Consider the following 461,373-nt stretch of genomic DNA (forward strand, 5'->3'; position numbering starts at 1 on the left):
CTACGTCGAGGCCCGCCGCAACGAGCGGTCGGCGCGCATCGTGCAGGCCGTGCTCACGGCCGCCGACGGCCTGGGGACGTCCCCGCTGTCCGTCGCGTTGGCGTGGGTGCGCGACCGGCCCGGCGTCGGTGCCGCGATCGTCGGGGCGCGCGACGTCGCGCAGCTCACGGCGTCGATGGCGGCCGACACGGTGGATCTCCCCGCCGAGATCCGGGCCGCCCTCGACGACGTCAGCGGGCCCGTCTGACCTCTGGCACGCTGCTGTCGGCGCACCTATCGTGGGTGACATTCCACCGGACGTTCACCACGTCGTCAGGTGGCCGCGAGGCGCGAGGAGGTGAGCCGGTGGCGCGTAGCAGGCCGACCGGCAGGGTCGAGGAGGATTCGGTCGACGGGGATTGGGAGTACCGCCCGGTCCAGCTCCCGGGGGACGTGTCCCGGATGACCGCGGCGGTGCGACTGGCGATCCAGGCCGAGTTCGGCGGCTGGGAGCTGTCTCGCGTGCGGCTCTACCCGGGCGGTGTCCGCAAGGTGGTGCTGCGCAGGCGGCGCAGCTCGCGGATGCTGCCGGAGCTCTCCGTCTGAGCCCTCATCCCCGCGATGACGTGCGTGGCTCGCGCAGGACATCGGCGGCGAGCGATCCGAGCAGCCCGAGCGAACTGGCGGTCTCGGAGCCCGGCTCCGCGTGGTAGATCACCAGGAGCTGGCCGTCCGAGTCACCGATCGGGAGCTTCTCGCGGCGCAGTTCCAGCATCCCGACCTCCGGGTGGTGCATCCGCGTCAGCCCGCCCGCGAGCGGCTTGACGTCGTGGCGCGCCCACAGCTGCCGGAACAGCTCGCTCCCCAATGACAGCTCGCCCACCAGCTGCGCGAGCCGCGGGTCGTCGACGTCGGTGCCGAGCGAGCCGCGGAACGCTGCCACCATGCCGCCGATGTACTGCTCCCAGCCGGGGTGCAGATCCTGTTCGGCGGGATCGAGGAACATCGACCGCAGCCGGTTCTCCCCCGGCCGGATCCCCGGGGAGAGCGCCGTCGCGAGGCGGTTCGCGGCGAGCACGTCGAACATCCGGCTCTCGACGAACGCGGGCAGCTCGAGCACGTCGAGCAGCTGCCCGATCCCCGTCGGTACCACCTCGCGGCGCGGCCGCCGCGTCCGCGAGGGCCGGGCGGCGGAAAGGCCCAGCAGGTACTGGGTGGCGGTGGCGTCGAGCCCGAGCACCCGGGCCAGCGCCTCGAGCACCTGCGAGGAGGGGTTGCGGTCGCGTCCCTGCTCGAGCCGCAGGTAGTAGTCGGCGCTGATGCCGGCGAGGGTGGCGACCTCCTCGCGGCGCAGGCCCGGCGTGCGCCGCACGCCCGCGACGTTCAGCCCGGCGTCCGCGGGATCCACCAGCTCTCGGCGGGCCCGCAGGTACTCGCCCAGCGTGTTCGGCCTCGGCACCACCTCATCGTAGGTCGGGTCCGGCGCCCGTTCCTGGTCCCACCACTCCCAGGATCAACGGCCCGCTCCCTTTCGCCGGGCCCGGGACGGACCATGGAGCCATGGCAACCCACGAGCTTCCCGGCGGCCGCTACCGCGTCGCCGACCTCGACCTCACCCGCGTCGGCTACGGCGCCATGCAGCTCGCCGGCCCCGGCGTCTTCGGACCGCCGAAGGACCGCGACGCCGCGGTCGCCGTGCTGCGCGAGGCGGTCGACCTCGGCATCACCCACATCGACACCGCCGACTTCTACGGCCCGCACGTCACCAACGAGATCATCCGCGACGCGCTCGCCCCCTACCCGGACGACCTGCACCTCGTCACGAAGGTCGGCGCCCGCCGCGACGAGAGCGGCGGCTGGCCGCACGCCCGCACCCCCGCCGAGCTGCGCGACCAGGTCCACGACAACCTGCGCAACCTGCAGCTCGATGTCCTCGACGTGGTGAACCTGCGCGTCGGCGGCTTCGACGCACCCGAGCCCGGCTCGATCGCGGAGCAGTTCGGGGCGCTGGCGGAGCTGCGGCAGCAAGGCCTGATCCGCCACCTCGGCCTCAGCACCGTCTCCGCCGACCAGGTGGCCGAGGCGCAGGCCATCGCACCCGTCGTCTGCGTGCAGAACATGTACAACATCGCGCGCCGCGACGACGACGCCCTCGTGGACCTCACCGCGCGGCAGGAGATCGCGTTCGTGCCGTACTTCCCGCTCGGCGGCTTCTCCCCGCTGCAGTCGGACGCGTTGGACGCCGTCGCGAAGCGGCTCGACGCCACACCGATGGCGGTCGCGCTCGCCTGGCTGCTGCAGAGGTCACCGAACATCCTGCTGATCCCCGGCACGTCATCGGTGGCGCACCTGCGGGAGAACGTCGCCGGCGCCGGCCTCGAGCTGTCGGCCGACGCGCTGGCGGACCTGGACGCGATCGGGCAGGCACGCCCCGAGATCTGAAGTATCGGTTGCTCATCGTCGTGATCACAGCAATGGGCAACCGATACCCCGGATCTTGACCCGCGCCTAGTGGTCGGACCAGTCGACGTCGGGTGGGCGGGGCGCGCCGCGCGGACCGGGGACGCCCCGGAACCCGTACGGGGCCGGGTCGCGGCCGGGCTGCACGAACCAGCACTCCCCCGGCTCGCCGCGCTCGAGCACCGACTCGATCGCGGTGGCCACGTCCTCGGCGGTGAGCAGGGGGAAGTCGGCGAACCGGGCCTTGGCCCGCGCGATGAGCGGGGTGTCGGCGAAACCGGGACAGACAGCGTTGACGCGGATCCCGTCGGTCGCCAGCATCGGGGCGGCCGACCGGACGTAGCCGACCACGGCGTGCTTGGTCATCGTGTACAGCGCGTCGCCGGGCATCGCGACCAGGCCGGCCAGCGAGGCGGTGGCGACCACCTGGCCGCCGCCCGCGCGCCGCAGCGCGGGCACGGCGGCGGTGAGCCCGAACACGACGTGGTCCACGTTCACGCCGACGATCCGCCGGTAGGCCTCGAGGTCGAGGTCCGCCACCCCGGACTGGCCCGCGGTGACGCCCGCGTTGAGCAGCACGACGTCCAGCCGGCCGAACGCCTCCTCGACGGCCGCGACGTGCGCCGGCATGCACTCCGGATCGGCCACGTCACCGGTCAACGCGAGGCCGCCCAGCTCGTCGGCGAACGGGGCCTGCACCCGATCGGCGATCGCGACCCGCGCTCCCGCCGCCGCGAGCCGCCGCGCTGCTGCCGCGCCGATACCCGACGCCCCGCCCGTCACCAGGGCGACCTTGCCCGTGAGGTCCATCAGCAGGTCCGCAGGAACCGGTCGAGCACCCGCGCGCCGAACCGCAATGCATCCACCGGCACGCGCTCGTCGATGCCGTGGAAGAGCGAGGCGAAGTCCAGCTCCGGGGGCAGCCGCAGTGGGGCGAAGCCGTAGCAGCGCATGCCGAGGTCCTGGAACGACTTGGCGTCCGTGCCGCCGGAGAGCATGTAGGGCACGGTCTTCGCCGTGGGGTCCTCCTCCCGCAGCGCCGCCGCCATCGCGTCGGTCAGCGCGCCCTCGAACGGCGTCTCGACGGCCGGCAGGTTCTGCACCCACTCGCGCGTGACGTCCGGGCCGAGCAGCTCGTCGACCTCCCGCAGGAACGCCTCCTCGCGGCCGGGCAGCACGCGGCAGTCCACCACCGCCTCGGCGGTGCTGGGGATGACGTTGGCCTTGTAGCCGGCCGAGAGCATCGTCGGGTTGGCGGTGTCGCGGACCGTTGCCCCGACGATCCGCGAGAGCGGCCCGAGCTTCGCGATCGATCCCTCCAGGTCGTCCTCGGGGAACTCCAGCCCGGTGAGCTCCGACATCTGCTCGAGGAACGCGCGCACGGTGTCGGTGAGCACCAGCGGGAACGTGTGGTTGCCCAGCCGGGCGACAGCCTCGGCGACGTGCGTGACGGCGTTGTCGTCGTGCAGGAACGACCCGTGCCCCGGCTTGCCGCGGGCACGCAGCCGCATCCAGGCGATCCCCTTCTCGGCGGCCTCGATGAGGTAGACCCGCTGGTCCTCCCCCAGGGTCATCGAGAACCCGCCCACCTCCCCGACGGCCTCGGTGCACCCCTCGAACAGGTCGGGCCGGTGCTTGGTCAGCCATTGCGCCCCGTAGGAGCCGCCCGCCTCCTCGTCGGCCACGAACGCGAACACGATGTCGCGCGGCGGTACCACGCCGGAGCGCTTGAAGTGGCGCGCCACCGCGAGCGTCATGCCGACCATGTCCTTCATGTCGACCGCGCCCCGGCCCCACACGTAGCCGTCCTGCACCGCCCCGGAGAACGGGTGCACCGACCACTCCGACGCATCGGCAGGCACCACGTCGAGGTGGCCGTGCACCAGCAGGGCCCCGCGCGACGGGTCGGCCCCCTCCAACCGGCAGACGACGTTCGACCGCCCCGGCGCCCCCGACTCGAGCACCTCCACCTCGTACCCGACCTCGGTGAGCTTCGCCGCCACGTACTCGGCGGCCTCCCGCTCCCCGGTGGTGGTCTCGAGGTCACCCGTGTTCGTCGTGTCGATCCGGATGAGCTCGGAGGTCAGTTCGACGACCTCGTCCTCGGCTGCTGCTGGCGTGGTCACGCGGATCTTCCTACCACCGCAGGTCCGGTCGCGGGGCGCGGGAGTTCCGCGCTCGCCGAACGCCTTCCGTCGGCACCCGGCAGCCCCTAGCCTCCGGGGTCATGTCCGACGACGCGCCCGGCGACCCGGCGCTGCTGCCCGCAGAGCTCACGCGAGTACCGAGCTCGGCACGCGTGTGGAACTACTGGCTGGGAGGCAAGGACTACTACGCCGTGGACCGCGACGCCGGTGACACGGTGGCCGCGTCCTACCCCCAGATCGTCACGCTCGCACGCCAGTCGCGGCAGTTCCTGATCCGTGCGGTCCGGACGCTGGCCGGTGAGCTCGGCGTGCGCCAGTTCCTCGACATCGGGACCGGCCTGCCCACCATGCTGAACACGCACGAGGTCGCCCAGGCGATCGCCCCCGACTGCCGGGTCGTCTACGTGGACAACGACCCCATCGTGCTGGCCCACGCCCGCGTACTGCTGGCCAACACGACCGCGGAGGGCCGCACCTCCTACGTCGACGCGGACGTGCACGACCCGGAACGGATCCTCGCCGAGGCCCGCGAGATCCTGGACTTCGATCGGCCCATCGCGGTGATGTTCCTCGGGATGCTCGGCTACGTGGCGGACTTCGACGAGGCGAAGTCCATCGCGACGCGGGTGATGGACGAGGTCGCGCCCGGCAGCTACCTCCTGGTGCGCGACAACACCGACAGCGGTGACGGTGTGCGCGAAGCCGCCGACAACTACGCCAAGAGCGGTGTGGACCCCTACCACCTGCGCACCGTCGCGCAGCTCGGCGAGTACTTCGCCGGCCTCGACCTGGTGGAGCCCGGTGTCGTCCCGGTGGAGCAGTGGCGCCCGGGCGCGGTCGAGCTGGGCGCCACGCACGCCGAGCACACCGGTGACCACGGTGGACTCGGCCGCAAGCCCTGAACGTCTCCTTCCGGAGGTCCGGTCGCGGGGGCCCGGAGTGCGTGGTCTATCCTCGTTTGCACGCGGTCCGAGTGGCCGCGGATGTCCGAGTGGCGGAATGGCAGACGCGCTAGCTTGAGGTGCTAGTCCCCGTGTAGGGGGTGGGGGTTCAAGTCCCCCCTCGGACACACGCGCTAACCACACGTGGAGCGAGTCGAACGTCGACCGCTCGCTCCCGTGGTTGGTATCTCAGCTCCAGTCGAAGATCCCTGTAGAGCCGCTCCAGGCTCTCCGGCTTCGCGCCCTTCAGCGCTGCGCCGACGTCACCCAACGCATCGCTCATCGCGTAGACCTCGGCATCGGTGACCGCGTACGGCGCGGGCGCGCCGTCAGGTTCGGCCTGCGCCGCAGCCCGCTGCGCGTGCGCCTCGTTGATCGCGTCGACAACGGCGCCCGGGTCGATCCCCGGCCGCGATCGCATTCTGGAACCGCCTGAGCCGCTTCCCGGCGTCGGAGAGCCGCTTCTTCGCCGTCTCCCGCTCACTCGACTTGCCCTCACCGTCCTGTGAGGCGCCGGCGTCGCGACGATCCGATCGACGTTGCGCCGGTCGAACAGGTGACCGATCCACGCGTTCAGCGGCTCCACAACGTCGTACTCACGCAGGTTGACCGTCCGCGGGTTCTGTCACCAGCCCACGATCAGGACGAAGCCGAGACGCCGATTCACGCCTTCGCTGTGCTGCCCAAATCACCCCTGCCCGGTGAAAATGGCCGGCTCGCCGAGGAAACCAGGAGTGACCTCGAGCTGCAGCTCGTCCAGCGCCTCCCCGAGCGACAACGCGATCGTGAACGTGGTCGACCTGCCGGGCAGCACCGTCCCGGCGGGGTTCTCGGCCTCGATCGCGGGCTGTTGTCCGCCCGGCCCTGGCGCGGCGGGGGCGGCGATAGGTGCCGGGCCGGACAGATCCTCGGCGAGCTGGTCGACCGCCCCGAACACGATGGTGATCCCCCAGACACCGAGCGCCAACGCGCCCGCACCCAGCACCAGACCGGTCGCCGCAGTCTTCCCGTTGGTGGCCCTACCCCTGCGGACGCAGGACCGGCCGACGAGGGCGAGCGGGATGGCGATCAGCGCGCAGATCACGGCGATGAACCCGGTCAGCGGGACGAGACCGAACAGGATGCCGATGGGCGCGATGATCGCTGCGGCCAAGCCGAAGCCATTCCTCGCCGTCGATGCCGCGGGCTGCGTCAGCGCAGCGATGCCGGTGGGCCGAGGGGCCAGCCCGTACGGATCGGCAACGGCGCGGCCCCGGGCATCTGCTTCGGCCACCTCCCGCTCGGCCCGCAGACGAGCCACTGCAGCGTCCGCGGCCGCACGCTCCTCGGGCGTCAGACCGTCGGGCAGGTGCCGAGGCGTGTGGTTCGGGTCGGACATCGGCGTGTCTCCCATCTCGCTGGTCGGCTCCCCACGCGCGGAGCGTCGTCGAGTCGTTACGGGTTCACGCTGAGTGGCGCCGCCGCTGCGACAGGATCCGCCGGACCATGACGAGCTCGGCAGCGCAGAAGCCGGCCGCGCATCCGACGCCCGCGGTGCCCCGGATGCCACCAGGTTGGCGCTCCTCAACGCGGGCACCCCCGCGTCCAGGCGCTCACCGCGACGGAGACGGCACACCCAGCGCGAGGACAGCGAGTTCCTGGCCGCGCTCCCCGGAGCATGGCCACTACCGAGCAGGAAGACTGCCGGATGTACTCAGCTCTTCCGAGCCGTCGAGCCGTCGAGCCGTCGAGCCGTCGAAGCGACCGCCGACAGCTTCGTTGCAGCGCCGGGTGACAGTCCCGATACGTCGCGCGACGCCTACGACGACAGCCGAGAGCAAGCACGGATCCTCGAGCGCAGCGGGCACCAGCCGCGCCAGACGCCGGCCCCTCTCGGGGTTCTCCCACGCGGCGAGACCGTGGACATTCACACGGCCGAGCACTTCCTGTCCCGCTGGGAGCACGACGAGAAATTCACCGCCCTGCTGCACGCAGCAGTCACCCACCCCGTCGCGCGTAGCCGACCGCATGACATCTTCGACACCCAGGTGTGCTCTGCAATCGAGGGCTTGGCCCCGAACAGAGAATCCGCACCAGCCCGAGCGGGCCTGATCACAAGCCAGGTGGTCGGCACCGCACTGTGTCGCTACGGCTACGCCGAGGTCAGCTCGTCGATCCCAGACGACCCTCGATCGCCGCAACGATCGCCGGAAGGTGCACGGTGAGGAAGAAGTGTCCGCCGGGGAACGTCGCCAGCTCGAACGTCGAGGAGGTGTGCCTTCCCCACGCGTGCACCTCGTCGAGGTCCACCTTGGGATCGCTCTCACCGGTGAACGCCAGAACCGGGGAGCTCGTCCGAGAACCCGGGCGACACCGGTAGGTCTCGATCGCCCGGTAGTCGGAGCGGATCGCCGGCAGGATCATCTGCAGCAACCCCTCGTCACGAAGCAGGGCCGGCTCGGTGCCATGCAACGCGGCCAGCTCGGCGACGAGCTCGTCGTCCGACCGCAGATGGACCTCTTCGTGCCGGACCACGCTCGGAGCACGACGACCGGAGATGAACAACACTCGCGCAACCACGCCCGCCGCCTCCAGCCGGACGGCCACCTCGAACGCCACGGTTGCGCCCATGCTGTGACCGAACAGCGCGAGCGGCCTGTCCAGCCGCTCACCCAAGGCTTCGACGACCCGATCGGCCAGCTCGCCGATGTCCGTGACACCCGGCTCCTTCAGCCGGTCCTGCCTGCCGGGGTACTGGACCGCCAGCACCTCGATCGACGGGTTCAGGGCGTGCGCCATCGGATGGAAGAAGCCCGCCGAACCTCCCGCATGCGGAAAGCAGACGAGCCGCACGGCCGGGTCCAGGGATCGGCGGAACTGCCGTATCCACAATGACTCCGCACCCGGCGCGTCCCGAGTGTCGCCGACGGAGGAGGCGGTCACACGGAGTGTCACAACTACTTCACCCTCTTCTGCTGCGCGCTGTCTCACGCACTCCGGATCATCACGTCTTGCCGCATGCATTTCTCGTAGGCGAGCACCGCGAGTTCGGCGCGGCTGCGACAGTCGACCTTGCGCAGAAGCCGCTGGACGTGGGATTTGACCGTACTCTCACGCAACTCGAGCAGGTCGGCGATGGCAGTGTTGGTGTAGCCATGAGCGATCAATTTCAGCACCTCGAACTCGCGCTCGGAAAGGCAGCGCAGGCCATCGACCGCATCCTTGTCCGCGTCCCAGGAATAGCGAGTCCGGCCGGGTGGAGGGCCCAATCCGATCGAGTATCCGGCCGCACGCATGAGCACCGCCGCCTCCAACTCCTCAGGACTCGAGTGCATGAACAGAAGGCCGACCGCATGCTCCGCGACCAATTCTCGCGCCATGTCGTCGTAACCGTTGATGAGACAGAGCATGGGCGGGGGCGAACTCAGCGCCACCCGAATGTCAGCGACGATCATCGATGCATCGATGGTGGGTGTTGCGGCGTCGACGATCACGACCAGCGGTTTGGCCCGGATCAGGGCGCAGTGCGGAAGCGCATCTTGACTACTCCTCGTCTCGGCGACCAGGCACATCGACGGGTAGGCATCGATGATGTCGCGCAGGCCGCGGCACGGCAAGGTTCGATCAGCAACCAAAAGGACTTCCACAGGCAAATCAACCATCTCCGGACCCCCGACGTTGAAGATGCATCCGGAGAAGACTTTCTGCAGCCCACGGGCTGTCCCCGGACTTCACGACCCTGGTCCAGTTTAGCGATCCGAGGGGGGTCGTGAGCGACATCTCATCGAAGTAGAGAACATGGCCGTTCCATGACTCCTGCGAGGCATCGCGGTTACGAGATCAGCCGCGTGTGGGCACTGTTGAAGAAGGTCAACGGGCGCTCGCCGCGCAACCTGCCGACACGTGCCACCTGACCGATCACGATGGCGTGATCACCGCCGTCGTGCTCCGCCACCACGTGACACTCGAGGAACCCCAAGGCCTCGTTCAAGATCGGGACGCCGGTGTCGCCGGTGCTGCACTCCGTGGCGCCGAAGCGGGGTCCGTTGCGACTGGCGAATGCGCGCGAAACCCCCTCCTGCCCCTCCTCCAGGATGTTCACCGCGAAAACCCGGCGCTCGCGCAGCACGTGCAGCATCGGGGAATCCTGATGGACGCAGAACAGCACTCGCGGCGGGGCCAATGACACCGATGTGAAGGAGTTGACGGTCTTACCGATCCAGTTCCCGTCCGACCCGATGCTGGTGATGACGGTGACGCCGGTGGCGAACAGCCCGAAGATCCGGCGCAGGCCGTACGAGTCGAGGGTAACGCCCGTGTCTTGAGTCATGGCGGGATCCGCTGCCTTTCTCGCAGTCCTGGTTCCTGGAACTCCAGCTGTGGAGGGCCGCGCGATCACGCCGCTCGTCCCTCCCCCTGCAAGCCGTAGGACAACAACAGCCGGCGCACACCTTCGGGCGCCTGCTCCCGTGCCCATCGCATGGTGCGCAACCTCTTGCGCAGTCCGAGCGAGTACACCTGGTCGGACAGGTCGGCGAACCCGAAGATCGGAGGTACGACCCGGGCCGCCCGCACTCTGTTGGCGATGCTGCGGGTGGCCAGGCGCGCGCTGCTGGCCCCCGCCGCGTACCGCTCGCACTCGGTGAGCGCCGCCTCCCACAAGTCGCGGTACTCCGCGATCACGGGATAGCTCGTGCCCCCGTCCGGTCCCTCCCGCAGGCTGTTCAACGCTGCTTCGACGGCAGGGGTCGCGTGCAGTTTCAGCGCGCGCTTCACGGTGAGCGCGGCGAACATCGTGCCGAGCAGCCAGACCCGACTGAGCATGCTCCACAACGCGGGTTCGGTGCTCGCGGCTGCGGCGGCGAGCGCCACTCGGTGCTGCGTCCGGGCCATCCCGAGCTGCAGCCGGTCGAGGTAGGCGAAGCGCTGCGCCCGGAAATCCCCGTCCCGCCACGCCGACAGCAGGTCCCCCGCCGCGCTGTGGACGAGTTCGGCGGACGTCGTCAGATCACGGGCGAACAGCGGGTCGCCGCCCAGCGCGGCCCGGTCGAGCAACAGGACGCGGTCCGCGCTGCGGCGGGAGGCCACCCAGCAGGACTCGATCGGCTCGTGCACCTCCAACGGACGCACACGGGCGAACTGCTCCCGCACCTCGGGGTAGTCCCCCACCCGGTTCAGCAACGAGGCCCAGACGTCGTCCCCGGACTGCTGCTCCGCCGCGGAGAAGGTGAGGTCGGCCAGGGACGCGGCGTCCGGCGAGCGGTCGGCGTTGTCGAACGGGGTCACGATCAGCCAGCCACCGTCGAGCACGTGGTGCAGGACGCCGGCCGACCAGCGCGGCGAGTCGCGGAGTGGGTCCGCCCACCGCTCGAACCCCGGAAGACCCTGGACGCGGGCGCTGACCAACCGGGGACTCGGCCGGTCCAGCGGGGTCCGGCGCACGGAGGAGAGGATGCTCGCGACGGCCTCCGACCCGTGGGCGTCCACGATGCAGTCCGCCAGCACCCGTTCGTCGTCGTCGAGCAGCAGCTCCACCGAGTCCGGGTGCGTCACGGCCCTGCGCACGGCGACTCCGGTACGGACCCGGGCGCCGTACCGGACGGCGATCTGGCGCATCCACGCTTCGACATCCGGTTGGTGGAGATGGCTCTCCCCGTGCTCGGACGGCAGGTTGAACTGCATCGAGAGGCCGGGGTCGAAGCCGCTGCCCGCGGTGTGCATGGCGAAACCGATGGTGCGCTGCATCCCGGAGAGCGACGAGATCTCGGACCGGACGCGTTCGGCGTCGGCCAGCTGCGCGATCTCCGGCACGTCGTAGCGCGCTGCGATCAACTCGGAGAAGAAGGAGCTGAACGGCAACGTGGTCACCCCGCGACCGGGCCTGGTCGCCACGCCGGGGTCGAGCAGCAACACCCGCACGCCGTGACGAGCCAGCACGGCGGCGAGCATGCCCGCGGTGAGGCTTCCACCCAGCACCACGATGTCGGACCGGGTGGGGTCGACGGGAGCGGCCCCGGGCGTCTCGAGCGCGGTCTCACCCATGGGGGGCCACCTTGTCCCGGGCGAAGCCGCGGACGGCACCGAGGAGGATGTCGCGCATGTCGCCGGGCGCGGAGGTCATCGCCCACCGCATGCTGCGCGCCATCCTGGGCGGCGTCGCGTGGAAGAACTTGTTCTCCCGCTGCGCCAGGCCCAGCGGTGGCGGGATGAACTCCGCCGAGGCCAGGTCGTCGAAGATGCGCCCGGCGGCGACCGCGGCGTCCAGCTCGCCCCGGTCGACCTCCTGGCAGGTCGCCGACGTCCGCTGGAGCATCTCGTTGCACCCGGCATGGGTGGGGAACGGCGAGCCGACGTACTTGGCGTGCTCCAGGTCCCGCAGCTCCCGGTCCGAGCCGGTGCGCCGGAGCCGGTCGTAGACGCCCTCCAGCATGAAGGTGCCGAGCACCGTGGAGATCGCCCAGGTCCGGAAGGTGGCGTTCCACAGCTGGTAGTCGCGGAATCCGACGAAGGCGCCGTGGACCATGTCGTCGTTGGCGTCGACCAGTCCCTGCTCGAGGTCCTCGACGAACCTGAATCGGGCTGCCGAGAAGTCGTCGTCCTTGCACGCTTCGATGAGGCGGTAGCCCAGGGCGTTGACGACCTCGAGGGTGTTGGTCAGCCCCCGCGAGAACAGTGCATCGATGAACCCGGCGGCGTGCGAGGTGATGCAGAAGCGGTCGCCGACCGTGCGGGTGGAGGAGTACTGCAGGCGCCCGGTGGACACCCAGGGCCGAACCGTCTGCGCGGTGCGGAACTGGCGGGCGATGTCGGGGAACCTGCGGAGGAAGGCGTCGAACTCCGCCTCCGGGCCACCGCCGCCGAGGTCGCCGAACCGACGCGGGTCGAGGGTGAGGCCGACGCTGCAGAGCGGGTTCTTGCTCTCGGGGTGGTTGTCGAACGGGATCACCCACAGCCACCCGCCGTCGAAGACGTGGTGCAGCGTTCCGTGGTGCCAGGGACTGGGGTTGCGGTAGGCCCCTCGCGGGGTCATCACGTCGTCGAACGGCTGCACACCGATCATGTGGGTGAACAGGGACCGGGAGTGGTGCCGGAGCCTGCTGGGCTCCTCCCGGAGGCCGAACTTCGCCGCGACCGGTGACCGGAAGCCGGAGCAGTCGACGAGGTAGCGGGCGTGGAACTCCTCGCCGCGCGCACCACCGAGGTGGACCCCTGCCCCGTCGATGTCGATGTCCTCGATGCGGACGTGCTGGTGCAGCGTCGCGCCGTAGCGCACTGCCACGTTGGTGAGGTAGGCGTCGACGTCCTGACGGAACAAGTGGCTCTCGTGGTGCAGCAGCTTGGGGATGACGAACTGGTTGATCTCCTCGGGCCGCTGCGGACGGCCCTGCCGGTGGTAGACGAACCCGAAGTTCCGCTTCAGACCACCGCTGTCGGTGACGTGCTGACGCAGTGCGTGGAAGCTGGCCAGATGCCTGATCTCGGGTACCTGGTAGCGCTCGGCCACCAGCTTGAGCAGCACGGAGGTGTAGGGGATGGTGGACTCGCCCACGGCGAACCGCGGGTGGGTCCCGGCGTCGAGCAGCAGGACCCGGACGCCGTTGCGGGCCAGCACGCAGGCCAGCAGGGAACCGGCGATGCCTGCCCCCAGGATGGCCACGTCGTGGTCCGGTTCGCCGGCGCCGGCCGGTCGGACGGCCTGGTCCGGCCGGTGGGGAAGGGGTGTCGGATCTGTCATCGGTGTCGCTCCTTCGCGGGAAGTCGTCCGGTCATGCCGCTGCGTCGTGCTGCTGCGCGACCTCGCCCGCCAGCAGGTGTCCCCACCGGACGGCGGGCTCGGCGAAGAACGGGCGCGGGGCCAGCGTGAGCTGCAGGTCCTCGCGGAATCGGCGCATCACCTGCATCACCGCCAAGGAGTCCATGCCCAGCTCGACGAGGCTCGCGTCGTCGGTCAGTTCGGCCCGGTCCACGCCGAGCTGACCGGCGATGCTGCGCCGCGCGTAGTCGTCGAGCAGGGCGTCCCGCTGCGCCGGGTCCGCCTCCAATGCGGCGACGAGGATCGCCGAGGGCGCCGTGTCGGCGGCTGCGGCGGGCCCGCCGGCCTCGACGTCGCCGAGCAGCGGCCGGCGGCTGCGGGACTGCAGGAGGCCGGCCAGGACCGTCCAATCCACATCGGCCACCACCACCTGCGGCCCGCCGCTCAAGGCGGCGCCCAACCGGTCGAGGGCGGCCTCCGCGGGCATCGGACGGAGCCCGGTCGAGGTCAGGTAGTCCAGTAGCTCAGGGCCACCGAGTCCGCTGTCGACCTCCCACGGACCCCAGTTGACGCTGACGGCGGCGAGCCCGCGCGAGCGGCGGTGTGCGGCCAGGCGGTCCAGGAACGCGTTCGCCGCCGCGTACGCGGCCAGGTCGCCGGATCCCCAGACGGCAGCGACCGAGGACATGCAGACGAAGAAGTCCAGCGGGGTGTCGCCGAGCAGCCGGTGCAGTAGCCACGTGCCGTCCACCTTGGGCCGCAGCACCGCGCCTGCCGTGGCGGGATCGGTGTCGGTGATCAGTTGGGCTCCCGCGGTGCCCGCAGCGTGAACGACGCCGCGCAGTGGCTCGGGCAGTTGCGCGAGCACCGCGGCCATGGCGGTCTCGTCGGCGGTGTCGGCGGCGTGCACGGCCACCGTGGCTCCCGTCGCCTCCAGGTCCCGCACCGCGTCGATCCGTCCACGGGTGGCGTCGTCGTGCCCGGAGTCGTCCCAGGTCGCGCGGTCCGGCAGCCCCCGACGGCTGGTCAGCACGATCGTGCGGGCGCCGCGCTCGACGAGCCAGCGCGCGATGGTCAGCCCCAGGCCGCCGAGGCCTCCGGTCACCAGGTACGTGCCCTGGGCGTGTACGGGGACGGCGGCGGCGCGCGCAGGCGGGGCGGCGGCGACCAGCCGAGGCACCAGCCGGCGATTCCCGCGGAGGACGACCTGGTCGTCGTCGTCGCGGGCCCGCAACTCGGCGAGCAACTGCGTGACGCCCTCCTCCGGCGAGCCTGCGGGATCGAGATCGAGGACACCGCCCCATGCCGCGGGGTGTTCCAGTGCGGCGACCTGGCCGAGGCCGGCGAGCGCGGCGGCGGCGACGCCGGGTACCGGGTCCGTGTTCCCACCGGGCTCGCCCCGGCCGACCACCCGCACCGCGGGGACGGGGCGGCCCTGCCGGCGGTCGAGTCCACGCAGTAGTTCGAGCACGGTGAAGAAGTCGGCGTGCACGTCGCCAGGCAGGTCCGCGCCGCACTTCTCGGCGTCCTCGGCGCCGGGTCGATCGAGCGGCCACAGGTAGAGCACGTGCGCCACGTCGCCCACCTGCTCGATCAGCCGGGCCACGGCCTCGGGATCTCCTGGCGGCAGCCGGAAAGCATCCACATCCACCTGTTCGAACGCCGGCCCGGGTCGGACCGTGCGGCACCGCAGGCCGGACGCGGACAGCCGCCGGACGAGCTCGGCGCCGAAGCGGCCGCCGTCCGCGAACACCACGACGTCCCCCGCGAGGTCCTCGAGCGGCTCGGGCACCGGGCGCTCGCGCCATTCGACGTGGTAGTCCAGCCCCGGCTCCCCCGTCGCGGCGGCCCCGGGCGCGTCCGCCCGATCGGCTCCGGGCAGCGCGACGGAGGCGGTCGGGAAGGTGAAGCGTTGGCGCTGGAAGGGGTAGGTGGGCAGGGGCACGCGACGGGCGGGCGCGCCCGCGTGCACCTTCCCGTGGTCCACGGGCACGCCGAGCACGTGCACCCGGCCGAGGGTGTCGAACACCTGCGTGAGCTCGTCGGCGGAGCGGCGCATCGACGACAGCCACGCCACGTCGGCCTCGACGCAACGGGAGCCCATCGCCTGCAGTGTCCGGCCGGGGCCGACCTCGAGGAAGGCGACCGGCCGTTGCGCGAGCACCGCCCGGATGCCGTCGGCGAATCGCACGGTCCCGCGCGCGTGCCGGGACCAGTAGGTCGGATCGGCGAGCTGCTCTCGACCGACCAGGTCGCCGGTCACGTTGGAGATCACCGGGATCCGGGGCTCGTGCACCGTGATCCCCGCGGCGACGCGCTCCAGTTCGGTCAGGGCGGGCTCGATCAGTGGGGAGTGGAAGGCGTGCGAGACCCGCAGCCGGGTCGGCCGCAGACCGTGGTCGGTCAGCTCCCCGAACAGCTCCTCGATGGCGGCAGCGGCGCCCGCGAGCACGACGTCCTCCGGCCCGTTGACCGCCGCGACCGACACCTGGTCGGTCCGGTCGCCGATGGCCGCGGCGGCGTCCTGCTCGGACATCGCCACAGCGATCATCCCGCCGGGGGCGTCGATCGCCTGCATCAGGCCCGCCCGGGCGGCCACCAACCGCGTGGCATCCGGCAGCTCGATCGCCCCCGCAACGGTGGCGGCGACGTACTCGCCGATGCTGTGGCCCAGCACCGCGCACGGCTCGACACCCCAGGAACGCCACAGCTGCGCCAGCGCGTACTCGACCGCGAACAGCGCCGGCTGGGTGTAGCCGGTCCGATCGAGGTCCCCCGCCGGACCCTCGTCGAACACGACGTCGAGCAGGGGCCGCGGCAGCGCGTCCTCCATCAGCTCGGCGCAACGGTCCACAGCCTGGCGGAACACCGGCTCGCGGGCGTACAGGTCGCGCCCCATACCCGCGTACTGCGCCCCCTGTCCCGGGAAGAGGAACGCCACCTTGGCCCGGTGCGGCTGCACCGCGCGCCCGTGCGCCACCCCGGGCGGGTTCTCGCCGGCGTCCACCGCACGCAGCGTCTCCGCCAGCTCGCGCGGGTCCTGGGCCACCACGGCCATCCGGTAGCCGTGGTGGGAACGCAGCTGGGTCGCGGCTCGGCACAGCGCAGGCACCTCGCCCGAGCCGGCAGCCGACACCGCCTCGGCGAAGCGGCCGGCCAGACGGCGCACCGCGGGTTCGGCCCGGCCCGACAGCGCGAGCAGGTACGGCGGGTCGAGCTCCTCGGCCGCAGGACTCGCGGCGGCCGGCTCCGCGGAACGGAACTCCTCGACGACCAGATGCGCGTTGGTGCCGCTGGCGCCGAACGAGCTGAGCCCGGCCCGCGCCGGGCGCGCCCGGTCGGGCAACGCGGTCGGCTCGACCGGCACCCGGACGCGCAACGCGTCCCAGTCGACGTTCGGGTTCGGGTTCCGCAGGTGCAGGTGCGGCGGGACTTCTCGGTGACCCAGGATCTGCACGACCTTCATCAAGCCGGCCACACCGGCGGCCGCCTCCAGGTGCCCGAAGTTCGTCTTCACCGAGCCGACCAGCAAGGGGTCGGCGGCGTCGCGGCCCGCTCCCAGTACCTCGTCCAGGGCGCCGAGCTCGATCGGGTCGCCCAGCGCGGTCCCGGTGCCGTGCGCCTCCACGTAGTCGATCTCGCCGGGCTCGACGCCGGCGTCGGCCAGGGCGGCGCGCAGGACCGCGCGCTGGGCCATCGGGTTCGGCACCGAGATGCCGCTGGCCCGCCCGTCGTGGTTGACCGCGCTGCCCCGGACCACCGCCAGCACGTCGTCGCCGTCGGCGAGCGCGTCGGAAAGCCGTTTGAGCAGCACCATCCCGCAGCCCTCCGCCCGCGCGTAGCCGTCCGCGGCGGCGTCGAAGGTCTTGCAGCGCCCGTCCGGCGCCGCGGCGCGGGCCTTGCCGACCAGCACGAACCCGTACGGCGAGAGGATGGTGTTCACCCCTCCCGCGAGAGCCATGTCGACCTCGCCCGAGCGCAGGCTGCGGCACGCCTGGTGGACGGCCACGAGGGAGGACGAGCACGCCGTGTCGATCACCTGCGAGGGCCCGTGCAGGCCGAACGTGTGGCTGATGCGGCCCGCGACGAAGCTCGACTCCCCGAAGATCTGGTAGCCGTCCACCGAGTCGCTCGTGCCGAACTGCTGGCGTAGCCGCACGTAGTCGTTGGTGCTCACACCCACGTAGACGCCGGTGCGGCTGCCGTTGAGCGACAGTACCGGCACACCCGCGCGCTCGAAGGTCTCCCAGGCCACCTCCAGCGCGATGCGCTGCTGCGGATCCATGCCCGTCGCCTCGGCCGGCGATATCCCGAAGAGCTGCGCGTCGAAACCGTGCACGTCGTCGAGGTAGCCACCATCGAGCACGTAGGTCTTACCCGGTGCGTCGGGGTCCGGATCGAAGTACGGCCGGGTGTCCCAGCGGTCGGCGGGGAACGCGCCGATCGCGTCCACCCCGCCGCGCAGCAGCCGCCACAGGCCCTCGGGGGTGTCTGCGGCTCCCGGAAACCGGTGGCCCACCCCGATGATGGCGATCGGCTCGCTCGTGCGCCGCTGCAACGCGCTGCGCAGCCTGGCGATGGTGTCCAATGCTGCATCCAGCTTCGCCCGGTAGTCGGGGGTGGGGGTCGCACGTGAGTTCTCGGACATCCGTCCCTCTCTCAGAGCAACGAGTTCGCGGCGGTCATTTCCTCGTCGAACCGGGCGAGCAGGTCCTCCTGCTCGTCCTGCGGCTCGTCCTGCGGCCGAGTCGTCGCGGGGGCGCGCTCTTCCCACGCCGCCGGCTCCTCCTGCGGCTGTTCCTCGCTCGGCACCTCGCCGCCCGCGATCGCCAGCTCGCCGATCAGGTACTCGGCCAGCACCGTGGCGTTCGGGTACTCGAAGGCCAGCGTCGCCGGCAGGGCGCAGGCGAATCGCCGTTCCAGCCGGACCCGCAACTCGAGCGAGGTCACCGAGTTCATGCCGAGCTCGAAGAAGCCCTGTTCCGGGTCGAGGTCGTCGGGCGAGGCCACACCGAGGACGATTGCCAACTCGGTCAGCACCCAGTCCACGACGGTGTCCCGACGTGCGGCGGCATCCAGGCCCGCCAGCCGTTCGGCGGGGGAAGCGTCCCCCTCCGCACCGGACTCCTGCGGTTCGAGTTCGTCGAACAGCGGCCAGCGCACGGCCTGCCGGTACATGCGCAGCAGCAGGCCCCAGTCGGCCTCCGCCGCGAAGAACGTCCCGCGCACGCCGGTGCAGAGGCGGTCCAGCAGGTCGGCCGCGAAGGTCGCGTCGTGCACGGACAGCCCGCTGCGGGCGAGACGGGATCGGCTCATCGCATCGGACAGGTCCGGTTCCACGACGGCGGGGACCGCCACGCCCACCGCGGGCAGACCCCGGGCCGCGCGGGTGGCGACCAGGGCCCGCAATGCGCCGTCCCCGACGGCGGTGCGCCCGGAGCCGGGCGCGCCCCACTCCGCGGCCAGCCCGGTGCACACCACGAAGTGGTCCGGTGCCACGCCCGCCGCCTCGCACGCCCGGTGCAGCTGCCACGCGCCGAGCGCCCTGGCCCGTCCGTCCGCCAGCGCCAGCGCGGGGTCGGTTGCCGTGTCGGTGTCGAGCAGGAAGTTCATGCCGAGCCAGAAGACGCCCGTGACCGGCGCTCCGGCCGCGCCCCGCATGATCGCGGCGGCCGCGTCGGGGTCGGCCGGATCCCCCGCGGCGACCGCGAGCTCGACACCCTGAGCGGCCAGGGAGGCTTCGAGTTCCGGTCCGGCCACCGCGGCCGACGCGCCCGCGAGGACGATCCGCCGGGCACCGCGCTCGGCCAGCCGCTCCGCCAGTTCCGCGGCGAACCTCCCCCCGCCGCCCGCCACCAGGTAGCTCGCGTCGCCACGCGCCACGAACGGCCGGTCCGTGCGGGCCGGCGAGTCGTCCGAGTGCTCGATCCGCGCGACGAGCCGCCGGCCCGACCGCACCGCGACGTGGTCCTCGCCGTCCCCCGCCAGCATCGCGTCGACGACCGCGCCCGCGTCCTCCCGCGGCGTCACCCCGTGGGGCTCGAGGTCGAGGACGCCGCCCCACACCGCGGGGTGCTCGAGACCGGTGATCCCGGCGAGTGTCCACATCGGAGCTCGCAGCCCCGCGGGCACGTCCAGGTCGCCGACCGCACAACCGTGGCGGGTGACGAACCAGAGCCGTTCGTCCGGTCCCGCACCGAAGCCGAGTGCCGCCGCCGTCTCCGCAGCAGAGCGGTAGCACCAGGCCGCCTCGTCCATCCCCCGGTCGTCGGGTACCGCGCCGGGCACGTCGAGCGTCCAGAGGTGCACGACTCCCCGGAACCCACCCTGCTCGCGCAGTGCACGGACGGCGCCGCGCACTGCCGCACCGTCCTGCGGCGCCCGCAGGAGGACGGCGTCGCCGCCGCGTTCCTCCAGGGCGCGGGCGACCTGGTCGGCCACCCCGAACCCGTCGGCGAGCAGCAGCCAGCGCCCAGCCGACGCCGCGCCCTCCGACGCCTGCGGCCACGGCTGTTCCCGCCAGCGCATCCGCTGGACCGGCAGCACCGGCACGTGAGCCGCCGTACCGCGCAGGGTCATCGCGTCGACGTGCACGAGCGGTGTGCCGTCGAGCAGTTCGGCGCGGATCGTCAGCGAAGGATCGGAACCCCGCTCGAGCACCGTCACCACGATCCGCACCCGCTCGGCGGCGGCGGCGGCGTGTACCACCATCGATCCGATCCGTACGGGCACGGCGTCCGGCAGGCCGGTCGCCCGCCGGGCCAGCTCCAGCGCGATCGGGAGCACCCGGGGTGGCAGCACCCACCGCCCCGGCACGGCGGGCATCTCGGCGATCACCTCCACCCGGTCGGTGTCCGCCCGGACCACGCGAAGGCCCAGGTCGAGCCCGCCCACGGCCTCCGACCACCACTCGACCAGGTCCGGTTCGACCGAGGTGGGGAGTCCGTCCTCGGCGGGCGTCTGCCAAGGATCGAGGTCGACGATGCCGGCGGCGATCAGGTGCCCGCCTCGGCCCGTGCCGTCGTACAGCCGCAGGGCCCGGCCCCGGAAGTCACCGGTCACCTCGACCTGCGCGAGCACCGGCGCATCGACGCCGTGGCCGTGGCCGTGGAGATCGAGGTCGACCACTCGGGCTCCACGGTGCCCGGTGAGCTCCAGGGCGGTCGCGGCGACCAGCTCGACCCAGACCGCGCTCGTCTCCGGGCCGACGGCGCGGTGGCCGGCGACGGCTTCCGCGGTGACCTCGGCCTCGAACAGGTGCCGCGGTGAGTCGGGCGGTGCGACCGACCCCACCAGCAGCGGATGCCGTGCCGGTCGGGTCGAGGGCATCCCGGTGGCCGGCCGGTCGTGTTCGACCCAGTAGCTCCGGTGCTGCCAGGCGTAGCGCCCGGCAACCACCCGGTCCGCGGCCGGCAGCACGGCGTCCCAGTCGACCGGGAGCCCGTGGGCGTGCAGCGCCGCCAACCCCGCCGACAACGCGGACCCACCCGGCTCGTCACGCCGCAGGGAGGCCGCGCTGACCCCGCCGCGGACCGGCTGCGCAGCCGAGTCCCGCAGCTCCTGCCCGATCGCCTGGAGCAGCACGGGGTGCGGCGAGAGCTCGAGGAAGTCCCGGTGCCCGTCGGCGATCAGCGCCCGCACCGCGTCGGCGAAGCGGACGGGTAGGCGGATGTTGTCACCCCAATACCGGGCGTCGAGTGCCGCCCCGTCCACCCGCCGGCCGCGCACGCTCGAGTACAGCGGCACCGGACCCGCCGCAGGGGCCAGGTGCTCGAGCTCGGTGGAGAGTGCCGCGCGGAGCGGGTCCGCGAAGGGGCTGTGCCCGGGCCCTCCTGCGGTGACCATGCGGGTGAACACGTTGCGGGCGCGCAGCCTGCCGGTCAGCTCGTCCAGCGCGTCGATCGTGCCGGACAGCACCGTGTTCTGCCCGCTGTTGACCCCCGAGACCCACATCCGGTCCGGGTGGGCGGCCAGCTCGGGCAGCAGCTGCGCCTCGGGCAGCCCGACGACTGCCATGCCGCCCTGGCCGAGGAGCCCGTGCAGCAGCCGGGTGCGGCGGGCCATCACCTCGGCGGCCTGGTCGAGGTCGAGCGCGCCCGTCGCGTGGGCCGCGGCCACCTCCCCCATGCTGTGCCCGACGACCGCGCTCGGGTGCACGCCCCACGCCCGCCATCGCTCGAACAGGGCCACCTGGATGCTGAAGATCAGCAGCTGTTGGTTCAGCTCCGATCCGGGGTACACGCCGGTACGCAGCGCCTCGAGGACCGACCAGTCCAGGTGCCTTCCCAGCGCCTCGTCGCACCGCCGCACGGCGGCGGCGAACACCTCGTCGGTGTCCAGCAGATCGGCGGCCATGCGCGGCCACTGCGAGCCGTAGCCGGAGAACACGAACACCGGGCCCGCATCTTCCGAACCGGCGACGCCCGTGACGATCCCGGGCCCGGTCCCGCCGTGGACGAACTCGTCGAGGCGGGCGGCGAGTTCGGCGCCGTCGACCCCGTGGACGGCCAGCCGGTGGTCGAAGTGCGTGCGCCGCAACGCGGCTGTGCGGCAGAGCGCCGCCGCCTCGGGATGGCCCGGGTCGACGAGCAGGGCCCGGTACGCCTCCGCCTGCGCGGGCAGCGCCGCCGCCGACGGCGCGGACACCGGCAGCACCAGCCGACCGGTTTCCGGGCCCGATCGAGGCCGCTCGATGGGCGGCATCGATCCGAGGACGACGTGCGCATTCGTCCCGGTGAGACCGAACGCACTGACGCCGGCCACTCGCCGTTCCGCCGTCCACTCCTGCTCGGTGTCGGCGACTCGCACCGGCAAGCTGCTCCAGGACACCTCGGGGGTGGGTGTGCGGAGGTGGATCTGGCGCGGGATGCGCCGGTGGTGCACCGCCAGCACGGCCTTGATCAGCCCGGCGATGCCGGAGGCCGCTTCGAGGTGACCGATGTTCGTCTTGACCGACCCGACCGGGCACCGGTCCGCATCCGAGCGCCCGCGCAGCACGTCGCCGAGGGCGTTGAGCTCGATCGGATCGCCCAGCGGTGTGCCGGTGCCGTGGGCCTCCACGTAACCCACCTCACCGGGGGCCACGTCGGCGTCGGCGAGCGCGGAGCGCAGCACGTCCTGCTGCGCAGGGCCGTTCGGGACGGTCAAGCCGCCGCTCGCGCCGTCGTTGTTCACCGCCGAGCCCAGCAGCATCGCGTAGATCTCGTCGCCGTCCGCAAGCGCCTTGGCCAGGGGTTTGAGGACGACGACGCCGCAGCCCTCCGCGCGGGTGTAACCGTCGGCGGAGGCGTCGAAAGTCTTGCACCGGCCGTCGGCGGCCAGCGCTCCCGCCAGCCCGCTGGACTCGTGGATGACCGGCTTCACGATGAGGTTCACCCCGCCCGCCACCGCGACGTCGCACTCGCCCGACCGCAGGCTGCGCAGCGCGAGGTGCACGGCGACCAGGGAGGAGGAGCACGCCGTGTCGACCGCCAGGCTCGGGCCGTGCAGCCCGAGGAAGTAGGAGAGCCTGCCCGCGCTGGCGGCGAAGGAGATGCCCGTCCCGTAGGAGGCATCCACGTTGCCCGGGTTCGCCGCGACCAGTTCGGCGTAGTCGTGGGAGTTCATGCCCGTGAACACACCGGTCCGGCTGCCCGCCAGGCTCGCGGCGGGGATCCCCGCGTGCTCCAGTGCCTCCCAGGACACCTCCAGGAACATCCGCTGCTGCGGGTCCATCCCGCGTGCCTCGCGCGGGGGGATGCGGAAGAAGGCGGCGTCGAACTCGTCGATGCCCTCGAGGTAGCCGCCCGGCCAGGTTTCCCCGTTCGGGAACCGCCCCTCGGGGGCGGGGCCGATCGCGTCGACGCCCGCGCGCAGCAACTGCCAGTAGTCATCCGGCCCGTTGACCCCACCGGGGAACCGGCAACCGATCCCGACCACGGCGATCGCGTTCGGCGGCAGGCCGTCGGCGTCGGCGCTGTCGGCGGCGGCGGCGAGGGTGCCGGGCCCGACGGCCGGCTCCGGGAACTGCGGGACCCCCTCGACCAGCAGCGTCGCGAGGTGCTCGGTGAGCCGCCGGACCGTCGGGTGGTCGAACGGCGCGGTCTTGCCGATGGGAACGCCCAGCACAGCGCTCAGCCGCTCCCCCAGCGCGACCGTGCCCACGCTGTCCATGCCCATCTCCGTGAACCCCTGGGTGCGACGGACGGACCCGGCCGATTCGAAGCCGAGCACGTCGGCGACCGAACCGGCGACCAGCTCGGCCAGATCGCCGGAGCGGGGCGGTCCGGCCGGGATGTCCGCGTGCGCCACGGGTGCCGCTGCCGGTACGGGTGCGGGCGGCACGTCCCGACCCGACTCGTCACGCGCGAACCACAGCGGCGGGCCGGTCCACGGGTAGGTCGGCACCTCGGCGGGCGGCCCCGGCCAGGGGCGTACCGCCGTCCAGTCGATCTGCACGCCGGCCTCGTACAGCGCCACGAGCCCGTCGCCGAGCGCGTCGCGGTCCTCCTGGCCGCGCCGCAACGATCCGGCGGCGACCCCCTCGACCCGCCTGGCGCGCAGGGATTCCAGGATCGGCCCCACCAGCACCGGATGCGCGCCGAGTTCCAGGAACACCCGGTGCCCGGCGTCGACGAGCCGGTCCACGGCCGCACCGAACCGCACCGGCTCGCTCACGTTGCGTCCCCAGTGGTCGGGATCGAGGGTCCCGCCGGGTGCCGCTCCCGCCGTGGTGGGCTCGAGCGGAACGGTCGGCGCCGAGGGCGCCACCACCACCTCCGCGGCGAGCTCCTGACCGAGCGGGCGCAGCGCGGGGGTGTGGAAGGCGTACTCGCCCGGCATCAGACGGGCCTGCACGCCCCTCTCGGTCAGGTGGGCCACCAGCGCCCGTACCGCCTCGGTCTCACCCGAGACGACGGTGCTCGCCGGCCCGTTGACCGCCGAGACCCACACCGCACCGGACAAGGCGGCCAGTTCGGCGGCGACGTCGTGCTCCGGCAGCCGGATCGCCGCCATCCGTCCCGTGCCGTGGGTCTGCTGCAGCAACCTTCCCCGGTGCACGATGAGGCCGGCGGCCTCGCCGAGGGTCAACGCACCGCCGACGTGCGCCGCGGTGATCTCGCCCATGCTGTGTCCGACGAGGGCGGCCGGAAGCACCCCCCAGTGTTGCCACAACCGTGCGAGCGCGACCTGCACGGCGAACACCGCGGGCTGCGCGAACTCGGTGCGCTGGAGCGGGCTGTGCTCGGCGGGCGCGCGCAGCGCCTCGAGGACCGACCAGCCGGCCCGCTCCTCGATGGCCGCGTCGCACTCGCGCAGTGCGGCGACGAACACCGGCTCGCCGCCGATCAGGCCGGTGGCCATGCCCGGCCACTGCGCCCCTTGCCCGGAGAACACGAACACCACCGACGGCGCCTCGGCGTCGGTGGAGCCGAGCGGCGCGCGGTCGAGATCCTCCCCGAGCCGCTCGGCCAGCCGCTCGGCCAGCTCCCCCGCGTCCCGACCCGCCACCGCCAGTCTGCGTTCCGGGTGGTGGCTCCGCCGCGACCCCGCCGTGCCCAGGTAGGCCGCCAGTTCCGCGGCGTCGGCCACGGCCGAGCCGGACAACCCCTCCCGGTGTGCCCTGGCGAGCGCCGTGAGAGCCGCACCGCTGGTCGCCGCGAGCGCCAGGACCCGCGGCGCGGTGTCGTCGGCTCCGCCCGGCGGCGTTCCGGCCGGCGGTACGGCGGGTGCCGCTTCGAGGATGACGTGGGCGTTGGTCCCGCTGAGGCCGAACGAGCTCACGCCCGCCAGCCGCGGCCTACCCGGATCCGGCCAGTCCACGGTCTCGGTCGGGACCTCCACCGGCCAGCTGTCCCAGCGGATCGCGGGATTCGGCTCGGCCAGGTTCAGGTGCGGCGGCACGGTGCCGTGCCGCATCGCGAGAGCGGCCTTGAGCAGCCCCGCCATGCCCGACACCGAGTCGGTGTGCCCGAGGTTGGTCTTCACCGAGCCGATCATCAACGGCTGCGAGCGCTCGGCGCCGTAGACGCGGGCGAGGGAGCCGACCTCGATCGGATCGCCGAGCGGGGTGCCGGTCCCGTGCGCCTCCACGTAGCCGATCTCGGCCGCGGCCACGTCGGCGCTGCGCAGCGCGGTCCGCAGCAGGTCCTGCTGCGCCACACCGTTGGGGACGGTGAGGCCGGCGCTGCGACCGTCGTGGTTGACCGCCGAGCCGCGAACCACGGCCAGGATGCCGTCCCGGTCGGCGAGCGCGTCGTCGAGGCGCTTGAGCACCAGCATCACGCAGCCGTCCCCGCGGACGATGCCGTCCGCCCCGGCGTCGAAGACCCGACACCGCCCGGAATGCGACATCGCCCCGATCCGGCACATGAAGAGCGTGAGGTCGGGGGACAGCTGCAGGCTGGCCCCGCCCACGAGGGCGAGGTCCGACTCCCCGGTCAGCAGGCTCTGCCGAGCGAGGTGCAACCCGACCAGGGACGACGAGCACGCGGTGGACACCGACATCGTCGGGCCGTTGAGGCCCAGCAGGTACGACAGCCGCCCGGGACCGAAGCTGGCCTCCTTGCCCGACATGTGCCAGGGATCGATCCCGGCCTCCCCTGCCTGGCGTCCGTGCAGCAGCAGGTAGTCCGCGCCCAGGGCCGCGGTGAACACGGCTGTGCGCGAGCCGGCGAGCGTGGCGGGCACGATGCCCGCGTCCTCCAGCGCCGACCACGCGGTCTCCAGCAACAGGCGCTGTTGGGGGTCCATCTGGCGGGCCTCGCGCGGCGCGATGCCGAAGAAGGCCGCGTCGAACCGGTCCGCGTCGGGCAGGAAGGCGCCGTGGCGGGAGTACATCCGACCCGGCGCGTGCGGGTCGGGGTCGTAGTAGCGATCGAGATCCCACCGCGACGGGGGAACCTCGGTGACGACATCGGTGCCCGCCAGCAGCAGCTTCCAGAGGTCCGCCGGGCTGTGCACGCCACCCGGGAAGCGGCAGCCCGCGCCGACTACGGCGATCGCGCCACCCATGCCGCGTCCACCCATCAGAACATCGGTGCCGCGGTCGGTGCCTTGAGGTCACCGAGGTGGCGATGCCACAGGTGGTCCGGGTTCTCCTCGACCACCTTGATCACATCGCGCATCGCGCGCAGCACCCGCGGATCGTCGTCGTCGTAGACGTCGCCCTGGAGCATCTTCAGCACGTCCAGGCGGTAGCGCGGGTCCTGCACGAAAGCGGTGAACAGGATGTTGAGCCGGTAGTAGTTCGAGATGAACTCGTACCAGTTGCTGACCCCCCGGCGGATCGTGGACTCGTAGCCGGCGAATGCAGCCTTGCCGAAGTCGCCCTCGGCCGCGGCGGCGATGATGTCCCGGCAAGCGAGCCGGGCGCTGTTGAGCGCCACGCTCACCCCGCTGGAGAAGATCGGGTCGACGAATCGCGCGGCATCGCCGACCAGCACGAATCGATCGCCAACGATCTCCTTCATGGCGTAGCTGTAGTCACCCTCGGCGACGAACGGGCGCACCCGCTCGGCGGACTCCAACGCCGACCGCAGCTCGGGCCTGCTTCCGACGGCCTCCCAGAAGAACTCCTCGCGGTCGGCCTTCGACGCGGCGAAGTGCTGCTTCTGGGTCACCACTCCGACACTGGTCACGGTCTCCGTGATCGGGATCTGCCACACCCAGGTGTCGGTGATCGGCAGGAAGTGGATGAAGATGTAGTCGGCCTTCTGCGAGTCCGGGGTCAGCGCCGTGCGGTCCAGGCCGTCGAACCAGGTGTGGATCGCGTACTGCTTGAACACCGGATCGGGCACCTTGACACCGAGTTGCCGGCCGAGGAAGGTGCCCCTGCCGCTGGCATCGACCACCATGCGGGCCCGCACCCCTGCGTCCTGTTCGCCCGTCACGATGTGCACCAGCACGCCGTCCGCGTCGAACTCGACCCGCCGCACACGCGTACCTTCGAAGACCTTCGCGCCCTGGCTGTTGGCGTGCTGCAGCAGCAGGTGGTCGAACTTCGCGCGGTCCACGTGGTAGGTGTAGTCCTGGTGCACGCCCTCCTGGTCCGTCTCCCGGAACTCGATCTCCGCAGCTCCCAGGCCCCCGTGCAGCCCGCTGAAGCCGGCCGACGGGATGTCCGAGGCGGCCGACGTCCACGCGGCGCCGTACTTCCTCGGGAATCCGGCCTGGTCGATCAGTTCCAGGGCACCGATCTCGCTCAGCACCGGGGTGGTGGCGGGCACGAGCGATTCCCCCACGTGCGGCCGCGGGAACACCGCGCTCTCGAAGAGCACGCAGGACAGCCCCGCACGGGAGAGATAGGAGGCGACGGTCGATCCGGCGGGCCCGCCGCCGATGATGGCGACGTCGTAGTCGAACTCGGTCATGTCAGTTTCCCTCACAGATCCGTGCGGACTGGCACCGCGCGACGTCCGATTCCGCTGAATCGCGGGTCACACTCGCGCCGCAGGGTCGGCCTGCAACGACACGACGAGCGCACTGATCGCGCCCAGGTCCTTGAAGTTGGCGCCGAACACCGCTTCAGGAGGAACGAAGAGTCCGAAGTCGGAACGAATATAGGCGATGAGCTCGGAGATGCTCAGCGACGTGAGGATGCCCCACTCCAACAATGGAGTCCGGGCATCGACTTCGGCGCCCGGGTCCTTGATCACCCGATCGACCAGGAATTCTCTGAGTCGCTCGACGACATCCTCGTGGCGCAGGGTCTGGTCATGCACATCAGGCACTGGCGTTACCTCCGAAACCGGCCGTCGAATCATGGTTCGTCGAGTGGAACACTGTTCGGACGGCCGCTGGACCACGGGTTCGATCTCGACCTCGGCCGCACTCGCCCGTCGCCGGCGGACCCTCGACGTGTGGCTGAAGGCTATCTTCTGATCGACTCAACGGCCTCCCTCCCGCGAACGAATCAGCCACTCCGACTTTGGACGGAGATCGCCATTCTCGCTGCCACGAGCCGAATTCCTTGACCGTTGACCTTTGCGCACAGCGGCCCGCCCGCCGCAGAGACGTTGCCGCAACGACGAGCGGTCATCCGCGCGTCATCTGACGACCGACCGATACCTGAGATGCGACACAGATCCGCCCGGAGGCCGCGGAGGCCCAATTTCTACGCCTGCCGAAAAACTGGTCGACCGCGTCACACTTCCGAGGACGGCTTGAATCTGATCACCTCACCCATAGTATCGAGGCGGACACCTACGGTGCCGCACACGTCTCGACAGACCCTGCGAAGACGACCTGACTACGGAGAACGGTGATGAGCGTGCCCACCGAAATGCCGAAGATCAACGTTTCGTTACTGGGCCCGCGGGACCCGTTCTGGGCAGAGCTGGTCGTGGGGTTGCGCAGCCAGATCGACCTGGAGATTCAGACTGCCGCCGCGACACCGGCCGTGCACGCGCGGCGCCGGCGCCCCCTGCCGAAGGTGGTGATCGCCGACCCGGAGCCGGCCTACGTGCACGCAGCGCTGAGCCAGCAGGTCCCGTCGCACCCGGAGCCGAAGATCCTGCTGCTCTCCGGATCGGAGACAACAGCGGCACCGGTACCCCGTCAGGTGCGTGGGGTGCTGAACAGGGAACAGTCGGTGCAGGAGATCTCGGCCGCGATCCGCCTCGTCGCAGGCGGCTACTGGCTGTCGTCGAGCACCATCGGCGAAGACGGGGGCGGCGCCGCGCGCACCGGCATCGACGTCGCCCCCGACGCCCTGGCCGACCTCAGCGACCGCGAGCTCGACGTGCTGCGGCTCATCGCGGGCGGTTTCACGAACGCTCGCATCTCGGAGGAGCTGTTCCTGAGCACCAGCACCGTGAAATCACACATCCAGAGCGTGTTCGGAAAGCTGGGGATCAAGAACCGCACCCAGGCGGTCATCTACGCCTACGAGGGTGGCGTGGTCGACCCTCCGCCCACCCGGTGAGCGGTCGCCATCAGGTCAGGCTGCCCTGCTGGATGGCCGCCACCACCGCCGCGCTGTCCCGCTTGCCGTTGGACGTACGCGGCAACTGCGACACCTCGTGCACGGCGTCCACCAGCATGTAGGTCGGCAGGCGCCGCGCGCCGTGCTGCTTGACGGCCAGCAGCGACGGCGCGTGCCGCCCGTCGGCGGGCACCAGCACCGCGTGCAGCTGCGCATCGAGGCCGTCGCCGACGACGACGACCAGGGCCTCCGCCACCGCCTCGTGCTCCACCAGGACGGTCTCGATCTCGGCCAGTTCGATCCGGTGTCCCCTGATCTTGACCATGTGGTCCCTGCGGCCCACGTAGTCGAGGTCGCCGTCCGTCGTACGACGCACCAGGTCGCCCGTGTGGTAAGGACCCACCTGGGGTGCGGCACCCCAGTAGCCCAGCATCACCGTCGGGCCGGACACGACCAGCTCCGTGCCCGTGCCGTCGGGGGAGGCCACCAGTTCCAGCGCGTCACCCGAGCACGCGCGGCCGATCGGCACCGTGCGCGCGGGAACGGCCTCGAGCGGGCCGACCTCGTAGGAGGCGCAGACGTTCGTCTCGGTGGGCCCGTACCAGTTGAACAACCGGACCTCCGGCCAGCTCGCGCGCAGCTGCCGGACGTGCTCCACCGCGAACGGTTCGCCCGCGAACACGCAGCACCGCAACGTGGTCGTCGCGAGGCCGTCCAGCAGGCCACCCTTGGTGATCATCAGCGCCAGCGCGGACGGCACCGAGTACCAGATCGTCAGCTCCCGCTCGGCGATCAACCGCACGAGCTGCTCCGGTGCGTACGCAGCCTCGCCTCCGACGAGGTGCACCGATGCGCCGGCCAGGAACGCGCCGTAGAGGTCGAACACCGAGAGATCGAAGTTGAACGGAGCGTGGTTGGAGAGTCGGTCGTCCGGCCCGACCCGCAACTCCGCGCAGGCCCACCGCACGAACGCCAGCGCGTTGGTGTGGCTGAGGCACACGCCCTTGGGCTCTCCGGTGGACCCCGACGTGTACAGGATGTAGGCGAGGTCGTCCTCCGCCGAGGAATGGTGCGCCGGGGACACCGACGCCTCGACGTCCCGGGCGAGCGCACCCAGCTCACGCCACTGCGGCCCAGCCGGGTTCCCCGAGGCCCGCGCCAGGCCGTCCTCGTCGGCGACGACCAGGGCCGCCTGACAGCCGAGAGCGATGCGCTCGACCCTGGCGGGCGGGTTGGACGGGGCCACGGGCACGTAGACCGCGCCGACCCGCAGGCAACCCTGCATCAACGCCACGGCGCCCACGCTCTTGGCCGTCCAGATCACCACCCGCTCGCCCGGCGTCACCCCGCAGGTCAGCAGGGCTGCGGCGTAGCGGTCGGCCAACCGGTCGAGCTCGCCGTAGGTCACGGCGGTGGTGGCGTCCTGGACAGCAAGGGCGTCGGGATCGCGGCGAGCGGACTCGACGACCAGATCGTGCAGCCTCACAGCCCCATCTCCCTTGCGATCACGTTCTTCTGGATCTCCGAGGTACCGGAGAACAGCAAGCTCGGCACGCTGTCGCGCAGCGCCTTCTCGACCCCGGCCTCGACCCGGTACCCCTCGGCGCCGAAGAGCCGTACGGCATCCAGCGCCCCGGCCACGACCCCCTCCGAGACCGCCAGCTTCGCGAGGGCGATGGCCAGGTTCGCAGGCCCACGTCGATCGATCTCCCAGCAGGCGCGGTAGAGCAGGAGTCGCGCGGATTCCGCCCGGAGCTTCATGTCGGCGATCCGGTGCGAGACCCCCTGGAACTCCGAGAGCCGCCTGCCGAACTGCCTGCGCGTGCCCACCCGGGCGCACACATCGTCGAGTAGGCGGTCGAGCAGGCCCAGGTACCCGGCGAACAGGCAGCTACGCTCCCAGCTCATCGAATGCTGGAAGATCGCCGCTCCGCCGCCAAGCGCACCCAGCACGTTGGCGGCGGGGACGAAGCAGCCGTCGAAGGTCACCGAGCCGGCAGGCACCGAGTCCAGGCCCATCTTGGCGAACGGCTCACCGCGGTACAGCCCCGCCGAGGAGGTGTCGACGACGAACCCCGTCTGGCCCAGATGGCCCGAGGCCGCGTCGGTCGTCGCGTAGGTCACCACCAGGTCGGCCACCGGCCCGTTGCTGACGAAGCTCTTCACACCGTCGAGCACGTATCCGCCGGGCACCGGCCGCGCCGTGGTGGCCAGCCGGGCGACGTCGGACCCGGCCTCCTCCTCGGTGATGGCGTTTCCCGCGATCAGCGCGCCCGAGCACATTCCCGGCAGGTAGCGGTCCCGCACTTCGTCGGACCCGAACCGCGCTACCGACACCGCGCACGCGAACAGGTGCGCCCCCGCAGCGAACACCAGGCCGACGTCCGGCCAGCCGCGCCCGAACGCCTCGAACAGCCGCGCCGTGTCCAGCGCGCCGTACCCGCCGCCGCCGTATCGGCTCGGCACCGCGAGGCCCATCAGACCGAGCTCGGCGAGCGCGGTCCACTGCCGCCTGGTGTAGGGCCCCGGCACCACCGGAGCGTCCGCGTGCAACTTCCTCGTCGACTCCAGGACCGACCTGTACCGGTCGGCCTGCTCATCCGTCCAACCAAAGTCCACTGCAAACTCCAGCTTCCGGTCCGGCCAGTGGCGGGCTCGGCAACGATCGGGACGCGGTGGCGTCCGTCGGCGCGCGCCGGCTCAGGTCCGGCGCGGGAACAGGTCTGCGCTGATGTAGTGCTGCAGGACGGGTGCGACCAGGCGCACGACCTCGGTGGCCGCCAGCGCGGCCAGCGGTCCCATCCGCAGCACGTAGCGCATCATCGTCAGCCCCACCAGGTGGGAGCTGACCAACGTGCACCGCAGATCCGCGTCCGGCATGTCGATGCTCTCCCGCAACTGGGTGAGCAGAGTGGTCTCGAAGAACCGGCACAGCTCGTCGGCGGCGTCCTCGTGGGTCAGAGCCGAGCGCATGACCGCCAGCAGGGTTTCCCGGCCCCGGGGCGTCTCCCACTGCGACAGGACGTGTTCGAGCAATGGTGCGGCCACCAGCTCCGGTCCCGCTGCGAATACCGCCGGCGGCGGGATGAGCGCCTGCAGCGACTGCAGAACGGATTCGTGGAACAGGTTCTGCTTCGATCTGAAGAAATAGAGGACGAGAGCCGGATCGACCTCCGCGTGCCGGGCGATGTGCCGGACGCTGGCCTTCTCGTAGCCCATCGCCGCGAACATCGCCCGGGCGGCCGCGCGGATCTGGTAACGCGTGTCGGGCGTTCCGCGCCGGCGGCCCCGACCGGTGGCGCGGGACGCTTGCGTCGTCGCTGCCGGCCCTTCCTCGACCGATGCACGAATCACGCCGGACGACGTTTCCGGTTCCACGTCCCCGACTTCCGCATCCGTTCGCACACCCACTACCGCTTCCCCCGCGCTGCCACCTGCTCAGGCCGGGATCGCACAGAGCCCGCGCATCGTGGCCACGAGCTGCTGGTAGCCCGTCGACTGCACGAGCGGCATCATGGCGGTCAGCTTCGCCATGTTCCCCGAGGGCCGCAACCTGCCCGACATGAACGCCTCGGAGGCGGCGAGCTCCCCAACGAGGATACGAAGGTTGTCGGCGAACGTGGTGGCGATGCTGATGTCGGGCTGCGGGGCATCCCCGAGCACCGCATGCTCGATCCGCCCGTCGCGAACGTCGAAGTAGTAGTGGACGTCGGCCCGCCCATCGGGAACCTCGGTGATCAGGTACTGCACCACCAGACTCAGTCCGGGCTGCTCGGCCAGCTTTCTGCCACGCCTGCTGAACTCGGCGAAGAATTCCTCGGACAGGTACTCCATGCGAGATCTACCTTTCCCTACCGGTTCGTGACCTTCACCTGCAGTGCCTTCATCCCCCGCATGGTCACCAGCGGCCGGTACTCCGGCTCCTCCGTGACCTCGATCCGGGTGAAGCGCTCGAGCAGCCTCGCCAGCGTGAGATCCGCTTCCAGCTTCGCCAGCGACCAACCGAGGCAGTGATGCACTCCCGCGCCGAAGGAGAGGTGGCTCGCGTCCTGGCGGCCGACGTCGAACCGATCCGGGTCCGGGAAGTACCCGGGGTCCCGGTTGGCCGAGGCGAGCATCGCGATGACCGTCTGGTGTCGCGGGATCTCCCTGCCCCCGACCACCACGTCCTCCAGTGAGGTCCGCATCAACAGGTGGATCGGCGGCTCGCAGCGCAACACCTCGTCGACGGCGGTCTCCACCAGGGTCCGGTCCTCGCGCACCCGCCGCTCCTGGTCCGGGTTGCGGTGCAGCGCGAGCACCATGTTGCTGATCGTGTTGGTCGCCGTCTCGAAGCCGGCACCCACGACCGTGTTGCAGATGACGAGCAACTCCTGGGCGGTCAGCCGGTCGCCCGCGTCCTCGGCCTCGATCAACGCGCTGATCATGTCGTCGCGCGGGTGCGCGCGGCGCTGCGCGATCAGGTCGGTGAAGTAGGAGTCGGTGAACTCCGCCCCTTCGTCGGCCTGCCGGAGCTGCTCGGGTGTGATCGCGATGTCGAAGGTCTGTTGGAAGGCCCGCATCGGCTCGCGCAGCGCCGGGGCCTCTTCGGTGGGCACCCCGAGCAACGTGGTGATCACCGCGAGCGGCAGCGGGAAGGCGAAGTCGTTGAGCAGATCCCCCCCGCCCGCCTCGGCCAGTGGATCGAGCATCTCGTCGACCAGCCCCGCGACGGACTCCTTCATCTCCGCGACGCGACGCGGGGTGAATGCGTGCTTGACCAGATTGCGGAGCCGGCTGTGCTCGGGCGGGTTCTTCCAGAGCATGCTCGCGGCCATCCGGCGCAGGGCCGCGTGATCGTCCCAGTCGCCGCCGAACTTGTTGCCGATGAACAGCGGGGCGTCCCGGCCCATCCGGCGGTCCCGCAACATGGCGTTGACGTCGTCGTAGGCGCTGACCAACCACATTCCCATCGCGCTGTGATGGACCGGCGCGATCTCCCGCAGCCTCTGGTAGAGCGGGTACGGGTCCTGGCGTCCCTGCGGAGTGAGGACGATCTGCGCCACCAGCGCATCGGCCTCCTCACCGTGCGCGCCGCCCTCCGGCCGCGGCGCCGCCGGGACTGCCGAAGTGTCCGTCGTCATCCTGGTTCCCTCCGAGACGTCATCGTGATGAGCGGCGGGTCCGTCGGACGACGCCGCATCGAGGCGCGACCGGTCAGAACAGCCTCGTACCGCGCAGCCCCGCTTTGAGCACTCCCTTCGCCGTCCCGCCCACGAGCTCGCGAACCTGCTTGGGCGCACCGCCGGCGACCCAGAACACGGTGCGCATCAGCTTCCGCGGCGTCGGGTAGAGGAAGGGCTGGTTGCGGTCGTCGAAGCCGACGCCCGGCGGGATGTAGTCGGCCTTCTCCAGCTCGGCGAACAGCCGGTCCGCCGCCTCGTCGCCGCTGATCTCCCCGCGCTCGTAGGCGTGCACCTGGTCCACCATGAGCCGGAACAGGGCGTGGTACTCCTCGTGGTCGGGCCACCAGAGCCCGGTGTGGGGCGCGTTCTCCAGTTCGGCGATCGCCGACGGGTCGCCGGCGCGGCGGAACTTCGTCATGGCGTTCTGCAACCGGAACGCGCCGAGCACCGAGCCGAACGACCACACCCGGAACACCGCGTTCCACAGGGGGTAGTGGTCGAAGGCGATGTACGCGCAGTCGACCAGCTCGTCGTTGTAGTTCAGGAGGCCCTGCTCCAGGCGCTCGACGTAGCTGAAGCGCTCGACCGAGAAGTCGTCGTCCTGCAGCGCTGCCAGCAGTCGGCACGCCAGGGCGTTGACCACTTCGGCGGTGTTGGACAGGCCCCGGGAGAACAGCGGGTCGAGGAACCCCGCCGCGTGCGACATCAAGCACCAGCGCTCCCCGACCGAGTGGCTGGAGGAGTACTGCAACCGGTCGGTGGAGACCCACGGCCGCACGGCTCGTGCATCCCGGAACTGCCGCTCGACGGCGGGGAACCGCGACGCGAACTCGAGGAACTCCTCTTCGGGGCTCACACCCGGCTGCTTCGGATACTTTCTCGGGTCCATCGTGACGCCGACGCTCACGAGCGGGTTCTTCGAGCGCGGGTTGTTGTTGAACGGGATGACCCAGAACCAGCCGCGGTCGAACAGGTGGTGCATGGTGCCGTCGCTCCACGGCAGCGGTGGACGCTCCGCCTTGCCGTGCCTCAGCGCGTCATCGGTGCTCTGCACGCCGACCATGTGGGTGAACAGGGATCGGGAGTGGTGCCTGAACCGGCACGGCTCCTCGCGCAGCCCGAGCTTCTCGGCCAGCGGCGAGCGGAAACCGCTGGCGTCCACGAGGTAGCGCCCGCGGATCGACTCACCGCCGGTGGTGGTCACGCTGACGCCGTCGGCGTCGAAGTCGACGTCGACGACCCTGGTTGCCAGCTTCGACTCACAGCCGTAACGGACCGCCGCGTTGTACAGGTACGCGTCGGTGTCCTGCCGGAAGAGGTGGCTGGACTTGTTGAGCACACCCGGGGTGTTGAACTGGTTGCTCTCCCGCGGGTCCGGCTCCTTCCCGATCTCGTGGCGCATGAAGCCGAAGTGCTTCTTCCAGCCGAAACTCGTGTTGATTTCCTTGATGCACGAGTCGAAGGAGGCGAGCGTGGCGATCTCCGGCACGTCGTAGCGTTCTGCGATGGTGCGCAACGCCAGCAATGTGTACGGGATCATCGATTCACCGATCGCGAACTTGGGGTGGGTGCCCGCATCCACGATGAGAGTCCGTGCGCCATTTCGCGCGAGTATCGCACCCAGCACGGACCCGGCGAGTCCGGCACCGAGGATGACGACGTCGTAGTCGGGCTTGCGCCGCAGCGCAATCCCATCCGAGGGGGTTGCCGCTCCGCTTGTCATACCACTCTCCTCGTGTCACGCGATGCTGGCCCGACCTGGTGGAACCACACTCGCGAGCCGGCCCGTCCACCGACACACGACCGGATGCGCCACGGCTTCCGAGACCTCACCGACCTGCTTCTCGCGGTGCGTCGACCGGTACGACGCTAGTGTCGAATTACTCCCGACGTCTTCGCTCATCCGACCGAAAATCGTGCTCGTACTTTCGAACGACCGGCCCGCTGGAACCGGCCCCCGGACCGCAGCGCAGCGCATCGATCCGCGTGCTCCGGCCCGGGCGCCGGCGTTCCGGACTGGTTCGTCAGGCCGTCCGTCGACCTTGCCGGGAAAGCCCCGGATCGTTAGTCTCGTCGCTAGCGTTGCACATCAACGGGCGTCGCAGGCAGCCGTCTTCGCTGCCGAGAACCGACCACATGTGTCGGTATACGCAGCCGACGCTTAGATCTTCGCACGGCCGTGCCGCCGTTTCCGTTCCATTTCTCGAGGCCGGAAGGACACCGATGATCGCGGCGCCCGCAGTACCCCTGGAAACGACATTCCTGGCGACGGTCGCCGTGGTGCTGATCGTCGGCATCGTCGTGGTACGACTCGTGACGCGGCTCGGCCAGCCCGCGGTGATCGGCGAGATCCTCGCGGGGATCATGCTCGGCCCGAGCCTGCTGGGGCTGCTCCCGGGAGACCTGGTGGAGGTGCTGTTCCCCACCGAGATCCGGCCCTACCTGAACTCCGTCGCCCAGGTCGGCCTCGTGCTCTTCATGTTCGTCACCGGCTGGGAGATCGACCTGTCCTGGCTGCGCAGGCGGGCCCGGACCATCGCGGCGACCTCGATCTCGGCGATGGCGGTGCCGTTCGGCCTGGGCGTGGCGGCCGCGATGCTGCTGTACACCCACCACTCCGTCGTGGACGGCGAACCCGTGGACCGGCTCGCCTTCTCGCTGTACCTCGGCACCGCGCTCTCGATCACTGCTTTCCCGGTGCTGGTCCGGCTGCTGACCGACAAGGGCATGCAGCACGGCAGGCTCGGCTCGCTGGCGCTGGCCTGCGCCGCAGCGACCGATGCCCTCGCCTGGGTCCTGCTGGTCGTGGTCCTGATCATCATCCAGTCCTCCGGGCCGCTGTCGCTCGTCGTCACGCTCGGGGGCACTGCCGCGTTCGTCCTCCTCACCGTGCTCGTGACGCGTCCCCTGCTGGCGGCCGCCGTGCGCAGGGCCACGAGGACCGGGGCCCACACGACGCTGTTCCTGATCGTCAGCGCCGGGGTTCTGCTCTGCTCCTACGTCACGTCGCTGATCGGTTTGCACGCGATCTTCGGGGCGTTCGTGTTCGGGCTGGTGATGCCCCGGGCTCCGGTGGACGCCCTGCGCCACGCGGTCGAGACGCCGATGCGCAACATCTGCGCCCTGCTGCTGCCGATCTTCTTCATCGTGACCGGCCTGTCGGTGGACATCACCACGCTGGGCCCCAGCGGGACGACCGACGGAATACTCATCATCCTGGTCGCCTGCCTGGGCAAGCTGCTCGGTACGATGGTTCCGGCGCGCCTGTCCGGCATGAGCTGGCGCGACAGTGCGGGCCTCGGGGTGCTGCTGAACACCCGCGGGCTCACCGAGCTGATCATCTTGGAGATCGGCCGGCAGCTGCACGTCATCGACCAGGCGCTGTTCACCTTGATGACGTTGATGGCGCTGGTGACCACGGCCATGGCCACTCCGCTGCTCCGGATGCTCGGGCTGGTGCCCGACCAGCAGCCGTTCCTGCCGGCATCCGCGGCGGCCGTCGCGACCCCCGGCCCGACGAGGACCTGACATCGCTCCGCTCCGGACCCCGCGCCGGCCGTCGTCGACGTCCACGTCAGGCCGGGCCGGTCACCGACGGCTCGCGCCGAGGCGCAGCTCGCCGACATAGGCCCAGAACATCAGCACCAGCCCGAGGACGGCCGCGACCAGCACGCTCACCACGTGCCGCGCATCCAGACCTTCGAAGCCGTGCAGGTACGGGCTGAACCAGGTGAAGATGCGGGAGAACGGCCACCAGAAGCTGAACGTCTGCGCGATGTCCGGCAGGAAGGCCACCATCGTGAAGCCGCCGGCCACGAAGAACGTCGCGATCGCCCCGACGGTGAGCAGCGGCTGCGCGCTGCGGAACACCTTGAGCCAGTGCCCCAGCAGGATCCCCAGCCCGGCACAGGCGATCATCACCGGGATCATCGCGAGGTAGGTCAGCAGAACCCGGTCGAGGGGCACCCTGAACTCGGCGATCCAGTACGAGAGCCCGAGAGGCAGCAGGGACAGCGCCATCGCCATCACCGTGGCCGTGAACACGTTCGCGAGCCCGGAGACCGCGGGGTGCAACGGGGTGAGCAGGATCTCCTTGCGGGTTCGCCCCTCCCGCTCGAGGAGGAACAGGTTCGCCGCGATCAACGTGGCCCCGAAGAACAGCGCCAGCAGGACACTGCTGCCGCCCAGGTAGGACGAGCGCCAGGTGTCATGCGGTCGAACCCGCTGCATCTCCTCGGTGAGGACCAGCGCCGAATCCGGCGACGGCGTGTGGTTCAGCACCACCTCCAGCCGGCCGCGGAAGTTCTTGGCAGCGTCACTGTTGATGTTGAAGCTCTCGACCTGGAGTCGATTGGTGGTGGAGTAGTCGGCCGGGATGATCAGGATCATGTGCAGCCTGCCCCAGTCGAGTTGCTCCTTGGCACGGGCGTAGTCGGTCTCGACCACCTCGTAGTAGGGACCGAGGTCCGAGCCCACCGTCCGCACCTGCTGCTCCAACCGCTCGGCCTGCGGCCCCTGCGCCTGGTTGACCATCGCGATCGGGTAGGTGTCCCCGACCCCGCCGAAGATCATGGTGGACAGGATGAGCATCGCGAGCGGCAGGACGATCACCTGCACCAGCAGTGACCGCTGCCGGGTCAGCAGCTTCGTGTTGCGTACGTGGGTGGCCAGGACAGCGCGCACTAGTCGCATCGTCGATCCCTCATCGTCCTTGCTCTCATTGTCCCTGTGCGAACGTCAGCTTGCGGCGCAGAACGGCGAGGGCGGCGGCGGTGAGCAGCACGACCAGCAGCACCATCCACCACATGTAGCCCTGCATGCCGTAGACCGGCTCGATCCCCTCGGCGCTGTAGCGGATGTGGTCGGTGACGGCGCCGACCGGCCACCACCGCACGGCGTACCAGAGCCACTCGAGGAGCCCCGAGTGCGCGTACCCGCGCATGTAGGACTCGAGGCCGACCAGCAGGAAGTGGATCAGCGCGACGACGGCGGCGATCGGCACCAGGGGCAGCGACCTACGCAGCGTGACGCCGAGCAGCGCCCCGAGCGCGACCCCGTAGAAGAACAGCACCACGATCGGACCCCACGTTCCCGGGCCGAGGGCGGACACCGGGTACGGCAGCGTGAACTGCAGGGTCAGCAGCACCAGCGCCATCGTCACCAGGCTCTGCAGGAACGTCGCGGTCCACTTGCCGAGCACCAGGGGCCAGAACCCCTTGGGCGACAGGACGACCGCCTTGGCCGTCCCTTCCTCCCACTCGCGCGCGATGAGGTTGCCGGTGTTGACCATACCTCCGTAGATCAGCGAGAACATGACCAGGCTCGCGCCCATGTAGCTCGCGAAGCCCATCTCCTGCTCCCAGCGCGGGCTCTCCTGCACCTGGACCTGGTGGGTCGGATCGACTTCGCCCTTGAACTGCATCAGCGCGCCCGTGAGCCGCAGCTGCAGGTTCTTCGTGATATCGGAGTTGATGTTGTAGACCCCGAGCCCCACCCGCGCGTCACCCGCCCGCACGTCCTCCTCGAAGGTCGACGGGATGCGGACGATGCCCATCGCCTCGCCGTTCTCGAAGCTGCGTTCGGCAACCTGCGGATCGGCGGTGACCAGCTTCCACGCCTTCCCGTCCTCGGAGGACTGCGCAGTGAGGATCCGCATCAGACGCTCCGTCGCCGGCCCCTCGGCGGCCTTGGCGACGTAGAGCGGGTTGGTCGTCGCTGCCTGCACGATGAACGAGTAGAGGAGCGTGAAGAACACCGGGAGCACGATCCCGATGATCAGGAAGCCCGGGTTGCGGAAACTCTGGACCAGATCTTTGCGCACGAGGGCGCCTGCCGCGGTGATCACGACGATCCCCTTCCCTCTCAGTCGCGCAGCGCGCGGCCGGTGAACTGGAGGAAGACGTCCTGGAGGTTGGACTCCTTCAGCTCGAACCGCACCAGCCGACCACCCAGCCCACTCGGGGTGTCCTCGAACCGCTGGATCAGCGCCAGTGCCTCCCTCGCCTCGCTGAGCTCGACCGTCACCGTGGCGTCCCTGCGCGCCACGGTCTGGCCGCGCTCGATGAGCTGCGCCGCCGAGACCGCGCTCTCCTCGTCGGCGAAATGCAGCAGCAGGCGCTGCTTGCCCGCGGTGTCCTTCAGCTCGGCGAGCGTGCCCTCGACCACCTTCGTGCCGTGGTCGAGGATCACGATGTGGTCGGAGAGCTGTTCGGCCTCCTCCATGTAGTTCGTCGTGAGCAGTACGGACATGCCCTGGTCCGCCAGCGCCCTGATCTGGTCCCAGATCGCCGCGCGGGAATGCACGTCGACGCCGAGGGTGGGCTCGTCGAGCAGCAGCGCCTGCGGCTCGGTGAGCAGCGCCCTGGCCAACGCCAGCCGTCGCTGCATCCCCCCGGAGTAGGTGCCCACCCTGTCCTTGGCCCGGTCGGTCAGTTGCACCAGGTCGAGCACCGAATCGATGCGCTCGGGCAGCTGCCGGGAGTCCACGCCGTAGTACCGGCCGTGGAACACGAGGTTCTCGTGGGCGTTGAGGCTGTCGTACAGCGCGGTCTCCTGCGGCACCACGGCCAGGCTCTCCAGCACCTGCCGGCGATTCCGTACCGGGTCGTGGCCGAACACCCGCACCGTGCCCGAAGTGGGGCGCAACAGGCCGCAGATCAGGTTGACGGTCGTCGTCTTGCCGGAGCCGTTGGGCCCCAGCAAGCAGACGACCTTCCCCCTCGGTATCGCGAACGACACCTCGTTCACCGCCACGAGCGGCTCGTGTCGACGGCGCTCGAACTGGACGTGGGCCTCGTCCAGCACGATCGCTGCCGCGGCGCCGCGCTGGTGGGCCTGTGGGTCGTCGACCCAGGTCTGAGTTGTCACGGTCACTCCTCGGTGGTCGGGTCCTGCGTCGAGCGATCGCCCTGCACCGGCGCCGCCGCCGTCGATTCCACGTCGACCTCGCCGGCCCCCTCCAGGACGACGCACGTCACGAAGAACTGGACGTGGTTGCGCACGAGTTGGCGGGCGTACCTGCGGTCGTTCGCGCTCGCCTGCGCGTGCAGGTAGACGAAGCGCACGTTCGCCAGCGGAACCAGGAACTCCCAGACCAGCTGCTCCGCCGAGAAGTCGCCGCGAACCAGCCCCCGGTCGATCCACGCCTGCATGGGTCCGTGGAGCTGCCGCTGCACCTCGACGATCGCATCGGCGAGACTGCGGCCGGTGCTGGCCTGGCTGAGCATCCCCTCACGGATCAGCACGCTGGCGAACCGTCGTGCCCGCGGCTGGTCGAAGGCTTTCGTGATCTGCTCGGCGAGGTTCGTGATCGCGGCAGCCGGCGACATCCGCGCGAGCTCGTCCTGGCGCAACCCCAGCAGCGCGAGGTCGAGCAGACCGGCCTCCCGGAGCAGGGTGTCGAAGATGGCCTGCTTGCTCGCGAAGTGCGAGTAGATGCCGCTGTCGCGGATGCCGATCGACTCCGCGATCTCCCGCACCGACGTCGCCGCGAAGCCCTTGGTGGCGAACAGGGTGAGGGCGGCGTCCAGGAGCCGTTCACGAGTGGGAGTGGACTCCGTCTCCGACTTCGGCGGCCTGCCGAGTCGACGAGGAGCGGGAGAGGACGACATGCGCCAGATACTAGCGGTCGCTCACTAATAATCAAGCCCCAGCTCCGGGCGGCCGCTCACCCCGAGCCCGTCGTGGCACACGAGCACCCCGAAGCGCTCGATGCCGCGGTGACCACGGACGACGGCCGGTGAGCACCTCTAGTATATTTACGGGCGCCCGCTAATTTTTTGGAGGCCCGATGATCAGTCCGGAAGTCATGGGAGCGGTCGTGGTGACCGGCGCGTCGAGCGGCATCGGGCAGGCCACGGCCCTTCGCCTGGCCCGGCGCGGCTACCAGGTCTACGCGGGGTTCCGCCGCCCGGAGGCGGGCAGGCAGCTCACCGGCAGGTCCCCGAACCTCGTTCCCGTGCACGTCGACGTGACCGAGCAGGACACCGTGGACGCGCTGCGCGAGCGGCTCACCCACGAACTGGGCGTCGTTCCGCTGCGCGGGTTGGTCAACAACGCGGGCACCACCACCGCGGCCCCGATCGAACACGTCCGCCTGGACGACCTGCGCCGCGTGCTCGAGGTCAACGTCGTCGGTCAGGTCGCTATGACCCAGGCACTACTCCCGCTGCTGCGTCGAGACCATGGCCGAGTGATCAACATCAGCTCGATGGGCGGTCGGATCGCCGGGCCGATCATGGGCCCGTACGCAGCGTCCAAGTTCGCGCTGGAGGCGGTCACCGACGCGCTCCGTCGCGAGGTGCTCAACCAGGGAATCGAGGTCGTGGCGGTCGAGCCCGGCGCGGTCGCGACCCCGATCTGGAGCAAGGTCGATGCCACGCTGGACGTCGCGAGCATGGCCCCGGAGGCACGCTTGCGCTACGGCGACCTGATCGTCGGCATGCAACAGGCGGTCTTCAAGGCCAGCGCCAGCCACGGCGTGCCTCCCGAGGAGATCGCCGAGGTCATCGAGGACGCGCTGACGCGGCGCCGACCACGCATCCGCTACCTGGTGGGCCCGTCGGCCCACACCCGGGTGTTCGCCGCCCGCCTGCTGCCGTCGCGGGTGTTCGACCGGATCCTCACCGGGGTCGTCCGCAGGGTCGGCGCACGGACCGCAGCCGCGAGGTCCGGTGCCCAGGACACGACCGACACGAAGGAGGCATGACCTGTGTCCCGTCCGCAGGGGTTCCACGAGTTCCCGGAGAGGCCCCACCCGTTCGTCGCGCCCGACCTCAGTCCCGGCGGGCTGCGGCTGCGTCCCGAGAGTCTCGGCCACAACGTCTACGCGCTGATGGCGAACCAGCCGCCCAAGGACAACAACGGCGTCGTCATCGGCAGCCGGGCCGCGCTCGTCGTCGACGCCGGCGTGACCCCCACGGTGGGCGGTTACATCCAGCAGGAGGTCCGTGAACTCACCGACCGACCGATCCGCTACCTGGTGAACACGACCTACCACGGCGATCACACGTTCGGCAACAGCGCCTTCGGCCCGGAGGTCGCCATCGTGTCCTCCCGCCCGAACCGCGCCTGCATGGACGACCTCGACCGGGAGAAGCTGGCCCGGAGCGAGAGCATGTTCGGCGACCCGGCCCTCGACACCGTGCGCACCTGGCGCAAGCCGGACGTGGTGTTCGACCGTTTCCTGGAGGTCGACCTCGGGGGCAAGGTCGTCGAGTTGTGGCACTTCGGGCCGGGCAACGGCGCGGGCGACGTGCTGGTATACGTTCGCGACGACGGCGTGGTGTGGTCAGGGAACTTCCTGGTGCCGGCCGGCATGGTGCCGATGCTGCTGATCGGCGACCCGTGGTCCTACGCCAGATCCCTCCGCTCGGCGATGCGCGCACTCGACTTCGAACTGATCGTGCCCGGCCACGGACCCATCGCTCCCGCGCGGGAGGCCTGCGCGTGGATGTTGCACTACCTGCAACTACTCGGCGAGCGGGTGGACGACGGCTTTCGGCGTGGGCAGGACCCCGACGACGTGATGGCGGACTTCCCGGTGCCCGACGGGGTGCTCGACGGCGGGGACGAAATGGTCCGCGCGCTCAACGAGTCGTTCCACAGGCTGAACATTCTCACTACTCACAGGAGACTCGAGCGCTCCTCCTGACGGAATTCAACGGGCGCCGGTTGCTCGCCCTCGCCGCGGTCCACGGCCACCCAGCAGCCCTTCGTCCCAAAGTATCACCGGGCATTTCAGCCGGGCGATCGAAGACACCCCCCACACCGCTGCCTATCGTGGTCCTGCGCCCAGCTGCCAGCCCGACCCACGAGGGTTGGGCCGATTCCAGGAGCTTCTCCTGTCCGCGCGGACGGTCCCGCGCACTCGTTCGTCGCGGCCTCGGGGCAATCGACCACGACCGACATGTCGATGTGAGGTGTACCGGTGAAAGAAATTTATGAGATCGGCGAGGTACCTCCGCTCGGAGAGGTACCACGGACGATGTACGCCTCGGTCATCCGGCAAAGCCGGTACGGCGCCCCTGAGCAGGCTTTCGGGATCGAGGTGGTGGACACTCCGCAACCCGGCCCGAACCAGGTGCTGGTCTACGTGATGGCCGCCGGGATCAACTACAACAACGTGTGGTCGGCGCTGGGCGCACCGCTCGACGTCATCGCCGCCCGGCAGCGGCGCGGGGCCACCGAGGACTTCCACATCGGGGGGTCCGAGGGGTCCGGCGTGGTCTGGGCGGTGGGATCCCGTGTGCGCTCCGTGTCGGTCGGTGACCACGTGGTGCTCTCCGGCTGCATGTGGGACGAGTCCGCCCCGGACATCCGGCTCGGAGCCGACCCGATGACGTCCGCAACCCAGGTGGTGTGGGGATACGAGGAGAACTTCGGCTCGTTCGCCCAGTTCGCCCTGGTCGACGACTACCAGTGCCACCCCAAACCGGCGAGCTTGACGTGGGAGGCGGCGGCGGCGTTCCTGCTCACCGGCGCCACGGCCTACCGCCAGCTCTGCGGCTGGCCGCCGAACACGGTGCGGCCCGGCGACCCGGTGCTGATCTGGGGTGGCGGTGGCGGACTGGGATCGATGGCGATCCAGATCGTGTCGCTGCTGGGCGGGATCCCCGTCGCGGTGGTGTCCAGCCCGGAGCGGGCCCGCTACTGCATCGATCTGGGCGCCCGGGGAGCCATCGACCGCCGCGAGTTCGACCATTGGGGCCCGCTGCCCGCCTTCGACGACGAGGAGGCGATGACGCGCTGGATCCGGGGCGCACGGGCGTTCGGCAAGCAGTTCTGGGAGATCATCGGAGAGCGTCGCTCGCCCCGCGTCGTACTGGAGCACACCGGACGGGACACGATTCCCACGTCGATGTACCTGTGCGACAACGCCGGAATGGTCGTCATCTGCGGCGGCACCACCGGATACGACGCCGATGTCGATCTGCGGTTCCTGTGGATGCGGCAGAAGCGCCTGCAAGGCTCGCACTTCGCCAACCTCCAGCAGTGCCGGGAGGTCGTGGCACTGGTCGAATCCGGAAAGCTCGCACCGTGTTTGTCCTGGTGCGAGCCGTTCGAGAGCGTCGGTAAGGCGCACCAGCTGATGTACAACAACGAGCACCCCGGCGGGAACATGGCGGTCCTCGTCAACGCCCCCGAGCCGGGACTGACGAACCTGCCCTGATCCGCTCGGCCCGTTCCCGGAGGACACATGGCAAGGATTCCCTACCCGGACCTGACCGGCCTGCCGGAACAAGCTCGGGCCGCCCTCGACAGCATGGTCGCGCCACTGAACCTGATCCACATGTGCGCTCACTCGCCCGGCCTGGTCGCACCGATCGTGAAGCTGAGCACCGCGGTACTGATGCGGATGCGGATGCCTCCGCGCCTCCGCGAGATGCTCATCCTGCGTACCGCGTCCCGGGTGGGCTGCGACTACGTCCTCACCCAGCACCGCACGATCGCCCGTGGCCTCGGGATGAGCGCCGGGGAGATCGACGCCATCTGCGCCGACGGCGCCCGGTGGGCGGGATTCTCCGAAGCGGACCTGCGGCTGCTCGAAGCCGCCGACCGGATCGTCCGCGACACGACGCTGCCCCCCGAGATGCTGGTCGGACTGACCCGGTGGCTGAGCCACTCCCAGCTCGTCGAGCTGTTCGTCGTCGTCGGCCACTACCGGATGCTCAGCGGGCTGCTCAACGGGCTGGCCGTCGACATCGATCCCCACGGGGAGAGCTTCGCCGAACTCGCCGCGCACCACGACGCGCCCGGACACCAGACGAGAGTGCCATGACAGCTCCGTGCCCACGCCCCGCCCCCGAACCGATCGCCATCACCGGGATCGGCCTCGTCCTGCCCGGTGCGCGAACCGTGACCCAGTTCTGGGACCACGTCAGCGCCGGCCGGTCCCAGCTCGGCCCGCTGCGCCGGGTCGACCCCGACGCCGACGGCCTGGACGTGTACGCAGGCGGGGAGATCGGGGATCTCGACCACGCGGCCGCGCTGCCCACCCTGCCCGCCCGGCACGCCGCGAAGTACAGCCGCGAGATCCTGACCACCCTGGTCTCGACCGACGAGGCCCTGCGGGATTCGGGGCTCCGCCCCACCGACGTGGAGCCGCGCAGGCTGAGCATCATCGAGTCCACGTCGCGGGGGTCCCTCGAGTGGTGGCTCTCGCGCGCGGCCAAGGACCGGTCCGAGTTCGTCGGGACCGGCGCGATGTTCCGCGGCCTCGCGGGGTCGTCGGCGTCACTCGCGGCGATCCGTGTCGGCGCCCGTGGCCTGGTCACCACCGTCACCAGTGCCTGTGTGGGCGGCCACCACGCCATCGGCCTTGCGCTGCGGGAGTTGCGGTCGCACTCGAGCGACGCCGTACTCGTCAGTGGACACGACTTTCCGCTGGTGCCCGAGGTGCTACGCACGTTCCTCGCGCTCGGGCCCGGCGTGCTGTCGCGTGAGCGGCACGATCCGACGCGGGCGATCCGGCCCTACAGCAGGGATCGGGAGGGCATGGTCCTCGGCGAGGGCGCGGTGACCCTGAGCCTCGAGCGCGCCTCGACCGCGCGTGCCCGCGGGGCCCGGGTGTACGCCCACGTACTGGAGCACCGCGCCATGAACGAGGCGGCGCACGCCACCTCCATGGACCTCACCGGCAAGCTCACCGCGGAGCTGGTCACCGACACCCTCGACGACGCGCACCGTTCTGTCGACGAGGTCGGCTACTACTGCGGTCACGGCACCGCCACCTGGTCCAACGACATCGCGGAGAGTCGCACCCTGCGGGTGCTCTACCCGCACCGGCCCGCCGAGGCGTTGCCGCCGATCGGCTCCAACAAGCCGATCTTCGGACACACCCTGGGGGCCGCAGGCGTGGTGAACGTCGCCGCCACCGCCCTCATGCTGCACCACCAACGGCTCGCGCCGACGATCAACCTGGTCGACGTGGATCCGGACTGCGACCACGACCACGTCGCCGGCGGCAGCCGGCCCGCCGACTTCGACCTGGCGGTGTCACTGGCGTTCGCCATCGGCAGCCAGACCTCGGTGGTCGCACTGGGCGCGGCCTGATGGCCACCCTCGCGCCGTCGCCCGACGATCTCGTCCGCAACTACGTGCGTCCCGGGATGCACGTGCACCTCAGTGCCACGATGTCGCGACCGAACGCCCTGATGCATGCACTGGCGCGGGTGATGCGAGGTACGCGCTCGCTCACCGTGAGCGTGCCCGCGGTGCACTCCACCGCGCACGCCCTCGCGCTGTCCGGATCGGTGCGTCAGATGATCACCGGCTTCCTCGGGGAGACGTACCCGACGCCGCGGCCGTGCCCCCTCTACGACGAGGTCGCCACGGGCGCCCCGTTCGAGGTGGAGGCGTGGTCCCTGCTGACCCTCGAACAACGCCTCATGGCGGCGGCGCTCGGACAGCCGGGCGCGCTGACCGCTTCCCTTCCGGGCACCTACCTGGCGCAGGGGAAGGCGGACGACCTGGTGCCGGTCGACTCACCGTGGTCCCCGGCTGCGATGGCCATGATGCGGCCCCTGCGCCCCGACGTCGCGCTGGTGCACGGGGTGTGCGCGGACCGACGCGGCAACGTCGTGATCCGGGCGCCCTACGGGGAAGGGCCCTGGCCCGCCTACGCCGCCGCTCACGGGGTGCTGGCCTCGGTGGAACGCATCGTCGACGACGAGGTGATCGACCGGTGTCCGCAAGACGTGGTCGTCCCCGGCCAACGCGTCCTCGGGCTGTGCGAGGCCCCCTTCGGCGCGCATCCGCAGTCGCTGCGCGCCGACGGCGTCGGCGGCGTCGTGGGGTACCGCGACGACTACGCGTTCCTCACCGAAACCGCTCGCGCCTGCACCGGTCACGCCACCGCCGCGGACTGGTTCCGCGAGTGGATCGATCTGCCCGGCGGGCACGCGGAGTACCTCGCGAAGCTCGGCGAAGGCCGGCTGGCGGCGCTCGGCGCAGACGACCCGGGTGTGACGACGCCGCGATCCGGGCCGTCGGAGCCGGCCGGCCGCGGCGAGACCCTGATCGTCCTCGCCGCGCGGGCCGTGCAGCGGCTGGTCGAGGCGCACGGTTACGACACGCTGCTGGCGGGCATCGGCGCCTCGCACCTGGCCGCCTGGCTGGCCGCCGCCCAGCTGCGGGAGCGAGGTCACCAGGTCAAGCTGGCCGCCGAGCTCGGCTTCTACGGGACGGACCCGCACGCCGGCGACGTGTTCCTGTTCAGCCAGCGGCACGCCGCGCGCAGCGAAGGGCTCTCGGGCATCGCCGAGGTCCTCGGCGGACTGGTCGCGGGAAACCCGCGCTGTCTGGGAGTGCTCGCCGCCGCCGAGATCGATCCGACCGGTGACATCAACACCAGCGTCCTGCCGAGCGGCCGGTGGATCACCGGTTCCGGCGGCGCACACGACATCGCCGCCGCCGCCGACTGCATCGTCGTGAGCAGATCGGGCAGGCATCGCTACGTCCCGCGGGTCGCGGCGGTCACCAGCTCCGGGCAGAGGGTGCGGGCGGTGGTGAGCGAGTTCGGCACGTTCGGCCGGGAACGCGGTGGCCGATTCCGACTCACCAGCCACCTGGCCGGCACCGACGCGCGCACCCCCGAACAGTCGGTGGCCGAGCGCACCGGGTGGACCTGCGATACATCGGAGGCCAAGCCCGAGGACCCCGTCACGACGACCGAGCTCGCCCTCCTCCGCGCTCTCGATCCGGAGGGCCACTACCGCTGACCGCGGCCGCTGCGCTCGCGCCGGCACCGCGACGGACGGGGCAGGCGTGCTCGATCGACCGACGACGACGACAGGAGAACGGGTCATGACGACGACGGCTGGTTCGACGGGCCTCGGCGAGGGACGGACCCCGCCGGGAGGCGCGTCCGAGGAGCTGGTCCGGGCCGAGATCGCGGGAGTCGTCCTACGCCTGGAGCGCGCCGTCGGCGACGTCGTCGGTGACGGCGACGTCATCGTGCTCCTCGAGTCGATGAAGATGGAGATCCCGATCTTCGCGGAGACGAGCGGCACGATCACCCGGCTCACCGTCACCGAGAACAGCACGGTGCAACTCGGCGATGTCATCGCCACCGTCGTCGGCGGTGCCGACGCCTCGCCGGCAGTACCCCTCTCCCGATAGCCCGCCGGTCTCGCCACGCGGTTCGGGTCGACCTCGCGATCGAGGACCTCGATCCAGAGGACCACCGGAGACGAACAAGTCGAATCGAGGAGAACCCACGATGACCGCACCCCCGACCGACGCTGTGGCCCCGGCAGCGGGGACGCGGCCGGACCGACGGACGCCGTCGGTCCGGCTCGCCAAGCTGCTCGACCGGAACACATCCGTGCCGATGCACCCCGAGGACGACAGCGGTGTCGTCGCGGTGAGCGGTCGCATCGACGGCTCCCCGGTGATCGCCTACTGCACCGACGCGACCCGGATGGGCGGCGCACTCGGCGCGGCGGGCGCGGAGCACATCATCGAGGCCATCGGGGCGGCCGATCGGCTGGGCTGTCCGATCGTCGGGCTCTGGCACTCCGGCGGCGCGCGGCTGGCCGACGGGGTCGAGTCCATGGACGGCGTGGGGCGGATGTTCACCGCGATGACCCGGGTCTCGGGCCGGATCCCACAGATCTCCGTGGTTCTCGGTCCGGCCGCCGGCGCCGCGGCGTACGGGCCTGCGCTGACCGACGTGGTCGTCATGTCGGAGGAGGGCCGCGTGTTCGTCACCGGCCCGGAGGTGCTCCGCACCGTCACTGGCGAGGTCATCGACATGGACGGGCTCGGCGGGCCGTCCGCGCACGGGCGGAAGTCGGGAGTGGCGCACGTCACCGTCGGGTCCGAGGAGGAGGCGTACCGGCGCACCCGACGACTCACCGGCTTCTTCGCCAGGCCTGGCGAGTTCGACGTGGAGGCGGTGGCCCCCGGCCCGGACCTGCGCACGCTTCTGCCGACCTCCACACGCCGCACGTACGACGTGCTCCCCCTCGTCCACGCGATCCTGGACCACGACGAGTCCGGAGTGGTGTTCGAGGAGCTCCAGCCCCTGTGGGCTCGCAACGTCATGATCGGGATCGGCAGACTGGCCGGGCGGACCGTCGGCGTGGTCGCGAACAACCCGATCCGCAAGGGCGGCTGCCTCGACTCGCTCTCGGCCGAGAAGGCGGCCAGGTTCGTCAGGATGTGCGATGCACTCGGGGTACCGATCGTCGTACTGGTGGACGTCCCGGGCTACCTGCCAGGGGTCGGCCAGGAGTGGGACGGGGTGGTCAGGCGGGGTGCGAAGCTGCTGCACGCATTCGCAGAGGCGGTCGTGCCGCGGGTCACTCTGATCACCCGCAAGTCCTACGGCGGCGCCTACATCGCGATGAACTCGCGCTCGATGGGCGCGACCGCGGTGTTCGCCTGGCCGGATGCCGAGGTGGCGGTGATGGGTCCGGAAGCGGCGGTCGGCATCTTGCACCGCAAGGAGCTCGCTGCCGTCTCCCCCGTGGAGAGGGATTCACTCCGGGCCGTGCTGGTCGAGCAACACCGGCGGGTCGCCGGTGGTGTCGAGCGCGCCGTCGCACTCGACGTCGTGGACGAGGTCATCGACGCCGAGAACACACGACCTCGACTGGTCCGTGCGCTCGCGGCGGCCCCGACCGGCCGGGGCCGACACTCCAACATCCCGCTGTGACCTGCTCGGCCGGCGCCACGTCACGGCTGCCGTGCTCAACGGTGTGGTCGAGCACCACGCCGTCGTCGATGCCGCGCCCAGCCCTCCTTTGAGCTGCTATCACCGGTAACACTTGTCAGTTAGCAGTGTTGCGTTATCACTGCCAACATGGTTGGGTTATCAGCGGTTGCTGCGAACCCCGCAACAGCCCAACCGACAAGGAGCGAGCATTGGACACGCGCACACTGGGCACCGGCGGTCCGGAGGTGTCTGCGCTGGGCCTCGGCGCGATGGGCATGTCCGACCTCTACGGCCCTGCCGACGAGGCCGAGAGCATCGCCACGATCCACGCGGCCATCGACGCCGGGATCACCCTGATCGACACGGGCGACTTCTACGGCTCCGGCCACAACGAGATGCTGATCCGCGATGCGCTCTCGCAGCGCAGCCGCGACGACGTCGTGATCAGCGTCAAGTTCGGCAGCAGACGAAGCCCCGACGGTGCCTTCCAACCCGTCGCGCCCGACGCCGACCCCGCCGCCGTGAAGGACCGGCTCGCCTTCACCCTGCGCCGGCTCGGCACCGACCACGTCGACATCTACCGCCCGACCCGGCTCAACCCGAACGTCCCGATCGAGGACACCGTGGGTGCCATCGCCGAGATGGTCCAGGCCGGCTACGTCCGCCACATCGGGCTCTCCGAGATCGGCGCGGCGGCCCTTCGCAGGGCCGCCGCCGTGCACCCGATCAGCGATCTGCAGATCGAGTACTCCCTGCTCTCCCGCGGGATCGAGACCGAGATCCTGCCCACGGCGCGCGAGCTCGGCATCGGTGTCACCGCCTACGGCGTGCTCTCCCGCGGCCTGCTGTCGGGCCACTGGACGCCTGGCCACCAGCTCACCGGCGGCGACTTCCGCGGGCACGTGCCCCGCTTCCAGGGGGAGAACCTGGCGACCAACCTCGCCCTCGTCGACGCGCTGCGCAAGGTCGCGGAATCAATCGGGGCGACGGTCGCACAGGTCGCCATCGCGTGGGTCGCCTCCCGTGGCAGCGACGTCGTGCCGCTCGTCGGCGCCCGGCGGCGCGACCGGCTGCAGGAATCGCTCGCCGCAGCCGACCTCGCTCTCACCCCGGACCAGGTTGCTGCGATCGAGGCAGCCGTGCCCATCGGCGCCGCCGCAGGCGACCGCTACCCCGCCCAGCAGATGGCTGTCCTCGACAGCGAGAGGTGACGGCATGTCCATCATCCTGATCACCGGTGCGGCCACCGGAATCGGCCGGGTCACCGCCGAGCGGCTGGCCGCCGACGGGCACACCGTCTACGCCAGCATGCGCGACCTCGACGGCCGCAACAGGGAGCACGCGGAGGAGGCCCGCGCCCATGCCCGGCGCGAGCACGTGGAACTGCGCGTCGTCGAGCTCGATGTGACCTCGCAGGACTCCGCCGACGCCGCCGTCGCGACCGTCCTCCGTGAAGCCGGCCAGCTGGATGTGGTCGTGCACAACGCCGGCCACCTCTACGTCGGCTACGTCGAGGCGTTCACGGCAGAGGACATCGCGCACCTGCTCGACGTCAACGCCCTCGGCGTGCAGCGGGTCAACCGCGCCGCGCTCCCCCACATGCGTGAGCGACGCAGCGGCACACTGCTCTACATCGGCAGCACGATCATCGTCAGTACGCCGCCCTTCCTGGGACCCTACGTCGCTTCCAAGGCCGCGTTCGACGCACTCGCCGTCGTGACGTGAGCTTCATCGACCTGCCCGACCCGTCGAGTCCGGCGCTCGGCGCCCGTGGCTTCGGCGAGACACCATCCACCGGCGCCACCGCGGCGATCGGCAACGCCGTCCACCACGCCACGGAACGACGCCTCCGGGAGCTACCGATCACGCAGGACAAGGTTCTGGCCGCGCTGTCCGCGCCTTCCTCCGGGGGAACATCGTGATCTTGCACCGTTCTCGCTTCGCACTGCCGACGCTGCTCGCGCTCACGCTGGCGGCAGGCTGCGCGGGCGCTCCCAGCGAGGCGTCCCCCTCCGCCTCCACCGCCGGCAGCGGTGCGCCGAGCCGCACCTATCCCGACGACGACAGCGCTCCCGCGGTCAGCCCCGTGGTCCCGCCGATGACCGCCGCACCACGAGGGCCCGTGGCCCCGGTCGAGGTCTCGACGCCGGGCTCGGTCACCGAGATGGCCTCGGGACTCCGCATGCCGTGGGGCCTGACATTCCTCCCCGACGGGTCCGCACTGGTGTCGAGCCGGGACTCCGGCGACATCAGCCACATCCCGGCCGGCGGCGGGCAGCCATCGCCGGTCGGAACGATCCCGGGCGTGACCGAGAGCGCCGAGGGCGGCCTGCTGGGCCTCGCCGCCTCCCCGGGCTTCGCTGCCGACCGGACCGTCTACGCCTACGTGTCCGCCGCCCCCACGAACCGGGTCGTCGCGGTGCAGATCGCCGAGGACCTGCGCTCGATGACCACCGGACGGATCGTGCTGGACGGGATCGGCACCGCGAACCGCCACCACGGGGGCAAGCTGGTCTTCGACCGCGACGGCAACCTCTGGATCGGCACCGGCGACGCCTTCGAGGGCAGCCGCTCCCCCGACCCGAGCTCGCTCAACGGGAAGGTCCTGCGCATCCGACCGGACGGCTCGCCGGCGAGGGGCAACCCCTCCGATACTCCGGTGTTCTCGCTGGGGCACCGCAACGTGCAGGGGATCACCTTCGGCCCGGACGGCACCGTGTACGCCTCGGAGCTCGGCCACCGAACCTGGGACGAGGTCAACGTCCTGCAGCCCGGCCTGGGCTACGGGTGGCCGGAGGCGGAGGGGACCGAGGGGGCGAACGGCGAACCGCCGATCTTCGCCCTGCACCCGGACGAGGCATCGCCGTCCGGTATCGCCTTCGCCGGCAACTCGCTGTGGATGGGTGCGCTGTCCGGGCAGCGTCTCTGGCAACTCCCGGTCAGCGCCGGGCAAGCCGCAGGAGAGCCGATCCCGCATTTCATCGGCGAGTACGGGCGGATCCGCGCCGTCGAGGTCGCACCGGACGGGGCACTGTGGATCATCACCTCCAACACCGACGAGGCGACCTGGGGAGGCACCGACCCCCGTCCCGGCGACGACCGGATCCTCCGCGTCGCACTGGCCGGCCCATGACCGGCCACCCTGGCTCGGGGCATGAGTCCCGGATCGACCCCGACGACGCTGGTTGCGGCCGTGCGGCCGTGCGGCCGCCGGTGCCGCCGGCGTAGCCGTTGACCCCTCGTTCACTCAGTGATGTTCGCCGCGCGCCTCGGCGTGTTTCTCGGCCAGCACGGCACCCATGGAGTGGTGAAGGTGCTGGAGGAAGTCGGCGAACCGGGCAAGGAGGTCGTCGGGGTAGTCCGCCATCGCGGCGTCGAGCTGGACGGCTACCGGCTCGAAGTACTCGGCGACGAGGGCGTGTGTGCGGGCGCCGGCGCGGAGGGTGGTCACGCGCCGGTCGGGGTGTTCGTGGGTGCGGCGAACGTGGTCGGCGGCCTCCAGCCGGTTGAGCAGTGCCGAGGTGGCGTTGGGGGACAACCGGATGCGCTCGCCGAGGCGGGCCGGCGTGAGCAGCTGGCCACGCTTCTCGTCGTTGGCAATCTCGATCAGGGCGGTGGCGTCGGCGGAGTGGAGCTGCAGCCAGTTGGCGAATGCACGCCGCAGGTCCGCGTAGTCGGCACCGTAGATCTTGAGGCAGTCGAGCACGCGTGCCCGCTGGTCGGCCGGCCCATCGGCATCCTCGCGCTGGTCCGTCATCCCCGCTCCTGATGGTAGGTTCGATGGTGGAACTATTCCATCGTAGCCGTTGTCGGGCTGCCCGCCGAAGGGGAAGCGATGACCCATCCCACCACGAACCTCGAGCCCCGCACCGGGACGAGCACGGGCGCCAACGTGTTCGGTGACGTCCCGGTTCCGGCGCCGGCGCAACCGCCGGTGTCGTTGATCTTCGAGCGGGACGTGCCGATCCCGATGCGGGACGGCACGGCGCTGCGGGGGAACCTGTATCGCCCGGTGGACGGTCGTCGGGCGCCGGTACTGATGAACTTCGGCCCCTACGGCAAGGACCTCTCGCTCGCGGCACGGCAAAAGGACTACTACAACGCTCTCGGCAAAGGTGTCTTCCTCAACTGGGAAACGCCTGACCCGGAGTACTGGGTGCCCCGCGGCTACGCAGTACTGCGGGTCGATTCCCGCGGCTCAGGTGCATCGCCGGGCCTGCTGGACGCGTTCTCCGCGGTGATGGCGCGTGACCACCACGATGCGATCGAGTGGGCCGGGACCCAGCCGTGGAGCACCGGCAAGGTCGGCCTGCTCGGCATCTCGTTCTACGCCATGACCCAATGGACCGTCGCGGCGCTGCAACCGCCACATCTCACGGCCATGATGCCGTGGGAAGGGGCTGTCGACGCCTACCGCGACTTCATCCGGCACGGCGGCATCCTCAACGCGGATTTCATGCGCCTGTGGGGCGGCGGCATACTCGCGGCCAAGAGCCCCGAGTCGGAAGCTGTCAACCTGTTCGACAAGTCGCGAGCACACCCGCTGGACGACGACGCCTACACCGGCTGGACCCCGGACCTCGGCAAGGTCGAGGTCCCGTTCGTGTCGGTCGGCAACTGGGGAAACCTGATGCTGCACCTCCGCGGGAACATCGAAGGCTTCGTGAACGCCGCCTCGTCTCAGAAATGGCTGCGGATCCTCGTCGGCGGCCACATCCTCCCGTTCTACTCCCCCGAGGCACTGGCCTTGCAGGAAAGCTTCTTCGGCCATTACCTGAAGGGCGAGGACACCGGCTGGCTGGACCAGCCCCCGGTCCGGGTCGCCCTGCGCGGCACGGACGGAATCAGCTGGCGCGACGACACCGAGTGGCCGCTGACCGGGACCGAGTGGAAAGACCTGTATCTCGACGCCACCGATCTCCGTCTCGGCGATTCGAGCCCTGCGGCCGACGGGGTGGTCGAGTACCCGGCACCGCAAGGGACTGTGTCGTTCCTGCTGCCGCCCGGCCACGACATCCGCGAGATCACCGGGCCGATCGCCTTGCGGCTCTGGGTGTCGTCGTCCAGCACGGACGCGGACTTCTACGTCACTCTTCGCCAGATCACCACCGACGGCACTGAGGTATTCGGGATCAACCCGGTGGACCAGCCGATCCAGCCGTTGGCGCAGGGCTGGCTCCGGGCGTCACATCGCAAGACCGATCCGGACAGGTCACTGCCGTACCGCCCGTACCTCGTCCACGACGAACAGCAGGACCTCGCACCGGACGAGATCGTTGCTGTCGACATCGAAGTCTGGCCTACCAGCATCGTCCTCGCCCCCGGCGACCAGCTCTTCCTGGAGATCAGTTCCAGCGACAACGAGACCATCCACGTCCGGATGGACTCCGACGAGCAGGAACGCCCGGCGGGACGCTTCGACGGAACCAACCGCATCCACACCGGCCCGAGCCATCCTTCCGCCCTCCGAATCCCCGTCATTCCGGCCGACCCTGCTTGACAGCCCGGCCCTTGGTACCTGCTGTCGTAGTAGGTACCGCGCGTTCTCGTCAGCCCGCCCGGCCATCGCAGGATCGACTGAAGTTGCGATGATCGGCGCATGGAGTTGCGTCAGCTGGAGTGCTTCGTCGCCGTGGTGGAGGAGTCCAGCTTCACGCGTGCCGCGGCCCGTCTGCACATCGTCCAGTCCGCGGTGTCAGCGACGATCGCGTCCCTGGAACGGGAGCTGGAAACTCGGCTGTTGCTGCGTACCACCCGCCACATCGGTCTTACCGATGCCGGGCTGCAACTGCTGCCGAAGGCACGGGCGACGCTGGAGGCGGCCCGCGACGCTCGCGAAGCGGTGCACGAGGTCAGCGGCGGGATCCGTGGCACGCTGCGCATCGGGACGATGAGCTCGCTCGGGTTGATCGACCTTCCCGGCCTGCTGGGTGAGTTCCACCGTGAGCACCCCGCTGTTTCCGTTCAGCTCGCGATCGTCGGCAACGGCTCGCCAGGACTCGTCTCGGCGCTGGCCGAGGGTCGACTCGACCTGTCGTTCGTCTCGATTCCTGGCCAGCAGCCGGCGGGAGTGCACATTCGAGATCTCACCGCCATCCCGTTGGATCTCGTTGTTCCGCGAGACCATCGCCTCGCCGCCAGGAGCGAGTTGACGATCTCCGACCTTGCCGATGAGTCGTTCATCGACTTTCCGCAGGGCTACGGTAACCGCGCTGTGGCCGATCGGGCGTTCAGCGCTGCCGGACTCGCACGCCAAGTCGCGATCGAGATCACCGACATCACCGCCGGCACCGACTTCATCCGCCACCGCCTCGGCATCGCCCTGCTCCCGCGCACCGTCCTGATTCCCGACGACGACCTCGTCGTCCTGCGCGTCACCGACGCCGACCTCGACTGGCCCATCTCATTGGCCACACCTATCGGACGCACCCCCGGGGCTGCCGCCCGGGCATTCGAGCACGTGGTCGAGCGACACCTGGCTACGAACAGCTGAGAGCACCACTCATCGCCGACACAGATCCGAGTCATCGAAAAGCGGCGTTGGACAGGACGACGCAGGTCGGTCAGCCTGGAAACAGGCACGAACGATCTGCGAACAGGAGCCATCTCAATGGCGATCCAGAGCGACGCACTCGGCGGGCGCCTCCCGCTGGCCGACCCGGCGACGTTGACACCCGCACAACAAGAACTCGTCGACTCGGTGATGGCGAACCAGTTGCCATGGGCGAACGAGAACGGGTTCCGGATCGGAACCGATGACGGCCAGCTCATCGGCCCGTTCAATACATTTCTGCTGCGGCCGGAGGTCGCGTTGCGGTTCCTCGCCTTCGCCGCCGCAGAGGCGAGCCACACCTCGCTGTCGGATACGGTGCGCGAGGCTGTGATCGTCGCCGTTGGCGCCGTGTGGGGCGCCGACTACGAGCTCTACGCCCACAAGATCCTGGCCCGCCGGATCGGCCTCTCGCCGGAGGTCATCAAGGCCTTGAGTGAGGGCGCTGTGCCGGACCAACTGGGCGAACAGGAGAAGATTGCGGTGCGCGTCGCGCGGCAACTGTTGATCCAACATCGTATTGACGACGACCTCTTCCGCGTTGCCGAGCAGGCGTTCGGCGAGCGCGGTCTGTATGACATCGGTGCGGTCATGGGTCAGTACCAAGCGGTATGCACATTGCTGACCATGTTCGCCGTACCGGCCCCCGAATAGACTCCCACACAAAGGTGACAGCAATGAATGGCAAGCCGAAGCTGGCGACGGTCGCGACGTTGCCGGAGCACTATTTCCTCGAGAACATCGTCGTCCGGGCCGACGGTTCGATCCTCGTGACCGCCCTCAATCGCAGGGAACTGTGGTGGGTGCCCGCACCCGCCGACGACGCCACCATCGGTCCCGTCCTGGTCGACCGGCTGGAGGGCTTGCCGATGAGCATCGTCGAGGCTGAGCCCGACGTGTTCTACGTCTCCTCCATGGCCCCGGCCGCCTTGGACCGTTTCGACCTGCGCGGCTGGGTCCCCGGAGCACCCGTGAACCGGACTCGCGTGCTGACATTCGCATCCCATGCAGCCGGCTTGAACGGCAGTTGTCTCCTGGCACCTGGCGTGATCCTGATCGCCGACTGTGCGGCCGGCCTCATCTGGCGGGTCGACCTGACCGAGGACGGCCTCGCCGGGACCGCCGAGGTCTGGCTCCGGCACGAGTCCATGGCACCGGGCACTGACCCGGAGCGGGCCGTCCACCTGACGCAGACCTTCTCCATCCCCTACCCGGGCGTCAACGGTGTCCGGGCCGCCGAGAAGTCCCACTACGTGTACTACACGGGCTCGTGGGAGCAGGTCTTCGCGCGCGTGGCCGTCGATCCGGTGACGCACGAGCCGGCGAGCGATCCGGAGATCGTCGCAAAGGGCATCCACGCGGTCGACGACTTCTGCATGGACGAGAACGCCGGGACCGCGTACATCACGACTCACATCGACAACACCCTCCACCGTGTCCCGCTGGACCCGGCGGCTCCCGCCACCGAAGCCGCAGTCGTGGTCGGGGACCCGATCGACCACCGGTTCCTCGGGCCGTCGAGCGCCGCCTGGGGCCGTGCACCCGGCGACTACGGTCGCGTCGCCTACTTCAGCACGGACGGTGGGCACACCCCGCCGAACCCAGCCGGGATCATCAAGCCCGCGTCGGTGGTGCGGATCGAATTCTGAGCCGACGGCCTGGTTCGCGGGAGCAGCCACACTCCTGCTGAACGTTCTGCGGTTGCTCACGACGGCGAGCAGGGCGAGCGCCGGGGCGCCCAGGAAGGCGGCGAAGAACAACGGGTTCATGAACGACACGTTGAACCGATCACCGGCACCCCCGCCGCCCGTACCCGACACTCGAAACCTCGGATCATGCGCCCGCCGGAGGATCGGAAGCGCAACGGTTGCCGGACAGCGCCGTCCGATCGCGCAGCCTCGGGGCGAGCTACGGGTTCCGGCGTGGTTTCTGTTCCGGGCATATCCATTTCGGTGGGATGAACTCGGGTAACCCGTCACGGATCCGCACCACCCACCCAGAATCGTGGATCAAGCGGTGGTGCACCTTGCACAAACTCACCAGGTTGTTCAGTTCGGTGGGCCCGCCGTGCTCCCACTCCCAGATGTGGTGGATTTCGCACCAAGAAGGTGTCCGGTCGCAGCCCGGGTGCGCGCATCCACGGTCGCGGGCGGTGACCGCCCTGCGCAACCCGTCGGGGATCACCCGGGTGGAGCGCCCCACGTCCAGGGGTTGCCCGGCGCCGTTCATGACGATGGGCACGACCGCGGCGTCACAGGCCAGCATCCGCAACGAACCCGCGGTCATGCGGCCGCCGAAGTCGAGCATCGCCGAACGGGCGCGGGTTTCGAGGTCCTCGAGCCGGATCAACACGTTCAAGTGCGGCCGCCGGCCACCGGCGTCGGGCAGGGTGGCGTGGTCGGCATGGGCGAGGACGAACCCACACGCATCCGCGAGGGCCTCGGCCTGACGCTGCCCCGTCGATCGCTGATCATCCCGGCCGAGAGGCTTCGCCTTGGCGTCGATCACAGTGGCGATCGCATCGAACATCGCCGCATCGTCGAACTGACCGCTGATCGTGCCGCCCGACCCGTCGCGACGCTTACGGACCTGCAGCCGGTTGACCGGCTCCGGCGGGTTGTCATCAGGCTCGGGGCCGTCGCCGTCGAGCGCCTCCAGGAGCTGGGTGCCCAGCTTGCGTAGTTGCCCGGGCGAGTACTCGCCGGCCATACCGGCCAGCTGCTCTTCCAACCCCGCCCGCTGCCAGTCGGTGATCCGCCCGGCCTCGGGAGTGTTGAGCAGGGCGGCGATGACTTCGACGTGACGCAGCCCGGCCTGCCCGGCGGCGAACGCCTTCCCCGTCGCCGGGAGCCGGGCGGGCAGCACGGTGCCGTCGAGCCCGATCTGCTCACACGCCTGCTCCGCGGCCACCACCCGGCGGCGGGCTTCGTAGGAGTCGCAGCCCAGCAGGTCGGTGAGTGCGCTTTCGGGTTTGCGGTAGCCGCGTTCGGCGAAGGTGCCTCGGCGTTGCAGGGCGGCGGTGGTGGAAACGGTGAGGTGGTCGTGTTGTCGGGACATGCCTTCACCGATGGTGAGCACCGACAGCAGTTCCGCATCTGAGGTCAGGGGGTTTTCCGCGGCCTGCCGGAATGCGTCGAACGCCTCTTGGAGGTGTTCGTACGCGGCGGCGACTGCGGACATGCTCCAAGTTTAGTCGAACGAGTGTTCGATAGCATGGGTCTGTTCGGGTGGTCCCCCATTTGCAATAGTGAACGGTGCAGCGGAAGACGCAGGGGGCGCGAGCGTCCCGGCGTCCCGGCGCTCGCAGCCTGCAGCCGCACCACCCCGCACCCGGGCACTCACTCGCAGTGGGCCCGGCGCCGAGGCCGACCCCCGCGCCGAGGACGGCCGGGACGGGCACAACCCACGAAACTCGTGGTCGTTCGCGCGGCCGTCCCCCGATATTCGGACCCGGCCACCCCGCCGACGGGCAGGAGCAGCCGAACCCGGCCGACTGCGCGGCCCGGACGTACGGCGATCGCTCGCGGTCAGCCTGCCGGGCGATCGGCGATCCAGCTCGCCAGGGAGACGAGGGTCGCCTCGACGCTGGCGATCGTGGCGTCCCGCAGGTCGTCGAGGTCCCGGTAGGTGCCGCCCAGGACCGGATCAGCGGCGATGAGCTGCCAGGTCAGTGCCACCAGTGTCCCGGAGCCGTAGGAGGTGAACGTCCAGCGCCACCGCACGATCGGGACGGGCACGGAGCCGAGCACGGTGTAGGCGAACTCGGAGCCGGGCTCGGCGACCGTGACCTGCGACCGGCTGTCCCACTCGTTGCCCGACCTGCGGTTGCGGCCGCTGAACCAGGCGCCCGGCCGGGGGCCGGCCCCCTCGTCGTACCGGGCCAGGATGGCGTTCGGGCTCCACTGGCTGATGTGGGACACCGTGCTGATCAGGTCGTACACCTCGGCCGGTGGGGCCGCCAGCCAGGTCTGTCGGGTGAAGCCGTATCCGGAGACGTCGAGGGTCGGAGCGGTGGTCTCGGTGGTCACGTGGTTCCTCTCGTTGCGCAGGCGGGCCGGGGCGTGCCCGGGTCAGGTGCGGGAGAACGGCGCCCAGGCGGCGATCTCGTAGCTGCCTCCGGCACGGCGCAGTTCGAACGCGCCGTGTCCGGGCAGGTGGGCGGGGAGCACGAGCGCGTTGTGCTCGGCGGCGTGCGCGAACATCCGTGCCCGGCTGGCGCGGGCGCCGTCCTCGTCCTCCTCGAAGCAGCTGTTGATGTGCGGCTCGTGGATCTGGATGGCGCCGTGCAGGAGGTCGCCCGCGAAGATCGCGCGATCGCCGGCGGACTCCAGGTGGATGATCGAGGCGCCCGGGGTGTGCCCGGGTGCGAGTTCCAGGCGGAGGTTGGAGTCGATGGTGTGGGACTCGTCCCACGTCTTGACGAGTCCCGCCTCGATCACCGGGTCGATGCTGTCCTCGTAGACGTTCTGGTTGCCCCGGCCGAACACCGTGTTGTGCAGGTTCTCCGGCTTCCAGTACTCGAAGTCGCGCTGCGGCATGAGGTAGGTGGCGTTGGGGAAGGTGGGCACCCAGTCCCGGCCCTCGAGGCGCGTGTTCCACCCGACGTGGTCGTCGTGCAGGTGGGTGTTGACGACGATGTCGACGTCCTCGGGCCGCACACCGGCGGCCGCGAGGTTGTCCAGGTAGTCGGTGTCCATGTAGGACCAGATCGGCTGCAGCGGTCGGTACTTGCCGTTGCCGGCACCGGTGTCGATCAGGATGATCTTTCCCTCGCTGCGCAGCACCCAGGTCTGCGTCGCGGCCCGCGTCAGGTCGGTCGTCGCATCCCAGTGGTGCGGGTCCAGCACGGCCGCGTGGCGCTGCCACTCCTCCGACTTACTGCCGGGGAAGAAGACGTCGGTGGTCATGGGCGTGGTCTCGGAGAACTCCATGACGCGGGTGATCTGGACGTCGCCGAGCTCGATGGTCGTGACGCGCGGCGCGGCGGGGTCGTGTCGAGACGACCCGGATCCGGTGGGCATGGTTCTCCTTCGGTCGGTTCCTTGCTCTTCCAGCTTCGGCTCGCCGGGGTGGAAGCGGTATCGGACACGTGACTGCACTCGGCGGGCCGCTGCGGCTGCCGTTGGTAGCGTCTGAGGGGTCCGTGACTCTGGAGAACCGATGGCCGAACCCGCCTGGGGCGCACGCACCGAGAGCTCGTCGGGCGACCCCTCCAGCGCGGATGTCGCACACCCGGTGGAGCTGCGTCGACTCCTCGAGGCGGTCACCGATGCCCACTCGGGGCGCACCGTCGTCGTGTCGGGTGAGCCCGGGATCGGCAAGTCCACGCTCCTGGACCAGGTCGCCCAGCGGGTCAAGGCTTCCGGCAGTGCCGTGCTGCGCGCGGGCGGCAGTCCGGCGGAGGCCGACCTGCCCTTCGCCACCCTGCACCAGCTGCTGCGTCCGGTCGGCGGCGCGATCACCGAGCTGCCCGTGCGCCAGCGCACGGCCCTCCAGGCGGCCTTCGGCCTCGGAACGCCCGGCGACCCGCCCGACCCGATGCTCATCGGGGTCGCCGTCCTCACGCTCCTGTCCGACCTCGCCACCGGATCGCCGGTCCTGGTGCTGCTCGACGACGCCCAGTGGGCCGACCACGCTTCGCTGGACGTGCTCGCTTTCGTCGCCCGGCGGACCGGCGACGATCCCGTGTCGATCGTGATCGCCACCGAGGACGGTGCCGCTCCTGCCGGCTTCGACGCCCACTGGCCGGCGCTCGAACTCGCCCCCCTCGACCGCGCGGCCGCGGCGAGGCTGCTGAACCGGCAACCCCGGCCACCGGACGACGAGGCCCGAGCGATCGTGCTCGACCAGAGCGAGGGCAACCCACTGGCTCTCGTCGAACTCGCCAGGACCGCCGGTTCCGACGCAGACACGTTGACCAGCGGCAACCCGCTGCCCATCGCGGCCCGCCTGGAGCGCCGATGGATCGGCCGGCTGGCCGGGTTGGAACCGGCTGCCCGGCATTCCCTACTGGTGCTGGCGGTCGCCACCGACGACCCCGCCGAACCCGTTCTGGCCCTGTTGCCCGGGGCGACCGACCGGATGTGGACGGCTGCGGAGGGGGCCGGCCTCGTCCGCCGCTGCGGCAATCGTGTCTCCTTCCGGCACCCGCTGATCCGCTCGGCCGTCTACCAGGCGGCGTCGTTCGACGAGCGCCGTGCCGCCCACCACGCGTTGGCATCCGCGCTGACCGAGGACCCCGACAGGCGCGCCTGGCACCTGGCGGCCGCCACCACAGGAGCGGATCACGAGGTGGCCGCCGCGCTCGAACGCAGCGCCGGGAGGGCGCGGCGCCGAGGTGGGTACGCCGCGGCTGCGCGCGCGCTGGAGCGGGCCGCGGAGCTGAGCGCCGACCGGGCGGACCGCGTCCGGCTGATCGCCTCGGCGACGGACCTGGCCGTGATGACGGGACAGCTCGCCTGGGTGGAACGGCTGGCCACGCGCACCCGGGCGTGGACGGACGAGCCGGCACCGCTGGCCGTGTCCGCGCTGCAGACGGGGCGGCTCATGTCCTTGACCAGTTCCCACGCAGCCGCGTTCCGGCAGCTGATGTCCGCGGCCCGGCAGTTGACGGCCCACCAGCCCGAAGGCGCGCTGCAGGCCCTCGCCGCAGCCGCCGTGGTCCGCTTCTACTCGGGTGCGGAGTCGCAACGCGACGAGATCGAAGCCGCCCTGTCCGACGTCCTGGGTGCTCTGCCCGCCACATCGGTCCCGCTGTTGGGACGCTGGCTCATGGCGGTGGCCGATCCCTTCGGCAGCGCCGGCCTGAGGGCGGAGCTGACCCAGCTGATCACCGCCGCTCGGCAGCAACCGGAACAGCTGCACCTGCTGGCGGTCGCGGCCTGGATCCTGGACGAGTCCGACCTCGCGGTCCAGACCTTCGACGCGGCCCTGGCCCTGTGGTCGTCCGCGGGCCCCCTGCCCGACGGACTCGGTGGCGTGGCGGCACTGGCCTTCCTGGAGCACGGTCGGGTGGCGCGAGCCCAGGCTCTCTGCGCCGAGCTCGCCGCCGTCGCCGAGATGTACGGACTCGACCACGCGGCAGCGTGCGCCGACGCCGTCAACGCGATGGGATCGGCGCTGTGCGGCAATACCGTGAATGCGCGCGAACTGGCGGCTCGTGCGTTGTCGCTGATCGATCCGACCGAGAGCCGGTCCGTCGCGGTCTACGCGCACCGCGCGTTGGGGATCTCCGAGGCCGTGACGGGGAACCACGACGGCGCCTACGCCCACTTCCGTGCCGCCTTCGACGTCCACGGCGGGCCGCTGCACTACCACGCATCCATCGCCGCCCTGCCGGAGCTCGCAGCGGCGGCAGTGCGCACCGGGCACCAGCAGCAGGCAGCCGAGATCGTCGAGAACACGGTCCGCTCCGTGGGGACCCGCTCCGCACGCGCCCGAGCGCTCCTCCACCACAGCCAGGCACTGCTCGCTGATCCGAACCACGCGGAAACGCACTTCCGGGCCGCCCTCGCTCTCTCCACGCCCACCAACCAGCCGTTCGAGCATGCGCTGATCCTGCTCGACTTCGCGGAATGGCTGCGTCGCCGCCGCCGCATCGCGAAGGCGCGTCAGTTGCTGAACGAGTGCCACGGCGTCTTCCGTCGACTGGACGCCCAACCGTGGGTGGCACGGACCGAGGCCGAACTGCGGGCAACCGGAGCACAGGTAGCCGCAGTGGAGCCCCAGGCCTTCGCCGAACTCACTCCGCAGCAACAACAGGTTGTTCGCCTGGCCGCGCGCGGCCGGACCAACAGGGAGATCGGCGAGAACCTGTTCCTCTCTCCCCGCACCGTGAGCTCGCACCTGTACCGGGCGTTTCCCAAGCTCGGGATCACTGCACGCTCACAGTTGCGGGACGTCCTCGACGCGGCGACCGCGGGCAGCAGCAGATCCTGAGCTCCCGCACTACGAGGGGGTTGCCACGTCGCGCCTGGCGAGCACGCAGGCCAGCGCCATGAGCGCCGGGATCCCCATGCTGAACATCCCCACGATGACGGCGGTCTCCTGGATGTCGGACACCAGGAAGCTCCGCCCGGCCACCGTCACCGCGTCCGCCGGGCCCGCCGGTGCGGTCACGAAGGTGACGACGGCGGGTAGGTACACGCCGAGCCACACCACGGGCGGCAGCACCGAGGTCGAACCGAGCCGCCGCGCGGGCGGCCCGAGCAGCGCGAAGAGCTGGAACGCCACCCACCCCGTCACCGCCCAACCCAGGAAGTTCGTCAGCGGCACCCCGAACAACCCGCCCGGGTCCCCGAAGCTCCACCGGCCCTCCACCGTGGCACCGGTCGGGTCGATCACGGCGTCGTAGCCCGCGAGCACCAGGGCGGCCACCGGCGGGACCACGAACCGCGCCGGCCCGGTCAGGCTGCCGGGTCGGTCGCCGACGATCACCAGCCGGGCGATCGACCACGCCACGTACCCCGCGACGCCGTACACGATCGGCACCGTGGGCGGGACGCCGAGGATCTGCAGGCCGGGGCCGTCGTGGGTGAAGGACCCGAAGGGAAACCCCGTCGCGATCGACAGCGCCTCGAACGCGAACGCCACCGGGTACGCGCAGGCGAAGAAGCCCAGGACGCCGAGCCGCCCGTAGGTCAGGCTGCCGTGCGCGAGCAGGAAGAGGATCAGCCCGAGCATCCCCAGCATCATCGGCAGGGCCGAACCCGGGACGAGCAGGGGCGCGAGCCCGGCGGCCACGACGATGGCCGCAGCGCCCCAGACCGCGACGTCACGCCTCGTCATGGCGGGTCCCTGTCGTCACCGCGATGTGCCGGACAGCGCCGGGGCCTGCGGCCCGCCCGCCTCCGTCGCCAGCTGGCGACCGCGGACCCGGCGGACCAGACCGATGAGGACCGCGCGCACCGCCTCGGCCCGACGGCTGGACGGGACGAACATCTGCTGCTTGAGGCGCGCGGTGCGCTGGTTCTTGGTGATGAACGGGCGCAGCCCGGCCTCCCAGGCGTCCAGCGCGGCGCCGAGGTCGTCGGGGTGCTCCGCCACAGCCGCGCCCAGTGCGGCGCCGCCGCGCAGCGAGGACGTGGCACCCATGCCCGAGTAGAGGTTCATGCACCAGGCCGCGTCCCCCACCAGCACGACGCGCCGCGTGCTCCACCGCGGCATCTTCACCTGGTGCACGGAGTCGAACAGGTGGTCGGGGGCCTCCTCCAGGGAGTCCAGGACGTGTCGCACCACGGGGTCGTCCATCCCGGAGAAGACCGCGCGCAGCCGCTCGACCCGCGACCCGCTGAACTGCTCCTGGATGTCCCTGGTCCGGTAGGTCAGCAGCGCGGTGGGCGCGTGGTCGGCGAGCCCGAACACCCACACCGCCCGCTTGGCGCGCGCGATGATGATGCTGTCCCTCGCCTCGTACGAGGGCACCTGCTCCTTCAGCTGGAAGGCGCAGATCATCGCGTTCCACGTGGTCAGGTAGTCCTCGTGCGGGCCGAACACGATCCGGCGCACGCTCGAGCGCATCCCGTCCGCGCCGACCACCAGGTCGAAGTTCTCGCGGTACCGCGCACCGGTGTCGGTGTTCTCGAGCAGCACCTGCGCATCGGCGGCACCCTCGGTGATCGCGACCGGGGTGGTCGCGAACCGCACCTCGACTCCCGTGATGCTCTGCCACAACGCGGCCTCGATGTCGCCGCGCAGCACCGCCGCCGGCCCGCCGGGCTGGTCCAGGAATCCCAGGGCCGGCCTGCGCCTGCCCCGACGATCCAGTGACCACGCATTCCCGCTTCCCTCCCTGACCGGGTTGCGGGTGTGCAGGTGCTCGGCGATCCCCAGGTCGACCGCGGCCTGCCGCCCCTCGGGGAACAACCCGACGAAGTAGCCCCCGGTACGCCGCTCCGGCGCGCGTTCGACGATCACCGGCGTCCACCCGGCCCAACGCAGCCCGATCGCCGCGGACATCCCCGCGATCCCGAGCCCCACCACCAGTGCCCTCTTCTGCGGCGCCCTCTTCCGCATGGTCCTCACCGCGCCGCGCCTGACAGGGCCGACGATGCGGTGTACTCCGCCGTCATCCGGCGGTGGACGACCTTGCGGATCAGTTCGAGGACGACCGAACCCAGCACCTGGGCCGGACGGCTGGACGGCACGAACCTCTGTTGCTTCACCCGTGCGGAGCGCTGCTGCTTGGTGATGTAAGGACGCAGGCCGGTCTCATAGGCCGCCAGAGCGGCGGCGAGGTCGTCGGGGTGCTCCGCCAGGGCCACGCCCAGTGCGGCGCCGCCGCGCAGCGAGGACGAGGAGCCCATCGCCGAGTAGGTGTTCATGCACCAGGCCGCGTCCCCCACCAGCACGACCCGCCCCGTGCTCCACCGGGGCATCTTCACCTGGTGGATCGAGTCGAACACGTGCTCGGGGGCCTCTTCGAGGGAGGCCAGGACGTGGCGCACCACGGGTTCGTCCTCCATCCCGGAGAAGGCCGCGCGCACCTGCTCGATCGACGGCCCGGCGAACCGGTCCGGGATGTCCTCGGTGCGGAAGGTCAGCCACGCGCAGGGCGCGTGGTCGGAGAGTCCGAACACCCACATCGCGCGCTTGGGGCGCGAGACGATGATGCTGTCGCTCGCCTCGTAGGAGGGCACCTGCTCCTTCATCTGGAACGCGCAGATCATCGACTTCCAGTTCGCCATGTAGTCCTCGTTCGGACCGAACACCATCTGGCGCACGCTCGAGCGCATCCCGTCCGCGCCGACCACGAGGTCGAAGTCCTCGCGGTACCGCTTCCCGGTGCCGGCGTCCTCGAGCAGGACCTGCACCCCGCCGGCGCCCTCGGTGATCTCGACCGGAGTGGTCGCGAACCGCACCTCGACCGCGTCGCCGATCCCGTCACCGGTGATGCCCTGCCACAGCGCGGCCTCGATGTCGCCGCGCAGCACCGCTGCCAGCCCGCTGGGCGCGTCCAGCAGTCCCAGAGCCGGCTTCCGCCTGCCCCGACGATCCACGGTCCACGAGTTCCCGCCCGGTCGCCAATCCGGGTTGCGGGTGTGCAGGTGGTCGGCGACGCCCAGGTCGGCCACGGCCTGCAAACCCTCGTGGAACATGAAGATGAAGTAGCCCCCCGTCCGACGCTCCGGCGCCCGTTCGACGATCACGGGTGTCCATCCCGCCCGGCGCAGCCCGATCGCCGCGGACATCCCCGCGATCCCGAGCCCCACCACGAGTGCCTTCTTCTGCATGACAGTTCCCCTCTCCGATCCCGATCGACTGGTGGACCGCTCAGTCCGGCACGACGACGACGCGGCTGCGCCCGGTGTGCGCCCACGCCTCACCGACCCGGCTCAGCGGGAACGCGGTGTAGGGCAGGTGCAGGGACCCGTCGGCGAACCGGGCCATGACCTCGGGCGCCTCGGCGAGCATCTCCTCGTGGGACACCGATCCGGCGCCGCTCCCGGTGATCCGGATCCGCCGGCTGCGCAGCAGCTCCGCGGGCAGCGACGCCTCCAGGCCCGCGAGCGAGCCGATCTGCACGTAGGCCGTGTTCGCCTCGGTGTCCTCGCCGCTACGCGCCAGCGCGGCGAAGGCCGCCTCGGCGACGGGCCCCCACAGGTAGTCCAGCACGAGACCGGGCGACGTCTCGGACACGGCGCCGGCCAGGGCCTCCTCCAGGCCGTCGGGCCCGTCGTGGGCCAGTGAAACCGTCGTCGCGCCCGCGCCGCGCAGCCGCTCCAGCGCCTCCGGATCGCGCCCGGCGGCGATGACCCGCTCCGCCCCGAGCGCCAGCGCGCCCTGTACCGCCAGGCTGCCCGACATCCCGGTGGCGCCCAGCACCAGCACGGTGCCCAGCGCCCCCACTTCCTTGCGCCGGGCGGTGAGCACCATCCAGCCCGACAGGCCGGGGTTCATGCCCGCGGCGATCGCGAGCGGATCCGCCCCCGCCGGAACCTCCGCCTGGAAGGGAGCGACCAGCCGCTCGGCCATCGTCCCGAAGGGCGGACGCGCGTAGCCGGTGTAGACCAGGCGCCCGTCTCCGGTGCGAGCGACCGCGTCGATGCCCGGCACCAGCGGGTACGTCATCTGCCCGCGGCCGTAGTGCCGCCCGGAGGTCAGCCCGCGAACGATGTTGTGCAGGCCCGCGCCGACGAGCTGCAGCGGCTCGTGGCCGGGCGGGACCGTCGGCTCGGGGAAGTCACCGCAGACGGGTGGTGCATCCGGGGCGGTGACGACTGCTGCGCGCATCAGGATCTCCTTTAACTAAGTTCAATGCTGTGGCCAGCATGCCTGAACACCGTTAAGGTGTCAACGATGACCAAGGGCATCACCCGGGAGCGGATCGTCACAGCGGCGCTCGAACTCCTCGACGACCAGGGCATGGACGCCCTCACCGTCCGCGCGCTCGCCTCCCGGCTGGGCGTCCGCGCCCCCGCCCTCTACTGGCACGTGCGCAACAAGCAGGAGCTGCTCGACGAGATGGCCACCGAGGTCATGCGCCGCGTGGCCGGTGCCTTCGCCGCAGTCCCGCCGGGTGACGGGTGGCGCGACGACCTCGCCGCCTACGCCCGCGTCCTGCGCTCGGAGTACCTGCTCCACCGCGACGGGGCCCGCATCTTCAGCGGCACCCGGATCACCGACCCCGACGTGGTCCGCATGAAGGAGCCGTTGTTCGAACGCTGGATCGCCGCCGGCTGGAAGCCCGACGACGCCGACGACGCCGTCGACGTGGTCACCGCGTTCGTCGTCGGCTTCGTCATCGAGGAGCAGGAACGGCACCAGTCCGCCGAGGCCGATCCGACGCGCTACTCGGCCACCGAGCGCGACGCCTGGCTCGGCGAGGGCGCGTCACTGGTGAAGGAGGCCGGGCACCTCCACGACGACGGCGACCGGCGGTTCGAACGGCATCTCGGCATCGTGCTCAACGGCCTCGCCACCCTGCCGGACGCCTGATTCACCGACGAGCGCGCACCAGCACCGTCGCGAGCACCGCGGCCGCGACGAGCGCCGCGCCGCCCATCAGGACGTAGAGGTGCACCCCGGCCAGGGAGTTCGCGGCGACGCCTGCGACGAGCGTGTCGGTGGCTGTCGCGTTGAGCACCATCACGCCGACGACGTTGAGCACGACCGACCCGACGCAGAGCACGACCGCCACCAGGCTGCCGATCGCACCGTGGTTCTCGGGCGGTGTCATGACGGTCGCGAGGTTGAAGCTGGAGGCGATGCCCGCGCCGGCGGCCACGCCGAGCAGGGTGGCGCAGACGAGCCCGACCGCGAGCACCGAGACGCCCACGAGCATCCCGAACGTGGCCAGCAGGCCCACCGCGATCCCGGCGAGCAGCGTGCGCGCCGGACCGATCCGGGACGCGAGGACACCGGACACCGGGCCGCCGATCATGATCCCGACCGCGGACAGCACGAACAACGCGAGCACCACGTCGCCACCGCCGAGGCCGTAGCCGAGGCCGAGCTCGGGCGGCACCTCCGCGACGAGGCTCTTCAGCTGCAGCATGCTCTGCACCGACCCGGCCGTGAGCGCCACCGCGCCCAGCGTCAACGCCAGCGACCCGCTGTGCCCGCGCAGGTCGACGATCGGCTCGGGGACCCGCAGCACGTGCCGCACCCCGGCGACCAGCGCGGTGACCCCGCCGACCAGCGCGGCCAGCAGCCCCGGGTGCGCCAAGCCCAGGTCCGGGGCCATGCTGACGCCACCGAGTACCGCGACCAGGCCGGAACCGAGCAGCAGCGCCCCGACGACGTCGATCGAGCCGCCGGAGCGGATCGGCGGCTCCGGGATGAACAGCCGCACGGTGACCGCGCAGACCACCGCGAGAGCGGCGGCGACGACGAAGACGCTCCGGTAGCCGAACGCGTCGATCGCCGGGTTCAGCAGGAACAACGAGGGGATCCCCAGGAACGACGCGCCGGTGGTCACGACGCCGACGGCGGTCATACCGACGCGTGGGGTGCAGACCTGGCGGGTGATCGCCACCGTGAGCAGCACCGCCCCCATGGCCGCGCCCTGCAGGAACCGCCCGAGCACGAAGACGACGACGTTCGGCGCGACCAGGCAGACCAGCGATCCGGCGAACGTGACGAGCATGGTGGCGACGAGGATCCGGCGCTTGCCGTGGATGTCGGCGCTGCGCCCGAGCAACGGCGCCCACATCGCGCCCGCCAGCATCGCGCTCGAGTTGAGCCACGCGGCCTGGTCGGTCTGGAAGTGCCGCATCATGTCCGGCAACGCCAGCAGCGGGGCGACGATGACCAGGTCGGCCAACAGGTTCGCCCCGACGAGGATCACCAACCAGCGGACCAGCCGCCCGCTCCATCTGTCTTCCGTGGCACCTGACGGGCGTGCGACGGGCGTGACGTGCACCATGACTTCTCTCCAGTGGTAGCGAGCGGGAACGCCGGGGACACCCGACGGCCTCAGAGGGGTCTTCTCGATGGTTCGGGGAGCGCTCGGCCGGGTGGCACCGCTACCGCGCGCTGCCGACGGGGTGGTGGGCGGGGGCGACGCGTCGGCGTACCTGCGCGTACACGTCCTCGAACGCGTCCAGGGTCGCGTCGAGATCGTGTGCCGCGGCCGCCTCCCGGCCGGCCGCGCCCATCCGCGCACGGGTCGCCGGATCGTCGAGCAGGGCGGTGAGCGCCGCGGCGAGCCCGGCCACGTCTGCGGGCCGGTACAGCAGGCCGTTGCGGCCGGGGTGGACGAGGTGCGGGAGCGCGACGGCGTCGGCGGCCACCACGGGCCGCCCGGACGCCATCGCCTCGAGCGTCACCAGGCTCTGCAGCTCGGCGATGCCCGGCATGCAGAACACCGCGCACCGCCGGTAGGCCGCGACGAGCGCGTCGTCGTCCACGGCGCCGCGGAACCGCACCCGGTCCGCCAGGCCGAGGTCCCGGGCCAACGCGCTCCACCCGGCGCGGCGGGTGCCGTCACCGATGATCTCCAGCCGGGCGGGGCCGGCCACCAGCGCGAACGCCCGGATCAGCTCGTCGACCCGCTTCTCCCGCTCCAGCCGGCCCACGAACAGCACCGTGGGCTCCGCCCCGGGTTCGGGTTCGACGCCACCGGCCCCGAACCTGCTCAGGTCGATGCCGCAGGACACCGCGCGACCCGAGAGCCCCGCGCGGGCGCCGAGGAGCTCGACGGCCCGGGGCGTGGGCGCGGTGACCACATCGGCGGTCCCGTAGACGCGGGCCAGATCCCGCCAGGCCCACCGCGAGACCCGGTCGGCGAGCACGTCCGGCACCCGGGCGTGCTCCAGCATGTTCTCCGGCATGAAGTGGTTCGTGGCGACGGTCGGGAACCCGGCGTCGGCGGCGGCCGCGAGCAGACCGCGCCCGACCTGGAAGTGCGACTGCACGTGCACGACGTCCGGGAGCACCGCCCGCAGCACCCGTTGCGCCCCCGCGGCGGCCGGGCCGGGCAGGCAGGCGCGGAACCGGTCCTGGCCGGGGACGCGGTAGGAGCGCAGCCGGTGCACCGCCGTCACCCCGTCTGCCGGGACCGGGGACGAGGCGGGGCCGGTGTCCGACGGCGCCACGACATGCACCTCGTGCCCTCGCCCGGCGAGGCCGGCGGCCAGTCGCGCGGTGAACCGGGCGGCGCCGTTGATGTCGGGTGGGAACGTGTCGGCGCCGATCAGGACGCGCAGCGGACGGTTCACGGTCGTTCCTCGGAAGCGGGGCACCAGGATCGGCGCCGGACGGGAAGTGGACGGCCGGCTCGGCACCCACACGATCTCGATCCCGGGTGAATCGCGATCATGATTCGGTTCGGGATCGGGTAAGAGACGTTGCCGGGGCGGCGGCGCGCAGCCGTCAGTGCGCTGCGGGCGCCGAACCGCGGATGAGGAACGCGCCGACGATGGCGAACAGCGACAAAGTTGCCGCCACCAGGAACGCTGCGTGCACGCCACCTGCCGTCTGCTCCACGAGCGGGACGCCCTCCGCGGCGAGCGCCGCCGAGCGCACCGACAGCACGCTGACCAGCAGGGCCACGCCGGCCGCCCCGGCCAGCTGCTGGGCGGTGCTGAAGATCGCGCTCCCGTAGGGGTACAGCTTCGGCGGCACCGCCCCCAGGCCCGCGGTGAACAGCGGCGTGAACACGAATGCCAGCCCCGAAGACAGCAGCAGGTGGAACCCGACCACCTGCAGCGGCGAGCTCTCGGCCGTGAACAGCGTCGCCGACCACAGCGCCGCGCTGGTGGCGACCGTGCCGGGCACGAGCAGCGTCCGCGCACCGAACCGGTCGTACAGCCGCCCGACCACCGGCCCCAGCACACCCATGAGCAGCCCACCCGGCAGGAGCAGCAGGCCCGTGGTGAGTGGATCCAGTACCAGCGCGTTCTGCAGGTAGATCGGCAGCAGCACGGCCGTGCCCAGCAGCGTCCCCATCGTCAGCATCATCATCGCGCTGGCGATCGTGAACGTCCGCGATCCGAACGTGCGCAGGTCCAGCAGGGCGCGGTCGGCCCGCTGCAGCACCAGCTGCCGGGCGACGAACGCCACCACGCCCGCGACGCCGACGGCGAATGCGCCCCACACCACGACCCCCGACGTGCCACCGGAGTGGCCGACGCTGCTCAACCCGTAGACGAGGCCACCGAAGCCGAGAGCGGAGAGCACCACGGACACCACGTCGATCGGCGCCGACGTGGTCTCCCCGACGTTCGTGATCAGCCGCAGCCCCAGCACCAGCGCGGCGAGTGCGATCGGCAGCACCAGCCAGAACATGTAGCGCCAGCCGAACAGGTCCAGCACGATGCCCGACACCGTGGGCCCGATCGCGGGTGCGACGGAGATGACGATCGAGATGTTGCCCATCAGGGCACCCCGGCGGGCCGGGGGCACGAGCGTCAACACCGTGGTCGTCAGCAGCGGCATCATGATCGCCGTGCCGCCGGCCTGCACGACGCGGCCGGCCAGCAGCACACCGAACCCGGGCGCGAGCGCCGCGAGCAGCGTGCCTGCGCTGAACAGCAGCATGGCCGTGGCGAACAGGGTGCGCGTGGGCACCCTCCGGATCAGGAACCCGGTGACCGGGATGACCACGGACATCGTGAGCAGGAAGCCCGCGGTGAGCCACTGCCCGACGCTCGCCGTGATCTGCAGGTCGGTCATGAGCACCGGCAGCGCGACGCTCATGATCGTCTCGTTGAGGAAGACGACGAACGTGGAGACCAGCAGCACCCCGATCACGATGCGGTTGCGGGAACCGAGCTGCCCCGAGGCCTCGGGACCGCCCTCGACGTCAGCTGTCAACCGATGCGCGCTTCGCACGATGCCGCCCTCCGCTCTCCTCGAACCGGGTCCGGTCAGTCCGGGACGACGACGGCGCGGGTCCGCCCCTGGTGCGCCCATGCCGCGCCGACGCGGCTGTGCGGGTAGGCGGTGTAGGGCGCGTCGAAGGTCCCGTCCCCGAACCGGGCGATGACCTCGGGAACCTCGGCGATCATCCGGGCCTTCGAGACCGAGCCCGTGCCACTACCGCTGATCCGGATCCGCCGGCTGCGCAGCAACGCGGCCGGCAGGGACGCCGCGGTACCGGCGAGCGCACCGAACTGCACGTAGTCGATGGGGACGTCGTCGTCCGCGCTGACCCCTCTCAGCGCGGCGAGGGCCACCTCGGCAACGGGCCCCCACACGAAGTCGAGCACGAGCGCGGGCGGAGCCTCCGCGACGGCAGCACCGAGCGCAGCCCTCCAGGCGTCCGGACCGCCGTGCGCGAGCGGCACGGTCACGACGCGGGGTCCGCGCAGCCCCTCCATCGCCTCCGGGTCGCGCCCGACCGCGATCACCCGCTGCGCCCCCATGGACAGCGCCGCCCGCACCGCCAGGCCACCCGACATGCCGGTCGCCCCCAGCACCAACACGGTGCCGAGCTCGCCCACCTCCCTGCGCCGGGCGACCAGCGCCATCCAGCCCGACATGCCGGGATTCATGCCGGCCGCGACCGCGAGCGGATCGGCCCCGGCAGGCAGCTCCACCTCGAACGGGGTGACCAGCCGTTCGGCCATCGTGCCCCGCAGCGGCTCCTTCCCCGGCTGCTGCTGCGCATCGGGGAAGTCCGCGCAGACGGGTGCGGCGTCCGGGTTGCTGACTACTGCTGCACGCACCAGAGGCTCCTTAACTACGTTCAGGTCGGCTGGAGCACACCGTGCCTGAACTTTGTTAAGGTGTCAAGCGTGGCGAAGGGCGCCCGAGTGGGCAAGGACGCCGAACGCCCGCGGTCCTCGGTGGTCGTTCTGATCAGCACCTCGGTGCTGGTGCTGCGACACTGGCGTACTTGTCGGGATGATCACGGCCCGGTGATCGGTCCGAGCAGTGCGTGGGTGCTGTCGCGGCGACGTCAGATACTTCTCGCAGCGATCACCATCCGGCCCACGGGTGACCCACCGGATCGCGAGGGGTGGGGCGACGTCAGCAGGCGTTGCCGATCGCCCGGTCGGAGTCGCTCCCCTGCAGCATGAGGGTGACTTCCTCGACACGGCGGAAACGTCCGTCCGGAGCGAGGTCTCCGATCGCGTAGACCTCCATGCGCACGGTCGAGCCGCCCTTCTTCGTGATGTGCGCCGTGTGCCGGTCGGCGTACCTGGTGCCGTCGTACAGCTCGTCATGGACCTCGACGAAGCCCTCGGCCACGACGGTGCGGAGGTGGCTGATGTGCGCGACGAACCCGGCGCGGTCGTCCCACTGACCGTCGGTGCGCTGGCGGTAGTCCGGGGCGAAGTGCCGGTCGACGGCGTCCTCCACGGTGAGGTCGGCATTGAAGAGCAGATCGGTGAGCGCTGCGCGCATTCCGGTGCGAGCCATGGACTTACTCCTCCTCGTGCGGGTCACGGCCCTAGCGAGCTTGCCTCAGAGACACCAGAAGTTGTCACTGGGGTTGATTTCGCCTCGGTTGGTCGCGACGCTGTGCTCATGAGCACCTCCACCACGCGTGCGACCCTCGACGTCCCCGACGCGCCGGCGTTCGACTCACCGGAGGACGAGCGCCGGCACCGCAAGCAGCAGCTCGCCGCCGCCCTGCGGATCTTCGGTCGCCTCGGCTACGACGAGGGCGTCGCCGGCCACATCACCGTGCGGGATCCCGAGTTCCCGCAGATGTTCTGGTGCAACCCGTTCGGTGTCTCGTTCGGCCGGATCAGCGTCAAGGACCTCGTGCTCGTGGACGAGGACGGCTCCGTCGTCGAGGGCACTCGCGCGGTGAACCGGGGGGCGTTCGTCATCCACTCCGCGATTCACCGTCGGCGTCCCGACGTGGTGGCGGCGGCGCACGCGCATTCCATCAACGGACGGGCGCTGGCGGCGCTGGGCTCCCCACTGCGGCCGGTCGTGCAGGAGGCGTGCGCCTTCTTCGAGGACCAGGCCGTGTACTCCGAGTACAACGGCCTCGCCCTCGAGGAGGAGGAAGGCGAGCGCATGGCGGCCGCGTTGGGCGAGCACCGGGCGGTGGCCCTCGCCAACCACGGCATCATCACCGTCGGCGGATCGCTGGAGGAGGCCGCCTACTGGTTCATCAGCTTCGACCGCGCCGCGCAGGTCCAGCTGCTGGCCGAGGCCGCAGGCACCCCCGCCTACCTCTCCGACGCCGACGCCCGAACCGCCCACCGGCAGTTCGGCTCCCCCTCGCTCGCCCGCTTCAGCTTCCAGATCCTGTGGGACGACATCGTGCACGCCCAACCCGACCTGCTCGACGAGAAGTAGGCGGGAGCGCCCGGCATGCCACACCACCACCTGAACGCCCCGCCGCACCGGCTCTGGAGCACCGAGCACGAGCCCGCGATCGTGGTGGGCGACGGGGACACCGTCGCCTTCGAGGTGCAGGAGGCCCTCGGCGGCCAGTTCGACGGGCTGCGGACCGGCGACCCGGTGCCCGATCTGGACTGGGACGGGGTGTACCCGATGGCGGGGCCGATCATGGTCGAGGGCGCCCGCCCCGGCGACACGTTGGAGATCGAGATCATCGACGTCCGGCCGGTCGACTGGGGGTGGACCGCCGTCCTGCCCGGTCTGGGCCTGCTCAGCGAGGACTTCCCGGACCCGTACTTCCAGCGCTGGGACCTCTCCGACGGCTCCGGGGTCGCCCGCCTCGGCGACGTGGCGGCGGTCCCGATCCGGCCGTTCTTCGGGGTCACCGGCGTGTGCCCGCAGGTCGACGCGCCCACGCCGGTGCTGCCGCCGGGCCGCTTCGGCGGGAACCTCGACTGCCGCGACCTGGTCGCCGGCAGCCGGCTCTTCCTGCCGGTACAGGTCCCCGACGCCCGCCTCGCCCTCGGCGACCCGCACGCGGCACAGGGCGACGGTGAGCTGTGCGTCAGCGCGATCGAGACGTCCGCGGCCGGCGAGATCCGGGTACGCCTGCACCGCGACCGCACGATCGCCGGGCCCCAGCTGCAGACCCCGGGCGGTCTGCGCGCCGGCCTCGAGGACGAGGGCTGGTTCGCGACCATGGGGGTCGGGCCGGATCTGATGGCGGCCGCCCGGGACGCGGCCCGGGCGATGATCGACCATCTCGTGCGGGCCTACCCGCTCAGCCCCGTCGAGGCGTACGTGCTGGCCAGCGTGTGCGTCGACCTCAAGATCACCGAAGTGGTCGACGCCCCGAACTGGGTCGTCTCCGCGTACCTCCCGCTGGCGGTCCTCTCGTGAGCAGCATGATCGGATTGCGCGAGTGGGCAGCGGACGGCAAGGCGAGCGGAGCACACCGGTGAGTGACGAGGTCGATGTCCGGGTGGCGCGGCGGCTGCGCACCATCCGCAGCCGGCACGGCACCACCTTGAGCTCGGTCGCTCGCCTCGCCGGGATCTCGTCGGCCCACCTGTCGCGGCTGGAGAGCGGCGACCGCCAGCCGTCGATCGGCACGCTGCTGCAACTCGCCCGGGTGTACGGCGTCAGCGTCGGCGAGCTGGTCGAGGAGCAGGACGACCGCATCCACCGGCTGATCCGGGCCGGCGACCGCCGAGGGGCGAGTCGTGGCCGCGAGGGCGAGTACCAGGTGCTCACCTCGGACCGGAGCAACCTGATGGCGGTGCGGGTCTCCATCGACCCCGGGGAGGTCACGCTCGACGCCCGGCACGTCGGCGAAGAGTGGATCCACGTGATGTCCGGTCCGGTGACGGTGACCCTCGACGACGAGGACATCGTCCTGGACACCGGCGACAGCCTGCACTTCGACTCCGCACAGCCACACCGGCTGCGGGCGCCCCGGGAACGGTCCGCGGACCTCCTCGTGGTCTCGGCGGCGAGCACGCTGCCCGCGCACCACCCGCTTCCCCGGCCGCACTAGGTGTCCGGTCAGGGTCGTGACCTGCGGTCCGGGGCCCGCCCGAACGGGCTCACGGGCGGACGAGCACCTTCCCGATGGCACCCTTCTCCACGGCCTCCTGCGCGGCGACCACGTCGCTGAGCTCGAAGTCGGAGACGGGCAGGGCAGACAACGCGTCCGCCTCGATGGCGTCGTTCGTCCAGGAGATCACCCGCCTGAACTCGGCTGCGGAGACCGTGTACATCAGCGCGAACCGGATCGACGCGTTCGCCACCGCCAACGGCAGGATCGGGATCCTGGGCTGTTCGGACTCCCCGGCGTAGACGGCGATCACGGCGTCGGGTGCGACGACGGCGGCGTCGGTGTCGATGTTCGCCCCCAGCGCGACCTCGACGATGCGGTCGACCTGCCCGACGGACGCCAGGATCCGCTCCGCGACGTCCTCCTCGCGGTAGTTCAGCACGAGGTCGGCGCCCGCGGCACGCGCCAGCTCGGCCTTCTCCGCCGAGCTGACCGTGGTGACCACCTGGGCCCCCGCGTGCTTCGCCAGCTCGATCGCGAAGTGCCCGACGGCTCCCGCGCCGCCCGCGACGAGGACCGTCCGCCCCCGTACCGCGCCGGGGTCGCCGCCGAGGCAGTACGCCGCCGTCAGCGCGGGCACACCGAGGCCGGCACCGAGCTCGTCGGACGCGTTGTCGGGGAGCGGGACCACCTTGTTCGCCGGTACCACCGCGAACTCCGCGGCCGTGCCGTACGGGTTGTCGGCCGCGGCGAGGTAGAGCCACACGCGCTGGCCGACGGCGAGCCCGGTGACCCCCGGGCCGATCGCGTCGACCCGGCCGGCGCCGTCGTGGTGGGGCACCTGGAAATCGTCGGGAGCGCGGCCGGTGAGTCCGGCGCGGGCCTTCCAGTCCGTGGGGTTCACGCCGGAGGCCGAGATCGCGACCCGCACCTCCCCCGCCCGGGGGTCGGGCACGTCCAGCTCGACGAGTTCGAGGACGTCCCGGGCCGGCCCGGTCTTCCGATAGATCGCTGCTCTCACCCGGTCCATGGTGCCCAGGCGTGGTTGGAGCGCGGTACAACCTGCCCGCGGCAGGGTTGGTCGCACCGCCATACCGAGGCATGTCCGGGTGACGAAGAGTGAGCGCCGTCATAGCCAGGCGCGTCCGAGTGCCGAAGAGCGAGCGACGTCACCCCCCTCACCGGCCCCGAGGAGATCCACCCATGCACACGACCCGAGGCCCTGTGGTCAACCGCCTGACCGAGCGCGAGATCATCTCCATCCAGCACCTCATCGCCGAGATCGCGTTCGCCTTCGACAGCGGCGGTGACTACGCCGCACGCCTGGGCGAGCTGCTGGCCGACGACGTCCGGTACGAGAACCCCGGGAAGACGCACCTCCACAGCCTGGCGGAGCTCGTCGACACGCTCGAGAACTCGACCGACCCCGCGTTGAGCCACCACCTGTCCACCATGACCGTCGCGCCGGCGGGCCCGGACGCGGCGACCTGCCGCTCCAAGGTCCTGACCTTCCGTTCCGGTGGCCGGCTGAGCGTCGGCGAGTTCACCGACACGGTGCGCCGCGGGCCGGACGGCCGCTGGAGGCTCACCCACCGACTCGTGCACCCGATCATCTGACCCGCTGAGGAGACCCATGACCGCGCCCTTCGGACCGATCCGACAGCTCGGCTACATCGTCACGGACATCCACACGGCCATGCGCCAGTGGCTCGAGGGCCCGGGCGTCGGGCCGTTCTACTACCTGGAGGGCAACGGCGCGCTGGCGCAGTCCGGTGGCGTGCAGGTCGAGCTGATCCAACTGCGCGACGACTCGCCGTCGTTCTTCCACGCGTTCGTCGGCGAGTTCGGGGAGGGCCTGCACCACGTCGCGTTCTGGACCGAGCACTTCGACGCCGGGGTGGAGGCCGCGCTGGCCCGCGGGTACGTCGAGCTCCACCGCGGCACGTCGCTGCCCGGCAGGCCCGACAGCCGGTTCGCCTACTTCGACCGCGAGGCCGTCGACGGCACCGCGATCGAGATCTCCGAACGCGGGGCCGACAAGGCCGCGCTGTTCGACGCGATCGCCGATGCCGCGCAGCGCTGGGACGGCACCGCGCCCGTCCGCGACATGGCGGCTCTGCTGTCCGAGGTCACCGGGACGCCGCGATGAAGGCGGTGCTGATCCACCGCCACACCGGCGGCGCGACACTCGCCCTCGGTGACGTCCCGGAGCCGGAGGTGCGCCACGGGCAGGTCCGGATCTCCGTCCGTGCCGTCTCGGTCAACTACGCCGACCGGGTCGTGCCGCAGGGCGGGTACGGCACTCCCCCCGCGGACGGCGTGCCGTGGGTGGCCGGCCTGGACGCCGCCGGTGAGGTCACGGAGGTCGGTGCCGGCGTCACGGGCGTGCGGGTCGGTGACCGGGTGATGGCCATGGTGCCCGCCGGCCTGGCGGAGCAGGTGGTCGCCGACGCACGGTTCACCGTCCCGGTCCCGCCGGCGTGGTCCGACGAGGAGGGCGCGGCGGCGATCGTCGGCCTGCTGACCGGGTGCAGCGCGCTGAACGCGGCCGACGGGCTGCGCGCCGGCGAGAGCGTCGTCGTCACCGGGGCCACCTCGGGCATGGGCCTGCAGGCGGTGCAGCTCGCCCGGCACCTCGGGGCCGGCCGGATCATCGCCGTGGCGCGATCGGACCGCGCGGACGGCGTCCTGCACCGCCTCGGGGCCGACCTCGTCCTGCACAGCGCGGGGCCCGGCTTCGCGGACCGGGTGCTCGACGCGACCGGGGGGACGGGCGCCGACGTGGCCGTGGACCACGTGGGCGGGGACTACTTCCCCGACCTCGTCGCCGCGGCGGCGGTCAACGGGCGGATCGTCAACGTCGGGCGTGCCGCGGGCGCGGAGGCGACGGCGGACCTGGAGGCGTTCTCGCTGAAGCAGCTCACCCTGCGCGGGGTCACGTTCCGCACCCGCTCCCCGGCCGAGCTGGCCGCGCTCTACCAGCAGGTCCGGAACCTGGACCTCACCACGCTCCGCCCGGTCATCGCGCGGGTCGTCCCCTGGCAGCAGACCGAGGAGGCCCAGGGCCCCGGGTCCACCGGGACCGCCGTCGGGAAGGTCGTAATCCGGGTCGCCTGACCCTCCAAGGCCCCCCCTTTGTACAAAGGAGTACAACCATGACCGCAGATCAGCGGCGGGCATCTCCCTCCCACAGCCTGAAGCAGACGCGGCGTGCGGCCGCCGCGAGCTTGGGCGGGACGTTGCTCGAGTACTACGACTTCGCCATCTACGGGCTGGCCGCGGCCCTGGTCTTCGGACCGGTCTTCTTCCCCTCCGCCGATCCGACGGTGGGCGTGCTGGCGTCGTTCGCCACCTTCGGCGTGGGCTTCCTCGCCCGCCCGCTCGGCGGCATCGTCTTCGGCCACTTCGGTGACCGGCTGGGGCGCAAGAACGTCCTCGTCACGACGATGCTCATCATGGGCGTGTCGACGGTGCTGATCGGCTGCCTGCCCGGGTACGACTCGATCGGCCACTGGGGAGCGGTGCTGCTCGTCCTGCTCCGGCTCGCGCAGGGGTTCGCCTTCGGCGGCGAACAACCCGGGGCCGTCCTCCTCGTCGCCGAGCACGCGTCGGCGGGGCGCCGGGGGCTGTTCGCGTCGCTGCCCGGAGTGGGTGTGTCCTTCGGCCTGGTCCTCGGCAACCTCGCCTTCCTCGCCGTCAGCACCAGCATGGACCCCGCAGCGATGCAGACGTGGGGCTGGCGGATCCCGTTCTGGGCGGGCGGCCTCCTGGTCGTCGTCGGGCTCCTGGTCAGGTTCGGGCTGGCCGAGACCCCGGACTTCGAGCGGAACAAGGCGAACGCCCAGGTGTCGGCCTCCCCGATCCGCGACGTCCTCCGCACCCACCCGACCCAGATCCTGCTCGCCGGCGGCGTACAGGCAGGCCAGGCGGTGGCGTCCTACATCACCGTCGTCTACAGCCTGGCGTACGCGCGCGAGCACGACGTGCCCTCCGCGCTGCCGCTGCTCGGGATCATCCTCAGCGGCGTGCTGCACCTCGCGCTCGTCCCCGCCGCGGGCGCGCTGTCCGACCGGTTCGGCCGGCTGCCCACGTACCTCGCGGGCGCGGTGTTCATCGCGGTCACCTCGTTGTTCTTCCTGCCCATGATCGCGACCGGCTCCGCGGTGCTCGTGCTCACCGCCTACCTGCTGATCTTCGGGGTCGGCTGGGCCGTCATCACGGGCGTCTACCCCGTGATGCTCGCCGAGGCGTTCGCCACGAAGGTCAGCTATTCGGGCCTGTCGCTGGGAATGCAGCTCGGGGTCGTCCTCGGCGGTCTGACACCGTTCGTCGCCACGCTCGTCGCGACGGCGCCGAACGGCCCGACGCTGCTCGGCATCGGCCTCTCGGTGGTCGCGCTGCTGTCCGCATGGTGTGCCGCCGCGCTCGTCCGGCGCACGACACGGGCGGGCGGGGCCGCCACCACGGATCGACCCGTCGCGGTCGGGGTCGCCGACGCGAAGCCGTGACGGTGGGCGGCGTGCACCGGGCCCGCATGGTTGGAGGCTGCTACAACTGGAGTGCGGCTGACCGCGGCGCCGGCGCCGCGAGCGGCGTGATCAGCAGATCGGCGCATCAGCGGCCACATCTGAGCGTGTTGCCGAACTGGGGCCCGCGGCCGCGCGATGGTGATCGCTGCGAGAAGCACCAGACGTCGCTGCGACAGCACCCACGCACTCCTCGCACCGATCACCGGCCCTGATCGCAGCGAGAAGCACCAGCCGGCGCCGCAACAACACCCACGCACTCCTCGCACCAATCACCCGGCCCTGATCACTCCGACCCGTACGCCACCGTCGCCGCCCCCGCACCCAGGTACTGCTCGGATCGATCACCTGGCCGTGATCGCTCCGACATGTACGCCACCGTCGTCGCACCCGCACCCAGGTACTGATCAGACCGATCACCACGGACCACGTCCCGACCGGCAGCGTCGAGCACGGGCGGATGGTCATGGCCGAAGATCGACCACCATGTGCCCGTGATCGACGTAGCGCCCGCGGTGCGGGCCTGACCCCATCCGGCAACATGCCTCTTGCAGCCCATGTCCCGATCCCGCCCGATCATGAGAGGTGGACACCCCTCGAACGGCCCGATGATCATCGCGAGGGTGTGGATCGGGACCACCGCAAGGCGGGCACGAACCCAGCAGCGACGGGCTCGTCCAGGACAGACCTGGGCCCGCGCCGGGGACGGCCGCCCACCCAGCCACGATATTCGGCAGTTCTGCCAACCCGGCCACCCCACCGACAGGCAGCAGCAGGGGAAACCGGCCGACTACGCCGAAGACCAGGACCGGGGCGTGAGGCAATGGTCGCGAGCCGGGAACGGCGCGCCCACAGGAGATTCCACGACGACGTAGACGTGAGAGGGGTTGGATCTTCCCCCAACCCCGCTCACGTCTACCTGGTCATGCAACGGGCACGGAACGCGGAACCTAGGTCGTCCACGACCGCAGGATGCGCCACGAGCGAGACCTCAGCGGGGTTTGATCTCCAGCAGACCCCGCTCACGTCTCATTGATCATGCAACGGGCGCGTTCCGAACCCCGAGGTGGCCGTGATCAGCGGAAATGGTGGGAGGTCGACAGATCGAGCGTGTGGCCGACCCGGGCCTCGGATGCCCGATGATGATCGCTGCGAGAAGCACCTGACGTCGCCGCGGCAGCACCCACGCACTGCTCGGACCGATCACCCGGCCCCGATCACCCCGACAAGTACGCCACCGTCGCAACACCCGCACCCACGCACTTCTCAGACCGATCACCCGGCCCCGATCACCCCGACAAGTACGCCACCGTCGCAACACCCGCACCCACGCACTTCTCAGACCGATCACCCGGCCCCGATCACCCCGACAAGTACGCCACCGTCGCAACACCCGCACCCACGCACTTCTCAGACCGATCACCCGGCCCCGATCACCCCGACAAGTACGCCACCGTCGCAACACCCGCACCCACGCACTTCTCAGACCGATCACCCGGCCCCGATCACCCCGACAAGTACGCCAATGCCGCAGCGACTGCCCCCAGGTACTGCTCAGACCGATCACCGCGCGCCGCGTCCCGACCAGCAGCGCCGACCATGGGCGGACGGTCGTGATCGCCGATCGACCGGCCACCGTGGGCCGTGATCGACGCAGCGTCCGCGGTGCGGGCCGTGACCGATTCGACAACGGGCTCATCTGGCCGCCCCCGCACCAGACCGCCGATCACGCCCCTCGGACCCCGGACTTGATCATCGGACGGGTGCACACACGGCCAGATATGGCCGCCCCGGCACCGAGGCCGTGATCATGCCGGTGACACCGCACTGGGCCAGGTCACACACCCCGTCCACCCCCATCGACGCCCGCAGCCACCCAGCCCCTTGCGGAACAAGGGCGGCTCTTGCCGTGACCGGGCGGATTCATGTCGTCTCGTCCGGCTCCGCGGCGAGGGCCCAGGCCACCTCGAGCAACGTATCCGTGGAATCCAGGTTCGCCCCGGTGATCTCGGTGAAGCGCGCGAGCCGGTAGCGGAGGGTGTTCTGGTGGACGACCAGTGCCTCGGAGGCGCGAGCCACGTTCTTGTCCGCGCTCACGTAGGCGCGGATGCTGCGCCAGATGAGCGCGCCGAAATCGCCCATCGAGTCGAGCGGCGCTCGGTAGCGGCGCAGCAGGAGAGCGGTGACGGCGTCGTCCCGGTCGACCGCGAGCAGCCAGCCGATGTCCTCGATCCTGCGCCGGCCGCGAACGCCATGGCGCCCCATCCAGTCGTAGATGCGTGTCGCGAGCTCGAACGAGCCCGCGACCTCGGGCAGCGGTGCCGCGGGGCCGAGCGCGACGACGTCCTCGGGTGCCAGCACGCCGACGGGACCGGACAGCAAGCCGAAGCAGTACCCGTCGGCGACCACGACCAGATCGGTGGCCCGCGTCTCCAGGCGACGCCGCAGCGTCTCCACGGACGCGCCCGGCGCGGTGCCCGCCTTCACCGCGAGGTACTCGATGGTGGTGTCGAGGCCGAGCTCCTCCCCCCGCGCGTGCACCTCGGGAACCGGTAATCCTCCGGAGAGGACCTTCTCCAGGAATTCCGCACGCAGCTGGGAATGCCGCAGCGCACCGGTGAGCTGCCGGCTCCGGAAGAGCGCGGTCATCTGATTCGTCATCAGGTCGCTCAGTTGCCAGAGGATGCGGACGGCGCTGAGAACCTCGGCCGCGTCGACGCCCCGTTCGGCCGCGATCTCGATGAACCGTTCCTGGATGACGCCGATCGACTGGCGCCAGCCCTGGATCCCGTCCTCGACCCGCAGGCCCTGCCCGAGGCGCTCGTCGACCCGGATGGTCAGGGCCTCGACGTCGCGCTCGTCGACGACGGGCGACCCGGCGAGAAGCGAGTGGCGGACGGTCTCCAGGTTCATCCGGACCGAGGCCTCGATCGCGCTGCGCGGCACCACCGCGTACGGCGGCCGCTGCTCGTCGCCGTTCGCAACGGTCCGTACGACGAGTTCGTCGACGTCGTCCATCAGCCTCGCCACGCTGTCGCGAAACGATTGCCCCGCGGAACGGCTGCGCAATTCTGATGGTTCCAATCCGGCCTCCTGCAACCGCATTCTGCCAGACGTTGTAGCGGCCTCCAATCACGGTCGCCGACGGTTGGGGCGCTCGCCGTAGAAGCGGGGGCGGCCGCGCTGAACCATCGAGCCGTTGGAACACCAGGTCGACGAGAGGCGCCGGGCGTGAGGATCACCGAGTTCTTCGATCGCGGGCTCCGCCAGAACCCGGACGGTCCGGCGTACATCATGGACGGGCGCCGGTGGACCTACCGCGAGGCGTACGCCTTGTCCTGCCGGGTGGCGCAGGGCCTGAGCGCCGCGCTGGAGCCGGGCACGAAGGTCGCCGTCCTGTCGCCGAACCACCCCGAGGCCTGGATCTGCGTGATCGGCAGCTGGCGGGCCGGGATGGTCTGGGTGCCGCTGAACCCCGCCATGCCGCAGGAGGAGACGGCCGAGCTCGCCGCGGCCTTCGACTGCGAGGCGATCTTCTACCACTCGTCGATGGCAGGCGTGGTGGAGTCGCTCCGGGACCGGTCGCCCGGTCTCCGGTTGGCCGTGTGCCTCGACCAGGAGCTGGCGGACGGTCCTGAACTGCACCGCTGGTGCGGCGCCCACCCCGCCGAGCCCCCGGACGTCCGCACCGCGATCGACGACATCGTCGCGATCCCGCCGACGGGTGGGACGACGGGCAGACCCAAGGGTGTGATGAGCACCCATCGCAACTTCCACACGTCCACCGCTCACCTGCTGATGCTGCTGAACTACGAGGCCCGGCAGCCGATCGTCAACCTCGCCGCGGCGCCGATGACACACACCAGCGGGCTGCTCAGCCTGCCGGCGACGGCACGCGGCGGCACGGTCGTGGTCCTGGAGAAGGCCGACCACACGGTGCTCGCCGACGTGATCGAGCAGTACGGCGTCACCGAGATGTTCCTGCCCCCGACGGTGATCTACCGCTGGCTCGACCACCTGGAGGGCCAGCAGCGCGACTTCTCGTCGCTGCGCTACCTGATCCACGCCTCCGCGCCGATGTCGGTCGAGCGGCTCAGACAGGCCATCGACGTCTTCGGGCCCGTGATGACGGCCGCGTACGGCCAGACGGAGTCGCCGGGAACCATCGCGCTGATGCGGTGTGCGGAGCTCTTCGCTCCGGACGGCAGCCTCGACGAGACGCGGCTCGCCTCCTGCGGCCGGCCGACCCCGCTCCTCTCCTTCGAGATCCGCGACGACGAGGGCAACGCCGTGCCCTGCGGGACGGCGGGCGAGATCTGCGTGCGCGGGGACACGGTCATGGCGGGCTACCACGCCCAGCCCGAGCAGACGGCGGAGACGGTGGTCGACGGCTGGCTGCACACCGGCGACATCGGCCGGCTCGACGCCGACGGCTACCTGTTCATCACCGACCGGAAGAAGGACATGATCATCTCGGGCGGGTTCAACGTGTACCCGAGCGAGGTGGAACAGGTCCTGTGGAGCCACCCCGCGGTAGGCGACTGCGCCGTCGTCGGCATCCCGCATCCGGACTGGGGTGAAGCGGTGACCGGCGTGGTCGAGCTGCGACCCGGGGCCGACGTCGCCCCCGAGGAGCTCGTCGCGTGGTGCCGCGAGCGGCTGGGTGGGATCCGGGCTCCGAAGCGCATCGACCTCGTCGGGGAGCTGCCGCGCAGCCCCAACGGGAAGGTCCTCAAGAACCGCGTGCGCGAGCCGTACTGGCGTGGAGTCGACCGGCGGATCTGACGGCCGGGGATCATCGATCCGGTCCGCAGGATCCACGACGCACGCTCGAGGAGCACGATGTTGTTGTCCCAGCCCATCGACGACTTCCGCCTCGCCTACGACCGGCACGGCGACCCCGCCGGGTCCCCCGTCCTGCTGCTGCACGGCTGGCCGGGTGACCGGACCGACCACGCGGCCGTGGCGCAGCGGCTCGCCGGCACCGGGCACGACGTCGTCGTACCGGACCTGCGTGGGTTCGGGCAGTCCGACAAGCACGACCGGGATCCCGCCGGGCACTACGGCGCCCCCGCCCAGGCGCGCAGCGCGGCCGGGCTGCTCGACGAGCTGGGGGTCTCGCAGGCCGTCATCGGCGGTTACGACATCGGCGGCCGCGTCGCCCAGCAGCTCGCCGTCGACCGGCCGGACCTGGTGCGCGCCCTGGTGATCTCCCCGCCGGCGCCCGGCGTCGGGCGGCGGATCCTCGACGAGGCTCCGATGCGCGAGTTCTGGTACCAGCCCTTCCACCAGCTCGAACTCGCCCGCGAGCTGATCGACGGCGACGTGGGCCGCGCGCGGGCCTACCTGAAGCACTTCTGGTCGCGCTGGTCCGGCCCGGACCACACCGTCGACGACGAACGCCTCGACCACCTCGCCGCCGCCTACGGCGCTCCCGGGGCGTTCGTCGCGTCGATCGGCTGGTACCGCGCGGCGAGCGGGATGGTCGCCCGCGCGCTCGCCGAGACCGAGCCGGACCCCGCCGACCGGATCGCCGTCCCGACGACGTTCCTGTGGCCCGAGCACGACCCGCTCTTCCCCCGCGCGTGGTCCGACCGGCTCGACGCCTTCTTCGCGGACGTGACGGTGGTGCCCGTGGACGGGGTCGGGCACTTCGTGCCCGTGGAGGCACCCGAGATCTTCGCCGACACGATCGCCGCGGTCGCGGCACGACCACGATGACAGGAGCAGCAGATGTACAGCGACTACGAGTTCCTCCAGGTGGAGCCGGGGGCGGATCGGGTCCTCCGCATCACCATGAACCGCCCCGAGAAGCTGAACGCGTCCGGCGAGATCGGGCACGCCGAGCAGGGCCGCATCTGGCGTGAGTTCGACGCCGACCCGGAGATGAACGTCGCCCTGATCACCGGCGCGGGACGTGCCTTCTGCGCGGGGGGTGACATCAAGGAGGGCAACGGGCCCCTCCCCGTCGACACGCGCGACGGCCGCACCCTGGTGCGCAGCATCATCGCGTGCCGCAAGCCGATCGTCTCCGCCATCAACGGGGTCGCGGTCGGCGGAGGCCTGGCGATCGCGCTGCTCGCGGACATCTCGATCGCCAGCGAGCGAGCGGTGCTCATCGACGGCCACGTCAGGCTCGGTCTCGCGGCCGGCGACCACGCCGCCCTCGTGTGGCCCCTCGCGATCGGCATGGCCCGCGCGAAGTACCACCTCCTGCTGGGCAACCGGATCACCGGCCGGGAAGCCGCCGAGATCGGGCTGGTCGGCAGGTGCGTCCCCCACGAGGACCTCATGTCGACCGCGAACGAGGCCGCGATGCAGCTCGCCAAGGGCCCGCAGTTCGCCATCCAGGGCACCAAGGCGGCGTTGAACGACTGGTACCTGCACAACATGGGTATCTTCGAGCACTCGCTCTACGTCGAGGCCCACAGCGCGACGCTGCCGGACGCCGAGGCCGGGATCCGTGCGGTGCGCGAGGGCACCGAACCCGTGTTCCCCGGGGCCGTCGGCTCCGACAGGTACTAGGACGAGAGAACAGGAAATCGCACATGCAGCCGATCGCCGTCTCGACCGACATCCCGCTGGAGATCGCCGTCGACGCGATCCCGGACGACGACCGGGTGTGGGTCCCGCAGGCCCCGGGCGTCTTCTTCCGCCCGCTGTTCATCAACACCGTGACCGGCCAGTGGTGCAACCTGCTCAAGGTGACCAAGTCGGGCATCGTCTCCCGCCACCGGCATCCCGGCATCGTCGTCGGGTACGTCATCGCGGGCGAGTGGAAGTACGACGAGCACGACTGGACGGCGCGCACCGGTGGGTTCGTCTACGAGCCGCCCGGCGAGATCCACACCCTGCGGGTCCCCGACCACTGCCAGGAGATGATCACCTTCTTCAACATCAGCGGCGCGATGATCTACCTCGACGAGGACGGCCGCCAGGTCGGCTACGAGGACGCCTTCACCAAGTTGGACATGTGCCGCGCCCACTACGCGGCGAACGGCCTGGGCGCCGACTACGTCGACCAGTTCCGACGCTGACCCGAGGAGCTCTGACCATGAACGCGGTGTCGCGGGACGCCACCATGCGGGCCGCTGTCTGGACCGCTCCGGGACACATCGACGTGCGCGACGTCCCGTACCCGCGGGTGCCGGACGGATGGCTGCTCCTGCGCGTGGAGTATGGCGGCATCTGCGGAACCGACCTCTCCATCGTCGCGGGGAAGCACCCCCGGGCGGCCGCTCCCCTGGTGCTCGGCCACGAGATCGTCGGAACCGTCCTACGATCGGGCGCGGACGGGCCGCCGGTCGGCACCCGGGTGGTGGCCGAGCCGCTCATCAGCTGCGGCCGTTGCTGGGCCTGCCGCAACCAGGAATCACACGTGTGCCGCGAGCTCGAACTGTTCGGGATCGACGCGGCGGGCGGCCTCGCCGACCACATGGCGGTGCCGGCCGACCGGGTCGTCCCGGTGCAGCCCGGGGTGCCGGTTCGGCGCGCCGCATGGGCGGAGCCCCTCGCCGTCGCGGTGCACGCGGTGGCTCGAGCGCAGATGCGGGGAGGCGAGTCGGTGCTCGTCTTCGGCGCGGGCCCCATCGGCATCCTGGTCGCGCTGGTCGCCCGCAAGGCCGGTGCCGCGCGAACGGTCGTCGTCGAGCAGAAGGCGAGCCGCCGGAAGATCGCCGTCGACTGCGGGTTCGAGACCGTCCCCGACGGCGTCGACCCGGCCACGTGGTTCCGCTCCACCCACGGATCCGAAGGGGCGGACATCGTCTTCGACGCGGCTGGACATCCCGACGTCGCCGGCGTGCTGCCCGCCTCGGCTCGCGAGACCGGCACGATCGTGCTGGTGGCCGTCTACGGGGACCCGGTGGCCCTCGACCTGAGAGCCGTGTGTTTCGGCGAGCAGCGCCTGCTCGGTTCCCGCGTCTACACCCGCGACGACCTCACCGAGGCCGTCGCACTCCTCCCGGACGACCCGCTCGGCCTCGACCGGTTGCCGGTGGCGGTCTTCCCGCTGGGCGACGCCACTGCGGCCTTCCGCGCAGCGCGCGCCGACGACGCCCCCATGAAGGTCCTGCTCGACATCGCCGAGGCATCGACCGGCACGGAGGTGTTCACGTCACCCTCGGACACACGGACGGGCCACATGCGCTGACCGCGTCGCCGCGGCCGCTTCACCCGGGTTCGCCGTCTCCGACGGGGCGGAAGCCGGCCCAGCGCGTGATCCCATACCAGTCCCCGCGAGGCGGGCGGAGGTCAATCCGCCGTCATCCCACCGTCGATGGCGATCTCGGCTCCGGTGATGTGGCGGGCGGCGTCCGAGGCCAGGAAGCAGACCGTGTCCGCGACCTCGCCCGGGGAGCAGGCGACGCCGATCGGCACCACCGTCTTCGCGACGTCGTCGAGGTCCCGCGGCCCTCGGCCGGGCTCGGCCCGGTGACCTCCGGCGAGTGCGCTCCGCAGGGCGGGCGTGTCGACGAAGCCGGGGTGGACCGAGTTCACCCGGACCTTGTTGCGCAGGCCTGCGCACTCGAGCGCCACGGCTTTCGTCATCATGCGGATCGCGCCCTTCGACCCGCAGTAGGCGGTCCAGCCGGCCATGCCCTTCAGACCTGCGACGGACGAGATGTTGAGGACAGCTCCCCCGCCCGACTCCGCGATGCGGGGGATGGCGTGCTTCATACCGAGGAACGTCCCCTCCACGTTCACCGCCATGATCCGCCGGAAGTCGTCGAGCGGCATCGAGAAGGTGTCGGTCACGGCGTGCGTGCCGGCGCAGTTGACCAGCACGGTCAGCGGGGCGTCGTGGGAGTCGGAGCGGGCCAGCGCGTCCTGCCACTGCGTCTCGTGCCGGACGTCGAGCGGGATCGCCTCCCCACGGCCGCCGGCCTGCCGGACCAGCTCGACGGTGACGTCGGCGCTCGCCCCGTCGAAGTCGGTGGCCCACACGAAGGCACCCCGGGCCGCCAACGCGAGCGCGATCGCCCGCCCGATGCCGCTCCCGGCACCGGTCACGAACGCTGCTCTTCCTGCGAGTTCCGACATGCGGACTCCTCTCGGTGTGAGGTGATTGACCTCAGCCTGCGGTCATCCCGCCGTCGATGGCGATCTCGGCACCGGTGATGTGGCGGGCGGCGTCCGAGGCGAGGAAGCAGACGGTGTCCGCGACCTCCGCCGGGGAGCAGGCGACGCCGATCGGCACCGCGGTCTCGGCGACCACGTGGGGGTCGAGGACCCGGGCTCCCGGCGAGCCGTGGCGAGAGCGTCCGACCTCCTCGGGATCGTGCTTGTGCCACGCGGGTGTGTCGACGACGCCGGGGTGGACCGAGTTGACGCGGACCCCGTTGCGGAGCTCCGCGCACTCCAGCGCCACCGCCTTGGTCATCATCCGGATCGCGCCCTTCGTCGCGCAGTACGCGGCCATCCCGGGGATCCCTTTCAGACCGGCCAGCGACGAGATGGTGACGACGGCACCGCCGCCCGACCCCGCGATGCGCGGGATCGCGTGCTTCATACCGAGGAACGTCCCCTCCACGCTGACCGCGAGCAGGCTGCGGAGGTCGGCAAGCGGCATGGTGGCGGTGTCGGCGATCATGGACCTTCCCGCGCAGCTGACGAGCACCGTCAGCGCCTCGTCGCGGTCGTCGGAGCGGGCCAGTGCGGCCGTCCACTGTGCCTCGTCGCTGACGTCGAGTCGCACCGCCGCTGCCCGGCCGCCCTCCCGTGCGATCAGCTCGGCGGTGCCCTCGGCGCCCGCCTCGTCGACGTCGGTGACCCACACGTAGGCGCCGCGCCGCGCCAACCCGAGGCTGCTCGCCCGCCCGATGCCGCTTCCGGCGCCCGTTACGAACGCTGCTCGCCCTGCGAGTTCCGACATGGGAACAATCCTGTTCTCCCGCGATTCCGACGAGCGGCAGTGAACCACGGGAGCGCGGCACGGGCAACAACCAACGTTTCCGGCATGGCTGCGATAAGCAGCAGGTATTTGTCGCTGCTGAGGGCGCCGCCTACGGTCGGGTCAACAACGAGCGCGAGGGCGGATTTCACGTCATGACCAGAACGTACGACCAGTGCGAGTTCCTGGAACTCGACCGTCCTCGGGACGGCATCCTGCGGGTGACACTCAACCGGCCGGAAAAGCGCAACGCCATGAGCAACGAGCTGCGTCGGGAATTATTCGCCGTGCTCGAGCAGGCGGATGCCGACGAGGACGTCCGCGTGATGATCCTGCGTGGCGCCGGAACGTGCTTCTCGTCGGGGTACGACCTGACGCAGGGCTCGGTGGAGGGTGGCGGTGAGCGGCCGAAGCGGCCCACCCCCTACTACACGGCGCGCGGGATCGGCTACTGGGCGCGGCACGTCGTGGACGGCTGCTTCCGGTTGTGGGACCTCGCCACGCCGTTGATCGCACAGGTGCACGGCTACTGCCTGGCGGGCGGCACCGAGCTCGCCGCCTCGTGCGACCTCGTGTACGTCGCCGACGACGCCCAGATCGGCTATCCCGCGATCCGGCTGATGAGCCCGCCGGACAACCAGGTGTTCCCCTGGTTGATGGGCATGCGCGCCGCGATGGAGATGATGCTCACCGGGGACTCGATCTCCGGCCGACAGGCCGCCGAGTCGGGCTTCGCGAACCGCTCGTTCCCGGCCGGGGATCTGGAGAGTGCGGTGCTGGACATCGCCGAGCGCGTCGCCAAGGTGCCCGCGGGCCTGCAGCAGATGAACAAGCGCGCGCTGCATCGCCAGATGGAGGCGATGGGGATCCGCAACGGGCTCCGCGCGGGCACCGAGGTGCAGGCGCAAGCGTGGTACACCCCGGAGGTCATCGCCTACGTCGGCGAGCTGCGCAAGGGCATCACCAGCGCGCTCGACCGGCGCGACGGTCAGTTCGGGGACTACCGGACGGCCGGGCGATCCCGATCGGAAGGGGAAAACTGAAATGGCTACCGCCAGCGAGAACTTCCAACTGTTGGTCGACTACTACGCGGCGCACGGCGACGGCGGCCCCGAGAGCGTGGAGCGCATGGCGAGCTTCTACGCCGACGACAAGCCGGCGTACATCGCGGGCAACTCCGCACTGTCGGGCCATGTGAAAAACACCGAAGAGGCGAAGGAGTACCTGCTCCGCCTGCAGGACCTGAACGGCGGCAAGGTCGATCTCGTCGGAACACCGACCATTCTGCTGGCCGGCGACACGATCGTCGCGGCGCTCATCCACCAGAGGCACACCCGCCCCGGCAAGCCCGCGATCATCGTGCCGAGGCTGTGCGTCTACGAGATCGCCGACGGGAAGCTCAGCAAAGCGTTCATGTGGCAACTCGAATCGAAGACCTTCGACGAGTACTACCCCCGAGAGGACTGACCGTGGATCAGATGAGTGCCGATCGCGCCGCCGACCTGGTCAGCTCGCTCTACCGCGGCACCGCGGGCCGACCGGTGACGAGCTTTCCCGAGGACTGCATCCCCGAGACGTTCTTCGACGTGCAGATGATCCTCGACGGGCTGGTCGACCGGCTCGGCATACCGGTGCAGGGGTGGAAGCTCTACTTCCCGTTCAAGGCGGGCCAGCCCAACCTGGTCGCGCCGATCTTCACCGCGCTCCCGTCGGGCGCCCACATCACGCCCGAGCTGTCCCGGCTGCGGATCTGGGAGCCGGAGATCGTGTTCCGCGCCCGGACGGACCTGCCGCCGCGCGAGCAGCCCTACACCTACGAGGAGGTGGCGCAAGCCGTCGAGGCGGCACCGGCGATCGAGTTCCTCGCCACCCGGTTCGACGTCGACGACCTCGACGAGCTCGCGGGTCGCACGTTCGAGAGGTACGCCGACAACACGCTGAGCGGCGGCTTCGTCGTCGGCGATCCCCGGCCGGACTGGCGGTCGATCGACTTCAGCCGGTTGCGGATCGTCTCCGAGCAAGGGGGCGAAACGGTCGGTGACATCCGCGGCGGCCATCCCGTCGTCGACCCCTTCATCCTGGTGTTCGTCGGGGCCAACACGGCCCGGAAGCGGCACGGGATCCGCGCGGGCCAGGTCCTCGCCACGCTGTCGCCGTCCGCGCTGCTGACGGCCGAACCGCAGGCGACGATCAGCGCGCGCTTCGAGGGGCTGGGCGACGTCTCGGCCACGTTCGACTACTGACCGTCCGACCACTGACCGAGAGAGGGAGGACGGCTGTGGACCTGAGTGGGAGGACGGCGATCGTGACCGGCGGCGGCACCGGTATCGGTCGCGCTACGTCGCTGACGCTGGCGGCCCGCGGGGCCGATGTCGCCGTCAACTACCGGGTGAGCCGCGACGCCGCCGAGGACACTGCGCGCGAGTGCCGGGCGCGTGGTGTGCGCGCGGTGGCGATCGCCGCGGACGTGGCCGTCGACGACGACTGTCGCCGACTCGTCGCCGAGGCGGCGAAGGAGCTCGACGCCGACGTCGACCTGCTCGTCAACAACGCGGGCGCGACGAAGTTCGTGCCGCACACCCAGCTCGACGGCCTGTCCGACGAGGACTTCGCCGGCATCTACCGCGTCAACGTGATCGGCGCCTACCAGATGATCCGCGCGGTGGCGCCTGGCATGCGGGTGGCGGGCGGCGGGGCCGTCGTGAACATCGCCTCGATCGCCGGGCTGTTCGGGGGCGGCTCCTGCACGGCCTACGGGGCGTCGAAGGCGGCGCTGCTCAACCTGACCAGGACGCTGGCACGGGCGCTCTCGCCGGACATCCGGGTGAACGCGGTGTGCCCGGGCTTCGTGGGCACGCGGTGGTACGAGGACCGCTTGTCGCCGGACGACTACGCGGCCGTCGTGCGGGAGGTCGCGGAGACCGTGCCGCTCGAGCGCGCACCCACCGCCGAGGACGTAGCGGGCGGCATCGCCTTCTTCTGCTCACCCGACGCCGCGGTCATCACGGGAGAGACGCTCATCGTGGACGCCGGCGCCCATCTCGACCAGGCCATGTCCCGCCGCCCGGTCGGGAAGACCTAGCTGGAAGGCGCTCTCGACGAGGACGACCCCCGGCCAGTTCCCATCCGCGGCGCGCGCGTGGACGACGTGACTCAGCACCCCCGCGAACGCCTTCATCGCCGCCGTGGGGGGATGGGTGCGCAACCGTGCCACGGTCCAGGTGACGGAATGGTCGGCGATCGGCACCGCTTCCATGTCGTAGCGCCGGGACCCCATCGCGCATCCCGGCATCGTCACGAATCCGTGCACCAGGTCCGCCAGCTCCAGCAACATCGACGAGCTCGTTTTGATCAGCACGTTCTGGGACCGGCCGACGCGCGCGAGCAGCTGGTCGGTGCGCTTCGCGGCAGCCGTGGCGTTGTGCTGGCGGATCGTGGGCCATTCGGCGAGATCGGCGAGGGTGATGGTGTCGAGTTCGGTGAGACCGGAACCGTGCGGACCGAAGAGGTACATGGGATCATGCACAGCAGGACGGGAGTCGATCTCGGGGTCGTTCTCGATCGTCGAGAGCACGGCGAAATCGAGGTACTGCGACTTGAGCATGCCCTCGAGCGTCTCGCTGGATTCGGCGATGACGGTGAGCCGGACATCCGGGTACTGTTCGTTGAACTGCTTCACGACGGGGGCGGTGATGTTCTCCGTCCAGGAATAGGGCAGCCCGACCGAAAGCGATCCGCGGGGTTCGGTCTGACACGCGAGGAGCTCGCTCGACAACATGTCGATGTCGGCGAGGATCGTGGTGGCCCGCGCGACGAGCAGGTGCCCCGACTCCGTGAGGCGCACGCCGCGGCCGTGCCGCATCAACAGCTTCACGCCGAGCTCGTGTTCGAGCTGGGACACGTGGCGACTGAGCGCGGGCTGGGTGATGTGCAGCTCGGCGGCGGCCTGGGTGATACTGCCCCGCTCGGCGATCTTGAGAAAGTAGCGCAAACTCAAGATGTTCATTTTCTCTCCTTTGAGCAGATGAAGCCGAGCGTCTCCATCGACCGAGCCACGATTTTACCTCATGGGTCAAGCCGAAATCGAAGGAGTTGTGCGATGCCCCTCATTCCGATGGGCGACGTCCCCGCCTGGTTCGCCGATCGCCTCGGCCCCGAGCGACTGTGCATGGCGCATCGTGACGAACGCGTGTCCTGGGCCGATATGGCCATTCGCTCGAATAGTCGGGCGCTTGCCATGAAGCGGCTCGGGGTGGCGCCCGACGACGTCGTCGCACTGGTGCTGCCGAACTCCAATGCGGTGTTCGAGTTCGCCTTCGCCATCTGGAAGCTCGGCGCCACTCCGTGCGTGATCTCGCCACGGCTGCCCGCGGACGAGCTCGAATCCGTGCTCGACCTCGCTCGGCCGCGTGCGATCCTCGCCGAGGACGCGGCGATCCGGCGGGCGACCGGCGCGCTGCCCACCGACCTCGGGCTGGACGAGGAGCTCGACGAGACCGTGCCGTCCGTCGTCGGGAGCCGGTGGAAGGCGATCACGTCGGGCGGCTCGTCGGGCCGGCCGAAGGTGATCGTCGACCTCGCGCCGGGCGCCGTCGACCCCGACGAGGCGCTGCTCGGCCTGCCTCGCGGTGGCGTGGTGCTCAACGCCGGACCGCTCCACCACAACGCACCTTTCCGGTTCATGTCCGGTGCGCTATTCCGCGGCAACAGCGTCGTCAGCATGCCGCGGTTCGACGCCGAGGAGGCGTTGCGGCTGATCGAGCACCATCGCGTGGAGTGGGCCAACCTGGTGCCGACGATGATGAGCCGCATCTGGGGGCTGCCGGAGGAGGTCCGGTCGCGCTACGACCTCTCCTCGCTGCGCGCGGTCTGGCACACCGCCGCGCCGATGCCCGCCTGGCTGAAGGAGGCGTGGATCGACTGGATCGGCCCCGAGAAGGTGTGGGAGATCTACGGCGGGACGGAGCGGCAGGGCAACACCGTCATCGGCGGCCACGACTGGTTGACCCACCGGGGCTCGGTCGGGCGTCCGATCAACTGCGACATCCGCATCCTGGGCGAGGGCGGTGAGGTGCTGCCGCCCGGCGAGGTCGGTGAGGTGCACTTCCTGCCGCACACCGGTCCGGGTTCGACGTATCGCTACCTCGGCGCCGAACCGCAGCGGTCCGAGGACGGCTACGAGACGATCGGTGACTTCGGGCGGCTGGACGAGGAGGGCTTCCTCTACATCGCCGACCGCCGCACGGACCTGATCATCCGCGGTGGGGTGAACATCTACCCCGCCGAGATCGAGAACGCGTTGTCCGAGCACCCCGGGGTGGACGACGCCGTGGTGATCGGCCTTCCGGACCGGGACCTGGGCGCGGTGGTGCACGCGATCGTCACTCGGCCGGCGGACGGCGCCGAGCCGGTGACGGCGGAGGCGCTGCAGGCTTTCCTTTCCACGAGGCTGGCCACGTACAAGCTGCCGGTCGCGTACGAGTTCGCCGAGCCGCCGCTGCGCGACGAGGCGGGCAAGGTCCGGCGCAGCCGGCTGCGGGCGGAGCGCATCGCCGGGCGGGCGGACGCAGAGGGAGTGCCGGCCGATGTCTGAGGCACGGACCGACGGCCGCGCCGTGCCGGACCCGGCAGTGTCAGACGGGAGCGTGTTCGGGGGGAGCACCGTGCCCGAGGACACGCGTGCGGCGGCGGCTGTGGTCAGAGCGCGGATTCCCGGGCTCCCGGTGTGGACCGCCGCGCACGCCGAGCCGATCCGGGACGCCAAGAGGTCAGGCACCGGGCACTTCCCGCCCATCGTCCGGTCGCCGCGGGCGACGACGATCCGCATACCCGGACCCGGCGGGGAACTCGTGCTGCGCGAGATCGCGTCGGACTCACCCACGGGGGTCTACCTGCACATCCACGGTGGTGGCTGGTTCATGGGCGGGGCCGACCTGCAGGACCACAAGCTCGAGGCGCTGGCCGACGACGCAGACCTCGCCTGCGTGAGCGTCGACTACCGCCTCGCGCCCGAGCACCCCTTCCCCGCCGCTCTCGAGGACTGCGTCGCCGCGGCGACCTGGCTGGCCGAGACCGCGCTGCGCAGGTGGGGCACCGACCGCCTCGTGATCGGCGGCGATTCCGCAGGGGCACACCTGGCCGCGCTGACGCTGCTGCGGATGCGCGACACGGCGGCCGCCCGCTTCACCTGCGCGCACCTGATCTTCGGGTTCTTCGACCTCGCGCTGACCCCGAGCGCCCGGCAGTTCGGCGGCGAGCGCAGCATCCCGCGCACCGCCGACCTGCACGGCTACGTCGACGCGTTCGTCGGCCCCGATCTCGACCGCCGGGCGCCCGGGGTCTCGCCGCTCTACGCCGACCTGTCGGGCCTCTGCCCCGCGACATTCGTCGTCGGCACCGAGGACGCGTTGCTCGACGACTCGCTGTTCATGCACATGCGGTGGCTGGCCGCGGGCAATCCGAGCGAACTACACGTCTACCCCGGCGCACCGCACAACTTCGTCGCGATGCCCTGCCGCGCTGCGATTGATGCGCACTCGCGGGCCGTGGCCTTCATCCGCCGCCACATCGGTGCCTGAGTCAGTCCGTGATCAGGACGATTTTCCGGCGGTGCGCCCGGTCTCGCCGAGGGCATGTGCGCCGGAGGCCTCCGCGAGCGGGAAGGCCGCATCGACGTGGACGCGGAGCCTCCCCTGCTCGGCGAGCTCGACGATGGCGCGCATCGGCGTGTCCCCGCCGACCTATCGACGCACGTTCCGTGCGGCGCGCACCTGAGGGGCTTCCACCCGCCAGGCGTCGCCGTCGGGCTCCAGGAAGACGCCGGTGGGACCGGAGAAATGCGATCCCAGCAGCAGGGTCCCGCGGTCCGACACCTGCTGCAGCAGTAGCCGTCGCGTGGCCGCGGCCCGTTCCCGATCCCAGCAGAAGTTGTCCCCGACGTGCGGGATCGCCACCTGCACGGGGTGGTGCAGGGCATCGCCGGTGATCACCGCCTCCTGGCCGTCGGACGAGATGACAACCGCGCAGTGCCCAGGTGTGTGCCCGGATGCCGCCTCGAGACGCACCCCTTCGACGACGACGTGCCCCGGGTCGACGAACCGGGCGAGACCGGCGTCGACGACGGGTTGCACGGAGTCGGCAAGCACGGCAGGGGCGTCACCGCGCTCGTCGGCCAGCAGGTTCTCGTACTCGGCGTGAGTGAACAGGTACTGCGCCCGGGGGAAGGTGGGCGTCCACACCCCGTCGACCAGCATGGTGTTCCAGCCGCAGTGGTCGGCGTGCAGGTGCGTGCAGACGACGTAGTCCACGCTCTCCCGCGGACAACCGGCCGCCTCCAGCCGCTCCAGGAAGGGCCCGTCGAGCATGTGGAGCGCTTCGTAGCCGCGCTGCTTGTCGTTGCCGATGCACGGGTCCACCAGGATTCGCACACCCCGGATCTGCACGACGAACGCCTGGAAATTCAGCAGAATATCGCCGTTCTCGTCGGCGAAGTCCGGGACCAACCACTCACGGTATGCGAGGACGTCCGCCCGGTCGGCTTGGATGAACCTCGCCGGATCCGCTCGAACGGGCGGCATCTCGAGCACGCGGGTGATCTGCGCGGCGCCGATCGACCAGCGGTGGAAGGATTCCATTTCCGTTGCCTCCGAGGGCATGATTCCTCCTAGGACCGGCCGGCCCGCATCGCCGCGTCGGCCGCACCCGGCTCCAGCGGCGTGCGGGTGGCCAATGTGATCCGATTCATCGTCATGTAATAGCCGATCGCGAGGATCGCCTCGACGATCTCCTGTGCCGTGAGATGGCACGCGACGCGCTCGAGGACCTGGTCCTCGACCGGGCCACCGCGGATCACCTGCCTCCCGAAGGCCAGCAGGGCGCGGTCGGACTCGTCGAACTCCCCGGAGCACAGCTGAAGCGTCTCGACGGCCGCCACCATAGCGGGGGTGGCGCCGAGGCCTTCGGCGATCCGGCGGTGCTGCGACCACACGTACTGGGCGCCGTCCATCCGGGCCGCGAGCAGGATCAGCAGCTCGCGCCGCAGAGGTGGGAGTGACTGCGCCGTCATGACGGCGCGCCCGAGGCCGAGCTGCGGGAGCACGCACGTTTCCGCGTGCGCCATCATGGCGATGATGTGCAGCCGCGCGGGCGCGGCGCGCAGCGCGTCGCCCACCGGCCCAGGCATCGTCTCGACGTCGACCGGCGGCAGCCCGCCCTCGGCGGTGATCTCGGCCGGGATTTCGGCAGCCATACGAGGTCCTTTCCGGTGGACGCACCGCCGGGGCGACGGGTTCTGCGCTCCTCGGCGAGGCTCGACCGTAACCGGCCGTGGGCGATCGCGACCAATACCTGCTGCTTATCGCAGCCATGCCGGCATCGATGCTTGTTGCGGACAAGGATCCGTGGTTGACTTTCTCACGCTGATTCGGCGTGACACTTTCTTTCTGCGATGAAAGCGCCGAGGACCGAAGGAGTTCCTTGATGGAAAACACCGGGACCGCACCTGCGGATCGGCGGCGACAACAGCGCCGTGTCGTGCTCGCCACGGGCGTCGGCACGACGATCGAATGGTTCGACTTCTTCATCTACGCCCAGGCCGCCGCACTCGTCTTCGGCCCGGTCTTCTTCGCAGCGCTGGGCCCGTCGGCGGGATTGCTGGTGTCGTTGGCGACGATCGGGATCAGCTTCCTGTTCCGGCCGCTGGGCGCCGTGATCGCCGGTCACTACGGCGACAAGGTGGGCCGACGGCAGGTGCTGGTGGTCAGCCTGTTCCTGATGGGCGGCGCGACGACGCTCATCGGAATCCTCCCCACTCCGGCGGCGATCGGCGTCGCCGCCCCCGCACTGCTCCTGCTGCTACGCATCGTGCAAGGATTGTCCGCCGGTGCCGAATGGGGCGGAGCCGCGCTCATGGCCGTCGAATCGGCACCCGCCGACCGCCGGGCACGCTATGGATCCGCACCGCAGCAAGGCGCCCCGCTCGGGCTGATCCTCGCCACCGGATGCTTCGCATTGATGACGGTCGTGGCGCCCGACGACGAGGCGTTCCTGAGCTGGGGATGGCGGGTTCCGTTCCTGTTCAGCGCCGTGTTGGTCTTCGTCGGCTACTTCATCCGCCGTCGCGTCGAGGAGTCCCCGACCTTCGTCGAGATGTCCCGTGGAGGCCAGGTGCGCAAGGCGCCGGTCGGAGTGCTGTTCCGCACCCGACCTGCGCTGGTCATCGTGGCTGCGCTCGCGTTCGCAGCCAACAGCGCCGCGTCGTACATCGTGGCGGGCGGCTTCCTGCAGAACTACCTGACCTCCCCCGGACACCCCGGACAGCTCTCCAGGACCACCGTGCTGCTGGTGGTGACGCTGTCAGGGCTGTCGTGGCTCGTCGTGCTGCACTTCGCAGCCGTGGTCTCCGACCGGATCGGGCGCCGGACCACCTTCGTGATCGGCTGGATCGCCCTGGCCGCCACGACGTTCCCGCTGCTGCTCGCGATGGACAGCGGCAGCGTCGTCGTGCTCTTCGTGGGCGTCACGGCGTACATGTGGGCCGTAATGATCAACTCGGGGCCGCTGGCCGCCTACCTGGCCGAGCAGTTCCCGGCCGAGATCCGCTACTCCGGAGTCGCCCTCGCGTACGCCTTCGGCTCGATCTTCGGCGGCGCCTTCGCACCGATGATCGCCACCGCCCTCTACACCGGGACCGGCTCGCTGTACTCGGTCGGGTGGTACGTCGTCGGCATCGTCGCCGTGAGCCTCACCTGCACCCTGCTGCTGCGCGACCGCTCGGGCGTCGACCTCGGTCCGGGGTCCCGGGCGTACGACGGGTCCTCGTTCGTCTTCGGACGCCGCGCGGGCCACGCCGAGCACGACCGGTCGACGGTGGCGTCGTGAGCGGCGACGGCGCCGCGGCGACGGCACGGCCCCGGGGCATCTTCCGGCGGGAGACGAAGGGTTTCTCGGCCGCACCGGTGACCGTCCGGGTCGAACGCGGGCGGGTCCTGAGCTTCGCCCGGCTGCTCGGCGAGACGGATCCCGTCTGCACGGACGTCGCCGCGGCCCGCGCAAAGGGCCATCCGGACGTAGTCGCTCCGCCGTCGTTCCCCATGGTGGTCGAGATGCTGGCGCACGAGGAGCGCAGCAGACAGGGCGTGCCGAACCCGACGGAAGTGATCGGCTGCGACTTCCGCCGCCTGCTCCACGGGGAGCAGCACCACACCTACGAGGGCCCCGTCTACGCGGGGGACGAGGTGTCGGTCGGCACCACGGTCGTGGACTTCTACGACAAGCGCGGGGGCCTCTTGGAGTTCGTCGTCCTGGAATCGACCATCCACCACGACGACCGCGGAGTGCTCGTCCGTGCCAGGCGGACCCTTCTACACCGGCTGGACCGGTGAGTGAGCCCGCGCCCGGCACCGTGCTGCCGGCCCTGACCTTCGGACCGTTCTCACGCACCCTGCTGGCGCTCTACGCCGGCGTCTCGGGTGACCACGACCCGGTCCACATCGACATCGACTTCGCAAGGGAGGCAGGGCTGCCCGACGTGTTCGCCCACGGGATGCTCTCCTTCGGCGTGCTGTCCCGCGTGGTCACCCGGTGGTCCGGGATGGCGTGCCTGCGCTCCTTCCGGGCACGTTTCGTCTCGATCACGCACGTCCACGACCTGATCACCTGCCGCGGCACGGTGACCGAGTACCTGGACGAGGCCGGAGAGCGGAGGGCCAGGATCGACCTGGTCGTGACCGCACAGGACGGCCGTACGACGCTCACCGGCGAGGCCGTCGTCGCCGTCGACGGGTTCCGGGACCCGCCGGCATGAGGGCGTTGCGCCCCGGCAGGCCCTGCGTAGCTCGGCGAGCGGGGCGAGGATGCGTCGACAAGGACGTCACCCATGTCGTGCTCGGCGGCCACCGCGACGCGCGGTGAGAGCTCCCGCAGGGGCTGCGGCCCGCTTCGACCGAACTGCGCCGCCACCTCCGTGATCGGACGTGGCGCAGATCGACAGCGAGCCCGAGGCCGACGGTGGGGCCCGCCGCCGGGATCGCCCCGGTGCCGACGAGCACGGCGCCCTACTCCAAGCCGCGCAGCTTCCCCGACAGCGTCTTGGCGCGGGCGGTGAAGTCCTCGTAGTCGCCACGACCCTCACGGTCGGCGCTCGTGATCTCGTCGAGCAGCGTGGAGTAGGTGACGGCGAGGCGGGCGTGTTGTGCGGCGCGCCGGTGTCCGGGCAGCCCGTCGATGTCGATGATCTGTCGCGCGACCAGCGCCATCTCGGCGCTCAGCACGGCGCGGCTGTCGTCGGACTCCTCGCGGTGGATGCTGCGCACCGCCGCCCGGCCGCCTGCCCGTTGCGCCACGAGGAACAACGCGAGTGCGCCGCCGACGACCGCGGTGATCGCGGCGGCCGCGATCAGGTATCGCGGCAGGGACGGGCTGAAGGTGCGGGCGTCGGGAGGCAGGACATCGAGATCGACCAGCTGGTCGTAGTTGATGACGACGACCTTCAGCGCGTCCAGCGGCCGGTCGACGAACCCGTCGAGCCCGGAGCCGATCCTGGTCTCGGCGACCGCCCGGCCGCCGAAGCCCTCCTCGTCGATCTCCCCGCCTGCGAGGAAGCCGCAGCCGTAGGTGTCGAACTCGTCGTCCTCGCGGGCCATCGCCAGCACCAGGGTGCCCGCCGCCGCGTTGCCCAGCCCGTCGCACGCCGCGCTCAGGTCGGCACCGGACTCCAACATGAGGACGACGAGCCGCCGGTTGCCGATGATCTGCTCGGCGGCCGCGGTGTCGAGTTCGATCCCCGGCGCGACGTAGATCGACGTCGTGCGCACCGTCTGCGCGGCGGGGCCCTCGAACGGGCCTGCGGTCCACAGCGCCCAGATCGCCAGCAGCAGGCAGGCCACGATGCCGAGTCCGAACCAGGTCCCCAGTTGCAGCATGATCCGTTTCACGCCCGCTGCCTCCGGAGGTAGTCGGCGGGCCGGTAGCCCTGGAACGGGACGGCCCGGCCGATCCGGTCGAGTTCCGCGTCGGCGGCGTCGAGCAACCTGTGGACGTGCCTGTCGGGCAGTGCCTTCGCGACGGCGTCGCGTGCGGCCTGCAGGTGGACGATCGCGCGGGCGAGCGCCGGGTCCTCGGCCCGATCGGTGAGCCCGGAGACCTCGACGGCCAGCGCGCTCAGCCCGCCCAGCCGGGCTGCCGTGCCCAGCGTTCTGCCCGCGTTGCGGCGCAGCAGGGGCCGGGCGGATAGCGCGAGCAGGAGTGCCGCGCAGCCCGCGAAGATCCAGGGGAGGGCGGGCAGCGTGACGGAGAGCGGGTCGAACGGCGTGTAGGGCAGCGGCCGGTCGAACAGCCCCGCGTAGCGGACGTCGGCGATCTGCCCCAGGTACAGGCGCAGCACGTTGTCCTGGGGGTAGTGGCCCCTGCCGAGTACGCCTCCGAACTGCGAGTAGTACCCGGCCGCGGCGACATCGGCGAATTCGGCGGCGTGCGGGCCGTGGTACTCGATCCACGAGCCGTACAGGACGACGATCGGTGTCCCCGGGAACAGCCGCGTGAGCGCGGGGCCGTAGTCGGGCACCTGCTCCCCGACCGGCTGGACGGGGAACGCGGCGTACATCGCGGGTACACCCCCGAACGCCTCGGCCGAGGCGTCGGCCGGCACGTCGGTCAGCGACGCCCCGGGCGCGACGAACCGGCCGGTGGCGCGCAACGGCGTCGCGACGACCTCGAGTTCGGCAGCGGTGGGTTCCCGCCGCTCGTCCGCGGGTCCTTCGATCGGCTCGTCGCCCGACCCGGCCAGCTCGTTGATCAGCGTGACCAGCGGCACGGTGACGTCGTTGCGGCCGAACTGCGCCCGCCACTCGTCGAGCGTGCTCGCGGCAACCTCGTAGATGCTGCCCGACACCCGGGTTCCGTCGATCGTGAAGACGATCGGTTCCTCGTCGTCCTCGATTCCGCGGTCCTCGAACGCAAGGCCGACTTCGGAGTCGACTTCTGCGAGCGCCACCCGCTGCTCCTTGGTGAGCCCGGGCGGGGTGGCGATGATCCGGACGTCGTGGCCCTCGGCCGCCTGCCGCACCCGCTCCGCGTCCCACGCGGCGATGGCGCCGGGCAGCCGGACGACCGGCTCCGCGTCCAGCATCGCCGCCATCTCCGCGGCCGACGGCAGGCTGACCGTCGGCACTTCGGGCGGCGTGTTCTCGGGTTGCTCGGACGAGGCGGGGGATCCGTAGGTGACATCCGCACCCCGGCCCTGGGCGTCGACGAAGAAGACGACGCAGACGATCGCGACGCCGGCGAGCACGAAGCGCACGAACTGGGTGATCAGCGACCTGCGGAACACGCGGTCATTCACCGGCGGCCCTCCGCCACAGCCGGTCGGCCCGCCTGGCGTGTTCGGTCGCGGTCCGCGCCGCACGGGCGCCGCCACCGTTGGCGGCGATCGCCTCCGCCCTGGCCAGCGCCTCCTCGGCCGCAGCCGGCGGATCGGCGCACGCGTCGCGGCTCACCGCCGCACTCTCGATCGCCGCCCGCGCGGTCGACCACGCGACCTCCCGGCCGGACGCCCGGGCCCGCAGCCTCGGCACCAGCGCGACGCCGAACCCGGCGGCGAGGATCACGACGCCCCCGACCGCCCAGATCAGCCACGACGACAACACGACGGCTCCACGATCACGCCGCCGAATCGTAGACAGGCCGGATCGCCTGCCCGCGGCGGGCAGCGTGGTTCAGCCGCCGACCCCGGCTGCGGGAGCAGGCGTGGGGCCGACAACTCCTCACCGCGCCGCGACCGCCCGGGTCGTTGCGTCGAGGGCGAGTTGTGTCGCCGCGAGCCCGTCGCGCCCGGTCGGGAGCACATGCTCCTCACCGTGGAGCGCTGCGGCCAGCTCCGCGTACATCCCCTCGAACGACTTCTCGTGCGCCCAGGCGAGCTCGTGCCTACCGTCACCGTCGATGAGCACGAAGTCACGCTCCTCGCGTCGGTAGCGGATGACGCCGTCGGTACCAATGACCTCGTAGGCGAAGGTCGGGAGCCTCGACGGCGAGCGGTGACCGTAGGCGAAGCTGATGTCGACCAGCACACGGGCGCCACCGCCCGACAGGTGCGTCGTCACGTGCTCGGGCGCGTCCACGCCGTCGATCTCGTCGAACCAGATGCCGGTTGCGTGGTCGACCTGCAGGTCGCTGCCGAGCCACCAGCGCGCGAGGTCGATCTGGTGCACGCCGCAGTCCACCAGCGGGCCGCCCTCGAGCATCCGCCCGAGCCGCCGCTGGTTCACGCCGGTCCGGGCCACCCGGTCCTGGAACGCACCGTGCAGGTCCCACAGGAAGACCATCCGCAGCGCGCGCACCTCGCCCACCGCCCCGGTCGCCACGAGCTCGTGGATCCGCCGCGCCACCGGCGAGAACCGATAGGTGAAGGCGACCCACAGCGGGACACCCGCTGCCTCCGTCTGCTCCACCATCGCGGCCCCTGTCGCCTCGTCCACGGCGATCGGCTTCTCGCACAGCACCGGGACACCGCGTCGCGCCGCCCACCCGACGTTCTCCGCGTGCACCCCGGCGGGCGAGGTGACGACGAGCGCGTCGAGCTCGGGCATCTCTTCCAACGACGTACAGCGCGCGACTTCCGCCGGTACCGGCGCCGCCGCGAGCCGATCGGTCGACACGTCGCACACGCCGACCAGGTCGAGCCGCTCCGCTCTCAGGAGAACCGGCAGATGGCCGTAGCCGGCGACCTCGCCACAACCCACGAGCCCGACCCGCTTGCGCCGCCCCGTCGTCATCCCCTCACGCCGTTCGGTCGGCTGCGAGTGCGGGCGCGTCGCTGACCGGAACCGGCACGGGGCCGTGGCGCAAGGCGTCGTTCGTCGCGATCATGAACGCGTCCAGCCGCTCGCGGAGGTCGCCGGCCACCTCGGCCGAGCCGGGGTCGTCGACGAGGTTGGTCGTTTCCCCTGGATCGGCCACGAGGTCGTACAACTCCTCCTGCGGACGCGGAGCCAGATGCGCGTCGCCCATTCCCCGGCGCGTGGGCGAGGCCTCGAGGTCGGGCGGGAGCGCGAGCAACGGGCGCGGCTCGAAGTTGTGGATGTACTTGTGGGACTCGGTCCGGATGGCCCGGATCGGGTCGTAGTCGGCGTGGTAGGTCTTCTCGAGGAACACCTCGCGACGTGTCGGCGCGGCGCCGTCCCGCAGGGTGGCCGCGAAACTCACCCCCTGCACGTCGCCGGGCAACGCGACCCCCAGCAGCTCGAGCAGGGTCGGCACCAGGTCGACGTGGCTCACCAGTCCCGGCTCTCGTCGCGGCCCGACAGGGCCGAGGCGGGTCGGCATCCGCACCATGAGCGCCACGTGCACCCCCGGGTCGTACAACGTGCCCTTCGCGCGGGGGAACGGCGCGCCGTGATCCGTGGTGAAGACGAGGATCGTGTCGTCGTCGAGCCCGTTGCGCCGGAGCGCGTCCAGGATGATCCCGAGCCCCCGGTCCGCGACGGTGATCGCACCGCCGAACGCGGCGATGTCCTCGCGCGTGTGCTCGTTGTCCGGCAGGTACCGGGGAACGTCGACGGCGTCGGGCGAGCCGGGCGGGTACCGCTGCGCCGGCCAGTCCCGGTGCACCTCGAGCATGCCGCAGACCAGCAGGAACGGGTCACCGTCGGCCTCTCGTGCGTCGAGCCACCGGGCCGCGGCCTCGGCAACGTCGCCCGCGCGGTTGCTCGCGCAGACCACGTGCTCGTCGAAACCCGGACGGCCACGGTCGCGCGACTCGTGCTGGAGGCCGATGAGCACCGTGCGGTACCCGGCGTCACCGAGGTGCATCGGCAGCGTCCGCTCGCCCTCGCCGTACTCCCAGCCGCGGTGCGTCAGCCCCTGGAGGCCGTTGCTGTGCGGGTAGCGGCCGGTCCACAGCGCGCCGCGCGCCGGGCTGCACAACGGGCTGGTGCTGAAGCAGCGCTCGAACACGGTGGACTGCTCCGCGAGCGCGTCGGTGTGCGGCGCATCCACGTCGTACCCGTAGGCCCGCAGGTGTGTCCCGAGGTCGTGCCAGTGCACGACGACGACGTTCGGCCGGCGCATACTCAGCCCTCGCTCTGCTCGTAGGCCTGGGAAAGCTCGTCGCGCATCTGGTCGCCGCCGTCGCGCTTCCACCGCTGCACGGCTTCGGTCCACGCCGAGACCGGCGCGCGGGCCTGCAGGATGTCGACCTGCACGCTGTCGAGCGCGCTGTTGATCTGGGATCCCTTGCGGGACTCGGTCTCGCTGAAAAGGGTCGACGCCGGATTGGGGATCGCCGTCGGGACCACGGCCGACTGTGCGTCGAACTGCGCCTGCGCCACGTCCGGCTTTCCCGGCACGTAGTTCACCCACGGACCTTCACCGATGTACTTGAGGCCGAGCTGCGTTTCCCTCTGGCCCTTGTCGGTGAGCACGGGGTCGCCCTCGACGAGCGTGTGGTGCACGCCCTCGAGGCCGTAGTTCTTGAACATGTGCTCCGCACTCCCGAAAGGTGCTGCCAGGTAGTTGAGCACGTCGAGCAGCGCAGCCGCCCGGTCTGCCGAGTCGATGCTGATACCGGTCAGGTTGTGCGTCGCCGGTCCGAGCCAGATGGGCGCGACCCCACCGCCGCCGATCGCGGGAGGCACCACGATGCCGAGCCGCATGTCGCCCGCGGTCGGCAGGTTGGCCAGCGTCGCCCAGGCGGCGAAGGTGCCCTCGAAGAAGCTCGTCGTGCCACCGACGACCCAGGCCTGACGCTGCTGGTTGTCCGACGACGTCGTGTCCGGGTGCACCAGCCCGTCGGCCACGAGCCTGCGGCCCTGCTCCAGCGCCTCCAGCTGTCGCTCGTCCTCGTTCGTGCTCCGGAGCGCGCCGCCGGGGCCGACCTCCCAGGTGTTGGCGATGCCGTGAGCCTGGCGGATCAGCTGCATGGGGACGTTCGACAACGCCCAGGTGTTGCCGCCCGTCAGCTCGCCGAAGATCGCCCGCAGGTCGTCCCAGCTGCCCCCGTCGCCGACCATTCCGCGTGCCTCGAGCACGTCATCCCGCCGGTAGAGAGCCGGGCTGCTCTGCGGACCACGTGCGATCGGGACGCCGTAGATGCGGCCCCCGTAGACGGCGGAGCGCCAGCTCTCGGTGGGGATGTTGGCGAGGAAGGGATAGTTCGCAACGGCGTCGCCGCTGAGCAGGTCGGTGAGATCGGCTGCCCGCTCACGCAGCAACGACGGCAGCCCGGGAACTCCGGAGGGGAAGTACGTGAACAGATCCGGGAGCTGGTTGCCCGCGACCGTCGTCTGGAATCGTTCGGCGAAGTCGCCGCTCGGCACCAGCGCGACCGACAGGGTGAAACCGAGCCGGGCGTTCAGCTCCTGCCAGAACGTGTTCTGATCCATGCCCGGCGGAACCGGCGTGTTGGTCAGGGCGAAGACAGCGACATCCGCTCCGTCTCCGGGCGGTCCTGTCGTCACTGCGGCGGGGTTCGCCGGGTACCGCAGCACGGTGTCGCTGACGCCGTTCTCGCCCTTGAGATCAGGCACGAACCCCGCATAGGGGATGTAGGTGGGCAGCACGACGGCGTTGTTCGCCGCCTGCGAGCCGATGGCCCCCCGGCCCTCGTTGCTGCAGCCGGTGAGGCCGAGCGCGGCGAGTGCGCCCATGCCGAGCGAGCCCTGCAACAGACGCCGTCGGCCGATCAGGGGGTGGGACATGCGATTGCTCCTCGTCGAGTCGTAGCCGCTGGGCGATCAGTGGGATGTCCGGGTGCCGGTCAGCCCTTGACGGCGCCGGTGAGCATGCCCTTGGCGAAATGCCGCTGCAGGAAGGGGTAGACGATGAGCACCGGCACGATCGAGATGACCAGGATCGCCATTTGCAGCGACGTCTGCGGCGGCAGTGCCGTATCCGTTCCGAGGGCCTGCGCGCCGATCTGGTTCCCGTCCACCACGTAGGTGCGCAGCACCAGCTGCAGCGGCCATTTCGAGGAGTCGGAGATGTAGAGCATGGCGTTGAAGAACGCGTTCCAGTAGCTCACGCCGTAGAAGAGACCGACGACAGCCAGCACGGGCCTGGCCAGCGGCAGCCCCATGTAGCGGAAGGTCTGCCACTCTCCCGCACCGTCGATGCGGGCGCTGTCCATGACCTCCTGCGGCAGTCCTACGAAGAATGCCCGCACCACGATGACGTTGAAGGCCGAGACCGCAGTCGGAATGATCAGTGACCACAGGCTGTCGAGCAGCCCGAGCTGTTGGACGACCAGGTAGCTGGGAATGATGCCGGGGCTGAACAGCAAGGTCACCAGTACCAGCAGCAGCAGTTGCCGGTTACCGATGCTGCCGCGTCGACTGAGCGCCCAGCCGAGCATTGCCGTCAGGGTGAGGCTGACGAGCGTGCCCACTCCTGTCACGAAGACGCTGACGAGCAGTGCTCGGGTGACGACGCCGCCGATGAAGATCGAGCGGTATGCGGTGAAGTCGATGCCCTCGGGGATCAGCACGAACCCGCCGGCCTTGATGACCTGCTCGGGAGTTGCGAGCGATGTCGAGATGATGCCGACGAACGGCAGCACCACCAGGAGGCAGGCGATACCGAGCACGATCACCTTGACGACGGTCTCGACGGGACCGGGACGCGGGACGCCATCGATGAGAGGACTCTTGTGGCGCCTGCGGCGCGTGCGGTCGAGCCTGGTATCGGCCGATGCGGTCCCAGTCGCACTCATGCCCGGTACACCCCTTCCTCGCCGAAGATGTGGGCGACCTTGTTCGCCACCAGTACGAGCACGAGACCCACCAGGCCCTTGACGAGCCCGACGGCGGCGGAGACACCCCAGGCGCCGCCGACGATTCCGTTGTTGTAGACGTAGGTGTCGAGCACCTGCGCGACACCCAACCCGACCGCTTGCTGTTGCAGGATGAGCTGCTCGAAGCCGACCGACAGCGAGTCGCCGAGCTTGAGGATCAACAGCAGGATGATGATCGGCCGCATCCCGGGAAGCGTCACGTGCCAGATCTGCCGCATGCGAGTGGCGCCGTCGATCGCAGATGCCTCGTAGAGCGAGCGGTCGATCTGCGAGAGCACCGCGAGGAACAGGATCGTCGCCCAGCCCGTGTCCTTCCAGATGACCTGGGAGGTGATGAGCGCGTAGAAGGCGTCGGGGTTCCCGATGATGTCGATGGTGTCCCAGCCGTGCGACCGGAGCCAGTTGTTGAGCATACCGGCGCCGCCGAGCATCTGCTGGAAGATCGCCACCACGATGACCCAGGAAAGGAAGTGCGGCAGGTACAGCACGGACTGCACGACCTGCTTCATCCTGTCCGAGACCAGACTGTTGAGCAGCAGCGCCAGCACGATCGGCGCGGGGAACACGAAAACCGTCTGCAGCGCAGTGATCAAGAGCGTGTTCCGCATTGCCTGCAAGAACTCGGGGTCCCCGTTGAACAGGACCGAGAAGTTCTCGAATCCCACCCACAGCGATCGGTCGATACCGAGGTAGGGCTGGAAGTCCTGGAATGCGATGACATTGCCGCCGAGGGCGACGTACTGGAAGACGACGATGACCGCGACCCCTGGCAGCGCCAGCAGCAGCACGGTGCGGTCCCGCACGAGCCGATGCCACAACGGCGCGCGACGGCGCTGATGCGAGTTCCCGCTGGTCGGCTTGGCCCGCTGCCTTCCAGGACGTTTGACGGTCGTCGTCACGCGGGGACGACCCGAGAACGGGGACCCGCCACGACTGCAGACCCGCCTGCGATGACGATCGGTCCGCCCAGCGCGAGCAACTGCCGACGGGAGGACGTCCCTGTCCTTGGTTCGGCCACTCTCGGCTCCTTCTGTGATGACTGGTGCGCCGAGAGTCGCAGCGAGCGAAAGTGTTTGTCAAGGGCGCATGATTAATCCGCGTCCACCGGTGCGCCGGCTCGCGCGAGCAGGCGCGGTACGGGGTGTAGCGCCTGCCGGGCGATGCCTACGCACGTGAAAGTGCCTTTTGTAAACCCTTCCTTACTCACTCATGATGGTGTTACGCACTACCAGTGAGGTGAGGAAGGCAGATGGCTGAGCAGGCAACGCAGCCCGACGGACTTCAGGCCGTGGCGGCCCCCGCCGACGGGTGGTGCGAGCCCGAGACCGGGGTGTGCCACATCGACACCTCAGCCGGCCGACGCGCTGACCGCGACCCTGCCCCGGCCGATCCCGGTCACGTCGCTGGCGGCCCGGTTGCCGGCGATCTCACTGTGGTGGGCGGCGGCCCAACCGGCCATCGCCATCACCGCGTCCTTCAGCGACCGACCCAGGTCCGTGAGCTCGTACTCCACCCGCGGCGGGACCTCGGCGTACGCGGTCCGGGTGATCAGGCCGTCACGCTCGAGATGCTTGAGCGTCTGGGTCAGCATCCGCTGGGAGATCCCCGGGATGCTCGCCTGCACGTCGGAGTAGCGCAGCGAGCCGGCGCTCAGGGTGCTGACGACCAGCATCGTCCACTTGTCGCCGATGCGGTCGAGCACCTCACGGATGAAGGCGCTGTCCTCGGGCCACGCCTGACACGGACCGCTGATCTGTCGCGCTGACGCCATCTCGATACCTCTCATCTGTGTGCAACCGCACTACCAGTATGTAACACCCCGCGGGGGAACCACCACCGATCCGCGACCACAGCCCGCTCTCCGGTCCACCCGAGAGCGCTCTCAAGCGACTCCGAAAGGAACCAACCCATGTCTTACCTGCTGCACATCGACTCCTCCTCGCTCGGCGAGGCCTCGGTCTCCCGCCAGGTCGCCCAGTCCTTCCTCGAAGGCTGGGACGGCGAGGTCGTTCACCGCGACCTCGCCGCCGCGGCCGTGCCCCACATCAGCGCGGCCGGCGTCACCGCACGCGACACCGACCCCACCCGGTACACCGACGAGCAGGCTGCCGCAGCCGCGTTGCAGGACACGCTGATCGAGGAACTCCTCGGCGCGGGCGCCTATCTCTTCACGGTGCCGATGTACAACCTGACGCTGCCCTCGGCGTTCAAGGCGTGGCTCGACCAGATCCTCGTCTTCGGCCGCACCATCGGAGGCTCCTCCCCCGTCGCCGGACGTCCCGCCGCGGTGATCTCGGCTCGGGGCGGCAGCTACGCCCCCGGCGCGCCCAGGCACGGCTTCGACTACGTCGTACCCGTCCTCGACGCGCTGCTCGGCCACGAGGACATGCTCGGCATGGACGTCACCACCGTGATCCCCGAGCTGACCATGGCCCCCCACGCGCCGGCGCTGGCCGCGCTGCTCCCGAAGCACGAGGCATCCATGACCGACGCCCACGACCGTGCTCGCGCACTCGCCGCGACGATCTCCGGCCGCACGGCGGCCGCAGCCTGAGCCCCGAACCGACACCAGTGGCTCGGCGCTCAGGCACCGAGGCTCCTGGTGACGGATTCACCGGCCGATCCGCCGGGGTCCGCGGCACTCGACACTCGGTGCGTGCGCCACTGCGCACGCACCGACGTGCCCGAGAAGGGGACCCATGGCAACCGTGGCCGAGAAGCCCGACTTCACCGGGCTGCGCGCGATGTACATCAACTGCACCCTCAACCGCTCGCCGGACCGCAGCCACACCCAGGGTGTGATCGACCGCAGCGTCGCGATCATGAAGGGGAACGGGGTCGTCGTGGACCAGTTCCGCGCCGTCGACCACGACATCGCCACCGGCGTCCGCCCCGACATGACCGAGCACGGGTGGGACACCGACGAGTGGCCCGCACTGCTGACCCGGGTCCTCGACGCCGACATCCTGGTCATCGCCGGGTCGATCTGGCTCGGCGACAACAGCTCGGTGACCCGACGGGTGATCGAACGGCTCTACGGCTACTCCGGCGTGCTCAACGAAAACGGCCAGTACGCCTACTACGGGCGCGTCGGCGGCGCCCTGCTCACCGGCAACGAGGACGGCCTCAAGCACTGCGCGATGAGCATCCTGTTCAGCCTGCAACACATCGGGTTCACCGTTCCGCCCCAGGCCGACGCCGGGTGGCTCGGCGAGGTCGGCCCCGGCCCCTCCTACCTCGACGAAGGCTCCGGCGGCCCGGAGAACGACTTCACCAACCGCAACATCGCGTTCATGACCTACAACCTGCTCCACCTCGCGTCGATGCTCCGACGCGCGGGCGGGATCCCGGCCTACGGGAACCAGCGCTCGGCATGGGACGCCGGTTGCCACCCCGACTACGCCAACCCCGAGTACCGCTGACGTGGCCGATCACCGATCCGGTGCCGCCCCGTCAGGAGGACGGGTCGGAGTCGTCGGTGCCGGTGCCGTCGGCGCGGCCGCGACCCTGGCCATGATCCAGCGCGGCTCCTGCCGGCAGATCGTGCTGGTGGACAAGAACACCGAGCGCGCCCGCGGCGTCGCACTGGACATGTCCTACGGCGCCCCGCTGTCTCCCACTGTCGATGTCTTCGCGGGCGACTACGCGCAGCTGGCCGGGACCGACCTCGTCGTCGTCACGGCCGGCGCCAACGAGCGGACCGGCGGGGCGACCGACCGGTCCGACCCCGAGGGCAGGCTGCGGTTGCTCGACACCAACGCCGCGGTCTACCGCGACGTCGTCCCCCGCATCGTCGAGCACGCTCCCGACGCGGTGGTCATGGTGGTCACCGATCCTCCCGATCCGCTCGCCGACCTCACCCGCGAGTTGGTGGGACACGATCGCGTGTTCTCGACGGGCACCCTGATCGACAGCCTGCGTTTCCGGGTCCACCTCGCCCGCCGGCTCGGGGTCCGTCCCAGCGACGTCGACGCGCTCGTCGTCGGCGAGCACGGCACCTCCGAGGTACTGCTGTGGTCCTCGGCCACCGTCGCCGGCCTCAGCGCGACCGACCTGCTCGCCGAGCACGGCCACGACCTCGACGAGGTCCGCGAGCAGGTGGAGAACGAGATCCGCTTCGCCAACATCGACATCATCGAGGGCACCGGTGCCAGCCAGTACGGCATCGGCGCCGTCACCGCCCGCCTGGCCGAGGCGGTGCTGCGTGACGAGCACGCCGCCCTCCCGGTCGCCGCGTACCACCCCGACCACGGGGTGACGCTGTCGCTCGTCAGCGTGCTGGGCCGACACGGCGTCGAGCGGATGCACCACCCCCGCATGACCGAGGACGAACACGCGGCGCTGCTCCGCAGCGCCGAGGCCCTCCGCACCGCCACCCGGCGCTGTCGCACGAGCGCGCGCAGTGCACCGACGACCACCACCTCCCGTCGCACCGCGACAGGAAGTGAGCACCGATGACCAGCCCCCGTCGCCGATCACGACGATCGGCCGATTGACCGACCGATCCGGCGGGGGCCGCGGCGCCCGACACTCGGTGCGTGAGTCGTCGACCACGACCCGGACACGCCAACCCGGAGTACCGCTGATCGGGCGCGACAGCCGACTACCAGGAGGACGTCACATGATCGTCGTCACCGACAACCGCTCTGCGAACCGGTTCGAGGCTCGCGACGGTGAGGCCTTGGCCGGTTTCGCCCAGTACGCACGCACCTCGGAGCTTCTCGCCTTCGTGCACACCGAAGTCGATCCCGCCTTCGAAGGGCGTGGGGTCGGCTCATCGCTGGCCCGCGAAGGGATCGCATCGGCGCAGGCGGAAGGGCTCCGGGTGCTCGCGGTGTGTCCGTTCATCGCCGGCTGGCTGGCACGCCACCCCGAACTCGCCCATCTCGAGTACCGGGCCGCCAGCAAGGTCACGGACTGACGGCGCTCCTACCCCCACAAAGGACATGAGACCGATGACATCACTGTCGACGAGCTGGCCGAGCCTGCGGGTCTCGGACTGGACCGACACCCGCGACACCCTGCACATGTGGACCCAGATCGTGGGCAAGATCCGCATGGCCCGCGCGCCGCTGCTCAACCACTGGTGGCAGGTGACCCTGTACGTCAGCCCGCGCGGGCTGACGACATCGACCATCCCGCACCGCGCGGGAGCCTTCGAGATCGAGTTCGACTTCCTCGGCCACCAGCTCGAGATCCGCAGCAGCGACGGCGGCGCGCGCAGCCTCCCGCTCCGGCCGATGCCCGTCGCCGAGTTCTACACCCGGATCCTGGACATGCTGCACCAGCTCGGCATCGAGGCACCGATCCGGCCGCACCCCAACGAGGTCGACCCGGCGATCCCCTTCGCCGAGGACCACACCCACGCCTCCTACGACGGCGAGGCGGCCGCCCTGTTCTGGCGACAGCTGCTGCAGGCCAACCGGGTGATCGGTGAGTTCCGCTCGCACTTCGTCGGCAAGGTCAGCCCCGTGCACTTCTTCTGGGGAGGCCTGGACCTCGCCTGCACCCGCTTCTCCGGGCGGTCCGCTCCGCCGCACCCCGGCGGAGTGCCCAACTGCGGGGACTGGGTCATGGTCGAGGGCTACTCCCGGGAACTGTCCAGCTGCGGGTTCTGGCCCGGCGGCGGTGAGGAAGGCGCTTTCTACTCCTACGCCTACCCCGCACCCGACGGGTTCGCCGACCACCCGATCCGGCCTGAAGGCGCCTATTACAGCGCCGAGTTCCAGCAGTTCCTGCTGCCCTACGAGGTCGCCCGCGCCGCACCCGACCCCGACCGCGCGGTCGCCGAGTTCCTCCACACCACCTACGAAGCCGCCGCGGACCTCGGGAAATGGGACCGCCCCGCGCTGGAGGACGACCCCCGCCGGTGGGCGTGATCACGACGGCGACGGGCCCGCATCTCCACTCCACGCACGAGAACGCTCCTCAGGAGGAACTGTGAGCACCGTCAAGCTCGCGATCGTCTACTACTCCGCGACCGGCACCCTCGACACGATGGCGCAGCACGCCGCCGAAGCCGGCGAGAAGGCCGGCGCCGAGGTCCGTGTGCGCCGGGTCGCCCGCCGGACCACCACCGGTGAGCGCGACGCCACCGACGCCCAGGCCGCGCACGCCGAGGCTGCGCCGGAGACCCCGGGCGCCGAGCCCGACGACATCGTGTGGGCGAACGCCGTCCTGTTCGGCTCCCCCACCCGCTACGGCAACATCGCCGGGCAGCTGAAGACCTTCATCGACTCCCTCGGCCCGCAGTGGGGCCAGGGCCTGCTCGCCGACAAGGTCTACGCCGGGTTCACCGCCAGCCAGACGTTGCACGGCGGCCAGGAGTCGACGCTGCTCGCGCTGTACAACACGATGCACCACTTCGGCGGGATCGTCGTGGCGCCGGGCTACACCGACCCCACGAAGTTCGTCGACGGCAACCCCTACGGCGCCTCGCACGTCACCGGCGCGAACAACGACGCCCCACTGCGCGACACCGACATCGCCGCCCTGCACCACCTCGCCACCCGCGTCGTGACCGTCGCCGACCGGCTGGCGAGCTGAGCAGCCCTGGACCGTGGCATCAGCGTTCGGTGCGCACCACCGGGTACGTGCCGTCGCCGAGATCCGGATCGGGGAGGACGGTGTCGGGGTCGACGAGCGTGGTGGTGTGGCCGTCGACCGTCAGGCGGCGCAGTGCTTCGAGGACCATGCGGCGGCCGACGTCGCTGAACCGGTCGACGCGTGTGAGGTCCAGCGTCACCGTGGACGTGCTGATCGCATCGCCGGACAGACGGTCGAGGATCGCGTCGGCGCCGGGGAAGTGGATGGCTCCCTGGATCTCGTAGACGGTGGTGTCGCCCTCGACCGTGGCCCCGCGGACGGCGGTGTTCCCGTGGGGTTCGGCCTCCATCAGGTGCATCCCCATGTCGCGGGAGAGGCGTTCGCAGATCGCGACTCCACGCACGCTGTTCCCGTGCGTGTCCAGGCGGGGCGAGACCGTGCCGAGGCCGAGCTGGCCCGGCAGTGCGCCCATCAGGCCGCCGGCCACGCCGCTCTTGGCGGGGATGCCGACCCGGACCAGCCAGTCGCCTGCGGCGTCGTACATGCCGCAGCCGGCCATCACCGCCAGCGTCCGCCGCGCGACGGCGGCGGGAACGACCCGGTTGCCGGTGACGGGCTGGACGCCGGCGTTGGCCAGTGTGGCGCCCATGACGGCGAGGTCCCGGACGGTGACCCGCACCGCGCACTGTCGCGTGTAGCCGTCCACGACGGCGTGTGCGCTGTCGGAGACGACACCGTAGTTGCGCAGCATGTGCACGATCGCGAGGTTGCGGTCGGCGGTCTCGATCTCGGAGCGGTAGACCTCCTCGTCCACGGTCAGGACGCGGCCGGCGAGCTCGGAGAGGAACCCGACGATGCGGGTCACCCGGTCCTGGGCCGTCGCCCCGTCGCCGGCCAGGAGGTGGTGGACCGCGAGCGCACCGGCATTGATCATCGGGTTCTTCGGGCGGTGCGTGCCGCCTTCCAACGACAGTTCGTCGAACGCCTCACCGGAGGGCTCCACACCCACGGTCGCCTCGACGGCGTCGACGCCGCGGTCGATCAGCGCCGCCGCGTAGGCGAACGGTTTCGAGATCGACTGGATGGAGAACTCGACCCGGTCGTCGCCCACCGAGTAGGTCCGCCCGTTCGGGATCGTCAACGCGACGCCCAGGACGTCCGGGTCGGCGTCGGCGAGCTGCGGGATGTAGTCGGCCACGGCGCCGGCCCGGTCGTCGCGCAGGCTGTCGAGGATCTCGTGCAGGTAGTCGGGAACAGGGTTTCGCACGCGCGTCTCGTTCCTTTGCCATGTCGCGTCACGGTGACGCCGGAGCGTCGGATTTGAGTGTGCCCCGACGGCATGGTGTTGCATCGCTGTCGGAACGTGCAGCGGAATCGAGCGGGGTGCAGCGTGACCACGACCGGACGACCGAACGGCCAGCGACCGGCGCTGATCGACGTCGAGACCTTCTTCGCCGACCCGGAATTCGCGTCCGCGTCGATCTCCCCGGACGGTACCCGGGTGGCCTACCTGGCACCGCACGGCGGGAGGCGCAACGTCTGGGTGCGCGGCATCGACCAGGACCACTGCGACGCCGTCCCCGTCACGTCCGACAGCCGACGCGGGATCACCACCTACTACTGGACCGATGACCCCCGTTTCGTGCTCTACCTGCAGGACACCGACGGCAACGAGGACTGGCACCTGTACCGCGTCGACGTCGGGGCGCCGGGCTCCCCCGCCGTCGACCTGACGCCGCTGGCCGCCGGGTCCCGCGTGTTCGCCGTCGACCCGGAGACCACGGTGCCCGGCACCGTCATCGCCTGGATGAACCCCCGCCCGCTGTTCGTCGACGTGTTCCGGATCGACGTCGCCACCGGCGAGACCACGCCGCTGGTGGAGCGGACCGATCCGTCCGAGACGTTCCTCCTCGACCGGACCGGCCGTGCGAGCTGGTACGTGGCCCAGGACACCGACGGCACCTACGAGATCTCCGCCGCCGACCCCGACACCGGTGAGAAGCAGCTCCTGCACCGCGCAGGCGGCCCGGAACACCCGATGGGTGTGTTCGTGCTCCCGACCCCGGACGGCACCGGCGCGCTGATCGCCGACTACCAGGATGGGGACGACCTGCGGCTGCTGCGCATCGACCGCGGGACCGGCGAACAGACGGTGGTCGCCGCCGTGGACGGGCACAGCCTGGACACCCTCAGCGCAGCCTCCGACACCCTGCCGCCGACCGTCTTCGTCAGCCGGCGCACCGGCGAGGTCATCGCCGCCCGCTTCACCGGCGACCGCCCCCACATCGTGCCGCTCGACCCGCACTTCGCCGAGGTCCAGGCTGCGCTGGAGAAGCTCTCCGACGGCGTGCTGGACACCGTGACCTCCGACCTGGGCGAGCAGCGCTGGATCGCCTCCTTCGTCCACGACCGGGAGCCGGGCGCGACCTGGTTCTACGACCACGCCACCGGGGAGAGCCGCCCGCTGTTCCGCGGCAACCCGCGCGTCGATCCGGCGGACCTCGCGCCGATGACCGCGGTCGACCTGCCGGCCCGCGACGGCCTCCCGCTGCACGGGTTCCTGACCCTGCCCGTCGGCGTCGCGCCGGAGAACCTGCCGCTGGTGCTGCTGGTGCACGGCGGACCGTGGATGCACGACACCTGGGGACACAACCGGTCGGTCCAGTTCCTCGCCAACCGCGGCTACGCCGTGCTCCAGGTCAACTTCCGCGGCTCCACCGGGTACGGGCGCCGGCACATCACCGCGGCCATCGGTGAGTTCGCCCAGAAGATGCACGACGACCTCATCGACGCCGTCGACTGGGCCGTCGCGCACGGCTACGCCGACCCGGAGCGCCTCGCCATCGCCGGAGGCTCCTACGGCGGCTACGCCGCGCTCGTCGGCGTCACCGTCACCCCGGAGGAGTTCGCCGCGGCCGTCGACTACGTCGGCATCTCCGACCTGGCCAACTTCCTGGCCACGCTGCCCCCGTTCGTCCGCGCGAACATGACCAACAACTGGATCCGCTACGTCGGCGACCCCGACGACCCGGCGCAGCTGGCCGACATGCGGCGGCGCTCGCCGATCACCATGGTCGACCGGATCACCACACCGCTGCTCGTCGCGCAGGGCGCCAACGACGTCCGCGTCGTGCAGGCCGAGTCGGACAACATCGTCGCGCCGCTGCGCGAGCGCGGGGTGCCGGTGGAGTACCTCGTCGCCGACGACGAGGGCCACGGCTTCGAGAACCCGGAGAACCAGATCCTGCTGCACCGCGCCATCGAACGGCACCTCGCCGAGCACCTCGGCGGCCGCCGCAGTTCCTCGGGACAGCCCGGAGGAGCCGACACCATCGAAGGTGTCGCGACGGCGGGGCACGACGTGGGACGTCAATAACCCGGTCAGACCATCGGGTTGTCGCTGACGGTCTGATCCGCCTCGACGTAGGGCTGGACGACGTCCCAGAGCTCGGAGGACCTCACGGGCTGTCGATCAGCACGTACAGGCTCGTGATCTTGCCGTCCCGCACGACGAGCACGTCGCGGCCGGACGCGCTCGGCGCTCGACCCTCGACCCCGAGGGTCCAGCTGTACGTGACCAGATCCTGCGCCGTCTGAACCGGCCCTGAGCGGCTGATCACGGCGCCCGGGAGTTGCGCCTGGAGGGCGGTGATCGCCTCTGACATTCCGACGTGCCCCTTGTACGCGGCTCCTGGCTCGCCGACGAACACGTCCGACGCATAGAACTCCGCGATCAACTCGTCCCGGTCGCTGCCGGCCGGCCCGTTCCAGGCATTCAGATGCGCGGTGATGACACTCTCGACCGAATTCATTCCTTGCTCCTCCGACGTTCTGGTGCGTTCGGCTCTGCTGATCTTCTCGAGCTCGGGGAGGTACCACCGGAGGATCGATCGGAGCCGGTCGGCGCCCGGTCGGCGCCGGCCGGCCCTTCCGCGCACGGTGGGACCCCTCAGCCCACCGTCCGCTTCAGCACCACCCCGATCTCGATCGACTGCCCCGCCCCCACGCTGGGCACGATCGTCCCGACGGTCTCCCATCCCTGGGCCCCGAGCTCGTTGAGCTCCCGCTCCATGGCGGCGTAGTCGAAGCCCTTCCAGCCCCAGCCGAACTTGAGCACCTTGTGCTCGAACGTCGCGGTCATGTCGTGTTCCTCCGTGTGGACGGTCGAGTGACGTCAGATCAGGTGATCCGATCCGAGCGAACGCCATGCCGCTACGGCATGGTCAAGTTTCGGACCGGTTCAGCCCTTCCGCTCGGCGGCGACGAGCTCGCGGGCGCGCGGAGCGACCTCCCGGCCGAACAGCTCGAGCGCGCCCGGCTCGTCGGAGACGAGGACGAAACCGGACGTCCCGTGGGTCAGGGCGATGTCCGCGATCTGCTCGGCCCACTGCTCCGGCGGCCCGTCGAAGAGCCCGCCACCGGCGCCGACGAACTGTCCGCCGATGTTGAGGTAGCGGGTCACCGCGGCCGGGTCGCGGCCCGCCCCGGTGGCACCCTCGTCGATGTGCGCATTCATCGCCGTCAGCGACGCCGGCCCGTCGGGCAGGTACGTCAGTGACGGCAGCCACCCGTCGGCGAGCCGTCCGGTCAGCCGCAGCATCCGGGGCTTGAGCGCCCCGATCCGGATCGGGATCGGGTGGGCCGGGGCGGGGCCGCGTTTCGCGCCGTCGACCTGGTGGAACTCGCCGTCGACGCGCAGCCGGCCGGGCTCGTCGACCGCCCAGATCCCCCGCATGATCGCGATGGCCTCCTCGATCGCGCGGACGGCCTGGCCGGGTTCGAGCCGGGGCCCGCCCATGGCGGCGATGGCGTCCCAGAACGCGCCGGCGCCGAGGCCCATCTCGACGCGACCGCCGCTGAGCAGGTCCAGGCCCGCAGCGGCGCGGGCCAGCACCGCGGGCGGGCGCAGCGGCAGGTTGAGCACGTTGCCGCAGATCCGGATCCGCTCCGTGCGGGCGGCGACGAACGACATGAGCGTCCAGGTGTCGGTGAACGCCGCCTGGTACGGATGGTCCTGGTAGGTGACGAGGTCCAACCCGGCGCGTTCGGCGACGAGCGCGAGCTCGACGGGACGCATCGGGGGCTGTGCGACCGGCGTGACGAAGCAGCCGAAGGTCAGCTCGTGGCCGTAGTCGGTCATCGGGGACTCGCTTCCGGGGTGAGGGAGAAGTTGTCGTCGAAGACGCCGTCCGGGTCGTAGGTCGCCTTGAGCGCCCGCAGCCGGGCGAGGGTCCGCGGCGGCCAGGCCCGCTCGATCCGCTCCGGCGCCAGGCTCGTCTCGAAGCTGAGGTAGAGCCCGTCGAGGAACGGCGCGAGCAACGCCCACTGCGCGTCGACGGCGGCGGGATCGCTGCCCATGACGACGAGCGAGAAGTTCGACCTCCGGTGCGGGTAGGCCGTGGCGTCCGGGTCGACGTCGGCGACCGCACCGCCCACGGAACGCAGCTGGAACCAGTGCACGGCACCGCTGCGGAGCACCCGACTCGCGACGGCCGCGAACTCCGGCGTGAGGTGGTGGACGAGCCCGCTGCGGGAGACCGGCTCGCCGCGCGAGACCGGTGCGTCGTCGCTCGCGTTCGCCATGATGTCGGCGTAGGAGGTGATGGCCACCTCTTGCTCGTACATCGGGCTGAGCGCGGCCAGCGGCTGCAGCCTGGCGAGCACGGTGTCCGGGTCCGGTGAGTCGACGACGGTGCGGGTGAGCGCCACCGCGGGCTGTCTGGCGCGCGGCGGTGGCAGGATGAGGAAGCTGGTGAGGTCGCGCGGGGACTCCTCGACCACCCGGCCCCACTCCACCAGGTAGCGCGTGGTGTCCCGGACGATCTGGGTGAGCGCGGCCAACGCCACCGGGCCGACCGCGTCGGCGGAGAACTCGAACGCGGTCACGATCCCGAAGTTGGCCCCGGCACCGCGGACCGCCCAGAACAGGTCCGGGTTCTCCGCATCGCTGCACCGCACGACCGACCCGTCGGCGAGCACCAGCTCCACCGCTCGCAGCCGGTCGATCGTCAGTCCGTGGCCGCGGGCCAGGTAGCCGATGCCGCCGGCGGTGGCCAGCCCCCCGACGCCGACGCCGCCGTAGTCGCCCGAGCTGATCGCCCAGCCGTACGGGGCGAGGGCGTTCGCGACGTCGGTCCAGCGGGCTCCCGGTCCGATCCGGACCCGGCGCGACGTCTCGTCGAGCACCTCGATGGTGTTCATCGGCGACACGTCGACCACGATGCCGCCGTCGTTGGTGGAACGCCCGGACAGCCCGTGCCCCGCGCTGCGCCGGGACAGCGGCAGGTCGGGGTGCCGGCGGGCGAACGCCAGGGCGTCGACGACCTGTTCGGCGGTCGCCGCCCGCAGCACGATGGCCGGTGAACCGCCACGCAGGTATCCCCCGCGCAGACGCGCGTAGGCGAGGTCGCCGGGTTCGACGACCTCGGCCAGCCCGGCAGGGACGCCGTCGTAGTCGATGCCGGGGCTGCGCCGGGCGAGCGCCGCCGAGCGCCGCACGCGCACCCCGGCCGCGCCGTGCGAGAGCGTCGCATCGGCACCCGCCCGCACCGCCGGGACGATCTCGCGGGCGAACCGGGTCAAGGTCGCGGGATCGTCGGCGGCGAGGTCGAGCACGATCGTCCCCACCCCCTGGTCGAGGACGAGCTCCAGCAGCATGGCCGCCCAGCCGTCACCACTCACGGCGGGAACGGTCACCCACCGGCGGATCTCCCGAGGGTCGCGCCCGGCGTCCCGGGCGGCCGCGTCGACGAGGAGCCGGCCCGCGGTGAGGTCATCGGCGCCGGTCAGGGGCACCGACCACCCGTCGGCGCGGGTGCCCGCCAGCCGCGCCAGGTCCGGGTCGCGCGGGTCCGGGCCACTCACCGTGATCGGCACGTCGTGCGCGGGCGCCGCCTTCTGCGCCCCGGCGAGCCGGTGGCGCGGATCGTCGACGCGCGCGAGCCCGCGGTCGAGCACGTTCCACAGCTCGGCGACGACGTCGAGCGTCTCGGCCCCGTCGTGCCCGGGTTCCCCCACCGTGATCCCGAGCTCGACCCGGCCCCCGCTGAGGTGGTCGAGGCCTGCGGCCGCCCGGGCGAGCACCGCCGGGTTCCGCGCGGTGCCGTCGTGCCCGTCGGTGCCGATCCGGACCGTGCCGGTGACGGCGGCGATCCAGGACAGCAGCGTCCACGCCTCCGCTTCGGGGCGGTCCGGGCGATCGGGCACGACGACGAGGTCGAGCCCCAGCTCCTCGGCCGTGCGGGCGAGCCGGACCGTCGGCTCCGGGGCGGGTCCGACGGGTAGCCGGACACCGAACTCCAGGGCGTGCCCGTACTCCGGGCGAGGTGGACCGTCGCGGGTAGGACGGGCGTCTGTCACAGCGGGCCACACTCTCGTCATCCGGGCGGTGCAGCACCGCCCGGCGGGTACCGGGTCGCCGGGAACGCTACGAGCACCCCGTCCCGCGCGGATCCGGCATCCGATCGGTCACCGTCGGGTTCACCCACCGCCCAGGAGCGGCCTGAACAACTCGGACCTACTGCGCGACGCCCGGGCGGCGCCCTCGCCACGTCGGTGACCACAGAACGCCTTGATTGCCATGATCGCCATGACCCGGTTGCCTCTCGGGGGGGGTACGCATCGCTGGGGCCTCCGGTAGCGCCGCGAGTATCGGTTGTCCATTGCTGCGGCAACAGCAACCACCAACCGAAACCGCGGATCACCGCCGCCAGCCGCCCACCCGCCGACCGGCTGGTGTCCCTCGGCCCGATCGTCCGCCTTGCGATGACACCACCTGCACGCCGCTCGCTACGGCCGGAGTTGTTCAGGACCCTCCTGAGATCCGGAGGTCCCCCGCGAAGTCGATGCGGGCGAGCTCGGCGCGGGAGGTGATGCCCAGCTTGGGATAGACGTTGCCCAGGTGGTGGCCGACCGTGCGGTGGCTGATCAGCAGCTGTGCCGCGATGTCCCGGTTGGTGAGCCGGCCCGCGGCCAGCTGCGCCACCCGCAGCTCCTGCGCGGTCAACCCTGCGGCATTCGCCGGTCCGGACGCTCCGCGGGCGCGTGATCCCTCGCTCAGGGCGAGCTCGCGCAGCGCCCGCGCCCGCAGCGGTTCCGCACCGAGACGCTCGAAGACCTGGGCGGCACCGGTGAGGTGGCGCCCGGCCTCGGCCCGGCGGCGCGCCCGCCGCAACCACTCCCCGTAGAGCAACCGGGTGCGGGCATGCTCGAACGGATCGTCCGGTGCACCTGGCACCTCCAGTGCCGCCCGGTAGGACTCCTCCGCATCCGGTCCACTCCGGACGAGCGCGCGGATCCGGTGCGCCGCGGTACGGGCCCAGGTCGCGCCGGTGCGCCGCACCCAGCCGTCGATCATGGTGATCTGCGGCTCGACGACGTCGAGCCGGCCGACCTGCACCGCAGCCTCGACGGTGTCCGCGGCGGCGAGGAGCGCGCACGTGTGGTGGGCGGCGTCGTGGCCCGGCTCCGACAGGCACACGAGGTGGTCCAGTGCCTCCTGCGGGCGGCCGCCGAACAGAGCCGCCCGACCCCGGTGCCAGTACGCGTTCGCGCTCAGCGCCCGCACCCCGCGCGGGACCGAGGCCGCGAGTACCCGGGTCGTGAGATCGTCGACGGTGTGCTCGTCGCCGCGGGGGGCGGCCAGGGACGCCAGGACGAGCCGGCACTGCGTGGCCACGTTCTCCGTTCCGACCTCCTCGGCCAGCCCCAGTGCCTCGACGACTGCGTTCCCGGCGGCATCCCACCTGCCCGCGGTGACGTCGAGGACCGCGGTCTGGACGAGCAACGCCGCCAGCGCGGTGATCTCCTGGCGCCGCCGCAGCGCGGCGGTCTGCACGCGCAGCACGTCGTGCAGCCGGCCCTCGACACCCCAGCACTGCAACAGCGGGATCGGTGGCAGCAGGCCCCACGCACGCGTCCCCAACCGGTCCGCGAGATCGCCGACCGTCTCCGGGTCGACCGGGACGACCGGGTCGGTCGTGTCGTGGCAGGACCACCAGGAACGGAGCAGGGGCACCAGCCCGGACGGGGTGGGATCGCCGCGGGTGTCCACGGCCGACAGCCGCTCCAGCGCCTCCTGCTGGAGGTCGTCCCGCCCCGCCGACCACGCGGAGCGGACCGCCATCGAACCCATTTCCATGGCCTCGCGGGGATCCTCGACGACGGCCATGTCGGAGGTCAGGTAGTGATGGGCACGCTCCGGAACGCCGTGGGCGAACTCGAGGAACCCGCGCAGCCCGTGGCTCAGGCGGGCGACGTGGCGCTCGCCGACCAGGTGCTCGGCGTCGTCGAGCAGCTGCCGGGCCGCCGCGGAGTACCCCACGGTCCATGCCGCACGGGCGGCGGCCGCGAGCCGGCGTGCCGCGTCGCCCTCGTCCGGGGACAGCTCGGCGGCCCGCCGCAGCGTGCGGACCGCCGTCGGCCCGCCGCTGCGCCGCAGCGACTGCACCGCAGCCTGCTCGAGCAGCGCGGCGACGTCCTCGTCGGCCGAATCGGCCGCGGTGGCCAGGTGCCAGGCCCGTTCCGCGGTGGCGTCGCTCGGCAGGGCGGCGGCCAGCGCCCGGTGTGCGGCCTGCCGCTGCGCGAAGGGCGTGCCGTCGTAGACGGCCGCCGGGATCAACGGGTGCCGGAACGCCAGCCGGGGCCCCGCAGCGCGGACCAGACCGGATCGCAGGAGCTCCTCCCAGGTCGACGTGTCCACGCCCCAGCCGGCCCCCGCACGGTGCACCACGTGCCGGTCGCCCCGCTCCTCGGCTGCGGCCAGCAGCAGCAGCGCACGGGCCGGCGCCGTCATGGCCGCGGCCCGGGCGACGAACGCCCGCCGCAGCCGCGGCCCGACCGTCATCAGGTCGCCGGGCCGTCCGGGCACCGGGTCGGCGTCGAGTTCGTGGTCGATCGTGGCGAGCTCGTGCAGGGCCAGCGGGTTCCCGCCGGCCGCCCGCACCGTGCGCTCGACCAGGTCCTCGGTCGCTGCGGGCACGGCGGCGGCGACGAGCCTGCGGGCGTCGTCCTCGGCCAGGCCCACGACCTCCCGTGCCCGCAGCCCCTCCCACGGCCCGGAATGCGGATCCTCGTGTCCGGTGAGGAGCACCGCGACCGGATCGGCACCGATCCGGCGCGCGAGGAAGCCCAGGCAGTGCGCCGTCGCCTCGTCCACCCACTGGGCGTCGTCCACCGCGACGAGCACCGGGCGTTCCCGGGCCAAGTCGCAGACCAACGACAGCACGGCCGCGCCGACGAGGAACCGGTTGGTCTCGTCCCGGCTCAGCCCCAGCGCGCCGCGCAGCGCAGCGGCCTGCGGGGCGGCGAGCGTGTCCAACCGGTCCATCACCGGCCAGAGCAGCTCGTGCAGGGCGGCGAACGCGATCCCCGCCTCCATCCGGGTGCCCCGGCAGCGCAGCACTGTGACGTCGGCGGCGGTGTCGACGGCGTACTCGAGCAGGGCCGTCTTGCCGATGCCCGGCTCACCCCACAGCACGAGCCCGGACCCCGCGCCATCGGACGCGCCGGCCAGCACCCGGTCGAGCTCCGCGATCTCCACGCCCCGCCCGAACAGCTCCGTGCCCGACCCCCGGGTCTCGCGCCCGGTGCGAGTCGAGAACGTCGTCGAGGCTGTCGGTCCCCGCCGTGGCAGGCGCCGGGTCGACACGAACAGCTGGTCGTCCGGGTCCTGGAACACGTTGCCGACGCGCTTGCCGGCCGTTGTGGCAGTCCTGCCAGGTGACCGCCGCGTGCCGGTGAGCGGGTGGCCGTGGATGAGCAGGACGGGCCGGCCCGCGCCCTGGTCCTCGTGGTCGAGCTCGATCAGCGTGCTGTTGTCGTTCCCGACGATCTCGTTCCCGACGATCTCGTGGTGGGTGGCGTCGTCGGTGAGTTCGGGGGTGCTCCAGGCCACAGCTGTTCCTTCCGGGTGTCGTCGGCGCGGGTCAGGGGTGCGCCGGCCGGCGCCGGCGGTCGGCCTCCGACAGCCCGCCCCACACGCCGTGCAGCTCCCCGTGGACCAGGGCGTACGCCGCGCACGGCCGGCGGACCGGGCACGCGGCGCAGATCGCCTTCGCGACCCGCTCGCGGCGGTGCCGTTGCGGGAGGCGCTCGTCGTCGGTGGGGAAGAACATCGCGGTGTCGATCCCCGTGCACAGCGCCTGCCGGCGCCACGGCTGCGAGAGCTCCGGGGTGATCCGCCAGTCGGCGTACCGCCCGGCCCGGCCGGTACGCACGACGATGCTGGTGGGCTCGCTGCTGCTCATGGCAGTCGCTCTCTCTCCGGTCGCTGTGCTGTCGGGTCTCAGACTCCCGAAGACGGCGCCCCGGTCGCGTCGGTGGAAGTCCCTGATCCCGTCACCGAGCACGGCACAGCACGGCACGGCACAGGACGGCACAGGGAGGCGGGCTTCCCGAGGACCCGGTCTCCCTCGCGGGGTTCGCATCGGTGAGAATCACCTAATCGACACCGTGCCGGCGCCCAGCAACGACCAGACGTTGCTGGTGGGGCGGCGCGTCGAGCACGAGGCGGTCGAACGCCTGCTCGCCCGGACCCAGGCGGGCGAGAGCGGCGTACTGGTGGTGCGCGGTGAGGCCGGCATCGGCAAGACCGCCCTGTTGCAGCACGTCCGGGCGTCGGCCGTCGCGGCCGGGTTCCGGGTCCAGGACGCGGCCGGGGTGGAGTCGGAGGCGGCGTTCGCGTTCGCGGGCCTGCACCAGTTGTGCGCACCGTTGCTGGCGCGGGCGGCGGCGCTGCCCGAGCCGCAGCAGGCCGCTCTCGGGGTGGCGTTCGGGATGCGCCAGGGTGCTGCGCCGGACCGGTTCCTGGTCGGGTTGGCCGTGCTGAGCCTGCTGGCCGAGGTGGCCGAGGACGGGCCGTTGCTGTGCGTCGTGGATGACACGCAGTGGCTGGACCAGGCGTCCGCGCAGGTCCTGGCGTTCGTGGCCCGGCGGGTGGCGGTCGAACGGGTGGTGATGGTGTTCGCGCTGCGCGACACCGGTGTGCCCGACGTCGAGGCGTTCACCGGATTGCCGGAGCTGCACCTGGAAGGGCTGGCGGTGTCCGACGCCCGGACGGTGCTGGCCACCGCGGTCCGCGCACCGCTGGACGACGATGTGCGCGACCGGATCGTGGCGGAGGCGCGCGGCAATCCGCTGGCGCTGTTGGAGCTACCCCGGGGTGCGCCGACGGTGCGGCTGGCGGGCGGGTTCGAGCTACCCGACGTGGTGAGCGTTCCGCACCGGGTCGAGGAGGGTTTCCGGCGCCGCGCCGGCAGCCTGCCCCCCGATTCGCAGCTGCTGCTGGTGGTCGCCGCGGCCGAGCAGACCGGCGATGCGGCGCTGCTGTGGCGCGCGGCCGCGGAGCTGGGGATCGCCCCGGAGGCGGCCGCGCCGGCGGAGGCCGCCGGGCTGCTGGAACTCGACACCCGGGTGCGGTTCCGGCACCCGCTCGTGCGCTCGGCGGTATACCAGGCGGCCACCCCGCCCGACCAGCGCCGAGCGCACGGCGCGCTGGCCGCCGTCACCGACCCGCAGGCCGACCCCGACCGGCGCGCCTGGCACCGCGCCCAGGCGGTAGTGGGCACCGACGAGGAGGCCGCGGCGGAGCTGGAGCGCTCAGCCGGGCGGGCCCGCGCCCGCGGCGGACTGGCCGCCGCGGCGGCGTTCCTCCAGCGCGCCGCCCAGCTGACCCCCGCGCCGGCCGTCCGGTCGGGTCGGGCTCTCGAGGCTGCGCACGCCAAGCACGCGGCCGGTGCGTCCGAGGCCGCCCTGGAACTGCTGACGGTCGCGGCGACCGGGCCGCTGGACGCCGTGTCGCAGGCCCGCCTCGAGCTGCTGCGCGCCCAGATCGCGTTCCACCGGGCGAGAGGCGGCGAGGGGCCGCGGATGCTGCTGGATGCCGCCAGGAGCCTCGCCCCGCTGGCCCCGGCGCTGTCCCGCGAGACCTACCTGGACGCGCTCGATGCAGCGATCGTCACCGGCGGGCTCGGTCCCGGTGAGGGCGTGCGAGCGGTGGCCGAAGCCGCCCGGGCCGCGCCACCACCACCGGAGCCACCGAGGCCGGCGGATCTGTTGCTCGATGGCCTGGTGACGACGTTCACGCAGGGCTACGCGGCAGGCGTACCCGGGCTGCGGCGGGCGTTGGACGCCTTCGCCGACTGCGAGCGAGACGCTCGTGCCGTGAACGACGGCGACGACCGCCGCTGGCTGTGGCTGGCCGGCCGAACCGCGATGTCGGTCTTCGACGACGAGATGGTCCACGCGCTGGCCGCCAGTCATGTCCGGCTGGCCCGTGAGGCCGGTGCGCTGGCCACGCTCCCGGCAGCACTCCTCGTCCAGTCCGTCATGCTGGTGCTCTCCGGTGAGTTCTCCCGGGCCGCCGAGCAGACCGCGATCGCAGCCGCGACCAGAACCGTGCCCTTGCTCCACGCCCAGCTCATCCTGGCCGCCTGGCGCGGTCGCGTGGAAGAGAGCAGCGAGATCCACGCGACCATGGTCCGGGAAGCCGCCGGACGTGGGCGCGGCACCGAGGACTCCCTGGCGCAGTATGCGATGGCGGTGCTGCACAACGGTCTGGGCGACTTCCCGGCGGCTCAGGCCGCTGCGACGCGGGCTTTCGAGTCCGACGAGCTGACCCACAGCAACCTGGCCCACTCCGAGCTCGTCGAAGCGGCATGCCGCACCGGCCAACCGGAGCGCGCGGCCGATGCGCTGGAGCAGCTCAGCTCACGGGCACTGGCCAGCGGCACCCCGTGGGGGCTCGGGCTGGCCGCGCGCTCACGGGCACTGGCCGGCACCGGCCCGGACGCCGAGGAGCACTACCGCGAGGCGATCGAGCGGCTCCGCGAATGCCGGATGGCCACCCAACTGGCCCGCGCACATCTCGTCTACGGCGAGTGGCTACGCCGCCAGGGCCGTCGCCAGGCCGCCCGCCAGCAGCTGCGCACCGCCCACCAGCAGCTGTCGGACATGGGCGCGGAAGCGTTCGCCGCCCGCGCGGCCCGCGAGCTACGCGCCACCGGCGAGCACCCGCGCAGTCGGTCCGCCCAGCCCTCGGATGCGCTCACCGCGCAGGAGCTGACGATCGCCCGGCTGGTGGCCACCGGGGCGACCTCCCGCGAGGTCGGCGCCCAGCTGTTCCTCAGTCCGCGCACGGTCGAGGCGCACCTGCGCAGCATCTTCCGCAAGCTCGACATCAGCTCCCGCCGGCAGCTGCGGGACCTGCGGCTCCCCTGACCAGCATGCCCGTCGAGAGGTTCCACGTGAGTTGAACCGTTGCTGATCCTCCAGCAGGAAATCGGGGCCTCCGGCCCGGAACAGCTGCTGCACGATCAGCAACGGCGGCGTCACGCTGCCAGTCGCCGCATGTTCGCGACCGATCGACCAACCGATCCGGTGGGGCCGGGGCGCGGCAAGACTTCGGTCGGCCGCTCGGACGTCGTCGCGGCTGAGTCCCGATCGTCGCCACCCAGGAGTCGCCGTGTCCCGTGTGCGCCACCCGGCCCGCGCCGCAGTTCTCGAAGAGAAGGACGGCCCGTTCGTCTGGCAGGACATCGAGATCGACGACCCCCGGCCCGACGAGGTGCTGGTCCGCATGGTCGCGACCGGCATCTGCGCCACTGATGCCCACGTCCGCCGGCAGCAGATGCCGGTCCCGCTCCCGGTCGTCCTCGGTCACGAGGGCGCCGGCGTCGTGGAGCGGGTCGGCTCGGTGGTCGCCGGCCTCGAACCGGGCGACCACGTGGTCCTGAGCTACCACTCCTGCGGCCGGTGCCCGTCGTGCGTCTCCGCCCACCCCGCCTACTGCGACCTGGCCCAGGAGGCGAATTTCGCCGCCGCCCGGCTGGACGGCACCCAGGGGCTGCACCGCACGGGAGCGCAGCTGCACGGCCACTTCTTCGGCCAGTCGTCGTTCGCCACCCACGCGCTGGCCCACCAGCGGAACACCGTGAAGATCCCGACGGACATCCCGCTGGAGCTCGCCGCCCCGCTCGGGTGCGGCCTGCAGACCGGCGCGGGCACCGTGCTCCAGGCCTTCTCGGCGTCGCCGGGCATGTCGATCGGGGTCATCGGGGTCGGCGCCGTGGGCCTGGCCGCGGTCATGGCGGGCAACGTGGTCGGGGCCCGGGCCGTGGTGGCCGTCGACGTGGACGCGGCCCGCCTCGACCTCGCCGGCGATCTCGGCGCGACGCACGTGATCGACGTCCGGGAGACCGCGGACCTGGCCGCGGCGCTGCGGGGCGTCACCGGGCGTGGCCTGGACATCGTGCTCGAGACCAGCGGCCGGGCGGAGAACCTGACCGCGGCCGTCGACTCGCTGGCCCCGAGGGGACGGATGGGGATCGTGACGTTCGAGCAGGGCGCCGGCGGCGAGGTCACCTCACCGCAGCTCGCACTCGGGCGCTCGGTGCACGGCATCGTCCAGGGCGACGCCGTCTCGCCGCTGTTCCTCACCACGCTGGTCGACCTCTGGCGAGCCGGACGCTTCCCCGTCGACCGGCTCGTCACCTCCTACGACTCCGGCGACATCAACCTGGCGTTCGACGACGCCGCAGCCGGACGCGCGGTCAAGGCCGTGCTCCGGTTCTCCTGCTGACCCCCTCGGAAGGGGCTCGCAACCATGCCCGACAAGACCCAACGGCCGATCGTGGCCACAGACGAACCCGGCTTCTTCGGGATCGACAACTACGGCTTCCCGGCCAACCTCGACGACCCGCTCGACCCACCGGAGTACTACCCGCCCTACCTCGACACCGAGCACTTCCGGGCCTACCGCTACCACGTCGAGGAGCTGCGGGACGGCTTCCACTGGGTCACGAGCGCGGGCTACGACGCCGCGTTCGTGGTCACCGCGAACGGGGTGATCGCGATCGACGCCCCGCCGACGATCGGCGAGAACATGGTCGCGGCGATCGAGAGCGTCACCGACAAGCCGGTGACCCACCTGATCTACAGCCACTGGCACACCGACCACATCGGAGCGGCCCCGGTCTACGGGCCGGACGTGGAGATCATCGCGCACGAGATCACCAAGGAGCTCCTCGAACGGTTCCCCGACCCGAACCGCCCGCTGCCCACGGTGACCTTCCGCGACACCTACACGCTCACGGTCGGCGGCGTGACCCTGGAGCTGGCGTACAAAGGCGAGAACCACTGCCCGGGCAACATCTTCATCCACGCCCCCGCCCAGCGTGTGCTCACCGTCATCGACATCGTCAGCCCGGGCAGCGCCACGTTCATGCACTGCGACGCCTCGCAGAACATCTGGGCCTGGTACGAGTCCCACGCCCAGCTCCTCGAGTACGACTTCGACTTCTACGTCGGCGGCCACCACATGCACTACGGCACCTACGAGCAGGTGAAGACCAGTGTCGAGTACTTCGCCGACATCCACGAGGGCGCCACGGCCGCGGTGGCACGGTTCAGCCGCTCGGACCGGCTCGACGAGATCCTGACCGCGACCGGCCCCGGCCGGGTCTGGGTCGGCACCGAGAACGCGATCAACTCGATGGTCAACTACACGGTCAAGCACGTCCTGGAGAAGGAGACGAGCGACGGCCGGCTCTGGTCCGACCGGCTCGCCGGGGTGATCAGCCAGACCAAGTACCACGCCTACACCGTCGTCGAGGCCATCCGCCTGGAGCGGCCGCGGCCACAGGCAGGCTACCGGCTGCGCGGGGCGAACCCGCCGCCGTTCATCGCCTGACACCCGACTCCCACTGAAGACCCCTCTGATCGGAGAGAACCCACCATGTCCGAGCTCAACATCGGTACCGAGAACGGCAGCCCCGTCGAGCTGCACTACACCGACCAGGGCACCGGCGCCCCGGTCGTGTTGATCCACGGCTGGCCGCTGTCCGGCCGGTCCTGGGAGAAGCAGGTCCCGGCCCTGGTCGAGGCCGGCCACCGCGTCCTCACCTACGACCGACGCGGCTTCGGCCAGTCCTCCCAGCCCTGGGACGGCTACGACTACGACACCTTCGCCGACGACCTGCACGCCCTGCTCGTCCACCTCGACCTGCGCGAGGTCACGCTCGTCGGGTTCTCGATGGGCGGCGGCGAGGCCGTGCGCTACATCGGCAGGTACGGCACCGGCCGGATCGCGAAGGTCGTGCTCGCCGCAGCCGTCCCGCCCTACCTGTACAAGTCGGACGACAACCCCGACGGCGGCCTCGACGAGGCCACCATCGAACAGTTCCGAGCGGGCGTGACCGGAGATCGGATCGCCTTCCTCGACGGGTTCTTGACCAACTTCTTCGCCTCCGGCGACCGGACCGACCTGATCAGCGAGCCGAACCGCCTCCACCACCGCGCGATCGCCGAGTTCGCCTCACCGAAGGGCACCCTGGACTGCATCACCGCGTTCGCGCGCACCGACTTCCGCGACGACCTGCGGAAGGTCTCCGACGCAGCCATCCCGACCCTGGTCATCCACGGTGACGTCGACGCCGTCGTCCCGTTCGAGGTCTCCGGCAAGCGCGCTCACGAGTCCGTCAAGGGCGCCGAGCTGGCGCTGATCGAGGGCGGCCCGCACGGGCTCAACACCACCCACGCCGAGGAGTTCAACCGCGCGCTGATCACGTTCCTCGCGCGCTGAGCGGCACCGGCACAGCCGCGCTCCACGCCTCGCGGGAGGCCGGACCCGCGGAGCACGAGCAGGACTCGCGGTCGGGGTGACCATCTGCGGCTGCACACCCAGTGGGTACTCGCCCCCGCCCATCCGCCGCAGCGGCCGGGCGACCCCGGTCGCGCGGTCGGTGCCGGAGATGACGACCGTCCCGTCCTCGTCGGTGGCGATCCGGAACGCGGGGCGGCCCTGCCGGTCGAGCAGGGTCTCGGCCAGCGGATCGGGCTCCTCGTGGTGGAGGACGACCTCGCCGGTGGCGACGTCGACGCGGAAGACGTCGATGCGATCGACTCGCGGGTTCCTCCAGGCCGGCACGCTGCCGGGCACCGACGGCAGCGGCTCGACGGCGAACACCCGCGAACCCGCTCCCATCGGGGTCAGGTCGACGGCCGGCTCCGGGATGTCCCCCACCCTCCCGTCCAGGTCGACGCGGTGCAGGTGCCAGTCCTCGTTGCCGTCGGTGTCCTGGGCGGGTGTCGTGCGTGACCGGGACGGCGTCGTCGTGAGTCTGGTCCACGCCGCGGACCCAGATGTTGCGCCGCCCCCGGTGCAGCGTGAGGTAGGCGATCCGGGTGCCGTCCGGCGAGATCGTGGGCACGATGAACGCCGGCTCGGCGAAGACCTCGTCACGCACCCCGTCTCCCGCGACGCACCCCGTCGATGGGCAGCGCGAGCCGAGAACGGGTGCGCGAGCGAACGTGGCTCGCTCAGACCATCGGGTTGCCGCTGACCGTCCGATCCGCCTCGACGTAGGGCTGGACGACGTCCCAGTGCTCGACGATGCGGCCGTTCTCGAAGCGGAAGATGTCGACGATCGCCGCGTCACCGTCTGGGATCCAGCCGCTGACCCGGCTGTGCGCGATGACGTGATCGCCGTCCTCGAACACGCGCTCGGGAGCCCAGCGGAAGCCCTCCAGGGTCGGCACGGCGGCGCGCAATCCGTCCAACCCGCTGGGCAGGTTGGGGCTGTGCTGGATGTAGGGCTCGGCCCAGTACCGGTCCAGCGCCGTCACGTCCTTGTCGTGGAAGAGCTCGCGCATGGCCGTGAGCAGGGTGTCCTTGTTCGACATCTCAGATCTCCTTGATCGTTCCGGTCAACCGGTGGAGCCGTCCGTCGAGCGTCACGATCGACTGCAGCGTCGAGGCGGCCAGATCCTCGACGTGGACGACGGTCGCGCCGTCGGCCTCTTGCCAGGAGACGAGGTACACCTGCGGTCGGATCTCCACGATCTCGACGTCGACCGTCTCGGTGTGACCGTCGGCCGTCATCCCGGCCCCGCTGGTCACCACGAAGGTCATCCGCGTGGCGGACTCGTAGGTGCAGCGCACCTGCAGCGGGCCGAGGTCCGCTGCGAAGGTCTTGCCGACGAGCTGTGCTGCCATGACCCGATCCCTTCGGTGTGGTGGTCGAGCTCTGAGGTGCCGGGTGGTCATCGGGCGGGCGGCGCCGTGCCGCCGGTGGCCAGGCGCATCAGGTCGGTGTCGAAGTCGACGTCCTCGACGGACTGCTGCGCGCGGGTGGCGTTGCCGGCGAAGCGGTGCTGGTAGCCGTCCCACCCCGCGTCGGCGATGGTCGTGCGGACCCCGGCGTCGACCAGGTGGGCCAGCTCTGCGGCGGCGCGGTCGATCCGCCGGGTGAACGCCGGCGAGGCCCAGTCGCCGGGCGCCGCGAACAGCGACGTCGGGACCGGGAGCGCTCGCAGGAACGCGAACAACGGGCGCAGCTGGTCGTCCACCACCATCGCGTGGCGCTCGCTGCCTGCGGTGGCGGCGAGGACGACCGGGGTCGCGATGACCAGGTCGTCGTCGAGGACGTCGACGAACGATTTGAACAGTCCGCTGACGCCTGCTTTGTAGACCGGCGTGCTCACGACGAGACCGTCGGCGGCGGCGATCCGGTCCACGGCCTCCTGCACCGGGCCGTCGAGGTGGCCCGAGACGACCGCACGCGCGATGTCCCCGGCGACCGGGGCCAGCTCGATCACGCTCGCCGTCGCGTCGCTGCCGCCGCGGCGCAGCACCTCGAGTGCCTTCCCGGCGACGCGGTCGGCGAGCATCCTCGTGCTCGACGGCTCGCTCACCCCGGCGCTGACGACCACCAACCTGATCGGATCGGTGCTGGTCACGCGACCGGGAACCGGGCAGGCGTGGCGGGTTCGCTGTCCTGGTACGGGGAGTCCCCGGACAGGTTGTCGCCGCGGTTCGCGTTGGGCCGCAGCCGGCGTGGCTCGGCGTCGCCGTACTTCGCCCGCACCAGCGTGGCGTGCGTGGGCGCATCCGGGACACCGGGTGCACGGCGGGCACCCAGCTCACGGCGCAGCACCGGGACGACCTCGGTGGCGAGCAGCTCGACCTGTTCCAGCACCGACTCGATCGGTACGCCCAGACTGTCGACGACCCACAGCTGGCGCTGGTAGTCGCCGAAGCCCTCCTGGAAGGTCAGGGTTTTGTCGATGACCTCCTGCGGGCTGCCCACGGACAGCGGTGTCCCCGCCGCGTAGTCCTCGAGACGGGTCCCGCGGAACAGCGCGTTGTTCTCGAAGTAGGGGCGGAACGCGGCGTTGGCGTCCTGGGAGCGGCGGGCGATGGACACGTGTCCCCCGAGCCCCACGATCGCCTGGTCCGCGGGCCCGTGCCCGTGGTACTCGAAGCGCTTGCGGTAGAAGTCCACGAGCGGCTTGAAGTGGAAGTTGGGCGCCAGGATGTGGTTGGCGAAGTAGCCGTTGCCGTAGTAGGCGGCCTGCTCGGCGATCTCCGGGGTCCGGATCGCGCCGTGCCAGACGAACGGCGGCACGTCGTCGAGCGGTCGCGGGGTCGAGGTGAAACCCTGCAGCGCCGTACGGAACGTGCCGTCCCAGTCGACGACGTCCTCGCGCCACAGCCGGTGCAGGAGGTTGTAGTTCTCCAGCGCGAGCGCGACGCCGTCGCGGATGTTCTTGCCGAACCACGGGTAGACCGGCACGGTGTTGCCCCGCCCGAGCATCAGGTCCAGGCGGCCCTCGGCGAGGTGCTGGACCGTCGCGTAGTCCTCGGCGATCTTGACCGGGTCGTTGGTCGTGATCAGCGTGACCGCCGTGCTCAGGACGATGCTGCGGGTCACCGCCGCGACGTGGCCCAGGATCGCCGGCGGGGAGGACGGCACGAAGGGCGGGTTGTGGTGCTCACCGAGCGCGAAGACGTCGAGGCCGAGCTCGTCGGCGCGCCGGCCGAGCCGCACGATGTTGCGGATGCGTTCGGCCTCGCTCTGCGTCCTCCCGGCGACCGGGTCGGGATAGATGTCACCGATGGTGAAGATGCCGAACTGCACGGCGGGGTCCTCTCGACGTTCGTGGCCGCCCGTGCGGTCCTCCCAGACGCCGAGCGCCATGAGCGTACGAAGGCCCGGGGTCGTGCGAATCGGGTGCGCAATCGGTCGCCGGCACAGCGCCCTGTTCAGTCGCCGGCCGTGCCGAGCCGCAGGTCGCCCGCGAGGTCGATCCGGGCCAGCTCGGCGCGGGAGGTGATGCCCAGCTTGGGGTAGACGTTGGCCAGGTGGTGGCCGACCGTCCGGGGGCTGATCAACAGCCGGGCCGCGATCTCCCGGTTGGTCAGACCGTCCGCGGCCAGCCGCGCGACCCGCAGCTCCTGCGCGGTCAGCCCGGCCGCGGTCGCGGGATCGGGCACGCGGGGGGCGGCCGGCCGTTCGGTCAGGGCCTGCTCGCGCAGCGCCCGCACCCGCAGCGGTTCCGCACCCAGGCGCTCGAAGACCCCGGCCGCCCCGGCGAGCTGGATCCGGGCGTCGGCCCGGCGGCGCGCCCGCCGCAGCCACTCCCCGTACAGCAGCCGGGTGCGGGCGTACTCGAACGGCTGCCCACCCGCGCCCGGGACGTCCAGCGCGGCCCGGAACGAGGCCTCGGCCGCCGGTCCACCCTGGACGAGGGCACGGAGACGGTGGCCGGCCGTGCGGGCCCAGGTCGCGCCCGTGCGCTGCGCCCACCCCTCCACCGCGGCGACCTGGGCCGCGACCACGTCGACGTTCCCGACCTGCACCGCCGCCTCGGCGGTGTCCACGGCGGCGAGCAGCGCGAACGTGGGGTGAGCGGCTTCGTGGCCGGACTCGGCGAGACACAGCAGGTCGCTCAGCGCCTCCTGGGGACGACCGTCGAACAGCGCCGCCCGGCCGCGGTGCCAGTACGCCCCTGCGCTGAGCGCGCGCACCCCGCGCGGGACCGAGGCCTGCAGGACCCGGGTGGTGTGCTCGTCGACGGTGCGATGCTCGCCGCGGGCGGCGGCCAGTGCCACGAGTGAGCCGCGGCTCTGGGTGGCCACGTGGTCGGCGCCGACCTCCTCGGCCAGCCGCACCCCCTCGGCCGCCGCAGCCCGGGCTGCGTCCCACCGGCCCGCGGCGGTGTCGAGGATCGCGATCTGGCCCAGCACCAGCGCCAGCGCGGTGAGCTCCTCCCGCCTCCGCAGCTGCGCGGCCTGCACGCGCAGCACATCGAGCAGCCCGCCCTCGATGCCCCAGGCCTGGACCAGCGGCACGGGCGGGAGCAGCTCCCACGCGGCCGCACCGAGCCGACCGACCGTGCCGCTGCCCATCTCCAGGGACGTCGGGGTGACCTCGCCGGTCTCGTCGTAGCAGGACCACCAGTTGCGCAGCACGGGCATCAGCTCCGCCAGCGCGGGGTCGCCGTCGGTGTCCACGGCCCGCACCTGCTGCAGCGCCTCCTGCTGGAGGTCGGGCCGACCCGCCGACCACGCGGCGCGAACCGCCACCGTTCCCAGCTCCACCGCGCGGAGGGCCTCGGGGACCACGGCCACGTCGCAGACCAGGTAGCGGTGGGCCCGCTCGGGCATGCCGTAGGCGAACTCGAGGATCCCGCGCAGCCCGCCGCTCATCCGGACGACGGGAGCCACACCGCCCAGGCGCTCCGCGTCCTCGACCAGCTGCCGCGCCGTCCCGGCGTGGCCGGCGTCCCATGCGACGCGCGCTGCGGCGGCCAGCCGGCGCGCGGCGTCCGCCGGCTCCGGCGACAGCTCGGCGGCCCGACGCAGCGTGCGCGCCGCCATCGAACCCGCGCTGCGTCGCAGGCACTGCTCGGCGGCCTGCTCCAGCAGCGCGGCGACGTCCTCGTCCGGCCCGTCGGCGGCGGCGGCCAGGTGCCAGGCCCGTTCCGCGGTGGCATCGGTCGGCAGGGCCGCGGCCAGCGCCCGGTGCGCGGACTGCCGGTCCAGGAAGGGGGCGCTGTCGTAGACCTCCGCCCGGATCAGCGGGTGCCGGAACTCCAGCCGGGCCCCCGAGGCGCGGATCAGACCGGAGCACAGGGCCTCCTCCCAGGTGGACGTGTCGACGCCCCATCCCGATCCGGCACGGTGCACGACGTGCCGGTCGCCCCGGTCCTCGGCGGCGGCCAGCAGCAGCAACGCCCGGGTCGACGGCTTCAGCGCCTCGGCCCGCGCGCCGAAAGCCCGCCGCAACCGCGGCCCGACCGGCACCGGTCCCCCGGACGGCAGGAGGGGCACCTCGCCCCCGGTCTCGCGATCGAGGGTGGGCAGCTCGTGCAGTGCCAACGGGTTGCCCCCCGCCGCCCGGACCGTGTGGTCGACCAGCGCCTCGTCGGCGTCCGGCACGACGGCGTCGACCAGCCGGCGAGCGTCGACGGCGGCCAGGCCCACGATCTCCAGCGCCGGCAGTCCCTCCCACGGCCCCGGGGCGGGATCCTCGTGCCCGGTCAGCAGCACCACGACCGGCTCCGTCGCCACTCGCCGCGCGAGGAAACCGAGGCAGTGCGCGGTCGCCTCGTCGACCCACTGGGCGTCGTCCACGACGACGAGCACCGGACGTTCCCGGGCCAGACCGGAGACCAGTGACAGCACGGCCGCGCCGACGAGGAACGGGTTGGTGGTGTCCCGGCTCATCCCCAGCGCGCCGCGCAACGCCGCGGCCTGCGGGGCGGCGAGCGTCGCCAGCCGGTCCACCACCGGCCACAACAGCTCGTGCAGCGCCGCGAAGGCGAGCCCCGACTCCATCCGGGTGCCCCGGCACCGCAGCACGAAGGCGTCGGACGCCGCCGTGACGGCGTACTCGAGGAGGGCGGTCTTGCCGATGCCCGGCTCGCCCCACAGCACGAGCGCGGAACCCGTGCCGTGCGCCGCGCCGTCCAGCAGCCCGTCGAGGGCCGCCGTCTCGGCGCGCCGCCCGAACAGCTCCATGCCCCACCCCAGAACGTCTCGCCGGGCCGCGTGGTGCGGCCGTCTTGAGGCTATAGCCCGATCTGCAGCCCGACCTGCCCATGGCGGGCGACCGATTGACCGACCGATCCGCTGGGGGCCGCGGTATCCGACGATCACGTGCCGTGAGCACCACCGAGAACGGACCGGATGCGTCGTCGACCCCCGAGGAGAGCGTCCTCGCGGTGATCGGGCCATGAGCCGGGACGCGACCGACAGGACCGGCGCCGCGGTGACGATCGGGCTCGAGGAGACGACCCCGGTGGGCGCCTACGTCGTCGGGCCCGGCGACGGGCCGCAGGTCGGCAAGGCCCAGTTCGTCGACCCACCCGGCGCGACCGGCGAGCGGATCTTCTTCCACACCGAGGTCGACGAGGAGTACGGCGGGCGTGGCCTGGCCGGCCTGCTGCTGCGGGAGGCGCTCGCGGACAGCATCCGCAGGAGGCTCACCGTGGTGCCCGTGTGCCCGTTGTTCGCGCGCCACCTGAAGGCCCACGGCGACGAGTTCGTCGCCGCCGGGGGTGCGTTCCGCCGTCCGACCCGCGACGACCTCGCGCTGGTGGCGCGCGCGACACGGGGCGGGGCATGAGGCACGGGTGGTAGAACGAGTGGGATCGGCATCGGGAAGGTGGCAGGTGCGGGGCGAAAGGGACACGATGCGTCCGGCGCTGGACAAGGTGATGCCCGAGGCCTGGCAGGCCGCGCAGGCGTTCTCGTCGGCGATCCGGGACGCGGCGGCGGCACGGGGCCTCTCGGCACAGGAGGGCGAGCTGATCAAGGTGCGCGCGTCGCAGCTCAACGCGTGTGCGTTCTGCCTGGACCTGCACTCCCGCCAGGCCCGGCAGGCGGGGATCAGGCAGCAGAAGTTGGACCTGCTGCCCGCGTGGCGGGAGACCGGGCTGTTCGACGAGCGGGAGCGGGCGGTGCTCGCGGTGGCGGAGGCCGCGACCGCGCTCCCCCTGACCGACGAGGCGGAGGCCGACCTGCTCGGCGCCCGGTCGGTCCTCGGTGAGGAAGCCTTCGTCGCAGCCGAGTGGGTGGCGGCCACGATCAACGTGTTCAACCGGATCTCGATCCTCAGCCGGCATCCGGTCCGGCCCCGCGACAGCGCAGGGACGGTCGTCCGATGACGAACCTCGACCTCCGGCCCGAACTGGAGGTCTTGGACGGCGGGCAGCCGTGCACGGCGGTCGAGGTCCTCGAGCCGCGCCCGGTGCCCCTCGGGGGCGTACGGGCCACGACGGTGTACCGGACCCTCCCCCAGCGGCGGAGGTCGCTGGTGGGGGCGTGGTGCTTCCTGGACCACTACGGCCCCGACGACGTCGCGGTCACCGGCGGGATGCAGATGCCGCGGCATCCGCACACCGGTCTCGCGACGGTGTCGTGGCTGTTCAGCGGCCGCGTCGAGCACCTCGACTCCGGCGGCACCGCGGCCTCGGTCGTGCCGGGAGAGCTCAATCTGATGATCGCGGGCCGCGGCATCACCCATCAGGAGCTCAGCGCCGCCGAGACGCGGACCCTGCACGGCGTGCAGCTCTGGTACGCGCTGCCGGACGGAACGCGGTTCGGCGAGAACGCCTTCGCCCACCACGCGCCCGAGCCGGTGACGCTGCCCGGTGTCACGGCGCGGGTGTTCCTCGGGGAGCTCCTCGGCTCCGTGTCCCCGGTCGAGACGCGCACGCCCGACCTGCTCGGTGCCGAGCTGGTCCTCGGCCCCGGCGCCACGGCCCGGCTGCCCGTGCGGGCGGACTTCGAGCACGCCGTCCTCGCCGAGAACGCGGAGATCACGGTGAACTCCGCCGCTGTCGGGCACCGGTCGCTCGCGTACATCCCGCCCGGTGCCGACACGCTGGTCGTCGCGGCGGGTGACCGGAAGGCCCGCGTGATCCTTCTGGGCGGCGTCCCGCTGGACGAGCAGATCGTGATGTGGTGGAACTTCGTCGGCCGCAGCCACGACGAGATCGTCGAGTTCCGGCGCCGCTACCAGGCCGAGCTCGGGTTCGAGCCGGCCGATCCGCGGGACGAGGGCAAGCCCGCTCTGTTCGGCACCTTCCCGCCCGACCAGCTGCCGCCGCTGCCCGCTCCGCCGCTGCCGAACACCAGGTTGCTCCCGCGCGAGCAGTAGGGCGCCACGCGGGAATTAGTTGAGCGTTCAAGTCGGTTGACGGGCGCAAGTGAAGTCCACGTTCCCCTTGACATCCAGGAGCAGTCCGATGAGCGACCTCGAGCTCGGCCTCGGCACCTTCGGTGACGTACCCGAAGACAACTCCGGCGCCCTCGTCTCCCACGCCGAGGCGATTCGCCAGGTCGTCACCGAAGCGACCCTCGCCGACGAGCTCGGCGTCGACAGCATCTCGCTCGGCGAGCACCACCGACCCGACTACGCGATCTCCACCCCCGAGACCGTGCTCGCCGGCATCGCCGGCCGCACCTCCCGGATCCGGCTGGGCTCCGGTGTCACCGTGCTGAGCTCCGACGACCCCGTGCGCGTCTTCCAGCGCTTCGCCACCCTCGACGCGATCTCCTCGGGCCGCGCCGAGGTGATCCTCGGGCGCGGCTCGTTCACCGAGTCGTTCCCCCTGTTCGGCTACGACCTCGCCGACTACGAGGTGCTCTTCGAGGAGAAGCTCGAGCTGTTCGTCCAGCTCCTCGACGAGAAGCCGGTGACGTGGACCGGCACCGTGCGCGCCGCGCTCGAGGACGCCGACGTGTATCCCAAGACCGACTCCGGGCGCCTGAACGCCTGGGTCGGCGTGGGCGGTTCACCACAGTCGATCATCCGCACCGCCCGCCACGGCCTGCCGCTCATGCTCGCCATCATCGGCGGCGCGCCCGCGCGGTTCAGCCCTCTGATCGACCTGTACCGCCGCGCCGCCGAACAGCTCGGCACCCCCGCACGGCCCGTCGGCATCCACTCACCCGGCTTCGTCGCCGACACCGATGACGAGGCCAAGCAGCTGCACTACCCCCGCTACAAGGTCCTCCACGACCGCATCGGCGCCCTGCGCGGCTGGCCACCGCTGCGGTGGGCGGATTACGCCGGCGAACTCGAGCACGGCTCGATGTACGTCGGCGCCCCGGAGACCGTCGCCCGCAAGATCGCCCGGTCCGTCCGCACACTCGGCATCAGCCGGTTCGACATGATCTACACCGGCGGCTCGCAGCCGATGAGCGCCCGCCTGCGCAGCGTCGAGCTCTACGGCTCGAAGGTCATCCCGATGGTCCGCGACATCCTCGCCGAGACGACATGACGACCATCGCGATCCTGGGTGCCGGCAAGGTCGGCACCGTGCTCGCGCGGCTCGCCGTCGCCGCGGGCCACCGCGTGCTCGTCGCCGGCTCGGGCGACCCGGCGAAGATCGCGCTCGTCGTCGAGGTCGTCACCCCCGGCGCGACCGCCACGACCGCCGCGGAGGCGGCCGAGCAGGCCGACGTCGTGGTCCTCGCCCTCCCCCTCGGCAAGCACCGTGCCCTCCCCGCCGACGCGCTGCGCGGCAAGCTCGTCGTCGACGCGATGAACTACTGGTGGGAGACCGACGGCATCCGCGACGACCTCGCCGATCCGCGCACCTCCTCCAGCGAGATCGTGCAGGCCTTCCTGCCCGAATCCCGTGTGGTCAAGGCGCTCAACCACATGGGCTACCACGACCTCGAGGACGGCTCCCGCCCCGCAGCGACACCCGGACGCAAGGCGCTCGCCGTCGCAGGCGATGACGCCGCCGACGTCACCGCGGTCGCCCGCCTCGTCGACGCGCTCGGCTTCGACCCCGTCATCGCGGGCCCGCTCGCCGAAGGCGTCCGCTTCGAGCCCGGCGCCGAGCTGTTCGGTGCGAACGTCGATGCCGACGAGGTCCGCGCCATGCTCGAGCGTTTCCCGGGCTCCCCGCGCGGCCGCACCGTCGCGCAGGCCCGCTCGGCCGGTGCCGGCGACGCCGCCTGAGGAGCCGCCGCCTCAGCCCCCCAGGTCGCCCAGCCCACGGCCACTCGTGTGCCCGCCGGCGTGGCGGAGATCCGCTGATGCGCTTCGATCGAACGAGGATGAATTGACGGATAAAATAGTCTTCAATGCGAAGATCTTCACCAATAACCGCGGGCAGACCGAAGCGTCCGCTCTGGCCGTCAAGAACGGCCGCATCTACTCGGTCGGTTCCGATGCGGAGATCCTGAGCCTGCAGAACTCCGAGACGGAGGTCATCGACGCGCACGGCCGCACTCTCATTCCGGGCATCATCGATGCGCACACTCACGTGCTCAATGAAAGTGGCTACAACTACAACGTGAGATGGGACGGTGTACCCACCCTGAGGATCGCGCTGGCCATGCTGCGCGAGCAGGCGGGGCGGACGCCTGGGGGGCACTGGGTCAAAGCGATCGGGGGCTGGTCCCCCTACCAGTTCGAGGAGAACCGGTTCCCCACGATGGACGAGCTGCGGGAGGCGGTGCCCAACCATCCGCTGATGGTGCAGTACGCCTACAACCGTGCCTTCCTGAACGAGCAGGCGATGGAAGAACTAGGGGTGGGCACCGAACGGTTCCCCGCTCCACCCGGAAGCGAGTTCGAGAAGGACGATCAGGGCAACTACACCGGCGTGCTCCACGGGTACACGTTCACCTTCGTCGCCATGGAGGCCATGGTCCCGCAGCTTTCATTCGAGGAAGAAGTCAGTTCACTGGTCCACACCGTCCACGCTCTGAACCGTTTCGGCATCACCTCGGCCGTCGACGCCGGCAACAGGGGGTACCCCGGCCCGCAAGCCACCGTGGACGTCCTCGCCCGCGACAACCGCCTCAACGTGCGGATGCCCTTCGTCGACATGCAGTTCGGCGACGGCACCCCGATGAACATGGTGGACGCGCAGATCGAAGCGATCACCCGGACAGCACCCATCAGCCCCGGTCAGAACCTGCATCCGACGCTGGATCACGGCCATGAGTACCGTGGCGCCGGCGAAGTGCTGCAACTCGAAGTGCACGACCACGAGAATTTCGATCGCCCGGCGGTCATCATCGATCCCGACCAGATGCGGCGGCACGTCGAGGAGAACGTCGTCAAGCTGGTCCGGCGGCGCATCCCCTTCCGCATGCACATCAGCTACAACGAGAACATCACGCCGTTCCTCGACGCCCTGGAGGAGATGAACGAGGGAACGCCGCTCGACGGTCTGAGGTGGAGCATCGAGCACGCCGAGACCATCAGTCCCGAGAACATCGCCAGGGTGAAGAACCTCGGCGGTGGAATCGCCTTGGACTCGAAGATGGCGCTGCACGGCGACGGGTTCATCAAGACACATGGCCGCGAGAAGGCTCTGGAAACTCCGCGACTGCGCCAGTTGGTCGACAGCGGAGTCGCTCTCGCCATGACCACCGATGCTTTTCGGGCCGCCACCTTCAACCCCTGGGTCGGTGTCAACTGGATGGTTTCCGGAAAGTCGGTCTCCGGGTCCGAAGTACTGGCCCGAGGCAACCGCCTGTCCCGCGTCGAGGCGCTGAAACTGTTTACCAGCGGCCCGGCGTGGTTCATGAACACGGAATCCGAGATGGGCAGGATCGCCCCGGGGAACCTGGCGGACTTCGTGCTGCTGGACAGGGATTATTTCACTGTTCCCGAAGAGCAGATCAAGGATGTTTCCTCCGTTCTGACGGTCATGGACGGGAGGGTTGTCTTCGGGGCGCAGGAGTACAGTTCACTCACGCCGCCGCTGCCCGACGTCCTGCCTGCCTGGTCGCCCGTCAAGCACTTCGGTGGCTACCACTGAGCCTTTCCCCGTAACGCTGCGATCAGGTCGTCCGGTCGTGCTCGTAGCGCAGGAGGACCAGTGCGGCAGCGGTGATCATGCCGATCCGCCAGGGGCAGCAGGTGACCCGGCGCAGGGCCTTGAAGGTGGTCTCGAGCAGCGAGTTCCCACGTTCAGCCAGCGCCCGGGTCGCGGAATGCGGTATCGGGTGTTCTCGCCCTCGTAGCCCAGGTCGGCGAGGACCGCGTGATCCTCGTCGGTCCAGGCGGTGAGTGCGTCGATGCCCTCGTGCAGGTAGCGGTAGGCGGTTGAGCTGCTGATCTGGTTGTCGGCCGCGAGGTGGGCGAGCCGGGTGGCGTCGAGGAACCAGCGCAGTTCGAGCACCGCGTGTCGCCATGACCCGAGGGCGCGGCAGCCGCGGCGGGTTCGGCGCCGGCGTCGTTCGGCGTGGAGCAGACCGGATACGCCACCCAGCCGCGCTACCGGGAAGCTCACGATTGCAAACCGGTCAACCACCCGAACAGACCCATGCGATCGAACATATGTTCGACTAAACTTGAGGCATGTCCGCAGTCTCCACCGCATACGAACGCCTCCACGAGGCGATCGAGGATTTGCGGACGGCTGCGGAATCCGCCCTGGCCTCCAACGGTGAACTGATGTCGGTGTTGTCGGTGACCGAAGGCGTGTCACGGCAACTGGACTACCTGACCGTCTCCACCACCGCCGCGCTGCAACGGCGCGGCACGTTCGCCGAACGCGGCTACCGCAAACCCGAAGGCGCACTGACCGACCTGCTGGGATGCGACTCCTACGAAGCCCGCCGCCGCGTGGTCGCCGCCGAGCAGGCGTGCGAGCAGATCGGGATCGACGGCACCGTGCTCCCCGCCCGCCTGCCCGCCACCGGGAAGGCGTTCGCCGCCGGACACGCAGGCCTGCGCCACGTCGAAGTCATCGCCGCCCTACTGGGCACCCCCGAAGCCGGGCGGATCACCGACTGGCAAAGGGCGGGGTTGGAAGAGCAGCTGGCCGGTATGGCCGCCGAATACTCGCCCGGGCAACTACGCAAGATCGGCACCCAGCTCCTGGAAGCCCTGGACGGCGACGGCCCCGAGCCTGATGACAATCCGCCGAAGCCGGTCAACCGGCTGCAGGTCCGTAAGCGTCGCGACGGGTCGGGCGGGACGATCAGTGGGCAGTTCGACGATGCGGCGATGTTCGATGCGATCGCCTCCGTGATCGATGCCAAGGCGAAGCCTCTCGGTCGGGATGATCAACGATCGACGGGGCAGCGTCAGGCCGAAGCCCTCGCGGATGCGTGTGGGTTCGTCCTCGCCCACGCCGACCACGCCACCCTCCCCGACGCCGGTGGGCGGCGGCCGCACCTGAACGTGTTGATCCGGCTCGAGGACCTCGAAACCCGCGCCCGCTCCGCGATGCTCGACTTCGGCGGCCGCATGAGCCCCACCTCGCTACGGATGCTGGCCTGCGACGCCGCCGTCGTACCCATCGTCATGAACGGCGCCGGACAACCCCTCGACGTGGGACGCTCCACCCGGGTGATCCCCGACGGGTTGCGCAGGGCGGTCACCGCCCGCGACCGTGGATGCGCCCACCCGGGCTGCGACCGGACACCTTCTTGGTGCGAAATCCACCACATCTGGGAATGGGAGCACGGCGGGCCCACCGAACTGAACAACCTGGTGAGCTTGTGCAAGGTGCACCACCGCCTGATCCACGATTCCGGGTGGGTGGTCCGGATCCGCGACGGGTTACCCGAGTTCATCCCACCGAAATGGATCGACCCGGAACAGAAACCCCGCCGGAATCCATAGCACACTGAGCGTTTCCCAGTAGCGGGGCTGGGTGCGTGCGGCGACACGCCGACGACGCGGAGATGATCAGGAGGGGTGCGGGACCCTAGTAGAAGAGTCGGTCCGCCTGAAGATCGACTTGAACACCGAGGTCCGTGCAGGTGATCACCGCGCCGGACGGGTGGCCGTTGTGGACCTCCCCGGTGCGGCCCGGCCGGGAGCACGACACCACCTGCGCCCGCATCCACCCCGAACCGCTGCCCGTCCTCGCCGCCTGGACCGACCTCGATCATGCCGCGCTGGCCGATCTGGGCTACGAAGGCTGCCCCACCACCAGCACGGACGCACAACCTGATCAAGCCAGGACGTCGATCACTACTGGGAAAGGCCCACTGGGCCGGGTAGATCGGCGCACAACCGGTCAGGGCGTGATGCGGTCCACGGCGCGCAGGAACCTCAGCCCGTCGGTCGCTATCGCATCCTGCGAGCGGGCCAGCGGCCGCCAGATCGAGGCCGCCGTGGCGATGCTGGCGTTCTCGGCCGTGAACGACTCGATGCACAGCGGCCCGGCGTAGCCGGCGTCGTCCAGCGCCGCGAGCAGGCGCGCCCAGTCGACGTGGTCGGCACCGGGCGCGCCCCGGTCGTTCGCGCACACCTGGACGTGCGCGATCCGCCCGGCGGCGCGCCGGACCGCCGCTGCCGGGTCCTGCTCCTCGATGTTGAGGTGGTAGGTGTCCAGCGCCAGGCCGATGTGCTCGGCAGGGAGACCCTCGAGCGCCTCGAGGGCCTGGTCGACGGTGTTGAGCAGGCTGGTCTCGTAGCGGTTGAGCGGCTCGACGCCGATCCGCACGCCGACCGCGGCCGCGTGTTCCACGACGGGCGCGAGGTTCTCCCGCAGCTGCGCGTACGCGGCCGCGCGTTCGGCCACGGTGAGCCGCCAGGTCCGCCCCACCGAGGTGTAGGCGGGCCCGGCGATCGCCTGCGCGCCGACGGCGGCCGCCGCGTCCAGCACGGCGCGCAGGTAGTCCTGGGTGGACGCGACGGTGGCGGCGTCGGCCGCGACCAGTTCCCGGCCCGGCGGCATCACCAGGCAGACGCTCGCGCCGAGGCCCAGGTCGCCGAGGATCTTCGCGGTGCGTGCCGGGTCCCAGTCCCCGGGCTGCTCGACCGGGAGCTCGAGCACGTCGAACCCCCAGCCGGCCACCCGTGGCGCGATCTCGGCGACGGCCGCGTCGTCGCACGGGGAGACCCACACCCAGGTGTTGACGCCGATGCGCCTCACGCGCCGCCGCCCCACCGCTGCGGGTAGTCCGGCATCTCCTCGCAGCCGCACAGCGCGTAGTGCAGCGGCGGCATCCCCGGCTTCAGGTACTGGTCGAGGTTCTGCGCGGTCACCGTCGGCTGCGGCAGGATCCATTCGCTCGGCACCTGCTCGCCCGCGAGGATCTGGAGGGCGGCGAGGATCGGCGTGCGCCACTGGTAGGTCGGGTAGGTCGGCGCGATCGCGGTGAGGTTCTCGGCCTTCCACTCTCCAGGAACTGCTGCTGGTCCTCACCGCTGATCGCCGGCAACGGCTGCCCGGCGTCCTCGAACGCCTCCAGCGCCGCGACGGCGGCGGTGCCGTCGTCCATCCAGATGCCGTTGATCTCGCCCTCGCGCTGCAGGTAGTCCGAGACGACGCCCTTGGCGGTGGCGGTGTCGTTCTCGGTGAACTCCACGCCCACGACGTCCACGCCGGCGTCGGCGAAGATCCGCTCGGCCGCGGCCCACCGGTTCTCGAGGACGTCGACGCCGGGCAGCACGCGTAGCGCGAGCACCTTCCCACCCGCGCCGACCTGCTCGGAGAGGAACTCCGCTGCGGTCGCGCCGAACGCGTAGCCGCCGGTGGGGTGGATGAACGTGACCGGGCAGTCGGTGTCGACGCCACGGTCGAACACGATCACCGGCAGCTGCCGGCAGGCGGCCTCGACGGCCGGCGTCAGGGTGGCCGTCGTGTTCGGCGAGACGATCAGCGCGTCGCAGTCGCCACCGACGAGCTGCTGGATGTCGGAGATCTGCTTGTCGTCGCTCGCGCCCGCGTCCAACGCGGTGAAGCTCGCGATCTCGTCGGGATGCAGGTCGACCTCGGCCTGCATCGTCGTCCAGCCGACCTGCCGCCACGGGTTGTCGACCGAGGCGTTGGAGAAGCAGACGTCGTACGGGCCGGGCGCGGCGTACTGCGCCGTGTCCACGAAGGTCGGCTCGAGCGCCTGGAGCCACGGCTGGGCGGGATCGCCCTCCGGGGTGGCGTCGCGCAGCCCGAGCTGCCGGTCGTGCTCGGCCTGGTCGAAGAACTCGCCCGCCGCCGAGGGACTCGCGGGTGCCGGGGCGGCGGGGGGCCCCGCACCGCCGGTGGGTATGTCGCTGGAACAGGCCGCGGCAAGCAGGAGCAACACTCCCGCCGCCGCTGCAGCGAGCGTCGTCGATCGCTTCATGATCGTCCCTTCGGTCAGGCGGGTTGGGGACTCGGATCGGGAACAGCGGGAGGCCTGCGCCTGTGGCCGGCACGCCGCGCCGCGTACGCGACGGCGGCGATGATGATCACGCCCTGCACGGTGGACTCCAGCGCACCGGCGACGCCGAGCAGGTTCAGCAGGGTGAACAGGGCCTCGACCACGAGCGCCCCGGCGACGGCGGCCAGCACGTTGCCGCGCCCGCCGCCGAGCACCGTCCCGCCGAGCACCACGGCGGTGATCGCGGCGAACTCGAGCCCCTCCCCGACCTGGGCCGACACACCGGCGAACCCGCCCAGCAGGATCGCCGCCACCGTGGCCGCGAGCGCGGACAGCACGAACGCCGTGGTGCGCACCCGCGCCACCGGCACGCCGGCGAGCGCGGCGGCCCGGTCGTTGTCGCCGGTCGCCACGAGCGTGTGGCCCCAGGCCGAGCGCATCAGCACCGCGGTGCCCGCGGCGACCGCCACGAGGATCAGCACCGACCACGGCAGCTCACCGCCGCCGGGGAGCGGCACACCGTGGCGTCCCGCGGCGCGGAACGCCTCGGACAGCGAGCCGCGCGGGGCGCCACCCGTCCAGAGGAACACCGCGCCGGAGAGCACGAGCAGCATCCCCAGCGTCGTGACGAACGACGGCACGTACAGCCGGGTGGTGATCAGGCCGTTGACCAGCCCGACCAGCAGGCCGAGCGCGAGCAGCAGCACGACGACCGGCAGCGTCGCGGACTCGTCACCGTCGATGAGCCGCGCGGCGACCACCACCTGCACCGTCACCAGCGACCCGACCGACAGGTCGAACTCACCGGAGACGATCACGAAGTACTGCCCGGCGGCGAGGATCGCCAGCGGCGCCGCCCGCTTGAGGAACGCGAGGAACGACGCGGGTTCGAGGAAGTTCGGGTTGACGACGGCGATCGCCACGAGCAGCGCCAGCAGCACCGCGAACACCGGCGCCGCTCCCCCGGCCCGCTGCAGCACGTTCGGAACGGCCTTCACCCCGCGCCTCCGGTCCCGATCGCGCGCCGCGCGGTCTCCTTGCGCGCCCGCAGCTGCTGCCGCGCGTACACCGCGACGGCGAGGATGATCACCGCGCCGCGCACGACGTCCTTGAAGAACGCGTCGAGCACGAGCTGGTCGAACAGGTTGTCGAGCACGGCGAGCAGGAGCACGCCTGCGACGGTGCCGCTCACCCCGCCGCGCCCGCCGGCGAGCACCGTGCCACCGAGCACGACCGCGGCGATCGACTCCAGGTCGTAGCCGCCGTCCGTGCCGACGTACGGGGCGCCCGCGCCCAGCCGGCTCGCCAGGTACAAGCCGGCGAGGCCGGCGCACACCGAGCAGATGACGTGCGCGACGACGGTGGTGCGCGCGGTGGGGACGCCGGACAGCCGCGCGACCTCCACGCTGCCGCCGACGGCGTAGACGTGGTGCCCGGTGCGGGTGCGGTGCAGGAACAGCGCCGCGGCCCCGGCGATGCCGAGCATGAGCAGCATCGAGATCGGGACCGGACCGATCCGGTCGTAGCCCAGGTGCTGGAACACCACCGGGACCGCTCCCGCCGGGCCCTCGTAGCGGCTCTCGAGTATCCCCTTGAGCACGAGCCCGACGCCCAGCGTCGCGATGAACGCGTTGACCTGCAGCTTCGTGATCACCAGCCCGTTGACGAGCCCGACGAGCGCGGACGCGGCCAGCACCGCGAGAACGCCGGGCACGATCATGGCCGGGTCGCCGCCCATGACCTCGGCGGCGATCAGCGAGGTGAGCCCGATCAGGTAGGCCACCGACAGGTCGAGCGACCCGGACAGGATCGCGATGGTCTGCCCGACCGCGACGATCCCGAGGGCGCTGGAGCGGTAGAGCATGTTCAGCACGTTGGCCTGGGTGAAGTAGTCACCGCCGCGCGCGGTGACAATCACCGCGGCGAGCGCCACGACCAGTGCGAGCGCGATCCACGTCCCGGTCGCCGGTCCGCGCGGCAGCCGGCGCCGCGTGCGCACGCCCGGGTCGAGGGCGGGGTGCCCGCGGGCCGGGGCATCCTGGCGGATCGTCACCGCGGCACCTCCGCGCGCTCGTCCGGCCGGGCCGCCGGGTGTCCCCCGGTCGCCAGCGCCATCACGTCCTCCTCGGCCGCTCCCGCGGGCAGCTCCCCGGCCGGCTCGCCGTCGTGCAGCACGACGATCCGGTCGCTCATCCCGATCAGCTCCGGGAGCTCGGAACACACCAGCAGCACCGCCACCCCCGAGGCGGCCTGCTCGCGTACCAGTTCGTGGACCGCGGCCTTCGCGCCCACGTCGATGCCCCGGGTCGGCTCGTCGAGCAGCAGCACCCGCGGGTCGGCCGCGAGCCACTTGGCGAGCACGACCTTCTGCTGGTTGCCCCCGGACAGGAACCGCACCTCCTGGTCGGGCCCCGTGGAGCGCAGCCCGACCGCCTCCAGCAGGTCCCGGGTGCGTGCGGCGCCGATGCGGGCCCGCCGGCGGAACACCGCCTGCAGGACGAGCAGCGCGTTCTCCCGCACCGACCGCGACAGCGCCAGCCCCTCGGCCTTGCGGTCCTCGGTGACCAGGGCGACGCCCGCGGTGATGGCCCTGCGCGGCGAGGTCAGCCGCACCGGCGTGCCGTCGAGGCGCACCTCCCCCGCTGTGAAGGGGTCGGCACCGAAGATCGCCCGCAGCAGCTCGGTGCGCCCGGCGCCCTGCAGGCCCGCGACGCCGACGACCTCCCCCGCACGGACGGTCAGGTCGATGCCGCGCAGCGCGGGGGTGCCGCCTGCGCGCACCTCCAGCCGCACCTCGCCGAACTCGCGGCCGCGCGGCGGGTAGTACGCCGCGAGCTCGCGGCCGACCATGAGCCCCACCAGCGTGGGCGGGTCCAGCTCGGCGGTCGGGCGCGTCGTGACGCGGGCGCCGTCCTTGAGCACCGTGATCCGGTCGGAGAGCGCGAAGATCTCCGGCATCCGGTGCGACACGTACAGCACCGCGATCCCCCGCGCGGTCAGCCGGCGGATCAGGTCCGTGAGCAGCGCGACCTCGTGATCGGCGAGCGCGGCCGTCGGCTCGTCCATCGCGACGATGCGCGCCTGCGTGGCGAGCGCCTTCACGATCTCGACGACCTGCTGCTGGGCGACCGAGAGCCGGCGCACGACCTCGTGCGGTCCGAACCCGGTCTCGCCGACCTCAGCCAGCAGCTCCGCCGTGTCCCGCGCCATCCTCGCGACGTCGACGAGCCCGCGCCGCACCGGCTCCCGGCCGAGGAACACGTTCTGCGCCACCGTGCGCTCCGGCACCAGCGTGAACTCCTGGTGGATGATCGCGACGCCCGCGTCCTGGGCGTGGCGGGGGCTGCCGAACCGGTGCCGCCGCCCGTCGATCTCGATCGTGCCCGCGTCCGGCTCGTGCACGCCGGAGAGCACCTTGAGCAACGTCGACTTTCCCGCTCCGTTCTCACCGACCACGGCGTGCACCTCGCCCGCCGTGACGTCGAGGTCGACCCCGTGCAGCACGGTGACGCCGAGGAAGGACTTGGTGATCCCACTCATCCGCAATGTCATGCCGGGGCCTCCTGGCCACGTTGCCGGCTAGGCGAGCGGGCCGACGGTCACCTTCCACTCGCGCAGCGTCCGGTCCTTCGTGACGTCGTGCTGCGTGTAGGGATCCTGCTCGACGAGCTGCTGCGCGCCGGCTTCGTCCTCGGCCTTCAGGACGATGATGCCGCCGCTCAGGTCGGCCAGAGGGCCTGCGGCCACGACGGCGCCATCGGCGTTCAGCCGCTCCAGGTGCGCGAGGTGGTCGGCGCGGCGCTCGCTGCGTTGCGGTGTGTCGTTGTAGCCGTAGGTGAGAACGAACAGGGGCATGGTTCCTCCTTGATCGGGGTTCAGGCGGACAGGCCGTACACGCGCCGGGCGTTGTCGGCGAAGATCAGTTGCTGTTCCTCGGGTGACCTCGAGGCCAGGGCGTCGCGCCACGCGTCGACGAGCGGGGGCATCGCGGTCCAGAGCTTCTCGACCGGGAAGTTGCTGCCGAACATGGCCCGCCGCGGGCCGAACGCCTCGAGCACGTGGTCCGCCACGAACCCGATCAGGCCGGGGTCGACGCGGTGCACGAACGTGCCCTGCCCGGTCAGCTTGACGACCACGTTGGGCAGCGCGGCGAGCGCGCGCATGCCGCTCGTCCAGCGGGCGACCTCGTCCTCGTCGCCCACGTCGACGAGCATGCCCGCGTGCACCAGCACGAACGTCGTGTCGGGGCAGGCGGCCACCAGCTCGGCCGCGGCCGGCATCTGGTCGGCGAAGACCTGCAGCTCGAAGAGCCAGCCGAGCTCGGCGAGCCGGCCGACGTTGCGCACCAGCACCGGGTCGAGCAGGGCATCGGGTGCGGAGGCGAAGCGGAACTCCTCGCGGGCGTGCCAGTGCAGCTGCAGCCGGGTGCCCCGGACCAGGGGGGAGATCGCCGCCTGTGCACGTAGGACGGACATCGCGTCCGGGTCGAACAGGTCCGCCGACCCGACCACGGCCGCGGGCCACCCCGATTCGCGGTGGACCTCGGCGAGCCACCGCACCTCGTCCACGGCGCGGTCCATCGGCCAGTTCGTCTGCACGTACACCGACTCGACGATTCCGGCGCTCTTCGCGTCCTGCGCGTACTCGTCGATGAGGTAGTCGCGGCGGATGGGTTCGTGCGGGCCGAAGATCCGGGGCACGTTCCCCTCGGCGAGCCACGGCAGGTCGCGCGGCCGCCAGACGTGGTGGTGGCAGTCGACGACGGGGCCGTCGTACCGGTTCCCGTCGTTCCTGTTCACGGTCCGCTCCTTTCGGCGAGCTCGTCCAGGCCCCGCAGGACCCGCTCGGGGGTGAACGGCATCGTGGTCAACCGGACGCCCACGGCGTCGAAGATCGCGTTGGCGATGGCCGGGATCGGGGCGTTCGCGGTCATCTCACCGATCCCCTTGGCGCCGAAGGGGCCGTTGTCCGCCGGCCGCTCCAGCACCACGCTCGTCTGCGCCGGGGTGTCCGCGGGACCCGGCATCAGGTACTGGCTGTAGTCGATCGGCCCGTGCTCGCGGGAGTGCGGGTAGTACGGCTCGGTCGACTCGAACAACGCGTGCGAGACCCCCATCCAGGCGCCGCCCTCCACCTGCTGGTTCACCAGCGCCGGGTTGAGCGCGCGGCCGATCTCGTAGGTGTTGTGCAGGCTCACCACCTCGACGACGCCGGTCTCGTCGTCGACCTCCACCTCGGCCACGGTGCACGCGTGCGCCTGGCATGAGTCGGGATCCATCGCCCCGGTCTCGGGGTCCGGGAAGCTGCGTTCCTTGAGGAACATCCCGCGCCCGGAGATGCTCCTGCCCTGCGTGAAGTGCGCCGCGCCCGCGATGTCGCTGATGTGGATGCGCTTCGACGGCGCTCCCCTGACCGCGACGTGGCCGGTGCCGTCGGTCTCGAGGTCGGACGCGTCGACCTCCATCATGTCGGCGGCGACCTGGAGCATCACCTCGCGGGCCTCGCGGGCCGCCATGATCACCGCGTTGCCCACGCGGTGGGTGCCGCGGCTGGCGAAGGTGCCCATGCAGTGCGGCCCGGTGTCGGTGTCCGCGGTGTCGATGATCACCGATCCGTACGGGATGCCGAGCACCTCGGCCGCGCACTGGGCGACCACGGTCCGCAGGCCCTGCCCGAGGTCCACCGAGGAGAGGGTGACGACGAACGCCCCCGTGGTGGTGGCGTGGATCAGCGCCTGGGACGGGTCACCGCCCAGGTTCATGCCGGTGGGGTAATTGACCGCGGCGTACCCCTGGCCGCGACGCAGAGCCATCAGTCCTCCCTGGGTGTGGTGGACGACAGCCGGCGGTACTCCGCCGTCAGCTCGTGGCCGACCAGGTCGGCCGCGCGCTGGATGACCTCGATGAGGCCGGTGCCCGACGCCACCTTGCGGTGGGCCTTGACGTCGCCGTCGCGGTAGGCGTTCTTCAGCCGCAGCTCCAACGGGTCCATGTCGAGCTCGCGCGCGATCCGGTCCATCTGCGACTCCAGCGCGAAGTCCCCGATCGTGACCCCGAACCCGCGCATCGCGCTGGACGGCGTCCGGTTCGTGTACACGCAGTGGGCGTCGATGTGGACGTTGGGAATCGTGTACGGCCCCGGGAAGTGGGCGGCGGCCTTCGTGGTGCCGTAGGGGCTGTGCCGGGAGTACGCGCCCGCGTCGACGTACAGGACGACCTTGCGGGCGACGATGCTGCCGTCGTCCCGCACGCCGTCGGTGATGACGATCCGCTCCGCGGCGCGGGTCGAGGAGACCTGCATCTCCTCCTCCCGGCTGTAGCTGAACTGGACCGGCCGGTTCGTGGCCGAGGCGGCGATGCAGGCCAGCGGCTCGACCATCACGTCGACCTTGCCGCCGAACCCGCCGCCGACCGTGCCGCCCACGACCTGCAGGTCCGCGAACGGGCGATCGATGATCAGCGCGGTGTTGTCGAGGGTGAAGAAGGCCGCCTGCGTGTTGCTGTGGATGCGCAGCCTGCCGTCGCCCTGCGGGACGACGATGCAGCCCGTCGTCTCCGTGGGGGCGTGCTCGATCGGGGCGGAGCCGTAGGTCCAGGAGAAGACGTGGTCGGCGGCCGCGAACCCGGCGTCGACGTCGCCGAACCGGACGCGGCGGCAGTGGTGCCCCTCGTAGACGAAGTCGTTGGTGCCCGACTGCTTGATCACCGGGGCGTCGGGGGCGAGCGCCTCCTCCACGTCGAGCACCGCGGGCAGGTCGGTGTAGTCGACGGTCACCCGGCCCGCCGCCTCCCAGGCGGCCTCCTCCGTCTCGGCGACGACGGCGACGATCGGCTCCCCGCGGTAGAGCACCCGGTCCTCGGCCAGCACCGGCTCGTCGTTCGGCTCGATCCCGATCAGCCGCAGCACCGTGTACCAGTTGTGCGGCACGTCCTCGTGGGTGAGCACGGCGACCACCCCCGGCACCTGCCGGGCGGCGACGACGTCGACGCTGTTGATCCGGGCGTGGTGGCGGGTGGAGCGGTGCACCTTGAGGTGGAGCAGCCCCCGCGGCGCGGTGTCCTCGAAGAACTGGGTGCGCCCGGTGACGTGACCGTGCGCGTCCGAGCGCGGGACGGTCGAACCGATGACGGTGAACGAGCCGCGCCGCTCGTGCGGGAAGTAGTCGTGGTCGATCGGGTTGACGCGGGCCATCAGCTGCCGACCTCCGCGGGATTCCTCTCGGCTGCGTCCAGGACCGCGGCCACGATCGGCTCGTAGCCGGTGCAGCGGCAGACGTTGCCCGAGAGCCCCTCGTGGACCTCGTCGCGCGTGGGTGCCGGTGTGCGGCGCAGGAGCGCGCACGCGGACATGAGCATGCCCGGGGTGCAGAAGCCGCACTGCTGGGCGAAGTTGTCGACGAACGCCTGCTGCAACGGGCTCAGCCCGCCGTCGGCGCCCGCGAGGCCCTCGACGGTGGTGACCTCCGCACCGTCCACCGTGACCACGGGCACGAGGCAGGACACGACGGGTTCACCGTCGAGGAGCACCGTGCAGGTGCCGCACCCGCCCTGCGCGCATCCGCGCTTCGTGCCGGTCAGACCCAGGTTCTCGCGCAGGGCACGGAGCAACGTGGTCGCGGGACCGGCGATCAGCTCCCGTGCCGAGCCGTTGACCGTGAGGGTGACGATCTGGGATGGCACCACACGCTCCTCGTGGATCAGTCAGTGGCCGAGCAGGGCCCGGCGCAGGTGGACGGGGAAGACCCGGCGGCGGTACCACGCAGAGGCGTACGCGTCGTCGAAGGGCTCGATCACCGGTTCCGCGGCGTGGGCGGCAGCGCGCACGCTCGCCTCGTCGAGCGCGTGGCCGACGAGCGCTCGTTCTGCGGCCTCGCACCTCATCGGCCGCGGCGCGAGGCCACCGAACGCGATGCGGGCGTCGCGCACCACGCCGTCGGCCGTGCTGAGCACCGCGGCGATGGTGACGATGCTGGCGGAGTTGAACCGCCGCCTGCCGGCCTTGTGGTAGCTCAGGACCCCGGGCGGGGCGAACCGCACGCCCGTGACCAGCTCGTCGGGCGCCACACCGGTGGGGAGCATGCGCTCGAGAGGCTCGCTCCGCGAACCTCCCGGTCCCCGGATCTCGACGTCGGCGTCGAGGGCGAGCAGCGCCACCGCGAGATCGCCGTAGGGCTGACGCACGAAGAGGTTCCCGGCCACCGTCGCCAGGCTCCGCACCGGACGGGCCGCGATGGAGCGGACGCACGGGTGCAGGACGGCGAGACGCTTGTCGTCCTCGATGCGCGCCAGGGTGGTCGTCGCGCCGATCCGCACCGCGTCGTCGCCCACCGCCACCCGGTCGAGGCCGGCGCGGCGCAGGCTGACCAGGCGCGTCGGCGGCGTGGCGCGGTCGTTCAGGCGAGGCATCAGGTACGTGCCGCCGGCCAGCGGCCGGGCCTCGTCGGCGAGCGCGGCCTGCACCGCGTCGAGGCTCTCCGGCACCAACACGGCGGTCAGCATCTCGTCGAGCCTCCAGCGTCGTCGCAGGATTATCGATATCGATAATGAGAGTATGAGCGTCACGCCCCCGGGTCAAGCAGTGCCGAGCCGCGCACGGCCACGGCGAGGACGGAGGATGGCCGCATGACGGATCCCCAGAGGCGACCCGCCGGCGAGGACGGCGCCCGGCGCTCCGTCGCCCCACGCGTGTCCCGCCCGACGTTCAGCAGCCAGATCCGCGACGGGTTGCTCGAGCGCATCACCTCCGGCGAGTACGCCCCCGGTGAGCGGCTGGTGGAGACCCGGATCGCGGCCGAGTTCGGCACGAGCCAGGCACCGGTCCGCGAGGCGTTGCGCGACCTCGAGGCCCTCGGGCTCATCGAGAGCCGCCCGCGACTGGGCAGCACCGTCGTCCCGTTCGCCGAGCAGACCCTCCGCGAGGCCTACGTGGTCCGGGCCGCCCTGGAGGAGGCGGCCACCCGGCTGTGCATGCTGCGCGGCGCGGTCCCCCGCTCCGCGATGGAGAAGGCGATCACCGAGATGCACCGCAGCGCGGAGGCCGGGGATCCCGCCCTCATGAGCACCTCGAGCGCCGCCTTCCACCGCGCGGTCGTCGAGGCGAGCGAGAACCGCCTGCTCATCCGGGCCTGGGAGGCGCTGCAGATCGAGGCCCGCACATCCATCGCGCTGATGGTCCTCGAGCCCGATCTCGCCACGGTGGCCGACGAGCACCGGCTACTGCTGCAGGACATGCTCGACGGCGACGTCGAACGCGCCTGCCGGCACGCCCGCGATCACCAGCTGGAATACGCGCAACTCCCCCATCGCCGGTAGGGCCCACCGCCTCCGTCAGGTCCTGCCCGGCCTGCCGAGCGCGACGGCTCGCAGGGCGACGTCGACGGAGGCCTGCAGATCCTCGCGGCTCGCGCCGGCCGCGGCGTGGACGGCGTGGCCCTCGCTGAGCGCCATCACGAATCGGGCCAGCGACGGGGCGTCCACACCGTCCGGGAGATCCCCTTCCTCCGCCGCGCGGGACAGGCGCTCTTCGAGGGCCGACTCGGTGTCGGCCCGGCCGGCGGCCAGGACGTCGGAGATGCGGGTGTTCCCCGGCGAGCACGCCAGGCCTCCCTGGATGGAGAGACAGCCCGCGGGGTGGTCATCAGCGGTGAGGCCGTCGGCACTGGAGCGCAGGAAGGCCGCGATGGCGGCGTAGGCGGTGGGTTGGTCGAGTGCGGCGCGGACGCGGGCCGTCTGGTTGTCGTGGTAGCGGGCGAAGGCGCGCTGGAACAGCCGCTCCTTGCTGCCGAACGTGGCGTACAACGTCGGCCGGTTGATGCCCATCGCACCGGTGAGGGCGCTCAGCGACGCGCCCTCGTAGCCGTGCCGCCAGAAGACCTCCGCGGCCCGGCCGAGGACCGCCTCCTCGTCGAAGGCCCGGGGTCGTCCGATCGCGGGTGCCTCAGCGCTCATGACGCCATCCTACCGCTCGGTACAAAAGTGGCCCGGCTCACCAACCGATCGGTACAAAACTTGCTACGGTGGTTTCACAACCGTTCGGTACCGAAGGCATCGCGCTTCGGTCGCACACCTGGAGGAGCCGCATGACCGTCACCCTGATCACCGGCGCGAACAAGGGAATCGGCTTCGAGACAGCCGAGCAGCTGCTCGAACTGGGCCACACCGTGTACATCGGCGCACGCGACGTCGAGCGAGGGGAGAAGGCCGCAGCGGATCTGGGCGCACGATTCGTGCAGCTCGATGTGACCGACGACGCGTCGGTGAGCGAGGCGTTGGCAACCGTTGATTCGGCCGAGGGTCGACTCGACGTCCTCGTGAACAACGCGGGCATCCTCGGCGCCGGACCCGTCGACGGACCGACGGCGCTGCGCGTGTTCGACACCAACGCCGTGGGAATCGTCCGAGTCACGGAGGCCGCACTCCCCCTGCTGCGAAAGTCGTCGAACCCCACGGTGGTCAACCTTTCGAGCAGCATGGGGTCCTTCTGGGCGGTCAACAACCCCGAACGGCCGGAGTTCGGCATGCCGTTGCCCCTTTACGCGGCATCCAAGTCGGCAGCCACCATGCTCACCGTCCAGTACGCCAAATCTCAGCCGGGGATCAAGTTCAACGCGCTCGAACCCGGTACCACCGCCACCGACATGACCGCTGCCTTCGGGATCGGAAGGTCGGTGACGGAGAGCGCCGCGACCGTCGTGCGCCTGGCCACGCTCGGCCCGGACGGCCCCACCGGGACCTTCACCGACGAACTCGGAGAGTTGGGCTGGTAGGAACAACGGGGAGGAAGGACGACCTGATGGCCGACAACGGCCTGCGCAGCTGGTACCTGCGCTACGTCGCGCAGCTCAACGCCCACGAGTTCGACGGGATGGACGAGTTCATCGCCGACCGGGTCCTGCTGAACGGCGAGCCGGGCACCCGGGACGACGTCATCGCGGTCCAGGAGCAGGACGTCGACGCCGTTCCGGACCTCCACTGGAAGGTCGAGGAACTGCTGTTCGACCGTGACCGCATCGCCGTGCGTGCGATCAACACCGGCACTCCGGTGAAGGAATGGCTCGGCGTCCCGCCGTCCGGCGCCTCGTTCGAGATCGTCGAGCACGCAATCTACAAGGTCGGCAACGGCCGGTTCGTACAGATGACGGCCCTGCACGATTCGGCCGAGATGCGTCGGCAGCTGACCGTCTGACACCCCACGTCGGCCGACCCGGTCAGGCCGTCGCCGCCGGCTGGAGGCCAGGCGGCTCAGTCCGGCACGGCGTGGCGATCGGCTCGGCCCGAGATCACCGTCTCCAGGGGTAGCTCGAAGTGCACGGTGGCGAAGCGGGGGTCGCGCTCCTCGTCACGGTCGTCGCGGATCTCCACGACCGGCAGGGAACGCCAGAACGGCTCGGCCGCCGGCACCCGGGTGTTGGTGTGCAGGTAGATCACGCGGAATCCGCCGTCGTCACGGACGAACTCCTGGCACGCCGCGACCAGCCGGCGCGCGAGCCGGGCGCGGCGGTGCTCCGGCAGCGTCGCCACCCGGAGCAGCTGCGCCACCGCCTGCCGATCCGCGTAGCGGCGGCCCAGCTCCTCCGGGTGCGGTGGCACGTTCGGCCCGCCCACGCGGATCGCCGCGGTCGCGACGACCGCCCCGGTCGCGTCCGTCGCGACGAACATCGCCTGCCGCGGGTTGTCGACGTAGGTCTCGACCATGCGGTCGAGGTCCCAGTGCCATTCCGGCTGGTAGCCGTAGCCCAGGTCGTGCTCTGCGGCGAACAGCACGACCGCGCGGGCGCCGGCGAGATCCTCGCGCCGCACGGCACGGCAGATCGTGTACCTGTCGGTCGCGGGCGGGGATGACGTGAGGGACGGGGCGGGGGGCGCCATCGGACGGAGGGCTCCTCTCACCGCTGCTCCCCCTGTCGGAGGGCGGCGTCGACGAGGCTGCGGGTGAACGGGTGGTGCGGGCCGGCCAGTACATCTGCGACGGTGCCCTCCTCGACGACCCGGCCCGAGTCGAGCACGACCACGTCCTCGGCGAGCCGGGCCACCACCCCGAGATCATGTGTGATCAGCAGGAGCGCGCACCCGGTCTCGGCCTGCAGTCCGGCGAGCAGATCGAGGATCACCTCCTGGGTGCGGGTGTCCAGGCCCGAGGTCACCTCGTCGCAGACCAGCAGCTCCGGTTCCGCGAGCAGCGCCCGGGCCAGCGCCGCCCGTTGCAGCTCGCCCCCGGACAGTCCCGCCGGTGCGCGCTCGATCGTGGCGGCGGACAGACCGACGCGGGTGAGCGCCCGACGGGCCGATGCGTCGTCGGGCGCACCCCGCAGCAGCGTCGCGGTCCGTGCCACCTGCGCGAGCACGCTGCGGTGCTCGTCGAAGGACGCTGCAGCGTCCTGGAACACGTACTGGACAGCGGCGATCTGCGACGCCGTTCGACGGGTGATGCCGGGCGCCAGCGGGACGCCGTTCCACCGCACCTCCCCGCCGGTGGGCCGGCGGAGACCGGCCAGACAGCGCGCCAGGGTGGTCTTCCCGCTTCCCGAACGCCCGACGAGGGCGACCCGGCGGCCGCGCCCGATCGAGACGGAGACTCCGTGCAGGACGGTGCCGGTGACCCCTCGGTGGCGGTGGGTCGCGGTGATCCGGTGCGCTTCGACGACCGGCGCCGGTCCTGGCGGTTCCGCCGGACCCGAGGACCGGGTCGGGTCGAGCTGCGCGGCGACCAGCGCGCGGGTGTAGGCGTGTTCGGGGTGAGCGAGCACCGCCGCGGCGGCGCCCGTCTCGACCGTGACCCCGTTCCGCAGCACGACCACCTCGTCGGCCAACCGGCGGACCATCGCGAGGTCATGGGTCAGCAGCAGCACCGCCACGCCCTCTGCCGCGATCGCGGCGAGCTCAGCGACCACGCGTTCGCGGGTCAGCGCGTCCTGACCGGTGGTCGGTTCGTCGGCCACGATCAGCACCGGGTCGCACAGCAGTGCCTGGGCCAGCACGACGCGTTGCTGCTGGCCGCCCGAGAGTTGGTGCGGGTACCGACCGAGGAACTGCTCGGGCTCCGCGACCTGGGCTCGGCGGAGGGCGTCGAGGACGGCCACGTCGGCCGCGCGACGACGCGCGCGCCACCCGGGCGGTGCCGGTGGACCGCTCCGGCGCCGGTCGAGATGGCGCCGGTCGAGATGGCGCCGGTCGAGATGGCGCAGCGCGGTCTCGCGCAGGACGGACCCGATCCGGCGCACGGGGTTGAGCACCGAGGCCGGGTGCTGGGGGACGTACCCGACCGCGCCGGGTCGCGGAGCACGGCCGGGCGCCACGGTCTCGCCCGCCACCGTCACCGAGCCGCTGATCGCCGTACCGCCCCGGCCCTCCCCCATCAGCGCCAACGCCGTGGTGGTCTTGCCGCTGCCCGATTCACCGACGAGGGCCAGCACCTGACCGGCGCGGATGCGGAACGACACGCCCTCGACCAGTGCGCCCAGGCGGCCGTGCACGAACAGGTCGTCGACCTGCGCAACGACCGGACCGGGGCCGCTCACGACGGACTCCGCGCGGCCCGTCGGGCGAGCAGCTGGTCGGAGGTCAGGTTCGTGCCGACCGACAGCGCAATGATCAACAGTGCCGGGATCACGGTCGCAGCCGGATTGACGAAGATGCCGCCGCGGTTGCCGTCGACCATGACAGCCCAGTTGCTGTCGTCAGCGGCCAGCCCGACACCGAGGAAGCTGGCCGACGCCACCAGGTACAGCGCCCCGGTCAGCCTGGTCCCCGCATCGGTGGTGACGACCCGCAGGATCGACCGCCCGACGTAGCCGACGGCGATGCGCCACCACCCCTCGCCCTGCAGCCGCATCGCCTCGACAGCGGGTCGCGCGGCCACCGACAACGCGCTCGCCCGGCAGATGCGCACCACGTCGGGGAGGTTGATCAGGGCCACCACCAGGGAGATGACGACCACCGAACCGGGGACCACGCTGGCGAGCAGCAACAGCACGAGCAGCGAGGGCATCGCGATCACGACGTCCAACGGCCGCATGATCACCTCGTCGACCGCGCGCCGCGCCGTCGTGGCCGCGACCAGTGCGAGCGGCACCCCCACCAGGTAGGTGACCACGGTCGCGAGCACCGCGACGACCACCACCGACACCCCACCGACCAGCACCTGCCCGAGCACGTCCCGGCCCACGAAGTCGGTGCCCCACACACCGATCTCCGTGGTGAAAGCCGGGTTGCGCACGGCGTTCTGCGCGCTCAGCCACGGCCCGAGCACGGGTCCGAACAGTGCGACGAGCAGCGGTACGGCGAGCAGGACCAGACCCATGGCGAGCCCGGCACGGGTCTGGCGGGACGTTCCCCGCGGCCACAGCGACCCCGACGGGATCACCGGGACACCTCCGCGGCCGGCGCGAGGATCCGGGCGAGCAGGTCGGCGCCGAGGTTGAGCACCACCGTGCTGACGGCGAGCAGCAGCCCGATACCGGTGACGACCGGGAGGTCGCGGGCCGCGATCGTGTCCACGAGTGCGGTGCCCAGGCCGGGGAGGACGAAGATCGCCTCGATCACGATGACACCGCCGACGAGCCAGTCCGTGGTGCGGGCGAGCTGCTGCACGGCAGGAGCGACCGCGACCGGCAGGGCGTGCTTCAGCTGTACGGCGGTCTCACCGATACCGACGCGGCGGGCGTGGCGGACGTGCTCGGAACGCAATGCGTCGATCATGCCGGCGCGAATGAGGCGCGCGAGCGAACAGATCGGACGCGACAGCAGGACGATCACCGGCAGCACCAGGAGCGCCGGTTGGGCGAGCAGGTTCGAGTCGGCGCCGATGCCCGTCGGCGGCAGCCAGCCCAGCTGCACGGCGAACACCGTCACCAGCACGATGCCCAGGGCGAACTCCGGGAGGGAGTACAGGCCGACGGTGGTCGTGGTGACGACGCGGTCGAGGAGACCCCCTTCCCGCTGGGCCGCGGCCACGCCGAGGGTCAGCGACAGCGGCACGATGAGCACGAGGGCCACCACGGCGAGCGTCATCGTCACCGGCAGTCCCTCCGCGATCACGTCCACGACGGGCCGGCCGGTCACCAGGGATGCGCCGAGGTCGCCCTGCACGACGCCGCCGACCCAGCTCGCCAACCGCACGAGGACCGGTTGGTCGAGTCCGAGCTGGATCCGCAACCGGTCGATGGCCGCGGGGTCCGGGTCGTCACCGGCGATGACGACGGCGGCGTCGCCGGACAGCCTGCTCGTGAGCAGGAAGATCACGACCGCGACCGCGAGGACCTGGAGCACGCTGACGAGCAGCCGGCGAACGGCGTAGCGACCCAGCGTTCCGGGCCCCATCGGCCGGCGGCGGGTGGACGCGGCCGGCGCCGTGGTGTCCTCGGCGGCCACGGCCAGGCTCATGTGAGCCAGACCTTGTCGAACCGCGCCCAGTCGAGGGTGTTCGCCGGAGCCGAGGGGTCGACCCCGCCCAGCTGGGGCAGGGAACCGACAAGGAAGTCGGCGAATCCCCAGATCAGGAACCCGCCCTCGGCGTGCAGCTGCTCCTGCATCCGCAGGTACAGCTCGCCACGGTGGGCGTCGTCGCCGGTGGACTGGGCCTGGGCGTAGAGGGCGTCGAACTCCGGTCGGGCCCACTTGGTGAAGTTCGTCGAGGAGTAGGACAGCAGCCGCTGCGAGATGTGGGCCTCGATCGGCAACGCGCCGGAGCGGTACGTGGCCACGACCCCGCTGTCGCGGATGTCGCTGAAGTAGGTGTCCTTGTTGCCCTGCACCACGTCCAGGTTCAGTCCGACCCTGGCGGCCTGGTCCCGCAGGACCGACGCGGTTTCGATCATCCCCGTCCCCGCGGCCGAGGTGTCCAGGCGGACGGTGGCGCCCTCCAGCCCCGCCTGCCGGAGCAGGAACCGGGCGCGGTCTGGGTCGTGCTCGCGTTGCGGGATCTGGTCGGCGTAGTACTGGTAGCCCTTCCCGTACAGGTCGTTGCCGATCGTGCCGGAGCCCGCGAACAGCGTGCGCACCAGCTCCTCGCGATCGACCAGCGCGAACAGTGCCTGCCGGGCCTCCAGCCGGTCGAAGGGCGGCCGGTCGAGCTTCATCGCGAGCGCCTGCATCGAGCTGTTCGGGAGCCGGTGGATCGTCACGCGGTCCTCGTAGCTCGCCGCCGTGGTGGCCGAGAGGTCGTGCGCGTACTCGACCTGGCCGCCCAACAGGGCGTTGACCCGCGCCACCTCGTCGTTGGAGACCAGGATCTCCAGCGCGTCCACGTGCGGCGCGCCGTCCCAGTAGTCCGGGTTGCGCACGACCCGGAAGCTGCGGCCCGGTTCGAAGGACTCGAACCGGAACGGCCCGCTGCCGACGGGGTGCTCGAACTCCCGGGCGCCCTCGGGGACGATCCAGGTACCGAGCGCTGCCGTCGCGTTCGGGAACTCGGCGTAGGGCGCGCGCAGGGCGAACTCGACGGTGCGGTCGTCCACCGCCCGACTTGCGGCGAGATCGATCGACGCGAGGCTCGAACGCCCCCGCATCCCGGCGGTCGGCCCCAGCACGCGCGCATAGCTGTAGAGCACGTCCGCCGCACGCACCGGGCGTCCGTCGTGGAACCGGGCCTCGCGCAGCGTCACACGCCAGCGCGTCTGGTCCGGCGACGGTTCGAAGCCCGTCGCCAGCCGGGGGACGATCGACAGGTCCGAGCCGTAGTCGGCGAGCTTGTCGTAGAGCGCCTTCGCGCGTGCCAGCTCCGCGTAGAGGTTCGTCTTGTGCGGGTCGAGGACCTCGGTGGCGCCGGATCCGGCGAAGGCGGCGCGTACGAGACCACCGGATTGCGGCGGACCTGCTGCCGGGCTCCCGTTCCCACCGCCACATGCAGCAAGAGCGGCCACGGCTCCGGCTCCCGCCGCGACACCCAGGAAACCGCGGCGTGTGTACCGGCCCGGGGCGGTCCGTCGTCCAGGCTCCTCAGTCACACGACACTCCTCGTCCCGATCGACAGCAACCCGCGGAACGATAATCGATTTCAAGTGCAGCCCACAGAGCGGGGCCGAAGGTCACATGCACCGCGGTGTCGGGCGCTCATCGTCGTGACCGCGCCACGGTCAACCGGCAGCCCGTGGCCCAGGTTTGACATTCACCGATGCGCATATGAGCATGGCACTATGACCACCACCGAGCACGCCCCCGCCGAGCACCACACCCACACCCACGGCCCCGCCTGCGGCCACGACTCCGTCGTGCACCTCGACCACGTCGACTACCTGCACGACGGCCACGTGCACCGCGAGCACCCCACAGCCGACGGCGTGCACTACGACGAGTGCAGCACCTGCAGCTGCAGCAACTGCTCCGACTCCTGCGCCGTCTGCGACTGCAGCGACTGCACCTGCCCCACCTGCAACCACGCGACCTGCGCGTGCGCGCACTGCACCGACAGCTGCAACAACTGCACCTGCGCCGACTGCACCTGCTCGTCCTGCTCGCACGCCGCCTGAGCGGAGCTCACCCCCGGCGAGAGCTACCCCTCCGCGGCGTGCAGCAGCGCGTCGGCCACGATGTGCCGGACGTGCTCGTCGACCAGGCGGTAGACCCGCTCCCTCGCACGCTGCTCGGCGACGACGAGCCGAGCCGCCCGCAGCACCCGCAGGTGCTGCGAGACCAGCGGCTGCCGCACGTCCAGCGCCGCCACCAACTGCTGCACGGAGCGCGGCGAGTCGAGCAACTGCAGCACGATCGCCAGCCGGACGTCCGCGGAGAGCACACGGAACAGCTCGGACGCGGCAGCCACCGCCGCCTTTCCGTCATCCATCCGCGTATCCGGCATTCCGGTGACATTAAGTCATGCGAATGTATCCATCCAACGCCGGCCGGGGCTGCTCAGTTGACGTTCGCAGCCCCGACCGCGCGGTGGGTCGCCGCGAGATGAGCCGGGAGGTCGTCGACGTCGAACCGAGCTCCCGCCAGCCACCGCGCGAGCTCCGCGACGTCCGTGCGGGAGTGCAGCGGCCCGACACGAACGGCCGGACCGACCGGTCGACGCCGCAGGTCGCACGGCTGCACGACCACGAGCGGAGCGGGTGGGCGCAGGCGACACGCCACCGCGCCCAGCGTGCACCCCGAGACCACGAGCACGCCGCGCCGGCTCCCCCGGACGGCGGCCCGGAGATCGGCCAGCAGCTGGTCGGAGAGCGAGCTGCGACACCCCGGCGCGGTGCACACCACAGCCGTGAAACCAGCAGCGATCGCCGCGCTCACGCCGGCCCCCCGGATCCCCAACACCCACTACTGATAATCATTATCAGTAGCGTACCGCAACGGGCACGTTCACACGTGCACGTGACCGTCGTGGACGTGGCCGTGCGGCTCGCTCGCCCACCCGGGCAACGGGTCCGGCCAGCAGCGCCACCGCTGCGCGCCCTCGGCCAGCTCCGCGTCCGTGAGCAGCGCCGGATCGAGACGCCTGTGTGGCTCGGCGGGATCGAGACCGACGCCGATGAACACGAGCTCGGTCCCGGCCCGATCGTCCGGTCCGAGTAGCTGTCCCGGCTCGAACACGAGGTTCGGGCCGGCCTGCGACCACACGGCGAGCGCGTCCGGGCGCGTGGCGATGCGGCAGAAGCCCTTGCTGCGCAGCACCCCCTCCCAACCGTCGAGCGCCTCCAGCAGCCGCTGCGGATGGAAGAGCCGGTCGGCCCGGTACACGGTGGAGGAGATGCCGTACTCCTCGGTCTCGGGCGTGTGGCTACCGGCGAGCTCCGTCGCCCAACCGGGCGCCTTGGCGGCCAGAACCGGGTCGTAGCGACCGGTGTCGAGCACCTCGCCCACCGCCACCCTGCCGCGATCGCGCGCACGAGCCGTGCCACGGGGTTGAGCCTGTGTAGCAGCGCCTGCACGGCGTCGGCATCGTCGTCGGACACGAGGTCGAGCTTGTTCAGCACGAGGACGTCGGCGAACTCGACCTGGTCGACGATCAGGTCGGAGATGCTGCGCTCATCGCCGTTCTCGACGGCGAGGTCCCGGTCGGCAAGAAGGTCACCCTAGAGGCCCTACTCCGGCGGCGTTGGCCCGCATGCCGGCACATCGGTAGCGTGCACCAGACAGAAGTATCACTCTCCTGCCGACCGTCTTCGATCAGCCACGAGTCGCCGTCGACCGTCTCCGCGGTCGAAGACCCGCGGCCGTGGCACGTGGTGGCGCCCGGGGGGGACACTCGACGACCTTGCGCACGATCTGGCGCGCGTGTGGGCAGGAGGTGTTCATGAAGGCGCGGTCACTGGTCTTCGACCTGTTCGGTGACTACCTGCGCTACCGGGGCGGAGAGGCCCGATTGCGCAGCCTGGTGTCGCTGATGAGCTGCTTCGACGTCCCCGAGCCGACCGTGCGGGTCGTCGTCACCCGGTTGCGCAAGGAGGGCTGGCTGTCGAGCCGCAGGGAGGGCCGCGAGACGCTGTACGCGCTCACCGATGCGGCCTGGGCGCTGCTCGACGAGGGCCGCGAGCGCATCTTCCACCGGGTCCGGGGCCCGTGGGACGGGCACTGGCACATGGTCATCTACTCGGTGCCGGAGTCCGAACGGGGCTTGCGCGAGCAGTTGCGCAAGAAGCTGGCCTGGTTCGGGTTCGGGCCGCTGTCCGCGGCGGTGTGGCTGAGCCCGCACGACCGGACCGGACTGGTGCGCGAGGCGTTCGCCGGCGAACCCGCCGTGCAGTTGGACGTCTTCCGGTCGCGCTCGGGCGACACCGGGGCCGACCGCGACATCGCCGCCCGCGCGTGGGACCTGGAGGAGCTCGACGGCGTGTACGTGCAGCTGCTGGAGACCTACCAACCCCGGCTCGCGGCATACCGGGCCGGCGACCTGCAGGGAGCCGACGCCCTGGTCGAGCGGATGAACCTCATCCACGACTACCGGCGCTTCCCTTTCCGCGACCCCGACCTGCCCCCGGAGCTGCTGCCTGCGGACTGGCACGGGCGGCGCGCCCACGAGGTGTTCCTCGAGGCCCACGGGCTCCTGCGCAGGCCGGCAGAGGCCTGCGTCGACGCCCTGATCGGGTCCGCCGCGCTGCCTGAGGAAGCAGCGGGGTAGGTGCACCGGCCTGAATAGTTTCATGTTCTGGACGGTCGTCGCATCTATGTTGTAACTTGAGGGGACCGCTCGCCGAGGACGGCGACGTGTGCGTCCCACCGAGGAGCGTGGTGCTCGTGTCACAGGCGACAAGCCCAGGTGCCCGATCCGGACTCGTCGTGGTGGCTCTGTGCTTCCTGACGATCGTCTTCGACGGCTACGACCTGATCGTCTACGGCTCGGCGGTGCCGAGCCTGCTGGCCGAACCCGGCTGGGACATGGGCCCGGCGCAGGTCGGCGCCATCGGCAGCTACGCACTGGCGGGCATGCTCATCGGCGCGCTGGGCGCCGGCGCGGTCACCGACGCGATCGGCCGCAGGCGGATCATGTTGATCGGGATCACCTGGTTCTCGGTGCTGATGGTGGCCTGCGCGCTCGCGCCGAGCCCGGAGGCGCTCGGCCTGCTGCGGTTCCTCGCGGGTCTGGGCCTGGGCGGTGTCATCCCGTCGGCGATCGCGCTGACCGTGGAGTACGCCCCGCGTGGGCGGCGGCAGCTCTACAACGCGCTGATGTTCGCCGGCTACTCGGTCGGCGGGGTGCTCGCGGCGGTACTGGCGCTCCTGCTCGCTGCGGACCACGGCTGGCGCCCGCTGCTGGCCATCGGCGCGGCACCGCTGGTCGTCGTGCTGCCGCTGGTGTGGAGGTTCCTTCCGGAATCGGTGGGCTACCTGCTGGCGAAGGGCCGTGACGACGAGGCGCGAGAACTCGCCCGGCGGTACGGGGTCGACCTGCAGGCACTGCGCGCGGAGCGGGCCGCCACCACCGGCACCGCCGGCCCGCCGGCCCTGTTCCGCCGCGGCACGCTGGCCGCGACGCTGCTGTTCGGGGCCGCGAGCTTCTGCGGGCTGCTCCTGGTCTACGGCCTGAACACCTGGCTACCGCAGATCATGCGAGAGGCGGGCTACCCACTCGGCTCGGCCCTGACGTTCCTGCTCGTGCTGAACCTCGGCGCCATCGTGGGCACGATCGTCGCCTCGGCGCTCGCGGACCGGTTCGGGCCCAAGCCGGTCACCGCGGCCGCGTTCCTGCTCGCCACCGCCTGTCTGCTCGTCCTCAGCCAACGGGTCGACACGTGGCTGCTGCTCGTGGCGGTGGCCGTCGCCGGCCTCGGCAGCGTCGGCACCCAGATCCTGGTCAACGGGTACGTGGCTGTGCACTACCCGGCCGCGGTCCGCGCAACGGCCCTCGGCTGGGCGCTGGGCGTCGGTCGGGCAGGAGCGATCGCCGGGCCGCTGTTCGGCGGCTGGGTCCTGGCGTCGGGCATCGGCTTCGAGTGGAACTTCTACGGCTTCGCGGTGCCCGCGCTCATCGGGGCGCTGCTCATCGCTCTCGTCCCGCGGCCGGGCGGGAACCCCTCACCCGTCCCCGCAGCACACGGGTCGACGGAATCGACGACGACGAAGGAGGCGACGGCATGACCTCGACCGTTCCCGACATCACCCCCCAGGAGCAGGAGCAGCTCGACGAGCTGTACGCGGCATTCGGCGCCGCGCACATGACGCCGCTGTGGACGCAGATCGGCGGCCTGATGCCGACGAGCCCGGCTCCGGACTCGGTGCCCATGCTGTGGCGCTGGTCCACCCTGCTCCCGCTGGCCGAGCGCGCAGGCGAGCTGGTGCCCGTCGGACGCGGTGGGGAGCGCCGCGCCATCGCGCTGGCCAACCCGGGCCTGCCCGGCACCCCCTACGCCACCCCCACGCTGTGGGCGGCGATCCAGTACCTCGGCCCGCGCGAGGAGGCGCCGGCGCACCGGCACACCCAGACCGCGTTCCGGTTCGTGGTCGAGGGCGAGGGCGTCTGGACCAACGTCGAGGGCGACCCGGTGGCGATGCGCCGCGGTGACCTGCTGCTCACGCCGGGGATGCACTTCCACGAGCACCACAACACGACCGACCACCCGATGGCCTGGATCGACGGCCTGGACATCCCGCTCGTCCGCACGATCGACGCCGGGTTCTTCGAGTTCGGCCCGGACGTCCTGGCCACGAAGGAGACACCGGGGGTCTCGCGCAACGAGCGGCTGTGGGGCCACCCGGGCCTGACGCCGGTGGGCGCGCCGGCGCCGAAGGCGTCCCCGCTGATGGCCTACCGGTGGGAGCACACCGATGCCGCGCTGACCGCCCAGCTCGAGCTGGAGCGCGAGGGCCACCCGGGCGTCGTCGAGCCGGGGCACGCGGTCGTCCGCTTCACCGACCCCGCCACCGCAGGGGACTGCCTGTCGACGATGCGCTGCGAGATGCACCGGCTCCGCGCCGGGACCCGCACCGCGCTGACCCGGAACGCGGGCTCCTCGGTGTGGCAGGTCTTCTCCGGCTCCGGTGTGGCCACCGTCGGCGACGAGCGCTACGAGGTCGGTAGGGGCGACCTGTTCTGTGTGCCGTCCTGGGCGGGGCTGGCCGTCGACACCGACGCCGGCCTCGACGCCTTCCGCTACTCCGACGAACCCGTCCTCGAGGCCCTCGGTCTCGCCCGCACCGCGCGAGAGGACCGTTCGTGAAGCTCGCGACGATCCGCACCGCCGCCGGGACCGCCGCCGTCCGCGTGGACGACGACGCCGCGGTGGAGCTCGGCGCCGCCGACCTCGGCGGGTTCCTGGCGCGCCCGGACTGGGAGGCGGCGGCGCAGGCGGCCGACGGGCGGCGGCACGAGGTGTCCTCGCTGGACTACGCGCCGTTGGTCCCGCGGCCGGAGAAGGTCTTCTGCGTCGGACTGAACTACCGCACCCACATCCTGGAGATGGGCCGGGAGCTCCCCCGGACCCCGACGCTGTTCGCGAAGTTCGCCCGCGCGCTGGTGGGGGCGTACGACCCGGTGGCGCTGCCGGCGGGCTCGCAGCAGGTGGACTGGGAGGCCGAGCTCGGTGTGGTGGTCGGGGCGGAGGTCCGGCACGCCACCCGGGAACAGGCCGCCGCGGCGATCGCCGGGTACACGGTGGTCAACGACGTCACCGCCCGGGACTTCCAGTACCGCTCGGTGCAGTGGCTGCAGGGCAAGACCTTCGAGCGCAGCACACCGGTCGGCCCCTGGCTGGTCACGGACGCGCAGCCGGGCGAGATCTCCTGCGAGGTCGACGGTGACGTCGTGCAGAAGGCCGACACATCGGATCTGGTGTTCTCGCCCGTCGACCTGGTGGCCTACATCTCGCAGATCATCACGCTGGTGCCCGGCGACCTCATCGCCACCGGGACCCCCGGCGGCGTGGGGCACGCCCGCAAGCCCGCGCGCTACCTGGCAGGGGGATCCGAGCTGATCACCCGGGTCGAGGGTGTCGGCGAGTTGCGCAACACCTGTGTGGCCGCCAGGTCGCTTGCGAGCCCGCGCATCGGAACGGGGGCCTGATCCCGATGCGCGTCGCCGTTGCGGGGGGTGGCCCGGGTGGGCTGTTCTTCGCCACCCTGCTCCGCCGCGCCGCCCCCTCGGCCGAGGTCACCGTGTTCGAGCGCAACCGCGCCGACGACACGTTCGGCTTCGGCGTGGTGTTCTCCGACCGCACCCTGGCCGGGATCCACGAGGCCGACCCGGTGCTGCGCCAGGCGCTGACCGAGCACGGCCGGCACTGGGACGAGATCGAGGTGCGGCTCAAGGGCGAGCGGATCCGCTGCGGCGGCAACGGCATGGCCGCGGTCGTGCGCAGGACGTTGCTCGCGCTGATGCAGGCCCGGGCGCGTGACGTCGGCGCCGAGCTGCGCTTCGGCTACGAGGTGGCGCTCGACGACCTCGCGGGCTACGACCTGGTCGTCGCGGCCGACGGCACCGGCTCGAAGATCCGCGAGCAACTGGAGGCGGACCTGGGCATCGAGGTCGAGACGGCCACGGCGAAGTTCATCTGGTTCGGCACCGACCACCTGTTCGACGGGCTGACGTTCGTGCACGAGCGCAGCCCGGACGGGGTGTTCGCGGTGCACGGCTACCCGATCTCGAACGAGGTGTCGACCTTCATCGTGGAGACCGACGAGGTGTCGTGGCGTCACGCCGGGCTCGACGAGTTCGACGTGACCCGGCCGCCCGGGGAGAGCGACCTGATCTCGAAGGCCTACCTGGAGAAGCTGTTCACCGACCAGATCGACGGCAAGCGCCTGCTGGTCAACAACTCCCGCTGGGGCAACTTCCGCACCCGCCGTACCCGGCGCTGGCACGCCCTGGCCCCGCCGGGTGGGTCGGGTCAGGCGGTGGCGTTGCTGGGCGACGCCGTGCACACCGCGCACTTCTCAGTCGGGTCGGGCACGAAGATGGCGATGGAGGACGCGGTCGCGCTCTCCCGCGCCCTCACCGCCCATCCCGGTGACCTGCCTGCGGCACTCGCCGAGTACGAGGCCGCCGCCCAGCCGTCGGTCCGGAAGATCCAGGACTCGGCCCGACCGAGCCTGGCGTGGTGGGAGCACTTCGGGCGCTACCACGACGAGTTCGAGCCGTGGCAGTTCGCCTACCACTTCCTCTCCCGGTCGATCACCGACTCCCGGCTCGCCCGGCGCGACCCGGGCTTCGTCGCCGCCGGCCACCGCGGCTGGGTCTCGACCCACGGCGCGGAGCCCCTCGACACGCCGTTCGCGCGCGGCGGCTGGTCCACCTCCGGTCGGCTGGTGACGGTGGTGACCGCCGACGGGGTGCCGGTCCGGGTCGATGACCTCCCGTTGTCCGACGAGCCGCGGCCCGGGCCGTGGGGAGCTCGCGTCGCCGCCCCGGCGAGCGAGGACGGGCTGCCCGGCGTGTTCGCGCGCCTGAACGCGCTCGCGGGTCTGCAACCCGTGCTCGTCGCCGTGCACGGCGGCACGGCGCTGACCCGCACGCTGGTGTGCGAGCAGGCCCGCATGCACGACCGGCTGCCCGCCCTGCTCGTCGACGCAGGCGACCGGGAGGGAGCTGCCGACCGCGCCGTGACCACGGTGCTGTCGGGCCGTGCCGACCTCGTGGGAGTTCCCGCATGAACGGCACCGGGACGCGCACCGGCCTCGACGCGCTGTTCGCGCCGAAGGGGATCGCCGTCGTCGGTGCCTCCCGCCGCCCGGCCAAGCTGGGCGCCACCCTGGCCCGCTCGCTGCACGGGTTCGCGGAGCAGGGCGGGCACCTCGCCCTGGTCAACGCCCTCGACGAGACCATGCACCCCTCGGTCCGGGCCGCCGCCGAGGCCGGCCCCGTCGACCTCGCCATGATCTGCGTGCCTGCCGCGGCGTGCCCGGACGTGCTCGCCGAGGCCGCCGGGGCCGGCGCCCGCGCGGCGGTCGTCTGCGGCGGCGGGTTCGCCGAGGCGGGTGGCCCCGGGGTGGGCCACCAGGAGCGGCTCGCGGCGATCGTCGCCGACACCGGGCTCCGCCTGCTCGGCCCGAACACCAGCGGGTTCCTCGCGCCGCACGCCGGGGTCACCGCGAGCTTCGTGCCCGGTGTCGCGCAGGTCCGGCCCGGGAGGGTCGCCGTCGTCGCGTCCAGCGGCGGGGTCAACCACGCCCTGTCCTTCCTGCTCACCGAGGCCGGGCACGGCATCAGCCTCGCGGTGGGGCTGGGCAACGCCATCGACGTCTGCGCACCCGACGTGCTCGACCACCTCGCCGACGACCCGGAGACGCGTGCGGTCGCCCTGCACGTGGAGTCCGTCGCCGACGGGCCTCGGCTCGTCGAGGCGGTGCGGCGGCTGTCGGCCCGCAGGCCGGTCGTCGCGCTGGTGGTCGGCCGACACGACGTCGGGGCGTTCGCCGCCTCGCACACCGGTGCCCTGGCCACGTCCTGGCGCACGACCCGGGCCGCGCTCGCGCAGGCGGGAGCGGTGCTGGTGGACGACGAGCGCGAGCTGGTCGACGCCGTCGGCGCCCTCGCGGTCGTCCGGGCCCGCCCCGCGCCCGATCCGGGCGTGGGTGTGGTCACCGCGCAGGCCGGACCGGGCCTGCTGCTGCTCGACGACCTGCGCGGCCGGCGGGCGCGGGTCCCGGAGCTGGCCGGGACCACGCAGGAGACGCTGGCGACCCTGCTGCCCCCGCTGACCTTCCAGGCCAACCCCGTCGACACCGGCCGTCCCGGTCCCGAGCTCGGCCGGGTCTTCCACGCGGTCGCCTCCGACCCGGAGGTCGACCTCGTCGCCGGCTACGCGCTGCATGAGCCCGACGCCGTCGACCTGCTCGCCGCGGCCTGCGAGGGCCGGGTCCCGGGCGTGCCCATCGTGTTCGGGCTCGGTGGCACCGGGGCCGCGGTGGTCGAGGGGCGCCGCGCCCTGCTCGCGGCCGGGATCGCCGTGGCCGCCGACCCGCGCGGCGTCGCCGCGGGGGTCGGCGCCCTGCGCGCCGACGCCCGCGCGCGGGCCCGGCGGTCGGGAGCCGTCCAGCCGCGGCGGGTGCCGACCCGCGTCGGCGGCCCGCACGACGAGGACCAGGCCAAGGGGCTGCTGGAGCGGCTGGGGATCGCCACGGCGGCCCGCCGGGCGTGTGGCTCGCGGGCGCAGGCGCACGCCGCCCTCGCCGAGCTCGCCGGGCCGGTCGCGGTCAAGATCCTCGACGCCGCGGTTCTGCACAAGACCGAGATCGGCGGCGTCCACCTCGGTGTGCGTACGCCGGCCGAGCTCGACGCGGCCCTCGACCGGCTCGACGGGATCGGGGCCGACCGGTACCTCGTGGAGCGGATGGCACCCTCGGGGGTCGATCTCGTGCTCGGCGCCCGCCGCGACCCGGTGTTCGGGCCGATCCTGCTGCTGGGGCTCGGCGGCACCACGGCGGAGGCGCTGGCCGACGTCGCGATCCGGCTCGCCCCGCTCGCCCCCGATGAGGCGGCGGAGATGCCGGCCGAGCTGGCCGGGCACGCCCTGCTCGACGGCTGGCGCGGCGGCCCCGTCCTCGATACCGCCGCGCTCGGGCGCGTCGCGTCCGCGCTCGGTGACCTGCTCGTCGCCAACCCCGGAATCGACGAGATCGAGGTCAACCCGCTCCGACTCACCCCCGACGGCCTCGTCGCCCTCGACGCCGTCGTCCTGCCGAGGGAGGCCGACTGACTATGCCGACGCAGCCCACCCCCATCAGTGAGCACACCGTGCCCTGGCCCGAGGACGCGGTCCGGGACTACGTCGCCAAGGGCTACTGGGCCCGGGTCCCGCTCGGCACGCTGCTGCGCGAGGTCGCCGACCGCCACCCGGACGCCCCGGCCCTGGTCGACGCCGCCGCCGGCCTCCGGCTGACCTACGGGGAGCTGGTCGAGCGCGCCGACGCCGCTGCGGCCCGCCTGCTCGACCTGGGGATGGGCCCGGGTGAGCGGATCGTGGTGCAGCTGGGCAACGGGTGGGAGTTCGTGGTGCTCACCCTCGCCTGCCTGCGCGCCGGGATCGTGCCGGTCATGGCGTTGCCCGCGCACCGGCGCACCGAGCTCGCCCACCTCGCGCGGCACGCCGAGGCCACCGCCGTCGCGGTGCCGGACGTGATGCGCGACTTCGACCACCAGGCGCTGGCGCACGAGCTCACCGACGACGTCCACGAGGTCACCGGTGGGCCGTGGCGCGTGCTCGTCGCCGGGGACCACCTCGCCCCCGGCAGCGTGGACCTGCGCGCGCTGTGCGGGCCGGGGCAGGACCCGGCGGCCGACCGGGCCCGGCTCGACGCGAACGCGCCTCGCAGCGGGGACGTGGCGGTCTTCCTGCTGTCGGGCGGCACCACCGGCCTGCCGAAGCTGATCGCCCGCACCCACGACGACTACGCCTACAACGCCCGCCGCAGCGCCGAGGTCGCCGGCGTCGACACGGGCACCGTCTACCTGGTGAGCCTTCCGGCCGGACACAACTTCCCGCTGGCCTGTCCCGGCATCCTCGGTGCCCTGCTGGCCGGTGGCCGAGCCGTCATGCTCCCCACGCCGGAGCCGGTGCGGGCGTTCGCGACGATCGCCGCCGAGGGCGTCACGCACACCGCGGTCGTCCCGGCGGTGGCCGGGCGCTGGCTCGACCACGCCGCGGACGCCGGGGTGGAGCGGGTCGCGAGCCTGCGTGTGCTGCAGGTCGGCGGCGCACGCCTGGCCGACGAGCTGGCCCGCCGCGTCCGTCCCGTCCTCGGCGCCACGGTGCAGCAGGTCTTCGGCATGGCCGAGGGCCTGCTCAACTTCACCCGCCTCGACGACCCCGAGGAGGTCGTCTGCACCACCCAGGGCCGCCCGATGTGCCCCGACGACGAGGTCCGCCTCGTCGACGAGCTCGACCGGGACGTCCCCGAGGGCGAGCCGGGATCCCTGCTCACCCGCGGCCCGTACACCCCGCGCGGCTACTACAGGGCCGCCGAGCAGAACGCGCGTTCCTTCACCGATGACGGTTGGTACCGCTCCGGCGACATCTGCCGGCGCACCCCCGATGGCAACCTCGTCGTCGAGGGCCGGGACAAGGACATGATCAACCGCGGTGGGGAGAAGATCTCCGCCGAGGAGGTCGAGAACCTCGTCTACCAGCTGCCGGTCGTCGCCCAGGTGGCCGCGGTCGCCATGCCCGACCGGGAGCTCGGCGAGCGGGTCTGCCTCTACGTCGTGCCCCGTCCGGGTGCGACCGTGATGCTCGCGGAGATCCGCGCTTGCCTGGAGGCGGTCGGCGTGGCGCGGTTCAAGCTGCCCGAGCACCTGGTCGTGGTCGACGAGCTCGCCTCCACGAAGGTCGGCAAGATCGACAAGAAGGCACTGCGCGCCGACATCGCCGACCGGCTGGCCGGAGCGTCCACATGAGCCGCCACGACCTCGACCGCACCCTGGGCTGGATGCGGGAGGGCACGGCACACCTGCTCGCCGTGGTGGAGAAGCAGCCCGACGACGCGCTGCGCGCGCCGAGCGTGCTGCCGGGGTGGACGCGCGCGCACGTCGTCGGGCACGTCGCCCGCAATGCCGAGGCGCTGACCCGGCTCGCACACTGGGCACGCACGGGCGACGAGACACCGATGTACGCGGACGCGGAGCAACGGGCCGCCGAGATCGAGCGCACCGCCGCGCTGCCCGCGTCGACGGTGCGCGCCGCCCTCGCCCGCACGGCCGAGGAGCTCGACACCGCTCTCGCCGCACTCACGGCGGCGCAGTGGCGGGCACAGGTGCGCAGTGCGCTCGGACGCGCGATCCCGGCGGCCGAGGTGCCCTGGATGCGGATCCGGGAGGTCTGGCTGCACGCCGTCGACCTCGACGCGGGCGCGACCGTCGCCGACCTCCCCGACCCGGTGCTGGACCTGCTGCTCGACGACGTCACCGCGGTCCTGTCCGGCAAGGAGGGCTGCCCGGCGTTCGAGGTGGCTCCCCATGACCGTTCCCGCACCTGGCAGCTCGGTGAGGGTGCGGCCCGCGCGGTCATCACCGCACCGGCCGCCGACGTCGTCGGCTGGCTGACCGGCCGCGTCGCCGCAGCACAGCCCGCGCTCCCGCGCTGGTTGTAGCGGTGGTGTGGACGAGGTCGCTCGAGGCCTTCCCACCTGGTCGGACAGGGCGATCAAGTCTGCAGATCCAGGCCTACGGCGTCGCGGCCGGGTCGCGGACGAGCCCGTTCCGGTCCTCCCATGCGCGCGCCAGCGCGAGCAGTCGCCGCTCGTCGAACCCGCTGCCGAGGAAGGACAGTCCGATCGGCACGCCGGTGCTGTCGAGTTCGGTGGGCACGCTCACCTGTGGGAGGCCGCTCGCGCTGGCCAGACAGGACGGCATGAAGGCGCTCGGGACCGCGCACCGGTAGCTGTCATCGCGCGCGTCGAACCGAACGTTGGCCGAGCAGGGCGTGGTGGCGAACACCAGCGCGTCCACGCGCTCCTCCTCGAAGATCTGCGCCAGACTCCGTTGCAGAGCGGGCACGTTCTGCTGCAGCAGGCGCGTGGTACCGGGGCTGCGCTCGGTTCCCGCACGGGCGAGAGCGGCTCGATACCCCTCGAGCCGCTTCGGGATGACCGGATGCGCCGAATCAGCGATCTCCGGCGCGACGCTCCTGTCGAGCAACTCCTGCAGTGATCGCGGAACGCCGGGTGGGTCTGGCCTCCCGCGGAGCTGTACTCGTAGCGCCCGTAGGACGTTGCCAACTCGGACATGTTGGTCTTGCCCAGGACGATCGCTCCGCCGTCGAGCAGCCTCTGGACGGCGGTGGCGTTGCGGGTCGCGACATTGCCCTCGAGCGCTGCTGAGCCACCGGTGGTGGGCAGACCCGCGACGTCGATGTTGTCCTTGACCACGAACGGGATCCCGTACAGCGGACCGGCATCCGGCGGGCGGTGCTCATCGCGATCGCGGGCTCGGGCCAGAGCGTCGGGGTCGAGCGAGATGACCGCCTGGATCTCCGGGCCCTGGTCGTCGTACTGCTCGATCCGCCGCAGGTAGTGGTGCACCAGGTCGCTGGAACTGGTTCGCCCGTCCCGCAAGGCGGCGGCGATCTCGACGAGCGGCCGGTCGTCGGGGTCGAAACCCCCTCCTGCCGGGGCGCTACAGCCGGTGAGGACGAGCATGAACACCACGAAGGACATCACTCCGCGGAGAGACCACATTCTGAGCTCCTCGGGGCGAGGTGGAAGGGTCGGAAACATTACGTGCCGACGCTTGGAATCAGAGGGGATGACGTTTCGGGCGCTCGCGGTCGGCGCATTTTTCAGCGTCGCTGAAAAGTGCAGGACGGCCGGCTTCAGATAATTGCGGACTGCTTTCTGACTAGGCGGATCGAGTCGCGTACGCGACGTTCCACGGCCCGCCTCCACTCCGTCGTCGAGCACGTCCGGATGAGCGTCTCCGATCGACCACACATTCGGTAGACCGGAAGCAGCTACCGCCGGCGTTAGGCTCCGGCTACGGCTGTGCCGCGATCGAGACGTCCGACGCGACCTCCGGGCTCCGGCCGACCACCGGTCGCCGCCCTGAAGGCAGCCGGACCCGACACGCCGCGGATCGACGCAGCGCGCCGGCGTGCCGGACATCTCTCCCCTGGCATCCCCCGCCGTTCTGGTGTACTGCATACAATCGACAGCAGTTGAGGTCGGACGGCAGCAGAGAACCAACGCCACATCCAGGGAGGACCCGGGCCATGACGGACACAGTCGCGGAGGTCGAGGAAGCAGGGGGCGGCGACACACCTGCCCTGACGGACGGGATCCACCTGGTCGTCGACGCGCTGAAGCTGAACAACGTCGAGACGATCTACGGTGTCGTCGGCATCCCCATCACGGACCTGGCGCGCCTGGCGCAGGTGTCCGGGATCCGCTACATCGGCTTCCGGCACGAGAGCGACGCGGCGCACGCGGCCGCGGCGGCCGGGTTCCTGACGCAGCGGGCGGGGATCTGCCTGACGGTCTCCGCGCCGGGCTTCCTCAACGGCCTGGTCGGGCTGGCGAACGCCACCACCAACTGCTTCCCGATGGTCCAGATCTCCGGCTCCAGCGAGCGGCACATCGTGGACCTGCAGCGCGGTGACTACGAGGAGATGGACCAGCTGGCCGTCGCCAGGCAGCTCTGCAAGGCGGCGTACCGGGTGTCCCGGGCCGAGGACATCGGCCGGGGCATCGCGCGGGCGATCCGCACGGCGGTGAGCGGCCGTCCGGGTGGGGTGTACCTGGACATCCCGGCGGCGGTGCTGGGCGAGATCATCGACAAGGACAAGGGCGAGAAGTCCCTCTGGGAGGTCGTGGACCCGGCGCCGAAGCAGATTCCCGACGCGGCGGCCGTCGACCGGGCGATCGAGCTGCTGGCAGGCGCGCAGCGCCCGCTGATCGTGCTCGGGAAGGGCGCGGCGTACGCGCGGGCCGACGACGCCATCCGGCAGTTCGTGGAGTCGAGCAGTATCCCGTACGTCCCGATGTCGATGGCCAAGGGGCTGCTGCCCGACGATCACCCGCAGTCGGCGGCCACCGCACGGTCGCTGGCGTTGAAGCAGGCGGACGTCGTGCTGCTGGTCGGCGCGCGGCTGAACTGGCTGCTGGGGCACGGGGACGCGCCGCAGTGGAACCCGGACGCGAAGTTCATCCAGGTCGACATCGCGGCGAACGAGATGGACTCCAACCAGCCGATCGCCGCCCCGCTGGTCGGCGACATCGGCTCGGTGATGGACGCGCTGGTGGAGCGGGCCAAACCCGGGCAGATCGTGGCGCCGCCCGGGTGGCGGGAGACGCTGGGCGAGAAGTCCGCGGCGAACGTGGCGAAGATGGCCAAGCGGCTGGAGGCGGCGAAGACCGCGGAGCCGATGAAGTTCCTGGGCGCGCTCCAGGCCATCCGCGAGGTGTACGCCGAGCATCCGGACGTGTACCTCGTGAACGAGGGCGCCAACGCCCTCGACCTCGCCCGCAACACCATCCCGATGTCCGTACCCCGGCACCGGCTGGACTCCGGCACCTGGGGCGTGATGGGCATCGGCATGGGCTACGCCATCGCGGCCGCGGTGGAGACGGGGCAGCCCGTGATCGCCATCGAAGGTGACTCGGCGTTCGGCTTCTCCGGCATGGAGGCCGAGGTCATCGCCCGCTACGACCTGCCGGTGATCACGGTGGTGCTCAACAACAGCGGCGTGTACCGCGGTGACGACGCCTCGCCGTCGGGCGACCCGGCGCCCACGTACCTGAGTGCGCGCCACGACGTCCTCATGCAGGCGTTCGGCGGCACGGGCTACCAGGCCACGACTCCCGACCAGGTCGGCGAGATGCTGCGGAAGGCACTCGCGGAGGGCAAGCCCGCGCTGATCGACTGCATCATCGACCCGGCGGACGGCACCGAGTCCGGCAACATCGCGCATCTCAACCCGAAGGGTCTCAGCGGGAAGTAGTGAGCTCGATCTGACCAGCGGCACCGTGGAGCCATCGGCTCCCCGGTGCCGCTGTCGTCCCGCACCGCAGTCCGCCCCCCGGTTCGCACGGAGCGAGGTCGAGGGCCGATGCTTGTCCTCAGCGAGAACGAGGAGAGGGACCGATGAGTGAGCCGAACGGCCAGGACGTCTGGCGGCCCGGTCAGGACTGCCAGGCCGTGGCCACCGCGAAGGCGCTGGGCCAGGACGTCGACCGGATCCACGGAGCACCGTGGGGAGTGGTCGGCACGCTGGGCGACAGCATCTGCTACGTGGGCGTGAACGAGAAGGTCGAGGCCGTGCACGCCGCCATGGGGCGCCGGATCTCCGAGCGCGACCTGCCGGTGCGACTGCTGGCCCCCAACTACTCGGGCGGCGTCTCCGACGGCCAGCGCAACGGCACCCCGCAGATGCGGTACTCGCTCATCGGTCGCGAGACCACGAACGACGGCCTGTCCCTGCACTTCGAGGGGAGCGACATCGCCGGTCTGGTCGCGGTCGTCGCGTGCGACAAGCCGCCGGTCGGGGCCACCGCCGCGATCATGGAGCGCAACGTGCCCGCGGTGGTCCTGTCGGACGGCTCGATCCGCCCCGGCACCGACCCGCTCACCGGCGAGACGATCGACCTCGTCAGCTGCTTCCAGGTGGCGGGTGACCCGGACGTGGCCAAGCGCGAGCGCTGGGCCCGCAACGCCTGCCCCGGCCACGGCAGCTGCGGCGGCATGTTCACCTACAACACGATGCAGTCGTTCATCGCCCTGCTGGGGCTCGAACCGCTGCACATGGTGTCGCCCGCGTCCGAGGACCCGCGGCGCACCGAGGTGTTCCCCGAGCAGGTCGTCGACTGCCTGGAGATCATGACGCAGCGCGGGATCACACCGCGCGACATCGCCACGCCCACCGCGTTCCGCAACGCCACGATCGCCGCCATCGCGATGGGCGGCTCCACCAACGTGGTGCTGCACGCGCCGGAGATCGCGCGGGCCGCGGGCATCGACTTCTGGGCCCAGGTGATGTCCCAGCAGGAGTTCAACCAGCTCTCCCGCACGGTGCCGGTGCTGATCAACGCCCGCCCGTTCGGGAAGTACAGCATGGTCGACATCGACGCCGTCGGCGGTCTTCCCGTGGTGGTCAAGGAGCTGCTGGACGCCGGCGTGCTCGACGGCTCGCCGATGACGTGCACGGGCGAGACGCTGGCCGAGCAGGTGGCCCGGATCGACCCGCCCGCACCCGACGGCGAGGTCGTCCACCCGGTGTCGGCGCCGTTCAAGCCGACCGGCGGGCTGCGCCTGCTCTCGGGCAACGTCGCCCCCGAGGGCGGCGCGGTGCTCAAGCTGGCCGGCGTCGAGACCGGGATCGTCGACAACCGGTTCGTCGGCCGGGCGCGGGTGTTCAACAGCGAGCAGGACCTGCTGCACGCCCTCATCGACACCCCGGACGTCTTCGCCGACCTGGACATGGTCGTGATCCGCTACGAGGGGCCGCGCGGCGCACCGGGCATGCCGGAGATGCTCGACCCGACGTCGCGGATCACCGCGCTGTGCCGGCAGAAGGGCATCTCGATCGCCCTGATGACCGACGCGCGCTTCTCCGGCGGCTCGGTCGGTCTGGTGGTCGGACACGTCGGCCCGGAGGCGGCACTGGGCGGCCCGATCGCGCTGATCGAGGACGGCGACACGATCGTCATCGATCTCGACGACGACACGCTCGACTGCGTCGAGCTGAGCGACGCGGCCACGTTCGAGGCCCGCGCGGCCGCGTGGCAGGAGGCGGCGGCGGCGAACGGTGGTGAGCACCCGCTGGTGCGGCCGGTGACGTCGCGGCTGCTTCGTCGCATGCGCGCGGTCGCGGCCACCGCCATCGCGGGCGGCGGCATGGCGCCCTCCTGACCTCCCGGCGCGGAGAGCCGGCGGAGCCGCACCCGCCGACTCTTCGCGTCCGGCTCGTCCTCCACGCCCTCAGGACCGGGATCGCGACCACCGACCCGGCCGGCTCACCTAATCTCGAATCATGACGACCTCGCGGGTCCTGTTAGACCTCGACGGCACCTACGCCCGCGAGGTCCCCGGTCTGTCGGTGCCGTGGTCCGCGGTGACCGCCCCGGCGCCCCGGCTGCTCGTCCTCAACGAGCAGGTCGCGGCCGAGCTGGGCGTCGACCCCGCTGCCCTGCGCGAACCCGCCGGGGTGTCGCTGCTGGTGGGCAACGACCTGCCGGAGGGCGTCACCACCACCGCCCTGGCCTACGCCGGTCACCAGTGGGGGGTCTACAAGCCGAGCCTGGGCGACGGCCGCGCACTGCTGCTCGGGGAGGTCGTCGACTCCCGCGGCCGCCGCCGCGACCTGCACCTGAAGGGGACCGGGCCCACCCCGTTCGCCCGCGGCTACGACGGCATGGCGACCGTCGGGCCGATGCTGCGCGAGTACCTCATGGGCGAGGCCATGCACGCGCTCGGGATCCCGACCACACGCGCGCTGGCCGTCGTCACCACCGGGGCGCAGGTGCAGCGGGACCGGGCGCTGCCGGGGGCGGTGCTCTGCCGGGTGGCCGCGAGCCACCTGCGCGTCGGCACCGTCCAGTACGCCGCCGCGTCGGGCGATCCCACCGTGCTGCGCGCCCTCGCCGACCACGCGATCGCCCGCCACTTCCCCGACGCCGCCGACGCCGACCGGCCCTACCTGGAGCTGTTCCGGCGCGTGGTCGACGCCCAGGCCGCGCTCGTGGCCCGCTGGATGCTCGTCGGGTTCGTCCACGGGGTCATGAGCACCGACAACACCACGATCTCGGGCGAGACCATCGACTACGGGCCCTGCGCGTTCATGGACACCGTCGACCCGGCCACCGTCTTCAGCTCGCTCGACACGACCGGCCGCTACGCCTACGGCAAGCAGCCCTCGATCCTGCAGTGGAACCTCGCGCGGCTCGGGGAGAGCCTGCTCCCCCTGCTGGGCAGCGTCGACGGCGCCGTCGAGGACGTTCTGGCGTCGTTCCCCGAGGCCTACGAGGAGTACTGGGCAGCCGGCATGGCCGCGAAGCTGGGCCTCCGCGCCCCGGACCCGCAGCTCGCCACGGACCTGATGGCGTTGCTGCACGCGCAGCAGGTCGACTTCACCACCTTCTTCCGCGCACTGTCCGCAGGCACGGCCCGCGACCTCTTCCTCGACCGGGAGGCGTTCGACGCGTGGGCGGCCCGCCGGGAGGCCCTGCTGCCCGCCGACCGCGCCGACCTCGCGGCGCGCATGGACCGCGTCAATCCCGTCTACATCCCGCGCAACCACCTCACCGACGCCGCGCTGGGCGCCGCCGAGCAGGGCGACCTCGCCCCGTTCCACCAGCTGCTCGACGCGATCAGCTCCCCCTTCGACCACCGCCCCGGCCTGGAGGCGTTCACCCGGCCGGCCTCGACGGGAGCACTGCCGCACATCACCTACTGCGGCACCTGACCCGTGCGGCGAACCGGACGGCGGGCCAACTCGGCTCAGGCCCGTCCGCCCCGGGGCAGCAGGGGCAAGGTGAGCCGGAAGCAGGAGCCCTCCCCCAGCGCCGTCTCCAGTTCGACGTCGCCGTCGTGGGCACGGGCCAGCGACCGGGCGATGGCGAGCCCCAGCCCGGCGTTCGCCGCGCCGGAGCGGGTGCGGGAGCGGTCGGTGCGGTAGAAGCGGTCGAAGACGCGGTCGGCGTGGTCGGCCGTCATGCCCGGGCCCTCGTCGGCCACCTCGAGCACGGCGCGCCCGCCCGCGGTGCCGACGCCGATGCGTACCGGCGTGCCCGGCGGCGTGTGGGCGGCGGCGTTGCCCACCAGGTTGGCGACGATCTGGCGCAGCCGGTCCTCGTCGGCGTGCACCGGCGCGGGGCCCGGTGAGCCGCTGCCGCCCGGGCCGGTCAGCTCGAGGGCCCGGGAGGGGTCCAGCGCCCGCAGGTCGTCGCGGGCGTCGGTGGCCAGCGTGCGCAGGTCCATCGGCGCCCGGTCGAGGTGCCCCTCCGAGGCGGCGTCGAACTGGGCGAGCAGCAGCAGGTCCTCGGTGAGAGCGGTGAGCCGGGTGGCCTCGCGGTCGATGCGGTGCATCGCCTCGTCGACGTCGGCACGTTCGGCCAACCCGCCCATCCGGTACAGCTGCGCCGATCCCTTGATCACGAACAACGGGGTGCGCAGCTCGTGGCTCGCGTCCGAGACGAAGGTCCGCATCCGCGCTTCGGAGGCGGCCCGTGCCGCGAAGGCCCGTTCCAACTGGCCGAGCATCACGTTCAGCGACGTCGCGAGGTGCCCGATCTCCGTACCGGGCGCCGCGACCGCGGGAACGCGCCGGCTCAGGTCGCCTGAGGCGATGGCGGCGGCCGTGTGTTCGATGCGGCGCAACGGCCGCAAACCCTGGCCGAGGGCGAACCAGCCGGCCGCCGTCAGCAGCACGAGCAAGGCGGCGCCGCTGATCACGGTGGTGGCCCGCAGCCGGACCACCAGGGCGTGGATCTCGGCCAGCGGCGCGGCGGCCACCACCGTCCCGTCCCGCGCAGCCGTGGACCTGGCGACAGCGCGCCAGCGGGAACCGTCGGCGGCGGCGAGGTTGGTGGCCGTGCCGTCGGTGCGGATCCCGCGCAGCACGTCACCGGTCGGCAGCGCGGCCTCGTCCAGCCGGGACGAGTGGACGCCGCGCGCCACCGCGCCACCGGCGTCCAGGAACGCCAGGTACGGGGTGCCGATCAGGTCGAGGGCCGGATCGAACATCGCGAGCGACGCGGGGTCCGGAACATCGGGCCCGAGCACCGGTGCCTGCGCCAGCAGGGTGGTCAAGGACCGCAGCTCGGTGTCGAGCCGGTTGAGCTGGTAGCGCTGCACCTGATCGGTCACGACGGCGCTGGCGAGGCTCAGCCCGGCCAGCAGCAGCGCCGCGGTGATCAGCAGGAGCCGCAGCCGCAGGGACAGCAGCCGCACCGGGTTCCTCATCGCCGGGGTTCGCGCATCACGTAACCCACGCCGTGCACGGTGTGGATGAGCTTGGGCTCCTCGACGTCGATCTTGCGCCGCAGGTAGGAGATGTAGGTGTCCACGATGCCGGCGTCACCGGCGAAGTCGTAGTGCCACACCCGGTCCAGGATCTGCGCCTTGGACACCACGTGACCGGCGTTCTCCATCAGGTAGCGCAGCAGCCGGAACTCGGTGGCGGTCACCCGCAGCGGCCGGCCGTCCCGGGTCACCTGGTGCCCGTCCGGGTCGAGCGCCAGCGTGCCCACGGTCAGCACGGCGGTGTGCTGACCGGCGGTCCGTCGCAGGATCGCGCGGATCCGGGCGATCAGCTCCTCCAGGTCGAACGGCTTGGTGACGTAGTCGTCGGCGCCCAGCGACAGCCCGGTCACCTTGTCGGCCTGCCGGTCGCGGGCGGTGAGGAACAGGACCGGCACCGGCCCGCCGGGGCCGGACACCCGCAGGTCGCGCAGCCGCCGGACCACCTCGAACCCGTCCATGTCCGGCAGCATCACGTCGAGCAGGACGAGGTCGGGTGGTTCCCGGGTGGCCGCGGCGACCGCCTCGCCTGCGGTCGCCACGGACGTCACCTCGAAACCGGCGAACCGCAGCGTGCCGGAGAGCAGCTCGCGCACGGTCGCCTCGTCCTCCACCACGAGCAGCCGCCCGCCGCCGTTCGCTCCGCGCATGCTGATCACACTACGAGCCGCCCGTCACACGTCGCGGCGTTCGAACAGCACGAACGCGACCACGAGCAGGGCGAGGATCCCGGCACTCATGCCGGCGAAGTGCAGCCAGGGCTGGGGGTAGTCGGGGTCGGGCACGGTCGCGATGACCGCGGCTCCGCCCAGCGTCGGCCACACGTCGAGCAGCCCGTCGAGCCACGGCGGGAACATGCCATCCAGGACGGGTACCAGCAGCACGATCCCCACCAGCGTGGCCAGGGCGCCCGCCGTGGCGCGGATGAGAGCGCCGAGGGCCACCGCCAGCAGCGCGATCACCGCGAGGTAGAAGCCGCAGCCCACCACCGCGGAGAGCGCACGCGGATCCGCGAGGGTCGCGTGCGGAACGCCGGCCGCGGCGAAGCCGGCCTGCCCGATGAGGAAGGCCGGGAACGCCAGCGCCTGCCCGGCCACCAGCGAGACGGCCGCCACCACCGCTACCTTCGCCCCGAGCAGCCGGTGCCGGCGCGGGGTGGCGCTCAGCGACGTCTGCATCAGGCCGGTCGCGTGCTCGGACGTGACCACGAGGATCCCCAGCACCCCGATGACCAGCTGGGCGATGAAGAACATCAGCAGGCTGCCGTTCGTCGGATCCCAGTCCTGCTGCTCCTCGATCGTGCCGGTCAGGTACCCCTGGGCGGCGGGGTCGGCCGACAGGAGCGGGAGGCCGAGCCCGACCACGACGAGACCGCCGAGGGTGAGCCAGGTCGAGCGCAGGCTGCGGAATTTGATCCACTCGCTGTGCAGCGTGTCGGTGAAAGCAGGGCGCGTGATCACGCGGTGGCTCCGTGGTACTCGACATGGTCGCTGGTCAGCTCCATGAAGGCGTCCTCCAACGAGGGGCGCCGCGGCGCGAGCTCGCTGAGCGCGACGTCGTGGTAGGCGGCGAGCTTGCCGATCTGCGCGCCGGTCATGCCGGAGACGACCAGGGACGATTCCGCCCCTTCCCGGACGGTCGCACCCGCAGCCGACAGCCGGAGCGCGAACGCGGCGGCGTCGTCGGTGCGCACGAGCACGGTCCCCTTTCCGTCGGCGCCCGACCCGTTGGCCCGCACGAACTCGCTCATGCTCGTGTCGGCGATCATCCGGCCCCGTCCGATGATCACCAGGTGGTCGGCGGTCTGCGCCATCTCGCTCATGAGGTGGCTGGAGACCAGCACCGCCCGGCCCTCGCGGGCGAGCGACCGCATGAACCCCCGGATCCAGCGGATGCCCTCCGGGTCGAGCCCGTTCACCGGCTCGTCGAAGATCAGCACCTGGGGATCCCCGAGCAGCGTCGCCGCGATCCCGAGCCGCTGCCGCATGCCGAGCGAGAAGACCCCGGCACGACGGCCGGCCACGCCGTCCAGGCCGGTACGGGCCAGCACCTCGCCGACCCGGCGGCGGGGAAGGCCGTTGCTCGCGGCCAGCGCGAGCAGGTGGTCGTGGGCCGTCCGGTCACCGTGCACCGCACCGGCGTCCAGCAGTGCGCCCACCTCGGTCAGCGGCACGGGCAGGTCCCGGTAACGCCGGCCGCCGATGGTGACCGAACCCCCGCTCGGCGCGGCCAAGCCCATGATCATCCTCATCGTGGTGGACTTGCCGGCGCCGTTGGGACCGAGGAATCCGGTCACCTGCCCGGCGGAGACGGTGAACGACAGGTCGTCCACCACGGTCAGGGGCCCGTACCGCTTCGTCAGGTTCCTCACGTCGATGCTCGTCACACCCGGGATCGTGCAGCGCCGCGCCGGCCGGTTCCTGGGAGCTTCTGAGCGAACCTTGTGAATCCACGGCTCCGACGCGGCCGACGGACCCCGCGACTGCCGGATTCACAGAATTGTCTCCGCGCAGGGGATCGCTCAGGTGCGGAGCTGGTCACCTCTCGTCGCGCCTCCGGCCGGTCGTAGCGGCAGCTCCCAGCCGAAGCAGACCGTGCGGCTGCCGGGGTCGTGGCGCTCGTAGAAGCGGTGCGCGTCGTGGCGGGCCTGTGCGCTGTCGAGCTCGAGGTGGCTCGCGCCCCGCCCGTGTGCCCAGCTCGCCGCGGCGTGCAGCAGGAGGCTCCCCGTGCCGCGCGAACGCGCCTGCGGTGCCACCGCGAGGTCCTCGACCCACGCCCGCCTGCCGTACCGCACGGACAGGATGTCCAGGTGCACGGCGCAGAACCCGAGGACCTCGTCGTCGTCCTCGGCGAGCAGCACCCCGGAATCCGGCGCCGCGCAGACCGCGTCGAGGCGGCTGCGGCCCGCGGCGGGATCCCAGTCCGGCGGCGGCGAGCCGGGAACGGCGAACAGCCACTCGTACAGCGGCAGCACCGCGTCGACATCGGCGTGGCCGGCGCTGCGGACCCTCACGCCCCGGTCCGTGGCAGCGGTCGTCCGCTCGGGTGTCACGTTCACGGTCTCGCCTCTTCTCGGTGGGGATCGCACCGACCATAGGATCGGAATCGGCCCGGTCTACGGTCCAATCGTGCGAGGATTCCCCAGGCCGATTCCGTGACGCTCCTGCCGTTCGAATGGCCCGCAGGCGAAGGTCCCGTCCACCTGCGCCTCGCAGGCGCGCTGCGCGCCGCGATCACGAACGGCCGGCTGCCGCCCGGGGCCCGGCTGCCCGCCAGCCGCATCCTCGCGGTGGATCTCCAGGTCTCCCGCTGGGTCGTCACGGAGGCCTACGAGCAGCTCAAGGCCGAGGGGTACCTCGCGGCGCGGACCGGATCCGGCACGACCGTCGCCGCCACTCACCGCGGCGTTCCCGACCCCCCACCCGGACCGACCGTGCATCGCCCGCCCGCGACCGCCACGCTCGTCGACCTCGCACCGAACCTGCCGGACCTGCGCGCGTTCCCGCGCTCCCTGTGGCGGAGCGCGCTCACGCATGCGCTCGACACGCTCTCGACGCGCGAACTCGGTTACCCCGACCCGCTCGGCGACCCGGAGCTGCGACGGGTGCTCGCCGACTACGTGCGGCGGGTCCGCGGCGTACCCGCACTGCCCTCGGACGTCGTCATCACGAACGGGACCACCGGGAGCATCGGGCTGCTCTTCCGCGCCCTCGCCGCGACCGGCGGAACGCGGGTCGCCCTCGAGGACCCGGGTTGGCCGCAGCTGCGCGCCGCCGCCGGCGGCGCCCGTCTCACCGCCGTTCCCGTACCCGTCGACGAGCGCGGGCTGCGGGCCGCGCTGCTGGCCGGCCTCGACGTCGACTCGGTCTGCGTCACGCCGTCGCACCAGTTCCCCACCGGTGTGGTCCTCGCTCCCGAACGGCGTGAACAAGTACTCGAGTGGGCCGCTCGTGGCGGGCTGCTCATCGAGGACGACTACGACGCCGAGTTCCGCTACGGGCGGCGCCCGGTCGACGCGCTCGCGTCGATCGACGCCGAGAACGTGGTCTACCTCGGATCGGTGAGCAAGACCCTCGCTCCGGCGCTGCAGATCGGCTGGATGGTGCTGCGCGGACGGCACCGCGCCGCGGCGGAGCCCTTCCTGCGCGACCACCGCACCGGGCCGCCGATCATCGACCAACGCGCACTCGCGTGGCTGATCGCGAGCGGAGGCTACGACCGGCAGCTGCGCCGGATGCGACGCAGCTACCAGGCCCGTCGGACGGAGCTGCGCGCCCGGCTGGCCGAGGCCGCGCCGGGCGCGCACATCACCGGACCGGACGCCGGGCTCCACGTGCTCCTCGAGCTCGGCGCCATCGACGAGCAGACCTTCATGGCCGCGCTGGCGCGACGAGGGCTCGCGGCAACTGCGCTGGACGAGTGCCGCATCAGGCGTACCGGCCCGTCCGGCGTGCTCATCGGGTACGGGAACCTTCCCGTCGCCGGCATGCGCGGGGTGGCCACGGCGGTCGGCGCCGCCGTGGCAGAGGCCGCCGGGCGACCCCGTACGCCGGCCCCCTCCCCCGACCGCGACCAGCCCGCTCGGCCCTCCGCTCACCGTCGGTAGACCTCACTCAGGCGCGGCGGGCGGCCCACACCTGGCGTTCGGTGCGTACGACGAGGTCGTCGCGGCGCAGGATGCTGCGCGGGCCGTCGGTGTCGAGCAGCCGGTCCAGCGCGGTGAGGTCCTCGGCGGGGAGCGCGTCGGCGACGGTGCCACGCATGCGCTGCAGGCCGCTCAGCGCGTAGCGGCCGACCGCGTCGGACCGGGACTGCTCGATGCGAACGGTGATCGTGCGCTCGCCGGCGAGCGTGAACCCGGCAGCGGTCAGCTTCGGGCCCCAGTCGGCACCGCGGTGGGGGACGTGTTCGGCGTGGTGTCGCTCGCTCGCGGCGTGCACGCGTTCCTCCAGGCCGGGCCGGCCCTCCGGGGCGTCCTCGGGCAGGAACCGGGGGAAGCCTGCGAGCTCGACCACGGCGAACAGCCCGCCGGGAGCGAGCGCCTCGTGGACCTGGCGCAGTGTGCGGTCGGGATCGGCCATGTGGTGCAGGGCGGCGGACGCCCACACCAGATCGGGTGTGCCGAGGTCGGGCCAGGCCGCGTCGAGGTCGATCTGGAGCGTGCGCACGCGATCGGCCACTCCGCGCTGGTCGGCCTTCTCGTGCAGGCGGTGCAGGTGCTCGGCCGAGGAGTCGACGGCGGTGACGTGCGCGTCGGGGAAGTGGGCCAGCAGGGCGAAGGTGCCGGCGCCGGTCCCGCAGCCCAGGTCCACGATCCGGCGAGGGCTCGCCTGGACGGGCAGCCACTCGATGATGGAGGCGGTGTGCTCCGCGAGCACCTCCGCGTCGAGGTCGAGGATCTCGGCCTGGCCGTCGACGTCGGGTGCGTGCCCGTGACCGTGCGCTGTGTGAGGCATGCGGCCACGCTAAGCCGCGCATGCGTTGGACGCACAGCTGCTTGCCAAGATGGCAAGAACTTCGCCGGCCGGGCTGCGGGACGCGCAAGGACGCCGAGGCCCCCCGGCGGCGCGGTGCAGCCGAGGGTGCTGCCTGCCGTCAGCCGTCCCGTCCCTCCGCATCCGCTGCGCGCCCGGGCCCGCACGGCCTTCCCCCGATCCCCCACCGCGCCGGGTCGACCGGGTTCAGCACGATCCAGGTCTGCTCCCGGATCGACTCGTCGAAGACCTCGACGACGGCGTCGGTGAGCGCCGCGATCAGTCGTTGCTGGGTCTGCGGGGTGAGCCGCCCCTCGAAGATGCTCACGTCGATGTAGGGCACGGGGTCTCCTTCTCGGTCTTGTCGGCACGGCCCGCGACCTCGTGCGCGGCGTCGTCGAGGGCGTGGACGAGGTGGTCGACCTGGGCGTCGGTCAGCGACGGGTGACAGGGCAGGTTCATGTGGGCGCCGAACCACGACGACTCGGCCACCGGGCACTCGCCGGGGCCGTGCGGGCCACGGGCCCGCCACTCGGGCATCAAGTGCTGGGGGAAGTAGCGCAGCTGGACCTCCACCGAACGCCGGTCCAGGGACCGGACCAGGGCATCCCGCGCGCCTGGGCGGTCGACGAAGAACGTGTGGAGGTGCCGCGCGTCCGTGACCCCCGGCTCCGGGGTGGTCGGTCGCAGCCAGTCGTGCCGGGTGAGCACCTCGTCGATCCGCGCGCCGATGTGCCTGCGCCGCGCCACGAGCCCGGGGAGCCGGTCGAGCTGAACCAGGCCGACCGCGGCCGCGGCCTCGGACATGGTGGCGTTCGTGCCGGCGCGACGGACCCCGGCACAGGCGTGGCCGTGGGCGCGGTCCGCCCACCTCATCCAGGCCAGCGACGGCGGCGGTGCCGTCGGTACCCGGCCGCTGACGAAGTCGCCGTCGACCTCGTTGGAGCGCCGGCGGTCGAGCCGCTCCGCCCAGTCGTCGCGGTCCACGGTGATCATCCCGCCCTCCCCGAGGGTGGTGATGTTCTTGCTGGCGTGGAAGCTGAAGCAGCCGATGTCGCCCAGCGAGCCCGGGCTCCGGCCGTGCCGTCGGGCGCCGAGCGCGTGCGCGCAGTCCTCGATCACGACGATCCCCCGCGGCCGCGCGTGCGCCATGATCCGGTCCATGTCGGCGGGCCGCCCGCCGTAGTGCACGAGCACGACCGCGCGGGTCCGGTCGGTCGTCAGCGCCTCCAGCCGGCTCGGGTCGATGTTGAGCGTGCCCGGGTCGACGTCGCAGAAGCGGACCCGGGCCGGGGTGTCGAGCAGCGGCTGAACCGTGGCCTGGAAGGTCTGCGGGGTCGTGATCACCTCGTCGCCCGGGCCCAGGTCGAGCAGCCCGATCGCGAGCTCGAGGGCCACCGTCCCGCTCGTCACGGTGAGCGCGTGCCGGACGCCGACCAGCTCGGCGAAGCGCCGTTCGAACTCCGCGCGCCGCTCACCCGACGTCAGCCGGCCACCCGACCGGACGAGCTGGGCGATCGCGTCGGCCTCCCGCTCCCCGAGGTGACTGCCCCGGTGCGCGAACGGCACGCGGTAGCCGGGCGTCACGCGGACACCAGCCGATCTCGCAGCGCGTTCTTGTCGATCTTTCCGACGGGCGTGAGCGGCAGCGCCTCGACCAGCTCGACCTGGTCGGGGTGCTTGTACCGGGCGACGCCGAGTGCGCGCAGGTGCCGTGCGACGGCGAGCTTGCCGACGGGCTCGTCCCGGCACACGAGGAACGCCACCGACCGCTCCCCCCAGCGCTCGTCCGGCGTCCCGACGACGGCGGCCGCGGCGATCCCGGGGTGGGCGAGCAGGTGCCCTTCCACCTCCGTCGCGGCGATCTTCTCGCCGCCCCGGTTGATCTGGTCCTTCACCCGCCCGACGACGTTCAGGTGCCCGGTCGGGAGCTGCCGGACGACGTCACCGGTGCGGTAGAAGCCGTCGGCGGTGAACGCGCGGGCGTTGTGCTCGGGTGCCCGGTGGTACCCGCGCAGGGTGTACGGGCCGCGGGTCAGGAGCTCACCGGGCTCGCCTGCGGGGACGTCGTTGCCGTCGGTGTCGACGACCCGGATCTCGTCCGCGGGGGAGATCGGCCTGCCCTGGGTCGTGTACTTCAGTTCCTCCGGGTCATCGAGCAGGGTGAGGTTGAGCAGCCCCTCGGCCATGCCGAAGACCTGCTGCAGGGTGGCGCCGAGGGCGGGCTCGACGAGCGGGGCGATCTCGTCCGCCAGCCGCGCGCTCCCGACCTGGACGACCTGCAGGCTCGACAGGTCGTGCGAGGTCCGGCCCGCCTCCTCGATCCACACCGGGGTCAGCGGCGGGTTGAGCGCGGTGATCGTCACGCGCTCGCGCTCGATCAGCGGGAAGGTGGTCGAGGGGTCCGGGCTCCCGGAGAGGACGGCGGTGCCGCCCACGGCGAGCACCCCGAGCAGGCCGGGGCAGCTCATCGTGAAGTTGAACGCGACCGGCAGCACCGCGAGGTAGACCGAATCGGCGTCCATGCCGCAGATCCGGGCCGCGGCGAGGGCGTTGTAGGCGTAGTCGTCGTGCGTGCGCGGGATCAGCTTCGGCACGCCGGTGGTACCGCCCGAGAGCAGGAGCAGGGCGACGTCGGACGAGACGGGGGCGTCGTCGATCGGGCCGGTCCCCGGCACAGGAAGATCGCCGAGCGCGACCGCGCCGGCGCACCCACCCGGCTCCCCCGCGACGACGACGTGCCGCACCCCGGGCACCTGCGCCCGCACCGTGGTGGCCAGCTCGCGGTAGTCGAACCGGGCGTGCACGTCCGGGACGATGTGGGCGACGGCGCCGCTCAGTGCGGCCAGATGAGTGATCTCGGCGGCGCGGTGCCCGGGCAGCGCGTGCACCGGCACCACCCCGAGGCGCGCCACGGCGAACCAGGTGACGACGAAGTCCACGCCGTTCGGCAGCTGCAGCACCACCGTGTCCCCGCGCCGCAGTCCCAGTTCGCGCAGGCCCGCGGCGAGCTCGTCGACGGCCCGGTCGAGCTCGGCGTAGGTCAGCCTGCGGCGGGCGTCGATCACCGCCGTCCGGTCCGCGTGCTCCGTGGCGAGTTCACGTAGCTGCGCACCGAACGTGCGGCCCGCCCAGTAGCCGGCGCGCCGGTAGTCCTCGGCCGTCTTCGCCGGCCAGGTCGGCGCATCAGCCACGTCCGGCTGACCGTTTCCCGTCATGCGTGCTCACTCCTCGTGTTCCTTCGAGTCCGAGATCCCTGCACGCGGCGCCCGTCACCACTCGATGGGGTAGCGATCCGACTCCATAGCGTGCTTCGATGCAGTCAATCCGAGATGACATTCGTTTTCAAGATGGGGCGATGAGTGGCACAGGACATGACCGGACCCAGCGTCGAACCCGCCCGGCTCCTGCCGGACCCGCGCCGCGAGGTCGCCGCGTTGCTCGAGGTCGACGCCGGCGAGTTGGGCGAGGACGACGACCTGTTCGAGCTGGGGCTGGACTCCCTCACCGTGATCCGCCTGGCGTCGGGATGGCGACACCGCGGCTACCCGGTCTCCTTCGAGGACCTGGCGGTGGAACCGACGATCCGGAGCTGGCGGGGCGTCGTCGACGGCGTCGTCGCGGCCGCGACCCCACCACGATCGGACGGCGTCGACGTACCGGTTCCCGCGGCGGGGACCCCCTTCCCGCTGGCCCCGATGCAGCACGCCTACTGGGTGGGCCGCCAGGACGGCCAGCCCTTCGGCGGCGTCGGATCGCATTTCTCGCTGGAGTTCGACGGCCACGACGTCCACCCGCAGCGACTGCAGCGGGCGTTCGGCGCGCTGGTGGCCCGGCACCCGATGCTGCGCGTGCGGATCTCCGACGACGGCACGCAGTGGATCGGGGACACGACGGGCCTGCCCACCGTCACGGTGCACGACCTGCGCGACGGCGAAGACGTCCCGGAACGGCTGACCGAGCTGCGCGAGCACATCACGCACCGCCGGTTCGACATCGCGCGCGGCGAGGTCGTCGAGCTCGGCCTGACGCTGCTGCCCGGCGACGCGACCCGGGTGCACGTCGACCTGGACATGATGGCCGCGGACGCGCTCAGCATGTCCGTCCTGCTCGGGGACCTCGCGCGGTTCTACATCGGTGCCCCGCCGGAGCCCCTCGACTACGAGTTCCGCACCTTCCTCGCCGAGCGGGACGCGGGGACGGCGGGCGCCGAACGCACCGAGCGCCGCGAGCGCGACGCGCAGTGGTGGGGCGAGCGGCTGGCGGACCTGCCCGGTCCGCCGGAGCTGCCGGTGCTGCCCGGTGCCGGGCGGCCCGGCCTACCCGCCCGGATGGGCCGCCACCACCACCTGGTGCCCCCCGAGCACTCGGCCGCGCTGACCGCTGCCGCCCGCAAGCGCGGGCTGACCCCCGCCGCCGCGCTGGCCACGGCGTTCTCGGAGGTGGTCGCGGCGTGGAGCGGGTCACCGCGGTTCCTGCTGAACCTCCCGCTGTTCGAGCGCGAGCCGCTGCACCCGGACGTCGAGAAGCTCGTCGGGGACTTCACCGGCTCGGTCCTGCTCGACGTCGACATGGGCGACGAGCAGCCGCTGGTCGTCCGGGCCCGGGAGGTCCAGAGCCGGCTGCACGCCGTCGTCGGACACGGCGCGTACGGCGGAGTGGACGTGCTGCGCGACCTCGCACGGCGGTCCGGCGAGCCCGGGCTGGCCCCGGTCGTCTACACCAGCGCGATCGGGCTCGGCGAGATGTACGACGACGACGTGCGCTCCGCCTTCGGTGACGCGGTCTGGGTCGGCTCGCAGAACCCGCAGGTGTGGCTCGACGCGCAGGTCCGCGAGCAGGACGGCGGGCTGCTGCTGAACTGGGACGTCCGCGAGGACGTGCTCGGCGACACCGTCCCGGCGCAGATGTTCACCGCATACCGCGACCTCGTGCTCCGCCTCGCAGGCGGCGACGAGCGGGTGTGGGACGCCCCGGTCGGCGCGATGCTCCCGGACCACGCGGTGGCCGTGCGGGAGCAGGTCAACGCCACCGCGCCCGCGGTGCCCCGGCAGGCGCTGCACGCCGCCTTCTTCGCCGCGGCGCGGACCGATCCCGGACGGCCCGCCGTGCTCGGCGAGCCGGGCCGGACCGGCGACGCGCTGACCTACGGCGAGCTCGCCGACCGCGCCCTGCGGCTCGCCGCGCGGCTGGCCGGGCACGGCGTACGCCCCGGGGACGCGGTCGCGATCAGCCTGCCCCGCGGCACCGACCAGGTCGTCGCGGTGCTCGGCACGCTGGCCGCGGGAGCGACGTACGTCCCGATCGGCCCCGACCAGCCCGCGCTGCGGCAGGCCCGGATCCTCGCTCGTGCCGAGGCCCGGGTGCTGCTCGCGGACGCGGCCCTGGAGACCGCGATGCCCGTCGTGTCCCCGCGCGACCTCGACGAGCAGCCCCTGCCCGGGCCGCTGCCCGTCTCCCCCGACGACGCCGCCTACGTCCTGTTCACCTCGGGCTCGACCGGCGAGCCGAAGGGCGTCGAGGTCTCGCACGCCGCCGCCGCCCACACGATCGCCGCCATCGGCGCCCGGTTCGGCGTCGGCGTGGGCGACCGCACCCTGCTGGTGTCCGCGCTGGAGTTCGACCTGTCGGTCTACGACCTGTTCGCCCCGCTGTCGGTCGGCGGCGCGGTCGTCCCCCTCGCCGACGACGAGCGGCGCGACCCCGTGCGCTGGTGGGAGCTGGTCCGCCGGCACCGGGTGAGCGTGTGGAACACGGTCCCGGTGCTGCTCGACATGCTCCTCGCCGGCGCCCCGGCCGACCCGGGCGACTCGTTGCGGCTGGTGCTGCTCGGTGGTGACTGGGTGTCCCCCGAGCTGCCCGGCCGGCTACGGGCCGTCGTCCCGGGGGCCCGGTTCGTCGCACTGGGCGGGATGACCGAGGCCGCGATCCACTCGACGGTCCAGGAGGTGCCCGGCGCGCCGGACCCGGACTGGCGCGCGGTGCCGTGGGGCGTCCCGCTCGCCGGTGTCCGATGTCGGGTCGTCGACGGCCGCGGCCGGGACCGGCCCGACCTCGTGACCGGTGAGCTCTGGGTCGGCGGCGCGAGCGTCGCCCGCGGCTACCGGGGCGACCCCGAGCGCACGGCCGACCGGTTCGTGACCCGCGACGGCGTGCGCTGGTACCGCACCGGTGACCTCGCCCGCTACCTGCCCGACGGCACCCTCGACTTCCTCGGCCGCGCCGATCACCAGGTCAAGGTGCGCGGCCACCGCATCGAGCTCGGCGAGATCGAGTCCGCGCTGGAGACCCACCCGGCCGTGCGCCGCGCGGTCGCCGTCGTGATCGGGACGGGGTCGGGCGCCCGGCTCGCCGCCCTCGTCGAGGCCACCGCCGACCTGCGTGCAGGGTCGGCCATCGACTCAGCGCCGGTGTCCGCGCAGGAGCTGCGCGACCGGCAGACCGCGCTGCTCCCGCCCGTGATGATCTGCGGGACCGTCGAGGTGCGCGACGCGCTCCCCCTGACCTCGAACGGCAAGCCGGACCGGGCCGCCGTCGCCCGGCTGCTCGCGGCTGCCGGTCCCGCCCTCGCCGAGGGCGAGCCGCCGCGCGGGCCCGTCGAGCAGCGCCTCGCGGGCGTCTGGGCGGAGCTGCTCGACGTGCCTGCCGTGCACCGCACCGACAGCTTCTTCACCCTCGGCGGGGACTCGCTGCTCGCCACCCGGCTGGTCGCGCGCCTGGCCGCCGACGGGATCGCGGGCGCCCGGCTCGGTGCGCTGTTCGGCTCTCCGCGGCTCGCCGACTTCGCCGCCACGCTGGAGCTCGTGGAGCCGGCGACGGTCACCCCGCAGGGCACGCGGATCGTCCCGGATCCCGCGAACCGGCACGAGCCGTTCCCCGGCACGGACGTCCAGGCCGCGTACTGGCTCGGCCGCGACCCCGCGTTCACCCTCGGCGGCGTCGGGACCTGGCAGTACGCCGAGTTCGACGCAGCAGATGTCGACCTCCCCCGGCTGGAGCGGGCCTGGGACCGGCTCGTCGCGCGGCACGAGATGCTGCGCGCCGTCCTCGACCCGGACGGCCGGCACCGCATCCTGCGCGACGTGCCGCCCACCCGGATCGCGGTGCGGGACGTCTCCGGGGCCGGTGCGGAGGCCGGTGAGCGGGCCTGCGCCGAGCTGCGCGCGGAGTGCTCGCACCGGCTGCTCGACCTCACCGCCTGGCCGCTGCACGAGCTGCGCGCGGTCCGCTACGCCGGAGCCGACGGCGAGGTCCGGACCCGGCTCGCGATCGGGCTCGACTACATCCTCTTCGACGCGTTGTCGATCATGACCCTGTTCACCGAGCTCGACCTCCTCTACGCCGAGCCGGCGGCGCACCTCGAGCCGATCACGCTGTCGTTCCGGGACTACGTCCTACAGGTCGAACCGGAACCCGCAGCCGTCGAGCGGGCCCAGGAGCACTGGCGGGCCCGGCTCGCCGAGCTCCCCGAACCCCCGCAGCTCCCGCTGCGGATCGACCCCGCCGACGTGGAGCGCCCACTCTTCACCCGGCGCCGCCGCGACCTGCCCGCCGAGCGTTGGTCGGAGCTGGTCCGCCGCGCCAGGGCCGAAGGGCTGACCCCGTCGACGGTGCTGCTCGCGGCCTACGCCGAGGTGCTCGGGGCCTGGAGCGGGTCGTCCGCGCTGACCGTCACGCTCACCCTGTTCGACCGCAGGCCCGTCCACGACGACGTCTTCCGGGTGCTCGGCGACTTCACCTCGCTGACGCTCGCCGGGTACCGGCCCGACCCCGGGGCCGGGTGGCTCACCGCGGCCCACGAGCTGCAGCGGCGCCTCGGCGAGGACCTCGACCACCGCGACGTCTCCCCGTCCTGGCTGCTGCGGGAGCTCGCCACCCGGACCGGGACGCTCGACGCCGCGGTGCCGGTGGTCTTCACCAGCGCCCTCGGGGTGGGCGACCAGGAGACCCCCGTCTCGATGGACATGTCGCCCGGCTTCCCGGAGCGGGTCTTCGGCATCTCGCAGTCCCCGCAGGTGAGCCTGGACAACCAGGTGCTGGAGTCCGCGGGCGGGCTGCAGGTCACCTGGGACGCCGTCGAGGAGCTGTTCCACGCGGGCGTGCTCGACGCCATGTTCGACGCCTACCACCTGCTGCTGGAACACCTCGCGACCGCGGACTGGCACGGGCCGCTGCCCGAGCTGCTGCCGCCGGCGCAGCGGGCGGTTCGCGACCGGGTCAACGCGACCGACGCCGACCTCCCGGCCGGACTGCTGCACGCCCCCTTCTTCGACGGCGCCGCCGCGCGCGCGGACGCGCCCGCCCTGATCACCGAGAACGTCTCGGTGACCCACGGCCAGCTCGCCGACCGCGCCCTGCGCGTGGCGGCCGGGCTGGCCGAGCGGGGTGTGCGGCCCGGCGACGCGGTGACCGTCACCCTGCCCAAGGGGCCCGAGCAGGCCGTCGCGGTGCTGGGGGTGCTCGCCGCGGGCGCCGCGTACGTGCCGGTCGGGGTCGACCAGCCACCGCGGCGGCGCGCGCAGGTGCACCAGGCCGCGCAAGCCCGGCTGGCGATCACCGATCTGGGCCCGCTGCTCGCCGCGGAGCCGCTCGCCGGCCCCGTCGCCGTCTCGGCCGACGCGCCGGCCTACGTGATCTTCACGTCCGGGTCCACGGGCGCCCCCAAGGGCGTCCAGGTCCGGCACAGCGCGGCGGGCAACACCGTCGCGGACGTGACCGCGCGCTTCGGGATCGGCCCGGCGGACCGGGTGCTCGGGGTGTCGGCCCTCGACTTCGACCTGTCGGTCTACGACCTGTTCGGCCTGCTCGGCGCGGGCGGGGCGGTGGTGTTCCCGGCCGAGGACGAGCGCCGCGACGCGGCCCGCTGGCGCGATCTCGCGCAGGCCCACGGGGTGACCGTGTGGAACTCGGTGCCCGTGCTGCTGGAGATGCTGCTGGTCGCGGGCCTGCCCTCGACGCTGCGGCTGGCGCTGGTGTCCGGGGACTGGGTGCCGGTCGACCTGCCGGGCCGGGCCGCGGCGGCAGGGATCCGGCTCATCGCGATGGGCGGCGCCACCGAGGGCTCGATCTGGTCCAACGCGGTCGACGCCACCGCGCTGCCCGCCGGGTGGGCCGCCGGGCGTGACGGCGGCGCCTGGGGTTCGGTGCCCTACGGCTTCCCGCTGGCCAACCAGCGCTACCGCGTCGTCGGCGAGGACCGGCGGGACCGGCCGGACTGGGTGCCAGGTGAGCTGTGGATCGGTGGCCGCGGGGTCGCCGACGGCTACCGGGGCGACCCGGACCGGACCGCGGAGCGCTTCGTCACCCGAGACGGAGTGCGCTGGTACCGGACCGGCGACGTCGGGCGCTACCGCCCGGACGGGGTGCTCGAGTTCCTCGGGCGCGCCGACCAGCAGGTCAAGATCGGCGGGCACCGGCTCGAGCTCGGCGAGGTCGAGACCGCGCTCGCCGAACACCCGCGGATCGACCGCGCCGCCGTCGTCGCCGTCGGGCCACGGCGGGCACGCAGGTTGCACGCCTTCCTCGTCGGTGATCCCGGGCCGGACCTGGACGCGTTCCTGGCCGAGCGGCTCCCCAGGCACGCCGTCCCTGCGCGCCGCACCGTGCTCGACGCGCTCCCCCTCACCGCGAACGGCAAGGTCGACCGCCCCGGGCTCGCGGCACGGGCCGAGGCGGACGGCGCTGCAACCGGCGCGGCGACCGGCGCGGCCCCGGACGGCGAGCTCGAGACCGGCATCGCCCGGCTGTGGGCCGATCTGCTGGAGCTGCCCGCCGCGCCGCTACCCGCGCGCGACGTCGCATTCTTCGCCCTCGGCGGATCGAGCCTCACGACGTTGCGGCTGCTCGCCGCGGTGTCGGAACGGTTCGGTGCCGAGATCCCCGCACGCCGCTTCCTCGCGGCCCCCACCGTGGCCGCACTCGCCGCGGACGTGCGGACCGCCATCCCAGACGCAGACGAGGAGACCGGAAGCGTATGAACGTCGCCGAGCTGATCGACGACCTCGAGTCCTCGGGCATCCGGCTGTGGGCCGAGGCCGACCAGATCCGGTTCCGCGCCCCCCGCGGGACGATGACCGACGAGCGCCGGGCCCGCGTGCGCGCGCACCGCGACGCGCTCCTCGCGCACCTGTCCGGCGCCGCGACCGTCCGGGCCGAGCCCGACCCGGCCGCGCGCCACGAGCCCTTCCCGCTCACCGACATCCAGGCCGCGTACCTGGTCGGGCGGGGCGAGGGCTACCCGTGGGGCGGCACCGCCTGCCACGCCTACGTGGAGCTGGAGCATGCGGGCACCGACCTCGACCCGGACCGGCTCGCCGCCGCCTGGGCGGCCCTGGTCGCCCGGCACGACATGCTGCGCGCGGTCGTGCACCCCGACGGCGTGGCGCAGGTCCTGGAGACCGGTGAGCCCGATGTCGTCGTGCGCGACCTCCGCGAGGCCGCACCCGCCGACGTCGAGGCCGCGCTGGACGCCACCCGCGCCGAGCTCGACCACCGCGTGGGCGACCCGGCGACCCTGCCGCTGGGCCTGCTCCGCCTGACCCGGTGTCCCGACCGGACGGTCCTGCACCTGTCGGTCGACCTGCTCGTCGTGGACTTCACGAGCCTGCAGCTGCTGCTCGCCGAGCTGGCCGCGGGATACGCCGGAGGTACCGATCCCGAGCCGCTCGGCCTCACGTTCCGCGACTACGTCCTCGCCTGCCGCGGGCTCGCCGAGAGCCCGCAGGCCGAGCGCGACCGCGCCTACTGGCGGGGTCGCGCGCTCCCGCCGGCCCCCGAGCTGCCCGTGACCGGCGACGGAACCGAGCGACCGGTCCGGTTCACCCGCCGCGAGCTCGTCCTCGACGCCACCGGCTGGGCCCGGCTGCGCGAGCGCGCCACCGCGCACGGGGTCACGCCCTCCGGTGCGTTGCTCACCGCCTACGCCGAGGTCGTCGGCCGGTGGAGCCGCCACCCCCGCTTCACCCTCACGGTGCCGACGTTCACCCGGTACCCGGTCCACCCGGACGTCGACCGGCTGGTCGGCGACTTCACCGCCGTCGAGCTGCTGGAGGTGGACCTCACCGAGGCGGCGCCCTTCGCCGGGCGGGCCCGCGAGCTCGGCGCCCGGCTGCTCGAGGACCTGGCGCACCCGCTGCACACCGGCAGCGAGGTCCTCGCCGAGATGACCCGCGCCGCGGGCGCGAGCGCAGGCGGGATGCTCATGCCGGTCGTGTTCACCAGCGCCCTCGACTCGGCCGCGGGAACCGCCGACCCGGCGTCCGGCGGGTTCCGGGTGACGCGGGCGATCACCCAGACCCCGCAGGTGTGGATCGACTGCCAGGTGCTGGAGCGGGACGGCGGCGTCGCCGTCAGCTGGGACTGCCGTGAGGGAGTGTTCCCCGACGGCCTGCTCGACGACGCGTTCGAGGCCTTCGCCGGCGCCGTCACCCGGCTGGTCGATCCGGGGTCGGACGCCCTCTGGCACGACGACGACCCCGTCCGGCTCCCCGCGGGCCAGGCTGCCGTCCGGTCGCGGATCGACGCGACCGCGGCCCCGGTGCCGCCCGGCCTGCTGCACGAGCCGGTGCTCGCGCGCGCCGCCGCCCACCCCGACGACGTCGCCGTCGTCGACGCCACGGGTCCGACGACCTACGGGGAGCTCGCCGCGCGGGCGTCCGCGGTCGCCGCGCTGCTGCGCGCCCGCGACGTCGAGCCCGGTGAGCTCGTGGCCGTCCTGATGGACAAGGGGGTCGAGCAGGTGGTCGGCGTCCTCGGGGTCCTGCTGGCCGGCGGGGCCTACCTGCCCATCGAGCCGAACCAGCCCGCGGCGCGGCGCAACGCGATCGTCGACGACGGCGGGGTGCGGGTGGCGCTGACCCAGTCCTGGCTGGTCGACGCCGTGCGCGACGGCTCGCCGGGGCTGAGCCTCGTCGCCGTCGACGCCCTGCCTGCCGGCGGGGCGGGCACCCCGGAACCGGTGGGCACGGCACCGGGCGACCTCGCCTACGTCATCTACACCTCCGGGTCCACGGGGAGCCCGAAGGGCGTGATGATCAGTCACGAGGCCGCGCTGAACACCGTCGTCGACGTGACCGCGCGCTTCGCCGTCGGGCCCGCGGACCGCGTGCTCGGGCTCGCCGCGCTCGGCTTCGACCTGTCGGTGTACGACGTGTTCGGCACGCTGGCCGCGGGCGGCACCCTGGTGCTGCCGGACCCGGCCCGTCGTGGCGACCCGTCGCACTGGGCGGAGCTGGTCGGCGAGCACTGCGTCACGGTCTGGAACTCCGTGCCGGGGCAGCTGCAGATGCTGCACGACCACCTGCCTCCCGGTGCGGGCGCGGGGCTCGCCTCGCTGCGGGTGGCGATGCTGTCCGGTGACTGGATTCCCGTCACGCTGCCGGACCAGATCCGCGCGCTGGTGCCCGGCCTAGGTGTGCACAGCCTCGGTGGCGCCACCGAGGGCGCGATCTGGTCGATCCACCACCCGGTGGGCGAGGTCGACCAGGCCTGGCCGAGCATCCCGTACGGCACGCCGATGGCCAACCAGACGCTGCGCGCCCTCGACCACCGGCTCCGCCCCTGCCCGGACTGGGTGGTCGGTGAGCTGTACATCGGCGGCACCGGCGTGGCGCTCGGCTACCGGGGCGACCCGGAGCGGACGGCCGCGCGGTTCGGGGTGCACCCGCGCACCGGCGAGCGGATCTACCGCACCGGCGACCTGGGCCGCCACATCGGCGCCGGGGACTTCCGCGGCCATGGCGTGCTGGAGTTCCTGGGCCGGGAGGACACCCAGGTCAAGATCCGGGGCTACCGGATCGAGCTGGCCGAGGTCGAGGCAGCGCTGCACACCCACGACGACGTGGCCACGGCCGCCGTGCTCGTCGACAGCGACACCTTCTCCGGCCACCGCCTCGCCGCGTTCGTCGCTCCCGCCCGGATCACCCCGCCCGCGCCGGACCCCCGCCCCGCCGACGCCGCCCGGGCCGCCGGTGAGCCGTTGCCGCAGGAGCGTGCGCAGCGGCTGCGCGCCTTCACCGCGGACCTCGACGACGCCGCGCTCGACGCGATGGCCACCACCCTGCGGGCGGCGCTCGCCGACGGCCCGCACACGGCGGAGCAGGTCTGCGCGGAGATGAACGCACTGCCGCGCCACCACCGCATCGTCCGGCGGTGGCTCCGGGCGCTCGTCGCGGCGGGCCGGCTCACGCGCACGGCGGACGGCGCCTACGCCGGCCTCGCCGGGTCCGACGCCCCGCGCTTCGACGACCTGGCCACGGCCGAGCGCGAGCTCGGCTGGAGCGCCGACCTGCTCGACCACGTGCGGGCCTGCGTCGCGGCGCTGCCCGGGCTGCTCGACGGCTCGGTCCCGATCGCCGGCCTGCTCTTCCCGGGCGCCCCCGCCGACGCGGTGCGCGCGGCCTACCGCGACAACCTCGCCGTCCGCGGGCTCAACACCGCCGCCGCGGGCGCCGTCGCGGAGCTCGCGCGCACCCGGACCGGGGGTCCGCTGCGCGTGCTCGAGATCGGCGCGGGCGTCGGCGGTACGACCGCCGAGCTGGTGCCCGCACTGGCCGGGCTCGACGTCGAGTACCTGGTCACCGACCCGTCGCCGTTCTTCGTCGCCGAGGCGAGGGAGCGGTTCGCCGACCACCCGTGGGTGCGGCACGCCCGCCTCGACCACGACGGCGACCTGCGCGCGCAGGGGATGGCGCCGCACGGCGTCGACGTGATCGTCGCCGGGAACGCGCTGCACCGCTGCGCCGACCTGCCCGCGGTGCTGGGCCGGCTCACCGAGCTGCTCACGCCCGGCGGCCGGCTCGTGCTCGTCGAGCAGACACGGGACGACTCGCCCGCGCTGATGACCTCGATGGAGTTCCTGGAGGCGCTCGCGGGCGAGCCGGTGGACGGGCGCCGCGCGACCGACGGCGTGTTCGTCGACGCCGACGGCTGGACGGCGCTCCTCGACGCCGCGGGGGCCCGCACCGAGCTCGTCCTCCCCGAGCCCGGCACCGCGCTGGCCGGCCTCGGCCAGCGCCTGGTGAGCGCGGTCGTCAAGGAGGACCGGGCCCGCGCCGACGTCGGCGTGCTGACCCGGCACCTCGCCGACCGGCTGCCCGAGTACATGATCCCGGCGCACTGGCAGGTGCTCGACGCGCTGCCGCACACCGCCAACGGCAAGGTCGACCGCGCCGCACTGCACGCGCTGCTGCCCTCGGGAGAGACGAGCGAGCCTGTCACCGGCTCCAGCGAGCCGCGCGACGACCGGGAGCGGGAGCTCGCCGCGCTGTGGGCCGAGCTGCTGGACCGCGACCGGGTCGGGCGCGACGAGGACTTCTTCGCCCTCGGCGGGGACTCGCTGCTGGTCGCCCGGCTCGTCGGCAGGCTCCGCGAGAGCGAGCCCGCGCTCGTCGAGATCGAGTGGGACGTGGTGCTGCGCCACCTGCTGCACCGCCCGACCGTCGCCGGGCTCGCCGAGTACCTGGCCGGGATCGACGGCGCCGGCTCCCCTGCCGCGGAGCCTGCCGGGCCGGTCAGTCCGGTGGTCCCGCTCAACGGGCCGGACGCCGCGGACGTCACGACCGTGCTCGTGCACGCGGGCGTCGGGACGATCATGCCGTACCGGGCGCTGGTCACCGAGATCCGCAGACGCGCCGCGGGGACGGGCAGGCTGGTCGGGATCGAGGTCCCCGACCTGGACGCCTTCCTGGACGCCGAGCCGGCCGGGCTGATCGAGCGGATGGCGGCCGACTACGCCCGCGCGCTGCTCGCCACCGGAGAGCGCCGCTTCCACGTCGTCGGGTACTGCCTCGGCGGGCTCGTCGCCACCGAGGTCGCCCGCACGCTGACCGAGGCGGGCGCGGACGTCGTGTCGTTCACCGCCATCAGCAGCCACGCGCCCGCGTTCCGGCTCGAGGACGAGCTGCTGTCGGAGTACTCGTTCGCCGTGATGATGGGCATCGACGCGGTGGCGCTCGGCTTCCCCGCCGACGCGCAGCTGTTCACCGCCGCGGCCCAGGAGGTGCTCGCGCACTCCCCCGGTGTGATGCCGGACGGCGCGATCGCCGCGCTGGGTGGGGAGTACGAGGAGGTCTCGGCCTGCTTCCGGCGCCTCGCCGGGGTGCCACGGGCGCAGCGGGTGAGCCGGATGTGCGACGCGGTCCCGCCGTCGGTCGGCACCTTCACCCCGGCCCAGCTGCTGCGCATGTTCCGCACGTTCCGCCAGAGCGTCTTCGCGATCACGCGCTACCGGGCCGATCCCTACGCGGGCGACGTCGCCTTCCTCCGGCACGCGGGCCCGTACCCGTTCCCGGGGAGCCGCAGCAGCGTCACCCGGTACTGGGAGGAGCTGACGCTGGGCGACCTCACCGTCACCGACATCGGCGGCGACCACTTCACCTGCCTCGGCGACGACCACGTGCCGTCGATCCTCGGGCACCTCGTCGACCTGACCGGCGGGGAGGTGCTCGCGTGACGGCGCCCCGGGTGGCCGTGCTGGGCGCGAGCGGTGCCGTGGGCTCCGCGGCGGCCCGGGCGCTGGCCGCCGGCCACCGGCTGCGGCTGGGTGGGCGGCGCGCGGCGCCGCTGACGGCGCTGGCCGACGCGCTGGGGTCCGGCGCCGAGGTGCACCCGGTCGACCTCGACGACGACCGCGCCCTCGACGCGTTCTGCGCCGGGGCGGACGTCGTCCTGCACTGCGCCGCGCCGGCGTTCGCGATCGGCGACCGGGTGGCGCGCGCCGCGGGCCGGGAGCGCGCCGCCTACGTCGACGTCTCCGGGGACGCGCTGGTGCACGACCGGCTGCGCGCCGGTGTGGTCCCGGAGGCCGCCGTGCTCGGGGCGGGCGTCGTCCCGGGACTGTCCGCGCTGCTGCCCCGCCACGTCCTGCACGCGGCCCGGGCCGCCGGCGTCGACGCCGACCGGCTCACCGTCCACACCGGAGGGGTGGAGCCCTGCTCCCCCGGCGTGGCCCGGGACATGCTGCTCTCCCTCGGCACCGGCGGCCCGGACGGCGCCGCCTACGGCGAGCCGCTCGCCGCCTGGCGGACCGACCGGGTGGTGGCGCGGGCGCTGCGCAGCGAGGAGGACGCCGAGGCACCCTTCTTCCCCGGCCGGGTGGCGCTGCAGCCGTTCCTCGCGGCCGAGGCGCAGCGCCTCGCCCGTGGCACCGGGCTCGCGGCGCTGGACTGGTACAACGTCCACCCCGGGCCGCACGTGCGCGTGGCGATGCTCCGGCTCCGCGGGCTCGACGAGGAACGGGCGGGTGCCGAGCTGATCCGCGCCGCCGACCTGGACCTGGCCGGCCGCACGCCCTACCACCTGATGGTCGTCACGGCGCTCGACGAGGCGAGGGCCGGGCGCACCGCGGTCCTGCGCAGCCGGGACAGCTACGCGCTCACCGGGTTCGTGGCGGCGCTGGCCGCCGAGGCCGTGGCCCGGGGCCGGGTCCGGCCCGGCACGCACTACGCGTGCGACGTGCTGGACCCGGCGGAGACGCTGCGTCGCATCTCCTCCGCCGGCGTGTCCCAGCTGACCGAGCTCGCCCACGACGGCTCGCCCGCCGACTCGCTCGTCGAGGAGGGCGCGCTGTGAACCGGCCGTGGCGGGTTGTCGTGGCCGGCACGAACTTCGGCCGGGTGCACGCCCGTGGCGTGCGCTCCGCACCGGCGGAGTTCACCCTCACCGGCATCCTCTCCCGCGGCAGCGACCGCTCCGCCGGCGAGGCGGCGGCGCTGCGCGTCCCGCACCACACCTGCGCCGACGACGTGCCCGACGACGTCGACGCCGTCTGCGTCGCGGTGGGCTCTGCGGTCTCGGGCGGACGCGGCACCGAGCTGGCCTGCGCGCTGCTGGAACGCGGGATCGCGGTCCTCGCCGAGCACCCGATGCACCCCGACGAGCTGACGCGGTGCCTGCGGACCGCGCGCAGGCACCGCACCGGTTTCCGGATCACCACCCACTACCCGCACGTGCGGCCGGTCCGGGCGTTCCTCGACGCCGCCGCGCGGCTGCGGGCGCGCCAGGCACCGCTGTTCGTCGACGCCGCGACCCCCGTCCACGTCCTGCACCCCTTCCTGGACATCCTCGGGCGCGCGCTGGGCGGGGTACGGCCGTGGGCGTTCGGTGACCCGGCCCCGCAGGACCCCGAGCTGACCGCGCTGACGGGCCGCGACGCGCCCCTGCAGACCGTGGCGGCCGTCGTCGCCGGGGTGCCGGTCACCCTGCGGGTGCACAACGAGCTGCACCCGGGCGACCGGGACAACCACGCCCTGCTCTGGCACCGCATCGCGATCGGCACCGAAGGTGGCGTCCTGACCCTCGCGGACACCCACGGCCCGGTGCTGTGGAGCCCTCGCTTCCACAGCACCCGCGACGCCGACCACCGGCTCGTCCTCGACGGGCCAGGGCTCGCGCACCCGAGCACCTCGGCCGCCGCCCCCGCCGGGACGCTCGCCGAGGCGGTCGGGACCCTCTGGCCGGACGCGGTCGTGCATGCGTTGCGAGGCCTGCGCGCGGCCGTCGAGCGGGGCGCCGACCCGTTGCGGGACGGGCAGCGCGACCTCACCGTCGCCCGGATGTGGACGGACCTGGTCACGCGGCTCGGCCCGCCGCGCAGCATCCGGCCGGCGCCGCCGGAGGTGCTGGGTGCCTCCGAGGTGCTGGGGGGCCCCGAGGTGCCGGACGCACCCGAGGCGCCGGACGCCGCCGCGGTGCCGGGCACCTCCGAGCCGCGCTCCCCGAGCCCCGCGCCGGCAACGGGTGGCCACGGCGCCTACGGCGCCACCGCCGAGTTCTACGAGCTCGCCGCCGCAGGCTCGCCGGAGATCGCGGAGGCCCTCACAGGCGTCGACCCGCACGCGGGCACGGTCGTGGAGATCGGGGCGGGTAGCGGGCTGGTGACCGCGGCGATCGCGGCGGCCCTGCCCGGAGCCAGGATCCTCGCCGCGGAGCCGTCGACCGTGCTGCGCTCGGTGCTGACCAGCCGCGTCGTCCGGGATCCCGACCTGCGCGAGCGCGTCACGGTCCGCCCGGACACCGCGCAGGAGCTGGCGCTGCCGGACCGGATCTCGGCGGCGGTGCTCTGCGGCGTCGCGGGGCACCTCGACCAGGCCGAGCGCGCGGACCTGTGGCGGCGGCTCACCGAGCGGATGCTGCCCGGGGCGCCGCTGGTGGTCGAGCTGATGGCGGTGGACCGGCCGGTCGCGGTGCCGCGGACCCGGCTCGCGGCCCGCCGCGTCGGCACGCAGGACTACGAGTGGTGGTTCGCGGCCCGCCCCGGCGCCGCCGAGAACGATCCGCTGGTGCTGCACAGCACCTGGCGGGTGCTCGGCGCCGCGGGCTCCGCCGTGCGCGAGGAGACCGAGACCCACCGTTGGCACGCCTTCGGGCTCGAGCGGGTGGCCGCGGAGACCGGGTGGGAGCTCCGGGCCCTTCGCGGCGGGCCCGGAGACAACTCGGCTCCGTTGGGGGTGTTCACCCGGGCCAGCTGACCCGCATCTCCTCCACCCCGAAGGTGGCGGATTCGTGCTTGAAGTCGACGCCGGCGATCCCGCCGACGAGCGACAGTTCCGGAATGCGCCGGAAAAGCGATTCGAGGGCGACCCCGATCTCCATCCTGGCGAGCGTCGCGCCGAAACAGGAATGGCCACCGTGGCCGAAGGAGAGGTGTCCCGGCCCCGTCCTGTCGAGATCGACCTCGCGGGGCCGGGGGAACGCCTCGGGGTCGTGGTTGGCGGCACCGAGCAGCCCGATCACGCCCTCGTCGGCACGGATCGTGGTGCCCGAGAACGACCGCTGCTCGGTGAGCACCCGCAGCGCGAGCGAGTCGCCCACCGACAGCACCCGCAGCAGCTCGTCGACCGCGGCGGGCCACCGGTCGGGCCGCCGCTCCAGCTCGGCGCGCAGCTCCGGATGCTCCAGCAGGTACAGCGCGCCGAGGGTGATCATGCTCGTGGTCGTCTCCCGGCCGGCGATGATCGTCATCGCGAGCGCGGACACCAGCTCCTGCTCGGTGACGGTGCCCGCGGGCAGGTGCTCGCCCGCCAGCCAGCTCACCAGGTCGTCGTCGGGGGTGCGGCGCTTGGCCTCCACGAGGTCCCCCAGGAGCGAGAACAGCTGCCCGAGGGCGGCTCCGACCTGCTCGGACGTGCTCAGGCGCGAGCCCGACACCCGGGTGACGTCCCGGAAGAACTCGACGTCGTCGGCGGGCACGCCGAGCAGCGCGCAGACGACCGTGGTGGTCACCGCGTTGGCGTAGTGCGGCACCAGGTCGACCGGCCGCCCGAGGGAGTGCAGGTCGTCCACCAACCCGTCGACGAGCTTCTCGACTGTCGGCCGCAGGGCCTGCACGCGGCGCGGGGTGAACTCCCCCACGAACAGCTTCCGGAAGCGCGTGTGCCGCGGCGGGTCGGTCCGGATGAACGGCCGGGTCCGGATCCCGGCCTCCTGCTCGCCGGCCCCCATCGCGGGGAAGTTCGGCCTGCGGATGTCCGACGACGCGGCGGGGTCGGCCAGCAGGGCCCGCACGTCGGCGTAGCGGGTCAGGACCCAGGCAGGACGGCCGGTCGGCAGGCGAACCCGCAACACCGGCGTCTGCGCACGGATCCGGTCGTAGGCGGCGGGCGGGAAGAACGGCTCGTCACGCCGGATCGGAAAATCCGGGAGCACCTCGGAAGTCACACCCCACCGTAGAACGGCCGGGCCACGCATTTCCAGACCGTCGCCGCATTGCCATGAGTGCATGCTTTGGCAATTATCCGCGCCATTGTTGTACGGTTCTTCGCGTGAGTTCCCGAACGGCACCCGATCCCTGGCTGCGACGCTTCACCGCGCGCCCCGCGGCGCGCCTGCAACTCGTCTGCCTCCCGCACGCGGGCGGTGGGGCGAGCAGCTTCCGGGGCTGGTCGGGCCTGCTGCCGCCGGACGTGGAGCTCCTCGCCGTGCAGTACCCCGGGCGGGAGGACCGCTTCGGCGAGCCGATGATCGACGAGATGGGCGCGCTGGTCGTCGCGGTGTGCGACGCGCTGGCCGGGGCGCTGGACCGACCGTACGTCCTGTTCGGGCACAGCATGGGTTCCGCGGTGGCCTACGAGGTCGCGCGGGAGCTGCGCCGCCGCGGGCGGCCGGGGCCCCGGCGGCTGGTGGCGTCGGGGCGGGAAGCGCCGGTGCGCGCCCGCGGCGGCGAGGTCCACCTCGGCGACGACGACGCGCTGTGCGCGGAGCTGAGCAGGCTCGGTGGCACCGCGACGGAGATCCTCGCGGACCACGACCTGCGCCGGGCCGTGCTCGGCTACGTGCGCAACGACTACCGGCTCATCGAGACCTACCGTCCCGCGCCCGCGACCCCGCTCGGCTGCCCGGTCACCGTCTTCACGGGGGACGCCGATCCCGAGCTGACGCCTGCGCAGGCAGCGGGCTGGGCGCCGCTGGGCGACGGCCGGGAGGACGTCCAGACCTTCCCCGGCGGGCACTTCTACCTCGGCCCGCACCGGGCGCAGGTCGTGGACGCGCTGCTGCGCCGGCTGGACCCGGCGCTGTCCCGCGGCCGTGTCGAGCACCCGAGCACGCCGTGAGCACCGTCGCGAGCGCCTACTCCGCCGCGGGCGAGTTCTACGAGCTGGTGGCCGAGCGCCAGGCCGCCAGCAGCGGTCCCGCCCTGGCCGTCGCGCTGGCCGGGGTGGACCCGACGGCCGGGCCGGTGCTCGAGATCGGCGCGGGCACCGGGCGCATCACCGAGCTGGTCGCGCGGGAGGTGCCGGGCGCCTCGATCGTGGCGACCGAACCGGCCACCACCATGCGCGCCGTGCTGACCAGCCGGATCGCCGCGGACCCTGGGCTGCGCGAGCGGGTCACCGTCACCGCCGAGAGCGCCCAGGACCTCGCGGCCCGGCTGCCCCGCACCGGCGAGCGGTTCTGCGCCGCGGTCGTCTTCGGCGTGATCGGCCACCTCGGCCCCGGCGAGCGGCGGGCCCTGTGGAGCGCGCTGGACGGCGCACTGCCCCCGGGCGCCCCGATCGCGGTCGAGCTGATGGGCGTCGCGGCACCACGCACCATCCCGCCGGTCCGGATGCTGCGCGAACGCGTCGGCGACCAGGTCTACGAGTGGTGGAGCGCGGGCGCGCCGTCCGGCGCGGGCCGGATGCGCTTCGACACCACGTGGAAGGTGTTCGGCCCGGCGGGCGGCGCCCCGGTGCGCGAGGTCACCGAGTCCTACCAGTGGCACACGCTCGCCACTGCCGACCTCGCGGCCGAATCCGGTCTGGCGGCAGAGCAGGTCACCGAGGTCGACGGCCACGCCACGGCCGAGATCGCGATCCTCCGCGGGCGGCCGGCATGAGCACCGTGACCCGGGTGCTGGCGCCGGTGCGTGGCACCCTCGCCGCCGCCGTCACGCTGCAGGCCCTCGGTTCGGTGGCGGGGGTGGTCCCGTTCGTCGCCGTCGCCGAGATCGGCCGGGCGCTGCTCGGTCCCGGCCCGGTGGACCCGGGCACCGGGTGGTTGCTGGTGGGCCTCGGCGCGGGTGCCGCGGTCCTCGCGCTGGTCGCCACCACGCTCGCGACGACGCTGACCCACCTCGCGGACAACCGGCTGCAGCTGGTGCTGCGCAGGCGGATCGCCGCGCACCTCGGCCGCGTCTCCCCCGGCTGGTTCTCCGCGCGCAGCTCGGGGCACGTGTCCAAGGCCCTGCAGGACGACGTGCACTCGCTGCACTACCTGGTCGGCCACACCCTGCTCGACGTCACCGCGGTCCTCGTGACCCCGCTCGCCGCGCTGGTGTACCTGGCCACCGTCGACGGGCGGCTCGCGCTGCTCACCCTGGTCCCCCTCGTCACCGGGGCGCTGCTGTTCCGGAAGGCCATGTCCGGCGCGGGCCCGTTGATGGCCGAGTACGGCAGGGCCCAGACCGAGATCAACGCCGGCATCGTCGAGTTCGTCGACGGCATCGCCGTGGTGAAGACGTTCGGCCGCGGCCGGTCGGCACACCGCCGGTTCGTCGCGGCCTGCGACGCCTTCCACGACTTCTTCGCGAGCTGGCAGCGGCGCACCACGTCGGTGACCACGGCGTCCCAGCTCGTGGTCACGCCGTCGCTGGTCCTGCTGCTGCTCCTCGGCGCCGGCACCGCGCTCGTCGTGGCCGGCGCGACGCCCGCCACCGCGCTGATCCCGTTCGCCCTGCTGGGCCCCGCGATCGTCGCCCCGATGGGCGCGGTCGGCCCCCGGATCCAGGCGCTGCGCGGCGGCACCGCTGCAGCGGCATCGATCGAGGCGCTGCTCGCGGAGCCGGTCCAGCCGCAGCCGGAGGTCGGGGACGAGCCCGATGGCACCACGGTCACCCTGCACGACGTGGCGTTCCGCTACCCCGGCACGGAGACCGACGCCCTCGCGGGAGTGGACCTGGAGCTGCGGCCCGGCACCGTCACCGCGCTGGTCGGGCCGTCCGGGGCGGGCAAGACCACCCTCGCCACGCTCGTCCCCCGGTTCCACGACGTCACCGGCGGCGCGATCCGGCTCGGCGGCGTCGACGTCCGCGAGCTCGACGCCCGCACCCTCTACCGCAGCGTCGGTTTCGTCTTCCAGGACACCACGCTGCTGCGCACGTCGGTCGCCGACAACATCGCCCTCGGCCGGCCCGGCGCGTCGCAGGAGGAGGTCGAGCGGGCAGCCCGCGCGGCCCGCATCCACGAGCGGATCCTCACCCTCCCCCGCGGGTACGACGCCGTCGTCGGGGAGGACGCCGAGTTCTCCGGCGGGGAGCGGCAGCGGCTCTCGATCGCCCGCGCGCTGCTCGCCGATACCCCGGTCCTCGTCCTCGACGAGGCCACCGCGTTCGCCGACCCCGAGTCGGAGGCCGCCATCTGCGACGCGCTCTCCGAGCTGGCGGTCGGCCGGACCCTGCTCGTGGTGGCGCACCGGCTGCACACCATCGCCGGAGCCGACGAGATCGTGGTGCTCGAGGGCGGCCGGGTCACCGAACGGGGGCGGCACGCCGACCTGCTCGCCATCGGCGGCCGGTACGCGCGGATGTGGGCGGCCCAGGACGGCACGGTCCTCGCCGGGCAGGGGGTGCCGCGATGATCCGGCGGCTGCTGGCCGCGCTCGGCCCCGAGGACGCCCGGCCCGTGCGCAGGCTGCTCGTGCTGCTGGTCGCAGCGGCGGTGCTGCAGGGGGTCGCGTTCGCCCTGCTCGTCCCGCTGCTGCGCGCGCTGCTCGGGCCCGAGCCGCGCGACGCGTGGGCGCCGCTGGGCTGGTTCGCCCTCGCCACCGCGGCGTTCCTCGCGATCACCTTCCACGCCCAGAACGAGGGCTTCCGCACCGGCGCCCGGGTGGCCCGGCGGCTGCACCACGTCCTCGGCGAGGCGGTCGTGACGCTCCCGCTGGGCTGGTTCGCAGGCGGCCGCTCCGGCGAGCTGACCCGGGTGGCCGGGCAGAGCGTGCTGCAGGTGATGTCGCTGCCCGCCCACCAGATGCGCCCGCTCGTCACCGCCGTCGTCACCCCGGCCACGGTGCTGGTCGCCCTCCTCGTGATCGACTGGCGGGTCGGGATCGCCATCGCCGTGGCCGTGCCGGTCCTGCTCGTGGTGCTCCGCGTCGGCAACGACCTGCTCGCGCGCAGCGACCGGGGCCGGGACGCGGTGATCCACGAGGCCGCCGCGCGGGTGATCGAGTTCGCGCGGGCCCAGCCGGTGCTGCGGGCGTTCGGCGCCACCACCGACGGCCACCGGGTCCTCGACGACGCGCTGGTCGCCCAGCGCGACGCGGACCGCCGGATGATCGGGCTGGCCGTGCCCGGCCTGGTGTCGTTCGCGTTCGGGGTCCGCGTCGTGTTCACCGCCGCGCTGGCACTCGCCGTCCAGCTCGCCCTCACCGGATCGCTCGACCCCGCCTCCGCGATCGCCGTGGTCGTGCTCGTCGCACGGTTCACCGAGACGATCGGGACCGGCGCCGAGATCGGCGCGAGCCTGCGGATGTCGGGCAACGCGCTCACCCGGATCACCGACGTGCTCGACACCCCACCGCTGCCCGAACCGGCGCAGCCGCGCCGACCGGAGACGTACGAGGTCGAGTTCGCGGGCGTCGGGTTCGGCTACCGGGCGGACACGCCCGTCCTGCGCGACGTCTCCTTCACCCTGCCCGAACGCGGGCTCACCGCGCTGGTCGGGCCGTCCGGGGCGGGCAAGACAACCGTCGCCCGGCTACTGGCCCGCTTCGCCGACGTCGACACCGGCGCGGTCCGGATCGGCGGCGTCGACGTCCGGGAGATCGCGGCCGACGACCTGATGGGCCTGGTCGCGAGCGTCTTCCAGGACGTCTACCTGTTCGAGGGCACGCTGGCCGACAACGTCCGGCTCGCCCGCCCCGACGCGAACGCCGACGATCTCGACCGGGTCGGCGGGCTCGCCGGGCTGACGCAGGTCGTCGAGGAGCTGCCCGCCGGCTGGGACACCCGCGTCGGCGAGGGTGGCGCCACGCTGTCGGGCGGGCAGCGCCAGCGGGTCTCCATCGCCCGCGCCCTGCTCAAGGACGCCCCGATCGTCGTCCTCGACGAGGCGACCGCCGCGCTGGACCCGGAGAACGACGCGGCGATCGGCGCGGCCGTCACCGACCTCGCCGCCCGCGCCACGGTGCTGGTGATCGCCCACCGGCTGCAGACGGTGCAAGCCGCCGACCGGATCCTCGTGCTGCGGGACGGGGTCGTCGCCGAGCAGGGCCGGCACACCGAGCTGCTCGCGGTCGGCGGCACCTACGCCGAGTTCTGGGAGCGGCGCACGCACGCGGCGGGCTGGCGGCTCGTCCCCGCAGAGGAGAGATCATGACCCATTACGCCGAGTACGACGCCTCCGCGCCCTACCTGCACGTGCTCAGTGGACCGATGTGGACCGACCTCGGGCCCCGGCTCACGGGCGCCCTCGCCGGCGCCGACCCGGCAGCGGGACCGGTGCTCGAACTCGGGGCGGGCACGGGCCTGGGCACCGAGCGCATACTCGCCGCCGTGCCGGACTGTCCCGTCCTCGCCGCCGAGCCGTCGGGATCGCTGCGCGCGGTGCTGCTCGCCCGGCTGCGCGGGATTGCGGGCGGTGAGCGGGTGACCGTGCTACCCGTGGGCGCCGCCGAGGTGGACCTGCCGGAGCGGCTCGCGGCCGTCGTGGGGATGCACATGGTCGGGCACCTCGCCCCGGACACCCGCCGCGCACTCTGGCGCGGCATCGCCGCCCGCCTCGCGCCCGGTGCGCCCGTGGTGCTCAACGTGCAGCCCCCGGAGACCGCGACCGCCGTTCCCGCCTGGCCGCCGTTCGGCGTCCGGCAGGGCGACCTGACCTACCAGGGCACCGGCAGCGCCGAGCCCACCGGACCGGAGTCGGTGCGCTGGCGGATGGAGTACGCCACCCTGCGCGACGGCGTCGTTCTGGAGACGGCGGTCGCGGAGTACGAGTGGTGGGTCCTCTCGGCCGCCGGCCTCGCCGCGGAGCTGACCCGGGCGGGCCTGCGCACCGAGACCGACGGGGACCTGGTCGTAGCCCGCCGCTGAGGAGCCTGTCCCTGCCCGGGGAGTCTCCCGTTCCGCCGAGTCCCCGTTCCCGCACGGCGAGTCTCCCGCTGGGCCACGGGCACCACGACGGGCACGGCCGCGGCGGCAGGCTCCTGGCCGCCGGCGCAGCGCTCCTGGTCGGCAGTGATCATCGCTTCGGTGCGGGAACGGCAACATGCTGCCGTCCGCGCACCGAACTGACGATCACCGGCCGGACGCGGGTGCGGCGGCGAGCAGAGCCATGCTGGCGATCGTGCAGGGCCACCGCACTGGTCTCGCAGTGGAGCAGGCCACGCAGAGACCGTTTGCCGTTCTCCGGTGGCGGGTGAGTACGCGTTGAGTTCCGCCGAGCTGGGTGGAGATGAACCAGATTGCACTTCGAACCTGGTCGGATTCGTCCCTTGGCGCGCCGACGTTCATCGTCGATCGCCTTTCGCCGTCATGGTCCGACGGAGGATGTTCGAGCCAACCGGTCGAGGGTGAAGTCCGCGACTCGTTCGAGCGTCGGGTCGTGCTGGTCCGCGGGCAGCAGCTCGTGGCCGATGCCGAGCTGGAGCAGAACGCGCTCGACGTGATGATCGGCGAGACGCCGGTACCGGTGGTTACGGTCGCGGCCCTCGCCGATCGGGATGGTGCCGTCGAGGACCGTCCGCAGAACGAGGTCGTAGTGGGTGCTGTGGTGGTGGGCCAGGGCGCTGAGGTGCTCGATCGCGGCCGGGTCGGGTGTCTCGTCGCGATAGGCGAGCGCCGCGAGGTAGTAACCGAGAGCGTCGGGGACCGGGCGGTCGACGAGGAGCACGTCCGCGTGCGGCCACGCCGCCAGCTCCTCGCTGATCCCACGGGTCATGATCCACAACGTTGACGGGTAGCTGTGGGAGTGCAGGATCGGCAGTCCGGTGCGGTGGGCCTGCTCGGCGAGGTCCGCGACCGTGGCGACCTCGACTCCGTCGCGCCGGAGCGCGTGCGCGAGGCGGGCCAGGAAGGTCGACTTCCCGGTGGAGTGGGTTCCGGCGACCGCGATGGTGACGGGCCGCTCGACGTTCACCACAGCCCCTCCTCCTGCGGAGGTGCGCCGCCGGCAGCCGCGACGATCTCGGCCCAGTCGTGGCCGTCCCGATCGGCGTGGACGACGAGTGCAACCAGGAGCTCTGCGGTCAGCAGCGCGTCGTAGCCCGCACGGTGCGGGCGCTGCCCGGCCGGCTGCGGCGGCAGCGCGATCTCCGCGTGGGCGGCCAGCCGCTCGAGGCCGTAGCCGACCAAGCCGGGCCAGAGCGTGCGGGCGAGCTTCATCGTGTCCAGCACCAGCACCGGCTTCCACGCGGGCAGGTGGGTGGCGAGGATGCTGCGTTCCACGGACGCGTTGTGCGCGACGAGCACCCGGTCGCCGAGCGTCTCGGTGACGTCGGCCGCGACGTCCTGCCAGGACGGGCAGCCGGCCACGTCGTCGTTGCTGATGCCGTGCACCTTGCGCATCACGATCGGCGTGATCGGCTGCTGCGGGCGGACGAGCCAGGTCCGCAGGTCCGTGGACGGGACGGGGGCCGTGCCCGAGATCGGCAGCGCGGCGATCTCGACGATCTCCGGCTCCCGCTGGCCGTTGCCTTCGACGTCGACGACCACGAGCTGCTGCCCGTCCATGACCTGCGGGAGCGGCCGGGTGAGCCTCAGCATGGGGATGTCTCGCTTTCCGTGGTGGTCCATCCGAGGTCGGCGCGGCCGTGGCGGTTTCGGTGGTGCGGCTTGGCGACGTCGTGGACCTGGTAGCCGTGCGTGTGCTGCAGCAGGTACCGGCGCTGCTCGTCCAGACCCTTCACCATGACCGCGCGCTCGGTGACGGCGACCAACTCGCCGCCGAGCCCAGCCACCGCGGCGGCGACCGGCGCCGGATCGGGCCGGGCCCAGGCCCTGGAACAGCGGTCGACCTGGGCGGACGGACAGATGTCGCAGAGCTCGCGGATGCCGTAGTGCCCGTTGTAGTCGGCCATCCCATGGGCGTATGCGACACCGCAGGAGGTCTTGCGAAAGAGCGGCGAACCACCTGTCCTCGAGGCCGCGGCGGCAAGCACACGCTGTTCGAGCCCTCCGGGCAGGATCTTGCGCCGCGCCGTGTCCCCGTACGGCTCCGGCAGCCCGTGCGCCTGGTAGTAGGCCCGGATCTGGTCCCGGTAGAACAGCCCGGTGTACACCGTCGCGTGGGCGAACCGGGTCAGCTCCATGGCCTCGGCCAGATGCCGGTCGGTGTCGTTGAGGCCCGGGACGAGCGGCCGCCAGTAGAACACCGCGCGAAAGCGCTCGGCCTGCTCGTACGCCGTCCTGAGCGAGTTCGACGCGATTCCTGAGTCCACCGGCTCGATGCGAGGGTCGGTGATCCCGGAATGCGTCACCAGCAGCGTGAGCCGGATGTTGGCGAACGAGTTCAGCCGATCACAGTCGTCCGCATCGACGCGCCACCGGGTGATCACCAGCACGTGGTTGCGCAGACCGGCGTTGTCGAGCAACTCCAGCATCGCGAACGTGTGCGGCTTGACGGATGCAAGCATCGGATCGGTGGCCCGGTTGAAGATCTGCAGCGGCGTCACGTCGCGGAGAAACGACGGATGGTTGACCAGGAGGTAGAACGCCTCCTGGTCTGACATCAGCGCTCGCGGGGTCTTCAGGCCGAAGTTGTCGAAGAGGTGACGAACGCAGTAGCCGCAGTCGAGCGGGCACCCCACAACGTGGTTGACGCTCAATCCGGATTTGCGGTACTCGATGACATCGGTTAATGCGGGGTTCATTGCCGCTCGTTCGGCGTGCGGCAGGATCGGTAACTGTCGTCGGACACGAGGTGTGGTCGACGTGCTCGGATCGGTCACGGATGTTCTCCCGAGTTGCAAGCGATTGGTGACCCCATGTGACAGCACGGCTACAATGGGACGTAACGGGGGAACTCCGGGGAACACGTTCTGTTCCCCGCCTCGGTGCCCTGGACTTGGCCGAGCAAGTAGGGGAGACCAGACACGTGAGCGACCCGAACGCCGACCCTGCCGACCACAGCGAGCCGCGCGACATGCACGACCTGCTGGCATCCGAGATTCGGCGTCGCCGCGTGACGATGGGCCTGACGCAAGGGCAGCTCGCAGCACGGACTGCCTACTCGCGGGAGTACACGGGCAGAGCCGAGAGGGCAGGAGCAGGCTTCCCGTCGCCGGAGGTCGTCAACGCCATCGACGCCGTACTGGAAGCCGGCGGCGAACTGGTCGCGCTCCATGCGCGAGCGGCCGCGGAGCGGCACGCACGCAGGTTTCTCCACAAGACAGGCGTGAGCGACAGCAGCGCGCTCGTCGCTCCGGAGGCGGGACCACGCGAGGAGTCGCCAGTAGATGAGGCCGAGGATGCATTGGCGCGGATGCAGTGGTTCGTGCAGGTGAACGTGGACGATGACGTTCTGGACGCCCTGGCGTTCGCGATCAACGACGTCGTCGAGCGGTACGAGACCGACGGCCCGGCGATGCTGGCACGCAGGGTCCGGTCGCTCCGATCGCTCAGCCACGACTACCTCCAGGGCCACCAGCACCCGAGACAGCGCGAACGGCTGTACCTGATCGCGGCGAAGCTCGCCGGTCTGCTCGGGTACATGGCGGTCAACCTGGGCCGGCCATCGCTGGGGCGGACCTACTGCGCGGAGGCCTTTCAGCTGGCCGCCCAGATCGACGCCAAGGACGTCCTGGCATGGATCCGGGGCACGGAGAGCCTCGCGGCCTACTACAGCGGCGCCTACACGGAAGCACTGGAGCTGGCCAAGAACGGCCAGCGATACGCGAATGGCGGCTCGCAGGCGATCCGCCTCGCGCTCAACGGGGAAGCCCGCGCACTGGGCAAGCTCCAGAACCTGACCGGCGTCCACGAAGCGGTGTCGAGAGGCTTCGACCTGCTGTCCCGAGCTGAGCGAACGAACCGGATGGGGATCATCCCGTGCATCTCGTTCGACGCGTACGACAAGCCACGAGCGGCAGCCAACGCCGCCACCGCGTACCTCTCACTCGGGCGCCGAGACGAGGTACTTGAGTACGCGCGCGCCGCGGAGGTCGCCGTCGAGGTTTCCGACTCCGACTGGAGCAAGGCCCTCGTGCGGCTCGACGTCGCCTCGGCGCTCATCACCGGCGAGCGGCCGGAAGTGCAGCGGTCAGCAACGCTCGGCCTGGAAGCTCTGCGCACGACGGATGGCAACCCCATCGCCTCGGTCAAGAAACGCGCGTTCGAGCTCCACGAGAGGCTCGGGTCGTGGGGCGAACTGCACGAGGTTCAAGAATTCCGGAGCGAGCTCGTGCAATGGTCTCGCACCAACGTGATGAGTATGGAGACATGACAAGCCCGTTCCCCGCTGAGCTTCCCGCCGACATCGACGATCATAAGTCAATCGCCGCCAATGACTGGGCGGCGTTCGAAAAGGTTGACGAGATGGTCAACCACTGGGATCGGCCGGGATGGCGCGATGGGCGGCGGTCGTACCACTGGATCCTGTCATTTGCAGGCAACGAAGAGCTGGCTGCCATGGCAGAAGAATGCTTTCCGGCGTGCAGTGCGCATACTTTTGATCAGGTCCCCACGGATGCACTGCATCTCACGATACGAAGAGTGGGTTTCACAGACGAGATCGACCGGAGCGTGATCGATTCGATCGCCGATCGGGTACGAGCGCTCTCTTCTGAGATGGGCGACTTCTCACTGACCGTTGGCCCTCTGGCCGCGTCGAGGGGGGCCGTCCGCTTCAGCGTTGCTCCGTGGAGAAGTCTTTTCGAGATCTACGATGCAGTTGGATCTGCATCGACATGGGTGACTGGCCGCGAGATCCCATCAGCACTGGACTCGTTTCGCCCCCATGTGAGTATTGCTTACAGCGGAGCACCCCAGAAGGCCGAGGAGATTCGTCGCTCGATCGGGAAGTATCGGGCCCTGCCCCCAGTGGTCTGCAAGGTGGTCAAGCTCAGGCTCGTCGAGCTGAGAAGAGAATCGGCTTCGTATCGGTGGCGGGAAATCGCCGGAGTAGATCTCGCTTGACGCCGACAGCGAGCGACCTGCTCGCGCGACCCGCATTAGCGCGACTGTTGCCGGGTAGATCTGTCGCCCTCACACCATTTTCGTCGACCATCGGCCGGGTAATTCAACCGAGGAGCACGTCGCGGCCGCCGTCACCCGCCCGCCGTCGACTACCAGCACGCGGTCCGCGCTCCGGGCGACCACGTCGAGGTCGTGGGTCACCAGCAGCACCCCGAGCCCGGAGCCGCGGCGCAGCTCGTCGACCAGGTCGACGACCGCGGCGCCGATCTCGGGGTCCAGCGCCGAGGTGACCTCGTCGCAGATCAGCACCGCGGGACCGGCGGCGAGCGCCCGCGCGAGGTTCACCCGCTGACGTTCCCCACCCGACAGCTCCCCCGGCCGGCGTTCGCGCATCAGCGCGGGGAGGTGGACCCGGTCCAGCAACGTCACAGCCTGCACCGACGCCGCGGGGCCGCACACACCGCGCAGCCGCAGCGCGCGGGCCAGGGCGGTGCCGACGGTCTCCCGCGGGTTGAGCGCCCCGACGCTGTCCTGGGCCACGAGCTGCACCGCGCGGCGCTGGGCCGGGGTGCGGCGGGCCGCCCGGGGCGCGAGCGGGGAGCAGTCGAGGGTGAGGAGCCCGGCCGTAGGCGGGTGCAGCCCGGCGACGACGCGGGCGAGGGTGCTCTTGCCCGAGCCCGACGGGCCGACGAGCGCCACGCACTCCCCCGCACCGAGCTCGAACGAGACGTCGTGCAGCACCGGGGAGCGGCCGTGCGCGGCGCTCACCCCCTCGGCCGTGAGCAGCGGCGCGGCCGCGGCGCGGACCGGTGCCGGAACCGCGGGCGGGCGCGGGGGCGGCCCTGCGAGCACGAAGGCGGGCGCGCCGTCGGCGACGACCTTGCCGTCCCGCATCACCAGCGTGCGGTCGGCCAGCGCGCCGACGAGCCTGGTGTCGTGGCTGACGAGGACGACCGCGCACCGCTGCACGACCTCGGCGAGCAGCTCCCGCACCGAGTCGGCGACCACGGGGTCCAGCCCGGCCGTGGGCTCGTCGAGCACGAGCAGCCGCGGCCCACCCGCCAGCGCGACCGCCAGTGCGACGCGGCGGGCCTGGCCACCGGAGACCTGCGCCGGCAGCCGGCGCAGGAAGTCCGGGTCCGCCGGCAGCGAGACCGACCCCAGCAGCCGCGCGGACTCGGCCGCCGCACCCGCGCGACCGACGCCGGGGCAGCGCAGCCGCACCGACTCCGCGATCTGGGCACCGAGCCGGTGCCGCGGATTCAGGGCCGCCGCCGGGTCCTGGCCGAGGAAGCTCACCACCCTCCCGCGGAGCTCGCGGGCACCGGTGCGGGTGAAGGGGTCCGTGCCCTCGACGCGAACCTCGCCGCCCCGCCGGACGAGCCCGGGACGGACGTGGCCGAGCAGGGCCAGCGCGGTCGTCGTCTTCCCCGAGCCGGAGCGCCCGGCGATGCCGAGGACCTCGCCGCGGCCGACCGTCAACGAGGCGCCATCGACCACCGGCGCCCCACCGCCCACCGGCCCGACGACCAGCTCCCGCACCGAACCCAGCGCCGGCTCAGCCACGGCGTCCTCCGGCGGTCAGCTCGTCCGCGAGGAGGTTCACGCCGACCGCCAGCGCGACGAGCAGCAGCGCCGGGGCGAGGAACGGCCACGGGGACAGGGCCGCCCCGGGCAGGTTCTCCGCGACCATGCGGCCCCAGTTCGCGGCCGGTGCCCCGGCCCCGAGTCCGAGGAAGCCTGCCGTCGCGGTGAGGTAGACGGCGGCGACGAACCGCAGCCCGGTCTCGGTGATCGCGGTCCCGGCCACGTTCGGCGCCACGTCGTGGCGCAGCACGCGCCACCAGCCGTCGCCCCGGGCGCGGGCGAGCTCGACGTACCCCGACGTGGCCACCCGCTCGACGGCCGCGCGGTTCACGCGGACCGAGAACGGCAGGCTGACCAGCGCCACAGCGACGAGGACGGCGAGGTCGCTGCCCGGGAAGCCCGCCGCGAGCACGAGCACGACCAGCAGCGCGGGCACCACGCCCAGCACGTCGACGACCCGGACGATCAGCTCGCCGACCCGCCGCGGTGCCGTCCCCGCGAGAACGCCGAGCAGCAGCCCGGCCGCACCCGCGAGCAGGGTCGCGCCCGCCGCCAGCCCGACCACGACCGCGCCGCCTGCGAGCACCCGGGAGAGCGCGTCCCGGCCGAGGAAGTCGGTGCCCAGCGGGTGCGCCGGGCTCGGGAGGTCGAAGGGGATGCCGATCTGCTCGGTCGGTGAGGTGCCGGTCAGCGCGCCGCCGACGATCACATCGCCGAGTGCGACCACCAGGACCGCGAGGGTGAGCGCCCCCGCCACGAGCGCCGTCGGCCTGCGCAGGAGCGTCACCCGGATCCCTGCCCCAGCGGGTCGAGCAACCGCCGGACGACGTCGCCCGCGAGCAGCGCGGCGAGCGCGACGGCGGCGAGCACGAGGGTCAGCCCCTGGACCACCGGGACGTCGCGCCGGGCCACGGCCTGCGCGAGCTCCTGTCCGACGCCCGGGTAGCCGAACACGGTCTCGACCACGACCGAGCCACCGACGAGCCCGCCGACGACGACCGCGAGCACCTGGACGGCGGGACCTGCGGCATTGGGCAGCACGTGCCGCAGCGCGAGCCGGGCCCCGCGTACCCCGCCGAGCTGCGCCGCCTCGATGTACGGCGACGCCGCGACCTCGGCGGCGGAGCTGCGGATCATCCGCGTCGCCGTCGCCAGCCCGACGACGCTCAGGGTGAGCACGGGCAGCACGAGGACCTCCGGGGTGTCGAGTCCGGACCCGCCCAACGGCACGAGCGACACCCGCGGGAACAGCTGCAGCCAGGTCCCGAACACCGCGACGAGCAGCGCCGCGGTGAGGAACTCCGGCACGCCGACCGCGAGCAGCGCGCCCGTGGAGACCGCGCGGTCCGCGGTCCGGCCGGCGCGCAGCCCGGCGAGTAGGCCGAGCAGCACGCCGAGGGGCGCGATCACCAGCAGCGCGAGGCCCGCGAGCAGGGCGCTGTCGGGCAGCCGGTCCACGAGGAGCTCCCCCACAGGCCGACCGCCGACCCATGCCGTGCCGAGGTCGCCGCGCAGGAGCCCGCCCGCCCAGATCAGGTAGCGCTGCACCGCGGGCCGGTCCAGGCCGAGGTCGGCCCGGATCCGGTCCCGCTCGGCCTCGGTGGCGTCGGGCCCGGCGAGGCCACCGGCGGCGTCGCCCGGCAGCACTGCCGTGGCGGCGAAGACGAGCACCGACAGCACCGCCAGCACGAGCGCGGCGCCCGCGATCCGCCCGAGCAGGAACCGCGCCCAGCCCGGGCGGCCGTCAGCGGACCGAGGCACCGGTGAAGTCGGCGAACGGCGCATACGTGATCCCCTGCACGGCGGCGGTCTGGGCGTTCGCCGCGGCCTTGAACACGGGGATGATCGTGTTGCCCTCTGCCCAGGTGCGACGCTGGGCCTCCGCGATCGCGGCGTCCCGCTCAGCCGGGTCGGTCGACGTGCGCGCGGTCGTGACGAGCTCGTCGATGTCCGGGCGGTCGAACCCGAACGTCGTCGGCGACCCGGCGGCCCGGGTGGACAGGTAGGCGGTCAGGACCGGCTGCGGCGGGTTGTAGCCACCCGCGAACTGCAGCTGCGTGTAGGCGGGGAAGTCCGCGTAGAGCTGCCCGGCCGGCAGCTGGTCCAGGGTCGCGTTCACCCCGACCGCCTCCAGGTTCTCGACGAGGACGGTGGCCGTCTCGGCCATGCCGGGGATCTCCGGGCCGGTGGTCAGGGTGACCGCGACGCCCGCGACGCCGGCCTCGGCGAGCAGCGCGCGGGCGCGGTCCGGGTCGAAGGCGCGCTGCGCGATGTCGCCCGCGTAGGACGGGAACCCGACCGACGGAAGGTCGTTGCCGACCTCCGCCCGGCCGAAGAACACCGTGTCGACGATCCGCTGCCGGTCGACGGCCAGCTTGAACGCCTCCCGCACGCGCGGGTCGCCGAACGGCTCCCTGGCGACGTTCATGGTGAAGCTCAGCTGGTTGACGAACGGCGCCTCGGTCGCCGTGATCCGGACTGCGCCGTCCCCCTCGAGGGTGCGAGCGGTCGCGGGCGCGAGGTCGTCGGCGTAGTCGACCTGGCCGCCGCTCAGCGCGGCGGCGCGGGCCGTGCTGTCGGCGATCGAGCGCAGTTCCAGGCCGTCGAGGAAGGGGCCTTGCGCGCCCGCGGGCGCGGCATAGCCCTCGTGCCGGACGAAGGTCGAGCCCTGGCCCGGGTCGAACGCGGTCATCCGGAACGGCCCGCAGGTCGGCATGTCCGCGGTGAACGCGGTGGTGCCCTCGCGGAAGACCAGGTTGCTCTGGCACAGCAGCAGCCGGCCGTCGACCAGCGGGCGGCGGGCGGGAAGCACGGCCGTGAGGTCGCCCTCGACCCGTGCCGCGTCGAGGTCGAAGGCGCTCACCGCGTTCTTCAGGAAGGGCAGCGAGCCGAGCGTGACCGGGGCGGCGAGGGAGTGGACGACGTCGCGGACGGTCAGCGGGGAGCCGTCGGTGAAGGTGAGTCCCGGCCGCAGGCGGAGCGTGTACTCGGTGAGGTCGTCGGAGACGTCGATGCCCTCGAGCAGGTCGTACCGGACGCCATCGGGAGCGGACGGGTCGACGGCGCCGAGGGCGCCGTGCCGCGCCCTGGCCCGCACGTAGTCCAGCGCGGTCGGGCCCATGAGGTGGTTGAGCGTCTCGGTCGCCCCGCCGCCGACGAAGGCGGCGCGCAGCGTCCCGCCCGCCGCGGGGGCGGTCGACGGAGCGGGGCCGGGGCCGGCCGCACCCGACCCGCACGCCGTGAGCAGGGAGGAGGCCCCCACGACACCCACGGCCGCCGCTCCCGCCCGCAGGAACGCGCGCCGACCCATCCGATCTGCCCTCACCGGTGACTCCTCGTCCGTCGTGCTGCCGGGCAGGATCTTTCGGTAAAACGAGAACGATTGTCAATATCGCCTGACTCTGCCAGCGTGAGCCCTTCATCACCGAGGAGGAATGTGTGACCCAGTCCCCTGCCGGCCTGATCCAGCGGCACGGACCCGTCGTGGCGGTCTGCGTCGGCGGCGCCCTGACCGCGCTCGACCTGACGATCGTCAACGTGGCCCTGCCGCAGCTCGGCGACGACCTGGGGAGCGGGCTGAGCGGCCTCCAGTGGGTCGTGAACGCCTACACGCTCGCGTTCGCGTCGTTGATCCTGACGGCGGGTGCGCTGTCCGACCGACTCGGCGACCGGCCCGTCTTCGGCAGCGGTGTGGCGCTGTTCACGTTCGCCTCCGCCGGCTGCGGAGTGGCCCCGTCAGCCGAGGCGCTCATCGCCGCCCGGGCGGTCCAGGGAATCGGTGCCGCGGCGATCCTCGCCACCTCGATCTCGCTGCTCGCCCGTTCCTACGAGGGCCCGCGCCGCGCCGCCACCATCGGCGCCTGGGTGATGGTCGGCACGCTTGCCGCCAACCTCGGCCCGCTCGTCGGCGGCGTCCTCGTCGACGGCCTCGGCTGGCGCGGGATCTTCCTCGTGAACGTCCCGATCGGCCTCGCCCTGCTGCTCACGCTGCGCGTGCTCGTCCCCGGTGCGGCGGAACCCGGAAGAACGGACGGTGCAGCACCCGGCCGGGACCGGCGCCCGGACATCGGGGGCGTCGCCCTCGCGGTGACCGGGCTGTTCGCACTGAACTTCGCAGTGCTCAGCGGCTCCGAGCGCGGCTGGCGGGATCCGGCGGTGCTCGGCGCGGCCGGGGTCGCCGTGCTCGGCCTGGCGGGCTTCGTCCTGTTGCAGCGGGCGCGGGGCGAGCGGGCGATGTTCGATCTCCGGCTGTTCCGGATCCCGTCGTTCAGCGCCGCGATCCTACTGAGCCTGCTGACCCGGATGGCTTCCTTCGGCGCCCTTCCGTTCTTCGTGCTCTGGATGCAGGGCTCGCTCGGGCTCTCCGCGACGGCGACGGGGCTGTGCCTGCTCGCGCTCTCGCTGCCGGTCCTCGTACTGGCGTCGCTGAGCGGGCCGTTGCAACGCGTGCTGTCCGCCCGGATCCTCATCGCCTCCGGGAACCTCGCCGCTGCGGCGGGCGCGCTGGCGCTGCTCGTCGGGATCGGCCCGGACAGCGGCTGGGCGGCCGCACTGCCGGGGTTCGCGCTGATCGGCGCGGGCGCCGGGTTGGCGTTCCCGTCCCTGATGGGGATCGCGGTCGGTGTCGTGACGCCGGACCGGGCCGGGATGGCCTCCGGCATGGCCAACACCTTCTTCCCGCTCGGCACGGCCGTCGGCGTGGCCGTGTTCGGGGTGGTCTCCACCGCGGCGCCCGACGCAGAGGACGCCGTAGTCGCGGGCCTGGACGCCATCTCCGCGTCGATGGCGGCGCTCTGCGCGCTGGGAGTACTGGTAGCCCTGACCCTGATCCGAGATTCCGACCGAGCCCGCTGAGGTTCAGGAAAGCCACTTTCATGAACGTGCAGGGCAGCAACGTGGCTTTCCTGAACCTCCGGGGCGGGTCGCCGCGGTCAGCTGAAGCGGTTCGGGTCCGTGAAGCCCAGGGCGAAGCGTGGCTCCCGGTTGAGGACCATGTCCGCAAGCACCTCGCCGATCCCCGTGGCGTGTTTGAACCCGTGGCCGCTGCACCCGCCTCCCACGACCAGACGTGGATCCTCGCGCGGGCGGCCGAGCAGGAACTGGCGGTCCGGTGTTCGGGTGATCATGCAGACCGCTGCGCGGGTGGGGGCCGCCCCGAGACCGGGGACGGCGTCGGGCAGCAGCCGGGTGAGCACCGCCCAGTCCGCCTCGGAGACCGACCGGTCCACCGCAGCCGCGTCGACCACGGAGAACGCGGAGCCACCGTCCTCGAGGCCGAGCTTGACCTCGCCGGCGGGCCCCAGGTCGGCACCGAGGCCGTGACCCCAGACGGCGCCGCCCTCGTCGAGCTCACGGATGAAGACCGGGAAACGGTCCAGCGCGAACGACGCCGGGTCACCCGAGGGCGCGAACCACGTCATCGGCATGCGCACCGCCTCTACGGGGAGGTCCGGAACGAGCGCTGAGAACCATGGACCCGCCGTGATGACGACCTGCCGCGCGCGCAGGTTCCGGGCCGCGGTCCGAACGACCACGCCGTCGTCAACGAGCTCGATTCCCTCGACCGCGGTGCCGGTGAGGATCCGTGCACCCGTGGCCGCCGCCGCCTCCACCGCGGCGAGGATCGTCTGCTCGGGCCGGACCAGTGCTGCCGTCTTCTCCAGGACCGCGGCGTGGGAGTCGGGCAGGCTCGCGTGCAGGGGGTACTCCGCGCGCACCCGTCCGGCATCGAGCAGCTCCACCGGCAGGTCGAAGCGTCGCGCCGCCGCCAGCGTGCCCTCGACGACATGCCCGTCACGTGGTCCGATGAGCAACCCGCCGGTCGGCTCCACGAGCCGTCGCCCGCTCACCTGCGCGAGTTCGGCCCACAGCTCGCCGGAGCGCTGGGCGAGCGGCACCAGACCGGGGTGCTCCAGGCAGGCCGTCCGGAACATCCGGCTGCCCCCGTGCGACGAGCCGAACGGGTGTCCCGGCGTGAAGCGCTCGACGCCCACGACGTCGACGCCCGCCGTGGCCAGCCGCCAGAGCGTGGATGCACCCCACGCGCCGAGCCCGACGACCACGACATCTGCGTGCAGATCGCCACCTCCCGCGTCTTCGCCGGTCACGACACACCCACCGGTGCGGGGTCGAACGCCGGGACGACCTGCTCGGCGTACATCCGGACGGCCGCCTCCGCCCGGTCCGCGGGGAGGTAGCCGGGTGAGAAGACACAGCTCACGTCGACGTCGCCGAACCAACCGCGGACCGTGGCGAGCTGCTCGACCACGTCCTGCGGCCGGCCGGCGAGCACCTTGTTGTCCCGGTGCGACGCCGCGAAGTCGTACTGCCGGACCTTCCCCGCGAGCTGCTCGTACCCGGCGTAGGCGCTGCTGCGCACGTCCGCCCAGCCCGCGACGACCGCTGCCATCTTCTCGATGTAGTTGCGCTCCAGCTCCTCGGCCGTGCGCAGCGCGACGTCCCGGTCCTCGTCGAGGTAGCAGGTGAACTTCAGCTGGATCTCGGCGTCAGCGGGATCCCTGCCCGCGGCCGCCCATGCCTCCCGGTAGGCGGCGAGCATCTCCTGCAGCCGCGACCGGGCGGTGATCGTCGACACGACCTGGAGGTGGAAGCCGGACCGGCCCGCCCACTCGCAGGTCTGCGGGCTCATCGCCGAGGCCAGGTAGATCGGCGGATGCGGGCGCTGCACGGTGCGCGGCAGGGAGGTGATCGGGCCGAACAGGTGGAACCCGTCGTCCACCGTCACGTCCGTGCCCGCCCAGAGCGCCCGGCAGGCCTCGACACCTGCCGCGAACCGCTCGCGACTGGTGTCGATGTCCACCCCGAACGCCTCGAACTCGGCGGGCAGGAACGCCCGACCGAAGCCCACGCCGAGCCTGCCGTGCGAGAGGTTGTCCAGCATCGCGAGCTTGCCCGCGAGCTGGAGCGGGTGGGTGAAGGCCGGGATCGACGCCCCGGTGATCAGGCGCAACGTCGTCGTCCGCATCGCCGCGGCGGCGAGGAACGTCGCCGGATCCGGGCTGTAGCCGCCGTAGGGGCCGAGGTAGTGCTCGACGATCTGGACGTGGTCGTAGCCGAGGGATTCCGCGAGCTCCACGAGCCGCAGGCTCTCGTCGAAGTAGTCGGCGGCGCTCTTCTCTTCCGGGGCCAGGACGGGGAACAGACTCATCCCGTGACGCATCGATGCTCCGTTCTCGGGGGAACCTCCAGTCTCACATGAAAACGACAGTCGTTTCTAGTAGAGCGGCTGCGCGACGGCACCAGGAACTCCACCAAGGTGTGATTGACAGGTGGAAACGGCTGCCGGAAGGTGGCGACGACGGCCCTGATGACCCGGGCGACGATGCCCGTGCCAGGACTCATGGTCCACGTTCGACCTGCGGGCTGTACCCGACCTCCCCGTCGTCACGGAGAGCACTGATGAAAGAGCGTCCAGAGCGCGAGGTCACGATCGACGGCGAGGACGGGCGCCCGCTGGCGACCGCGCGGATCACCGTCGTCGACGCATCCACTGCCTGGGCGTGCCTGCACGTCGAGCCCGGCCACGTGCCGTGCGGCACCCGGAGCCGTCTCGTCGATGCCGTGCTGGATCTCCCCGAAGTCGCGGCGTGCCGGCACCTGCGGGTCGCACTTCCCATCGGCGACACCGAGATCCTGGAGCGCATGCGGGCACGCTGCAACTGCACCGCTGCCCGCGCCACCGGCAGCACGTGCTTCGTCGAGGCCGACATCCTGACGTCCTCGCGGCGCTGAGAACGGCGGCGACCCGGACCGCTGTCGAGGTCGAGGGCTCCGCGAGGCGGCGACGAAGGCCGCGGGCGCGCGCGTGACGAGCGCGTCCGTGACGTTCGACGCCACCCCGGCCCCGGATCAGGGTGCGGCGATGAAGCCCTGCTCGGCCAGCCAGGTACGCGCCACCTCACGCGGAGGCAGGCCGTCCTGCGAGACCTGCTTGTTCAGGTCGGACATCGTCTGGTTGTCCAGCGCGGCGGCGATCGGCTCGAAAACCTGCGCGACGGCCGGTTCCCGGTCGAACACCTCCTTCCGCACCGTCATCGAGGCGTTGTAGTTGGCGTGGAACTTCTTGTCGTCCTCGAGGACCTGCAGCCCCAGCGCGGGGATCCGCCCGTCGGTGGTGAAGACCTCGCCGAACAGGCAGTCGCCGGTGTCCGTGGCGGTGTAGATCACGCCGGTGTCCAGGACCTGCGGGGCGGCGACCTCGAAGCCGTAGGCCTTCTGCAGGCCCGTGAGACCGTCGTCGCGGGCGGCGTACTCGGTCTCGACGCACACGGCACCCGGCTGGCCCGAGTTCACGTACGCGGCCATGTCCGACAGCGTCGTGAGGCCCAGTTCGGCGGCCTTCTCCTGCGCCACGGCGAACGCGTACTTGTTGTTGAAGGGCGTGCGGCCGATCCACTCGATCTGGTTCTCGGCCAGGTCGCGCTCCTTGACCTGGTCGTACTGCGCCTGCTCGTCGGGGAGCGGGGTGGTCTCGCCCAGGAAGGTGATCCAGGCCGTGCCGTTGTACTCCCAGTACATGTCGATCTGGTCCCCGAGCAGGGCGTTGCGGGCAGCCTCGGTGCCGCCCACATCGCACCGGTCGGTGACCGTGGCGCCCACCGATTCCAGCGCCGCGATCGACACCTGGCACAGCAGCAGCTGCTCGTCGAAGTCCTTGCTGCCGACCGTGTAGGTCTGGCCTTCGAGCGAGACCCCCCCGTCGGCCAGGCTGCCCCCGCCCGCGGCCGGGCCGGTGCTGCTGAGCCCACCGCAGCCCGCGAGCAGCATGGCCACCGCACCTGCCATCGCGATACCCGCTCCGGCGCGTCCGGCACCTCTACTTGTCGAACCCACGAATGCACTCCTTCTCGAACGTCGCCCGGCGACCTCGCCGGGCAGGATGATCAGCCGCTACGGCGGCGAACGAGGAACTCGGCCAGACCTGCCAGCCAGTCGATGGTCAGGGCCAGTGCCGCGACCAGGGCCGCGCCGACGAGCACGGCATTCGGGCGGCCGAGGTCCAGCGCACCGTCGATGATGTCGCCGAGCCCGCCCGCGCCGATGTAGGTGGCCAGCGTCGCGGTGGCGACGTTGAGGACCAGTGCCACGCGGATCCCGGCGACCATCACCGGAACCGCCAGCGGCAGCTCCACCCGCAGCAGCGTCTGCCGCGCCGACATGCCCATCCCGCGCGCCGCCTCGATCATCGCCGTGTCCACCTGCCGCAGCCCGACGACCGTGTTGGTCACCACCGGCAGGAACGACGCGACGACCAGCGCGACGATCGCGGTGGTGGAGCCGAGACCCAGCGGTGTGAACACCAGGAGGACGATCACGCCGAACGGCGGCAGGGCCTGCACGAAACCGGCGAGGGCGAGCACCGCGGGCTGCACCCGCCGCAGGGCGGGGCGGCTGAGCCAGATGCCGATCGGGATGGCCAGCACGATCACCACGACCGTGGACACGGCGGTGACGTAGAGCTGTTCCTGCACCCGCGCGATGATGTTCGGCGCGTTGATGAGGCGCTGCTCGACGCTGTCGAGGGTCCGGGTGGACAGGTAGGCGGCGAGCAGACCGAGCCCGACCACCACGATGACCGGCACGGCGATGAGCGAGCGGTCGAACTTCGGACGCGTCCTGGGCCCGCTGCCGTCGGCCGTCCGGACGTCGGCGCCGGTGATCGTGCTCACGGGCGCCGGCGTTTCGTCGGGAGCTCACGCACGAGCGCGTCCCAGCGCAGCGCCCCCTGCGGGCGCTCCTGGTCGTCGACCACCGCTACCAGCGGGGTGCGCGCCTCGAGCATCACGTCGACGGCGTCGTAGACGGTGCCCGAGAGCGGCACCGTGACCAGCGGGGGCATCTCCGTGACGCCCGGGAGGTAGCTCCACGACAGCGCGCGGCCCGCGGCGTCGGCCAGGTAGGTCGGGTGCCCGTTGCGGCTGCCCGCGCCGTCGAGCGACATCTCCTCCAGCTGCACCCTGCTCAGCTCCAACAGCGACAGCCGCCGGACCGCGGCGCCGCTCCCGACGAACTCGGCCACGAAGTCGTTCGCCGGGTGGGTGAGCACCTGCTCGGGCGTGTCGTACTGCTCCAGCACGCCGCCGGGCCCGAAGACCGCGATCCGGTCACCCAACTTCACCGCCTCGGTGAGGTCGTGGGTGACGAAGCAGATGGTCTTGGCGATCTGGCGCTGGATCTCCAGGAACTCGTCCTGGAGACGGTCGCGCGTGATCGGGTCGATGGCGCCGAACGGCTCGTCCATCAGCATGACCGAGGGGTCGGCGGCCAGACCGCGTGCCACCCCGATGCGCTGCTGTTGACCACCGGAGAGCTGTCGCGGGTACCGGTGGCGGTAGTCGTGGGGCTCCAGGCCCACCAGGTGCAGCAGCTCGTCGACCCGGGCGGCGATGCGCTTGCGCTCCCAGCCGAGGATCCGCGGCACCACCGCGATGTTGTCGGCGATCGTGAAGTGCGGGAACAGGCCCACCTGCTGGATGACGTAGCCGATGCGGCGGCGCAGCGCATCCCCGTCGACGCCGGTGACGTCCTCACCGTCGAGCAGGATCCGCCCGCTCGTCGGCTCGATCAGCCGGTTCATCATCTTGAGCGTCGTGGTCTTGCCGCAGCCCGACGGCCCGACGAGCATCACGATGCTCCCGTCGGGCACGTCGAGATCGAGCTCGCGCACCGCGGGCGCGCTCTGGCCGGGGTAGGTCTTGCTGATTGCCTGCAGGGCGATCATCGGTCGGGAATCTTCAGACACGAATCCCCCTAGGAGTGGTCAGTCGCTGGACGATGTAGAAGACGATCTCGTAGACGGCGGCGACCACCAGGCAGCCGAGCGTCCCGGCGAGCACCTGGTTGAACGAGTTGACGGCGCCGAGCCGGGCGAGCCCGCTGAACAGCGGCTGGCCGAAGCCGGGACCGCTGACGACCGCGGCGACGACGGCGATGCCGATCAGGATCAGGGTCGCCACCCGGATGCCGGAGACGATCACCGGCCAGGCCAGTGGGAACTGCACCTGCACCATCCGCCGCGCCGGCCCGAGGCCCATCCCCCGGGCCGCGTCCAGGACCGCGGGGTCGACCGACGCCAACCCGGCCACCGTGTTGCGCAGCACCGGGTAGACGCCGTAGATCGTGAGCGCGACCAGGGACGGCGTCACGCCCAGACCGAGCATGGGCTGCAGGATCCCGAACAGCGCCAGCGACGGGACGGTGAGGGCGGCCGAGGAGATGAGCAGCGCCGACTCCCGGCTGCCCGCCCGCAGCTGCCGCCGCCAGGACCGCGGCGTGAGGTCGTTGGTGTGCAGGAGCACCCCGAGGGCCACGGCGATGGCCGAGGCCGAGCCGACGGCGTAGAGCAGGAGCAGGAAGTGCTGTTGCGCGTAGAAGGTCAGCGTCGCGATGTTCTGCGCGACGTACTCGACGAACCCCATCGCTTCCTCCAGTCTCGGACCGCCGACCGGATGTCGCGATCATCTGCGCGGCCGACCGCGTCGACGCGCAGCAGGGTGCGCTGCACGTCAGGAGGGACGGGGTGGACCGCTGCCCGACGGGCAACCTCGCCCGCCCCCACGTCCTTCGCTGATCGCCGAATTGCTCTCACCGTAGTGGGCGATCGGGCGAGCGACCGGGACGGATGACAGAACGTGACATTTCCGAGGCTCAGCTCGGTCCCGGTGGGCGGGCCCGGGCGGTGGCCCTCACCAGGGCCGGACGCTGCGGTTCAGCGCTTCCACGAAGCCGGTCGAGGTGTCCTTGCACACCCGTATGCCGGCCGCTGCACGACCCGGCGAACGCTCGTGACCGCCGGTCCTAGCCGTGACCCTGGGCCTCACGCGCCTTCTTCGCCCGGTCCTCGCGATGGCCGCGGCGACCGGCCCGGACCGCCACGACGACGACGAACGCCAAGGTGATCCACAGGGCGTACTCGTCGATCATCAGGACGACGTCGACCGCGTGCTGGCCCACGCCGTAACCGAGGCCTGCGACGAGCCCCGTGATCAGCGCGGCGCCGATCGCGTCGAAGATCAGGAACGAGACCAGCCGCATGCCTCCGAGCCCGGCCACGGCGAACACCGCCGGTGCAGGGATCCCGGGCAGCGCCGCCGCCATGACGACCAGTGGCATCGCCCAGGCCGGCCAGGACCGGATCCGGGACACGAGCCGCTTCGCGAAGTCGCCGGGCGCGAACAGCTCGACGATCTTCGGCCCCCACCGCCGCCCCGCCAGCCAGAACAGCCAGTCGAACTTGATCATTCCGAACACGCCCGCGGCGACCACGAGCCACAGCTCGCCCTCGCCGATCCTCGCGAACGCCGCACCCGCGCCGATCGCGGAGAGGCTGCCGGTCACCGCGCTCAGCGCGATCGGGTGGGAGGCCAGCAGGAACGGCCGCACCGGCATCGTGGCCACCATCAGCAGCACGACACCGAGCGTCGAGAAGACCAGGAGCTTGTCCCCACGCGACATCGGGTGTTCCCAGGGTGTGACGGCCCGCCACGCCTGCTGCGCCTGCGCGAGCTCCTCCGGCGAGTAGTCCTTGCTCCGCCACCGGAACCGCTTGGGCTTCCCCGGCGAGACGCCCGCCGGCGCGCCCGGCTCGACCCGGGGGAGCTTCGCCGTCGCGGCGTCCGGTCCGCCCGGATGCTCCCGTCCTGCGCCGCCGTTCGCCCCAGTCATCGCTCTCCTTCTCCGGCCGCCCGGTCGACGGCATGACACGAGTGGCGTGAGGTCACGCACCGCAAGAAGTTCACACCGTGCCGCAACGGCATCGTCAATGCCGCTCGGCCTGGCGGTGGCGAACGTCTCAGCGTCCGCGTTCCGGTCCGTCGCCGGTTCAACCACAGCCTACGAACGGGTACGTGACTCGGAGACCCACACTCGACACCGAACGGGAAGATCACTCATGACGACAGTGACACTCGCCGATGCCCGCAGGGTCATCGCGGCCGCCGAGGCCAAGGCCGAGGAGATCGGCCAGCCCATGAACGTCGCCGTGGTCGACGCAGGCGGCAACCTCATCGCGCACATCCGCATGGACGGCGCATGGCTCGGATCGGTCGACATCTCGATCAACAAGGCCTGGACGTCGCGGGCCTTCGACATCACGACGAAGGAGCTCGGCGAGAACTCCCAGCCGGGCCAGGACTTCTACGGCATCAACGCCTCCAACGAAGGCAAGGTGATGATCTTCGCGGGCGGGATCCCGCTCACCCGCGACGGCAAGACCGTCGGCGCGGTCGGCGTCAGCGGCGGAACCGGTGCGCAGGACCACGCCGTCTCGGAGGCGGCGGCCGGCTCCTTCTGACGCCTTGACCGCAGCCGTCATCGGGTGACGCGGGGCGGAGTGCGCCGGCGATCCGGTCGGCCCCTTGGGCCATCCACCAGGATGAGTGGGTGGCAGGCCGGCTTCGGGAAGCAGCGGCCGTGCCGAAGGATCGATCAGCGTCTGCGGTCGCAGAGACGCACCGTCCCGGAGCTGCGGTGATCAGCGGTCGGGTGCACGAACGGCCGGATGCGGCCGCTTGTGCACCCAACCAATGACCATGCTCCTGACCGGCGCTTCCGGCCCCGCCACGGCACGCGTCGCAGATCACGACGGCCGGCTGCAGCGGTACTAGGACCTGGGCGCCAGCGAGGCGAACAGGCGCGCCGACTCGTGGTATCCCCCGACCAGCCGGTCGATGATCCCGTCGACCTGCGGGTCCGGCCTGGTGAACTCGGGATGGTCACGCCGCCAACGCACGATCCCCTCCACAGCCTGGTGGAAGGGGATGCGAGGCGCGAAGCCCGGCACGTACCGGCGGATCTTCGTGTTGTCGAGAAGCACGCTGTGTTGCAGGTCCCCGCGGATCAGGTCCGACCACTTCCAGTCGGGGGCGGCGAGCTGCAGCAGGTCCGTCGGGACGTGCACCAGCCGGGCCTCGACGCCCGCGGCCGCAGCCACCAGTTCGTAGATCTGGTTCCAGCTGTAGACGTCGTCGGAGGTGATGTGGAAGGTCTCGCCGACGGCGAGCGGGTTGCCCAGCAACCCCACCAGGCCTTGAGCGAAGTCGGCGGCGTGGGTGAGCGTCCACAGCGACGTGCCGTCCCCGGGTACCACGATCTCGTCGCCACGCACGATGCGGTCCACGATCGTCCAGTCGCCGGGGATCGGCGGGCGCGCCTCGTCGTAGGTGTGCGACGGGCGGACGATCGTCGCCGGAAACCCTTCGCGGTCATAGGCCTCGGTCAGCACGTCCTCGGTGGCGATCTTGTCGCGCGAGTACTGCGAGAACGGATTGTGCCGCGGCGTCGACTCCACGTACGGGATACGCACGACCGGCTTGTGGTAGAGCGATGCCGTGCTGATGTGCACGTACTGCCGCGTACGCCCGGCGAAGATCTCGACCGACCGCTTCGTCTGCTCCGGGGTGAAGGACGTGACGTTCACGACCGAGTCGAACTCGCGGTCCCCCAGCACCTCCTTCACCGAGGCGGTGTCGTGCACGTCGGCTGTCAGCACGGTGACCGCCGGCGGCACGGGGCGGCGGGCCGCGCTCAGCCCTCGGTTGAGGACGTGAACATCCATGCCCGCGTCCACCGAGGCCTGCACGCAGGAGTGGCTGATCGTGCCGGTGCCACCGACGTAGAGGACTCTCGTCCGGTCCACTGCCATCCCGTTCCTCCTGGCTCCGCGGTCGTCCACGACCGCTTCCTGTGCCGTCGGCGGCGCAGGTGCGCTGCCGACATGACGGGTCGCCGGGGGTTCGCATGACGATGGTTGCAGGTCCCCGCACGGCTTCCGGACGATCGGCCCGGTGACCGCAGGCACTGGTTCGACCGGTGCCATGGCCCGCGCCCCACGCAGGGCGCACGCCGATGATCTCAGCGATACTTGCGACTCTATCGGTCGGAGTTTCGAGTGTCCATGTCCCGGCGGTTGCGCCCACCGCGGCGCCACGGACCGACCTCTCATCGTTGTGCAGAAACTGCAGCTCACAGCTCCGAAACCGAGGGACGCAGAGCCAGGGAAGATCCCCTATCCGGCCGGCGCTGCCGAGTGCGGGACGGGTCGTCGAGGCGACCGCAGCACTGGGTATCCTCGAAACTGTTGACGACACGAGTTCGTAACACCTAGCGTTCCATTGGTTGAATTCAGGGCTCCGAACACGGTGTGGTGGCGCAGGTCGCGCTCGCCCGCCGGCGGCGCCGAGACGGACGGGGTCGGATGAGAGCCGCGGTTCTGGAACACACCGGAGCACCCCTCGTGGTGCGCGACCTGTCGCTGGACGAGCCGCAGGCGGGCGAGGTCCTGGTGAGGGTCGAGGCCGCCGGCGTGTGCCACAGCGACCAGCACTACCTCAGCGGCGACCTGCAGTGCCCACTCCCTGTCGTACCGGGGCACGAGGGGGCCGGCGTCGTGGAGGCCGTCGGGCCGGGGGTGGAGCAGGTCGCGGTCGGCGACCGGGTCTGCCTGATGTGGCGGCCCCGGTGCGGCCGCTGCGAGTACTGCCTGACCGGGCGCCCCGCGCTGTGCCAGGCCGGGCGCATCCACACCACCTCCGGTGGCCTCCTCGACGGCACCACCCGCCTGCACGACGGCGGCGATCGCGTGCACCACCTGCTGGGGGTCTCCTGCTTCGCCGAGTACGCCGTGGTGTCCGAGCGCGCCGTGGTGCCCGTGCCGAAGGACGTCCCGCCGGAGATCGCCGCGATCGCCGGCTGCGCCGTGATCACGGGTGTCGGCGCGGTGCTCAACGCCGTCGGCAGCTGCGCGGGCGACAGCATCGGGATCTTCGGGGCCGGCGGGGTCGGCCTCTCGGCCGTGATGGGCGCCGTGCTGGCGGGCGCCAACCCGATCGTCGTCGTGGACGTCGTCGCCGAGCGCCTCGCCGCGGCCCGGGAGCTGGGTGCCACCCACACGATCGACGCCTCCCGCGAGGACGTCGCCGCCGCCGTCGAGGCCATCCGGCCCGGTGGCATCGAGTGGGCCATCGAGGCGATCGGGCGGCCCGAGACCCTCGAGACCGCCGTCGAGGTGCTCCGCCCGGGCGGCACGCTCGTCGCGGTCGGGCTCGGCGCGGTCGGCAGGACGTTCTCCGTGCCGATCAACGTGCTCGTGCAGCGGGAGAAGCGCGTGGTCGGCAGCCTCTACGGATCCGCCAACCCGCTCGTCGACCTGCCCAAGCTCTTCGAGCTCTACCTCGCCGGGCGCCTCCCGCTCGACGCGCTCGTCGGGAAGCACTACTCCCTCGACGAGGTCAACACCGCCTTCGCCGACCTCGCAGGCGGCGGGGTCGGCCGCGGCATCGTCCTGCCAGGAGGCCCGCTGTGACGGCGCCGGGGACCGTGCCGCAGGCTTCGTACGCCGTCTACCCGAGCCTGCGCGACAAGGTCGCGTTCGTCAGCGGCGGCTCCACGGGGCTCGGGGCGGAGTTCGTCGCCTCGCTCGCGGCCCAGGGCGTCCGCGTCGGGTTCGCCGACATCGACGAGCCGGGCGCGAAGGCGCTCGCCGCGCAGGTGCGCGAGCAGGGCCACCCCGAGCCGCTCTTCGTGCCGGCCGACATCCGTGACGTCGACGCCCTCCAAGGCGGGATCCGGCAGGTCGCCGAGACGCTCGGGCCCATCTCCGTCCTCGTCAACAACGCCGCCAACGACCAGCGCCACGACAGCGCAGAGGTGACCCCTGCCTACTGGGACGAGGCGATGGCGGTGAACCTGCGCCACCACTTCTTCGCGATCCAGGAAGCAGTTCCCGGCATGCGCGCGCTCGGCGGCGGGTCGATCGTCAACCTCGGGTCCGTCAGTGCCCACGCCGATTTCACCGGCATCCCCGCCTACATCACGGCCAAGGCCGGCATCGAGGGCATGACTCGCACCCTCGCCCGCGAGCTGGGCCCCGACCGCATCCGGGTCAACTGCGTCATCCCGGGCTGGGTGCTCACCGAGCGCCAGCGCACCCTGTGGTTCACTCCCGAGGCTGCGGAGAACGTCAAGCAGGCCCAGTGCCTGGAGGACAATGTGATGCCCGCTGATGTCGCCCGCATGGTGCTGTGGCTCGCGGCCGCCGACAGCGCCATGTGCACCGGCCAGAAGTGGGTCGTCGACGGCGGCTGGATGTGACCCCGCCCGTCGGCACCGCCATGATCACCGTGGCGTGCGCCCCGCGTCACGCCCCCTGACCCACCGACGAGAAGTGGATGGTGGATCCATTGCTCGCCCAACGCGTGCTACCCGACGTATCTCTCGTGCACGGGGAAGGAGTGGTCTGGGACGCCGGCCGGGCGCGGCTGCTCTTCGTCGACATCCCCGAGGGACGGATCCTCGACGCCGACGTCACGACGGGCGAGGTCCGATCGGTCAGCGTCCCGGGCACGGTCGGCGCGGTCCATCCCTGCGACGAGCCCGGCGCGCTCGTGATCGCCGACTCCGACGGCATCGCCCTCGTCCGCGGCGGACAGGTCGAGCGCCTGAGCGGCTTCTTGGCTGATCGGCCGGACGTGCGGATGAACGACGCCAACGTCGATCCGGCAGGCCGCTACATCGCCGGCAGCATGGCCTTCGGCGCCACGCCGGGCGCGGCGCACCTGTGGCGGCTCGACCCCGACGGCGGCCTCCACACGCTGCTCGACGACCTCACGATCAGCAACGGCATCGACTGGTCCGCCGACGGCACCCGCTGCTTCTTCGTCGACAGCCCGACCGAGCGTGTGGACGTCTTCGACTACGACCTCACCACGGGAACGCTCTCCGGGCGCCGCACCTTCGCCGACACGTCCGCGATCCCAGGCATCCCCGACGGCCTCACGCTCGACGCCGACGGCGGCGTCTGGGTCGCGTTCTTCGGTGGCTCGCGGATCCAGCGATTCGCGCCCGACGGGAGCCAGGACGTCACCGTCGAGCTCCCCGTGAGCAAGGTGACCTCCTGCTGCTTCGGCGGCCCCGACCTCACCGAGTTGTACATCAGCACCTCCACCGAGGGTCTGAGCTCCGAAGAGCGCGCCGCCCAGCCCGACGCGGGCGGCGTCTTCCGCGCCGTCACCGGGCACCGCGGCCGTCGCGGCGCCCTGTTCGCGGTGCCGAAGGGATCGGGGTCCTAGTGCGCGCGCCCGGGCCGGAGCCGCGGTGGCCGCGGCGTGCCTCCCCGTCCACGCCCACCGTGTCGCCCGCCCCCGAGCGGAAGGTCACCGTCGCCGATGTGGCCGCGGAGGCGGGCGTGTCCGTCGCGACCGTCTCGAAGGTGCTCAACGGGCGCCCCGACGTCGCTTCCGACACCCGCACCCGGATCGAGGCAATCCTCTCCGCGCGCGGATACGTTCCGACGAAGCGCACGCGGCGCGCGGCGACGACCGAGGAACGACGCGGCGGACTGGTCGAGATGCTCTTCAACGACCCGAGTACGCCGTGGGCCGCGGAGATGATCCGCGGCGCGGAGCTGACCGCGCGCGCGGCCCGCGTCGGCATCGTCGTCTCGGTGCGGCAGAGCGGCTCCAAGGGCGTGCAGCAGTGGCTGGACGACGTCGAGCATCGCGGCTCCCGCGGAATCGTGCTCGCGTTGTCGGACTTCTCCCCCGCCGACCAGAAGCGCGTCGCGAAATTGGGCCTGCCGACCGTCCTCGTCGACCCCGTCGGCGACTTCGACACCGATCTCCCCTCGATCGGCGCCGGGAACTGGGGCGGTGGCATGGCAGCCACCAGGCACCTGCTGGAGCTGGGCCACCGGAGGATCGGGATCATCACCGGCCCGATGCGGTTCCTGTGCAGCCAGGCGCGCCTGGCCGGGTACCGCGTGGCATTGGAGCGGGCGGGCGTCGGCTCGGACCCGAGCCTCATCGCCCACGGCGACTTCCACCACGCCTCCGGGCTCGCCTCCGCCGCGGGGTTGCTCGACCTGCCCGAGCCGCCGACGGCGATCTTCGCGGCCAACGACGAGCAAGGCACCGGCGTGTACGCCGCGATCCAGCAGCGCGGCCTGCGGATCCCGCACGACATCAGCGTGGTCGGGTTCGACGACGTGCCCATGTCCCAGTGGGTGTCCCCGCCGCTCACGACCGTCCGTCAGCCGATCGCGGAGCTGGCGGCGCTGGCGATCCGCGCGGCGCTGAGCCGGCCCGGCGCGCCGGAGTTGCCGCAGGGCCGCATGGAGCTGTCGACGAGCCTCATCGTGCGGGAGAGCACGGCGCCGCCGCGCACGGGCTGACCGCCGCCGCCCACGGGAGAGAGTGGTGAACCGCGGCCACGGAGACGACAAGGGGTACTCCGTGGCCGCGGCGGCTCAGACGCCCGCGGGCCGACGGGCGAAGTGGCAGGCCGCACGGTGCGCCCGCGACCTCGCCTCGGTGGTGGGGTCCGCCGTCAGGCAGATCGAGCGATCCGGGTCGGCGATCGGGCCGGCCGGGCAGCGCAGGTGGTAGTCGCAGCCGCCGGGCGGGGCCGGGTCCCCGATCGCCGCCTCCAGCGCCGAGTCCGACAGCAGTCGGCGCTCGCCGACCTCCGGCACGGCCGCCAGCAGCGATCGGGTGTACGGGTGCTCGGGGGCCTCGATGACGCCTTCGACGGAGCCGAACTCGACGATCCGACCGTTGAACATCACGGCGAGGTCATCGCACATGTAGCGCACGACGGCCAGGTTGTGGCTGATGAAGATCATCGTCAGGCCGAGCTCGTGCTGCAACCTTCGCAGCAGGTTGAGCACGACCGCCTGAACCGACACGTCGAGCGAGGCCGTCACCTCGTCGGCGATCAGCACCTCTGGTTGCGCCGCGAGCGCCCGCGCGATCGCGACCCGCTGGCGCTGCCCGCCCGACAGGTTCCCCGGCCGGGACCGGCCGACCGCCGGGTCCAGCGACACCATCTCGAGCAGCTCGGCGACCCGCGCGGCGGCGTCCCGCCGGTTGCCCGATGCCGACCGGTCGAGCCCCTCCATGACGCACTGTTCGACGGTGAAGCGCGGGTCCAGCGAGCTGCGGGAGTCCTGGAAGATCAGCTGTACCTTGCGGCGCTGCCGGCGGGCCGTGCGGGAGGACGCCGCGATGTCGACCCCGCCCAGGCGCATGGCGCCCGCGGACTCCGCGAGCCCGACGACGGCCCGGGCCACGGTGCTCTTGCCCGAACCGGACTCCCCCACGAGTCCGAGCGCGGATCCGTCGGCGACGTCGAACGAGACGCCGCGCACCGCCCTCACCGCGCCGTAGTGGACCTCGAGGTCCTGGATGGTCAGATCGGTCATCCCGTCGCTCCCTGCGAGGTCAGCGCGTCCGTGCCGGATGGGTCGGGCGCCGTCAGCGGGTGCCAGCACGCCGCGCGATGGCCGTCGGCCAGTGTGCGCAGCGGAGGCCGCTCCTCCCGGCACGTGGCGTCCGCACGGGGGCAGCGGTCCGCGAAGTAGCAGCCCGGGAGGTCCACTTCCGGACCGGGCATCCGACCGTCGATGGTCGCGAGAGGCTCGTTCTTGTCGATCCCCATGTGCGGGCTCGCCGCCAGCAGCACCGCGGTGTAGGGGTGCGCGGGCGAGGTGAGCAGGTCGGCCGTGCGCGCCTCCTCCACGATGAAGCCCGCGTACATGACGACGATCCGGTCGCACAGTTCGGAGACGACCGCGATGTCGTGGGAGATGAACAGCAGACCGGCCCCGGTCTCCTCCCCCACACGATGGATGAGCCGCAGGATCTGGCGCTGGACGGTGACGTCGAGTGCAGTGGTCGGCTCGTCGGCGATGAGCAGCTGCGCCTCGCCCATGAGGCCGATGGCGATGCAGACGCGCTGCTTCTGCCCACCGGAGAGCTCGTGCTGGTGCTGTTCGTAGCGCCGGGCCGGGTTCGGGATGGCGACCGACCGGAGCGCTTCGATCGCCTTCTTCTTCGCCTGTTCCTTGGGCTCGTCCAGGTGGATCACGGCAGGCTCGACGAGGTGCGTCCCGATCTTGAGGGCCGGGTTCAGCGCCTCGCCCGGGTCCTGGAAGACCATCGCCATGTTGCGGCCCAGTACCCGCTGGGTCGCCTTGTCGGGCGCGGTCAGGTCGACATCCATGAACCGGAGAGTCTCGGCCTCCACCTGACCCGGCACGTCGATGAGCTGCCCGATCGCGGCCGCCGTCTGGCTCTTGCCGGAGCCGGACTCCCCGACGATCCCGACCCGCTCCCCGGGCCGCAGCGAGAGGGTGACGTCGCGGACCGGTGTGGTGACGCCGCCGCCCGACGCGGAGTAGACGACCCGCAGGTGCCGAGCCTCCACCAGCGCACCCTGCGAGTCCTGCGGTTCCACGTCGGTGGGTGTCACGGCGGGGATCTGGTCGCGGCGCAGTGCCCGGGGTGCGGAGTTGCGCCCTGCGACGACGTCGGAGAGCCACTCGCCGACCAGGTTGAACGTGAGCCCGGCGAGCACGATCGCCACCGACGGTGCGACGGCCACCCCGGGGGACACGTAGATGCGGGTGAGACCGTCGGCCAGCAGGCGACCCCAGTCGAACACCGGCGGCTGCACACCCAACCCGAGGAAGCTCAGACCGGACAGGGCCAGGATCGCCGTGCCGATGTGGATCGTCGCGTAGAGGATGACCGGCTCGCCGATGTTCGGGAGCACGTGCCGGAAGGTCACGTAGAGCGGCCGCTTGCCGAGCACCCTGGAGGCCTGCACGTACTCCCGCGCCACCACCGACGCGGTGAGCGTCTGCGTGATGCGGGCGAAGCCGGGCGCGAACGAGGCGCCGACGGCCAGGACGCTGCCGACCGAGCCGATCCCGAACAGCACGGCGAAGAAGATCGCGAGCAGCAGTGCCGGGAACGCCAGCAGCACGTTGATCAGGGCGCCCGCTGCCCGCCCGAGCCGCTTCGACATCGCCGACACCAGGCCGATCGCCACGCCGATGCAGCCACCGACGAGCGTGGCGAGCACCGCGAGCACCAGCGACTGGCGGGTCGCGACGAGTGTGCGGGCGAGGATGTCGCGACCCAGGTCGTCGGTTCCCATGAGGTGCGAGGCGCTCATGCCCTGGTTGGCCTCGGCCACGTTGCTCGCCTCCGCGGACGTGCCCCAGATGCTGGGAGCCGCGACCGACAGGAAGACGAACACCAGCAGCATGAGCAGCGGGATGCCGCCGGACAGCACCATGCGGAACCGACTGCTCATCGAGCCGGTCGTCGACGCAGTCTTCGTCGAAGCAGTCATCACAGCTCCCCCATGCGGGACCGCGGGTCGAGCACGCCGAGCACGACGTCGACGATCATGTTGAGGATCAGCACGGTCGCGCCGAGGACCAGCAGGATGCCCTGGATCAGCGGGTAGTCCTTCTGGATCACCGACTGCGAGATCACGGTGCCCACGCCGGGCCAGCCGAAGACGTTCTCCACCAGCACGGTCCCCGCGATCAGGCCGGCGAGGATCATGGTGCCGTAGGTCAGCGAGGCCGTGAGCATGTTCGGGAGCACGTGCCGCCAGTACCGCAGCGCCGTCGGGATCCGGCGCGCCTTCGCCGCCCGCACGTACTCCGCGTCGAGGACCTTGAGCGCCTCGACCCGGACGATGCGCGAGAGCGATGCTGCCGGCCCGACGACCAGCGCGATGATCGGCAGGACGTAGGCGCCGACCGTGTCGTTGCCCGCGGCAGGGAACGCCTGGATGGCGACCACGAACACGAGGGTGAGCAGGGTGGCGAGCACGTAGTCCGGGATCGAGTTGAGCACGCCCGTCACGTTCACGAAGATCGACCGGGTTGCGCGGCCCTGACCGCCACGGGTGTGGACGGCGGTGAGCAGCCCCACGGGCATGGCGATCAGGATGACCAGCGCGAACGCCGGAACAGCGAGCGCCAGGGTGTTCGGGAACCGGGTCGCCAACAGATCCGAGACCGGCGCCTCGGTGACGATCGAGCGGCCGAAGTCGCCCGTGACGACCCCCGCGAGGTAGCGCAGGAACTGCTCGATCAGCGGCAGGTCCAGCCCCAGCTCGTGCCGGCGCAAGGCCACCAGTTCGGGGGTGGCCTGGTCGCCGAGTGCGGTCTGCACCGGGTCGCCCGGGATCAGGTGCACCATCACGAAGGTCGCGGCGACGAGCACCAGCAGCGACACCACGAGCCGGACGAGCCGCCTGCCGATGAACAGCGCCCAGCGGGCGGCGGCGCTGCGTTGCGCGCCGGCGCCACCCCCCGCGCGGGGCCGGGCCGGGGAACCGGGGAGCAGCTCCCCGACGGCCTGGTCACTCATGTCTTCTCACCACCCACGACCCGGGATCGCCCGCGGGCCGGTCACTGGTAGAGCCGGATGCTCGTCGGCACCACGAACAGACCGACGGTCTGCAACGTGGCCTTCGAGGTGTAGAAGGGCCGGGTGCCGGCCGAGATCGGCAGCACGTCCACCCGCTCGAGAAGCGCCTGGTGCGCCTGTGTCCAGAGGCTGCAGGCCTCGGCGCCGGACGCAGCCAGCGCCTGCGCCGACAGCGACTCGAAGTCCGGGTTCGCGATGCCACCGGTGTTGCGGCCGCCCTCCGCGGGCGAGGGCCCGCCGTAGTAGGCGGTCAGCATGAACGGGAACTCGAGGTTGATCCCGCTGTAGTAGGCGTCGAAGTCCTGCGTGGTGTACAGCGCCTCGAGGAACGCCGCCTGTGTGAGGCCCGTGAGCTCGGTTCCGATGCCGACCGCCCTGAGCTGCTGGCCGATCAGCTCGACCGCCGACACCGTCTGCGGAGCGCCGACCTGGTAGATCAGCTTCGCTGACAGCTTCTCGCCGTCCTTCTCCCGGACGCCGTCGGCGCCCATGGCGTAACCCGCGGCGTCGAGGGCCTGGGTGGCCGCGGCCGGGTCGAACGCCGGGAGCGAGCCGGTGGTCTCGTCACCGGGGCAGGTGACCGGCGCCTCGGTCATCATGTTCGTGGCGACGGTGCCGGTTCCGGCGGTGCCGACCTGGGTGATCTGACCACGGTCGAGCGCCGCGGCCATGGCCTGCCGGACCGCCGGGTCGGCGAACACGCGCTCCGGCGCCTCGTTGAGGTTCATCTCGCCGACCATGACGGGGATGTCGAACCGCTGCAGCGACGTGGTGGCGTCGAGGCGCGACCGGTCGGGACCAGTGATCTGCGCGGCGTTGACCTGGCCGGAGACCAGCTGGTTCGCCGAGGTCGACTCGTTCTGGACGAAGGCGATCCTGACGGTCTTCGGGCTGCCGTCCGCGGAGTTGGTGGCACCGTCGGCGCCCCACGCGTACCCGGGCCGGGCCTCGAGCGTGTAATGGTCGCCGGGCACGTACTCGGTCACCGTGTACGGGCCGGTGCCGTTCGAGTCGTGCTCGATCGAGTCGGCGTCCTCCAGCCCGCCGGGGCAGACGATGGGGAGCGAGCCCGCACCCTCGAGCAGCATGCCGAAGGCCGTCTCCGTGGAGATGGTGAACGTGTTCGCCGCGTCGTCCGCGGACACCGTGTACGGCACCGGGACGGTCAGGCTGATCCACGGCGAGAGGGTCGCCGGGTCCTTGATGTAGTTGAAGTCCGCAGCCACGTCGCTCGGCTTCAGCGCGGTGCCGTCCTCGCACGTCACGCCCTGGCGCAGGGTGTAGGTGACGGAGTTCGGCGTGACCTGCCAGTCGGTGGCCAGCTGCGGGACGGTCGTCCCGTCCGGGTTCCGCGCGACGAGCGTGTCGTAGCCGAAGGCGAAGATCTGGCGGTTGGTACCGCCCGTGGTCTTGTAGGGGTTGATCGTCCCGGGATCGGTGCCGAGGTTCATCGTGAACGTGCCACCGTTGAGCGGGGCGCCGCCGGGACCCGCGTTCCCGCCGCCCCCGCCGCAGGAGCTCAGCAGGACCGAGATCGCCGCGATCGCGACTGCGATCGGGTACTTCCGCTTCATTGCGATCCACCTTCAGGACGGGAGGAAGCGTCGTCCGTGTCGTTGCGCGTGACGAGCCGCGCGGTGCGACACACGACTCGCGCCGGGGGTGCGGTTCACACATCCACCGAGGTCCGCAGCGGGTTCACCACGAACTTCGTGAGCATCAGTTTCGAACGACTCGGGTTGAGTTTCGACACCGGTCGGGCTAAGTTACGACGGCGCCAACTCCCCGTCAAGTCGTGCAGATGCGGAGCGCTCGGGAGGCGAACCCCCCGGTGACCGCCTGGGCACGCAGGGTCCGCCCCGCTCCAGGACAACCCGTGGATCGGGGCGACACGAGGAGACTCGGCCGAGCAGGGCTCGCACGAACCGACCGACAACGTAACCGTTCCCCGAAACTGCGCCGAAACTCTACCGAGAAACGGCCTACGTTACCGAATTCGGTTCGCGGACAATCCGGCAGGTGGCGGGACGCGCCCCTCGGGCAGCGGGCCGGCAGGCACACCGTCGACGAAGACTGGAAGAGAGACACCGACGTGGTTGAGACTCACGACATCGTTCGCCCGCCCAAGGAGCTCGTGGACGGGCTGGCCGCGATCGGCAGCGCGACCGCCAGCAGCGAGCTCAACAAGCTCGGCGTCCGCAGCGCCCACATCCGCGGGCCGGTCTCCTTCACGGCCGGTATCTCGGTGGCCGGCCCGGCGTTGACGCTGCAGTTCATGCCCAAGCGCGAGGACCTCTACCCGGTCGACGAGTACGCCGAGCCGGAGAAGCAGCTGCACCGACACGTCATGTACCACACCCAGCCCGGGGACATGATCGTCGTCGACGCACGCGGCGACATGGCCAGCGGTGTCTTCGGGGAGATGATGCTGACCTACTTCAAGGGCCGAGGGGGCCGTGGGGTGATCGTCGACGGGTGCATCCGCGACATCGGCAAGGCCCGCGGCCTGGGTCTGGGCCTGTGGCTGCGCGGGGCCACCCCGAACTTCCACTCGCAGACCGACATCTTCCCGACCGCGGTGAACGTGCCCGTCGCGTGCGGCAACACGGTGGTGGAGCCCGGAGACATCGTCGTGGCCGACGACGACGGCGCGGTGGTCGTTCCGATCAAGCTCGCACCGGCGCTGCTGACGGCGGCCAGTGAGCACGCGGAGTGGGAGGAGTTCTCCCGCATCCGGCTCGAGCAGGGCGGGGACATGCGCCGCTACTACCCGCTCTCCGCGGAGGCCCGCCCGGAGTACGAGGAGTGGCTCGCCGCGCAAGCGGGCAGCGCCGCCACCGGCCACGGCGTGTGAGGCCGGCCCGATGAAGATCACCGAACTGGTTCCGTGGCTGATCCGGTCCGCGGGCTCCTACTGGGGAGAGTTCCTGTTCGTGCAGGTGCGCACGGACGAGGGGATCTCCGGATGGGGCGAGATCACCACCACCACCCCGACGGCCAACCGCGGGATCGCGGCCATGGTGCGGCAGCTGAACGACCTGGTCGTCGGCGACGACGCCACCAGGATCGAGGACACCTGGAACAAGGTGTTCCGCGCGTTCACCTACATGGGCAGCCGCGGCGCGGGCACGAACGTGACCAGCGCGCTCGACATCGCGCTGTGGGACATCCGCGGCAAGGCCCTCGGCCTGCCCGTCTGCGACCTGCTCGGCGGCCGCGTACGAGAGGACCTCCTCCTCTACACCCACCCGGACCAGCACCGGTTCGGCACGCGGGAGGGGATCGTCGACGAGATCCGCACGATCGTCGACTCCGGGCACACCGGCATCAAGTTCGACCCGTTCCCGCACGCCCCCGGCGTCCCGGAGACGAACGACCGCTACCTCGACGGCCGGATGACCCGCGCCGAGGAGCGGCAGGCGATGGAGCTCACCGCCCTCATCCGCGAGATCGCGGGCCCCGACGTCGACCTGCTGATCGACGCGCACGGCCGGTTCGACGTACCGAACGCGATCCGGCTGGGCCAGGCCCTCGACGAGGTCGGCGGCATCCACTGGTACGAGGAGCCGGTGCCCCCGGAGAGCTACCACGCCCTCGAACAGGTGCGCGACCGGGTGCGGACCCCGATCTCGGTGGGCGAGCGCCTGCACACACGGTGGGACTTCGTGCCGGTGTTCGAGAAACAGCTCACGGACTTCGCCATGCCCGACGTCACCTGGACCGGCGGGATCTCGGAGCTGAAGAAGATCTCGACGATGGCCGAGGCGTACTACGTGCCGATGTCGCCGCACGACGCGGCCGGACCGGTCAACCTCGTCGCCGGCGGGCACGTGATGATCACGGTCCCGAACTTCTACCGCATCGAGTCGAGCAGCTGCGACCTGCGCGCCTACAACCAGTTCCTGACTGCCCCGCTGGACAACAGCGACGGCAGGCTCAAGCTGCCGCCGGGACCGGGCCTCGGGCTCGACTTCGACCTGGAGTTCCTGCGTGCCCATGCGCAGGACGGGTTCCACGACTGACCCCTCGGGCTGATCCCCCGGCCCGCACCGTCCGCTCACGTCGCCGAGGAGGCAGCACCAATGATCGCCAGCATCGACCCGCGCACCGGCCGGAAGGTGGAGGAGGTCGGCACCACCACGTCGGCCTCCCACCTCGACGACCTGTGCGTACGCGCCACCGCCGCCGCGCAGGAGCTGGTGGCCCTTGGCCGCCGCGGGCGCGCGGGCCTGCTGCGCTCGATGGCGGCTGCGCTGCAGGAGCGCCGCACCGACCTCGTCGCCGTCGCCGACCGGGAGACCGCGCTCGGCGAGCAGCGCCTCGGTGGCGAGCTGACCAGGACCTGCTACCAGTTGGAGCTGTTCGCCGACGTGCTCGACGACGGCGCCTATCTCGAGGCGACGATCGACCACGCCGGCGACACCCCGATGGGCCCCCGGCCCGACCTGCGCCGCATGCTCGTCCCGCTCGGGCCGGTCGCGGTGTTCGGCGCCAGCAACTTCCCGTTCGCGTTCTCGGTGCCCGGCGGCGACACCGCCTCCGCGCTGGCCGCCGGCTGCCCGGTGATCGCGAAGGTGCACGGCGCCCACCCCGCCACCTCGGTGCTCAGCCACGAGGCGCTCGTCGCGGGTGCCGTGGCCGCGGGGGTGACGCCCGACGTGATCAACCTGGTCTTCGGCCGGGAGGCGGGCGTCGAACTGGTGAAGCGCCCGGCGGTGCACGCCGTCGGGTTCACCGGCTCGCTCGACGTCGGACGCCTGCTGTTCGACATCGCCTCGTCACGACCCTCACCCATCCCGTTCTACGGGGAGCTGGGTGCGCTCAACACGCTCACGGTGTGCCCCGGCGCGGCCGCCGAGCGGGGCGAGGACATCGCCGCAGGCCTCACCGCCTCCTTCACGCTCGGCGTCGGGCAGTTCTGCACCAAACCCGGGGTGGCGCTGCTCCCCGCAGGGCCCGCGGGCGAGGCGATCCGCCGCGGCTTGACCGAGCGTGTCGAGGCGATGGCAGCGGGCTTCATGCTCAGCGAGCGGACCGCACGGTCCTATCGCGACGGCACGGAGACGCTGCGCGGTCTGCCCGGCGTCCGCGTCCTCGCGAGCGGTGCCGGCGGCGGTGCCGACGGCTGGACCGGCGCCCCACTGCTCCTGCAGGCCGACGCCGACGCGGTGACCGGGGCCCTGACCGAGGAGTGCTTCGGTCCGGTTCTGGTGACCGTGGACTACACCTCCGAGGAGCACCTCCTGGAGCTGCTGCGCGGTTTCGGCCCCGCGCTGACCGGCACGATCCACGCCGACGCCGCCGACGCGGGGTTCTCGGCCCGGGTCTACGACCAGCTCGGCGCATCCGTCGGCCGCGTGGTGTGGAACGGCTTCCCGACCGGTGTGGCCGTCGCCTGGGGCATGCAGCACGGCGGCCCCTACCCCGCCACCACCAACGCGCTGCACACCAGCGTCGGCACCACGGCGATCCGCCGCTGGGTGCGCCCGATCAGCCTGCAGAACGTGCCGCAGAACCTGCTGCCTGACGAGCTGCGCGACACACCCGCCGACGCCGCCGGGCTCGTCCGCCGGATCGACGGCGTGCTGACGCCGGTGACCGAGTGAGAGGACACGACATGCTCGAGAACCGCCCGCTGGGCACGACCGGGATGTCGGTGCCGCCGCTGTGCATCGGCACCAGTGCGATCGGCAGCATCCCGGGGATCTACGGATACGACGTCGACGCCGACCAGGCCCTGCGCACGCTGCGGGCGGTGTTCGCCGGACCGGTCCGGTTCATCGACACCTCCAACAGCTACGGCGGCGGTGAGAGCGAGAAGCGCATCGGGGCGGCGCTGCGGGAGACCGGCGGCCTGCCCGAGGGCTTCCTGCTGAGCACCAAGACCGACCCCGACGCGGAGGGCGACTTCTCCGGCCCGCGGATGCGCCGCTCGCTCGAGGAGAGCATGGAACGGCTGGGGCTCGACCACTTCCGGCTCGTGTACCTGCACGATCCCGAGCGGATCCCCTTCGAGGACGCCACCGCACCCGGTGGTCCGGTCGAGGTCCTCATCCAGATGAAGGACGAAGGGCTCATCGACCACATCGGGGTCGCCGGCGGTCCGGTCGGGATGCTGCAGCGCTTCGTCGAGCTCGGGTCGTTCGAGGCCGTCATCACGCACAACCGGTTCACGCTGCTGGACCGCTCGGCGCAGCCGCTGCTCGACCAGTGCGCCGCGGCGGGCGTGGCCGTGCTGAACGCTGCCCCGTTCGGCGGAGGCATGCTCGTCAAGGGTCCCGACGCCGCACCCCGCTACGCCTACCGGATGGCCTCGGACCCGATCCGCGACAGCGCCACCCGCATGCTGCAGGCGTGCGAGGCAACGGGGGTGCCGCTGGCCGCCGCGGCGCTGCAGTTCTCCCTGCGGGACCCGCGGATCACCAGCACCATCGTCGGGATCACGAAGCCCGAGCGCCTCGACCAGACGCTCGAGCTGGCGTCCCTCGACATCCCCGCTGCCCTGTGGTCCGAGCTGGAAGCGCTGGCCCCGCCGAAGGAGACGTGGCTGCGGTGAGCGCCCTCCGCTGGGCGATCATCGGAACCGGCAACATCGCCGGCCGGTTCGCCGACGACCTCCGGCTCTCCGAGGCGGGGGAGCTGGTGGCGGTCGGGTCGCGCTCGCCGGAGCGGGCCGCCGCGTTCGCCGCCCGCACCGCGGCTCCCCGCCACCACGCCGATCACGCCGAGCTGCTGGCTCGCGACGACGTCGACGCCGTCTACATCGCGGTGCCGCACAGCGCCCACCGCGACGTCGCGGTCGCCGCGATCGAGGCCGGCAAGTCGGTGCTCGTCGAAAAGCCCTTCACCCTCAACCGCGCGCAAGCCGACGAGTTGGTGGCGCTGGCCCGGGACCGTGGCGTGTTCCTGATGGAGGCGATGTGGACGCGGTTCCTGCCGCACATGGTCCGCATCCGCGAGCTGCTCGCCCAGGGGCGCCTCGGCGACGTCCGTCTGGTGACGGCGGAGCACGGCGTCTGGTTCCGGCACGACCCGGTGCACCGGATGTTCGACCCGCACCTGGGCGGCGGCGCCCTGCTCGACCTGGGTGTCTACCCGATCTCGTTCGCCTCGATGGTGCTGGGCGACCCCACGTCCGTGCTGGCCACCGCGCAGTTCGGCGACACCGGCGTCGACGCCCAGACGACCGTCGTGCTCCAGTACGGGGACGGTCGCCAGGCCGTGGCGACCAGCTCGATGCAGGCGTGGCTCGCCAACCGGGCCACGATCGCCGGCACGGACGCGCGCATCGACATCGACGGCACCTGGTACCGGCCGACCTCCTTCACGCTCACCGGCCGGAGTGGGACGACCGAGCGCTACGAGTTCCCCGAACCCGGCAACGGGCTGCGCCACCAGGCGGAGGAGGTGGCACGGTGTGTGGCCGCCCGCCGCCTGGAGAGCGCGGTCATGCCGCTCGACGAGTCCTGCGCGATCATGGGGGTTCTGGACGAGGTGCGTGCCCGGGTAGGCCTGCGGTACCCCGACGACTAGGCGATCAGATCGTCCGCAACCGTTCGGGGGATGCGGTCCGTGGCGGCGTTCACGGACGCAAGACGATCTTTCCCACGTGGAGCCTGCGGGCGAGTTCCTCCTGCGCGCGGGCGGCCTGGTCCAGCGGGAACGTCGCGGCGACGACCGGCTGGATCTCGGCGGCGCGAGCCATAGCCATGAGGAGGTCGAAGTGCCGTGGGGTGTGCATCGCCGAGCCGATCACCTGCGCGTTGTGCAGGTAGAGGCGGCGCACGTCGAAGGCAACGTCGTACCCGCCGAGGGCGCCGGCGATCACCCACCGGCCGCCTTCGCGCAGGAGCGGCAAGCCGTCACCCACCAGCTGCCCGGCGACGACGTCGAGTGCGACGTCGATGCCCTCCGGGGCGGCCGCACGGACCTGCTCGACGACGTCTCGTGCGCGGTCGACGACCTCGTGGGCGCCTGCCTCGCGCACCGCCTCGATCTTGGATCCGCTGCTGATGGCGAGCACCCTCGCGCCGCGCGCGCGGGCGATCTGCACCAGCGCCACGCCGACACCGCCGGAGGCCCCGGAGACCAGGACGGTCTCCCCCTCCCGCAGCCGACCCCGCTCGATCATGCCAAGCGCCGTGCCGTACGCGGTCGGCAACGTCGCGAGCTGGTCGTCGGTGAGCGCGGACCCCGTCACGTCGTGCACCCTCTGCGCCGGTGCGGTCACGTACTCGGCGTAGCCGCCGTCGCGTTCGCTGCCCATCAGGCCCACCGGGTTCGCCTCCGGCCCGTCGGCGTCGTAGACGGCCGGGTCGACGACCACGCGGCGACCCACGAGATCCCCGTCCACGTCGGTGCCGACCCCCACGACCCGGCCTGCCACGTCCGCGCCCTGGATCCTCGGGAAGTCGATCGGGCCTCGCCAGCCCGACAGCGCCTCCGGGTCCCCCGGGCGGCCGTAGGCCCCCTCGCGGGTCCACAGGTCGGTGTTGTTCAGCGCTACGGCGCTGACACGGACCAGCACCTCCCCTGGTTGCGGCGCGGGCACGGCCACCTCCACCGGCTCCAGAACTTCCGGCCCGCCGTGCTGCGCGATCCGCACCGCGCGCATGGTCTCGGACACCGCCATCCCTCGACCTCCTCGCAGGTATACCGGTCGGTATAGTCACTTGACAGTACACCGATCGGTCGAGGCCGGGTCCACGCCGGAAAGGCACGCCGCCAGGGAGTCGGCGCAGGGCGCATCGGGGTGCGGGGCCACGTCGGGCTCCTCGGTCGGGTTCGACGGTCAGGTCGAGGGCAGGATCGCGAGTACGACCGCATAGGCAGCGGTGCCCGCGGAGATGCTCAGCAGCGCGTGCGCGCGCCACAGGTGCACGCCGACGGTCACAGCCACCGCGATCAGCCGTGCCAGCGCGACGGCGGGGCGTTCCAGTGGCAGGTCGCGCAGCAGGTAGACGACGAGGATGACCATGACGCCGGCGGGCAGGTGGCGGCCGAGGTAGCTGACCGTCGCCGAGTCCCGCAGCCGGGAGAGCACCACGAACGGCGCCGCACGCAGCACGAACGTGATCACCGCGGCAACGGTCACAGCGGCGGCGACGTAGCCGTTGTCAGGCATCGGCGCCGCGCCGACGTCGAGGCAGCTGCCGGCGGACCAGCAGCAGCACCACGAACAGCGCCATCGCAGCCAGCAGCATCTGTCCGGGCACGACCAGCCCGGCCGGCACCGCGACCGTCATCGCCAGTGCGGGCCCGGTGACCTCACCCTCCGCGCGGGCGGCGTCGAGGGCGAGCACCACGAACAAGGCGGTGAACACGAACTCGAGAGCCGGCGCGTGCCACGCGAGCCCGGCGCCTGCCGCCGCGCCCAGCACGCCGCCGCCGACCCAGCAGGAGTGCAGCAGTACCTGGGTCCAGAGGATTCGCGCGCCGGACATCGCCCCCGGTCGCGTGGCGACCAGCGCGTAGGCCTCGTCGATCAGGGCGAAGATCGCGTACGCACGACCGGCGTGGCTGCGGACGTGGTGCAGCGGGAACGAGAGCCCGTAGAACACGTGTCGGCCGTTGACCAGCACGGTGGTCAACGCGATCGCCGCGAGGGGTGTCCCGGCGCCCACGAGGGCGATCAACAGGAACTCCAGGGAACCGGCGTAGACCACTCCGCTGATGACAGGGGCCCACCACCACGGCAGGCCGGAGCTGACGACCAGCAGACCGAAGCTGACCCCCAGCAGGACCATGCCGGGCCCGACCCCGAGCACGTCACGCGCCGCCGACACCGCCGCGCGTCGCCACGGCGGCCGCGCTTCCTCGGGTGGTTCGTCGTGCCGCGGTTCATGCATGAGGCGCACTTTATGGCCGACACCACGCCATCCGATGGCGAATGCGAGCCGAGAACCAGCCTCTAACGCATGATAAGTGCGTGGATCGCATCGATCGCGCCATAATCAACGTCCTCCGCCGCGACGGGCGTGTGTCCAACGTCGAGCTGGCCGAGCGCGTGGGACTGACGCCGGCCCCCTGCCTGCGGCGCGTCCGCCGCCTCGAGGAGGACGGGGTCATCACCGGCTACCGGGCCGACATCGATCCCGCCGCCGACGGCCGCGCGTTCGAGGTCCTGGTCAACGTCGAGCTCGCGGTCAAGGACCGGGCCACGGTCATCGGGTTCGAGACCCGGCTCGCCGGCTTCGACGAGGTCGTCGAGCTCCGTCGCATGTTCGGCCTGCCCGACTACTTCGTGCGCATCGCCACCGCCGACCTCGCGGCCTTCGAATCGTTCGTGACCGACGAGCTCGAGACCATCCCCGGCCTGGCCAAGGTCGACTCCCACCTGACCATGAAGCGCGTCAAGTAGCGCGCCGACTCCTTGCTCCCCGCGGACCCGGACGCGGGTCCGGGAGCCCTGGCCCGCACCCTCTGGCACGATCGGACGGTGTGATCGGCGCCGGAGGGAACCGCAGCACGACCTCTGACGGGGCGAAGCGCCTCCGGACGCTGGACCTGATCGACGCACATGCCGGTGGCGACATCGGGCGGGTGATCGTCGGCGGCGTCGTCGACCTGCCCGCCGCCACGGTGGCCGAGCGTGCCCGCAGGCTGCAACGCGATGCCGACGGGCTGCGTCGGCTACTCACGCAGAAGCCCCACGGGGACCCCTCGCAGTGCGTCAACCTGGTCGTGCCGCCGTCCGCGCCGAACGCCGACGCAGGCTTGGTGATCATGGGGACGATGGGCTACCCCGGCTTCTCGGGCTCGAACGCGATGTGCACGGCGGCAGCCCTGGTCGAGGCCCGACTCCTGCCGCTCCCCGAGCCCGAGCGGGATCTGGTCCTCGAGACGCCCGCAGGGCTGACGCGGCTCACGCTCACCGCCCGCGACGGGCGTCTGGACGCGGTCGCCTACGACGCCCTGCCCGGCTTCGCGATCCCGGGCGTGCACAGCGCCCACGTCGAAGGCTGGGGACGGGTGCGGTTCCGGCTCGTCCACGGCGGCGTGTTCTACGCGGTCGTGGACGCGGTCGACGTCGGCCTGGACCCCGCCCGCGCAACGGTCTCCGAGCTCACCCGCTTCTTCGACGCCCTCTTCACGCAGGTCGTACCGAACCTCGAACTCGCCCATCCCGAGCACGGCGCCATGCCGCCGCTGTCGCTCGGCCTGCTGGCAGGCCCGTTGCAGGCCGATCCAGGGGGCACACCACGCGTCGACGTCGCCGTCTACATGGAGGGCGGCGTCATCTGCGCAGGCCCGACCGGTACCGGGACCACCGCCCTGCTCGTATGGCTGCACGAGCGAGGACAGCTCGCCCCCGGCGCGGGAGTTCGGGCGGTGTCGCCGTCCGGCCAGGAGTTCGTGGGCACCCTCACCGACACCGTGACGGTCGGCGACCGCCCAGGAGCCCGTACCCGGATCGCGGGGCGCCCGTACCTGCTGGCGCGAAGCCGCATCATCGTCGACTTCGACGACCCGCTGATCGATGAACGCGGGCTCGCGGAGATCCTGGCCTGACCAGCACCTTCACCAGCCACGCGGTCGCGAGCGCGACCGCCTGCACCCGCCCCGTACGCCACATCGGTGCGAGCGCGTCGGCAGCGACCGCAATGAGCCCTGCTTCACGCGCTGGGCACACCGCTCGCGAGCAGGTTGCGTGCCGCCGCCGCGGAGTCGACCGGCACGACCACCCGGCCACCCTCGACCACGTAGTACGTCGGGAACGTGTCGACCTCGAACGCCGTGACGATCGGGCCACCGGACTCCCGCTCCCGCACCACCGGCGTGGACCCGAGTGCCGACAACAACTCGTCACCGTCCTCGCCCGAAACGACGGCGAGCCCGGACGTCCCGGACGCGACCGCGGCGAACTCCGGGGCATGCGACAGGCACGCCGCGCAGGTGGTCGAGAAGAACGCGATCACCCCGGGCCCGTCGCCGAGGAACCCGGCGTCCACGGACCGGCCGTCGACCGTCTCCGCGGTGAAGGGCGGAAGGTCGGCGCCCGCAGCAAGACCGCCGGGCACACCGAGCATCGGGCCGAGCGCGGCGAACTTGCGCTCATGCGCGGCGAGACGCCGGACCACCGCGCCCGTCAACAGGAGGTTGGCACCCACCATGATCCCGAGCACCACGACGACGACCACGAGCAGATCCACAGACAGATTCCCTCAGCTCCTCACCACCGGGCCCGGCTACCACCAGCCGCCGAAGATCAGCACCTTGCGATGTTCTCACCGATCAGGCACGGCCCCTTGTCCACGCAGAAGGTCGGACGCCCACAGCCGTGGTAGCAAAGCTTCTTCCGGCCGTTGGAATCGCAGCACCAGCGCTCCTGGCACGCACTCGCCTGCACCTCGGGCGCAATTCGAGCCAGCACCCGGTCAGCAAATCGGCGCATCACACTCATTCGACGACATCCCTCGATTCTGAAGTGACCACGCGGTCACCATCGAGCGGAGACCGTAGTATCCTCAAGATCACTATCACAAGATCGCATTGCGTGATCCAGATCTCAACGCCGTTCGTCTGCCCGGAGATGGCCGGGGAGGGACCTCGGCGGTGTTCACCGCCCGCGCGCAGTACGTCGAGCGGCCGCAGCCAAGCCTCGATCATCACGAACCCACCAGCGTGGATACCCTGACGCAGCACGCGACCCGGGGGGGCTGTGGAGAGTGTTGTCGCGCATGTCGCGCACGGCGTCGTGGGTGGTGCTGATCGGCGTCGTCCCGGTGACGATGCTCGCCGTGACGGGTGTGCTGGTCGGGTTCAACGTCTTCGCGTTCACCGAATCCCCCGTCACCGCCGTCAAGATCGCGATCGGCGTGGTGCCGACGGTGCTGGTGCTCGGCCGTGGGCTGTGGGTGCTGGCCTCCCCGATCGACAACCCGGTGCGCGGCATCCCGGTGCGCGAGCACGAGCAGCCGGAGCTGTGGGCGTTGGTCCGCACGCTCGCCGAGGTCGCGGGAACCGCACCCCCGCACGACATCCACCTGATCGCGGACGCGAACGCCGCCGTCATGGAGGACACCCGGCTACTCGGGTTGATCTCCACGCGGCGACACATGTTCATCGGCGCCCCGCTGGTCGCCGAGCTGAGCGCGGCCCAGTTCGCCGCGGTGCTCACCCACGAACTCGCGCACTACAGCAACCGGGACACCCGTTTCGCGGGCAGCGCCTACCGCAGCAGGCGGGCCTTCGTGCACACCCTGACCACGATCAACAGGGACGACCACCTCCAGCGCGCACTGCATTTCCTGCTGCAGCACATCGGCACGCTCGCGCTCCGCGCGTCCACGACGCTGAGCAGGCGGCAGGAGAGCGCGGCAGATGCGGCGGCGGCCACCGCGGTCGGCTCGGCGGTCACCGTCGCCGCGTTCCGTGAGCTGGCGCCGATCGTCTGGTCGTGGAACGTGTTCCTGGACGAGCACCTGATGACGGGCTGGTCCGCGGGCTACCTGCCGGCCGATGCGTTCAGCGGGTACCGCAAGCTGCGTGCCTCGCTGCACGACGAGATGGCCGATCTGCGCGCCGACCCGCCGGACGAGGCAGACCCGTACGACGCGCACCCACCGTTGAGCGAGCGGATCGCAGCCGTCGACGCGCTGGGCGCCGCCGGCACGGTGCGGGTGCCGGCCGGGAATGCGCTCGGCCTGCTGCGCAACCCCGCGCCGCTGCTCGACGCTGCGCTGCTGGACGGGCTGGGGCCCGAGGCGCGCGCCAAGCGGCACGTGGACTGGCCGACGCTGGTTCGCATCGGCGGCCTCGCCTCCCTGACCGGGCACACCGACCGCGTGCTGACCAATGCGGCCCGTCTCACCGGGGGACCGCCGACCCTGCGCACCCTGCTCGACGCGTTGGACGCGGGTCTGCTGGTCGATCTCGGCGCCCACCCGAACGGGCCGGCCGAACCGTCGGAAGGACCCCGGGTACGTTGGGCGCGAGCAAGGTTGATCACCCGGGATGGGCTGTTCGGCGCGGTGGTCGCGACACTCACCGAGGCCGGGGCGGTCCGTTGGCTGGAGTCGTGGCCGTCTGCCGGCACCATGCGGCTGGACACGCGGTACCGGCACTCGCTCCCACAGCTGGTCGACGCGGCGGTGGCCGCTCCCCCGGACACCGCGGGCCTTCGCAGGCTGCTCGATTCGGTGGGGCAACCACATGGAGGGCCGGAACGACGTGGCACTGCTGCTGAAGACGAGGACACGCGTCCTCTTCGCCATGCGCAAGGAAGCCAAACGCCACGGCCTGTCGGTGAAGGGCTACATCGAGCAAGCCCCTGAGGACGAGCTGGTCGCGCTCATCCACGAGGTGGACCCCACCGTCAACCCGGCCGAGATGGTGCCGGGCCTGCCCGACCTGCCGGGGGTGGACGTCACCCGGTGGGGCATGCCGCCCAGACCGGCGCTGAGCACCGATCTGAGCAGGCCGGTCCCGGTGATCGGTAGGGCGGTGGCCGCGGCACGGGCCGGGGACTGGCGGCCGGCCGCCGACCTGCTCCACCGCAGCTACGGGGACTGGGGGATGCGCGCGGCCGCGGTACACGCGCTCGGCGAGGCGGCTGCGGACGACGGCAACTGGCTGCAGGCGTGGCGCGCCGCAGGCACCGGACACGACCGCCACATCGCGGTCGTCGACGCGCACGGACTCTTCTGGCTGGCCTGGAAGCTGCGCGGCAACAAGCCGCCCGACCACACCACGGCCGAACAGCACGAGGCGTTCTACCGGCTGCTGCCGCAGTGCGAGGCAGCGGCGCGCAAGGCGAGCGAGCTGGCGCCGGACGACCCGACACCGTGGTGCACGCTGGTCATCCTCGCGCGTGGCCACGGGTACGACAGCAACACGTTCACCGCGGTCTGGCGCCAGCTGCAGGCCCGCGACCCGCTGCACCGCGCCGGGCACGAGTTCGCGCTGATGTACCTGGCCGACACGAGCGACTCGCCGCAGCCGGTGTTCGCCTTCGCCGAGCGGGCCGCCGCCGCGTCCCCCGCGCTCGCCTTCCTGGTCGTCCAGGCCGCCTACCACGCCGAGGACGACGACGAGAAGATCTGGAAGGACGCGCGGGTCCACCGCGCACTCGACGCCGTGCTGCACTGGCTGGGCACTCCCGCCGGCGGCGGGGGCGTGTACGCGAACAACGACCGGCGCTGGGCGGGGTACGGGCTGGTGAGCGCGGGCCGGGGCGCCGAGGCCGTGCCGCTGTTCGCCCGGTTGGGCATCGACGCGTCCGGCAGGCCGTGGGAGGACTTCGGCGACAACGCGACCGACGTCTTCGACAGCTTCCGAAGGCGCGCCTGCGCAGACCCACGCTCCGCCTGACCCGGAAGGGACCGCCATGGACAGGCCCAACCCCACGAACATGATCGGGTACAGGGTCCTCGGCGAGGACGGCAAACTCGGCGGCGGCACGGGGCGACCCACCATCTCCTGGTGGATCACCTTCGCGCTGTGCGTGCTCTTCTTCCTGGCCACGCTGCTTCCCGGCGCGTTCACGCTCGTGCACCGGCACACCGGCCAGGGACTGGTCGACGTCTCGGACGGGCTGCTCGGTGTGATCAACAACCCGTACGTCTTCGCCGGGGTCGGGATGCTCCTGATGTGCGCGATGTGGATCCTGGAGTACACCCGGCGGGGCTCGATCGGGGTGTCCGCGCAGCAGCGGGGCAGGAAGGCCCCAGAAGGGAGTTTCGAGTCGGAGATCCGGCTCCTGCCCACGCCGCTGCACCTGGCGTGGTTCGTCGGGCTCGCCGTGCTGATCGTCGCGCTGCTCGGCCTTCCCGCCACCGTCGACTGGGACCTCGACATCTTCTTCGTCTGGTTCCTGTGGGGCGCGATCCTCACGCCCGTGAACGGCGCTGTCCTCGGCTCGCTGGTCAAGAAGATCGCCTACGCCCGCTGGTACCGGCGGCAGGCGGCCAGGAACCCGCACGGCCGTGTCAGGCGCACCGCGCAACCGTTCTGGCGCTCGTTCTCCTACCGGTGGCGGCTCGACCTGTGGATCTGCGGGGCCGCGACGCTCATGGTCGTGACCGGCGCGATCATCGGGTGGAACCTGGCGAGCCTCCCGGCCGACGAGTTCGGCGATGCCGAGGACATCCAGGAGGCGATCGCCGTCACGACCGTGTTGCTGACGACCGGTGTTCCGGCCATGGTGTTCGGGCTGTGGGCGTGCACGCAGTTCTGGCGCAGCGGCGAGGACATCAGGACCGGGGAGTCGGCGACATGACCGATCTCGGAAGGATCTTGGGTACCTTGGCGGCGACGTCGCGGTGGCCGAGGTAGGTTCCTGCTCGCCTCGCTCGCCCGACCCATTTCCGAGGAGAACGCGGTGACCACCGAAGACGATGTCCGCGGCCGCGCCGCGACGCTGGACTGGCCGAGCGTCCACGCTCGGGTCCTCGCCTCCTTCGCCAAGGGTTGGGACACACCCGACCCGTATGCGTGGGACGGCCTCATGACGGAGAACATCGAGCTCAACCAGCCCTTGCTGCAGCCGGGTACGACCCGGCAGACGTGGCACGAGGAAGCGCAGCGCCTCGTGACACTCCTGCCCGACATCCGCGGCGTGGTGGTCGGGTGGGCGGGCCACGAGGACCTCTTGTTCATCGAACTGCGGCTCAGCGCCACGCTCGGCGGGAAGTACCTGGAATTCCGAGCGGTCGACAAGCTGTGGCTCACGCCGAACGGCACCGTCCTGCGCCGGGACTCCTTCTTCGACTCGGCTCCGCTGATCCAGACGGTGCTGCGCCGACCGTCCTCCTGGCTGCCGTGGTGGCGATCGGGGCTCGGCCCGTTCATGGCCAGGCGCCGGTTCCTCGATCGTTGATCGGGTGTTCCCGTTCGCTCAGCCGTCGCGCATCGCCGCGGCCGCGCGCTCGACCGCGGTGGCGTGGGGCCCGGCGCCCGGCCGCACCGGTCCCGGGCCCCGGGCCGCAGGTGTCAGCGGCCCGTTGAGCCGTCGATCAGCTCGCGGAGGATGTCGGCGTGCCCGGCGTGACGACCGGTCTCCTCGATCATGTGCGCGAGGGCCCACCGCATCGAGGGCGGGCGGCCGGAGCGGGCGGGCCGGGCGACCGGCGTCGTCAGGTCGGAGCAGGCGTCGATGACGACGTTCGCACGGTCGACCGCGGCCCGGTAGTCGGCGAGGACGGACGCGACGGTCTCGTCGGGTCGCGGCCGGAAGGTGCCCGGCCAGTCGGCTACCTCCTCTCCCAGGAAGGTGTACCGCTCGACGTGGGCGAGGTGGCGGACCAGCCCCAGCAGTGACGTCCCCGAAGGGACACCAGGGGTGCGGACCTGCGGCTCCGGGACGTCCTCGGCCTTGGCGGCCACCGCAGCGCGCAGGTGGTCGAGGAACCCGCGCAGCACCTCCTTCTCCTCGGGTCCGGTACGTGGGGGTGGGGTGTCGCGGCGGCGGGTGCGCGGGGCGGTCATGGTTGCTCCTCCACGAGAGTTCGGGGTCAGCCGGTTCGCCGGATCAGCAGGACGTGGTCGACGACTTCGGCAGTGCGTCCGCCGGGTCCGGTAGCCGTCCGGCGGGGCGCGTCGGCCCGTTCGACGTACCACCGCTCCGGTTCGAGGTCCAGGCCCGCCGCGACGTCCGTCGGGGACGGGAAGTGCGCGTCCGGGTCCTGGTTCCAGGACCAGGGCGCAGTCGAGCCGTGGTCGACGACCAGCAGGCGGCCGCCGGGTGCGAGCGCTCGTGCGGCGGTCCGCAGGACACGCTCGCGGGGCAGGTCGAAGGGGTGTGCAGGAAGTGCGCGGAGACGAGGTCGAACCGCCCGGCCGGGAAGGTCCGTGCGAGGTCGTGGCGCTCCGCGGAGATCCGGTCGCCGAGCCCCGAGCTCTGCGCGCGGGCGGCCAGCCGGGCGGTCGCGACAGCGGAGATATCGACCGCCGTCACCTGCCACCGCCTGCGGGCCAGCCACAGGGCGTCGCCGCCGGGACCGCAGCCGAGGTCCAGCGCCCTTCCCGGTGCCAGGTCCGCGGCGATCTCGACGAGCCGGACGTTCGCCCGGGGCTCGTCGGGCGCGTCGTGCCGCTGGTGGTGGTCGTCCCAGAAGCGGGCGGATCCGTCGGGGTGCTCGATGACAGACTCGGACACGGGAGCTCCTTCTGATGTGGTGTGCCGGGCCAGCCTTGCCCTTGTCCACCGGGAAGGCACGGTTCCTTGCGGTTCCGGCAAGTTCCACACCTGGCTGACCGGCCGGGTTCCGGCGCGTCGGAGCCGATACGTCATTCGTCGCACCCATTCATCGACGAACGGCGCGAGCACGCGCGCATCCCGACGGGAGCGTTGACCTCTCCACTCCCCCTGGATAACGTCGCCGTTCGACGGGCGGCAGAAGAAATGCGGACACCGGCCGCCCGAACAGCTCTCCATTCCGCCGCGGGGCCCGGAGGTGACGGTGATCGACTGGGCACAGGTGATCCTGGATCCCACGGGCGAGGTGGAGCGCAACGAGGACCGAGCGCTCGCCGCCCGGCCCGCAACGCTGGACGGGGCGACCCTCGGACTGCTCGACAACGGCAAGCCGAACGCCGCGGTGCTGCTCGACGAGGTCGGCCGGCAGCTCGCCGACCGGTTCCGGCTGCAGGATGTGAAGGTCTTCGCCAAGGACTACTTCGGAACTCCGGTGGAGCGCACACAGGTCGAGCGCATCGTCGCCACCTGCAACTTCGCCGTCACGGCGGTCGGTGATTGAGGCTCCTGCAGCGCGGCCAGTCTGGCCGACGGGATTCTGCTGGAACGTGCCGGCGTGCCGGCCGCCAGTATCTGCACCGAACCGTTCCGCCTCGCCGCCGACGCGATGGCGCGCTCGTACGGCTTCCCCGATTTCCCGTACGTCGTGACCGAGCATCCGGTGGCGAGCCTGTCCCGTGAGGAGGTCCGCGATCGCGTGACCGTGATGCTCCCCCGCATCCTCGAGATCCTGGGGGTCTCCGTGGAGGTCGAGGGATGACGGTCGAGAACGACGCGCGCACGATCGTGGACGCGCTCGTCGACGCGGTCGAGTACTGCTACGACCAGGAGTGGAGCGACGGGCTTCCCCTCGTGCCGTGCACGCCCGAGCGGCTCGAGACGTTCCTCGCGCAGACCGATCGCGCACCGGAGGACGTGCTGCTGGCCATGCCCCAGATCGGGCGGGAGTGCACGGTGCGGATGGCTGCGCTGAACGCCGCGATGGCCGGCTGCCGCCCGGAGTACTTCCCGGTGGTGCTCGCGGCGTGGGACTCGCTGCGCACCGAGGGGTACCCGGGCCGGGGCATCTGGCAGAGCACCACCGGCACCGCATCGTTGATCCTGGTGAACGGGCCGGTGCGCGAGGAGCTCGCCATCAACAGCCGGGGCAACGTGTTCGGCTCCGGCTTCCGCGCGAACGCGACGATCGGGCGGGCGATCCGGCTCGCCGCCCTGAACGTCTTCGGGCTCCGCCCGCACGCACTCGACCAGGCCACCCAGGGCACCCCGGCGAAGTACACCTGCTGCATCGGGGAGAACCAGGAGGAGAGCCCGTGGCCGTCGTTCCACGAGGAGTTCGGGTTCGGGCCGGACGAGAGCACGGTCACCGCGATGACGATGCGCGCGGTCGCCCACATCGAGGCCCGGCACACCGCCGAGGCGACACAGCTCCTGCACGACCTGGCCGACACGATCACCCGCACCGGTGCCTTGCTGCACCGCACGACCTCCTCCTGCCTGGTGCTCAGCCCTGAGCACGCCCACCTACTGGCCGGGCAGGGCTTCGACAAGCCGGCCATCCGCCGGTTCATGTTCGAGGAGGCGCGCCTCACCCGGGAGGAGCTCGACCGGGTCGGCAAGACCGCGATCTCCCGCTCCACCTCGTGGCGGCTGCCCGCCGACCACCCCGACGCGCTCCCCGACGACCAGATCGACCCCAGCACGGCGACGTTGCACGTGCTCGCTTCGCCGGACGCGGTGCAGATCGTGGTGGCCGGCGCGTCGAACTCCGGCGTGTCCGCCGTGGTCGACACGTTCGGGCCGCGGGGCGACCGGCCCGCACTAGTCCCGGTGCCACCGCGGAGGCACCCGGACTAGCGGGTCGACCACAAGCGCTGGCCTTGCCCTCCCGCGGCGGCGCGAGTCGCACGTCAGGGTCCTCGTCACCGCGCTCACGTACGCCTCGCACGCCGGCTCGGCGTCTTGATCGCCAGGAGTGGTGTACGGCTCACACCGATCACCTCGGCCCAGCGCGATCTACCGGTTCCCCTGTGCCGTCAGGGCGTCCGCCTCCGCCCGGATGAGGCGGCGGACGATGAGCGCGGCGCGTGAGGGCCTGCTGTCGCGACGCTGCGTCAGGCACAGGGTGACCGGCGCCGCGTCCCGCAGCGGGAGCCAGACCAGGCCGGGGACGTCGGACGAGGTGTCGAGCCGGGCGAGGACGCCGAGCCCGGCACCCTGCCCGACCATGACCTTGACGGTACGCGCCGACATGGCCTGGACGACGACGTCGGGATCGGCCACGTTCCGGTGCAGCATCTCCCACATCACGGTGCCGGGGCGCATGGTGACGACCGCCCGGGCCTCGATGTCACGCCAGTGCACGTGGTCGCGGTCGGCGAACGGATCATCGTCTCGTACGTAGACGCCCACCGGCACCGACACCAGCGGCACCCGGTGCAGTCCTGTCGCGGCGGGGCTCGTCGGCATCGTGACGACGCCGAAGTCCAACTCGCCGCTGAGCACCGCGGTCTCGATGGTCGTCGAGGCTCCCTCGCGCACGGTGAACCGCAGACCCGGGTGGTGCTCGCGGAGCTGACCCACGACGGGAGCGATGATCGCCTCCGCCGTGGCCGAGACGCCGCCGATCTGCACCTGGCCGCGGTACGCGCCGCTGGAATCCATGGCCGCTTCGCGAACGGCGTCCTCGGCGGCCACCAGCCGGCCCAGCGGCCCGATCAGGGCCTCGCCGGCCGGTGTCGGGAGTACGCCCTGGCGGCTGCGGGTGAGCAGGACGACGTCGAGCTCCTCCTCCAGCAACGCGATCTGCTGACCCATGGTGGGCTGGCTGACCCCGCACCGGGTGGCCGCGGAACGCAGCGACCCGGTGTCGACGGCAGCCAGGAAGTAGCGCGCCCGCTCCACCCGCACCGGTTCACCATAAAGGCAGAACCTTGCACCGGTGAGCGCGAACTGCGGCTTCCCCCGGGCCCCGGGAGCCGGGCATCGTGCGTGGACCTCGACCTGCCGGCCGGTCCGAGGTCCCGGCGTGAAAGGAATCCCCAGTGCCCGACGGCCCTCTGAGCCACGTACGCGTCCTGGACGTGTCGACGATCCTGGCCGGTCCGCTGGCGTCCTCGCTCCTCGGCGAGTTCGGCGCCGAGGTGATCAAGATCGAGCATCCCGCCGAGGGGGACCCGGCGCGGCGCTACCCCCCTCTGGAGGACGGGGAGTCGGTGGCCTGGACGATGCTCGGCCGCAGCAAGCGCAGCGTCACCGTCGACCTGCACCACCCCGACGCCGCCGATCTCGTCGGTCGGCTGGCGGCGACGGCGGACATCGTGGTGACCAACTTCCGTCCGGCGACGCTGCGCCGGTTCGGCATCGACTTCGACGACCTGCGGGCCTACCGGCCGGACCTCGTGATGGTCCACGTGAGCGCGTTCGGCCGCACCGGCCCGTACGCCGACCGCCCCGGCTTCGCGCGCGTGGCGGAGGCCTTCGCCGGGCTGACCTACCGCACGGGCGAGCCGGACCAGCCGCCGGTCTTCGCCGGCTACCCCGTCGCCGACGGGGTCACCGGCATCTACGCCGCGTTCGCGGCCATGCTCGCGCTGCGTCAACGGGACCGCACCGGCGAGGCGCAGCTGGCCGACATCCCCCTCTACGAACCGCTTCTGCGGATGATGGAGGACTTCGTCGTCGAGTACGACGCCACCGGGGAGAGCCGCGAGCGCCAGGGCAACCAGAACCCGCACATCAGCCCCAACAGCCTCTACCGCACCCGGGACGGCCGCTGGCTCGCCCTGCCGGCGTCGACCGAGCGCATGTGGCGGCGACTGGTCGAGGTCATGGACGCGCCGGACCTCGCCGTCCACGACTCCATGACCGCGCGGCTGGAGCACCGCGACGAGATCGAGAAGCGGGTCGGCGACTTCGTCGGCGCGCACGACCTCGACCCGCTGATGACGCTGCTCCTGGATGCGGGCGTCGCCGCGGGGCCGGTGAACTCGGCGGCCGACGTCTGCGCCGACCCGCACATCCGCGCGCGCGGCTCGGTGGTCGAGGTGCCGACCGGCTCCGGCGGGCGCTCCCGGCTCATGCAGGCCCCGGCCGGCCGCTTCTCGGGGTTCAGCGGCGCGACCGGCCGCGGGGCGCCGGAGCTCGGCGAGCACACCGCCGAGGTGCTGCGCGACCTCGCCGGGCTGACGCCACCGGAGATCGACGACCTGCGCCGCCGCGGAGTGGTCTGACCGAGAGGGCTTGATCATGACTATGGCAGTCGTGTCCATCATCGTTCTGGTCGCGCTCTTCGCGGCGACGACGATCCGCGGGTTCGACCTCGGGCTGGCCGCCCTGTCCGCGGCGTTCCTCCTCGGCCTCGCGGCCGGCGTGCCGGTGGACGAGGTGACGGCGTTCTTCCCCGCCGACTTCTTCGTGCTCATCGTCGGGGTCACCGCGATGTTCGCCGCCGCCCAGCTCAACGGGACCCTCGACTGGCTCCTCGACCTGCTGCTGAAGCTGGTCGGCGGCCGCCTGGTGCTGGTCGCGCTGGTCCCCTTCGTGGTCGGCGCCGTGCTGACCGCGATCGGCACCCTGCCGGCGGCGGCGACCGCGATCGTCGCCCCGATCGCGCTGGGTCTCGCCGCCCGGTACCGGTTCTCACCGCTGCTGGCCGCCGTGCTCGGCATCACCGGGATCATCAGCGGGTTGCTCTCGCCGCTCGCCGTCTACGGCGTCACCGCGCGCGAGCTGAGCACCAAGCTCGGGATCGCCCTGCCCGGCTCGGCCCCCGTGACGTTCCTGCTGGGCGGGCTGCTCACCGGGGTGGCCGTCTGCGCGGCCTGCCTGCTGATCGGCATGCGGACCGGCGCGGTGCCCCGCGGCCGAGCCACCGCCGCGACGCCCGACGCCACCGCACCCGACGCCACCGCACCCGACGTGCCACCGGGCACGCCCGCTCCCGACGGCGGCGCCGAGCCGCGGACGGCCCTCGCCACCGTTGTCGCTGCGCCGTCCGGATCGCGCACGGCACGCACCCTCACGGTCGGTTGCCTGCTCGCCGTCGTGGTCCTCTCCGTCGGCTTCGACATGAACGTCGGCTACCTCGGTCTGACCGCGGCGCTGGTCCTGGCGCTGGCGCTCCGCTCGGAGCCCGGCGAGATCGTCGCCAGGATCCCGTGGGGCGTGGTCCTGCTGATCGGCGGGCTGCTCACCTACGTGGGTCTGATGCAGCACCTCGGCGCCTTCGAGCAGCTCAGCAACCTGCTCCGGATCGAGGCGTCGCCCGCCCTCAGCCTGCTGCTGCTGTGCTACATCGCCGGTGTCACCTCGTTCGCCGCCAGCTCCATCGCGGTGTTCGTGACCGCCATGCCCCTGTTGCCCCCGCTGGTGGAAGCCGGGGTCTCTCCGGTCGGGGCCGTGCTCGCCCTCGCCCTGGCCTCGGTGCTCGTCGACATCAACCCCCTCGGCATCACCGGAGGGCTGATCCTCAGCGCCGCCGAACCCGCGGCCCGGCCCCGGTTGTTCCGCCAGCTGCTCACCTACGGCCTGGTCTCGATCGTCGTGGCGCCCTTCCTCGCCTGGCTCGCCTTCAGCGGGTGGTGACCGGCGAGCTCGGCCCGGTGCCGGGACGGCGATGCGCCATCCCGGCACCGACCACGCGTCAGGCCGGCGCGACCGCCCCGGCCAGTGCACCGCAGGCCGCCGGGACCCGCTCGCCCTGCTGCCGCAGGAATGCCGACTTGGGCTCCAGCCGTCGGGACGCGAACCGTTCGAGGCTGACCACGCAGAAACCCAGTACCCCGGAGGCGACCATCTCGAGATCGTCGCTGGCGTCCACCTGCCATTCGCTGTACCGGCCCTCCACACGCTCGCATCGCGCGCGGACCGTCAATGTCGCACCGGCCGGAACGGGTGCCAGGTGCGTGAGCTCGAAACGCGTGCCGAGAGAGCACTCGTCATCCCGCATGTAGCTGCGCAATGCGAGCATGGCGGGCCATTCGCACACTCCGAGCAGCCAGCCGCTGGCCATCACCTCCGGCTTGCGGATGAACTCCGCCACGCCCGGCAACAGCCGCTGGACCATGTTCTCGCGACCGACCCGGTAGGTGATGACCTGCGTCGTTCCGACCGCCAGGTGCCCGCTCACCAGCGCGTCCCGTCAACAGCGACGTGGTCGCCCTCGTGCGCGGCAGGAGCCGCACAGATCCATTCCTGGTCGTAGATGGGGCGCAGCGCGTCGCCACAGATCACTGCACGGTCGAGGTGGTTGTGTTCCTGGTGCATTTCTCTCCCCAAAGCTGGTACGTGGACGCCGCCCACGCCGGAACTGCGCAGGCCGAATCAGGACGGCGCGCGAGGATGCGTCGAGGTGGGCCCGATCCGACCCGCGCGGATCACCGAGCGGGTCGTCGGGTGGGCCGGTTCCTGCGGCCGCTCACCGACCGGCGGGTGCGGCCGGGCGGAACGGGCGAGGTGCGCCCGCGGGCCGAGGACGTGTCGTGATGCCGGAGCCTGCGCCGAGGCGGGCGCCGGAGGCGGTGGTGTGCCGCCGGTTCGTGCCGGATTCCGGCGGGGACCGGCGGAACCCTCGTGCCGTGACGTACTCCCAACGTGCTGTCCGTGCAGATCGCCGCCGCGGTCGGCGAGTTGCATCGTTCGCTCTCGTCCACCGCGGTCACGACGCGCGACGAGCCCCCCGGGTCGTCAGGGGGAGATCATCTCGGGTCGCGGCGACAGGCTTGCATGAACGATTCAGAAGGCGCACGGGGGATGCCTCCCCCGTCCGTGACGCGGAGGGCACCCCACCCCCGGGACATCATGATCATGTTCAGCCTGGTGCCGGGCTCGGTCGACCCGGTCGAGCAGCCGCCCCGCAAGCGCTCGATCAGGTGGGACACGAGCCCGGCCGGGAACGGCCGGCGATCGATCCATGATCTACAACTCCGCCCGGTCGGGGGAACTCGGGCGAGGCCCGGAACCCGCGCGCGCCCGGCGACGACGGACCGCAGCCGGTCAACGCACCGGGACTTCCCGCCTCGGCGCCCGACGGACTCCGGCCGCACGCGTGCGTTGGGTGAGCGCGACGCAGAGCAGGACGGCCAGCGCGACGGCGACCGCGGAGCCCGGGACGGTCTCGCCGAGGAGCAGCACCGCCCAGGCCAGCGTGAGCAGGGGTTGGGCGAGCTGGATCTGTCCCACCCGGGCGATACCTCCCCGGGCGAGGCCCGCGTACCAGGCGAAGAAGGCCAGGAACATCGACACCACCGTGAGGTAGGCGAAGCCGGTCCAGGCGGCGGGCCCCGCGTGGGGTGGCGTCTGGACCGCGGCGATCGTGCTGATCCCGACCGTGACGGGCAGCGAGAGGACGAGCGCCCAGCAGATGGTGTTGGCGCCGCCGAGCTCCCGCGCCACCGCGCCACCCTCGGCGTAGCCGAGCCCGCACAGGACCACGGCGGCCAGGAGGAAGACGTCGGCCGTCTCCAGCGCTCCCGTTGCGCTCCCGCTGATCGCGGTGAAGACCACCACCACTGCCGCGCCCGCGCCGCTGGCGAGCCAGAACAGCGCAGAGGGGCGTTCGCGAGCGCGCAGCACGGCGAAGACGGCGGTGAGGGCGGGCAGGACGGCGACCACCACCCCACCGTGGGCGGCGGTCGTGGCCGTCAGCGCCAGCGAGGTGAACAGCGGGAAGCCCACCACGACGCCGGCGGCGACCACCGCGAGCCGCCTGCACTGCGCGGCCGAGGGTCGCGGCACCCGGCGCCACCACAGGTAGAGCACGGCCAGCAGGCCGGCACCGACCGCCCGGCCGAACGCCACGAGCCAGGGATCCAGGTCGGCCACGGCCGCCCTGGTGGCCGGCAGCGACATGCTGAACCCCAGGACGCCCACGGCCCCGAGGGCGCTACCCGTGATCGCCGCACGCCGGGAAGCGCTACTCTTGTTCTCCATGGATGACGATAACGCCGTGCAGCGCGTTATCCAAGATCTGCGACGGGCAGCGGCCGCGGGCGTCGGCACCCGGCTGCCGTCGGTCCGCGAGCTGACGGCGCGGCACCGCGCCTCCCCCGCCACGGTGGCCCGCGCGACGCGACGCCTGGTCGCCGAGGGCCTCGTCGAGGCCGTGCCCGGTCGAGGTGTGTTCGTCGTCGCCCCGGCAGCGATCCCGCCGCCGTCGGACCTGTCCTGGCAGGCCGTCGCGCTCGGGGCGCGGCCCGGCGGGGAGGAAGCGGTGCAGGCCCTGCTCGCCGTACCGGCGCCCGGGGCGATCGCGCTGTCGTCCGGTTACCTCGACACGACGCTGCAACCGACCGCCCCGCTGGGTGCGGCGCTGGCCCGGGCCGCACGCCGGCCCGGCGCCTGGGACCGCGGCCCCGCGCAGGGCGATGCCGAGCTGCGCGCGTGGTTCGCACGCGAGTGCGGAGGGCTCCTGGACGCCGACGACATCATCATCTGCCCGGGCGGGCAGGCCGCCCTGTCCACGGCGATCCGCGCCCTGACCGCGCCGGGCGAGGCCGTCCTGGTGGAGTCGCCCACCTACGTGGGCGCGCTGGCCGCGGCACGGGCGGCCGGTCGCCAGGTGGTTCCCGTCCCGGCCGACGCGGACGGTGTCCGACCGGACCTGCTGGCCGCGGCGCTCGACCGCACCGGGGCGCGGTTGTTCTACTGCCAGCCGCTGTACGCCAACCCGCACGGCGCCGTCCTGGCGCCGCAGCGCCGCGCCGCCGTGATGAGCGCGGTCCGCAGCGCGGGAGCGTTCCTCCTGGAGGACGACTACGCCCGCGACCTGAGCATCGACGCGGATCCTCCGCCCCCGCTGGCCGCCGACGACGCCGACGGCCACGTCGTCCACCTGAGGTCGCTCACCAAGCCGGCCGCTCCCGGGCTGCGCGTCGCCGCGCTCGGCGCCCGCGGGCCGGCCGGGATGCGGCTGCGCTCGGCGCGCGTCCTCGACGACTTCTTCGTCGCCGGGCCGCTGCAGCACGCCGCCCTGGACCTGGTCACATCACCCGCCTGGCACCGGCACCGTCGCACGGTGCGGACGGCGCTGCGCACGCGACGCGACGCCCTGCTGTCGGCCCTGCGCCGGCACACCCCGGACCTGCAGCCGACCGCCGTGCCGCGCGGCGGCTTGCACCTGTGGGTGCGCCTGCCGCCCACCGTCGACGAAGCCGACCTGGTGACCGCCGCGGCCGCCGAGCAGGTGGTCGTGTTCCCCGGCCATCCGTGGTTCGCCGCCGAGCCGCCGGCCGCGTTCCTGCGGCTGACCTACGCCGCGGCGCCTCCCGCGTTGCTCGACGAGGGGGCGCGCCGGCTGGCGCGCGCCCTGGCGGGCCTCGGCCACGGCACGGGGCGCGCGCCCGGCGGGTGAGGGCCGGCACGAACTGATCACTCCGAGACGCACACAAGCGCTGCGACCACAACGCTCAGGTGCGACTCGACGCGGTCAACGGCCGGTCCGGGGACTGCGCTCACACGACCGGTGGGGTTGCAGCGATCCACCAGCCGGCCAGGACGAGGTAGCCGCCCCCGAGCAGGACGCCGCCGAAGAGCTCTTCCGCACGCGCGCGCCCGACGACGTGACCGTGGACGACATCGCCGCCCGGGCCGGGATCGCGGTCGGCTCCCTCTACAACCACTTCGGCTCGAAGGCCGGGCTGCAGGCAGCGGTCGTCGAGAACGCGTTGCAGGCCGCGGATGCTGGCGTTCCCCGGCGCCCCCGGCCAGTACCCCGCAGGCCACGAGCTGGCCGAACGCCTCGCCCGTTCCGTCGACGAGCAGAACCGGCGTCTGGCCGCCGTGCTCCGCCGGGACGTCGACGCGGGCGAGCTGGCCCCCGTGGACCCCGAAGCGGTCGCCACGGCCCTGTGGGCGAGCTGGAACGGCATCATCAGCCTGCACTGGCGCCCCGACACGCTGCGCCGCGACGAGGCGGACCTGCGCGAGCTGCTGACGACGGCAACCCAGATGATCGGCGAAGGTCTACTCCCCCGCAGCAGCCAGGCAGGGCACCGGAGCACCTACACCGCTGCCGTTCCGATCAGGCCCTCCCGCGTCACCAGCGTGGCCAGCTCGGGCTCGCCCAGGCCGTCGGTGCCCGCCGGGCGCAGGGGCAGCACCATGTGCCTGCTCTCGGCGCTGGTGTCGTGCACGACGATCTCGGTGTCCGCGGGCAGCACCAGGCCGAACTCCTCCAGCACAGCGCGCGGCTCCCGGACCACGCGCGCCCGGTACGCCTCGCTCTTGTACCAGGACGGTGACGGCCCGAGCAGGGCGATCGGGTAGCACGAGCACAGCGTGCAGACGAGGACGTGGTGCCGCTCCGCCGTGTTCGGCAGGACGGTGAACCGCTGCGGCTGGGGCCCGGCGCTCATCGACAGACCGAGCTCGACGAGCGCCGCGTTCGCGTCGGCCTGCAGCCGCTCGCGGAAGGCGGGGTCGACCCACGCGCGGGCCACGACCCGCGCGCCGTTCGCCGGCGACCCCGACAGGACCTGCCCGATGATGCCGTCGAGCTGCTCGTCACTGGTGAGCCCCGCGGCGATCAACCGCTCCTCGAGCCGCCGCACCCGCACCGCGACCTCGGAACTCGCGTGTCGCCCACTCATGCCACGACCTCCAGGTAGGACTCCCACAACTCCACCTGCACCCAGTGCCCGCCCGGAGGCCCCCACAGGTCCGCGGCCGGGAACCGGACCAGGTACACCGGCTCCACCCGCGGCTGCGCGAACGCCCGGGCCCGGTCGTCGGCCAGCGGCCACGTCCCCTGCACCTGCACCACCTCGCCGACGTGCCCCCGGGCGTACCGGGGCACCCGCGTGTGGTGAGGCGGGTCCACCGCCGTGGCGCGCACGCGGTCCCCCACGGCGAACCGCGTCTCAGGCATCGGGCACCGCCGTCAACGTCTCCACGGCGTGGAGCCAGCGCTCGTAGTAGGACGCCGCGAGGTACTCCGCGGGCGGCATCCGCTCGATCGCGTCGCGGAACTGGTCGAGGTTGTAGACCCCGCTGCGCAGCATCGCGACGTTGAGCGCGTACACGCGCGCCTCCCAGTCGGCGTGGAACGGCGGCTCGTCCTGCTCGACGGCCACCGCCCCGAACCCGGACTGCCCACCGACGTCGTTGACCCGCGACATCCTCGGGACTCTAGCCTTGACCACGAACGTGCACCGGGTGATGCAGCGGCCGGCCCTCGGCCAGCCCGCCACACCCCCTCTCCGCCCACCGCCACCCGTCCATGGCCAGAAGTGCCCCACTAGGCATTGTCGAGCACCTCGCGCAGCCGCGCGGCGAAGGCGTCCGGTTCGCCCTGCCCCCCGTACTCGCCGCCCAGGAACCCGGCGTGGTCGCCGGGGAAGACGACGGGCTCGGTCCCGATCCCCGCCGCGACCGCGTCCGCGCCGCGCGCCGCCATCGTCTGGCCGGAGCCCTCGCCGCGGGCCGCGACGATGCGGGTGGGGGTGACCCGCAGCGCCTCCAGGTCGGGCCGGTAGCCGGTGCAGCCACGCAGGTTCTGCCCGAGGAGGGCGTCGTCACGGCTGCCGTCGTCCTCGACCGGCAGGCCGAACTGCGCCGGGTCGGCCGGCGGGTACTCGTAGTTGTCGGGCAACTCGCCGTCGTGGCTGACGAGGAGGATGAACTTCGCCATCGCCGGGCCCTGCCCGTCCCGCTGGTAGGTCCGGTACATGTCCTCGATGGCCGCGGCGAGGGCCTCGCGGTCGGGCAGCATCGTGGCCAGCGGCGGCTCGTGCGCCACCAGCGTGCACACCTGCTCCCCGTGCGCCGCCACCCAGGCCAGCGCGTTGACCGCGCCACCGCTGCTGGCGAGCACGTCCACCGGTCCGTCGCCGATCGCCTCGACGACCCGCCGCAGGTCACCGGCGTGGACGTCGGGCGTGATCTCGCCGTGGCCGTCGGTGCGCGCGCTCCGCGCCGTGCCCCGCGGGTCGTAGGTGACGACCTGGCGGTCGGTGAAGTGGCGGGCGAGGGTGGTGAACCCGGTGGCGTCCATCGGGGAGCCGATGAGCAGCAGCGGCGTGCCCGCGCTCAGGTCCCCGTGCACGTCGAAGGTGATGGTGGCGCCGGGGGCGTCGAGGGTGTGGGTGGTCGTGGTGGCAGCGGTCATCGGTCGGCTCCAGGGTGCGCAGTGGTGTGCCGCACTGTGGACCACCGCGGCGCCCTCGACTCATCGGTCGCCGCGGACGTGTCGACCCGAGCCCGGCGGAGGTCCGGCCGATGCCTGGAGCCCGCCCGCGCTCAGCGCGTGTGGGCGAGCCTGGGCGCAGGCACCACCGGTTCCTCGACGGCGGCCGCGAGGAGCAGCTCGAGCTGGGTCTGGAACCGGGGCGACGCGGACGCGTCGTGCGCCGGCGCACTGAACGCTGTCGCTGTCGCTGTCGAGCGACGGCAGAGCAAACGGGCCAGGACCAGGTCGGCGCTGGGGCTGAGCACCGGGGTGCGTCCCATCCCGGCCAGCTGCAGCGGCCGGCACACGGCGCGGTGGTCGGCCGTCAGGTGCACGCGGACACCCACCCGTGCGGCGCGGCGGAGCAGCTCCCGCAGCACGCGCAGGCCGTTCGCACCCAGGTAGGTGACGTCGGTGAGATCGAGGACGACGTGGCAGGCGCGGCGGTACTGCTGCCCGACCCGCTCGGCCAGTACCGGCGCAGCCGCGGCGTCGAGAGCGCCTGCGACCCGCACGACCACCACGTCGGGCACCGGAGCGTGCAACCGCACGTCCACCGGCTCCGGCACCTGGGTGCAATCGCGCGGCAGCCACTCGGTCACGTGCGTCATCGCGCCTCATCCCTCGTCCGTCGGCGGCCCCCGTCCCCCCGAGGACCGTGGCACAAACGCACGCGATGGGCAACGCTCCGGATCGATTCGATCACGGAACGGAGTCACATCTCACGCCAACAGGGCGACCACCCCGAACAGGACCGGGACGCTCACGAGCGTCGTGGTCCACGCTGCGTCCCGGCTGAGGGCCACCCCCTGGTCGAACCGGACCGCGTAGCCGAACACGTTCTGCGCGGTCGGCAGCGCCGCGCACACCACCACGGCGAGCAGCGCGTGCCCCTCCAGGCCGAGGACGAGGCCCGCGAGCAGGGCCAGCACGGGGTGCACGATGTTCTTGAGGAGCAGGACCGTCGTCAGCAGGGGTGCGGTGGCCCCGGCACCCGGGCGCTGCGCCTCGCACAGCGAGATCCCGAACGCCAGCAGCATGCCGGGCACCGCCAGGTCCGCGATGAGCTCGATCGGGGCGAGCACCGGCGCCGGGGGCATCCATCCCGTCGCCGACACGACGATCCCGGCACCCGTGGCCAGGGCGATCGGGTTGCGCAGTGGCGCGGTCAGCGCCCGTGCCAGGTTCGGGCGTCGGCCGTTCGCCCGCTCCGCCAGCACGTCGAGCACCGTGGTGAAGAGCGGCGTGAGCACCGCGAGCTGGAACAGCAGCACCGGCGCCACCTCGGCGGCGTCCCCGAGCACGTAGGTGGCGATCGGCAGGCCGAGGTTGCCCGCGTTGACGTACCCGCTCGCCATCGCCCCCACCGCCGTCTCCGCCGCGGGTCGGCGCAGCAGGAGCCCCACGGGGATGTAGAGCAGGCAGGCCAGCACGCTCGTCACCGCCGTGACGACCAGGGCGGAGGAGAAGACGGCGCCCACATCGGCCCGAGCCAGCGTGACGAACAGCAGCGCGGGGGACGCGACGAAGAACGCCGCACGGGAGAGCACGTGGGTGGCGGTCGGGCCGAGCACGCCCGCCCGCCCGACGACGAAACCGACCGCGACGACGACCCCGATGACGACGAACCCGTCGATCACGCCGTTCACGCTTCGGTCACGTCTGACCAGGGTATAGCTGTGACCTGGGTCAATCCGCGCCGGTGCCGCGCTTCGGCGCGGCCGGCTCCTCGCAACTCTCCTCGTGCCCGATGTGGGCGTGGTGCTCCACCTGCAGGGTGCTGTGCACCAGACCGAACCGCTCGCGCAACGTGCGCGCCGCGCGGTCCAGCACCGACCCGTCCCCGCACCCCCCGTGCCCGTCGACGCCGTCCAGCACGACGTGGGCCGACACCGAGGGCTTCCGGTCGTTGATGGCCCACACGTGCAGGTCGTGCACGTCCGCCACGCCCGGGACGCCGCGCAGCGCGTCCTGCACCTCGGCCACGTCGATGCCGCGCGGAGCGCCCTCCAGCAACACGTGCCCGACCTCGCGGAGCAGCCCGACGGCACGCGGGAGGACCAGCGCCACGATGAACAGCGACGCCACGGTGTCGGCGTAGGGCCAGCCGGTGGTCAGCAGCAGCACGGCCGCCACCAGGACCCCGACCGATCCGAGCGCGTCGCCGAGCACGTGCAGCATGGCCCCGCGCATGTTCATGTTGCGCCGGTCGCCGCCGGCGAGCACGAGCAGCGACACGACGTTGCCCACCAGCCCGAGGACGCCGATCACGAGCAGCGGCAGGCCCGGCACGTCGGCGGGTGTGAACAGCCGCTGCACGCCCTCCACCGCCACCCAGACCACGACAACCATCAGCGCGATGGCGTTGAGGCCCGCGACGAGCACCTCGACGCGCCCGAGCCCGTAGGTGCGGCGCAGGCTGCTCGGCCGGGCCGCCAGCAGCGAGGCGACGAGCGCTGCGGCGAGCGCCCCCGCGTCGGTGAGCAGGTGCCCGAGGTCGGCCAGCAGCGCGAGCGATCCGCTCAGCGCGGCTCCCACCGCGCCCAGCACCGCCGTGAGCAGGGTGACCGCGAGGGCGATGCCCAGCCGCTTCCGGTCACCCTCGGCGGAGTGACCGTGACCGTGCCCGTGGCCCATGCCGCGCCCTCCGCTCACTGCCACCAACACATGGAAACATGCGTACTTCTGCATGTCTAGCACGGGACGGCGGTCCCGCGCAGGCGCGACGTGACCGTCCCCTCAGTCCTGCACGAGCTTCATCGAGATGTAGTGGCTGATACCCGTGCGGCGGGTGTGCCGCACCTTCCTGCGCCGGTACTCGACGAAACCGAGCTTCGCGTAGACGTGCAGCGCAGCCGCGTTGGTGTCGGCGATGTCCTCCAGGACGTACTCGCGGTACCGGGGCATCGCGAGCAGATGGGCCAGGAGCGCGGTGGCCACGCCCTTGCCCTGGTGGTCGGATGCCGTGCCCACGAACTCGAGCGACGCGGCCCCGTCCGCGATGCCGGGCACGCCTCCCCGGAACTCCCGCGCGAACGCCGCCGCCGCGATCGTGCCCTTGACGAGGCCGAAGTGCCTGCGCAGCTCCCGACCCCGGGGTCGCACGCACTCCTGCCGCCCGTCGGTGCACGCGGCGATCCCGGCAGGCACCCCGTCGACCAGGGCCACGTGGAACAGGTCCAGGACCAGCATGTGCGCGAAGGCGTCGGCCAGCACCCCGACGTCCCGGGAGAAGTAGGCGAAGTCGGGCGCGAAGGCGTCGGCGTACACCTCGACGACCTGCCGCCTGCCCCTGTCGTCGAGCGTGAGCGCAGGAACGATCTCAATCATCGGAGCCCTCCTCGATCAGCCAGCCGGCCAGCAGCGACGGGTGCGGCACGGCGAGCCGGTCGCCCAGGGCGAGCTTCATCGTCGCCAGACCGCTCAGCGCGGCGAAGTAGCAGGTCGCCAGCTGCGCGGGGTCGCCGCGCCGGAACCGGCCGAGCTGCTGCCCCCGGACGATCAGGGCGACGGTGGCCTCGACCATCGCGACGTGCTGCGTGACGAGGTCCCGGACCGGCGCCGACCCGCCGGGCGCCGCGAACGCCTGGTTCATCAGCAGGAAGAACTCGGCGAACCCGCGCGTGCGGTCGACGTCCGCCACGAAGCCGGTGGTGAAGTCGCGCACGAGCGCGGCCGGCGAGCCGTCGCCGCGCAACCGTGCGGCGACGTCGCGAAGACCGTCGGCGGCCCCGACGACCAGCGCCGCGAACAGGTCGTCCTTCGTGGCGTAGTGGCGGTAGATCAGCCCTGTGCTGATCCCCGCCTCCCCGGCGATGTCACGCATGCTCGTGGCGGCGAAGCCGCGGTGCGCGAAGAGCCGCACCGCGGCGCTCTGCACCTTCTCGAGCGTCGCCGCCCGCATGGCCTCGTACTGCTCGCCGGTCCTGGGCACTGGCACTCCCGAGGGTTGAATGAACGATTGTTCATCATATCCGGCTCGGGAGGGTTCCAGGAAGCGGCACGCGATGCTCCGCGAGGCGCTGGAGATCATCCGACTGCTGTGGCAGGGCGGCTACCGCTCCTACGACGGCACCCACCTGCAGCTCGAGGACGCCCGCGTCTTCGACCTCCCCGACGAGCTGCCGGTGATCGCCGTGGCCGCCGGCGGACCGGACGCCGCGGCGCTGGCCGCCGAGCTCGGTGACGGGCTGTTCGCCACGCAGCCCGAGGCCGAGCTCGTGGAGACCTACCACTCGGCGGGCGGGGGCGGCCCGCTCTACGCGGAGGCTCCGGTGGCGTGGGCGCCGGACGAGCAGACCGCGGCGCGGGCCGTGCACGAGACGACCCGGTGGGCGCTCACCGGCTGGAAGGTGATGAGCGAGCTGCCCAACCCCGTCAACTTCGACGCGGCGACCACGACCGTCACCGAGGACGACGTGAAGCAGAAGTTCGCGTGCGGGCCCGACCCCGAGCGCCACGTCGAGGTCGTCCGCCAGTTCGTGGACGCCGGGTTCGACCACGTCGTGCTGCAGAACGCCGGCCCCGATCCCGACGGCTTCATCGACTTCTTCCGCTCCGGGCTGGCCGGTCGCCTGCACGAGCTGTCACCGCAGCCCGCCGCCGTGTGACGCCGAGCCGCCCGGGTAGCCCGGGACCATGGCCATCGCGAGCACCAACCCGACGACCGGCGAGACGGTGCGGGAGTTCGACCCGCTCGACGACGCACAACTGGAGGAGAAGCTCGCCCGCGCGGCCGAGGCGTTCCGCAGCTACCGCGTGACGAGTTGGGCCGAGCGCGCCGACCTGCTGCGACGCGCGGCCGACATCCTCGACGACGAGGCCGACGCGCTCGCCCGGATCGCCACCCTCGAGGTCGGCAAGACGCTGGCGTCGTCGGTGGCCGAGGTCGGCAAGTGCGCGAAGGGCTGCCGCTGGTTCGCCGAGCACACCGAGCAGATCCTCGCCGACGTCCCGCACGACGTGCCCGGCGCCGACGTTTTCACCCGCTACGAGCCGCTGGGCCCGGTGCTCGCGGTCATGCCGTGGAACTTCCCGTACTGGCAGGTGTTCCGGTTCGCGGCGCCCGCGCTGATGGCCGGCAACGTCGGCCTGCTCAAGCACGCCTCGAACGTGCCGCAGTGCGCGCTCGCGATCGAGGACGTGCTGCGCCGCGCCGGGTTCCCCGACGGCGTCTTCCAGACGCTGCTCGTCGGGTCCGGCGCGATCGAGGGGATCATCGGCGACGACCGCGTCCGCGCCGTCACCCTCACCGGGAGCGAGCCCGCGGGGCGCCAGGTCGGCGCGGCCGCGGGCAAGGCCGTCAAGACGAGCGTGCTGGAGCTGGGCGGCAGCGACGCGTTCATCGTCATGCCCTCTGCCGACCTCGACGACGCCGTCTCGAACGCGGTGTCGTCGCGCATGCTGAACAACGGGCAGTCGTGCATCAACGCCAAGCGCTTCATCGTGCACACCGGGATCGCCGACGAGTTCGAGCGCCGGCTGGTGGAGAGGATGGAGGCCCTCACCGTCGGGGACCCGATGGCCGAGGACACCGACTGCGGCCCGCTCTCCTCGCCGGACGCGGTACAGACGCTGCACCAGCAGGTGCGCGAAACCGTGGCCGCCGGCGCCCGCCTGCGCACCGGCGGCGAGCCGCTCCCGGGCGCGGGCAACTACTTCCCGCCGACGGTGCTCACCGACATCCCCGACGGCTCGCCCGCGCACCGCGAGGAGCTGTTCGGCCCGGTGGCGACCGTGTGGCGCGCCCGGGACGCCGACGACGCCATCCGCATCGCGAACGACTCGGCGTTCGGGCTCGGCGGCAGCGCCTGGACGCGCGACGAAGGCGAGCAGCAGCGGTTCGTGAACGAGGTCGAGACCGGGATGATGTACATCAACAAGTACACCGAGTCGACGCCCGAGGTGCCCTTCGGCGGCGCGAAGAACTCCGGGTACGGGCGGGAGCTGGCCGGGTTCGGGCCGCGGACGTTCGTCAACGCCAAGACGGTCTGGATCGCGCCGGCCGAGCAGGGCAGCGGCGCCGTCGAATGACGCGGTCGGCACTCACGGGTCAGCGGGCGAGGAAGAGCTCCAGCTCGTCCAGGGTGAGCGGCGCAGGCGGGTCGACGCGCGGCAGGCCGGCGAGGGCGCGGTGGAACCGGCCGAAGCTGCCGAAGTCGCGGGGGAACGCCGCGGGGTCGACGCCGAGGAACGCTCCGCGCCGCCGCGCCCGCCCCAGGATCTCCCGCCACTGCGACACAGGCGCGACACCGACGCCGTCGGTGCCGTGCGAGGACCGGTGCATGGGCTCGAGTACCCACGGCGCCCACGCCAACCACATTTGACCTCGACCCGACTCCAGGTCGCAGGGTGGCCGCATGACGATCGCGATCGGCACCGGACTCCCGTCGGGCTCCGCTCCCGGCACCCCCTCGGTCCCCGACGCGGCTCGCCTGATCGAGGAGTTCGGGTTCGAGTCGCTGTGGGTCCCGGACCTGGTGATCGGGGACGGCACGCCCGCCCTGGACGCCGCCCTCACGCTGGCCTCGGCCGCCGCGGTCACCGAGCGGGTGCGGATCGGGTTCGGCGTGCTCGTCGTCCCCCTCCGTCCGGCTCCGTGGCTGGCGGTGCTGGTGGCCACCCTCCAGCACCTGTCGGGCGACCGGTTGCTGCTGGGCGTGGGGTCCGGCGGGTTCCCCGGAGCCCCGTTCTGGCAGGCCCTCGGGGTGCCGGGGCGCGAGCGGGGCCGGATCACCGACGCGACGCTCGGGCTGCTCCCCCGATTGCTCTCCGGTGAGCCGGTCCGGCTGCCGGACGGCGGCCCACCGCTCACGCTGGCACCCGCCGCGCCGATGCCGCCCGTGCTCGTCGGCGGCTCCGAGCACGCCTTCCGCAGGGTCCTGGAGTTCGGTGACGGGTGGTTCCCCTCCCTCCTCGCACCCGCCGACCTCGGTCCCGCGGTGGCGCGCCTGCGCGAGCGCGCCGCCGAGCAGGGCGTGGCCTCCCCGACCGTCACGGTGGGCGGCCACTTGATCATGGGAGACGACGCGGGAGCTCGCGCCGCCCACGACGCCCTGGTCCGCAACCTCGTCGAGGTCCACCGCATGACGCCCGAGGTCGCCGCACGCACGGCCATGGTCGCGCGGACCCCCGCCGAGCTCGCCGAGATCTTCCTCGCCTACGGCGACGCAGGCGCCGACCGCGTCGTCACCGGCGCCGACAACGGGAGCTGGCGCGACCAGCTCGAGTTCATCGCCGAAGCCCGCGAGCTGGCGCGCTGACGCACCGGACACCCGGCTGCGTCAGAGAACGACCACCAGCAACCCGAGCGCACCGGCGGCGGCGACGACGGCGGCGAGGAACAACAGCTGGCCACCGCCGGGCAGCAGGCCGGACCCGTCGCGCAGCGCCCGGTACGCGGTCTCGGCCCGGCGCGTGGCGAGGCCCCACAGGGCACCGGACAGCACGAGCCCGACCAGGCCCGGCCACACCGCCCACCCGCCGAGCGCCGAGGGCAGGACCCGCAGCGCCACCAGGGAGCCGACGGCCAGCGAGAGCACCGTGCGCCTCCAGGCCAGCAGCGTCCGCTCCGGTTGCAGGCCCGGGTCGAACAGCGCCGGCCCGTTCACGTCACCAGCATGCCCACGAGCACGAGCACGGCCACCGCCGCGACCCCCACCGCGAGCAGCAGCCCGAGCCGGGAGGAGGGCAGCGGCCGCCCGCAGCGCAGCGCCCGCTCGGTGCCCGCCCAGCCGAACCAGGCGAGCAGGGGGGCGACGAGCCCCAGCACGAGCAGCAGCGCCGAGGCCGCGATCCGCAGCCCGGGCTGGATCGGCAGGGCGAGCGCCTCGAGGGCGACACCCCCGGCGATGAGGGCAAGCGCCGTGCGGATCCAGGCGAGGAACGTCCGCTCGTTGGCGAGGGTGAACCGCGGATCGGGTTCGCCGCCCTCGGTGTAGACCCAGCGGGGGAAGCGGGATGCGCTCACCGGTGCACCACCCGTCGGTTCGGACACGTCCGCGTTCCACTCCCCCACATCTGCTCCTGCGATGGGGGTGATCCTCGCATCCACCGCCGTGCCCGGGGGATGCTGCACCCGCTGGACGCACCCGGAGGAAGGACACCCGACGCGAACGCCCGACCACGCCGACGCCGACACCCGCACGGTCGAGGAGCTGCTCGACCGGCTCGATCTCGAGGCGAAGGTCCGGCTGCTGACCGGGCGCGACTTCTGGACGACCTGGCCGCTGCCCGAGATCGGCCTGCGCCCGATGCTGCTGTCCGACGGCCCGTCCGGGGTGCGCGGCGAGGTGTGGGACGAGCGCTCGCCCTCGCTCAACCTGCCCTCGGCCACGGCGCTCTCCTCGTCATGGGACCCGGAGCTGGCGCGGCGCTACGGCCGCGTCGTCGCGGTCGAGGCGCGCCGGAAGGGCGTCGACGTCGTGCTCGGCCCCACGATCAACCTGCACCGCACGCCGCTGGGCGGGCGGCACCTCGCGTGCTTCAGCGAGGACCCGGTGCTCACCGCCGAGCTCGCCGCCGCGTACGTCACCGGGGTGCAGGAGAACGGGGTGGGCGCCACGCCGAAGCACTACGTCGGCAACGACCACGAGACCGAGCGCTTCACGGCGAGCACGGAGGTGTCCGAGCGGGCGCTGCGGGAGCTGTACCTGCTGGCGTTCGAGAAGGCGGTGGTCACGGCGCGGGCGTGGCTGGTGATGTCGGCCTACAACGGCGTCAACGGGGTGACCGCGACCGAGCACCCGCTGCTGCAGACACCGCTGAACGACGACCCTTCCCCTCCCCGCTCGGGCGTTCGCCGACTGGCGAGAGGGCGGCTGGCACCACGAGCCCGGGCGCTTCGACGTCCTGGTGGGGACCCCGGTCACGGACCTGCCGCTCCGAAGCAGCGTGAATCTCACCGTTCGTGACAGTCCGGCGTGAATTCGGCGTATCGCCGTAGCCCGTTCGGGTGTTGTAGTCACTGTGAGAGAACATCGTGGACTTCGTCGTGTCGCACGTCTCCCCCTCCTGGCGGTACTGGCCGCCGGAGCGCTCACCCTGTCCGGGACACCGGCGTTCGCCGACGACACGGACACCGTCGTGGCACTGGTGAACGAGGAGCGCGAGGCCGCCGGCTGCTCCCCCGTCAGCGTCGACGACGAGCTGACCGAGGCAGCGCAGGGCCATTCCCGCGACCAGGCCGAACGCGGCGAGATGGGCCACGAGGGCTCGGACGGCTCCCGGGTCGGCGACCGCGCCACCGAGGCCGGCTACCGGTGGAGCAGCGTCGGGGAGAACGTCGCCTCGGGCACGACCTCGGCCACCCGGGCCATGGAGATGTGGATGGAGAGCTCCGGTCACCGGGAGAACATCCTGAACTGCAAGTTCCAGGACATCGGGGTTGCCCAGGTCGACGGCTACTGGACGCAGGACTTCGGCAAGCCCCAGTAACACCGCTGGTCCCGGCCCCGCGCCCCCCGCGACGCGCGGGCCGGTTCCGTCCGTATGGTGCCGCCCAATGGTTTCGGACAGCACGAGCAACACCGCAACGACCGACCGCACCCTCGAGCAGGAGCAGACCGGGCACGAGAAGCCCGAAGCGCAGGACTCGACACCGCAGAGTTCGACACCGCAGGACCCCGAACCGCAGGACCCCGGCACCCCGCACGGTCCGGCCACCGGCGGCTTCGCGCCGGGAGCCGCGGCCGTCGTCAGCGCGGGCCTCGGGTTCACCTCGCTCACCGGCACCGGGCTCGGCGACATGCTGCGATCGCGGCAGGAGATCGTCGGCCAGATCGAGGCGACCGTCAGCGGCGGGACCGGTGACCAGGTCGATGCGCTCTACGGCGCCCCGTGGCACACCGCCGCCCTCGTGAACGGCATCATCGCGCTGGTGGCCGTCCTCGTCGGCGGCGCCCTGCTGGCCGCGCACTCCCGCCGGGCCGGCACGGCGTCCTGGATCAAGGCGGTGGCCCTGGGCGGCGCCGTGCTGGGCGCGCTGGGCCTGCTGATCGCCGGTGGCATGTACCTGGACCTCTTCGCCGCGCAGCCCGAACTGCCCATGGCCCCCATGATGGGCGGCGGCTGAGCCTGAACCCCGCGCCGGATCCACCCGTGTGCCTTGCCGGGACCTGAGTCCCGTCGACGCACAGGAGGATCCCGCGTTGTCGATCGACACCGGCACACCGCCGCTCCCCCGGCACCCCGTCACCAGCGGCGTGCTCACCGCGCTCGCCACCGTCGTCGTGGTCGGGGCACTGCTGCTCCCGAACGAGATCGCGCGGCTCACGTCCGGCGCGTTCCTGCGCATCCCGGTCGAGGCGCTGCTCGGCGTCACCGTCGTGCTCGCCGCACCGCGACGCCTCCGGCCGGCGGTGGCGGCGCTGCTGGGCTCGGCGCTCGGCCTGCTGACCGTGCTCAAGGTCCTCGACATGGGCTTCTCCGCCACGCTCGGCCGGCCGTTCGACGTGCTGGCCGACGGGAGCAGCCTCGTCGATGCGGCGATCTACCTCGAGCAGGCGGGCGGGCGGGCAACAGCGCTTACCGCCTCGGTGGCCGCCGGTCTCCTCGCCGTCGCCGTCGTCGCGACCACGACGTGGGCGGCCGGACGGCTGGCCCGGCGCGTCGTCGTGCCGCAGCGCCGGGCGGCGCTGAGCACCGTCGCGGCCGCCACCGCCGTCTGGAGCGGCTGCGTCGTGGCCGAGGCGCAGCTCGTGCCGGGGATCGAGGTGGCCTCCGACAGCACCGCCACCCTCGCCCTCTACCGCGCCCAGCAGGTCCGCGCCGACGTGCAGGACCTGCAGCGGTTCGAGGGTGAACTCGCCGCCGACCCGTTCCGCGCCGTCCCGGACGACCAGCTGCTCACCGCCCTGCGCGGCAAGGACGTGGTCTTCGCCTTCGTGGAGAGCTACGGCCGCGTCGCGCTCGAGGACCCGCAGCTCGCCGCGGGCGTCGGCGCCGTGCTCGACGACGGCACCCGCCGCCTGGAGCAGGCCGGGTTCGGCACGCGCAGCGCCTACCTCAGCTCACCGACCACGGGCGCCGGCAGCTGGCTCGCCCACGCCACCTTCCTCTCCGGCCTGTGGGTCGACGGCCAGCAGCGCCACGACCTGCTGCACACCACCGACCGCGACACGCTCGTGAGCGACTTCGGCCGGGCGGGGTGGAGGACCGCCGGCCTCATGCCCGGTGTCTTCCTCGACTGGCCCGAGGGCGCGTTCTACCGCCACGACCGCGTCTACGACTTCGACGAGCTCGGCTACCGCGGCCCCCGGATGAGCTTCGCCACGATGCCCGACCAGTACACCCTGAAGGCCTTCGAGGAGCTGGAGCGGGCGAAGCCGGGCCCGGTGATGGCGGAGATCCCGCTCGTCACCAGCCACGCCCCGTGGAACCCGCTGCCGCCGTTCCTGCCCTGGGCCGAGGTGGGCGACGGCTCCGTCTACGACTTCCTGGAAGGCCGCGGGGAGCAGCCGGAGGCCATCCTCACCCGGGACCCCGCGCTCGTGCGCGAGGACTACCGGCGGGCGGTCGAGTACTCGCTGACCAGCCTCATCTCCTACGTCGAGACCTACGGCGACGACGACCTCGTCGTCGTGCTGCTCGGCGACCACCAGCCCTCCCCCGTCGTCACCGGCCCCACCAGCGACCGCGACGTCCCGATCAGCATCGTGGCGAAGGACCCGGCCGTGCTCGACCGGATCGGCGGGTGGCACTGGCAGGACGGGCTGCGGCCCGGCCCGCACGCGCCGGTTCAGCGGATGGACGCCTTCCGGGAGGAGTTCCTGACCGCGTTCGGTGACCGCCGGGTGCAGCAGTAGATATCGGTGGAATTCTTGCCGGCGGCGATGTCGAGAACCCCCGACCGGCTCCGTCCCCGGGGTGGACGTGACCACGACGGGTCGCACCAGCACCGAGGAGAACACGATGGCCAAGTACCTGCTGCTCAAGCACTACCGCGGCGCTCCGGCGGCGGTCAACGAGGTGCCGATGGACCAGTGGACCCCCGAGGAGGTCTCGGCGCACGTGCAGTACATGCGCGACTTCGCGGACCGGCTCGAAGGGACCGGCGAGTTCGTCGACGGCCAGGCGCTCGCCCCCGAGGGGACCTTCGTCCGGTACGACGGCGAGGGCCGCCCGCCGGTCACCGACGGCCCGTTCGCCGAGACCAAGGACCTCATCGCCGGCTGGATGGTGATCGACGTCGACAGCTACGAACGCGCCCTCGAGCTGGCCGGGGAGCTGTCCGCCGCTCCCGGCGCGGGCGGGAAGCCGATCCACGAGTGGCTCGAGCTGCGCCCGTTCTACGCCGAGCCGCCCACCATCACGGAATGAGCTCGCCGGTGGACGAGGTCCTGCTCCGCAGCCTCGCGCCGAACGTGCTCGGGGTCCTCGTCCGCCGCGGAGCCGACTTCGCGGCGGCCGAGGACGCCGTGCAGGACGCGCTGGTCGAGGCCGTCCGCGTCTGGCCGGCGGACCCGCCGCGGGACGCGAAGGGCTGGTTGGTCACCGTGGCCTGGCGCAAGTTCCTCGACGCCACCCGGGCGGAGGTCGCGCGGCGCCGCCGGGAGGAGGTCGTCGACACCGAGCCCGCGCCCGGGCCGGCGTCCGGGCTGGACGACACGCTCCAGCTCTACTTCCTGTGCGCCCACCCGTCGCTGACCCCGTCGTCGGCGGTCGCGCTCACGCTGCGCGCCGTCGGCGGGCTCACCACGCGCCAGATCGCCCAGGCCTACCTCGTGCCCGAGGCCACCATGGCGCAACGGATCAGCCGGGCCAAGCGCACCGTCGCGGACGTGCGGTTCGACCAGCCGGGCGACGTCGCCACCGTGCTTCGCGTGCTCTACCTCGTCTTCAACGAGGGCTACTCGGGCGACGTCGACCTCGCCGCGGAGGCCATCCGGCTCACCCGGCAGCTCGCGGCGGCGATCGAGCACCCGGAAGTGGCGGGCCTGCTCGCCCTCATGCTGCTCCACCACGCCCGACGGCAGCCTCGTGCCCCTCGCCGAGCAGGACCGCAGCCGCTGGGACACCGGGGCGATCGCCGAGGGCGTCGCGATCCTGCAGGCGGCGCTGGCCCGCGACCGGCTGGGCGAGTTCCAGGCCCAGGCCGCCGTCGCGGCCCTGCACGCCGACGCCCCCACCGCCGAGGAGACCGACTGGCCCCAGATCGTCGAGTGGTACGACGAGCTCGTGCGCCTGACCGGCAGCCCGGTCGTCCGGCTCAACCGGGCCGTGGCCGTCGGCGAGGCCGACGGACCGCGCGCCGGGCTGGCGGCGCTCGCGGAGCTGGACGACGCGCTGCCCCGTCACGCGGCGGTGGCGGCGTACCTGCACGAGCGCGACGGCGACCTCGAGACGGCGGCCCGGCTGTACGCCGAGGCGGCCCACAAGGCCCCCACCCTGGCCGAGCGCGCCCACCTGACGCGCCAGGCGGCCCGGCTCAACACCCGCCAGGGTCGCTGACGAGACCAAGATCCGAAGTATCGGTTGCCCATTGTCGTGCGGACAGCAATGAGCAACCGATACTGCAGATCTTGGTGCTCTGACCGGAAACCCGACGCGACAGGAGTGCTCGTGCCCGCTGACCCCGCCGTGACCCACCTCGAGTTCCCCGAGGGGCGGATCGCCTACCGCCTCCTCGGCGACACGGGGCCGCCGGTCGTCCTGCTGCACGGCGGGGGCCTCGACAACAGCACGCTGACCTGGGGCCGCCTCGCCCGGGAGCTCGCCGTCGGCCACCGCGTCCACTCCCCCGATCTGCCCAAGCACGGCGGCAGCTGGCCGTGGCGCGCCCTCGCCGACCAGCGCGCACTGGAGGACCTCGTCCCGCGGCTGCTCGACCACTGGGGGCTGCGCTCCGCCACGCTGATCGGGCTCTCCCTCGGCGCGACGACCGCGATCGGTGCGGCCCTACGGCACCCGCAGCGCGTCGACCGGCTGGTCCTCACCTCGTCGGGTGGCATCCAGGACCGCGTGCCCGGTGCCGGCCGGCACGAGCTGGCGTGGCTGGCGCTGCGCACGCCGCTGTCGCGGCTGATCACCCGCTCGCAGACCGCCGCCACGCTCGCCCGGCACGTGCGCGGCTTCCCGTTCGCCGACGACGTGCCGGCGCAGGAGCGCGAACGGCTCGTGGCCGGCATCGTCGCGGAGCACCGCGCCAAGCGCGACGGCCACATGTTCAGCGACTGGAACCGCGTCGAGATCGGCTTCCGCCGCATGCGGACCGACCACCGGCCGGAGCTGCACCGCATCGCCTGCCCCACCCTCGTCCTGCACGGCGCCGCGGACGCCGTCGTCCCGGTCCGGTACGCGCGCGAGGCCGCGAGCCTGATCCCGGGGGCGCGCCTGGTCGTGGTGGAGGGGGCGAGCCACTCCGCGCCGATGGACCACCCCACGCAGGTGGGGGCCGCGGTCCGGGAGTTCCTGGACCAGACGCGGGATGCGGCGCCCGGCGCCTGAGAGGCTCGACCGGCAAGATCTCCGGTATCGGTTGCCCATGGTTGTGATCACAGCAATGAGCAACCGAAACCGCAGATCTTGGTGCTGCTCAGACGCCCACCCGGTCCTTCGGCGGCGCCTCGTCACCGGCGGTGCGCCGCCTCGTGAGCTTCCGGATCGCCGGCAGCAGGAGCAGCACCGCGATCACCAGGTACACGATCACCGACAGCGGGGTCGAGACCAGCGTCGTGACGTCGCCCTCGGCGATCTGCAGGGCGCGGCGCAGCTGCAGCTCCGCGTCCGGGCCGAGGATCACGCCGATGATCGCGGGCAGCACCGGGAGCCCGTAGCGGCGCATGAGGAACCCGACGGCGCCGATCGCGAGCAGCACCAGCAGGTCGACGGGCTGGCCGCTCACCGCGTACGCGCCGACGCAGGCGAAGAACAGGATCCCCGCGTACAGGTACGGCCGCGGGATGCGCAGCAGCTTCGCCCACACCGGCGCGAGCGGCAGGTTCAGCACCAGCAGCAGCACGAGGCCGATGAACAGGCTGGCGATGAGCGTCCACACCAGGTCCGGCTCGGTCTCGAACAGCAGCGGGCCGGGCTGGATGCCGAACTGCTGGAACGCCGCCAGCATGACGGCCGCGATCGCGGTGGTCGGCAGGCCCAGGGTGAGCATCGTGGCGAGCGTGCCCGCCGATGACGCGCTGGCCGCCGCCTCCGGGCCTGCGACGCCCTCGATCGCGCCGGTGCCGAACTCCTCAGGTCGCCGGGACAGCTTCCGCTCGGCGACGTAGGACATGAAGGTCGACATCTCCGCGCCACCGGCCGGGATCGAGCCGAACGTGAACCCGATGAACGGCCCGCGCAGCCACGGCTTCCAGGTGCGGCGCAGGTCCTCGCGCGACAGCCAGGGCCGTCCGACCGGGATCGGGCGGTCGACGCTGCGGCGCAGGTGCGCGGCCACCCACAGCGCCTCGCCCACCGCGAACAGGCCCACCGCGACGATCACCACGTCGATGCCGTCGGCGAGCTGCGGGATGCCGAACGTGAGGCGCGGCTGCCCGGACAGCGGGTCCAGTCCCACCAGGCCGATCGTCAGGCCGATCGCGAGCGCCGCGAAGCCGCGCACCCGGGAGCTGCCCAGCACCGACGTGACGGCCACGAACGCCAGCACCATGATCGCGAAGAAGTCGGGGGCGCCGATGTCGACCGCCACCGACGCGACGAGCGGCGCGAGCAGCACCAGCCCGAGCGCGCCGAAGATGCCCCCGATGAAGTGGCCGATCGCGGCCGTGGCGAGCGCTTGCGCGCCGCGCCCGGACCGCGCCATCGGGTTGCCCTCGATCGCCGCCATCACCGAGGCGCTCTCGCCGGGGGTGTTGAGCAGGATCGAGGTGGTCGAGCCGCCGAACATCGCGCCGAAGTAGATGCCCGCGAACAGGATGAACGCGCCCGTCGGGTCGAACGCGTAGGTGACGGGCAGCAGCAGCGCCACCGCCATCGCCGGCCCGATGCCGGGCAGCACGCCGATGGCCGTGCCCAGCAGCACGCCGATCGCCGAGAACAGCAGGTTCCCCGGTGTCAGCGCCTGGCCGAACCCGTCGAGCAGGAGGGTCAGGTTCTCCATCTCAGAACACCCCCATGAGCGGTCCGCCGGGCAGGTCCACGCCGAGCAGCGCGTCGAACACGAGCCAGGTCGCGAGCGAGACGCCCGCGGCGATCAGCAGGTCGCGCGGGAAGGCGCGGGAACCCAGCGCGTAGGTGGCGCCCCAGAACAGCACGGTGCCGGCGATCGGCCAGCCGAGCAGCGGGATCAGCGCGGCCGTCGCCACGAGCACCCCGGCGAGCATCAACACGGTGCGGACGTCGGTGGGCGCGGTGAGGTCGACGTCCTCGCCCCCTTCCGCGTCGCCGCGCCCGCCGCGCAGCACGTCGAGGGTGAGCAGCACGGCCAGCAACAGGAGCAGCAGGCCCAGCAGGACCGGCACGGCGTTCGGCCCGAGCGGGTCGGCGGCGTTGCCGGAGCGCGGCGCGATCGTGACGTCGGCGAGCACCAGCACGCCCGCGACGAGCAGCAGTGCGGACACGCCCAGCTCGGACCGCTCACGCAGCCACAGGATCGCGGTCATGCCACCAGCCCCAGGTTGCGCAGGACGCCGGCGACCCGGTCGTTCTCAGCGGCCAGGAAGGCGCCGAAATCGTCGCCGGGCAGGTAGGCGTCCTGCCAGCCGTTGCGTGCGAGCGCCTCCGCCCACTCCGGGGACTCCCTCAGCGCGGTGAACGCCGCCACCAGCTCGGCGCGGTCCTCCTCGCTCAGCCCGGGCGGAGCCACGACGCCGCGCCAGTTCGTGAACTCCACGTCGACGCCCGCCTCCTTCAACGTCGGCGCGTCGACGCCGGGGACGCGCTGCGGGGCGGTCACCGCCAGCACCCGCAGCTCGCCTGCCTCGATCTGGTCGGCGTACTCGCCCAGACCGGAGACGCCGAACGCGACCTTCCCGCCGAGCACCGCGGCCAGCAGCTCGCCGCCGCCGTCGTAGGAGACGTAGTTGACCGCGCGCGGGTCGATCCCGGCGCCCTCGGCCATGAGCATCGGCGCGAGGTGGTCCGGGCCGCCCGGGCTGGAGCCGCCGCCGACGGGCACCGCACCCGGATCGGCCCGCCACAGCGCGAGCAGGTCCTCGACCGTGCGCAGCGGCGAGTCCTTGCCGACGACCACGATCTCGGTCTCCTCGGTCAACCGCGCGATCGGCGTGGTGTCGGTGAGGGTGGCCGGCGACTCGTTCGTGTACACCGAGCCGACCACGCCCAGCCCCATGGACATGACGAGCCGGTCGTTGCCGCTCTCGTTGACCGTGCGGCCCAGCCCGACCGTGCCGCCCGCGCCCGGGAGGTTGAACACCTCCACGGCGCCGGTGAGGCCCGCGTCCTCCATCGCCTTCGCCGCCGTGCGCGCGGTGATGTCGTAGCCGCCGCCCGGTGCGTTGGGCACCAGGACGCGCAGGCCGCGCAGCTGGGTGCCGTCGCCGCCACCGGTGAGCCCGCCGATCAGTGGCGGTACCAGCAGCACCGCGGCCAACGCCGCGATCACCGCGGCCACACTCCGCGTGCGCATGTGCCTCCCTCTCCGTCGAGGTCCGTCGTGGCGCACATCGTGGATCGCCGGCACGACGGTGTCTGCCTTGGTCGCACATCGGTCGTTGTGGTCGTTGTGGTCACGGCAGTTCCGCCGCGTCCCGTGAGACCCTCCCGTCCGTGTCGAAGACGCTGGCGCGGCAGTTCCTGGGCTGGCAACTCGGGATCGTCGGGCTGCTGCTCGTCGCCGTCACCGCGCTCGCGGTCGTGCAGTCGAACGCGGCGTTCCGGGAGACGCAGGGGCGGCGGATGCTGTCGGTGGCGGAGGACGTGGCGGCCACCGCCGGTGTGCGGGCGAGTCTCGCCGCCCGCTCCTACGGCCCGTTGCCCGCGCTCGGCACCAGCGCCCGCAACCTCTCGGGCGCCGACGAGATCGTGATCGCCGACGCCGGTCTCGTCGTGCGCAGCGCGGCGGACCCGGCCGAGGTCGGCGAGCCCTTCCCTGCCGGGGAGAGCACGGCGCCGGCGGGGCGGGCCTGGGTCGGCAACCCGGACGGGAGCACCGTCGTCGCGCACGTGCCGGTGCTGGACGACCGGGGCCGGGTGGTCGGGCTCGTCGCGGCCCGCGCCGAGGCGCCGTCGCTGCTCAGCGGGCTGCTCGCGGCTCCCGCGCCCGCCGCGGCGCTGGTGGGCGTCGCGGTCGTGCTGGGGGTGGCGGGCTCGCTGCTGCTGGCGCGGCGGGTGCGCCGCCAGACCCTCGGTCTGGAGCCGGCGGAGATCGTGGAGCTGGTGCAGCGCCGGGAGGCCATGCTGCTGGGCGTGAAGGAGGGGGTGCTCGGCCTGGACGGCGCGCACCGGATCACGCTGCGCAACGCGGCCGCCGCCGAACTGCTCGGCATCGGCGCCGTCGGGGCCCGGGTCGACGAGCTCGACCTGGACGAGCGGCTGCGCGACGTGCTCACCGGCGCCGCGGTCGGCGAGGACCAGGTGGTGCTGCACGGCAGCCGCGTGCTGGTGCTGAACCGGATGCCGGTGGTGGTCGACGGGGCCCCGGTCGGCGCGGTCGTCACGCTGCGGGACCGCACCGAGCTCGCCACCCTGGAGGACCGCCTCGACGCCTCGCGCCACGTCACCGACACCCTGCGCGCGCAGGCGCACGAGTTCACCAACCGGCTGCACACGATCGCCGGGCTCACCGAGCTGGGCGAGCACGAGGAGGTGCGCCGCTTCGTGGCGGGCGTCGTGGCGGGCTCGGACCAGTGGCGCCGGGAGGTCACCACGCGCGTCGGCGACGCGGCCGTGGCCGCCCTGCTGGTGGCCAAGGCGAGCCTCGCCACCGAACGCGGGGCACAGCTGCGGCTCGCCCCCGACAGCCGCCTCGACGCCGTCGACCGCTCGCGGGACCCGGCGCTGTCCGCCGACCTGGTCACGGTCGTGGGCAACCTCGTCGACAACGCCCTGGACGCCGCGGGCGCGGGCTGGGTGGAGATCGGCTTCGACGGGGAGGGGGACGCCGTGCGCGTGACGGTGCGCGACTCCGGCCCGGGGGTGGCGTCGGAGCTGGTGGAGGAGGTCTTCCGGCACGGTTTCAGCACCAAGGCCGCCGAGCACGACGCCGGGGGCCGAGGGCTCGGGTTGGCGCTGGCCCGGCAGGTCTGCCTGCGGCGCGGCGGGTCGATCACCCTGCGCAACGACGGCGGCGCCGAGTTCACCGCGTGCCTGCCGCTGGCGGTGACCGCCTGATGCGCGTGCTCGTCGTCGACGACGACTTCATGGTCGCCCGCGTGCACAGCGGGTACGTCGCGCGGATCCCCGGCTGCGAGGTGGCCGGTGTCGCCCACACCGCGGCCGACACCGTCCGGCTGGCCGTGCAGCTGCGCCCCGACCTCGTGCTGCTGGACGTCTACCTGCCCGACCGCTCCGGGATCGAGGTGCTGCGCGAGCTGCGCACCGGCGCGCCCGACGACCCGTTCGTGCTGGTCATCACCGCCGCCGACGACCCGGCGACGGTGACGGCGGCCCTGCACGGCGGCGCCACGCACTACCTGGTGAAGCCGTTCGACGCCGCCGCGCTGCGCGAGCACGTCGAGCGGGTGGCGCGGGTGCGCGGGCGCCTGGCCGGGCTGTCCCGGGCGGCGCAGGACGACATCGACAGCGTCTTCGGCGGCCGCCACGGCGCCACCACCCGGCTACCCAAGGGCCTCACCGGGCCCACCGCGCAGCTCGTCGAGCGCGTGCTGCGCGAGCACGACGGGGACCTGTCCGCCGCCGAGTGCGCGGAGCTGACGGAGCTGTCGCGGGTGAGCGCGCGCCGCTACCTGGAGCACTTCGTGGCGACCGGCGCAGCGACCGTGCGCCTGCGCTACGGCGGGACGGGTCGCCCGGAACGGCGCTACCGCCGCAGCGGCTGACCGCCCGACGGTGTGTGCGGTGGCCCGGTAGGGCTGACGTAGGGTCCGGACGTCTGATGTTCGTACTCGGGGGGCACGTGATTCAGCGACGGGAATTCCTGCGCGTCGCAGGGCTCGGGGCGCTGGCCGGCGCGGGCCTCGCCGGCTGCGGCAGCGCGGGCGACGGGCCCGACGGGGACCTGCGGCTGGTGCTGTGCAACCACGTGTGGACCAGCGCGATCCGGGAGCGGATTCCGGAGTTCGAGCAGCTCAGCGGGCGTCGCGTGGTCGTCTCGACGATGACGGCCGACCAGCTGTCGTCCACCTACAACGTCAAGCTGAACGCGAGCGCGCCCGACGTCGACGTGATGATGTACCGGCCGCTGCAGGAGCAGCTGCTGTTCGCCCGCAACGGCTGGCTGGCCGACCTCACCGACCTCGTGTCCGGCGACGCCGGCTACGACTGGTCCGATGTGCAGGAGGGCGCCCGGGAGCGGGTGACCACCGAGGGCCGGGTGTTCGGCGTCCCGATCGTCACCGAGCGGCCCACGCTCTACTACCGGCGCGACCTCGTGCCCGACGGTCCGCCCGCCACGCTCGAGGAGCTCCACGACACGGCGATGCGGCTGCACGACCCCGCGGGCGGGATGACCGGCTTCGCCGGGCGCGGGCAGCGCAACTTCGCCGTGACCATGTTCTCCAGCTACCTGTACTCGTTCGGCGGCGACTTCGTCGCCGACGGGCGCTCGGGCATCGCGGCGCCGGAGGCGATCGCGGCCTACTCCTACTACGGCGGCCTGCTGCGCGAGGCCGGCCCGCTCGGCGTCTCGAACATGAGCCTCGAGCAGATCACGCCGATCTTCGCCCAGGGCCGGGCCGCGTTCGCGATCGACGCCGACTCCGTCTACCTCAACTTCGTCGACCCGGACACCTCCCTGGTGGGTGACCGCACCGGGTTCGCCCCCTTCCCCGCCGGTCCGGCGGGCTCGCGCCCGTTCAACATCGCGTCGTGGGGACTCGCGGTCAACGCGTTCTCCGAGCGGCGCGACGCCGCGTGGGAGTTCCTGCGCTGGGCCACGAGCCCGGACACCGTGCTCGCGCTGCAGCGGGCGGGCGTGCCCGGCGCGCGGGACTCGGCCTGGCAGGACCCGGACGCGGGCGCGGCGTTCCCGCCCGACCTCGCCGCGTCGATGGTGGCCGGCAGCGCCACCGGCGTGCCCCGCGACCGGCCCGACGTCGTGCAGGTCGGGCGCGCCCGCGACATCGTCGGGCGCCCGATGGTGGCCGCCATCGTCGGCGAGGACGTCGAGGCCGCGGCCCGCGACGCGTCGGAGGAGTTCGACGAGTTCCTGGTCCGCGACGCCCGGCAGCGCCGGATCTAAGGAGAGGATCTAGTGGCGCTCACCCTCGAACAGGAGAACCGCCGGCTGAAGTGGACGATGATCAGTCCGGCCGTGCTGTTCATCGGCCTGATGATCGTCTTCCCGCTCGCGTACACGGTGTGGCTGAGCACCACCGACGCGTTCGGCGCCGTCAACGCCGACACGAGCTTCCTCGGCCTCACGAACTACGCCGACGCCCTCGGCGACACCCGCCGGTTCTGGCCCGCCGTCTTGCGCACGGCCGTGTTCACGGTGGCCGCCGTCGTGCTCGAACTGGTGCTCGGGCTGGCGCTGGCGATGCTGCTGCGCCGCCCGTTCCGCGGGATGCGCTGGGTGCGCACGATCCTGATGATCCCGCTGCTCGCCACGCCGGTGGCGGTCGGCGTGCTGTGGCTGCTCATCCTCGACCCGACCGTCGGCATCGCCAACGCGATCCTCGGGCTCGTCGGGATCCCGCCGCAGCCGTTCCTCGGATCGGTCACCCAGTCCCTGCCCACGCTGGTGCTCATCGACGTCTGGCAGTGGACGCCGATGATGACGCTGCTGCTGCTCGCCGGGCTCACCACGTTGCCCGAGGAGCCGGAGGAGGCGGCGCTGGTGGACGGCGCCAGCGCCTGGCAGCGGTTCCGCCTCGTCACGCTGCCGATGCTCGGCACCACGATCGTCACGGCGCTCGTGCTGCGCAGCGTCGACGCGCTGAAGACCTTCGACCTGATCTACGCCACCAAGGGCGCGGGCGGGGGCTCCAGCTTCGAGGCCGAGACCCTCAACGTCTACGCCTACGGCCTCACCTTCGACTACCAGGAGTACGGCCTCGCCGCGGCCGTGCTCGTCGTGTTCACGATCCTGATCATCGGGATCGTCGTCGCCCTGCGCGTCCGCTCCTCCGAGAAGGCCGGATCATGACCGCCACCCTGTCCGAGCCCGCGACGGCCACGCCCGTGCCGCGCGCCGCCGACCCGCGCAAGCGCCGGGTGGAGCGCCTGCGGCTCGCCGCGGTCGTGCTCGTGAGCCTGGTGTTCGCGCTGCCGCTGGTCTGGATGGTGCTGGCCGCGTTCAAGACCAACGTGCAGATCGGCAACACCGCCGACGCGATCGTCTTCTCGCCCACGCTGCAGAACTTCCGCACCGTCTTCGAGCAGGGCGTGTTCCTGCCCGCGATGCTCAACTCGGCCATCGTGGCCGTGGTGTCGACCGTGCTCTCGGCGCTGGTCGCGGTTCCCGCGGCGTGGGCGATCGGGCGGTTCGGGATGCACCGCGCGGGCGGCTGGGTGCTGATCGCCCGCATCATCCCGGCGATCTCGCTGCTGGTGCCCTGGTACTACGTGTTCGCGCAGCTGGAGCTGGTCGGCGGCTACACCGTGCTGGTGGCGAGCCACATGTTCGTCTCGGTACCGCTGATCACCTGGATCATGATCGGCTTCTTCGAGGGCCTGCCGGTGGAGCTGGAGGAAGCCGGGCGGGTGGACGGGCTCTCGGCGTTCGGGGCGTTCCTGCGGATCTCGCTGCCGCTCGCGACGGCCGGCACGGCCACCGCGTGCGTCCTGGCCACGGTGTTCAGCTGGAACAACTTCATCTTCGCGCTGATCCTCTCCGACGAGACGACCAAGACGCTGCCGGTGGCGCTGTTCAACTTCATCTCCTACGCCAGCGTCGACTGGGGCGGGCTGATGGCCGCGTCCACGCTGATGAGCCTCCCCGTCGTGCTCGCCGCCGTCTTCGGGCAGCGCTACCTCGTCGCCGGCCTCACGGCCGGTGCCACCAAGGGATAGGAAGGGACCCCCATGCGGATCGCCGGCGCCGACGTCATCGTCACCAGCCCGGGTCGCAACTTCGTCACCCTGGAGATCACCACCGACGACGGGCTCGTCGGCTACGGCGACGCCACGCTCAACGGCCGCGAGCTCGCCGCCGCCAGCTACCTGCGCGACCACGTCGTGCCGCTGCTGATCGGGCGCGACGCGCACAAGATCGAGGACACCTGGCAGTACCTCTACCGCGGCGCGTACTGGCGGCGTGGGCCGGTGACGATGGCCGCGATCGCCGCCGTCGACGTCGCGCTGTGGGACATCAAGGCCAAGGCCGCGGGGATGCCCCTCTACCAGCTGTTGGGCGGGGCGAGCCGGACCGGGATCCGGGCCTACGGGCACGCGAGCGGGCGCGACCTGCCCGAGCTGCTCGACTCCGTGCGGGCCCGGCAGGCGGAGGGCTTCCGCTCGATCCGGGTGCAGTCCGGCGTCCCCGGCCTGGAGACGATCTACGGGATCTCGGCCCGTGGGAAGGACTACGAGCCCGCCGGCCGGCATCCGCTGCCGAACGAGGAGACCTGGGACACCCGCGCCTACCTGCGCCACCTACCGACGGTGTTCGAGGCCGTCCGCAACGAGTTCGGGCCCGAGCTGCCGCTGCTGCACGACTGCCACCACCGGCTCACCCCGATCCAGGCCGCGAAGCTGGGCAAGGCGCTGGAGCCCTACGACCTGTTCTGGCTCGAGGACTGCACGCCCGCGGAGAACCAGGAGGCGCTGCGCCTGGTCCGCGAGCACACCACCACCCCGCTGGCCATCGGCGAGGTCTTCAACACGGCCTTCGACTACCAGACGCTGATCCGCGAGCAGCTCATCGACTACGTCCGCTCGGCCGTGACGCACACGGGCGGCGTCACCGCGATGCGCAAGCTGTTCGACTACGCCGGGCTGTACCAGGTGAAGACCGGCATCCACGGCCCCACCGACATCTCCCCCGTCGGCATGGCCGCGGGCCTGCACCTGGACCTGGCGATCCACAACTTCGGCATCCAGGAGTTCATGCCGCACAGCGCCGAGACCTACGAGGTGTTCCGCCGCTCCTACACGTTCGAGGACGGCTACCTGCACCCCGGCGAGACCCCCGGCATCGGCGTGGAGCTGGACAAGAAGGCGGCGGAGAAGTTCGAGTACGAACCGGCCTACCTCCCGGTGAACCGCCTACGCGACGGCACCCTCCACGACTGGTGAGCCGCACTCCACACACCTGGTGTCCACTTCACCGAAGGCCCGCCTCGTGTGAAGTGGACGCTGGGTGTGTGGAGTGGCGCGCTCAGGCCGGGTCGAACTCCAGCACCGCCTTCAGGCGGCCCTCCGCCGGGGTGCACGCCGCCGTGTACGCCACCGTCGCGTCGGTGGCCGGTCGGACGTCGGTGAGCAGCTCTGCTGCCACCTGCGGAGCGCGCTCGAGGTGCTCCAGCGCCCGGCCCAGCACCGCGCGGCGGTCGAGGGTCAGGCCGCCGATGATGTGCAGGTTGCGGCGCACGACGGCCGTGAGGTCGATCGGGTAGGACTCCCGCACCGGGATGCCGAAGCAGTAGACGGTGCCGCGGTCGGCGACGGCGTGCACGGCGTCGGCCACCGTCGAGGTCTGGTGCCCGACGGCCTCCACGATCACGTCCGGCCGGGCCTCGAGGGCCTGCGCCCACTGCCGGCTGCCCGCCACGACCACCTCGTCCAGGCCGAAGGCGGCGGCCTGGGCAGTGCGGTCCACGGGGTCGACGCCCACGACGGTGGCCGCACCGCGCTCGCGCAGGGCCCAGGCGAACAGCAGCCCGATCGCGCCGAGACCCAGCACCGCGGCGTGCCTGCCCCGCAGGTCACCCAGCTGGTCGACCGCGTAGAGCACGCAGGCCAGCGGCTGCGCCACCACGGTGCGGGGTCCGCTGCCGTCGCCGCCGACGGGGTGCAACCCGGACCCGGCGGTGACGACCAGCTCCGCCAGCCCGTCCGCCGCCGACGCCCAGCCGACCACCCGCTCCCCCGGGGCGGTGCCCGGATCCCGCGACGCCCGTACCCGGCCGACGATCTCGTGCAGCGGGAAGCCGGGTGGGGCCACGACGCCCGGACGCCCGCCCGCGCGGTAATGGGGAAGGTCGCTGCCGCAGATGCCGCCGTGCTCCAGGGCGACGAGGACCTCACCGGGGCGCAGGTCGGCCGCGGCGGGCGCAGGCACCTCCACCGGTTGCAACGTCGCGGGACCGGTCAGCTGCTGTGCCCACATGCGATCTGCCTACCTCCTCCGGCCGACCCGGTGGGCCCCATGTGGTCCGGCGCACACCGCCGGACACCGCCTCGCCGGCCGACGCACGACCCGGTGAACGTCGGTGGAGGCCGTCTAGGATCACGGCGTTCCCGTCACCTCCGGAGGGCCGATGGCACGCCGACCCTCGGTCACGAGCACCCAGATCGCCCGGGAGGCCCGGGTCGCGCAGTCCACCGTGTCCCGCGTGCTGAACGGCGGGAGCGTCTCCCCGCAGACGCGCGAGCGGGTGCTCGCCGTGCTGGAGAAGTACGACTTCCAGCCCAGCCAGGCCGCGCGCAGCCTCGTGGGCTCGCGAACCGGTGTGGTCGGGGTCGTGATCCGCGACCTGACCAACCCCTTCTACCCGGTCATGGTCAAGGCGATGGAGCAGGTTCTCTACGAGCGCGGGCTGCGGTTGTTCCTGGTGACCGACGTCGTCGCGCCCGAGGAGGGCGTGGCGATGCTGCGCCGGGAGGGCGTCGAGGGTGCGATCTTCACGGCCGCCGTGGCCAGCGATCCCCTGCCCGGCCGGCTCACCGAGCACGGCATCCCCGTGGTGCTGTGCCACCGGACGATCGACGGCTTCCCCGCCGACCAGGTGGAGGCCGACAACGTCGAGGCCGGTCGCCTCGCGGCCGAGCACCTGCTGGGGCTGGGCCACCGGCGGCTGGCGATGGTCGCGGGTGTTGCCGGGGCGAGCACCGCGGTCCAGCGCGGGGACGGTTTCCGGGCGCGGGTGCGGGAGTTCGACCCGGCCCTGCCGGTGGTGCAGGTCGAGGGTGGCTTCGACTACGACGTGAGCTACGCGGCCGCGCGGGCGCTGCTCGCCGGGCCCGACCGGCCCACCGCGCTGTTCTGCCAGAACGACGTGATGGCCTACGCCGTCCTGAACGCCGCGTCGGCGTGCGGGATCGACGTGCCCGGCGCGCTGAGCGTCGTGGGCTGCGACGACGTGCCGATGTCGGGCTGGGAGCGGATCGCGCTCACCACCGTGCGGCAGCCGCTCGTGCGGATCGCGCAGGTCGGAGCGCAACTGCTCCTCGACCGGCTCGCGGCCGCCGACGCCCCGCTGCAGCGCGAGGTGCTGCCCGTCGGGTTCGTGACGCGCGGCACGACGGCCCCGCCCGCCTGACCGGATCCCTTGACCCCGGCGATCGCGCGCGCCTACCTTGGATACGTATCCAATGGATACGTATCCAACAGTGCGAGCAACGGAGCCGGAATGTCCCGCAGCCTCAAGTCCGCCACGACCTCCGCGACCGGCTTCGCCGCCGACGAGACCGTCGCGACGACGGTCCGCGGCCTCCTCGCCGACGTGCGCGAGCGCGGCGACGCGGCGGTCCGCGCGCTGTCCGCCCGCTTCGACCACTGGGAGCCGGAGAGCTTCCGGCTCTCCGACGCGCAGATCGCCGAGCTGGTCACCTCCCTCGACCCGCAGGTCGTCGAGGACATCAGGACCGTCCAGGCCAACGTCCGCCGCTTCGCCGAGGCGCAGAAGGCGTCGATGTCGGAGATCGAGGTCGAGACGCAGCCGGGCGTGTTCCTCGGTCAGAAGCACGTGCCGGTGCAGGCGGTCGGCGCGTACGTGCCGGGCGGGCGCTACCCGCTCACCGCGAGCGCCCACATGACGATCGTGACGGCGAAGGTCGCGGGCGTGCCGCGCGTGGTGGCCTGCACCCCGCCGATCCGCGGCGAGATCCCCGCCGCGACGATCGCGGCCATGCACCTGGCCGGTGCCGACGAGATCTACGTGCTCGGCGGCGTCCAGGCGATCGCGGCCATGAGCATCGGCACCGAGACGCTCGCCCCGGTCGACATGCTCGCCGGCCCCGGCAACGCCTACGTGGCCGAGGCCAAGCGGCAGCTGTTCGGCGAGGTCGGCATCGACCTGTTCGCCGGGCCGACCGAGGTCCTGGTCGTCGCCGACCACACCGCCGACCCGTTCGTCGTGGCGGTCGACCTGCTCTCGCAGGCCGAGCACGGCCCGGACAGCCCGGCCGTCCTCGTCACCACCAGCGAGGACCTCGGGAACGCGGTGCTCGGGCACATCGCGCAGATCCTCCCGGGGATGCCGACCGGCGACATCGCCGGCCCGGCCTGGCGCGACCACGGCCAGGTGATCGTGGTCGACGACCTCGCCGAGGCCTACCGCGTGGCGGACGGGTTCGCGTCCGAGCACGTCCAGATCCTCACCGAGGACCCGCGCGAGGCGCTGGAGCAGATGCACGCCTACGGCGCGCTGTTCCTGGGCGAGGGCACCTGCGTCTCCTACGGCGACAAGGTCATCGGCACCAACCACGTGCTGCCCACGCGCGGCGCCGCCCGCTACACCGGCGGCCTCTGGGTCGGGATGTACCTGCGTACCGTCACCTACCAGGAGGTCCGCGACCAGGACGCCTCCGCGGAGCTCGGCGTGCTCTGCGGGCGCGCGGCCCGGGTGGAGCTGTTCGAGGGCCACGCCCGCTCCGGGGACGTGCGCGCCGCCAAGTACGCCGGGGCGCAGCTGCCCTGGACCGATCACTACCAGCGGGTCCAGGCCTGAGCCCCCCTCGCCCCGCGATCGACGGAGATCAGCCCATGCGCGTTGTGCCCCACGACCCGGAGGTCCTCCGGCGTCGCTCCCTGCAGTCCGGAACGATCGGCGCGATCGTCGAGTGGTACGAGTACACGGTCTACGGCACGGCGGCCGCGCTGGTGTTCGGCCACCTGTTCTTCCCCGAGCTGCCACCGGGCATCGCGCAGATCGTGTCGCTCGCCTCGTTCGGCGTGGGCTTCCTCGCCCGGCCGGTCGGTGCGTTCGTCGCCGGCCACCTCGGTGACCGGATCGGCCGCAAGTCCACGCTGATCCTCACGTTCTCGATCATGACGGTGGCCACGGCGGCGATCGGGTTCCTGCCGACGCACGCCCAGATCGGTGTGGCCGCGCCGCTGCTGCTGTGCCTCCTGCGGCTGGCCCAGGGCTTCGCCGTCGGCGGGGAGTGGGGCGGCGCGGCGATCGTGGCGGTCGAGAACGCGCCGCGTGAGCGACGCGGGTACTTCGGCTCGTGGCCGCAGATCGGCGTGTCGGCCGGGCTGCTGCTCGGCACGGCCGCCGTGACCCTCGCGTCGGCGATCTCCGGCGACGCGTTCGGCGAGTGGGGGTGGCGGCTGCCGTTCCTGATGAGCATCCCGCTCGCGCTCGTCGGGCTGTTCATCCGGCTGCGCGCCACCGAGAGCCCCGCGTTCCTGGCCGAGAAGGCGAAGATGGACGCGGAGCTCGAGCAGCGCAAGGCCCCCGCCGCCGTCCTGCTGCGCGACCACCGAAAGGCGCTGCTCATCACGATCTTCGGCCGCTTCGCCGAGGCCGGCAACTACTACCTGTTCACCACGTTCGTGCTGTCCTACGTGACGACGAACCTCGGCGCTCCGCAGTCCTACGGGTTGATCGCGTCGATGGTGGGGGCCGCGATCAACATCGCGACGATCCCGCTGTTCGGCGCGCTCTCGGACCGCATCGGCCGACCGCGGACGTTCCTCATCGGCGGTGCGCTGATCGTGCTCACGGCGTGGCCGGTGTTCGCGCTCGTCGGCACCGGGCAACTGGTGGGCGTGGTGCTCGGGGTGAGCCTGTTCATGGCGCTGGGCCACGCGATGGTCTACGCCCCGCTGCCGGCGCTGTACTGCGAGATGTTCCCGACGGCGGTGCGCTACTCGGGCATCTCGGTCGGCTACCAGATGGCCTCGATCCTGCTGGCGAGCTTCACCCCCGCACTTGCTGCGGCGATGGTGCTCTGGGCGGGCGGCAGCCTGTGGATGGTGATCCTCTACGCCATCGGCACCACGCTGATCGCGATGGTGGCCATCGCCTTCGCCCCCGACCGGCGGCACCTGGAGCTGGAGGAGATCGACGCCGCCGCGCCGGCCGTGCCGCACGCGGCCGCCGCACGCTGACCCGTCACGCCGCCTGGCGCGACTCCGCCGGCACGCCCGCGTCCACCGGGACCGGGCGCCGGCGGTTCGCGCCGGTGCGGGCGTGCGTGGCGTACAGGGTGAGCCCGACGAACGCGAGACCGCCGACGAGGTTGCCGACCACCGTGGGGATCTCGTTCCACACCAGGTAGTCGCCGACCGAGAAGTCGCCGCCGAGCATCAGTCCGGACGGGAACAGGAACATGTTGACGATCGAGTGCTCGAAGCCCATGTAGAAGAAGACCAGGACGGGCATCCACATCCCGATCACCTTGCCGGACACGGACGTCGACATCATCGCGGCCACCACGCCGGTCGAGACCATCCAGTTGCACAGCACGCCGCGGAGGAACAAGGTCAGCATGCCGGCGGCGCCGTGGTCGGCGTACCCCACGGTGCGCGAGGTGCCGATCGTGCCGAGCTGCGCGCCCACCTCGTTCGGCGCCATGGTGAAGCCGAAGGTGAGGATCACCGCCATCATCAGTGCGACGGTGAGCGCGCCGGCGAAGTTGCCCACGAAGACCAGGCCCCAGTTGCGCAGGACCGCGCGCAGGGTGACACCGGGGCGCTTGTCGATCCAGGCCAGCGGGACGAGCGTGAAGACGCCGGTCAGCAGGTCGAAGCCGAGCAGGTACAGCATGCAGAATCCGACCGGGAACAGCAGCGCCCCGACGAGGGCGTTGCCCGTCTGCACCGTGATCGTGACGGCGAACGCGGCGGCCAGCGCGAGGATGGCGCCGGCCATGAACGCGCGGATCACGGTGTCGCGGGTCGACATGAAGACCTTCGCCTCACCGGCGTCGATCATCTTCCCGACGAACTCCGCCGGGTTCACGTAGGACATCTGCGGGCTCCTCAGCTGGGCCGGGCACGTGCGTCCGGCCGAGTCTGGGAAGCGCGCGTTTCCACGGCGTAACGGCAGGAAGGTCATCCGGTCACGGCCGCCTCACGGTGGACGACCGCCACCTGCCAGGACCGTGTTCCGTGTCCGCAACACGATCGCCACGAGGAGGCGCGAGCCTGGTGCGCACCACCGATCCGAGGAGCCGACGATCGAACCGATCATGAGCAAGTCCGATGCCGCCGAGCTCGTCGCCGCCGCCCGGCGACGGCGTGACCTGTCCTGGTCGGCGATCGCCGACGAGCTGGGCGCACCACCTGTGTGGGCGACCGCGGCCCTGCTCGGCCAGCACCCGCTGACGCGCGAGCAGGCCGAACGGGCGTGCACGCTGCTCGGGCTGGAGGAGGCGGTGGCCGAGGGCCTCCAGCAGCAGCCCTCCCGCGGGACCGACCCGGCCCTGATGAGCGACCCCACGATCTACCGGTTCACCGAGGCGCTGTCGGTCTACGGTCCCGCGCTCAAGGAGCTCATCCACGAGGAGTTCGGCGACGGGATCATGAGCGCCATCAACTTCCGGGTCGACGTCGCCCGCCGGCCCGACCCCGACGGCGACCGCGTGGTTGTCACCTTCGACGGGAAGTTCCTCGACTACCGCTGGTGAGCCGCCCGCCGACCGCTCCCGTTGATCGGCGGACGGGTGCAGGGACGGCCATATCCGGCCGGCCGTGCACCGAGCTGGTGATCATGGGGCGGGCGGCGGCGTCATCGCGTGATCGAGGACGGCGACACCGTGGTCATCGACGTCCAGGCGTGCCTGCTCGCCTCGAGTTCCGTCGTTCAGCCGGTGAGCGCCTGGGTGCCGAGCACGGTGATCAGCGCGAGGCGTTCGGCGTCCTCGGTGCCGGGCACCGTCGTGTAGATCATGATGCGCAGGTCGCTGCCGGCGACCGTGAGCATGTCGCAGTCCAGCGTCACCGGCCCGACGTGCGGGTGATCGACGGTCTTGCGCGCCGTCTCGTGGTGGCCGACGGCGCCGGAGTCCCACAGCTCGGCGAACCGGTCGCTGTGCGCGCGCAGTTCGGCGACCAGCCGCCGCACCCCTCGGTCGGCGGGATAGCGGCCGGCAGCGGCGCGGAGGTCGGCGACCAGCGTGGCTTCGAGGTCACGTCGGGACTCCGGTGTCTGCCGGACCCGCGTGCCCTCACCGACCAGGTTGCGCCACACCGCGTTGCGCTCGAGGCCGCGCGATCCGCCCGGATCGCCCATCAACGCCGTATACGGCGGGTTGGCCACCAGCAACGTCCAGGCCGCGTCGAAGACGGCGACCGGTGTCGCGGGCATCCGGTCGAGCAGGTGCTGGACGCTCGGGGTGATGTAGGCGGGCACGGTCTCCGGGCCCGGCGGGCTCAGCCCGGCCAGGTGGAACAGGTGGGCACGTTCTGCCGGTGCCAACCGCAGGGCCCGGGCCAGCGCTTCGATGACCTGGCTCGACGGATGGGACGCACGGCCCTGTTCGAGGCGGGTGATGTAGTCGACGGAGATCCCGGCCAGCAGGGCCAGCTCCTCACGGCGCAGCCCGGCCGCACGCCGGTGCCCGCCGGCCGGCAGCCCCGCGGCCTCGGGCGGCACCCGGTCCCGCCAGCGGCGCACGGACCGCCCGAACTCCGAGATCGCCATGCCCGCCAGTCTGCACCGCTCACCGGCATGGCTGCCTGGTACCGGCCGTCCCAGGAAGGCGGGACGACTGGCTGCCCGCGCAAGCCGCCCGGAACCTGGGCGCATGACACTTCCCGCCTCCCCCACCTGGTTCATCACCGGATGCTCCACCGGGCTCGGCCGCGCTCTGGCCACCCATGTCCTCGAGCGCGGATGGCGTGCGGTGGTCACTGCCCGCGACCCGCGGACGGTCGCCGACATCGTCGACGCCCACGGCGATCGAGCACTGGCCGTGGCGCTGGACGTGACGGATCCCGAGCAGGTCACCGCCGCGGTCGATCAGGCCGAACAGACCTTCGGTCGGATCGACGTGCTGGTCAACAACGCCGGGTACGGCTACCTGGCCGCCATCGAAGAGGGTGAGGACGCCGCGGTGCGGGCGCTGTTCGAGGCGAACGTCTTCGGCGTCGTCGCGGTGACCAAGGCCGTGCTCCCGGGCATGCGCACCCGCCGCGCCGGCCACATCGTCAACGTCTCCTCTCTCGGCGGGCTCGCCGCGTTCGGGGCCACCGGCTATTACCACGCCACCAAGTTCGCGGTGGAAGGGCTGTCCGAGTCCCTGGCGGCGGAGGTCGCGCCGCTGGGCATCGGGGTGATGATCGTGGAGCCGGGCGCCTTCCGCACGAACTGGTCCGGGCCGTCGATGCGACAGTCCACGGTCCGCATCGACGACTACGCCGAGACCGCCGGCAAGCGCCGCGACGCGACGCTGGCCACGTACGGCAAGCAGCCCGGCGACCCGGCCCGCGCCGCCGAGGCCGTCGTGGCCGCGCTCGAGGCGGGGGAGCCCCCGCTGCGGCTGCTCCTCGGCGCGGCCGCGCTCCGGATCGCCCGCGGCAAGCTCGACGCGCTGCAGCGGGACTTCGCCAGCTGGGAGCACCTCACCCTGAGCACCGACGTGTCGTGATCACCGGAGCAAGATCCGAAGTATCGGGTGCACATGGTTGTCGCGACAGCGATGGACAACCGATACCTCGGATCATGAGGCCCGTTAGCCGGTCAGGTCACCCTCCCGCGCGTTGACGGCCGCGTAGTGGGCCACCTTGTCCTCGTCGACGACGACGCCGAGCCCGGGCCCGGTGGGCACGCCCAGGCTGCCGCCGCGCAGTTCGAGCGGCTCGATCACGTCGTCGGCGTGCAGGTAGTACATGCTGTCGATGGCCCGTGACAGGACCGGCGTGCTCGCCACCACGGCCAGGTGCGCCGCCGTGGCGATGCCCAGCTCGCCGCCGGAGTGCAGGTTCATGCCCAGGCCGAACGTCTCGCAGTGGGCGGCGAGCGCCTTCGTCGCCGCGATCCCGCCCCACTTGTAGACGTCGCCGTGAACGACGTCGACGGCGCCGAGGCGGACCGCCGGCGCGAAGTCCTCGAAGCGCACCAGGCACATGTTCGTGCAGAGGGGGATGCGGACCTTCGCGCGCACCTGGCTCATGCCCTCGATTCCCACGCACGGGTCCTCGAGGTACTCCAGGTCCAGCTCCTCGAGCTGGATGCCGGCGCGCACCGAGTCCGGCACCGACCACGCGGCGTTCGGGTCCACCCGCAGCGCCACCTCGGGCAGCGCCTCCCGCAGCGCGCGCAGGATCCGCACGTCGCCGTACACGTCGCGGGTGCCCTTGAGCTTCACGGCGGTGAAGCCACCCTCGGCCACCACGCGCGCGGTGTGCTCGGCGAGGCGGGCCGGGAGCTCGGCCGCGGACGCGCCGGGGGCGTCGGCGCGCGTGACCAGCGCGGTGATCGGCACTTCGGTGCGCACGGGTCCGCCGAGCAGGTCGGTGAGGGACTGCCCGGTCGCCTTGCCGATCACGTCCCAGCAGGCGACGTCCAGCGCCGCGATCGCGGCGTAGCCGAGGTAGCCGTGGAAGAACGGCACCATGTGCTGGCGGCGGTGGAAGGCCTCGAGCGCGAACGGGCTGGTGCCGACCAGGTCCGCGGCGAGCCGGCGCACCAGCTCGGCCACCGGACGGCCCCACATCGTCTCGCCCCAGCCGGTGACGCCGGAGTCGGTGCGGATCGAGACGATCGTGCGGGTCTCTCCGGTCTTCGTCTCGAACGAGCTGGTGAACGGGTTCGTCAGCGGCAGGTTGACGACCTGCACGTCGACATCGGTGATCTTCACGGGTTTCCCCCTCCGTGGCTGGTGGCGGTGGCGGCGTGGAACGCGCGGATCGCACCCGCGAGCGCCTCCGCGCGGGCGTCGAGCAGCGCGGCGCCCGTCGTGGCGTCGGCGGCCCCCGGGTCGTCGGTCGTGCCGCCCACCCGCGCCCACTCGCCGTGCCGCTCCACGACCAGACCCGGCGCGGGCGGGCGGTGGAACAGCGGCGGCTCGTCCGGCGCCTGCCACGGCGCGGGCGTGGCCACCAGGTCGGGGTGGGCAGCGAGCATCAGCGACGTCTCGAACGCACCGGCGTGGCCGGGCGGCCCGCCCTCGCCCAGCGCCCAGTAGGAGCAGGCACCGAGCGCGACGTCGCGTTCCAGCGCGCAGCGCTTCACCGCGAGCCTGACGATCTCGTCGTTGCCGCCGTGGCCGTTGACGAGCAGCACCCGGCGGAACCCGCTGCGCGCGAGCGAGTCGAGGACGTCAGCGAGCACGGCCTGCAGCGTGGCCGGGGAGAGCGACACGGCGGCGGCGAACAGGTGGTGCGGGCTGTGCCCGAACGGCAGGGCAGGCAGCCGCACGAGCTCCGGACCGCCGTCGCCGAGCCGCGCGATCGCCGCGTCCACGACGGCCTCGGCGAGCATCGTGTCCGTGCCCATCGGCAGGTGCGCGGAGTGCTGCTCCTGGGAGCCGACGGGGAGCACCGCGATCGCCCCGCGCTCCCCTGCGGCGCGGACCTCCCGCCACGGCTGCCGGTCGAGTCGTAACACGGCTGTCTCCACCTTCCTGTGCTCGAGGTGCGTGAGGTCGACGTGTTTAAGGTCGTGGGCATGAGCAGCCCCCACCGCGCAGCGCTGCGCCTGGTGCCCGAGCCGGCCGCCGCTCCCCCGGCGCGCACGCTCGGGGCGGTCGAGCTGCTGCCCGGCCTGGTGCGGGCGTCGCTGATGGAGCTGTCCGGCGCGGTGCTGCGGCGTGGGGAGGCTGCGTTCGCGCCCGCGGAACCGGCAGGGGTCGACGCCGCGCTGCTGGCGGCGTGCGCGCCCTGCTTCGGCGCCGAGCGGCCGCTGGGCATCGGCGTGGCGGCCGCGGGACTGGTCGACGCGGACGCCGGCGTGATCCTCGAGGTCAACGACGCACCCGCCCTGCACGGCTATCCCGTGCGGGAGCGGCTGGCGCGGTACGGCGTGCCCGTGCACGTGGAGCACCGCGCCCGCCTGCAGGTGCTCGGGGACCGCTGGTTCGGGCCGGGCCGCGGCCGCAGCGACTTCGCGTCGGTCTCCACCGGCGAGGTGCTCGGCGTCGGGATCCTGCTGGGCGGTGAGCTGCTCGCCCCGCCCGGCGGGCGCAGCGGCGCGCACATGACGGTGGCCGGGCCCGACCGCGTGTGCACGTGCGGCGCGCGCGGCTGTTGGAAGACCGTGGCCACCACGCGCTGGCTGCGCGAGCGGGTGGCCGGCACCGGGCTCCCGGCCACGCTCGCCGGGCTCGTCGCGAGCGCCGACCCGCAGGCCGCCGCCGTGGTCGACGAGTACGCAGAGAACCTCGCGCTGGGGCTGCTGAACATCCAGCAGCTGTTCGCGCCGGGCCTGTTCGTGCTGCACGGCGAGGCGCGCGACGGTGGCGAGGGCTTCCGCGAGCGGGTCGAGCGGCGCCTGCGTGGGGCGTCGGCGTGGTCGCCAACGGCCGAGCCGCCCGTCGTGCTGGTGAGCTCCACGGTCGTCGACGACATCGCGCTGCTCGGCGGCGCCGGGCTGGTGCTGTCCGCGCGGTAGGGCGATCAGGCTGCCCTCCGGCGCCGGGCGCGGTGCGGGTCGGGGTCGGGCACGGCGGCCAGCAGGGCCTGTGTGTACGCCTCCCGCGGCGTGCGCAGCACCGCATCGGTGCTGCCCTCCTCCACGACCCGCCCGCGGTGCAGCACGGCCACCCGGTTCGCCACCTGCTGCACCACCGCGAGGTTGTGCGAGACGAACACGTAGGTCAGCCCGAGCCGGGTCTGCAGGTCGGCGAGCAGGTCCAGGATCTGCGCCTGCACCGACACGTCCAGGGCGCTCGTGGGCTCGTCGAGCACCACGAGGCTCGGGCGCAGCGCGAGCGCCCGGGCGATCGAGATCCGCTGCCGCTGCCCGCCGGAGAACTCGTGCGGGTAGCGGTCCTGCACCTCCCCCGGCAGGCCCACGGAGTCGAGCAGGTCGGCCACCCGCTCGCGCAGCGCCTGCCGGGCCCGCCGCGCGCCGGTGCCCGGCTCGTGGGTGACGATCGGCTCGGCGACGATGTCGGTGACCCGCATCCGCGGGTTCATGCTCGAGTAGGGGTCCTGCAGCACGACCTGCATCTCGCGGCGCACCGCGCGCAGCCCGGCCCTCGACAGCGCTGCGAGGTCCTGGCCGCGGAAGCGCACCGTGCCCGCGGTGGGCGGCTCCAGCTTCAGCAGCAGCCGCACGAGCGTGGACTTGCCCGAACCGGACTCCCCCACGATCGCCGTGGTCTCCCCGGCCCGCACGCCCAGGCTCACGTCGTCGACCGCGACCACGCCCGGGTCGCCGCGGCGGCCGCGGTACTCCTTGCGGACGCCGTCGAGCTCCACCAGGGGGGTCATCGCAGCTCCAATCGGGGGGTCGCGCGCAGCAGCCCGCGCGTGTAGTCCTGCGCCGGCGCGTCGAACACGTCCAGGACCCCACCGGACTCGACCACCCGGCCCTCGTGCATCACGACCACGCGGTCGGCCACCTCGGCCACCACGGCGAGGTCGTGGGTGATCAGGACGACGGCGGTGCCCCGGCGCTCGCACAGCCCGACGAGCAGGTCGAGGATCTGCGCCTGCACCGTGACGTCGAGCGCGGTGGTCGGCTCGTCGGCGACCAGCACCCGTGGCCTGCCCACCAGCGCCATCGCGATCATCGCCCGCTGCCGCAGACCGCCGGACAGCTCGTGCGGGTACTGGTCGGCGCGGCGTTCCGGCTCGGGGATCCCGGCCTCCGAGAGGGCGGGAACGACCGCGGCCCTGGCCTCGGCGCGCGAGGCCCCGCGGTGGCGGCGCAGCACCTCGGCCACCTGCGTGCCGATGCGCTGCAGCGGGTCGAGGCTCGTCATCGGGTCCTGGAAGATCATCGCCACGTCGTTCCCGCGGACGTCGCGCAGCTCCCGCTCGCTCATCTCCAGCACGTCGCGCCCGTCGAGCCGGACCGACCCGCCGGTGTAGACGCAGGGCGGCTCCGGGTTCAGCCGCAGCACCGACAGCGCCGTGGCGCTCTTGCCGCTGCCCGACTCGCCGACGACGGCGAGGATCTCCCCCTCGTCGACGTGCAGGTCGACGCCGCGCACGGCGGGCACCGTGCCCGTGGCCAGCCGGAACTCGACGGACAGGTCCTGGATCTCCAGCAGGGTCATGACCGGTACGCCTTCGGGTCGGCGACGTCGCGCAGGACGTCGCCCGCGAGGTTGACGGCGAGCGCGGTGAACATGAGGGCGAGGCCCGGGAACACCGCGATCCACCACGAGGTCCCGAGGTAGAGCTGGCCGTCGCTGAGCATCCCGCCCCAGGTCACCACCGACTTCGGGACCCCGAGGCCGAGGTAGCTCAGCGAGGCCTCGGCGACGATCGCGGCGGCCACGTGCAGGGTGCCGATCGTGGCCAGCGGCGCGAGCACGTTGGGCAGCAGGTGCCGGCGCATGATCACCAGGTCCGGCACGCCGATCGCGCGGGCCTCGGTGACGAAGTCGCGCGAGCGCAGCGACAGCACCTCCGACCGCACGACCCGCGCGTAGGACACCCAGCCGGTGAACCCGAGCACGATGATCACGTACCAGAGCCCGGAGCCGAGGAAACCGACGATCGCGAGCGCCAGCAGGATCGACGGGAACGCCAGCTGCAGGTCGGCCAGGCGCATGAGCAGCCGGTCGGGCCAGCCGCCGACGTAGCCGCTCACGAGCCCGACGAGCGCCCCGATCACGCCGGCGAGCAGCGCGGCCGAGACGCCGACCAGCAGCGACACCCGCGCCCCGTGGATCATCCTGCTGAGCACGTCGCGGCCGAGCTGGTCGGTGCCCAGCAGGTGCGCCGCATCGCCCCCGGCCAGCCACGCCGGCGGCCGCAGCCGGACCAGCAGGTCCTGCGCCGCCGGGTCGTACGGCGCGATGACGGGGGCGAACACGGCGGCCACGAGCACCGCGGCGAGCACGGCGATCGCGAGCACCGCGAGCTTGTTGCGCAGGACGGCCCGTGCACGCGGCGCGCGGGCGGCGGCCGGCGCGGCGGTGGTGGCGGCAGCGGTCATCGGTGGGACACCCGCACTCTCGGGTCGAGGATCGCGTACGAGGCGTCGACGATCAGGTTGACCACGACGAAGGTGGCGGCGAAGAACAGGATCGCCGCCTGCACCAGCGGGAAGTCGCGGTTGCCGATCGCCTCGACGGTCAGGCGCCCGATACCCGGCCAGGAGAACACCTGCTCGGTGAGGATCGCGCCGCCGAGCAGGCTGCCGACCTCCAGGCCGACCACGGTGATCACCGGCAGGGCGGCGTGGCGCAGGGCGTGCGAGACGACGATCGTCGGCGTGCTCAGTCCCTTCGCCCGCGCCGTGCGGATGTGGTCGGAGCCGAGCACCTCGATCAACGACGAGCGCAGCAGCCGCGCGATCACCGCGACCGAGTAGATCGCGAGCGTGACGGCGGGCAGCACCAGGTGCTCGAGCGAGCCGTAGCCGGAGGCGGGCAGCACCTGCCACTGCACGGCGAACACGAGCACCAGCAGGATCCCGGTCCAGAACGCGGGCGTGGACTGCCCGACCAGCACCGCCGCCATCACGCCGGTGTCGCCCGCGCGGCCCCGGCGAAGCGCCGCGTAGATCCCGGCGGGCACCGCGATCACCACCGCGATCACGGCGGCGGCCGCCGCGAGCTGCAGCGTGGCCGGGATGCGCTCCAGCAGCACGTCGGCGACCGGGCGGTCGTAGAACAGGGACGTGCCGAAGTCCAGGCGCGGCAGGCCCCACAGGTAGTCCAGGTACTGGACCAGCAGCGGCCGGTCCAGGCCGAGGCTCGCGCGCAGCGTGGCCTCCTGCTCGGCGGTGGCGTCCGGCGGGAGCAGCAGCGCCACCGGGTCGCCGGACAGCCGCACCAGCAGGAACGCCACCGTGGCCGCGGCCACGAGCACGCCGATCGCGCCGAGCAGCCGGGTCAGCAGCGTGCGCGCGATCCCGGCACCCGGCGCCGGCACACGCGGCACCTCCACGACGGGCTGGGTCATGCCATCACCTCCGCGCTGGCCATCTGCAACGAGCCGTGGATCGGCGGGCGCCAGCGTGGTCGTTCGCCCCGCGCGGTGATGGTGTCGATCTGGTAGAGGAACACGAACGGCGCCTCCTGCTTCAACAGTCGCTGCAGCTGCCCGAAGGCGCGCAGCCGTTCCTGGGGGTCCACCGAGAGCTCCTCGCGGTCGATGAGCCGGTCCGCCTCGTCGGAGGTCCAGCGGCTCTGGCGGCGGTCCCGGCGCACGTTCGACTGGACGTTGCTCTGCCCGTCGAGCGTCCAGCCGGTGCTCGCGGCCAGGTACATCGGTCCGAGCGCGCGGCGGTTCTCCGAGGTGAGGCGGCTGGAGTAGGTGCCGGAGTCGATCGCGTCGACGCGGGCGCGCACCCCCACCCGGGCCAGCAGGCCCGAGATCGCCTCGGCCACGCCCGCGTCCGTGCTGGACGCGGTGAGCACCGTGTCGAACCCGTCCGGGTAGCCCGCGTCGGCGAGCAGCCGCGCGGCGAGCGCGGTGTCGCGGGTGAACGGCGCGACCGACGGGTCGAAGCCGAAGGACTCGCGCGGGATCATCGTGGGCACCTCGCGGGCGTTGCCGTCGAGCACGGCGTCGATCAGCAGCGGCACGTCCACGGCGTGGTTGAGCGCCTGGCGCACCCGCGGGTCGCGCAGCGGGCCGTCCTCGGTGTCCAGCGACAGGTAGGAGGTGCGGATGCCCGGGAAGCGGTCGATCGTGACGCCCGGGTAGCCCCGCAGCTGCAGCGCGGCGTCGGGCGTGAGGCCGGTGACCAGGTCCACCTCGTCGCTCTGCAGGGCCGCCAGCGCTGACGCGGGGTTGGCCATCGGGCGGAACACCAGCTCGTCGACGCCCGGAGGCCCGTTCCAGTGCGCGGTGTTCGCGCGCATCCGCAGCTCGTGGTCGCGCCGCCAGTCGACGAACGTGAACGGGCCGGTGCCGACCGGTGCGCGGGCGAACCCCTCGTCGCCGACCTCGGCGAGGTAGCGCGGCGGGAGCACGACGCCGCCGAACAGCGACAGCTTCGCCGGCAGGATCGGGTCGGGCTGGTCGGTCTGCACCTCGACGGTGAGCGGGTCGAGCACGGTCGCACCGGTGACGTAGCGCAGTTCGACGATCGGGGACTTCGTGGCCGGGTCGAGCAGCCGCTGGATGCTGAAAGCCACCGCGGCCGCGTCGCAGGGCTCGCCGTTGTGGAACGTGACGCCGGGGCGCAGCTGGAAGCGCCAGGTCAGCGGTGTCGGGTTGGACCAGGACAGCGCGAGCCGCGGCGCGAGCTCGTTGTCCGGGCCGCGGGTCGTGAGCGTGTCGAACAGGTTGATCAGGACGTTCATCGACATCATGTCGCCCTGCTTGTGCGGGTCGAGCGTCTTGGTGTCGTTGGGTTGCGTCAGCCGCAGCGCCCGTCCGATCGGGGCCTCGCTCGTGCCGCACGCGCTGAGCGCGGCGACCGCGGGGACGGCGAGCCCCGCGAGTCGCAGGGCGGAGCGCCGGGACAGCCGTGCGGTCACGGGCACCACTCCATTCCAATTTTTCTTACCAGCATTCCGTCTCACGGAACGTTGGGCGGTAAGGTAGGCGCCATGGCAACGGCTGTCAACGAACCCGGCGGGGCACCCGACGACCGGCCGGCCGAGGCGCGGGGGGCACTGGACAAGGCGCTGGCCCTGCTCACCGCCCTCGCCCGCCCGGACGGGCCGCACCGCCTGGCAGAGCTGGCCGCAGCGGCGCAGGTGCCCAAGCCGAGCGCGCACCGGATGCTGCGCACCCTCGTCGACAGCGGCTTCGCCAGCACTGCAGGCGGCGGCTCCTACCAGGTCGGCCCGCACCTGCTCGGGATGGCCGCCGCGGCGCTCGCCAGCAGCAGGGAGGGCCGGTTCGTCCGCCCGGTGCTCGCCGACCTGCAGCGCCGCACCGGCCACACCGTGCACTACGCCCTGCGCTCGCGCGGCGTGGCCGTGCAGCTGGACGTCGTCGAGCCGGCGTCGGGGTACCGCCTGGCCGTGCGGGCGGGCGACGAGGTGCCGCTGCACTGCACCGCGGCCGGTCGCGCGATCCTGGCCGGCCTCCCCGACCGCGAGGCCGCCGCCCTGCTCGGCGCCGGGCCGCTGGCCGCCCGCACCCCGCACACGCTCACCGACCCCGCCGCCGTCCGCGCCGCGGTGGCCGCCGTCGACGCGCACGGCTACGTCGTCGAGGACGAGGAGTACGCACCCGACGTGCGCAGCATCGCCGCTCCCGTCGTCGACGGCACGGGCGCGGTGGCCGGCGCCGTCGCCGTCAGCGGGCTGACGTTCGTGCTCAGCCGCGACAGCGCCGACGTGCTCGGGCCGCTCGTGCGCGACGCCGCGGCCCGGCTGTCCGCGGCGCTGGGCAGCGGCCGGCTGCGGGTGGTGGGCGAGCATGGGTGACGCGATCGCGGGCGTCGTCGAGCGGGGCGTGGCCGAACGGGTCTTCTCCGGCGCGGCCTGGTCGGTCGGGGACGCGAGCGGGCCGATCACCCGCGGGTTCACCGGCAACCGCCGGTGGGGCGGGGCAGCCGTAAGCGAGGACAGCCTGTGGGACCTCGCCTCGGTCACCAAGCCGATCGTCGGGCTCGTGGTGATGGCGCTGGTCGAGCGGGGCACGCTGGCGCTGACCGACACCCTCGGCGCACTGCTGCCCGGCTACGCCGCCCGCCCCGACAAGACCGGCCTCACGGTGGCGCAGCTGCTGACCCACACGTCCGGGCTGCCCGGCGCGACGCCGCTGTGGCGCACGCACCACACGCGAGAGGACCTGCTGGCGGCGATCCGCGACACTCCCCTGCCGGCGGCGCCGGGCACGCGGGTGGAGTACTCCTCGCAGGGCTTCATCCTGCTCGGCCTGGTCGCCGAGGCCGTCACCGCGAAGCCGCTCGACGCGCTCGTCCGCGAGCTGGTCACCGACCCCGCGGGGATGCGGGAGACGACCTTCACCCCCGACGCCGAGCGCGCCGTCTCCACGGAGGAGTGCGCGTGGCGCGGGCGCCTGGTCACCGGCCAGGTGCACGACGAGAACGCCGTGGTGCTCGGCGCGCCCGCCGGGCACGCGGGCCTGTTCGCCCCGCTCGCCGACCTGGAACGGCTCGCCCGGGCGCTGCTGACCGGCGGCCTGCTGCGCCCGGAGACGCACGCGCTGATGACCGCCCCGCACACCGACGGGCTCGACCTGCGCCGCGGCCTGGGCTGGCAGGGCCGCGACGAGGTCGGCTCCCCGGTCGGCACCGGCCCGGGCCCCCGCTCCTACGGCCACACGGGCTTCACCGGCACCAGCCTGTGGATCGACCCGGACGCGGGCGCCACGATGGTGCTGCTGACCAACCGCGTGCACCCCACCCGCACGGCCACCGGCATCGAAGGGGTCCGGAGAGAGTTCCACGAGCGGGCGATGCAGCGGCACCGGTAGGCGATCAGGCCGGCTGGTCGGACGCTGGGGTCGGGATGTCGAGGAGGCCCGCCGCATCGGGTGCCGCGCCCGTCAGCGGCGTGGCGTCGTAGTAGCGGATCTCGTAGCTGCGCTCGGCGAACCGCCAGCCGTCGGCAGTTCGCCGGTAGCGGTCGTGGTAGAGCGCGTAGTTCAGGTGTGAGCTGCCGTCGCGCAACCGGCCGAACTCCGCCACGTAGGCCCGGCCGGTCGCGGCATCTCCCGCGAGCTGGATCGTGCCGGGGTGCACGGTCTGCACGAAGTACTCCCAGAAGCCCCGCATCCGCTCGACCCCGGCGCGGATGTCCGTCCGGCCGAGGTGCTCCACGCCGGCCGCCGGGATCCGCCACACGCCGTCCGGCGTGAACAGTGCCGCGAGCCGGTCCCAGTCGCGCATCATCCCGGCGTCGGTGAACTCGCCGCGCAGTGCCTCGATCTCGACGCGGTCGCTGATGGTCTGCCAGTCGTTCATCGGTTCCTCCGCGAGTCAGCTGGTGAAGGGGTGCGGGCCGAAGCGGCCCCATGCCACGAAGGCGGCCACGGCGAGCAGGACCACGTTCACCGCGATCGCCCGGGCCTCCTGCCGGCGGAGGTGCGTGATCACCGCGCCGATCATCAGCACCACCCACCCGGCCGCGGCCAGCGGCACGAGAACCGGGGCGATGCCGAGCACGGCCGGCAGGACCAGGCCCAGCGCGGCCAGGATCTTGAGGGCGCCGATGGCCTTGACGGTGCCGGCGCCGAAGTCCTCGACCCAGCCGAAGCCGCCGGCGGCGAGCTCCTCCTTGGGCCGGACCAGGAAACCGGCACCGCCGGCCAGGGAGAACGCGGCCAGCAGGCCCGCCACGATCCACAGCGCGGTGTTCATGAACTCCTCCGGTGTCGGATGGTCGGTCTCAGGGGTACGACGAGGCACGCCGTCGGGATGTGAGGTGGCGGGCTCACAGTTCGGTGCGCTGTCTCGTCGAACAGGTGGGACCAGCCGCGAGAAGAGGGAGTCGCCAGGTGAGCGCGGGATCCGAGCAAGGGCTGCGAGCGATCACGAGCGAACGGCGGCAGCTCACCAACCTCGCGTACCGGCTGCTCGGTACGCTGTCCGACGCCGAGGACGTCGTCCAGGAGACCTACGCGCGCTGGTACGCCATGTCTGCGCAGCAGCAGGCGGAGATCGCCTCGCCCGGCGCCTGGCTGACCACCGTCGCCGGCCGCGTCTGCCTCGACCTGCTCGGCTCGGCCAGGGTCCGGCGGGAGAGCTACGTCGGCGAATGGGTCCCGGAGCCGCTGCCCGACCGCGCCGAGTGGGCCGACCGACGATCCGGCACCGCCGACCCGGCCGAGGAGGTCACCCTCGACGAGTCGGTCACCATGGCCTTCCTCGTCGTGCTCGACGCCATGACCCCGGCCGAGCGTGTCGCGTTCGTCCTGCACGACGTGTTCCGCTACCCGTTCGCCGAGGTGGCCGAGATCGTCGGCCGGTCCCCGGCGGCGTGCCGCCAGCTGGCCTCGTCGGCCCGCCGCCGCGTCCGGGCGGAACGGGCGCCCGCGACTCCGCCCGCGCGCCGCGCCGCCGTCGTCCGCGAGTTCAAGGCGGCCTGGCAGAGCAAGGACATCGGCGCCCTCGTCGACCTGCTCGCCCCCGACGCCACGGCGATCGGCGACGGCGGCGGCCGCGCCACCGCGGCGGCCCGCCCGGTCGAGGGTGCCGAGCAGGTGGCGCGCTACTGGGTCGATCTCGCCGCGCAGGCGGACGAGCGCGCGGCGCTGCTGGAGCGCTCGGTGAACGGCCAGCCGGGGCTGGCGGTCCTGTACGACGGCGTCGTCGTGGCGGTGCTGGCGTTCGAGGTCGCCGGCGAGAAGATCACCCGCATCTGGGCTGTCCGCAACCCCGCGAAGCTGCGCGCCTGGACCGTCGGTCCTCGGTACCCGTCGTCGTGACTCTCGGGTCTGCGGTCAGCGGTCGGAGCTGTGCGGGTCGGAGCTGCCGCGCACCACGAGCCGGTACGCGGCCTGCACGGCGCGCGGGGACGCGTCCTGTGCCACGCCCAGGCGCTGCACCAGCAGGTCGACGGCGCCGGCGGCGATCTGTTCCTTGTCCGGCGCCACGCTGGTGAGGGCGGGCGTGTGGAAGTGCCCCTCCTGCATGTCGTCGAAGCCGACCACCGCGACGTCGTCGGGCACCCGGCGGCCGAGCCGGCGCAGGGCCTTCATCGCCCCGACGGCGAGCAGGTCGGTGAAGCAGAACACCGCGTCGATGTCGGGGTGCGCGGTGAGCAGCTGCTCCATCGCGGCGGCGCCGTTCGCCCGGTGGTAGGCGGGGGCGACGACCTCCAGCTCCGGGTCCGGCTCGATCCCGGCATCGCGCAGCGCGAGCCGGTAACCCTCCAGGCGGGTGTGCGGCAGCCCGCCGGGGTACTCCTTGTTCGGCCCGATCGCGGCGATCCGGCGCCGCCCCAGCCCGAGCAGGTGGGCCGTCGCATCCCGCCCCGCCCCGACGTTGTCGATCACGACGTGGTCGGTGGACCGGTCGGCACGCCCGCCGAGCAGGACCACGGGCACGCCGCCGCGCCGGTCGGCGAGGTCGTCGGGACGCAGCCCGGACGGGAAGAGGATCACCCCGTCGACGAGCTGGGCCCGGGCGTCGGAGATCGCGAGCTGCTCCTGGGCCCGCTGGCCGCCCGTCTGGTCGATCAGCACCGACAGGCCGTGCGCCGCGGCGGCCGTCCCGATCTTGCGGGAGAGCTCGGCGAAGTACGGGATCGCGATGTCGGGCACGGCGAAAGCGATGTGGCCGGAGCGGCCGCGGCGCAGGTTGCGCGCCGCCATGTTCGGCCGGTACTGGAGCTCGCGGACGGCGAGCTCCACCTTGGCTCTGGTCTCCGGGGCCACGCCCGGATGGTTGTTCACCACCTTGGACACGGTCATCACCGAGACGCCGGCCCGGGTCGCGACGTCTTTGAGGCTGCTCCGTCTCACGGCCGCATCCTTCCGTGATCCACTCAACCTGCGCTCACAACAGGTGACGTTACAGCACCTGTACCTGCTGGGACAGCCGATCAGTTGACATCGTGAGTGTGACGTTACATTCTGGCGCCTCAGCGGGCGGACCCCGCACATCGCGCCCCACCACGGTGCGCCCGTGCACGTCCTCGTCCACCGCCGCCGGAGCCGGATCCGAGAGAGGCCTGCCATGAACGAGCTCAGGAACGAGCCACCGCCACCACCGCGCAGGCGTCGAACCCTCACCGCCGCCTGCGCGCTGGGTGCCGCGGTCGCCGTGACGCTCAGCGGGTGCGCGGTGGCCGACCGCGGGGACGGGGCCGGCGCGCAGGACGGCCAGATCCGCGCCACCTGGTGGGGTGGCGACTCGGAGAACCAGGCCCTCAACACGGTCTTCGACGGCTTCGCCGCCGCCGGCGGTGTGGAGGTGCGGCGCGAGTCGCAGGCGTTCGACGGCTACTGGGACCGGCTCGCCACCCAGACCGCAGGCGGCAACGCCCCGGACCTGATCATGCAGGCCGGCAGCCAGATCCCGGACTACGCGGGCCGCGGCACCCTGCTGGACCTCAACACGGTCGAGGGCCTGCAGGTCGACTCCGTCGACGAGGGCCTGCGGCAGTTCGGCGCCGTGGGCGACCAGCTCTTCGGCGTGGTCGCCGGCGCGAACGCGATGGGCCTGGTCACGAACGACACGATGCTGCAGCGGGCCGGGGCCGCCGTTCCGAGCGGCGGGTACGGCTGGGACCGGTACGCGCAGATGGCGAACGCCCTGCACGCCGCGCTCGGTCCCGACGTCTGGGGCGCCTCCGACGAGGGCGGCGACCTGATCTCGTTCATCCTGTTCGTCCGCGACAGCGGCCGGCAGTTCTACGCCGACGACGGCCGGCTGAACGCCACGCGCGAGGACCTGACGCGCTGGCTCGAGTACTGGCAGGCCCTGCGCGCGAGCGGCGGCGCGCCGCCCGCCGACGTCACGGCCGAGGGCCAGGGCGAGCTGGCCGCCTCCCCGTTCGCGACGGGCCGCGCGGCGATGGACCTGACCTGGACGCAGGACTACACGTCCTACTCCCGGTTGCGCCACGACGAGCTGTCGATCTCGCTGCCGCCCTACGACAGCCGGCACCCGAGCCTGTGGATGAACGCCGCCAGCCTGTGGTCGATCTCGGCGTCGAGCCCGGACGCGGGCGAGGCCGTGGCGGCGATCAACCACATGGCCACCGATCCCCAGGCGATCACCGACCTCGGCGTCGCGCTGGGGATGCCGCCCTCGCAGGCCGCGCGCGACCAGCTGAGCGGCACCCTGGACGCCCCGGACCAGGCGGCCATGGACTACATGGACCAGGTCGCCGCCACGTCCACCCCGCTCAACCGGCTGTGGCCGACCGGCTTCGCCGAGATGCGCACCCTGCTCGAGGAGCTGAACGAGGGCGTCGCCTTCGGCAGCACCAGCGTCCCCGAGGCCGTGGAGAAGTTCTTCGAGCGCGCGGAGTCCTTCGGGTGACCGTGACGTTGACGAGGGCTCCGCGGGCGGCGGGGCCGGGCCGGGGCACACCGCGGCGCCACCACCCCCGCAGGCGGGCCGCCGCGATCGCCGGCTACCTGTTCCTGCTGCCGTGGTTCGTCGGGCTCGTCGGCCTCGTCCTCGGACCGATGCTCATCTCGGCGTACCTGTCGTTCACCGAGTACGACCTGTTCTCGAACGCGCGTTGGGTCGGCCTCGACAACTACCGCACGATCCTCACCGACGACCCGAAGTTCGTGCAGTCGGTGCAGGTCACGTTCGGCTACGTGCTCCTGTCGGTGCCGTTGCGGCTGGCCTTCGCGCTGGGGATCGCGCTGCTGATGAACCGCGCGATGCGGGGCATGGCGTTCTACCGCTCGGCCATGTACCTGCCGTCGCTGCTCGCCGGCAGCGTGGGCGTCGCCCTGCTGTGGCGACAGCTGTTCGGCCGCGAGGGCGCGGTGAACCAGTTGCTCGCGCTCGTCGGCATCCAGGGCCCGAACTGGATCGCGGATCCGGACTACTCGCTGCTGACGCTCGTGGCGCTCGCCGTCTGGCAGTTCGGTTCACCGATGATCATCTTCCTCGCCGGGCTGCGGAACATCCCCGCGGAGCTGACCGAAGCGGCGTCGATCGACGGTGCCGGCCCGCTGCGCCGGTTCTTCTCGGTGACGCTGCCCCTGCTCACCCCGATCGTCTTCTTCAACCTCGTGATGCAGACGATCGTGGCGTTCCAGGCCTTCACGCCGTCGTTCATCATCTCGGGCGGCTCGGGCGGGCCGGTCGAGTCGACGCTGTTCTACACGCTCTACCTCTACCAACGCGCCTTCGCGGAGTACGACATGGGCTACGCCTCGGCGCTGGCCTGGATCCTCGTCGCGATCATCGCGACCTTCACCGCCCTGACGTTCCTGTCGGCACGGCGCTGGGTCTTCTACGCGGACGAGGGGCGGTGAGCCCCGTGCCGCATTTCCGCCGCGTCCTGCTGCACGCCTTCCTGGCGCTGGTGTGCCTGGCGATGCTCTACCCGCTGCTGTGGATGCTGCGCGGGTCGCTCGTGCCGGAGGACGAGATCTTCTCCTCCCCGTCGATCCTGCCCACCGGGGGGAACGTCGCGAACTACGCCGAGGGGTGGGGCGCCAACCCGCCCGGCTTCGGCCGGTTCCTGGTCAACTCGATCGTGGTCTCCGCGGGTGCGGTGATCGGCAACCTGGTGGCCTGCACGCTCGCCGCGTACGCGTTCGCCCGGCTGGACTTCCCGCTCCGCAAGGTGTGGTTCGCCCTGATGCTCGGCACGGTGATGCTGCCGGCGCACGCCACCCTCATCCCGCAGTACTCGATCTTCACGGCACTCGGCTGGGTGGACACCTACCTGCCGCTGATCGTGCCGAAGTTCCTCGCCACGGATGCGTTCTTCATCTTCCTGCTGGTGCAGTTCCTGCGCAGCATCCCCCGCGAGCTCGACGAGGCGGCCGAGATCGACGGCTGCGGGCACTGGCGGATCTTCTCGCGCGTGATCCTGCCGCTGCTGGGCCCGGCGCTGGCCACCACGGCGATCTTCACGTTCATCTGGACCTACGAGGACTTCCTCGGCCCGCTGATCTACCTCGGCGACATCGACGGCTACACGGTGCCGCTGGGCCTGCGCCTGTTCATGAACAGCATGGGTGAGTCGTCCTACGGGCAGCTGTTCGCGATGTCGGTGCTGTCGCTGCTGCCGGTCTTCGCGATCTTCATGTTCTTCCAGCGCCGGCTCATCGACGGCATCGCCACCACCGGCCTCAAGGGCTGAAAGAGGAGAGCATGAAGCACGCGATCGAGACCTACGACATCGTGGTGTGCGGCGGTGGCCTCGCCGGCTTCACCGCGGCCGTCGCGGCGGCGCGCATGGGCCACCAGGTCTGCCTGGTGCAGGACCGGCCCGTCCTCGGCGGCAACAGCTCGTCGGAGGTGCGGGTCGTGCCGCGCGGCAGCACCACCTACCACGCCTACGCGCGTGAGGGCGGCGTGCTCGCCGAGCTGATGGCCGGCGAGCGCCTGCGCAACCACGAGCCGATCTTCGAGAACGGCTGGGCCAACAGCGTCTGGGACCTGGCGCTCTACGACGTCGCCCAGCGCACCGAGAACCTCACGCTGCTGCTCAACACCGCGGTGCGCGACGTCGAGGTGACCGACGGCGCGATCACCTCCGTCACCGGTTGGACCGTGTCGGCGGAGAAGGACACCGAGCTGCGCGCGCGGGTCTTCCTGGACTGCACGGGCGACGGCGTGGTGGCCGCGCTCGCCGGCTGCGAGTTCCGGGTCGGCGAGGAGGCGCGCGCCGAGTTCGACGAGCCGCACGCGCCGCTCGTGGCGTCCGAGCACACAATGGGCAACTCGCTGCACTTCAAGACCAAGGACGTCGGGCACCCGGTGGAGTTCGAGCTGCCGGACTGGGCCGTGGAGTACACCGACCCCGCCTTCTTCTACGAGCAGGGTCGCCGCCCCTACGACGTGCGCGGGGGGTTCTGGTGGATCGAGCTCGGCGCGCCGTGGAACTCCATCGACGACGCCGAGGTGCTGCGGCACGAGCTCACCCGGCACACGCTGGGCGTGTGGGACTGGATGAAGAACAAGGACCCGCACACCCGCGACGCCACCCGCAACCTGGCCCTGGACTGGCTGGGGCAGGTGCCGGGCAAGCGGGAGAGCCGCCGGATCATCGGGATGCACCTGCTCACCGAGCAGGACCTGTTCCGCACCGAGCCGTTCGCCGACGAGATCGCCTACGGCGGCTGGAACATCGACCTGCACACCGTCGGCGGCCTGCTGGCCGGCTCCAGCGAGCCGACGGCCGCGGAGGGCTACGACCCGCACGCGACGGCGGCCGTCGCGGGATACGTCGGCCCGTTCGGGATCCCGCTGCGCTCGCTCATCGCCAAGGACGTGACGAACCTGCTGATGGCCGGGCGCAACGTCTCGGCCACGCACGTGGCCCTCGGGTCGGTGCGCGTCCAGTCGACCACCGCGATCATGGGCCAGGCCGCCGGCACGGCGGCGGCGGTCGCGCTCACCCGCGGGATCGGCGTGCAGGACGTGCCGGCCGCCGCGATCGTCGACGTCCAGCAGCAGTTGCTCAAGGACGGCTGCTTCCTGCCGAACGTCACAGGCGCCGACTCCGACGACCTCGCCCGCACCGCGACCGTCACGGCCTCGTCGCACGCGCCCTACCTCGGCGCCTCTCCCGGTGACCGGTGGGTGGACGGCGGGCTGGAGGAGAAGGTCCGCCCCGGCGCGGACTTCCTCACCGCGCTGCGCGGCCAGTGGATCCCCGTCGAGACCGGCCCGGATGCGCCCGGCCTGGCCACCGTGAGCGTCCTGCTGCGCAACCACACCGCGGAGCCGGTGGCGATCCCGGCGCAGTTGCAGCGGGCCGACCACATCTGGGACTACCGGGTGGAGACGGGCGTCGCCCTGGCCAAGACCACGCTGGAGGTGCCGCCCGGCGAGCACTGGATCGGGTGGGACGTCGCGGTCGAGGCCGGCGCGCTGGGCGATCCGGACCCCGGCGACCGGTACCTGCGGCTCGACCTCGCCGCCGCGCCCGACGTCGAGTGGGTCCGTGCCGGGCGGATCCTGCCCGGCGCCGTCTCGGCCTTCGAGATGACGCCGGGCCGGATGCGCCGCTTCGGCGACGGCGTGACGATGAGCCACCGCGTGCAGCCCGCCCAGCGGGCGTACCCGGCGGAGAGCGTGGTGAGCGGCGTCGCCCGCCCGCACGCGGCCACGAACCTGTGGCGCTCCGACCCCGGCCACCCGTTCGGCCAGTGGGTGGAGCTGGCCTGGGACGCCCCGCAGCGCATCGGGGCCGTGCACGTGACGTTCGCCGGGCACCTGCTGCGCGAGTACGACCGCACCCCGCCGCTGTGGGCCGACCCGCAGACCGCGCGCGACTACACGGTTCGCGCGCTGGTGGACGGCGCGTGGCAGGACGTGGTCACCGTGCGCGGCAACGGCCACCAGCGCCGGGTGCACGAGCTCGCCGGGCCGGTCACGGCGTCACGGCTGCGGCTGGTCGTGCACGCCACGAACGGCGACCCGTCCGCGGCGGTGTACGAGATCCGGTGCTACTGACCGGCTCCACTGATCGGCTCCACTGATCGGCGCTGCTACAGTGGACGGCGGTTGATCGGCCGAGGAGGCAGAAGTGGCAGGTGACGACGACATCTCCGGGTGAGCCCGGAGTGTGTTGCGTCGTCCCTTCCCGTACCGAACGCGGTGCGCGCGTTCGCGTCCTCTGCGAGGCCTCCCATGCCCGATGCGTCCATCGTCTGCACGAACCTGTCGTTCTCCTGGCCCGACGACACCCCGGTGTTCCAGGACCTGTCCTTCACCGTGGGCAGCGGCCGCACCGGGCTCGTCGCGCCCAACGGCGCCGGCAAGTCCACCCTGCTCAAGCTGATCGCGGGTGAGCTCCGGCCGCGCGGCGGGACCGTGTCCGTCGAGGGCGTGCTCGGCTACCTCCCGCAGAGCCTGCCGCTGGCCGGTGACCTCACGGTGGCCGAGGTGCTGGGGGTCGCGCCTGCGCTGCGGGCGCTGGCCGCGATCGAGTCCGGCGACGCGAGCGAGGAGCACTTCGCGGTCATCGGCACCGACTGGGACGTCGAGGAGCGCACGCACGCCGAGCTCGACCGCCTCGGCCTCGGCGGCGTGGCGCTCACGCGGCGCCTCGACACCCTCAGCGGCGGCCAGGTCGTCTCCCTCGGCCTGGCCGCCCAGCTGCTGCGCCGGCCCGACGTGCTGCTGCTCGACGAGCCGACCAACAACCTCGACCTCGGCGCCCGCCACCGCCTGTACGACGTCCTCGGCAGCTGGAGCGGGTGCCTTCTGCTGGTGAGCCACGACCGGGCCCTGCTCGACCGGATGGACCGCATCGCCGAGCTCGACCGGGGCGAGCTGCGCACCTACGGCGGGAACTTCACCGCCTACGAGGCCGCCGTGCGCGCGGCGCAGGAGGCCGCCGAGCGCAGCGTCCGCAACGCGGAGCAGGAGGTCAAGCGGGAGAAGCGGGAGATGCAGCAGGCACGCGAACGCGCCGACCGCCGCGCCTCCACCGCCGCCCGCAACCTCAAGAACGCGGGGCTGCCGCGGATCGTCGCCGGTGGGCTGCAGCGCCGGGCGCAGGAGTCGGCGGGCAAGGCGAACGACACGCACGCCTCCCGCGTCGGCGACGCGAAGGCCCGCCTCGACGAGGCCTCGCGGGCCCTGCGCGACGAGCAGAAGATCACGCTGGACCTGTCCGGAACCCGCGTGCCGGCCGGGCGCACGCTGTTCACCGGCGAGCGGATGCAGGTGCGCCACGACGGGCGGGCGCTCTTCGCGGGCGACGGACTCGACCTCACGATCCGCGGTCCCGAGCGGATCGCGCTGACGGGAGCCAACGGTGCGGGCAAATCCAGCCTGCTGCGCCTGCTCCTGGGCGACCTGGACCCCGAGGGCGGCACGACCCGCCGGGCCGACGCCCGGTTCGCCTACCTGTCGCAGCGCCTGGACCTGCTCCCCCTCGACGCCACGGTGGCCGAGAGCCTCGCGGCCGCTGCGCCCGGGCTGCCCCAGGCGCAGCGGATGCACCTGCTGGCCCGGTTCCTGTTCCGCGGCTCGCGGGTGCACCTCCCGATCGGCGCCCTGTCCGGCGGCGAGCGGCTGCGCGCCACCCTGGCCTGCGTCCTGTGCGCGGAGCCGGCCCCCCAGCTGCTGCTGCTCGACGAGCCGACGAACAACCTCGACCTGGTCAGCGTCGGGCAGCTGGAGAGCGCACTTGCCTCCTACGAGGGCGCGTTCGTGGTGGTCAGCCACGACGAGCGGTTCCTGAAGGAGATCGGGATCAACCGCAGGCTGCACCTGGCCGAGGGCAGGCTCCGGGAGAAGTGAACGAACGGCACTCTCGTCGCTACCTAGCCGACGAGAGTGCCGTTCGTTGCGTCGAGCCCCTGGGCCCAAGCTCAGCCCTGCGGGGGCACCTGGTCGGCGAACCTCGTGTCCACGTACTGGTCGGGCTGGATGGGACTCTCGTACTCCAGGGCGCCGACCTGCATCCAGATCCGCTCCATCGTGCTCAGCTGCTCGGGCAGCGGGGCCAGGTCGGGCAGCCACGCGTACAGCGGCACCGACGCCACCTGCTCGGGGGTCTGGTCGGTGGCCTCGCCGATGATCGTCAGGTTCTCCTGCGAGTAGCGGGCGTCGCCCTGCAGGTCCTGCGCGCCGCGGGCCAGCGCGTCGAAGAACGGCTGTGCGAGCGGGGACTCCACGAACTGCCCGCCGTAGAGGGTCCCGGTGCCGGAGGTGCCCTCCGGGCTGGACCACATCTTCACCGCGGTGCCGTCGTCCACGGCGAGGTTCCAGAACGGCGCCGAGACGAACGCCGCGTCGATCCCGCCGGTCTGCAGGGCGGTGGGGATGTCGGGGCTGCTGAGCTGCACGAACTCGACGTCGTTGATCGTCAAGCCCGCCTCCTCCAGCGCGAGCCCGACGAAGAAGGCCGACGTCGCACCCGCGCCGCCCAGCGCACCGACCTTGCGACCCTTCAGGTCGGCCACCGAGCTGATCGACCCGTCGTCGACGAGCGCCTTGCGCACGACCAGCGCGGAGGCGGGCTTCTCCTTGTCGGCGTCGGCCACCCCCATGGAGCCGACGACCTTGACGTCCAGGCCCGAGTCGATGGCGCTGAACATCCCCGCGGAGAACCCGGCGAGCACCGCGTCCAGCTTGCCGCTGGCCGCGAGCGGGATCGCGTCCTGCCCCGACTTCACGTTCTGCACGTTCACGGTGAGGCCCGCCTCGGCGAAGTAGCCCTTCGCCTGGGCGACGAAGAGCGGCGCGAAGATGGGCAGCTGCACGACGCCGACCTCCACCGTCCGGTCGTCGTCGGCCCCGCCTCCGCCCCCGCCTGCCCCGCACGCGGCCACGCCCAGCGCGGTCAGCAGCACCGCCGCCAACGTCGCGACTCTCCTCATCGCTTACTCCCCTTCGTCCGCGAACCCCGCCTCCGCGGGCCGCCCGCGTGCCGCCATGGCAGCAGCACCCGCTCCAGCACGATGACCAGCCCCGTGACCAGCGCCCCGATGAGCGACACCGTGATCAGCCCGACGAACATGGTCGCGGGCTGGAACAACTGCCAGGAGTTCCAGATCAGGTAGCCCAGGCCGTCGTTCGAGGCCACGAACTCCACCGCGGTCACCACGATCACCGCCATCCCCGCGGCGACCCGCAGGCCGGTGACGATCGACGGGGTCGCACCGGGCAGCAGGACGTGGCGGAACAGCTTCCAGCCGGTGGCCCGGTAGGCGCGCGCCGCCTCGAGGACCCGGGCGTCGATCTGCAGGATGCCGGCGAGCGTGTTGATCTGCACCACGAAGAAGACCGAGATCGCCACCGACAGCACCTTGGGCGTCTCGGTGAGACCGAAGATCAGCAGGAGCAGCGGGAGGATCGCGATCTTCGGCAGGGCGTAGAGCGCGGTGAACGTCGGGCCCAGCGCCGCGCGGGCCGGGCGCCAGACGCCCATCGCCAGGCCGACCGCGATGCCGGCCACGGCACCCAGCACGAGACCGGCCACCAGCCGGGCCACCGTGGCGCCGATGTGCCCCCACAGCTCCCCGTCGACGAGCATCTCCGCGGCCTGGGCGAGGATCTGCGACGGCGGGGTGAACAGCCGGTCGTCCAGGGCGCCGGTCAGGGCCGCGACCTCCCACGCCAGCAGCAGGACCACCGGCGTGAGGACGGCGAGCGCCAGGTCGCGGACCTGCAGCCGCCGGTGCCGCCGGTACTCCCGCTCCACGGCGGCGTCCACGGGCGTGCTCACGAGAACCTCATCGAGGCCTGCACCTCGTCGCGCAGCGACTCCCAGATCTCCTGGCGCATCCGCGCGAACTCCGGCGCCGCCTCGACCTCGACGTTGCGCGGCCTGCCGAACGGGACGTCGAGGACGTCCTTGATCCGGCCCGGCCGCGCCGACATGACCACGACCCGGTCGCCGAGCAGCAGCGCTTCCTCGATCGCGTGGGTGACCAGCACGACGGTCTTCCGCTCGGCCTCCCACAGCGTGACGAGCTGCTCCTGCATGAGGATCCGGGTCTGCGCGTCCAGCGCACCCAGCGGCTCGTCCATCAGCAGCGACGGCGAGCCCGTGGCGAACGCCCGGGCGATCGCGATCCGCTGCCGCATGCCGCCGGAGAGCTGGTGGGGGTAGGCGGACTCGAACCCGGTGAGCCCGACCTCGCCGATCCAGTGCCGCGCGTGCTCCTCGCGCTCCCGCTTCCCGACCGAGGCCATCTGCTCGCCGAAGGCGACGTTCTGCAGGACCGTGAACCACGGGAACACGCCGTGCTCCTGGAACACGAACGCGGAACGGGGCACCCGTCCGGCGGGCAGGTGGTTGTGCACCTGCCCGACCGTCGGTGTCTCCAGGTCGCCGAGGATGCGCAGCAACGTCGACTTCCCGCACCCCGACGGGCCGACGATGCAGGTGAACGACCCGGCCGGCAGGTGCAGCGAGACGTCGTCGAGCGCCTGCACCCGCGTCGTGCCGACGAAGATCTTCGAGACGCCGTCGACGACGAAGGCGTCCGGGGACGCCTCGGGAGGGCTCGGCGCTGAGGTCATGCAGCGGTCCTGTTCACGTTCGGGGGCGGGAACCGGAGCAGGACGTTGCCACAACCGCCGCAGGGCCCGGACGGCGGCCGCCGGGATCCGCGCCGCGCTCAGGACAGCGGAGCGCCCACGAGCAGCGGGAGCACGACGCCGCCGACCACCCCCAGCACGACGCTGCCGGTCGCACACGCGTACGCGACCCCCGCCGGCCACGCGGCCACGTCCCGTACCGTGCCGCCGTCCCGGAAGACCGGCGCGATCCAGCGCAGGTAGTAGAAGACGCTGGCCACCGTGTTGAGGATCGCCACCACGGCCAGCCAGGCGAAACCGCCGTCGACGGCCGCGGTGAAGATCGCCAGCTTGCCGAGGAACACCGCGGTCGGCGGGGTGCCGACCAACCCCAGCAGGCAGACCGCGAGCGCGACGGCCAGTGCGGGCCGCCGCCGCGCCAGCCCGCGGTGGGCGTCGAGGGTGCGGGCGCCGGGCAGCGCGGCGACCACGGCGAACGCGCCGAGGTTCGTGACGGCGTAGCCGGCGAGGTAGAACAGCAGTGCCGGCTGGGCCTGCGCGGCGCGACCCGCCACGGCCACCACGACCAGCAGGTACCCGACCTGGCTGATCGTCGAGTAGGCCAGCAGCCGCTGCACGGAGGTCTGGAAGAACGCCGCGAGGTTGCCCAGCGTCATGGAGGCGATGGCGAGCACCGCGACCAGCAGCGGCCAGTCCGGCCCGTCGGACGGGATCGCGACCAGCAGGAGCCGGTACACGGCGACCACGCCGCCGATCTTCGGGATGGTCGTGACGATCGCGGCCACGCCCGGCGGGGTGCCGTCGGTGACGTCCGCGACCCAGAAGTGCGCCGGTACGGCCCCGATCTTGAACAGCAGGCCGGCCAGCACCGCCACCAGCCCGACGGCGACGACCGGCGCCGGGGCGGCGGCCAGGCCCTCCCGCAACGCGGGGTAGGCGGTGTCGCGGCCCACGCCGAGCAGGAGGGCCGTGCCGGCGAGCATCGTGACGCCCAGGAGGGCCCCGGACAGGAAGTACTTCATCGCGGCCTCGACGCTCGACGCCCTCTTGTCCCAGCCCGCCAGCGCGTAGAGCGGCACGCTCGCCAGCAGGAAGGCCGCGACCAGCAGCAGCAGGTCGCTCGCACCGCCGAGCAGCACCGTGCCCAACGCCCCGAGCTGCAGCAGCACCACGAACTCGGTCTCGCGACGGTGTGCCCGCGTCCCGTCCACCGACAGGGCCAGGGCCACCAGCACCGCGGTGAGCACGATCGAGCGGGTGGCGTGGGTGGGGGTGTCGACGGCGTAGCTGGCGCCGAAGACGACCTGGTCGGGTCGGGTCGCGGCCACGGCGGTGGCCACGAGCCCGGCGCCCGCGGCGACGGCGGCGAGCAACCGCACGAGCCACTGCCGGTGCCGGGGCAGCCACGCGCCCAGCAGCAGCCCGACCACGGCCCCGCCCAGCAGGAAAAGTTCCGGCAGCAGCGCCGCGGGGTTCTCGTTCATGGTCATCGGGCGACGAGCTCTCCCAGCGCCCGCGCGGCCGGCTCGATCACGTCGAGCAGGAAGCGGGGCAGCACGCCGATCAGCGTGACCGGCACGAGCAGCACCGCGATCGCCACGGCCTCGCTGGGGTGCAGGTCGACGACCGGGCGTGGGGTGCCGGGCGCGTCCGGCACGCGCAGCGGCCCGAGGAACAGCCGCTGCAGCGCCACCAGGAACAGCGCGGCGGTGATCAGGATGCCGGTGACGGCGAGCACCGTGGCGATCGGCGCCGCGGGCAGCGCGCCGGTGAAGATCTGGAACTCCGCGATGAACCCGGAGAACCCGGGCAGCCCGAGCGAGGCGAACGAGGCCACGGCGAACATGCCGGCGAACACCGGAGTGCGCCCGGCGAGCCCGGACCAGGCGGCCATGTCGTAGGTGCGGCCCCGGTCGTACAGCACGCCGGTGAGCAGGAACAGCGCGCCGGTGAGCAGCCCGTGGCTGACCATCTGCGTCACCGCGCCGGTCGTGGCGAGCTGGCGGGCCTGCTCGTCGGAGCCGGTGAGCAGGCCCGCCGCGCCGACGCCCAGCAGGACGTAGCCCATGTGGTTCACCGAGGTGTAGGCGATCATGCGCTTGAGATCGGTCTGCGCGAGCGCCACCAGCGCGCCGTAGAGGACCGACACGACACCGACTACGACCGCGACCATCGCGTACTGCCGCCACGTGCCGGGAAGGATCGGCATCGCGATCCGCACGAAGCCGTAGGTGCCCATCTTCAGCAGCACCCCGGCCAGGATCGCCGAGCCGGTGGCCGGGGCCTCGGTGTGCGCGGGCGGCAGCCAGGTGTGGAAGGGCACCGTGGGCGTCTTGATCGCGAGCCCGACGCCGATCGCGAGCAGGGTGAGCGCGGCGTACGGGCCGCCGGCCGCGAGCGGGTCGGCGGCGGTGAGCTCGACGATGTCGAACGTGTGCGGCTCCGCGGCCAGTGCCAGCAGGATGAACCCGAGCAGCAGCGCGAGCGAGCCGAGGAACGTGTAGAGGAAGAACGTCAGCGCGGCGGCCCGTGCCCGCTCGCCGTGGCCCCAGCCGGCCACGAGGAAGTACATGAACACGATCGACAGGTCGAAGAACAGGAAGAACAGGATCAGGTCCAGCGCCACGAACAGCCCGAGGCTCACGGTCTGCAGCGCCAGGAACAACGCCACGTACGCGCGCACCCGGCGGGTCTCCCGCAGCGCGAACACCGCGCACGCCCCGAACAGCACGGTGGTCATCGCCACCAGCGGCAGCGACAGCCCGTCGACGCCGATGTGGTAACTGATCCCGGCGCTCGGGATCCACGCCACGCGCTGCTCGTAGCGGAACCCGCCGGGCTCGAACCCGACCCACGCGGCCACGACCAGCAGGAGGTCGACCGCGCACACCGCGATCCACGCCGCCGCGAACACGCGCGGCGGGGTGGCCCGGGGCAGCGCGAGCAGGACGGCCGCGACGGCGGCGGGCAGGAACACGATCACCGACAGCACCGGTCACCTCACGACGATCACGAGCAGCGCCAGCACGGCGAGCGCGGCGGCAGCCTGGGCGTAGTACTGGTGGACCTGGCCGGTCTGCGGGCGCCGGGCGAGCCGGCCCAGCGCGCGCGACCCGGCGGCGACCGCCCGCACGGCGCCGTCGACCGAGAGCTCGCCGCGCCGCTCCAGCGCCCGCGCGGCCGAGCGCGTACCCCGTGCGGCCGCGGTCACGGCGGCGTCGAGGACCCGGTCGTCGAACGCCGCGAGCGCGCGGGCCAGCGCCAGGACCGGGCGCACGACGGCGACGTGCGCGGCCCGCTCCAGCCCGAGCCAGGACCGCAACGCCCCGCGACACCCGCGCACCCAGAGCGCGACTCGCGTGGGGTCGGCGCCCCCCGCCCCCACGACTCGCACGGGGTCGGGGGGCGCCGTCCCCGCGAGTCGGGGTGTGGGAGTGCCCGAGTCGCGCTCCTGGTGCACGTGCTCCCGGTGGGACACGAGCCACCACGTGGCGACGACCGCTGCGACGGCGAACCCTCCGGACAGCGCGAGTTCCGGCGCGGCAGGCACCGCCCCCGCGATGACGACCGGCACGCCGAGGACGGCGGCGAGCACAGCGAGGGAGACGAGCGGAAGCCCGCGATACCAACGAACGGCACTCTCGTCGGTACCTAGCCGACGAATGTGCCGTTCGTCGGAGGGGGCGGGGGCCCAGACCGACCACACGGCCTTCGTGCTGTAGATCGTCGCGATCACCGACGCCGCGAGACCCGCGACGTAGAGGGCCGGGCCGCGGTCGAGCGCCGCGGCCAGGACCACGTCCTTCGTCAGCCAGAGCGAGAGCGGGGGCAGGCCCGCGAGGGCCGCCGCGCCGACCGTGAACGTCACGCCGACCAGGGGGAACCGGCGCGCTGCGCCACGCAGGTCGCGGAGCTGCTGCGTGCCGAGCGCGGCGAGCCACGCGCCCGCCGCGAGGAACAGCAGGCTCTTGGTCGCGGCGTGCGCCATCAGCTGCAGCGCTCCACCGAGGGTGCTCCCGACCCCCGCGGCGAGGACCATGACCCCGATCTGGGCACACGTCGAGGCGGCCAGCAGCTGCTTGAGGTCGGACTGCGCGACCGCGACGAGCCCCAGCAGCACCGCGGTCGCCGCACCGATCCACGCCACCGCCGGCCCCGCCCACCCTGCGGCGTCGAGCAGGGGGGCCGCGCGCAGCAGCAGGTACGCACCGGCCGCCACCATCGTGGCGGAGTGCAGCAGCGCCGAGACCGGGCTCGGCCCCCGCATCGCCTGTGCCAGCCAGAAGCTGAACGGCAGCTGCGCCGACTTCCCCAGCGCCGCGACCACCGTCCCGGCCGCGGCGACGTGCAGCCACGGACCGGACGGCACCCCCGTGACGGCGAGCGAGCCCACCCCGCCCGCCAGCAGCGCCCCGGCCGCGACGTACAGGCCCGCGTCGGCCGTCCGGGTGGTGAGGAACGCCGTGTGGGCCGCGTGCACGGACGCGGGCTCGCGCCAGTGGTACGCGATGAGCGCCCAGCTCAGGGCGCCCATGACCTCCCAGGCCATGAGCAGCACGACCAGCGTGGTGGCGGTGACGGTCACCAGCATCGCCCCGGCGAACAGCAGCACGAGCCCGGTGAACCGCGCGGTCCGCAGGTCCGCGTCGGCCGCGGCGAAGACCAACACCGCGAGCGTCGCGCAGGCGACCGTGACGACCATCAGCGCCGACAGCCCGTCGACGGCCAGACCGGCGCGGATCCCGGCCAGCAGCGGCGCGTCGAACGCCGGCCGCCGCAGCGCCGCCAGGACCGCGAGCCCCAGCACGACCGCGGAGACGAGCACACCGGCGGCAGGGGCGGCCCGGTCCGCGCGCCGCCCCGCGACGGCGAGCAGGGCGCCGGCCAGCAGCGGGGCCGCCACCACGGCCGCGAGCACCGCCTGTTCGCTCCGCACGCTGCGCTCAGCCCTTCAGGTCGGCGGCGTCGTCGGTCATGTCGACCTGCCGGGCCCGGTAGAGCGCGGTGACCACCGCGAACCCGACCGCCATCTCCACCGCCATCGCGGTGATGATCACGACGACGAGCACCTGCCCGCCGGTGCCGGGCGACACGAAGTACCAGAACGCGGCCGCGGCGACGATCACGCCGTTCAGCATCAGTTCCAGCCCCATCATCAGCATCACGATCGACTGCTGGGACAGCGCGCCGTACAGCCCGATCGCGAACAGGCCGGCCGCGAGCAGCAGGAACAGCTCCAGGGTCACCTGCCGACACCCCCGCCCGCCGGATCGTCGGCCCGCCCGCGCCGCAGGTCGTCGCCGAAGCGGTCGTAGCGGCCGCGGTCGGTGGACAGCACGACGGTGGCGACGATCGTGGCGAACAGGGCCACCCCGAGCGTCATCATCGTCAGCATCTGGCCGCCCATCAGCGCCTCGCCGAGTGCGAGCGTCGGGTCGGGCGGGGGCAGCCCCTGCCGCTCGGGCCAGTCCACGAGCAGGACCCCGGCGGCCAGCACGACGAAGGTGCCCACGGCGATGCTCACCGACCCGGCCTTGTTGTGGACCATCGACATCGGCATGAGCCCGGCCGGGTTCATCATGAACATGATCATGAAGACGGCCATCACCACCATCTCGACGACCATCATCAGCGCGATCACCACGCCGAGGTAGCCCAGCCCGAGCAGCAGCACGAGCCCGGCCACCGCGAGGAACGACGCGAGCAGCGCGAACGTCACCCGCGCCATCGAGTCCAGGCGGAACACGAGGAACCCGAACACCAGCGCGGCGGCGGCCAGCCCCCAGAACAGGACGGTCCCGAGCACGTCACGCACCTCCCAGCACGATCAGCGACACGACCAGGGCCTGCGCGACCGTCAGCGGGACCAGCACGACCCAGGCGAACTCCGTGTAGCGGTCCATCCGCACCGTCGGGAGCCGGTGGCGCAGCCACACCAGGGCCGCCAGCACCCCCGCGGTCTTGACGGCCACCCACACCCACGCCGGCAGCAGCGGCCCGGCACCACCGCCGAGGAACAGCGGCACTGCCATCGCCGCGGCGGCGACGAGCAGCAGCCACCGTCCGCCGGTGAACACCAGCCGGTCCACTCCCGACAGCTCCGCCGCCGCGCCCCCGGCCAGGTCACGGGCCACCGGGGCGTCGAACGGACCCCAGAACGCCATCGCCGCCGCCGACAGCAGGTACGCCACGAACGCCACAGGCATGATCACGACGAACCACAGGTCGCGCTGCGCGTCGACGATCGTGGTGATCCGCAGGCTCTCCGCGCCGAGCGCGGCGGTGATGATGGCGAACATGTGGGGCAGCTCGTAGGCGAGCCCCTGCGCGACGAACCGGTAGCCGCCCACCAGGGCCAGCGCGCTGTTGGCACCCCACCCGACCATCCACACCGCGGCCCACGCCAGTACCTCCATGGCGTTGAACCAGACGACGCCGACACCGATGTCGGCCACCGGGCGCTCCCCGAGCGGCAGCACGGCCGCGGCCAGCAGGGCGGCCACCGGGAGCGTGGCGGCGCCGATCCGGGCCAGCAGCAGGTCGGCGGCGAGCGTGCGGCGCCGCTGCCCCACGAGCAGGCGGGCGACCTCGCGACCGGGGACGGCGAACGACCCGGTGGCCGAGCGACCCTCGGCGCGCGCCGCCAACGCGGCATCACCGACGAGAGCCGCCCACGTCACGGCCCCGAGGAGGACGGGCAGCAGCAGCGCCCACCACAGGGGAAGCGGCTCAGCCATCGGCCGGCCCGGGGACGGCGACGCGTTCGGTGTCCGGGTCGGCCGCGGCGATGATCAGGCGGGCCGCGGCGAGCTCGGCACCCACCAGCAGGTCGGGAAGCTCCTCGACGGCCCGTCCGGTCGAGGTCCCCTCCCCCCGCTCCAGCGCGCCGAGGCGCTCCTGCAGCAGCGCGGCCACGTCCGTCGGGCCGGTGGGCAGCCCCCGGACCGACCACCACAGCGTGCGCGAGCGCCGCACCCGCCGGACCAGGGCGTCGACCTCCGCCGACGCCGACACGACGAGCGCGCGGTCGCGCAGGGCACGGGCCCGCGCGGCCGGGGCCGGCCAACCCGCGACGCCGAGGAACCGGGCCAGCGCGTCCAGCTCCCGCGCCACGGCGTTCGGCCACGCGAACGGCGGCCCCGGGTCCAGGACCTCGGCCTCGGCCTCCTGGACCACGTCGCCCTGCAGGGTCGCCCGCACCACGAGGCCGGCGGGCCATTCCGGCAGCACCGGTCCGAGCGGGACGTGCAAGCGGTCCAGGGTGAGCCCGTCGCGGTCCTCCCCCAGGTCGGCCATCGGCGGGTCGGCAGGATCGTCGGGGCGCTCCGCCTGCGCCGTGCGCTGCCGGCCGACGTCGCGCAGCCGGGGCGCCGCGGCGTCCAGCGCGGCGCCGACGTCGGCCGGACCGGTGATCCCGATCCGGGCGCGCGGAGCCGGGACCTGGGACCAGATCCGCTCGGCGACGGCGGCGAGCCGCGGCCCGGGCACGCCTGCGACGGCGAGCACGTCGGCGTCGGCCGGGGCGGCAGCCGCGGGCCAGCCACGCTGCGCGAGCGCGGCCTCGAGCGCGAGCCGCACGGGAACGGCGCCGGGCACCGCCACCACGAGCACGTGAGGACGCCGGGCGGCGATCCGCAACAGCGCCGCCGTCAGGTCCACCGCAGCGCTCCCTCGCGCCAGGCGTAGAGCACGCCGGCCAGCAGGATCGCGAGGAACAGGAACATCTCGACGACGGCCGCCACGCCGACCCGCGAGACGACCAACGTCCACGGGTACATGAAGAGCATCTCCATGTCGAAGGCCAGGAAGACCACCGACACCGGGTACCAGCGCACGTGGAACCGCGACACGGCGTGCTCGCGGGCCGGGAGCCCGCCGGAGAACGCGGGGACGGCGCGCATCGCGCGCCGGACCGCGAGCGCCGTGGCGACCGCCCAGACGACCAGCACCAGGCCGACGGCCACGGCCAGCACGGCGAGCAGTGGGACGAACTCCGCCACGGATCCGACCTCCCAGCCACGGGTACGGGTGCGGGTTCGGGTCGGGCCACCGTAGAGGAGCTCGACCCGCCCGGCCCGCCGAGCCGGACGCGTGTCGCGACCGGTGCACTGTACGGGGTACCCCCACCCCGTAACCTGACTCACACGGGCGACTGTAGTACCCATACCCCCCTTGGGTATATGGTGCGGAGCATGAACGGTTACGCGGCCGACAAGGACGCCTATCTCAAGCGCATGCGCCGCATCGAGGGCCAGGTCCGCGGCATCGCGAAGATGATCGACGAGGACCAGTACTGCATCGACGTGCTCACCCAGGTCTCCGCCGCCACCAAGGCCCTCGAGGCCGTGGCGCTGGGCCTGCTCGACGAGCACCTCAAGCACTGCGTGAGCCACGCCGCGGCCGAGGGTGGCGCGCTGGCCGACGAGAAGATCGCCGAGGCGAGCGCCGCGATCGCGCGGCTCGTCAAGTCCTGACGATTCCTGACAACCGAGAGGAACGCCCCATGAGCCAGAGCACCTACACCGTCACCGGCATGACCTGCGAGCACTGCGTCGCCTCGGTCACCGAGGAGATCAGCGAGATCGACGGCGTCACCGACGTGGCAGTGGACCTGCCCAGCGGCGCCGTCACCGTCACCAGCCGGAACGGCCTCGACGACGCGGACGTCCGCACCGCCGTCGAGGAAGCCGGATACCAGCTCGCAGGCTGAACCGAAGGACATGACATGAACACTGCTGCGAAGCTCACCGCCTACGGTGCGGCGCTCGCCCTGCTCCTTGCAGCGGGCTACGTCGCCGGCACCGCTGTCGGTCCCCGCACCGCCGCCGCGAGCGGCGACACCCCCGGCGCTGGGAGCGCCGGGCACGGGGGATCCCACAGCGGCACCGTCGCGGTAGGCACCAGCGACCAGCCCGGCGGGCTGGCGTCGAGCAGGGGCGGCTACACCCTCACGCCCACCGACCCGACGCTGACCCCGGGGACCACCCAGGACTTCACCTTCCAGATCACCGGGCCGGACGGCACCCCCGTCACCGCCTTCGACGTGGAGCACGACAAGCGCATGCACCTGATCGTCGTGCGCCGCGACACCACCGGCTTCCAGCACATCCACCCCGAGATGGCCCCCGACGGCACGTGGAGCGTCCCGCTCGCCCTCCCCGAGGGCGGCAGCTACCGCGCGTTCGCCGACTTCGCCCCGACCGGGGGCCCGCCGGCCACGCTGGGCGTCGACCTCGCCGTGCCCGGCACGTTCGAGCCGGTGGCGCACGCGCCGAGCCGCGTCGCACAGGTCGACGGCTACACCGTCGAGCTGGCCGGCGACCTCGTCCCCGGGCAGGGCTCGCCACTCACCCTGACGGTGAGCCGCGACGGCGTCCCGGTCACCGACCTGCAGCCCTACCTGGGCGCCTACGGGCACCTCGTCGGCCTGCGCGGTGGCGACCTCGCCTACCTGCACGTCCACCCCGAGGGCACGCCCGGCGACGGCGCCACGCCCGCGGGGCCGGGGATCGAGTTCGTGGCCGAGGTGCCCAGCGCCGGCGACTACCGCCTGTTCCTGGACTTCCAGCACGACGGGGTCGTGCGCACGGCGGAGTTCACCGTGCCCACCGGCGCGGCCACCACGGCACCGGCCCCGGAGGCCGGGCACGTCGACGACGGCCACGGCCACTGACCGGAGAGGAGTACCTGCGATGACGACGACCAGCTCCCCTCCCGTCACCGACGTGGAGCTCGTGATCGGCGGCATGACCTGCGCGTCGTGCGCGAACCGGATCGAACGCAAGCTCAACAAGCTCGACGGGGTCACCGCCACCGTCAACTACGCCACGGAGAAGGCCCGGGTGAGCGCGCCCGCAGGTGTGGACCCGGCGGCGCTCGTCTCCCAGGCCATCTCCGAGGTCGAGGCCGCCGGCTACACGGCCGCGCTGCCGCTGCCCCGGGACGCCGACGCGCCCACCGCGGACGCGCCCGATCCGACGCTCCCGCTGCGGCAGCGCCTGGTCACCAGTGCCGTGCTCGCGGCACCGGTGGTGGCGCTGGCGATGGTGCCGGCGTGGCAGTTCACCTACTGGCAGTGGATCTCGCTCGCGCTCGCCGGCCCGATCGTCACGTGGGCGGCGTGGCCGTTCCACAAGGCGGCCTGGACGAACCTGCGCCACGGCGCCGCCACGATGGACACGCTGATCTCGATCGGCGTGCTCGCCGCGTTCGGCTGGTCGCTCTACGCCCTGCTGTTCGGCACGGCGGGCGTGCCGGGCATGACGCACCCCTTCGAGCTGACGATCTCCCCGACCGACGGTGCCGGGAACGTCTACCTCGAGGTCGCCGCGGGCGTCACCACGTTCATCCTGGCCGGGCGCTACTTCGAGGCCCGCTCCAAGCGGAGGGCCGGCGACGCCCTGCGTGCCCTGCTGGAGCTCGGCGCGAAGGACGTCACGGTGTTGCAGCGGGGCACCGAGGTGCGGATCCCGATCGACCAGCTGGCCGTCGGTGACCGCTTCCTCGTGCGGCCCGGCGAGAAGATCGCCGCGGACGGGGTGGTCGAGGACGGCGCGTCGGCCGTGGACGCCTCGATGCTCACGGGTGAGTCGGTACCGGTCGAGGTCGGCCCCGGCGACACCGTGGTCGGCGCGTGCGTCAACGCGGGCGGGCGGCTCGTCGTGCGGGCCACCCGCGTCGGCGCGGACACCCAGCTCGCCCAGATGGCGAAGCTGGTGGAGGACGCGCAGAGCGGCAAGGCCGCGGCCCAGCGCCTGGCCGACCGGATCTCGGGTGTGTTCGTGCCGATCGTGATCGGGCTCGCCGTGGCCACCCTCGGGTTCTGGCTCGGCACCGGCGGCGGTGCCGCGGCGGCGTTCACCGCTGCGGTCGCGGTGCTGATCATCGCCTGCCCGTGCGCGCTGGGGCTCGCGACGCCGACGGCGCTGCTCGTGGGCACCGGACGCGGAGCGCAGCTCGGCATCCTGGTCAAGGGCCCGGAGGTCCTCGAGTCCACCCGGCGGGTCGACACGGTGGTGCTGGACAAGACCGGCACCGTCACGACCGGCCGGATGAGCGTGGTCGCCGTGCACACCGCGGACGGCGTCGACGAGGACGAGGTGCTACGGCTCGCCGGTGCGCTGGAGAACGCCTCCGAGCACCCGATCGCGGCGGCGGTCGCCCGGGCCGCACGCGAGCGCGTCGGCACGCTGCCCGCGGTCGAGGAGTTCGCCAACGTCGAGGGCCTCGGCGTGCAGGGCGTCGTCGACGGGCACGCCGTGCTCGCCGGCCGGCCGGCGCTGCTGGAGGACTGGAGCCAACCGCTCGGGCCCGAGCTCGCCGCGGCGATGACGGCCGCGCAGGAGCGTGGCCGCACGGCGATCGCGGTGGCCTGGGACGGCGCCGCCCGCGCCGTGCTGGAGGTGGCCGACACCGTCAAGCCCACGTCGGCGCAGGCCGTCGCGGGTCTGCGCGGCCTCGGGCTCACCCCGGTTCTGCTCACCGGCGACAACGCCGCCGTGGCGCACACGGTGGCCGCGGAGGTCGGGATCGACGAGGTGGTGGCGGAGGTGCTGCCCGCCGACAAGGTCGACGTGGTCAAGCGGCTGCAGGACGAGGGCAAGGTCGTGGCCATGATCGGCGATGGGGTCAACGACGCCGCCGCCCTCGCCCAGGCCGACCTGGGCCTGGCCATGGGCACCGGCACCGACGTCGCCATCGAGGCGGGCGACATCGTCCTGGTCCGCGGCGACCTGCGCGCCGCGGTCGACGCGATCCGGCTCGCCCGCCGCACGCTCGCCACGATCAAGGGCAACCTGTTCTGGGCGTTCGCCTACAACGTGGCCGCCCTACCGCTGGCCGCCGCCGGATTGCTGAACCCGATGCTCGCCGGCGCGGCGATGGCGTTCAGCTCGGTGTTCGTGGTGGCCAACAGCCTGCGGCTGCGCTCGTTCACCCCGCGCGCCTGACCGGGGATCATGCGCGCACGGCCGAGAAGCACCTCGTGTGCTGCTGGATCGAACGGGACGGCGAGGTCCCGTTCGATCCAGCGCGCTCCCGGTCTCGACATGGGCGCGCACTTCCACGAGACGCGCGTGCGCGCGTTGCCCGACGGCCTCTGAGACGATTCCGCCCGAGGGGCGCCGGAGCGGGGCCCGATCGAACCCTGCGGCCCTGCTTCGCGTGTTCCGGGTGACGGCGCCGCCGTCGGAGGAGGAGCGCACCCGTTGACCGGACCCGATCTGCGCCGCCGCCGCGCCCCGAGGGCCGAGCGCTGACCCCGGCGCTCGCGCGGTCGCTCGGAGCCCGCGCGCTCACCGCACTCGCCTTCCTGCTCGTGCTCGTCGTGCTCGTCGCGCCGACCGCCCCCGGCGCGCTCACACCGGCCGCGTTCGCGCGCATCCCGGCGGAGGGGCTCGTGGGCGCGGCCGTCCTGCTCGTCCTGCCGGAGCGGGCCCGGCCGGTGACGGCCGTGCTCGCCGGGGCGTTGCTCGGGCTGCTGGCCGTCCTGAAGGTCGTCGACGCCGGCTTCGTCGCGGTGCTCGCGCGACCGTTCGACCCGCTGACCGACGCGGGCCTCATCGGCGCCGGCGTGGAGTTCCTGACGAGCTCGATGGGCCGGACGGGCGCAGTCGCGGCGCTGGTCGCCGCGGCGATCCTGGCCGCCGCCCTGATCGTCCTCACGGCGCTGTCGGTGCGGCGCCTGGTGCGCCTCGCCGGCAGGCGCCGGCTCCCCACGGCCCGCGCCGTCGCGGCGATCACGCCGATCTGGGTCGTCTGCGCGGTGCTGGGCACGCAGATCGTCCCCGGCGTGCCGGTGGCCTCGGCGAGCACCGCCGCCCTCGTGCGCGACCACACGGTGCAGGCGCGCGACGGCCTGGCCGACCGGCGGGCGTTCGCGGCGGCCGTGGCCACCGACCTCCTCCAGGACGTGCCCGCCGATCAGTTGTTGACGGCGCTGCGCGGCAAGGACGTCGTCGTCGCGTTCGTCGAGAGCTACGGGCGCGACGCCGTCGAGGATCCCGCGTTCGCCCCGCAGATCGGCGCGGTGCTCGCGGAGGGCGACCGGACGCTCGGCGCGGCCGGCTTCGCCTCCCGCAGCGCCTTCCTCGGCTCGTCGACCGTCGGCGGGGGCAGCTGGCTGGCGCACGCCACGTTCCTGTCCGGGTTGTGGATCGACGACCAGCACCGCCACGACACCCTGATGCGCAGCGACCGCATGACCCTCACCAGCGCCTTCCGGAGAGCGGGCTGGCGGACCACCGCCGTCATGCCGGGCACCACCGGCGAGTGGCCGGAGGCGTCGTTCTACGGCTACGACGCGGTCCACGACCTGTCCCGCCTCGGCTACCGCGGGCCCGACCTCGGGTGGGCCACGGTGCCGGACCAGTACACCCTCGCCGCGTTCGAACGTGCCGAGCACGGCCGGACCGACCGCCCCCCGCTGATGGCCGAGATCGCCCTCGTGTCCAGCCACGCGCCGTGGCCGCTCATCCCCCGCCTCGTCGACTGGGACGCGGTGGGCGACGGCTCGGTCTTCGCCTCGATGACCACCGGCGAGCCGCGGGACGCGATCTGGGCAAAGGGCCCCGACGAGGTCCGCGCCGCCTACCGGCGCTCGCTGGAGTACTCGCTGGCCAGCCTCGTCTCCTGGGTGCGGACCTACGGCGACGACGACCTCGTGCTCATCCTGCTCGGCGACCACCAGCCCCTCCCCTCGCTCACCGGCGAGGGCGCGAGCCGGGACGTCCCGATCTCGATCGTGGCCCGGGACCCGGCCGTGCTGGCCCGCATCGAGCGCTGGGGCTGGCAGGACGGCCTGCGGCCCGGGCCAGAGGCGCCAGTGTGGCCGATGGACGCCTTCCGCGACCGGTTCCTCCGGACGTTCACCGGCACCGCGGGGTCCGGCCCGGCCCGCTGACGCTACTTCTGCTTGCCATCACGGGTGAACGGAACACCAGCGCTCGTCGATCTTGTCTGGAGAACCCTGGAGTTCCGTTCACCCGCGGAGACCGGCGACATCGCCGGAGCAGTGATCGGCCGGAGACGGGCGGGGCGGCATGAACTGCGCGCCGCGGCCACCGACGACGCCACGTGAGTCGACGGCACGCCGAAGGACGCGCCTGCCCCTACGCCCGGCGGAGTAGCCGCCGCCCGGGAAGGGCCGCCCTGAGGGGGACGCGGGCCGGCCCCTGCGGTGCCAGCATCCCTTCCGCGGCGCCCGGCCAGGAGGGCGGGCGGCCGCGTTCCCGCCGGATCACCCACAGGTCCGGCCCGCAACGGTCGTCGTCGGCGTGCTGCCGCGGGGACGTCGAGGAGGAACGATGGGAAAGCTCGTGGTCGGCACGTTCATGACGCTCGACGGCGTGGTGCAGGCACCCGGCGGGCCCGACGAGGACCAGGAGGGCGGGTTCGCGCACGGGGGCTGGACCGTCCCCCTGTTCGACGACGAGCTCGGGCAGCGCATGACCGAGCTGACCGGACGCTCGGATGCGCTGCTGCTGGGGCGCAGGACCTACGAGATCTTCGCGGCGAGCTGGCCGCTGGTCGGCGACGAGGAGCCGATCGCCGCGAAGCTCAACACCATGCCCAAGTACGTCGCCTCCCACACCTTGCAGACCGCCGAGTGGGCGCACACCACCCTCCTCTCCGGTGACGTCGCGAAGGAGGTGGCCGCGCTCAAGGAGGAGCTGGACGGCGAGATCCACGTCTCGGGCAGCGGCGACCTCGTCCAGACGCTGCTTCGCCACGATCTGGTGGACGAGTTCGTGCTGCTGGTGTTCCCGGTGGTGGGGCGGACCGGCAAGCGACTGTTCGGCGAGGGCACGCTGCCGCGCACGATGGAGCTGGTGGAGACCACCGGCACGGGCTCAGGGGTCGTGATCAGCACCTACCGGCGGCGCGGGCCGTTGGAGGTCGGCGCCATGGGCCCCGAGCACGACGGCGACCGATAGGCCGCAGCGTCCGCCTCCCGGGGCGGGAGCTGCACCGGCCGGCCCCGCCGACGCAGCGGGGCCGGCCATTCCGCCTGGACGGCGGCGTTGAGGTGCGCGCCGAGGATCACGGCGAGGGCGATGACGTACATGCCGAGCAGGAACGCGATGGGCGCGGCGAGGGCGCCGTAGGTGTATCCGGTGCTGGTGATCCAGTCGAGGTACCAGCGCAGGCCGGTGACGCCGACCAGGAACACGACGGCGGCCAGCAGCGCGCCGGGCAACCCGCGCCACCACGGCATCTTGAACGGCAGCGCGATCCGGTACAGCGTCGTGAGCGCCAGCACCAGCACGATGCCGACCACCGGGTAGTACACGACCGCGAGGACGGCGCGCGCCGCCGACTCGAGGTCGTCGGGCAACAGCGGCAGCACGCGGTCGGGGCCCAGCGCCGCGATGGGCAGCAGGACGATCCCGATGGCCAGCCCCACGAGGTAGAGCAGGATCGCGAGCGTGCGCTGCCAGGCCCAGCCGCGCACGGGGTACTGGTCGTGGGCCCGGGTGATCGAGTCGACGTAGGACGCCATCGCCGACGAGCCCGACCAGAAGCTGAGGACGAAGCCGACCGAGACGACCTCGCCGCGCGCCGTCGTCAGCACCTGCGCGACCGTCGGGACGAGGATCTCGTCCACGGCGTTGCGGCTGAACAGGCCACCGGTGACGTTGATGATCCACTGCTGGACGGCGACGACCGTGTCGGGGCCGAACCAGTCCCCCACGTAGCCGAGCACGCCGAACAACCCGAGCAGGAGCGGCGGGAGCGACAGCGTCTGCCAGAACGTCGTGGCCGCGGCCTCGTTCATGACGTCGTCGTCCCACGCCGTGCGGAGCAGGCGGCGCAGGACCCGTCCCGCCGCCCCGCCCGGGGCCACGCTCAATCGCCGGTCTGCACGGCTCGTGGCGGGCCGCCGTTGGCGTGCGGCGCGATGCCGTCGGGCACGGCCGCGTCGGCGACCGCCTCGGCGGCGGCCTGCTCGGCCTGTGCGGCGTCGGCGGCGGCGCGGGCCGCGAGCTCGTCGGACGCGCGCCGGTCGCCGGTGGCGGGCGAGGGCGGCACGGCCTCGCTGAACGCGCGCGACACACCCTGCAGCGCGGAGGTGACCTCGCTCGGGATCACCCAGAACGTGTTGCCCTCGCCCTGCGCCAGCTGGGGCAGGACCTGCAGGTACTGGTAGGCCAGCAGCTTGGGGTCCGGGTCGTTGCGGTGCACGGCCTGGAACACCTGGTCGATGGCCCGCGACTGACCCTCGGCCTGCAGGATCGCGGCCGCACGATCCCCTTCGGCACGCAGGATCGCACCCTGCTTGTCGCCCTGCGCGGTGAGGATCTGGGACTGCCGCTGTCCCTCGGCCGACAGGATGGCCGCGCGCTTGTCCCGTTCGGCCCGCATCTGCTTCTCCATCGCGTCCTTGATGGTCTTCGGCGGGTCGATCGCCTTGATCTCCACCCGGTTGACCCGCAGGCCCCACTTGCCGGTGGCGTCGTCCAGCACCCCGCGCAGCAGGCTGTTGATCGTGTCGCGCGAGGTGAGCGTGCTCTCCAGGTCCATGGAGCCCACCACGTTACGCAAGGTCGTGACGGTGAGCTGCTCGACACCCTGCAGGTAGCTGGCGATCTCGTAGGCGGCCGCGCGCGGGTCGGTGACCTGGAAGTAGAGCACGGTGTCGATCTCGACGACGAGGTTGTCCTCGGTGATGACCGGCTGCGGGCGGAAGGACACCACCTGCTCCCGCAGGTCGATCACCGGGTAGACGCGGTCGATGTAGGGGATCACGAAGTTCAGGCCGGGCGCCAAGGTGCGCTGGTAGCGGCCCAGCCGTTCGACGTTGCGTGCCCGCGCCTGCGGCACGATCCGCACCGCGCGCACCACCGTGATGACGGCGAACAGCGCGACGAGCACTCCGATTGCGAGCAGTGCCAGGTCCATGGTCACTCCCTCGGGTGGACGACGGCGGTGGCGCCGTCGATCAGCAGGACGTCCACCGTGGCCCCGGCCGGGATGACCAGGTCCTCGTCCGACGCCCGCGCGGTCCATTCCTCGCCGCCGATGCGCACCCGCCCGTCCCGCCCCGTGACCTCGGCCAGGACGTAGCCGGGCTTGCCGACGAGCGCATCGATCCCGAAGGGCAGTGACCGCGCGGTGGCGAGGTGGCGCTGCGCCACGGGCCGCAGGAGCACCACGCCGGCCGCGGACGCGCCGGCGAACACGACGAACTGCAGCGGTAGCGGCAGCCCGAACGCGGCGGCAACGCCCGTGATGAGGGCGGCCCCGCCGAGCAGACCCACGGCCGCGGTGAGGGTGAAGACCTCGACGACGACCAGCAGCACGGCCGCGATCACCCAGATGACCCAGATGTCCATGGCTACCGGACCTCCCGCCCGCGTCGCCGGGGGCTAGGACTCCAGTATGCGCGGCGGGAGCGGGAAGAAGAAGGACTCGGCGAACATCTCGCACTACCGGTCGGGGGCCAGCTCGAAGTGCACGGTCCGGCCGGTCCTCCGGCGCCCGACGCGGTGCAGGAGCGGCACCAGCACGCCGTGCAGGAGCGGGTGCTTGCGGCGCAGGAGCTGCGCGGCCCGGCGGCTCCCGGCTGCGTCGAGCACCCGGGCGGTGCCGGCCAGGGCCGGCCCGGTGGCCTCGCCCCGCACCGTCGAGGGCGCCACCTCCACCCGGGGGTCGCGGCGCACCCGCCGGGTCTTGCCGGCCTTCTCGAAGCTGCGGAACACCGCCCGGTCGCCGTCGACGGCGATGCTCACGGCCGTCGGAACCGGACGGCCGTCGCGCCGGAAGGTGGTGAGCACGACCGTCTTCTGATGCACGAACGGGCGGAGCGCGGCGGGCACCGCGCGGCCATCCGGGGAGGTGGACATGACGGGCCTCCTTGTTGTCCCACGCTCGAGACGGAGTGCCGGCGGCGTCTGTGACACCTCTGACGGATTCGACGGCGGGGATCAGCCCGGCGCGGCCACCCGGTGGCGCAGCCACACCAGGCCGTGCTCGAGTGTCTCGTTCGCGACGAGCTCGAGAACACCGGGGGCGATCTCCGCCTCGCCGTGCCAGACCCGGTCGCCCGCCACCCGGCGAGGACGGGGTGAACCAGGAGACTCAACTCGTCGAGCAGGCCGGCCGCGAGCAGGATCGCCACGTGGACGACCACGTGCGGCCGCCCTGCCGGAGTCATGGGGCGGACGCTGGACCGGGCCGCCGACAGGGGGGAGCTTCCGCTGCGCCGGGGCGGTGCGGCACGCTCTGCCGGTGCGTGTGCTGGTGGTCGAGGACGACGACGGGGTGGCCGGGGCTGTGGTCGACGCGCTCGGCACGCAGGGGCACGACGTCCGGCGGGTGGCGCGGGCCGTGGAGGTCTGGGCCCACGTCCGCGACGCCGACCTCGTGCTGCTCGACCTCGGCCTGCCCGACGCCGACGGGATGGACGTGCTGCGCAGGCTGCGCAGGATCGCCACCACCCCGGTGCTGGTCCTCACCGCACGCGACGGCGAGCGCGACGTCGTGCGCGGCCTGCGCCTCGGGGCCGACGACTACCTGGTGAAACCGGTCCGGCTGCGCGAGCTCCTGGCCCGGGTGGACGCCGTCGTGCGGCGCACCGGTGCCGCCGCCGGGGGCGCGCCGGCGGGCCTCGTCGAGATCGAGGACGTGTGCGTCGACCTCGCCGCGCGCCGCGCCACCGTCGCCGGCCAGGAGATCGCCCTGACCGCCAAGGAGTTCGAGATCCTCGCCGCGCTCGCCCGCCGGCCGGGCGCCGCGGTGAGCCGTCAGCAGTTGCTCGACGAGGTGTGGGGCGACGCCTACCTCGCCGTGTCGCGCTCGCTCGACGTGCACCTCGCCTCGCTGCGCCAAAAGCTCGGCAGGCCCGGGCTGCTCGCGACGATCCGCGGGTTCGGCTACCGGTTGGGCCGCTGATCGGCGTGCGCCGCAGGCTGCTCATCGTGCTCTCCGGCTTCGCCCTCGCGGCCGTCGCCGGGTTCGCCGTCCCACTGCTGGAGAGCACCGCCGCGGGCCGGACGCAGGAGTTCGTTCTCGTCCGCACCACCGACCTCGACCGCTTCGCCGCGCTGGCCCAGCAGGCCACCGGTCCGTCCGGCGCGGACGCCCTCGCCCAGGAGGTGCAGGCACACCACGTCGTCTACGGCGAGGGGGTGGTCGTCGTCGACCGCGCCGCCCGGCCGATCGTCGAAGCCGGGCTGCGGGCCGACGATCCGGCCGTCGCCGCCGCGGCCGACGCGGCGTTGCGCAACCAGCCCACTGCGCACCCGGAGCGCCTGCGGCCGTGGTCGCGCACCCCGATCCTGCTGGCCCGCCCCATCGGCACCGGCACCCAGGCGGGCGGCGCGGTCGTGCTGCGGGCCGAGCCCATCGCTGCGGCCTCCGACATCGCCACGTCGTGGGCGGTCATCCTGCTCGGCGCGCTCGTCGCCGCCGTCGCGTGCGCCGCGCTGGCAGTGCTGGTGGCGCGGTGGGTGCTGCGCCCCGTCCGCGAGCTGGCGGCCGGCGTCGGCGCCGTCACCGCCGGGCACCCCGGTGCCCACGTGTCCCCGCACGCGGGCCCGAGCGAGCTGCGCGCGCTCGCCGTGGCCTTCAACCGGATGACCGACGCGGTGGCCACGAGCGCGGACCAGCAGCGCAGGCTCGTCGCCGACACCTCCCACCAGCTGCGCAACCCCCTCGCCGCGCTGCGCCTGCGCGTCGACACGCTCGACCCGCACATCGCCGACGGCGGCAGGCGGGCGTACCGGTCCACCGTGGTGGAGGTGGAGCGGCTGGAGGCGTTGCTCGACGGGCTGCTCGACCTCGCCACCGCGGAGAGCCGCGCCACCGACCTCGCCGCCGGAGCCCGTCCCCCCGCGCGCACCGAGCTCACCGCCGTCGTGGGCGAGCGCATCGACGCGTGGCGGCCCGCCGCGCAGCACGCCGGGGTCGAGCTGGACACCCCGGCACCCACCGGCCCGGCAGACGTGGCGTGCACCGCCTCCGAGCTCGAACAGGTCCTCGACGTGCTGCTCGACAACGCCGTCAAGTACGCGGGCCGAGGCGCGACCGTCCACCTCGGGCACCACCGCCGCGACGGGCGGGTGTTCCTGGAGGTGCGCGACGACGGCCCCGGTCTGCCCGCCGACGATGTCGCGCACGCCACCCGTCGGTTCTGGCGGGCACCCGGCGGCGACGCGCGGGGCTCCGGGCTGGGGCTGCCGATCGCCGAGCGCCTCGTCGTGGCGCGGGGCGGCACCCTGCGCGTGGCCTCCCCGACCGGCGCAGGCCTGGTCGTGACGATCGAGCTGCCGGTGCCGTCATGACCGCCCGCGCGACCCCGCTCTCCCGTCGGGCGCTCCTGCGGGCCGCAGCGCTGGCCGCCGCACCGTTCGCCACCGGGTGCACCTCCGGCACCGCCGAGCCGCTCGTGCTGGCGGCCGGCGAGCCGGGCGGCTTCTACGTCGAGTTCGGCGAGCTGCTCGTCGCCGCCGTGACGCGCGCCGGGATGCCGGCCACCGTCGCGGGCACCGGAGGCAGCGTCGACAATCTGGAGCTGGTCCGCGACGGGCGGGCCGCGCTCGGGCTCGCGCTCACCGACATGGCGGTGGCGGCGCGCCGCGGTGAGGAGCCCTTCGGCGCCGCGGTGGCGCTGCTCGCGATCGGACGCGTCTACGAGAACTACATGCAGCTCGTCGTCCGGGCCGAGGACCCCGCCACCAGAGCGGCCGACCTGGCAGGGCGCTCCGTCTCGCTCGGGGCCCTCGGTTCGGGCGCCGCCGTGTTCGGCGACCGGCTCCTCGCCGCTGCGGGCATCGGCGCCCAGGTCGCCCACCGTCCGCTGCGCGACGCCGTGCTCGCGCTGGAGGACGGCGGCACCGACGCGCTCCTGTGGTCGGGTGGGGTGCCCACGCCCGCCCTCGCCGAGCTCGCCGCGCGACGGCCGGTCCGGCTGCTGCCGCTGGTCGAGCACCTGCCCGACCTGCGGGCGCGGCACGGCGGGGTCTACGGGCCGGTGACGGTGCCGGCGGGCACCTACGGGACCGCCACCGCGGTGCCGACCGTCGGCGTGGCGAACCTGCTGGTCTGCCGGCCCGACCTGCCGCCCCCGATCGCCGGCGCGCTGGCCCGCACGCTGGTGGCCGCGGCACCGGAGCTCGTACCGAGGTCCGCGGTCGGCACCCAGTACCTCGACCAGCGCTCCCTCATCGGCACCGGGGACGTGCCGCTGCACCCCGGCACGGCGGCGGCCTACCGCGAACTGCACGGCTGAGGTGCGCGCGCCTGCAGCACTAAGCCCCGGTAAAGATCAGGTGTTTCACGACGACGCCCCGGGCCTGCTCTCCTACCGTCACCGCAACACACCCCGGCGTTCGATGAGGAGCGGGAGATGAGCACGGAAACAACGGTGGCGAGCCCCCCGATCGGGTTCGGCGCCAAGATCAAGCAGGTGGGGCCGGGCCTGCTGGCCGCGGCCGCGGGCGTCGGGTCGGGCGACCTGGTCGCCACGATGGTGGCCGGTGCCCGCTACGGCACGGCGCTGCTGTGGGCCGCAGTGCTCGGGGCGGTGCTCAAGCTCGCGCTCGCCGAAGGCGTGGGCCGCTGGCACCTCGCCTCGGGCGCCACCCTCCTGGACGGCTGGCGCCGCCTGGGCCGTTGGGCCACGGTGTTCTTCGGCGTCTACATCGTCATCTGGGGCTTCGTGTACGGGGCCACCGCGATGTCGGCGGTCGGGCTCCCGCTGAACGCGCTGTTCGGCGGTCTCGACGTGCGCTACTGGGCGATGATCGCGGGCCTCGTCGGGCTCGGGCTGGTGTGGATCCAGCGCTACCACATCTTCGAGAAGCTCATCACCGTCCTCGTGCTGATCAAGTTCGTGTCGGTCGTGTCCGTGGCGGTGCTCGTCGCACCCGACCTCTCGGGACTCGCGAGCGGCCTGGTGCCCCAGCTGCCCGAGGGCTCGGTGATCTACGTGCTCGGCCTGGTCGGCGGGGTCGGCGGCACGATCACGATGGCCGCCTACGGCTACTGGATGATCGCGAAGGGGTGGAAGGGCACCGGCTGGCTGTCGATGATGCGGCTCGACAACGCCGTCGGCTACGTCATGACCGCCATCTTCGTGATCGCGATGCTCGTGGTCGGCTCGGCGATGCTGCTCGGGCAGGACATCACCAAGGGCGACGAGGGCCTGCTCATCCTGGGCAACGAGCTGGGCAGCCGCTACGGGGACTGGGCACGGATCCTGTTCCTCTGCGGCTTCCTCGCGGTGACCACCACGTCGCTGCTCGGTGTGTGGAACGGCGTCAGCCTGCTGTTCACCGACTGGACGCGGGCGATCCGGCTGCCGCACGGGCGGGCCGCCGAGGTGGGCCCCGGTACGGGCGCCGACCCCGAGCGGCCGGTGGCGGAGGCCACCGCCTCCGAGACGGGCTACACGGCCACCGCCGCCGAGCGGAGCACCCCGTTCCGCGCGTACCTGATCTGGCTGACCATCCCGCCGATGGGGCTGCTGTTCTTCGACAGCCCGTTCGCGCTCACGCTGGTGTACGGCGTGCTCGGGGCGGCGTTCATGCCGTTCCTCGGGATCACGCTCATCATGCTGCTGAACTCGAAGCGGGTGACCGGGGACGGCCGGTCCGGCTGGCTGTCCAACGTGCTGCTCGGCGTGGCGTCCGGACTGTTCGTGGTGCTCCTGGTGACCGACATCGTCAACCGGATCAGCTGAGCACGTCGACCGGCCGGCGGGGCTCCCGCCGGCCGGTTCGTCACGTTCAGGTGTGCTCGAACGCCAACGAGTACACGACGACCTCCCCCACCGCGTCGGCCGCGTCGCCCTGCTCCGGGTTCGACTGGATGTAGGCCCCGATCTTCCAGTACCAGCTGGTGCCGCTGCGCGGGATCTCCGCCTTCTGCTCGCCGTCGTAGAACACGGTGACCCTGCTGTCGGCCGCCACGATCCGCAGGTCGTAGGGCGTTCCGAGCTTGTAGGCCGGGTCGATGACGATCTGTTCCTTGCCGTCGGCGTACTGGGCGACGAGCGTCTGCCCCTCCAGCCGGATCTGCAGCACGTCGTCGCCGCCGTCGTGGATCTGCGCGGCCACCACTTCCGGCTTCGCCGGCGGCACCTCGGTGATCGCCTGCCGGGTCTCCAGCACGTGCGTACCCGTGGTGTTCGACCAGGCGGCCTTCTCCTCGCCGTTCATCTCCCGCAGCTCCGAGCGCGGGTACTTGCTGTTCTCCGTGGTCACCCCGCCCGCGGGCGCCCGGAAGACCACACCGTCGCGGTCCGGGGTGAGCGCGAAGTACTCGCTGGTGTAGCCCAACAGCTCGGGCTGGTCGATGGAATCGGGATCCCCCGCGGGGCCGATCGGCAGCGTGAGGAACCAGTTCTGCAGGTCGAGCAGGTCGCCCGGCATCTCCGCGGTACCTGCGGCACCGGCAGGCGCCTGGGTGTCGGCCGCGGGCCGGGCGCCGGCGTCCTCGCCCGAAGCCCCACCGCTGGACTCCTTGCCTCCCGAGCCGCCGTCGCCGGACTCCTTGCCGTCCGACTCCTTTCCAGCCGGCTTCTTCACCTCGGACTCCTTGGCCTCGGACTCCTTGGCCCCAGACTCCTTGGCCCCAGACCCCTTGGCTTCGGACTCCTTGGCCTCCGAGTCCTTCGCCCCCGAGTCCTTGGCGCCCGACTCCTTGGCCTCCGAGTCCTTCGCCTCGGACTCCTTCGCCTCGGACTCCTTCGCCTCCGACTTCTTGGCCTCCGGCTCCTTGGCCCCTGAGTCCTTCGCGCCTGACTCCTTCGCGTCAGAGGCCTTCGCGTCAGAGTCCTTCGCCTCAGGCTCCTTGCCGCTCGGGCTCGAGCTGCTCGGAGCATCGGACCCGGTGTTCCCGGAACCCGGGGTGCGTTCGGCGGAACCGGACGCGGGCCCGTCGGTCCCGGCGCCGGAGCTTTCGCGACCCGGCTCGTCGGCCGTGCGGTTCGCCGCACCCGGATCGGCGGCCCCGGGATCGGCCGGGCTCGGATCGGTGCCGCTCGGCCGGGCCGGGCTCGGGTCGCGGTCCGCGTCGGAGGCGGGCTCGCGCGTGCGGTCGGGCGCGCGCTCGGCCGGTTCCGGCTTCCCCTGCGGTCGGGGCTTGTCGGGATCATCGGTACCGGTGGCGGAGCCGCTCGACGTCGTGGAGCACTCCCCCGCTGTGGTGGCGCCGGGGTCGTCCGCGCCGGTGGCATCGCCGTCGACGAGTTCCATCAACGCCGCCAGCAGGTCCCGGATCAGCTCCGGGAGCTGCTCCCTGGCATCGGGACCGACCGGAACGACGATGATGCACGGTTCGGCTGCCTCCGGGGAGGCGAGAGTGGCCGCGGATGGGCCCACCGGCGGTGCGGCGAGCAGAACGGCCGTGGCCACGGCGAGGGACGCGGTGAGACCGGGCATGCCGGCTACCTCCGGCGCCAGGTGTGACGAGGCCGGGGCAGAGCGGGTGCGGGCATGGTCCTCCCGTCGTGCGGGCGTGCGGGATCGCGCCCCCGAACAGGCCGGGGACGTACGCGACGGCGCGCCTGACCAGGCGTTTCGTCGTCGGCATGATGGTAGAAGCGAACCCCGCCGAAACGGCCCGATCCGCGTTCAGCGCTTTGCTATTGCGAACGGTCGGGGCTGCAGCGGTGCCGATCCGGTGGTGCCCGTGATCGCCGCGTCGGCGCGTTCCCCTCCGGATCGAGGCTGCTGTTGCCGCGGAACGCTCAGGCCCCCGTGATCGTCAGCTTGGTGCAGAAGCGGCAGCATATGGCCGTTTCTGCACCGAACCGATGATCATGTCCCGATTCTCGGGGCCGTCCTCATGGGCCGCTCGTCGTCCTTCCCACCGAGCCCCGGCGGTTGGCGTGCAGCTTCGCCGGGCCCGCCTCGGCGATGTCGATGTCCTTCAGCTCCGGGGCGGCGAGGAAGGCGACGAGGGAGATCACGCACGTGCCCACGAGGTAGGCGGCCACCCACCACGGCGACCCGTCGTCGGCGACCAGGGCGGTGGCGAGCAGCGGCGTGAACCCGGCGAGCGCCGCACCGACCTCGCGGGAGGTGGCGAAGCCGCTGTAGCGCACCCGCGCGCCGAACAGCTCGGCGTAGAACGCGGGCTGCACCGCGATCATCGGGGCCACACCGAGCGCGGTGGCCACCACGAGTGCGAGCACGACGAGCACCGGCTGCTCGGTGCGCAGCAGCAGGAAGAACGGGTAGATGAACGCGGCGAGGAACACCACCGAGAACACGTTGAGCGGCTTGCGCCCGATGCGGTCGGACAGCGCGCCGTACACCGGCTGCAGGATGATCACGACGATCCCGAAGAGGATCACGCCGGTGAGCACGGTGCCGCGGGGGATGCCCAACGTGCCGGTGGCGTAGGCCACGGTGAAGGTCGCGAACAGGTAGACCGCGGCGGTGTCGGCGATGTGGGCACCCACGCCGATCAGCAGGTTGCGCGGGTAGCTGCGCAGCGTCTCCAGCACCGGCAGCTTGATCAGCCGCTGCTCGGCCGCCGCCCGGCGGAACACCGGCGACTCCTCCACGCGCAGCCGGACGTAGAGCGACACCCCGATCAGCACGAAGCTGACGAGGAACGGCACCCGCCAGCCCCACGACAGCAGCTGTTCCTGAGGCAGCAACCCGACCAGCAGGAACGCGACCGTTCCGAGCACGAGGCCGATCTGCACGCCCGTCTGGGCGAACGAGGTGTAGTAGCCGCGACGCGCCGGTGGGGCGTGCTCGGCCAGCAGGGTGGAGGCTCCCCCGAATTCGGCTCCCGCGCCGAGCCCCTGCAGCACGCGCATGAGCACGAGCAGCGCGGGCGCCCACCAACCGATGGAGGCGTAGGTGGGCAGCAGCCCGATCACACCGGTGGACACGCCCATGACCAGCGTGGTGAGGATCAGCGTCTCCCGGCGGCCGATCCGGTCGCCGATGTGGCCGAAGACGATCCCGCCCAGCGGCCGGAACACGAACCCGACACCGAACGTCGCGAACGCCGTGAGGGTGCCGACGGCGGGATCGGACTCGGGGAAGAACAGCACGTTGAACACCAACGCGGCCGCGGTGCCGTAGATGAAGAAGTCGTACCACTCCAGCGCGGTGCCGACGAGCGCGCCGACGACCACGCGGCGCAGGTCGCGGCCCGTGGTGCCCGGGCCCTCGGCGGGTTCGGTGGCGGGTCCGGGGGAAGCCATCGCCTCACTCCTGCCGTCGCGTGACCGCTGCGTCGCCTGCACCGTCTACCAGGAAAACGCTCTCCCGGCAATCGGAGGGTCACCAGACGGCGCCGCCGCGCCAGTCGCACGCGAGGTCCCCGCCCCCGGTGAGTCGGGCGCTGACGGGCAGCACGTGCACCGCACCGTCCTCGTCGGGGGTGCGCCGCACGCCGTCGGGCGTGACCACCGACGTCGTGCCGTCCCACGGCCGCCAGCCGCGGGCGGCGTACCAGGGCGCGGCCGCGTGGGCGGCGCCCAACGCACCCAGCTCGTAGGCGCTGCGCACGACCCGCTCCACCTCGTCCATCACGAGCGCGCCGATGCCCCTCCCCCGCCGGTCCGCGCGCGTGGCGACCGCCTCGACGTAACCGGTGCGCAGCGCCACCCCCTCGTGCACCAACCGCCGCATCACGACCGCCCCGTGCCCGACGAGGACCTCGCCGTCCCGCGCGATCGCGTGCATGCCGCCGAGGGCGTGGTCGAAGTCGTCGTCGCTGAAGTCGCCCTCGAACGCGGTGTCGAGCAACTCACGCAGGTCCCGCAGCCCCTGCGGTCCCAGCGCCGACGTGTGGACGGTCTGCACCTCGATCATCCGGCCATCCTGCCGACCCGCCGCCGCGCTCACACACCGACGTCCTCGCCCGCACACCGACTGCAGTCGGTGTGCGAGGACAGAAGTCGGTGTGCGAGCTAGCGGAGCGCGTCCCGGAGCACGCCGCCCTCGCGCTCGACACGCAACAGCGCCTCGCTCCACACGACGACCAGATCGGGCCGGCGAGCGGTGCCCGGCGCATCCGCGGGCGCCGGCTGCAGGTCGACTCGATGTCGTGGATCACCTGCAACCCCTGGGGCAGGGCACCGTGTAGCACCACGGCCAGCTCGAACACGGCGCGGTTGTGCGCCGGGGCGGGGCTGGGCGACAGGAGCAACCGCCCTTCCACCAACTCGCTGTAGCCGGGCTCGATCTCCCCGATCTCGAGGTACTCGGCCACGGTCAACAGGTGCGGCGGAGCGACCGGCTGGATCGTCACGGCGATCTCCTCCCCGTCCCGCAGAGTGTGGCAGGTGGGCTCACGTGACGGTGGCCCGCCGAGCGGGTACCAGCCCCGCATGGAGAACACGCGGGGCGGGGACGGGACTGCTGTGCAGGATGCAGCGGGAGCAGCGCCGACGCGCGCGTCGGTCCCGGACACGCTGCGGGTGCTGGCCACGGCGCTCGCCCCGGTCGTCGCCCGCGGGGTGATCATCCGCAGGCCGCGGGTGGTGGCGCTGGCCGAGCGGGTCGACGCCGACCGCAGGCTCGTGCGCACCCTGGCGCGGCTGCGCGAGCGCTACGGGTCGGCGCCGCTGCGCCTGGCGGTGCCCGGCCGGTCGGTGGTGCTCCCGCTCGCGCCCGGCGACGTCGACGACGCGCTTGCGCGGTCCCCGGAACCGTTCGCGACCAGCACCCCGGAGAAGCGCGGCGCGCTGGCCCACTTCCAGCCGCACAACGTCCTGATCTCCCGCGGCGCGGCCCGGGCGGACCGGCGGCGGTTCACCGAGGCGGTGCTCGAGCCCGAGCGGCCGCTGCACCACCTGGCCGAGCCCGTGGTCGCGGTGGTGCGGGAGGAGGCGGCCGAGCTGCTCGCCGTCGCCGAACGCACCGGCGCCCTGGACTGGGACGCGTTCGGCGCGGCGTGGATGCGCATCGTGCGCCGCGTGGTCCTGGGCGACTCGGCGCGCGACGACACCGCGTTCACCGACCTGCTGGCGCAGCTGCGCGGAGCGGGGAACTGGTCGGTGCTGCACCCGGGCGCCCCGCGCAGGCGCGCCGAGTTCCTCGAGCAGCTGCGGACCCGCCTGGCGCGCGCGGAGCCGGGGAGCCTGGCCGAGGCGGTCGCGCAGGCGCCTGCGACCGCGCAGACCCATCCCGTGGAGCAGGTACCGCAGTGGCTGTTCGCGTTCGACCCCGCCGGGCTGGCGACGTTCCGCGCGCTGGCCCTGCTCGCAACGCACCCGCGCGAGCGGGCGGCGGTCCGCGAGGATCTGGCAGGCCGCGACCTCGCCGTCCCGCAGGACGTGCCCGACCTCCGGGCGGCCGTGCTGGAGTCGGTGCGGCTGTGGCCCACCACCCCGGCGATCCTGCGCGAGACCACCACCGCCACCACGCTGGGCGGGCGCGCGCTGCCGGCCCGCACGCTGGTCCTGGTGCTCTCCTCGTTCTTCCACCGCGACGCGGCGCACCTCCCCGACGCCGACCGCTTCGCGCCCCGGCTGTGGGACGACGCCACCGCGTTGCCGGCGCGGGGGCTCGTGCCGTTCAGCGCCGGGCCCGCGATCTGCCCCGGGCGCAACGTCGTGCTCTTCGTCGGGAGCACGCTGCTCGCGACGCTGCTGGAGCACCACGACGTCCGGCTCACCTCGCACCCGCGGCTCGGACCGGAGCGGCCGCTGCCCGGCACGCTGAACCCCTACGGCCTGCGGTTCGCCGTGTCCGCGTCGTGATCGGCGGTACCGGGTGCGCCTCGGGGACGACGGCGCACCCGGCGACCGGTTACGGCGCGGGAACCTGCACCGCGGCGAGGACGTCGGCCACCCGCACCGGGGCGCCGGTGCGCGCCGACTCGTACACGGCCTGCACTGTGGCGAGCGCGAGCAGTGCGTCCTCGATCGTGATGCCGGGGCGCGTGCCGGTGCGGATCGCCTCCACCACGTCGCGGTACTGCCGCGAGTGCCCGGAGAACATCGGGCCACCGGCCCCGCCGTCCTCGGGCCCGAGGACCAGCGCGGTCTGGTCGGTGCGGTCGCCCCGCTCCGCGGTGACCCCCGGGCCCCCGCCGGCCTCGGAGGCGGCCATCTCGCGGGAGTGGAAGTACCGCAGCCGGTCGTCGTCGATCACCGCCGACCCGGCGTCGCCCATCACCTGCAGCCGCACGCTGAGCCCCGGGTAGGCCGCGGTGGTGGCGTGCAGGGTGGCCAGCGCGCCCGACTCGAACCGGACGACCGCGGCGACGGTGTCCTCGACCTCGACGCGCTCGTGGGCGAGCAGCCCGGTGTGCGCCACGACGTCGATCGGCGTGCCGAGGAACCACAGCAGCAGGTCGACGGTGTGCACGCCCTGGTTCATCAGCGCGCCGCCGCCGTCGAGCTCCCAGGTGCCACGCCAGGCGCCCGAGTCGTAATAGGCCTGGCTGCGCCACCACGACACCGTCGCGACGGCCGAGGTGACGCGCCCGAACCGGCCCGCGGTGATCGCCTCGCGCACCGCCGTGCTGGACGGGTCGAAGCGGTGCTGGCTGATCACCGAGGCCACCGTGCCCGCCGGGGCAGCCGCCGCGGCCGCGGCGATCGGCGCCGCCGCCTCGACGGTGACCTCGAGCGGCTTCTCCACCACGACGTGGCGGCCCGCCTGGAGCGCCGCCACGGCGATCTGCGTGTGGGCGCCGCTGGGCACGCAGACCGCCACCGCGTCGACGTCGTCACGCGCGAGCGCCTCGTCGAGGGACGTGGTGACCGGGGTGCCGGTGCCCAGCCGCGCAGCCACGGCCTGCGCGGCCGCGGCGTCGACGTCCACCAGGACGCTGACCTCGGTGTCCGGGCCTGCCGCGAGCACGTCGGCGTGCAGCGCGCCGATCACCCCGCACCCGACGACGGCGAAGCGCACAGGACCGGTCACCGGTACGCCACCCCCACGTGGTCGAGGATCTGCGTGAACGCCCGCGTCGCACGGCGGAAGTGGTCCTCGCCGGAGAAGCCGCCGAGCGCGTCCGCCGTGGCCAGATGCGGTTCCATCGAGCAGAACCCGTCGTATCCGTCGGCCACCAGCGCCCGGACGGTCTGCTCGACCTCCCCGTCGCCCTCCCCCGCCGGCACCACCGTGCCGTCGGCCAGGAGCGCGTCCTTCACCTGCAGGTACTCCAGGTGCGGGCGCAGGGCCGCGTAGCCCTCGCTGAACGGGATGACACCGACCTGCACGAAGTTGGCCGGGTCCCAGGCGAGCTTCAACTGCGGCGAGCCGACCGACTCCACGAGGTCGAGGCAGCGCTGCGGGGTGTCGCCGTAGATCTCCTTCTCGTTCTCGTGGAGCAGGACGACGTCGTGCCCCCGCGCCTCGTCCGCCAGGGCGCTCATCCGGCGCAGCACCTCGTCGCGGTGCGCCGCGGGGTCCTCGCCCTTCGGGATGAAGAAGGAGAACAGGCGGATGTAGGGCGCCTGCAGCACCCGGGCGACGTGCAGGGCACGGCGCATCCGCACGAGGTGGGCGTCGAAGTCGTCGCTCACACCGATCTTGCCGATCGGCGATCCGACCGAGGAGGTGCCGATGCCGGCGCGCTCCAACGTCGCCCGCACGCGTTCCAGCTGGTCGTCGTCGAGGTCGAGCACGTTGGTGTCCCATGCGCTGCGGAACTCGATGTGGCGGATGCCGAGATCGGTGAGGACCCGGCACTGCTCATCGAGATCCGGGGAGATCTCGTCGGCGAAGCCGGAGAGGGTCCACATGCTGTTTGCGCTCCCGTCTGGGGCTCCGGTCGGGTCGGGGCCCCGGCGATCGAGCGTAGTTCGTACCGACCGCGTAATGCCGATCATCACGATGTGCTATCGGGACTGCGCGAACCCGTGTCGGGCCCGGCACGTGCGGGAAGCATCACCTCATGCGCGCACTGACCGTCACGCCCGGCACACCTGACTCCGCCGCGCTGCGCGAGGTCCCCGAACCACCCGACGACGACGGACCCGTGCTGGTGGAGACCCTTTCGATCGGGATCTGCGGCACCGACCGCGAGATCGTGTCCGGGGCGTACGGGCAGGCTCCTGAGGGCGCCGACCACCTCGTGATCGGGCACGAGTCCCTGGGGCGGGTGCGTGAGGCGCCCGAGGGCTCGGGGCTCGCGGAGGGCGACCTCGTCGTCGGCATCGTGCGGCGTCCCGACCCGGTGCCGTGCGCCAACTGCGCTGCAGGCGAGTGGGACATGTGCCGCAACGGTCGCTACACCGAACGCGGGATCCAGGGCCGCCACGGCTACGCGAGCGAGCGCTACCGGATCCATCCCGAGTACGCGGTGCGGATCGATCCGGAGCTGGACCGGGTCGGTGTTCTCATGGAGCCCACCACCGTGGTGGCGAAGGCCTGGGAGCACATCGAGCGGATCGGGCAGCGGGCGGCGTGGTCGCCCCGACGGGTGCTGGTCACCGGCGCCGGCCCGATCGGGCTGCTCGCCGCGCTGCTGGGCGTGCAGCGCGGCCTGGACGTGCGGGTGCTGGACCGCGTGGAGTCGGGGCCCAAACCCGACCTGGTGCGGGCGCTGGGCGCGAGCTACCACACGGACCTGTCCGAGGTCGACGACGACGCCGACATCGTCGTGGAGTGCACCGGGGCGGCACCGCTCATCGCCGACGTCATGGCGCACAACGCCCACAACGCGGTCGTCTGCCTCACCGGGGTCTCGGCGCAGGGCCGCGACCTGCCGGTGGACGTCGGCGGGCTCAACCGCAGCATCGTGCTGCAGAACGACGTGGTGTTCGGGTCGGTGAACGCGAACCGCCGCCACTACGAGCAGGCCGCCGACGCGCTGGCGAAGGCCGATCGGGGCTGGTTGGAGCGGCTGATCAGCCGGACCGTCCCGCTGGACGACTTCGCCGACGCCCTCGCGGGCCGCGACGGCGACGTCAAGGTCGTCCTGGGGTTCTCGCGATGACTCTGATCGAGGACTACGCGCTGCTCGGCGACACCGAGACCGCGGCGCTCGTCGGGCCCGACGGGGCGATCGACTGGCTGTGCCTGCCCCGGTTCGACTCGCCGGCATGTTTCGCGGCACTGCTGCACGACGAGAGCGCGGGGCACTGGACGCTCGCCCCCGCGGCGGGCGGCCGGTGCACGCGACGCAGCTACCGGGGCGACTCGCTGGTGCTCGACACCGAGTGGGACACGCCCGAGGGCACCGTCCGGGTCACCGACTGCATGCCGATCCGCGGCGAGGCCGCCGACGTGGTCCGGGTCGTGACCGGCGTGTCGGGCCGGGTGCCGATGCGGATGCAGCTGCGGCTGCGGTTCGACTACGGCCACGTCGTGCCCTGGGTGCGGCGGGTGGACGGCGAGTTCACCGCCGTCGCCGGGCCGGACGCGGTGTGGCTGAACACGCCCGTGGAGCTCGTCGGCCGCGACCTGTCGACCACCGCCGAGTTCACCGTCGAAGCGGGCGCCTCGGTGCCGTTCGTGCTCACCTACCGGCCGTCGCACCTGCCCCGTCCACACCACGTCGACCCCGCAACGGCGATCGCCGACACCGAGCGGTTCTGGGCCCGCTGGATCGAGCGCTGCACCTACACCGGCCAGCACGCCGCCGCCGTGCGCCGGTCGCTGGTGGCGCTCAAGGCCCTGACCTACGCGCCGACGGGCGGGATCGTGGCCGCGGCCACCACGTCGCTGCCCGAGCAGCTCGGCGGCTCCCGCAACTGGGACTACCGCTACTGCTGGCTGCGCGACGCCACCCTCACCCTGCAGGCCCTGATCGGCACCGGCTACGTCGCGGAGGCCGAGGCGTGGCGGGAGTGGCTGCTGCGCGCCATCGCGGGCGACCCGGCCGACCTGCAGATCATGTACGGCCTCGACGGCAGCAGGCGGCTGCCCGAGTACGAGGTGCCGTGGCTGTCGGGCTACGAAGGATCGAAGCCGGTGCGGATCGGCAACGCGGCCGCAGGCCAGTTCCAGCTCGACGTGTGGGGCGAGGTCCTCGACGGGCTGCACTTCGCCCGCGACGCCGGTGTGCAGCGCATGGACGCCGCGTGGGACATGCAGCGCGCCCTCCTGCACTTCCTGGAGGGCCACTGGCGCGACGCCGACGAGAGCCTGTGGGAGGTGCGCGGCCCGCGGCGGCACTTCGTGCACTCCAAGGTGATGGCGTGGGCGGGGGTGGACCGCGCGATCCAGGCCGTCGAGCGGTTCGGGCTGCACGGCCCGGTCGACCGCTGGCGGGCGCTGCGCGCGGAGATCCACGCCGACGTCTGCGAGCACGGCTTCGACGCCGATCGGGGCACGTTCACGCAGTTCTACGGCAGCCGGGGCCTGGACGCGGCACTGCTGCTGATCCCCCGCACCGGGTTCCTGCCGTGGGGCGACCCGCGCGTCGTCGGCACGGTCGACGCGGTCTCGCGCGAGCTGACCGAGGGCGGGTTCGTGCTGCGCTACCGGCCCGAGGTGGACGCGGTCGACGGGCTGCCCGGCGGAGAGGGCGCGTTCCTGGCCTGCTCGTTCTGGCTGGTCGACGCGCTGCACAGCACCGGCCGCACGCACGAGGCGCAGGACCTGTTCGAACGGCTGCTGGAACTGCGCTCCGACCTCGGGCTGCTCGCCGAGGAGTACGACACGGTGGCCGGACGTCAGGTCGGCAACACCCCGCAGGCGTTCAGCCACCTCGCCCTGGTGAACACCGCGCTGCACCTGGCGCCTGCGTCGGCGAGCACCGCGCCGGAGCCCGTGCGATGACCGCGCCGCGGCCCGGTTGCCCCGCCGGTGCCCCGGGTAGGCGGAAGGCATGACGGGGACACAGCCAGGCACGGAACCAGGCGCACGGCAACGCGTCGTGATCGTCGGAGGCGGGTTCGCCGGCCACAGCGCGGCGCGCTCGCTGTCCGCGCGGGTCGGCGACGCGGTCGAGATCGTGCTGGTCAACCCCACCGACTACTTCCTCTACCTGCCGCTTCTGCCCGAGGTCGCGGCCGGTGTGCTCGACCCGCGGCGGGTCACGGTCTCGCTCTCGGCGACCCTGCCAGGGGTGCGGCTGGTGCTCGGCGAGGTCGACTCGGTCGACCTCGCACGGCGCCGGATCGGCTGGGCCGACCCCGAGGGTGGGCGCGGCGAGCTGGGCTACGACCGCCTGGTCCTCGCGGCCGGCAGCGTCAACAAACTGCTGCCGATCCCGGGCATCGCCGAGCACGCGCACGGCTTCCGCGGCATCCCGGAGGCGCTCTACCTGCGTGACCACATCACGAGGCAGGTCGAGCTGGCGTCCACCTCGCAGGACCCGCGGGAGCGGGAGGCCCGCTGCACGTTCGTCGTGGTGGGCGCGGGCTACACCGGCACCGAGGTGGCGGCGCAGGGCCCGCTGCTCACCGACGCGCTGGTCCGCAACCGGCCGGAGCTGCACGGGCAGCGGATGCGATGGATGCTGCTCGACACCGCACCCCGGGTGCTCCCCGATCTGGACGAGCGGCTCTCCCGGACGGCGGACCGGGTGCTGCGCGAGCGCGGCGTGGAGGTGCGCACGGGCGAGTCGGTGGAGGAAGCCGGTCGTGAGTGCGTCCGGCTGACGAACGGCGAGGAGGTGCCGACGCGCACGCTCGTGTGGTGCGTCGGGGTGCGGCCCGACCCGCTCGTGGAGGAGGTCGGGCTGCCGACGCAGAAGGGCCGTCTCTGCGTCGACGCCCAGCTCACCGTGCCCGACCACCCGGACGTCTTCGCCTGCGGGGACGCCGCCGCGGTGCCCGACCTCACCCGTCCCGGCGAGGTCACGGCCATGACCGCGCAGCACGCCGTGCGTCAGGGCAGGCTCGCGGGCAACAACGTCGCCGCCTCGCTCGGGTTCGGCACCCCCCGCCGCTACCGCCACCACCACCTGGGCTTCGTCGTCGAGCTGGGCGGGCGCCACGCCGCCGCGAACCCGTTGCACGTCCCGCTGTCCGGGCTGCCCGCGAAGGCCGTGACCCGCGGCTACCACCTGGTGTCGATGCCGGGCAACCGCACGCGCACGGCGGCCGACTGGCTGCTGGAGGCCGTGCTGCCGCGCCAGACGGTGCAACTGGGCCTGGTCCGCGCACCGAACGTGCCGCTGGAGACGGCGTCGCCGGAGCTCGCCGGCAGTTCAGGAAAGCCACATTCATGAACCTGCAGGACATGAATGTGGCTTTCCTGAACTTCGGGCCGGGAACCGACTAGTGTCGCCGCCGTGGACCGGGAGACCGTCACGCTCTCCGGCGCGCCGGAGACGCTGCTCGCCACCCTCTACGGGCGGGCGCTGGACAGTCGCGCATCCCGGTCGATCTTGCACGACGACGCTGCCGAGCGGGCCGTGCGGCGGATCGACTACGACTTCCGCCGCACCGGGATCACCGCCACCACCGCGGCGGGCGTCGCCCTGCGTGCACGGCAGCTCGACGGCTGGACGCGGCAGTTCCTCGCCGCCCACCCCGAGGCCACCGTGCTGCACCTGGCCTGCGGGCTCGACACCCGCGCGCAGCGGCTCGCCGCGGGCCCGTCCGTCCGGTGGGTCGACGTCGACCACCCGGAGGTCATCGCCCTGCGCGAGCGGCTGCTCGATCCGCCGGAGGGGGACTACCGCATGGTCGCCGCCTCGGTGACCGACGAGGGCTGGCTGGACGACGTTCCCGCCGACCGCCCGACCGTCGCCGTCTTCGAGGGCCTGACGATGTACCTGCGCAAGTCCGACGGGCGGCGGTTGATCGAGCGGATCACCGGCCGGTTCCCGAGCGGCGAGCTGCTCTTCGACTGCTACGGCACGGCCGGGATCCGACTGCAGAAACTGGTGCCTGCCGTCCGCCGGTCGGGCGCCACCCTGCATTGGGCCATCGACGACCCGTGCGAGCTCGAGGGCTGGCAGGACGGGCTCGTGCTGACCGACGCGCTGCGCAGCGTGGACATGCCCGGGATGGACCTGCTCCCGCGCGCCGGCCGCGTGCAGATGGCGGTGCTGGCCCGCATGCCGGGCCTGCGCGACGTCGGCCGGATCCTGCGCTACCGCTTCTGAGTCGACTCGCACACCGACTTCCTCGCTCGCACACCGACTGCAGTCGGTGTGCGAGCACCACGATCGGTGTGTGAGCGTGGGTGGCTCGGTCAGCTGTCCGCGGGGGCGTACACCGCGTGCAGCACGCCGGTCGTGAACGTCGTGCTGCGGACCAGCCGCAGGGGGTGGGTCGGCGTGTCCTCGAACAACCGCTGCCCGTGGCCGACTGCGATCGGGTGGATGAGCAGGTTGAGCTCGTCGAGCAGGTCGTTCGCCAGCAGCCAGCGCACGAGGGTGGCGCTGCCGGACATGGCGATGTCGCCCTCGGTGCGCTCCTTGATCTTGGTCAGCTCGGCGGCGATGTCACCGGAGACGACGGTGGTGCCGCTCCAGCCGGCCTCGGTCAGGGTGTGCGACACGACGTACTTGGTGGCCCCGTTGATGAACGGCGCGAACGTGTCGTCGTCGCTCTTCGGCCAGTACTCGGACCACTCGTCGTAGAGCCGCCGCCCCATCAGGAACGCGCTCGCGGTCTCCATCCCCGCGCCGATGGCGGCGCCCATCTCGTCGTTGAAGTAGGGGAAGTGCCACTGGTCGGGCGCCTCGACGACGTCGTCGAGGGAGATGAAGAAGTTCGAGACGATCCTGCCCATGGTGCGCTCCTCGCTGCGGGTGTCCGATCCGTTCCCCGTACCGACCTACGGCGGCGCGAGAACTCATCGCGCACCGCGAAAGGGCTACGGTCGCGATGTGACCGGCGAGGGGGTTCGGCTCGGGGTCGAGGCCGCGCGTGCGCTGGCGCGGACCGGTTGCTGCGAGTTCGGTCCGGGGCTCACCGACGCCGAGTTCGCGCGCATCGAGCACGAGCACAGCTTCGAGTTCGCCGACGACCACCGCGCGTTCCTCGCCACCGCACTACCGCTGAACGGCCCGCACCTCGAGGAGGAGGGCGTGATCCGGACGCGCGATCCGTGGCCGCAGTGGCGCGGCGGCGACCCCGACGACCTGCGCCTCCGGTTGAGCCGTCCGGTGGACGGGGTGCTCTTCGACGTGCAGCACAACGTGGTCTGGCATCACAGCTGGGGGAAACGTCCGGCCGACCCGGATCTGGCACTGGAGATCGCCCGGGTGCAGCTCGCGCGGGTGCCCCGGATGATCCCGGTGTACGCGCACCGGTGCCTGCCCGGCGGCCGCGGGACGTTCGGCCACCCGGTCCTGTCGATCTGGCAGACCGACATCATCTACTACGGGATGGACCTGGCCGAATACGTGCACCAGGAGTTCGGCGGCCCGGGGCTGGACCGGACGGACGAGCGGTGGCAGCCGCGGGGCACCGTGCCCTTCTGGCTGGACTTCTTCTGACTACGCTGCGCGACAGCGGGCCACCGGGAGCGACCTGCCCAGACGCGCGAGCGGGGAGAGCGCCAGGACCAGCGGCGACAGGGCCAGGCCGATCGCGGCCACCAGCAGGCTCGTGCGCAGTCCCCAGTGCTCGCCGAGGTACCCGCCGCACAGCGATCCGAACGGCATCAGCCCCATCCCGACGAAGTTGATGGTGGCCACGACCCGGCCCTGCACCCGCACCGGGGTGACGGCCTGCCGGACGACCGCGGTGATGATGTTGACCACCTGGCTGCACGCGCCGAACACGAAGTTGATCGCCATCAGCAGCAGGACCGCGGCGACACCCGAGCCGTGCACCGCCGGGACGCACATCAGCACGACGTCGGCCAGCGCCGCCGAGGACACCAGCACGACGCCGTAGCCGAACCGGCGGGGCAGGCCCGCGGACAGCAGGGAGCCCAGTACCGCGCCCGGCCCCATCGCCGCGAGCACCAGACCGACGACCGCACCCGACAGGTCCAGGGTCCGCACCAGGAACAGCAGGTAGACGGTCATCAGGGCCGCGAAGCAGAACTGGTAGGCGGCCGAGGCGAGGCCCACCGCGCGCAACGAGGGGCTGCGGGCCACGAACCGGAGGCCGTCGCCGATCTCCCGCCAGATCCGGGTGGGGCGTTCGCCGGGTTCCGGTATCGGTTCGCGCCGGCGGATCCCGCGCAGCGACAGGGCCGAGACCGCGAAGAGCGCGGCGCTCGCCAGCGCGGCGGTCGAGGCCGAGAGCAGCGACACCAGCGCCCCACCCAGCGCGGGCCCACCGATCTGCGCGGCGGACCTGCTGCTCTCGAGAGCGCTGTTGGCCTGCATCAGCTGATCGCGCGCCACCAGCCGCACGAGGGACGCGTGGTAGGCCACGTCGAAGAACACCGTGAACACGCCGACCGCGAACGCGACGACGAGCAACACCGGCATCCCGAGCAGGCCGAGGACGGCCGAGACGGTGATCGCGGCCAGCAACGCGGCGCGCCCGACGTCGGCCAGCACCATCACGGTGCGCGTCCGCCACCGGTCCACCCAGACGCCGGCCAGCAGCGAGAACAGCAGGATGGGGGCCTGCTCCACCGCGCGCAGGACACCCACCTGGTCGGCACCGGCGTCGAGGGCCACCACCGCGACGAGCGGCAGGACCACCCGGCCGGCGTGCTCCCCGACCTGCGAGGCCGTCTGGCCTGCCCAGAGCTTGCGGAAATCACGGTCGCGCCACAGGCGCACGGGAGGAGCAGACGGCACGGGGACCCCTTGACGTGGTGCGCCACCACCCGACGCGCCACGAAGGCGCACCGGGAGCAGCGCAAGGAGGAGTTCGCTGTGCCGTGGACGGGACGGCACGCGGTGACAGGTCGCTACGACCTAGGACGTCAACGCGTGCGGGGTTGGCCGGGCATCTCTCAGCTCCTCGGGGGTCCTGCTGCCCCGAGGCTAGCCTCCCGCCGGGCCGTGGAGGAAGCAGGTTAGAGTCCTGCTCATGAAAATCGTTGCCACCTGGATGGGCGTGGCATCGGTGGCGGTGATGGCGCTCGCCGCGTGCGGGGGTGCGCCGGTGCCGGCCGCGGCCGGCCCGGGCGCGGCCACCACCGTGCAGAGTTGCGGGCAGACCCTCGCGTTCGCCGCACCGCCCCAGCGCGCCGTCGCGCTCGAGCAGAACGCCACCGAGATCATGCTGTCGCTCGGGCTCGCGGACCGGATGGCCGGAACGAGCTACCGGACCGACCCCGTGCTCGACGAGCTCGCCGAGGCCTACGCCGGCGTGCCCGTGCTCGCCGAGCAGTACCCCGCGCGCGAGGCGCTCCTGGCCGCCGAGCCCGACTTCACCTACTCGACGTTCGCGTCGGCCTACGCGCCCGAGGCCGCCGGCTCCCGCGAGGATCTCGCCGCGCTCGGCGTGCCGGCCTACCTGTCGGCCCACAGCTGCCCGGACCGGGCGCCCGGGCCGGTGCCGTTCGACGCGATCATGCAGGAGATCACCGACATCGGCACGGTCTTCGGGGTGCCCGAGCGCGCCGCGGCGCTCGTGGCCGAGCAGCGGGCGCGCCTCGCGGCGGCCACGGGCACGAGCACGCCCGAGCGGTCGGTCCTCTGGTACTACTCCGGCACCAGCACGCCGCACGTCGCCGGCTCGGGCGGGCTCGCGGCCACCATGAGCGAGGTCGTCGGCGTCCGCAACGCGTTCGACGACGCCCCGCAGGCCTGGGTGGAGGGCAGCTGGGAGGAGATCGCCGAGCGCGACCCGGACGTGTTCGTGCTCGCCGACCTCACCCGGGGCGGCGACGGCGACAGCGCCCAGTCGAAGATCGATTTTCTGCGCGCGCACCCGGTGGCGTCGCAGCTGCGCGCCGTCCGCGAGGGCGCGTTCATCGTCGTTCCCGGCTCGACGCTGGACCCGTCGATCCGGAGCGTGTCCGCGGTGGAAGCCGTGAGCGCGGGACTTCAGGAGGTAGGAACATGAGCGCACCGACGACCGACGCCACCCACCGGCGTCTGCTCGAACGCTGGGAGCTGCAGCAGGCGGCCTACGTCGCCCACCGGGAGAACCGCTTCGAGGTCATGCTCGACGTGCTGGCCCTGCACGGTCCGGCCGCCCCGACGGTCCTCGACCTGGCCTGCGGGCCGGGATCGATCTCCGACCGGGTGCTGCGCCGGTTCCCCGACGCCACCACCGTGGCCGTCGACTACGACCCCGTGCTGACGCGCGTGGCCGAGGAGGCCCTGGCCGGCCACGGCGGCCGCGCCACCGTCCTCGACGTCGACCTCGCCCGGCCCGGCTGGTCGGACGCGCTCGGGGGACGGCGGTTCGACGCGGTGCTGAGCTCCACGGCGCTGCACTGGCTCGCGCCCGGCCGGCTGCTGGCCGTCTACGAGGAGCTGGGCCGGATGCTGGCGCCGGGCGCGGTGTTCCTCAACGCCGACCACCTGCGCTTCGACGACCGGGCGCCGACCCTGCGCGAGATCTCGGCCGCCCACGACCGGCGGTGCCAGGACGAGGCCTTCACCGCCGGGGTGCCGGACTGGCAGGGCTGGTGGGCCGAGGCGGCGCAGCTGCCCGACCTGGCCGAGCTGGTGGCACTGCGCGAGCAGCGCTTCGCCGACCGGCCACCCCAGCCCCACTCCCCGCTGGACCTGCACCTCGCCGCGCTGCGGACCGCCGGGTTCGCGGAGGTGGGCACGGTGTGGCAGTACCTCGATGACCACGTCGTCTTCGCGCGTCGCTGAACCCCGCCGCGCGGCGGTGGTCGCCGTGGCCGGGTCGGTGGCGCTCGTGCTGTCGATCGCGGTGGCGGTGACCCTCGGTTCGGCGGACCTGGCCGTCACCGACGTGGCCCGGTCGGTGCTGGTGCACCTCGGGCTGCCGCTGCGCCCGCTCCCCCCGCTGCACGACGGCATCGTCTGGCAGCTGCGGATGCCGCGGGTGCTGCTCGCCGTGCTCGTCGGCGCCGGGCTCGCGGTGTGCGGGGCGGTCCTGCAGGCCCTCACCGGCAACCCGCTGGCCGACCCGTACCTGCTCGGCATCTCCTCGGGGGCGTCCACCGGAGCCGTCGCCGTGCTCGTGCTCGGCGTCGGCGCCGGCGCCGGGGCGTTCGCCCTGTCCGGTGGCGCCTTCCTCGGCAGCCTCATCGCGTTCGCGACGGTGCTGGCGCTGGCCGGGCGGTCCTTGGTGAGCTCCACGCGGGTGGTGCTCGCCGGCGTCGCCGCGTCGCAGCTGTTCGGCGCGGTCACCAGCCTCATCGTGATCACCTCGGCGGACGCCGACGCCACCCGCAGCGTGACGTTCTGGCTGCTCGGGTCGCTCGCGGCCGCGGACTGGACCACGGTGCTCACCTGCGCCGCGGTGGTGGCCGCCGTGCTCGCCGCCTGCTGGTCGGCCGCGCTCGCCCTCGACGCGTTCGCGTTCGGTCAGGAGGCCGCCGCGGCGCTCGGGGTGCCGCCGGCGCGCACGCAGCTGCTGCTGTTCACCGCCACCGCGCTGGCCGCCGCCGCGCTGGTGGCCGCGAGCGGCGCGATCGGCTTCGTCGGGTTGGTCGTCCCGCACGCGGCGCGGTTCCTCGTCGGGGCCGGGCACCGCAGGCTACTGCCGGTGTGCGCGCTGCTGGGCGGGGTGTTCCTGCTGTGGGCCGACACGGCCGCCCGGTCGGTGTTCGCACCCCAGGACGTGCCGGTCGGGGTGGTCACCGCGGTGGTCGGCGTCCCGGTCTTCGCGGTGATCCTGCGGCGCAGGCGGACCGGGTCGTGAGCATCGACGCGCGGCGCGTCCGCTGGTCGGTCGGCCGGGACGTGCTCGTGCTGGACGGCGTCGACCTGGACGTCGCGGCCGGGGCGTTCGTCGGGCTGCTCGGCCCGAACGGCTCGGGCAAGTCCACGCTGCTGCGCCTCCTCGCCGGGGTCCACCGACCCGACGCCGGGGCGGTCCGGCTGGACGGGCGCGATCTGCGCGAGCTCCCCCGCCGCGCCGCCGCCCGGCGGATCGCCCTCCTGGCCCAGGAGAGCGCCACCGAGGTGGACATGACCGTCCTGGACGCGGTGCTGCTCGGCCGGATCCCGCACCGCGCGCGCTGGGGCCCCCTCGCCGCCGACGACGTGCGCCGCGCCGAGCACACGCTCGACCTGCTCGACGCCGGGGCGCTGCGCGACCGGCGGTGGTCGGAACTGTCGGGCGGTGAGCGCCAGCGCGTGGCGATCGCCCGCGCCCTGGCCCAGGACCCGGACGTCCTGCTGCTCGACGAGCCCACCAACCACCTCGACGTCCGCCACCAGCTCGCCGTGCTCGAACTGCTCGCGGCGAGCCCGCGCACGGTCGTCGCCGCCCTGCACGACGTGGGCCTGGCCGCCCGCTACTGCGACGCCGTGGCCGTGCTCCACGAGGGCGCCGTGCACGCCGCCGGGCCGCCGGCACAGGTGCTGACCCCGGAGCTGCTCGAGAAGGTGTACGGCGTAGGCGCAGAGATCACGACGGGCAGCGACGGCAGGCCCCGCATCCACCTCACCGCACTCCCCAGCACCTTGGAGCCTTACTGCTGATTTCTGCGAACAGCAGTGAGGCTCCAAGGTGCATCAGTCGCGGTATGCGGGGGCGCGCGCTGGGCCCGTGCGGGGGTGCATCTGCAAGAGGGGCAGGACCCTCGGCGCCACCACCGTCGACAGGACCACCATGCTCGTGGAGCGCGCGATCGTCGGGCTGCGGCCCAGCGCGAGCAGGGTGTCCTGCAGGTCCTGGTGCGAGGAGGCGCCCAGCCGGCAGAGCAGGTCCGCCGAGCCGGTGATGGCGTAGGCCTCCAGGACGGCCGGCAGGGCGGCGAGCTCCGCCGCGACGTCCTCCAGCTCGCCCTGCGCGATCTCCAGCGTCGCGAACGCCTGCACCGGGTAGCCCGCCGCCGCCAGGTCGACGTCGGGCCCGTAGCCGGTGATCACGCCGACGCGTTCCATCCGGTCCAGCCGCGCCTGGACCGTGCCGCGTGCGACGGCCAGGGTGCGCGACAGCTCCAGCACGCCGGCCCGCGGGCTCGCCCGCAGTGCCGTGAGCAGATCGAGGTCCAGCGCGTCGAGCTCCATCTGCGCAGACTGTACAGCTGACCGCCGGTTCCGGCGCGCAATCCGATCAGGCCGACCAGCTGCGACGAGAGTACTTGCGCAGTACATCTGCCATGAGCTGTCCTGGGCCGAGCCGACGACGCACCCGGGAGGCCACGATGAGCATCGACCAGACCCTCACCAGCCAGGAGCGCCTGGCCGAGCTCGACCTCGACCAGCTGCAGCAGCTCGTCGGGCTCGTCGAGTACGACGAGGCGGGCGACCCGTTCCCGGTGACCTGTTGGGACGCCGTCGTCTGGGCCGTCGGCAACGCCACCCAGGCCGCCGCCTTCTACCAGCTGGCCTTCGGCATGGAGCTGGTCGCGTACTCCGGGCCGGAGACCGGCAACCGCGACCACCACTCCTACGTCCTGCGCTCGGGCGCCGTCCGGTTCGTGCTGAAGGGCGGCGTGGACCCGGCGAGCCCGCTGCTGGAGCACCACCGCCGCCACGGCGACGGGATCGTCGACATCGCGCTCGAGGTGCCCGACGTCGACCGCTGCGTCCGCCACGCACGCGCGCAGGGCGCCAGGGTGCTCGAGGAGCCGCACGACGTGTCCGACGAGCACGGCACCGTGCGCGTCGCCGCGATCGCCACCTACGGCGAGACCCGCCACAGCCTCGTCGACCGCTCCCGCTACACCGGTCCGTACCTGCCCGGCTACATCGCCCGCACCTCGGGCGCACCGAAGCGCGAGCGGCTGTTCCAGGCCCTCGACCACGTGGTCGGGAACGTCGAACTGGGCCGGATGGACGAGTGGGTGGCGTTCTACCACCGCGTCATGGGCTTCACGAACATGGCCGAGTTCGTGGGCGACGACATCGCCACCGACTACTCCGCGCTGATGAGCAAGGTGGTCGCGAGCGGCAACCACCGGGTCAAGTTCCCGCTCAACGAGCCCGCCGTGGGCAAGAAGCGCTCGCAGATCGACGAGTACCTGGAGTACTACGGCGGCCCCGGCGCCCAGCATCTCGCGCTGGCCACGAACGACATCCTGCGCACGGTCGACGCGCTGCGCGGGGCCGGTGTCGAGTTCCTCGCCACACCCGACTCGTACTACACCGACCCGGCGCTGCGGGCCCGCATCGGCGAGGTCCGGGTACCGATCGAGCAACTGCAGGCCCGCGGCATCCTCGTCGACCGCGACGAGGACGGCTACCTGCTGCAGATCTTCACCACGCCGATCGGCGACCGTCCCACCGTCTTCTTCGAGCTCATCGAGCGGCACGGCTCGCTCGGCTTCGGCAAGGGCAACTTCCAGGCCCTCTTCGAGGCGATCGAGCGCGAGCAGGCCAAGCGGGGCAACTTCTAGCCCGACTCAGCGGGAGCACTGCATGATCGGTCCGACGATCACCGCCGGAAGGTTCTTCATGGTCACATCGACACCGGGGCTGTGGGATCTCGCGGCGACAGCCCTGAAGTCGACCTGATCATGAAACCGGCCCGTGCCGGGTCCACTCGCTAGACCATGATCTTGGGGAACGGCATCGTCTTCGGCGCCGCCGGCTTCTCCGAGCCGGCCCCGGTGAGCGCCCGCACCTCCATCTCGGCGTGCCGGGCGGCGGCCCGGTCGTCCTTGCGGCCGAGGAACGTGCCGACGACACCGAGCAGGAACGACGCGGGGATCGAGACGAGGCCGGGGTTGGCCAGCGGGAAGATCGCGAAGTCGGCGCTCGGGATCATCGCGGTGGAGCTGCCCGACACCGCGGGCGAGAGCACGATGAGCGCCACGCTGATGCCCAGGCCGCCGTAGATGCTGCACAGCGCGCCCGCGGTGTTGAACCGCTTCCAGAACAGCGAGTAGAGGATCGTCGGCAGGTTCGCCGACGCCGCCACCGCGAACGCGAGCGCCACCAGGAACGCCACGTTCTGGTTGCGGGCCAGGATCCCGGCCGCCACCGCCACCACGCCGACGAGCACGGCCGTGCGGCGCGCGACGCGTACCTCGGAGTCCGGCGATGCGGTGCCGCGCTTGAGCACGTTGGCGTAGACGTCGTGGGCGAACGACGCCGACGCCGTGATCGTCAGGCCCGCGACGACCGCGAGGATCGTGGCGAACGCGACCGCCGAGATGATCCCGAGCATGAGCTCCCCGCCGAGCTGGTAGGCCAGCAGCGGTGCCGCGGAGTTCGTGCCGCCCGGCGCCGAGGCGATGCGCTGCGCGCCCCCCGGCACGAGCGCGGCCGCGCCGTAGCCCAGGACCAGCGAGAACAGGTAGAAGATGCCGATCAGCCAGATCGCCCACACCACCGAGCGCCGCGCCTCCTTGGCGTTGGGCACCGTGTAGAAGCGCATCAGGATGTGCGGCAGGCCGGCCGTGCCCAGCACCAGTGCCAGGCCCAACGACAAGAAGTCGATCTTCGCGAGGTCGGACGCACCGAACTGCAGCCCGGGGATCAGCAGCCGCTCGCCCAGCTCCTTGACCTCGCCGGAGCTCGTCTCCATCGTCGGGTTGGCCTCGACCGCGTCACCGAGCAACGCGGAGAGGTCGAACGCGTAGCGGCCGAGCACCCACGCCACCATCGTCGCCGCGCCGACGAGCAGCAGTCCCGCCTTGATGATCTGTACCCAGGTGGTGCCCTTCATCCCGCCCACGAGCACGTAAGTGATCATCAGCAGGCCGACGACGGCGATCACGATGCCCTGGCCGAGGGTGTCGCTGTTCGGGATCTGCAGCAACAGCGCGATCAACGCGCCCGCGCCCGCCATCTGCGCGAGCAGGTAGAAGAACGACACCACCAGCGTGGAGGTCGCCGCCGCCGCACGCACCGGACGCTGCCGCATCCGGAAGCTCAGCACGTCCCCCATCGTGAACTTGCCGGTGTTGCGCAGCAGCTCGGCAACCAGCAGCAGGGCCACCAGCCACGCCACCAGGAAGCCGATCGAGTAGAGGAACCCGTCGTAGCCGTTCACAGCGATCGCACCCGCGATCCCGAGGAACGACGCCGCCGACAGGTAGTCACCCGCGATCGCCACGCCGTTCTGCGGGCCGGTGAACGACCGGCCCGCCGCGTAGTAGTCCGAGGCAGTGCGGTTGCCCCGGCTCACCCGGAACACCACCACCAGCGTCACCAGCACGAACGCGGCGAACACCGTGATGTTGATGATCGGGCTGCCGATCTGGTCCGGCGCCGGTGCCTCCTGGGCGAGCAGGGACATCAGTAGCCCTCCATGCGCGTGCGGATCTTCTCCGCGACGGGGTCGAGCCGGGTGTCGGCGTACCGCACGTACAGCCCGGTGATCAGGAACGTCGTGACGAACTGCAGGAGCCCGACCACGATCCCGACGTTGATGTTGCCGAACACCGGTATCGCCATGAACTCCGGCGCGTAGGACGCCAGCAGGACGTATGCGAGGTACCAGAGCATGAAGGCCGCGCTCATCGGGAACACGAACCGGCGCAGCCGCGAGCGGAGCTCGGCGAACTCCGGCGTGTCCTGCATCTGCTCGTGGACCGTTCGTTCATCCCGATAGTTCAGGGATCTCACCCGGCACCGTCCCCATCTCCGCGACGCGACTGCTGCGACCTGCCTGCAGCCCGGTGCAACGACCGCAGCACCACCCGGTTCCGCGGCACCGACCCTGCAAGATCGAACTCCGGGCACGGTCGGCAGCCCCCGGACATCCGGGGCGACCCGACCGGGTGAAGATACGAGGGTCGCGGTGGTCGGCGTCACGCAGTACCCGACGTAAGACCACGTGGTGTAGCCGAAACCCGGCGTTCGCCCGCACTCGCCCTCCATTCGGGTGGACACGAGCGTCCTGACGAGCGACACGCCGGTACCACCGCGTGAACGTCGCGCGCTCGCGGGCGTCCGGTCGAGTGCTGGCTACGCTGGCCCGACCCCGGGGGGACGGTGACAGGAGTGACGGAGCGGTTCCGGGCGGCGGTGCGGCCCGTCGCCGTCATCGCGGCCACCGCGGCCTGGGTGATCGGCGCGTTCCTCAACCAGCTGTCCGGGTGGTCGCTCACGCTCACCGTGGCCGCCGGCGCGGCACTCACCGCGCTCGCCGTCGGGCTGCCGCTGCGCGCCGAGCACAACGCGCGGGCCCGCGCCGGCACCGCCGAGCAGATCGCCGAGGACGCCGGCGCCCGCATCCAGCTCGTGCTCAACGACGCGATGGAGCCCCTCACCTACCTGATCGGCCGGATCGTCGACATGCGCGGCTGGTCGCGCAGCCGCGAGCTCGGCGACCTGCAGGGCCAGGCCAAGGCCGTCGTGCTCTCCGCCGCCGCCGAGGTGCTGGGCGCCGACCGGCTGCGCTCGTGCTTCTTCGCGCGCGTCGAGGACCGGCTCGTGCCGTCCGGGTTCCACGGCCGGGCCGAGGCGCCGCGCAGCACGTTCGAGGCCGGCACGCCGCTCGGCGACTTCGCCCTCGACATGCTGGCCCGTCGCGAGGACCTGTTCTGCGCCGACACCCACGCCGCCTCCCCGCCCGGCTGGGCGCCCGGCGGGCACGCCTACCGCACCTTCGTCGCGGTGCCGGTGGCCACCGAGTCGCGGGAGTTCGGGATCCTCACCGTCGACGGCCTGCAGGTCGGTGATCTCACCGAGGCCGACGTCGCCGCCGTCCGCGTGCTCGCCCGCCTGTTGGCGGTCGCCCTCGGCGCCTGACCAGCGCTACCCTGGTGGCGTGGCGAAATCCGTGAGCAACGGCGACGACGCGCAGCGCGCCCGGTTGGCGCGCCTGCTGCGCGACCCCGCCACCTACTTCGCCGACGCCCGCCGCCAGGCCCACGAGCAGGCCAAGCGCCTGGTCGAGGCCCGCCTGGACGCGCACGGCGAGCCCTCCCCCGGCCACCCGTAGCTGCCGGCCCGGGGGCCTTCACAGGATCTCCACATCACGCACCGCTGACCTCCACGATCGGCGTCTAGGTTCAGCGCCATGAGCGAGGGGCGCCGCCGGGTGCTGGTGGTGGACGACGAGCCGACCATCGCGGGATCGATCGCGGCACGGCTGCGGGCCGAGGGCTACGCCGTCGACGTGGCGCACGACGGCCCGGCCGCGGTGGCGCGCTTCGAGGCGGGCGAGCCCGACCTCGTCGTGCTCGACGTGATGCTCCCCGGCTTCGACGGTCTCGAGGTGTGCCGGCGCATCCAGGCGCACCGCTCCGTCCCGGTGCTCATGCTCACCGCCCGCGACACCGAGACCGACCTGCTCGTCGGCCTGGCCGTGGGCGCCGACGACTACCTGACCAAGCCGTTCTCGATCCGCGAGCTCGCCGCGCGGGTCGGGGTGCTGTTCCGGCGGGTCGACCGGGCCGGCGAGCAACGAGCCACCGACCCGCGCATCGTCCTGGGCGACCTCGAGATCGACCCGGCGCAGCGGCGGGTGCTGCGCGCCGGCGCGCCCGCGCACCTCACGCCCACGGAGTTCGACCTGCTGGTGCACCTCGCCCGCCAACCGCGCACCGTGCACCCGCGCGAGGCGCTGCTCGCGAGCGTCTGGGGTTGGCAGGACGCCACGGCCACCCGTTCCGTCGACAGCCACGTGAAGGCGCTGCGCCGCAAGCTCGGCGCCGACCTGATCCGCACCGTGCACGGGGTCGGCTACGCGCTGGAGGTCCCGAGGTGAACAAGCTGGGCGCGTTCGCCGATCTGCTCCCCCGCCCGCTCGACCCGCTGCGCTCGATCAAACTCAAGATCAGCATCCTGCTCCTCGGGTCCGGTGCGGCCGGGATCGCCTACCTGTGGCAGGAGTACCGCTGGCTGCCGCCGCTCTCGACGACCTTGATCGCGCTCGCGATCGTGCTGCTCACCGCGCAGGTGCTCGCCCACGGCATGACCCGGCCGCTGCGGGAGATGACGGCCGCGGCGATCGCGATGGCCCGGGGCGACTACACCCGGCGGGTCCGCGCCACGTCGAAGGACGAGGTCGGAACGCTCGCCGAAGCGTTCAACCGGATGGCCGCCGACCTCGCCGCGGCCGATCAGCAGCGCCGCGAGCTCATCGCCAACGTCTCCCACGAGCTGCGCACCCCTATCGCCGCCCTGCAGGCCGTTCTGGAGAACGTCGCGGACGGCGTGGCCGAGCCGGACCCGGCCACGCTGCGCACCGCGCTCGCCCAGACCGAGCGGCTCGGCACGCTCGTCACCGAACTGCTCGACCTGTCGCGGATCGACGCAGGCGCGCTCACGCTCGCGCCGGAGGTCATGGCGCTCACCCCGATGCTCGACGAGGCGGTGGCCGAGGCGCGCGTCGCGGCCGGGGTGGCCGGACGCGACGTCGGGTTCCGGCTGGACGTCGACCCGCCGCAGCTCACGGTGCGCGCCGACCGCGGGCGGTTGCACCAGGTCGTGGTCAACCTGCTCGACAACGCCGCGCGACACGCGCCGCGGGGAACCGACGTCCACGTGGTGGGACGCCGAGAGGGAGGGGAGCTCGTGCTCGAGGTGCGGGACGAGGGACCGGGGATTCCCCCGGAGGAACGCGACCGGGTGTTCCACCGCTTCACGCGCGGCGAGCGCGCCGTCGGCGGGGGCACCGGGCTGGGCCTGGCCATCGCCCGCTGGGTGGTGGAGCTGCACGGCGGGCGCATCGCGGTCGCCGACACCCCTGCCGGAGCGGGCTGCCGCATCCGCGTGACCCTGCCGGGGCGGTCGTGAGCGGGGCGGCGGAACGTCCGGTGCTGAAGCCGGGCGCCAAGCCGATCACCGGACCGGGCGCCGTGTCGACCGTCGAGCCCGTCGCCGAATCGGGCGGGACCGCGGTCGCGGTGGCCACCCCGGCGCAGGCCCTCCCCGCGTTGCCGGTGCGGGGCACCGACTTCTTCCCCGGTTGGAGGGGACCGGCGGTGCCACCGTCGTGGCCCGTGTTCGGCGCCGCGGCCGCCGTGGGGGCGACGGTGGCGGTTGCCGTACCGCTGGGCCGACCGGGCCTGGGCTGGTTCGTCTGCGCCGTCGTGGGCGCGGTGGCGGTGGTCGCGGTCGGGCGGCACGTGCGCCGCGGCGCCCCGGACCGGCCCGCGTGGCGCGCCGACACCGTCGACGCCGCGTGGGGGCTCGCGGCCGTCGGCCTGGCGGGAGTCGCCGCGGTACGGGACGCGCCGTGGCTCGTGGCGCTGTGCCTGCTCGCGGCGCTCGCCGCGGCGTCGATCGCCATCGCCGGACGGCATTTCCGCAGCATCGCGTTCGCCGCGATCGCCGTCGCGCTGGCCGCCGTCCGGGCCCTGCCCTGGGCAGGCCGTGCCCTGCGGGAGGCCCGCCGCAGCGCCGGCAGCGCCCGCACCGTCATCTCGGCCCTCGTCGGCCTGTGCCTGCTGGCGGTGTTCGGCCCGTTGCTGGCTTCTGCGGACCCGGCGTTCGGCCGGCTCCTGGACGACCTGCTGCCCACCGTCGACGCCGCGCACCTGATCCGCTGGGCGGTCCTGTTCGCGCTCGGCGCGGGGGCGCTGCTCGGCGCCGGGTTCCTGCTGCTGGGCCCGCCCGCCCCACCGACCGCGCACCCGGCCGCGCCGTTGCCGCTGCGCCGCGTCGAATGGGCGTTGCCGATCGGGCTGCTGGTGGGGCTGTTCGCCCTCTTCGTCGGCGTGCAGTTCGCCACCCTGTTCGGCTCCGACGCCCACGTCGTGGCGACCACGGGGCTCACCTACGCCGAGTACGCGCGCAGCGGGTTCTGGCAGCTGCTCGCGGTGACGGTGCTGGCGCTGGGCGTCGTGCTGCTCGCGTCCCGGTTCGCACCCGCACCGAGCGCGGCCGACCGCGCCTGGAAGCGGGGCCTGCTGGGCGCCCTCACCGCCCTCACGCTCGTGATCGTCGCGTCCGCGCTGAGCCGGATGTGGCTCTACCAGGAGGCCTACGGGTTCACGACGCTGCGCCTGCTCGTGCTGGCCTGCGAGCTGTGGCTCGGTGCCTGCTTCCTGCTGGTGCTCGTGGCGGTGGTGCGACTGCACGCGAAGCCGCTGGTGCGCGAGATGGCGGCGGCCGGCCTGGTCGCGCTGCTGGCGCTCGCCGTGCTGAACCCGGACCGGTTCATCGCCGCGCACAACGTCACCCGGCACGCCCTCACCGGCGAGCTCGACCAGATCTACCTCGCCACGCTGTCCGCCGACGCGGTGCCTGCGCTGCTCGAGCTCCCGCAGCCGCAACGCTGCGACACCCTCACCCGCATCGCCACCCGACTCGCCGAACCCGACGCGGACTGGACGAGCTGGAACGCCGCCCGTGCCGCCGCCCGCGACGCGCTCGCCGACGTCCGCTGCTGACCCGCCCCGGCCGCTACCCCGGGAACAGCCGGGCCATCGCCTCCATCGCCCCCGCGACGTAGGCCCGGCGCCCGGTCTCGATGCCGTGCTCGAGGTCCTCGAGCAGCCGGCAGCGGGCGTAGAACGCGGCGCGCTCGCGCAGGCCGGGCACGTCCGCGCCGCCGGACGGGTAGTGGGCGAGCGCGGCGTCGAGGCCGTCGGCACCGAGGTCGCGCAGCACCAGGCCGAGGTCGAGCGCCGGATCGGTGATCGCCGCGTCGGCCCAGTCGATCACGCCGGTGACCGCACCGGAGGCGGGGTCGACGAGCACGTGCTCGACGCCCAGGTCGTTGTGGGAGAAGACGGCCTCCGGCGACGCCTGCGGCGGCGGGGCGGCGAGCAGCAGCGCCTCGACCGCGCGATGGTGGCGCATCGGCACCCGGGCCGCCACCGCCTCCCAGGACCCGGCGGCCTCGCGCAGCCACAGCCCGGGTGCGGTGTCGTCCACCTCCACGAGCGGGGCGACCTCCTCGCGGGGCACCGCGTGCAGGACGGCCAGCAGCCCGCCCAGCGCGGCCGCCACCGGCAGCCGGAGTGCGGCCCGTACGGCGGGCGGCACGTCCAGCAGCGGCACCCCGGGCAGCAGCGGATAGGCCAGGCACCCCCGCTCCGCCACGGTGAGCACCGGGCGCGGCACGGGCACCGGCGACCGCCGGGCCACCAGCTCCAACACCCCCGCCTCGCGCACGACGCGCTCGGGGTCGGCACCGGTGGCGAACCGGACGACGAGCTCGCCGTCGACCAGGAAGGCGACGTTGTCCAGACCCGCGCCCAACGGCTCGACCGAACGAGCGGCGACGGCGGGCAGGTGCTCCGCGAGCACCGTCCGGACCACCTCCGGGCCGACCACGCCGCCGGCCCTACGCCGCGGGGGCGCCGCCGAGCAGCGCCCGGGTGAGCGTCGAGCGCTCGTCGGTGAGCTCGGCCAGCGCCTCGTCGAGCACGGTGCCCTCGAGCGTGACCGGCGCCGCGGCGTCGATCCGGCGCACGACCGCGCGCCGCACCAACTCGCGCATGTAGGACGCGGTGACGCCCTCGGTGGCGGCGACGACCCGGGCCACCTGCGCTGCCTGCAGCGGCAGGCCGCGGGCGTAGAGCCGCAGCAGCAGCTCCCGCCCGTCGGCGTCGGGACGCGGCACCTCGACGGCGAGGTCCACCCGCCCCGGCCGGTCGACGAGCGCCCGTTCCATATCCGCCACCCGGTTGGTGGTGAGGATGAACGTGACGTCGGCGTCCGCGTCGACGCCGTCGATCCGGTTGAGCAGCTCGAACAGCAACGGCGTGCTCTCGTGCGTGCCGCGGTCCTCGGCGATGAGATCGACGTCCTCGATCACCAGCACCGCGGGTTGCAGCCGCCGGACCAGGGCGGTGGCCTGCGGCAACAGCTTCATCGCCCGCCCGGACAGGATGACGACCGTGTATCCCCGCAGGCGACCCAGCAGGTAGCGCACGGTGTGGGTCTTGCCCGTGCCCGGCGGGCCGTGCAGCAGCAGGCCGCGCTTGAGGTGCTGGCCCAGCTCGACGAGCCGCATCGTGTGTTCCGCCGAGCGGACCACGTGCCGCTCGATCACGTCGAGCACCCCCGCGGGCAGCACGACGTCCTCCACCGACAGCTCGGGACGGGGCAGGAACGACACCATCTCGTTGCCGCGGTGCTCGTTGACGTCGAAGAACAGGACCGCGCCGCGCAGCACGTCGCGCTCCCGCGCGAGGCGTTCCACCTCGTCGCGCACGGCGGTGGCCACCTCGCGGTCGTCGGCGAGCACCCGCAGCTCGCACACCGGGTCGCCGAACTGCTCGTACCCGCCGCGCAGGCCGATCACGACCGGGCGCCCGTCCGGTGCGACGGTGGGGACGTACCCCAGCTGCACGACGTCGACGACCTCGTCCGGCCCGGCGGTCGCCGTGGCGTACTCGACGGCGCCCAGCACGTACATGCCGTGTTGCTCCGCGCCGGCGAGCATCCCCATCAGGTCCTCGTGGCCGCGGGCCATCCCCGCCACGCCGAACCACTCCGCCTCCGGCGAGTGCGCTGCCAGGTACGCCTCGACGCCCTTGTGCAGGGTGACGTGCTCCCACATCGGCAGCTGCAATGCGACGCTCGGCAGATCCGCCAGCGGCACCCCCACGTGGTCGGTGACCCGCCGTACCAGCGCCGCGCCGCGCCCCGGACCCAGCTGTCGCCGCGCGTCGTCCAGGAGCCGGGTGAGCGCCTGCGCCAGCCCGACCGCGTCCGTCTCGTCGATTCCCCCCACGGCCTCGATCCTGGCACGCCCGGGCTGATCGCGGGACATGCTCTCGGCGGGCCGGATCGTCGAGCTGTTCGACGAGGTGGGGGGACCGATCGATGATCCGACGGATCTGCACGAGGATCTGAACAGCGGCTTCCCGCCATCCGCGACCGCGGCGGAGGACGGCGTCCTGCACGTCTGATCCCGCTCCGGCAGACTCGCCTCGTGGACTTCCGCTCCCCCTACCGCCACGGCTTCCTGCGGGTCTCGGCCTGCACCCTCACGACGACCATCGCCGAACCGGCCGCGAACGCCGAGGCGGTGCTGGCCGTGGCGCGGGAGTGCCACGACGACGGGGTCGGGCTCGCGGTCTTCCCCGAGCTGACCCTGTCGGGCTACTCGATCGAGGACATCCTGCTGCAGGACACGCTGCTCGACACCGTCGAGCAGGCGCTGGCTCACGTGGTGGCCGGGTCGGCCGACCTGCTGCCGGTGCTCGTGGTCGGGGCGCCGCTGCGCCACCGGCACCGCGTCTACAACACGGCCGTCGTGATCCACCGCGGGCGCATCCTCGGGGTCGCGCCGAAGTCGTACCTGCCGACCTACCGGGAGTTCTACGAGCGGCGCCAACTCGCGCCGGGCGACGACCAGCACGGCACCGTCCGGGTCGGTGGCGTCGACGTCCCGTTCGGCCCCGACCTGCTGTTCGAGGCCGAGGACGTGGCCGGGTTCGTGCTGCACGTCGAGGTCTGCGAGGACATGTTCGTGCCGATCCCGCCCAGCGCGGAGGCCGCGCTCGCGGGCGCCACCGTGCTGGCCAACCTCTCCGGCAGCCCGATCACCGTGGGGCGCGCGGACGACCGGTGCCTGCTCGCGCGATCGGCGTCGTCGCGCTGCCTGGCCGCGTACGTGTACTCCGCCGCGGGCGAGGGCGAGTCCACCACGGACCTGTCCTGGGACGGCCAGACGATGATCTGGGAGAACGGGGTGCTGCTCGCCGACACCGAGCGCTTCCCGAAGGGCGCGCGGCGGTCCGTGGCCGACGTCGACCTGGACCTGCTGCGCAACGAGCGGGCCCGGATGGGCACCTTCGACGACAACCGTCGCCACCACGCCGCGCGGCTCGACGGCTTCCGCCAGGTCCCGTTCCGGCTGGACCCCCCGGGCACGGACATCGGGCTGCGCCGCGAGATCGAGCGGTTCCCGTTCGTCCCCGCCGACGAGTCCCGGCTGGAGCAGGACTGCTACGAGGCCTACAGCATCCAGGTCTCCGGCCTGGAGCAGCGGATGCGCGCGATCCACCAGCCCAAGATCGTCATCGGCGTGTCCGGCGGGCTGGACTCCACGCACGCGCTGATCGTGGCGGCGAAGGCGATGGACCGGGAGGGCCGCCCGCGCAGCGACATCCTCGGCTTCACGCTGCCCGGCTTCGCCACCGGCGACCGCACCAAGGGCAACGCCACCCGGCTCGCGGAGGCGTTGGGCATCACCTTCACCGAGCTCGACATCACCGAGACGGCGCGGCTCATGCTGAAGAACCTGGAGCACCCGTTCTCCGAGGGTGAGCCGCTCTACGACGTGACGTTCGAGAACGTGCAGGCCGGGCTGCGCACCGACTACCTGTTCCGCGCGGCCAACCAGCGCGGCGGCATCGTGCTCGGCACCGGCGACCTGTCCGAGCTGGCGCTGGGCTGGTCCACCTACGGCGTGGGCGACCAGATGTCGCACTACAACGTCAACGGCGGGGTGCCGAAGACGCTCATCCAGCACCTCATCCGCTGGGTGGCCTCGACGGAGCAGTTCGACGAGGTCGTGAGCGCGGTGCTCACCGACGTCCTCGACACCGAGATCAGCCCGGAGCTGGTGCCGACCGGCGAGGACGAGGAGGTGCAGAGCACCGAGGCGAAGATCGGGCCGTACGCGCTGCAGGACTTCTCCCTGTTCCACGTCCTGCGCTACGGCTTCCGCCCGTCGAAGATCGCCTTCCTCGCCTGGCACGCCTGGCACGACCCGCAGGCCGGCGACTGGCCGCCCGGGTTCCCGGAGGACGAGCGCCCGTCCTACGGGATGAGCGAGATCAAGCACTGGCTGGAGGTGTTCGCGCAGCGCTTCTACGGGTTCAGCCAGTTCAAGCGCTCGGCGCTGCCGAACGGGCCGAAGGTCTCGGCCGGCGGGTCGCTCTCGCCGCGGGGCGACTGGCGGGCGCCGTCGGACATGTCCGCGACGATCTGGCTTCAGGAGATCCACAGGGAGATCCCGGCAGACTGGACCTCGTGAGCCGGAGATTCTGGTCCCTCGCCGTGCTGCTGGCGCCGCTGCTCGTCGCCACGCCACTCGCCTGGTTCGCCGTGTCCACCGACGGCAGGCGGACCACGGCCGACCGTGCCGAGGCACGGCCCGTCGCGATCGTGCTCGGCGCGGGGCTGCGCCGGGACGGAGACCCGACCCTGCTGCTCGCCCGACGCCTGGACGTGGCGGCCGACCTGTACCACCGCGGCACCGTCGACGCGGTGCTGGTCACCGGCGCCGACGAGGAGCCCGACGCCATGCGCCGGTACCTGCTCCGCGCGGGCGTCCCCGCCACCAAGATCGTCGAGGACGCCGCCGGGTTCCGCACCTGGGACTCCTGTGTACGGGCGCACGAGGTGTACGGCGTGCGTTCGGCGATCGTCGTGACGCAGGCGTTCCACCTGCCGCGCGCGGTCGTGCTGTGCCGCGCCGCGGGGATCGACGCCGTCGGCGTCGGCGACCCGAGCATGCCGGCACGTGGCACCGCCACGGTGTACGGCTGGGTGCGGGAGGTTCCGGCCGCGGTCAAGGCCCTCGGCGACGCGCTCTTCCGACCGGCACCGCAACAGCTCGGGTCACCGACCACCGCGCTCGCGGACGCCGTGCTCGCGCCGCGGTCGACGTCCTGACTCCCGCTCGTCTCACGACGACACGGACGAGGCCGACCGGCGGGGCAATTGCTCCGGGTCGATCCATTTCGGCGGGATGAACTCCGGTAACCCGTCACGGATCCGCACCACCCATCCGGAATCGTGGATCAAGCGGTGGTGGACTTTGCAGAGACTCACCAGGTTGTTCAGTTCGGTGGGTCCGCCGTGCTCCCACTCCCAGATATGGTGGATTTCGCACCACGACGGCGTCCGGTCGCAGCCCGGGTGCGCGCATCCACGGTCCCGGGCGGTGACCGCCCGGCGTAGTCCGTCGGGGATCACGCGAGTGGAGCGTCCCACGTCCAGGGGCTGTCCCGCGCCGTTCATGACGATCGGTACGACGGCGGCGTCGCAGGCCAGCATCCGTAGCGAGGTGGGGCTCATGCGGCCGCCGAAGTCGAGCATGGCCGAGCGGGCGCGGGTTTCGAGGTCCTCGAGCCGGATCAACACGTTGAGGTGCGGCCGCCGCCCGCCGGTGTCGGGGAGGGTGGCGTGGTCGGCGTGGGCGAGGACGAACCCGCAGGCGTCGGCGAGGGCTTCGGCCTGACGCTGCCCGGTCGAGCGTTGATCATCGCGGCCGAGCGGCTTGGCCTTGGCGTCGATGACGGTGGCGATCGCATCGAACATCGCCGCATCGTCGAACTGACCGCTGATCGTGCCGCCCGACCCGTCGCGACGCTTACGGACCTGCAGCCGGTTGACCGGCTCCGGCGGGTTGTCATCAGGCTCGGGGCCGTCGCCGTCCAGGGCTTCCAGGAGCTGGGTGCCGATCTTGCGTAGTTGCCCGGGCGAGTACTCGCCGGCCATACCGGCCAGTTGCTCTTCCAGCCCCGCCCGTTGCCAGTCGGTGATCCGCCTGGCTTCGGGGGTGCCCAGCAGGGCGGCGATGACTTCGACGTGGCGCAGGCCTGCGTGTCCGGCGGCGAACGCCTTCCCGGTGGCGGGGAGGCGGGCGGGCAGCACGGTGCCGTCGAGCCCGATCTGCTCGCACGCCTGCTCGGCGGCCACGACGCGGCGGCGGGCTTCGTAGGAGTCGCAGCCCAGAAGGTCGGTGAGTGCGCCTTCGGGTTTGCGGTAGCCGCGTTCGGCGAACGTGCCGCGCCGTTGCAGCGCGGCGGTGGTGGAGACGGTGAGGTGGTCGTGCTGTCGGGACATGCCTTCACCGATGGTGAGCACCGACAGCAGTTCCGCGTCTGAGGTCAGGGGGTTTTCCGCGGCCTGCCGGAATGCGTCGAACGCCTCTTGGAGGTGTTCGTACGCGGCGGCGACTGCGGACATTCCTCCAGTTTAGTCGAACACGTGTTCGATAGCATGGGTCTGTTCGGGTGGTTCACCGTGTGCAATAGTGAACGTTGCACGCCCGAGATGATCGGCATGACAGAACAACGAGTGTTGGCCGGCCCCTTGCCGCGAACGTCATTTGTCGGTGTGTCAGCGGCGATCCTGCTCTGCCTCGTAGTCCGGGTTGCAGTGGGCGCGCCGTCCCCGACTCGAGACTTCCTGCCCCATCCCATTTCCAGGTCTCACGCGCAGTCGGTCCGGTGGCGAGCCCGACCTCCGTGCCGAGGGTGGCCGGGTGGGGTACAAGCAACGAATATCGTGGTCGACCGGGCAGTCGTCCCCGACGCGGGCCCAGGCCTGTTCCGGACGAGCCCGTGGTGGCCGGGTCTGTGCCCACCTGGCTGTGGTGCCGTTCTCGAACCACTTCGAAACGGCCTTGACCAGCGGGACGAGGACCTGAGCCGCACCACTTCACTGCAGGTCCCTGTCCCCCCGGGCACTGGAGGTCGGCACGCCGTCGCTCTGACCAATGATCATCGATAAGGGTGTGGAACGGGACCACCGCAAGGTGGGCACCCACCTGGCAGCGACGGACTCGCCCAGAACAGGCCTGGGCCCGCGCCGGGAACGGCTGTCCACCCAGCCCGGATATTCGGCAGTTCCGCCAACCCGGCCACCCCACCAACGGAAAGGGGCAGCGGAACGCACCCGACTACGCCGAAGACCAGGACAGGGGTGCGGGACAGTGGCTGCGAGCCGGGGACGGCGCGCCCACAGGTGTTTCCATGACCATATAGACGTGAGGAGGGTTGGATCTTCCCCGAATCCCTCTCAGGTCTATCTGATCATGAAAACGGCGTCCGCGAAAGCGTTACGCCGACCGCGTCGACCTCGAGCAGTACCTGGCCTGCCGCCGGAACCGGTTCACACCAACCACGCTCCTCGGACGACTTGACGATCACCGTGAGCACGGGGATCTCCTGGTCGGCCGCGTATCCAGCATTTCCGGCCGACAGCAGCGGCCACACCCGCGAGGCGGACGTCAGCGCCCGACCTGACCAACGCCCGCACCCCACGGGCCGTCGATCCCGCCCGCGCGGGGGTCAGACCGGGCGCCGCGCCACGAGCAGCATCTGCGGGCGCAGCGCCGGCGGCTGCGCCGGCAGCCGCAGCTCGGCGACCACCTCGAGACCGGCGTCGACCAGCATCCCGGCCAACTCCTCGGGGCGATAGAGGTGGGTCGTCCAGGACACCGGCAGGCCGCCGTAGCCCTCGGTCCGCGCGATGTCGCCGTCGCCGACGTGCGTGCCGACCACCGTCTGACCGCCGGGGACGAGCGCCTCGGCGAAGGTCCGCAGCACGCCGGGCAGCGCCTCCCGCGGGAGGTTGAACAGCGACCACCAGCCGAGCACGCCGCCGAGCGAGGCCGGCACGAGGTCGAGCTCGGTGGCCGAGGTGACGGAGAACCGCAGGTGGGGATACTGCCTGCGGGCGTGCTCGACCATGCGCGGCGACAGGTCGACGCCCGAGGCGTCCAGACCGAGCTCGGCGAGGTGTGCGGTGACGGTGCCGGGGCCGCAGCCGACGTCCAGGACCGGGCCGAGGCCGCGGACGGACTCGGCGAACGCGGCGAGCACGGCCCGCAGCCACGGCTCCGCCTCCAACCGGCCGATCATGAGTTCCGCGTAGGCATCGGCGACCCGGTCGTAGGACTCGCGGACCGTCTCGAGGTCGGAGGGCTGCTGCACGGGGGCACCCTACGCACCGCTACCCGGCGCGGCGAGGGTTCAGCGCGGCGGCGCCGCCGCCCCGTCGAGCCCGGCGAGGAGTCGTTCCGGTTCGCTCGCGTAGACCGTCATCCAGCTCGGGCGCAGCCGGAAGAAGACCACGTCGGACCAGTCGAACGCGTCGTCGCCGTAGACGCCCCGCAGGTACTCGTCGATCTGCGGCCAGTCCGGTGCGGCGGGGCCGTCCACCGGGTTCAGCGTCTCGGCGACGCCGTGGACGAAGACGCCCAGTTCCTCGCCCCGCAGGTGCGCCACGCTCGCCGCGGGCCGCGCGTTCAGGTGCCGCGCCTTCGCCGCGCCCCTGCTCGTGCCGAACACCCAGCGGCCGTGCAGGAGGTGGCCGTCCACGGCGCTCACGCGCGGCTCGCCCTGCGCCGTGACGGTGGACAGGACGAGGACGCACATCCCGGTGAGCACGCGCACCACCTGCTCGGCGCTCAGGCTGCGCTCGCCCGGAGTGATGATCGAGCGCAGGTGCGCGGTCGACCGCGCGAGCGACTGGTCGATGAGGGTCTGCAGTTCCCGGATCTCCGGCTCGGTCTCGTACACGGGTCCAGCGTGACAGCCATACCTGACAGGGTCGGTCAGGGAATCCCGGGCGCCGCTCCGCAGCGCAGTCCGTCGACCAGGACGCCGACGATCCGCCGGCCGTGCTCGGGCCCCCGCCCGGGCACGGGCCGGCACAGCTGCGCGACGGCGTGCAGGAGCTCCTCGGCACCGATGTCGCCACGGACCGCGCCCTGGGCCGCGGCGGCGTCGAGCAGCGCCGAGAGGGCGGGCTCGAGCCGCTCCAGGAAGTAGTCGGGCAGACCGGCGAACGCCGGGTCGCCCGAGTGCAGTGCCGAGGCCAGCCCGCGTTTGGTGCCGAGCAGCTCGACGTACCGGTCGATCCACCGGGTGAGCGCCTCCGCGGGCTCGAACGCGGCACCCAGCGCCGGGCCCGCTTCGGCAACGGCGTCGATCCCGCTCTCCACCACGGCCTTCACCAGGTCCGAGCGGTGCGGGAAGTGCCGGTACAGCGTGCCGACCCCGACTCCGGCCAGGTCGGTGATCTGCTTCGCGGGCGCGTCCACACCGGAGGTGTCGAAGACGCTTCGCGCGGCCTCGAGCAATGCGTCGACGTTGCGTCGCGCGTCGGCGCGGCGCCGACGCGGCGTCGGGTCCTGGGGCACCACGTCACCTCACTTGCGTAACCGGAAAGCCTTTCCGTATAGTTCCGGAAAGACATTCCACTTACGGTACGGCATCTCCGCCGGGCCGACCACGCACGAACGGGAGAACACCGTGCAGTACCGCACCCTCGGCCGGACCGGCATCAAGGTCAGCCCCTACGCCCTCGGCGCGCTGATGTTCGCGACGCGCATGGGCAACGACCCCGGCGAGTCGGCCCGGATCATCCACAAGGCGATCGACGCCGGCATCAACGTCATCGACACCGCCGACGTCTACGGCGACTCCGAGGAGGTGGTCGGCAAGGCGCTGGAGGGCCGCCGGGACGACGTCGTGCTCGCCACCAAGTTCAGCCGCCCGACGGGGCAGGACCCGAACCACCAGGGGGCCTCGCGCCGCTGGATCATCACCGCCGTCGAGAACTCGCTGCGCCGGCTGCGGACCGACCACATCGACCTCTACCAGCTGCACCTCCCCGATCCCGACACCGACATCGAGGAGACCCTCGCCGCGCTGACCGACCTGCTCCGCAGCGGCAAGGTCCGCGCGATCGGCGCCTCCCACACCCCCGCCTCCGGAATCGTCGAGGCCCAGTGGGTGGCGCAGCGGCGCGGCCTCGCACGGTTCCACACCGAGCAGCCCGCCTACTCCATCCTCAACCGCGGCATCGAACGCGAGATCCTGCCCACCGCCCAGCGGTTCGGCATGGGCACCCTGGTCTGGGGCCCGCTCGCCCAGGGGCTGCTCACCGGCCGCGTCCGCCGCGACCACAACGACCTGAGCCGCGCCGGCATGTTCCGCCACCTCACCGACGAGCGCAGGCTCGACGTGGTCGAGGAGCTCGTCACCCTCGCCGCCGAGGCGGGCCTCCCCATGACCCACCTCGCGATGGCGTTCACCACCACCCACCCCGGCGTCACGTGCGCGCTCCTCGGGGCGCGAACCGAGCAGCACCTCGACGACCTGCTCGCCGGTCTGGACGTCGCCCTCTCCGACGACGTGCTCGACCGCATCGACGGGATCGTCGCGCCCGGTACCGACGTCGGCGCGCTCGACCAGGCCTACCAGCCGCCGGCCCTCGAGGACCCGAACCTGCGCCGCCGCCCCCTCGCCACCCGCGCCGCCACCTGAACCCCCGGTCCTCGAAGCCAGGTTAGGCTGCCCTCTCGTTCGTGGAAAGGACGGGTAATGGGCCGGATCGGTGCAACTCTCGGTTCCCTCGTGGCGCTGGGAGCGCTCCTCGGCACGGCCGCCTGCGGTGGTGCGGCACCGGAGCAGGCGCCGAGCGCGCCCGCCGACGCCCCCGGCTTCCCGCGCACGGTGGCCCACGCGATGGGCGAGACCGAGATCCCGGACCGTCCGGAGCGGGTGGTGGCGCTGGACAACACCCTGTCCGGCGCCGTGCTGCTGCTCGGCACCGAGCTCGTCGGCTACACCACGCTGCAGGCCGCCGACGAGCCGCTGCCGTCCTACCTCGGCGCCGACGCGGAGCGCTTCGGCGCGAACGCGGTGCCGGTCGGGATGCTCACGAGCCCGAGCCTGGAGGCCATCGCCGCCCTCGAGCCGGACGTCATCCTGTCGGCGAAGGTGCGCCACGCCGACCTCTACGACGAGCTGAGCCGCATCGCGCCCACCGTCTTCTCCGAGACCACCGGCCCCACCTGGAAGGACAACATCCGCCTCACGGGCCGGGTGCTCGGCTCGGAGGCGCAGGCCGAGGAGGCCATCACGGCGTTCGAGGCCCGCGCGCAGCGGGTGGGCGACGGCATCCGCGCGGCCACCGGCACCAACCCGGTCGTCTCCGTCGTCCGGTTCGTGGACGGGCCGGCGCGCCTCTACACCGAGAGCACCTACTCCGGGGTGGTCCTCGCCGACGCCGGGCTGGCGCGGCCGCCGTCGCAGCAGGGCGGCGGGCAGTCGAGCTCGGGGCAGGTCGAGATCAGCGAGGAGCGGATCCTCGACGCCGACGCCGACCACATCTTCGTCACCACCTACCCGGACGGCGCCGGCTCGTCGGACGCCACCCGGGCGCGGTTCACGGCCAACCCGCTGTGGGGCGAGCTCACCGGGCAGATCCACGAGGTCCCCGACCTCACCTGGATGAGCGCCGTCGGTATGCAGGGCGCGCACGCGATCCTCGACGAGCTCGCCGCGACGTTCGACGTGGACCCGGCGCGGGACTGACCGGCCCGCTGTCGCCGATCACACAGGCGAGTGAGTTGCACGTTCATGTATCGCCCGGGTTGACTGGTCGCGACATGAGTGCTGCCGCGCCACCCTGCCTGTTGACCCGCCGTCGCGTGGTCGACCAGTGCCGGCGCACCGCCACGGGCTGTCGCCCGCGCGGTTGACCCACTCCTCCCACTCCCACCTGCGCGCGCCGGCGATCCCGGCGTGCCTGGAGCACCCGTGATCTCGGTCGAACACCTGACCAAGGAATTCCCCGGCCCGGCCGGCCCCCTGCGCGCCCTCGACGACGTCAGCCTCGACGTCCCCGCCGGCACGGTCTGCGGCGTCGTCGGGCCCAGCGGCGCGGGCAAGTCCACGCTGGCGCGCTGCATCCCCCTGTTGGAGCGACCCGACTCCGGAGCGGTCCGGGTGGACGGCACCGACCTCGTCGCGCTGCGCGGCGCGGCGCTGCGGGACGCGCGCAGGCGGATCGGCGTGGTGCCGCAGGGCGACTCGCTGCTGCGCCAGCGCTCCGTCGCCGGCAACGTGGCACTGCCGCTGGAGGCCGCGGGCGCCGACCGTGCGGAGCGGCGACGGCGGGTCGGGGAGCTGCTGGAGCTGGTCGGCCTCGCCGACAAGGCCACGGCCTACCCCGACCAGCTCTCGGGCGGGCAGCGTCAGCGCGTGGCGGTGGCCCGCGCGCTCGCGGCCCGGCCGCGGGTTCTGCTGGCCGACGAGCCCACATCGGCGCTCGACCCCACGACCACCGCGTCCGTGCTCGACGTGCTGGAGCGGGCGCGCGCCGAGCTCGGGGTCACCGTCCTGGTGGTCACCCACGACATGTTCGTGGTGCGCCGCATCTGCGCCACGATCGCGGTGCTCGACCAGGGCCGTGTCGTCGAGCACGGGTCGGTGCTGGACCTGGTGACCCGCCCCGGTAGTCGCGCCGCGACGGCGCTGCTGCCCCCGCTCGACGACGCGCTCCTCCCCGACCGCGGGGTCGTCGCCGACGTCGTGCTCACCGGGGACGCCGCGGCGGGCCCGCTGCTGTCCGGTACCGCTGCGCGCCACGGCGCCGAGCTCACGCTGCTCGGCGGCGGGTTCACCGACCTCGCTGGGGTGCCCGTGGCGCGGTTCCGGATCGGGCTGGACGGCGGCGGGGCCAACGCGGCCCTGGCCGAGCTGGCCGACGCGGGCGCCGCGGTCGAGCGGGTGGGGACCCCGGTGGTGGTGGCATGAGCCGCGAGCCGACGGCCTGGGCCGAGGTGGTGGAGCTGCTCGTGCCCGCCACCGGCGAGACCCTCTACATGGTCGGTGTCTCGACGGTGCTGGCCGCGGTGTTCGGAATCCCGCTCGGGGTGCTGCTGCACCTCACCGCACCCGGCGGGCTGCACCCCCGACCGGCCCTGCACCGCGTGCTCGGCGCGGTGGTCGACCTCGGCCGGGCGATGCCGTTCCTGGTCCTGCTCGTGCTGCTGCTGTCGGTCACCCGGTTCCTGGTCGGCTCGACGATCGGCCCGACCGCGGCGATCGTGCCCCTCGCGGTGGGCGCGATCCCCTTCGTCGGGAGGCTCGTCCAGAACGTGCTGGCCGAGGTGCACGTCGCGGTCGTCGAGGCCGCGGTGACCACCGGCGCCACCACGATGAAGATCGTCCGCAGCGTTCTGCTGCGGGAGACCGTGCCCGCGCTGCTGGGTGCCATCGGCGTCACCGCGATCACGCTCGTCGGCTACTCCGCGATGGCAGGCGTCGTCGGCGGCGGTGGCCTCGGCGACGTCGCCGTGCGGATCGGCTACCAGCGCTTCGACGACCGCGTGCTGTGGAGCACCGTGCTCGTCCTCGCCGTGCTGACCTCCCTGGTCCAGCTCGGTTTCACCCTCGCGGCCCGGCGGCTGGACCGCCGCCGGCACGCGTCTGCCTGACCTTCCCGGAAGGACCCGCCCGTCATGCGACTGCGCTCTGCGCTCCTGTCCACCGTCGCCGCGCTCACGGCCGCTGTCACGCTCGCCGCCTGCGGCGCCGGTGCGCCCGAGGCCGCGGCACCCACCGACCCGGCCGCCCCGCTGCGCGTCGGCGTCTCCCCCACCCCGCACGGGCAGATCCTGCGCTACGTCGCCGACGAGCTCGCCCCGGCGCACGACCTGCAGATCGACATCGTCGAGTTCACCGACTACGTGCAGCCCAACACCGCGCTGGTCGACGGCTCGCTCGACGCGAACTACTTCCAGACCGTGCCCTACCTCGAGGAGTTCACCGCCACCAGTGGCGCCGACCTCGCCTGGGTCGCGCCGGTGCACATCGAGCCGCTGGGTCTCTACTCGAGCAGCCTGACCGACCTCGCCGCGCTGCCCGACGGCGCCACGATCGGCGTCGCGAACGACGCCACCAACGAGGCACGCGGCCTGCAACTGCTCGCCGCCCACGGCCTGATCACCCTCACCCCGGGCGCGGAGGCCACCGCCACTCCGCGCGACATCGCGACCAACCCGAAGAACCTGCAGTTCAGCGAGCTCGAGGCGGCGCAGCTGCCCCGCAGCCTCGAGGACACCGACGCCTCGGTGGTCAACGGCAACTACGCGATCGACGCCGGCCTGAACCCGGCGCAGGACGCGATCGTGCTCGAGTCGGCCGAGGGCAACCCGAACGCCAACGGCCTGGTGACCCGCACCGAGCTGCAGACCGACCCGCGGATCACGACGCTGGCGCAGCTGCTGGCCTCGCCCGAGGTGAAGGCCTACATCGAACAGACATTCGCGGGCGCGGTCATCCCCGTCTGACGAACCGAGGCTAGGCTTCCCTCAGTTTTCTGCGAGAGGGAGTCTCGATGAGATGGACGGCGGCGGTCGGGGTACTGGTCCTCGCGCTGGTGGCGGGTTGCGGCGGGGCCTCCGAGGCGCCGACGGGCGGAGCCGGCAACACGGAGGTCGCCACCGGCGGCCGCCTCTTCTCCACCGCGGACGAGGCCACCGCGCGCCTGGGCGCCGACGTCGGCCCGGGCGTCTTCCCGCGCACGATCACCCATGCCCGCGGCACCACGCGCCTGGAGCGCAAGCCGGAGCGGGTCGTGGTGCTCGACACCGGCGAGATCGACGCGGCGCTCGCGCTGGGCACCGTCCCGGTCGGCACCGTGAGCCCGAACGGCACCATCCCCTCCTACCTGCAGCCCCAGCTCACCGGCAGCACGAACGTCGGCTCGCTCGACGGGCTGCGACTGGAGGCGATCGCGGCGCTGCAACCAGATCTGATCCTGGGCAGCCAGCTGCGGGTCGACGACCTCTACGACGAGCTGTCCGCGATCGCGCCCACCGTGCTGAGCATCCGGCCCGGCTACCCGTGGAAGGAGAACCTGCTGCTCGCCGGCGCCGCGCTCGGCGAGGAGACGCGGGCCACCGAGCTGCTCAACGACTACCAGCGCCGCGCCGACGCCATCCGCGCCGGCCTCACCGATCCGCCCACGATCTCGCTGCTGCGGTTCATGCCCGAGCGCATCCGGCTCTACGGCAACCTCTCGATGATCGGCGTCGTCCTGCGCGATGTCGGCCTGCGCCGCCCGGCCAACCAGGACATCGAGGAACTCGCCACGGAGATCTCGACGGAGCGGATCTCGGAGGCCGACGCCGACTGGGTCTTCTACTCCAGCTACGGCCCGAAGGACGGCACGGCCGAGGGCGGGGTCGTGGGCGGCGAGCTGTGGAACCGGCTCCCGGCCGTGCAGCGCGGCACCGCGCTGCCGGTCGACGACGAGGTGTGGTTCCTCGGCCTCGGCCCCACCGGGGTCAACCTCGTCCTCGACGACCTGCAGGAGATCCTCGGCTGATCAGGCCGTGAGTGGATACGGGTGCCGTACCCACTCACGGGGGGTTTTCCAGCGGCGCGAGGTAGCCGTGCAGGGCGCGCTTGAGCTCGCCGACGAGCGCGGCGCGTTCCGCACCCGCGGCCGCCGCGATCGGCCCCGTCAGCGCCCGGACGATCTGGACGGCCACCAGGGCGGCCCGGTCCCGCTCGGCGGCGGGCAGGCCCGGGACGCGCGCGCCGAGCACCGCCGCCACCCGTCCGAGCACCGCGTCCTGCAGCGGCCGGGTGGCCGCGGCCAGCGGCGCGGGCGCGTCCGGCCCGGCCAGCAGCGCCTTGGCGCCCGGGCGGGCGATGCCGAATGCGAGCAGCGGCTCGAGGATCCGGTCGATCAGCTCGTCCAGCGGGAGGTCGGAGACCGGCACGTGGTCGAAGGCCGCCGCGTGGGCCGCGCCCAGGTCGGCGGCGAGCCGGGCCGAGAGCGCCTGCGCAATCGCCTCCTTGTTCGCGAAGAACTGGTAGAGCGACCCCGGGGAGACCCCGGCCCGCGCCGCGATCCGGTTGGTGGACGCCGCCTCGTAACCGACCTCGGCGAACAGCGCCAGCGCGGCGTCGAGGATCTCCGCCATCCGCCGCTCGCCCCGGGCCTGGCGACGCACGGGTCTGCCCGCGCTCATCCCCACCTCCCGGTCCGACACGAGTCGATACTCGCATCCTCCGCCCGGCGCCGGGTTGCCTACAGGTCCGGCAGCCGCTGGGGCCGTCCGATGAGCTCGGCCAGCGGGTCGCCCGCCTGCTGCACGCGCTCGAGCACCGTGGCGACCGTCCAGCGGTCGGGGCGCAGGTCGGGATCGTCGAGCTCGTCCCACGTGATCGGCACCGACACCGGGGCGCCCGCCGCGGGCCGCGCGCTGTAGGGCGCGATCAGCGTCTTGTTGATGGCGTTCTGGGTGTAGTCGAGGCGGGCGAGCCCGCCGCGGCGGTCCTTCTGCCACTCCCAACTGATCATGTCCGGGACGGTGCGGCCGATGGCGCGCGACACCTTCTCCACCCAGCCGCGCGTGTCGGTGAACGAGTAGCCGTCCGCGATCGGCACCCAGATCTGCACGCCGCGCTTGCCGGTGACCTTCGGCGCGGCCGCGACGCCCAGGTGTTCCAGGGCCGTGCGGTAGAGGCGGGCGAGCACGAGGACGTCGTCGAAGGTGCTGCGCTCGCCGGGGTCGACGTCGATCAGCGCCCAGGTCGGCTCGTGGACGTCGGGCAGGCGCGAGGTCCACGGGTTGAGCTCGACGGCGCCGAAGTTCGCCATCCAGACGAGCGCGGCGACGCTGTCGACCACCGCGTAGCAGACGGTCTCGCCGGGGTCGGCCTCCTCGTTGCGCCACTTCCGGAGCCACTCGGGCGCGTGCGAGGGCACCTCCTTGTGCCAGAACCCCGGCGCGTCGACGCCGTCCGGGTAGCGGTGCAGGTTCACCGGCCGGTCGTGCAGGAACGGCAGCATGTGCGGCGCGATCTGCGCGTGGTAGCGCACGAGGTCGCGCTTCGTGACCGGCGGACCGCCGTCGCAGCCCGGGAAGAGCACCTTGTCGAGGTTGGTGAGCGCCACCTCGAGGCCCTGCACCGTCCAGCGGCCCTTGCGCCCCAGCGCGTCGAGGGCGGCCAGCTCGTCCGGGGTCGGCGGGTCCCAGCTCGGCGGGGGGTGGCGCAGGTCGACGGCGGCCTCGGCCGCGGGCCGGTCGCCGCGCCACGTCGTCTCGGGAGCGGCGGCGACCTCGTCGTTGGTACGGCCGGTCTTGACCGACCGCGGGTGCTCCTCGGGATCCCAGCCCGCCACCGCGTGGTCGTCGTTCTTGTGCAGCATCAGCCACTGTTCCTTGCCCGACCGGTCCTTCCCCGTGCGGACCAGCACGAACCGGCCGGCGAGCTTCTCGCCCGCCACGTCGAGGTGCAGCTCGCCGTCCGCGATCGCGCGGGCGGGGTCGTCGGTGCCCGACGGGCTCCAGGTCCCCCGGTCCCACACGATCACGTCGCCGCCGCCGTACTCGCCGTGCGGGATGAGCCCCTCGAAGTCGACGTACTCGATCGGGTGGTCCTCGACGTGCACGGCGAGCTGGCGGGCCTTCGGGTCCAGCGACGGCCCCTTGGGCACCGCCCAGCTCGCCAGTACCCCGTTGATCTCCAACCGCACGTCGTAGTGTCGCCGCCGGGCCCGGTGCCGCTGGACGACGAACCGGCCGGTGCCGGGGGCGACGTCGCCTCCCGCCGGTTCCGGTGTCGCGGCGAAGTCGCGCATCGAGCGGTAGGTCGCGAGCCGGTCCCGCTGGTCGGTCATGCCCGCCGGGTACCCCGGCCGCTCCGCCGTCACCGCCTCACCCCCCTGGTGGACGCGACGGCCGCGACACGCCGACGGGACGGCCCGCCCGCGCTACCCTGCGGGCCGGTCGGGAGCCGGGGATGCGGGGGACGCGATGGCGGAACCGGACGGCGCGCGCGCCGGGCGCGTCGACACCGATCTCGGGCGGCTGGCCGGGGTCAGCGACCAGGGCTTCGGGCACGAGCGCAACGAGGACGCCATGGCGCTGGGCCGCACGACGGACGGCACCGTCGCGGCCGTCGTCTGCGACGGCGTCTCCACCTCCTACACGCCGGAGCGGGCGTCCCGTGCCGCCGCCGACAGGGCCCTGGACGTGCTGCTGACCACCGCCGGGCCGGCACCGGACCGCGTCCGTGCCGCCGTGTCGGCAGCGGGCTCCGCGGTGGCCGCGCTGGAGCACGACCTCGGGGGGCGCGCGCCGTCCTGCACCCTCGTGTGCGCGCTCGTCACCGCTGACGAGGAGATCACCGTCGGCTGGGTGGGCGACAGCCGCGCGTACTGGCTCGCCGATTCCGGCGAGGCCCGGCTGCTGACCACCGACCACTCCTGGGCGGTGCAGATGGTGGCCGCGGGCGTGCTGGACGAGGGCGCGGCCATGCGCCACCCGCGGGCGCACGCGATCACCCGCTGGCTCGGGGCCACCGGGACGACCGAGCCGGAGGCCATGACGTTGCGCCCGGCCGGACCGGGACTGCTGCTGCTCTGCACCGACGGGCTGTGGAACTACCTGCCCGAACCCGCGGACCTGGCCGACGTGGCGCTCCCGGCGATCGCCGACGGCGGACCGCTCGCCGCCGCGGACACGCTCACCGCGCTGGCGCTCGACGCCGGTGGGCGCGACAACATCACGGTGGTCGTCATCCCGGCGTGAACGCGGCCTTGTGGTCGCGGGCGAATTCGGCCGCGGTCCGCGGTTCCCGCCCGGTCACGTCCCGGACGGTGGGGAGCACGGCGGCGGCCTCGCCGCGCGCGTAGTGGGCGTAGTCCTCCAGCAGACCTTCGACCTGCCAGTCCGGGAGGACGCCGCGCAACTGCTCGGCGAACGCGGCCGGCGGGACGTCCACGAACGTGACGGGCCGACCGGTCGCCTCGCCGAGGACGGCGGCGATCTCGGCGTGGGTGTAGGCCGCCGGCCCGGTGATCGTGTACGTCGCGCCCTCGTGCCCCGTTCCGGTGAGCACCGCTGCCGCGACCGCCGCGATGTCGCGGACGTCGACGGCGCTGACGCGCGCGTCCCCGATCGGGGCGAACAGCCGGCCCTCGCGGATCGGCCCGGCCATCGCCAGCATGCCCTGCAGGAACAGGTTCGGCCGCAGGAATGTCGCGGCGATCCCGAGCTCGCGGATCCGCCGCTCGACGGCGGCGTGGTAGCGCAGGAACCGCACCGGCGACCCCTCGTCCGCGGCGAGCTGGGACAGCTTCACCAGGTGCGCCACCCCGGCTTCGGCGGCGAGCTCGGCGAAGCGCTCCTGCTGGACCTGCGCCCGCTCCGACGACGGTGTCACCAGGTAGGCCCGGTCGACGCCCGCGAGCGCGGAAGCGACGGCCGCGGGATCGTCGAGGTCGGCCACCACGGGTGTCACGGCCGTGCCGGCGAAGCGGGCCGCTGCCGCGTCCGACCGGACCATGGCCCGCACGGCCACGTCGTGCTCCAGCAGCAGCTCCACCAGCGCTGAGCCCGTGGTCCCGGTGGCCCCGGTGACGAGGACGGTCTCGTTCATGCCCACTCCTCCAGATCGTTAGTCCTTATCGAGAGCGCTGCTCTCGTTCGGAGAGACTGCCACCGCGCTCCGTCGACGTCAAGAGCGCCGCTCTCGTCGTGTTGCAGCGATCGCATCTCCGGCCTTCCGGAGCGTGGAACCGGTGTCCGCCGGTGGCGGCCCGGGGGCGCACCATGAGAACCCGCCACCGGGATCCCGCCGCGACGACGGAGCCGCCCATGTCCACGCCCGGGAACACCGTGCTCACCCGCGCCCTGCGGGTGCTCGACGCGTTCACCCCGGCCCGCTCCGCACTGACCCTCAGCGAGATCGCCCGCCAGACCGGGATGCCGGTCTCCACCGTGCACCGGCTGCTCGCCGGGCTCGTCGCCTGGGGAGCGCTCGAGCGCGGCGACGACGGTCGCTACCGCGTCGGACTGCGCCTGTGGGAGGTCGGCGCACTGGCCCCGCGCGGGCAGGGCCTGCGGGAACACGCCCTGCCGTTCCTGGAGGACCTCTCCCAGATCACCCGTGAGAACGTGCAGCTCGCCGTGCGGGAAGGCACCGAGCTGGTGTTCGTCGAGCGGATCGCGGGAACCGGCGCGGTACCGGTGCTCTCCCGGGTCGGGAGCCGCTTCGCCCTGACCGCCACCGGCGTCGGCCTCGTCCTGCTCGCGCACGCACCCCGAGAGGTCCAGGAGGAGGTGCTCAGCGGGCCCATCGAGCGGTTCACCCCACGAACCGTCGTCGATCCCGCCCGGCTGCGCCGGATGCTCGCCGGCGTCCGGACCTCGGGGTTCGCCGTCAGCGACCGCCAGGTCACGATGGACGCGCTCTCGGTGGCCGCACCGGTGCACGACGGCCGCGCCGTCGTCGCCGCCGTGTCACTGGTCGTACGGCACGGCAGCGCCTCGGCACACGCCCTGGCGCCGCTGCTGCGCACGAGCGCCCGGGCGATCTCCCGCGCGCTGGCCCAGCCCGCCCGCCGCTGAGCCTCGCCCCCAGGCGCGCAACGGCTACCGGTCGCGCGGGCCGCCCACCCCGACCGCAGCGTGCCCGCCCACCAGCTCCTGCTGGGCCCGCTCCACCGTGTCGAACAGCGAGAACTCGGCGAGCGCGCCGGTGACCCCGACCGGCAGCAACGACGTACGCGCAGACACCCCCGCCAGGTGCAGCGAGACGCCGGACGCGCGGGCGGCCTCCCGGGCCTGACGCAGCGGGCCGAGGTCGTCGGTGGCGAAGAAGCCGACCTCACCGAGATCCACGACGAGGTGGCCACCGCATCCCGGCCGCGCGAGCTGGGTGGCGAGCAGGCCGGCCAGCCGACACACGGTGGTCCGGTCGAGCACGCCCGCCATCCGCACGACCCGCAGCCCGGGGGAACACACCTCCACGGACAACTCCGCCCCGTCGAAACGCACCACCGGCAACCTCCCGCCGTTCCGCGGCCGACCTGGCGTCGGGCCCGTGCGGACCGGTTACCCCGACCACCGGCGCGCACACGGGCGAGCGGGTGCATCACGTCACGCGGACGGCGCCGCCGCGTGCTCCGCGACGACGAGGTCGTGCGCGTATGTGATCTTGAAGTTCCGCTGCTCGCCCGGCACCCAGCGAATGGGCACCTCGGGGACGAAGCGCTGCATGCACGACGCCGTGTCCGTGCCCGTGAACCCGCAGCGCGCGGCCTCCTCGTAGGCCGCGAGCAACGGGGCGGCCCGGAACCCCTGCGGGGTCTGCACCGCGACGAGGGCCCCGGGCCCCGGCCCGGCGAGGCCGGCCCCGTCCGGCGAGGCGGTGGCGAGGTCGTCGCGCCACAGACCCGGCACGGCGCCACCGCTCGCCCGGGCGGTCGCCAGCACCGTCGCCACGAGCGACCGGCCGGCGAACGGACGTGCGGCATCGTGCAACAGGACCACGTCGACCCGGCCGTCGTCGATCCGCGCGGCCAGCCTGCGCAGGCCGGCGAGCTCGGACTCCTGGCGCGTCACGCCACCGCTGACCACCTCGACGCCGGGGACGGCGTGCTCGGCGAGCACCCGCTCGGCGCACTCGCGGTCCGCATCGCGCACGACCAGCACGACGACGCCGACCTCGGCCATCCCCGCGAAGGTGGCGAGCGACCAGGCCAGCACGGGCCGGGCGCGCAGGGGCAGGTACACCTTGTTCCGTTCCGCGCCCACCCGCGTGCCGCTGCCGCCCGCCAGCACCACCGCGGCCGCCGTCACCGCGGCAGGCGGCTGCGGGGTTGCTTCCATGTGGCCAGTCTGACGGATGGGGCACGTCCGGGCGCCGCGGTCCGTATCGTCGGCCGGGTGACGTGACATGCCCCGGGTGGGGCGTGCGGGCCGGACGGCAACGCGGAGCGGGGAACGAAGTTCTCGAATCCCCCACCGAAGAGGTGCGTCTCGGCGGCCGCGATCACTCGCAGTAGGCTCCGGCGCACCTGAGCCCGGTGGCCTGTACCCGACCCAGGAGGGGGTGAACACCGTGACCGATGACAGGCGGCGCACACCCGGTCGCGAACGCGCGGCGCCTCCTCCGCGGCAGCAACAGCCGCGCCCGCAGCAGCCGCCACCGCCTGCCGCCCGGCGCAACGACCGCGGACAGCGCGCGGTACCCCCCTCGCGGCACCCGCACCCGCAACCGCCGCGGCGTCCCGTGCCACCGCCGGCGCCGGCGCCCGACAGCGCCACCCGCCAGGTCCCGATCCAGCAGGCCCCACCGCGGCACCCGCCGCGGCCCCGGGAGGAGCCGGCCACCCGCCCGGTGCCGAAGTCCGCCCCGGCCGCCCGCCGCGCGCCTGCCGAACCGCGCCGCCCCTCGCCGCCGCGCACGCCACCGCCGAAACGTCCGAACGGCACCGCACCGGCTCCAGCGCCACCTCCGCCCTCCCCCGGGCAACCGGACGACGCAGACCTGCCCACGACGCGCAACCGGGCGCTGCCCGCACCCCGCTCGTCCGTCCTGCGCAAGGGCGGCCGGTCGCGGGCCCCGCGCACGGACGACGCGGGGAAGAAGGCCGCCGGGAAGCCGGAGGAGCTGTCCGCCGCCGCGGACCGCGAGCCGCCGCGCAGCCTCGGGCGGGCGCTGGCCGCCACGGCCGCAGCCACCGTCGCACCGGGATCGGGCCACCTGATCCTGCGCCGCACGCGCAGCGGCGCCGTGATCCTCGGGACGTTCGTACTGGTGCTCGCGGTGCTCGCCATCCTCGTGCTCACCTCCGACCGCGCCCAGCTGCTCGAGACGGCGCTGTCGGCCAACGTGCTGGTCATGGGCGCGATCGGCTGCGTGGCGGCCGCGCTCGCGTGGATGGCCGTCATCGTCCGCACCTACCTGCTCGCGCGCCCGCACGGGCTGAACCTCGGGCGCAAGGTGATCGGCGTCGGAGTCGTCACCGCGCTGTGCCTGGTGGTGGCGGCCCCGCTGGGCTTCGGCGCCAACCTCGCCAACTCCCAGCGCAACCTGCTGAACGTCCTGTTCGCCGGCGGCGGTGGCACGGCAGCCGCTGAGGCCATCGCCAAGCCGCGGCTGAACATCCTGCTGGTCGGCAGCGACGCCGGACCGGACCGCACGGGCGCCCGCACCGACACGATGATGGTCGCGAACATCGACACCCGCACGGGCCGCACCGTCCTGTTCTCGCTGCCGCGCAACATCAGCTACGCGCAGTTCCCCCCGGGCTCGCCGATGGACGAGGAGTTCCCGCGCGGCTTCCACGACAGCTCCGACCCGCTGTCGGGCGATTACCTGCTCAACGCGGTCTACGCCTACGGGCTCCAGTACCCGCAGCTCGCGCCGAGCGGCCCCACCCCGGATCCCGGTCTCAACCTGCTGCACCAGAGCGTGTCGGAGATGCTCGGCCTGCAGCTGGACTACTTCGTCGAGGTCAACATGGCCGGGTTCGCCTCGATCATCGATGCCCTCGGCGGCCTGACCGTCGACGTCGGCCCCGAGCGCATCCCGATCGGCGGCATCACGCCCAGCGGCCGGCACGTGGCCCCGGACGGCTACATCGAGCCGGGCCTGCAGCAGCTCTCCGGTGAGCAGTCCCTCGCGTTCGCCCGCTCCCGCACCGGTTCCACCGACTACGCGCGGATGGGCCGGCAGCGCTGCCTGCTGCAGAACATCCTCACGCAGAAGAGCCCCACCGACCTGCTCGCCAACTTCCAGGGCGTCGCCGCAGCCACCACCAACAGCGTGGCGACCAACATCCCCCAGGCCGTGCTGCCCGCCCTCGCCGCGCTGGCGGGCGCCGAGGGCGGCATCACGTTGGAGAGCGTGGCGTTCGACCCGAACCTGCCCGACCCCGACGAGGAGGACGGGTTCTTCAAGACCGGCGACCCCGACTTCGAGTACATGCGCGAGGTCGTGCAGGACGCCATCAACCGACCGCCGCCCCCTCCCCCGGGCAACGCGCCCCCCGTCGCCGCCCTGGGCGCCGACGACGCGGTGGATGACGATTCGGCGGCCGACGACGAGGAGGACGACGAGGAGTCGTCGCAGGACGCCGCCTCGGCCGCACCCACCTCGCTCGCCCAGTCCTGCTCCTGACGGCGCTGCTCCTGACGGCCCTGCTCGTGGCTCCCTGCGCGGGCGCTCCCGTCAGCCCTCGCGCTCGGTACCCGCGGTGCCGCCCGGCCGCCAGTGGTACTCCGTCTGCGGGCGCCCGGCCGTCCCGTAGCGCGCGCCGCGCTCGGCGAGCCCGGTCTGCACCAGGTACTCGAGGTAGCGCCGCGCGGTGACCCTGGAGGCGCCCACCGCCTCCCCCACCTCGCCCGCCGTCCGGCCGCCCTCCCCGGCGCGGGCGAGCACGCCCGCGACGGCGTCGAGCGACTCGCGGCTCACCCCCTTGGGCAGGCCACCGGCATCGACCGGTGCCCGCAGCGTGCCGAACAGCTCGTCGACGTCGTCCTGTGCCACCACCGGGCCGGCGCCCAGCCGCTGCCGGTACTCGAGGTAGCTCTCCAGCTTCCGGCGCACCGCGCTGAACGTGAACGGCTTGACCAGGTACTGGGTCGCCCCGAACGCGACCGCCGCCTGCACGACGGCGATGTCGCGGGCCCGGGTCACCATGATCACGTCGGTGGTGGCCCCCGTGGCACGCATCCGGCGCAGCACCTCGAGGCCGCTGGTGTCGGGCAGGTGGACGTCGAGCAGCACGAGGTCCAGCGGTGTGGCGGCCAGCAGCCGCAGCGCGTCGGCGCCGGTCGCGGCGCTCGCGACCACGGTGAAGCCCTGCACGCGGCCCACGTAGCTGGCGTGCGCCGCCGCCGCCACCGGGTCGTCCTCGACGACGAGCGTGCGGATCACGCGCGCACCAGCGGCAGGCGCACCGCGAACTCCGCCGGGCCGACCAGGCGCACGGTGCCGCCGTGGCGCTGCGCCGCCCGCCGCACCAGCGCGAGGCCCAGCCCGCGGCCGAGGCCGTCCTGGCCGTCGACGCTCGGCTTGGTGCTGAAACCCCGCTCGAAGGCCCGTTCCACGTCCTCGACGGGCACGCCGGGCCCGCTGTCGCGCACCCGCAGCTCCACCGCACCCTCGACCACCCCCGCGCCGAACCGCACCCAGCGCGGCTCCGGGGCGTCCTGCGCGGCGTCGACCGCGTTGTCGAGCAGGTTGCCCACGATCGTGACGAGGTCGCGCGGATCGGCCACGCCCGCGGGGACGCGCGAGCCCTCGTCGACACCGAGCTCCACGCCGCGCTCCGCCGCCGCCGCGGCCTTGCCCACGACCAGCGCAGCCAGCTCCGGCACCGCGATGCCGTCGACGACGGCGTCGGTGAGGTGCTGGGAGACGGTGAGCTCGGTGGTGGCGTACTCCAGCGCCTCCTCGGCGCGGCCGAGCTCGATCAGCGAGATCACGGTGTGCAGCTGGTTGGCGGCCTCGTGGGCCTGGGCGTGCAGCGAGTCGGCGAACCCGCGGACGGTCTGCAGCTCACTCACCAGCTCCCGCAGCTCGGTGTGGTCGCGCAAGGTGACGACGGTGCCGAGATGGCTCCCCGCCCAGCGCGCGGCGCCCTGGTTCACCACCACGATCCGGTCCGCGGTCAGGTGGATCTCGTCGTCCCGCGCGACCCCCTCGGCCAGCGCCTTCCCCAGCACGGCGGGCAGGCCGATCTCGCCGACCCGCTGCCCGTGCACGTCCGGTGGCAGCGCGAGCAGCCGCCGGGCCTCGTCGTTCACCAGCTGCACGCGGCCCTCGCGGTCCAGCAGCAGCAGCCCTTCGCGCACGGCGTGCAGCACCGCGTCGTAGTACTCGTACATCCGGGACAGCTCCGCGGGCCCCAGGTCGTGCGTCGAGCGCCGCAGCCACCGGCTCACCAGCCACGACCCGGCGGCGGCCAGCAGCAGCGCCACCGCCGCCGCTCCCAGCACGAGCGGCACCTGCCGCTGGAGGTCCTGCGCCACCGCGGTGATCGAGCGGCCCACCGACACCAGCGCGACGACTCGGCCGTCGTCCAGCACCGGCACGACCGCGCGCACCGACGGGCCCAGCGTGCCCGTGTAGGTCTCGGTGAACTCGGTCTCGCCCGCCGCCGCGGGGCCGATGGTGCCCACGAAGGTGCGGCCGACCTCGGCGGGTGTCGGATGGGTGTAGCGGATGCCGTCGGGCGTCATCACGACCACGAAGTCGGTGCCCGTGTCGAGGCGCACGCGCTCGGCGAGCGGCTGCAGCGCGACCGCCGGTTCCGGATCGTCGAGGGCGGCGAGCACCTCCGGCGACCCGGCCAAGGTGTGCGCGATGGCGAGCATCTCCTCGGCGGTCGCGGCCCGCTCGGTCTCCTGCAGCTGCCACCAGGTGGCCACCGCGAGCCCGGTCAGCACGATCCCCACGATCGCGGCCTGCAGGGCGAACAGCTGCCGGGCGAGGCTCCACCCGTGTGCGCGCCCCATCCCGTGATCCACCTGTCCTCTACCGAAATGAACGAAAGCAGAACCGTAGGTCCACCGGCCCGCATGCTCGCGGGGATGGTCGCCGGTCACCCGGTACCCGTGCAAACGCCACCACCGTCGTCGGCCCCGGAGGAACCCCGTGACAGACACCAGCGCGCCACCCCGTCGGGATCGCACGCACTACCTCTACATCGCCGTCATCATCGCCGTGCTCGCCGGTGTGGTGGTCGGCCTGGTCGCCCCCACGGTGGGTGAGGCGCTCAAGCCGCTGGGTACCGCCTTCGTCAACCTCATCAAGATGATGATCTCACCGGTCATCTTCTGCACGATCGTGCTCGGCATCGGCTCGATCCGCCAGGCCGCGAAGGTGGGCCGGGTCGGCGGCCTCGCGCTGGCCTACTTCCTCACGATGTCCACGATCGCGCTGGTCATCGGGCTGGTCGTGGGCAACATCCTGCAACCGGGCACCGGCCTGGACCTCGGCGGCCTCGAGCACTACGAGGCCCCCGAGGGCGAGTCCAGCTCGGAATTCCTGATGGGGATCATCCCGACGACGCTGTTCTCCCCTCTGGTGGGCGACAGCGTGCTGTCCACCCTGTTCGTGGCGCTGCTGGTCGGGTTCGGCGTGCAGGCGCTCGGCCGCTCCGGCGAGCCGCTGCTGCGCGGGGTGAAGCACCTGCAGCGGCTGGTGTTCCGGGTGCTGGCGATGATCATGTGGGTGGCCCCCATCGGCGCGTTCGGCGCGATCGCGGCCGTGATCGGCGAGACGGGCTGGTCCGGGATCGGCGCCCTGTTCCAGGTGATGGCCGGCTTCTACATCACCTGCGCGCTCTTCGTGTTCGGCGTGCTCGGGCTGCTCCTGCGGCTCGTGGCCCGGATGAACATCTTCTCGCTCCTGCGCTACCTCGGCCGCGAGTTCCTGCTGATCGTCTCGACCTCGTCGTCGGAGTCGGCGCTGCCGCGGCTGATCGCGAAGATGGAGCACGCCGGGATCTCGAAGCCGGTCGTCGGCATCACGGTCCCGACCGGCTACTCGTTCAACCTCGACGGCACCGCCATCTACCTGACGATGGCCTCGCTGTTCATCGCCGACGCCATGGGCAGCCCGCTGTCGATCGGCGAGCAGGTCTCCCTGCTGCTGTTCATGATCATTGCTTCGAAGGGCGCGGCAGGCGTCACGGGCGCCGGCCTCGCGACCCTGGCCGGCGGGCTGGCCTCGCACCGGCCCGACCTCGTCGACGGCGTCGGCATGATCGTCGGGATCGACCGGTTCATGTCCGAGGCCCGCGCCGTCACCAACTTCGCGGGCAACGCCGTCGCGACGGTGCTGATCGGGCACTGGGTCGGCGAGCTCGACCGCGAGCAGGCCGACCGCGTGCTGCGCGGCGACGACCCGTTCGACGAGGCCACGATGCTCGACGACGACGACGACCACCACAACGGCGGCGCCCAGGCCGCACCCGAGCCGGAGAAGGCCGCTACGAGCGCCTGATCCACCGGCACAGCGGCGCCCCGCCCACCAGCGGGGCGCCGCTGTCCGTCTGCGGCTGAACGGAACACCAGGGTTGTTCGATCACGCCTGGACAGCGCTGGTGTTCCGTTCACCCGCGAACGGGGTTCGGTGCGCCGGTCCTCCCGTGGGCGCCGTTCCCAGCTACCTGAACTGCACCCTGCCCATGAGACGTACAGGAATGCGGCCACGAGGACGCCCACGTGCGACTCGCACCGATCAGGCGCCCTCAGCCAGGGTCTCCTCACCAGAGATACTGCTCGCACACACCGCCGGGCCTGCGTGCCGTGTGTGTGAGAGCAGGCGAGCACGCCCCGTCGGCCCGGCGGCTACCGGCCCGCGTTGGTCTACTGGGGCCATGACTCGAGAGATCGTCGCCGAGCAGGCCACGCCCGCCGTCGCCGAGCACGGCGAGGGCCCCGTCTGGGACGTCGACCGCGGCGTGCTCGCCTCCGTCGACATGCACCGCGGCGACCTGCTGACCGTCGACCTGCTGCGCGACGGGGCGGACCTGGCGCAGGTCCGCCGCCGGCACGTGGGCGACCTGCTCGCCGCGCTGCGTCCGCGGGCGCGCGGCGGGTGGGTCGTGGGGCTGAGCCGCGGGTTCGGCCTGCTCGACGAGCCCGGCTCGGACGGCGGGGGCGAGGCGCGGCCGCTGGACGAACTGTGGTCCGATCCCACAATCCGCATGAACGACGGCGGATGCGACCCGGCGGGCGGGTTCTGGTGCGGCTCCATGGCCACCGACGGAGCCGTCGGGCGCGGGTCGCTGCACCGGCTCGCGCCCGACGGCTCCGTCGCCACGATGATCACCGATGTGTCGGTCTCCAACGGCCTGTGCTGGTCGCCCGACGGGTCCCGCGCCTACTACGTCGACTCCGGGACCGGTGGGATCGACATCCTGACCGTCGACCTCGACGCGCCCGCGATCACCGCGCGGGAACGCTTCGTGGACGTCGAGGGCGGCACCCCGGACGGCCTCACCGTGGACGCCGACGGCGGGGTGTGGGTGGCGCTGTGGGGCGGGTCCGCCGTGCACCGATACAGCCCCGACGGCGCGCTCGACACCGTGGTCCGGGTACCCACGACGCACCCCACTGCCTGCGCTCTCGCCGGTCCTGAGCTGGACGAACTCTGGATCACGACCTCGGAGCGGGGGGCGGGTGGCGCGGACGGCCGTGCGGGGGCGCTGTACCGCTGCCTGCCCGGCGTCCGCGGGCTCGCGCCGCTGCCCTACCGGGGCTGAGACGGCGCCCGGAACGGGCCCGCACCGCTGTGACCGGGGCCGACCGTTCGGCGCGGATCGGGGGGCGCGCGCGTGGCGCTGCGCGTTTCTGTCAGGCTTGACAGCGAAGATGACCTGCGCACATCCCATCCGGGGTGGACGCCTGGAGAGGAGAGAAGTCGACATGGCACTGCCCACGCTCACTCCCGAGCAGCGCGCCGAGGCCCTGAAGAAGGCCGCGGCCGCCCGCACCGCCCGCAAGGAACTGCGCGACGCGATCGCTCGCGGCGAGCAGACGATCCCCGCGGTTCTCGACCGCGCGAAGTCCGACCAGGTGGTCGGCAAGACGAAGGTCGCCGACCTGCTCAAGAGCCTGCCCGGCTACGGCCCCGCCAAGGTCTCGCAGCTGCTGGAGCAGACCGGCATCGACGCGTCGCGCCGCGCCGCGGGCCTGGGCGACCGTCAGCGTCAGGCGCTGATCGACGCCCTCAAGTGACACCCACCGCCCCGGGCCCGGCCCAGTAACGATCTGGAGCCGGGCCCGGGCGGGGTGGCGCCCACCACCCGGGCGCCCCACGGGTTCGACACGGAGCACTGCGGACCGGCAGGCTGCACCTCGTGGAACGCTTCGTCGACGTCGCGCCCGGTGTCCGCCTGTGGGCGGAAGACTTCCCCGCCACCGGGCCGCACCCGGGTGAGCCGCTGCTGCTCGTGATGGGCGCCAATGCCTCCGGCCTCACCTGGCCGGACAGCCTCGTCGCCCAGCTCGCCGAGCACCACCGCATCATCCGTTACGACCACCGCGACACCGGGCGATCCACGGCCGCCTTCGACGACGCTCCCTACGGCATCACCGACCTCGCAGAGGACGCCGTCGCCGTCCTCGACGCGTTCGACGTGCCACGTGCTCACGTGGTGGGCATGTCGATGGGCGGGCTGCTGGTGCAACTGCTGCTGCTCGACCACCCCGACCGCCTGGCCACCGCCACCCTGTTCTGCACGGGGCCGCTGCCCTTCGCCGAGCCGGACCCGGCCGCGCCGCCGCCGCCCGGTCCGGACCCGGCGCTGTTGCGCCTGTGGGCCGAGCTCGACGACCCGCGCGACCAGAAGGGCGAGATCGCCTGGCGCGTGGAGCACTGGCGGCTGCTCAACGGCACGGGCACCCCGTTCGACGCGGCCGAGTTCCGCGCCCTCGAGGAACGGATCATCGCCCACTCGGGCCGGCACGACCCGGTCGTCGCCCACGCGCACATGGACACGGCAGGGCTGGAGCGCGGCGCGGAGCTGGCCGCGGTCACGGTCCCCACGCTGGTCATCGAGGCCCCGGAGGACCCGGCCTTCCCGCCACCCAACGCCGGCGGGCTCGCGCGGACGCTCGGGGGCGGCCGGTTGGTCCGCATCCCCGGCATGGGCCACGCCATCAACCGCACGGTGGTCCCGCCGCTCGCCGCCGCGATCCTCACCCGGACGACCAGCGCGGAGACCGCGGCCTGCTGACCGGCGCGGGCCGGATCGCGCCCGGGAGGTGTGATCCGCACGGGCCGCGGGCAGTCCCAGCGCGCAGTCCCCAGCGCGCACGCGCGACCACCGACGAGAGGTGAGCGACATGGGCAACGAGGATCCGGACGCCGACGTGGCCGAGCAGCAGCGCGAGACCGTGACCCCCGAGGACGCCGAGGAGCCGGTGACGGATCCGGGCGGCCTGCCCCCGGAGGCCGACCCGGCCGACGTGGCGGAGCAGCGCGTCATCGTACCGGAGGACGACGACTACGAGCGCTGACCCGCGGCCGGTCGCGGCCGCGTCGTGTCAACCTCTTTCACTCGATCGGTGCTTCCCGTCGGCCTCCTGTATCAGGTCGGCAGATGCCGGCGACCCATGACGGCCCGGATTCCGGCACTCCTACGGCACGTCCGAATGCGGCTCGACGGGCTGAATCCGCCGGTCGAACGGGCCGCGGAGGCGCGATCTGATCGCCCTCAGCAACCGGCGACAACCCGTCGGCCTCGGTGCAGCCCCCCTACGGGCGTATGGCATCGTTCGCGCGGCGTGCTGCGGGAGGAGAACGGGTGAAGGTCGTTGCGATCATCAACCACAAGGGAGGGGTGGGCAAAACCACCCTCACGGCCAACCTCGGCGCCGGTTTCGCGGCGCGGGGGCAGAAGGTACTACTCATCGATCTTGACGCGCAGGCCAGTCTGACGATCTCGTTCTTCACCCAGAGCGAGTGGACGGCCGACCTGCTTCCCGAGAAGACGGTGAAGCACTGGTTCGACCGCATCGGGAGCGACGACCTGGAGAGTCCGGCGAAGCTGGTCTCCGCACCACCCCGGGTCCAGGAGAAGCTCGCGCGCGGCAACGGACGGCTCGACCTGATGGCCGCGCACCGCGACCTCACGGACGTGGAGACGAATCTGGCGGCGGAACTGCTCACCGCCCCGGACCGCTTCGCGGCCCTGCACGGGCGGCTGCGTGAAGCGCTCACCCACGAGGACTTCGCCGATTACGACACGGTCCTCATCGACTGCGCCCCGAACTTCGGCCTGATCGCCAAGAACGCCGTGGCGGCCAGCGACCTGCTGTTGATCCCCACGAAGCCGGACTACCTGTCGACCAACGGCATCGACTCGCTCGGCCTGAAGATCCGTTCGTTCGTGGAGGAGTACAACGAGCACTCCTCGGTGCCCGTCGAGCGTCCGGCCGCCGCCGTCGTGTTCACGATGGTGCAGAACCAGAACGGCGGCCCCATCGAGGCGCAGCGCAGCGTGATCAGCCGAATCGAGGCCCGCGAGGTGCCGACGTTCGCCACCACGATCCGCGACAGCAAGTCCGTATACGGTCCGGCACCGGAACACGGGGTGCCGGTGATACTGGGTGGCACGGGGCGGGCGGCGACCCGCGAGCTGCGGGACATGGTGTCCGAGCTTTCAGGTCGACTGGAGAGGATCGCAGCGTGACGCACTTCGAGCCCATCGACATCGACTCGCTCCCCACATCCCCGCTCCCGTCACCGCCGCTCGCGATCGCCCTGCAGAAGGCCGTCGCGCTGCTCGAGTCGCTCAGCAAGGAGCAGCTCCAGGACATCGCGTCCGGCAACGGCGGGCTGGTCTACCGGCCGGGGCCGGTGCGCCAGGTCCGGCGCGAGGTCGTGCACCGGTCGTCGAGCGTGGACATCGGGGGCGCCGTCGCCGAGATCAACCGCCTCGTCACCCCGGGCGAGGTGGCCGACTACCTGCAGCGGCGGAGTGCGGAGTTCACCGTCCCGGTGCTGAAGGAGATCGCCCGCGCGCTCGGCCCCACGGTCAACAGCACCGGCCGGACCAAGGCCCAGCTGCGCCGCGACATCGTGGAGGGCACGGCCGGCTTCCGCGTGCGGTCGGCAGCGATGTCCGGCGGGGCGTGGGCGAAGCCCTGAGCGCCCCCCATAGCGCACGTTGGAGCCTTACCGCTGTTTTCCGAGCCGGAGAACAGCAGTAAGGCTCCAACGTGCTTTCGGGAACGTGCTTTTCGGGAACGTGCTTTCGGGAACGTGCTTTCGGGGTGAGCGCGTCAGCCCACTCGCGTCTGTCCGCCCCTCGAGCGGTCCACCGAGACCCTCGGCAGGAAGCGGCCGGTCCTCGCGGCGTAGACGAGGTACTGCTCGCCGTGCAGCTCCACGAGCATCGGCTCCCGCACGGCCCGGACCTGGACCTGCGCCGACACGACCAGCAGCACGGCCGCGAGTACCGCCACCACCGTCGGCACCATGATCAGCGTCCCTGCGGTGGCGATCACGGCTCCGGTGAGGCCGGGGTTGCGGATCCGCGAGCGCAGGCCGCGGCGGGCCAGCACGGGGTCGGCGGCGCCGCCGGTCGGACGCAGCTCGAGCTGGGCGGCGAGCACCAGCGCCACACCGAGCAGCGCGAGCGCCGCCCCGATCACGACGACGCCGGGAGCGTCGAACAGCGCGATCGGGTCGATGACGTCGGCGGCGACCAGCAGCGGCGCGACGAGCCCCAGCACGGTGGCGACCCCGTAGAGCACCCGCGCCCACCAGGCCGGCGAACCGGGCACCCGCGCCGCGCGTCCCATCGCGCGACGGGCGGGCGAGGCGTGCAGCAGCCTGCGTCCGCCCACCACACCCAGCACGGCGACGACGACGCCGAGCAGCAGGGCCAGCCACCCGGCCGCGTGGTGGTCCAGGGCCTCCGTCGCAGCCGCCCAGGCGCTGCGCCCGGTCAGCTGCGCCACCGCGTCCAGCGCCAGCCACGCACCGAACACGAAGAAGAGGCAGGCCGCGCCGATCCGGACGGCGCGCTCGGGCAGGAGCCGGCCGAGCTTGCGGCCGACGATGATCGCGAGCGCGTCCGCCGCGACCATGCCCAGCGTCGACCCGACCCATACCCCGAACCAGCCGTGCTGGGTGGCGAGGGTGATCGTCGCGAGCATCGTCTTGTCGCCCAGCTCGGCGAGGAAGAACGCCACCGACGCGGTGAGGACCGCGGAGCCGGTGGCGCGCTCGGCCTTGGCGCGCTCGGCCGCCGTGAGCCGGTCGCCGCGCAGCGTCCACCCGCCGAAGCCGAGGAAGGCCACGGCCGCGACGAGCGCGATCCAACCGGTCGGCAGTGCGCTGCCCAACCCGTACCCGACCGCCACCGAGAGCAGGTGCACGGCCGTCGTGGCCAGGGTGATGCCGACCAGCACGGGGAGCGCCCGGTAGCGGGTGGCGAATGCCAGCGCCATCAGCTGGGACTTGTCGCCCAGCTCCGCGACGAACACGACCCCGAAGCTGATCGCGAGTGCGACCAGGAACCCGTCCATGCCTGACCCAGCACCTTCCCGACGTCCACGAGCGGCGACGGGGCTGATCCCCGCGCCACGACGACGCTAGGCGCCGGGACCGGCGCGGCTGGACTGCAAAATCCGGTTAGGCGGACCTAAGACGGGTGGTCGGGCGCGCTAACGCGGCTCGAGCACGGCCGCGACCGGCGCGGCCCAGCGCTCGTGCGCCGACTGCCGGGTGATGCCAGCGGCGACGCCGATCTGCTCCCAGGTGGCACCGCCACGGCGCAGCCCGACGAGCACGGGAAGCGGGTCGAGCCCGGCGCCGAGACCGATGCGCAGCTGCAGCAGCTCCCACGCGCGCTGCCGGCGCGCCGGGGCGTCCGTGCCCTCCTCGGCGTGCCACTCCATGCTGCCGGGCACGGGCGGCTCGCCGAGCAGGGCGTCGGCCTGACGACCGGCCTCGGTGACGGCCACGACCTGCACGGCGCCGGCGGCGGCCGTGACATCGACGGAGAGCGCGGTCTCGATCCAGGAATCCACGTCTGTCAGGAAACGCCTGACGCGGCGCGGACGCAACAGTCGTTCGCGTGCGCTCGATCACTGGTGTACCAATGGGCTATGACCGCGCCGCCCGCCGAGACCGACAAGCAGCGGCGCCTGCGCCTGCGCCTCGTCGAGCTCATCGCCGCGATGTCCCCCGGCGAGCCGCTCCCCGCGGAGCGCGACCTGGCCCGCGATCTCGGCGTCGCCCGGATGACGCTGCGGCGCGCCGTGGACGCGCTGGTGGCCGAGGCCCGACTGGTGCGCCGGCAGGGCGCCGGGACGTTCGTCGCCCCGGCGAAGGTGGCGCACCGGCTGGCGGCCAACTCGTTCTCCGCCGACATGCGCGCTCGCGGCCTGCGGCCCGGGAGCCGGACGCTCACGGCGGGTCGCGCGCCCGCCGGCGTCATGCTGGCCGCCCTGCTCGAGGTGCCCCCCGGCACTCCGGTGCTGCACGTGCGACGCCTGCGCCTGGCCGACGGCGAGCCGATGGCCGTGGAGGACCTGCACGTCCCGGCCGACCTCGTGCCCGGCCTCACCGGCGCCGACCTGGAGGACCGCTCGTACTACGAGCTGCTCGCCGAGCGCTTCGGCCACCGGATCGCCTCCGGCACGCAGACCGCGGAGGCCGCGCTGACCAGCACCGAGGACGCCGGCGCGCTCGGCGTCGAGCCGGGAACCCCCGCCTTCTGCTTCGAGCGCACCTGCCGGGTGGACTCCGGGCGCGTGGCGGAGTTCGTGCGGTCGATCTACCGGGGCGACCGCTACCGGATCATGGTGGACATCTTCCCGTCGTGAGCCGGCTCGCGCGCTGATCCAACCGTGACCTCTCGGCGCTTGACGCCGGGCGGGTGACGCACACTACAGTTCGCCGCTAGACCTCTGGTCTCGCACCGTGGTCTGCCTCTGCCCGAGGACTCGAAGGGGAGCTCCATGTGGTCGATGCCCGGATCCCGAGCGGCGCGGCGCACCGCCGTCGCCGTCACCGCCGCAGCGGCGCTGGCCCTGGCGGGCTGCGGCGGCGGGGGTGGCGAGGGCGCCGGCGCCGGCGGTGACCGGGCGCTCACCGTCTGGATCATGGAAGGCACCAACCCGGACGCCGAGCCGTTCTTCGCCGAGCTGTCCACCGCGTTCCAGGAGCGCACCGGCGCCACCCTGGACGTCCAGTTCGTCCAGTGGGCCTCGGCGCACGACAAGTTCGTCACCGCCATCGCCGGCGGCACCACCCCGGACGTCGCGGAGGTCGGCACCACCTGGGTCGGCGAGTTCGGCGACGCGGGCGCCCTGGCCGACCTCACGCCGCGCGTGCAGGAGGCCGGGCTGTCCGACGGCCTCGTCGACGGCCTGGTCGAGGCCGGCACGCTCGACGGCGCGCTCTACGGGATGCCCTGGTACGCCGGCGTGCGCTCGATCGTCTACCGCACCGACGTGTTCGCCGAGCTCGGCCTGACCCCGCCGACCACCTGGGACGAGCTCGTCGCCGTGGGGCAGCAGATCAAGCAGGCCAAACCCGACCTGCTCCCCCTCCCGATCGCGGGCGACAACGAGTTCATCGTGTACCCGTTCCTCTGGGGCGCGGGCGGCCAGATCGCCACGCAGAACGGCGACACCTGGACCAGCGGGATCGACTCGCCGGAATCCCGCGCGGGGATCCAGTACTACGCGGACCTCGCGCTCACGCACGGGTTCTCCACCCCCGCGGCCGCCACCTGGCGCGAGACCGACCTGCGCGACTCGTTCACCAAGGGACAGTCCGCGATGATCTTCTCCGGCAGCTGGACGCCCAAGGCGATCCTCGAAGCCGCCCCCGACCTGGAGGGCAAGATCGGGGCGTTCCCGATCCCCGGCCCCACCGGCGGGCTGGCCCCGTCCGTGCTGGGCGGGTCGCTGCTGTCGGTGTTCGAGGGCAGCGAGAACCAGGACCTCGCCTGGCAGCTCGTGGAGATGATGGGCACTGGCGAGTTCGCGTCGAAGTGGGCGAACGAGTCGAGCTACTTCCCGGGCACGAAGGCGCTGCTGGACGAGGCCGCGCAGTCGCCGGACCCGCTCGTGGCGCCGTTCGCGCGGCAGATGGTCGAGTCCGGGCGCAGCGTGCCGGTCACGCCGCTGTTCGGGCAGATCCAGGGCAAGAAGACGATCGCGGCGATGATGCGCTCGATCCTCACCGGTGAGGCCACCGTCGAGCAGGCCACCTCGACCGCGGCCGCGGAGATGAACCAGATCTTCGCCGACGGGGCATGACGGTCCAGGAACGCGTCCGCACGGCGCGTGGCGCGGTTGCGCCACGGCCGCCGCGGCGGCCTGGCGCCCGCCCCACCCGGCCCTGGCTGCTGCTGGCTCCCGCCCTGCTGGTCATGGGCGGGTTGCTGCTCTACCCGCTGGTGCGGGTGCTGGTGCTGTCACTGCAGGACTTCGGCCTGCGCGAGCTCGTGTCCGGGCGCACCGACTGGGTGGGCCTGGACAACTACGTCGAGCTCCTCGGCAACCCGGACCTGTGGACCACCGTCCTGCCCAACACCGTGGGGTTCGCGGTGGTGGCGGTGGCGCTCACGGTCGTGTTCGGCACGCTGGTGGCGCTGCTGCTGGCCCGGCTGTCCCCGCTCGTCCGCGGCGTCGTCACCACGGCGATCATGGTGGCCTGGGCGATGCCGGCCGTCACCGGCACCTACGTCTGGGTCTTCGCCTTCGCCCCCGGTGACGGCATCGTGGTCCAGGCGCTGGACGCCCTCGGCCTCGTCGACGCGGCCACCGCCAACCCGTTCGTGGGCCGGCCCGCGTTCTTCGCGGTGGCCGCGCTCAACGTCGTGCACCACGGCTTCCCGTTCGTGGCGCTCACCGTGCTGGCCGGGCTGATGACGGTGCCCCAGGAGCTCACGGAGGCGGCGATCGTGGACGGCGCGAACGCGTGGCGCCGGTTCTGGTCGGTGACGTTCCCGATGCTGCGGCCGGTGTTCGCGGTGGTCACCGTGCTGTCGACGATCTGGGACTTCAAGGTCTTCACCCAGATCTACCTCATGCCCGGCGGCGACGGGGTGAACCGCAACGTGCTCACCCTCGGCACCTGGTCGTACGTGGAGTCGTTCGCGCAGAACCGCTACGGGCTCGGCGCGGCCATTGCGGTGCTGCTCACCGCGCTGCTGCTGGTCGTCACCGTGGCCTACCTGCGCCTGCTGTTCCGGGAGGACGAGCTGTGAGGGCCGGCCTGCAAAGGATGCTCAAATACTTCGGCGTCGCGGGCGTCCTCGTCTTCACGCTGTTCCCGGTCTACCTCATGGTCGTCACCGGCCTGAACGGCGAGGCCAACGCCGGCTCGCGCAGCCTGTGGCCGTCAGACTGGACGCTCGACAACTTCGCCTACGTGATCGGCGAGGGCGGCTTCGGGCGCTTCCTGCTGAACTCGCTGGTCGTGGCGCTGGGCACCGTGCTCGCCGGGGCGGTGCTCGCGCTGCTGGCCAGCGTGGCCGTGGCCCGGTTCCACTTCCGGTTCCGCACGTCGGTGCTGGTGATGATCCTGATCATCCAGATGGTGCCGGTGGAGGCGCTGGTCATCCCGCTGTTCATCCAGGCACGCAACTTCCAGATGCTCGACACGCTGCTCGGGCTCGTCGTGGTCTACCTGGCGTTCTCGCTGCCGTTCGCGATCTGGACGCTGCGCGGGTTCGTCGCCGCGGTTCCCGTGGAGCTGGAGGAGGCCGCCTACCTCGACGGCGCATCCTGGGGGCGGATGTTCCGCTCGGTGCTGCTCCCGCTGGTGGCCCCCGGCCTGGTGGCCACGAGCGTGTTCTCCTTCATCGTGGCGTGGAACGAGTTCATCTTCGCGCTGACGTTCATGTCCGACGACCAGAACTACACCGTCGCCGTCGGGCTCCGGCGCTTCTTCGGCCAGCACGCCACGGACTGGGGCTCGGTGATGGCCGCGTCCACGCTGATCACGATCCCGGTGATGGTGTTCTTCGTGATCGCGCAGAAGCGGCTCACCGACGGGCTCGTCGCCGGAGCGGTCAAGGGATGACGGCCGACGAGGAGCTCGTCGACGCGGTCCTGCTCCCCGGCTTCACCGGCACCGCCGTGCCCGGGTGGCTCGCCCGCGCCACCGACGCGGGCCTCGCCGGGGTCTGCCTGTTCGCCGGCAACGTCGGGCCCGGCCTCCCGGCGCTCACCGCGGCGCTGCACGGGCACCGCGAGGGGTTCCTCGTGGCCTCCGACGAGGAGGGCGGGCCGGTCACCCGCCTGGACGCCACCGGCGGACCCGCCTGGCCCGCCGCCGCCGCGCTCGGACAGCTCGACGACGTCGAGACCACGACGGCCGTGGGCGCCGGGATCGGCGCGCAGTGCCGCAGCCTCGGGATCGACCTCGCGCTCGCGCCCGTGGCCGACGTCAACGCCGAACCGCGCAACCCGGTGATCGGCGTGCGTTCCTTCGGCGCCACCGCGGACCTGGTGGCCAGGCACACCGCCGCCTTCGTGCGGGGGATGCAGGGCGCCGGCACCGCCGCGGCGGCCAAGCACTTCCCCGGGCACGGCTCCACGCGCGTCGACTCGCACCTGGGCCTGCCGGTCGTCGCCGACGGCGTCGCGATGCTGCGAGCCCGCGACCTGCCGCCGTTCGCCGCGGCGGTCGAGGCCGGGGTGCGCTGCGTGCTCACCGCGCACGTGCTGTTCCCCGCCCTCGACGACCGGCCCGCGACGATGAGCCAGCCGCTGCTGGACCTGCTGCGCCGCGAGCTCGGCTTCGACGGCGTGATCATCTCCGACGCCGTCGACATGGGCGCGATCGCCGCAGGCGTCGGCACCGGGCCCGGTGCGGTGGCGGCAGTGGCGGCCGGCGTCGACCTCGTCTGCATCGGCAACCCCGGCAACGGCTACGACGACGAGGCCGGCTACCGGCAGGTGCGCGACGCCCTGCTCACCGCGGTGGCCGACGGCACGCTCCCCCGCGACCGGCTGGCCGAGGCCGGGCACCGCGTCGCGGAGCTCGCCGGCTGGGTCCGCGCAGCGCCGGACGTCACCGCGCCCACCGACGGGCTCGGCGAGCGCGTCGTGCGCCGTGTCGTGACGGCGGCCGGGGACGTGCGCGTCGGGCGGGGAGCGCACGTCCTCGACCTGACCGGCCCGGCGAACGTCGCCGACGGTCACCGGGGCGAGGCGCGGCTCACCGCCGCGCTGCGACGCCACGACCCGTCGGTCACCTCGGGTACCGGCGCACCGCCCGGGCGTCCGCTGGTGATCGTGGCACGCGGCCCGTCGCCCGCGCTCGACGCCGCGCGCACCGCACGTCCGGACGCCGTGACGGTGCACGTGGGACCGCCCGGCCCGTGGACGCCGCCGTCGCCCTCGATCACGCTCCACGGCGACGGGCGCGCGCACGCGAACGTCGCCGCGGACCTGCTCGCCGGCGAATGATCACCCTGCGCAACCGCTGATCGGGTGGTCGACACCCATCTGCACACGATCCGGTGGTCGGAGCGCTCACACACGGCGATCATGACGCGCGTCGGCCTATTCTTCCGGCACGGAAACGCGATCGGCTCTCCATTCCACACCGATTTCGCGGCGACCGTTCCCCATTCCCGGAAAGGACGTGCCATGCGCATCCGGACGATCCTCGCCGCGACCGCGCTCGCCGGGGCGGCGACACTCACACTGGCCGGATCCGCTTTCGCGGGCGACCGCGACTGCCTGGACTTCACCTCGCACGCCGACGCGCAGGCGGCGTTCGACGCCGTGCCCGGCGACCCGGAAGGGCTGGACGCCGACGGCGACGGCAAGGCCTGCGAGGACCAGTTCGTCGACGACCTGGTCGGCGACTCCGGCGACTTCAGCGACTCCGGTGGCGGCTCCGGGGACAGCCGCGACGACGGGAGCGACGACGGCGGCGCAGACGATAGTGACACGGATGACGGTGACACGGACGACGGTGACGCTCCCGTCGGCGGCGTCGCGACCGGCGGCGGGGGCACCGCCGCGGGGCCTGGCGTGGCCGCACCGATTGCCGCAGCGAGCGCATCGGTGCTGCTCATCGGGGTTCTGGCGGCGGCGGCCCGGCGCTCGGGCCGGCCGCACGGCTGACGGTGAGCGCCCGCGCAGGAGGTGCTGCCACCCGTTCCACCTCCCCGGGGCCGGGTGCGGTCCGCGGCAGCGCCGGCCCCGTCACGGCGCTGCTCGTGGTGCTGCTGGTGGCCGTCGGCGTCACCGCCGCGGGACGGCCGGCCCACCCGCTGCTCCCCCTGCCCGCGCACGCCGCGCGCGAGCTCGACGGGCAGGTGGCGCCGCCGGTCCGCATCCGCATCCCGGCGATCGGGGTCGACGCGCCGGTCGGTCCGCTCGACGTGGACGCGCACGGCGTGCTGCCGGCCCCCGCGAGCGACGGCACGACCGGCTGGTGGCGCGCGGGGCCGGAACCCGGAGAACAGGGAGCGGCGGTGCTGGCCGGCCACGTCGATTCGCAATCCGGGCCGGCCGTGTTCTTCCACCTCCGCCACCTCCACAGCAACGCTGCGATATTCGTGGACAGATCCGACGGGAGCACGGCACAGTTCACCGTCCGGCGGATCGAGAGGCACAGGAAAGACGCATTCCCCACGCATTCCGTGTACGGTCCCACCCCGCGCTCGGAGCTACGGATCATCACGTGCGGCGGGGCGTTCGACCGGGCCGAGCGCCGCTACCGGGACAACGTGATCGTCGTCGCCGACCGCGTCCGCTAGGCCGCCCGCGGTTCATGTCGCGGCTCGGTGCGACCCGCAAACCAGGGTCCTCACGACCGCACTCACGTACGTCTCGCAGGCGGGCCGGCCGTCGTGATCGCCAGGTGTGAGGGCTCCCGATCGAGCCGGTTGCCCAAGCGGCCAGGCCCGCACCGCGGTCGCTGCGTCGATCATCGACAGATGGCGGTCGTTCGATCTCCGATCACGACCATTCGCCCGTGATCGGCGCTGCGGGTCGCGCCGGCCGCGCGGTGATCGTTCTGATCAGCACCTGAGGGCGGACGCTGTGACAGTGGCGTACTTGTCGGAGCGATCACGGCCCGGTGATCGTTCCGAGCAGTGCGCGGGTGCTGTCGCGGCGACGTCAGGTGCTTCTCGCAGCGATCACCATCGGGCATCCGACGCCCGAGCCGGCCGCACGCTCGATGTATCGCCCTCGCACCATTTTCGCTGATCACGGCCACCTCGCGTTCCGTACGCGCCCGTTGCATGATCAATGAGACGTGAGCGGGGTCTGCCGGAGATCCAACCCCGCTGACGTCTCGCTCGTGGCGCATCCCGCGGACGTAGCCGTCCAGGTTCCGCGTTCCGCGCCCGTTGCACGACCACGTAGACGTGAGCGGGGTTCGGGGAAGATCCAACCCCGCTCACGTCTACGTCGTCGTGGAATCTCCTGTGGGCGCGCCGTTCCCGGCTCGCGACCACTGCCTCACACCCCGACCCTGGCCTTCCGCGTAGTCGGCCGGGTTCCCCCTGCTCCTCCCGTCGGCGGGGTGGCCGGGTTGGCAGAACTGCCGAATATCGGGGCTGGGCGGGCGGCCGTCCCCGGCGCGGGCCCAGGCCTGTCCGGGACGAGCCCGCCCCTGTCACGTGCTCGCGCACCTTGCGGTGGTCCCGATCCACCCCTTCCCGATGATCATCGGGCCGGCTCGAGGCGTGTTTCCGACCATGATCGGCGGAATCGGGACATAAGCTGCAGGGGCGCGGTTCATGTCCCTGTCCCGCTGATCAAGGCCGTTTCCGGAGAGTTCAGGAACGGCACCACAGCCAGTCGAGTGGCACTCGGCCGCGACGGACTCGTCGTGGACAGGCCTGGGCCCGCGCCGGGAACGGCCGCCCGAACGACCACGATATTCGTGGGTTGTGCCCAACCCGGCCGCCCTCCGCGCGGAGGTCGAACTCGGCCCCGGACCCACTGCGGGTGAGACCTCGATGCGTCGTGGGGCAGGAAGTATCGAGCCGGGGACGGCGCGCCCACCGCAACCCGGGCTACGAGGCAGGGCCACGGGGACGCCGGGGCGCGGAGTGCTCGGGCACCGGTCGCGCCCCCGGATTCGCGCGCGCCCCCGTCGACGCGTCGGAGGAGACGGGGGCGGGCGGGTCACGGACCGGCCGGTGCGTGACCCGGTGGACGTTCGTGACCACCGCACCATCTCAACGCGGTCGCGAGGACGCCGCGGTGCGGCTCGCTCCGATCACGCGACGGACTCCGCCCAGATTCCCAGCCACTCCTCAGGCGCACCTCAGGGTCGAGGCGCACCGTCGTGGCATGAGCGAGGAGCACAGGGAGCAGGGCCGGGACGCGAGCGCCTCGACCGGTGACTCCCGCACGGACCATTTCGCCGTCCCGTCCTACGCGGGCGCACCGGCACCGGACGCCGCGCACGGGCCGGAGCAGCCCGCCGCGGCCGGACCGCCCACCGGGTCCTTCGGCCCGCCGCCGCAGGGCCCACCGCTGCAGGGGCCGCCGCAGGGCCCGTCGGACGGCTACTTCCCACCGCCACCCGGCCACTTCGGGGGCCCTCCGACCGCCACGATGCCACCGCAGCCGCGGCGGCAGCGCACGATGACCGGCATCGTCACCGCCGCGCTGATCGCGGGCCTCGTGGGCGGGGGCGCCGGCTTCGGCGGGGCCTACGCGCTGCTCGGCGGCGACGGCTCGGGCAGCACCCTCACCTCGTCCCCGCAGGCACCCGACTCCGTCAACGCGGCTCCGGGCTCCGTCACCGCGGCGGCGCAGACCGTGCTGCCCAGCACGGTGGACATCCGCGCCACGACCGCGCAGGGCGCCGCCGAGGGCAGCGGCATGATCCTCACCCCCGAGGGCGACATCCTCACGAACAACCACGTCGTCGCGGGCGGCGGGGAGATCACCGTGACGCTGGCGGACGGCACCGAGCACCCCGCCACCGTGGTCGGCACCTCCCCCAGCTACGACATCGCGGTGATCCGCGTGCAGGGTGCCACCGGGCTCACCCCGGCCACGCTGGGTGAGAGCTCCTCGCTGCAGGTCGGCCAGCCGGTCGTGGCCATCGGTTCGCCGCGCGGGCTCACCGGCACCGTCACCACCGGCATCGTCAGCGCGCTCGACCGCACCGTCGCCGTGCCCGGCGAGGACGGCGGCGCGGTCGTCTACAACGGCCTGCAGACCGACGCCCCCATCAACCAGGGCAACTCCGGCGGGCCGCTGGTGAACCTCGACGGGCAGGTCGTCGCCGTCAACTCGGCCATCGCCACCGCGGGCGAGCAGAACAGCGGCAGCATCGGTCTCGGTTTCGCGATCCCGATCGACCAGGCCCGCCGCGTTGCCCAGGAGGTCATGGACACGGGCACCGCGACGAAGCCGGTGCTCGGCGTGCAGGGCACGGTGGGTGCCGGCACCGGGGACGGTGCCCCGATCGCCGCCGTGCAGCCGGGCTCGCCCGCCGAGGCGGCAGGCCTGGCGGCCGGGGACGTCGTCACCCGTGTCGACGGCGCGCAGGTGGCCGATTTCGCGGACCTGATGGCCCGCGTCGGTTCCCACGCCCCCGGCGAGCAGGTGACCCTGACGGTCACGAACGGCGGCGCCGAACGCACCGTCGACGTCACGCTGGGCAGCCAGCCCGACGAGGCCGCCACCACCAGCCCCGGCCAGGGCGGCGGCCAGAGCAGCCCCTTCGGTGGCGGCCAGGAGAACCCGTTCGGCGGTGAGAGCCCCTTCGGCGGAGGCAACTGACGGTCCCCACCGGGATCGCAGCAGAGCCACTTCCCTGCAACGAGGTTGCGGGGAAGTGGCTCTGCTGCAACTCGGGAGGGCTCAAGGCGCCTGAAGCCAGCGCCGGATGTCGGCTCCGTCCTCACCGAGGGCGGGTGGGCTGCGACGGTAGGACGGCGGCGTGGCCGAGTACGTCACCGGGTTGCGGACGCTCGGGACACCGTCCGGCTCGACCACCGGCTCGAGGCCGAGGCGCTCGGCGAGGGCGAGGCCCTCGTCGATCGTGTTGATCGGTCCGCAGGGGACGCCCGCGGGCCCGAGGATGTCGAACCACTCCTGCGCCGATTTCGTGGCCAGCCGCGCCAGCAGCAGGGGGCGCAGCTCGTCGCGGTGGGCGTTGCGCTCGGGCATGGAGCCGAAGCGCGGGTCGTCGAGCAGCTCGGGGGCGCCGATCGCGGTGGCGAGCCTGCGGAACTGGTGGTCGTTGGCGGCGATCACGATCAGCTCGCCGTCACCGGTGGGCAGCGGCTCGTAGGGGAACAGGCTCAGGTGGGCGTTGCCCAGCCGCCCGGGCACCACGCCGCCGGCCAGCACCGCGGAGGTCTGGTTGACCAGGCCCGACAGCGCTGCGGAGAGCAGGTTGGTCTCCACCTTCTGCCCCTCCCCGGTGCGCTCGCGGTGGTGCAGAGCGGCGATGATCGCGACGGCCGCGTGCAGGCCGGTGATCACGTCGAAGACGGCGACACCCGCGCGGAACGGCGGCCCGTCGGCGTCACCGGTGAGGCTCATGAGCCCGGACGTGGCCTGTACGAGCAGGTCGTAGCCGGGCAGCGCCGCCCCGGCGGCCGTGCCGAACCCGCTGATCGAGCAGTAGACGACCCGCGGGTTGGCGGCCGAGACCGTCTCGTGGTCGAGGCCGAAGCGCGCCAACCCGCCCGGCTTGAAGTTCTCGATCAGCACGTCGGCGCGCCCGGCGAGCCGCTGCGCCACGTCCAGGTCGGCCGGGTCGGCGAGGTCGAGCACGATGGAGCGCTTGTTGCGGTTGATCGACAGGTAGTAGGTGGCGGTGCCGTCCTCGCTCGTGGGAGGCACCCACGTGCGCGTGTCGTCGCCGCTGCCCGGCCCCTCGACCTTGATCACGGTGGCCCCGAGGTCCGCGAGCAGCATCGTGGCGTAGGGGCCGGCGAGGATCCGCGAGAAGTCGGCGACGATCACCCCCGACAGCGGTCCGCTGGTTGGGGTGCCGTCGATCGGATCGTTCGCGATGCTCACCTCACGCATCGTCTCAGGTGTGGCGGCGCAGGGCCGTCAGGGCCAGCGCTGTCGCCGCCGCCACCAGGACTGCGCTCGCGGCGAAGGCCAGCCGGTAGCCGCTCGCCAGCGCCTCGACGTGCGTGACGCCCGCCGCGGCCAGCCCGTCGGTACGCGCGGCCGCGAGCGCGGCCAGCGCAGCGATCCCCAGCGCGGCGCCGATCTGCTGGCTCGTGTTGGCCAGCCCGGACGCGAGCCCCGCGTCCGCGGGCGTCGCGTCGGACATCATCACCGTGGTCACCGCGGGCAGGACGAGTCCGGCGCCGAGCCCGAGCACGAGCATCGACGGCAGGACGTCCACCAGGTAGCTGCCGGTGGCGGGCCGGACGAGCAGGAGCAGCCCCGCGACGAGCAGCACCTCGCCGACGAGCAGCACGGGCCGGGCCCCCGCCCGCGCGATCAGCTGCCCGGAGAGCAGGAGCGAGACGAGCGCGATCGTCACCGGGATCGGCAGCATCGCGAAGCCCGTCTGCGCCGGGGCGTAGCCGAGCGCCTCCTGCAGGTACAGCGCGGCGGTGAACTGGAACCCCATCATCCCGGCCACCGTGAGCAGCTGCACCGCATTGCCGCCCGACACCGCGCGGGAACCGAAGATCCCGAGGCGGACGAGCGGCTCGGCGGCGCGGCGCTGCCGGGCCACGAACCCGGCGAGCAGGGCCACCGCGGCGGCGGCCAGGCCGAGCCGCACCGCCGCGCTCGAGGATCCGACGATCGTGAGCACCACGAGCACGAGGCCGGCGGTGACCAGCAGCCCGCCGAGGACGTCCGGCCGCCCCGACCGGTCCACCGGGCCGTCGGCCTCGACCGCCCACAGGGCGAGCAGCACCACGACGACACCGATGGGCACGTTGACGAGGAAGATCCACCGCCAGCCGACGGACTCGGTGAGCACGCCGCCGAGCAGCGTGCCCAGCGACGCCCCGGCCGCGCCGACGAACGCGTAGGCGCCCATCGCCCGCGCCCGCGCCCCCGGCTCCGGGAACAGCGCGACGATCATCCCGAGGACCACCGCAGAGGCCATCGCAGCCCCGATGCCCTGCAGGAACCGCGCCGCCACGAGCATTTCCGCGGTTACCGCGAGCCCGCAGAGCAGCGAGGCCAGCACGAACAGCGCGAGGCCCGCGAGCAGCATCCGCCGCCGCCCGACGAGGTCTCCGAGCCGGCCGGCGAGCAGGAGCAGGCCACCGAGCGGAACGAGGTAGGCGTTGACCGTCCAGGCGAGCCCGGCCTGGGTGAAGCCCAGGTCGGCCTGGATCGCCGGCAGCGCGACGCTGACGATCGTGCCGTCAAGAATGATCATGAGCATGCCGCCGCACAGCACGACGAGGGCGAGCCAACGGGATGCGGCATCGCGAGGGGTGCCGGTGGCGACCGGGCTTCCAGGAGTGGACACGAGAGGAACTGTAGCGGATCGTTCCGTAACAGACAATCTCGTTTCGGATTGACTTGTAGCGGACGGTCAGCTGCTCCGCTTCCGGCGCGGCGCGTGCGGGTTCGGCTCCACGGCCGACAGCGGGCCGTCGTGCGTGACCAGCCGCAGCAGGGCGTCCAGCAGCACCGTGCGCTGCTCGCCCGAGAGCACGCCGAGCACCTCCGCGTAGAGGCCGTCGATCACGCCGCCCGCTTCCGCCAGCACGGCGTCCCCCGCCTCGGTGGTGCGCACGATGCGCGCCCGGCGATCCACGGGCGACGGCGTGCGCTGCGCCAGCCCGGCTTTCTCCAGGTGGTCGAGGGTGACCACCATGGTGGTCTTGTCCAGCAGGGAGAGCTCGGCGAGCTCGCCCTGCGTCCGCTCCCCGGACGCCGCCTTGGAGAGCACGCAGAAGTCCCGGACGTTCATGTCGAGCTCGCCGAGCACCGTTCCCATCCGCGCCGCGAGCGCCTGGCTCGCCTTGTCGAACAGGTACGACAGGTCGCGACGGATCTCCTCGTCGCTGCGCGTGTCCATACCGGGCAGCTTAACGACGATCCGGATCGGGACGATCCGGAAGCGACCTTTCCCGCTGCGGCGCGGTCAGTCCGCCGCGGCCGGCTCCGTCGCTCGCCCGGAGTCCCGGGGCCCGCCGGCCTGGGGCTCGGGGTGCCCCAGGCGCGTCAGCCATCCGCGCAGGACGCGATGCAGTGCCTCGGCGCCGACGATCTCGTCGGGCGGCGGGAGCTGCGTCGGGTGCAGGAGGAAGCCGCGGGACTGGGCTCCCCCCAACCCGCCGTGCGAGCCCACGTGCGGCTCGAACGGGGACGCCTCGTCGCGCATCGGGTCGTAGCGACTGTTGATCATCAGGTCCGCGCAGTGCGGGAAGCCGTCCATCCGACGCACCAGGTCGGCCGCGTGCGGGCCGTAGGGCACCAGCGGGTCGTCCCCGATGACGACGCCGGTGGCCAGCCGGTGCAGCCCGTCGCGACCCAGCACGACCGGCCCGAACTCCGCGCTGCGCACCAGGACGAACCCGACCCCGGGGTGGTCGACGAGCGAGGGCAGCAGTTCGGGGAACTCCTGCTCGATCGTCTCCAGCTCGACGCGCCCGGGGTGCTCGGTGAACGAGGCCATCGCGAGGTGCCCGGACGCGACGACGACCACGCCGGGAGCCACCCGCGCCGCATCACCGGGCGCGCCGCCTGCCGTGCGGGGGCGGTCGGGCGCCGAGCCGGCGCGCTCCACCCGGTCACGCAGGCGCCGCGCGATCGGTCCGCCGGTGGACGATGCCTCGGCGAGCACCGCGCCGACCTGCCAGCCCTCGGCGGTGCGGCCCGGGTCGGGGCGCGCGCCGCGCCGCGGGTCGGGTTGGGGCTGCCCGCACAGCCGCCCCACCAGCGCCTCGATCGACTCCCCGAACCGGTCGGCGAACGCCCAGCCCTGCGTCTGACCGTGATCGGAGAGGGCGACGATGTGGTAGCGCCGCGGGGCGAGCTGGGTGGCCCGGTGCAGCCGGCCGATCTGCCGGTCGATCGCGCGCAACACGGCCAGCGCGTCGAAGCGCTCGACACCGGAGTGGTGCCCGACCTCGTCGTAGCCGAGGAAGTCGGCGTACACGGCCGCCCGGCCGGCCAGCATGTCCTCGATGATCGCCGAGACCACCACGTCCCGGACGATGACCGTGGTGGCGGCGCGGGCGAACGGGTAGAACCCGCCGCGGCTCACCCGCGGCACCACCCCGGCACGCCGCTGCCGGACGGCCGCCGAGACCTCGCGTCCGATGTCGACCACGGCACCGGCGAACGTGCGCAGCGCGTTGGCCGGGTTGGCGAAGTACGCGTAGTAGCCCGCGCCCATCCCGTCGCGCCCGCGGCGGCGCCGGCCCGACCCGCTGACCAGCGGCAACGCGCTCATCGTGAGGCTCGTGCGCGCGGCGTCGCCGGTGAACAGGTTGCCGCGCGCCGCCCCGTCGACGGCGAGCAGGCCGCACCCGTCGGAGTGGCGGCGCTCGATCTCGGCCGCGTCCTCCGGGCTGGAGCACGCCATGACGTGGTCGCGGTCCTTCTCGTACCACCGGAACCCGATCACGTCGGCGTTGTCGCCGTGCAGGATGCCGCAGACGCTCGCCCCGGTCTGCGAACTCCAGTCGGTGTGCCACCCGGTGAGCCGGTGGCTGCCGGTGTCGAGCAGCCGCGCGAAGGTGGGCATGTCCCCGTCGCGGACGGCGCGTCGCAGCGTGTCGATCCCCAGCCCGTCGACCTGCAGGAACAGCACACCAGGCGGCATCTCGCCCCGACCGGCCGCACCGCTGCGGGCCCGGCGGCGCGCGGCCCGGCGGAAGAACAGCTCGTCCTCGTCGAGGCCCACCAGGCTGCTGACGCTCGCGCCGAGCGCCGCCACGGCGACCGCCACGACGACCGCCGTGCCGAAGTCGGTGACCACCACACCGGGCACGGCGAAAGAGATCGCCAGCACCCCGGCGCCGAGCAGCAGGAACGAGCCGATGCCCAGCGTGAACACCGCCACCGGGAGCGCGATCCGCAGGACCAGCGGCCAGACCACGGCGCTGAGCACGCCGAACAGCAGGGCGCAGACGGTGGGCTGCCACCACTCGGGCATCGCGAAGCCGGTGAGCCCGGCGTCCAGCAGCTGCAGGGCGCCGACCGCCAGCACCCACACGAGCACCAGCCGCGCCAGCACCCGTCCGCCGCGCAGCAGCTGGCCGGCGCCGTAGGGCACCCTCACGATGCCGCCCCGGGGCCGCGCGTCACGGGTTCGGCGGCCCGCTCGGCACGGCGGCGGCGCACCCGGGAGGTCACGAACGAGGCGATCCCCCCGGCGACCAGTACGAGCAGCGCGGCCAGCAGCGTGGCCGGCACCGGGTCGTCGAACAGCCCACCCGAGAGCACACCCAGCGCGGCATAGGCGATCGCCCACACCAGGCAGGCGAGGCAGGCGGCCGGGACCAGCCGTCGCCACGGGTAGCCCAAACCACCCGCGGCGAGCAGCACCGGGATCCGGCCGGCCGGCACCAGCCGCCCGACCACGACCAGCAGCCCTCCACGGCGGATGAACTGCTCCCGCGCCGCCTCGAGCCGCTCGGGGCTCTGGCCGCGGGCCACCCAGCGCAGCATCGCACCGCGACCGGCGCGGGCCACCCCGTACGTCACGAGATCACCGAGCAGCGCGGCGACCGTGGCGATCAGCACCACCGCCACGAGCGACATGCGGCCGGTCGAGACGGCGATCGCCGCGGCCGCCCCGACGACCGCGCCGGTGGGCACCACGGGCACGAGCGAGCCGAGCAGCACCCCGCCGAACAGCGCCTGGTAGCCGACGGTGGACGGATCGGTCCAGCCGATCGAGAGCACGATCATCGCGCCACCGACGGTGTGCCGGGCAGCGCGACGGCCGCCCCCGGCTCCGTGATCAGCACCCGGGTGGACCCGCCCGCGGCGGCGACCGCCTCGGCGAACCGGCGTGGCGGCTCGACCAGGAGCCGGCGCATCCGGTCCCCGAGCCGGCCCGGCAGGCGCGGCAGCCCGGCGACGGCGAGCGTGCCCCAGTGCACGGGCACCGCCACGCGGGGGCGCAGCAGTGCCACCGCCTCGGCGGCACGGGCCGGGTCCAGGTGCCCTGGGCCGAGGTCGGGACCCCATCCCCACACCGGGAGCAGCGCCGCATCGAGCCGGCCGAGCGCGGCGAGGCCCGGGAAGAGGTCCGTGTCGCCCGCCGCGTAGACCCGGGTGCCTGCGCCCTCGAGCACGTGGCCCATCGCGCGCGCCTGCGGGCCGTGCGTGGAGCGCGGGCCGAACCGGTGGCCGCTGTGCGCGGCCGGCACCCCGTGCACGCGCAACCCGCCGTGCTGCAACTCCTCACCCGGTGCCAGCTCGTCGACGTGGCGCAGGCCCCGGCGGCGCAGCCAGCGCCCGGCGCCGCGCGGCACCACGACGCGGACGCCGCGCGGCAGCAGCCGCAGGGACGGCAGGTGCAGGTGGTCGGCGTGCAGGTGGGACAGCAGCACCAGGTCGACGTCGCCGTGGTGGACGGCCGCCGGTGTCTGGGTGACGCGGCGCAGCGGCCCGACCCGGCTGGTCAGCACGGGGTCGGTGAGCACCACCGACCCGGCCAGCTCCAGGCGGACCGTGGAGTGGCCGAGGAAGCGCATCGCGAGGCCCCGCACCACACCAGTATCACCCGCGCCGTCGCCGCACGATCGGGCGTCACCCCGGCCACCTCAGGGACGCCGCCGGTCGCCCAGGACGCCCCGTCACGTAGCCCGCGGTGGGCGGCGGGCACAAGAACGCGCGGTCACTCCCTCCACTGCTGGGCAGGTGCCACGCCGGGGAGGGGTGCGCCGTTCTGGGCCACCCCGCCCAGCAGTGAGGCCAGCAGGAACACCACCCGACCTGCGCGGAGCATGCGGCGGCGGCCGAACAGGTCACCGGCACGGCCGCCGGCCAGCAGCAACCCGCCGAACGCCAGCGCGTAGGACGTCAGGACCCAGTCGAGATCGGCCTGCGCGATGCCCGATCGGGCGCCGATGACGGGCAGGCCGACGGTCACGATGGTGCCGTCCATCACGATCGGCAACTGCGCAGCGGCGATCACCAGCAGTTCCAGGCCGTGGCCGGGGGAACGGGTTCCTCAGGAGGCGGTGGCGGCGCTGTGGACCGCGGCGGCCAGCCGGTCGTGTTCGGGGTAGGACCAGTTGAAGGAGAAGCGGCGGCGGGTGTAGCCGAACGCGATGCCGTTGCGGGGATCTACGAAGGCCTCCGAGCCCGCCGAGCCACCGTGGCCGAACGCCCACGCGCTCAGGAACGGGTAGCGCAGGCCCTTGGCCTGGAATCCCAGCGCGTACTGGCCCGCTGCGCCGGTGACCAGGTCACCGCCGGTCGAGTGGAGCATCGAGAACTCGCCGAGGGTGTCGGGCTTCAGCAGCGCGGCGTGACCGTCCAGCCCGGAGACCGCCGCCGCGTACATGCCGGCCAGCCCGCGGGCGTTGCCCACGCCGCCAGCGGAGGCCTGGCCCAGTGCCCGCACCCGCCGGGTGTTGATGAAGGCGACCTGGTCCAGGGGCGGCGTGGAGTTCAGGCCGTACCCGATCCCGGTGATGCTGTGCGGTCCGGGGACGGCCGCCCAGAACGCGGCGAGCTCCTCCGGGTCGGCCACGCCCGGCAGCACCTCCCGGTACCTGTCCTCCAGCGCCTCCGGCAGCCCCAGATGGATGTCGAGTCCGTAGGGCGTGCGGACCCGCTCTTCGAAGATCTCCTGCAGCGAGCGGCCGGTGACCCGGTGGATCACCTCGCCGACGATCGCGAACGACACGAACCCGCCGTAGCCGCAGGCCGTGCCCGGCCGCCAGTACGGCCGCTGCCCGGCCAGCCGCGTCGCGATCACCCGGTCGTCGGCGAGCTCGTCCGCCGTCAGTCCGCCGTCGACGCCGATCACACCGGACCGGTGGGACAGCACGTCTCGCAGGGTGATCCGGGCCTTGCCGGCGGCGGCGAACTCCGGCCAGGCACGGGCGACGGGCTGGTCCAACTCCAGCACGCCGTCCTGCACCAGCAGCGCGACCACCAGGGTCGCGGCGCCCTTGGTGGAGGAGTAGACGCCGGTCAGGGTGTCACCGGTGACCTCGGCTCCGGTCCACAGGTCGACCACCGTGCGGCCGTCCACGTACGCCGCGAGCTGCGCGCCGGATCCGCCCTCCTCGGCCACCGCCGCGGCGAACTCCTCGCGCACCACCTCGAACCCGTCGGCCACCATCCCGTGGATCTCGATCTCGCTCATCGCGTCGCTGCTCCGTTCGTCACGTCGTCGGTCGATCGCAGCCATGACGAACGTGCCGCCGCGGGTGTGACCGGACCCGTGCGTCACATCACCGGCGCGCCGTTCGTCAGTGCGGCGGGCACCGACACCAGCGGGCGACCATGAAGGGCGATCATGAACGAAACCGACTTCCTGGCCGGGCGATTCGAGGAGCACCGCACGCATCTCAAGGCGGTGGCCTACCGGATGCTCGGCTCCCTGACCGAGGCCGACGACGCCGTCCAGGAGGCCTGGCTGCGGCTCGCCCGCGCCGACGCCGGCGGGATCGGCAACCTCGGCGGCTGGCTGACCACAGTGGTCGGCCGGGTCTGCCTGGACATGCTGCGCTCACGCACGCAACGGGGCGAAACCTCGCTGGAGTCCCGTCTGCCGGACCCGATCGTGAGCGGGCAGGCCACCGATCCCGAGCACGAGGCGCTGATCGCCGACTCGATCGGGCTGGCGCTACTGGTGGTACTGGAGTCGCTCACCCCGCCAGAACGGCTGGCCTTCGTGCTGCACGACATGTTCGGCATGCCCTTCGAGGAGATCGGCCCCGTCATCGACCGCACCCCTGTCGCGACCCGCAAACTCGCCAGCCGCGCCCGCCGGCGCGTCCAGGGCGCCGCCCCCGCGCCCGACCCCGACCCGGTGGCCCAGCGCAGCGTCGTCGACGCCTTCCTCAGCGCCGCACGCGGCGGCGACTTCGACGCCCTCGTGGCCGTCCTCGACCCCGACGTCGTGCTGCGCGCCGACGGCGGCAAGGCGCTGCCCGGCGGCATGAAGGTGCTGCGCGGCCGCGAAACGGTGGCCGGCCAGGCCGCCACCTTCCACCGCAAGGCCACCCTCTCGACCAGCCGGCCCGCCCTGGTCAACGGAACGGCCGGACTGGTCAACACCATCGACGGCCGGCTCTTCTCGGTCATGAGCTTCACCGTCATCGGCGAGAAGATCACCGCGATCGAGATCCTGTCCGACCCTGAACGCCTGTCCGCCATCGACCTCACCGGTCTGGAGCACTGACTTCACCCCGGCCGCCCCGAAGCGCGCCGCTCAGCTCAGGCGAAGCGGACCGGCTGCCCCGTCGACTCCAGCACGGCCAGCCACAGGTCACCGTGCGGGTCGACCTGGTTGCGCCGGCTCACCGCCACGCTCATCGGGATGTGCACGAACCGGCGCCGGTATCGGCCCACCACCATCTCGGTGCGCCCCGACATCGCCGCGTGCACCGCCGCCTGCGACAGCCGTGTGCAGTACACCGAGTCGTAGGGGTTGGCCGGCACGCTGCGGATCGCGTAGCTCGGGTCGATGTAGCGGATCGAGGTCTCGATCCCCGCGTCGCAGAAGTGGTCGCCGATGCGGCGGTGCAACCAGGGGCCGATGTCGCGCAGCTTCGCGTTGCCCGACGCGTCGCGCGCGGCGTCGTCGGGATCCCCCATCAGTTCCTGGCCCGCCCCCTCGGCCACGACGACCACCGCGTGCCCGCGCTCGGACACCCGCCTCCGCACGTGCGCGAGCAGCCCGTGCTCGCCGTCCAGCGCGAACGGGACCTCGGGGATCAGCACCGCGTCGGCGCCGCTGCGGGCGAGCGCGGCGTAGCAGGCGATGAAGCCGGAGTGCCGGCCCATCAGCTTGACCAGGCCGATCCCGTTGGCCGTGGACTTGGCCTCCACCTGCGCGGCCCGGATGGCGTCGCTGGCCAGGCTGAACGCGGTCTGGAACCCGAAGCTCTGGTCGATGTAGGGGATGTCGTTGTCGATCGTCTTCGGGATGCCGACCACCGCGATCCGCAGCCCGCGCTCCTCCAGCACCCGCGCGATCTTCATCGCCCCGCGCATCGAGCCGTCGCCGCCCACCACGAACAGCACGTTGACGTGCAGCTGCTCCAGGCAGTCGACGATCTCCTCGGGGTCCTGCGGGCCGCGGGAGGTGCCGAGCACGGTGCCGCCGTCGGTGGCGATGTCGCGCACCGACTCCGGGGTCAGCTCGACGACGTCGTGGCCGTAGTCGGGGACGAAGCCCTGGTAGCCGTTGCGGATGCCGACCACGCGGCGCACGCGGTAGTGGTAGGTCAGCGTGCGGACCAGGCCCGCGATGACGTCGTTGAGCCCGGGGCACAGCCCGCCGCACGTGACGATCGCGGCGCGGGTCTTCGCCGGATCGAAGAAGATCTGGCGACGGGGCCCGCAGGGCTCCAGCCCCGGCAGCTCTCCCGGCGGGACCCCGCGCGACGAGATGCGCGAGAGCGTGTCGTCGAGCAGGACGCGGTCGTTCTCGCTGATGTAGTGCTCGGTGGTGCGGGTGGCATCGAGGACGGGTGCCATCGGCGAGGTGATGCGGGCCGGCCCGAGCGTGCGGATCGTGAGGTCGGGCGTCGGCTCGAGCCGGGGCAGCTCGACGACGGACGCCTCATGACCGGCGTCGTGGCCGGCGTCGTGGCCGGACCCGTCGTGCTCGTCGGAGAAGGCGGTACTCACGGCGCTCCCTGCATCGGCGGCGCAGACGACCACGCCGCGACACTGGGACGGTGGCTCACTTGACCGGTACAGGATGCCGGGCGCGGCCCGCCGTGGCCAGACCGGGTCGGAAAGGTGTTCCTGATTCCACATACTTGCCCATGACAACGATCGCGTGCTCCTCTGAGGAGGTGCCCTCCCCCCGTCCGGCCGTCGTCATCGGCGTGCTCGCGTCCTGCGGGCTGGCCGTCTCACTGATGCAGACGCTCGTCGTCCCGCTGCTGCCGCAGTTCCCGCAGCTCCTCTCGGCCTCCCCCGCCACGGTGGCCTGGCTGGTGACGGCGACGCTCGTGGCCGCAGCCGTCTCCGCCCCGGTGCTGGGCCGGCTCGGCGACATGTACGGGAAGCGGCGCATGCTGCTCGTCGCGCTGGGGATCGTGTCGGTCGGCTCGGCGCTCGGCGCCGTCGCCCCCGGCGTCGGGGTGCTCATCGTGGCGCGGGCGCTGCAGGGCGTCGCGATGGGAGCGATCGCCCTGGGCATCAGCATCATGCGCGACGTGCTCCCGCCCGCCCGCATCGGCAGCGGGATCGCGCTGATGAGCTCGTCGCTCGGGATCGGCGGGGCGATCGGGCTGCCGCTCACCGGCGTCGTGGCGCAGCAGGCCAGCTGGCGCTGGCTCTTCGCCGGCGCCGCGGTGCTCGGCGCGGTACAGTTCGTGCTGGTGCTGCTCGTCGTGCGGGAGTCCCCGCTGCGCTCCGGCGGGCGCTTCGACGTGCCCGGGGCGGTGGGTCTGTCGGCGGCGCTGGTCTGCCTGCTCCTGGCCGTCTCCAAGGGCAACGAGTGGGGCTGGGGCAGCGTCCCGGTGCTCGGGCTGCTCGTGGCCGCCGCGGTCGTCCTGGCCCTGTGGGTCCGCTGGGAGCTGCGGACCCGCGGGCCGCTGGTCGACCTGCGGGTCTCCGCACGGCCGGCCGTGCTGTGGACGAACATCGCCTCGATCGCCATCGGCTTCGGGATGTTCGCGGGCTTCCTCGTGACCACGCAGGTCCTGCAGGCCCCCGAGGTCAGCGGGTACGGGTTCGGCCTCTCGCTCGTGGCGTCAGGCGTGGTCCTGCTGCCGATCGGCGCGGCCATGACGATCTTCTCGCCGGTGTCGGCCCGGGTGTCGCGCCGGCGCGGGGCACGCACCTCGCTCGTGCTCGGCACCGTGGTGCTCGCCCTGGGCAACCTCCTGATGGCGACGCTGCCGACATCGGTGCCGCTCATCGTGGCGGCGTCCACCACCACCGCGATCGGGGCCGCGATGGCCTACTCCGCGATCCCGCTGCTGATCATGCAAGCGGTGCCGTCGAGCGAGACCGCCGCCGCCAACAGCCTGAACACCCTGATGCGGATGCTCGGCACGTCCTCGTGCAGCGCGGTCGTCGCGGCGGTCACCACGGGCCTGACGACCACCGTCGGCGGGCAGCTGTTGCCGTCCGGCAGCGCGTACACCGTCATCTACCTCGCGGCCGCGGCCGCGGCCCTCGTCGGCGCGGCGATCGCGGCCCTCACCCCGCGGCCCGCCCCTCTGCCGGTCCTGCCGGCGTCCGCCGTCAGCGGGCCTGCGGTGACGGGACGGGGCCGGGCCGCCCCGGACGCGCCGCGCCGGCCAGCAGCCCGCAGCCCGCGCTGAGCACGCCACCCACCGCCATCGCCGCCCAGCTCGCGCGGAACGCGCCGAGCTGCTCGGCCGTGCCCGCGAGGCCGGCCAGCAGCACCGCCACGCCGAGCACCGCCCCGATCTGGCGCGCGCAGGTGCCCACCGCGCTGCCGGTGGCGAAGCGGGCGGACGGGAGATCGGCCACGACGGCTGCGCCGAGCCCGGCGAACGACGTCCCGACGCCCGCGCCGGTCATCAGCGTCGCCACCAGGAACAGCCGGTAGTCCGGGGTCGCGCTCATCGCGGTCGCGAACGTCAGGCAGCCCGCGGCGAACAGCACGCCACCGGGGACGATCGCCGCGGCGGCCCCGAACCGGTCGACGAGCCGGCCGCCGACGGACGACGCCACCGCGGCCGTCAGCGGCCCGGGAGTGACCGCGAGCCCGGCCGCGAGCGCGGCCCAGCCCCAGACGCCGGTGACGAACAGGACGTTCGCCAGCAGCAGGGCGTAGAAGGCGGCGGAGAACACGAGGTACCCGGCGAGGGCGGCCCGGAACGAGCGCAGCCGGAACAGTGCCGGCTCGACGACCGGCCGCGCGACCCGCAGGCTGCGGACGGTCAGCGCGGCGAGCAGGGCGAGCCCGGCGACCAGCACCGCGGCGGTGTCGACGGTGAGCCAGCGGCCGTCCTCGGCGTTGACGATGCCCAGCGACAGCAGCGCGACCCCGCCGCCGAGCAGCAGGACGCTGAGCGGGTCGGGGAGTCCGCCGCCCGACTCCCGCGACTCCGCGAGGACCCACATCCCGGCGACCAGCGCGACCGCGACGACCGGCAGGTTGACGAGGAACACGGCGCGCCAGCCGAAGGAGTCGACGAGCAGCCCTCCGAGGGCGGGGCCGGTGGCCGCCGCGACCCCGCCCATCGCGCCCCACACGCCCAGCGCGGTGCCGCGGCGCTCCGGCGGGAACGCCGGCAGCAGCACCCCGACCGAGGCCGGGGCGGCGAGCGCCGCGGCCAGCGCCTGCACCGTCCGTGCCGCCACGAGCGCGCCCGGCGTCGGGGCCAGCGCGCACAGCGCGGAGGCGATGCCGAAGAGCGCGAGCCCGGCGAGGAGCACGCGCTTGCGCCCTGCGACGTCGGCGAGCCGCCCCGCGGGCACCAGCAGGGCGGCGAACACCACGTTGTAGGCGGTGACCACCCAGGACAGGTCCGCGAGCGACGTGCCGGCGAAGTCCCGGCTGATCGCCGGGAACGCGATGTTGACGATCGTGACGTCGAGGAACGCCAGGAACGCGGCGAGCGAGGTCACCGCCAGGACCAGGCCCGGCCGGGTGCTCACCGGCCCGGGCGGAAGATCATGCAGGTTGTCGTGGCGGTCGCGCAGAGGCGTCCCGCCCCGTCGGTCAGCCGCGCCTCCGCCGTCGCGGTACGGCCGCCGAGGTGCACCAGCACGCCCTCGCAGCGCACCGGCCCGGACCCGGTGCCGACCGCGCGCAGGAACCGCACCGAGATGTCGAGCGAGGTGTAGCGGGCGCCCGCCGGCAGCGCCGAGTGCACGGCGCAGCCCATCGCGGAGTCGAGCAGCGTCGCGAGCACGCCGCCGTGCACCGAACCGATCGGGTTGAAGTGGAACTCCGCCGGCTCCATGGCGAACACGACGCGGCCGTGCTCCACCTCGCGCACGTCGAAGCCGAGGGTCGTCGCGATCGGCGGGGGCGCCACCTCGCCCGCGGCCATCCGCTGCAGGAACGACAGGCCGTCGACGTCGCGGCCCGCGGCCGCCGTGGCGAGCGGGTCGCCCCACGTGTGCACGCGCTCGCGGACCGCCGGAACCTCCTGGGTTGTCATGAGAGACGCAGCGTAGGGTGCTGCGTTGTCGAGAGCAACCCAACGTCGTAGGCTCGACCGCCGTGGACTGGATGGCGCACGAGAGCAGCGCGTGCTCGGTGGCCCGCACCGCGGACGTGCTCGGCGACGCCTGGACGGTGCTCGTGCTGCGGGACGTGCTCAACGGCGTGCGCCGTTTCGACGACCTCGCCGCCCACCTCGGCATCGCCCGCAACGTGCTCACCCGCCGGCTGGCGGCCCTGGTCGAGCACGGGGTCCTCGAGCGCACGCCGTACCGGGAGCCCGGCAGGCGCGAGCGCCACGAGTACCGGCTCACACCGGCGGGACGCGACCTGGTGCCGGTGGTGCTGGCCATGATGGCGTGGGGCGACGCCCACCGGGCCGGCCCGGACGGGCCCCCGGTGCGCGTCGAGCACGCCGGCTGCGGCGCGGCCGTCCGCGTCGAGCTGCGGTGCGCCGAGGGGCACCGGATCACGCCCGGCGAGCGCGTGCGGTCAGTGCCGGGAACGCGGCGCGCCGGCTGACCCACGGCGGCGGCGAGTGCCGCCCGGCGTACTCCTCACGCACCAATTCAGCGCTCACGCACCGACTTCTGCGCTCACGCACCGACTGCAGTCGGTGCGTGAGCTCGGAAGTCGGTGTGTGAGCAACCGGGACGCCCCGCGTCGGGCGTCAGCGCGTGTCCCGGCGGATCGGGTGGTCGGCGGGCACCTCGACCACCACGATGCGCGTGCCGTCCGGGTCGGCGACCCACATCTCGTGCAGGCCCCAGGGCTCCTGGCGGGGTTCGCGCACGACGTGGGCGGCGAGCTCGCGGTGCGCCGCCGCGAGGTCGCGGACCTGGAGCCAGAGCGCCACCGCGGGGCCGGGGCCGGCGTCGGCGCGACCGGAGAGCTCCAGGAACCCGCTGCCGAGGAAGAACACGGTGCCGCCGGGGAACTCGCGGGAGATCGCGAGCCCCAGCACGTCGCGGTAGAAGGCGAGGCTGCGCGCCATGTCCACGGGGCGCAGCAGCACGCGGCCGGAGAGGACCTCCATCAGGCCGGGTGCTCGGACAGGTGCTCGAACAGCAGCTCGGCCAGCTGGTCCGGCGCCTCGTCCGGGATCCAGTGGCTGACGCCGCGCAGCTCCGCGTAGCGGAACGGCCCGGCCACGTGCTCGTGCACGAGCTCGACCGACTGCCGGGTGAGCGCCACGTCGCCGTCGCTCCACACGAACAGGGTGGGCACCGTGACCGGCGCCTCGGGACCGCCCGGCTTCTCGGTGAACATGGCCCGGTACCAGTTCAGGGCCGCGGTGAGCGCGGCCGGATCGGCGAGGCCGGCCGCATCGCGCTCGGCCGCGTCGCGGGACTGCCCGGTGCGGCGCAGCATCGCGGCCAGCCGCGGCGAGAACGCCCGCCCGCCCGCCCCGAGCACGCGCTCGGGCAGTCCGGGCAACTGGAACACGTACATGTACCAGGACGCGAGCCCCTGCCGGGTCGTCAGGAGCGCGCGCAGGAAGGCCGCGGGCGGGGGCACCGACACGGCGGTGAGCGAACGGAGCCGCTCGCCGTGCCGGGCGGCGAGCTGCCAGGCGAAGGCGGCGCCCCAGTCGTGGCCCACCAGGTGCACGCGCGCGGTGGGGCCGACGAGCTCGTCCACCACCGCGAGCGCGTCGGCGACCAGTTCCCGGCCCCGGTAGGCGGCACGTCCCTGCGGCCGGGCCCGCGGCGAGTAGCCGCGCTGGTCCGGGGCGAGCGTGCGGTAACCCCGCTCCACCAGCCGCGTGGCGACCGCGTGCCACGAGTCACCACGCTGCGGGAATCCGTGCAGGAGCAGGACCGGATCGCCGTCGGGCGGGCCCATCTCGTGCACGTCGAAGGTCAGGCCGTCGCGGGTCGCCGTGCGCACGGAGCTGAGGGGCACGCCGACATTCTGCCCGTCGTCCCCCTCCTGTCGGTTGTGCACCGCGGGTGAGGTCGAGTTGGGTGGGCGCGGCGTACGGTGCACCGGGCATCAGCGACGGGGAGTGAAGAAGATCGTGACGGAGTCGTTCCAGCCGGCGTCGTTCCAACGGGTGGCCATCGTCAACCGCGGCGAGCCCGCGATGCGGCTGATCCACGCCGTGCGCGAGTGGAACGCCGAGGCCGAGGACGACGGCACGGGGCGCCGCACGCTGCGCACGATCGCCCTCTACACGGCCGTCGACCGCAACGCCATGTTCGTGCGCGAGGCCGACGAGGCGGTCCTCATCGGGCCGGACGACCCCGACCAGGCCTTCGCGGCCAGCCCCTACCTCGACCACACCGAGCTGGAGCGCGGCCTGCGCGCCGCCCATGCCGACGCCGCGTGGCCCGGCTGGGGCTTCGTGTCGGAGAAGGCCGATTTCGCCCGGCTGTGCCGCGAGCTCGGCATCGTGTTCGTGGGGCCGTCGCCCGAGGTGATGGAGCGGCTCGGCGACAAGATCGCGTCGAAGGTGCTGGCCGAGGAGGTCGGCGTGCCCATGGCCGCGTGGAGCGGCGGTCCGGTGGCCGACGTCGAGGCCGCCCGCGAGCACGCCGCGAACATCGGCTACCCGCTCATGATCAAAGCCACGGCGGGCGGCGGCGGGCGCGGCATCCGCCGGGTCGACTCCCCCGACCAGCTGGCCGAGGCGTTCGAACGGGCGAGCTCGGAGGCGTCGAAGACCGCGGGCGACGCCACCGTGTTCCTGGAGCGGGCGATCGCCGGCGGGCGTCACGTCGAGGTCCAGGTCGTCGCCGACGCCACGGGCGACGTCTGGACGCTCGGGGTGCGCGACTGCTCGGTGCAGCGGCGCAACCAGAAGGTGCTCGAGGAGTCCGCATCCACCGCGTTGGACGCCGAGCAGGAGCAGCTGCTGCGCACCTCGGCCGCGAAGCTGGTGCGCGCCGCGGGCTACGTCAACGCGGGCACCGTCGAGTTCCTGTACGAGCCCCGCGAGCGGCTGCTGTCGTTCCTCGAGGTCAACACCCGGCTGCAGGTGGAGCACCCGGTCACCGAGGCCACCACCGGCGTCGACATCGTCAAGCTTCAGCTGCACGTGGCCGGTGGCGGCACCCTGGCCGAGATCGCGCCGGAGACCCCGCCCGCCCGCGGGCACGCCATCGAGGCCCGGCTCACCGCGGAGGACCCGGAGCAGGGCTTCGCGCCCGCGCCCGGGCGCATCGAGCACCTCGCGCTGCCCAGCGGCCCCGGCGTCCGCGTGGACACCGGCGTCGCCGCGGGTGACGTGATCCCGCCCCAGTTCGACTCGATGATCGCGAAGGTGATCGCCTGGGGCCGGGACCGCGGCGAGGCCCGCGCGCGCCTGCGCCGGGCGCTGAGCCAGACCGCGGCCGTCATCGACGGCGGCACCACGAACAAGGCGTTCCTGCTCGACCTGCTCGACCGCCCCGAGGTGCGCACCGGGCAGACCGACACCACCTGGCTCGACATGATGATGGCCGACGGCTACGAGCCGCCGCGGCGTCTCGACGTCGCGCTGCTCGCCACCGCCGTCGAGGCCCAGGACGCGCACGTGGCCCGCCAGCGGGAGCGCCTGTTCGCCTCCGCCGAGCGCGGGCGCCCCGAGGTGGGCCACGAGACCTGGTACCAGGTGGACGTCCGCGCGGCGGGCGAGTCCTACCGGCTGCGCGTCGCGCAGTCCCGCGGCAACCGCTACCACGTGGAGCTCGACGGCAAGGCCGTCGACGTCGACGCGGAGCGCACCGGCCGGTTCGAGCGCAAGCTCGCCGTCGCCGGGCGGTCGTACTCGGTGCTGTCCGTGCCGCAGGGATCCGACTTCCTCGTCGAGGTCGACGGCGCGGTGCACCGCATCTCCGGCGGCGAGGCCGGCCTGGTCCGCGCCCCCGCGCCGGCGATGGTGGTGGCCATCCCGGTGGCGCCCGGCGACGTCGTCGAGGCGGGCGACGTGGTGGCCGTCGTCGAGAGCATGAAGCTGGAGACCGCGCTGCGCGCCCCGGTGGCCGGGCGGGTGCGGGAGGTGCTCGTCGCGGCGAACACGCAGGTGGAGAGCGGCACCAGGCTGGTGCGGCTGGAGCCCGACGCCGACGCGGGCGGGCTGGGTGTCGGCGAGCGGGCCACCTTCGCCGAGCTGGTCTGCCCACCGGTCGCCGGCTCCGACGCGGGCGCCGTGGCCACCGACGCGCTCACCTCGCTGCGCTTCCTCGTGCTGGGCTACGACATCGACGAGCGCGACGCGCAACCGCTGCTGGCCGCGCTCACCGCGGCGCGCGAGCAGCTCCCGCCCGACGACCCCCGTGTGCTCGCGGGTGAGACCGCGGCGCTGCGGATCTTCGCCGACCTCTGCGCGCTGTCGCGCAACCGGCGCGGACCCGAGGACGAGACGCAGCAGGTCGACCCGTCCGGCGAAGAGGCCCGCAACCCGCAGGAGTACCTGCACGCGTTCCTGCGCTCCCGCGACGCCGACGCCGAGGGGCTGCCGGAGTCGTTCCGCGACCGGCTGCGGCGCGCACTCGCCCACTACGGGGCCACCGACCTGACGCCGTCCGACACGGTCTCGGGCGACGCGTTGCACAGCGCGCTCTACCGGATGTTCCTCGCCCACCGGCGGGCCACCGCCCACGTCCCGGTGGTGCTGGAGCTGCTGCAGTGGCGGCTGCGCCACCCCGAGTCGCTGCCCCCGGCAGCGCGCGAGGACTACCAGCGGATGCTCGACCGGCTGGTCACGGCCACCCAGCTGCGTCACCCCGTCGTCGGCAGCCTCGCCCGGCGGGTGCGCTACACGCTGTTCGACGCGCCGCTGATCGCGGCAGAGCGGCTCGAGGGCCAGGCCGAGGTGCGCTCCGAGCTGGACCGCCTCTCCGACGACCCGGCCACCCGGGCCCACCAGATCGACACGATCGTCTCGGCGGGCGAGCCGATCCTCGGGGTCTTCGGCGCGCAGCACCACGCCGCGATGCTCGAGGTGATGACCCGGCGCTACTACCGCATCCGCCGCCTGCACGACCTGGACGTCACCGACCGCGGCGGCCGCCCGCTGCTCACCGCGGGCTACGAGCACGACGGCCACGAGCTCCTCGTGCTGGCCACCACCGTGCACACCGCCCCGGACGCACCGTCGGGGAGCGACCCGATGACCGTGCAGGGCGACCTGCGGCGGATCATCGCGCAGCGGTCGGACCGCACGGTGCTGCTCGACCTGTACGTGATCGCCGGCGAGGCCCCCGACGAGGACCCGGAGCGGTCCGCGGAGAAGATCCGCGCGATGCTCGGGCGGCTGCCGGAGCGGCTCGCGCGCGTCGCGGTGGCGGTGCGCCGACCCCATGGCGACGAGCGCAGCGCCTGGTTCACGTTCACCCCGGGGCCCGATCGCCGTCCGGTCGAGGACCGCACGCTGCGCGGGCTGCACCCGATGGTGGCCGAGCGGCTCGGGCTGTGGCGCCTGGCCGACTTCGAGCTCACCCGCCTGCCCGCGCCGATCGACGTGCACCTGTTCCGCGCCGTCGGGCACAACGTCCCCGACGACAAGCGGCTCATCGCGATGTCCGACGTCCGCGAGCTCACCGTCCTGCGCAACGGCGACAACGGCGAGGGCCGGATCCGCGCCCTGCCCCAGCTGGAGCAGGTGCTCGACTCCTGCCTGGACGCGCTGCGCTCGGCCCGCGCGGCCAACCGGGCGGACGCGCGCCTGGAGTGGAACCGCGTGCTGCTCTACGTCTGGCCGGTGGTCGACGTGCCGCTGGACGAGCTCGACTCGGTGGTGCGGGTGCTCGCCCCCCGCTCGGTGGGCCTGGGGCTGGAGCAGGTCGTCGTGCAGTTCCGGCACGTGGGCGACGGGGCGGGCGAGCCGAAGGAGTACCTGCTGCGCATGTCCCGGCCGCCGGGTGCGGGACTCACCGTGCAGGTCACGGAGCCGCCGACGCAGCCGCTGCGCGAGCTGGACGCCTACGCGCAGAAGGTGATCCGGGCGCGGCGGCGCGGGGCGGTGTACCCGTACGAGCTCGTGCCGATGCTGCAGCGCAACCCCGACCGCGGCGCGCCCGCCGGTGTGTTCACCGAGTACGACCTCGGCCCGGACGGCGGCCCGGTCGTGGTGCAACGCCCGCCGGGTGGCAACACCGCGAACATCGTGCTCGGCACCGTCACCACACCGACCCGGCGCTACCCGGAGGGCATGACCCGCGTCGTGCTCATCGGCGATCCCACCAAGGCGCTCGGCGCGCTCGCCGAACCGGAGTGCGCCCGCGTGCTCGCCGCGATCGAGCTGGCCCGCCGCCTCGACGCGCCGATCGAATGGTTCGCGGTGTCGGCCGGCGCCAAGGTCGCCATGGACTCCGGTGTGGAGAACATGGACTGGGTCGCCCGCGCGCTGCGGGGGATCATCGAGTTCACGCAGGCAGGCGGCGAGATCAACGTCGTCGTCACCGGCATCAACGTCGGCGCCCAGCCGTACTGGAACGCCGAGGCCACGATGCTGATGCACACCAAGGGCATCCTCGTCATGACGCCGGACAGCGCGATGGTGCTCACCGGCAAGCAGGCGATGGACTACTCCGGCGGTGTCTCGGCCGAGGACAACTTCGGCATCGGCGGCTACGACCGGATCATGGGCCCGAACGGGCAGGCCCAGTACTGGGCGCCCGACCTGACCGGCGCGATCGACGTGCTGCTCGCGCACTACGCGCACACCTACCGCGCGCCCGGCGAACGGTTCCCGCGGCCGACGCCGAGCGTCGACCCGACCGACCGCGACATCTCCGGCTCGCCGCACGCCGGCCCGGGCTGCGACTTCGCCACGGTCGGCGAGGTCTTCACCGCCAACCCGGGGCGCAAGAAGCCCTTCGACATCCGCTCGCTGCTGAGCGCGGTGTCCGACAGCGACCACCCGACCCTCGAGCGTTGGGTCGACATGATCGACGCCGACAGCGTGGTCGTGCTCGACGCGCACCTGGGCGGGCAGCCGATCTGCCTGATCGGCGTCGAGTCCCGGCCGCTGCCGCGGCGGGGGCGGCTACCGATGGACGGGCCGACGACGTTCACGGCGGGCACGCTGTTCCCGAAGTCGTCGAAGAAGATGGCCCGCGGGATCAACGCGGCCAGCGGCAACCGCCCGCTGGTGATCCTCGCGAACCTGTCGGGCTTCGACGGCTCACCCGAGTCGCTGCGCCAGCTGCAGCTCGAGTACGGCGCGGAGATCGGCCGGGCGATCGTCAACTTCGACGGACCGATCGTGTTCTGCGTGGTCTCGCGCTACCACGGCGGCGCGTTCGTGGTGTTCAGCGGCACCCTCAACGACAACATGGAGGTCGCCGCCGTCGAGGGCTCCTACGCCTCGGTGCTCGGCGGGGCGCCGGCCGCGGCCGTCGTGTTCGCCGGCGAGGTGAACAAGCGCACCGCCGCCGACCCCCGCGTCGCCGAGCTGGAGGCCCGGATCGCCGAGGCCCGCCAGAACGGCGCCGAGGAGGAGGCCGCACGCCTCACGAACGAGCTCGCGACGCTCCGCCCCGGCGTGCGCGCGGAGGTGCTGGGGCAGGTCGCCGACGAGTTCGACGCGGCGCACAGCGTGGAGCGCGCCCAGCGCGTCGGCTCGGTGGACGTGATCGTGCCGCCGACGCAGCTGCGCCCGTACCTGGCCGACGCCGTCCGTCGCGGGATGGAGCGGGCCGGCACCCAGCGCTGACGCGACTCGCGCGACTCACAGCCCGACTCGCGGGGCCCACAGCCCGACTCGCGGGGTGGGGCGCACCCCCACTCCGCGAGTCGCGCCCCACCACCCGCGAGTCGCGCCCCACTACCCGCGAGTCGGGGTCTGAGCGCACGTGTGTCGCGCGCCGTCAGGAGCAGACGCGCTTGGCCTTCAGAATGCGGGTGACCGCCTCCTCCGTGGCCCGGGGGTCGAGCTGCGCCTGCTCCAGGTGGTCCAGCACCGGGGTGACGCGGCCGCCGCTGGACCACAGCGCCATGTCCGCGCCCGCAATCAGCGCCTGCTCCACGGCCTCGGGCAGCGTGAACTCGTCGGTGATCGCGTCCATCGCGCCCAGGTCGTCGGTGAGCACCAGGCCGTCGAAGCCGTAATCGCCGCGCAGCAGCGCGTAGACCGGGGGCGAGAGCGAGCTGGGCAGCTCGTCGGTGAGGCCCGGCACGTCGAGGTGGCCGACGAGCACGCCGGTGCGTCCGTCGGCGAGCGGGCCGTCCGGGCCGAGCAGGGTGGCGTAGGGCTGCAGGTCGGCGTCGCGCAGCGCGTCCAGCGGCGGGGTGGCGACGCGCCCCTTGTGAGAGTCGCCGTCCGCGCGGCCGTGGCCCGGGAAGTGCTTGAGCACCGTGTAGACGCCTGCCGCGCGCTGCCCCTCGGCGAAGGCGGCGGCGTACTCGGCGACCTCGGCGGGATCGTCGCCGAAGGCACGGTCACCGATCGCCGCGGAGCGGCCGGTGATGTCGACGGTGGGGGCGAGGTTCATCGTGACGCCGCGCGCGACCTGCGCCCGGCCCCGCTCCTCCCCCAGCTCGCGCACCTCGTCGACCGTCAGCCGGGCTGCCATCGCGCGGGCGCTGGGCAGGTCACCGTCCAGGTCGTCGAGGCGCTGGACACGCCCGCCCTCGTCGTCCACGGCCACGGCGAGCGGGATCCGCGACATCGCCTGCACCCCGCGCAGGGCCTGGTCGGTGAGCAGGTCGGTGGCGTTGCCGGGCAGGAAGATCCCACCGACCTGGGTGGAGCGCACGTCCTCGCCCGTGCCGGTCGGGTCGGCGGCGTCGACGCCGACCATCAGCCGCTGGGCCAGCCGATCCCTCGGCGACATGGCGGCCACGACGTCGGCGCAGTGCGGCAGCCGGTCCGGGCCGAGGTGCTCCCCGGTGAGCGGTGGCGCGGGAGGGGGTGCGGGAGGCGGGGTCGCGGACGCCGGGCCCGCCGCGACGAGCAGCGCCGCGAGCGTCCCGAACGCCACCGCGAGCGGCTGTCGGACGGTCATCCGTGCCCATCTTCCTCCGGGCGGCCGCTCCCGCCGACCCGCCCCCGGCAGGCGCAGATCGTTCCGAGCGGTACAGCACGGCGGTCGCCGCCGCAGGCATGTACGTATCGGATGGATCGTCGGGCAGTGATCGGGGCGAGAGGTACACCACTGCGGCCAGCTCCGCCCTCACGTGCGCTTCGGATCGATCGCCGTTCCGGGTAGGCGGCCAATGGTAGCGTTCTACCATGCGAACTACCATCGACGCGGCAGGTCGGGTGGTGATCCCGAAGCAGCTGCGTCAGGCCGCCGCTCTCGAGCCCGGGCAGGAGCTCGAGGTCACCGAGCGCGACGGCCGGATCGAGATCGAGCCGGTGTCCACACCCGTGCAGCTGGTCGAGCGTGACGGGTTCCTGGCCGCCGAGCCGGCGGACGAGGAGGCCCCGCCGCTCACCGCGACCGAGGTCCGCGACCTGCTGGAACGCACACGACGGTGATCACCTGCGATACCTCGGTGCTGGTTGCGGCGTTCGCGCGGTGGCACGCCGATCACCGTGCCGCCGCCGCGGCCGTCCGGCGGGTCGAGGCGGTCGTCGACCACGTGGCCGTCGAGACCTTCTCCGTCCTCACCCGGCTCCCGCAACCGCGACGGGTGCCACCGCACCTCGTCACCGCGTTCCTCGACGGCCACTTCCCCGACTCGGTGCCGCGCCTGCCGAGCGCTCCGTCGCCCGACGTGCTCGACATCGCCGTACGCGGTGGGGTGTCCGGCGGGGCGGTGTACGACCTCGTCGTCGCACTCTCCGCGCACCGGGGCGGGGCGGTGCTGCTGAGCCTCGACCGGCGCGCCGCCGGCACCTACGAGGCGGTGGGTGTCGCGTACGAACTCCTCGCGTGACGCCTCAAGCCAACGGCGGCACCCGCTCCCCCTCCGGCGGCGGGCCGGGCGGGGTGCCGTCGCCGAACGGACGTCCGCCCAGCTCCTCTCGGCTGTGCGGGGTGAGCCAGCCGCGCGGGTCGGGCCCGAGCGGCACGATCCCGGTGGGGTTCACCTCGGCGTGCACGCCGTAGTAGTGCTGCTTGACCTGCTCGAAGTCGATGGTGTCGCCGAAGCCGGGCGTCTGGAACAGGTCCCGCGAGTAGGCCCACAGCACCGGCATCTCCGACAGCTTCTCCCGGTTGCACTTGAAGTGGCCGTGGTAGACGGCGTCGAAGCGGACCAGCGTGACCCACAGCCGGATGTCCGCCTCGGTGATCGTGTCGCCCACCAGGAAGCGCTGCGTGGCCAGCCGCTCGGACAGCGCGTCCAGACGGGAGAACAGCGCACGGTAGGCCTTCTCGTAGGAGCCCTGCCCCTTGGCGAACCCGCACTTGTAGACGCCGTTGTTGACGTCCTCGTAGACGCCGGCGTTGACCTCGTCGATCTCCGCGCGGTGTTGCTCCGGATAGAGGTCGGGGGCGCCCTCGCGGTGCAGCGCGCGCCACTGCGTGGACAGGTCCAGGGTGAGGTCCTGGAAGTTGTTCGAGACCGCCTTGCCGGTGGCGACCTCGACGACGGTCGGCACGGTGACGCCCTCGTCGAAGCCCGGGTGCGCCTTCTCGTAGGCCTCCCGCAGGTACTCGATGCCCAGCACCGGGTCCTTGTTCTCCGGGTCGTTGTGGAACCGCCAGCTCCGCTCGTCGTGCAGCGGGCCCGCGATGCCCATCGACAGCACGGGCTCCAGCCCGAGCAGCCGCCGCACGATGACGCTCCGGTTCGCCCACGGGCACGCCCTGGCCACGACCAGCCGGTAGCGACCCGGCTCGACCGGCCAGGCCGAGGACCCGTCGGAGGTGATGCGCTCGGTCAGCGCGACCGGCTTGCGCTCGAACGCGTCGGTGGTGGACTGCGTGGCACCCATGCCCGCAAATCTAGGCGCCTCGGTCAGCGCCCGCCGGTCGTCGGGTCGATCGTGCGCGCCACCTCGTGCACCGCGTTCGCCGGGAACCCGCCCTTCTCCGCGTGCTGTCGGAGGTGGTCGGCGTCCGGGGCCACGTAGACGCAGAAGATCTTGTCATCGGTGACGTAGCTGTGCATCCACTGCACATCGGGCATGCCGGAGAGCACCTCGTTGCTCGTGCGGCTGATGGAGCAGACCTCGTCGTCGGAGAGCTGGCCGGCACCGGGCAGCTCCCGCTCGATCACGTACTTCGGCATGCCCTGGACGGTAACCGCGGACCCCCGGTCCGCACACCGTCCGAACGGACAGGGTCACGTTCAGTCGTCGCCGTCGTCCGGACCCTCGTCCCCACCGTCGTCGTCCTGCTGGGTGACGCCCGGCGCGTCGTCGGCGTCGTCGTCCCCTTCGGCGGGGCCGCACGCCCCGGCGGTGGTCAGGATCAGGGCGGCGCCGGCGAGGAACGCCGCGATGCTCCGGGTCAGGCTCGTTCGTCCCATGCGTCCACCTTGCCAGGTTCCGGCTCGTCCGCCCCGAAGACCCAGTACCGCAACACGAGGAACCGACCGATCCCCGCGAGGACGCTCGCGAGCGCCACGGCGAGCGACTCCTGCACCGGGGAAGACTCCTCGAGCAGCGCCTCCAGGAGCAGCAGTACCGCGGAGCTGTAGAAGGCGTAGAACGCCACGGTGCCGCCGATCTGCACCCGCGCCCGCCAGCGGTGCACCGCGCCGCCGGCGAACGTGAAGCGGTGGTTGGCCTCGGTGCTCACGGCGGTGCTCACCAGCAGCGCCACGAGGTTGGCCGGCACCGTGTCGATCCCGGTGCGCAGGAGCAGGAAGACCAGGGCGTTCGCCACGGTGGCCAGTCCGCCGACGACGACGTAGTGGGCCACCTGCACCAGCAGCGGGTGGTGCGCGCGCGACCCGGACCGCAGCCCGGCTGCCGTGACCGCACTCTCCACCGCGACCTCCTGACAGCGCTCGTTGATCCCTTCCTATCCCCTGGAGCAGGGGATGCGCTGTCCCTCACCTGTGCGAACGCTGTGCGCGGAGCGTCATTCCGGCGCCACCCGGACGACATGGGTGATCGCTGCCACCCTTGACGACGCGGTGGCGCCCAGGTGGCCCGCGACCTGCACGACGTGCGTGGCCACAGCCTCACCACGACCGAGGCCTGCTCATCGCGCATCGCGGAGGAGAACGGCTGCTTCTGAGCGCGCGACACACGCGCACCCAGACCCCGACTCGCGGAGGTGGGGCTCGCCCACCGCGCGAGTCGCGACCCCAGACCCGCGAGTCGCGACCCCAGACCCGCGAGTCGGGGCCCCAGACCCGCGAGTCGGGGGCTCGGTGCGCGGGTGTCGCGGGACGTCAGATCTGCAGGAAGACCGTCTCGCCCTCGCCCTGCAGTCGGATGTCGAACCGCAGCGCGCCCTCGCCCGCGGGGCGCGCCACGAGGGTGGCGGCGCGCTCGGGCGGCAGCGACGACAGCAGCGGGTCGGCCGCGTTGGCCTCGGCCTCGTCCGGGAAGTACAGGCGGGTGACGACCCGGTCGAGCAGGCCGCGGGCGAACACGGACACGTCGATGTGCGGGGCCTGGCCGTCGCCCAGCGCGCCCGGCTCGACCGTGACGATCTCGTAGCGGCCCTCGCCGTCGGTGGCGCAGCGCCCGAAGCCCTCGAACCCGGAGCCGGACGCGCCGCGGGGGTCGTCGGGGTGGTCGAAGCGCCCGTCCGGGTCGGCCTGCCAGGTCTCGACCATGCCGTCGGTGACCGGCGCACCGTTGCCGTCGCGCAGCACGCCGGAGATCCGGATCGCGCCGGGCGAGTCCTCGGCGACCACCAGATGGCCGTGCATCCAGGTCAGGCCGATCGACAGGAACGGCCCGACGGTCTGCGACGGGGTCAGCAGGTCACTCATGGGGCTCCTCGAAGACGGTCTGCTCGCGGCCGCGCAGCACGATGTCCCAGCGGTAGGCCAGCGCCCATTCCGGACGCGTGGCATCGAGGTCGAACGTCGACACCATCCGCTGCCGCGCCTTCGGGTCCGGCACCGAGTTGAAGATCGGGTCCTGGTCGAACAGCGGGTCGTCGGGGAAGTACATCTGCGTGACGAGCCGCTGGGTGAACGCCCGCCCGAACAGCGAGAAGTGGATGTGCGCGGGCCGCCAGGCGTTGGTGTGGTTGCCCCACGGGTAGGCGCCCGGCTTGACCGTGGTGAACGAGTAGTTGCCCTGCGAGTCGGTCATGACCCGGCCGCCACCGGTGAAGTTCGGGTCCAGCGGGGCGGGCCAGTTGTCGCGTACGTGCGGGTAGCGACCGGCCGCGTTGGCCTGCCACACCTCGACGAGCGTGTCGGGCACCGCGCGCCCGTCGCTGTCCAGGACGCGCCCGAACACGATGATCCGCTGCCCGATCGGCTCACCGGCGTGCTGCGCGGTGAGGTCGTGGTCGTGCGGGCCGATCTCCCCGGCCAGCAGCGGGCCGGTGACCTCGGTGAGCCGGTTCGGCAGCACGATCGGCGCCTGCGACGGCGCGCGCAGCCCGGTGCTCTTGTAGCCGGGTGATGCCAGCGGTGGGTGGGTGCCGGCCGGCGCGGGCCGGTAGCCGGCGGGATGCGGGATCGTCATTCAGACACCTCCATGAGGAAGACCCGTGTAGTTCTCGGCGAGGCTGGTGGCCGCGGCGCGCGAGGACACGGTGTAGCGCAGCTGGGACAGCTGCAACCGCCGGGTGAACGCGTCGCTGTCGGGAGCGACGTGCAGCATCGAGGTCATCCACCACGAGAAGTGCTCCGCCCGCCAGACGCGGCGCAGGCAGGTGTCGGAGTAGGTGTCGACACCGCGCTCGTCGCCGTGCGCGAGGAACGCCTCGAGGGCGTCGGCGAGCACCCGGACGTCGGCGATCGCCAGGTTCATGCCCTTCGCCCCGGTGGGCGGCACGATGTGCGCGGCGTCGCCTGCCAGGAAGAGCCGTCCGTGGCGCATCGGCTCGGCCACGACGCTGCGCATCCCGGTGACGCCCTTCTCCAGCACGGGCCCCTCGTTGAGGGTGAAACCGTCGGCGGCGAGCCGGGTGCCGAGCTCGTCCCAGATCCGCGCGTCCGACCAGTCGGCCACGTCGGTGTCCGGCGGGACCTGCAGGTACAGGCGGGTGACCTCGGGGCTGCGCATCGAGTAGAGCGCGAAGCCGCGGGCGTGGTTGGCGTAGACGAGCTCGTGGTGGGTGGGCGCGGCCTTGGCGAGGATCCCGAGCCAGGCGTACGGGTACTCGCGGTCGAACACCTCCGGCGCGAAGGCGCCGCGGCTGATCCCGTGGAAGCCGTCGCAGCCCGCCACGACGTCGCACCGCAGCTCCTGCCGCTGCCCGTCCGCGTCGGTGTAGGTGATCACGGGGGCGTCCGCGAGCTCGTCCAGGGCGACGTCGGCGACCTCGAACCGCAGGTCGCCGCCGGCGCGCAGCCGGGCGGCGATGAGGTCCTTCACGACCTCCTGCTGCCCGTAGACGGTGATGCCGCGGCCGACGAGGTCGGCGAAGTCGATGCGGTGGTCCTCGCCCTCGAAGCGCAGCGAGACGCCCTCGTGCGGCATGCCCTCGCGGTCGAGCCGCTCGGCCAGGCCCACGTCGCGCAGCA

General features: G+C 72.5%; 418 protein-coding genes, 1 tRNA gene and 5 pseudogenes (2 of these 424 running past the window's edge). 207 read left to right on the plus strand and 217 right to left on the minus strand.

Going from position 1 to position 461,373, the window contains the following annotated elements:
* Positions 1-247: the end of an aldo/keto reductase gene (locus CFP66_RS00265; RefSeq protein ID WP_094919729.1), read on the plus strand. The gene continues 698 nt to the left of window position 1, outside the view; the window shows 247 of its 945 coding nt (coding positions 699-945); its start codon lies off the left edge, out of view; the stop codon is at positions 245-247.
* A 98-nt stretch (positions 248-345) separates the two neighbouring features.
* Positions 346-585 carry a DUF5703 family protein gene (locus CFP66_RS00270; protein WP_094919730.1) on the plus strand — a complete coding sequence of 80 codons (240 nt, stop codon included), beginning with the start codon at positions 346-348 and terminating at the stop codon, positions 583-585.
* A 4-nt stretch (positions 586-589) separates the two neighbouring features.
* On the opposite strand, the gene CFP66_RS00275 is transcribed toward CFP66_RS00270, so the two are convergent.
* Positions 590-1,438, minus strand: coding sequence for a helix-turn-helix domain-containing protein (locus tag CFP66_RS00275; RefSeq protein WP_369804938.1), 849 nt, complete (start codon positions 1,436-1,438; stop codon positions 590-592).
* Positions 1,439-1,539: 101 nt separating this feature from the next.
* Between CFP66_RS00275 and CFP66_RS00280 the strand changes: the two genes are divergently transcribed.
* Positions 1,540-2,421 (plus strand): aldo/keto reductase family oxidoreductase, encoded by an 882-nt coding sequence (locus CFP66_RS00280; protein ID WP_094919732.1) that lies wholly within the window; start codon positions 1,540-1,542, stop codon positions 2,419-2,421.
* A gap of 66 nt (positions 2,422-2,487) precedes the next feature.
* On the opposite strand, the gene CFP66_RS00285 is transcribed toward CFP66_RS00280, so the two are convergent.
* On the minus strand, positions 2,488-3,249 hold the full coding sequence (locus CFP66_RS00285; RefSeq protein WP_094919733.1) for an SDR family oxidoreductase: 762 nt from the start codon (positions 3,247-3,249) through the stop codon (positions 2,488-2,490).
* Complete coding sequence (locus CFP66_RS00290; protein WP_094919734.1) at positions 3,249-4,565, minus strand: M20/M25/M40 family metallo-hydrolase; 1,317 nt, start codon at positions 4,563-4,565, stop codon at positions 3,249-3,251. Before CFP66_RS00290 ends, CFP66_RS00285 begins: the two co-directional genes overlap by 1 nt.
* A 101-nt stretch (positions 4,566-4,666) precedes the next feature.
* Here CFP66_RS00290 and CFP66_RS00295 point away from each other — a divergent pair, with 101 nt between their 5' ends.
* Together CFP66_RS00295 and CFP66_RS00300 are read left to right on the plus strand one after the other, a co-directional pair.
* On the plus strand, positions 4,667-5,488 hold the full coding sequence (locus tag CFP66_RS00295; protein ID WP_094919735.1) for an SAM-dependent methyltransferase: 822 nt from the start codon (positions 4,667-4,669) through the stop codon (positions 5,486-5,488).
* An 83-nt stretch (positions 5,489-5,571) separates the two neighbouring features.
* Positions 5,572-5,655 (plus strand) — tRNA-Leu (locus CFP66_RS00300).
* A 560-nt stretch (positions 5,656-6,215) separates the two neighbouring features.
* Here the strand turns inward: CFP66_RS00300 and CFP66_RS48385 are convergent.
* Positions 6,216-6,905: a hypothetical protein gene (locus tag CFP66_RS48385; protein WP_198961171.1), complete on the minus strand. Its 690-nt coding sequence runs from the start codon at positions 6,903-6,905 to the stop codon at positions 6,216-6,218.
* Between the two features lie 520 nt (positions 6,906-7,425).
* On the opposite strand from CFP66_RS48385, the gene CFP66_RS50215 reads away from it, so the two are divergent.
* Positions 7,426-7,731 carry a hypothetical protein gene (locus tag CFP66_RS50215; protein ID WP_158227986.1) on the plus strand — a complete coding sequence of 102 codons (306 nt, stop codon included), beginning with the start codon at positions 7,426-7,428 and terminating at the stop codon, positions 7,729-7,731.
* Here the strand turns inward: CFP66_RS50215 and CFP66_RS00315 are convergent.
* From CFP66_RS00315 to CFP66_RS00355, 9 genes are all read right to left on the minus strand, one after another.
* Complete coding sequence (locus CFP66_RS00315; protein WP_094919738.1) at positions 7,670-8,530, minus strand: thioesterase II family protein; 861 nt, start codon at positions 8,528-8,530, stop codon at positions 7,670-7,672. The genes CFP66_RS50215 and CFP66_RS00315 overlap by 62 nt on opposite strands.
* A complete protein-coding gene (locus tag CFP66_RS00320; RefSeq protein WP_094919739.1) occupies positions 8,494-9,168 on the minus strand; it encodes a response regulator transcription factor in 675 nt (224 codons plus the stop codon). The genes CFP66_RS00315 and CFP66_RS00320 overlap by 37 nt, the downstream gene beginning before the upstream one ends.
* A gap of 170 nt (positions 9,169-9,338) precedes the next feature.
* A complete protein-coding gene (locus CFP66_RS00325) occupies positions 9,339-9,905 on the minus strand; it encodes a flavin reductase family protein (protein WP_198961172.1) in 567 nt (188 codons plus the stop codon).
* Positions 9,902-11,548, minus strand: coding sequence for an NAD(P)/FAD-dependent oxidoreductase (locus CFP66_RS00330; protein ID WP_094919741.1), 1,647 nt, complete (start codon positions 11,546-11,548; stop codon positions 9,902-9,904). Before CFP66_RS00330 ends, CFP66_RS00325 begins: the two co-directional genes overlap by 4 nt.
* A complete protein-coding gene (locus CFP66_RS00335) occupies positions 11,541-13,241 on the minus strand; it encodes an NAD(P)/FAD-dependent oxidoreductase (RefSeq protein ID WP_094919742.1) in 1,701 nt (566 codons plus the stop codon). Before CFP66_RS00335 ends, CFP66_RS00330 begins: the two co-directional genes overlap by 8 nt.
* A 31-nt stretch (positions 13,242-13,272) precedes the next feature.
* Complete coding sequence (locus tag CFP66_RS00340; protein WP_094919743.1) at positions 13,273-17,907, minus strand: type I polyketide synthase; 4,635 nt, start codon at positions 17,905-17,907, stop codon at positions 13,273-13,275.
* 11 nt (positions 17,908-17,918) lie between these two features.
* Positions 17,919-26,252, minus strand: coding sequence for a type I polyketide synthase (locus tag CFP66_RS00345; protein WP_158227987.1), 8,334 nt, complete (start codon positions 26,250-26,252; stop codon positions 17,919-17,921).
* A gap of 14 nt (positions 26,253-26,266) precedes the next feature.
* Complete coding sequence (locus CFP66_RS00350) at positions 26,267-27,610, minus strand: NAD(P)/FAD-dependent oxidoreductase (RefSeq protein ID WP_094919745.1); 1,344 nt, start codon at positions 27,608-27,610, stop codon at positions 26,267-26,269.
* 66 nt (positions 27,611-27,676) lie between these two features.
* The gene (locus CFP66_RS00355) at positions 27,677-27,970 is read right to left on the minus strand and encodes an acyl carrier protein (protein WP_198961173.1); all 294 of its coding nucleotides are present in this window, start codon (positions 27,968-27,970) and stop codon (positions 27,677-27,679) included.
* Positions 27,971-28,503: 533 nt separating this feature from the next.
* Between CFP66_RS00355 and CFP66_RS00360 the strand changes: the two genes are divergently transcribed.
* Positions 28,504-29,163: a response regulator transcription factor gene (locus CFP66_RS00360; protein ID WP_094919747.1), complete on the plus strand. Its 660-nt coding sequence runs from the start codon at positions 28,504-28,506 to the stop codon at positions 29,161-29,163.
* 10 nt (positions 29,164-29,173) lie between these two features.
* Here the strand turns inward: CFP66_RS00360 and CFP66_RS00365 are convergent, their stop codons facing one another.
* The 6 genes from CFP66_RS00365 to CFP66_RS00390 all read right to left on the minus strand — a co-directional run bounded on the left by CFP66_RS00365 (position 29,174) and on the right by CFP66_RS00390 (position 36,051).
* Complete coding sequence (locus CFP66_RS00365; protein WP_094919748.1) at positions 29,174-30,649, minus strand: amino acid adenylation domain-containing protein; 1,476 nt, start codon at positions 30,647-30,649, stop codon at positions 29,174-29,176.
* A complete protein-coding gene (locus CFP66_RS00370; RefSeq protein WP_198961174.1) occupies positions 30,646-31,695 on the minus strand; it encodes an acyl-CoA dehydrogenase family protein in 1,050 nt (349 codons plus the stop codon). The genes CFP66_RS00365 and CFP66_RS00370 overlap by 4 nt, the downstream gene beginning before the upstream one ends.
* 168 nt (positions 31,696-31,863) lie before the next feature.
* The gene (locus CFP66_RS00375; protein ID WP_143517064.1) at positions 31,864-32,517 is read right to left on the minus strand and encodes a TetR/AcrR family transcriptional regulator; all 654 of its coding nucleotides are present in this window, start codon (positions 32,515-32,517) and stop codon (positions 31,864-31,866) included.
* Positions 32,518-32,601: 84 nt separating this feature from the next.
* On the minus strand, positions 32,602-32,997 hold the full coding sequence (locus CFP66_RS00380) for an SCP2 sterol-binding domain-containing protein (RefSeq protein ID WP_094919751.1): 396 nt from the start codon (positions 32,995-32,997) through the stop codon (positions 32,602-32,604).
* A gap of 17 nt (positions 32,998-33,014) precedes the next feature.
* Positions 33,015-34,286, minus strand: a complete 1,272-nt coding sequence (locus tag CFP66_RS00385; protein WP_094919752.1) for a cytochrome P450 — start codon at positions 34,284-34,286, stop codon at positions 33,015-33,017.
* A 73-nt stretch (positions 34,287-34,359) separates the two neighbouring features.
* On the minus strand, positions 34,360-36,051 hold the full coding sequence (locus CFP66_RS00390) for an NAD(P)/FAD-dependent oxidoreductase (protein WP_094919753.1): 1,692 nt from the start codon (positions 36,049-36,051) through the stop codon (positions 34,360-34,362).
* Positions 36,052-36,551: 500 nt separating this feature from the next.
* On the opposite strand from CFP66_RS00390, the gene CFP66_RS00395 reads away from it, so the two are divergent.
* Positions 36,552-37,856 (plus strand): cation:proton antiporter, encoded by a 1,305-nt coding sequence (locus CFP66_RS00395; RefSeq protein ID WP_158227988.1) that lies wholly within the window; start codon positions 36,552-36,554, stop codon positions 37,854-37,856.
* Between the two features lie 60 nt (positions 37,857-37,916).
* Here CFP66_RS00395 and CFP66_RS00400 read toward each other — a convergent pair whose 3' ends face one another.
* From CFP66_RS00400 to CFP66_RS00415, 4 genes are read right to left on the minus strand one after another with little or no spacing between them, the layout of a single operon-like run.
* Positions 37,917-39,011 carry an ABC transporter permease gene (locus CFP66_RS00400; protein ID WP_233159024.1) on the minus strand — a complete coding sequence of 365 codons (1,095 nt, stop codon included), beginning with the start codon at positions 39,009-39,011 and terminating at the stop codon, positions 37,917-37,919.
* A 34-nt stretch (positions 39,012-39,045) separates the two neighbouring features.
* Positions 39,046-40,173 (minus strand): ABC transporter permease, encoded by a 1,128-nt coding sequence (locus tag CFP66_RS00405; RefSeq protein ID WP_094919757.1) that lies wholly within the window; start codon positions 40,171-40,173, stop codon positions 39,046-39,048.
* A gap of 17 nt (positions 40,174-40,190) precedes the next feature.
* Positions 40,191-41,195 (minus strand): ATP-binding cassette domain-containing protein, encoded by a 1,005-nt coding sequence (locus CFP66_RS00410; protein WP_198961175.1) that lies wholly within the window; start codon positions 41,193-41,195, stop codon positions 40,191-40,193.
* Between the two features lie 2 nt (positions 41,196-41,197).
* Entirely contained in the window at positions 41,198-41,938 is a 741-nt protein-coding gene (locus CFP66_RS00415) for a TetR/AcrR family transcriptional regulator (protein ID WP_094919759.1), read from the minus strand.
* Between the two features lie 179 nt (positions 41,939-42,117).
* Here CFP66_RS00415 and CFP66_RS00420 point away from each other — a divergent pair, with 179 nt between their 5' ends.
* The 12 genes from CFP66_RS00420 (at position 42,118) to CFP66_RS00475 (ending at position 54,121) form a co-directional block, all read left to right on the plus strand.
* Entirely contained in the window at positions 42,118-43,035 is a 918-nt protein-coding gene (locus CFP66_RS00420) for an SDR family NAD(P)-dependent oxidoreductase (RefSeq protein ID WP_094919760.1), read from the plus strand.
* Between the two features lie 3 nt (positions 43,036-43,038).
* Entirely contained in the window at positions 43,039-43,980 is a 942-nt protein-coding gene (locus tag CFP66_RS00425) for an MBL fold metallo-hydrolase (protein ID WP_198961176.1), read from the plus strand.
* A 276-nt stretch (positions 43,981-44,256) separates the two neighbouring features.
* Positions 44,257-45,498, plus strand: coding sequence for a crotonyl-CoA carboxylase/reductase (ccrA, locus tag CFP66_RS00430; protein ID WP_369804942.1), 1,242 nt, complete (start codon positions 44,257-44,259; stop codon positions 45,496-45,498).
* A gap of 27 nt (positions 45,499-45,525) precedes the next feature.
* Entirely contained in the window at positions 45,526-46,107 is a 582-nt protein-coding gene (locus CFP66_RS00435; protein WP_094919761.1) for a carboxymuconolactone decarboxylase family protein, read from the plus strand.
* Complete coding sequence (locus tag CFP66_RS00440) at positions 46,104-47,381, plus strand: beta-ketoacyl synthase (RefSeq protein WP_094919762.1); 1,278 nt, start codon at positions 46,104-46,106, stop codon at positions 47,379-47,381. Before CFP66_RS00435 ends, CFP66_RS00440 begins: the two co-directional genes overlap by 4 nt.
* Positions 47,381-49,048 carry a CoA-transferase gene (locus CFP66_RS00445; protein ID WP_094919763.1) on the plus strand — a complete coding sequence of 556 codons (1,668 nt, stop codon included), beginning with the start codon at positions 47,381-47,383 and terminating at the stop codon, positions 49,046-49,048. Before CFP66_RS00440 ends, CFP66_RS00445 begins: the two co-directional genes overlap by 1 nt.
* A gap of 85 nt (positions 49,049-49,133) precedes the next feature.
* Positions 49,134-49,448, plus strand: coding sequence for a biotin/lipoyl-binding carrier protein (locus CFP66_RS00450; RefSeq protein WP_094919765.1), 315 nt, complete (start codon positions 49,134-49,136; stop codon positions 49,446-49,448).
* A 100-nt stretch (positions 49,449-49,548) separates the two neighbouring features.
* Positions 49,549-50,988, plus strand: coding sequence for an acyl-CoA carboxylase subunit beta (locus CFP66_RS00455; RefSeq protein ID WP_094919767.1), 1,440 nt, complete (start codon positions 49,549-49,551; stop codon positions 50,986-50,988).
* A 209-nt stretch (positions 50,989-51,197) separates the two neighbouring features.
* Entirely contained in the window at positions 51,198-52,199 is a 1,002-nt protein-coding gene (locus CFP66_RS00460; RefSeq protein WP_233159025.1) for an aldo/keto reductase, read from the plus strand.
* A gap of 4 nt (positions 52,200-52,203) precedes the next feature.
* Positions 52,204-52,713 carry an SDR family NAD(P)-dependent oxidoreductase gene (locus tag CFP66_RS00465; RefSeq protein ID WP_094919769.1) on the plus strand — a complete coding sequence of 170 codons (510 nt, stop codon included), beginning with the start codon at positions 52,204-52,206 and terminating at the stop codon, positions 52,711-52,713.
* A complete protein-coding gene (locus tag CFP66_RS00470; RefSeq protein ID WP_233159026.1) occupies positions 52,710-52,910 on the plus strand; it encodes a hypothetical protein in 201 nt (66 codons plus the stop codon). Before CFP66_RS00465 ends, CFP66_RS00470 begins: the two co-directional genes overlap by 4 nt.
* A 2-nt stretch (positions 52,911-52,912) precedes the next feature.
* Positions 52,913-54,121, plus strand: a complete 1,209-nt coding sequence (locus CFP66_RS00475; protein ID WP_233159027.1) for a sorbosone dehydrogenase family protein — start codon at positions 52,913-52,915, stop codon at positions 54,119-54,121.
* Between the two features lie 114 nt (positions 54,122-54,235).
* On the opposite strand, the gene CFP66_RS00480 is transcribed toward CFP66_RS00475, so the two are convergent.
* Complete coding sequence (locus CFP66_RS00480) at positions 54,236-54,745, minus strand: MarR family winged helix-turn-helix transcriptional regulator (RefSeq protein ID WP_094919771.1); 510 nt, start codon at positions 54,743-54,745, stop codon at positions 54,236-54,238.
* Positions 54,746-54,823: 78 nt separating this feature from the next.
* Here CFP66_RS00480 and CFP66_RS00485 point away from each other — a divergent pair, with 78 nt between their 5' ends.
* The 4 genes from CFP66_RS00485 (at position 54,824) to CFP66_RS00500 (ending at position 59,187) form a co-directional block, all read left to right on the plus strand.
* Positions 54,824-56,488, plus strand: a complete 1,665-nt coding sequence (locus tag CFP66_RS00485) for a CocE/NonD family hydrolase (protein WP_198961178.1) — start codon at positions 54,824-54,826, stop codon at positions 56,486-56,488.
* 99 nt (positions 56,489-56,587) lie between these two features.
* Entirely contained in the window at positions 56,588-57,481 is an 894-nt protein-coding gene (locus CFP66_RS00490) for a LysR family transcriptional regulator (protein ID WP_094919772.1), read from the plus strand.
* A 117-nt stretch (positions 57,482-57,598) separates the two neighbouring features.
* Positions 57,599-58,192: a carboxymuconolactone decarboxylase family protein gene (locus tag CFP66_RS00495; RefSeq protein ID WP_094919773.1), complete on the plus strand. Its 594-nt coding sequence runs from the start codon at positions 57,599-57,601 to the stop codon at positions 58,190-58,192.
* Positions 58,150-59,187, plus strand: coding sequence for a hypothetical protein (locus CFP66_RS00500; protein WP_233159028.1), 1,038 nt, complete (start codon positions 58,150-58,152; stop codon positions 59,185-59,187). Before CFP66_RS00495 ends, CFP66_RS00500 begins: the two co-directional genes overlap by 43 nt.
* A 259-nt stretch (positions 59,188-59,446) precedes the next feature.
* On the opposite strand, the gene CFP66_RS00505 is transcribed toward CFP66_RS00500, so the two are convergent.
* The 3 genes from CFP66_RS00505 to CFP66_RS00515 form a co-directional block, all read right to left on the minus strand.
* Positions 59,447-60,718, minus strand: a complete 1,272-nt coding sequence (locus CFP66_RS00505) for an HNH endonuclease signature motif containing protein (RefSeq protein ID WP_094919775.1) — start codon at positions 60,716-60,718, stop codon at positions 59,447-59,449.
* A 347-nt stretch (positions 60,719-61,065) separates the two neighbouring features.
* Positions 61,066-61,566, minus strand: a complete 501-nt coding sequence (locus tag CFP66_RS00510; protein ID WP_198961179.1) for an SRPBCC family protein — start codon at positions 61,564-61,566, stop codon at positions 61,066-61,068.
* 42 nt (positions 61,567-61,608) lie between these two features.
* Positions 61,609-62,559 carry an MBL fold metallo-hydrolase gene (locus CFP66_RS00515; RefSeq protein WP_094919777.1) on the minus strand — a complete coding sequence of 317 codons (951 nt, stop codon included), beginning with the start codon at positions 62,557-62,559 and terminating at the stop codon, positions 61,609-61,611.
* Positions 62,560-62,698: 139 nt separating this feature from the next.
* On the opposite strand from CFP66_RS00515, the gene CFP66_RS00520 reads away from it, so the two are divergent.
* Positions 62,699-65,476, plus strand: a complete 2,778-nt coding sequence (locus CFP66_RS00520) for a LuxR family transcriptional regulator (RefSeq protein ID WP_094919778.1) — start codon at positions 62,699-62,701, stop codon at positions 65,474-65,476.
* 9 nt (positions 65,477-65,485) lie between these two features.
* On the opposite strand, the gene CFP66_RS00525 is transcribed toward CFP66_RS00520, so the two are convergent.
* Genes CFP66_RS00525 through CFP66_RS00540 form a run of 4 tightly spaced genes read right to left on the minus strand, consistent with a single transcriptional unit; the run spans position 65,486 to position 69,769 of the window.
* Positions 65,486-66,325, minus strand: coding sequence for a carotenoid biosynthesis protein (locus CFP66_RS00525; RefSeq protein WP_094919779.1), 840 nt, complete (start codon positions 66,323-66,325; stop codon positions 65,486-65,488).
* 15 nt (positions 66,326-66,340) lie between these two features.
* Entirely contained in the window at positions 66,341-67,552 is a 1,212-nt protein-coding gene (locus CFP66_RS00530) for an FAD-dependent monooxygenase (protein WP_094919780.1), read from the minus strand.
* Positions 67,553-67,557: 5 nt separating this feature from the next.
* Complete coding sequence (locus CFP66_RS00535; protein ID WP_094919781.1) at positions 67,558-68,769, minus strand: FAD-dependent monooxygenase; 1,212 nt, start codon at positions 68,767-68,769, stop codon at positions 67,558-67,560.
* Between the two features lie 40 nt (positions 68,770-68,809).
* The gene (locus CFP66_RS00540) at positions 68,810-69,769 is read right to left on the minus strand and encodes a zinc-binding alcohol dehydrogenase family protein (RefSeq protein ID WP_094919782.1); all 960 of its coding nucleotides are present in this window, start codon (positions 69,767-69,769) and stop codon (positions 68,810-68,812) included.
* A 66-nt stretch (positions 69,770-69,835) separates the two neighbouring features.
* Between CFP66_RS00540 and CFP66_RS00545 the strand changes: the two genes are divergently transcribed.
* Positions 69,836-70,474, plus strand: coding sequence for a TetR/AcrR family transcriptional regulator C-terminal domain-containing protein (locus CFP66_RS00545; protein WP_094919783.1), 639 nt, complete (start codon positions 69,836-69,838; stop codon positions 70,472-70,474).
* Position 70,475: 1 nt separating this feature from the next.
* Here the strand turns inward: CFP66_RS00545 and CFP66_RS00550 are convergent, their stop codons facing one another.
* The 5 genes from CFP66_RS00550 to CFP66_RS00570 form a co-directional block, all read right to left on the minus strand.
* Entirely contained in the window at positions 70,476-71,903 is a 1,428-nt protein-coding gene (locus CFP66_RS00550; RefSeq protein WP_094919784.1) for an MFS transporter, read from the minus strand.
* Positions 71,904-72,003: 100 nt separating this feature from the next.
* Positions 72,004-73,197, minus strand: a complete 1,194-nt coding sequence (locus CFP66_RS00555) for a glycosyltransferase (RefSeq protein WP_233159029.1) — start codon at positions 73,195-73,197, stop codon at positions 72,004-72,006.
* 154 nt (positions 73,198-73,351) lie between these two features.
* On the minus strand, positions 73,352-74,794 hold the full coding sequence (locus CFP66_RS00560; protein WP_233159030.1) for a DHA2 family efflux MFS transporter permease subunit: 1,443 nt from the start codon (positions 74,792-74,794) through the stop codon (positions 73,352-73,354).
* A 53-nt stretch (positions 74,795-74,847) separates the two neighbouring features.
* A complete protein-coding gene (locus tag CFP66_RS00565) occupies positions 74,848-75,648 on the minus strand; it encodes a zinc-binding alcohol dehydrogenase family protein (RefSeq protein ID WP_198961181.1) in 801 nt (266 codons plus the stop codon).
* Between the two features lie 304 nt (positions 75,649-75,952).
* Positions 75,953-76,345, minus strand: coding sequence for a nuclear transport factor 2 family protein (locus tag CFP66_RS00570; protein ID WP_094919787.1), 393 nt, complete (start codon positions 76,343-76,345; stop codon positions 75,953-75,955).
* A gap of 108 nt (positions 76,346-76,453) precedes the next feature.
* Between CFP66_RS00570 and CFP66_RS00575 the strand changes: the two genes are divergently transcribed.
* From CFP66_RS00575 to CFP66_RS00585, 3 genes are read left to right on the plus strand one after another with little or no spacing between them, the layout of a single operon-like run.
* On the plus strand, positions 76,454-77,239 hold the full coding sequence (locus CFP66_RS00575; RefSeq protein ID WP_094919788.1) for a class II aldolase/adducin family protein: 786 nt from the start codon (positions 76,454-76,456) through the stop codon (positions 77,237-77,239).
* A 15-nt stretch (positions 77,240-77,254) separates the two neighbouring features.
* Positions 77,255-78,184, plus strand: coding sequence for an acetamidase/formamidase family protein (locus CFP66_RS00580; protein WP_094919789.1), 930 nt, complete (start codon positions 77,255-77,257; stop codon positions 78,182-78,184).
* 58 nt (positions 78,185-78,242) lie between these two features.
* Positions 78,243-78,821 carry a helix-turn-helix domain-containing protein gene (locus CFP66_RS00585; RefSeq protein ID WP_143517066.1) on the plus strand — a complete coding sequence of 193 codons (579 nt, stop codon included), beginning with the start codon at positions 78,243-78,245 and terminating at the stop codon, positions 78,819-78,821.
* Between the two features lie 49 nt (positions 78,822-78,870).
* Here CFP66_RS00585 and CFP66_RS00590 read toward each other — a convergent pair whose 3' ends face one another.
* On the minus strand, positions 78,871-79,842 hold the full coding sequence (locus CFP66_RS00590; RefSeq protein ID WP_198961182.1) for an NADPH:quinone reductase: 972 nt from the start codon (positions 79,840-79,842) through the stop codon (positions 78,871-78,873).
* A gap of 182 nt (positions 79,843-80,024) precedes the next feature.
* Between CFP66_RS00590 and CFP66_RS00595 the strand changes: the two genes are divergently transcribed.
* Genes CFP66_RS00595 through CFP66_RS00610 form a run of 4 tightly spaced genes read left to right on the plus strand, consistent with a single transcriptional unit; the run spans position 80,025 to position 83,329 of the window.
* Positions 80,025-80,438: a nuclear transport factor 2 family protein gene (locus CFP66_RS00595; RefSeq protein ID WP_094919792.1), complete on the plus strand. Its 414-nt coding sequence runs from the start codon at positions 80,025-80,027 to the stop codon at positions 80,436-80,438.
* Positions 80,439-80,454: 16 nt separating this feature from the next.
* Positions 80,455-80,970: a VOC family protein gene (locus tag CFP66_RS00600; protein WP_094919793.1), complete on the plus strand. Its 516-nt coding sequence runs from the start codon at positions 80,455-80,457 to the stop codon at positions 80,968-80,970.
* Positions 80,967-81,938 carry a zinc-binding dehydrogenase gene (locus tag CFP66_RS00605; protein ID WP_094919794.1) on the plus strand — a complete coding sequence of 324 codons (972 nt, stop codon included), beginning with the start codon at positions 80,967-80,969 and terminating at the stop codon, positions 81,936-81,938. The genes CFP66_RS00600 and CFP66_RS00605 overlap by 4 nt, the downstream gene beginning before the upstream one ends.
* A 38-nt stretch (positions 81,939-81,976) precedes the next feature.
* Positions 81,977-83,329: an MFS transporter gene (locus CFP66_RS00610; protein WP_094919795.1), complete on the plus strand. Its 1,353-nt coding sequence runs from the start codon at positions 81,977-81,979 to the stop codon at positions 83,327-83,329.
* Positions 83,330-85,270: 1,941 nt separating this feature from the next.
* On the opposite strand, the gene CFP66_RS00620 is transcribed toward CFP66_RS00610, so the two are convergent.
* Positions 85,271-86,365 (minus strand): CdaR family transcriptional regulator, encoded by a 1,095-nt coding sequence (locus CFP66_RS00620; RefSeq protein ID WP_158227990.1) that lies wholly within the window; start codon positions 86,363-86,365, stop codon positions 85,271-85,273.
* Between the two features lie 213 nt (positions 86,366-86,578).
* On the opposite strand from CFP66_RS00620, the gene CFP66_RS00625 reads away from it, so the two are divergent.
* The 5 genes from CFP66_RS00625 to CFP66_RS00645 are packed head-to-tail and all read left to right on the plus strand — an operon-like array spanning position 86,579 to position 91,499.
* Entirely contained in the window at positions 86,579-88,132 is a 1,554-nt protein-coding gene (locus CFP66_RS00625; protein WP_094919798.1) for a class I adenylate-forming enzyme family protein, read from the plus strand.
* Positions 88,133-88,189: 57 nt separating this feature from the next.
* The gene (locus CFP66_RS00630; protein ID WP_094919799.1) at positions 88,190-89,068 is read left to right on the plus strand and encodes an alpha/beta fold hydrolase; all 879 of its coding nucleotides are present in this window, start codon (positions 88,190-88,192) and stop codon (positions 89,066-89,068) included.
* 12 nt (positions 89,069-89,080) lie between these two features.
* Complete coding sequence (locus CFP66_RS00635; protein WP_094919800.1) at positions 89,081-89,872, plus strand: enoyl-CoA hydratase-related protein; 792 nt, start codon at positions 89,081-89,083, stop codon at positions 89,870-89,872.
* Positions 89,873-89,895: 23 nt separating this feature from the next.
* Complete coding sequence (locus CFP66_RS00640) at positions 89,896-90,384, plus strand: 2,4'-dihydroxyacetophenone dioxygenase family protein (RefSeq protein WP_094919801.1); 489 nt, start codon at positions 89,896-89,898, stop codon at positions 90,382-90,384.
* Between the two features lie 17 nt (positions 90,385-90,401).
* Positions 90,402-91,499, plus strand: a complete 1,098-nt coding sequence (locus CFP66_RS00645) for a zinc-binding dehydrogenase (protein WP_094919802.1) — start codon at positions 90,402-90,404, stop codon at positions 91,497-91,499.
* A gap of 101 nt (positions 91,500-91,600) precedes the next feature.
* Here the strand turns inward: CFP66_RS00645 and CFP66_RS00650 are convergent, their stop codons facing one another.
* Positions 91,601-92,389, minus strand: a complete 789-nt coding sequence (locus tag CFP66_RS00650) for an SDR family NAD(P)-dependent oxidoreductase (protein ID WP_094919803.1) — start codon at positions 92,387-92,389, stop codon at positions 91,601-91,603.
* A gap of 31 nt (positions 92,390-92,420) precedes the next feature.
* The gene (locus tag CFP66_RS00655) at positions 92,421-93,221 is read right to left on the minus strand and encodes an SDR family NAD(P)-dependent oxidoreductase (protein WP_094919804.1); all 801 of its coding nucleotides are present in this window, start codon (positions 93,219-93,221) and stop codon (positions 92,421-92,423) included.
* Between the two features lie 173 nt (positions 93,222-93,394).
* Between CFP66_RS00655 and CFP66_RS00660 the strand changes: the two genes are divergently transcribed.
* The 4 genes from CFP66_RS00660 (at position 93,395) to CFP66_RS00675 (ending at position 96,321) form a co-directional block, all read left to right on the plus strand.
* Positions 93,395-94,282 carry an enoyl-CoA hydratase-related protein gene (locus CFP66_RS00660; RefSeq protein WP_094919805.1) on the plus strand — a complete coding sequence of 296 codons (888 nt, stop codon included), beginning with the start codon at positions 93,395-93,397 and terminating at the stop codon, positions 94,280-94,282.
* Position 94,283: 1 nt separating this feature from the next.
* Positions 94,284-94,706, plus strand: coding sequence for a hypothetical protein (locus CFP66_RS00665; RefSeq protein WP_094919806.1), 423 nt, complete (start codon positions 94,284-94,286; stop codon positions 94,704-94,706).
* Between the two features lie 11 nt (positions 94,707-94,717).
* On the plus strand, positions 94,718-95,482 hold the full coding sequence (locus tag CFP66_RS00670) for a hypothetical protein (protein ID WP_143517067.1): 765 nt from the start codon (positions 94,718-94,720) through the stop codon (positions 95,480-95,482).
* Positions 95,483-95,544: 62 nt separating this feature from the next.
* Positions 95,545-96,321, plus strand: a complete 777-nt coding sequence (locus CFP66_RS00675) for an SDR family NAD(P)-dependent oxidoreductase (protein WP_198961183.1) — start codon at positions 95,545-95,547, stop codon at positions 96,319-96,321.
* On the opposite strand, the gene CFP66_RS00680 is transcribed toward CFP66_RS00675, so the two are convergent.
* Entirely contained in the window at positions 96,223-97,245 is a 1,023-nt protein-coding gene (locus CFP66_RS00680; RefSeq protein WP_094919808.1) for a LysR family transcriptional regulator, read from the minus strand. The two genes, CFP66_RS00675 and CFP66_RS00680, sit on opposite strands and share 99 nt — an antisense overlap.
* A gap of 93 nt (positions 97,246-97,338) precedes the next feature.
* On the opposite strand from CFP66_RS00680, the gene CFP66_RS00685 reads away from it, so the two are divergent.
* Both CFP66_RS00685 and CFP66_RS00690 read left to right on the plus strand, forming a co-directional pair.
* Positions 97,339-98,832: an AMP-binding protein gene (locus tag CFP66_RS00685; protein WP_094919809.1), complete on the plus strand. Its 1,494-nt coding sequence runs from the start codon at positions 97,339-97,341 to the stop codon at positions 98,830-98,832.
* Positions 98,825-99,817 carry an alpha/beta hydrolase gene (locus tag CFP66_RS00690; RefSeq protein ID WP_094919810.1) on the plus strand — a complete coding sequence of 331 codons (993 nt, stop codon included), beginning with the start codon at positions 98,825-98,827 and terminating at the stop codon, positions 99,815-99,817. Before CFP66_RS00685 ends, CFP66_RS00690 begins: the two co-directional genes overlap by 8 nt.
* Before the next feature lie 12 nt (positions 99,818-99,829).
* Here CFP66_RS00690 and CFP66_RS00695 read toward each other — a convergent pair whose 3' ends face one another.
* Genes CFP66_RS00695 through CFP66_RS46930 form a run of 3 tightly spaced genes read right to left on the minus strand, consistent with a single transcriptional unit; the run spans position 99,830 to position 101,487 of the window.
* Complete coding sequence (locus CFP66_RS00695; protein WP_094919811.1) at positions 99,830-99,961, minus strand: zinc-binding dehydrogenase; 132 nt, start codon at positions 99,959-99,961, stop codon at positions 99,830-99,832.
* An 18-nt stretch (positions 99,962-99,979) separates the two neighbouring features.
* Positions 99,980-100,894, minus strand: coding sequence for an MBL fold metallo-hydrolase (locus CFP66_RS46925; RefSeq protein ID WP_143517068.1), 915 nt, complete (start codon positions 100,892-100,894; stop codon positions 99,980-99,982).
* Positions 100,895-100,902: 8 nt separating this feature from the next.
* Positions 100,903-101,487: a carboxymuconolactone decarboxylase family protein gene (locus CFP66_RS46930; protein WP_143517069.1), complete on the minus strand. Its 585-nt coding sequence runs from the start codon at positions 101,485-101,487 to the stop codon at positions 100,903-100,905.
* 230 nt (positions 101,488-101,717) lie between these two features.
* Between CFP66_RS46930 and CFP66_RS00705 the strand changes: the two genes are divergently transcribed.
* The 3 genes from CFP66_RS00705 to CFP66_RS00715 are packed head-to-tail and all read left to right on the plus strand — an operon-like array spanning position 101,718 to position 104,043.
* Positions 101,718-103,118, plus strand: coding sequence for an MFS transporter (locus CFP66_RS00705; protein WP_094919812.1), 1,401 nt, complete (start codon positions 101,718-101,720; stop codon positions 103,116-103,118).
* Positions 103,115-103,621, plus strand: a complete 507-nt coding sequence (locus CFP66_RS00710) for a MaoC family dehydratase N-terminal domain-containing protein (RefSeq protein WP_158227991.1) — start codon at positions 103,115-103,117, stop codon at positions 103,619-103,621. Before CFP66_RS00705 ends, CFP66_RS00710 begins: the two co-directional genes overlap by 4 nt.
* Entirely contained in the window at positions 103,618-104,043 is a 426-nt protein-coding gene (locus CFP66_RS00715; RefSeq protein WP_094919814.1) for a MaoC/PaaZ C-terminal domain-containing protein, read from the plus strand. Before CFP66_RS00710 ends, CFP66_RS00715 begins: the two co-directional genes overlap by 4 nt.
* Positions 104,044-104,293: 250 nt before the next feature.
* Here the strand turns inward: CFP66_RS00715 and CFP66_RS00720 are convergent, their stop codons facing one another.
* The 9 genes from CFP66_RS00720 to CFP66_RS00760 all read right to left on the minus strand — a co-directional run bounded on the left by CFP66_RS00720 (position 104,294) and on the right by CFP66_RS00760 (position 113,794).
* Positions 104,294-105,172, minus strand: a complete 879-nt coding sequence (locus CFP66_RS00720) for a hypothetical protein (RefSeq protein ID WP_094919815.1) — start codon at positions 105,170-105,172, stop codon at positions 104,294-104,296.
* Positions 105,169-106,578: a hypothetical protein gene (locus CFP66_RS00725; RefSeq protein WP_198961184.1), complete on the minus strand. Its 1,410-nt coding sequence runs from the start codon at positions 106,576-106,578 to the stop codon at positions 105,169-105,171. Before CFP66_RS00725 ends, CFP66_RS00720 begins: the two co-directional genes overlap by 4 nt.
* Positions 106,571-106,882, minus strand: coding sequence for a DUF6403 family protein (locus tag CFP66_RS00730; protein ID WP_094919816.1), 312 nt, complete (start codon positions 106,880-106,882; stop codon positions 106,571-106,573). Before CFP66_RS00730 ends, CFP66_RS00725 begins: the two co-directional genes overlap by 8 nt.
* Positions 106,883-106,999: 117 nt before the next feature.
* Entirely contained in the window at positions 107,000-108,010 is a 1,011-nt protein-coding gene (locus tag CFP66_RS00735) for a Gfo/Idh/MocA family protein (RefSeq protein WP_094919817.1), read from the minus strand.
* A 4-nt stretch (positions 108,011-108,014) separates the two neighbouring features.
* On the minus strand, positions 108,015-109,304 hold the full coding sequence (locus CFP66_RS00740) for a sulfatase (protein WP_094919818.1): 1,290 nt from the start codon (positions 109,302-109,304) through the stop codon (positions 108,015-108,017).
* Positions 109,305-109,306: 2 nt separating this feature from the next.
* Positions 109,307-110,932 carry an extracellular solute-binding protein gene (locus CFP66_RS00745; RefSeq protein WP_094919819.1) on the minus strand — a complete coding sequence of 542 codons (1,626 nt, stop codon included), beginning with the start codon at positions 110,930-110,932 and terminating at the stop codon, positions 109,307-109,309.
* Between the two features lie 59 nt (positions 110,933-110,991).
* Complete coding sequence (locus tag CFP66_RS00750; RefSeq protein WP_198961185.1) at positions 110,992-111,822, minus strand: carbohydrate ABC transporter permease; 831 nt, start codon at positions 111,820-111,822, stop codon at positions 110,992-110,994.
* A gap of 116 nt (positions 111,823-111,938) precedes the next feature.
* On the minus strand, positions 111,939-112,826 hold the full coding sequence (locus CFP66_RS00755; RefSeq protein WP_094919821.1) for a sugar ABC transporter permease: 888 nt from the start codon (positions 112,824-112,826) through the stop codon (positions 111,939-111,941).
* A 545-nt stretch (positions 112,827-113,371) separates the two neighbouring features.
* Complete coding sequence (locus tag CFP66_RS00760; RefSeq protein WP_094919822.1) at positions 113,372-113,794, minus strand: helix-turn-helix domain-containing protein; 423 nt, start codon at positions 113,792-113,794, stop codon at positions 113,372-113,374.
* Between the two features lie 138 nt (positions 113,795-113,932).
* Between CFP66_RS00760 and CFP66_RS00765 the strand changes: the two genes are divergently transcribed.
* The 6 genes from CFP66_RS00765 (at position 113,933) to CFP66_RS00790 (ending at position 118,569) form a co-directional block, all read left to right on the plus strand.
* Positions 113,933-114,577: an FMN-dependent NADH-azoreductase gene (locus CFP66_RS00765; RefSeq protein ID WP_094919823.1), complete on the plus strand. Its 645-nt coding sequence runs from the start codon at positions 113,933-113,935 to the stop codon at positions 114,575-114,577.
* 145 nt (positions 114,578-114,722) lie between these two features.
* Positions 114,723-115,445 carry a flavodoxin family protein gene (locus CFP66_RS00770; protein ID WP_094919824.1) on the plus strand — a complete coding sequence of 241 codons (723 nt, stop codon included), beginning with the start codon at positions 114,723-114,725 and terminating at the stop codon, positions 115,443-115,445.
* 1 nt (position 115,446) lies between these two features.
* On the plus strand, positions 115,447-116,481 hold the full coding sequence (locus CFP66_RS00775) for a hypothetical protein (RefSeq protein ID WP_198961187.1): 1,035 nt from the start codon (positions 115,447-115,449) through the stop codon (positions 116,479-116,481).
* 163 nt (positions 116,482-116,644) lie between these two features.
* Complete coding sequence (locus CFP66_RS00780) at positions 116,645-116,944, plus strand: GNAT family N-acetyltransferase (RefSeq protein ID WP_094919825.1); 300 nt, start codon at positions 116,645-116,647, stop codon at positions 116,942-116,944.
* Between the two features lie 34 nt (positions 116,945-116,978).
* Entirely contained in the window at positions 116,979-117,902 is a 924-nt protein-coding gene (locus tag CFP66_RS00785; protein WP_094919826.1) for a DUF5996 family protein, read from the plus strand.
* Positions 117,903-117,963: 61 nt separating this feature from the next.
* On the plus strand, positions 117,964-118,569 hold the full coding sequence (locus CFP66_RS00790; RefSeq protein WP_094919827.1) for a flavodoxin family protein: 606 nt from the start codon (positions 117,964-117,966) through the stop codon (positions 118,567-118,569).
* Between the two features lie 19 nt (positions 118,570-118,588).
* Here the strand turns inward: CFP66_RS00790 and CFP66_RS00795 are convergent, their stop codons facing one another.
* Positions 118,589-119,836: a glutaminase gene (locus CFP66_RS00795; RefSeq protein WP_094919828.1), complete on the minus strand. Its 1,248-nt coding sequence runs from the start codon at positions 119,834-119,836 to the stop codon at positions 118,589-118,591.
* Between the two features lie 123 nt (positions 119,837-119,959).
* Between CFP66_RS00795 and CFP66_RS00800 the strand changes: the two genes are divergently transcribed.
* The gene (locus CFP66_RS00800; protein ID WP_233159031.1) at positions 119,960-121,945 is read left to right on the plus strand and encodes a S9 family peptidase; all 1,986 of its coding nucleotides are present in this window, start codon (positions 119,960-119,962) and stop codon (positions 121,943-121,945) included.
* Positions 121,946-122,027: 82 nt separating this feature from the next.
* Here CFP66_RS00800 and CFP66_RS47770 read toward each other — a convergent pair whose 3' ends face one another.
* From CFP66_RS47770 to CFP66_RS48925, 6 genes are all read right to left on the minus strand, one after another.
* Positions 122,028-122,381 (minus strand): nuclear transport factor 2 family protein, encoded by a 354-nt coding sequence (locus tag CFP66_RS47770; protein WP_158227992.1) that lies wholly within the window; start codon positions 122,379-122,381, stop codon positions 122,028-122,030.
* A 137-nt stretch (positions 122,382-122,518) separates the two neighbouring features.
* Entirely contained in the window at positions 122,519-122,710 is a 192-nt protein-coding gene (locus CFP66_RS00810) for a DUF4177 domain-containing protein (protein WP_094919831.1), read from the minus strand.
* Between the two features lie 99 nt (positions 122,711-122,809).
* Positions 122,810-123,709 carry an LLM class flavin-dependent oxidoreductase gene (locus CFP66_RS00815; protein WP_094919832.1) on the minus strand — a complete coding sequence of 300 codons (900 nt, stop codon included), beginning with the start codon at positions 123,707-123,709 and terminating at the stop codon, positions 122,810-122,812.
* Positions 123,706-125,928, minus strand: a complete 2,223-nt coding sequence (locus tag CFP66_RS00820) for an LLM class flavin-dependent oxidoreductase (protein ID WP_198961188.1) — start codon at positions 125,926-125,928, stop codon at positions 123,706-123,708. Before CFP66_RS00820 ends, CFP66_RS00815 begins: the two co-directional genes overlap by 4 nt.
* A gap of 445 nt (positions 125,929-126,373) precedes the next feature.
* Entirely contained in the window at positions 126,374-129,463 is a 3,090-nt protein-coding gene (locus CFP66_RS00825; RefSeq protein ID WP_198961189.1) for an AAA family ATPase, read from the minus strand.
* Positions 129,464-129,494: 31 nt separating this feature from the next.
* A complete protein-coding gene (locus CFP66_RS48925; protein ID WP_094919834.1) occupies positions 129,495-129,815 on the minus strand; it encodes a WhiB family transcriptional regulator in 321 nt (106 codons plus the stop codon).
* Between the two features lie 205 nt (positions 129,816-130,020).
* Here CFP66_RS48925 and CFP66_RS00835 point away from each other — a divergent pair, with 205 nt between their 5' ends.
* From CFP66_RS00835 to CFP66_RS00850, 4 genes are all read left to right on the plus strand, one after another.
* Complete coding sequence (locus tag CFP66_RS00835; RefSeq protein WP_233159033.1) at positions 130,021-132,786, plus strand: BREX system ATP-binding domain-containing protein; 2,766 nt, start codon at positions 130,021-130,023, stop codon at positions 132,784-132,786.
* A gap of 244 nt (positions 132,787-133,030) precedes the next feature.
* Positions 133,031-134,146 carry an NAD(P)-dependent alcohol dehydrogenase gene (locus CFP66_RS00840; protein ID WP_198961191.1) on the plus strand — a complete coding sequence of 372 codons (1,116 nt, stop codon included), beginning with the start codon at positions 133,031-133,033 and terminating at the stop codon, positions 134,144-134,146.
* A gap of 24 nt (positions 134,147-134,170) precedes the next feature.
* Complete coding sequence (locus tag CFP66_RS00845; protein ID WP_094919836.1) at positions 134,171-135,256, plus strand: MBL fold metallo-hydrolase; 1,086 nt, start codon at positions 134,171-134,173, stop codon at positions 135,254-135,256.
* Between the two features lie 45 nt (positions 135,257-135,301).
* Positions 135,302-136,147, plus strand: a complete 846-nt coding sequence (locus CFP66_RS00850) for an alpha/beta fold hydrolase (protein ID WP_094919837.1) — start codon at positions 135,302-135,304, stop codon at positions 136,145-136,147.
* Positions 136,148-136,884: 737 nt separating this feature from the next.
* On the opposite strand, the gene CFP66_RS00860 is transcribed toward CFP66_RS00850, so the two are convergent.
* From CFP66_RS00860 to CFP66_RS00880, 5 genes are all read right to left on the minus strand, one after another.
* The gene (locus tag CFP66_RS00860) at positions 136,885-137,247 is read right to left on the minus strand and encodes a nuclear transport factor 2 family protein (protein ID WP_094919839.1); all 363 of its coding nucleotides are present in this window, start codon (positions 137,245-137,247) and stop codon (positions 136,885-136,887) included.
* Position 137,248: 1 nt separating this feature from the next.
* A complete protein-coding gene (locus tag CFP66_RS00865; RefSeq protein ID WP_094919840.1) occupies positions 137,249-137,560 on the minus strand; it encodes a hypothetical protein in 312 nt (103 codons plus the stop codon).
* Between the two features lie 47 nt (positions 137,561-137,607).
* Positions 137,608-138,303, minus strand: coding sequence for a CE1759 family FMN reductase (locus CFP66_RS00870; protein ID WP_094919841.1), 696 nt, complete (start codon positions 138,301-138,303; stop codon positions 137,608-137,610).
* A complete protein-coding gene (locus CFP66_RS00875) occupies positions 138,300-139,484 on the minus strand; it encodes a CE1758 family FMN-dependent luciferase-like monooxygenase (RefSeq protein ID WP_094921315.1) in 1,185 nt (394 codons plus the stop codon). The genes CFP66_RS00870 and CFP66_RS00875 overlap by 4 nt, the downstream gene beginning before the upstream one ends.
* Positions 139,485-139,609: 125 nt before the next feature.
* The gene (locus CFP66_RS00880) at positions 139,610-142,369 is read right to left on the minus strand and encodes a LuxR family transcriptional regulator (RefSeq protein ID WP_094919842.1); all 2,760 of its coding nucleotides are present in this window, start codon (positions 142,367-142,369) and stop codon (positions 139,610-139,612) included.
* Between the two features lie 214 nt (positions 142,370-142,583).
* On the opposite strand from CFP66_RS00880, the gene CFP66_RS00885 reads away from it, so the two are divergent.
* The 6 genes from CFP66_RS00885 to CFP66_RS00910 all read left to right on the plus strand — a co-directional run bounded on the left by CFP66_RS00885 (position 142,584) and on the right by CFP66_RS00910 (position 148,143).
* Positions 142,584-142,976, plus strand: coding sequence for an N-acetyltransferase (locus CFP66_RS00885; protein ID WP_094919843.1), 393 nt, complete (start codon positions 142,584-142,586; stop codon positions 142,974-142,976).
* A 46-nt stretch (positions 142,977-143,022) separates the two neighbouring features.
* A complete protein-coding gene (locus CFP66_RS00890) occupies positions 143,023-143,517 on the plus strand; it encodes a carboxymuconolactone decarboxylase family protein (protein ID WP_233159035.1) in 495 nt (164 codons plus the stop codon).
* The gene (locus tag CFP66_RS00895; RefSeq protein WP_094919845.1) at positions 143,514-144,512 is read left to right on the plus strand and encodes a pirin family protein; all 999 of its coding nucleotides are present in this window, start codon (positions 143,514-143,516) and stop codon (positions 144,510-144,512) included. The genes CFP66_RS00890 and CFP66_RS00895 overlap by 4 nt, the downstream gene beginning before the upstream one ends.
* 88 nt (positions 144,513-144,600) lie before the next feature.
* A complete protein-coding gene (locus CFP66_RS00900) occupies positions 144,601-145,638 on the plus strand; it encodes an LLM class flavin-dependent oxidoreductase (RefSeq protein ID WP_094919846.1) in 1,038 nt (345 codons plus the stop codon).
* Complete coding sequence (locus CFP66_RS00905; protein ID WP_094919847.1) at positions 145,635-146,327, plus strand: NADPH-dependent F420 reductase; 693 nt, start codon at positions 145,635-145,637, stop codon at positions 146,325-146,327. Before CFP66_RS00900 ends, CFP66_RS00905 begins: the two co-directional genes overlap by 4 nt.
* Positions 146,328-146,430: 103 nt before the next feature.
* Entirely contained in the window at positions 146,431-148,143 is a 1,713-nt protein-coding gene (locus CFP66_RS00910; RefSeq protein ID WP_198961192.1) for an amidohydrolase, read from the plus strand.
* A gap of 22 nt (positions 148,144-148,165) precedes the next feature.
* Here CFP66_RS00910 and CFP66_RS00915 read toward each other — a convergent pair.
* Positions 148,166-148,638: pseudogene (locus CFP66_RS00915) on the minus strand (hypothetical protein).
* Positions 148,639-148,685: 47 nt separating this feature from the next.
* Between CFP66_RS00915 and CFP66_RS00920 the strand changes: the two are divergent.
* Positions 148,686-149,957: an HNH endonuclease signature motif containing protein gene (locus CFP66_RS00920; protein ID WP_094919849.1), complete on the plus strand. Its 1,272-nt coding sequence runs from the start codon at positions 148,686-148,688 to the stop codon at positions 149,955-149,957.
* Between the two features lie 131 nt (positions 149,958-150,088).
* Positions 150,089-150,259, plus strand: a pseudogene (locus CFP66_RS00925) (IS5/IS1182 family transposase); the annotation flags it as partial.
* A gap of 98 nt (positions 150,260-150,357) precedes the next feature.
* Here CFP66_RS00925 and CFP66_RS00930 read toward each other — a convergent pair.
* The 11 genes from CFP66_RS00930 to CFP66_RS00980 all read right to left on the minus strand — a co-directional run bounded on the left by CFP66_RS00930 (position 150,358) and on the right by CFP66_RS00980 (position 160,926).
* Positions 150,358-151,218: a sugar phosphate isomerase/epimerase gene (locus CFP66_RS00930; protein WP_094921317.1), complete on the minus strand. Its 861-nt coding sequence runs from the start codon at positions 151,216-151,218 to the stop codon at positions 150,358-150,360.
* Between the two features lie 109 nt (positions 151,219-151,327).
* Entirely contained in the window at positions 151,328-152,410 is a 1,083-nt protein-coding gene (locus CFP66_RS00935; RefSeq protein ID WP_369804943.1) for a substrate-binding domain-containing protein, read from the minus strand.
* A gap of 14 nt (positions 152,411-152,424) precedes the next feature.
* Positions 152,425-153,426: an ABC transporter permease gene (locus tag CFP66_RS00940; RefSeq protein ID WP_094919850.1), complete on the minus strand. Its 1,002-nt coding sequence runs from the start codon at positions 153,424-153,426 to the stop codon at positions 152,425-152,427.
* A complete protein-coding gene (locus CFP66_RS00945) occupies positions 153,423-154,427 on the minus strand; it encodes an ABC transporter permease (protein ID WP_233159195.1) in 1,005 nt (334 codons plus the stop codon). The genes CFP66_RS00940 and CFP66_RS00945 overlap by 4 nt, the downstream gene beginning before the upstream one ends.
* Positions 154,428-154,477: 50 nt before the next feature.
* Positions 154,478-155,980 (minus strand): sugar ABC transporter ATP-binding protein, encoded by a 1,503-nt coding sequence (locus tag CFP66_RS00950; RefSeq protein WP_094919851.1) that lies wholly within the window; start codon positions 155,978-155,980, stop codon positions 154,478-154,480.
* Between the two features lie 27 nt (positions 155,981-156,007).
* Positions 156,008-156,283, minus strand: a complete 276-nt coding sequence (locus CFP66_RS00955) for a YciI family protein (protein ID WP_094919852.1) — start codon at positions 156,281-156,283, stop codon at positions 156,008-156,010.
* 20 nt (positions 156,284-156,303) lie between these two features.
* Positions 156,304-157,227 (minus strand): amidohydrolase, encoded by a 924-nt coding sequence (locus CFP66_RS00960; protein WP_094919853.1) that lies wholly within the window; start codon positions 157,225-157,227, stop codon positions 156,304-156,306.
* A complete protein-coding gene (locus tag CFP66_RS49830; protein WP_094919854.1) occupies positions 157,224-158,240 on the minus strand; it encodes a xanthine dehydrogenase family protein molybdopterin-binding subunit in 1,017 nt (338 codons plus the stop codon). Before CFP66_RS49830 ends, CFP66_RS00960 begins: the two co-directional genes overlap by 4 nt.
* Complete coding sequence (locus CFP66_RS49835; protein WP_094919855.1) at positions 158,240-159,619, minus strand: xanthine dehydrogenase family protein molybdopterin-binding subunit; 1,380 nt, start codon at positions 159,617-159,619, stop codon at positions 158,240-158,242. Before CFP66_RS49835 ends, CFP66_RS49830 begins: the two co-directional genes overlap by 1 nt.
* The gene (locus CFP66_RS00975) at positions 159,619-160,107 is read right to left on the minus strand and encodes a (2Fe-2S)-binding protein (protein ID WP_094921320.1); all 489 of its coding nucleotides are present in this window, start codon (positions 160,105-160,107) and stop codon (positions 159,619-159,621) included. Before CFP66_RS00975 ends, CFP66_RS49835 begins: the two co-directional genes overlap by 1 nt.
* 21 nt (positions 160,108-160,128) lie before the next feature.
* A complete protein-coding gene (locus CFP66_RS00980; protein ID WP_094919856.1) occupies positions 160,129-160,926 on the minus strand; it encodes a xanthine dehydrogenase family protein subunit M in 798 nt (265 codons plus the stop codon).
* Between the two features lie 123 nt (positions 160,927-161,049).
* Here CFP66_RS00980 and CFP66_RS00985 point away from each other — a divergent pair, with 123 nt between their 5' ends.
* Positions 161,050-161,739: a GntR family transcriptional regulator gene (locus CFP66_RS00985; RefSeq protein WP_094919857.1), complete on the plus strand. Its 690-nt coding sequence runs from the start codon at positions 161,050-161,052 to the stop codon at positions 161,737-161,739.
* Positions 161,740-161,754: 15 nt separating this feature from the next.
* On the opposite strand, the gene CFP66_RS00990 is transcribed toward CFP66_RS00985, so the two are convergent.
* Positions 161,755-162,375: a TetR/AcrR family transcriptional regulator gene (locus CFP66_RS00990; protein WP_094919858.1), complete on the minus strand. Its 621-nt coding sequence runs from the start codon at positions 162,373-162,375 to the stop codon at positions 161,755-161,757.
* A gap of 131 nt (positions 162,376-162,506) precedes the next feature.
* On the opposite strand from CFP66_RS00990, the gene CFP66_RS00995 reads away from it, so the two are divergent.
* Entirely contained in the window at positions 162,507-163,193 is a 687-nt protein-coding gene (locus tag CFP66_RS00995; protein ID WP_094919859.1) for an SDR family NAD(P)-dependent oxidoreductase, read from the plus strand.
* 26 nt (positions 163,194-163,219) lie between these two features.
* Complete coding sequence (locus CFP66_RS01000; RefSeq protein WP_094919860.1) at positions 163,220-163,612, plus strand: ester cyclase; 393 nt, start codon at positions 163,220-163,222, stop codon at positions 163,610-163,612.
* A gap of 56 nt (positions 163,613-163,668) precedes the next feature.
* Here the strand turns inward: CFP66_RS01000 and CFP66_RS01005 are convergent, their stop codons facing one another.
* The 5 genes from CFP66_RS01005 to CFP66_RS01025 form a co-directional block, all read right to left on the minus strand.
* On the minus strand, positions 163,669-164,226 hold the full coding sequence (locus tag CFP66_RS01005) for a GNAT family N-acetyltransferase (RefSeq protein ID WP_233159037.1): 558 nt from the start codon (positions 164,224-164,226) through the stop codon (positions 163,669-163,671).
* A gap of 86 nt (positions 164,227-164,312) precedes the next feature.
* The gene (locus tag CFP66_RS01010; protein ID WP_233159039.1) at positions 164,313-165,944 is read right to left on the minus strand and encodes an ABC transporter ATP-binding protein; all 1,632 of its coding nucleotides are present in this window, start codon (positions 165,942-165,944) and stop codon (positions 164,313-164,315) included.
* The gene (locus CFP66_RS01015; protein ID WP_233159040.1) at positions 165,941-166,789 is read right to left on the minus strand and encodes an ABC transporter permease subunit; all 849 of its coding nucleotides are present in this window, start codon (positions 166,787-166,789) and stop codon (positions 165,941-165,943) included. Before CFP66_RS01015 ends, CFP66_RS01010 begins: the two co-directional genes overlap by 4 nt.
* A complete protein-coding gene (locus CFP66_RS01020) occupies positions 166,786-167,808 on the minus strand; it encodes an ABC transporter permease (RefSeq protein WP_233159041.1) in 1,023 nt (340 codons plus the stop codon). Before CFP66_RS01020 ends, CFP66_RS01015 begins: the two co-directional genes overlap by 4 nt.
* Positions 167,805-169,370 carry an ABC transporter substrate-binding protein gene (locus CFP66_RS01025; RefSeq protein ID WP_094919862.1) on the minus strand — a complete coding sequence of 522 codons (1,566 nt, stop codon included), beginning with the start codon at positions 169,368-169,370 and terminating at the stop codon, positions 167,805-167,807. Before CFP66_RS01025 ends, CFP66_RS01020 begins: the two co-directional genes overlap by 4 nt.
* 189 nt (positions 169,371-169,559) lie before the next feature.
* Between CFP66_RS01025 and CFP66_RS01030 the strand changes: the two genes are divergently transcribed.
* Entirely contained in the window at positions 169,560-169,892 is a 333-nt protein-coding gene (locus CFP66_RS01030) for a hypothetical protein (protein WP_094919863.1), read from the plus strand.
* A gap of 23 nt (positions 169,893-169,915) precedes the next feature.
* On the opposite strand, the gene CFP66_RS01035 is transcribed toward CFP66_RS01030, so the two are convergent.
* The 3 genes from CFP66_RS01035 to CFP66_RS01045 all read right to left on the minus strand — a co-directional run bounded on the left by CFP66_RS01035 (position 169,916) and on the right by CFP66_RS01045 (position 171,213).
* Complete coding sequence (locus CFP66_RS01035) at positions 169,916-170,206, minus strand: helix-turn-helix transcriptional regulator (RefSeq protein WP_233159042.1); 291 nt, start codon at positions 170,204-170,206, stop codon at positions 169,916-169,918.
* 68 nt (positions 170,207-170,274) lie between these two features.
* Positions 170,275-170,652, minus strand: a complete 378-nt coding sequence (locus CFP66_RS01040) for a hypothetical protein (RefSeq protein ID WP_143517070.1) — start codon at positions 170,650-170,652, stop codon at positions 170,275-170,277.
* A gap of 69 nt (positions 170,653-170,721) precedes the next feature.
* Entirely contained in the window at positions 170,722-171,213 is a 492-nt protein-coding gene (locus tag CFP66_RS01045; RefSeq protein WP_233159043.1) for a GTP-binding protein, read from the minus strand.
* Between the two features lie 442 nt (positions 171,214-171,655).
* Here CFP66_RS01045 and CFP66_RS01050 point away from each other — a divergent pair, with 442 nt between their 5' ends.
* The 8 genes from CFP66_RS01050 to CFP66_RS01085 all read left to right on the plus strand — a co-directional run bounded on the left by CFP66_RS01050 (position 171,656) and on the right by CFP66_RS01085 (position 181,878).
* Complete coding sequence (locus tag CFP66_RS01050) at positions 171,656-172,480, plus strand: PaaX family transcriptional regulator C-terminal domain-containing protein (RefSeq protein WP_094921328.1); 825 nt, start codon at positions 171,656-171,658, stop codon at positions 172,478-172,480.
* A 158-nt stretch (positions 172,481-172,638) separates the two neighbouring features.
* Positions 172,639-173,937, plus strand: a complete 1,299-nt coding sequence (locus tag CFP66_RS01055; RefSeq protein WP_233159044.1) for an aromatic acid/H+ symport family MFS transporter — start codon at positions 172,639-172,641, stop codon at positions 173,935-173,937.
* On the plus strand, positions 173,934-175,016 hold the full coding sequence (locus tag CFP66_RS01060) for a cupin domain-containing protein (RefSeq protein WP_094919866.1): 1,083 nt from the start codon (positions 173,934-173,936) through the stop codon (positions 175,014-175,016). Before CFP66_RS01055 ends, CFP66_RS01060 begins: the two co-directional genes overlap by 4 nt.
* Positions 175,013-175,858 carry a fumarylacetoacetate hydrolase family protein gene (locus CFP66_RS01065; protein ID WP_094919867.1) on the plus strand — a complete coding sequence of 282 codons (846 nt, stop codon included), beginning with the start codon at positions 175,013-175,015 and terminating at the stop codon, positions 175,856-175,858. The genes CFP66_RS01060 and CFP66_RS01065 overlap by 4 nt, the downstream gene beginning before the upstream one ends.
* Positions 175,859-175,863: 5 nt before the next feature.
* On the plus strand, positions 175,864-177,444 hold the full coding sequence (locus CFP66_RS01070; protein WP_094919868.1) for an FAD-dependent monooxygenase: 1,581 nt from the start codon (positions 175,864-175,866) through the stop codon (positions 177,442-177,444).
* Entirely contained in the window at positions 177,441-179,489 is a 2,049-nt protein-coding gene (locus tag CFP66_RS01075) for an acetate--CoA ligase family protein (RefSeq protein ID WP_094919869.1), read from the plus strand. The genes CFP66_RS01070 and CFP66_RS01075 overlap by 4 nt, the downstream gene beginning before the upstream one ends.
* A gap of 2 nt (positions 179,490-179,491) precedes the next feature.
* On the plus strand, positions 179,492-181,186 hold the full coding sequence (locus tag CFP66_RS01080) for a (2,3-dihydroxybenzoyl)adenylate synthase (protein ID WP_094919870.1): 1,695 nt from the start codon (positions 179,492-179,494) through the stop codon (positions 181,184-181,186).
* Positions 181,183-181,878 carry a maleylpyruvate isomerase family mycothiol-dependent enzyme gene (locus CFP66_RS01085; RefSeq protein WP_094919871.1) on the plus strand — a complete coding sequence of 232 codons (696 nt, stop codon included), beginning with the start codon at positions 181,183-181,185 and terminating at the stop codon, positions 181,876-181,878. Before CFP66_RS01080 ends, CFP66_RS01085 begins: the two co-directional genes overlap by 4 nt.
* A 73-nt stretch (positions 181,879-181,951) precedes the next feature.
* Here the strand turns inward: CFP66_RS01085 and CFP66_RS48940 are convergent, their stop codons facing one another.
* Positions 181,952-182,425 carry an amidase family protein gene (locus CFP66_RS48940; RefSeq protein ID WP_233159045.1) on the minus strand — a complete coding sequence of 158 codons (474 nt, stop codon included), beginning with the start codon at positions 182,423-182,425 and terminating at the stop codon, positions 181,952-181,954.
* Between the two features lie 38 nt (positions 182,426-182,463).
* Positions 182,464-183,426: pseudogene (locus CFP66_RS50220) on the minus strand (amidase family protein); the annotation flags it as partial.
* A 68-nt stretch (positions 183,427-183,494) separates the two neighbouring features.
* On the opposite strand from CFP66_RS50220, the gene oxc reads away from it, so the two are divergent.
* The 3 genes from oxc (at position 183,495) to CFP66_RS01105 (ending at position 188,681) form a co-directional block, all read left to right on the plus strand.
* Positions 183,495-185,222, plus strand: coding sequence for an oxalyl-CoA decarboxylase (gene oxc, locus CFP66_RS01095; protein WP_094919873.1), 1,728 nt, complete (start codon positions 183,495-183,497; stop codon positions 185,220-185,222).
* A 143-nt stretch (positions 185,223-185,365) separates the two neighbouring features.
* Positions 185,366-187,129 carry a dihydroxy-acid dehydratase gene (locus CFP66_RS01100; protein ID WP_094919874.1) on the plus strand — a complete coding sequence of 588 codons (1,764 nt, stop codon included), beginning with the start codon at positions 185,366-185,368 and terminating at the stop codon, positions 187,127-187,129.
* 121 nt (positions 187,130-187,250) lie between these two features.
* Positions 187,251-188,681: a YdiU family protein gene (locus tag CFP66_RS01105; protein ID WP_094919875.1), complete on the plus strand. Its 1,431-nt coding sequence runs from the start codon at positions 187,251-187,253 to the stop codon at positions 188,679-188,681.
* 35 nt (positions 188,682-188,716) lie between these two features.
* Here the strand turns inward: CFP66_RS01105 and CFP66_RS01110 are convergent, their stop codons facing one another.
* The 5 genes from CFP66_RS01110 to CFP66_RS01130 all read right to left on the minus strand — a co-directional run bounded on the left by CFP66_RS01110 (position 188,717) and on the right by CFP66_RS01130 (position 193,250).
* Positions 188,717-190,168 (minus strand): HAMP domain-containing sensor histidine kinase, encoded by a 1,452-nt coding sequence (locus CFP66_RS01110; protein ID WP_094919876.1) that lies wholly within the window; start codon positions 190,166-190,168, stop codon positions 188,717-188,719.
* 8 nt (positions 190,169-190,176) lie between these two features.
* Complete coding sequence (locus CFP66_RS01115; protein WP_094921332.1) at positions 190,177-190,887, minus strand: response regulator transcription factor; 711 nt, start codon at positions 190,885-190,887, stop codon at positions 190,177-190,179.
* Positions 190,888-190,911: 24 nt separating this feature from the next.
* On the minus strand, positions 190,912-191,697 hold the full coding sequence (locus CFP66_RS01120; RefSeq protein ID WP_233159046.1) for an ABC transporter permease: 786 nt from the start codon (positions 191,695-191,697) through the stop codon (positions 190,912-190,914).
* A complete protein-coding gene (locus CFP66_RS01125; RefSeq protein WP_094919877.1) occupies positions 191,694-192,623 on the minus strand; it encodes an ABC transporter ATP-binding protein in 930 nt (309 codons plus the stop codon). Before CFP66_RS01125 ends, CFP66_RS01120 begins: the two co-directional genes overlap by 4 nt.
* A 135-nt stretch (positions 192,624-192,758) precedes the next feature.
* Positions 192,759-193,250, minus strand: coding sequence for a GNAT family N-acetyltransferase (locus CFP66_RS01130; RefSeq protein WP_198961193.1), 492 nt, complete (start codon positions 193,248-193,250; stop codon positions 192,759-192,761).
* A 141-nt stretch (positions 193,251-193,391) separates the two neighbouring features.
* On the opposite strand from CFP66_RS01130, the gene CFP66_RS01135 reads away from it, so the two are divergent.
* Positions 193,392-194,843, plus strand: a complete 1,452-nt coding sequence (locus tag CFP66_RS01135; RefSeq protein WP_094919878.1) for a PLP-dependent aminotransferase family protein — start codon at positions 193,392-193,394, stop codon at positions 194,841-194,843.
* A 7-nt stretch (positions 194,844-194,850) separates the two neighbouring features.
* Here CFP66_RS01135 and CFP66_RS01140 read toward each other — a convergent pair whose 3' ends face one another.
* From CFP66_RS01140 to CFP66_RS01155, 4 genes are all read right to left on the minus strand, one after another.
* Positions 194,851-195,693: a trans-aconitate 2-methyltransferase gene (locus CFP66_RS01140; protein WP_094919879.1), complete on the minus strand. Its 843-nt coding sequence runs from the start codon at positions 195,691-195,693 to the stop codon at positions 194,851-194,853.
* A 139-nt stretch (positions 195,694-195,832) separates the two neighbouring features.
* On the minus strand, positions 195,833-196,054 hold the full coding sequence (locus CFP66_RS01145) for a 4-oxalocrotonate tautomerase family protein (protein WP_094919880.1): 222 nt from the start codon (positions 196,052-196,054) through the stop codon (positions 195,833-195,835).
* Positions 196,036-197,298, minus strand: a complete 1,263-nt coding sequence (locus CFP66_RS01150; protein ID WP_094919881.1) for a DegT/DnrJ/EryC1/StrS aminotransferase family protein — start codon at positions 197,296-197,298, stop codon at positions 196,036-196,038. The genes CFP66_RS01145 and CFP66_RS01150 overlap by 19 nt, the downstream gene beginning before the upstream one ends.
* On the minus strand, positions 197,295-198,929 hold the full coding sequence (locus tag CFP66_RS01155) for a (2,3-dihydroxybenzoyl)adenylate synthase (protein WP_094919882.1): 1,635 nt from the start codon (positions 198,927-198,929) through the stop codon (positions 197,295-197,297). Before CFP66_RS01155 ends, CFP66_RS01150 begins: the two co-directional genes overlap by 4 nt.
* Before the next feature lie 156 nt (positions 198,930-199,085).
* Between CFP66_RS01155 and CFP66_RS01160 the strand changes: the two genes are divergently transcribed.
* Genes CFP66_RS01160 through CFP66_RS48945 form a run of 4 tightly spaced genes read left to right on the plus strand, consistent with a single transcriptional unit; the run spans position 199,086 to position 214,178 of the window.
* Entirely contained in the window at positions 199,086-205,688 is a 6,603-nt protein-coding gene (locus CFP66_RS01160; protein ID WP_094919883.1) for a non-ribosomal peptide synthetase, read from the plus strand.
* Entirely contained in the window at positions 205,685-211,162 is a 5,478-nt protein-coding gene (locus CFP66_RS01165; protein ID WP_094919884.1) for a non-ribosomal peptide synthetase, read from the plus strand. Before CFP66_RS01160 ends, CFP66_RS01165 begins: the two co-directional genes overlap by 4 nt.
* Entirely contained in the window at positions 211,159-212,280 is a 1,122-nt protein-coding gene (locus CFP66_RS01170) for a saccharopine dehydrogenase NADP-binding domain-containing protein (protein ID WP_094919885.1), read from the plus strand. The genes CFP66_RS01165 and CFP66_RS01170 overlap by 4 nt, the downstream gene beginning before the upstream one ends.
* Complete coding sequence (locus CFP66_RS48945) at positions 212,277-214,178, plus strand: Gfo/Idh/MocA family oxidoreductase (RefSeq protein WP_094919886.1); 1,902 nt, start codon at positions 212,277-212,279, stop codon at positions 214,176-214,178. Before CFP66_RS01170 ends, CFP66_RS48945 begins: the two co-directional genes overlap by 4 nt.
* Here the strand turns inward: CFP66_RS48945 and CFP66_RS01180 are convergent.
* Positions 214,162-215,367: a cytochrome P450 gene (locus CFP66_RS01180; RefSeq protein WP_233159048.1), complete on the minus strand. Its 1,206-nt coding sequence runs from the start codon at positions 215,365-215,367 to the stop codon at positions 214,162-214,164. The genes CFP66_RS48945 and CFP66_RS01180 overlap by 17 nt on opposite strands.
* Before the next feature lie 104 nt (positions 215,368-215,471).
* Between CFP66_RS01180 and CFP66_RS01185 the strand changes: the two genes are divergently transcribed.
* The 5 genes from CFP66_RS01185 to CFP66_RS01205 are packed head-to-tail and all read left to right on the plus strand — an operon-like array spanning position 215,472 to position 221,215.
* Positions 215,472-216,260 carry a thioesterase II family protein gene (locus tag CFP66_RS01185; RefSeq protein ID WP_233159049.1) on the plus strand — a complete coding sequence of 263 codons (789 nt, stop codon included), beginning with the start codon at positions 215,472-215,474 and terminating at the stop codon, positions 216,258-216,260.
* Positions 216,257-217,024 carry a class I SAM-dependent methyltransferase gene (locus CFP66_RS01190; RefSeq protein WP_094919889.1) on the plus strand — a complete coding sequence of 256 codons (768 nt, stop codon included), beginning with the start codon at positions 216,257-216,259 and terminating at the stop codon, positions 217,022-217,024. Before CFP66_RS01185 ends, CFP66_RS01190 begins: the two co-directional genes overlap by 4 nt.
* Positions 217,021-218,763, plus strand: a complete 1,743-nt coding sequence (locus tag CFP66_RS01195; protein WP_094919890.1) for an ABC transporter ATP-binding protein — start codon at positions 217,021-217,023, stop codon at positions 218,761-218,763. Before CFP66_RS01190 ends, CFP66_RS01195 begins: the two co-directional genes overlap by 4 nt.
* The gene (locus CFP66_RS01200) at positions 218,760-220,502 is read left to right on the plus strand and encodes an ABC transporter ATP-binding protein (protein ID WP_094919891.1); all 1,743 of its coding nucleotides are present in this window, start codon (positions 218,760-218,762) and stop codon (positions 220,500-220,502) included. Before CFP66_RS01195 ends, CFP66_RS01200 begins: the two co-directional genes overlap by 4 nt.
* On the plus strand, positions 220,499-221,215 hold the full coding sequence (locus CFP66_RS01205) for a trans-aconitate 2-methyltransferase (RefSeq protein WP_094919892.1): 717 nt from the start codon (positions 220,499-220,501) through the stop codon (positions 221,213-221,215). Before CFP66_RS01200 ends, CFP66_RS01205 begins: the two co-directional genes overlap by 4 nt.
* A gap of 439 nt (positions 221,216-221,654) precedes the next feature.
* Here the strand turns inward: CFP66_RS01205 and CFP66_RS01210 are convergent, their stop codons facing one another.
* From CFP66_RS01210 to CFP66_RS01220, 3 genes are read right to left on the minus strand one after another with little or no spacing between them, the layout of a single operon-like run.
* Positions 221,655-222,260 carry an AAA family ATPase gene (locus CFP66_RS01210; RefSeq protein ID WP_158227995.1) on the minus strand — a complete coding sequence of 202 codons (606 nt, stop codon included), beginning with the start codon at positions 222,258-222,260 and terminating at the stop codon, positions 221,655-221,657.
* Positions 222,257-222,886, minus strand: a complete 630-nt coding sequence (locus tag CFP66_RS01215) for a 3'-5' exonuclease (RefSeq protein WP_158227996.1) — start codon at positions 222,884-222,886, stop codon at positions 222,257-222,259. Before CFP66_RS01215 ends, CFP66_RS01210 begins: the two co-directional genes overlap by 4 nt.
* Positions 222,880-224,070, minus strand: coding sequence for a radical SAM protein (locus CFP66_RS01220; RefSeq protein ID WP_233159050.1), 1,191 nt, complete (start codon positions 224,068-224,070; stop codon positions 222,880-222,882). Before CFP66_RS01220 ends, CFP66_RS01215 begins: the two co-directional genes overlap by 7 nt.
* Before the next feature lie 146 nt (positions 224,071-224,216).
* Between CFP66_RS01220 and CFP66_RS01225 the strand changes: the two genes are divergently transcribed.
* Both CFP66_RS01225 and CFP66_RS01230 read left to right on the plus strand, forming a co-directional pair.
* A complete protein-coding gene (locus CFP66_RS01225; protein ID WP_094919896.1) occupies positions 224,217-225,563 on the plus strand; it encodes a helix-turn-helix transcriptional regulator in 1,347 nt (448 codons plus the stop codon).
* Positions 225,560-226,255 carry a 2'-5' RNA ligase family protein gene (locus tag CFP66_RS01230; protein ID WP_158227997.1) on the plus strand — a complete coding sequence of 232 codons (696 nt, stop codon included), beginning with the start codon at positions 225,560-225,562 and terminating at the stop codon, positions 226,253-226,255. Before CFP66_RS01225 ends, CFP66_RS01230 begins: the two co-directional genes overlap by 4 nt.
* A 69-nt stretch (positions 226,256-226,324) precedes the next feature.
* On the opposite strand, the gene CFP66_RS01235 is transcribed toward CFP66_RS01230, so the two are convergent.
* Genes CFP66_RS01235 through CFP66_RS01250 form a run of 4 tightly spaced genes read right to left on the minus strand, consistent with a single transcriptional unit; the run spans position 226,325 to position 231,167 of the window.
* Positions 226,325-227,821, minus strand: a complete 1,497-nt coding sequence (locus CFP66_RS01235) for an ABC transporter ATP-binding protein (RefSeq protein ID WP_094919897.1) — start codon at positions 227,819-227,821, stop codon at positions 226,325-226,327.
* Positions 227,814-228,629: an ABC transporter permease subunit gene (locus CFP66_RS01240; protein ID WP_233159051.1), complete on the minus strand. Its 816-nt coding sequence runs from the start codon at positions 228,627-228,629 to the stop codon at positions 227,814-227,816. Before CFP66_RS01240 ends, CFP66_RS01235 begins: the two co-directional genes overlap by 8 nt.
* Positions 228,626-229,603, minus strand: coding sequence for an ABC transporter permease (locus CFP66_RS01245; protein WP_233159052.1), 978 nt, complete (start codon positions 229,601-229,603; stop codon positions 228,626-228,628). Before CFP66_RS01245 ends, CFP66_RS01240 begins: the two co-directional genes overlap by 4 nt.
* Positions 229,587-231,167, minus strand: a complete 1,581-nt coding sequence (locus tag CFP66_RS01250; protein ID WP_233159053.1) for an ABC transporter substrate-binding protein — start codon at positions 231,165-231,167, stop codon at positions 229,587-229,589. The genes CFP66_RS01245 and CFP66_RS01250 overlap by 17 nt, the downstream gene beginning before the upstream one ends.
* A gap of 113 nt (positions 231,168-231,280) precedes the next feature.
* Here CFP66_RS01250 and CFP66_RS01255 point away from each other — a divergent pair, with 113 nt between their 5' ends.
* The gene (locus CFP66_RS01255; protein WP_094919900.1) at positions 231,281-232,696 is read left to right on the plus strand and encodes an MFS transporter; all 1,416 of its coding nucleotides are present in this window, start codon (positions 231,281-231,283) and stop codon (positions 232,694-232,696) included.
* A 77-nt stretch (positions 232,697-232,773) separates the two neighbouring features.
* Here CFP66_RS01255 and solA read toward each other — a convergent pair whose 3' ends face one another.
* Together solA and CFP66_RS01265 are read right to left on the minus strand one after the other, a co-directional pair.
* Positions 232,774-233,949 carry an N-methyl-L-tryptophan oxidase gene (solA, locus tag CFP66_RS01260; protein ID WP_233159054.1) on the minus strand — a complete coding sequence of 392 codons (1,176 nt, stop codon included), beginning with the start codon at positions 233,947-233,949 and terminating at the stop codon, positions 232,774-232,776.
* The gene (locus CFP66_RS01265) at positions 233,946-235,010 is read right to left on the minus strand and encodes an LLM class flavin-dependent oxidoreductase (RefSeq protein ID WP_233159055.1); all 1,065 of its coding nucleotides are present in this window, start codon (positions 235,008-235,010) and stop codon (positions 233,946-233,948) included. The genes solA and CFP66_RS01265 overlap by 4 nt, the downstream gene beginning before the upstream one ends.
* 251 nt (positions 235,011-235,261) lie before the next feature.
* Here CFP66_RS01265 and CFP66_RS01270 point away from each other — a divergent pair, with 251 nt between their 5' ends.
* Positions 235,262-235,594, plus strand: coding sequence for a hypothetical protein (locus CFP66_RS01270; RefSeq protein WP_094919902.1), 333 nt, complete (start codon positions 235,262-235,264; stop codon positions 235,592-235,594).
* Between the two features lie 117 nt (positions 235,595-235,711).
* On the opposite strand, the gene CFP66_RS01275 is transcribed toward CFP66_RS01270, so the two are convergent.
* The 5 genes from CFP66_RS01275 to CFP66_RS01295 all read right to left on the minus strand — a co-directional run bounded on the left by CFP66_RS01275 (position 235,712) and on the right by CFP66_RS01295 (position 240,526).
* Positions 235,712-236,647, minus strand: a complete 936-nt coding sequence (locus CFP66_RS01275) for a glycine betaine ABC transporter substrate-binding protein (RefSeq protein ID WP_094919903.1) — start codon at positions 236,645-236,647, stop codon at positions 235,712-235,714.
* 98 nt (positions 236,648-236,745) lie between these two features.
* On the minus strand, positions 236,746-237,531 hold the full coding sequence (locus CFP66_RS01280) for an ABC transporter permease (protein WP_198961194.1): 786 nt from the start codon (positions 237,529-237,531) through the stop codon (positions 236,746-236,748).
* Positions 237,528-238,583, minus strand: coding sequence for an ABC transporter ATP-binding protein (locus CFP66_RS01285; RefSeq protein ID WP_094919904.1), 1,056 nt, complete (start codon positions 238,581-238,583; stop codon positions 237,528-237,530). Before CFP66_RS01285 ends, CFP66_RS01280 begins: the two co-directional genes overlap by 4 nt.
* A 13-nt stretch (positions 238,584-238,596) precedes the next feature.
* Positions 238,597-239,280: an ABC transporter permease gene (locus CFP66_RS01290; protein ID WP_094919905.1), complete on the minus strand. Its 684-nt coding sequence runs from the start codon at positions 239,278-239,280 to the stop codon at positions 238,597-238,599.
* Positions 239,281-239,659: 379 nt separating this feature from the next.
* The gene (locus tag CFP66_RS01295; protein WP_233159057.1) at positions 239,660-240,526 is read right to left on the minus strand and encodes a DedA family protein; all 867 of its coding nucleotides are present in this window, start codon (positions 240,524-240,526) and stop codon (positions 239,660-239,662) included.
* Between the two features lie 226 nt (positions 240,527-240,752).
* Between CFP66_RS01295 and CFP66_RS01300 the strand changes: the two genes are divergently transcribed.
* Positions 240,753-241,154 carry a heme-binding protein gene (locus CFP66_RS01300; protein ID WP_094919906.1) on the plus strand — a complete coding sequence of 134 codons (402 nt, stop codon included), beginning with the start codon at positions 240,753-240,755 and terminating at the stop codon, positions 241,152-241,154.
* Between the two features lie 309 nt (positions 241,155-241,463).
* On the opposite strand, the gene CFP66_RS01305 is transcribed toward CFP66_RS01300, so the two are convergent.
* Positions 241,464-242,504 carry an NAD-dependent epimerase/dehydratase family protein gene (locus CFP66_RS01305; protein ID WP_094919907.1) on the minus strand — a complete coding sequence of 347 codons (1,041 nt, stop codon included), beginning with the start codon at positions 242,502-242,504 and terminating at the stop codon, positions 241,464-241,466.
* A 552-nt stretch (positions 242,505-243,056) separates the two neighbouring features.
* On the opposite strand from CFP66_RS01305, the gene CFP66_RS01310 reads away from it, so the two are divergent.
* The 4 genes from CFP66_RS01310 to CFP66_RS01325 all read left to right on the plus strand — a co-directional run bounded on the left by CFP66_RS01310 (position 243,057) and on the right by CFP66_RS01325 (position 247,028).
* Positions 243,057-244,163 carry a zinc-binding dehydrogenase gene (locus CFP66_RS01310; protein ID WP_094919908.1) on the plus strand — a complete coding sequence of 369 codons (1,107 nt, stop codon included), beginning with the start codon at positions 243,057-243,059 and terminating at the stop codon, positions 244,161-244,163.
* Positions 244,160-244,951 carry an SDR family NAD(P)-dependent oxidoreductase gene (locus CFP66_RS01315; protein WP_198961195.1) on the plus strand — a complete coding sequence of 264 codons (792 nt, stop codon included), beginning with the start codon at positions 244,160-244,162 and terminating at the stop codon, positions 244,949-244,951. The genes CFP66_RS01310 and CFP66_RS01315 overlap by 4 nt, the downstream gene beginning before the upstream one ends.
* A gap of 77 nt (positions 244,952-245,028) precedes the next feature.
* The gene (locus tag CFP66_RS01320; RefSeq protein ID WP_094919909.1) at positions 245,029-245,928 is read left to right on the plus strand and encodes an SMP-30/gluconolactonase/LRE family protein; all 900 of its coding nucleotides are present in this window, start codon (positions 245,029-245,031) and stop codon (positions 245,926-245,928) included.
* A gap of 59 nt (positions 245,929-245,987) precedes the next feature.
* Positions 245,988-247,028 (plus strand): LacI family DNA-binding transcriptional regulator, encoded by a 1,041-nt coding sequence (locus CFP66_RS01325; RefSeq protein WP_094921346.1) that lies wholly within the window; start codon positions 245,988-245,990, stop codon positions 247,026-247,028.
* A gap of 75 nt (positions 247,029-247,103) precedes the next feature.
* On the opposite strand, the gene CFP66_RS01330 is transcribed toward CFP66_RS01325, so the two are convergent.
* From CFP66_RS01330 to CFP66_RS01345, 4 genes are read right to left on the minus strand one after another with little or no spacing between them, the layout of a single operon-like run.
* Complete coding sequence (locus tag CFP66_RS01330; protein ID WP_094919910.1) at positions 247,104-248,057, minus strand: ABC transporter ATP-binding protein; 954 nt, start codon at positions 248,055-248,057, stop codon at positions 247,104-247,106.
* Complete coding sequence (locus CFP66_RS01335; protein ID WP_233159058.1) at positions 248,054-249,955, minus strand: dipeptide/oligopeptide/nickel ABC transporter permease/ATP-binding protein; 1,902 nt, start codon at positions 249,953-249,955, stop codon at positions 248,054-248,056. Before CFP66_RS01335 ends, CFP66_RS01330 begins: the two co-directional genes overlap by 4 nt.
* 38 nt (positions 249,956-249,993) lie before the next feature.
* A complete protein-coding gene (locus CFP66_RS01340; RefSeq protein ID WP_094919911.1) occupies positions 249,994-251,028 on the minus strand; it encodes an ABC transporter permease in 1,035 nt (344 codons plus the stop codon).
* A 41-nt stretch (positions 251,029-251,069) separates the two neighbouring features.
* Entirely contained in the window at positions 251,070-252,662 is a 1,593-nt protein-coding gene (locus tag CFP66_RS01345) for an ABC transporter substrate-binding protein (protein ID WP_094919912.1), read from the minus strand.
* Between the two features lie 518 nt (positions 252,663-253,180).
* On the opposite strand from CFP66_RS01345, the gene CFP66_RS01350 reads away from it, so the two are divergent.
* Genes CFP66_RS01350 through CFP66_RS01370 form a run of 5 tightly spaced genes read left to right on the plus strand, consistent with a single transcriptional unit; the run spans position 253,181 to position 258,621 of the window.
* Positions 253,181-253,942, plus strand: a complete 762-nt coding sequence (locus tag CFP66_RS01350; RefSeq protein WP_094919913.1) for a ribonuclease activity regulator RraA — start codon at positions 253,181-253,183, stop codon at positions 253,940-253,942.
* Positions 253,943-253,952: 10 nt separating this feature from the next.
* Positions 253,953-255,110 carry a mandelate racemase/muconate lactonizing enzyme family protein gene (locus tag CFP66_RS01355; RefSeq protein ID WP_094919914.1) on the plus strand — a complete coding sequence of 386 codons (1,158 nt, stop codon included), beginning with the start codon at positions 253,953-253,955 and terminating at the stop codon, positions 255,108-255,110.
* Between the two features lie 60 nt (positions 255,111-255,170).
* Complete coding sequence (locus CFP66_RS01360; RefSeq protein ID WP_094919915.1) at positions 255,171-256,694, plus strand: aldehyde dehydrogenase (NADP(+)); 1,524 nt, start codon at positions 255,171-255,173, stop codon at positions 256,692-256,694.
* A gap of 11 nt (positions 256,695-256,705) precedes the next feature.
* Entirely contained in the window at positions 256,706-257,644 is a 939-nt protein-coding gene (locus CFP66_RS01365) for an aldo/keto reductase (protein WP_094919916.1), read from the plus strand.
* Entirely contained in the window at positions 257,641-258,621 is a 981-nt protein-coding gene (locus CFP66_RS01370; RefSeq protein ID WP_233159060.1) for a Gfo/Idh/MocA family protein, read from the plus strand. The genes CFP66_RS01365 and CFP66_RS01370 overlap by 4 nt, the downstream gene beginning before the upstream one ends.
* Before the next feature lie 49 nt (positions 258,622-258,670).
* On the opposite strand, the gene CFP66_RS01375 is transcribed toward CFP66_RS01370, so the two are convergent.
* The 3 genes from CFP66_RS01375 to CFP66_RS01385 form a co-directional block, all read right to left on the minus strand.
* A complete protein-coding gene (locus tag CFP66_RS01375; protein WP_094919917.1) occupies positions 258,671-259,720 on the minus strand; it encodes a zinc-binding dehydrogenase in 1,050 nt (349 codons plus the stop codon).
* Between the two features lie 159 nt (positions 259,721-259,879).
* On the minus strand, positions 259,880-260,212 hold the full coding sequence (locus CFP66_RS01380) for a branched-chain amino acid transporter permease (RefSeq protein ID WP_094919918.1): 333 nt from the start codon (positions 260,210-260,212) through the stop codon (positions 259,880-259,882).
* Positions 260,205-260,936, minus strand: coding sequence for an AzlC family ABC transporter permease (locus tag CFP66_RS01385; RefSeq protein ID WP_094921351.1), 732 nt, complete (start codon positions 260,934-260,936; stop codon positions 260,205-260,207). Before CFP66_RS01385 ends, CFP66_RS01380 begins: the two co-directional genes overlap by 8 nt.
* A gap of 80 nt (positions 260,937-261,016) precedes the next feature.
* On the opposite strand from CFP66_RS01385, the gene CFP66_RS01390 reads away from it, so the two are divergent.
* Together CFP66_RS01390 and CFP66_RS01395 are read left to right on the plus strand one after the other, a co-directional pair.
* A complete protein-coding gene (locus CFP66_RS01390) occupies positions 261,017-261,448 on the plus strand; it encodes an Lrp/AsnC family transcriptional regulator (protein ID WP_094919919.1) in 432 nt (143 codons plus the stop codon).
* Positions 261,449-261,528: 80 nt separating this feature from the next.
* The gene (locus CFP66_RS01395; protein ID WP_158227998.1) at positions 261,529-262,599 is read left to right on the plus strand and encodes a proline racemase family protein; all 1,071 of its coding nucleotides are present in this window, start codon (positions 261,529-261,531) and stop codon (positions 262,597-262,599) included.
* A gap of 104 nt (positions 262,600-262,703) precedes the next feature.
* Here the strand turns inward: CFP66_RS01395 and CFP66_RS01400 are convergent, their stop codons facing one another.
* Entirely contained in the window at positions 262,704-263,240 is a 537-nt protein-coding gene (locus tag CFP66_RS01400) for a hypothetical protein (RefSeq protein WP_094919920.1), read from the minus strand.
* Positions 263,241-263,768: 528 nt separating this feature from the next.
* Here CFP66_RS01400 and CFP66_RS01405 point away from each other — a divergent pair.
* From CFP66_RS01405 to CFP66_RS01420, 4 genes are all read left to right on the plus strand, one after another.
* Positions 263,769-265,364, plus strand: coding sequence for a M48 family metallopeptidase (locus tag CFP66_RS01405; protein WP_094919921.1), 1,596 nt, complete (start codon positions 263,769-263,771; stop codon positions 265,362-265,364).
* A complete protein-coding gene (locus CFP66_RS01410; protein ID WP_143517072.1) occupies positions 265,303-266,400 on the plus strand; it encodes a DUF4034 domain-containing protein in 1,098 nt (365 codons plus the stop codon). Before CFP66_RS01405 ends, CFP66_RS01410 begins: the two co-directional genes overlap by 62 nt.
* A gap of 16 nt (positions 266,401-266,416) precedes the next feature.
* A complete protein-coding gene (locus CFP66_RS01415) occupies positions 266,417-267,307 on the plus strand; it encodes a hypothetical protein (protein ID WP_094919923.1) in 891 nt (296 codons plus the stop codon).
* A gap of 102 nt (positions 267,308-267,409) precedes the next feature.
* Positions 267,410-267,907, plus strand: a complete 498-nt coding sequence (locus tag CFP66_RS01420) for a nuclear transport factor 2 family protein (protein ID WP_233159061.1) — start codon at positions 267,410-267,412, stop codon at positions 267,905-267,907.
* Positions 267,908-268,020: 113 nt separating this feature from the next.
* On the opposite strand, the gene CFP66_RS01425 is transcribed toward CFP66_RS01420, so the two are convergent.
* Both CFP66_RS01425 and CFP66_RS01430 read right to left on the minus strand, forming a co-directional pair.
* Positions 268,021-268,515, minus strand: a complete 495-nt coding sequence (locus CFP66_RS01425) for a DinB family protein (RefSeq protein WP_094919924.1) — start codon at positions 268,513-268,515, stop codon at positions 268,021-268,023.
* Positions 268,516-268,541: 26 nt separating this feature from the next.
* A pseudogene (locus CFP66_RS01430) lies at positions 268,542-269,170 on the minus strand (cyclopropane-fatty-acyl-phospholipid synthase family protein).
* Between the two features lie 319 nt (positions 269,171-269,489).
* On the opposite strand from CFP66_RS01430, the gene CFP66_RS01435 reads away from it, so the two are divergent.
* Genes CFP66_RS01435 through CFP66_RS01445 form a run of 3 tightly spaced genes read left to right on the plus strand, consistent with a single transcriptional unit; the run spans position 269,490 to position 271,141 of the window.
* Positions 269,490-269,786, plus strand: a complete 297-nt coding sequence (locus CFP66_RS01435) for a hypothetical protein (RefSeq protein WP_143517073.1) — start codon at positions 269,490-269,492, stop codon at positions 269,784-269,786.
* A 54-nt stretch (positions 269,787-269,840) separates the two neighbouring features.
* Positions 269,841-270,044, plus strand: a complete 204-nt coding sequence (locus CFP66_RS01440; RefSeq protein ID WP_094919926.1) for a hypothetical protein — start codon at positions 269,841-269,843, stop codon at positions 270,042-270,044.
* Complete coding sequence (locus CFP66_RS01445; RefSeq protein WP_094919927.1) at positions 270,041-271,141, plus strand: hypothetical protein; 1,101 nt, start codon at positions 270,041-270,043, stop codon at positions 271,139-271,141. Before CFP66_RS01440 ends, CFP66_RS01445 begins: the two co-directional genes overlap by 4 nt.
* Before the next feature lie 159 nt (positions 271,142-271,300).
* Here the strand turns inward: CFP66_RS01445 and CFP66_RS01450 are convergent, their stop codons facing one another.
* Positions 271,301-272,194, minus strand: coding sequence for a LysR family transcriptional regulator (locus CFP66_RS01450; protein WP_094919928.1), 894 nt, complete (start codon positions 272,192-272,194; stop codon positions 271,301-271,303).
* A gap of 134 nt (positions 272,195-272,328) precedes the next feature.
* Here CFP66_RS01450 and CFP66_RS01455 point away from each other — a divergent pair, with 134 nt between their 5' ends.
* Together CFP66_RS01455 and CFP66_RS01460 are read left to right on the plus strand one after the other, a co-directional pair.
* Positions 272,329-273,516 (plus strand): CaiB/BaiF CoA-transferase family protein, encoded by a 1,188-nt coding sequence (locus CFP66_RS01455; RefSeq protein ID WP_094919929.1) that lies wholly within the window; start codon positions 272,329-272,331, stop codon positions 273,514-273,516.
* 22 nt (positions 273,517-273,538) lie between these two features.
* On the plus strand, positions 273,539-274,870 hold the full coding sequence (locus CFP66_RS01460; RefSeq protein WP_255413806.1) for an SLC13 family permease: 1,332 nt from the start codon (positions 273,539-273,541) through the stop codon (positions 274,868-274,870).
* Between the two features lie 58 nt (positions 274,871-274,928).
* Here CFP66_RS01460 and CFP66_RS01465 read toward each other — a convergent pair whose 3' ends face one another.
* Both CFP66_RS01465 and CFP66_RS01470 read right to left on the minus strand, forming a co-directional pair.
* Positions 274,929-275,414, minus strand: coding sequence for a thioesterase family protein (locus CFP66_RS01465; protein ID WP_094919931.1), 486 nt, complete (start codon positions 275,412-275,414; stop codon positions 274,929-274,931).
* 866 nt (positions 275,415-276,280) lie between these two features.
* Positions 276,281-277,216, minus strand: a complete 936-nt coding sequence (locus CFP66_RS01470; RefSeq protein WP_094919932.1) for a DMT family transporter — start codon at positions 277,214-277,216, stop codon at positions 276,281-276,283.
* On the opposite strand from CFP66_RS01470, the gene CFP66_RS01475 reads away from it, so the two are divergent.
* Complete coding sequence (locus CFP66_RS01475) at positions 277,215-278,636, plus strand: PLP-dependent aminotransferase family protein (protein WP_094919933.1); 1,422 nt, start codon at positions 277,215-277,217, stop codon at positions 278,634-278,636. The genes CFP66_RS01470 and CFP66_RS01475 overlap by 2 nt on opposite strands.
* Before the next feature lie 649 nt (positions 278,637-279,285).
* On the opposite strand, the gene CFP66_RS01485 is transcribed toward CFP66_RS01475, so the two are convergent.
* The 9 genes from CFP66_RS01485 to CFP66_RS01525 form a co-directional block, all read right to left on the minus strand.
* On the minus strand, positions 279,286-279,873 hold the full coding sequence (locus tag CFP66_RS01485) for a nitrile hydratase subunit alpha (protein ID WP_094919934.1): 588 nt from the start codon (positions 279,871-279,873) through the stop codon (positions 279,286-279,288).
* Positions 279,870-280,151 (minus strand): SH3-like domain-containing protein, encoded by a 282-nt coding sequence (locus CFP66_RS49840; protein ID WP_094919935.1) that lies wholly within the window; start codon positions 280,149-280,151, stop codon positions 279,870-279,872. The genes CFP66_RS01485 and CFP66_RS49840 overlap by 4 nt, the downstream gene beginning before the upstream one ends.
* Positions 280,144-280,401, minus strand: coding sequence for an SH3-like domain-containing protein (locus tag CFP66_RS49845; RefSeq protein ID WP_094919936.1), 258 nt, complete (start codon positions 280,399-280,401; stop codon positions 280,144-280,146). Before CFP66_RS49845 ends, CFP66_RS49840 begins: the two co-directional genes overlap by 8 nt.
* 119 nt (positions 280,402-280,520) lie before the next feature.
* Positions 280,521-281,390 carry an alpha/beta fold hydrolase gene (locus tag CFP66_RS01500; RefSeq protein ID WP_094919937.1) on the minus strand — a complete coding sequence of 290 codons (870 nt, stop codon included), beginning with the start codon at positions 281,388-281,390 and terminating at the stop codon, positions 280,521-280,523.
* Positions 281,391-281,521: 131 nt separating this feature from the next.
* A complete protein-coding gene (locus CFP66_RS01505; RefSeq protein WP_094919938.1) occupies positions 281,522-282,061 on the minus strand; it encodes an anti-sigma factor antagonist in 540 nt (179 codons plus the stop codon).
* A gap of 111 nt (positions 282,062-282,172) precedes the next feature.
* On the minus strand, positions 282,173-283,099 hold the full coding sequence (locus CFP66_RS01510; protein WP_094919939.1) for an AEC family transporter: 927 nt from the start codon (positions 283,097-283,099) through the stop codon (positions 282,173-282,175).
* A 40-nt stretch (positions 283,100-283,139) separates the two neighbouring features.
* A complete protein-coding gene (locus tag CFP66_RS01515; RefSeq protein ID WP_233159063.1) occupies positions 283,140-284,111 on the minus strand; it encodes a cation diffusion facilitator family transporter in 972 nt (323 codons plus the stop codon).
* A 78-nt stretch (positions 284,112-284,189) separates the two neighbouring features.
* Positions 284,190-284,780, minus strand: coding sequence for a GNAT family N-acetyltransferase (locus CFP66_RS01520; protein WP_094919941.1), 591 nt, complete (start codon positions 284,778-284,780; stop codon positions 284,190-284,192).
* A complete protein-coding gene (locus CFP66_RS01525) occupies positions 284,773-285,384 on the minus strand; it encodes a TetR/AcrR family transcriptional regulator (RefSeq protein WP_198961196.1) in 612 nt (203 codons plus the stop codon). The genes CFP66_RS01520 and CFP66_RS01525 overlap by 8 nt, the downstream gene beginning before the upstream one ends.
* A 19-nt stretch (positions 285,385-285,403) precedes the next feature.
* Here CFP66_RS01525 and CFP66_RS01530 point away from each other — a divergent pair, with 19 nt between their 5' ends.
* Both CFP66_RS01530 and CFP66_RS01535 read left to right on the plus strand, forming a co-directional pair.
* Positions 285,404-286,060, plus strand: a complete 657-nt coding sequence (locus CFP66_RS01530; RefSeq protein ID WP_094919942.1) for a TIGR03557 family F420-dependent LLM class oxidoreductase — start codon at positions 285,404-285,406, stop codon at positions 286,058-286,060.
* A 28-nt stretch (positions 286,061-286,088) separates the two neighbouring features.
* Positions 286,089-287,483, plus strand: coding sequence for an NAD-dependent succinate-semialdehyde dehydrogenase (locus CFP66_RS01535; protein ID WP_094919943.1), 1,395 nt, complete (start codon positions 286,089-286,091; stop codon positions 287,481-287,483).
* Between the two features lie 19 nt (positions 287,484-287,502).
* On the opposite strand, the gene CFP66_RS01540 is transcribed toward CFP66_RS01535, so the two are convergent.
* Complete coding sequence (locus CFP66_RS01540) at positions 287,503-287,736, minus strand: hypothetical protein (protein WP_143517074.1); 234 nt, start codon at positions 287,734-287,736, stop codon at positions 287,503-287,505.
* Between the two features lie 73 nt (positions 287,737-287,809).
* On the opposite strand from CFP66_RS01540, the gene CFP66_RS01545 reads away from it, so the two are divergent.
* The gene (locus CFP66_RS01545; RefSeq protein WP_094919945.1) at positions 287,810-288,712 is read left to right on the plus strand and encodes an LLM class flavin-dependent oxidoreductase; all 903 of its coding nucleotides are present in this window, start codon (positions 287,810-287,812) and stop codon (positions 288,710-288,712) included.
* A gap of 21 nt (positions 288,713-288,733) precedes the next feature.
* On the opposite strand, the gene CFP66_RS01550 is transcribed toward CFP66_RS01545, so the two are convergent.
* The gene (locus CFP66_RS01550; protein ID WP_094919946.1) at positions 288,734-289,060 is read right to left on the minus strand and encodes a DUF202 domain-containing protein; all 327 of its coding nucleotides are present in this window, start codon (positions 289,058-289,060) and stop codon (positions 288,734-288,736) included.
* Positions 289,057-289,419, minus strand: coding sequence for a YidH family protein (locus tag CFP66_RS01555; protein WP_094921357.1), 363 nt, complete (start codon positions 289,417-289,419; stop codon positions 289,057-289,059). Before CFP66_RS01555 ends, CFP66_RS01550 begins: the two co-directional genes overlap by 4 nt.
* 61 nt (positions 289,420-289,480) lie before the next feature.
* On the opposite strand from CFP66_RS01555, the gene CFP66_RS01560 reads away from it, so the two are divergent.
* The 7 genes and pseudogenes from CFP66_RS01560 (at position 289,481) to CFP66_RS01590 (ending at position 295,895) form a co-directional block, all read left to right on the plus strand.
* Positions 289,481-290,362: a glycoside hydrolase family 3 protein gene (locus CFP66_RS01560; RefSeq protein ID WP_198961197.1), complete on the plus strand. Its 882-nt coding sequence runs from the start codon at positions 289,481-289,483 to the stop codon at positions 290,360-290,362.
* 55 nt (positions 290,363-290,417) lie between these two features.
* Positions 290,418-290,885 carry a CAP domain-containing protein gene (locus CFP66_RS01565; protein WP_198961198.1) on the plus strand — a complete coding sequence of 156 codons (468 nt, stop codon included), beginning with the start codon at positions 290,418-290,420 and terminating at the stop codon, positions 290,883-290,885.
* Between the two features lie 67 nt (positions 290,886-290,952).
* A complete protein-coding gene (locus CFP66_RS01570; RefSeq protein ID WP_094919947.1) occupies positions 290,953-291,522 on the plus strand; it encodes a hypothetical protein in 570 nt (189 codons plus the stop codon).
* 76 nt (positions 291,523-291,598) lie between these two features.
* Positions 291,599-293,254: a sulfatase gene (locus tag CFP66_RS01575; RefSeq protein ID WP_233159065.1), complete on the plus strand. Its 1,656-nt coding sequence runs from the start codon at positions 291,599-291,601 to the stop codon at positions 293,252-293,254.
* 106 nt (positions 293,255-293,360) lie between these two features.
* Positions 293,361-293,768 carry a YciI family protein gene (locus tag CFP66_RS01580; RefSeq protein ID WP_094921362.1) on the plus strand — a complete coding sequence of 136 codons (408 nt, stop codon included), beginning with the start codon at positions 293,361-293,363 and terminating at the stop codon, positions 293,766-293,768.
* A pseudogene (locus CFP66_RS01585) lies at positions 293,765-294,899 on the plus strand (RNA polymerase sigma factor). The gene CFP66_RS01580 and the pseudogene CFP66_RS01585 overlap by 4 nt, the downstream one beginning before the upstream one ends.
* Before the next feature lie 111 nt (positions 294,900-295,010).
* Positions 295,011-295,895 (plus strand): alpha/beta fold hydrolase, encoded by an 885-nt coding sequence (locus tag CFP66_RS01590; protein WP_158228000.1) that lies wholly within the window; start codon positions 295,011-295,013, stop codon positions 295,893-295,895.
* Between the two features lie 88 nt (positions 295,896-295,983).
* On the opposite strand, the gene CFP66_RS01595 is transcribed toward CFP66_RS01590, so the two are convergent.
* Genes CFP66_RS01595 through CFP66_RS01605 form a run of 3 tightly spaced genes read right to left on the minus strand, consistent with a single transcriptional unit; the run spans position 295,984 to position 298,995 of the window.
* Positions 295,984-297,507, minus strand: a complete 1,524-nt coding sequence (locus CFP66_RS01595; RefSeq protein ID WP_094919949.1) for a tripartite tricarboxylate transporter permease — start codon at positions 297,505-297,507, stop codon at positions 295,984-295,986.
* Position 297,508: 1 nt separating this feature from the next.
* Positions 297,509-298,009 carry a tripartite tricarboxylate transporter TctB family protein gene (locus CFP66_RS01600; RefSeq protein ID WP_094919950.1) on the minus strand — a complete coding sequence of 167 codons (501 nt, stop codon included), beginning with the start codon at positions 298,007-298,009 and terminating at the stop codon, positions 297,509-297,511.
* A complete protein-coding gene (locus CFP66_RS01605; RefSeq protein ID WP_094919951.1) occupies positions 298,006-298,995 on the minus strand; it encodes a tripartite tricarboxylate transporter substrate binding protein in 990 nt (329 codons plus the stop codon). The genes CFP66_RS01600 and CFP66_RS01605 overlap by 4 nt, the downstream gene beginning before the upstream one ends.
* Before the next feature lie 140 nt (positions 298,996-299,135).
* Between CFP66_RS01605 and CFP66_RS01610 the strand changes: the two genes are divergently transcribed.
* The 6 genes from CFP66_RS01610 (at position 299,136) to manD (ending at position 305,723) form a co-directional block, all read left to right on the plus strand.
* Complete coding sequence (locus CFP66_RS01610) at positions 299,136-300,698, plus strand: ATP-binding protein (protein ID WP_233159066.1); 1,563 nt, start codon at positions 299,136-299,138, stop codon at positions 300,696-300,698.
* Positions 300,695-301,366, plus strand: coding sequence for a response regulator (locus CFP66_RS01615; protein WP_198961270.1), 672 nt, complete (start codon positions 300,695-300,697; stop codon positions 301,364-301,366). The genes CFP66_RS01610 and CFP66_RS01615 overlap by 4 nt, the downstream gene beginning before the upstream one ends.
* A 77-nt stretch (positions 301,367-301,443) precedes the next feature.
* Complete coding sequence (locus CFP66_RS01620; RefSeq protein ID WP_198961199.1) at positions 301,444-302,727, plus strand: sugar ABC transporter substrate-binding protein; 1,284 nt, start codon at positions 301,444-301,446, stop codon at positions 302,725-302,727.
* A 12-nt stretch (positions 302,728-302,739) separates the two neighbouring features.
* On the plus strand, positions 302,740-303,633 hold the full coding sequence (locus CFP66_RS01625; protein ID WP_233159067.1) for a carbohydrate ABC transporter permease: 894 nt from the start codon (positions 302,740-302,742) through the stop codon (positions 303,631-303,633).
* The gene (locus CFP66_RS01630) at positions 303,630-304,499 is read left to right on the plus strand and encodes a carbohydrate ABC transporter permease (RefSeq protein WP_094919953.1); all 870 of its coding nucleotides are present in this window, start codon (positions 303,630-303,632) and stop codon (positions 304,497-304,499) included. The genes CFP66_RS01625 and CFP66_RS01630 overlap by 4 nt, the downstream gene beginning before the upstream one ends.
* Before the next feature lie 12 nt (positions 304,500-304,511).
* Positions 304,512-305,723, plus strand: coding sequence for a D-mannonate dehydratase ManD (gene manD / locus CFP66_RS01635; protein ID WP_094919954.1), 1,212 nt, complete (start codon positions 304,512-304,514; stop codon positions 305,721-305,723).
* Between the two features lie 82 nt (positions 305,724-305,805).
* Here the strand turns inward: manD and CFP66_RS01640 are convergent, their stop codons facing one another.
* A complete protein-coding gene (locus CFP66_RS01640) occupies positions 305,806-306,756 on the minus strand; it encodes a zinc-binding dehydrogenase (protein WP_094919955.1) in 951 nt (316 codons plus the stop codon).
* 151 nt (positions 306,757-306,907) lie between these two features.
* Here CFP66_RS01640 and CFP66_RS01645 point away from each other — a divergent pair, with 151 nt between their 5' ends.
* The 3 genes from CFP66_RS01645 (at position 306,908) to CFP66_RS01655 (ending at position 310,707) form a co-directional block, all read left to right on the plus strand.
* Positions 306,908-307,909, plus strand: coding sequence for a LacI family DNA-binding transcriptional regulator (locus CFP66_RS01645; RefSeq protein ID WP_094919956.1), 1,002 nt, complete (start codon positions 306,908-306,910; stop codon positions 307,907-307,909).
* Positions 307,910-307,999: 90 nt separating this feature from the next.
* Positions 308,000-309,319, plus strand: coding sequence for a histidinol dehydrogenase (gene hisD / locus CFP66_RS01650; protein WP_094919957.1), 1,320 nt, complete (start codon positions 308,000-308,002; stop codon positions 309,317-309,319).
* A 35-nt stretch (positions 309,320-309,354) separates the two neighbouring features.
* Positions 309,355-310,707, plus strand: a complete 1,353-nt coding sequence (locus tag CFP66_RS01655; RefSeq protein ID WP_094919958.1) for an MFS transporter — start codon at positions 309,355-309,357, stop codon at positions 310,705-310,707.
* Positions 310,708-310,711: 4 nt separating this feature from the next.
* On the opposite strand, the gene CFP66_RS01660 is transcribed toward CFP66_RS01655, so the two are convergent.
* The gene (locus CFP66_RS01660) at positions 310,712-311,569 is read right to left on the minus strand and encodes a formate/nitrite transporter family protein (RefSeq protein WP_094919959.1); all 858 of its coding nucleotides are present in this window, start codon (positions 311,567-311,569) and stop codon (positions 310,712-310,714) included.
* Between the two features lie 220 nt (positions 311,570-311,789).
* On the opposite strand from CFP66_RS01660, the gene cynS reads away from it, so the two are divergent.
* Positions 311,790-312,227, plus strand: coding sequence for a cyanase (gene cynS / locus CFP66_RS01665; protein WP_233159069.1), 438 nt, complete (start codon positions 311,790-311,792; stop codon positions 312,225-312,227).
* Between the two features lie 176 nt (positions 312,228-312,403).
* On the opposite strand, the gene CFP66_RS01670 is transcribed toward cynS, so the two are convergent.
* The gene (locus CFP66_RS01670; RefSeq protein WP_094919960.1) at positions 312,404-313,243 is read right to left on the minus strand and encodes a helix-turn-helix transcriptional regulator; all 840 of its coding nucleotides are present in this window, start codon (positions 313,241-313,243) and stop codon (positions 312,404-312,406) included.
* Between the two features lie 103 nt (positions 313,244-313,346).
* Between CFP66_RS01670 and CFP66_RS01675 the strand changes: the two genes are divergently transcribed.
* Positions 313,347-314,189 carry an oxidoreductase gene (locus CFP66_RS01675; RefSeq protein ID WP_094919961.1) on the plus strand — a complete coding sequence of 281 codons (843 nt, stop codon included), beginning with the start codon at positions 313,347-313,349 and terminating at the stop codon, positions 314,187-314,189.
* A gap of 84 nt (positions 314,190-314,273) precedes the next feature.
* On the opposite strand, the gene CFP66_RS01680 is transcribed toward CFP66_RS01675, so the two are convergent.
* Both CFP66_RS01680 and CFP66_RS01685 read right to left on the minus strand, forming a co-directional pair.
* Positions 314,274-315,401: a mandelate racemase/muconate lactonizing enzyme family protein gene (locus tag CFP66_RS01680; protein WP_094919962.1), complete on the minus strand. Its 1,128-nt coding sequence runs from the start codon at positions 315,399-315,401 to the stop codon at positions 314,274-314,276.
* Positions 315,398-316,150, minus strand: a complete 753-nt coding sequence (locus CFP66_RS01685) for a creatininase family protein (protein WP_094919963.1) — start codon at positions 316,148-316,150, stop codon at positions 315,398-315,400. Before CFP66_RS01685 ends, CFP66_RS01680 begins: the two co-directional genes overlap by 4 nt.
* Positions 316,151-316,210: 60 nt before the next feature.
* Here CFP66_RS01685 and CFP66_RS01690 point away from each other — a divergent pair, with 60 nt between their 5' ends.
* Complete coding sequence (locus tag CFP66_RS01690) at positions 316,211-317,152, plus strand: ROK family protein (protein ID WP_094921370.1); 942 nt, start codon at positions 316,211-316,213, stop codon at positions 317,150-317,152.
* Positions 317,153-317,157: 5 nt separating this feature from the next.
* On the opposite strand, the gene CFP66_RS01695 is transcribed toward CFP66_RS01690, so the two are convergent.
* From CFP66_RS01695 to CFP66_RS01715, 5 genes are read right to left on the minus strand one after another with little or no spacing between them, the layout of a single operon-like run.
* Positions 317,158-317,976, minus strand: coding sequence for an ATP-binding cassette domain-containing protein (locus CFP66_RS01695; protein ID WP_094919964.1), 819 nt, complete (start codon positions 317,974-317,976; stop codon positions 317,158-317,160).
* Positions 317,973-318,767, minus strand: a complete 795-nt coding sequence (locus tag CFP66_RS01700) for an ABC transporter ATP-binding protein (protein ID WP_094919965.1) — start codon at positions 318,765-318,767, stop codon at positions 317,973-317,975. Before CFP66_RS01700 ends, CFP66_RS01695 begins: the two co-directional genes overlap by 4 nt.
* Complete coding sequence (locus CFP66_RS01705; protein ID WP_094919966.1) at positions 318,764-319,654, minus strand: ABC transporter permease; 891 nt, start codon at positions 319,652-319,654, stop codon at positions 318,764-318,766. The genes CFP66_RS01700 and CFP66_RS01705 overlap by 4 nt, the downstream gene beginning before the upstream one ends.
* Positions 319,651-320,625 carry an ABC transporter permease gene (locus CFP66_RS01710; RefSeq protein ID WP_094919967.1) on the minus strand — a complete coding sequence of 325 codons (975 nt, stop codon included), beginning with the start codon at positions 320,623-320,625 and terminating at the stop codon, positions 319,651-319,653. The genes CFP66_RS01705 and CFP66_RS01710 overlap by 4 nt, the downstream gene beginning before the upstream one ends.
* Positions 320,622-322,151, minus strand: a complete 1,530-nt coding sequence (locus CFP66_RS01715; RefSeq protein WP_094919968.1) for an ABC transporter substrate-binding protein — start codon at positions 322,149-322,151, stop codon at positions 320,622-320,624. The genes CFP66_RS01710 and CFP66_RS01715 overlap by 4 nt, the downstream gene beginning before the upstream one ends.
* Positions 322,152-322,223: 72 nt before the next feature.
* Between CFP66_RS01715 and CFP66_RS01720 the strand changes: the two genes are divergently transcribed.
* Both CFP66_RS01720 and CFP66_RS01725 read left to right on the plus strand, forming a co-directional pair.
* Entirely contained in the window at positions 322,224-323,051 is an 828-nt protein-coding gene (locus CFP66_RS01720; protein ID WP_094919969.1) for an IclR family transcriptional regulator, read from the plus strand.
* Entirely contained in the window at positions 323,044-324,066 is a 1,023-nt protein-coding gene (locus CFP66_RS01725) for a serine hydrolase (protein ID WP_094919970.1), read from the plus strand. Before CFP66_RS01720 ends, CFP66_RS01725 begins: the two co-directional genes overlap by 8 nt.
* A 4-nt stretch (positions 324,067-324,070) precedes the next feature.
* Here the strand turns inward: CFP66_RS01725 and CFP66_RS01730 are convergent, their stop codons facing one another.
* Positions 324,071-324,556: a nuclear transport factor 2 family protein gene (locus CFP66_RS01730; RefSeq protein WP_094919971.1), complete on the minus strand. Its 486-nt coding sequence runs from the start codon at positions 324,554-324,556 to the stop codon at positions 324,071-324,073.
* A 15-nt stretch (positions 324,557-324,571) separates the two neighbouring features.
* A complete protein-coding gene (locus CFP66_RS01735) occupies positions 324,572-324,952 on the minus strand; it encodes a DoxX family protein (RefSeq protein WP_094919972.1) in 381 nt (126 codons plus the stop codon).
* A 137-nt stretch (positions 324,953-325,089) separates the two neighbouring features.
* Between CFP66_RS01735 and sigJ the strand changes: the two genes are divergently transcribed.
* A complete protein-coding gene (gene sigJ, locus CFP66_RS01740) occupies positions 325,090-326,019 on the plus strand; it encodes an RNA polymerase sigma factor SigJ (RefSeq protein ID WP_094919973.1) in 930 nt (309 codons plus the stop codon).
* A gap of 15 nt (positions 326,020-326,034) precedes the next feature.
* Here sigJ and CFP66_RS01745 read toward each other — a convergent pair whose 3' ends face one another.
* Positions 326,035-327,057: a LacI family DNA-binding transcriptional regulator gene (locus CFP66_RS01745; RefSeq protein ID WP_233159071.1), complete on the minus strand. Its 1,023-nt coding sequence runs from the start codon at positions 327,055-327,057 to the stop codon at positions 326,035-326,037.
* Positions 327,058-327,271: 214 nt separating this feature from the next.
* Between CFP66_RS01745 and CFP66_RS01750 the strand changes: the two genes are divergently transcribed.
* The 5 genes from CFP66_RS01750 to abc-f all read left to right on the plus strand — a co-directional run bounded on the left by CFP66_RS01750 (position 327,272) and on the right by abc-f (position 334,492).
* Complete coding sequence (locus tag CFP66_RS01750) at positions 327,272-328,582, plus strand: ABC transporter substrate-binding protein (RefSeq protein ID WP_094919975.1); 1,311 nt, start codon at positions 327,272-327,274, stop codon at positions 328,580-328,582.
* The gene (locus tag CFP66_RS01755) at positions 328,579-329,538 is read left to right on the plus strand and encodes a carbohydrate ABC transporter permease (RefSeq protein ID WP_233159072.1); all 960 of its coding nucleotides are present in this window, start codon (positions 328,579-328,581) and stop codon (positions 329,536-329,538) included. Before CFP66_RS01750 ends, CFP66_RS01755 begins: the two co-directional genes overlap by 4 nt.
* Positions 329,535-330,374 carry a carbohydrate ABC transporter permease gene (locus tag CFP66_RS01760; RefSeq protein ID WP_233159073.1) on the plus strand — a complete coding sequence of 280 codons (840 nt, stop codon included), beginning with the start codon at positions 329,535-329,537 and terminating at the stop codon, positions 330,372-330,374. Before CFP66_RS01755 ends, CFP66_RS01760 begins: the two co-directional genes overlap by 4 nt.
* Positions 330,375-330,385: 11 nt before the next feature.
* Positions 330,386-332,695 (plus strand): FAD-dependent oxidoreductase, encoded by a 2,310-nt coding sequence (locus CFP66_RS01765; protein ID WP_094919976.1) that lies wholly within the window; start codon positions 330,386-330,388, stop codon positions 332,693-332,695.
* A gap of 177 nt (positions 332,696-332,872) precedes the next feature.
* Complete coding sequence (gene abc-f / locus CFP66_RS01770) at positions 332,873-334,492, plus strand: ribosomal protection-like ABC-F family protein (RefSeq protein WP_094919977.1); 1,620 nt, start codon at positions 332,873-332,875, stop codon at positions 334,490-334,492.
* Positions 334,493-334,563: 71 nt separating this feature from the next.
* Here abc-f and CFP66_RS01775 read toward each other — a convergent pair whose 3' ends face one another.
* The 11 genes from CFP66_RS01775 to CFP66_RS01825 form a co-directional block, all read right to left on the minus strand.
* Positions 334,564-335,574: an ABC transporter substrate-binding protein gene (locus tag CFP66_RS01775; RefSeq protein ID WP_094919978.1), complete on the minus strand. Its 1,011-nt coding sequence runs from the start codon at positions 335,572-335,574 to the stop codon at positions 334,564-334,566.
* Positions 335,571-336,422 carry an ABC transporter permease gene (locus tag CFP66_RS01780; RefSeq protein ID WP_094919979.1) on the minus strand — a complete coding sequence of 284 codons (852 nt, stop codon included), beginning with the start codon at positions 336,420-336,422 and terminating at the stop codon, positions 335,571-335,573. The genes CFP66_RS01775 and CFP66_RS01780 overlap by 4 nt, the downstream gene beginning before the upstream one ends.
* Positions 336,419-337,222 carry an ABC transporter ATP-binding protein gene (locus tag CFP66_RS01785; RefSeq protein ID WP_094919980.1) on the minus strand — a complete coding sequence of 268 codons (804 nt, stop codon included), beginning with the start codon at positions 337,220-337,222 and terminating at the stop codon, positions 336,419-336,421. Before CFP66_RS01785 ends, CFP66_RS01780 begins: the two co-directional genes overlap by 4 nt.
* A 98-nt stretch (positions 337,223-337,320) precedes the next feature.
* Positions 337,321-338,730 carry an NADH-quinone oxidoreductase subunit N gene (locus tag CFP66_RS01790; protein WP_369804944.1) on the minus strand — a complete coding sequence of 470 codons (1,410 nt, stop codon included), beginning with the start codon at positions 338,728-338,730 and terminating at the stop codon, positions 337,321-337,323.
* Positions 338,727-340,232, minus strand: a complete 1,506-nt coding sequence (locus tag CFP66_RS01795) for a NuoM family protein (protein WP_094919982.1) — start codon at positions 340,230-340,232, stop codon at positions 338,727-338,729. The genes CFP66_RS01790 and CFP66_RS01795 overlap by 4 nt, the downstream gene beginning before the upstream one ends.
* Positions 340,233-340,235: 3 nt before the next feature.
* Positions 340,236-342,176 (minus strand): NADH-quinone oxidoreductase subunit L, encoded by a 1,941-nt coding sequence (locus CFP66_RS01800; protein WP_233159074.1) that lies wholly within the window; start codon positions 342,174-342,176, stop codon positions 340,236-340,238.
* A 7-nt stretch (positions 342,177-342,183) separates the two neighbouring features.
* On the minus strand, positions 342,184-342,486 hold the full coding sequence (gene nuoK / locus CFP66_RS01805) for an NADH-quinone oxidoreductase subunit NuoK (protein WP_094919983.1): 303 nt from the start codon (positions 342,484-342,486) through the stop codon (positions 342,184-342,186).
* Complete coding sequence (locus tag CFP66_RS01810) at positions 342,483-343,046, minus strand: NADH-quinone oxidoreductase subunit J (RefSeq protein WP_094919984.1); 564 nt, start codon at positions 343,044-343,046, stop codon at positions 342,483-342,485. Before CFP66_RS01810 ends, nuoK begins: the two co-directional genes overlap by 4 nt.
* Position 343,047: 1 nt before the next feature.
* Entirely contained in the window at positions 343,048-343,977 is a 930-nt protein-coding gene (locus CFP66_RS01815) for a complex I subunit 1 family protein (protein WP_094919985.1), read from the minus strand.
* Positions 343,970-344,899, minus strand: a complete 930-nt coding sequence (locus CFP66_RS01820; RefSeq protein WP_198961200.1) for a hypothetical protein — start codon at positions 344,897-344,899, stop codon at positions 343,970-343,972. The genes CFP66_RS01815 and CFP66_RS01820 overlap by 8 nt, the downstream gene beginning before the upstream one ends.
* Positions 344,890-345,240 (minus strand): NADH-quinone oxidoreductase subunit A, encoded by a 351-nt coding sequence (locus tag CFP66_RS01825; RefSeq protein ID WP_198961201.1) that lies wholly within the window; start codon positions 345,238-345,240, stop codon positions 344,890-344,892. Before CFP66_RS01825 ends, CFP66_RS01820 begins: the two co-directional genes overlap by 10 nt.
* Before the next feature lie 192 nt (positions 345,241-345,432).
* Between CFP66_RS01825 and CFP66_RS01830 the strand changes: the two genes are divergently transcribed.
* From CFP66_RS01830 to CFP66_RS01855, 6 genes are all read left to right on the plus strand, one after another.
* Positions 345,433-345,714 carry a metal-sensitive transcriptional regulator gene (locus tag CFP66_RS01830; protein ID WP_094919987.1) on the plus strand — a complete coding sequence of 94 codons (282 nt, stop codon included), beginning with the start codon at positions 345,433-345,435 and terminating at the stop codon, positions 345,712-345,714.
* A 29-nt stretch (positions 345,715-345,743) separates the two neighbouring features.
* A complete protein-coding gene (locus CFP66_RS01835; protein WP_094919988.1) occupies positions 345,744-345,950 on the plus strand; it encodes a heavy-metal-associated domain-containing protein in 207 nt (68 codons plus the stop codon).
* Between the two features lie 15 nt (positions 345,951-345,965).
* Positions 345,966-346,913 carry a hypothetical protein gene (locus CFP66_RS01840; protein WP_094919989.1) on the plus strand — a complete coding sequence of 316 codons (948 nt, stop codon included), beginning with the start codon at positions 345,966-345,968 and terminating at the stop codon, positions 346,911-346,913.
* 19 nt (positions 346,914-346,932) lie between these two features.
* Positions 346,933-349,188, plus strand: coding sequence for a cation-translocating P-type ATPase (locus CFP66_RS01845; RefSeq protein ID WP_094919990.1), 2,256 nt, complete (start codon positions 346,933-346,935; stop codon positions 349,186-349,188).
* 368 nt (positions 349,189-349,556) lie between these two features.
* Positions 349,557-351,140, plus strand: coding sequence for a sulfatase (locus tag CFP66_RS01850; RefSeq protein ID WP_094919991.1), 1,584 nt, complete (start codon positions 349,557-349,559; stop codon positions 351,138-351,140).
* A gap of 403 nt (positions 351,141-351,543) precedes the next feature.
* Positions 351,544-352,173 carry a dihydrofolate reductase family protein gene (locus CFP66_RS01855; protein WP_094919992.1) on the plus strand — a complete coding sequence of 210 codons (630 nt, stop codon included), beginning with the start codon at positions 351,544-351,546 and terminating at the stop codon, positions 352,171-352,173.
* Here the strand turns inward: CFP66_RS01855 and CFP66_RS01860 are convergent.
* The 5 genes from CFP66_RS01860 to CFP66_RS49850 all read right to left on the minus strand — a co-directional run bounded on the left by CFP66_RS01860 (position 352,110) and on the right by CFP66_RS49850 (position 355,290).
* Positions 352,110-353,084 carry a YihY/virulence factor BrkB family protein gene (locus CFP66_RS01860; RefSeq protein ID WP_233159075.1) on the minus strand — a complete coding sequence of 325 codons (975 nt, stop codon included), beginning with the start codon at positions 353,082-353,084 and terminating at the stop codon, positions 352,110-352,112. The genes CFP66_RS01855 and CFP66_RS01860 overlap by 64 nt on opposite strands.
* Positions 353,085-353,086: 2 nt before the next feature.
* Positions 353,087-354,139 (minus strand): SPFH domain-containing protein, encoded by a 1,053-nt coding sequence (locus CFP66_RS01865; RefSeq protein ID WP_198961202.1) that lies wholly within the window; start codon positions 354,137-354,139, stop codon positions 353,087-353,089.
* 2 nt (positions 354,140-354,141) lie between these two features.
* Positions 354,142-354,573: an NfeD family protein gene (locus tag CFP66_RS01870; protein WP_094919994.1), complete on the minus strand. Its 432-nt coding sequence runs from the start codon at positions 354,571-354,573 to the stop codon at positions 354,142-354,144.
* 93 nt (positions 354,574-354,666) lie between these two features.
* Entirely contained in the window at positions 354,667-355,083 is a 417-nt protein-coding gene (locus CFP66_RS01875) for a PPOX class F420-dependent oxidoreductase (RefSeq protein WP_094919995.1), read from the minus strand.
* An 81-nt stretch (positions 355,084-355,164) separates the two neighbouring features.
* The gene (locus CFP66_RS49850) at positions 355,165-355,290 is read right to left on the minus strand and encodes a hypothetical protein (protein WP_255413807.1); all 126 of its coding nucleotides are present in this window, start codon (positions 355,288-355,290) and stop codon (positions 355,165-355,167) included.
* A gap of 178 nt (positions 355,291-355,468) precedes the next feature.
* On the opposite strand from CFP66_RS49850, the gene CFP66_RS01880 reads away from it, so the two are divergent.
* From CFP66_RS01880 to CFP66_RS01895, 4 genes are all read left to right on the plus strand, one after another.
* Positions 355,469-356,131, plus strand: a complete 663-nt coding sequence (locus CFP66_RS01880; protein ID WP_094921382.1) for a response regulator transcription factor — start codon at positions 355,469-355,471, stop codon at positions 356,129-356,131.
* A 5-nt stretch (positions 356,132-356,136) separates the two neighbouring features.
* Positions 356,137-357,522: a HAMP domain-containing sensor histidine kinase gene (locus CFP66_RS01885; protein WP_094919996.1), complete on the plus strand. Its 1,386-nt coding sequence runs from the start codon at positions 356,137-356,139 to the stop codon at positions 357,520-357,522.
* Positions 357,519-358,469: a TAXI family TRAP transporter solute-binding subunit gene (locus tag CFP66_RS01890; protein WP_094919997.1), complete on the plus strand. Its 951-nt coding sequence runs from the start codon at positions 357,519-357,521 to the stop codon at positions 358,467-358,469. The genes CFP66_RS01885 and CFP66_RS01890 overlap by 4 nt, the downstream gene beginning before the upstream one ends.
* Before the next feature lie 117 nt (positions 358,470-358,586).
* The gene (locus CFP66_RS01895) at positions 358,587-359,921 is read left to right on the plus strand and encodes an Nramp family divalent metal transporter (protein WP_094919998.1); all 1,335 of its coding nucleotides are present in this window, start codon (positions 358,587-358,589) and stop codon (positions 359,919-359,921) included.
* A gap of 46 nt (positions 359,922-359,967) precedes the next feature.
* Here CFP66_RS01895 and CFP66_RS48400 read toward each other — a convergent pair whose 3' ends face one another.
* From CFP66_RS48400 to CFP66_RS01910, 3 genes are all read right to left on the minus strand, one after another.
* Complete coding sequence (locus tag CFP66_RS48400) at positions 359,968-361,623, minus strand: polysaccharide lyase family 7 protein (protein WP_198961203.1); 1,656 nt, start codon at positions 361,621-361,623, stop codon at positions 359,968-359,970.
* Between the two features lie 404 nt (positions 361,624-362,027).
* Entirely contained in the window at positions 362,028-363,407 is a 1,380-nt protein-coding gene (locus CFP66_RS01905) for an MFS transporter (protein WP_094919999.1), read from the minus strand.
* Positions 363,408-363,486: 79 nt separating this feature from the next.
* Positions 363,487-364,020 (minus strand): GNAT family N-acetyltransferase, encoded by a 534-nt coding sequence (locus tag CFP66_RS01910; RefSeq protein ID WP_094920000.1) that lies wholly within the window; start codon positions 364,018-364,020, stop codon positions 363,487-363,489.
* A 518-nt stretch (positions 364,021-364,538) separates the two neighbouring features.
* Here CFP66_RS01910 and CFP66_RS01920 point away from each other — a divergent pair.
* Positions 364,539-365,912 carry a cytochrome P450 gene (locus tag CFP66_RS01920; protein ID WP_094920002.1) on the plus strand — a complete coding sequence of 458 codons (1,374 nt, stop codon included), beginning with the start codon at positions 364,539-364,541 and terminating at the stop codon, positions 365,910-365,912.
* A gap of 49 nt (positions 365,913-365,961) precedes the next feature.
* Here the strand turns inward: CFP66_RS01920 and CFP66_RS01925 are convergent, their stop codons facing one another.
* Both CFP66_RS01925 and CFP66_RS01930 read right to left on the minus strand, forming a co-directional pair.
* Positions 365,962-367,083, minus strand: a complete 1,122-nt coding sequence (locus CFP66_RS01925) for a Gfo/Idh/MocA family protein (RefSeq protein WP_094920003.1) — start codon at positions 367,081-367,083, stop codon at positions 365,962-365,964.
* Positions 367,080-367,907, minus strand: coding sequence for a sugar phosphate isomerase/epimerase (locus CFP66_RS01930; RefSeq protein ID WP_094920004.1), 828 nt, complete (start codon positions 367,905-367,907; stop codon positions 367,080-367,082). Before CFP66_RS01930 ends, CFP66_RS01925 begins: the two co-directional genes overlap by 4 nt.
* A 152-nt stretch (positions 367,908-368,059) precedes the next feature.
* Between CFP66_RS01930 and CFP66_RS01935 the strand changes: the two genes are divergently transcribed.
* The 4 genes from CFP66_RS01935 to CFP66_RS01950 all read left to right on the plus strand — a co-directional run bounded on the left by CFP66_RS01935 (position 368,060) and on the right by CFP66_RS01950 (position 373,168).
* Entirely contained in the window at positions 368,060-369,103 is a 1,044-nt protein-coding gene (locus CFP66_RS01935) for a glucose 1-dehydrogenase (RefSeq protein WP_094920005.1), read from the plus strand.
* A complete protein-coding gene (locus tag CFP66_RS01940) occupies positions 369,100-370,890 on the plus strand; it encodes a glycoside hydrolase family 15 protein (protein ID WP_094920006.1) in 1,791 nt (596 codons plus the stop codon). The genes CFP66_RS01935 and CFP66_RS01940 overlap by 4 nt, the downstream gene beginning before the upstream one ends.
* Before the next feature lie 49 nt (positions 370,891-370,939).
* Positions 370,940-372,286 (plus strand): NAD(P)/FAD-dependent oxidoreductase, encoded by a 1,347-nt coding sequence (locus CFP66_RS01945; protein WP_094920007.1) that lies wholly within the window; start codon positions 370,940-370,942, stop codon positions 372,284-372,286.
* Positions 372,287-372,349: 63 nt separating this feature from the next.
* A complete protein-coding gene (locus CFP66_RS01950; RefSeq protein WP_094920008.1) occupies positions 372,350-373,168 on the plus strand; it encodes a class I SAM-dependent methyltransferase in 819 nt (272 codons plus the stop codon).
* A gap of 89 nt (positions 373,169-373,257) precedes the next feature.
* Here the strand turns inward: CFP66_RS01950 and CFP66_RS01955 are convergent, their stop codons facing one another.
* Complete coding sequence (locus CFP66_RS01955) at positions 373,258-373,800, minus strand: dihydrofolate reductase family protein (protein ID WP_094920009.1); 543 nt, start codon at positions 373,798-373,800, stop codon at positions 373,258-373,260.
* Between the two features lie 97 nt (positions 373,801-373,897).
* Between CFP66_RS01955 and CFP66_RS01960 the strand changes: the two genes are divergently transcribed.
* Entirely contained in the window at positions 373,898-374,509 is a 612-nt protein-coding gene (locus CFP66_RS01960; protein WP_094921387.1) for a hypothetical protein, read from the plus strand.
* Here the strand turns inward: CFP66_RS01960 and CFP66_RS01965 are convergent, their stop codons facing one another.
* Positions 374,510-375,775: an MFS transporter gene (locus tag CFP66_RS01965; protein WP_198961204.1), complete on the minus strand. Its 1,266-nt coding sequence runs from the start codon at positions 375,773-375,775 to the stop codon at positions 374,510-374,512.
* 235 nt (positions 375,776-376,010) lie between these two features.
* Here CFP66_RS01965 and CFP66_RS01970 point away from each other — a divergent pair, with 235 nt between their 5' ends.
* Genes CFP66_RS01970 through CFP66_RS01985 form a run of 4 tightly spaced genes read left to right on the plus strand, consistent with a single transcriptional unit; the run spans position 376,011 to position 379,558 of the window.
* Positions 376,011-376,991, plus strand: a complete 981-nt coding sequence (locus CFP66_RS01970; RefSeq protein ID WP_198961205.1) for an ABC transporter substrate-binding protein — start codon at positions 376,011-376,013, stop codon at positions 376,989-376,991.
* Positions 376,988-377,755 carry a trans-aconitate 2-methyltransferase gene (locus tag CFP66_RS01975; protein WP_094920011.1) on the plus strand — a complete coding sequence of 256 codons (768 nt, stop codon included), beginning with the start codon at positions 376,988-376,990 and terminating at the stop codon, positions 377,753-377,755. Before CFP66_RS01970 ends, CFP66_RS01975 begins: the two co-directional genes overlap by 4 nt.
* A complete protein-coding gene (locus CFP66_RS01980) occupies positions 377,727-378,773 on the plus strand; it encodes an iron ABC transporter permease (RefSeq protein WP_094920012.1) in 1,047 nt (348 codons plus the stop codon). The genes CFP66_RS01975 and CFP66_RS01980 overlap by 29 nt, the downstream gene beginning before the upstream one ends.
* On the plus strand, positions 378,770-379,558 hold the full coding sequence (locus CFP66_RS01985) for an ABC transporter ATP-binding protein (RefSeq protein ID WP_094920013.1): 789 nt from the start codon (positions 378,770-378,772) through the stop codon (positions 379,556-379,558). Before CFP66_RS01980 ends, CFP66_RS01985 begins: the two co-directional genes overlap by 4 nt.
* A 33-nt stretch (positions 379,559-379,591) precedes the next feature.
* Here the strand turns inward: CFP66_RS01985 and CFP66_RS01990 are convergent, their stop codons facing one another.
* The gene (locus CFP66_RS01990; protein ID WP_094920014.1) at positions 379,592-380,089 is read right to left on the minus strand and encodes an Lrp/AsnC family transcriptional regulator; all 498 of its coding nucleotides are present in this window, start codon (positions 380,087-380,089) and stop codon (positions 379,592-379,594) included.
* Between the two features lie 137 nt (positions 380,090-380,226).
* On the opposite strand from CFP66_RS01990, the gene hppD reads away from it, so the two are divergent.
* Positions 380,227-381,420 carry a 4-hydroxyphenylpyruvate dioxygenase gene (gene hppD, locus CFP66_RS01995; protein ID WP_094920015.1) on the plus strand — a complete coding sequence of 398 codons (1,194 nt, stop codon included), beginning with the start codon at positions 380,227-380,229 and terminating at the stop codon, positions 381,418-381,420.
* Positions 381,421-381,569: 149 nt separating this feature from the next.
* Here hppD and CFP66_RS02000 read toward each other — a convergent pair whose 3' ends face one another.
* Positions 381,570-383,267, minus strand: a complete 1,698-nt coding sequence (locus CFP66_RS02000) for a cation acetate symporter (RefSeq protein ID WP_094920016.1) — start codon at positions 383,265-383,267, stop codon at positions 381,570-381,572.
* Positions 383,267-383,551, minus strand: coding sequence for a DUF485 domain-containing protein (locus CFP66_RS02005; RefSeq protein ID WP_094920017.1), 285 nt, complete (start codon positions 383,549-383,551; stop codon positions 383,267-383,269). The genes CFP66_RS02000 and CFP66_RS02005 overlap by 1 nt, the downstream gene beginning before the upstream one ends.
* 423 nt (positions 383,552-383,974) lie before the next feature.
* Here CFP66_RS02005 and CFP66_RS02010 point away from each other — a divergent pair, with 423 nt between their 5' ends.
* The 5 genes from CFP66_RS02010 (at position 383,975) to CFP66_RS02025 (ending at position 388,314) form a co-directional block, all read left to right on the plus strand.
* Positions 383,975-384,724 carry a GAF domain-containing protein gene (locus CFP66_RS02010; RefSeq protein WP_094920018.1) on the plus strand — a complete coding sequence of 250 codons (750 nt, stop codon included), beginning with the start codon at positions 383,975-383,977 and terminating at the stop codon, positions 384,722-384,724.
* 19 nt (positions 384,725-384,743) lie between these two features.
* Positions 384,744-384,917: a hypothetical protein gene (locus tag CFP66_RS47775; RefSeq protein ID WP_158228001.1), complete on the plus strand. Its 174-nt coding sequence runs from the start codon at positions 384,744-384,746 to the stop codon at positions 384,915-384,917.
* Between the two features lie 78 nt (positions 384,918-384,995).
* Positions 384,996-385,685 (plus strand): response regulator transcription factor, encoded by a 690-nt coding sequence (locus CFP66_RS02015; protein ID WP_094920019.1) that lies wholly within the window; start codon positions 384,996-384,998, stop codon positions 385,683-385,685.
* Positions 385,682-386,716, plus strand: coding sequence for an ATP-binding protein (locus CFP66_RS02020; protein WP_094920020.1), 1,035 nt, complete (start codon positions 385,682-385,684; stop codon positions 386,714-386,716). Before CFP66_RS02015 ends, CFP66_RS02020 begins: the two co-directional genes overlap by 4 nt.
* A 20-nt stretch (positions 386,717-386,736) precedes the next feature.
* Positions 386,737-388,314, plus strand: coding sequence for a DUF4153 domain-containing protein (locus CFP66_RS02025; protein WP_143517075.1), 1,578 nt, complete (start codon positions 386,737-386,739; stop codon positions 388,312-388,314).
* A gap of 13 nt (positions 388,315-388,327) precedes the next feature.
* On the opposite strand, the gene CFP66_RS02030 is transcribed toward CFP66_RS02025, so the two are convergent.
* Together CFP66_RS02030 and CFP66_RS02035 are read right to left on the minus strand one after the other, a co-directional pair.
* A complete protein-coding gene (locus tag CFP66_RS02030; protein WP_198961206.1) occupies positions 388,328-389,203 on the minus strand; it encodes a phosphotransferase family protein in 876 nt (291 codons plus the stop codon).
* A gap of 10 nt (positions 389,204-389,213) precedes the next feature.
* Positions 389,214-390,608 (minus strand): AAA family ATPase, encoded by a 1,395-nt coding sequence (locus tag CFP66_RS02035; RefSeq protein ID WP_233159076.1) that lies wholly within the window; start codon positions 390,606-390,608, stop codon positions 389,214-389,216.
* 37 nt (positions 390,609-390,645) lie between these two features.
* Here CFP66_RS02035 and CFP66_RS47780 point away from each other — a divergent pair, with 37 nt between their 5' ends.
* From CFP66_RS47780 to CFP66_RS02045, 3 genes are read left to right on the plus strand one after another with little or no spacing between them, the layout of a single operon-like run.
* Complete coding sequence (locus CFP66_RS47780; protein ID WP_158228002.1) at positions 390,646-390,786, plus strand: hypothetical protein; 141 nt, start codon at positions 390,646-390,648, stop codon at positions 390,784-390,786.
* A gap of 23 nt (positions 390,787-390,809) precedes the next feature.
* Complete coding sequence (locus CFP66_RS02040) at positions 390,810-392,861, plus strand: NAD(+) synthase (RefSeq protein ID WP_094920022.1); 2,052 nt, start codon at positions 390,810-390,812, stop codon at positions 392,859-392,861.
* Entirely contained in the window at positions 392,858-393,502 is a 645-nt protein-coding gene (locus CFP66_RS02045; protein ID WP_233159077.1) for a vancomycin high temperature exclusion protein, read from the plus strand. Before CFP66_RS02040 ends, CFP66_RS02045 begins: the two co-directional genes overlap by 4 nt.
* Before the next feature lie 12 nt (positions 393,503-393,514).
* On the opposite strand, the gene CFP66_RS02050 is transcribed toward CFP66_RS02045, so the two are convergent.
* The 5 genes from CFP66_RS02050 to CFP66_RS02065 all read right to left on the minus strand — a co-directional run bounded on the left by CFP66_RS02050 (position 393,515) and on the right by CFP66_RS02065 (position 397,763).
* Complete coding sequence (locus CFP66_RS02050; RefSeq protein ID WP_094920024.1) at positions 393,515-394,801, minus strand: HNH endonuclease signature motif containing protein; 1,287 nt, start codon at positions 394,799-394,801, stop codon at positions 393,515-393,517.
* 848 nt (positions 394,802-395,649) lie between these two features.
* Positions 395,650-395,775 (minus strand): hypothetical protein, encoded by a 126-nt coding sequence (locus tag CFP66_RS49855; RefSeq protein ID WP_255413808.1) that lies wholly within the window; start codon positions 395,773-395,775, stop codon positions 395,650-395,652.
* Positions 395,776-395,907: 132 nt separating this feature from the next.
* A complete protein-coding gene (locus CFP66_RS02055) occupies positions 395,908-396,552 on the minus strand; it encodes a class I SAM-dependent methyltransferase (RefSeq protein ID WP_233159078.1) in 645 nt (214 codons plus the stop codon).
* 39 nt (positions 396,553-396,591) lie between these two features.
* A complete protein-coding gene (locus CFP66_RS02060) occupies positions 396,592-397,140 on the minus strand; it encodes a pyridoxamine 5'-phosphate oxidase family protein (RefSeq protein WP_094920025.1) in 549 nt (182 codons plus the stop codon).
* 35 nt (positions 397,141-397,175) lie between these two features.
* Complete coding sequence (locus tag CFP66_RS02065) at positions 397,176-397,763, minus strand: TetR/AcrR family transcriptional regulator (protein WP_198961207.1); 588 nt, start codon at positions 397,761-397,763, stop codon at positions 397,176-397,178.
* 112 nt (positions 397,764-397,875) lie between these two features.
* Between CFP66_RS02065 and CFP66_RS02070 the strand changes: the two genes are divergently transcribed.
* The 6 genes from CFP66_RS02070 to CFP66_RS02095 all read left to right on the plus strand — a co-directional run bounded on the left by CFP66_RS02070 (position 397,876) and on the right by CFP66_RS02095 (position 403,747).
* Positions 397,876-398,892 carry an aldo/keto reductase gene (locus tag CFP66_RS02070; protein ID WP_094920027.1) on the plus strand — a complete coding sequence of 339 codons (1,017 nt, stop codon included), beginning with the start codon at positions 397,876-397,878 and terminating at the stop codon, positions 398,890-398,892.
* A 57-nt stretch (positions 398,893-398,949) separates the two neighbouring features.
* Positions 398,950-399,945: an ABC transporter substrate-binding protein gene (locus CFP66_RS02075; RefSeq protein WP_094920028.1), complete on the plus strand. Its 996-nt coding sequence runs from the start codon at positions 398,950-398,952 to the stop codon at positions 399,943-399,945.
* A gap of 225 nt (positions 399,946-400,170) precedes the next feature.
* On the plus strand, positions 400,171-401,169 hold the full coding sequence (locus tag CFP66_RS02080) for a methionine ABC transporter ATP-binding protein (protein ID WP_094920029.1): 999 nt from the start codon (positions 400,171-400,173) through the stop codon (positions 401,167-401,169).
* Positions 401,166-401,852 (plus strand): methionine ABC transporter permease, encoded by a 687-nt coding sequence (locus tag CFP66_RS02085; RefSeq protein WP_233159080.1) that lies wholly within the window; start codon positions 401,166-401,168, stop codon positions 401,850-401,852. Before CFP66_RS02080 ends, CFP66_RS02085 begins: the two co-directional genes overlap by 4 nt.
* A 24-nt stretch (positions 401,853-401,876) precedes the next feature.
* Entirely contained in the window at positions 401,877-402,707 is an 831-nt protein-coding gene (locus CFP66_RS02090; protein ID WP_094920030.1) for a MetQ/NlpA family ABC transporter substrate-binding protein, read from the plus strand.
* Positions 402,708-402,754: 47 nt separating this feature from the next.
* The gene (locus CFP66_RS02095) at positions 402,755-403,747 is read left to right on the plus strand and encodes an ABC transporter substrate-binding protein (RefSeq protein WP_094920031.1); all 993 of its coding nucleotides are present in this window, start codon (positions 402,755-402,757) and stop codon (positions 403,745-403,747) included.
* A 34-nt stretch (positions 403,748-403,781) separates the two neighbouring features.
* On the opposite strand, the gene CFP66_RS02100 is transcribed toward CFP66_RS02095, so the two are convergent.
* Together CFP66_RS02100 and CFP66_RS02105 are read right to left on the minus strand one after the other, a co-directional pair.
* On the minus strand, positions 403,782-404,420 hold the full coding sequence (locus CFP66_RS02100) for a TetR/AcrR family transcriptional regulator (protein WP_233159082.1): 639 nt from the start codon (positions 404,418-404,420) through the stop codon (positions 403,782-403,784).
* Positions 404,421-404,458: 38 nt separating this feature from the next.
* Positions 404,459-406,054: a DNA polymerase ligase N-terminal domain-containing protein gene (locus CFP66_RS02105; RefSeq protein ID WP_094921399.1), complete on the minus strand. Its 1,596-nt coding sequence runs from the start codon at positions 406,052-406,054 to the stop codon at positions 404,459-404,461.
* A gap of 136 nt (positions 406,055-406,190) precedes the next feature.
* On the opposite strand from CFP66_RS02105, the gene CFP66_RS02110 reads away from it, so the two are divergent.
* Positions 406,191-406,967, plus strand: coding sequence for a PP2C family serine/threonine-protein phosphatase (locus CFP66_RS02110; RefSeq protein ID WP_158228003.1), 777 nt, complete (start codon positions 406,191-406,193; stop codon positions 406,965-406,967).
* Here CFP66_RS02110 and CFP66_RS02115 read toward each other — a convergent pair.
* Positions 406,954-407,817, minus strand: coding sequence for an SDR family oxidoreductase (locus CFP66_RS02115; RefSeq protein ID WP_094920033.1), 864 nt, complete (start codon positions 407,815-407,817; stop codon positions 406,954-406,956). The two genes, CFP66_RS02110 and CFP66_RS02115, sit on opposite strands and share 14 nt — an antisense overlap.
* Positions 407,818-408,035: 218 nt before the next feature.
* On the opposite strand from CFP66_RS02115, the gene CFP66_RS02120 reads away from it, so the two are divergent.
* Entirely contained in the window at positions 408,036-408,788 is a 753-nt protein-coding gene (locus CFP66_RS02120) for an IclR family transcriptional regulator (RefSeq protein WP_094920034.1), read from the plus strand.
* Between the two features lie 24 nt (positions 408,789-408,812).
* Here CFP66_RS02120 and CFP66_RS02125 read toward each other — a convergent pair whose 3' ends face one another.
* Together CFP66_RS02125 and CFP66_RS02130 are read right to left on the minus strand one after the other, a co-directional pair.
* Positions 408,813-409,217 (minus strand): STAS domain-containing protein, encoded by a 405-nt coding sequence (locus CFP66_RS02125; RefSeq protein WP_143517076.1) that lies wholly within the window; start codon positions 409,215-409,217, stop codon positions 408,813-408,815.
* 102 nt (positions 409,218-409,319) lie between these two features.
* A complete protein-coding gene (locus tag CFP66_RS02130) occupies positions 409,320-410,051 on the minus strand; it encodes a 2-C-methyl-D-erythritol 4-phosphate cytidylyltransferase (RefSeq protein ID WP_094920036.1) in 732 nt (243 codons plus the stop codon).
* Positions 410,052-410,454: 403 nt separating this feature from the next.
* Here CFP66_RS02130 and CFP66_RS02135 point away from each other — a divergent pair, with 403 nt between their 5' ends.
* Positions 410,455-412,347: an LCP family protein gene (locus CFP66_RS02135; protein ID WP_143517077.1), complete on the plus strand. Its 1,893-nt coding sequence runs from the start codon at positions 410,455-410,457 to the stop codon at positions 412,345-412,347.
* Positions 412,348-412,398: 51 nt separating this feature from the next.
* Here CFP66_RS02135 and CFP66_RS02140 read toward each other — a convergent pair whose 3' ends face one another.
* Positions 412,399-413,106 (minus strand): response regulator, encoded by a 708-nt coding sequence (locus tag CFP66_RS02140; RefSeq protein WP_094920038.1) that lies wholly within the window; start codon positions 413,104-413,106, stop codon positions 412,399-412,401.
* A complete protein-coding gene (locus CFP66_RS02145) occupies positions 413,103-414,689 on the minus strand; it encodes a sensor histidine kinase (RefSeq protein ID WP_094920039.1) in 1,587 nt (528 codons plus the stop codon). Before CFP66_RS02145 ends, CFP66_RS02140 begins: the two co-directional genes overlap by 4 nt.
* 139 nt (positions 414,690-414,828) lie before the next feature.
* On the opposite strand from CFP66_RS02145, the gene CFP66_RS02150 reads away from it, so the two are divergent.
* From CFP66_RS02150 to CFP66_RS02175, 7 genes are all read left to right on the plus strand, one after another.
* A complete protein-coding gene (locus CFP66_RS02150; protein WP_094920040.1) occupies positions 414,829-416,181 on the plus strand; it encodes a cation:dicarboxylate symporter family transporter in 1,353 nt (450 codons plus the stop codon).
* Positions 416,182-416,557: 376 nt separating this feature from the next.
* Positions 416,558-417,445, plus strand: a complete 888-nt coding sequence (locus CFP66_RS02155) for an SMP-30/gluconolactonase/LRE family protein (RefSeq protein ID WP_198961208.1) — start codon at positions 416,558-416,560, stop codon at positions 417,443-417,445.
* A 163-nt stretch (positions 417,446-417,608) separates the two neighbouring features.
* Positions 417,609-417,920, plus strand: coding sequence for an integration host factor, actinobacterial type (gene mihF / locus CFP66_RS02160; RefSeq protein WP_094920041.1), 312 nt, complete (start codon positions 417,609-417,611; stop codon positions 417,918-417,920).
* A 122-nt stretch (positions 417,921-418,042) separates the two neighbouring features.
* Positions 418,043-418,921, plus strand: coding sequence for an alpha/beta fold hydrolase (locus CFP66_RS02165; protein WP_094920042.1), 879 nt, complete (start codon positions 418,043-418,045; stop codon positions 418,919-418,921).
* 109 nt (positions 418,922-419,030) lie between these two features.
* A complete protein-coding gene (locus CFP66_RS48405) occupies positions 419,031-419,204 on the plus strand; it encodes a hypothetical protein (protein ID WP_198961209.1) in 174 nt (57 codons plus the stop codon).
* Between the two features lie 287 nt (positions 419,205-419,491).
* A complete protein-coding gene (locus CFP66_RS02170) occupies positions 419,492-420,379 on the plus strand; it encodes a ParA family protein (protein WP_158228004.1) in 888 nt (295 codons plus the stop codon).
* Complete coding sequence (locus CFP66_RS02175; protein ID WP_094920044.1) at positions 420,376-420,837, plus strand: hypothetical protein; 462 nt, start codon at positions 420,376-420,378, stop codon at positions 420,835-420,837. The genes CFP66_RS02170 and CFP66_RS02175 overlap by 4 nt, the downstream gene beginning before the upstream one ends.
* A 134-nt stretch (positions 420,838-420,971) precedes the next feature.
* On the opposite strand, the gene CFP66_RS02180 is transcribed toward CFP66_RS02175, so the two are convergent.
* Positions 420,972-422,222 (minus strand): TMEM165/GDT1 family protein, encoded by a 1,251-nt coding sequence (locus CFP66_RS02180; protein ID WP_094920045.1) that lies wholly within the window; start codon positions 422,220-422,222, stop codon positions 420,972-420,974.
* Between the two features lie 138 nt (positions 422,223-422,360).
* Positions 422,361-422,726, minus strand: a complete 366-nt coding sequence (locus CFP66_RS02185) for a hypothetical protein (protein ID WP_094920046.1) — start codon at positions 422,724-422,726, stop codon at positions 422,361-422,363.
* Between the two features lie 78 nt (positions 422,727-422,804).
* On the opposite strand from CFP66_RS02185, the gene CFP66_RS02190 reads away from it, so the two are divergent.
* From CFP66_RS02190 to CFP66_RS02225, 8 genes are all read left to right on the plus strand, one after another.
* Positions 422,805-423,524 (plus strand): GntR family transcriptional regulator, encoded by a 720-nt coding sequence (locus CFP66_RS02190; protein ID WP_094920047.1) that lies wholly within the window; start codon positions 422,805-422,807, stop codon positions 423,522-423,524.
* 144 nt (positions 423,525-423,668) lie between these two features.
* Positions 423,669-424,967, plus strand: coding sequence for a sugar ABC transporter substrate-binding protein (locus CFP66_RS02195; RefSeq protein ID WP_094921402.1), 1,299 nt, complete (start codon positions 423,669-423,671; stop codon positions 424,965-424,967).
* Positions 424,964-425,920 carry a carbohydrate ABC transporter permease gene (locus CFP66_RS02200; RefSeq protein WP_094920048.1) on the plus strand — a complete coding sequence of 319 codons (957 nt, stop codon included), beginning with the start codon at positions 424,964-424,966 and terminating at the stop codon, positions 425,918-425,920. Before CFP66_RS02195 ends, CFP66_RS02200 begins: the two co-directional genes overlap by 4 nt.
* A 17-nt stretch (positions 425,921-425,937) precedes the next feature.
* On the plus strand, positions 425,938-426,738 hold the full coding sequence (locus CFP66_RS02205) for a carbohydrate ABC transporter permease (RefSeq protein ID WP_094920049.1): 801 nt from the start codon (positions 425,938-425,940) through the stop codon (positions 426,736-426,738).
* Positions 426,735-428,129, plus strand: coding sequence for a glycoside hydrolase family 3 N-terminal domain-containing protein (locus CFP66_RS02210; RefSeq protein ID WP_094920050.1), 1,395 nt, complete (start codon positions 426,735-426,737; stop codon positions 428,127-428,129). Before CFP66_RS02205 ends, CFP66_RS02210 begins: the two co-directional genes overlap by 4 nt.
* Positions 428,130-428,312: 183 nt before the next feature.
* Positions 428,313-428,795 (plus strand): hypothetical protein, encoded by a 483-nt coding sequence (locus CFP66_RS02215; RefSeq protein WP_094920051.1) that lies wholly within the window; start codon positions 428,313-428,315, stop codon positions 428,793-428,795.
* A 2-nt stretch (positions 428,796-428,797) separates the two neighbouring features.
* Entirely contained in the window at positions 428,798-429,433 is a 636-nt protein-coding gene (locus CFP66_RS02220) for a class F sortase (protein ID WP_233159083.1), read from the plus strand.
* Between the two features lie 1,549 nt (positions 429,434-430,982).
* A complete protein-coding gene (locus tag CFP66_RS02225; protein ID WP_094920052.1) occupies positions 430,983-432,428 on the plus strand; it encodes a S1C family serine protease in 1,446 nt (481 codons plus the stop codon).
* A gap of 81 nt (positions 432,429-432,509) precedes the next feature.
* On the opposite strand, the gene CFP66_RS02230 is transcribed toward CFP66_RS02225, so the two are convergent.
* The 8 genes from CFP66_RS02230 to CFP66_RS02265 all read right to left on the minus strand — a co-directional run bounded on the left by CFP66_RS02230 (position 432,510) and on the right by CFP66_RS02265 (position 440,925).
* Entirely contained in the window at positions 432,510-433,673 is a 1,164-nt protein-coding gene (locus tag CFP66_RS02230) for a CaiB/BaiF CoA transferase family protein (protein ID WP_369804970.1), read from the minus strand.
* Between the two features lie 19 nt (positions 433,674-433,692).
* Positions 433,693-435,111: an MFS transporter gene (locus CFP66_RS02235; protein ID WP_233159085.1), complete on the minus strand. Its 1,419-nt coding sequence runs from the start codon at positions 435,109-435,111 to the stop codon at positions 433,693-433,695.
* Positions 435,112-435,177: 66 nt separating this feature from the next.
* A complete protein-coding gene (locus CFP66_RS02240) occupies positions 435,178-435,666 on the minus strand; it encodes a MarR family winged helix-turn-helix transcriptional regulator (RefSeq protein ID WP_094920054.1) in 489 nt (162 codons plus the stop codon).
* Between the two features lie 66 nt (positions 435,667-435,732).
* Entirely contained in the window at positions 435,733-437,877 is a 2,145-nt protein-coding gene (locus tag CFP66_RS02245; RefSeq protein WP_094920055.1) for a phage holin family protein, read from the minus strand.
* Positions 437,874-438,509 carry a DedA family protein gene (locus CFP66_RS02250; protein ID WP_369804945.1) on the minus strand — a complete coding sequence of 212 codons (636 nt, stop codon included), beginning with the start codon at positions 438,507-438,509 and terminating at the stop codon, positions 437,874-437,876. The genes CFP66_RS02245 and CFP66_RS02250 overlap by 4 nt, the downstream gene beginning before the upstream one ends.
* Positions 438,506-439,315 carry an MBL fold metallo-hydrolase gene (locus CFP66_RS02255; RefSeq protein ID WP_198961210.1) on the minus strand — a complete coding sequence of 270 codons (810 nt, stop codon included), beginning with the start codon at positions 439,313-439,315 and terminating at the stop codon, positions 438,506-438,508. Before CFP66_RS02255 ends, CFP66_RS02250 begins: the two co-directional genes overlap by 4 nt.
* A 128-nt stretch (positions 439,316-439,443) precedes the next feature.
* Positions 439,444-439,743, minus strand: a complete 300-nt coding sequence (locus CFP66_RS02260) for an MFS transporter (protein ID WP_198961211.1) — start codon at positions 439,741-439,743, stop codon at positions 439,444-439,446.
* A 36-nt stretch (positions 439,744-439,779) separates the two neighbouring features.
* Positions 439,780-440,925 (minus strand): serine hydrolase domain-containing protein, encoded by a 1,146-nt coding sequence (locus tag CFP66_RS02265; protein ID WP_143517078.1) that lies wholly within the window; start codon positions 440,923-440,925, stop codon positions 439,780-439,782.
* Here CFP66_RS02265 and CFP66_RS47785 point away from each other — a divergent pair.
* Both CFP66_RS47785 and CFP66_RS02270 read left to right on the plus strand, forming a co-directional pair.
* On the plus strand, positions 440,905-441,069 hold the full coding sequence (locus CFP66_RS47785) for a hypothetical protein (RefSeq protein WP_158228005.1): 165 nt from the start codon (positions 440,905-440,907) through the stop codon (positions 441,067-441,069). The genes CFP66_RS02265 and CFP66_RS47785 overlap by 21 nt on opposite strands.
* A 9-nt stretch (positions 441,070-441,078) precedes the next feature.
* Positions 441,079-441,966, plus strand: coding sequence for a sigma-70 family RNA polymerase sigma factor (locus CFP66_RS02270; RefSeq protein WP_094920056.1), 888 nt, complete (start codon positions 441,079-441,081; stop codon positions 441,964-441,966).
* Positions 441,967-442,001: 35 nt separating this feature from the next.
* On the opposite strand, the gene CFP66_RS02275 is transcribed toward CFP66_RS02270, so the two are convergent.
* Complete coding sequence (locus tag CFP66_RS02275) at positions 442,002-443,336, minus strand: ATP-dependent 6-phosphofructokinase (RefSeq protein ID WP_094921410.1); 1,335 nt, start codon at positions 443,334-443,336, stop codon at positions 442,002-442,004.
* Between the two features lie 254 nt (positions 443,337-443,590).
* Between CFP66_RS02275 and CFP66_RS02280 the strand changes: the two genes are divergently transcribed.
* Positions 443,591-445,072, plus strand: a complete 1,482-nt coding sequence (locus CFP66_RS02280; RefSeq protein WP_233159086.1) for an MFS transporter — start codon at positions 443,591-443,593, stop codon at positions 445,070-445,072.
* Here the strand turns inward: CFP66_RS02280 and CFP66_RS02285 are convergent.
* A complete protein-coding gene (locus CFP66_RS02285; RefSeq protein WP_158228006.1) occupies positions 444,993-446,378 on the minus strand; it encodes an MFS transporter in 1,386 nt (461 codons plus the stop codon). The genes CFP66_RS02280 and CFP66_RS02285 overlap by 80 nt on opposite strands.
* Positions 446,375-446,887, minus strand: a complete 513-nt coding sequence (locus CFP66_RS47790; RefSeq protein WP_158228007.1) for a PaaI family thioesterase — start codon at positions 446,885-446,887, stop codon at positions 446,375-446,377. Before CFP66_RS47790 ends, CFP66_RS02285 begins: the two co-directional genes overlap by 4 nt.
* Before the next feature lie 71 nt (positions 446,888-446,958).
* Here CFP66_RS47790 and CFP66_RS02290 point away from each other — a divergent pair, with 71 nt between their 5' ends.
* Positions 446,959-447,411, plus strand: a complete 453-nt coding sequence (locus tag CFP66_RS02290) for a helix-turn-helix domain-containing protein (RefSeq protein ID WP_094921412.1) — start codon at positions 446,959-446,961, stop codon at positions 447,409-447,411.
* A 148-nt stretch (positions 447,412-447,559) separates the two neighbouring features.
* On the opposite strand, the gene CFP66_RS02295 is transcribed toward CFP66_RS02290, so the two are convergent.
* Positions 447,560-447,925 (minus strand): VOC family protein, encoded by a 366-nt coding sequence (locus CFP66_RS02295; RefSeq protein WP_094920059.1) that lies wholly within the window; start codon positions 447,923-447,925, stop codon positions 447,560-447,562.
* Complete coding sequence (locus tag CFP66_RS02300; RefSeq protein ID WP_233159087.1) at positions 447,925-448,794, minus strand: alpha/beta fold hydrolase; 870 nt, start codon at positions 448,792-448,794, stop codon at positions 447,925-447,927. The genes CFP66_RS02295 and CFP66_RS02300 overlap by 1 nt, the downstream gene beginning before the upstream one ends.
* A 181-nt stretch (positions 448,795-448,975) precedes the next feature.
* On the opposite strand from CFP66_RS02300, the gene CFP66_RS02305 reads away from it, so the two are divergent.
* Positions 448,976-454,531, plus strand: coding sequence for a carboxyl transferase domain-containing protein (locus tag CFP66_RS02305; RefSeq protein WP_094921415.1), 5,556 nt, complete (start codon positions 448,976-448,978; stop codon positions 454,529-454,531).
* Between the two features lie 154 nt (positions 454,532-454,685).
* On the opposite strand, the gene CFP66_RS02310 is transcribed toward CFP66_RS02305, so the two are convergent.
* Positions 454,686-455,822: a glycoside hydrolase family 3 N-terminal domain-containing protein gene (locus CFP66_RS02310; protein ID WP_094920060.1), complete on the minus strand. Its 1,137-nt coding sequence runs from the start codon at positions 455,820-455,822 to the stop codon at positions 454,686-454,688.
* Between the two features lie 227 nt (positions 455,823-456,049).
* Between CFP66_RS02310 and CFP66_RS02315 the strand changes: the two genes are divergently transcribed.
* The gene (locus CFP66_RS02315; RefSeq protein WP_094920061.1) at positions 456,050-456,298 is read left to right on the plus strand and encodes an AbrB/MazE/SpoVT family DNA-binding domain-containing protein; all 249 of its coding nucleotides are present in this window, start codon (positions 456,050-456,052) and stop codon (positions 456,296-456,298) included.
* Positions 456,299-456,315: 17 nt separating this feature from the next.
* A complete protein-coding gene (locus tag CFP66_RS02320) occupies positions 456,316-456,699 on the plus strand; it encodes a VapC toxin family PIN domain ribonuclease (protein ID WP_158228008.1) in 384 nt (127 codons plus the stop codon).
* Positions 456,700-456,703: 4 nt separating this feature from the next.
* On the opposite strand, the gene CFP66_RS02325 is transcribed toward CFP66_RS02320, so the two are convergent.
* From CFP66_RS02325 to CFP66_RS02355, 7 genes are all read right to left on the minus strand, one after another.
* Positions 456,704-457,702, minus strand: a complete 999-nt coding sequence (locus CFP66_RS02325; RefSeq protein WP_094920063.1) for a glutathione S-transferase family protein — start codon at positions 457,700-457,702, stop codon at positions 456,704-456,706.
* A gap of 23 nt (positions 457,703-457,725) precedes the next feature.
* Positions 457,726-457,998, minus strand: coding sequence for a DUF4242 domain-containing protein (locus tag CFP66_RS02330; RefSeq protein WP_094920064.1), 273 nt, complete (start codon positions 457,996-457,998; stop codon positions 457,726-457,728).
* 60 nt (positions 457,999-458,058) lie between these two features.
* Positions 458,059-458,238, minus strand: a complete 180-nt coding sequence (locus CFP66_RS02335; RefSeq protein WP_094920065.1) for a hypothetical protein — start codon at positions 458,236-458,238, stop codon at positions 458,059-458,061.
* Positions 458,220-458,702: a GtrA family protein gene (locus tag CFP66_RS02340; RefSeq protein WP_158228009.1), complete on the minus strand. Its 483-nt coding sequence runs from the start codon at positions 458,700-458,702 to the stop codon at positions 458,220-458,222. The genes CFP66_RS02335 and CFP66_RS02340 overlap by 19 nt, the downstream gene beginning before the upstream one ends.
* A 409-nt stretch (positions 458,703-459,111) precedes the next feature.
* On the minus strand, positions 459,112-459,660 hold the full coding sequence (gene pcaG / locus CFP66_RS02345; protein WP_094920067.1) for a protocatechuate 3,4-dioxygenase subunit alpha: 549 nt from the start codon (positions 459,658-459,660) through the stop codon (positions 459,112-459,114).
* A complete protein-coding gene (gene pcaH / locus CFP66_RS02350; RefSeq protein WP_094920068.1) occupies positions 459,653-460,369 on the minus strand; it encodes a protocatechuate 3,4-dioxygenase subunit beta in 717 nt (238 codons plus the stop codon). The genes pcaG and pcaH overlap by 8 nt, the downstream gene beginning before the upstream one ends.
* Positions 460,370-461,373, minus strand: the 3' portion of a protein-coding gene (locus CFP66_RS02355; protein WP_094920069.1) for a 4-hydroxybenzoate 3-monooxygenase. It continues 163 nt past the right edge of the window; the window shows 1,004 of its 1,167 coding nt (coding positions 164-1,167); its start codon lies beyond the right edge, outside the window — the gene reads right to left on this strand; the stop codon is at positions 460,370-460,372.

Source organism: Pseudonocardia sp. MH-G8, assembly GCF_002262885.1.
Classification (GTDB): Bacteria; Actinomycetota; Actinomycetes; order Mycobacteriales; family Pseudonocardiaceae; genus Pseudonocardia.

Coding starts and splice junctions, on each gene's coding strand:
- CFP66_RS00280 (WP_094919732.1), top strand. CDS start 1,540: ATGGCAACCCACGAGCTTCCCGGCGGCCGCTACCGCGTCGCCGACCTC.
- CFP66_RS00285 (WP_094919733.1), bottom strand. CDS start 3,249: ATGGACCTCACGGGCAAGGTCGCCCTGGTGACGGGCGGGGCGTCGGGT.
- CFP66_RS00295 (WP_094919735.1), top strand. CDS start 4,667: ATGTCCGACGACGCGCCCGGCGACCCGGCGCTGCTGCCCGCAGAGCTC.
- CFP66_RS48385 (WP_198961171.1), bottom strand. CDS start 6,905: ATGTCCGACCCGAACCACACGCCTCGGCACCTGCCCGACGGTCTGACG.
- CFP66_RS00315 (WP_094919738.1), bottom strand. CDS start 8,530: ATGCATGCGGCAAGACGTGATGATCCGGAGTGCGTGAGACAGCGCGCA.
- CFP66_RS00320 (WP_094919739.1), bottom strand. CDS start 9,168: ATGGTTGATTTGCCTGTGGAAGTCCTTTTGGTTGCTGATCGAACCTTG.
- CFP66_RS00330 (WP_094919741.1), bottom strand. CDS start 11,548: ATGGGTGAGACCGCGCTCGAGACGCCCGGGGCCGCTCCCGTCGACCCC.
- CFP66_RS00335 (WP_094919742.1), bottom strand. CDS start 13,241: ATGACAGATCCGACACCCCTTCCCCACCGGCCGGACCAGGCCGTCCGA.
- CFP66_RS00340 (WP_094919743.1), bottom strand. CDS start 17,907: ATGTCCGAGAACTCACGTGCGACCCCCACCCCCGACTACCGGGCGAAG.
- CFP66_RS00345 (WP_158227987.1), bottom strand. CDS start 26,252: ATGGGTGGCGCGATCGCCGTAGTCGGCGCGGGCTGCCGCTTCCCGGGT.
- CFP66_RS00350 (WP_094919745.1), bottom strand. CDS start 27,610: ATGACCGAGTTCGACTACGACGTCGCCATCATCGGCGGCGGGCCCGCC.
- CFP66_RS00360 (WP_094919747.1), top strand. CDS start 28,504: ATGAGCGTGCCCACCGAAATGCCGAAGATCAACGTTTCGTTACTGGGC.
- CFP66_RS00380 (WP_094919751.1), bottom strand. CDS start 32,997: ATGGAGTACCTGTCCGAGGAATTCTTCGCCGAGTTCAGCAGGCGTGGC.
- CFP66_RS00385 (WP_094919752.1), bottom strand. CDS start 34,286: ATGACGACGGACACTTCGGCAGTCCCGGCGGCGCCGCGGCCGGAGGGC.
- CFP66_RS00390 (WP_094919753.1), bottom strand. CDS start 36,051: ATGACAAGCGGAGCGGCAACCCCCTCGGATGGGATTGCGCTGCGGCGC.
- CFP66_RS00395 (WP_158227988.1), top strand. CDS start 36,552: ATGATCGCGGCGCCCGCAGTACCCCTGGAAACGACATTCCTGGCGACG.
- CFP66_RS00415 (WP_094919759.1), bottom strand. CDS start 41,938: ATGTCGTCCTCTCCCGCTCCTCGTCGACTCGGCAGGCCGCCGAAGTCG.
- CFP66_RS00420 (WP_094919760.1), top strand. CDS start 42,118: ATGATCAGTCCGGAAGTCATGGGAGCGGTCGTGGTGACCGGCGCGTCG.
- CFP66_RS00435 (WP_094919761.1), top strand. CDS start 45,526: ATGGCAAGGATTCCCTACCCGGACCTGACCGGCCTGCCGGAACAAGCT.
- CFP66_RS00440 (WP_094919762.1), top strand. CDS start 46,104: ATGACAGCTCCGTGCCCACGCCCCGCCCCCGAACCGATCGCCATCACC.
- CFP66_RS00445 (WP_094919763.1), top strand. CDS start 47,381: ATGGCCACCCTCGCGCCGTCGCCCGACGATCTCGTCCGCAACTACGTG.
- CFP66_RS00450 (WP_094919765.1), top strand. CDS start 49,134: ATGACGACGACGGCTGGTTCGACGGGCCTCGGCGAGGGACGGACCCCG.
- CFP66_RS00455 (WP_094919767.1), top strand. CDS start 49,549: ATGACCGCACCCCCGACCGACGCTGTGGCCCCGGCAGCGGGGACGCGG.
- CFP66_RS00465 (WP_094919769.1), top strand. CDS start 52,204: ATGTCCATCATCCTGATCACCGGTGCGGCCACCGGAATCGGCCGGGTC.
- CFP66_RS00480 (WP_094919771.1), bottom strand. CDS start 54,745: ATGACGGACCAGCGCGAGGATGCCGATGGGCCGGCCGACCAGCGGGCA.
- CFP66_RS00485 (WP_198961178.1), top strand. CDS start 54,824: ATGACCCATCCCACCACGAACCTCGAGCCCCGCACCGGGACGAGCACG.
- CFP66_RS00490 (WP_094919772.1), top strand. CDS start 56,588: ATGGAGTTGCGTCAGCTGGAGTGCTTCGTCGCCGTGGTGGAGGAGTCC.
- CFP66_RS00495 (WP_094919773.1), top strand. CDS start 57,599: ATGGCGATCCAGAGCGACGCACTCGGCGGGCGCCTCCCGCTGGCCGAC.
- CFP66_RS00500 (WP_233159028.1), top strand. CDS start 58,150: ATGCACATTGCTGACCATGTTCGCCGTACCGGCCCCCGAATAGACTCC.
- CFP66_RS00505 (WP_094919775.1), bottom strand. CDS start 60,718: ATGTCCGCAGTCGCCGCCGCGTACGAACACCTCCAAGAGGCGTTCGAC.
- CFP66_RS00515 (WP_094919777.1), bottom strand. CDS start 62,559: ATGCCCACCGGATCCGGGTCGTCTCGACACGACCCCGCCGCGCCGCGC.
- CFP66_RS00520 (WP_094919778.1), top strand. CDS start 62,699: ATGGCCGAACCCGCCTGGGGCGCACGCACCGAGAGCTCGTCGGGCGAC.
- CFP66_RS00525 (WP_094919779.1), bottom strand. CDS start 66,325: ATGACGAGGCGTGACGTCGCGGTCTGGGGCGCTGCGGCCATCGTCGTG.
- CFP66_RS00530 (WP_094919780.1), bottom strand. CDS start 67,552: ATGCGGAAGAGGGCGCCGCAGAAGAGGGCACTGGTGGTGGGGCTCGGG.
- CFP66_RS00535 (WP_094919781.1), bottom strand. CDS start 68,769: ATGCAGAAGAAGGCACTCGTGGTGGGGCTCGGGATCGCGGGGATGTCC.
- CFP66_RS00540 (WP_094919782.1), bottom strand. CDS start 69,769: ATGCGCGCAGCAGTCGTCACCGCCCCGGATGCACCACCCGTCTGCGGT.
- CFP66_RS00545 (WP_094919783.1), top strand. CDS start 69,836: ATGACCAAGGGCATCACCCGGGAGCGGATCGTCACAGCGGCGCTCGAA.
- CFP66_RS00550 (WP_094919784.1), bottom strand. CDS start 71,903: ATGGTGCACGTCACGCCCGTCGCACGCCCGTCAGGTGCCACGGAAGAC.
- CFP66_RS00570 (WP_094919787.1), bottom strand. CDS start 76,345: ATGGCTCGCACCGGAATGCGCGCAGCGCTCACCGATCTGCTCTTCAAT.
- CFP66_RS00575 (WP_094919788.1), top strand. CDS start 76,454: ATGAGCACCTCCACCACGCGTGCGACCCTCGACGTCCCCGACGCGCCG.
- CFP66_RS00580 (WP_094919789.1), top strand. CDS start 77,255: ATGCCACACCACCACCTGAACGCCCCGCCGCACCGGCTCTGGAGCACC.
- CFP66_RS00595 (WP_094919792.1), top strand. CDS start 80,025: ATGCACACGACCCGAGGCCCTGTGGTCAACCGCCTGACCGAGCGCGAG.
- CFP66_RS00600 (WP_094919793.1), top strand. CDS start 80,455: ATGACCGCGCCCTTCGGACCGATCCGACAGCTCGGCTACATCGTCACG.
- CFP66_RS00605 (WP_094919794.1), top strand. CDS start 80,967: ATGAAGGCGGTGCTGATCCACCGCCACACCGGCGGCGCGACACTCGCC.
- CFP66_RS00610 (WP_094919795.1), top strand. CDS start 81,977: ATGACCGCAGATCAGCGGCGGGCATCTCCCTCCCACAGCCTGAAGCAG.
- CFP66_RS00620 (WP_158227990.1), bottom strand. CDS start 86,365: ATGGACGACGTCGACGAACTCGTCGTACGGACCGTTGCGAACGGCGAC.
- CFP66_RS00630 (WP_094919799.1), top strand. CDS start 88,190: ATGTTGTTGTCCCAGCCCATCGACGACTTCCGCCTCGCCTACGACCGG.
- CFP66_RS00635 (WP_094919800.1), top strand. CDS start 89,081: ATGTACAGCGACTACGAGTTCCTCCAGGTGGAGCCGGGGGCGGATCGG.
- CFP66_RS00640 (WP_094919801.1), top strand. CDS start 89,896: ATGCAGCCGATCGCCGTCTCGACCGACATCCCGCTGGAGATCGCCGTC.
- CFP66_RS00645 (WP_094919802.1), top strand. CDS start 90,402: ATGAACGCGGTGTCGCGGGACGCCACCATGCGGGCCGCTGTCTGGACC.
- CFP66_RS00650 (WP_094919803.1), bottom strand. CDS start 92,389: ATGTCGGAACTCGCAGGAAGAGCAGCGTTCGTGACCGGTGCCGGGAGC.
- CFP66_RS00655 (WP_094919804.1), bottom strand. CDS start 93,221: ATGTCGGAACTCGCAGGGCGAGCAGCGTTCGTAACGGGCGCCGGAAGC.
- CFP66_RS00660 (WP_094919805.1), top strand. CDS start 93,395: ATGACCAGAACGTACGACCAGTGCGAGTTCCTGGAACTCGACCGTCCT.
- CFP66_RS00665 (WP_094919806.1), top strand. CDS start 94,284: ATGGCTACCGCCAGCGAGAACTTCCAACTGTTGGTCGACTACTACGCG.
- CFP66_RS00670 (WP_143517067.1), top strand. CDS start 94,718: ATGAGTGCCGATCGCGCCGCCGACCTGGTCAGCTCGCTCTACCGCGGC.
- CFP66_RS00680 (WP_094919808.1), bottom strand. CDS start 97,245: ATGAACATCTTGAGTTTGCGCTACTTTCTCAAGATCGCCGAGCGGGGC.
- CFP66_RS00685 (WP_094919809.1), top strand. CDS start 97,339: ATGCCCCTCATTCCGATGGGCGACGTCCCCGCCTGGTTCGCCGATCGC.
- CFP66_RS00690 (WP_094919810.1), top strand. CDS start 98,825: ATGTCTGAGGCACGGACCGACGGCCGCGCCGTGCCGGACCCGGCAGTG.
- CFP66_RS00695 (WP_094919811.1), bottom strand. CDS start 99,961: ATGCGCGCCATCGTCGAGCTCGCCGAGCAGGGGAGGCTCCGCGTCCAC.
- CFP66_RS46925 (WP_143517068.1), bottom strand. CDS start 100,894: ATGCCCTCGGAGGCAACGGAAATGGAATCCTTCCACCGCTGGTCGATC.
- CFP66_RS46930 (WP_143517069.1), bottom strand. CDS start 101,487: ATGGCTGCCGAAATCCCGGCCGAGATCACCGCCGAGGGCGGGCTGCCG.
- CFP66_RS00705 (WP_094919812.1), top strand. CDS start 101,718: ATGGAAAACACCGGGACCGCACCTGCGGATCGGCGGCGACAACAGCGC.
- CFP66_RS00735 (WP_094919817.1), bottom strand. CDS start 108,010: ATGACGACGGGGCGGCGCAAGCGGGTCGGGCTCGTGGGTTGTGGCGAG.
- CFP66_RS00740 (WP_094919818.1), bottom strand. CDS start 109,304: ATGCGCCGGCCGAACGTCGTCGTCGTGCACTGGCACGACCTCGGGACA.
- CFP66_RS00745 (WP_094919819.1), bottom strand. CDS start 110,932: ATGTCCCACCCCCTGATCGGCCGACGGCGTCTGTTGCAGGGCTCGCTC.
- CFP66_RS00760 (WP_094919822.1), bottom strand. CDS start 113,794: ATGGCGTCAGCGCGACAGATCAGCGGTCCGTGTCAGGCGTGGCCCGAG.
- CFP66_RS00765 (WP_094919823.1), top strand. CDS start 113,933: ATGTCTTACCTGCTGCACATCGACTCCTCCTCGCTCGGCGAGGCCTCG.
- CFP66_RS00770 (WP_094919824.1), top strand. CDS start 114,723: ATGGCAACCGTGGCCGAGAAGCCCGACTTCACCGGGCTGCGCGCGATG.
- CFP66_RS00780 (WP_094919825.1), top strand. CDS start 116,645: ATGATCGTCGTCACCGACAACCGCTCTGCGAACCGGTTCGAGGCTCGC.
- CFP66_RS00785 (WP_094919826.1), top strand. CDS start 116,979: ATGACATCACTGTCGACGAGCTGGCCGAGCCTGCGGGTCTCGGACTGG.
- CFP66_RS47770 (WP_158227992.1), bottom strand. CDS start 122,381: ATGAATTCGGTCGAGAGTGTCATCACCGCGCATCTGAATGCCTGGAAC.
- CFP66_RS00810 (WP_094919831.1), bottom strand. CDS start 122,710: ATGACCGCGACGTTCGAGCACAAGGTGCTCAAGTTCGGCTGGGGCTGG.
- CFP66_RS00815 (WP_094919832.1), bottom strand. CDS start 123,709: ATGACCGACTACGGCCACGAGCTGACCTTCGGCTGCTTCGTCACGCCG.
- CFP66_RS48925 (WP_094919834.1), bottom strand. CDS start 129,815: ATGAGCAGCAGCGAGCCCACCAGCATCGTCGTGCGTACCGGCCGGGCC.
- CFP66_RS00845 (WP_094919836.1), top strand. CDS start 134,171: ATGCCCGACAAGACCCAACGGCCGATCGTGGCCACAGACGAACCCGGC.
- CFP66_RS00850 (WP_094919837.1), top strand. CDS start 135,302: ATGTCCGAGCTCAACATCGGTACCGAGAACGGCAGCCCCGTCGAGCTG.
- CFP66_RS00860 (WP_094919839.1), bottom strand. CDS start 137,247: ATGTCGAACAAGGACACCCTGCTCACGGCCATGCGCGAGCTCTTCCAC.
- CFP66_RS00865 (WP_094919840.1), bottom strand. CDS start 137,560: ATGGCAGCACAGCTCGTCGGCAAGACCTTCGCAGCGGACCTCGGCCCG.
- CFP66_RS00880 (WP_094919842.1), bottom strand. CDS start 142,369: ATGGAGCTGTTCGGGCGGCGCGCCGAGACGGCGGCCCTCGACGGGCTG.
- CFP66_RS00885 (WP_094919843.1), top strand. CDS start 142,584: ATGAGCCGGGACGCGACCGACAGGACCGGCGCCGCGGTGACGATCGGG.
- CFP66_RS00895 (WP_094919845.1), top strand. CDS start 143,514: ATGACGAACCTCGACCTCCGGCCCGAACTGGAGGTCTTGGACGGCGGG.
- CFP66_RS00900 (WP_094919846.1), top strand. CDS start 144,601: ATGAGCGACCTCGAGCTCGGCCTCGGCACCTTCGGTGACGTACCCGAA.
- CFP66_RS00905 (WP_094919847.1), top strand. CDS start 145,635: ATGACGACCATCGCGATCCTGGGTGCCGGCAAGGTCGGCACCGTGCTC.
- CFP66_RS00920 (WP_094919849.1), top strand. CDS start 148,686: ATGTCCGCAGTCTCCACCGCATACGAACGCCTCCACGAGGCGATCGAG.
- CFP66_RS00935 (WP_369804943.1), bottom strand. CDS start 152,410: ATGAAGCGATCGACGACGCTCGCTGCAGCGGCGGCGGGAGTGTTGCTC.
- CFP66_RS00950 (WP_094919851.1), bottom strand. CDS start 155,980: ATGACATTGCGGATGAGTGGGATCACCAAGTCCTTCCTCGGCGTCACC.
- CFP66_RS00955 (WP_094919852.1), bottom strand. CDS start 156,283: ATGCCCCTGTTCGTTCTCACCTACGGCTACAACGACACACCGCAACGC.
- CFP66_RS49830 (WP_094919854.1), bottom strand. CDS start 158,240: ATGGCTCTGCGTCGCGGCCAGGGGTACGCCGCGGTCAATTACCCCACC.
- CFP66_RS49835 (WP_094919855.1), bottom strand. CDS start 159,619: ATGGCCCGCGTCAACCCGATCGACCACGACTACTTCCCGCACGAGCGG.
- CFP66_RS00980 (WP_094919856.1), bottom strand. CDS start 160,926: ATGCTGACCGCCGTGTTGGTGCCGGAGAGCCTCGACGCGGTGCAGGCC.
- CFP66_RS00985 (WP_094919857.1), top strand. CDS start 161,050: ATGACGGATCCCCAGAGGCGACCCGCCGGCGAGGACGGCGCCCGGCGC.
- CFP66_RS00990 (WP_094919858.1), bottom strand. CDS start 162,375: ATGAGCGCTGAGGCACCCGCGATCGGACGACCCCGGGCCTTCGACGAG.
- CFP66_RS00995 (WP_094919859.1), top strand. CDS start 162,507: ATGACCGTCACCCTGATCACCGGCGCGAACAAGGGAATCGGCTTCGAG.
- CFP66_RS01000 (WP_094919860.1), top strand. CDS start 163,220: ATGGCCGACAACGGCCTGCGCAGCTGGTACCTGCGCTACGTCGCGCAG.
- CFP66_RS01020 (WP_233159041.1), bottom strand. CDS start 167,808: ATGAGCCTGGCCGTGGCCGCCGAGGACACCACGGCGCCGGCCGCGTCC.
- CFP66_RS01030 (WP_094919863.1), top strand. CDS start 169,560: ATGACCACCACCGAGCACGCCCCCGCCGAGCACCACACCCACACCCAC.
- CFP66_RS01035 (WP_233159042.1), bottom strand. CDS start 170,206: ATGGATGACGGAAAGGCGGCGGTGGCTGCCGCGTCCGAGCTGTTCCGT.
- CFP66_RS01050 (WP_094921328.1), top strand. CDS start 171,656: ATGAAGGCGCGGTCACTGGTCTTCGACCTGTTCGGTGACTACCTGCGC.
- CFP66_RS01060 (WP_094919866.1), top strand. CDS start 173,934: ATGACCTCGACCGTTCCCGACATCACCCCCCAGGAGCAGGAGCAGCTC.
- CFP66_RS01070 (WP_094919868.1), top strand. CDS start 175,864: ATGCGCGTCGCCGTTGCGGGGGGTGGCCCGGGTGGGCTGTTCTTCGCC.
- CFP66_RS01075 (WP_094919869.1), top strand. CDS start 177,441: ATGAACGGCACCGGGACGCGCACCGGCCTCGACGCGCTGTTCGCGCCG.
- CFP66_RS01080 (WP_094919870.1), top strand. CDS start 179,492: ATGCCGACGCAGCCCACCCCCATCAGTGAGCACACCGTGCCCTGGCCC.
- CFP66_RS01085 (WP_094919871.1), top strand. CDS start 181,183: ATGAGCCGCCACGACCTCGACCGCACCCTGGGCTGGATGCGGGAGGGC.
- oxc (WP_094919873.1), top strand. CDS start 183,495: ATGACGGACACAGTCGCGGAGGTCGAGGAAGCAGGGGGCGGCGACACA.
- CFP66_RS01100 (WP_094919874.1), top strand. CDS start 185,366: ATGAGTGAGCCGAACGGCCAGGACGTCTGGCGGCCCGGTCAGGACTGC.
- CFP66_RS01105 (WP_094919875.1), top strand. CDS start 187,251: ATGACGACCTCGCGGGTCCTGTTAGACCTCGACGGCACCTACGCCCGC.
- CFP66_RS01115 (WP_094921332.1), bottom strand. CDS start 190,887: ATGCGCGGAGCGAACGGCGGCGGGCGGCTGCTCGTGGTGGAGGACGAG.
- CFP66_RS01140 (WP_094919879.1), bottom strand. CDS start 195,693: ATGCCTCACACAGCGCACGGTCACGGGCACGCACCCGACGTCGACGGC.
- CFP66_RS01155 (WP_094919882.1), bottom strand. CDS start 198,929: ATGACGGGAAACGGTCAGCCGGACGTGGCTGATGCGCCGACCTGGCCG.
- CFP66_RS01160 (WP_094919883.1), top strand. CDS start 199,086: ATGACCGGACCCAGCGTCGAACCCGCCCGGCTCCTGCCGGACCCGCGC.
- CFP66_RS01165 (WP_094919884.1), top strand. CDS start 205,685: ATGAACGTCGCCGAGCTGATCGACGACCTCGAGTCCTCGGGCATCCGG.
- CFP66_RS01195 (WP_094919890.1), top strand. CDS start 217,021: ATGAGCACCGTGACCCGGGTGCTGGCGCCGGTGCGTGGCACCCTCGCC.
- CFP66_RS01200 (WP_094919891.1), top strand. CDS start 218,760: ATGATCCGGCGGCTGCTGGCCGCGCTCGGCCCCGAGGACGCCCGGCCC.
- CFP66_RS01205 (WP_094919892.1), top strand. CDS start 220,499: ATGACCCATTACGCCGAGTACGACGCCTCCGCGCCCTACCTGCACGTG.
- CFP66_RS01215 (WP_158227996.1), bottom strand. CDS start 222,886: ATGCTGAGGCTCACCCGGCCGCTCCCGCAGGTCATGGACGGGCAGCAG.
- CFP66_RS01230 (WP_158227997.1), top strand. CDS start 225,560: ATGACAAGCCCGTTCCCCGCTGAGCTTCCCGCCGACATCGACGATCAT.
- CFP66_RS01265 (WP_233159055.1), bottom strand. CDS start 235,010: ATGAGTCTGTTCCCCGTCCTGGCCCCGGAAGAGAAGAGCGCCGCCGAC.
- CFP66_RS01270 (WP_094919902.1), top strand. CDS start 235,262: ATGAAAGAGCGTCCAGAGCGCGAGGTCACGATCGACGGCGAGGACGGG.
- CFP66_RS01275 (WP_094919903.1), bottom strand. CDS start 236,647: ATGGCAGGTGCGGTGGCCATGCTGCTCGCGGGCTGCGGTGGGCTCAGC.
- CFP66_RS01285 (WP_094919904.1), bottom strand. CDS start 238,583: ATGATCGCCCTGCAGGCAATCAGCAAGACCTACCCCGGCCAGAGCGCG.
- CFP66_RS01290 (WP_094919905.1), bottom strand. CDS start 239,280: ATGGGGTTCGTCGAGTACGTCGCGCAGAACATCGCGACGCTGACCTTC.
- CFP66_RS01295 (WP_233159057.1), bottom strand. CDS start 240,526: ATGACTGGGGCGAACGGCGGCGCAGGACGGGAGCATCCGGGCGGACCG.
- CFP66_RS01300 (WP_094919906.1), top strand. CDS start 240,753: ATGACGACAGTGACACTCGCCGATGCCCGCAGGGTCATCGCGGCCGCC.
- CFP66_RS01305 (WP_094919907.1), bottom strand. CDS start 242,504: ATGGCAGTGGACCGGACGAGAGTCCTCTACGTCGGTGGCACCGGCACG.
- CFP66_RS01310 (WP_094919908.1), top strand. CDS start 243,057: ATGAGAGCCGCGGTTCTGGAACACACCGGAGCACCCCTCGTGGTGCGC.
- CFP66_RS01320 (WP_094919909.1), top strand. CDS start 245,029: ATGGTGGATCCATTGCTCGCCCAACGCGTGCTACCCGACGTATCTCTC.
- CFP66_RS01330 (WP_094919910.1), bottom strand. CDS start 248,057: ATGACCGATCTGACCATCCAGGACCTCGAGGTCCACTACGGCGCGGTG.
- CFP66_RS01335 (WP_233159058.1), bottom strand. CDS start 249,955: ATGAGCAGTCGGTTCCGCATGGTGCTGTCCGGCGGCATCCCGCTGCTC.
- CFP66_RS01340 (WP_094919911.1), bottom strand. CDS start 251,028: ATGAGTGACCAGGCCGTCGGGGAGCTGCTCCCCGGTTCCCCGGCCCGG.
- CFP66_RS01345 (WP_094919912.1), bottom strand. CDS start 252,662: ATGAAGCGGAAGTACCCGATCGCAGTCGCGATCGCGGCGATCTCGGTC.
- CFP66_RS01355 (WP_094919914.1), top strand. CDS start 253,953: ATGAAGATCACCGAACTGGTTCCGTGGCTGATCCGGTCCGCGGGCTCC.
- CFP66_RS01360 (WP_094919915.1), top strand. CDS start 255,171: ATGATCGCCAGCATCGACCCGCGCACCGGCCGGAAGGTGGAGGAGGTC.
- CFP66_RS01365 (WP_094919916.1), top strand. CDS start 256,706: ATGCTCGAGAACCGCCCGCTGGGCACGACCGGGATGTCGGTGCCGCCG.
- CFP66_RS01375 (WP_094919917.1), bottom strand. CDS start 259,720: ATGGCGGTGTCCGAGACCATGCGCGCGGTGCGGATCGCGCAGCACGGC.
- CFP66_RS01380 (WP_094919918.1), bottom strand. CDS start 260,212: ATGCCTGACAACGGCTACGTCGCCGCCGCTGTGACCGTTGCCGCGGTG.
- CFP66_RS01385 (WP_094921351.1), bottom strand. CDS start 260,936: ATGCATGAACCGCGGCACGACGAACCACCCGAGGAAGCGCGGCCGCCG.
- CFP66_RS01405 (WP_094919921.1), top strand. CDS start 263,769: ATGTCGCGCACGGCGTCGTGGGTGGTGCTGATCGGCGTCGTCCCGGTG.
- CFP66_RS01410 (WP_143517072.1), top strand. CDS start 265,303: ATGCGCAAGGAAGCCAAACGCCACGGCCTGTCGGTGAAGGGCTACATC.
- CFP66_RS01415 (WP_094919923.1), top strand. CDS start 266,417: ATGGACAGGCCCAACCCCACGAACATGATCGGGTACAGGGTCCTCGGC.
- CFP66_RS01425 (WP_094919924.1), bottom strand. CDS start 268,515: ATGACCGCCCCGCGCACCCGCCGCCGCGACACCCCACCCCCACGTACC.
- CFP66_RS01445 (WP_094919927.1), top strand. CDS start 270,041: ATGACGGTCGAGAACGACGCGCGCACGATCGTGGACGCGCTCGTCGAC.
- CFP66_RS01460 (WP_255413806.1), top strand. CDS start 273,539: ATGGCAGTCGTGTCCATCATCGTTCTGGTCGCGCTCTTCGCGGCGACG.
- CFP66_RS01475 (WP_094919933.1), top strand. CDS start 277,215: ATGGATGACGATAACGCCGTGCAGCGCGTTATCCAAGATCTGCGACGG.
- CFP66_RS01470 (WP_094919932.1), bottom strand. CDS start 277,216: ATGGAGAACAAGAGTAGCGCTTCCCGGCGTGCGGCGATCACGGGTAGC.
- CFP66_RS01485 (WP_094919934.1), bottom strand. CDS start 279,873: ATGAGTGGGCGACACGCGAGTTCCGAGGTCGCGGTGCGGGTGCGGCGG.
- CFP66_RS49840 (WP_094919935.1), bottom strand. CDS start 280,151: ATGCCTGAGACGCGGTTCGCCGTGGGGGACCGCGTGCGCGCCACGGCG.
- CFP66_RS49845 (WP_094919936.1), bottom strand. CDS start 280,401: ATGTCGCGGGTCAACGACGTCGGTGGGCAGTCCGGGTTCGGGGCGGTG.
- CFP66_RS01500 (WP_094919937.1), bottom strand. CDS start 281,390: ATGACCGCTGCCACCACGACCACCCACACCCTCGACGCCCCCGGCGCC.
- CFP66_RS01505 (WP_094919938.1), bottom strand. CDS start 282,061: ATGACGCACGTGACCGAGTGGCTGCCGCGCGATTGCACCCAGGTGCCG.
- CFP66_RS01520 (WP_094919941.1), bottom strand. CDS start 284,780: ATGATTGAGATCGTTCCTGCGCTCACGCTCGACGACAGGGGCAGGCGG.
- CFP66_RS01530 (WP_094919942.1), top strand. CDS start 285,404: ATGAACGATTGTTCATCATATCCGGCTCGGGAGGGTTCCAGGAAGCGG.
- CFP66_RS01535 (WP_094919943.1), top strand. CDS start 286,089: ATGGCCATCGCGAGCACCAACCCGACGACCGGCGAGACGGTGCGGGAG.
- CFP66_RS01540 (WP_143517074.1), bottom strand. CDS start 287,736: ATGCACCGGTCCTCGCACGGCACCGACGGCGTCGGTGTCGCGCCTGTG.
- CFP66_RS01545 (WP_094919945.1), top strand. CDS start 287,810: ATGACGATCGCGATCGGCACCGGACTCCCGTCGGGCTCCGCTCCCGGC.
- CFP66_RS01560 (WP_198961197.1), top strand. CDS start 289,481: ATGGGGGTGATCCTCGCATCCACCGCCGTGCCCGGGGGATGCTGCACC.
- CFP66_RS01570 (WP_094919947.1), top strand. CDS start 290,953: ATGGTTTCGGACAGCACGAGCAACACCGCAACGACCGACCGCACCCTC.
- CFP66_RS01580 (WP_094921362.1), top strand. CDS start 293,361: ATGGCCAAGTACCTGCTGCTCAAGCACTACCGCGGCGCTCCGGCGGCG.
- CFP66_RS01595 (WP_094919949.1), bottom strand. CDS start 297,507: ATGGAGAACCTGACCCTCCTGCTCGACGGGTTCGGCCAGGCGCTGACA.
- CFP66_RS01600 (WP_094919950.1), bottom strand. CDS start 298,009: ATGACCGCGATCCTGTGGCTGCGTGAGCGGTCCGAGCTGGGCGTGTCC.
- CFP66_RS01605 (WP_094919951.1), bottom strand. CDS start 298,995: ATGCGCACGCGGAGTGTGGCCGCGGTGATCGCGGCGTTGGCCGCGGTG.
- CFP66_RS01630 (WP_094919953.1), top strand. CDS start 303,630: ATGACCGCCACCCTGTCCGAGCCCGCGACGGCCACGCCCGTGCCGCGC.
- manD (WP_094919954.1), top strand. CDS start 304,512: ATGCGGATCGCCGGCGCCGACGTCATCGTCACCAGCCCGGGTCGCAAC.
- CFP66_RS01640 (WP_094919955.1), bottom strand. CDS start 306,756: ATGTGGGCACAGCAGCTGACCGGTCCCGCGACGTTGCAACCGGTGGAG.
- CFP66_RS01645 (WP_094919956.1), top strand. CDS start 306,908: ATGGCACGCCGACCCTCGGTCACGAGCACCCAGATCGCCCGGGAGGCC.
- hisD (WP_094919957.1), top strand. CDS start 308,000: ATGTCCCGCAGCCTCAAGTCCGCCACGACCTCCGCGACCGGCTTCGCC.
- CFP66_RS01655 (WP_094919958.1), top strand. CDS start 309,355: ATGCGCGTTGTGCCCCACGACCCGGAGGTCCTCCGGCGTCGCTCCCTG.
- CFP66_RS01660 (WP_094919959.1), bottom strand. CDS start 311,569: ATGTCCTACGTGAACCCGGCGGAGTTCGTCGGGAAGATGATCGACGCC.
- cynS (WP_233159069.1), top strand. CDS start 311,790: ATGAGCAAGTCCGATGCCGCCGAGCTCGTCGCCGCCGCCCGGCGACGG.
- CFP66_RS01670 (WP_094919960.1), bottom strand. CDS start 313,243: ATGGCGATCTCGGAGTTCGGGCGGTCCGTGCGCCGCTGGCGGGACCGG.
- CFP66_RS01675 (WP_094919961.1), top strand. CDS start 313,347: ATGACACTTCCCGCCTCCCCCACCTGGTTCATCACCGGATGCTCCACC.
- CFP66_RS01690 (WP_094921370.1), top strand. CDS start 316,211: ATGAGCAGCCCCCACCGCGCAGCGCTGCGCCTGGTGCCCGAGCCGGCC.
- CFP66_RS01695 (WP_094919964.1), bottom strand. CDS start 317,976: ATGACCCCCCTGGTGGAGCTCGACGGCGTCCGCAAGGAGTACCGCGGC.
- CFP66_RS01700 (WP_094919965.1), bottom strand. CDS start 318,767: ATGACCCTGCTGGAGATCCAGGACCTGTCCGTCGAGTTCCGGCTGGCC.
- CFP66_RS01705 (WP_094919966.1), bottom strand. CDS start 319,654: ATGACCGCTGCCGCCACCACCGCCGCGCCGGCCGCCGCCCGCGCGCCG.
- CFP66_RS01710 (WP_094919967.1), bottom strand. CDS start 320,625: ATGACCCAGCCCGTCGTGGAGGTGCCGCGTGTGCCGGCGCCGGGTGCC.
- CFP66_RS01720 (WP_094919969.1), top strand. CDS start 322,224: ATGGCAACGGCTGTCAACGAACCCGGCGGGGCACCCGACGACCGGCCG.
- CFP66_RS01725 (WP_094919970.1), top strand. CDS start 323,044: ATGGGTGACGCGATCGCGGGCGTCGTCGAGCGGGGCGTGGCCGAACGG.
- CFP66_RS01730 (WP_094919971.1), bottom strand. CDS start 324,556: ATGAACGACTGGCAGACCATCAGCGACCGCGTCGAGATCGAGGCACTG.
- CFP66_RS01735 (WP_094919972.1), bottom strand. CDS start 324,952: ATGAACACCGCGCTGTGGATCGTGGCGGGCCTGCTGGCCGCGTTCTCC.
- CFP66_RS01750 (WP_094919975.1), top strand. CDS start 327,272: ATGAACGAGCTCAGGAACGAGCCACCGCCACCACCGCGCAGGCGTCGA.
- CFP66_RS01765 (WP_094919976.1), top strand. CDS start 330,386: ATGAAGCACGCGATCGAGACCTACGACATCGTGGTGTGCGGCGGTGGC.
- abc-f (WP_094919977.1), top strand. CDS start 332,873: ATGCCCGATGCGTCCATCGTCTGCACGAACCTGTCGTTCTCCTGGCCC.
- CFP66_RS01775 (WP_094919978.1), bottom strand. CDS start 335,574: ATGAGGAGAGTCGCGACGTTGGCGGCGGTGCTGCTGACCGCGCTGGGC.
- CFP66_RS01785 (WP_094919980.1), bottom strand. CDS start 337,222: ATGACCTCAGCGCCGAGCCCTCCCGAGGCGTCCCCGGACGCCTTCGTC.
- CFP66_RS01790 (WP_369804944.1), bottom strand. CDS start 338,730: ATGACCATGAACGAGAACCCCGCGGCGCTGCTGCCGGAACTTTTCCTG.
- CFP66_RS01815 (WP_094919985.1), bottom strand. CDS start 343,977: ATGGCTGAGCCGCTTCCCCTGTGGTGGGCGCTGCTGCTGCCCGTCCTC.
- CFP66_RS01830 (WP_094919987.1), top strand. CDS start 345,433: ATGAACGGTTACGCGGCCGACAAGGACGCCTATCTCAAGCGCATGCGC.
- CFP66_RS01835 (WP_094919988.1), top strand. CDS start 345,744: ATGAGCCAGAGCACCTACACCGTCACCGGCATGACCTGCGAGCACTGC.
- CFP66_RS01840 (WP_094919989.1), top strand. CDS start 345,966: ATGAACACTGCTGCGAAGCTCACCGCCTACGGTGCGGCGCTCGCCCTG.
- CFP66_RS01845 (WP_094919990.1), top strand. CDS start 346,933: ATGACGACGACCAGCTCCCCTCCCGTCACCGACGTGGAGCTCGTGATC.
- CFP66_RS01855 (WP_094919992.1), top strand. CDS start 351,544: ATGGGAAAGCTCGTGGTCGGCACGTTCATGACGCTCGACGGCGTGGTG.
- CFP66_RS01865 (WP_198961202.1), bottom strand. CDS start 354,139: ATGGACCTGGCACTGCTCGCAATCGGAGTGCTCGTCGCGCTGTTCGCC.
- CFP66_RS01870 (WP_094919994.1), bottom strand. CDS start 354,573: ATGGACATCTGGGTCATCTGGGTGATCGCGGCCGTGCTGCTGGTCGTC.
- CFP66_RS01875 (WP_094919995.1), bottom strand. CDS start 355,083: ATGTCCACCTCCCCGGATGGCCGCGCGGTGCCCGCCGCGCTCCGCCCG.
- CFP66_RS01890 (WP_094919997.1), top strand. CDS start 357,519: ATGACCGCCCGCGCGACCCCGCTCTCCCGTCGGGCGCTCCTGCGGGCC.
- CFP66_RS01895 (WP_094919998.1), top strand. CDS start 358,587: ATGAGCACGGAAACAACGGTGGCGAGCCCCCCGATCGGGTTCGGCGCC.
- CFP66_RS48400 (WP_198961203.1), bottom strand. CDS start 361,623: ATGCCCGGTCTCACCGCGTCCCTCGCCGTGGCCACGGCCGTTCTGCTC.
- CFP66_RS01905 (WP_094919999.1), bottom strand. CDS start 363,407: ATGGCTTCCCCCGGACCCGCCACCGAACCCGCCGAGGGCCCGGGCACC.
- CFP66_RS01910 (WP_094920000.1), bottom strand. CDS start 364,020: ATGATCGAGGTGCAGACCGTCCACACGTCGGCGCTGGGACCGCAGGGG.
- CFP66_RS01920 (WP_094920002.1), top strand. CDS start 364,539: ATGGAGAACACGCGGGGCGGGGACGGGACTGCTGTGCAGGATGCAGCG.
- CFP66_RS01930 (WP_094920004.1), bottom strand. CDS start 367,907: ATGTGGACCCTCTCCGGCTTCGCCGACGAGATCTCCCCGGATCTCGAT.
- CFP66_RS01935 (WP_094920005.1), top strand. CDS start 368,060: ATGCGCGCACTGACCGTCACGCCCGGCACACCTGACTCCGCCGCGCTG.
- CFP66_RS01940 (WP_094920006.1), top strand. CDS start 369,100: ATGACTCTGATCGAGGACTACGCGCTGCTCGGCGACACCGAGACCGCG.
- CFP66_RS01945 (WP_094920007.1), top strand. CDS start 370,940: ATGACGGGGACACAGCCAGGCACGGAACCAGGCGCACGGCAACGCGTC.
- CFP66_RS01955 (WP_094920009.1), bottom strand. CDS start 373,800: ATGGGCAGGATCGTCTCGAACTTCTTCATCTCCCTCGACGACGTCGTC.
- CFP66_RS01970 (WP_198961205.1), top strand. CDS start 376,011: ATGAAAATCGTTGCCACCTGGATGGGCGTGGCATCGGTGGCGGTGATG.
- CFP66_RS01975 (WP_094920011.1), top strand. CDS start 376,988: ATGAGCGCACCGACGACCGACGCCACCCACCGGCGTCTGCTCGAACGC.
- CFP66_RS01980 (WP_094920012.1), top strand. CDS start 377,727: ATGACCACGTCGTCTTCGCGCGTCGCTGAACCCCGCCGCGCGGCGGTG.
- CFP66_RS01990 (WP_094920014.1), bottom strand. CDS start 380,089: ATGGAGCTCGACGCGCTGGACCTCGATCTGCTCACGGCACTGCGGGCG.
- hppD (WP_094920015.1), top strand. CDS start 380,227: ATGAGCATCGACCAGACCCTCACCAGCCAGGAGCGCCTGGCCGAGCTC.
- CFP66_RS02000 (WP_094920016.1), bottom strand. CDS start 383,267: ATGTCCCTGCTCGCCCAGGAGGCACCGGCGCCGGACCAGATCGGCAGC.
- CFP66_RS02005 (WP_094920017.1), bottom strand. CDS start 383,551: ATGCAGGACACGCCGGAGTTCGCCGAGCTCCGCTCGCGGCTGCGCCGG.
- CFP66_RS02015 (WP_094920019.1), top strand. CDS start 384,996: ATGAGCGAGGGGCGCCGCCGGGTGCTGGTGGTGGACGACGAGCCGACC.
- CFP66_RS47780 (WP_158228002.1), top strand. CDS start 390,646: ATGCTCTCGGCGGGCCGGATCGTCGAGCTGTTCGACGAGGTGGGGGGA.
- CFP66_RS02050 (WP_094920024.1), bottom strand. CDS start 394,801: ATGTCCGCAGTCGCCGCCGCGTACGAACACCTCCAAGAGGCGTTCGAC.
- CFP66_RS02075 (WP_094920028.1), top strand. CDS start 398,950: ATGGGCCGGATCGGTGCAACTCTCGGTTCCCTCGTGGCGCTGGGAGCG.
- CFP66_RS02085 (WP_233159080.1), top strand. CDS start 401,166: ATGAGCCGCGAGCCGACGGCCTGGGCCGAGGTGGTGGAGCTGCTCGTG.
- CFP66_RS02090 (WP_094920030.1), top strand. CDS start 401,877: ATGCGACTGCGCTCTGCGCTCCTGTCCACCGTCGCCGCGCTCACGGCC.
- CFP66_RS02095 (WP_094920031.1), top strand. CDS start 402,755: ATGAGATGGACGGCGGCGGTCGGGGTACTGGTCCTCGCGCTGGTGGCG.
- CFP66_RS02105 (WP_094921399.1), bottom strand. CDS start 406,054: ATGACCGACCAGCGGGACCGGCTCGCGACCTACCGCTCGATGCGCGAC.
- CFP66_RS02110 (WP_158228003.1), top strand. CDS start 406,191: ATGGCGGAACCGGACGGCGCGCGCGCCGGGCGCGTCGACACCGATCTC.
- CFP66_RS02115 (WP_094920033.1), bottom strand. CDS start 407,817: ATGAACGAGACCGTCCTCGTCACCGGGGCCACCGGGACCACGGGCTCA.
- CFP66_RS02120 (WP_094920034.1), top strand. CDS start 408,036: ATGTCCACGCCCGGGAACACCGTGCTCACCCGCGCCCTGCGGGTGCTC.
- CFP66_RS02130 (WP_094920036.1), bottom strand. CDS start 410,051: ATGGAAGCAACCCCGCAGCCGCCTGCCGCGGTGACGGCGGCCGCGGTG.
- CFP66_RS02145 (WP_094920039.1), bottom strand. CDS start 414,689: ATGGGGCGCGCACACGGGTGGAGCCTCGCCCGGCAGCTGTTCGCCCTG.
- CFP66_RS02155 (WP_198961208.1), top strand. CDS start 416,558: ATGACTCGAGAGATCGTCGCCGAGCAGGCCACGCCCGCCGTCGCCGAG.
- mihF (WP_094920041.1), top strand. CDS start 417,609: ATGGCACTGCCCACGCTCACTCCCGAGCAGCGCGCCGAGGCCCTGAAG.
- CFP66_RS48405 (WP_198961209.1), top strand. CDS start 419,031: ATGGGCAACGAGGATCCGGACGCCGACGTGGCCGAGCAGCAGCGCGAG.
- CFP66_RS02180 (WP_094920045.1), bottom strand. CDS start 422,222: ATGGACGGGTTCCTGGTCGCACTCGCGATCAGCTTCGGGGTCGTGTTC.
- CFP66_RS02190 (WP_094920047.1), top strand. CDS start 422,805: ATGACCGCGCCGCCCGCCGAGACCGACAAGCAGCGGCGCCTGCGCCTG.
- CFP66_RS02195 (WP_094921402.1), top strand. CDS start 423,669: ATGCCCGGATCCCGAGCGGCGCGGCGCACCGCCGTCGCCGTCACCGCC.
- CFP66_RS02200 (WP_094920048.1), top strand. CDS start 424,964: ATGACGGTCCAGGAACGCGTCCGCACGGCGCGTGGCGCGGTTGCGCCA.
- CFP66_RS02205 (WP_094920049.1), top strand. CDS start 425,938: ATGCTCAAATACTTCGGCGTCGCGGGCGTCCTCGTCTTCACGCTGTTC.
- CFP66_RS02210 (WP_094920050.1), top strand. CDS start 426,735: ATGACGGCCGACGAGGAGCTCGTCGACGCGGTCCTGCTCCCCGGCTTC.
- CFP66_RS02215 (WP_094920051.1), top strand. CDS start 428,313: ATGCGCATCCGGACGATCCTCGCCGCGACCGCGCTCGCCGGGGCGGCG.
- CFP66_RS02225 (WP_094920052.1), top strand. CDS start 430,983: ATGAGCGAGGAGCACAGGGAGCAGGGCCGGGACGCGAGCGCCTCGACC.
- CFP66_RS02240 (WP_094920054.1), bottom strand. CDS start 435,666: ATGGACACGCGCAGCGACGAGGAGATCCGTCGCGACCTGTCGTACCTG.
- CFP66_RS02250 (WP_369804945.1), bottom strand. CDS start 438,509: ATGATCGTGCTCTCGATCGGCTGGACCGATCCGTCCACCGTCGGCTAC.
- CFP66_RS02265 (WP_143517078.1), bottom strand. CDS start 440,925: ATGAGCGAGATCGAGATCCACGGGATGGTGGCCGACGGGTTCGAGGTG.
- CFP66_RS02270 (WP_094920056.1), top strand. CDS start 441,079: ATGAACGAAACCGACTTCCTGGCCGGGCGATTCGAGGAGCACCGCACG.
- CFP66_RS47790 (WP_158228007.1), bottom strand. CDS start 446,887: ATGACAACCCAGGAGGTTCCGGCGGTCCGCGAGCGCGTGCACACGTGG.
- CFP66_RS02290 (WP_094921412.1), top strand. CDS start 446,959: ATGGCGCACGAGAGCAGCGCGTGCTCGGTGGCCCGCACCGCGGACGTG.
- CFP66_RS02295 (WP_094920059.1), bottom strand. CDS start 447,925: ATGGAGGTCCTCTCCGGCCGCGTGCTGCTGCGCCCCGTGGACATGGCG.
- CFP66_RS02305 (WP_094921415.1), top strand. CDS start 448,976: ATGCGGCTGATCCACGCCGTGCGCGAGTGGAACGCCGAGGCCGAGGAC.
- CFP66_RS02310 (WP_094920060.1), bottom strand. CDS start 455,822: ATGACCGTCCGACAGCCGCTCGCGGTGGCGTTCGGGACGCTCGCGGCG.
- CFP66_RS02315 (WP_094920061.1), top strand. CDS start 456,050: ATGCGAACTACCATCGACGCGGCAGGTCGGGTGGTGATCCCGAAGCAG.
- CFP66_RS02325 (WP_094920063.1), bottom strand. CDS start 457,702: ATGGGTGCCACGCAGTCCACCACCGACGCGTTCGAGCGCAAGCCGGTC.
- CFP66_RS02330 (WP_094920064.1), bottom strand. CDS start 457,998: ATGCCGAAGTACGTGATCGAGCGGGAGCTGCCCGGTGCCGGCCAGCTC.
- CFP66_RS02335 (WP_094920065.1), bottom strand. CDS start 458,238: ATGGGACGAACGAGCCTGACCCGGAGCATCGCGGCGTTCCTCGCCGGC.
- pcaG (WP_094920067.1), bottom strand. CDS start 459,660: ATGAGTGACCTGCTGACCCCGTCGCAGACCGTCGGGCCGTTCCTGTCG.
- pcaH (WP_094920068.1), bottom strand. CDS start 460,369: ATGACGATCCCGCATCCCGCCGGCTACCGGCCCGCGCCGGCCGGCACC.